Source organism: Draconibacterium sediminis (assembly GCF_000949475.1).
GTDB classification, from domain to species: domain Bacteria; phylum Bacteroidota; class Bacteroidia; order Bacteroidales; family Prolixibacteraceae; genus Draconibacterium; species Draconibacterium sediminis.
The window spans coordinates 57,672-519,044 of record NZ_JRHC01000002.1; the positions used below are offsets into that span (position 1 = coordinate 57,672).

Annotated in this window: 373 protein-coding genes and 1 pseudogene (2 of these 374 running past the window's edge); 197 read left to right on the forward strand and 177 right to left on the reverse strand. The window is 40.0% G+C overall.

Translation table 11 applies throughout. The annotated features are described in order from the left end of the window. The 4 genes and pseudogenes from LH29_RS10180 to LH29_RS10195 form a co-directional block, all read right to left on the reverse strand. Positions 1–1,458, reverse strand: partial view of a glycoside hydrolase family 2 TIM barrel-domain containing protein gene (locus LH29_RS10180; protein ID WP_052670765.1) — the 5' portion only. Its footprint begins 1,002 nt before the window's first position; only the first 1,458 of its 2,460 coding nucleotides appear in the window; the start codon lies at positions 1,456–1,458; the stop codon falls past the left edge of the window. Positions 1,459–2,159: 701 nt separating this feature from the next. Further along, a pseudogene (locus tag LH29_RS25100) lies at positions 2,160–2,345 on the reverse strand (hypothetical protein); the annotation flags it as partial. A gap of 242 nt (positions 2,346–2,587) precedes the next feature. Further along, positions 2,588–3,727 (reverse strand): beta-ketoacyl-ACP synthase III, encoded by a 1,140-nt coding sequence (locus tag LH29_RS10190; RefSeq protein ID WP_045029287.1) that lies wholly within the window; start codon positions 3,725–3,727, stop codon positions 2,588–2,590. Positions 3,728–3,793: 66 nt separating this feature from the next. Next, positions 3,794–4,387: a TetR/AcrR family transcriptional regulator gene (locus LH29_RS10195; RefSeq protein ID WP_045029289.1), complete on the reverse strand. Its 594-nt coding sequence runs from the start codon at positions 4,385–4,387 to the stop codon at positions 3,794–3,796. A 380-nt stretch (positions 4,388–4,767) separates the two neighbouring features. Between LH29_RS10195 and LH29_RS10200 the strand changes: the two genes are divergently transcribed. The 3 genes from LH29_RS10200 to LH29_RS25105 all read left to right on the forward strand — a co-directional run bounded on the left by LH29_RS10200 (position 4,768) and on the right by LH29_RS25105 (position 8,187). Further along, on the forward strand, positions 4,768–5,337 hold the full coding sequence (locus LH29_RS10200; protein ID WP_045029295.1) for a UpxY family transcription antiterminator: 570 nt from the start codon (positions 4,768–4,770) through the stop codon (positions 5,335–5,337). A 1,032-nt stretch (positions 5,338–6,369) separates the two neighbouring features. Then, positions 6,370–7,908 (forward strand): DoxX family protein, encoded by a 1,539-nt coding sequence (locus tag LH29_RS10215; RefSeq protein ID WP_052670766.1) that lies wholly within the window; start codon positions 6,370–6,372, stop codon positions 7,906–7,908. A gap of 9 nt (positions 7,909–7,917) precedes the next feature. Beyond that, entirely contained in the window at positions 7,918–8,187 is a 270-nt protein-coding gene (locus LH29_RS25105) for a DUF6520 family protein (protein WP_045029302.1), read from the forward strand. A 144-nt stretch (positions 8,188–8,331) separates the two neighbouring features. On the opposite strand, the gene LH29_RS10225 is transcribed toward LH29_RS25105, so the two are convergent. Genes LH29_RS10225 through LH29_RS10235 form a run of 3 tightly spaced genes read right to left on the reverse strand, consistent with a single transcriptional unit; the run spans position 8,332 to position 15,288 of the window. Continuing rightward, positions 8,332–10,851: an alpha/beta hydrolase family protein gene (locus LH29_RS10225; protein ID WP_045029305.1), complete on the reverse strand. Its 2,520-nt coding sequence runs from the start codon at positions 10,849–10,851 to the stop codon at positions 8,332–8,334. A gap of 3 nt (positions 10,852–10,854) precedes the next feature. Next, on the reverse strand, positions 10,855–12,225 hold the full coding sequence (locus LH29_RS10230; RefSeq protein ID WP_045029307.1) for a RagB/SusD family nutrient uptake outer membrane protein: 1,371 nt from the start codon (positions 12,223–12,225) through the stop codon (positions 10,855–10,857). Positions 12,226–12,237: 12 nt separating this feature from the next. Then, complete coding sequence (locus tag LH29_RS10235; RefSeq protein ID WP_157493661.1) at positions 12,238–15,288, reverse strand: SusC/RagA family TonB-linked outer membrane protein; 3,051 nt, start codon at positions 15,286–15,288, stop codon at positions 12,238–12,240. 804 nt (positions 15,289–16,092) lie between these two features. Between LH29_RS10235 and LH29_RS10240 the strand changes: the two genes are divergently transcribed. From LH29_RS10240 to LH29_RS25060, 23 genes are all read left to right on the forward strand, one after another. Continuing rightward, positions 16,093–16,464 (forward strand): helix-turn-helix domain-containing protein, encoded by a 372-nt coding sequence (locus tag LH29_RS10240; protein WP_045029310.1) that lies wholly within the window; start codon positions 16,093–16,095, stop codon positions 16,462–16,464. A gap of 454 nt (positions 16,465–16,918) precedes the next feature. Continuing rightward, positions 16,919–19,063 carry a hypothetical protein gene (locus LH29_RS10245; protein WP_045029312.1) on the forward strand — a complete coding sequence of 715 codons (2,145 nt, stop codon included), beginning with the start codon at positions 16,919–16,921 and terminating at the stop codon, positions 19,061–19,063. Further along, a complete protein-coding gene (locus LH29_RS10250) occupies positions 19,053–19,346 on the forward strand; it encodes a hypothetical protein (RefSeq protein ID WP_045029315.1) in 294 nt (97 codons plus the stop codon). Before LH29_RS10245 ends, LH29_RS10250 begins: the two co-directional genes overlap by 11 nt. 207 nt (positions 19,347–19,553) lie before the next feature. Next, positions 19,554–19,772: a hypothetical protein gene (locus LH29_RS10255; RefSeq protein WP_045029317.1), complete on the forward strand. Its 219-nt coding sequence runs from the start codon at positions 19,554–19,556 to the stop codon at positions 19,770–19,772. Positions 19,773–19,785: 13 nt separating this feature from the next. Then, entirely contained in the window at positions 19,786–20,109 is a 324-nt protein-coding gene (locus tag LH29_RS10260; protein WP_045029320.1) for a hypothetical protein, read from the forward strand. Between the two features lie 8 nt (positions 20,110–20,117). Beyond that, positions 20,118–21,311 (forward strand): PfkB family carbohydrate kinase, encoded by a 1,194-nt coding sequence (locus tag LH29_RS10265; RefSeq protein WP_045029322.1) that lies wholly within the window; start codon positions 20,118–20,120, stop codon positions 21,309–21,311. Continuing rightward, on the forward strand, positions 21,305–22,486 hold the full coding sequence (locus LH29_RS10270) for an adenylosuccinate synthetase (RefSeq protein WP_052670768.1): 1,182 nt from the start codon (positions 21,305–21,307) through the stop codon (positions 22,484–22,486). Before LH29_RS10265 ends, LH29_RS10270 begins: the two co-directional genes overlap by 7 nt. A gap of 273 nt (positions 22,487–22,759) precedes the next feature. Then, complete coding sequence (locus tag LH29_RS10275) at positions 22,760–24,001, forward strand: ATP-binding protein (protein WP_045029324.1); 1,242 nt, start codon at positions 22,760–22,762, stop codon at positions 23,999–24,001. After that, positions 23,998–24,501: a hypothetical protein gene (locus tag LH29_RS10280; protein ID WP_045029326.1), complete on the forward strand. Its 504-nt coding sequence runs from the start codon at positions 23,998–24,000 to the stop codon at positions 24,499–24,501. Before LH29_RS10275 ends, LH29_RS10280 begins: the two co-directional genes overlap by 4 nt. 745 nt (positions 24,502–25,246) lie before the next feature. Next, entirely contained in the window at positions 25,247–25,627 is a 381-nt protein-coding gene (locus LH29_RS10290; protein WP_045029329.1) for an HU family DNA-binding protein, read from the forward strand. 305 nt (positions 25,628–25,932) lie between these two features. Next, the gene (locus LH29_RS10295) at positions 25,933–26,766 is read left to right on the forward strand and encodes an RteC domain-containing protein (protein ID WP_045029331.1); all 834 of its coding nucleotides are present in this window, start codon (positions 25,933–25,935) and stop codon (positions 26,764–26,766) included. Positions 26,767–26,936: 170 nt separating this feature from the next. After that, positions 26,937–27,227 (forward strand): helix-turn-helix domain-containing protein, encoded by a 291-nt coding sequence (locus LH29_RS10300; protein WP_045029334.1) that lies wholly within the window; start codon positions 26,937–26,939, stop codon positions 27,225–27,227. Positions 27,228–27,643: 416 nt separating this feature from the next. Then, the gene (locus LH29_RS10305) at positions 27,644–28,315 is read left to right on the forward strand and encodes a metalloregulator ArsR/SmtB family transcription factor (protein ID WP_045029335.1); all 672 of its coding nucleotides are present in this window, start codon (positions 27,644–27,646) and stop codon (positions 28,313–28,315) included. Positions 28,316–28,354: 39 nt separating this feature from the next. Further along, entirely contained in the window at positions 28,355–29,464 is a 1,110-nt protein-coding gene (locus tag LH29_RS10310) for a porin (RefSeq protein WP_045029336.1), read from the forward strand. Between the two features lie 12 nt (positions 29,465–29,476). Beyond that, positions 29,477–30,487: a cysteine desulfurase family protein gene (locus LH29_RS10315; protein ID WP_198152421.1), complete on the forward strand. Its 1,011-nt coding sequence runs from the start codon at positions 29,477–29,479 to the stop codon at positions 30,485–30,487. Between the two features lie 149 nt (positions 30,488–30,636). Then, positions 30,637–31,053: a DsrE family protein gene (locus tag LH29_RS10320; protein WP_198152422.1), complete on the forward strand. Its 417-nt coding sequence runs from the start codon at positions 30,637–30,639 to the stop codon at positions 31,051–31,053. A 10-nt stretch (positions 31,054–31,063) separates the two neighbouring features. After that, positions 31,064–31,489 (forward strand): DUF302 domain-containing protein, encoded by a 426-nt coding sequence (locus tag LH29_RS10325; protein WP_045029337.1) that lies wholly within the window; start codon positions 31,064–31,066, stop codon positions 31,487–31,489. A gap of 34 nt (positions 31,490–31,523) precedes the next feature. Beyond that, complete coding sequence (locus LH29_RS10330) at positions 31,524–31,880, forward strand: DsrE/DsrF/TusD sulfur relay family protein (RefSeq protein ID WP_045030178.1); 357 nt, start codon at positions 31,524–31,526, stop codon at positions 31,878–31,880. A 137-nt stretch (positions 31,881–32,017) separates the two neighbouring features. Then, positions 32,018–32,440: a Fur family transcriptional regulator gene (locus LH29_RS10335; RefSeq protein WP_232302836.1), complete on the forward strand. Its 423-nt coding sequence runs from the start codon at positions 32,018–32,020 to the stop codon at positions 32,438–32,440. Between the two features lie 443 nt (positions 32,441–32,883). Continuing rightward, positions 32,884–37,236 (forward strand): CusA/CzcA family heavy metal efflux RND transporter, encoded by a 4,353-nt coding sequence (locus tag LH29_RS10345; RefSeq protein WP_045029341.1) that lies wholly within the window; start codon positions 32,884–32,886, stop codon positions 37,234–37,236. A gap of 36 nt (positions 37,237–37,272) precedes the next feature. Further along, positions 37,273–38,445: an efflux RND transporter periplasmic adaptor subunit gene (locus tag LH29_RS10350; RefSeq protein ID WP_045029342.1), complete on the forward strand. Its 1,173-nt coding sequence runs from the start codon at positions 37,273–37,275 to the stop codon at positions 38,443–38,445. A 125-nt stretch (positions 38,446–38,570) separates the two neighbouring features. After that, on the forward strand, positions 38,571–39,230 hold the full coding sequence (locus tag LH29_RS10355) for a cation diffusion facilitator family transporter (protein ID WP_045029345.1): 660 nt from the start codon (positions 38,571–38,573) through the stop codon (positions 39,228–39,230). After that, positions 39,211–39,420 (forward strand): GDCCVxC domain-containing (seleno)protein, encoded by a 210-nt coding sequence (locus tag LH29_RS25060; protein ID WP_082063566.1) that lies wholly within the window; start codon positions 39,211–39,213, stop codon positions 39,418–39,420. The genes LH29_RS10355 and LH29_RS25060 overlap by 20 nt, the downstream gene beginning before the upstream one ends. A 178-nt stretch (positions 39,421–39,598) precedes the next feature. Here the strand turns inward: LH29_RS25060 and LH29_RS23780 are convergent, their stop codons facing one another. The 11 genes from LH29_RS23780 to LH29_RS10415 all read right to left on the reverse strand — a co-directional run bounded on the left by LH29_RS23780 (position 39,599) and on the right by LH29_RS10415 (position 55,302). Continuing rightward, positions 39,599–42,316: a PAS domain S-box protein gene (locus LH29_RS23780; protein WP_082063567.1), complete on the reverse strand. Its 2,718-nt coding sequence runs from the start codon at positions 42,314–42,316 to the stop codon at positions 39,599–39,601. A 508-nt stretch (positions 42,317–42,824) separates the two neighbouring features. Further along, positions 42,825–44,012: a hypothetical protein gene (locus LH29_RS10365; protein ID WP_045029348.1), complete on the reverse strand. Its 1,188-nt coding sequence runs from the start codon at positions 44,010–44,012 to the stop codon at positions 42,825–42,827. A 284-nt stretch (positions 44,013–44,296) separates the two neighbouring features. Then, positions 44,297–44,926 carry a carboxypeptidase-like regulatory domain-containing protein gene (locus LH29_RS10370; RefSeq protein ID WP_045029350.1) on the reverse strand — a complete coding sequence of 210 codons (630 nt, stop codon included), beginning with the start codon at positions 44,924–44,926 and terminating at the stop codon, positions 44,297–44,299. 28 nt (positions 44,927–44,954) lie between these two features. Then, a complete protein-coding gene (locus tag LH29_RS10375) occupies positions 44,955–47,579 on the reverse strand; it encodes a tetratricopeptide repeat protein (RefSeq protein WP_198152423.1) in 2,625 nt (874 codons plus the stop codon). 1 nt (position 47,580) lies between these two features. Beyond that, positions 47,581–48,450: a sugar-transfer associated ATP-grasp domain-containing protein gene (locus LH29_RS10380; protein WP_082063569.1), complete on the reverse strand. Its 870-nt coding sequence runs from the start codon at positions 48,448–48,450 to the stop codon at positions 47,581–47,583. Continuing rightward, positions 48,443–50,017 carry a 7TM domain-containing protein gene (locus LH29_RS10385; RefSeq protein ID WP_045030189.1) on the reverse strand — a complete coding sequence of 525 codons (1,575 nt, stop codon included), beginning with the start codon at positions 50,015–50,017 and terminating at the stop codon, positions 48,443–48,445. Before LH29_RS10385 ends, LH29_RS10380 begins: the two co-directional genes overlap by 8 nt. 16 nt (positions 50,018–50,033) lie before the next feature. Continuing rightward, positions 50,034–51,002, reverse strand: a complete 969-nt coding sequence (locus LH29_RS10390) for a M14 family zinc carboxypeptidase (protein WP_082063573.1) — start codon at positions 51,000–51,002, stop codon at positions 50,034–50,036. Positions 51,003–51,011: 9 nt separating this feature from the next. Continuing rightward, positions 51,012–52,637 carry a tol-pal system protein YbgF gene (gene ybgF / locus LH29_RS10395; protein ID WP_045029356.1) on the reverse strand — a complete coding sequence of 542 codons (1,626 nt, stop codon included), beginning with the start codon at positions 52,635–52,637 and terminating at the stop codon, positions 51,012–51,014. Between the two features lie 111 nt (positions 52,638–52,748). Beyond that, a complete protein-coding gene (locus tag LH29_RS10400; protein ID WP_045029357.1) occupies positions 52,749–53,147 on the reverse strand; it encodes a hypothetical protein in 399 nt (132 codons plus the stop codon). Positions 53,148–53,519: 372 nt separating this feature from the next. After that, entirely contained in the window at positions 53,520–54,209 is a 690-nt protein-coding gene (locus LH29_RS10410) for a hypothetical protein (RefSeq protein ID WP_045029360.1), read from the reverse strand. 37 nt (positions 54,210–54,246) lie between these two features. Beyond that, entirely contained in the window at positions 54,247–55,302 is a 1,056-nt protein-coding gene (locus LH29_RS10415; RefSeq protein WP_157493662.1) for a hypothetical protein, read from the reverse strand. A 103-nt stretch (positions 55,303–55,405) separates the two neighbouring features. Here LH29_RS10415 and LH29_RS10420 point away from each other — a divergent pair, with 103 nt between their 5' ends. The 5 genes from LH29_RS10420 (at position 55,406) to LH29_RS10440 (ending at position 60,470) form a co-directional block, all read left to right on the forward strand. Continuing rightward, positions 55,406–55,930, forward strand: a complete 525-nt coding sequence (locus tag LH29_RS10420) for an RNA polymerase sigma factor (RefSeq protein ID WP_045030191.1) — start codon at positions 55,406–55,408, stop codon at positions 55,928–55,930. A gap of 56 nt (positions 55,931–55,986) precedes the next feature. Continuing rightward, positions 55,987–56,904: a FecR family protein gene (locus LH29_RS10425; protein ID WP_045029366.1), complete on the forward strand. Its 918-nt coding sequence runs from the start codon at positions 55,987–55,989 to the stop codon at positions 56,902–56,904. Next, positions 56,891–59,407, forward strand: coding sequence for a TonB-dependent receptor (locus tag LH29_RS10430; RefSeq protein ID WP_052670773.1), 2,517 nt, complete (start codon positions 56,891–56,893; stop codon positions 59,405–59,407). The genes LH29_RS10425 and LH29_RS10430 overlap by 14 nt, the downstream gene beginning before the upstream one ends. A 611-nt stretch (positions 59,408–60,018) precedes the next feature. After that, a complete protein-coding gene (locus LH29_RS24290) occupies positions 60,019–60,261 on the forward strand; it encodes a hypothetical protein (protein ID WP_157493663.1) in 243 nt (80 codons plus the stop codon). An 11-nt stretch (positions 60,262–60,272) separates the two neighbouring features. After that, on the forward strand, positions 60,273–60,470 hold the full coding sequence (locus LH29_RS10440) for a hypothetical protein (RefSeq protein ID WP_082063577.1): 198 nt from the start codon (positions 60,273–60,275) through the stop codon (positions 60,468–60,470). Positions 60,471–60,562: 92 nt separating this feature from the next. Here the strand turns inward: LH29_RS10440 and LH29_RS25110 are convergent, their stop codons facing one another. Both LH29_RS25110 and LH29_RS10450 read right to left on the reverse strand, forming a co-directional pair. Further along, on the reverse strand, positions 60,563–60,844 hold the full coding sequence (locus LH29_RS25110) for a cation:proton antiporter domain-containing protein (protein ID WP_045029368.1): 282 nt from the start codon (positions 60,842–60,844) through the stop codon (positions 60,563–60,565). A 2-nt stretch (positions 60,845–60,846) separates the two neighbouring features. Further along, positions 60,847–62,169: a cation:proton antiporter gene (locus LH29_RS10450; RefSeq protein WP_045029370.1), complete on the reverse strand. Its 1,323-nt coding sequence runs from the start codon at positions 62,167–62,169 to the stop codon at positions 60,847–60,849. A 370-nt stretch (positions 62,170–62,539) separates the two neighbouring features. On the opposite strand from LH29_RS10450, the gene LH29_RS10455 reads away from it, so the two are divergent. From LH29_RS10455 to LH29_RS10470, 4 genes are all read left to right on the forward strand, one after another. Then, positions 62,540–63,991 (forward strand): TrkH family potassium uptake protein, encoded by a 1,452-nt coding sequence (locus LH29_RS10455; protein ID WP_045029372.1) that lies wholly within the window; start codon positions 62,540–62,542, stop codon positions 63,989–63,991. A 431-nt stretch (positions 63,992–64,422) separates the two neighbouring features. After that, positions 64,423–65,967, forward strand: coding sequence for a DUF4118 domain-containing protein (locus tag LH29_RS10460; protein WP_052670776.1), 1,545 nt, complete (start codon positions 64,423–64,425; stop codon positions 65,965–65,967). After that, positions 65,960–66,643 (forward strand): response regulator, encoded by a 684-nt coding sequence (locus tag LH29_RS10465; RefSeq protein ID WP_045029374.1) that lies wholly within the window; start codon positions 65,960–65,962, stop codon positions 66,641–66,643. The genes LH29_RS10460 and LH29_RS10465 overlap by 8 nt, the downstream gene beginning before the upstream one ends. Before the next feature lie 18 nt (positions 66,644–66,661). Further along, a complete protein-coding gene (locus LH29_RS10470; protein ID WP_045029376.1) occupies positions 66,662–67,105 on the forward strand; it encodes a hypothetical protein in 444 nt (147 codons plus the stop codon). Between the two features lie 207 nt (positions 67,106–67,312). Here LH29_RS10470 and LH29_RS10475 read toward each other — a convergent pair whose 3' ends face one another. From LH29_RS10475 to LH29_RS23785, 7 genes are all read right to left on the reverse strand, one after another. Further along, positions 67,313–72,460: an N-6 DNA methylase gene (locus LH29_RS10475; protein ID WP_052670778.1), complete on the reverse strand. Its 5,148-nt coding sequence runs from the start codon at positions 72,458–72,460 to the stop codon at positions 67,313–67,315. Next, positions 72,450–72,884 (reverse strand): DUF1896 family protein, encoded by a 435-nt coding sequence (locus LH29_RS10480; protein ID WP_045029378.1) that lies wholly within the window; start codon positions 72,882–72,884, stop codon positions 72,450–72,452. The genes LH29_RS10475 and LH29_RS10480 overlap by 11 nt, the downstream gene beginning before the upstream one ends. 107 nt (positions 72,885–72,991) lie before the next feature. Further along, the gene (locus tag LH29_RS10485) at positions 72,992–74,368 is read right to left on the reverse strand and encodes a DUF3945 domain-containing protein (protein ID WP_045029380.1); all 1,377 of its coding nucleotides are present in this window, start codon (positions 74,366–74,368) and stop codon (positions 72,992–72,994) included. 212 nt (positions 74,369–74,580) lie between these two features. After that, positions 74,581–74,928 carry a hypothetical protein gene (locus LH29_RS10490; protein WP_045029382.1) on the reverse strand — a complete coding sequence of 116 codons (348 nt, stop codon included), beginning with the start codon at positions 74,926–74,928 and terminating at the stop codon, positions 74,581–74,583. Positions 74,929–75,096: 168 nt separating this feature from the next. Next, positions 75,097–75,609, reverse strand: a complete 513-nt coding sequence (locus LH29_RS10495) for a GNAT family N-acetyltransferase (protein ID WP_045029385.1) — start codon at positions 75,607–75,609, stop codon at positions 75,097–75,099. 166 nt (positions 75,610–75,775) lie between these two features. Continuing rightward, complete coding sequence (locus LH29_RS10500; protein ID WP_045029388.1) at positions 75,776–76,501, reverse strand: hypothetical protein; 726 nt, start codon at positions 76,499–76,501, stop codon at positions 75,776–75,778. A 108-nt stretch (positions 76,502–76,609) separates the two neighbouring features. After that, positions 76,610–77,392, reverse strand: a complete 783-nt coding sequence (locus tag LH29_RS23785; RefSeq protein WP_052670780.1) for a competence protein CoiA — start codon at positions 77,390–77,392, stop codon at positions 76,610–76,612. Positions 77,393–78,705: 1,313 nt separating this feature from the next. On the opposite strand from LH29_RS23785, the gene LH29_RS24585 reads away from it, so the two are divergent. The 3 genes from LH29_RS24585 to LH29_RS10520 all read left to right on the forward strand — a co-directional run bounded on the left by LH29_RS24585 (position 78,706) and on the right by LH29_RS10520 (position 79,857). After that, positions 78,706–78,843, forward strand: coding sequence for a hypothetical protein (locus tag LH29_RS24585; RefSeq protein WP_157493664.1), 138 nt, complete (start codon positions 78,706–78,708; stop codon positions 78,841–78,843). A 10-nt stretch (positions 78,844–78,853) separates the two neighbouring features. Then, positions 78,854–79,078, forward strand: coding sequence for a hypothetical protein (locus LH29_RS10515; protein WP_045029394.1), 225 nt, complete (start codon positions 78,854–78,856; stop codon positions 79,076–79,078). 326 nt (positions 79,079–79,404) lie between these two features. Next, positions 79,405–79,857, forward strand: coding sequence for a JAB domain-containing protein (locus LH29_RS10520; protein ID WP_045029396.1), 453 nt, complete (start codon positions 79,405–79,407; stop codon positions 79,855–79,857). Positions 79,858–79,924: 67 nt separating this feature from the next. Here LH29_RS10520 and traN read toward each other — a convergent pair whose 3' ends face one another. The 9 genes from traN to LH29_RS10560 are packed head-to-tail and all read right to left on the reverse strand — an operon-like array spanning position 79,925 to position 87,797. Next, entirely contained in the window at positions 79,925–80,806 is an 882-nt protein-coding gene (gene traN, locus LH29_RS10525; protein WP_045029399.1) for a conjugative transposon protein TraN, read from the reverse strand. A 31-nt stretch (positions 80,807–80,837) separates the two neighbouring features. Further along, positions 80,838–82,121: a conjugative transposon protein TraM gene (gene traM / locus LH29_RS10530; protein WP_045029402.1), complete on the reverse strand. Its 1,284-nt coding sequence runs from the start codon at positions 82,119–82,121 to the stop codon at positions 80,838–80,840. Next, positions 82,111–82,371, reverse strand: coding sequence for a TraL conjugative transposon family protein (locus tag LH29_RS25115; protein ID WP_082063579.1), 261 nt, complete (start codon positions 82,369–82,371; stop codon positions 82,111–82,113). Before LH29_RS25115 ends, traM begins: the two co-directional genes overlap by 11 nt. A 4-nt stretch (positions 82,372–82,375) precedes the next feature. Then, a complete protein-coding gene (gene traK / locus LH29_RS10535; RefSeq protein WP_045029405.1) occupies positions 82,376–82,999 on the reverse strand; it encodes a conjugative transposon protein TraK in 624 nt (207 codons plus the stop codon). Positions 83,000–83,012: 13 nt separating this feature from the next. Beyond that, positions 83,013–84,011 carry a conjugative transposon protein TraJ gene (traJ, locus tag LH29_RS10540; RefSeq protein WP_045029408.1) on the reverse strand — a complete coding sequence of 333 codons (999 nt, stop codon included), beginning with the start codon at positions 84,009–84,011 and terminating at the stop codon, positions 83,013–83,015. Then, positions 84,011–84,640 carry a DUF4141 domain-containing protein gene (locus LH29_RS10545; RefSeq protein ID WP_045029410.1) on the reverse strand — a complete coding sequence of 210 codons (630 nt, stop codon included), beginning with the start codon at positions 84,638–84,640 and terminating at the stop codon, positions 84,011–84,013. Before LH29_RS10545 ends, traJ begins: the two co-directional genes overlap by 1 nt. A 20-nt stretch (positions 84,641–84,660) precedes the next feature. Then, positions 84,661–87,159: a TraG family conjugative transposon ATPase gene (locus tag LH29_RS10550; protein WP_045029411.1), complete on the reverse strand. Its 2,499-nt coding sequence runs from the start codon at positions 87,157–87,159 to the stop codon at positions 84,661–84,663. Then, complete coding sequence (locus LH29_RS10555) at positions 87,156–87,485, reverse strand: DUF4133 domain-containing protein (protein ID WP_045029413.1); 330 nt, start codon at positions 87,483–87,485, stop codon at positions 87,156–87,158. The genes LH29_RS10550 and LH29_RS10555 overlap by 4 nt, the downstream gene beginning before the upstream one ends. 3 nt (positions 87,486–87,488) lie before the next feature. Beyond that, entirely contained in the window at positions 87,489–87,797 is a 309-nt protein-coding gene (locus LH29_RS10560; RefSeq protein ID WP_045029416.1) for a DUF4134 domain-containing protein, read from the reverse strand. Positions 87,798–88,349: 552 nt separating this feature from the next. Between LH29_RS10560 and LH29_RS23790 the strand changes: the two genes are divergently transcribed. Both LH29_RS23790 and LH29_RS23795 read left to right on the forward strand, forming a co-directional pair. Further along, entirely contained in the window at positions 88,350–93,716 is a 5,367-nt protein-coding gene (locus LH29_RS23790) for a PAS domain S-box protein (RefSeq protein WP_052670781.1), read from the forward strand. 8 nt (positions 93,717–93,724) lie between these two features. After that, on the forward strand, positions 93,725–94,921 hold the full coding sequence (locus LH29_RS23795) for an ATP-binding response regulator (protein WP_052670783.1): 1,197 nt from the start codon (positions 93,725–93,727) through the stop codon (positions 94,919–94,921). Positions 94,922–95,008: 87 nt separating this feature from the next. Here the strand turns inward: LH29_RS23795 and LH29_RS10575 are convergent, their stop codons facing one another. From LH29_RS10575 to LH29_RS10585, 3 genes are read right to left on the reverse strand one after another with little or no spacing between them, the layout of a single operon-like run. Beyond that, positions 95,009–95,560 carry a hypothetical protein gene (locus LH29_RS10575; protein WP_045029419.1) on the reverse strand — a complete coding sequence of 184 codons (552 nt, stop codon included), beginning with the start codon at positions 95,558–95,560 and terminating at the stop codon, positions 95,009–95,011. 15 nt (positions 95,561–95,575) lie between these two features. Continuing rightward, the gene (locus LH29_RS10580; protein WP_052670785.1) at positions 95,576–95,941 is read right to left on the reverse strand and encodes a DUF3408 domain-containing protein; all 366 of its coding nucleotides are present in this window, start codon (positions 95,939–95,941) and stop codon (positions 95,576–95,578) included. 5 nt (positions 95,942–95,946) lie between these two features. Continuing rightward, the gene (locus LH29_RS10585) at positions 95,947–96,708 is read right to left on the reverse strand and encodes a ParA family protein (protein WP_045029422.1); all 762 of its coding nucleotides are present in this window, start codon (positions 96,706–96,708) and stop codon (positions 95,947–95,949) included. Positions 96,709–97,381: 673 nt separating this feature from the next. On the opposite strand from LH29_RS10585, the gene mobA reads away from it, so the two are divergent. Genes mobA through mobC form a run of 3 tightly spaced genes read left to right on the forward strand, consistent with a single transcriptional unit; the run spans position 97,382 to position 101,028 of the window. Then, positions 97,382–97,813, forward strand: coding sequence for a conjugal transfer protein MobA (gene mobA, locus LH29_RS10595; RefSeq protein WP_045029427.1), 432 nt, complete (start codon positions 97,382–97,384; stop codon positions 97,811–97,813). Then, entirely contained in the window at positions 97,798–99,021 is a 1,224-nt protein-coding gene (mobB, locus tag LH29_RS10600) for a conjugal transfer protein MobB (RefSeq protein WP_045029430.1), read from the forward strand. Before mobA ends, mobB begins: the two co-directional genes overlap by 16 nt. A 3-nt stretch (positions 99,022–99,024) precedes the next feature. Continuing rightward, a complete protein-coding gene (mobC, locus tag LH29_RS10605; RefSeq protein WP_045029432.1) occupies positions 99,025–101,028 on the forward strand; it encodes a conjugal transfer protein MobC in 2,004 nt (667 codons plus the stop codon). Between the two features lie 68 nt (positions 101,029–101,096). On the opposite strand, the gene LH29_RS10610 is transcribed toward mobC, so the two are convergent. Genes LH29_RS10610 through ric form a run of 7 tightly spaced genes read right to left on the reverse strand, consistent with a single transcriptional unit; the run spans position 101,097 to position 106,145 of the window. Continuing rightward, on the reverse strand, positions 101,097–102,284 hold the full coding sequence (locus tag LH29_RS10610) for a DUF438 domain-containing protein (RefSeq protein ID WP_045029433.1): 1,188 nt from the start codon (positions 102,282–102,284) through the stop codon (positions 101,097–101,099). Between the two features lie 8 nt (positions 102,285–102,292). Next, a complete protein-coding gene (locus LH29_RS10615; protein WP_045029434.1) occupies positions 102,293–102,811 on the reverse strand; it encodes a DUF1858 domain-containing protein in 519 nt (172 codons plus the stop codon). Between the two features lie 3 nt (positions 102,812–102,814). Then, entirely contained in the window at positions 102,815–104,056 is a 1,242-nt protein-coding gene (locus tag LH29_RS10620) for a DUF438 domain-containing protein (RefSeq protein ID WP_045029435.1), read from the reverse strand. A gap of 3 nt (positions 104,057–104,059) precedes the next feature. Beyond that, entirely contained in the window at positions 104,060–104,260 is a 201-nt protein-coding gene (locus LH29_RS24300; protein WP_045029437.1) for a ferredoxin, read from the reverse strand. After that, positions 104,250–104,957, reverse strand: coding sequence for an aspartate/glutamate racemase family protein (locus LH29_RS10630; protein ID WP_045029439.1), 708 nt, complete (start codon positions 104,955–104,957; stop codon positions 104,250–104,252). Before LH29_RS10630 ends, LH29_RS24300 begins: the two co-directional genes overlap by 11 nt. 8 nt (positions 104,958–104,965) lie before the next feature. After that, positions 104,966–105,412, reverse strand: coding sequence for an RrF2 family transcriptional regulator (locus LH29_RS10635; protein ID WP_045029441.1), 447 nt, complete (start codon positions 105,410–105,412; stop codon positions 104,966–104,968). Positions 105,413–105,416: 4 nt separating this feature from the next. Further along, the gene (gene ric / locus LH29_RS10640) at positions 105,417–106,145 is read right to left on the reverse strand and encodes an iron-sulfur cluster repair di-iron protein (RefSeq protein ID WP_045029443.1); all 729 of its coding nucleotides are present in this window, start codon (positions 106,143–106,145) and stop codon (positions 105,417–105,419) included. A gap of 107 nt (positions 106,146–106,252) precedes the next feature. On the opposite strand from ric, the gene LH29_RS10645 reads away from it, so the two are divergent. Beyond that, positions 106,253–108,493, forward strand: a complete 2,241-nt coding sequence (locus LH29_RS10645) for a nitric-oxide reductase large subunit (protein WP_045029445.1) — start codon at positions 106,253–106,255, stop codon at positions 108,491–108,493. Positions 108,494–108,568: 75 nt separating this feature from the next. Here LH29_RS10645 and LH29_RS10650 read toward each other — a convergent pair whose 3' ends face one another. The 21 genes from LH29_RS10650 to LH29_RS24305 form a co-directional block, all read right to left on the reverse strand. Beyond that, positions 108,569–109,384 (reverse strand): glycosyltransferase, encoded by an 816-nt coding sequence (locus LH29_RS10650; protein WP_082063582.1) that lies wholly within the window; start codon positions 109,382–109,384, stop codon positions 108,569–108,571. A gap of 54 nt (positions 109,385–109,438) precedes the next feature. After that, a complete protein-coding gene (locus LH29_RS23800; RefSeq protein ID WP_052670786.1) occupies positions 109,439–109,828 on the reverse strand; it encodes a TetR/AcrR family transcriptional regulator in 390 nt (129 codons plus the stop codon). 36 nt (positions 109,829–109,864) lie between these two features. Further along, complete coding sequence (locus LH29_RS10660; RefSeq protein ID WP_082063586.1) at positions 109,865–110,311, reverse strand: DUF2141 domain-containing protein; 447 nt, start codon at positions 110,309–110,311, stop codon at positions 109,865–109,867. Continuing rightward, positions 110,308–113,403 (reverse strand): efflux RND transporter permease subunit, encoded by a 3,096-nt coding sequence (locus tag LH29_RS10665; protein ID WP_045029450.1) that lies wholly within the window; start codon positions 113,401–113,403, stop codon positions 110,308–110,310. The genes LH29_RS10660 and LH29_RS10665 overlap by 4 nt, the downstream gene beginning before the upstream one ends. Before the next feature lie 7 nt (positions 113,404–113,410). Beyond that, complete coding sequence (locus LH29_RS10670) at positions 113,411–114,463, reverse strand: efflux RND transporter periplasmic adaptor subunit (RefSeq protein ID WP_045029453.1); 1,053 nt, start codon at positions 114,461–114,463, stop codon at positions 113,411–113,413. 6 nt (positions 114,464–114,469) lie between these two features. After that, positions 114,470–115,795, reverse strand: coding sequence for a TolC family protein (locus LH29_RS10675; protein WP_198152425.1), 1,326 nt, complete (start codon positions 115,793–115,795; stop codon positions 114,470–114,472). Between the two features lie 22 nt (positions 115,796–115,817). Beyond that, positions 115,818–116,384 (reverse strand): TetR/AcrR family transcriptional regulator, encoded by a 567-nt coding sequence (locus LH29_RS10680; RefSeq protein WP_198152426.1) that lies wholly within the window; start codon positions 116,382–116,384, stop codon positions 115,818–115,820. A 59-nt stretch (positions 116,385–116,443) separates the two neighbouring features. Beyond that, positions 116,444–116,782 (reverse strand): cupin domain-containing protein, encoded by a 339-nt coding sequence (locus LH29_RS10685; RefSeq protein WP_045029461.1) that lies wholly within the window; start codon positions 116,780–116,782, stop codon positions 116,444–116,446. Positions 116,783–116,797: 15 nt separating this feature from the next. Then, positions 116,798–117,385, reverse strand: a complete 588-nt coding sequence (locus tag LH29_RS10690) for a TetR/AcrR family transcriptional regulator (protein ID WP_045029464.1) — start codon at positions 117,383–117,385, stop codon at positions 116,798–116,800. Between the two features lie 173 nt (positions 117,386–117,558). Continuing rightward, the gene (locus LH29_RS10695; RefSeq protein WP_045029467.1) at positions 117,559–117,897 is read right to left on the reverse strand and encodes a chaperone NapD; all 339 of its coding nucleotides are present in this window, start codon (positions 117,895–117,897) and stop codon (positions 117,559–117,561) included. Between the two features lie 6 nt (positions 117,898–117,903). After that, complete coding sequence (locus tag LH29_RS10700) at positions 117,904–118,509, reverse strand: nitrate reductase cytochrome c-type subunit (protein ID WP_045030207.1); 606 nt, start codon at positions 118,507–118,509, stop codon at positions 117,904–117,906. Further along, positions 118,499–119,320, reverse strand: coding sequence for a quinol dehydrogenase ferredoxin subunit NapH (napH, locus tag LH29_RS10705; RefSeq protein ID WP_045029469.1), 822 nt, complete (start codon positions 119,318–119,320; stop codon positions 118,499–118,501). The genes LH29_RS10700 and napH overlap by 11 nt, the downstream gene beginning before the upstream one ends. Further along, a complete protein-coding gene (gene napG / locus LH29_RS10710) occupies positions 119,317–120,105 on the reverse strand; it encodes a ferredoxin-type protein NapG (RefSeq protein WP_045029472.1) in 789 nt (262 codons plus the stop codon). Before napG ends, napH begins: the two co-directional genes overlap by 4 nt. Positions 120,106–120,135: 30 nt before the next feature. Continuing rightward, a complete protein-coding gene (gene napA / locus LH29_RS10715; RefSeq protein WP_045029474.1) occupies positions 120,136–122,937 on the reverse strand; it encodes a nitrate reductase catalytic subunit NapA in 2,802 nt (933 codons plus the stop codon). Between the two features lie 40 nt (positions 122,938–122,977). Beyond that, positions 122,978–123,835: a c-type cytochrome gene (locus LH29_RS10720; protein ID WP_045029477.1), complete on the reverse strand. Its 858-nt coding sequence runs from the start codon at positions 123,833–123,835 to the stop codon at positions 122,978–122,980. Positions 123,836–123,845: 10 nt separating this feature from the next. Beyond that, positions 123,846–125,180 carry an NrfD/PsrC family molybdoenzyme membrane anchor subunit gene (nrfD, locus tag LH29_RS10725; protein ID WP_045029479.1) on the reverse strand — a complete coding sequence of 445 codons (1,335 nt, stop codon included), beginning with the start codon at positions 125,178–125,180 and terminating at the stop codon, positions 123,846–123,848. A gap of 20 nt (positions 125,181–125,200) precedes the next feature. Next, positions 125,201–126,088: a 4Fe-4S dicluster domain-containing protein gene (locus LH29_RS10730; protein WP_045029481.1), complete on the reverse strand. Its 888-nt coding sequence runs from the start codon at positions 126,086–126,088 to the stop codon at positions 125,201–125,203. A 348-nt stretch (positions 126,089–126,436) separates the two neighbouring features. After that, entirely contained in the window at positions 126,437–126,559 is a 123-nt protein-coding gene (locus tag LH29_RS25120) for a DUF2200 family protein (RefSeq protein WP_394330985.1), read from the reverse strand. A gap of 43 nt (positions 126,560–126,602) precedes the next feature. Beyond that, positions 126,603–126,800: a DUF2200 domain-containing protein gene (locus tag LH29_RS25020; RefSeq protein WP_262485560.1), complete on the reverse strand. Its 198-nt coding sequence runs from the start codon at positions 126,798–126,800 to the stop codon at positions 126,603–126,605. Between the two features lie 540 nt (positions 126,801–127,340). Continuing rightward, positions 127,341–127,793: an OsmC family protein gene (locus LH29_RS10740; protein WP_045029484.1), complete on the reverse strand. Its 453-nt coding sequence runs from the start codon at positions 127,791–127,793 to the stop codon at positions 127,341–127,343. Positions 127,794–128,169: 376 nt separating this feature from the next. Continuing rightward, positions 128,170–128,328 (reverse strand): VOC family protein, encoded by a 159-nt coding sequence (locus tag LH29_RS24305; protein WP_082063587.1) that lies wholly within the window; start codon positions 128,326–128,328, stop codon positions 128,170–128,172. 868 nt (positions 128,329–129,196) lie between these two features. Here LH29_RS24305 and LH29_RS10750 point away from each other — a divergent pair. Next, positions 129,197–131,584: a TonB-dependent receptor gene (locus tag LH29_RS10750; protein WP_045029487.1), complete on the forward strand. Its 2,388-nt coding sequence runs from the start codon at positions 129,197–129,199 to the stop codon at positions 131,582–131,584. A 61-nt stretch (positions 131,585–131,645) separates the two neighbouring features. Beyond that, positions 131,646–132,743: a PepSY-associated TM helix domain-containing protein gene (locus tag LH29_RS10755; protein WP_045029489.1), complete on the forward strand. Its 1,098-nt coding sequence runs from the start codon at positions 131,646–131,648 to the stop codon at positions 132,741–132,743. Positions 132,744–133,038: 295 nt separating this feature from the next. Here LH29_RS10755 and LH29_RS10760 read toward each other — a convergent pair whose 3' ends face one another. From LH29_RS10760 to LH29_RS10775, 4 genes are all read right to left on the reverse strand, one after another. Beyond that, entirely contained in the window at positions 133,039–134,256 is a 1,218-nt protein-coding gene (locus LH29_RS10760; protein WP_045029492.1) for an alginate export family protein, read from the reverse strand. 21 nt (positions 134,257–134,277) lie between these two features. After that, positions 134,278–135,801 carry an ammonia-forming cytochrome c nitrite reductase gene (nrfA, locus tag LH29_RS10765; protein ID WP_045029495.1) on the reverse strand — a complete coding sequence of 508 codons (1,524 nt, stop codon included), beginning with the start codon at positions 135,799–135,801 and terminating at the stop codon, positions 134,278–134,280. A gap of 9 nt (positions 135,802–135,810) precedes the next feature. Further along, the gene (nrfH, locus tag LH29_RS10770; protein WP_045029498.1) at positions 135,811–136,386 is read right to left on the reverse strand and encodes a cytochrome c nitrite reductase small subunit; all 576 of its coding nucleotides are present in this window, start codon (positions 136,384–136,386) and stop codon (positions 135,811–135,813) included. 396 nt (positions 136,387–136,782) lie between these two features. Further along, a complete protein-coding gene (locus tag LH29_RS10775) occupies positions 136,783–140,691 on the reverse strand; it encodes a hybrid sensor histidine kinase/response regulator transcription factor (protein ID WP_045029500.1) in 3,909 nt (1,302 codons plus the stop codon). 437 nt (positions 140,692–141,128) lie between these two features. Here LH29_RS10775 and LH29_RS10780 point away from each other — a divergent pair, with 437 nt between their 5' ends. The 7 genes from LH29_RS10780 to LH29_RS10810 all read left to right on the forward strand — a co-directional run bounded on the left by LH29_RS10780 (position 141,129) and on the right by LH29_RS10810 (position 157,167). Next, positions 141,129–143,936 (forward strand): glycoside hydrolase family 2 protein, encoded by a 2,808-nt coding sequence (locus LH29_RS10780; protein ID WP_045029503.1) that lies wholly within the window; start codon positions 141,129–141,131, stop codon positions 143,934–143,936. A gap of 589 nt (positions 143,937–144,525) precedes the next feature. Next, on the forward strand, positions 144,526–145,635 hold the full coding sequence (locus tag LH29_RS10785) for an acyltransferase family protein (protein ID WP_045029505.1): 1,110 nt from the start codon (positions 144,526–144,528) through the stop codon (positions 145,633–145,635). Between the two features lie 36 nt (positions 145,636–145,671). After that, entirely contained in the window at positions 145,672–148,680 is a 3,009-nt protein-coding gene (locus tag LH29_RS10790) for a glycoside hydrolase family 3 N-terminal domain-containing protein (RefSeq protein ID WP_045029508.1), read from the forward strand. Positions 148,681–148,819: 139 nt separating this feature from the next. Next, positions 148,820–152,185: a SusC/RagA family TonB-linked outer membrane protein gene (locus tag LH29_RS10795; RefSeq protein WP_045029510.1), complete on the forward strand. Its 3,366-nt coding sequence runs from the start codon at positions 148,820–148,822 to the stop codon at positions 152,183–152,185. A gap of 13 nt (positions 152,186–152,198) precedes the next feature. Continuing rightward, complete coding sequence (locus LH29_RS10800) at positions 152,199–154,031, forward strand: RagB/SusD family nutrient uptake outer membrane protein (protein WP_045029513.1); 1,833 nt, start codon at positions 152,199–152,201, stop codon at positions 154,029–154,031. A gap of 88 nt (positions 154,032–154,119) precedes the next feature. Then, positions 154,120–155,304, forward strand: coding sequence for an exo-beta-N-acetylmuramidase NamZ family protein (locus LH29_RS10805; protein WP_082063590.1), 1,185 nt, complete (start codon positions 154,120–154,122; stop codon positions 155,302–155,304). Positions 155,305–155,322: 18 nt separating this feature from the next. Beyond that, on the forward strand, positions 155,323–157,167 hold the full coding sequence (locus tag LH29_RS10810) for an outer membrane protein assembly factor BamB family protein (RefSeq protein ID WP_198152428.1): 1,845 nt from the start codon (positions 155,323–155,325) through the stop codon (positions 157,165–157,167). Between the two features lie 141 nt (positions 157,168–157,308). On the opposite strand, the gene LH29_RS10815 is transcribed toward LH29_RS10810, so the two are convergent. Next, positions 157,309–159,363 carry a helix-turn-helix domain-containing protein gene (locus LH29_RS10815; protein ID WP_045029517.1) on the reverse strand — a complete coding sequence of 685 codons (2,055 nt, stop codon included), beginning with the start codon at positions 159,361–159,363 and terminating at the stop codon, positions 157,309–157,311. Between the two features lie 212 nt (positions 159,364–159,575). On the opposite strand from LH29_RS10815, the gene LH29_RS10820 reads away from it, so the two are divergent. From LH29_RS10820 to LH29_RS10830, 3 genes are read left to right on the forward strand one after another with little or no spacing between them, the layout of a single operon-like run. Then, the gene (locus tag LH29_RS10820; RefSeq protein ID WP_045029520.1) at positions 159,576–160,166 is read left to right on the forward strand and encodes an ankyrin repeat domain-containing protein; all 591 of its coding nucleotides are present in this window, start codon (positions 159,576–159,578) and stop codon (positions 160,164–160,166) included. 21 nt (positions 160,167–160,187) lie between these two features. Further along, positions 160,188–161,276, forward strand: coding sequence for an acyltransferase family protein (locus LH29_RS10825; RefSeq protein WP_045030211.1), 1,089 nt, complete (start codon positions 160,188–160,190; stop codon positions 161,274–161,276). A gap of 29 nt (positions 161,277–161,305) precedes the next feature. Then, on the forward strand, positions 161,306–162,358 hold the full coding sequence (locus tag LH29_RS10830) for a serine hydrolase domain-containing protein (RefSeq protein WP_045029523.1): 1,053 nt from the start codon (positions 161,306–161,308) through the stop codon (positions 162,356–162,358). A gap of 23 nt (positions 162,359–162,381) precedes the next feature. On the opposite strand, the gene ppgK is transcribed toward LH29_RS10830, so the two are convergent. From ppgK to LH29_RS10855, 5 genes are all read right to left on the reverse strand, one after another. Then, positions 162,382–163,116 (reverse strand): polyphosphate--glucose phosphotransferase, encoded by a 735-nt coding sequence (gene ppgK, locus LH29_RS10835; RefSeq protein WP_045029525.1) that lies wholly within the window; start codon positions 163,114–163,116, stop codon positions 162,382–162,384. A gap of 296 nt (positions 163,117–163,412) precedes the next feature. After that, on the reverse strand, positions 163,413–163,841 hold the full coding sequence (locus LH29_RS10840) for an ACT domain-containing protein (protein WP_045029528.1): 429 nt from the start codon (positions 163,839–163,841) through the stop codon (positions 163,413–163,415). Between the two features lie 4 nt (positions 163,842–163,845). Further along, positions 163,846–165,144, reverse strand: coding sequence for a phenylacetate--CoA ligase family protein (locus LH29_RS10845; RefSeq protein ID WP_045029530.1), 1,299 nt, complete (start codon positions 165,142–165,144; stop codon positions 163,846–163,848). A 104-nt stretch (positions 165,145–165,248) separates the two neighbouring features. After that, positions 165,249–165,680 (reverse strand): hypothetical protein, encoded by a 432-nt coding sequence (locus LH29_RS10850; RefSeq protein WP_045029533.1) that lies wholly within the window; start codon positions 165,678–165,680, stop codon positions 165,249–165,251. Positions 165,681–165,868: 188 nt separating this feature from the next. Next, entirely contained in the window at positions 165,869–167,158 is a 1,290-nt protein-coding gene (locus LH29_RS10855; RefSeq protein ID WP_045029536.1) for a hypothetical protein, read from the reverse strand. Positions 167,159–167,530: 372 nt separating this feature from the next. Between LH29_RS10855 and LH29_RS10860 the strand changes: the two genes are divergently transcribed. Further along, entirely contained in the window at positions 167,531–167,965 is a 435-nt protein-coding gene (locus LH29_RS10860; RefSeq protein ID WP_045029539.1) for a transposase, read from the forward strand. 150 nt (positions 167,966–168,115) lie between these two features. Here the strand turns inward: LH29_RS10860 and LH29_RS24595 are convergent, their stop codons facing one another. Then, the gene (locus tag LH29_RS24595) at positions 168,116–168,697 is read right to left on the reverse strand and encodes an indolepyruvate oxidoreductase subunit beta (RefSeq protein ID WP_045029542.1); all 582 of its coding nucleotides are present in this window, start codon (positions 168,695–168,697) and stop codon (positions 168,116–168,118) included. A 6-nt stretch (positions 168,698–168,703) separates the two neighbouring features. Further along, positions 168,704–170,323 (reverse strand): thiamine pyrophosphate-dependent enzyme, encoded by a 1,620-nt coding sequence (locus LH29_RS10870; protein ID WP_045029544.1) that lies wholly within the window; start codon positions 170,321–170,323, stop codon positions 168,704–168,706. A gap of 203 nt (positions 170,324–170,526) precedes the next feature. Between LH29_RS10870 and LH29_RS10875 the strand changes: the two genes are divergently transcribed. The 4 genes from LH29_RS10875 to LH29_RS10890 all read left to right on the forward strand — a co-directional run bounded on the left by LH29_RS10875 (position 170,527) and on the right by LH29_RS10890 (position 175,378). Continuing rightward, positions 170,527–172,152 carry a PepSY-associated TM helix domain-containing protein gene (locus LH29_RS10875; protein ID WP_045029547.1) on the forward strand — a complete coding sequence of 542 codons (1,626 nt, stop codon included), beginning with the start codon at positions 170,527–170,529 and terminating at the stop codon, positions 172,150–172,152. A 68-nt stretch (positions 172,153–172,220) separates the two neighbouring features. Beyond that, the gene (locus LH29_RS10880) at positions 172,221–173,009 is read left to right on the forward strand and encodes a class I SAM-dependent methyltransferase (RefSeq protein WP_045029549.1); all 789 of its coding nucleotides are present in this window, start codon (positions 172,221–172,223) and stop codon (positions 173,007–173,009) included. Positions 173,010–173,246: 237 nt separating this feature from the next. After that, the gene (locus tag LH29_RS23805; RefSeq protein WP_052670790.1) at positions 173,247–174,296 is read left to right on the forward strand and encodes a helix-turn-helix domain-containing protein; all 1,050 of its coding nucleotides are present in this window, start codon (positions 173,247–173,249) and stop codon (positions 174,294–174,296) included. A 47-nt stretch (positions 174,297–174,343) separates the two neighbouring features. After that, complete coding sequence (locus LH29_RS10890) at positions 174,344–175,378, forward strand: M20/M25/M40 family metallo-hydrolase (RefSeq protein ID WP_045029551.1); 1,035 nt, start codon at positions 174,344–174,346, stop codon at positions 175,376–175,378. Between the two features lie 60 nt (positions 175,379–175,438). Here LH29_RS10890 and LH29_RS10895 read toward each other — a convergent pair whose 3' ends face one another. Next, a complete protein-coding gene (locus LH29_RS10895) occupies positions 175,439–176,683 on the reverse strand; it encodes an ATP-binding cassette domain-containing protein (RefSeq protein WP_052670791.1) in 1,245 nt (414 codons plus the stop codon). A 230-nt stretch (positions 176,684–176,913) separates the two neighbouring features. Between LH29_RS10895 and LH29_RS10900 the strand changes: the two genes are divergently transcribed. Next, on the forward strand, positions 176,914–177,510 hold the full coding sequence (locus tag LH29_RS10900; RefSeq protein WP_045029554.1) for a c-type cytochrome: 597 nt from the start codon (positions 176,914–176,916) through the stop codon (positions 177,508–177,510). 96 nt (positions 177,511–177,606) lie between these two features. Here the strand turns inward: LH29_RS10900 and LH29_RS10905 are convergent, their stop codons facing one another. After that, the gene (locus LH29_RS10905; RefSeq protein WP_045029555.1) at positions 177,607–179,664 is read right to left on the reverse strand and encodes an acetate--CoA ligase family protein; all 2,058 of its coding nucleotides are present in this window, start codon (positions 179,662–179,664) and stop codon (positions 177,607–177,609) included. Between the two features lie 113 nt (positions 179,665–179,777). Between LH29_RS10905 and LH29_RS10910 the strand changes: the two genes are divergently transcribed. Both LH29_RS10910 and LH29_RS10915 read left to right on the forward strand, forming a co-directional pair. After that, positions 179,778–180,590 (forward strand): hypothetical protein, encoded by an 813-nt coding sequence (locus LH29_RS10910; protein ID WP_045029556.1) that lies wholly within the window; start codon positions 179,778–179,780, stop codon positions 180,588–180,590. A 190-nt stretch (positions 180,591–180,780) separates the two neighbouring features. Beyond that, positions 180,781–181,758, forward strand: a complete 978-nt coding sequence (locus LH29_RS10915) for a hypothetical protein (protein ID WP_045029557.1) — start codon at positions 180,781–180,783, stop codon at positions 181,756–181,758. A gap of 29 nt (positions 181,759–181,787) precedes the next feature. Here LH29_RS10915 and LH29_RS10920 read toward each other — a convergent pair whose 3' ends face one another. Together LH29_RS10920 and LH29_RS10925 are read right to left on the reverse strand one after the other, a co-directional pair. Next, the gene (locus LH29_RS10920) at positions 181,788–185,147 is read right to left on the reverse strand and encodes a ligand-binding sensor domain-containing protein (RefSeq protein ID WP_045029558.1); all 3,360 of its coding nucleotides are present in this window, start codon (positions 185,145–185,147) and stop codon (positions 181,788–181,790) included. Between the two features lie 242 nt (positions 185,148–185,389). Then, positions 185,390–187,537, reverse strand: coding sequence for a S46 family peptidase (locus LH29_RS10925; RefSeq protein WP_045029561.1), 2,148 nt, complete (start codon positions 187,535–187,537; stop codon positions 185,390–185,392). Positions 187,538–187,681: 144 nt separating this feature from the next. Here LH29_RS10925 and LH29_RS10930 point away from each other — a divergent pair, with 144 nt between their 5' ends. From LH29_RS10930 to LH29_RS10950, 6 genes are all read left to right on the forward strand, one after another. Then, positions 187,682–189,478: a histidine kinase N-terminal 7TM domain-containing protein gene (locus tag LH29_RS10930; protein WP_045029564.1), complete on the forward strand. Its 1,797-nt coding sequence runs from the start codon at positions 187,682–187,684 to the stop codon at positions 189,476–189,478. A gap of 170 nt (positions 189,479–189,648) precedes the next feature. Next, on the forward strand, positions 189,649–189,792 hold the full coding sequence (locus LH29_RS24600) for a hypothetical protein (protein ID WP_157493666.1): 144 nt from the start codon (positions 189,649–189,651) through the stop codon (positions 189,790–189,792). Positions 189,793–190,232: 440 nt separating this feature from the next. After that, the gene (locus tag LH29_RS10935; protein WP_045029566.1) at positions 190,233–190,532 is read left to right on the forward strand and encodes a hypothetical protein; all 300 of its coding nucleotides are present in this window, start codon (positions 190,233–190,235) and stop codon (positions 190,530–190,532) included. A gap of 164 nt (positions 190,533–190,696) precedes the next feature. Beyond that, a complete protein-coding gene (locus tag LH29_RS10940; RefSeq protein WP_052670793.1) occupies positions 190,697–191,596 on the forward strand; it encodes a hypothetical protein in 900 nt (299 codons plus the stop codon). 502 nt (positions 191,597–192,098) lie between these two features. Further along, positions 192,099–193,250 carry a hypothetical protein gene (locus LH29_RS10945; protein WP_045029568.1) on the forward strand — a complete coding sequence of 384 codons (1,152 nt, stop codon included), beginning with the start codon at positions 192,099–192,101 and terminating at the stop codon, positions 193,248–193,250. Positions 193,251–193,387: 137 nt separating this feature from the next. Continuing rightward, positions 193,388–193,762 carry a hypothetical protein gene (locus LH29_RS10950; protein WP_045029571.1) on the forward strand — a complete coding sequence of 125 codons (375 nt, stop codon included), beginning with the start codon at positions 193,388–193,390 and terminating at the stop codon, positions 193,760–193,762. 121 nt (positions 193,763–193,883) lie between these two features. Here LH29_RS10950 and LH29_RS10955 read toward each other — a convergent pair whose 3' ends face one another. The 8 genes from LH29_RS10955 to LH29_RS10990 form a co-directional block, all read right to left on the reverse strand. After that, positions 193,884–195,005 (reverse strand): glycerate kinase, encoded by a 1,122-nt coding sequence (locus LH29_RS10955; protein WP_045030216.1) that lies wholly within the window; start codon positions 195,003–195,005, stop codon positions 193,884–193,886. Between the two features lie 308 nt (positions 195,006–195,313). Continuing rightward, positions 195,314–196,624 carry a Gfo/Idh/MocA family protein gene (locus tag LH29_RS10960; RefSeq protein WP_045029573.1) on the reverse strand — a complete coding sequence of 437 codons (1,311 nt, stop codon included), beginning with the start codon at positions 196,622–196,624 and terminating at the stop codon, positions 195,314–195,316. A gap of 41 nt (positions 196,625–196,665) precedes the next feature. Continuing rightward, a complete protein-coding gene (locus LH29_RS10965) occupies positions 196,666–197,589 on the reverse strand; it encodes a DUF6807 domain-containing protein (RefSeq protein WP_045029575.1) in 924 nt (307 codons plus the stop codon). Further along, entirely contained in the window at positions 197,586–198,521 is a 936-nt protein-coding gene (locus LH29_RS10970) for an FAD:protein FMN transferase (RefSeq protein WP_045029578.1), read from the reverse strand. Before LH29_RS10970 ends, LH29_RS10965 begins: the two co-directional genes overlap by 4 nt. Positions 198,522–198,691: 170 nt before the next feature. Beyond that, positions 198,692–200,035 (reverse strand): Gfo/Idh/MocA family protein, encoded by a 1,344-nt coding sequence (locus LH29_RS10975; protein WP_045029580.1) that lies wholly within the window; start codon positions 200,033–200,035, stop codon positions 198,692–198,694. 3 nt (positions 200,036–200,038) lie between these two features. Then, the gene (locus LH29_RS10980; RefSeq protein ID WP_232302838.1) at positions 200,039–201,346 is read right to left on the reverse strand and encodes a 3-keto-disaccharide hydrolase; all 1,308 of its coding nucleotides are present in this window, start codon (positions 201,344–201,346) and stop codon (positions 200,039–200,041) included. A gap of 213 nt (positions 201,347–201,559) precedes the next feature. After that, complete coding sequence (locus LH29_RS10985; RefSeq protein ID WP_052670794.1) at positions 201,560–203,665, reverse strand: S9 family peptidase; 2,106 nt, start codon at positions 203,663–203,665, stop codon at positions 201,560–201,562. 128 nt (positions 203,666–203,793) lie between these two features. After that, positions 203,794–205,755 carry a GNAT family N-acetyltransferase gene (locus LH29_RS10990; RefSeq protein WP_045029586.1) on the reverse strand — a complete coding sequence of 654 codons (1,962 nt, stop codon included), beginning with the start codon at positions 205,753–205,755 and terminating at the stop codon, positions 203,794–203,796. A 186-nt stretch (positions 205,756–205,941) separates the two neighbouring features. Here LH29_RS10990 and LH29_RS10995 point away from each other — a divergent pair, with 186 nt between their 5' ends. The 4 genes from LH29_RS10995 (at position 205,942) to LH29_RS23810 (ending at position 210,482) form a co-directional block, all read left to right on the forward strand. Beyond that, positions 205,942–207,291: a sodium:solute symporter family protein gene (locus tag LH29_RS10995; RefSeq protein WP_045029588.1), complete on the forward strand. Its 1,350-nt coding sequence runs from the start codon at positions 205,942–205,944 to the stop codon at positions 207,289–207,291. Between the two features lie 179 nt (positions 207,292–207,470). Next, positions 207,471–208,883 carry a PAS domain-containing sensor histidine kinase gene (locus LH29_RS11000; RefSeq protein ID WP_052670796.1) on the forward strand — a complete coding sequence of 471 codons (1,413 nt, stop codon included), beginning with the start codon at positions 207,471–207,473 and terminating at the stop codon, positions 208,881–208,883. Positions 208,884–208,890: 7 nt separating this feature from the next. After that, entirely contained in the window at positions 208,891–209,298 is a 408-nt protein-coding gene (locus LH29_RS11005; protein WP_045029591.1) for a response regulator, read from the forward strand. A gap of 2 nt (positions 209,299–209,300) precedes the next feature. Further along, a complete protein-coding gene (locus tag LH29_RS23810; protein WP_052670797.1) occupies positions 209,301–210,482 on the forward strand; it encodes a hybrid sensor histidine kinase/response regulator in 1,182 nt (393 codons plus the stop codon). A gap of 161 nt (positions 210,483–210,643) precedes the next feature. On the opposite strand, the gene LH29_RS11015 is transcribed toward LH29_RS23810, so the two are convergent. The 5 genes from LH29_RS11015 to LH29_RS11035 all read right to left on the reverse strand — a co-directional run bounded on the left by LH29_RS11015 (position 210,644) and on the right by LH29_RS11035 (position 217,078). Next, a complete protein-coding gene (locus LH29_RS11015; protein ID WP_045029594.1) occupies positions 210,644–212,425 on the reverse strand; it encodes an aminopeptidase P family N-terminal domain-containing protein in 1,782 nt (593 codons plus the stop codon). 3 nt (positions 212,426–212,428) lie between these two features. Further along, positions 212,429–212,959 (reverse strand): NUDIX domain-containing protein, encoded by a 531-nt coding sequence (locus LH29_RS11020; protein WP_045029597.1) that lies wholly within the window; start codon positions 212,957–212,959, stop codon positions 212,429–212,431. A gap of 83 nt (positions 212,960–213,042) precedes the next feature. Next, positions 213,043–213,945, reverse strand: a complete 903-nt coding sequence (locus LH29_RS11025; protein ID WP_045029600.1) for an alpha/beta hydrolase — start codon at positions 213,943–213,945, stop codon at positions 213,043–213,045. Positions 213,946–214,049: 104 nt separating this feature from the next. Then, entirely contained in the window at positions 214,050–214,583 is a 534-nt protein-coding gene (locus LH29_RS11030) for a hypothetical protein (RefSeq protein ID WP_045029603.1), read from the reverse strand. Positions 214,584–214,654: 71 nt separating this feature from the next. Continuing rightward, entirely contained in the window at positions 214,655–217,078 is a 2,424-nt protein-coding gene (locus LH29_RS11035; protein ID WP_082063592.1) for a PBP1 and LysM peptidoglycan-binding domain-containing protein, read from the reverse strand. Between the two features lie 204 nt (positions 217,079–217,282). Between LH29_RS11035 and guaA the strand changes: the two genes are divergently transcribed. The 6 genes from guaA to LH29_RS11065 all read left to right on the forward strand — a co-directional run bounded on the left by guaA (position 217,283) and on the right by LH29_RS11065 (position 223,812). Then, positions 217,283–218,812 (forward strand): glutamine-hydrolyzing GMP synthase, encoded by a 1,530-nt coding sequence (guaA, locus tag LH29_RS11040; RefSeq protein ID WP_045029608.1) that lies wholly within the window; start codon positions 217,283–217,285, stop codon positions 218,810–218,812. A 77-nt stretch (positions 218,813–218,889) separates the two neighbouring features. After that, the gene (locus tag LH29_RS11045) at positions 218,890–220,524 is read left to right on the forward strand and encodes a S41 family peptidase (RefSeq protein WP_045029611.1); all 1,635 of its coding nucleotides are present in this window, start codon (positions 218,890–218,892) and stop codon (positions 220,522–220,524) included. Between the two features lie 5 nt (positions 220,525–220,529). Next, on the forward strand, positions 220,530–221,135 hold the full coding sequence (pnuC, locus tag LH29_RS11050) for a nicotinamide riboside transporter PnuC (protein ID WP_045029614.1): 606 nt from the start codon (positions 220,530–220,532) through the stop codon (positions 221,133–221,135). Next, the gene (locus tag LH29_RS11055) at positions 221,119–221,643 is read left to right on the forward strand and encodes an AAA family ATPase (RefSeq protein ID WP_045029617.1); all 525 of its coding nucleotides are present in this window, start codon (positions 221,119–221,121) and stop codon (positions 221,641–221,643) included. Before pnuC ends, LH29_RS11055 begins: the two co-directional genes overlap by 17 nt. Before the next feature lie 86 nt (positions 221,644–221,729). Continuing rightward, a complete protein-coding gene (gene epsC / locus LH29_RS11060) occupies positions 221,730–222,656 on the forward strand; it encodes a serine O-acetyltransferase EpsC (protein WP_045029619.1) in 927 nt (308 codons plus the stop codon). 19 nt (positions 222,657–222,675) lie between these two features. Further along, positions 222,676–223,812, forward strand: coding sequence for a THUMP domain-containing class I SAM-dependent RNA methyltransferase (locus tag LH29_RS11065; RefSeq protein WP_052670799.1), 1,137 nt, complete (start codon positions 222,676–222,678; stop codon positions 223,810–223,812). 74 nt (positions 223,813–223,886) lie between these two features. On the opposite strand, the gene LH29_RS24605 is transcribed toward LH29_RS11065, so the two are convergent. The 3 genes from LH29_RS24605 to LH29_RS24615 are packed head-to-tail and all read right to left on the reverse strand — an operon-like array spanning position 223,887 to position 224,362. Then, a complete protein-coding gene (locus tag LH29_RS24605) occupies positions 223,887–224,027 on the reverse strand; it encodes a bacteriocin (RefSeq protein ID WP_157493667.1) in 141 nt (46 codons plus the stop codon). Between the two features lie 14 nt (positions 224,028–224,041). Beyond that, positions 224,042–224,179: a hypothetical protein gene (locus LH29_RS24610; protein ID WP_157493668.1), complete on the reverse strand. Its 138-nt coding sequence runs from the start codon at positions 224,177–224,179 to the stop codon at positions 224,042–224,044. A gap of 36 nt (positions 224,180–224,215) precedes the next feature. Beyond that, positions 224,216–224,362, reverse strand: a complete 147-nt coding sequence (locus LH29_RS24615; RefSeq protein WP_157493669.1) for a hypothetical protein — start codon at positions 224,360–224,362, stop codon at positions 224,216–224,218. Between the two features lie 135 nt (positions 224,363–224,497). Between LH29_RS24615 and LH29_RS11070 the strand changes: the two genes are divergently transcribed. After that, complete coding sequence (locus LH29_RS11070; RefSeq protein ID WP_045029622.1) at positions 224,498–227,389, forward strand: CHAT domain-containing protein; 2,892 nt, start codon at positions 224,498–224,500, stop codon at positions 227,387–227,389. Between the two features lie 47 nt (positions 227,390–227,436). On the opposite strand, the gene LH29_RS11075 is transcribed toward LH29_RS11070, so the two are convergent. The 10 genes from LH29_RS11075 to LH29_RS11120 all read right to left on the reverse strand — a co-directional run bounded on the left by LH29_RS11075 (position 227,437) and on the right by LH29_RS11120 (position 237,793). After that, positions 227,437–228,939 (reverse strand): tetratricopeptide repeat protein, encoded by a 1,503-nt coding sequence (locus tag LH29_RS11075; RefSeq protein ID WP_045029624.1) that lies wholly within the window; start codon positions 228,937–228,939, stop codon positions 227,437–227,439. Further along, positions 228,929–229,516 (reverse strand): RNA polymerase sigma factor, encoded by a 588-nt coding sequence (locus LH29_RS11080; RefSeq protein ID WP_045029627.1) that lies wholly within the window; start codon positions 229,514–229,516, stop codon positions 228,929–228,931. The genes LH29_RS11075 and LH29_RS11080 overlap by 11 nt, the downstream gene beginning before the upstream one ends. Positions 229,517–229,880: 364 nt before the next feature. Then, positions 229,881–230,621, reverse strand: a complete 741-nt coding sequence (locus tag LH29_RS11085) for a hypothetical protein (protein ID WP_045029630.1) — start codon at positions 230,619–230,621, stop codon at positions 229,881–229,883. A gap of 147 nt (positions 230,622–230,768) precedes the next feature. Continuing rightward, positions 230,769–231,605, reverse strand: a complete 837-nt coding sequence (locus tag LH29_RS11090) for a sugar phosphate isomerase/epimerase family protein (protein ID WP_045029632.1) — start codon at positions 231,603–231,605, stop codon at positions 230,769–230,771. A 176-nt stretch (positions 231,606–231,781) separates the two neighbouring features. Beyond that, complete coding sequence (locus LH29_RS11095) at positions 231,782–231,982, reverse strand: hypothetical protein (RefSeq protein WP_045029635.1); 201 nt, start codon at positions 231,980–231,982, stop codon at positions 231,782–231,784. 17 nt (positions 231,983–231,999) lie between these two features. Further along, on the reverse strand, positions 232,000–232,665 hold the full coding sequence (locus LH29_RS11100) for a redox-sensing transcriptional repressor Rex (RefSeq protein ID WP_045029639.1): 666 nt from the start codon (positions 232,663–232,665) through the stop codon (positions 232,000–232,002). A 243-nt stretch (positions 232,666–232,908) separates the two neighbouring features. Beyond that, positions 232,909–233,913, reverse strand: a complete 1,005-nt coding sequence (locus LH29_RS11105) for a Gfo/Idh/MocA family protein (RefSeq protein ID WP_045029642.1) — start codon at positions 233,911–233,913, stop codon at positions 232,909–232,911. A gap of 71 nt (positions 233,914–233,984) precedes the next feature. Continuing rightward, positions 233,985–235,214, reverse strand: coding sequence for a hypothetical protein (locus tag LH29_RS23815; RefSeq protein ID WP_052670801.1), 1,230 nt, complete (start codon positions 235,212–235,214; stop codon positions 233,985–233,987). Positions 235,215–235,375: 161 nt separating this feature from the next. After that, entirely contained in the window at positions 235,376–236,086 is a 711-nt protein-coding gene (locus LH29_RS11115; RefSeq protein WP_045029645.1) for a YebC/PmpR family DNA-binding transcriptional regulator, read from the reverse strand. A gap of 273 nt (positions 236,087–236,359) precedes the next feature. After that, positions 236,360–237,793 carry a RapZ C-terminal domain-containing protein gene (locus tag LH29_RS11120; RefSeq protein WP_052670802.1) on the reverse strand — a complete coding sequence of 478 codons (1,434 nt, stop codon included), beginning with the start codon at positions 237,791–237,793 and terminating at the stop codon, positions 236,360–236,362. Positions 237,794–237,875: 82 nt separating this feature from the next. On the opposite strand from LH29_RS11120, the gene LH29_RS11125 reads away from it, so the two are divergent. Then, the gene (locus LH29_RS11125; protein ID WP_198152431.1) at positions 237,876–238,565 is read left to right on the forward strand and encodes a YdcF family protein; all 690 of its coding nucleotides are present in this window, start codon (positions 237,876–237,878) and stop codon (positions 238,563–238,565) included. A 3-nt stretch (positions 238,566–238,568) separates the two neighbouring features. Here the strand turns inward: LH29_RS11125 and LH29_RS11130 are convergent, their stop codons facing one another. Further along, positions 238,569–240,332, reverse strand: a complete 1,764-nt coding sequence (locus LH29_RS11130; RefSeq protein ID WP_045029651.1) for a M28 family peptidase — start codon at positions 240,330–240,332, stop codon at positions 238,569–238,571. Positions 240,333–240,497: 165 nt separating this feature from the next. Between LH29_RS11130 and LH29_RS11135 the strand changes: the two genes are divergently transcribed. From LH29_RS11135 to LH29_RS11150, 4 genes are read left to right on the forward strand one after another with little or no spacing between them, the layout of a single operon-like run. After that, positions 240,498–242,585, forward strand: a complete 2,088-nt coding sequence (locus LH29_RS11135; RefSeq protein WP_045029653.1) for a hypothetical protein — start codon at positions 240,498–240,500, stop codon at positions 242,583–242,585. Positions 242,586–242,602: 17 nt separating this feature from the next. Further along, entirely contained in the window at positions 242,603–243,655 is a 1,053-nt protein-coding gene (locus tag LH29_RS11140; protein WP_157493670.1) for a DUF6340 family protein, read from the forward strand. Further along, positions 243,652–244,671, forward strand: coding sequence for a DUF6340 family protein (locus tag LH29_RS11145; protein WP_045029658.1), 1,020 nt, complete (start codon positions 243,652–243,654; stop codon positions 244,669–244,671). The genes LH29_RS11140 and LH29_RS11145 overlap by 4 nt, the downstream gene beginning before the upstream one ends. 3 nt (positions 244,672–244,674) lie before the next feature. Continuing rightward, positions 244,675–245,862, forward strand: a complete 1,188-nt coding sequence (locus LH29_RS11150; RefSeq protein ID WP_045029660.1) for a DUF6340 family protein — start codon at positions 244,675–244,677, stop codon at positions 245,860–245,862. Between the two features lie 561 nt (positions 245,863–246,423). Here LH29_RS11150 and LH29_RS11155 read toward each other — a convergent pair. The 6 genes from LH29_RS11155 to LH29_RS11180 form a co-directional block, all read right to left on the reverse strand. Then, complete coding sequence (locus LH29_RS11155; RefSeq protein ID WP_045029663.1) at positions 246,424–247,260, reverse strand: CvfB family protein; 837 nt, start codon at positions 247,258–247,260, stop codon at positions 246,424–246,426. A gap of 11 nt (positions 247,261–247,271) precedes the next feature. Continuing rightward, the gene (gene recN, locus LH29_RS11160; RefSeq protein WP_045029666.1) at positions 247,272–248,927 is read right to left on the reverse strand and encodes a DNA repair protein RecN; all 1,656 of its coding nucleotides are present in this window, start codon (positions 248,925–248,927) and stop codon (positions 247,272–247,274) included. 94 nt (positions 248,928–249,021) lie between these two features. Continuing rightward, positions 249,022–249,933 (reverse strand): type IX secretion system protein PorD, encoded by a 912-nt coding sequence (gene porD, locus LH29_RS11165; protein WP_052670806.1) that lies wholly within the window; start codon positions 249,931–249,933, stop codon positions 249,022–249,024. 3 nt (positions 249,934–249,936) lie between these two features. Beyond that, positions 249,937–251,139, reverse strand: a complete 1,203-nt coding sequence (gene coaBC / locus LH29_RS11170; protein WP_045029668.1) for a bifunctional phosphopantothenoylcysteine decarboxylase/phosphopantothenate--cysteine ligase CoaBC — start codon at positions 251,137–251,139, stop codon at positions 249,937–249,939. Between the two features lie 17 nt (positions 251,140–251,156). Continuing rightward, on the reverse strand, positions 251,157–251,492 hold the full coding sequence (locus LH29_RS11175; protein WP_038561334.1) for a DNA-directed RNA polymerase subunit omega: 336 nt from the start codon (positions 251,490–251,492) through the stop codon (positions 251,157–251,159). 3 nt (positions 251,493–251,495) lie between these two features. Next, the gene (locus LH29_RS11180) at positions 251,496–252,308 is read right to left on the reverse strand and encodes an outer membrane protein assembly factor BamD (RefSeq protein ID WP_052670880.1); all 813 of its coding nucleotides are present in this window, start codon (positions 252,306–252,308) and stop codon (positions 251,496–251,498) included. A gap of 266 nt (positions 252,309–252,574) precedes the next feature. On the opposite strand from LH29_RS11180, the gene LH29_RS11185 reads away from it, so the two are divergent. Continuing rightward, entirely contained in the window at positions 252,575–253,837 is a 1,263-nt protein-coding gene (locus LH29_RS11185; RefSeq protein ID WP_045029674.1) for an aminotransferase class I/II-fold pyridoxal phosphate-dependent enzyme, read from the forward strand. 55 nt (positions 253,838–253,892) lie between these two features. On the opposite strand, the gene LH29_RS11190 is transcribed toward LH29_RS11185, so the two are convergent. From LH29_RS11190 to dacB, 19 genes are all read right to left on the reverse strand, one after another. Then, positions 253,893–254,591: a 3-keto-disaccharide hydrolase gene (locus tag LH29_RS11190; protein ID WP_045029677.1), complete on the reverse strand. Its 699-nt coding sequence runs from the start codon at positions 254,589–254,591 to the stop codon at positions 253,893–253,895. Positions 254,592–254,628: 37 nt separating this feature from the next. Beyond that, positions 254,629–255,894, reverse strand: coding sequence for an alpha/beta hydrolase family protein (locus LH29_RS11195; RefSeq protein WP_045029679.1), 1,266 nt, complete (start codon positions 255,892–255,894; stop codon positions 254,629–254,631). A gap of 137 nt (positions 255,895–256,031) precedes the next feature. Next, positions 256,032–257,345 (reverse strand): ATP-binding protein, encoded by a 1,314-nt coding sequence (locus tag LH29_RS11200; protein ID WP_045029681.1) that lies wholly within the window; start codon positions 257,343–257,345, stop codon positions 256,032–256,034. A 20-nt stretch (positions 257,346–257,365) separates the two neighbouring features. Continuing rightward, positions 257,366–259,366, reverse strand: coding sequence for an eCIS core domain-containing protein (locus LH29_RS11205; RefSeq protein WP_045029684.1), 2,001 nt, complete (start codon positions 259,364–259,366; stop codon positions 257,366–257,368). A gap of 4 nt (positions 259,367–259,370) precedes the next feature. Further along, positions 259,371–260,882 (reverse strand): contractile injection system tape measure protein, encoded by a 1,512-nt coding sequence (locus tag LH29_RS23820; protein ID WP_157493671.1) that lies wholly within the window; start codon positions 260,880–260,882, stop codon positions 259,371–259,373. A gap of 2 nt (positions 260,883–260,884) precedes the next feature. Then, positions 260,885–265,150 carry a PKD domain-containing protein gene (locus LH29_RS11215; RefSeq protein ID WP_045029687.1) on the reverse strand — a complete coding sequence of 1,422 codons (4,266 nt, stop codon included), beginning with the start codon at positions 265,148–265,150 and terminating at the stop codon, positions 260,885–260,887. Positions 265,151–265,161: 11 nt separating this feature from the next. Next, positions 265,162–267,921: a hypothetical protein gene (locus LH29_RS11220; RefSeq protein WP_045029689.1), complete on the reverse strand. Its 2,760-nt coding sequence runs from the start codon at positions 267,919–267,921 to the stop codon at positions 265,162–265,164. Beyond that, a complete protein-coding gene (locus LH29_RS11225) occupies positions 267,909–271,193 on the reverse strand; it encodes a baseplate J/gp47 family protein (protein WP_052670811.1) in 3,285 nt (1,094 codons plus the stop codon). The genes LH29_RS11220 and LH29_RS11225 overlap by 13 nt, the downstream gene beginning before the upstream one ends. Before the next feature lie 11 nt (positions 271,194–271,204). Further along, complete coding sequence (locus tag LH29_RS11230; RefSeq protein WP_045029690.1) at positions 271,205–271,615, reverse strand: GPW/gp25 family protein; 411 nt, start codon at positions 271,613–271,615, stop codon at positions 271,205–271,207. Between the two features lies 1 nt (position 271,616). Further along, positions 271,617–271,910, reverse strand: a complete 294-nt coding sequence (locus LH29_RS11235) for a PAAR domain-containing protein (RefSeq protein WP_045029691.1) — start codon at positions 271,908–271,910, stop codon at positions 271,617–271,619. 1 nt (position 271,911) lies between these two features. Next, a complete protein-coding gene (gene vgrG, locus LH29_RS11240) occupies positions 271,912–273,657 on the reverse strand; it encodes a type VI secretion system tip protein VgrG (RefSeq protein ID WP_045029693.1) in 1,746 nt (581 codons plus the stop codon). Positions 273,658–273,659: 2 nt separating this feature from the next. Next, on the reverse strand, positions 273,660–274,379 hold the full coding sequence (locus LH29_RS11245; RefSeq protein ID WP_045029695.1) for a CIS tube protein: 720 nt from the start codon (positions 274,377–274,379) through the stop codon (positions 273,660–273,662). Position 274,380: 1 nt separating this feature from the next. Beyond that, positions 274,381–274,542 carry a DUF5908 family protein gene (locus LH29_RS24780; protein WP_198152432.1) on the reverse strand — a complete coding sequence of 54 codons (162 nt, stop codon included), beginning with the start codon at positions 274,540–274,542 and terminating at the stop codon, positions 274,381–274,383. Between the two features lie 5 nt (positions 274,543–274,547). Beyond that, positions 274,548–274,988, reverse strand: a complete 441-nt coding sequence (locus tag LH29_RS11250) for a phage tail protein (RefSeq protein WP_045029698.1) — start codon at positions 274,986–274,988, stop codon at positions 274,548–274,550. Next, complete coding sequence (locus tag LH29_RS11255) at positions 274,985–275,431, reverse strand: phage tail protein (protein ID WP_045029701.1); 447 nt, start codon at positions 275,429–275,431, stop codon at positions 274,985–274,987. Before LH29_RS11255 ends, LH29_RS11250 begins: the two co-directional genes overlap by 4 nt. 27 nt (positions 275,432–275,458) lie before the next feature. After that, on the reverse strand, positions 275,459–277,546 hold the full coding sequence (locus LH29_RS11260) for a phage tail sheath family protein (RefSeq protein ID WP_045029703.1): 2,088 nt from the start codon (positions 277,544–277,546) through the stop codon (positions 275,459–275,461). Positions 277,547–277,566: 20 nt separating this feature from the next. Beyond that, on the reverse strand, positions 277,567–278,442 hold the full coding sequence (locus LH29_RS11265; RefSeq protein WP_045029706.1) for a hypothetical protein: 876 nt from the start codon (positions 278,440–278,442) through the stop codon (positions 277,567–277,569). Next, complete coding sequence (locus LH29_RS11270; protein WP_045029708.1) at positions 278,442–279,035, reverse strand: DUF4255 domain-containing protein; 594 nt, start codon at positions 279,033–279,035, stop codon at positions 278,442–278,444. Before LH29_RS11270 ends, LH29_RS11265 begins: the two co-directional genes overlap by 1 nt. Before the next feature lie 282 nt (positions 279,036–279,317). Beyond that, positions 279,318–280,745, reverse strand: a complete 1,428-nt coding sequence (dacB, locus tag LH29_RS11275) for a D-alanyl-D-alanine carboxypeptidase/D-alanyl-D-alanine endopeptidase (protein ID WP_045029711.1) — start codon at positions 280,743–280,745, stop codon at positions 279,318–279,320. A 110-nt stretch (positions 280,746–280,855) separates the two neighbouring features. Here dacB and crcB point away from each other — a divergent pair, with 110 nt between their 5' ends. Beyond that, positions 280,856–281,239 (forward strand): fluoride efflux transporter CrcB, encoded by a 384-nt coding sequence (gene crcB / locus LH29_RS11280; protein ID WP_045029714.1) that lies wholly within the window; start codon positions 280,856–280,858, stop codon positions 281,237–281,239. 62 nt (positions 281,240–281,301) lie between these two features. On the opposite strand, the gene LH29_RS11285 is transcribed toward crcB, so the two are convergent. Beyond that, positions 281,302–282,171 (reverse strand): SDR family oxidoreductase, encoded by an 870-nt coding sequence (locus LH29_RS11285; protein WP_045029717.1) that lies wholly within the window; start codon positions 282,169–282,171, stop codon positions 281,302–281,304. Between the two features lie 212 nt (positions 282,172–282,383). On the opposite strand from LH29_RS11285, the gene LH29_RS11290 reads away from it, so the two are divergent. The 6 genes from LH29_RS11290 to LH29_RS11320 all read left to right on the forward strand — a co-directional run bounded on the left by LH29_RS11290 (position 282,384) and on the right by LH29_RS11320 (position 287,491). Continuing rightward, complete coding sequence (locus LH29_RS11290; RefSeq protein ID WP_045029719.1) at positions 282,384–282,752, forward strand: DUF190 domain-containing protein; 369 nt, start codon at positions 282,384–282,386, stop codon at positions 282,750–282,752. Between the two features lie 304 nt (positions 282,753–283,056). Next, positions 283,057–283,749, forward strand: a complete 693-nt coding sequence (locus tag LH29_RS11295; RefSeq protein WP_045029722.1) for an iron-sulfur cluster assembly scaffold protein — start codon at positions 283,057–283,059, stop codon at positions 283,747–283,749. Between the two features lie 12 nt (positions 283,750–283,761). After that, a complete protein-coding gene (locus tag LH29_RS11300) occupies positions 283,762–284,754 on the forward strand; it encodes a GGGtGRT protein (RefSeq protein WP_045029725.1) in 993 nt (330 codons plus the stop codon). Between the two features lie 98 nt (positions 284,755–284,852). Further along, positions 284,853–285,320, forward strand: a complete 468-nt coding sequence (locus tag LH29_RS11305; protein ID WP_045029728.1) for a C-GCAxxG-C-C family protein — start codon at positions 284,853–284,855, stop codon at positions 285,318–285,320. Positions 285,321–285,590: 270 nt separating this feature from the next. Beyond that, positions 285,591–286,889, forward strand: coding sequence for a phosphopyruvate hydratase (gene eno, locus LH29_RS11310; RefSeq protein WP_045029731.1), 1,299 nt, complete (start codon positions 285,591–285,593; stop codon positions 286,887–286,889). Between the two features lie 407 nt (positions 286,890–287,296). Continuing rightward, a complete protein-coding gene (locus LH29_RS11320; protein WP_045029736.1) occupies positions 287,297–287,491 on the forward strand; it encodes a hypothetical protein in 195 nt (64 codons plus the stop codon). A 13-nt stretch (positions 287,492–287,504) separates the two neighbouring features. Here the strand turns inward: LH29_RS11320 and LH29_RS11325 are convergent, their stop codons facing one another. The 9 genes from LH29_RS11325 to LH29_RS11365 form a co-directional block, all read right to left on the reverse strand. Further along, a complete protein-coding gene (locus LH29_RS11325; protein ID WP_045029739.1) occupies positions 287,505–288,272 on the reverse strand; it encodes a Mut7-C RNAse domain-containing protein in 768 nt (255 codons plus the stop codon). A 251-nt stretch (positions 288,273–288,523) separates the two neighbouring features. Next, on the reverse strand, positions 288,524–290,485 hold the full coding sequence (locus LH29_RS11330; protein ID WP_045029741.1) for a BamA/TamA family outer membrane protein: 1,962 nt from the start codon (positions 290,483–290,485) through the stop codon (positions 288,524–288,526). Positions 290,486–290,563: 78 nt separating this feature from the next. Further along, positions 290,564–291,715, reverse strand: coding sequence for a BamA/TamA family outer membrane protein (locus LH29_RS11335; RefSeq protein WP_045029744.1), 1,152 nt, complete (start codon positions 291,713–291,715; stop codon positions 290,564–290,566). Between the two features lie 102 nt (positions 291,716–291,817). Next, the gene (locus LH29_RS11340; RefSeq protein ID WP_045029747.1) at positions 291,818–292,414 is read right to left on the reverse strand and encodes a CDP-alcohol phosphatidyltransferase family protein; all 597 of its coding nucleotides are present in this window, start codon (positions 292,412–292,414) and stop codon (positions 291,818–291,820) included. Positions 292,415–292,474: 60 nt separating this feature from the next. Further along, entirely contained in the window at positions 292,475–293,584 is a 1,110-nt protein-coding gene (locus LH29_RS11345; protein WP_045029749.1) for an SDR family oxidoreductase, read from the reverse strand. A 133-nt stretch (positions 293,585–293,717) separates the two neighbouring features. Further along, positions 293,718–294,392, reverse strand: a complete 675-nt coding sequence (locus LH29_RS11350; protein WP_045029751.1) for a diacylglycerol/polyprenol kinase family protein — start codon at positions 294,390–294,392, stop codon at positions 293,718–293,720. A 133-nt stretch (positions 294,393–294,525) separates the two neighbouring features. After that, on the reverse strand, positions 294,526–295,254 hold the full coding sequence (locus tag LH29_RS11355) for a phosphatidate cytidylyltransferase (RefSeq protein WP_045029752.1): 729 nt from the start codon (positions 295,252–295,254) through the stop codon (positions 294,526–294,528). 1 nt (position 295,255) lies between these two features. Further along, on the reverse strand, positions 295,256–296,053 hold the full coding sequence (locus LH29_RS11360) for a sulfite exporter TauE/SafE family protein (RefSeq protein WP_045029755.1): 798 nt from the start codon (positions 296,051–296,053) through the stop codon (positions 295,256–295,258). Positions 296,054–296,380: 327 nt separating this feature from the next. Then, positions 296,381–298,651, reverse strand: coding sequence for a TonB-dependent receptor domain-containing protein (locus LH29_RS11365; RefSeq protein WP_045029757.1), 2,271 nt, complete (start codon positions 298,649–298,651; stop codon positions 296,381–296,383). Between the two features lie 737 nt (positions 298,652–299,388). Between LH29_RS11365 and LH29_RS11375 the strand changes: the two genes are divergently transcribed. Together LH29_RS11375 and LH29_RS11380 are read left to right on the forward strand one after the other, a co-directional pair. Next, positions 299,389–300,711, forward strand: coding sequence for a UDP-glucose dehydrogenase family protein (locus tag LH29_RS11375; RefSeq protein WP_045029762.1), 1,323 nt, complete (start codon positions 299,389–299,391; stop codon positions 300,709–300,711). A gap of 5 nt (positions 300,712–300,716) precedes the next feature. After that, positions 300,717–301,667: a UDP-glucuronic acid decarboxylase family protein gene (locus tag LH29_RS11380; RefSeq protein ID WP_045029765.1), complete on the forward strand. Its 951-nt coding sequence runs from the start codon at positions 300,717–300,719 to the stop codon at positions 301,665–301,667. Between the two features lies 1 nt (position 301,668). On the opposite strand, the gene LH29_RS11385 is transcribed toward LH29_RS11380, so the two are convergent. Together LH29_RS11385 and LH29_RS11390 are read right to left on the reverse strand one after the other, a co-directional pair. Beyond that, positions 301,669–303,975 carry a type IA DNA topoisomerase gene (locus tag LH29_RS11385; RefSeq protein ID WP_045029767.1) on the reverse strand — a complete coding sequence of 769 codons (2,307 nt, stop codon included), beginning with the start codon at positions 303,973–303,975 and terminating at the stop codon, positions 301,669–301,671. 318 nt (positions 303,976–304,293) lie between these two features. After that, positions 304,294–304,878 (reverse strand): thioredoxin family protein, encoded by a 585-nt coding sequence (locus LH29_RS11390; RefSeq protein ID WP_045029769.1) that lies wholly within the window; start codon positions 304,876–304,878, stop codon positions 304,294–304,296. Positions 304,879–305,091: 213 nt separating this feature from the next. On the opposite strand from LH29_RS11390, the gene ligA reads away from it, so the two are divergent. From ligA to LH29_RS11425, 7 genes are all read left to right on the forward strand, one after another. After that, positions 305,092–307,098 (forward strand): NAD-dependent DNA ligase LigA, encoded by a 2,007-nt coding sequence (gene ligA, locus LH29_RS11395; RefSeq protein ID WP_045030230.1) that lies wholly within the window; start codon positions 305,092–305,094, stop codon positions 307,096–307,098. A 59-nt stretch (positions 307,099–307,157) separates the two neighbouring features. Beyond that, positions 307,158–307,733, forward strand: coding sequence for a hypothetical protein (locus tag LH29_RS11400; RefSeq protein WP_045029771.1), 576 nt, complete (start codon positions 307,158–307,160; stop codon positions 307,731–307,733). A gap of 11 nt (positions 307,734–307,744) precedes the next feature. After that, positions 307,745–308,263 carry a DUF6913 domain-containing protein gene (locus tag LH29_RS11405; protein WP_045029773.1) on the forward strand — a complete coding sequence of 173 codons (519 nt, stop codon included), beginning with the start codon at positions 307,745–307,747 and terminating at the stop codon, positions 308,261–308,263. Continuing rightward, entirely contained in the window at positions 308,260–309,141 is an 882-nt protein-coding gene (dapA, locus tag LH29_RS11410) for a 4-hydroxy-tetrahydrodipicolinate synthase (protein ID WP_045029775.1), read from the forward strand. The genes LH29_RS11405 and dapA overlap by 4 nt, the downstream gene beginning before the upstream one ends. Positions 309,142–309,215: 74 nt before the next feature. Beyond that, positions 309,216–309,752, forward strand: coding sequence for a hypothetical protein (locus tag LH29_RS11415; RefSeq protein WP_157493672.1), 537 nt, complete (start codon positions 309,216–309,218; stop codon positions 309,750–309,752). Positions 309,753–309,814: 62 nt separating this feature from the next. After that, positions 309,815–313,075, forward strand: a complete 3,261-nt coding sequence (locus LH29_RS11420; protein WP_045029778.1) for a UvrD-helicase domain-containing protein — start codon at positions 309,815–309,817, stop codon at positions 313,073–313,075. 77 nt (positions 313,076–313,152) lie between these two features. Further along, positions 313,153–313,581, forward strand: a complete 429-nt coding sequence (locus tag LH29_RS11425; RefSeq protein ID WP_045029781.1) for a QcrA and Rieske domain-containing protein — start codon at positions 313,153–313,155, stop codon at positions 313,579–313,581. A gap of 7 nt (positions 313,582–313,588) precedes the next feature. Here LH29_RS11425 and LH29_RS11430 read toward each other — a convergent pair whose 3' ends face one another. Both LH29_RS11430 and LH29_RS11435 read right to left on the reverse strand, forming a co-directional pair. Next, a complete protein-coding gene (locus LH29_RS11430) occupies positions 313,589–314,914 on the reverse strand; it encodes an alpha-L-fucosidase (RefSeq protein WP_045029783.1) in 1,326 nt (441 codons plus the stop codon). A 63-nt stretch (positions 314,915–314,977) separates the two neighbouring features. Beyond that, positions 314,978–315,244 (reverse strand): cupin domain-containing protein, encoded by a 267-nt coding sequence (locus LH29_RS11435; protein WP_045030231.1) that lies wholly within the window; start codon positions 315,242–315,244, stop codon positions 314,978–314,980. Positions 315,245–315,515: 271 nt separating this feature from the next. Between LH29_RS11435 and LH29_RS11440 the strand changes: the two genes are divergently transcribed. Next, positions 315,516–316,421 (forward strand): metallophosphoesterase family protein, encoded by a 906-nt coding sequence (locus tag LH29_RS11440; protein ID WP_082063598.1) that lies wholly within the window; start codon positions 315,516–315,518, stop codon positions 316,419–316,421. A gap of 53 nt (positions 316,422–316,474) precedes the next feature. Here LH29_RS11440 and LH29_RS11445 read toward each other — a convergent pair whose 3' ends face one another. After that, positions 316,475–316,885, reverse strand: a complete 411-nt coding sequence (locus LH29_RS11445; RefSeq protein ID WP_045029785.1) for a secondary thiamine-phosphate synthase enzyme YjbQ — start codon at positions 316,883–316,885, stop codon at positions 316,475–316,477. 188 nt (positions 316,886–317,073) lie between these two features. On the opposite strand from LH29_RS11445, the gene LH29_RS11450 reads away from it, so the two are divergent. The 5 genes from LH29_RS11450 (at position 317,074) to LH29_RS11470 (ending at position 320,650) form a co-directional block, all read left to right on the forward strand. Continuing rightward, the gene (locus LH29_RS11450) at positions 317,074–317,484 is read left to right on the forward strand and encodes a hypothetical protein (protein ID WP_045029788.1); all 411 of its coding nucleotides are present in this window, start codon (positions 317,074–317,076) and stop codon (positions 317,482–317,484) included. Between the two features lie 6 nt (positions 317,485–317,490). Beyond that, positions 317,491–318,495, forward strand: a complete 1,005-nt coding sequence (locus tag LH29_RS11455; protein ID WP_045029790.1) for a TolB family protein — start codon at positions 317,491–317,493, stop codon at positions 318,493–318,495. A gap of 6 nt (positions 318,496–318,501) precedes the next feature. Beyond that, positions 318,502–318,870: a YccF domain-containing protein gene (locus LH29_RS11460; RefSeq protein ID WP_045029792.1), complete on the forward strand. Its 369-nt coding sequence runs from the start codon at positions 318,502–318,504 to the stop codon at positions 318,868–318,870. Positions 318,871–319,040: 170 nt separating this feature from the next. Next, positions 319,041–319,811: a DUF432 domain-containing protein gene (locus tag LH29_RS11465; RefSeq protein ID WP_045029794.1), complete on the forward strand. Its 771-nt coding sequence runs from the start codon at positions 319,041–319,043 to the stop codon at positions 319,809–319,811. After that, the gene (locus LH29_RS11470) at positions 319,811–320,650 is read left to right on the forward strand and encodes a mechanosensitive ion channel family protein (protein ID WP_045029797.1); all 840 of its coding nucleotides are present in this window, start codon (positions 319,811–319,813) and stop codon (positions 320,648–320,650) included. Before LH29_RS11465 ends, LH29_RS11470 begins: the two co-directional genes overlap by 1 nt. Positions 320,651–320,652: 2 nt before the next feature. Here LH29_RS11470 and LH29_RS11475 read toward each other — a convergent pair whose 3' ends face one another. From LH29_RS11475 to LH29_RS11490, 4 genes are all read right to left on the reverse strand, one after another. Beyond that, positions 320,653–321,219, reverse strand: coding sequence for a Crp/Fnr family transcriptional regulator (locus LH29_RS11475; RefSeq protein ID WP_045029800.1), 567 nt, complete (start codon positions 321,217–321,219; stop codon positions 320,653–320,655). A 99-nt stretch (positions 321,220–321,318) separates the two neighbouring features. Next, complete coding sequence (locus LH29_RS11480) at positions 321,319–322,632, reverse strand: aminotransferase class I/II-fold pyridoxal phosphate-dependent enzyme (RefSeq protein ID WP_045029802.1); 1,314 nt, start codon at positions 322,630–322,632, stop codon at positions 321,319–321,321. Between the two features lie 149 nt (positions 322,633–322,781). Beyond that, complete coding sequence (locus tag LH29_RS11485) at positions 322,782–323,306, reverse strand: flavodoxin (RefSeq protein WP_045029805.1); 525 nt, start codon at positions 323,304–323,306, stop codon at positions 322,782–322,784. A gap of 17 nt (positions 323,307–323,323) precedes the next feature. Continuing rightward, complete coding sequence (locus tag LH29_RS11490) at positions 323,324–324,154, reverse strand: prephenate dehydratase (protein ID WP_045029807.1); 831 nt, start codon at positions 324,152–324,154, stop codon at positions 323,324–323,326. Positions 324,155–324,587: 433 nt separating this feature from the next. Between LH29_RS11490 and LH29_RS11495 the strand changes: the two genes are divergently transcribed. Then, entirely contained in the window at positions 324,588–326,153 is a 1,566-nt protein-coding gene (locus LH29_RS11495) for a sulfatase family protein (protein ID WP_045029810.1), read from the forward strand. 174 nt (positions 326,154–326,327) lie between these two features. Here LH29_RS11495 and LH29_RS24620 read toward each other — a convergent pair whose 3' ends face one another. From LH29_RS24620 to folP, 4 genes are all read right to left on the reverse strand, one after another. After that, positions 326,328–326,474 (reverse strand): hypothetical protein, encoded by a 147-nt coding sequence (locus tag LH29_RS24620; protein ID WP_157493673.1) that lies wholly within the window; start codon positions 326,472–326,474, stop codon positions 326,328–326,330. 383 nt (positions 326,475–326,857) lie between these two features. Continuing rightward, the gene (locus LH29_RS11500; RefSeq protein WP_045029811.1) at positions 326,858–327,808 is read right to left on the reverse strand and encodes an NAD(P)H-dependent flavin oxidoreductase; all 951 of its coding nucleotides are present in this window, start codon (positions 327,806–327,808) and stop codon (positions 326,858–326,860) included. Between the two features lie 129 nt (positions 327,809–327,937). Beyond that, entirely contained in the window at positions 327,938–328,744 is an 807-nt protein-coding gene (gene cdaA / locus LH29_RS11505; protein ID WP_157493674.1) for a diadenylate cyclase CdaA, read from the reverse strand. Beyond that, on the reverse strand, positions 328,744–329,622 hold the full coding sequence (folP, locus tag LH29_RS11510; protein ID WP_045029812.1) for a dihydropteroate synthase: 879 nt from the start codon (positions 329,620–329,622) through the stop codon (positions 328,744–328,746). The genes cdaA and folP overlap by 1 nt, the downstream gene beginning before the upstream one ends. A gap of 192 nt (positions 329,623–329,814) precedes the next feature. Here folP and LH29_RS11515 point away from each other — a divergent pair, with 192 nt between their 5' ends. From LH29_RS11515 to LH29_RS11570, 12 genes are all read left to right on the forward strand, one after another. Next, positions 329,815–330,360 (forward strand): DUF1599 domain-containing protein, encoded by a 546-nt coding sequence (locus LH29_RS11515; RefSeq protein WP_045029813.1) that lies wholly within the window; start codon positions 329,815–329,817, stop codon positions 330,358–330,360. An 8-nt stretch (positions 330,361–330,368) separates the two neighbouring features. Continuing rightward, on the forward strand, positions 330,369–331,499 hold the full coding sequence (locus LH29_RS11520; protein ID WP_082063600.1) for a BT_3928 family protein: 1,131 nt from the start codon (positions 330,369–330,371) through the stop codon (positions 331,497–331,499). A 285-nt stretch (positions 331,500–331,784) separates the two neighbouring features. Next, positions 331,785–332,543, forward strand: a complete 759-nt coding sequence (tpiA, locus tag LH29_RS11525; protein WP_045029814.1) for a triose-phosphate isomerase — start codon at positions 331,785–331,787, stop codon at positions 332,541–332,543. Positions 332,544–332,747: 204 nt separating this feature from the next. Further along, a complete protein-coding gene (locus LH29_RS11530; RefSeq protein ID WP_157493675.1) occupies positions 332,748–333,179 on the forward strand; it encodes a hypothetical protein in 432 nt (143 codons plus the stop codon). Positions 333,180–333,485: 306 nt separating this feature from the next. After that, positions 333,486–336,293 (forward strand): TonB-dependent receptor, encoded by a 2,808-nt coding sequence (locus LH29_RS11535; protein ID WP_232302839.1) that lies wholly within the window; start codon positions 333,486–333,488, stop codon positions 336,291–336,293. Positions 336,294–336,358: 65 nt separating this feature from the next. Beyond that, positions 336,359–337,543: a DUF4876 domain-containing protein gene (locus LH29_RS11540; RefSeq protein WP_052670817.1), complete on the forward strand. Its 1,185-nt coding sequence runs from the start codon at positions 336,359–336,361 to the stop codon at positions 337,541–337,543. 63 nt (positions 337,544–337,606) lie between these two features. Further along, positions 337,607–339,181 carry a DUF6850 family outer membrane beta-barrel protein gene (locus LH29_RS11545; RefSeq protein ID WP_045029817.1) on the forward strand — a complete coding sequence of 525 codons (1,575 nt, stop codon included), beginning with the start codon at positions 337,607–337,609 and terminating at the stop codon, positions 339,179–339,181. Between the two features lie 19 nt (positions 339,182–339,200). Beyond that, positions 339,201–340,085 (forward strand): ABC transporter ATP-binding protein, encoded by an 885-nt coding sequence (locus LH29_RS11550; RefSeq protein ID WP_045029818.1) that lies wholly within the window; start codon positions 339,201–339,203, stop codon positions 340,083–340,085. Positions 340,086–340,089: 4 nt separating this feature from the next. Continuing rightward, positions 340,090–340,764 carry a hypothetical protein gene (locus LH29_RS11555; protein WP_045029819.1) on the forward strand — a complete coding sequence of 225 codons (675 nt, stop codon included), beginning with the start codon at positions 340,090–340,092 and terminating at the stop codon, positions 340,762–340,764. Between the two features lies 1 nt (position 340,765). Further along, entirely contained in the window at positions 340,766–342,001 is a 1,236-nt protein-coding gene (locus LH29_RS11560) for a DUF4857 domain-containing protein (protein WP_052670819.1), read from the forward strand. Between the two features lie 70 nt (positions 342,002–342,071). Next, positions 342,072–342,914: a 50S ribosomal protein L11 methyltransferase gene (gene prmA / locus LH29_RS11565; protein ID WP_045030241.1), complete on the forward strand. Its 843-nt coding sequence runs from the start codon at positions 342,072–342,074 to the stop codon at positions 342,912–342,914. A gap of 103 nt (positions 342,915–343,017) precedes the next feature. Continuing rightward, positions 343,018–343,689, forward strand: a complete 672-nt coding sequence (locus LH29_RS11570) for a phospholipase D-like domain-containing protein (protein WP_052670821.1) — start codon at positions 343,018–343,020, stop codon at positions 343,687–343,689. Here LH29_RS11570 and LH29_RS11575 read toward each other — a convergent pair. Next, a complete protein-coding gene (locus LH29_RS11575; protein WP_045029820.1) occupies positions 343,684–344,196 on the reverse strand; it encodes a metallophosphoesterase family protein in 513 nt (170 codons plus the stop codon). The genes LH29_RS11570 and LH29_RS11575 overlap by 6 nt on opposite strands. A gap of 130 nt (positions 344,197–344,326) precedes the next feature. Here LH29_RS11575 and LH29_RS11580 point away from each other — a divergent pair, with 130 nt between their 5' ends. The 5 genes from LH29_RS11580 to LH29_RS11600 all read left to right on the forward strand — a co-directional run bounded on the left by LH29_RS11580 (position 344,327) and on the right by LH29_RS11600 (position 348,506). Then, positions 344,327–344,605 (forward strand): putative quinol monooxygenase, encoded by a 279-nt coding sequence (locus tag LH29_RS11580; RefSeq protein ID WP_045029821.1) that lies wholly within the window; start codon positions 344,327–344,329, stop codon positions 344,603–344,605. Positions 344,606–344,664: 59 nt separating this feature from the next. Then, a complete protein-coding gene (locus LH29_RS11585) occupies positions 344,665–345,159 on the forward strand; it encodes a SixA phosphatase family protein (RefSeq protein WP_052670822.1) in 495 nt (164 codons plus the stop codon). 245 nt (positions 345,160–345,404) lie between these two features. Beyond that, the gene (locus LH29_RS11590; RefSeq protein WP_045029822.1) at positions 345,405–346,715 is read left to right on the forward strand and encodes a cytochrome ubiquinol oxidase subunit I; all 1,311 of its coding nucleotides are present in this window, start codon (positions 345,405–345,407) and stop codon (positions 346,713–346,715) included. Next, positions 346,708–347,712 carry a cytochrome d ubiquinol oxidase subunit II gene (locus LH29_RS11595; RefSeq protein WP_045029825.1) on the forward strand — a complete coding sequence of 335 codons (1,005 nt, stop codon included), beginning with the start codon at positions 346,708–346,710 and terminating at the stop codon, positions 347,710–347,712. Before LH29_RS11590 ends, LH29_RS11595 begins: the two co-directional genes overlap by 8 nt. Before the next feature lie 92 nt (positions 347,713–347,804). Next, positions 347,805–348,506, forward strand: a complete 702-nt coding sequence (locus LH29_RS11600; RefSeq protein ID WP_045029827.1) for a 16S rRNA (uracil(1498)-N(3))-methyltransferase — start codon at positions 347,805–347,807, stop codon at positions 348,504–348,506. A 31-nt stretch (positions 348,507–348,537) separates the two neighbouring features. On the opposite strand, the gene LH29_RS11605 is transcribed toward LH29_RS11600, so the two are convergent. Both LH29_RS11605 and LH29_RS11610 read right to left on the reverse strand, forming a co-directional pair. Continuing rightward, positions 348,538–349,131: a nucleotidyltransferase family protein gene (locus tag LH29_RS11605; protein ID WP_045029830.1), complete on the reverse strand. Its 594-nt coding sequence runs from the start codon at positions 349,129–349,131 to the stop codon at positions 348,538–348,540. Next, positions 349,124–350,140 (reverse strand): XdhC family protein, encoded by a 1,017-nt coding sequence (locus LH29_RS11610; protein WP_045029833.1) that lies wholly within the window; start codon positions 350,138–350,140, stop codon positions 349,124–349,126. Before LH29_RS11610 ends, LH29_RS11605 begins: the two co-directional genes overlap by 8 nt. A gap of 225 nt (positions 350,141–350,365) precedes the next feature. Between LH29_RS11610 and LH29_RS11615 the strand changes: the two genes are divergently transcribed. Genes LH29_RS11615 through LH29_RS11630 form a run of 4 tightly spaced genes read left to right on the forward strand, consistent with a single transcriptional unit; the run spans position 350,366 to position 352,765 of the window. Next, complete coding sequence (locus LH29_RS11615; RefSeq protein WP_045029835.1) at positions 350,366–351,340, forward strand: GTP 3',8-cyclase MoaA; 975 nt, start codon at positions 350,366–350,368, stop codon at positions 351,338–351,340. Between the two features lies 1 nt (position 351,341). After that, positions 351,342–351,584: a MoaD/ThiS family protein gene (locus tag LH29_RS11620; RefSeq protein WP_045029838.1), complete on the forward strand. Its 243-nt coding sequence runs from the start codon at positions 351,342–351,344 to the stop codon at positions 351,582–351,584. Between the two features lie 10 nt (positions 351,585–351,594). Beyond that, a complete protein-coding gene (locus LH29_RS11625; RefSeq protein ID WP_052670824.1) occupies positions 351,595–352,065 on the forward strand; it encodes a molybdenum cofactor biosynthesis protein MoaE in 471 nt (156 codons plus the stop codon). Continuing rightward, the gene (locus LH29_RS11630) at positions 352,049–352,765 is read left to right on the forward strand and encodes a HesA/MoeB/ThiF family protein (RefSeq protein ID WP_052670826.1); all 717 of its coding nucleotides are present in this window, start codon (positions 352,049–352,051) and stop codon (positions 352,763–352,765) included. The genes LH29_RS11625 and LH29_RS11630 overlap by 17 nt, the downstream gene beginning before the upstream one ends. A gap of 358 nt (positions 352,766–353,123) precedes the next feature. Here LH29_RS11630 and LH29_RS11635 read toward each other — a convergent pair whose 3' ends face one another. Both LH29_RS11635 and LH29_RS11640 read right to left on the reverse strand, forming a co-directional pair. Continuing rightward, a complete protein-coding gene (locus tag LH29_RS11635; RefSeq protein WP_045029840.1) occupies positions 353,124–355,340 on the reverse strand; it encodes a xanthine dehydrogenase family protein molybdopterin-binding subunit in 2,217 nt (738 codons plus the stop codon). Between the two features lie 56 nt (positions 355,341–355,396). Beyond that, a complete protein-coding gene (locus LH29_RS11640; RefSeq protein WP_045029843.1) occupies positions 355,397–355,852 on the reverse strand; it encodes a (2Fe-2S)-binding protein in 456 nt (151 codons plus the stop codon). A gap of 1,272 nt (positions 355,853–357,124) precedes the next feature. On the opposite strand from LH29_RS11640, the gene LH29_RS11645 reads away from it, so the two are divergent. The 5 genes from LH29_RS11645 to LH29_RS11665 all read left to right on the forward strand — a co-directional run bounded on the left by LH29_RS11645 (position 357,125) and on the right by LH29_RS11665 (position 362,612). Further along, on the forward strand, positions 357,125–357,802 hold the full coding sequence (locus tag LH29_RS11645; protein ID WP_045029845.1) for a YiiX family permuted papain-like enzyme: 678 nt from the start codon (positions 357,125–357,127) through the stop codon (positions 357,800–357,802). Between the two features lie 203 nt (positions 357,803–358,005). After that, entirely contained in the window at positions 358,006–359,886 is a 1,881-nt protein-coding gene (locus LH29_RS11650; RefSeq protein ID WP_052670828.1) for a mucoidy inhibitor MuiA family protein, read from the forward strand. A 41-nt stretch (positions 359,887–359,927) separates the two neighbouring features. Beyond that, positions 359,928–360,380 carry a hypothetical protein gene (locus LH29_RS11655; protein ID WP_045029848.1) on the forward strand — a complete coding sequence of 151 codons (453 nt, stop codon included), beginning with the start codon at positions 359,928–359,930 and terminating at the stop codon, positions 360,378–360,380. A gap of 26 nt (positions 360,381–360,406) precedes the next feature. Continuing rightward, positions 360,407–361,027, forward strand: coding sequence for a hypothetical protein (locus LH29_RS11660; protein WP_045029851.1), 621 nt, complete (start codon positions 360,407–360,409; stop codon positions 361,025–361,027). A 79-nt stretch (positions 361,028–361,106) separates the two neighbouring features. Next, on the forward strand, positions 361,107–362,612 hold the full coding sequence (locus LH29_RS11665) for an alkaline phosphatase D family protein (RefSeq protein WP_082063603.1): 1,506 nt from the start codon (positions 361,107–361,109) through the stop codon (positions 362,610–362,612). A 15-nt stretch (positions 362,613–362,627) separates the two neighbouring features. Here LH29_RS11665 and LH29_RS23825 read toward each other — a convergent pair whose 3' ends face one another. The 3 genes from LH29_RS23825 to LH29_RS11680 all read right to left on the reverse strand — a co-directional run bounded on the left by LH29_RS23825 (position 362,628) and on the right by LH29_RS11680 (position 367,346). Further along, complete coding sequence (locus tag LH29_RS23825; RefSeq protein ID WP_052670829.1) at positions 362,628–364,175, reverse strand: basic secretory protein-like protein; 1,548 nt, start codon at positions 364,173–364,175, stop codon at positions 362,628–362,630. Between the two features lie 211 nt (positions 364,176–364,386). Then, positions 364,387–365,271, reverse strand: coding sequence for an NAD(P)-dependent oxidoreductase (locus LH29_RS11675; RefSeq protein WP_045029853.1), 885 nt, complete (start codon positions 365,269–365,271; stop codon positions 364,387–364,389). A gap of 470 nt (positions 365,272–365,741) precedes the next feature. Continuing rightward, the gene (locus LH29_RS11680; protein WP_045029855.1) at positions 365,742–367,346 is read right to left on the reverse strand and encodes a fumarate hydratase; all 1,605 of its coding nucleotides are present in this window, start codon (positions 367,344–367,346) and stop codon (positions 365,742–365,744) included. Positions 367,347–367,586: 240 nt separating this feature from the next. Here LH29_RS11680 and LH29_RS11690 point away from each other — a divergent pair, with 240 nt between their 5' ends. The 9 genes from LH29_RS11690 (at position 367,587) to LH29_RS11730 (ending at position 378,297) form a co-directional block, all read left to right on the forward strand. Further along, positions 367,587–368,207 carry a hypothetical protein gene (locus tag LH29_RS11690; protein WP_045029860.1) on the forward strand — a complete coding sequence of 207 codons (621 nt, stop codon included), beginning with the start codon at positions 367,587–367,589 and terminating at the stop codon, positions 368,205–368,207. Continuing rightward, entirely contained in the window at positions 368,200–368,496 is a 297-nt protein-coding gene (locus LH29_RS11695; RefSeq protein ID WP_045029861.1) for a winged helix-turn-helix domain-containing protein, read from the forward strand. The genes LH29_RS11690 and LH29_RS11695 overlap by 8 nt, the downstream gene beginning before the upstream one ends. Positions 368,497–368,598: 102 nt before the next feature. After that, entirely contained in the window at positions 368,599–370,608 is a 2,010-nt protein-coding gene (locus LH29_RS11700) for a sialate O-acetylesterase (RefSeq protein WP_045029864.1), read from the forward strand. A gap of 93 nt (positions 370,609–370,701) precedes the next feature. Continuing rightward, complete coding sequence (locus LH29_RS11705) at positions 370,702–373,113, forward strand: TonB-dependent receptor (protein ID WP_045029866.1); 2,412 nt, start codon at positions 370,702–370,704, stop codon at positions 373,111–373,113. A gap of 133 nt (positions 373,114–373,246) precedes the next feature. Then, positions 373,247–374,032: a PhzF family phenazine biosynthesis protein gene (locus LH29_RS11710; RefSeq protein WP_045029869.1), complete on the forward strand. Its 786-nt coding sequence runs from the start codon at positions 373,247–373,249 to the stop codon at positions 374,030–374,032. A gap of 155 nt (positions 374,033–374,187) precedes the next feature. Continuing rightward, the gene (locus LH29_RS11715; protein ID WP_045029872.1) at positions 374,188–374,889 is read left to right on the forward strand and encodes a class I SAM-dependent methyltransferase; all 702 of its coding nucleotides are present in this window, start codon (positions 374,188–374,190) and stop codon (positions 374,887–374,889) included. A 177-nt stretch (positions 374,890–375,066) separates the two neighbouring features. Beyond that, a complete protein-coding gene (locus LH29_RS11720; protein WP_045029874.1) occupies positions 375,067–375,282 on the forward strand; it encodes a hypothetical protein in 216 nt (71 codons plus the stop codon). A gap of 289 nt (positions 375,283–375,571) precedes the next feature. Further along, a complete protein-coding gene (locus tag LH29_RS11725) occupies positions 375,572–376,489 on the forward strand; it encodes an aldo/keto reductase (RefSeq protein WP_052670833.1) in 918 nt (305 codons plus the stop codon). A gap of 173 nt (positions 376,490–376,662) precedes the next feature. Beyond that, a complete protein-coding gene (locus LH29_RS11730; protein WP_045029879.1) occupies positions 376,663–378,297 on the forward strand; it encodes a SulP family inorganic anion transporter in 1,635 nt (544 codons plus the stop codon). A 2-nt stretch (positions 378,298–378,299) separates the two neighbouring features. Here the strand turns inward: LH29_RS11730 and LH29_RS11735 are convergent, their stop codons facing one another. Further along, positions 378,300–379,346 (reverse strand): Gfo/Idh/MocA family oxidoreductase, encoded by a 1,047-nt coding sequence (locus tag LH29_RS11735; RefSeq protein WP_045029881.1) that lies wholly within the window; start codon positions 379,344–379,346, stop codon positions 378,300–378,302. Positions 379,347–379,618: 272 nt separating this feature from the next. Between LH29_RS11735 and LH29_RS11740 the strand changes: the two genes are divergently transcribed. Together LH29_RS11740 and LH29_RS11745 are read left to right on the forward strand one after the other, a co-directional pair. Next, positions 379,619–380,341, forward strand: coding sequence for a cytidylate kinase-like family protein (locus tag LH29_RS11740; RefSeq protein WP_082063605.1), 723 nt, complete (start codon positions 379,619–379,621; stop codon positions 380,339–380,341). A 339-nt stretch (positions 380,342–380,680) separates the two neighbouring features. Further along, complete coding sequence (locus tag LH29_RS11745; RefSeq protein WP_045029886.1) at positions 380,681–381,136, forward strand: RNA recognition motif domain-containing protein; 456 nt, start codon at positions 380,681–380,683, stop codon at positions 381,134–381,136. Between the two features lie 119 nt (positions 381,137–381,255). Here the strand turns inward: LH29_RS11745 and LH29_RS11750 are convergent, their stop codons facing one another. From LH29_RS11750 to LH29_RS11760, 3 genes are all read right to left on the reverse strand, one after another. After that, positions 381,256–382,251: a N(4)-(beta-N-acetylglucosaminyl)-L-asparaginase gene (locus LH29_RS11750; RefSeq protein WP_045029888.1), complete on the reverse strand. Its 996-nt coding sequence runs from the start codon at positions 382,249–382,251 to the stop codon at positions 381,256–381,258. A gap of 104 nt (positions 382,252–382,355) precedes the next feature. Continuing rightward, positions 382,356–384,158 carry a chloride channel protein gene (locus tag LH29_RS11755; protein ID WP_232302840.1) on the reverse strand — a complete coding sequence of 601 codons (1,803 nt, stop codon included), beginning with the start codon at positions 384,156–384,158 and terminating at the stop codon, positions 382,356–382,358. Continuing rightward, positions 384,151–385,932, reverse strand: coding sequence for a chloride channel protein (locus LH29_RS11760; protein WP_045029893.1), 1,782 nt, complete (start codon positions 385,930–385,932; stop codon positions 384,151–384,153). The genes LH29_RS11755 and LH29_RS11760 overlap by 8 nt, the downstream gene beginning before the upstream one ends. A gap of 100 nt (positions 385,933–386,032) precedes the next feature. On the opposite strand from LH29_RS11760, the gene LH29_RS11765 reads away from it, so the two are divergent. Both LH29_RS11765 and LH29_RS11770 read left to right on the forward strand, forming a co-directional pair. Further along, on the forward strand, positions 386,033–386,899 hold the full coding sequence (locus tag LH29_RS11765) for a TIGR01777 family oxidoreductase (RefSeq protein WP_045029895.1): 867 nt from the start codon (positions 386,033–386,035) through the stop codon (positions 386,897–386,899). Positions 386,900–386,964: 65 nt separating this feature from the next. Beyond that, positions 386,965–389,097 carry an FUSC family membrane protein gene (locus tag LH29_RS11770; RefSeq protein ID WP_052670835.1) on the forward strand — a complete coding sequence of 711 codons (2,133 nt, stop codon included), beginning with the start codon at positions 386,965–386,967 and terminating at the stop codon, positions 389,095–389,097. 360 nt (positions 389,098–389,457) lie between these two features. Here the strand turns inward: LH29_RS11770 and pckA are convergent, their stop codons facing one another. Beyond that, positions 389,458–391,062: a phosphoenolpyruvate carboxykinase (ATP) gene (gene pckA / locus LH29_RS11780; RefSeq protein WP_045029900.1), complete on the reverse strand. Its 1,605-nt coding sequence runs from the start codon at positions 391,060–391,062 to the stop codon at positions 389,458–389,460. 242 nt (positions 391,063–391,304) lie between these two features. Further along, a complete protein-coding gene (gene xerD, locus LH29_RS11785) occupies positions 391,305–392,204 on the reverse strand; it encodes a site-specific tyrosine recombinase XerD (RefSeq protein WP_045029903.1) in 900 nt (299 codons plus the stop codon). A 139-nt stretch (positions 392,205–392,343) separates the two neighbouring features. Between xerD and aroQ the strand changes: the two genes are divergently transcribed. Both aroQ and pyk read left to right on the forward strand, forming a co-directional pair. Further along, on the forward strand, positions 392,344–392,760 hold the full coding sequence (gene aroQ / locus LH29_RS11790; protein WP_045029906.1) for a type II 3-dehydroquinate dehydratase: 417 nt from the start codon (positions 392,344–392,346) through the stop codon (positions 392,758–392,760). A gap of 101 nt (positions 392,761–392,861) precedes the next feature. Further along, positions 392,862–394,280 carry a pyruvate kinase gene (gene pyk / locus LH29_RS11795; protein ID WP_045029909.1) on the forward strand — a complete coding sequence of 473 codons (1,419 nt, stop codon included), beginning with the start codon at positions 392,862–392,864 and terminating at the stop codon, positions 394,278–394,280. 612 nt (positions 394,281–394,892) lie between these two features. Here the strand turns inward: pyk and LH29_RS11800 are convergent. Both LH29_RS11800 and LH29_RS11805 read right to left on the reverse strand, forming a co-directional pair. Next, complete coding sequence (locus LH29_RS11800) at positions 394,893–395,543, reverse strand: LolA family protein (RefSeq protein ID WP_045029911.1); 651 nt, start codon at positions 395,541–395,543, stop codon at positions 394,893–394,895. Between the two features lie 101 nt (positions 395,544–395,644). After that, positions 395,645–398,095, reverse strand: a complete 2,451-nt coding sequence (locus LH29_RS11805) for an FtsK/SpoIIIE family DNA translocase (protein ID WP_045029914.1) — start codon at positions 398,093–398,095, stop codon at positions 395,645–395,647. Between the two features lie 625 nt (positions 398,096–398,720). On the opposite strand from LH29_RS11805, the gene LH29_RS11810 reads away from it, so the two are divergent. The 26 genes from LH29_RS11810 (at position 398,721) to rfbC (ending at position 430,698) form a co-directional block, all read left to right on the forward strand. Continuing rightward, the gene (locus LH29_RS11810; protein WP_045029917.1) at positions 398,721–399,698 is read left to right on the forward strand and encodes a carbamate kinase; all 978 of its coding nucleotides are present in this window, start codon (positions 398,721–398,723) and stop codon (positions 399,696–399,698) included. 199 nt (positions 399,699–399,897) lie between these two features. Beyond that, positions 399,898–400,896, forward strand: a complete 999-nt coding sequence (argF, locus tag LH29_RS11815; RefSeq protein ID WP_045029920.1) for an ornithine carbamoyltransferase — start codon at positions 399,898–399,900, stop codon at positions 400,894–400,896. Positions 400,897–401,474: 578 nt separating this feature from the next. Beyond that, complete coding sequence (locus LH29_RS11820; RefSeq protein WP_082063608.1) at positions 401,475–402,239, forward strand: phosphatase PAP2 family protein; 765 nt, start codon at positions 401,475–401,477, stop codon at positions 402,237–402,239. Between the two features lie 531 nt (positions 402,240–402,770). Beyond that, entirely contained in the window at positions 402,771–403,298 is a 528-nt protein-coding gene (locus LH29_RS11825) for a UpxY family transcription antiterminator (RefSeq protein ID WP_045029922.1), read from the forward strand. Between the two features lie 530 nt (positions 403,299–403,828). Beyond that, positions 403,829–404,251, forward strand: a complete 423-nt coding sequence (locus LH29_RS11830) for a BT0820 family HAD-type phosphatase (protein WP_045029925.1) — start codon at positions 403,829–403,831, stop codon at positions 404,249–404,251. Positions 404,252–405,083: 832 nt separating this feature from the next. Continuing rightward, on the forward strand, positions 405,084–405,884 hold the full coding sequence (locus tag LH29_RS11835; protein ID WP_082063610.1) for a polysaccharide biosynthesis/export family protein: 801 nt from the start codon (positions 405,084–405,086) through the stop codon (positions 405,882–405,884). Positions 405,885–406,217: 333 nt separating this feature from the next. Next, positions 406,218–408,575, forward strand: a complete 2,358-nt coding sequence (locus LH29_RS11840) for a GumC family protein (RefSeq protein ID WP_045029930.1) — start codon at positions 406,218–406,220, stop codon at positions 408,573–408,575. Positions 408,576–409,259: 684 nt separating this feature from the next. After that, positions 409,260–409,787 carry a hypothetical protein gene (locus LH29_RS11845; protein ID WP_045029933.1) on the forward strand — a complete coding sequence of 176 codons (528 nt, stop codon included), beginning with the start codon at positions 409,260–409,262 and terminating at the stop codon, positions 409,785–409,787. A gap of 344 nt (positions 409,788–410,131) precedes the next feature. After that, positions 410,132–412,480 (forward strand): SLBB domain-containing protein, encoded by a 2,349-nt coding sequence (locus tag LH29_RS11850; protein ID WP_052670838.1) that lies wholly within the window; start codon positions 410,132–410,134, stop codon positions 412,478–412,480. A 59-nt stretch (positions 412,481–412,539) separates the two neighbouring features. Beyond that, a complete protein-coding gene (locus LH29_RS11855) occupies positions 412,540–412,824 on the forward strand; it encodes a GIY-YIG nuclease family protein (protein ID WP_045029934.1) in 285 nt (94 codons plus the stop codon). A gap of 173 nt (positions 412,825–412,997) precedes the next feature. After that, complete coding sequence (locus tag LH29_RS11865; protein ID WP_045029938.1) at positions 412,998–414,110, forward strand: Wzz/FepE/Etk N-terminal domain-containing protein; 1,113 nt, start codon at positions 412,998–413,000, stop codon at positions 414,108–414,110. 126 nt (positions 414,111–414,236) lie between these two features. Then, positions 414,237–415,445, forward strand: coding sequence for a polysaccharide pyruvyl transferase family protein (locus LH29_RS11870; protein WP_045029941.1), 1,209 nt, complete (start codon positions 414,237–414,239; stop codon positions 415,443–415,445). A 32-nt stretch (positions 415,446–415,477) separates the two neighbouring features. Beyond that, positions 415,478–416,551, forward strand: coding sequence for an NAD-dependent epimerase/dehydratase family protein (locus LH29_RS11875; RefSeq protein ID WP_045029944.1), 1,074 nt, complete (start codon positions 415,478–415,480; stop codon positions 416,549–416,551). Between the two features lie 2 nt (positions 416,552–416,553). Beyond that, positions 416,554–418,314, forward strand: a complete 1,761-nt coding sequence (gene menD / locus LH29_RS11880; RefSeq protein ID WP_045029947.1) for a 2-succinyl-5-enolpyruvyl-6-hydroxy-3-cyclohexene-1-carboxylic-acid synthase — start codon at positions 416,554–416,556, stop codon at positions 418,312–418,314. A gap of 22 nt (positions 418,315–418,336) precedes the next feature. Further along, the gene (locus LH29_RS11885; RefSeq protein WP_045029949.1) at positions 418,337–419,833 is read left to right on the forward strand and encodes a lipopolysaccharide biosynthesis protein; all 1,497 of its coding nucleotides are present in this window, start codon (positions 418,337–418,339) and stop codon (positions 419,831–419,833) included. A 1-nt stretch (position 419,834) separates the two neighbouring features. Beyond that, complete coding sequence (locus LH29_RS11890) at positions 419,835–421,214, forward strand: O-antigen ligase family protein (protein WP_082063612.1); 1,380 nt, start codon at positions 419,835–419,837, stop codon at positions 421,212–421,214. Beyond that, entirely contained in the window at positions 421,147–422,100 is a 954-nt protein-coding gene (locus tag LH29_RS11895) for a glycosyltransferase (RefSeq protein WP_052670840.1), read from the forward strand. Before LH29_RS11890 ends, LH29_RS11895 begins: the two co-directional genes overlap by 68 nt. Before the next feature lie 2 nt (positions 422,101–422,102). After that, positions 422,103–423,212, forward strand: coding sequence for a glycosyltransferase family 4 protein (locus LH29_RS11900; protein ID WP_045029955.1), 1,110 nt, complete (start codon positions 422,103–422,105; stop codon positions 423,210–423,212). A 2-nt stretch (positions 423,213–423,214) separates the two neighbouring features. Beyond that, on the forward strand, positions 423,215–424,453 hold the full coding sequence (locus LH29_RS11905; protein ID WP_045029958.1) for a Coenzyme F420 hydrogenase/dehydrogenase, beta subunit C-terminal domain: 1,239 nt from the start codon (positions 423,215–423,217) through the stop codon (positions 424,451–424,453). A 2-nt stretch (positions 424,454–424,455) separates the two neighbouring features. After that, positions 424,456–425,502, forward strand: coding sequence for a polysaccharide pyruvyl transferase family protein (locus tag LH29_RS11910; protein ID WP_045029960.1), 1,047 nt, complete (start codon positions 424,456–424,458; stop codon positions 425,500–425,502). Next, the gene (locus LH29_RS11915; RefSeq protein WP_045029963.1) at positions 425,499–426,500 is read left to right on the forward strand and encodes a glycosyltransferase; all 1,002 of its coding nucleotides are present in this window, start codon (positions 425,499–425,501) and stop codon (positions 426,498–426,500) included. The genes LH29_RS11910 and LH29_RS11915 overlap by 4 nt, the downstream gene beginning before the upstream one ends. Further along, entirely contained in the window at positions 426,500–427,228 is a 729-nt protein-coding gene (locus LH29_RS11920) for a WecB/TagA/CpsF family glycosyltransferase (protein WP_052670842.1), read from the forward strand. The genes LH29_RS11915 and LH29_RS11920 overlap by 1 nt, the downstream gene beginning before the upstream one ends. A 140-nt stretch (positions 427,229–427,368) precedes the next feature. Next, entirely contained in the window at positions 427,369–428,421 is a 1,053-nt protein-coding gene (rfbB, locus tag LH29_RS11925; protein ID WP_045029966.1) for a dTDP-glucose 4,6-dehydratase, read from the forward strand. Between the two features lie 210 nt (positions 428,422–428,631). Then, a complete protein-coding gene (gene rfbA, locus LH29_RS11930) occupies positions 428,632–429,507 on the forward strand; it encodes a glucose-1-phosphate thymidylyltransferase RfbA (RefSeq protein ID WP_045029969.1) in 876 nt (291 codons plus the stop codon). A 152-nt stretch (positions 429,508–429,659) separates the two neighbouring features. Then, complete coding sequence (locus tag LH29_RS11935; RefSeq protein ID WP_045029972.1) at positions 429,660–430,034, forward strand: four helix bundle protein; 375 nt, start codon at positions 429,660–429,662, stop codon at positions 430,032–430,034. An 82-nt stretch (positions 430,035–430,116) separates the two neighbouring features. Then, positions 430,117–430,698 (forward strand): dTDP-4-dehydrorhamnose 3,5-epimerase, encoded by a 582-nt coding sequence (gene rfbC, locus LH29_RS11940; RefSeq protein ID WP_045029974.1) that lies wholly within the window; start codon positions 430,117–430,119, stop codon positions 430,696–430,698. A gap of 388 nt (positions 430,699–431,086) precedes the next feature. On the opposite strand, the gene LH29_RS11945 is transcribed toward rfbC, so the two are convergent. Continuing rightward, entirely contained in the window at positions 431,087–431,773 is a 687-nt protein-coding gene (locus tag LH29_RS11945; protein WP_045029976.1) for a hypothetical protein, read from the reverse strand. Positions 431,774–432,885: 1,112 nt separating this feature from the next. On the opposite strand from LH29_RS11945, the gene LH29_RS11950 reads away from it, so the two are divergent. The 17 genes from LH29_RS11950 (at position 432,886) to LH29_RS12030 (ending at position 456,843) form a co-directional block, all read left to right on the forward strand. Next, a complete protein-coding gene (locus LH29_RS11950) occupies positions 432,886–434,271 on the forward strand; it encodes an exopolysaccharide biosynthesis polyprenyl glycosylphosphotransferase (protein WP_045029978.1) in 1,386 nt (461 codons plus the stop codon). 20 nt (positions 434,272–434,291) lie between these two features. Continuing rightward, positions 434,292–435,014, forward strand: coding sequence for a sugar transferase (locus LH29_RS11955; RefSeq protein WP_045029980.1), 723 nt, complete (start codon positions 434,292–434,294; stop codon positions 435,012–435,014). 38 nt (positions 435,015–435,052) lie between these two features. Next, positions 435,053–435,925: a glycosyltransferase family 2 protein gene (locus LH29_RS11960; RefSeq protein ID WP_045029983.1), complete on the forward strand. Its 873-nt coding sequence runs from the start codon at positions 435,053–435,055 to the stop codon at positions 435,923–435,925. A gap of 125 nt (positions 435,926–436,050) precedes the next feature. Then, complete coding sequence (locus LH29_RS11965; RefSeq protein WP_082063618.1) at positions 436,051–437,535, forward strand: flippase; 1,485 nt, start codon at positions 436,051–436,053, stop codon at positions 437,533–437,535. A 334-nt stretch (positions 437,536–437,869) separates the two neighbouring features. Further along, entirely contained in the window at positions 437,870–439,651 is a 1,782-nt protein-coding gene (locus LH29_RS11970) for a capsule assembly Wzi family protein (RefSeq protein ID WP_045029988.1), read from the forward strand. A 337-nt stretch (positions 439,652–439,988) separates the two neighbouring features. After that, positions 439,989–441,671 (forward strand): capsule assembly Wzi family protein, encoded by a 1,683-nt coding sequence (locus tag LH29_RS11975; RefSeq protein WP_082063624.1) that lies wholly within the window; start codon positions 439,989–439,991, stop codon positions 441,669–441,671. A gap of 71 nt (positions 441,672–441,742) precedes the next feature. Further along, a complete protein-coding gene (locus tag LH29_RS11980) occupies positions 441,743–442,558 on the forward strand; it encodes a glycosyltransferase family 2 protein (RefSeq protein ID WP_045029991.1) in 816 nt (271 codons plus the stop codon). A 530-nt stretch (positions 442,559–443,088) separates the two neighbouring features. Next, positions 443,089–443,808 carry a hypothetical protein gene (locus LH29_RS24625; protein ID WP_157493676.1) on the forward strand — a complete coding sequence of 240 codons (720 nt, stop codon included), beginning with the start codon at positions 443,089–443,091 and terminating at the stop codon, positions 443,806–443,808. 16 nt (positions 443,809–443,824) lie between these two features. Next, positions 443,825–444,889 carry an acyltransferase family protein gene (locus LH29_RS11990; RefSeq protein WP_045029995.1) on the forward strand — a complete coding sequence of 355 codons (1,065 nt, stop codon included), beginning with the start codon at positions 443,825–443,827 and terminating at the stop codon, positions 444,887–444,889. Positions 444,890–444,910: 21 nt separating this feature from the next. Further along, positions 444,911–445,738: a glycosyltransferase family 2 protein gene (locus LH29_RS11995; RefSeq protein WP_045029998.1), complete on the forward strand. Its 828-nt coding sequence runs from the start codon at positions 444,911–444,913 to the stop codon at positions 445,736–445,738. A gap of 4 nt (positions 445,739–445,742) precedes the next feature. Next, positions 445,743–446,468, forward strand: coding sequence for a glycosyltransferase family 2 protein (locus tag LH29_RS12000; RefSeq protein ID WP_045030001.1), 726 nt, complete (start codon positions 445,743–445,745; stop codon positions 446,466–446,468). A gap of 206 nt (positions 446,469–446,674) precedes the next feature. Further along, on the forward strand, positions 446,675–447,559 hold the full coding sequence (locus LH29_RS12005; protein ID WP_157493677.1) for a glycosyltransferase: 885 nt from the start codon (positions 446,675–446,677) through the stop codon (positions 447,557–447,559). Positions 447,560–447,681: 122 nt separating this feature from the next. Further along, the gene (locus tag LH29_RS12010) at positions 447,682–450,114 is read left to right on the forward strand and encodes an SLBB domain-containing protein (protein WP_082063638.1); all 2,433 of its coding nucleotides are present in this window, start codon (positions 447,682–447,684) and stop codon (positions 450,112–450,114) included. 75 nt (positions 450,115–450,189) lie between these two features. After that, positions 450,190–451,317, forward strand: a complete 1,128-nt coding sequence (locus LH29_RS12015; RefSeq protein ID WP_045030006.1) for a GNVR domain-containing protein — start codon at positions 450,190–450,192, stop codon at positions 451,315–451,317. Positions 451,318–451,469: 152 nt separating this feature from the next. Then, on the forward strand, positions 451,470–452,897 hold the full coding sequence (locus LH29_RS12020; protein WP_082063645.1) for a capsule assembly Wzi family protein: 1,428 nt from the start codon (positions 451,470–451,472) through the stop codon (positions 452,895–452,897). Between the two features lie 238 nt (positions 452,898–453,135). Then, a complete protein-coding gene (locus tag LH29_RS12025) occupies positions 453,136–454,212 on the forward strand; it encodes an MraY family glycosyltransferase (RefSeq protein ID WP_052670848.1) in 1,077 nt (358 codons plus the stop codon). Positions 454,213–454,560: 348 nt separating this feature from the next. Continuing rightward, positions 454,561–456,843: an NADP-dependent malic enzyme gene (locus tag LH29_RS12030; protein ID WP_045030273.1), complete on the forward strand. Its 2,283-nt coding sequence runs from the start codon at positions 454,561–454,563 to the stop codon at positions 456,841–456,843. Between the two features lie 80 nt (positions 456,844–456,923). Here LH29_RS12030 and LH29_RS12035 read toward each other — a convergent pair whose 3' ends face one another. Then, on the reverse strand, positions 456,924–457,487 hold the full coding sequence (locus tag LH29_RS12035; protein ID WP_045030012.1) for a hypothetical protein: 564 nt from the start codon (positions 457,485–457,487) through the stop codon (positions 456,924–456,926). A gap of 151 nt (positions 457,488–457,638) precedes the next feature. Here LH29_RS12035 and recR point away from each other — a divergent pair, with 151 nt between their 5' ends. The 3 genes from recR to LH29_RS12050 all read left to right on the forward strand — a co-directional run bounded on the left by recR (position 457,639) and on the right by LH29_RS12050 (position 460,911). After that, the gene (gene recR / locus LH29_RS12040) at positions 457,639–458,265 is read left to right on the forward strand and encodes a recombination mediator RecR (RefSeq protein ID WP_045030015.1); all 627 of its coding nucleotides are present in this window, start codon (positions 457,639–457,641) and stop codon (positions 458,263–458,265) included. 144 nt (positions 458,266–458,409) lie between these two features. Further along, a complete protein-coding gene (locus tag LH29_RS24785) occupies positions 458,410–460,365 on the forward strand; it encodes a glycosyltransferase (protein ID WP_045030018.1) in 1,956 nt (651 codons plus the stop codon). An 18-nt stretch (positions 460,366–460,383) separates the two neighbouring features. Further along, positions 460,384–460,911 carry a GNAT family N-acetyltransferase gene (locus LH29_RS12050; RefSeq protein ID WP_045030020.1) on the forward strand — a complete coding sequence of 176 codons (528 nt, stop codon included), beginning with the start codon at positions 460,384–460,386 and terminating at the stop codon, positions 460,909–460,911. Between the two features lie 195 nt (positions 460,912–461,106). Here the strand turns inward: LH29_RS12050 and LH29_RS12055 are convergent, their stop codons facing one another. Then, a protein-coding gene (locus LH29_RS12055) for a type I restriction enzyme HsdR N-terminal domain-containing protein (protein ID WP_045030023.1) crosses the window boundary here: on the reverse strand, positions 461,107–461,373 show its 3' portion. Its footprint extends 174 nt past the window's final position; 267 of the gene's 441 nt are visible here — the last part of the coding sequence; the start codon falls outside the window, past its right edge — the gene reads right to left on this strand; it ends in the stop codon at positions 461,107–461,109.

Consider the following 461,373-nt stretch of genomic DNA (forward strand, 5'->3'; position numbering starts at 1 on the left):
ATACTTTCCACGATACCAACCAGCCCAGATCGAGGGTGAATATACATCCACAATGTCTTTACAGAAGTCACAGCGGCGAATGGCTGTCTTGCGTGACGGGTCCAGGCTGTGTGCTATATCATTTAATTCGGACATAAATCCCTGAATGGCCAGTTTGTCAAAATCCGGTTGATCACCGGGCCAGTCGTTTTCATTGCCTAAGCCCCAAATAATAACCGAAGGGTGATTGAAATGCTGGCTTATCATATTTTCTAACATGCTCCGAGCCTGTTCTTTATAAACTTCACCCCCAAGGCCGCCGCGGCACCATGGAATTTCTTCCCAAACCAAAATCCCCAGGCTGTCACATAAATTCAGGACGATGCGGGATTGCTGATAATGAGCCAAACGGATGAAGTTGACCCCCATATCCTTTATTAGCTGAAGTTCTTCACGTATAGATTCCTCAGTTTGTGCTGCGGCCACTCCAGAATGGTCTTCATGACGATGGGTACCCCTCAATAACAAACGATCCCCATTTAGATAAAAAGGGCCTTGCTCTTCAAATTTAAACTCACGGAACCCAAAATGGTCAGTATAGTTTTGCTTGTCACCGTTGATGTTCAATTCAATCTCAATCCTGTACAGATTGGGCCGATCAGGTGACCAGGGCCGTACTTTCCCTAATTCCACAGACTTTTCAAATTTGTTGCCTTCACTCAAAAATGAAACCGTTTGTACGAACTCATTCTTCTCATCAAACAAGGTAGCTGTCAACGGCACATTCTTTTCGGTATGATTGCCCAATAATCCATTGATCTGAATCGATCCACGTTTACCATTAGCAGAAATCCCTGGTTTCAGATATACCTGTTGTATGAAGATTTCAGGAACGTAAACTAAATTCACATAACGGTAAAGGCCTCCATATACGTTGAAATCTGAAAGATCAGAAGGGATCATCTGCAGGTCGCGGGAATTATCGCAGCGGATTGTTAGCGGGACTTTTCCGTTAAACAATTGAGATAGCAGCACATTTTGCCGGACTGAATCAACCAGGTCGGTAATGTCAATCGTCCACTCGTCGTAACCTCCTACGTGTGATCCCGCATTTGAAAATCCGATGTACACATCTGTCTTTTGCCCTGCCCCTTCAAATTGCAAAAGCGTCCTTCCATTTTTATAAGGATTTTTAATTTCAATTGATGATCGGTACCATCCAGGTCCCTGATAATAATTAACATCAGGGGCAACAGCATCCTGGGCATTAAAACAATGTGGCAGTGTAACATCTTCCCACAAAGGAACGGTTGTTGGTCGCCCCGGTTTCGCTTCCCGCAGCGCTTCCCACACACCTCCCAAGTCCTGTCGCAAAAACTGCCAGTCGTCAATCAATCGCCTTTTATTGGTTGAAATACTTTGAGCATAAGAACTGGCCATTAAAAATAGTACCAGAAAGAATAGAATTGTCCTTTTCACAAATTCAGATTTTTAATTTTGATACCAAAACTATCCAAACAAGAAAAAATAATCTTCTAACTATGTGGCAAATTCTTTAGCTGTAGAGTCATAAATGTTGAACATGTTTCACCATTGATTCATTCCTATAATTGTTTCTCCTAGGAAACACCGAATATTTCTAACATTAATTGTTATAAGAAGAATGTCTTATAAAATCCAAAGCATCTTTAATACATAAATAATCTCATTAGTGGGCACTTTTTTTGCTCAACCCTTCTTCTAATTTCTGAAATACAAAAGTTTGTACTCCTCTCTAATCTGGCAGCACAGACCAAAGGCAGATTTTAAATGATTTTTCACCAATATCATATAAGCATTTTCATCATTATATAGAATTTACTAACATTCGCGCCGATTCTGGAAAAACAATATCACCATCCTTTAATAAAAAAAGCTTAATCCAATTCACCCTCTGCAGATGTTTGGGAGAAGGATTAAACTGGTTTGATTCCTCATCACTGTCACTGATTCGTATATATTTATCTTTCCCGTTCTACTCAATTGCAGAACTATTTTATCCATACATTGGTTTGTCACGAATTCACCAAGCCTCCTTTCTTCCCATTCTGGGTAAAAATTATCGTGCTTATCTTTAAATCGTAGTTCCTGATTAAGGATTTTCTGCATCATAACTTTTTTGAGCAATTTATAATCCTCAATCATTTTGCTTGGGTATCAATCCGTTCGTCAATTTTTTGAAGAAAACCTGCAAATTTAGTTTGTTCCACCAAGGTTTGCGTTGCTATTCGTGTTTCACGAATGGATTTTAGAGAAAGGTTCTTGATTGTAGTTCCAGTTAGCTCGGAATAAAAGAAATATTGTGTTTTGGATGTGCTTAAAACATGGTAATAAAATCTGAAAACTCACAAAACTACCTCCATCCTCATGCAAAAGGAACATAGTTCCCTGATATGAAACCAAACAAAGTGATTTCCTGATTTCGACCTAAGTAGTTCGACCTTCTATCAAAAACTCTTATAGGTTCGAAAACTTTTTTTTGGTATTCAAAGATTAGCTAAAAACTAAACTCATCGCAGTTTTTTTGAGCTTAAAATAATAAGAGGTTGTATAACAAAAGTAAAGTAGTCTATTTTACAGTCAACAAAACCGTACCATAAGAAAAACGTCCACTTTCAGGGACCAAGAGTAAGATCTTGTCATTTTCTTTAAGTTTCCCTGAGCTTGACAGATCATCAAGTGCTGCAAAAATAGAAGCAGAAGCGATGTTACCTATTTCAGTAAGATTGGTAAACCACTTGTTCGTCCCTAAATCTAAACCTCTACCCACTATTCCCTCGGCAAGCTTCCCATAAAAGAACATAGATGAAACATGAGGGATGACATAGTCGACATCATTTGGATCAAGGCTATATTTTTCCAAACAATATTCCAGGTGGTCTACCCAACAACGAATAATATTAGGTTTAAGCAAGCGGATATCCTGTTTTACGGTCATTACTGAACGATTGATAAGCTCCCGGCTTTCAAATTCCTTCCAGCTGGTGAGTTCTCCATCTTCACGAAGTTCAGCTCCCATAAACATGCAGGTTGGGAGTTCGTTGGCATACGAAGTCATTTCAACCCATTCAACTTTAAATGAAATACCATTCTCGCTCTTTTTATCAGAGAGTAATACCGAACTGGCACCATCACTAAGCATAAAGCGCAGAAAATCCTTTTCAAATGCCATATACGGATCTTTTCCTACCTTCGAACAATGTTCATACTCTTCTTCATAGTTTTTTGATAACAATGTAGGAGAAGCGAGCTCCGAAGTTGAACAGACTGCTTTAGAAGAGACTCCAGACAAAACAGACAGATAAGCTGTTTTAAAAGCTTGCAGGCACGTAAGACATACTCCCGAAGCAGAATACAATTCCATTGGCCTGTTTTTCATCAGGCCATGAACCATGGATGCATGGGATGGCAACAACTGATCAGGATTACCAGTGGCACATGCCAATACATCAATATCCTCCGGAATTTTCTCATCAGGAAATAATTTCTTTATGGAACGGAATGCCAGCTCTGCATTGGTATGGGTAATTTTTTGCTTTTTATCCAAAGCATAGTACCTGGATTTTATTCCATTTTTTTTCAATACAATACGCCTTACTCTTGACGGTTTTTCATTAATTAAGCCCAGATATTGTTCCATATCTTCATTTTCGACGGGTGAATTGGGCAAAAATTTGCTGACGGATGAGATGTAAACATTCTTATTCATAACAATAAATTATAATGGTTGGTATGTAAAAGTAAGTAAAATTTACATACAATTGTTATGAATGAGTTAGGATTTTAATTTTATTTGCTGGTAAATGGTTTGATAAAGCGTAAATAATTCTTCTGTATTTAGCCCGTATAAAAGGCATCTGTCGAATGCGAGACCCAGAAAACAACTTCGAAAAAGTGTTGCATAATGTTTGGTATCTACTGCCTTTATTTCTTTATTCTGTATTGCTCTGGATATCACTTTTTCCCACATGTTGATCTCCTCAATTGAGTTACGTGTCATAATCTCAGAAAAGTTGGGATAGATTCGAGCTGCCTGGAGATACAGGGAAAAATAATGCTTGTAAATATTGACTACAGAAATGGATAACATCTTCGACATAGTGGTATTTATTCCACTGATATATAGCTTAATAAACTGTTCAAGAGAAATATTATCTTCGAATTTGAATTTCACAGAAGGATCCTGCGTTTTAATCAGGTAGGTATCTACTACCTCGTTAAATATTTCTTCTTTATTTTTAAAAAAATAGAATATTGCTCCTCTTGTTTTCCCGATTGCGTTTTCCAAATCGGAAATACTTACTTTTTCATAATTATTATTCAGAAATAATTTAAAAGCCTCTTCAATAATTCTTTCTTTTGTTGTCATAACACTGTAGATCTAATGCTAACAAACTTACGTAAAAAGCATGATTAAGCCAATGAAACAATCATTTTTATGATCGAAAATATCATATGGTATCGCTAACCATTTTTTTGTTTGGATTATTTTTTCATATATTTACATACCGCATATATGGTATTTTATTGGACGCTATACATACATTATTTGTGCTAAGCGACGTGCCTTTGGCATGCTCGGCAACTGCAAATGTTAGTAAAGATGACTTCCTGAAAAAGTTATAATTATATGAAAGAACAACCAGATAGACTCTAGCTATACGACAGGATTATTAACCAATATTTATTTGGTTGTATAGTAAAATTCACAGAAAAAGGGTGCTTAATATACACCATTAAATCTATACCATGCCAGACAGAATTATTCATATGAGAGGAGGGGCACAATTTCATGAAACGCAGAATGATTTCACGAAAAAAGCATGGCATGTATTTTATCTTCGTCCACGTAATGAAAGAATTGCAACCCGGCTAATTTCGAATCATGGCTATGAAGTATTTTGTCCTGCAATTCCCAAATCAAGACTATGGAAAAACAGACAACGAAAAAAGATCTGGTTCCCGCTATTCCCCAATTACTTATTTGTCTTTACTTATCACCATGAAATATATACCATTCGAAGAATATCTCAGGTTGTAAACTTTGTTTCTTTTGCCGGCAAACCATCCACAATAACGGAAAAGGAGGTAGATGGAATACGGAAAATGTTGGAATTAGGGAATGTGATTACTGTAGAAAATCAGTTCTCCAGCGGAGAACATGTACGAATTGTTTCCGGTCCATTAAAAGGACATGAAGGAATTCTGGTAAAACGACAAAATAAAAGCCGCTTTGGTATTCGTCTGAAAGCCATCAGCCACTCCGTATTTATCGATATATGCCAATCAGACCTCGAGAAACTTAAAAAAGCACATTAATAAATTTTAGCTCTCTGACTAAAGCGATGTCGTTATACTCAGAAAATTACAATTGTTCTTTTTTGAGGAGACATATATACCTTACTATTTTAATCCGAACTTCTTAAACGTTAACTATGGAAAAACACAGTTTATATGAAGTCATTTTTAAATTGAAGCCCTTGCCCAAAAAACTTACAGAACGATCCTATGTTGATGCTCTGATTACTGCCATTGACGAACGATTAACCATAACCGAGCACAGATACCGGTCATTGTTGCTTAATGCCGGGCATCGGTCAGATTATATGTATTTTGTGGAGAAAGGCATTGCCCGGTGCTTTCATTTGACGATCGTAGCGGAAGGGAACTTACTTCCATTCTTTGGAAAGAACAGAGTATTGTTTGTGATCCGGTGAGTTTTTTTCAGCGCAAGACATCAGAGGTTAATATTGAAGTGATGCCGGGAAGTTTATTGCTTTCGATCTCTCATCCCCAATTGCAGGACATATTTCATGAGTTCCCGGAAGCAAGCGTTTTTGAACGTTGTGTTTCCCTTCAGTATGTTTACTTTTTTGCCCAAAGATCCCGGCAATTAGCAGTGAACTCTCCATGGGAAAGGTACCTGCACTTATTAGCATCACATCCGGGTATCGAATTAAAAGTATCGAAGGATATCATAGCATCTTATTTGAACATAGCCCCACAGTCACTTAGTAGAATGCTTCGGAAGAAAGGGCATCCCTGATTATTTAGCAGTTTTGATTTCATTTTAGAAGATGATCAGTTGCTATAATTCACTTTTCGAATTCTGATTTTTAAGAGTGCCCCATCAGTCGGTTAAGTTGTTTTTTGATCCGGGTTCTTTCATTTGTTAATACAGGTTCAGACGAATGACCCGGCTCAACTGTACCTTTGTAAATGTATTGAGGCAAAAACATGACCTCTAATATTTAACGGGAGAACGGAAATATACATCAACCACTAGTTGTTCAATAACCCGAAGATTACATTCTCCCGCAGACAGACCTTTAAAACAAACATTTATAAGCTATGAAAAAGCTCCTGATAAAACACTTTTCAATTCTGGTTCCAGTCACCTCCTATTTGTATATCCTGCTTTTTGTGTATGCCGGGTTCAGCAAATTGCTGGACTATGAAAACTTCACTGTACAGTTAGCACAGTCGCCATTACTAAGCGCATATGCCGGCGTGGTTGCACCTGCTGTAATATGCATGGAATTCATGCTGTCCTTATTATTGATTTTTAGAAAGACTCGTCTAACAGGTCTTTATGGATCATTCTTTCTAATGATCGCTTTTACCATCTATATTTATCTGATCCTGAATTACAGCGATTTTGTTCCCTGTTCGTGTGGAGGTATCATTGAAAAATTGAACTGGACGGAGCACATGATTTTTAATATTACTTTCGTCATCCTGGCTCTTCTTGCAATCGCATTTTCAGAAAAAGAGAAGCATACACGAAAACACATGGTACTTTTAAAAACATCCTTGCCATCCTTGCTGGCAGCAGGTGTTGTTGTCGGGCTCTTTTTGTCATCTGAGCATATTATAAAAAAAGAAAACAATTTTATTCGCCGGTTTGGGCAACATTCTCTTAGAGATGAAAAGGCACTAGATCTGGGAGTAAACTCCTATTATTTTGCAGGGATAGCCTATGGACAGATCTATCTTGGAAATTATACAGCGCCATTAGTTTTAACCAGCGTGGATACCTCTTTGACAACCAAAGTGCCGGCTAAATTAGAGCTTGACGATACTGACCTTCCATTTCGTTCCATAAGAATACAAATAGAAACTCCCTATTTTTATGTATATGATGGCAATATTCCGATAATATACAGAGGAAAGCTGGGCGATTCTCATGCCCACACAATCAGTTTTGAAGACTGTTATTTTTCTCAATTGCAAGTGATAGACTCCATTAATTTTGCCTTCAGGGCACAAAGCAGAAGTACCAAATCCCAGGTATTGGGAAGGCTCAGTCTTAACCGGGAGCCTAAAGTAACCCTCAACTATGGATTGCTGGAAAAACAAATAGACGGAATGTTTGATACCGACGGTAAGTTACTTCGCGATAACAGCACCGGAGAACTGGCCTACATCTATAGCTACCGAAACGAAATTCTGGTGATGAACAAGGAACTACAACTTCTGCAAAAACTTCATACCATTGATACCATATCCCATGCACAGGTGCAAGTACGAAGGCTATCTGACGGAAGACATAAATTAGGTGCACCACCACTACAGGTAAATAAGACTGCCCTGCTATATAAACAAGTGTTATTTAATGAATCCATGTTAATGGGAAAATTCGAATCCCGAAAGGCATGGCAACAAGCGGCCATTGTTGACATGTACAGTACGGGGAGACAAGAGTATTTGGGCAGTTTCTATATATACCACCGCGGGGAAAACAAAATGTCTCAAATGCTTGCCACAGATAATTATCTATTTGTATTGCGTGGCAGTGAAATCGTGCGCTACCGTTTTGCGCAAGCGGTGACGGCGAATTTCAAAACGGGGGAAGCTGAAAACCCAAAACAGAGTAAGCAAGAATTTTAATTTTTAATTATGAAAAATTTAAAAAGCCTTATTTTACCCGCTGCTATTATATTGATAGGAGCCGGTGCCGCTCTTGCAACTAACGTTGCAAAAAATTCGGATTCTAATTCGCAAACCGGATATTATATCGACAGCTCTACGGGAGAATGTCGGCAATCTCCGGAAATGTGTTCCACCACACCTGGGGATTTATGTACCTGGGATGATGGTTCAAGTATCCACAGTTTGTTCCAGGCTGATACCGAGTGTACGGTTTCATTGTACAAACCTGTGAATTGAGAAAGAAAGGGGATGCCACATAGGCACCCCCTTCTCCCCATTTTGTAGGAAAAGAATATCTTTCCCTTCTATCATACTCTCCAAAACCTTACATGATAAATGTCCTGTCTGCTATTTCCCGTTTCCGACCGTCAAAAGAGGAGGTCAATCGAGTCTTTTGTTAATCCAATCGATGTCTGTATTTCCTTTCAAAAAGTAATCGAACCAATCCAGAATTCTGCTTGTAAGGTCGAATTGTGCCCGGGGTTTTATTAAGCTATGCCCTTCGCCCTCGTAAAATAGCGCCACCACATCTTTTTTGTTCCTACGCAGGGCATTGTAAAAGGCCATGCTGTGGTCGCTGGTTACATTTTGGTCTTCCAGACCTGACCATAACAACACGGGGGCATTTACTTTGTCGGCCTGATAAATGGGGTTGTTTGCGAGATACAATGCTTTATTCTCCCAAAAAGCTACACCCAGTTTATACATATTGGCTTCTATCCTTACATAATCAGGGAAAAAGAAATTATAATTGAAAGCATTGGCAGCCCAAATAATGTCACTATGCCCAGAGCCGGAAACATAAGTGGCAAAACGGTTAGACCGGGTAGCAATAAAATCAGTTTCATAACCACCAAAGGAATGACCGGTTAAGCCAATTCTGTTTTTATCGATTAAGGGATTGCCGACTAAAGCATCCAAAGCATGGTTAACACAATCCAGCGCATCCATACCTGGGCCATCTTTCCCCTGGACAACAATGTCAGGCAGATACACAAAATAGCCTTTTTCAATAAGTAAACGTATATTAAACCCGAGCCCGTTATAATAAAACGGATACGGATACCGATTTGACAGACTACGCTGTTTCTGATAAATGTGCACCACCATCGGGTATTTTAGGGAAGGCTTATAGTTTGCCGGATAATACAAAACACCTTTCATGGGAATACTGTCGCTGTTGGCATAGGAAACAATTTCCTGTTTGAAGGATAAAACGGCTTTGTCGGCCTTATTACTTTGATAAATAACCTGTTTCTTTTTCCCCATTTCTTTATAAACCAGGCGTGGCGGCTGATTGAAATCCTCTTCGGTATAGCAAAAATGGTTGTACGAGCTATTATAAACCAGGTTTTCTATGCGCTTACCTGTTGGTGGGATAACCGTATCCTGCCTGCCGTTTTGCCACAATATGTAAGCACTCATGTTTTCCCGTGAATTATATAGTTTAAGCAACAAAGCTTTCTCCGGGGTAATTATATTTTCGGAAAAATCAAGAGCCGGCAACGTGTTGCGAGATGTCCCATTCAGGATGGTAACCTGATATCCTTCAAAATGGCCCAATTGAACGGGCTCTTCTTCCGCTGCCAGGTTGTAACGCCACAGCCCGCCTTCACCTTCGAACAGTACTGTGTCAGTGCCTGTTACAAAATAGGGAGTATTTAACTTACTGTTGACGATCGTTCTTTTAGTGCCGGTGGGGATATGATATAAAGACCATGCCTCGTCTTTTTTGTACAAAACATACCGTCCGCCGGGTGAGGTGTAAAGAAGATTCCGGGATGTAGTATCCATCAGTGTATAACAATCTTTCTGCCGGTCGTAAACGTTTACCTTATACCGGGGAGGCTGGGGAAAGTCTTGAAAGTAATAAGGGTCCAGACTCAGGAAATAACGTTTACTCCCGATGTTTGCATTTTTGGTAAGTTGATTGTTCCCTATTCGGTGTACCCTTTTTTTTTCAGGTTCCCACACAAAAAAACTGTCTCTGTTTGGAAAGAATTTCTGTCTCAGTCCTTTTTCGTTTCCGTACCAGATATCAACCGGGGAGCCGCTTCCTTTTTTGCGTGGCATTCTAATTTTTAAGAAATAGCTTCTACTCTCCGGTATTATTTCAATAGATCCCTTTTGAAAGTTTAAGGGTAAAATTTCTTTTAAAGGGTAAGCTATTTTATTGCTAAAATCCAGGTAAACGAATTCCTGGCAATCATTCTCAGGTACTTGTTCACAGATAATGACCCCCTGTTTTTCCGGGACTGTGACCAAAGAGACAATTTTATGCGTAGTTTCATATACTTTTTCTGTGGATTCTCCTTTAAGCCGAAGGATTTCATACCTGTTTTCTCCGTTGTCTGTAATGGCATAAATATGGTTGCCGCCTGTGGGATAAAACCGGGTCACATGATTTGCAGCATTAATCAAATCCCCCCTGTTATTGCGCAGTTCAACCCTGTTGTTATGCTCCTGGCTGTAATCCAACAGAAAATTCCCGTTACCGCTTAAGGATTGTATGCTTTTTACACCTTTATAGAAAATGCCGGATTGTTTGTCCAGGTCAAGCAGCTCGGTTTGCCGTTCATATTGTAATAATAAGTGATGGTTGTCAACAAACACCACTTTCCATACGTTTTGCCTGTATCCCATAATACTGTGTTTCACAGGATCACGGAGGTCGAACAAAATCAGGGTGTCCTGATCCATATCACCTATTTCCCTCACGGGCATCCTACTCCGCTTGCGTATTGTCAGCCAGTTGCCGTCTTCGGACATTACAGTACCGCTAATATTATGTGATGCTTCATTAGCAATCCGGGACAGGCTGTCGTGTCTGCTTTGTGCAGTTAATTCCCGGCCTGCCAGAATCAGCAGAACCGGGATTATGAAAAGAATTGCGGTTTTCATGCCTTAGTAACCTGTATTTTGAGGGTTGAGATTAGGATTCAATAATAATTCGTTTTGGGGTAATGGCCATACCTGCATATAATCTTCCCAGTTCGCTTTTACCGCTCTTATTTCATCAAGGTGCCCCATACGTTTCAGGTCAAGGAAACGGTGTCCAAACTCGGTAAAGAATTCGCGGCGCTTTTCTGCCAACAGTTCATTAATGAAATCTTCGTCAGACAAAGACGTAAGCGCAGTCAGTCCGGCCCTTTCGCGGATAGCATTCAAATAAGGTAATGCTTCATTCTGCCGGTTTTGTCTAATCAGCGCTTCGGCCATAATAAAATAGGGTTCTGCAAGGCGAAAAATAACGGAGTATTCATTGTCATTTGACCCGTTATCCTTGTTTTTGTATTTAAACGGCCGGTACCACGATTTTTCATCAAAAGATACTTCGGCCATCCATACCTGTATGCGCAGGTCGTTATTATCAAAGGAATTGACCAGATCCGGTGCCAGGGTATAAGCACTGGGAGCCGCATCAGTAAAATAGTAAAAGGAGGCTTCTTCGGTGGCGTCTCCATCATTTTCCGGTTCCAATTGCCAGAGAATATGCTGACCCGTTTTATGAAATACTTCGCTGATATCCTCCTCAAACTCATATAAGGGCGATTGTATAATCGTACCTATCATTTGTTCGGCGAGTTCCCATTCTTCCCTGAGCAGATAAATACGGGCCAGCATCAGTTGCGCTGCCTTTCGGTTCAGGTAAATACGTTCTGAGTTACGGTATTCATCCTCTATAAGCAAAGCCGCTTCTGTTACATCGGTTTCCAGTTGTTCCAATACTTCCGTAGCATCTGTCTTAGTTAGATTACGATTGTATTCATAATCCAAACTATTGGTATAAGGAATATCGCCAAAAAACTGTTGGAGATAATAATAAATGAGGGAACGGATAAGCAAGGCTTCTCCCGTAATTTGATTCTTTTCGGTATCAGAAAGTTTTGTTGAATGGGTTGCCCCATAAATAATGGAATTGGCATAATAGACCTGCCCGTAGGCGGTATTCCATATATTTGAAATAACCGTATTGGTTTCCTGCTGCAGGTTTCTGGAAATATCCAGTATCCCGTTCTGGTCATTGGTGTAGCAATCCAATTCGTCGGTGTAAGAAGCCATTAAGGTACCGGCGGTATAAAATCCGGCACCTGTAATAACTGATCCGTCGCGTAAATCGGCATATAACCCTGCAAGAGCTGCATTTGCCGTTTCGGGGCTTTCAAATACCTGTTCCGTGCCCAGCTGGTTAGTCGGGGCGTCAACATCAACCAATTCTTCGCAGGCTGTCAGCAGAAATACACCAAAGCAAAACAATAAATATATATTTTTCATGATTCTATGTTTTTAAAAGTTAAGTTGTAGGCCAAAAGACCATGTTCTTAGCGGTGGCAAAAAACCGGTCGAGAAAAATTCCGGGTCAAGCCCAAAATAATCAGTGAAGGTCAACAGGTTTTGTCCCTGTACATACAGCCTTATATCCTGTACTTTTTTGTAAACCGGTAAACGATAGCTTAGCTGTACATTTTTTAACCGGATAAAAGAAGCATCGCTAATGGTGGCTGTACTGTTTTTGAAATACCTCAGCACCTTGTTTTTCTGAGCGTCGGCTCCGGAGGTATAGGCCATATACCGGCCATCGGGATTAGTTTCCGACCATACATCCAGAACTTCTACAGGCTGGTTGTTCATCGTACCCGGGTTCAGCATTAAAGCATTGTAACTACTCTGCCGTTGTTTTACAAACTGGAATAAAAACGAGAAATCCCATCGTTTATAAGCAAACTGGTTCGACCAGCCACCAAAGTACTTTATCCCCACATCTTCAATCACCTGATTGTCATCGGGGGACGTAATACTGCCATCGTCGTTATAGTCGGTAAATGTGTAGAGGCCGGTTTCGGGATCGATACCTTCGTAATTATAAACTTTTTTAATGGAGACAGGATAGCCCACCTCGTAGGAGTTGGCGTAGGTGGAACCTTCTATACCGGGGAATTCCACCAGCTTGTTAGTTGGAAAACTGATATTCAAATCACTACCCCAGCGAAAATCCTTTGTTTGGATTGGTGTGGTGTTGAGTTCGAACTCTGTACCTTTGTTTTCTACGGTAGCCGGTAGGTTGGCTTGTATACTGCTAAAGCCCGTAGTGGCAGGTAAGGGAATACCTACTAACTGGTTGCCTGAACGGTTTCGGTACCAGACTGCTGAAAAGTGCATACGGTCGTTTAGAAAGCCGGTTTCCAGCGCTACTTCCAGCTTGGTGGTTTTTTCCCAGCTAAAATAAGGGTTGTACAGCCGGGAAGGGTAAAGCGAAGAGCTACCGCCATAGCTGGTACTGCTTAAGGTATAGGTATCCAGATACTGATAATCGCCAATCAGGTCGTTGCCGGTAGTTCCGTAGCTGGCCCTAAGTTTACCAAAATTGAGCCAAGTACTGTTTTTCAAAAAATTCTCTTCGCTGAACAACCAGGCAGCTCCCACAGCCCCGAAACTGGCAAAACGGTTGTTGGTCCCGAAACGGCTGGAACCGTCGCGCCGCCCGGTAAGGTTTACGATGTACCGTTTTTTGTACTGGTAATTTACCCGCCCGAAAACTGCAAAATAGCGATATTCGGTTTTCGCATCGTTTTGTACCGAAACCGTATTAGCCGCTTCCAGGTTGGTAATAAGAGCATTGCTCTCAAACCCATATCCAAAGATCTGCAATGAGGTTTTGTCCCGTTGTTGATATGTGCTTCCGGACAGCAGGTCGAATTCATGGTCTCCATACTTTTGTTTGTAGTTCATCTGGGGTTCTACTAGGTATGAAAACAGACGGTTTTGGCTCTTATAAGCTGAAGATCTGGCCGGGGTAATTCCAAAGGCCGGGTTATATTTTGTATTGGGAGACAGCAGTAATTCTTCGGAACCTTGTTGGTTGATTCCGCCATTTAGTTTTATATAAACTGCAGGTAATAATTCGTAAGAAATGTTCATGTTAAGGTTAATAGTTTTCACCTTACTTGAATAGGTGGCCTCGTAAGCGGCTACCGGGTTGTTAAAGGTTTTGTTTTCCCAGTTCAGGCTGCCATCGCCCTGGTAAAGTGCCGGGGCATTCGGGCTTAAGATCAGCGTTTTGCTGGTGATGTCGGCTTGTACAAGGTTGTTGGACTGATCCGAAAACAAAGTGTTTGCATTTAGAATAAATTTGTTGTCTTCGGAACGGTGATTCAGATTCCAGGACAGGTTATTGGTTTTGTATTTGAAACCCTTACCGTAAACCGTGCTTTGCTCGTTGTGGCTACCACTGATTAGAAAGCGGGTAGTTTGACTGCCTCCATTTACCGATAGCTGAATATTGGAGTTGGTGGCTGTTTCGCCAATCAGTTCCTCCTGCCAGTCGGTGTAACGACTTTCGTCCCAGGTGCCATTTACATCGTAGGCATTGGCCGGATAGTCTGTTCTTCCATCGTTGGCATAAGCCTGGCGGCGCATTTCCAGATACTGCTCTGTATTCATCAGTTCCATTTTATTGGCTATGCGGCTAATCCCGTAACTGCTGTTAATACTGAAAACGGTTTTGCCACCCGCTTTTCCTTTTTTGGTGGTAACCAGGATTACTCCGTTGGCACCGCGTGATCCGTAGATGGCTGTTGCATCGGCATCTTTTAAAATTTCGATACTCTCAATATCATTTGGATTGATGGCATTAAGCGGACTGGTTTCTCCGCGTGGCAGTATCGCTCCGGAAAGTGAAGAACTGCTTTCAGCGCTTACCGGTACTCCATCGATTATGTACATCGGATAGTTGCCGGCACGGCGCAGGCTGTTAACTCCGCGTATCTGTATGTTGTAACCACCGCCGGGAACTCCGCTGCCCTGGGTAATATTTACGCCGGCCATGCGACCCTGAACTGCCGACAACACATTATTTACAGGCTGGTTTTCGATCTCTTTGGCTGCCACAGTAGAGATGCTGCCGGTACGTTCACGTTCTTTTACAGTATAGTAACCGGCATTAACCGTTACTTCTGAAAGTGTGGTAATATCTTCCTGTAGCTGTAAATCCACCAGTGAACGTCCGTTTACAGGAATTTCTGTGGTTTTAAAACCAATAAAGGAAAATGAAAGTATCGCATCAGTAGGCACGTCGTCTAAGAAATAACGCCCGTTGGCTTCGGTAATCGTACCAATTGATGGTGATTCTTTTAGAACTACGTTTACTCCGGGAAGTGGCTGTTTATTCTGATCCGTTACACGACCACTAACGTTAATGGTTTGTGCGTAGGCGTGGCCGGAGAACAACAGAATGGGAATACAAAAGATAACTAATAGCTTAAGCGTTCTGTCCATGCCGTTTAGTATTTGCGACACACGACGTAATAATGCAGAGGAATAGCTTTTAAAATTTTGCATAAAATTTATTTTAATATTGGGTAATAAGGTTAAATCCTAAGATGCCAGGATTGGTATGTGGATCGTGAAGGTTTGGTGGTTCACGATCATTTACAGGAAGTCATTCCTCACTCGGGTGATTTAATTTTGTTTTGGTACAGGCTATGGTGCCGGCTGAAAAAAAATACCAAACTCATGTAGGAAAGTGTAGATGCAAAACTGAATAGTTTTTGCCGTTTCCCTGGCTTGTTGTTGACTATTTGAGGAATCGCAAAAAGTTCAAAGCATTTCCGGAAAATTAAACACACAGGGGCATAATTTTCCTTGTGTGGAAAGTTTTTCATAAATTTCGACGTTAGTTGATGATTATCGAATTAATTAACATCCAAGCCTGCTACACGTCGCCAAACTGTTGTAGCGGGCTTAACTTTCAGCAGTAATATTAGTACATCATAGGCAAAATAATTTTGAGATTATAAGGTCGCCCTTTTATTATTTTACAGATATGATAAATCAGGAAAGTGCACAAAAAAGGCGTGGAACCTGACTTACCAAATCGAGGTACTGGTATACCTATAGGAGATAAGCAGGCCCACGCCAAAATCGTAATGATATGACGTGAGCATTTTCACTTATTGTCCCTCCTTTTGAAAATTACCAGTTTTCGATTTGAGACTTAAAGTGCGAATGCTTCTAGTATCTTTTACTATCGAAGATTCGCAAAATTACGTTACATATTTTATATACTGAAGCAAATATAGTGAATTATTTATTCAATACAAATATGTATCGAATAAATAAAGCTTTTTTCTCAAGTTTTACTTTATGAGAAAGTATACTGAGATGGAATTAGAATTACTTAACATGCAAATAGGTTGTATGCTAAGATTGGGCAGATTAAAGAAAGGTATGTCTCAACTTGATCTTGCTTTATTGTTAGGATCCAATCCGACCATGATAGGAAGAATCGAACGATTTGAGAATGTTAGCGGGTGGGATAAAATACTTTCTATTAGTCAGCAGTTAAGTATTGATTTTTGTAATTTATTTGTTTTGAAGACCAAGGAAGAATTATTGTTGGTTGTTGAAGAGTCTTTTAAACTCGAAGATAAACTAACCCAAGAAAAAAGGGATTATTATGATTATCTAAAGTCCCAGATTATCAATCGATATTCTTTATTGAAAAAGAAAAAATAGTATTTGTCGTAATATAATTCTCTTAAACAACTGTTTGATGGATTCGAAAAGGAATATGGCATTAATATTCCTGATTAAGCCCATTGGCTATTTGGCATAAGTTTTAATCCCAGTAATTCCAGCTTTGATTTACATTCTTTTCCTGAAACTACTTTAATATTTCCGATTTTAATCAGGGCTTTTTCATATATTTTTCAATGATCACCCATAACAAAGTGGCTATCAATAAACGAGTGTTGCTTTTATTCTTTATTATGCTAACTTTAAACTCCGAATAGAAACCATAACGCATTGATTACGCGCCCGAATATAAGATTCAAGCATAAAGTACGATTCCGCACTCAAAATGGACGGATAACCCAATCTTACAATGGAGAATTGAAAATCAGCGTAGCGAAATAACCTGACTTGTTGGGTTCCAAAATCATTGTGCCTAAAATACCAAAACCGAAAAATGAAAATTGATATTCATACACATACAAGAAAAGTAAAGTCTGGAGATGCTCCAACAAGGAATATTGATAAAGAGGAATTTGCGGATATTATAAAAGATACAGATGTCAATATTTTAGCTATTACAAATCATAACCACTTTGACTCAGTTCAATTTGAAGAATTTAGGGATAGCGTTATTTCTTATTGCCAAGTTTGGCCTGGAATTGAACTTGATGTTTTAGAAAATGGAAAGAGGTCTCATTTAATTGTAGTATGTAATCCCAAGAATTACAAAAGCTTTAATCTTGTAGTAAGTCAATTACTTGATGGAAAAAGTGCTGATGCTTTCACTATATCATTAGAAGACTTGGTAGTTAAATTTGACACATTAGATTGTATTTATATAGCACATTATTTTGTTAAGAAACCAAACTTGGGTAATGAAGAAATAGAAAAGCTTTATTCTTTAGTTTCAAACCCGAAACGAATATTAAAAGAAGCAACAAATTCTATCTCTGCTGGTATTTATATCAGTCATGGTCATAATTCGATTTTTGGATCAGACGTTAAGGATTGGAAACAATATATAGAAATTTCAAAAACCTTACCTGAATTAAGATTACCTGTAGAAAGCTTTGAGCAATTTTGTTTGCTTCTTGAAAAAGATGAAGCGACTATAAATACAATCCTAGACAAGAAACAAAAACAAAGTATAGAGTTATTCCCTTTTAAAAGTGACCCATTCGAAAAAGTTGAATTAGATATTTTTTCTGATATTAATATTCTTTTTGGAAGCAAAGGAACTGGTAAAACAGATATTTTGGAAGCTCTATCAAAGCACTTTAACACTAAAGGTCATAAAACTTCAGTCTATAAATCAAATGACAATCATTTAAATGAAGTTTTTGACATTAAGGGTAGTTCGTTTAATTGTAAAGCATCGGATTATGGTTTTGATGAATGCGAAGATGAGATTACTTTTCTAAAAAATGTAACAGAAGGTGAAGTTACTAGCTTAAATAAGTATGAACTTCATTTTTCGTTTCAGGAAACAAATAAAATATCTCAAAAACTAAAAATAAAAGAGATTAATAATGAGGATGAAGAAGAATCAGAAAGAGCTTTGAATGAAATAACTGAGATTCTTGATAATTTCAAATCCTTTAATGACTTTATTAGCGAAAATGATGAATTATCAGAGTTTATAAATGTTGAGTTAATTCAAGAATTGTCTGACATTTTAGAAAAAATCCTACAACAACTTAAGATTGGTACCGAAAATAATTTCCTAGATAACAAGTCTATAAAGTTGCTTAATGGTCTTGTTTCTTGCTTCAATACAGAAATTTCAAAAAAAACAAATCAACCACCCAAACCAACCAAAACTGGTTTTTTAAACTATTCACGAAATCGAATAAAAATAGAAAGAGCTGCAAAAAAAATTATTGCATTAGTAAATCAACCAATAAACCCAATTGAGGAATATGCAGGAAGCTTAGGGATAAAGGGGGAATTGAAATGCAGAACGAATTTGATTTTTCATAATGGTTCAATTTCGAATGGCGACTATACGCCTGTGAAGAATGTAAATAAAACACCTCAAAAAAAGTTTGTCAAGGCAATAGATTCCATTTCAAAGCATACATATTCAAATGAGTTATTTTCGAAAATTGCTGACTTAAATGAAATAGAAAATATTGAAACTATTAACACTCTAAGTGATTTGCTTTTGAAACACAAACATTTTACGCTTAATGATAATGTTTATAATCCTTCAAATGGTGAGTCTTCGATGATTTTACTTCATAAAGAACTAGTTGAAGAAAAAGATATTTATTTGATTGATGAACCTGAAAAAAGTTTAGGTAATGACTATATAAATGATGTAATAGTTCCTTTGCTAAAGGAAAAAGCATTGCTTGGGAAAAAAGTAATTATTGCTACGCATGATGCAAATATTGCTGTAAGAACTTTACCGTATAATTCTATTTACAGATTGCATGAGTTAGGACAGCATTTTACAATGGCTGGAAACCCATTTTCAAATTCCTTAAAATGCAAATATGGTTCAAGACCAGAGCTTGACTGGAAAGAAATTAGTATGAAAACATTAGAAGGTGGAAAAGAAGCCTTTGGAGAAAGAGGAAAAATATATGGAAACTAAAAAAGCAACGATAAGAAGAGAAGAAAAGAACACTTATTTAGTGCTAGAAGTCGGTGAAAGTACTGTTCAAATTGTTTTGACGGATGATAATCCGAACAATGTCAAGATTGCTTTCAATTCAATTCTAAAAGAACTAAAAAGCGGATTGTTTGAATATGTTTTAGAGGATGAAACGCCTGATTTATATAATAACATTTGTGTTGAATATCTGAAGCAATTAAACAGTGAAATGCAATCGATTCATAATGAATTAGTAGAGTATGAACTAACCGAAAACGAATAAAAGACTGGGCACAGAACTGTTTATACAAAATGGGCGATATTGTAGTAGTTTTAGGGGCTGTAGCCTGCTTGAAATTATCACGGTTTGATAAGATTGAAGCCCGTAATTGCTCACATTTGCAGATACTTGTTGGTTGGCAATATTTAAAAAAGGTCAATGCGATTTAAACTATATTTCAAATTAACATAAAACAAATAAATTAATAATATGGATTCAATAAAATTTCCAGTCGAAAATTTGACAGATGAAGAAGTTCTTAAAGAGTTTATCAAAAGATTTGAGTGTGATGGAGCAGTGCTAATCTACATGGAATCCAATACTGAATATGGTTTTGGTAGATGGAAAAACCATCAAGGTAAAAATTGGGTTCAAACACTTTTTAAACATATCAAGAAAATAGATTCAAATAAAATAAGTATTAACTAAAAAATTTAATGTTATGGGCGGAGGAGGTTCCTATTCCAGATACAGTAGAAGGATCCCGGATAATAATCCTGAGGACAATTGTGATAAACTTCATTTTATTACTGACCTGCAAAAGATCCAACAAAATATTACCAAATACAATGTTGATGATATTTTAGAGGTAAAATTAGATGTTGTAAATAACATTTATGTTGAAGGAAATCATGGCATTTGTGGCTATATTACAGCAATGTCAGCAACGCAATTAATAAGATGTCTAAAAAAGGGGAAACAATTTATTGCTACTATCCTTAGCATTTCTAATACAAGCTGTAGAGTTGAAGTAACTCCTTTATAGAAATTAACATGCTAAATATTATTGGAGGGAGCTATGTGGAAAATTGCATAGACCCATCATATCAGGAGCTATATGGCTCTGGGCTAAGGGCAGCAGCTGCATTATCAAAAAAAGGATTCGATATTAATCTCTTTAGTCTAATTTCTGAGGATTTAAGAGAATTAGCAGAATTAAAAGGTCGAACGTTTGGGTATAATTGTAATTATTGGTCCACCAAAGACACTATAGAATTTGATTACTATCACCCCTTGGCATTTCCAAGCATAATCAATTATTATGACAATTCACCAACTCAGGAAATTAAGCTAAGTGAAAATGGTGATTTTTTATACTATGGTATGCTTGAGGCCAATTTTATATTTCAAGGTAAATATGTAGTTTATGATCCTCAGAATTATAAAAGTTTTAAAACTACTGGTTCAACAGCTAAGCACTTGGCTATTATTCTAAATAAAAAAGAAGCGTTGCACTTTTCAAAATCAGAAAGTGATGATCTCTCAATTATTGGAAAAGAGTTATTAAAAACAGAAAATGCAGAAGTTATTGTTATAAAGAATGGTGTCAATGGTGCTTATGTTGTAGATAAAGAGGGGATTTCAGAGATTCCTGTATTTGCTACAACTAACGTATGGCCGATTGGATCTGGAGACATATTTACTGCAACATTTGCGTGGCAATGGATTATTGAGAAAAAGAATCCAAGAGATGCTGCTTATTATGCTTCAAAAATGACTGCAATTTTTTGTCAAACTATGCAATTACCGATAAGTGAAATCTCGGAGGAAATATTGCCAAGAGAAATTAAAAGTAGAACAAATAAAATTTATCTGGCTGGCCCATTTTTCACAGTTGCTGAAAGGTGGATTATAAATGAAATAAGGAATATTTTAATTGATTTTGGCAACGAAGTTTTTTCTCCTCTTCATGATGTTGGGATTCTAGATACAAATAAAGTACAGTCCGAATCTATAAATATTGCTACACAGGATTTAGATGCATTAACAAAATGTGATACAATCTTTGCCATTGTGTCAGGGTTAGATGCTGGAACTTTATTTGAAATTGGATTTGCAAAAGCAGTAAAGAAAAGGGTAATCATATTGGCTCAAAACGTGAATGAAAATGATCTTACAATGTTGATTGGCTCTGAGTGTGAAATTACCAATGATTTATCAACTGCAATATATATGGCTTCATGGTAATCAAAAATGCTTTTATCGTTGTGGGACTTGGCTTTGGGGATGAGGGCAAAGGTTTAGCAACAGACTTTCTATGTTTACAGCATCCTAACTCAATTGTGATAAGACACAACGGGGGACACCAAGCTGGACATTGTGTAACTACTAAAGATGGGAAAAGACATGTTTTTTCTCATTTAGGATCTGGTTCATTGAGAAAAATTCCAACATTTTGGTCTAGGTTCTGCACGGTTGAGCCTTGTTCATTAGTAGAGGAAATTAAACACTTAGAATATGCCCCAACTGTGTACATTGATTATCAGTGTCCCTTAACAACTCCATATGATATCTTTTTTAATCGTGCACAGGAAATAACAATGGATAACAAAAGAATTGGCAGTTGCGGGCTTGGTTATAGAACTACAATCGATAGACAAACGAATCTTTCAGTCAAATTATCCTTCAATGATATCGTAGCTTCAGAAGATATAAGCGAGAAACTATATATAATAGAAGATTATTATAGAACAAAAACAAACTTAGAAACCAAATTTATTTTTGATACATTTTCACATATCGAAGAAACAAATAGATATCTTTCAGCAATAGAAAATATAAAAAAACTAATCTCTCAAAAGATTATTATTCCAGTTCATGAAAAAGAAGTTATTCATTCTAAACAATGGAATACATACATCTTTGAGGGAGCACAAGGCATTCTATTAGATCAAAGATTTGGTACAAAACCCCACATAACGAAGAGTAATACAACTTCTAAAAATGCAATTGAGATAATCTCCAGTTATAGGGATGTTGATTTTAAGAGTAGTATATTTTATGTAACAAGAGCTTATCAGACTAGACACGGTGCAGGTCCGTTTAGAACAAAAAATCCAAGATTTAAATTAAAAAACAATGAATCGGAAACGAATCTAACAAATGAATTCCAAGGTGAATTTAGAACTAATTTTTTAGATATTGATCAGTTGAATTATGCGCTAAAATGTGATAACATCTTCTCTTTAGGCTTTGATAAGAGTCTGATAATAACGTGCCTAGATCACTTTGACTCAAGTGAAATAATTGTATATTGCAATGATAAAGAAACTAAAATCGATTATAGAGAAATATCGCAGAACCTTTCATTTGAGTTTAAAAATATTCATTATAGTTTTAGTAGCTGTGCTGAACAGTTATGACTCAATAATAACAACTACCGCCAACTCAGTACATATTGCAGGGCGGGGTTGGGTGGTTCGCCAACTGCGTCCCGAGGCTCCGGGGCTCACATCGCAGTCCCGTGTCAGCCAGCGCGCAGACTGGAACGCTCTCCGAAATCCGCCTCTACAACATGTGCCACCGTTAGCTGGAAGGTAAAAAAATACAACGACACAATGACTGGGAAAAGAGTTTTTAATCTTATAAGTATCTAAAGAAATGAATTACTTTTGTACAGTAAAAAAACATAGGATATGAGCAAAATAAGAATCAAGAACTTCGGCCCGATCAAAGAAGGAATGCTGGATAATGATGGCTGGATAGATATAAAAAAAGTCACTGTGTTTATTGGTAACCAAGGTAGTGGAAAAAGTACGGTGGCAAAAGTTTTTTCTACATTCAGTTGGTTGGAAAAGGCCATCAACAGAAGAGATATTGAAAAGGGAAAAGTTACTTTTAATATGATTAAAAATTTTCTCCAATATCAAAAGATTCAGAGCTATTTTAAGAACAACACTTGCATTGAATATATAGGAGAAAGGTATCACATACTTTGTGATACGTCAAAACAATTTCCGGTAATAACAGAGGTTAAGGGGAATTCATATATTGTTCCCAAAATTATGTATGTTCCTTCTGAAAGAAATTTCTTGAGTACAATCAAGGATGCATTTGACGTGAGGGGATTGCCAGATAATTTATTCACCTTTGGCGAGGAATTAAGAAAAGCGCAAAAAGAAAGTGTAAAAAAGGTCAGTTTGCCATTAAAAGGGTATTCCTACGAATATGATGAAAATGAGGATTTATCTTATATTATTGGAAATGATTACAGAATTAGCATAATTGAAGCTGCCAGCGGATTTCAATCATTCATCCCATTATTTCTTGTTTCCAAAAAACTTGCTTCTTTGATTTCTAAAAATCAGGAAAAAATGAAAAGCGAATTAACTGTAACACAATCAGTCAGATTTGCCAATGAAATAATGAAGATAATGAACGACAACACTCTAAGTGATAAAGAAAAAAATAAACTTACCAAATCTGTTCGAGCCAGGTATTTTAATAAATGCTTTATAAATATTGTTGAAGAACCAGAGCAGAATTTATTTCCTACATCTCAACGACAAATGTTGAATTGCCTAATGGAATTTAGAAATCAGACCAAGGGTAATAGATTGATTATGACCACTCATAGTCCATATTTGATTAACTATTTGACTTTGGCTGTAAAGGCCGAAAATGTTTATAAAACCTTGGCAGAGAAAGGTTTCAAATTAAGTGACCCTGAGGTTTCTCAAGTCAATGAAATCGTACCTATATCATCAACTGTTGTTGCTGACGATTTAGCCATATATGAGTTGAATGATAAAAAAGGAACTATTAAGACACTAGGTAGATTTGAAGGTATCCCATCTGACAAAAATTACCTCAATGTTTCTCTTGGAGAGGTTAATCGACTTTACGACTCACTTTTAGAAATTGAAGAAGAATTATGAGCGTAAATTTTCAAGAGAAATCTTGCCAGATTGTGATAGGCGATAGGAAATTTGGTATTTATGACGCAGAAGATAAAACTCCTGCAAAAATTATCGACTATGATTCCGACTTGTGCAATGCTAGGGTTACTAATGAAAGAGAAGTTGATATACTTTTTACCGCTATTGACAATTGTATAATTATTAATAGGCCAAATGGTGAAATGGACAATCGCTGCGATGCAATGTTGAGTTATGAATCAAATTTGCTTTTTATCGAGTTAAAAAATAAAAGAGACAAATGGCAATCAGAAGGTTTATCTCAGATAGAAAGCACAATAAAAAGAATGATTGATGAAATTCCCGATTACTATTTTGATTTTAAGAAACGAAAAGCAATAGTAGCAAACCGAAAAAATAAATTTCCTTCTTTTCATGAATCAAATGCAGAACAACGCGAATATTTTAGCTCAAAGTATAAAATGAGAATCCAATTTGAAGCGGAAATCAATTTGAAATAAATAATGTTTAATTAAAAAAATACTTTAGCATATTGTCAGTTATTAACTTGTATTTTGAGTATAAGTTTATAAAGGCAAAAGAACTTTCATTTATTAGTGCTGTGACAAAAAATAATACAAAAAGAATGAAAGAAAAAATATAACCAAGCAGATATCTTTATGTGTCATAGCCGTTTTTGTGGGTAAGTGCGGGTTCATCACCCGCTTTTACTTCATCTCGATTTGAAAGGAAACTAGCCCGTAATCGGCAACTACTCCGCTCGCGCCAATCAGCGATCGGTGTGCAATTCTGCAGATTGAACCCCTTCTTTTCCGCCTGTTTCCCAATAATTGGAGATCGAAGGAATGTATTGGTCGATTTTAGTATCAAATAGATACCACAGTTTAATTGTTCAGGTATTCCAACCGGATTAAAATACTTTTTCCATGTATTATTATTTAAAACCCAATTTCCGCTTGCAACAGTTTTGGCGGGTGCTTCCACGGTACCTGTTTGTTACAAGCGGAGAACCTGCGGCCAGGCCCTTGCCGGGAGTAGTCCTGCGCAAGGGATAATCAATTATTTTTTATTTCAATTTTCACTCCACTGTGCCGCAGCTGCGGCTTTACCCCATCAATTTACCGGATATTACTTTTACCGCTTCACGCTGTTTGGGTTCGAACAGAGGAGGGGAGGTATTGCCTGGTTTTTGGGGGATGGCCCGGCGGTACGTAGAGATTTATATAAATTTAAAAAAAACAAATTATGTCGATATTATATTCAAAAATTCAACGGGTGAACCCACGCAACCCACAAGCCGACCGTAAATGGTACCTGGTGCCCAACCGCGTGGAACAAAAAACAGAAAAGGAGATTGCCGAAGCATTGAGTAAAAACACCACCTTAAGCCGTGGTGAAGCGGCCCTGGTAGTGGATGAGCTGCAAGCGGTGATCCAGAATGCCCTGCTCGATGGCTGCTCGGTGCAAATGGGCGACTGGGGCTCGTTTCAGCTAACGTTCAACTGCACCGGCACGGATACCGAAGCGGAATGTACAGCCGATAAAATTACATCGGTCAACATCCGTTTCCGCCCCGGCAAACAGATGAAAGAGGCCCTGTCGAAAGCTACCTTTGTAGCCCGGTAGTGCCCGCTTTCTGTTATAGTACCACAACCTCCCGACAGTTTGTTGGGAGGTTGCTGTGGCTGCTCGAAATTCATCAAGGTCTTTTCCGGAAATCGTCTTGATCTTTTAAGAAAATCTTCTTCATGAAGTTTGGAATTCTTCTTCATGATTTGGTGGAAGTTCTTGATGAGTTATTTCGGTTGGATTTGTGCGACATGAATAGTTAGATTCATTAGGAGTGCTGATTATAAGCACCATTTTTTCGAATAAGATCTTAAGCCTCTACCCCATTCAGCTATTTACTCACCAATCAAAAACTATAATTTATGCTTGAATACATTACGAACCTGCGTAAACAGACCGATGAACTAATAGAGAGTATAGAGTCATCGAATACCAATGTCTTAAAAAAATCGCTCGAAGCATCGCGAGTGCTTGCTGAATCGTTTGATAAACTAAAACAATTTATTCTTTCTTATAAATTTCGGGACGAAATGGAAGAGATTACCTTTTTTAAAGAGATTAAACCGAAATTTTGTTACCGTTTAATTTATTACCGAAAAATCTACAACATCGAAATGAACCGCCCTGCAGGAGCCAACAAACAAAAGGAGTATCTCTCCGAACAATTGAACGAGATTAATAAATACAACGTTAAGCGGCTGGATTTTATTCGTTATTACCGTTCGGGGGCTTCTCATCTTGATTCGTTATATTTTCTTCGAGGAAAGATGGATACCGAACAGTACCTGGAAACCTTCTATTTTGAACTGGATCCAAATTTTTCGACAAACTGCGATTTTAAAGTTGCAAAAATATTATCAAACGATATGTTATCAGCTTATCTGATGCATGAAATAGAGCTGTTAAACACTAACGGATTAACGCCATTTCATTTTGGCTACCCTGCTACCAAACTCACATGGAAAGGAACAAAAACAGAATTGATGGAACAGCTTTACTCATGGGATAGTGATAATTCTTTCGGCGATGTACCCCTAACACAATTATCCGATTACATCCAGAAAGTTTTTAATATCCAGCTGGATAAAAACCTATCGCGTTCATTTAGCGATATGAAAATCCGAAATGTCCCTACCCCATTTCTTGATAACTTAAAAAATGCTCTCTTAAAACGAATGGGACGCAAATCGGAATAATTACACCGAGTATGTATTCATAATAACTAAAGCAAACTTATTAAAAGCACAACATTCTAAACACTGTCTATCTGTACCTTACACCAATCACAGAAAGAAAAATGATACCGACTTCCTGATCAGCCATACTCCTTCCCCTTAAGTTTACGGTAATTTTAAAAGTTACTGAAATGTATATCGATCAAAAATATTTTGATTCATGGATGAACCGGTTAACAAGTCAACTGGAGAAAATTGGTCGAAAAATTGACCGTCAGGACAATTCCATTACTCCGAAAATTGATGATGAGGTTTTACTTGATAATCAGGATCTATGTCTTTTACTAAAAGTAAGCCAACGAACCTTGCAACGATTCCGTACTTCCGGGAAACTTCCTTATCGGTTAATAGGCAGAAAGGTTTACTATCTGGAATCAGATGTTACTCATTTTATTCATGATGGATTTCCTAAGAAATTGTAACCGGCTCTTTACTTTATAATGTATTCATTTTAGTATTGTACAAATATATGTTTTACCCAAAAATAATTTTCCATTAAGGTATTCAACTTTTAAAAGAGAGATATAAAATAATAGGTAAATCTCATAAATAGTCGTCCTTAACTATCTGTAATTTATTACACTATCTTCTATTAAGAAAGATTTATACCATTTGCGTAAATATTATAAGAGAAAGACTAGAAAAGGCTAATAAATTCGCCTTTTGTAATACAAGAAAGTACGTCAAAGATTGTAAATACATTAAAGTTTCCTTATAAATAAGTGTTTACGTTTAAAGTTTAGATTCAAAAAAATAAAAAGAAACATTATTCAATAACTCTATTGAATAATTGAAACCAGACTATTATATTTGTTCAATCAAAACAATTAGCACTAAAATGAAAGGTAGAGAATTTAAGGATGCTATGTACGACGGGCTTTCCAAATTGATGAAAGCTCTTGCAAATCCTGCACGACTCGAAATCATCGAAATGCTTTCGCAAGGTGAAAAAAGTGTTGAAGGAGTTGTTGCAGTAACCAAACTGACGGTAGCAAATGCCTCGCAACACTTGCAGGTACTTAAAAATAACAATATTGTAAAATCACGAAAAGAAGGACATTACGTTTACTATTCACTAGTTAATAACGAATTTCTGGCCCTTTACCAGCACATTACAAAGTATGCTGTTTCTGAAATTGCCGAACTGGAAAGAACTTTAAATCAGCAACGCAAAAACAATAAAGCGCTCAATTCGGTGAGTCTCGACGAGTTGGAGCAGATGATTCTCAACAAAAATGTATTGTTGATGGACGTGAGGCCGTCTGCGGAATTTGAAGTAGACCACATCACCGGGGCTGTTTCTGTTCCAATGAACGATTTATTGTGTTGCCTGAAAGATTTTTCAAAAGAACAGGAAATCGTTGCTTATTGCCGGGGACCATTCTGTGTGCTGGCCGATGAGGCGGTCAAAATTCTCTCCGAAAACGGTTATAAAGTAAGACGGCTGGATGAAGGATATCCTGAGTGGAAAATGAGGCAGCTGGAAAAAGAAAATCATGAAAACATATAATGATCAATCGGCACAAGCTAGAATGAAAAAATTTATGTAATGAAAAAATATTTAGTAATATTAATTATAGGCGCATTTTTCTCACCCCAAAAAACTAAAGCTCAGAATAAAGTCGATATCGGTTTTTGGACACAGGCCTGGTATCAACATGTTGAAAATGGCAAAGGTGACAATGGATTGAATGACTTTATGCTTCGCAGAGTCTATCTTGCAGTTAAAGGACAGCCAACCGAATATCTCAGTTTTTTTACCCACATTGCCGTTGACCGATTTGGCCAGGATGGACTGGACAATCCATCAATGGGACTCGGCAGCGGTTTGACTTTCCGCGACCTGTGGATTACTCTTGACATGGATGAAAGTTTCAAAATACAGGCCGGACGGATGTACGTGCCGCTAACAAGGAATTACGGCACTACCTCTACCAAATCACTGTTAACTACCGACTTGTCATTTATGCAGGGGGGAATACGCGGAGTTATATTCTATACCAGTAAAGTAGGAAGAGACGACGGGATTACACTTTGGGGTAATCCTTTCGATGGTTTGTTTCAATACCGGCTAATGATCTCCGAAGGTATCGAAAGCATTGCAAATCCTGACGATAATCTGCGTTATGTAGGCCGTGCTGTACTAAACCTGCTGGAACCGGAAACAGGATGGTTTAACCAGGGTACGTACCTTGGGAAGAAAAGAGTGCTGAGTATCGGCGCTGCTTTCGATTTGCAAAGCAACCTTACGTTGAATAGCGAGCCGGGGCAAGACAATTTTATATGGACACTCGATGCGTTCTTTGACCACCCCGTTGCCAATGGAGCCGTCACAGCAGAAAGCGCTTACATCAGCCTTAAAAACAGTACCCAGGCGAATAGTTTTGTACAACTGTCCGCATCTGATGATGCAGATTTTTTTTATATACAGGCCGGTTACTATTTCAATAGCCCGGTTGCTGTGGGAAATATACAACCCTATTTTCGGTACGAAACAGTTTCAATAAAACAAAAGGAGAATACAGGTATTTTTAGTGGTGGGCTCAATTATTATCTCAAAGGACACAATGCAAAAGCAAGCCTCGATTATACGATAATTAACTATCCGGAGGCAGATGCGCAAGGGATTTTTACTGTGCAATTAGCTGTAGGAATTTAAATTCGAAAAAGAATGAGCGTACCAATTTATCTTGACTATAACGCCACTACTCCCATTGCTCCTGAGGTGACAGAAGAGATGTTGCCTTATATTCTGACATATTTCGGGAACCCGTCCAGTAGTTATGCCATTGGGTGCCACAACAAAGAAGCTATTGAAAAGGCACGGATGCGGGTTGCAGGTCTGCTCGGTGCAAAGCCCGAAGAAATCATTTTCACGAGCGGCGGTACTGAATCGAACAACTATGCCATCCGCGGGGCCGTTTTGGCGAATCAGGATAAAGGAAAACACATCATTACTTCGCAAGTGGAACACCCGGTGGTGACCGAAGTTTGCAGCTACCTGGAGAAACAGGGTTATGAAATTACCCAGCTTCCGGTCGATTCTTACGGAAAAGTAAATCTGGAAGACGTTGAAAAGGCTATCAGGCCTGACACGGTTCTGATTTCCATCATGCATGCTAACAACGAAGTGGGAACTATTCAGCCAGTAAAAGAAATTGGCGAAATAGCAAAAAAACACAGCGTCCTTTTTCATACCGATGCGGCACAATCGGTTGGTAAAATTGAAACCGACGTAAATAAATTGGGCATCGATATGCTCTCTGTCGCCGGGCACAAATTATACGCTCCCAAAGGCATCGGAGCGTTGTACATTCGGGATGGCGTGAGATTGGAAAATCTGATTTTTGGCGCAGTACAGGAACAAGGATTGCGACCTGGTACTGAAAATGTACCATATATCGTTGCACTTGGAAAAGCCTGTGAATTAGCCACAGACAATTTTGAGACCAGCAAAATGCATCTTTATCAAATGCGGCAACGGTTATTAAATGGCTTTATAATGAAATGTCAGACAACCATAAAACTGAATGCCGACCTCAAAAATTGTCTCCCGAATACGTTGAGTATCGCATTTGATAAAGTGGATGCACATACACTTGTATCATTGGTCAGTCAAAAAGTTTTTTCTCAACAGGCTCAGCCTGTCATGCCGATTCGGTTGAGATTTCTCCAGTACTGAAAGCGATGCAGGTAGATTCCCTGACAGCAGCTGGTACAATACGAATTTCAACAGGAAAATATACAACGAAAGAAGAAATTGATATCGCAATTGATGCGATTTCAGAAACAGTAAGTAAACTCTTATAATCAAAAATTAAACTCAGTTTTATGAAAAAGTTAATTTTCACCTTGTCCCTAATGCTGTCGTTATTTTCTACCCACTTGTCAGCACAATTAAATTCTCAATCTTCGTCAAATACTCCCACATCCATTGGTATGGTCATTTATTCCAACGATGTGGAAACGGTTTGGAATGCATTTCGTTTAGCTAATTATTCAAAAAATCAGGGAGACACGGTTCAGGTATTCTTGTTGGGAAAAGGAGTGGAAGTCGATTTGCTGGTTAATGATAACAAGGATTTAAAACAACAGGTGGATGCATTTCTTGAAAAAGGTGGTGAAATTCAAGGTTGCGGAACTTGTTTGAAAAGCCGTAAAAATGACCAGCCTCAAGTTTGTACTTTTTCATCACTTGCTGATTTATACACCATCATTCGTAAAAATAAAATTGTATTAACTTTTTAATTATTTGAATATGAAAGAAAAAATGACACCAGAAAAAATGATTGAAATGTTCACCTATGAAATTTCAAGTAAACTGCCAATTAATGATATACATGAAAAAGTTCCTGCTGCATGTGAGCAGAATAAATTTGCATTGCTTCAGACGTATGTTTATCATGATATTGTCGCTGGGAAGGGGTTTCCAATTGACCGAAAAGTTTACATATACGAAATTTGCCAGGCAAGAACAGCAGCAGAAATGCTTACTGATTTTCCACACTTTTCTCTGTTTATGCCATGTAAATTAGCTATTTATGAGAAGAATGATGAAACTGTAATCTCTACTATGAATATGAGAGCGGTGCTTGATGCCGTTCGTTCCAATTCCGAACTTTTTAACGATGCAACTTCGCTGTTTAACACGCTTAAAATTTTAATGGATAATATTTCAAAATAAAAATAATCAACGTACAACTTTTAAAACAATGCAAATGCAGAAGATTTTGATTTTAATTAATGATGGCCCTTACGGTACAGAAAAAGCGTATAACGGATTACGATTGGCTAATCAGTTGAATAAAGCTCATGAAGATGTGGAAGTTCGGATATTTTTAATGGCTGATGCTGCTACATGTGCAATCCCCGGCCAGGTGACTCCAAATGGATACTACAATATCGAGCGCATGTTAAAATACTCCATCAACAAGGGTGCAAAAGTGAAAATTTGCGGTTCGTGTGCAGATGCCCGTGGTATCAAAAACAAAGAGCTAATTGAAGGAGCCGAAATTAGTACAATGGCTGAACTTACGCAATGGGTAGTTGATAGCGATAAGATGGTTACGTTTTAAACTTGAAATGTCTACAACTATCGATTTCAATTCAAATCAAAACTAGTTGGGAGTAAGAAGTCTTCGTTAGTGAAAAAATCCTTAATTTGTTCTGAAAAGGACATTTTATATCCACTCAATATTTAAACAAAGAGTAGATGAAGGCAATGAATCAGAAAATCGACAACAGACTGGAATTGAGGAATATTAGGCCAACTGCCATGCGCCAGTTGGTTTACGATGTACTGGATAAAAATAAAAAGGCACTGAGCCTTTATGAGATTGAACAACAATTCGAAGATGTTGACCGCTCCACCATTTTTCGCACTTTAAAAACGTTTCAGGACAATTATTTAATTCATAGTATTGATGATGGCACAGGAGCGGTTAAGTATGCCTTGTGTGATGAAGAATGTACCTGTCAGCCAGATGACTTGCACATTCACTTTTTATGCACCAAATGTGGACAAACCAATTGCCTTAAAAACATGCCAGTCCCTAAAATGGACTTACCTCAAGGTTTCTCTTTCGAAAGTGCCAATTTTGTAATTAAAGGTATTTGCTCAATTTGCCGAAAGTAACTTTGCAATACTGTTGCACAATCTTTTACTTATTTTTGTATGAGAAAATAAAAATGGAGCAGGCATAAAATGAGAAATAACATACTCAAAATATTTACCCTGGAGATGCTATGTTGTTTTACAATTGCCGTTTTAGAATTGGATTTCGGTGGGAATGTTGAACAAACGTGGCATGATGAATATGACTCATACACAACTAACACAAAAGTAATAGGTCAGGACTGTAACTTTATTCCTTTCTTCAGTTTCTCAGATTTTAATTCAACGACCGGAAATATTTTATACCTTCCTATAATCTATGTTTCAAATGATATTGATAAAAGTTCTCGTAATTGTTTTAAGAAAAGTAAAATTTTCATAAAACACGAGGCTTTTCTTATTTAGCCCCGCTTCCGTATTATTTTCCAAATTGTTTATTTCTTATTCATTCTTAACTAAAAAATATGATTGAAAAAATCATTCATTTCTCTATACATAATAAATTGGTAATCGGAATCTTTACGATTGCTTTAATTATTTGGGGTATTTTTTCGCTCGCACATTTACCCATTGATGCCGTACCCGATATTACCAATAACCAGGTGCAGGTAATTTCACTGGCCCCAAAACTGGCTGCACAGGAGGTAGAACAATTCATAACCAACCCCATAGAATTATCCATGAAACTTATCCCTGAGGTCATTGAAATAAGGTCTATTTCAAGGTTTGGGTTAAGCGTGGTTACTATCGTTTTTAAAGACAAGGTGAATATTTACCTTGCCCGGCAGTTAGTGACTGAAAAGCTCAAGGAAGCCGAAGCAAATATACCCGATGGGCTGACCAATCCGGAACTCGGCCCAATTACCACAGGTTTGGGCGAAATTTATCAGTATGTGGTCAAACCTTTGCCGGGCTACGAAGACAAATACCCGGCAATGGAACTGCGTACTATTCAGGATTGGATAGTGCAACGACAATTGGCAGGCACCCCGGGATTAGCCGAGGTTGGTGCATGGGGCGGTTACGTAAAACAATATGAGATAGCCCTCAATCCATCAAAATTGAATAACCTCGACGTGTCTATTTCTGAAATAATGCAAGCCCTGGAAGAAAATAATGAAAATACTGGTGGTGCATATATCGAAAAAGGGACTAATGCCTATGTAATCAGGGGTATCGGTATGGTAAAATCGTTGAAAGATATTGGCAAAATTGTAATAAAATCGAATAAAGGCGTACCGCTCCTGGTACGAGATGTAGCAAATCTTCAATTTGGTCATGCCATACGTTACGGGGCGGTTACGAAAGACGGTCAGGGAGAAGTTGTTGGCGGTATCGCCATGATGTTGAAGGGAGAAAACTCAGCCGAAGTAATTAAAAACGTCAAGCTGAAAATAGAAGAAATAAAAAAAACACTTCCCGAAGGCGTAACCATCGAACCTTTTGTTGACCGCACCAAACTGGTGAACAAAGCCATTCATACGGTAACCCGAAACTTAGTGGAAGGGGCCCTGATTGTCATCTTTATCCTTGTATTATTACTTGGCAATTTACGTTCCGGCTTGGTTGTGGCTTCCGTAATCCCTTTATCAATGTTATTTGCTGTTTCCATGATGCGGATATTCGGAATATCAGGAAACCTAATGAGCCTTGGCGCAATTGACTTCGGGCTAATTGTCGACGGTGCGGTAATCATCGTAGAAGCTACGGTGCATCACATATCTACCCGAAAATTAAAATATAAATTGAAGCAAAAAGAAATGGATGCAGAAGTAATTACCTCTGCATCCCGTATTCTTAAATCGGCATCATTTGGGGTAATCATTATCCTTATTGTTTACATTCCTATACTTACACTTTCAGGTATTGAAGGAAAAATGTTCAAACCAATGGCAGAGACAGTCTCTTTGGCTTTGCTGGGTTCGCTCATTCTTTCGGTATCATATGTACCTGTTGTTTCATCCTTGTTTTTAAACAGAAATGTTTCTTCCAAAGAAAATATTTCAACCCGGTTAATGCGCAGGATGTACAAGGTTTATCATCCGGTTATAGAATACACCATACGGCACAAGGCCATTGTAATCGGAACGGCATTTATTCTTTTTATTTTTAGTTTTTGGCTGTTTACAAGGTTAGGTGGCGAATTTATACCACAACTGGAGGAAGGGGACTTTGCAATAGAAACTTCTTTGATGCAGGGTGCATCATTAGCACAATCCATAGCTGCTTTTTCTGCTGGTGAAAAATTATTGAAAGAACGTTTCCCTGAAGTGATATCAGCCGTTTCACGTATCGGTTCGGGAGAAGTGCCTTCCGACCCCATGCCTGTTGAAAATGGCGATATGATGGTTATCCTGAAAGATAAGGGCGAATGGACAAGTGCAGAAACCACCGAAGAACTCAGGGAGAAGATGGAAGAAGCACTTTCTGAAATTCCGGGAGTAAGATGGGAAATATCCCAACCTATTCAAATGCGTTTTAATGAATTAATGACAGGCATTAAGCAGGATGTAGCCGTGAAAATTTATGGTGAAAATATGGAGATACTAAACAGTAAGGCCAACGAAGTATCAAAACTCATATCCGGTGTAAAAGGAATAACTACGCCTTATATTGAGAAAGTTACAGGTCTTCCGCAAATTTCGGTTGAATACAACCGGGACAAGCTGTCGCAATATGGAATTTCAGTAGCGGAAGTAAACCTGGTTTTACGTGCTGCGTTTGCAGGTGAAAAAGTAAGCACGGTGTATGAGGGCGAAAAGCGGTTTGATATGGTGGTAAGATTGGATAAAGAATACCGAAAGGACATCAACGATGTGGAAGCTTTATATATTCCACTTCCATCCGGCAAACAAATTCCTATCGGACAACTGGCCGAAATAAAATATGTTGACGGGCCTTCCCAAATTTCAAGAGACAATGCCGAACGCAGGATTTATGTTGGGTTTAATGTTCATGACCGTGACGTGGAATCGGTTATTGAAGAAATACAAAATATTCTTGATGCTAAATTGCAACTCCCAGCCGGATATTACATTACCTATGGCGGGCAATTTCAAAACCTCATGCAAGCCAAAGAAAGGCTTTCCATTGCTGTTCCCATTGCTTTATTGCTGATTTTTATATTGCTATATTTCGCCTTCGGTTCAGTGAAACAAGCCTTGCTAATATACTCAGCCATTCCATTGTCTGCAATCGGCGGTGTATGGGCTTTGTACCTTCGGGATATGAACTTTAGCATATCGGCAGGGGTTGGATTTATTGCCCTTTTCGGTGTAGCCGTACTGAACGGGATTGTACTTGTCAGCTATTTCAATCAGTTGAAAAGTGAGGGTATCACCGATGTTTATCAAAGGGTAAGAGAGGGGACAAAAGTACGGCTTCGCCCCGTAATAATGACTGCCTCTGTGGCAGCGCTGGGCTTTTTACCAATGGCAATTTCAAAATCGGCAGGGGCTGAAGTTCAAAAACCATTGGCTACCGTAGTTATCGGGGGATTAATAACTGCCACTATACTTACATTGGTAGTTCTTCCGGCATTATATATTGTATTTTCCGAAAAGAAATTCAAGATACCAAAAAGAAGTACCAAAATTGCCGGATTGTTTATTCTGGGACTTTCGTTCTTAACCCTTCCAAATGGGAAAGTTTATGGGCAATCTGATACGATAAAACTTACTTCAATAGACGATGCCATAAGGGTCGGTATTGAAAATAACCTTCTGGTTAATTCAGCCGAATTGGAAGTGAAAAAGCAGCAATTGGCCAAAAAAAGTGCACTTGACTTCAATAAAACCGGGGTTGATTTCGAATATGGAAACACGGATAGTCCTACTGCTATTGATAACTCCTTCGAAATAAGTCAGGAATTTGCTTTTCCAACCGTATATATCAACCAGTCGAAACTGGCAAAAGCCCATATAAAGAGAAGTCAGTTAGGTAAAGAAGCAGTAATAAATGAGCTGATAAAGGATATTAAAAATACATGGAACCAATACCTGTTTTCAGTTGAGATACATAAACTTTTAGAATATCAGGACAGTTTGTACCGAAATTTCCTTGAAGCGGTGGAACTGCGCTACAAAACAGGAGAAAGCAGTTTGCTCGAAAAGAATGCAGCACAAGCGCTTCAACTGGAAATAATGAACAATTATAAAAAGTCGGAGCGTGAAATTCTAATACGTAGAGAGGAATTGAAAAACCTGCTGGGCATTGATAACCTGCAAATAAGCCGTGCCAATGCATTTGAATATAAAAATTTTAGCCAAACATCAGATAGCCTTACTGCCGATAATAACCCCGGCATTCACTATTTGCAACAACAAACAGATATAGAAAAGAGGACCGCCAGGGTGGAACAGGCCAAAGCATTACCGGAATTTTCAATCGGATACCTGAACCGGACATTTAATGAATCGAATTTACCCGACCGGTTTTCGGGGATTCATGCCGGTATTTCCATTCCTTTATGGTATCGTCCCTTTAATGGGAAAGTGCAGGAGGCAAAAGTGAATTCACAAATTGCTGAAAACAATTACAATTATCAAAAACAAACATTACAAAAAAATATCTCGGTAGCATGGCAGGAATACCTTCAGTGTAAAGACATTGCAGATTATTATAAACAACAGGGTATTCCACAGGCTGATTTACTAATTGATAACGCTAATAAAAGTTTTGCAGCAGGTGAAATAGGCTACTTGGAATACTTGCAGCATATAAGCAGCGCAATGAATATCAAAAGCGCTTATCTTGAGAATGTAAACAATTATAATCAGGCCGTCATCCAACTGGAATATTTAACTGGAAATAAATAATTGAAATAACTTCATAAAATTTTAAATAAACGCACCATGAAAAAATATAGCTATATAGCAGCACTTATTTTTCTTGTTTTATTACAGTATTCATGTACGCAGGGTCAACATGAAACAGTGGAAAACGAAGAAGAAAATGAAGTAGTAACAGAGGCAATCTTTACACCTGTACAGTACAAAAATGCGGGTATAGAGCTTGGTCATATAGAATATAAGAACTTGCGTAATGTTGTTAAATCTAACGGATACCTCGAAGTTCCCCCTCAGAACAAGGCAAATGTAGCACCCGTTATGGGCGGTATTATTAAAGAAATTTACGTGTTGGAAGGCAATTATGTAAAAAAAGGCCAGTTATTAGCCAAAATGGAACACCCCGATTTTATAAAGCTACAGGAAGCCTACATTAAAGCACTGGCAGATTTTGATTATTTGGAAAAAGAATATGCACGTCAAAAAGAATTGAGTGTTGGTAATGTAAATGCCGAAAAAATACTTCAGCAAACCGAATCCAATTACAAAGCAGCCCGGGGGCAGGTTCACTCTCTTGAAGCCCAATTAAAAATGTTCTCGTTGGATATCGAAGAAATAGCAAATGGGCATATCATTCCATTCGTTCCATTAAACAGCCCTATCAATGGCTATGTTGGGCATATCAATGCAAGTATTGGAACTTATACTGAACCCAATCAACCCATTTTTGATATCGTGGACAATCGTAAAGTTCATGTTGACCTGATGGTTTACGAGAAAGACATTTACAAGGTGAAACCCGGTCAAAAAGTTGATTTTGTGCTAACCAATCAGGGCAGTGAAATCATAAAGGGAAAGATATTTGGCATAAGTAAAAGTTTTGAAGACGAAACCAAAGCCCTTGTTGTTCATGCCAATATCATGGGTAAATCGCCTGAATTGATACCCGGTATGTTTGTAAATGCCCTGATTGAAACTGGTTCCGATTCTGTTCCTGCCGTACCCGTCCAGGCTGTTATAAATGAAGCCGGCAAAGAATATATTTTCATCAAAGCCGCAAACGTGGAACCTTCAGATGAAAATATAGTATTCAAACGGGTTGAAATAAAAACCGGGCTGGAGGACTTAGGATATGTTGAAATACTCCCATTGGATAATCTTCCACCTGATTCTGAAATTGCCATAAAGGGAACATTTTATATTCATTCAGTATTTAAACCGGGAGTTGATGAAGAATAAATTGCATTCAATAAATTAAAAAATCAATTGACTAAATGAATATATCTGAATTACATCTTGGGTATCCCAAAAACAAAGAACTGAAGGGGTAATTGTCAAAAACACCATTTATAAAAACAAAAAATATGTCAGAATACAAACATTCATACGAGAGAAAAACCATGTGGGTGGTACTTTTAACTGCCGTTACAATGGTTGTTGAGATAGTTTTTGGGTTATCCACAAAATCGATGGCACTACTTGCCGATGGTATTCACATGGGGTCACATGTGCTGGCAATTGGCTTAAGCTGGTTAGCCTATATCATTGTCAGGAAAGTATCGAAGAACGAAAAATTTACAGGTGATTCAAATAAAATCCTTTCCCTTTCAGGCTATAGCAGCGGGTTAATGTTGCTAATATTTGCCATAGTAATTATGGTTGAAGCGATTGAACGATTATACAATCCGGTGGATATTGTTTATAAGGAAGCCATTATGGTCGCCATAATCGGTTTGGTAGTAAATATTGCCAGCGCATTTCTTTTACACCATAACCATGAACATTCAGACCATAATATACGTGCAGCTTATTTACATGTAATTGCAGATGCTTTGACAAGTGTTTCAGCTATATTAGGACTTGCCGCAGCTATGATTTGGGATATACCGTTTATTGATACTATTGCTGCGTTGATCAGTTCATTCGTCATAATCAAATGGTCAATCGGATTGTTGAAAGATTCCGGAAAAGTATTGTTGGATATTGAGCATCATCATGAAAATCATGAACCCCATCATCATTAGCAGCACTATAACCTGCCCTAAGTGCGGTTTTCAAAAAGAAGAAATCATGCCTGAAGATTCGTGCTGGTTTTTTTATGAATGTAAAAACTGTAAAACTGTCTTGAAACCAAAATCAGGGGACTATTGTGTATATTGTTCTTATGGCTCGGAGAAGTGTCCGCCTAAACAGCAGAAGAAAGATTGTTGCTAATTCAATTTTGAATATATTTTAAGAAGTCGAGGAAATCTAAATTGAAAGGTGAAATTGAAAAGATTGAAGGGTCGATCTGTAAGTGATTAACTACGCTCTCCGTAAACGATTGGCAAATACTTTCCCGTTACATGCAAATCATGGCCGGCTGTTTTCAGGAGTTTAATACAAGCTTTCTTTATGAAATACCTGCCAAAGCTGTCTCTATCTTTTCAAGAAGGAGTTCCCGCTTAATTGGCTTGGAAATAAAGTCATCACAACCCGCGTCCTTGGCTTTGTTGGAATCTTCAGGCAGGGCATAAGCGGTCTGTGCGATTACTTTTATTTCCTGTCGAAGTTTTTTTATCCTTCTGGTAGCTTCCAGGCCATCAATCCCCGGTAGTTTTATATCCATCAGGAGTAGTTTGATTTCGGGATTTAATTCCACCAGTTTTATTGCATCTTCACCATTTTCTGCTTCCAGAAGTTTATATTTTGTTGCACTTAATGAGGCTTTTAAAAAGTGCATGTTAACAGGTTCGTCTTCAATCAAAAGTATAGTGTGTCCCGATGAAACTTCAGGCTTTGCATACTTTTGAGGTTGAACGGAAATGGAATAACATTCTACCATGGGAATAGTAAAATAAAATTTCGAACCAATACCTTCTTCTGATTCAAGCCAAATTCTGCCCCCAAGCATCTCAACATATGATTTTGAGATAGCAAGCCCCAACCCAGAGCCTTCAAATACTCTTGTGTCTTCAATGTCAGCTTGTTCAAACCGATTGAAAACAGCCGTTTGCCTATGAAGGGGAATACCAATTCCGGTATCTTTAATACAGAATTGTATATATCCGTTTTGAACCAAAAAGTTAACCTTTATTTCTCCCTTATCGGTATATTTAATCGCATTTTTGATCAGATTAGTGAGAATGGATTCCAGTTTATTCCTGTCGGTTTGAGTGAAAAGGTTTGTTTCTGCACTCTCGTTTTCCAGAATAAGAATTATTCCTTTATTATTAGCCTGGAGTTTGAAAAAGTCAATTATATTTTCTAAAACAGCGGGGATATTAATCGCGGTGGCCTGGACATTAACTGCTCCGGACTCAATTTTAGAGATTTCGATGATGTCGTTTACTGTATTCAACATTCGTTCGCCACTTTGGTGGATGATACGGATAAACTCATCTTTCGATTCATCACTTAAGTCAGGCTCCGAAAGTAAGCTGGTGAAGCCTAAAATACCATTCATTGGCGTCCTGATTTCGTGGCTCATATTGGCCAAAAAAGCCGATTTTAGCCGGTCACTTTCTTCCGCCTTATCTTTTGCATCAACCAAATCGTTATAAATTTTTTTCTTGTCAGTAATATCATTGATTAAAACCAGACGGGCATCATTTCCATTGAACGTGATTTGGTGAGAATAAATCTCTACATCGATGATGGTACCATCTTTTTTGCAATGTTTCCACTCACCGGAGCTGCTATACTTCTTGTCTAGTTGTTTTATAAATTTTAATATATTTTGAATGTCTTCAGGAGGGCGTATGTCTTTTATGTTCATACTAAGGAATTCCTCGTGAGAATAGCCATAATTCGCAACAGCTGTCTTATTAACTTCAAGAAAATCCAGTGTTTCCTTGTCGTAAATCCACATAGGCTGAGGATTACGTTCAAACAAATACTTGTATTTTTCTTCACTAAGCTTAAGTTCTCTCTCCGATTGTTTGAGTTTTGTTATGTCTGTTATACTACCAATATATCCAACAATATTGTTGTTTAAATCGAATTCAGCTGTTGCATGCCCCATTACCCAAACCATACTTCCATCCGGATGAAGAAAGCGATAGTTGGCAACAGAATCTTTTTTCTCCTGAACATCAGATTTCCATTTTCCAGTCAGGTACTCCCGGTCATCAGGATGAACCGCTTCCTGCCATCCATAACCAAGCGCTTCTTCCTGATTTATCCCGGATATGATGCACCATTCCGGATTAACATAGGTTGTATATCCATCGGGGCGGGAACGAAAAATGCCAACCGGCGCAGATTTGGCCAGCGATTGAAAGCGTTGTTCAGAAGCATAGAGCTGCGTGGTTCTTTTCTTTATTTTACGCTGTAAAAGGAGATTAAACAAAAGGCTGATACCAATTAAAACTGCAATAATTCCGATTACAAATAAATATGCATCAGCCGTATGTCTCAATAATTTTATGTCTTGTTTTGAACGTGGAAGCAATTGATAGTAATCACTTAACGGTTCATCATAATCATGTTGAGACAAAATCCCGGAAATTTGAATCTTCTCTCCAAGTGAAAATTGAGCAAGTAGTTCCGGATTTTTACTATTTTTTGAATTATAAATCATGAGAGTACTGTCGCTTCCTTCCATTCCTGAAATGATAACATAAGTACCTCCGGCATTATAACTTTTATTAATAACCATTCCCTTTACAGAGACAAGTTGTCCTTCCAATTCTTCTTTACTGTGTTTTTTCAATTCAACAGGCGTAGGAAGAATACGCCTTAGTGTATCCGCCAAAACAATAACGGGATTGAGGATTTGTGTTGTTCCCCGGTATTGCCCGATTACCCCACTTATAACCAAACTGTCGCCTGCTTGGATGATAGGGCCCCTGTAATTGCGATCATAAACAAAAATACCTCCTGTTTGATCCTGAAGCGCAAATTGCAGGCGCCCGGGCCACAAAACATTTGAAGAGATGGTAGCGCGTCCGGCAATAGTAACAGTGTCACCCAACAGGTCCGGGACAAAGTTTGAATCACGATCTGCCCTGGCTTCGTAAATCGATAGATCAATAGGATGGTTTAAATGCCGATCCGTTCTATTTGAAGATCGCGAATGAGTGGAAGCCAATAAAAATATTAAGCTTGAGAAAAATAAAAACTTCATCATTATATTTTAACTTCTGTATTCTTCTTTAGGGAAAGAATTAAGTGATAAAGATAAATAAAAATGGATGTTGATCAACTTAATTTGTAGTTGGAGAGAGTTAGCTATGTAATGATTGCAACGAAGTATAACACACAAGAATTTAAGCCACAATCCTGAGTTTTCCCGGATTATTATTTTAGGTCCGTTATCATAACCAGATAAATTCCAGTAATATTGGACAAATCCCTGTTCTTACAAGTATTTGCCCAATGAATTCGCTTTTAATTTTCGAATAAAATTTTTAGGGATTCAGAATTATAAATTCCAACTTTAAGGGATTACGCATCCTTAATCCCCGGAATACTTTTTGTGTAATAATTAATCATTTATATTATTAAAAATCTGTCAACCTATTTTAGGACGATTCACAATTTAGAATATCCTATTGAAGAGGCCTTCATCAATAAAATTTATGATGTAACGGGATTTAATACTCATAAAAATATGAATTTCAATTGCGCACAATTTTTTAATCGAAAATCAAATAATTCAGTCCGAATAAAAACTCACTGTTACGGTATGACCTTCGGGTTACTTTGTAATCCAGTTCCGTATTTGATCGCCTGTTGTCCATCGAAAAATTAGCATATAATTCCAGGTATCTGGTCCATTTGTACTTTGCTTTTAATTTAAAATCTACATATTGATATTTAAGCGGGACAGCAGTATCGTCATAAGTAAATGCCAGTCTCTTTTGATATTGGACCATCCGATAATCCGAATTGAAATATACATACCACTTTTTACTGGAATACCTTAAACTGAGTTCAGGCCTGTACCCTTTGTAACTGTAATATCCCTGATAAAGGTCAGTTCTTTTGAACAGGCTGAAACCGGGGGCAACCATGAATCCTTTAGCTGGCTTGGATTCAAACTCAATATCGATGGTTGAATACCGGTATTTTCGAAGTTGAGATGCCAGATTATTCATTACCTCAGGCTGATTTTGTGGTTTTAAGGTGATTCCAAGGCTGTCGGAAGCCGGGTAATTCAGATAATTCCGTTGCCTCAGATCAAAATCAAAATGAATGCTATTCTTTTTGTTCAGTTTATACTCATTTTTAAAATCAAAATCAAAATTTACATGTGTAAGGGGCATTTGGGTCGTATCGGCAAAATAGTTATTGTAATTAACCGAGAATTGTGGATTGGATTCCAATTTTGAAAAGTCCATTATTATACCCAGCATTCCTTCATGACTTTTGTATTTAAATGATCTTAACAGTTCATCTCCGGAAATAGACGTTCCCAGTTTATCTTTATAGCCAAATGAATACTCGGATTCAAGTGTTATTTCTTTTCCCAAATTTTTATCAAAAGCCACATACCCATCCCATTGTAGCTGGTTAGCCTGGGAATAATCCAGATAACGGCGGGTCCACAATTCACTACCTGTTTCAAAACTATATTTATTTTTTTTCCTGATACGGTAACGTGCATCGTATCCTATTTCACCAAAAAAACTATTTACAATAAAGTCATCTTTGTTAAGATACACGTTATCCGAAGCATTAAAAAGTACTTCCGGGGCTTTGAAAATATTATTTTCCCTCCCTCCGTATGAATAAAATTCCAGATCGAAACTGTTTTGACTTTTTGTTTCGAGGGAGAAAAATATGCTTAATAATAAAGCTAGATATAGGGTTCTACTATTCATTGTAAGATTTATTTATTGTTTATAGAAATTTATCTGTTAATCCAACGTCTGGCCATCAATGCACAATCAGCTGACTATCAATGTTTTTATGTTTTTTTTGCAAATTAATTTATCCGACATTATATTGAACAATAACATTTCATGTATCCTGTTTGGTGCACCTTCAAAAAAAGAGGACATTATTCCCGCTAAAGGGATAAACAGGGAACCGGTTATATTAACATTCAAATAATGAATCAACTTTTTGCCCCTTGTTTTTAAATCGGTTGAGTTTAGGGAGATCCTTACAAACTGATTTTATGGGTATAAATGACACCATCGTTACCCCTCAAGACAAAAATGTAAATCCCTGGCCTGTACGATGGAATATTAATTTTTTCGTATTTCTGAATAATTTCTTTCGTAACAATTGGACGTCCCAATAAATCGTACACGATAGCAATTCCAGAAGGAGAGTTCCTTATACCGAGATTTTGTTCGGAATGATTGAAAAATAGCACTAACTCATTTTTCATCTCCTCTGAGATACCGCTTACAATACATGGATCCAATCCTGTATTTCCACCTACACAGGTCTGGCAACTGTCCAGGTAGGCGCTACCGCCAAATATCCCATTACAATCAACCACACATTGTGCTGTAGGTGATTCGGTAATTTCAAAATTCGCGAATACTTTTTGTACAAAGCTTTCATGTTCTAAAATGATGGTGTACGTTCCTCCCGGAATATTTTCAATGAAGAACTCGCCGTTTATATCGGTAGTATCAATGAAATTTGTGTTTTCAAGCCAGACGATTGCACCACTAACAGGTGTATTATCTGTTTCGTTCAAAACCGAACCGCAAAGAACTCCCGCCTGAGTATTTAGGTGGCAAACGATGATGATCAAGAGCAGAGTTGTTAACTTTTTCATTTTCAAATATTTTTTAATTTGCGTCCTTTCAATTGTCCATTTTCTGGAGCAACTCCTTTGCCGGTATATAACCGGAATTTAAATCTAATGTCTTAATAAGGTACTCCTTCGTTTTAACTATGTCATTCATGCCCTGAGCGGCCAGGGCAAGATTGTATTTTGTTTTCCAGGAGTTCGGAGCAAGCTTGTCCAAATCCGATAAAATTTCTGTTGCTTCTGCAAATTTATTCTGTTTCAAATAGGTTACTCCCAGGTTATTTAATGCACTCTTGTTCTTTCTATTTATTTTCAACAACCTTTGGTAATATAAAACGGCTCTTTCATAGTCACCTGTATCGGAATAGAGTTTGGCTAATCCGAAATAAGCTTCTTCGTATTTTTCATCATACTCAATGGCTTTATTATAGGCCGCGATTGATTTATCATATTCCCTCTGTTTTTTATAAGCGATGGCCAGATTTAAGTGTGCCCTGGCATAATCCGGTTTAACCCGGATGGCATTTTCATAACACGAGGCAGCCTTTGGGTAATTGCCTTCTTCTCCGTAGGCAATTCCCATATTGTAATAGGCACGGTAGTGTTTTGAATTTAATTGTGTTAATTTTTGCAGGATCTCTATCGTCTTTTTATAATTTTCATCTTTCATGTACAATAAGGAAAGATTATATAAGGATTTTTCATTACCGGCATCGATGGAAAGTAAATCTTTGTATTTTTCTTCAGCCAACGTTATTTGGTTGGTTTTACCGTAAGCCACAGCCAGGTTATACATAACGTCGACATTATCCGGCTCAAATTCCAGAGCCCTTAAATAAAGTTCTACAGATTTTTCAGGTTGGTTTTTTGATGCATATAATACGCCTAACTGGTTAAGCGCAGCAGTATTTTCCGGTTGAAGTTCAATCAATTGTTTTATTAATTCGATAGCGCTGTCAGGTTTATTTAGCTCAGCATATACTTTTGCCAGATTAAACATGGCTTCGGTATAATCCTTTTTTAATCGTAGTGCTTTTTGCAGTGTTTCTTCTGCTTTTAAATACTTTTTACTTCTATAATACAAGACTCCCATATTAAAATAGGCTTCTGTAAATCCGGGATTAAAATTTGTGGCTTTACTATAATATTCAGTGGCTTCATCAACTTTGTTTAAGTCAGTATAAATTTTACCAAGATTATAGTAAGCTTCAGCATATTCGGGGTTTAAACGGATGGCATTTTGATAACAAACCTCTGCTTTAGTCAGGCTATCCATCCGTGCTTTTACCACACCGAGATTTAGCCAGCCAGGTCCATAATCGGGATACACCCGAACCAACTTTTCAAAAACTTTCCCTGATTCTTCAAAATTATTTACCCGCATAAAGGCAAGAGCCAGGTTGTACCGGGCTTCCAAATGCTTTTCATCTTTCAGTATAACTTGCTGGAATTTTTGTATTGCCTGTGAATATTTAGCTTCTTTAAAATCTACCAATCCCAGGTTATAGAGAATTTGTTCATTCCCGGAATCATTTAATAAGGCTTGTTTTAAATCCGCCCGGGCAAGTTCGAAATTTTCAGTTCGCAGATAAAATGTTCCCCTATTATAGCGTATTTTTGCAGAATTTGGTATCTGACTAAGTCCCTTCCCATAAATTTCAAGTGCCTCTTTTTCCATTCCCTTTTCCATATAATCCAAAGCCAGATTAACGTAAACTTCTTCGTAAAGAAGATTCTGCCCAAGTAACTCATTATACAACTCCCGGGCTTCAGTGTGACGGTTGGTTTTGCTGCAGATAAGAGCGAGGTTAAACTTTGCCTTTACATTTTCAGGTTGCAAACGGAGTACGGTTTTATAGTTTTCCTCTGATTCTTTGTAATTTTCTGTCACCTGATTGAGATAAGCCATATTATACCAGGATTCAGTGTGAGCTGGATTCAATTCGATGGCCCTTTTATAGGATTTTATGGCGTTTTTGTACTCTTGTTCTTTTTGGTAAAGTAACCCGAGGTTATAATGAGTCTTGTATGAATTTTCAGATTTGTCGAGTTCGCTGGCTTTTTTCAGTAAGTTAATGGCATCATTATTTTTTCCTTCTTTCAACCGGATTGTCCCAAGGTTATAATATGCATCGGCATAGTTTGGTTGCAGGTCAATCGCCTTTTGGTACAGAACTTTTGCTGAATCGGAATTACCCTGTAATGAATATGCATATGCCATATAAAAATATGCACGAGCCATATCAGGGGCAAGCTCAATGCTGTTCTTAAGCTGCTCAATCCCAACGGCATTATTGCCCTCTTTTATTGACGCGATCCCTAACGCAAGTAAATACTTTGGATTGTCCGGATCGCTTTTTACTGCATCGGTATATAAACTAACCGCTTTTTTATAATCCATTTGTAGCTCTGCTTCACGCGCAGCAATGAAGGAGCTATTTGTCCCCTGGTTTTCGTCAGGATTTTCTTCTCCCCCAAAACGCTCATCAATTGGCAAGCCTTCTTCCGAAGGTATACTGTTGACTGAGTTGTGTGAAGTAACAACTACCCGGACATTATTTTCATCGAGTATCCATTTTTCAAAAAAACCAAATTTGCTGAAAAAGTTGGTCAACAGCAGCACCATCAACACCATAAAAGGGAAAATATATATTTTAAAGATTCCTAGTTTTTTCATTTCAACCTCCAATTTTTTCAAGTTCCCTATACAATCCTTTCCCATTGATATTTTGAATTTCAAGGCCAGGCCGAACGTTTAGCTCTAAAATCTGTGGGCCATAGCGTTGGTCGATTACAAAATCAATTCCCAGATAATGAAGTGGAACAACCTCCTGTATTTTTTGAGAGATTTCCATTATTTCACTCCAATAAGGGAGCTGTAACCCGGTAAGAATTACCCCGGTATCAGGATGGGTGCCGAATGACGATGAGAGGCCCGGGGCAATAAAAGTTATCCCAGACCCGATGTCAATACCTACCCCAATCCCTCCTGCGTGAAGGTTGGCTTTCCCTTTGGAACGCTTTGAGGGAATCCGCATCATTGCCATCACTGGTGTTTTCTTAAAAACAATAACCCTTATGTCTGGAATTCCTTTGTAGCTGATTTTTTTCAAGAGGTCATCCAACTGAATTTTTTCTTCAATCAGCAGAGCGTCATCCATATTATCCAATGAATATACCCCGCTCAGGATGGAAGATGCATGTTGTGAAAGCCTTTCTTTTGAATATTTCTCACCTGACGATGTGATCCATTTTCCATTTGTAAATTCATCAATAATCAGAATACCACTTCCTCCTTTTCCTTTCGCCGGTTTCATTACAAATCCCGACTGGCCGTATAAATCCTGTGCAATGTTTTTCAACTCGAAAAAATATCGATATGCCTTAATCAGCCTTGGAGTGGGAAATCCTTGTTTTTCCAGCAATTCCTTTGAAACCAGCTTGTCATCGGCCATCTTATAATGTTTACGCTCATTGTATTCATAAATAAAATCGATGTTACGCCGGTTAATCCCCAATATCTGATTATATCTGCTTTTCTTACTCATTGAAAAGGATTTTTCTGAATCTCCATACTTCTGTTAAACGCATCCCGGTCCAGTTTCCAAAATATAAGCCTCCACAAATTACCAGAAGCATCGTTTCCGGGAAAGCAAGAACAAACGTTTGTAAAGCCAGAGATGTAATCACGATGTAGCAAAAAATGACAGTAATGACGGTATTGCCATAAATTTTTAAGGCTTCCCTTGTCCCTGTTTCCTCGCTGATAAGGGAAAAACGTTCAATGGTAATAGCCATCAAGGCAAGTGGAAATAAGGTTGCTTTGGCTAATTGCATATTTCCAACCAGTACCCCGGAGGCTGATATAATGAGCAGGGAAAAAACCACAAATACCAAAAGGATGGTCAGTTTTGGGGTGTGTGTGATTTTTAACCGGTTTACCCCCCACCGGATAATTGCTCCTGTAACGATTATCATCGAAAAGGTAACCAAGCCCCATAATAAATTGGTTTCGCGAAACGAAGAAGCGATTAGGGCAGGCAAGAATGTTCCAAAAGTCTGCAGTCCAATTACATTTCGAAAGATAATGGTGACGATGGCGCCGATGGGTATCATCAGTATAATCCTTAGTAAGCTTAATGACAGTCCGGCCTTTTGAAATAAATTCCATGCGTTCATGATGTTAAGAGGGTGAGCTGCCAACCCTTCATAATCTGATTCACGGGTAAAATCTTCGCGTTCAATGGAAAATGAGTATTTAAAATTTACATTTGATGTACGGCGAAAAAAAGCTTCATCGCCATAAGATGTAATCAGATAATTTTTGGGCATTTCGGCAAAGTGGTTATTGGTTGGGTCCATGGTCACCCATTCATCGCCGATTAACACTTCCAGCCATTGATGGGTAACGGTTTTTGTACCAGGATTAAGAATAATCCCGCCCACCAGCCGGGCAGGGATTTTTAATGTTCTCAATAACCCAACCATTAACCTGCTTTTCCCGTTACAGCTTGCCTCCTGAAGGCGTAAGGCGGTCAAAGCATCTGTTTTGCCAGAAAATCCGGTGGTTTTAATATTATTATGAACGAAACTGAAAATTTTTGTCAGCACTTCGATTAAATCGGAGTTCCTGTCAATATCCAGGGATGTTAATACTTGGACAAGCTCTTCATCTCCTGATTGGACAAGGTCGGTATTCTCCAGGTACTTTTGATTTGATGAATTATTTAAGGAGGATATTGGTAGTTTCTCAGGCAACAGAAAACTAACTTTCCTGCTTATAACATTAAACGAATAACTTATTTCCTGATGTCTGTCAGCATTTACCTGGTTCCAGATCCCCGTTCTGTTTAAACCTGAATTCAACTGGGAATAATTAAAAGGTCCTGATAAAACCTGTTCATCGAAAATTTCCTGATGTGCATTTGTCGGTGGAAGCATTGCCCTGATATTTATTTCTCCCCCATGCCCGGTTGCCTCCATTGTTAAAGTTACCCGATACCCGGTTTCGGGCAATACCGTGGCCGGAGTATAATTAAATAGGAAAACCTTTATCAGAACCAGCCCGGCAAATATGGCAAGCAGCACAATAATGGTCATGTTTTTAATATTCATCCCTCTCAGCTTTTTGTTAAAAATCATAAATAACACGATTAAGAATCCCATATAGTTCTTCCTCTTCCCTTTTTAGTTTTCCTTCGTTCAGGGGTTGTTTAGGCGAGCAAATTTCAAGTGTAACCGAAGGATGGGGGTTCAAACAGGTTTTGGTCCCTATGGGGATTAATTCTTCCATCATGAAACCGCTCGTACACCAATCAGAGGCTATCCCGGGGCTGTTTACCATCTCTGACGATGAGCGCCAGGGAGGCTCCGCTGAGCCTCCTGCAGCAATAATCATATCTCGCAACCGGGTTAGTGCAGCATTTCCTGACGAATAAAAAGCACCTTGTCCCAGCTTGTTATTTTCGATGGGTACACGGACCAGATTTTCATATATGTTTTCATTTCCCGAATGAAGAAAAAGACTGGCTTTATATTTATTTTGGTTTATTAGATTAATCAAAGCAACGGTTTCCGGTTCCGGTTGTTTCTCGATGCTCCCGAATGGAAAATTCCTGTTCAGATCAATACCTTTTCCATTCTCCCTTTCATTTTCGATATAACCATCCGGGTTATGGATGAGAATGATATCGACCGAAATTTTCTGCACGCTTATTTTTTGACCGTTACCTTCGTCTAAAAAACGTGCCATAAAATATAAAAGGGCTGTTACCGGCGCCGCTTCATCTCCATGGGTGCCGGCAACAATCAGGAACCGTGATTCTGTATCTTCCCCGGTATACCCAATCCGAATCAAGGGAATGGGTTTGTGAAGCCTGGCGCTTCTGCCAATCCTGAATAATTCGGTGTTTCCCGGAAAATTTTTATGAATCCTGTTTAACCGAGCGTAAAGCTCATCAATAACAGGATACAGATTCAAAGTATAGGTATCGTCACATTCAAAACTTTGCACCTTTTTTATCCTGTTGGTATGGTCAGAACATCCTGTCAGCATGATGAGCAGAAGCAGAATCCTGAGAAATAGCCCTTTAATAATCATTCTGCTTTTTTAAGGTAAGGTATTTAAATAGCTTTGCGCTTTGGCAGCTTTTGAACAGTTCGGATAATCAATGATAACCTTCTCATAAGCAATACGTGCATTTGCAATGTCACTTGATTTATGATAGCTCCGGGCAATGTAATACCATGCTTCGCCAGCCATTTTGTTGCTGCTTTCCGTTGTAACCACATGCTGTAAAGAAATAACCGCGTTGACATAATCCGTTTGATGATAATAGCTAAGTCCAATCCAATAATAACAGGAAGGTAATTTTGTACTCTGTGGATAATTGGTAATGACATTATAAAATTCCGATATCGCGTTGGAATAATCATCACTGTTATAGTAACACCATCCTATTTTATACTGGGCCTGGTCGGCGTTATCAGAAGAAGGATGTGCGGATACAATCGCGGCATAATCTGCCCTGGCATCGGCGTAAGTATATGTTTCCAAATCATATTTACAATTTGCCTTGTAATACATCGCTGAAACTTTATTGTCACTTTTAGGGAATGTGGTTATAAAAGAATCATATTCAGCTATCGCCGATGCTAATTGGTTGTTGTTATAATAAGCCATAGCCCGGTAATACTTGGCTTTTTCAGTTCTTAAACTGGCAGGATAGGTAGACAAAAAGGTTGAGAAGTCATTAATCGCCGTTGCATAGCCTGAAGCTCTGTAATTTGTATAACCAATCTGATAATGCGCATCTTCAGCATTGGACGTATTCGGATAATTATTTATCACCTTGTTGAATTCGGTAATAGCCTGTGCGTAATTTCCTGCTGATGAATAGATGGTTGCAATGTTGTACTGCGCATCGCCTGCTCTAGCAGATGATGGATAATCCTGAATCAGTTTCTTGTAGGCATTTATTGCGGATGTATTGTCATTTAACTTCTCATAGGCCCTGCCCACAGAATACTGGGCATCTGAAGCCTTTGCATTTGTAGGATAATTATTAACTACTTTGTTATAGTAAGAAATGGCACCGGAAAAGTTTTCCTTCACTGCTTCAATTTTACCCAACCAATAATTTGATAGAGGGATTAATGGATGTGTGGGATATTTTGATATAAACGAAGTAAATCTTGCTTCTGCTACGTCATAGTCATCCAGCGTATAATAATCAAAGGCAATTTTATATTCCGCATCAATAACCAGGCTGTCACCAGGAAATTTATCAATTAACTCCTTGTATGAGGCTATCGCTGCCAAGTCCTCACCCTTTATGTCCAAACGATTGGCTTTAACAAAGAGTTCTTCTGCCGAACTGCTTTTTTGAATTGCTGTTAATGTTATTTTCCCAACCGAAACAGTTTCCCCTGCTTTTGTTAAATTAACATTACTCACAAAAGCATCCTGAAAACCAGTCTTTTGGGCTTTCAGCGTGTAGCTGCCATAGGGGACAGAACTAATGGTATAATTCCCGTAGGAATCACTTATTGCGACAAGAGATGTCCCTTCGATAAAAATATAAACATCGCTGTGCGTTATTTGCCCGCTAAGTTCCACCGTACCCTTTATAAATCCTTTCGGTGTAATTCCGGTGACCAGGGTTTGTGCGAATAAATTTATATTCATCACACCAATTAAAACGAATAAAGCTGTTAATGAAATTTTATTAGCCATTTGTGATGTGTTAAATGTTATATGATTTGAATTGTTTCCAATTTCCTGTGTAATTTTTAATTTCTCTCACGGTTTCCAACAAACCACAACATTCGTATAGGGCATTTATTTTCAATTCCCTTTTTGCACTGTAAAATGAATGTCACCGGAGTAATTTGTTAAAGTGACCTGAATTTTCCATGCTCCCGGATTCCCGGAATCAGTTACAAAACTTCCATTATCATCGATTCTGTTGGAGTAGACTTCCGTGTTATTTGAGTCAAAAACTTTAAGTGTCACGGTTCCATTTTGCAAATTCGTTGATTGCCATATTTTTGCCACACCTGATGTATTGCTCCAGGTGTATTCCAGAACTTTGGTAACATTTACCATATTGGTAACCTGGAACGAGAAATTATCCACTTTATTAATGATCGTTGGCTCATTGACAAGTCCATCGTCCTTTGAACAGGACGAAAAAATAGCTAAGCTTAGCAGTAAAAAAGCGGTAAGTTTTAGTGAATTTTTCATTTTTATTGAATTTAAATTTTTGTTAGATTTTAATATGGTATTTTGTGCCGTTTTTAAATTTTGTTTAGATAAAGAGGAAGCCTCTACTTCCTCTTTTTAACGAATAATTTATGCAACGATGAAACGACCCTATGCACCTAATTAATGAATGCGTATACAGAAAAGTTAATCCTAGGTACGTAAGATTGTTTCTTTATTCTAAATTCCAGTTTTTGTCGAAAGTGTTATCCAGATTTTGTTTATCATCCGGCAATGTCTCATTTTTTTCAAAAAAGAGATATGCAATATGCCTCGTAATCTTATTTTTGGAATGAGGAAGCGTTATCCGCTTCCTCTTTTGTTCCATCAGGAACAAATCTATTTGTATATACCTCATTGATTGATTTCAACTTCCTTTGCCAAATCCAGTCCATCGGATACGATATCGAAAATATCAGAATTGTAATTCTCACTGATAACTATGACCCCGTTTACTTTCGATGCAGAGGACAATTGTTCATTTGTTACCGCTGCAAACCAAGCCGAAGGATCGATGGTAACTTGTGCCAGCGCACTTTCGTTTGTTGAAAAGGTTATTTTCCCCTGTTTTTCAACTTCGAAGTTTTCTCCGGAATTAAATTCAAAAAGCACGTCGTGGCTTGTCCCGCTTAAATCTATATAAGTCCCGTTTAATCGAATGGCGGGTTCCGGCCCATTATCCTGAAGTTCTATTTCCACTTCCACCTGGTCGTACGTCCCGGCAGGAATTTCGGCGTAAGAAATGTCCGGTGTTGTTTTACCTGTTGCAAAGTCAATTTTTGTATTCATCTCCACTTGGAAATCAATCCCTACAGAATCATTTTGTGTCTGAGCCTGGAATTCAACTCTTCTAAGAATTATAGTTCCGGAAGCAAATGATAACGATTTTGATTGACTTGTTGATTTTAATACAAAGGGTGTAGTAATCGTATTAAATTTCAGATCGATCTTTGGTTCGGTTAAAGAATCATCGTTGCTACAACTAGCAAAAATAATTGCGAAGAACAGTAAAACTGATAATTGTTTTAATTTAAATCTTTTCATAATTTTCAATTTTTGTTAATCCATATTCATTCTGTATTTATTCTAATCTTGAGAAATATAAATTTTTATTCCTATCCTCTTCATCACCTTGGGCTATCAATTTAACTCCCTGACTTCCAGCTTCGATAATCTCCCAATCTTCATTTAGCCAATCCAAGGATTCGTCATCTGTATCAAATTCAATTTCAATAATGTTTTCTAGTTCTTCAATATACAGTTTCCATTCACCGGGAATACTCTCCTGGCTATGCTCTGCTTTCAAGGTATAATTGGGGTAAAAAACAAATGTATACCCCATAAATGCTGATGTTTTATCTGAAGCATCAGAATAAAGTGATACAATCCAGGCATTTGACGTTAATAATTCCGCAAAAGGATAGTCTTCTTCATTAAATTCTATCACATCATCTTCATCACAACCATCACTTAATACTGATATCATTTCCTTCAATTCAGTATTGTTGTTTACTCTAATCGTATCCTCATTGTAAAATAACAATTGGATTGGATATAGCATTTCAATAATAATATCATCTTCCAAATCGTCAAATAAGTTGTATAACTCCGAATCATTTTTAACTACTACGTTTTCATGCTTTTGAAAAGTGATATTATAGGTCATCAATTCAATAGGGAAAATAAAATCAACACATTCTATATCATCATCTTCCAGTTCATCAAATTGTTCCCTTAATTCTTCCAACTCATCTTCATCATTCAAAATAATTTCTGTGTAATCATGCAGAATAATTGTAATAGGAAAAATGATTTCTATGTCATCGTGATACTCATAATAGTCATACTTTAATTTGTTAATATCTGCATCTGAATTAATAGTAAAAACCTGGTCATTAATTTCTACCTCGTACGGAAATTTTATGCTAAATCCGCTACACTTATCGATAAAATTATCGATAGATCCATCTTTAAGAACGACATTATGGATTAGTCTGGCAAGCGTATCATTTGCGCTAATTACTTCTTCTTCACCAGGTTCTGTTATTTCAATATATTCTTTCTGGCAACCAAAAGCAATTAGTGTAACCATCAGAACCAACCAATATAAATTTATAGATTTCATATTGTATTTCATGTTTACAAGAATTAAACAGTTCATCAAAAAAATGTCCTACCTCCGATTCAATTTTTTTTTTGTAACCTTGTGTTTTCGTCTTTTAAATACGTTAACATTAATAATGACCAAGAGCGATCGAAATAAGAATGTATGCCATGAAAAAGTGTTTAATGAGCTTTTCAAATCACTTTCGAAGGATTTGTATAATTTTCTTTATTACAAATATGGCGAAAATAACAATCCTGAGGATGTTGTTCAGGTTGCTTTTGAAAAACTTTGGAAGAATTGTAAAATGGTTGTGCCGGATAAAGCAAAATCTTTTATCTATACAGTTGCAAACAATGAAATGCTGAATTCAATTTCACGCAAGAAAACAGCGCTCAATTATAGCATTCAAAAGCCCAAAGATCATTCCATCGAATCTCCTGAATATTTATTAGAAGAGAAAGAATATCACGAACGACTAAAGAAAGCCATTGAAGAATTAACAGAAGAACAACGCGTCACATTTTTACTGAATAGGGTTGATGGGAAAAAACATCAGGAAATTGCAGATTTGCTTGGTATCTCTAAAAAAACAGTAGAAAAGCGAATATATACTACATTAAAAATACTTCGAAAAAAAGTTGAAACCGATAAAATTTGACAATACAGGTAGGATTTTAAGACTTGAACCTGTTATAATAATGGAATTCGAATGCAATGAATAAGGAAGAAAAAATAAGGAAATGGCTTGCCGGAGAACTATCGGAAACTGAAAAGAATAAATTTGAACTCAGTTCAGAATTTGTAGAAATTAAAAGGTTACTAGAGGCAGTTAAATCTTTTAAAGCGCCTGATTACGGCATTGACACTGAACTTAACAAGTTATCGAAAAACATTTTCCACCAGCAAAAAACTATTAATTTTTACAAAAAAATTAGCCCTTTGTTAAAAATTGCGGCAATATTAATTTTTGTTATTGGCACAAGCCTTTTTTCGTATAAATACTTTTCCAAAATCAATATTAAAGGCGAATGGTTTGCAGAACAAGGCGAAGTGTATTTGCCGGATTCATCGCTAGTAATACTTAATTCCGGGTCTAGATTAAGATATTCTATAGATAATTGGGCGAATGAACGCAATGTTCAACTAGAAGGCGAAGCGTTTTTTAAAGTAAAAAAAGGCTCACTTTTTAATGTTTCAACAGAAAATGGAACGGTAGAAGTTTTGGGAACAGAATTCGATGTTAAGGATTGGGGAAGTTATTATGAAGTTACTTGTTACACTGGTTTGGTTAAGGTTAATACAAGTGAAAAATCGGTACTATTAAAACCCAATTCGGTATTTAGAAATATTGGTGAAAATGATACGGAATATACAATTTCAAATCAATCTGAACCGACATGGCTTAAAGGGGAAAGTACTTTTAAAAGTGTTCCTTTAGTTTATGTTTTCGAGGAACTGGAAAGACAATATGAAACTTCTGTTAAGACAATAAATGTTGACCTCAACCAATTATTTACCGGAAGTTTCTCTCACGATAATTTAGAACTCTCAATTGAAGCAATTACCATTCCGATAAATTTAGATTACAAGATTAAAAAGAACAAAAATATTATAACCGTTGAAGATAAATAAAGTCTTCATATTAAGTTTACTTATGCTGGTTTTATTGCGTGGAAATTGCTTTGCTCAAGATACCGGAAAAATAACATTGGATAAGTATCTTAAAATTCTTGAGACCAAATACAATGTAGCTTTTAACTATGCGGATAAGAATATAAAGAATGTTTATGTGGCAGCCCCCAAAGACGATGTTTTAAGTCTTGAGCAGCACATAGAAATTCTTGAAGAAGAAACTGACCTGGCATTTAACATATTATCATCAAAGTATATTGCAATCACTAAAACAAATCAGATTCTAGAAATTAAGGGAACCATTATCGATAAGGAATCCCAACGAATAATTGATGGGGCTATTATCTATTCTAAAAAGACCTATGTAGTAAGTGATAGTTCCGGTAAATTTTCATTTGTAGCAAACATGGCAGAAGATTCGCTGTTAACTATACGGTATACCGGATATAAAACTCAGTTACACCAAATAAACATAGAATTAAGTGATGCCGTATTCGAAATGATTCCTGATGTGCAAGAGTTGGAAGAGGTTGTGATTAATTATATTGTCAAAGGTATCGATAAGTTATTGGATGGTTCTGTTCAGTTAAATGTTAAAAACATTGAAACTTTGCCGGGACTTATTGATGCTGATGTATTACATACAATTCAACTCTTTCCCGGAGTAAAAAGTATCAATGAAACAGTATCGGATATTAATATTCGTGGAGGCACCAACGACCAGAATTTGGTACTCTGGGATGGGATAAAGATGTATCAAACCGGACATTTTTTTGGGCTTATATCTGCCTTCAACTCCCATCTTATTAGTAAAACAACGATTATAAACAACGGGACGAGTGCTAAATATGGGGAAGGTGTTTCGGGTATCATTGACATGCAACAACATGATTACCTGGCGAATAAATCTGAATTTAGTGCAGGAATAAATTTGATTAGTACCGATGCCCTTGTGAAATTACCAGTTAATAACAAATTGTCCCTCCTTATGGGGGCCAGAAGATCTATCAACGATATCATAACCACTCCGACATACAATAACTATTACGACCGTGCATTTGGCCATTCTGAAGCATCAAGTAACCATTTTAACGGCTTGGGACCAGATAAGTATCATACATTCTTATTTTATGATCTGAGTGCAAGCTTACTCTACAATATTTCTGAAAAGGACAAGATGAAAGTTAGTTTCTTGAATATTCGTAATAACATTGCGTTTGAGGAAAACAATTTAATTAGGGATACTTTAAAAAATAAAATAAGCAATTTAAGTCAATGGAGTTATGCGACAAATGTAAAGTATTCTCGTTATTGGAGTGATAAACATACTACTTTATTATCAGTGTATTTATCTAATTACAATCTAGATGGATTTAATGCCGACATAGTAAATGAACAACACCACTCACAAAAGAATGAGGTGCTTGATTGGGGTATTAAATTACACTCTCACTTAAGTTTAAACGAAAATCTTAATATTGTAAATGGTTACAACTTTAATGAAATTGGTGTACGTAATTTTGATAACATAAATAAACCAAATTACACCCGAGACATTAAAGACGTGCTTAGAGTTCATGCTATATACAGCGAAGCAGAATTCAAAAAATTATTTGAACGAATTTATTTTCGATTTGGTTTACGCGCTAACTATTTCAATAAATTTGACAGATTATTGTTGGAACCAAGGGTGGCTTTAAATTTTAGATTAATGGATAACATTTCATTAATTTTGTTAGCTGAAAGCAAGAGCCAGTTTACCACTCAAACAATTGATTATCAGACAGACTTTCTGGGTATTGAAAAAAGAAGATGGGTATTATCAAATAACAAAAGTGTTCCGGTTGTAAAAAGTCATCAGTATTCACTCGGAATCAATTACAACAAAAAGGACCTTCTTATCACTTTTGAGGCTTATAATAAAAATGTTAATGGCATTATATCACCCAGCCAGGGGTTTCAAAATCAATTCGAATATATATATGCTCTGGGGGAATATGACACCAAAGGATTAGAAACCTTAATTAATAAACGATTTGCAAACTGGAACTCATGGATTAATTATTCAATCTCCAGGAATGATTATACGTTTCCCGATTTTGCTCCTTCTGTCTTTCCTCATAATTTAGATATTCAACACGCTTTGTCACTTGGTTGCAACTATGGTCTGAAACATTTTGACATTTCCACCGGATTACATTGGCGATCAGGTAAACCCTTTACTAAACTCCAATCAGAACTGGCAAGCGTGAAAAATGAAATTGTATACCAAGATCCGAATAGTTCTCGAACCGATGAATTTATGAGATTTGATATTTCTACAAAATATAAATTCAATATTGGTAAAATTAATGGGGAGATTGGAGCATCTATCTGGAATATTTTAAATAGAAAAAACACCATTAATATCTACTACCAGGTAAATGGACTTGGAGAAATTAGAATGATTAGCCAGAATGCCTTGAAAACTACGCCAAATGTTAGTGTGAGATTTTTGTTATAGATTTTGTTCCTATTTCGGGTTAAAATAACAATAAGGGATTCAATTTTAATTAATCAAATTACCCTATTTCTTTTGAAATGATTTATCCCTTTTAAGTCATTGTTTGTAACAAGGCGCTGAGATTCCAGGTAATGTTGGACACTTGAGTAAATTTCAAATGTCCAATAATTTAGAATTATGGAAAAGGAATTCAAAAAACGAGTAAATAACACTCTTCAACATCGACGCAAATTACTTGTACTAAAACTCATGTAGCAAGAGAAAAATATCTTTAAGGCTTGTAAAAAATTGAGATACTAAGATCAACCTATTATGAATGGAAATCCCGCCACAAAAATATGGAGTCAAGCACTATTTTCGGATTAAAGAGGATCGGGCATATCAACTAAGAGTGGGATGTGATATTGTAAATAAAATCCATTAAATAAGAAAGGAATTTCCAATAGGACCAATACTGATTAAGTGGCTCCTGGAAAGATATTTCAACATCGAAGTTTCGGACTCAAGTGTCTATCGCATCTTCGCAAAATATGGTATAACCCGATTAGAGGATACAGCATCCGGAAGAACAGCACTTACGAAACGGGACAACAAAACTTCGCCATGGCATCATGTCCAAAATGGATGTTAAGTTTTTAATCTTCAAAGCTGATAATGGCGAGAAAACCAAGCGTTACCAATTTACAACAATTGATGTTGCCATAAGAATAAGGGCCTTGAAGATCTGTGAAAAAGATCACGAAAAGAGTGCCATTGATTTTGTTAACTATGAGATTGAGCGTTTCCCGGTTGAAATACATACCATCCGAACGGACCGTGTTTGTGAGTTCCAGACTAAACTTCATTGCGCATAGAAGACCATGGAATGAGGCGCGTATTAATAAAGCCAGGATCTCCACAGTTGAAAGGCAACATTGAACGCTCACATCGCACCGAAGAGGATGAATTTTACCAACTGTTATCTCTTAAGGATGATGTTGATTTTGGGAAAAATTTAGAAACCTGGGAGAAATTTAAAACTATCACTCACCACATTCAGCCCATGATGGAAAACGCCATATGAACAATTAAAAAGCCAATTGAGTTATTGATAATTTTCTCAGTGTGATGCTAAAAGTAAACAACATTGCAACAGACCATTAAAATAATTATGATCTATGAAAAGTGTCTCTTAACTTTAACAAAGAATTGTCCAATGAAATCTGCCATAAAATACAAATACAATAATCCCATTGTCCCCAGAAGATTGAATTCCAAATCGGGAGAAACCAATTTGAATCCATGCAAACCAATGATAGCGCCGCTAATGAGTAAACCAACAATTGATGGAATACGAATTCTTTCGAAAAAAACCGGCCCAATGAGCAAAATTACCAGAACCAAGGTAATAATTACAACCGGCTCATTAAATGGCAACTGGATTAAGGCATGAAACATAGTCAGTTATTTTTATCTCCCGAAATATTATCAGAAGGGTTATGCTCGGTTGAATTATTTTGAACAACATCAAAAGGTATTTCTTCTGATCCAACCGTTTCTATTCTGCGTTTTTTGAAACCATCGAGCAGGTTTGGTTTTAAACTAATCATTATTACCAATAAGGAGCAGATAACAATACTGAAAAGTACGATGGAATACCCCAGGTCGATTATTATCTCTCCATGAGCCAGCCCCCTTTGTAACGGCAGAGAAGCTAACACTGCCGGAACCAATCCCTTAGGTGTCATAACCGCCATTATTGTTTTTTCAGGTTTGGTAATATTTTTACCGGTAAGATAAACGACACCCGGAATACGAAAAGCAATTATTAACAAAACGATTAGAAATCCTGTTGCATAAATTGCAGGTACACCAAACTGCAGTGAGATACCCACATAAACAAAGAAATAAGTCTGCATGATAAATACTACCTCAGCAAAAAAATCTCTTTCATTCGGATTAAATCCCGAACTTTTGAACGTAAAAACCTTCCTGAATTTTTTATATTCAACCAGTCCGTCAATATTACCCAAAATAATTTCAAAAGATAAAACGGCGATGCCCCCGTTTAATCCCAATAACTCAACAACGCCACACAGAACAAAAACAAAGGCAAGGGTGGTGAACATCGAATTTTTCACGCTTCTTATTTTTCCAATAAAAATTGACCATAAGAACCCACTCAATAAACCCAGGATTACGGCAAAAACAAAGGCCTTCCACATCTTTAAAAGAATCATTTGGGGTGACACAACATTCTCGGCCATTCCATCAAGCAGGGCGAGACCAACTACCAGGCAAAGTACATCGCTTAGCGCCGATTCGAGTATTAAAACGGATGTACTTTTTTCACCCATCTTTAACTGCCTCACCATTGGAATGACTACTGCTGACGAGGTTCCTCCAACGATAGCTCCGATAAATACAGAACTCATAACATCAACACCCAATAGCCAGCGTGAAACCCAGGAAGTAAGCAGAATTGTTATAATAAAGTTTAGCAGGGTTAATACCGTAGCAGAGCCAATGGCTTTTTTTATTTCTCTGAAGTGGAGGCCAGCGCCACTTTCAAACAAAATTACAACAAGTGTAATTGTAGTGAAAACATTGCCAAGTTTACCAAAAAAGTCGATGGTGACAATTCCACTTACCGGTCCGATAATTATACCAATTAAAAGTAGCAGAAGAACATTGGGGATTTTTGTTTTATCGAAAAGTTGATTGAAAACGTGCGATAAAAAAATAAGTACTCCCAAAATTATTATAGTGATGTATAAATTCATCCTTAGTTTTTAATAAAATAGTTTAGTGAAAAATACTGTTATTTTATTGATAAGAACCAGCGCCAGAGTCAAAATTGTAAGTCATAAAAACTGTCTTTATATAATCTTTATACATCCCAGCCTAGTTTTTATAAAATATTGATATCGTAACTAGTTCCTTTGTATTAGTAACAGTAACAGATTAAACTATGTCTTCTTTTTGGAATACGGTGGGTATAATCATACTGATAATTGCCTTTGTTTATGTACTATCTGTGGCAGTAACAACATTGGTAAAATTTATGAAAAACGATGATGATTAAAGAAACTCAGAATTTAGGCTAAAAAAAGTGAGTGGAGTTCTTAAATCAAAATATGTATAGAGGATTGTATGGACAAGATTATAAACTTCAGGTTAACTTCGAAAATACTTAGCAGAAATGTATTCATCGTTTCTCTGTCAATTTTAGTTTGTTCCTTTATCGCTTTAATTTATTCTGAGCCGGTATTTCCATTTTTAGTTTCCTTTTTAATATCGCTTACGGTAGCTGCTATATTGTTTCTGATATCAAAGCAGGAAAAAAATAGTGCTGAATTAAACCGTAAAGATGCCTATTTTGCAGTAACAAGTTCATGGATTTTAATGACTCTATTGGGGAGTCTTCCTTATTTAATTTCAGGAAGTATTCCAGTATTTGTCGATGCTTTGTTCGAATCAGTATCCGGTTTTACAACTACCGGATCCTCCATTTTAACTGATATTGAAGCACTTCCTAAATCCATTCTATTCTGGCGAAGTTTAACCCACTGGATTGGGGGAATCGGCATTATTGTATTGGTAATACTTATAATGCCAACCTTACAAATTGGCGGCTACCAGTTGTTTACAATGGAGTCGTCGTTGCAGGAAAAGATACATCCCAAAATAAAATCGGTAGGTCAACGTATTCTTGCCATTTACATGCTGCTTACGGCTGTCGAAGTTGTTCTCCTACTGCTGGGAAAAATGAATTTGTTTGACAGTGTTTGTCATGCGTTCGGCACCATCGCCACCGGAGGATTTTCTCCTAAAAATACCAGTATCACAGATTATTCGCCTTACATACAGTATGTAATAATGATATTCATGTTGCTGGCAGGAACCAATTTTGTGATTCATTATTACATATTGAAAAGAGAATTCAGAAAGGTAAAAGAGAACGAAGAGATGAGATTTTATTTTGCCGTTGTATCTATTGTTGGGCTAATCATCACTTTGGTTTTGTTTTTCAGGATGAACAAACCTTTTGAAGAAGCGTTTCGCGAAGCTTTTTTTCAGGTCATTTCAATTGTTACATGTACTGGTTTTGCTTCAGCTGATTATTTAAACTGGCCGGTATTTGCCTGGGTTCTTATATTCCTGATAATGTTTCTCGGAGGTAGTACCGGATCTACTGCCGGAGGAATAAAAATGGCCCGACATCTGGTATTATTAAAAAACATTCGACGAAATTTTCGTGAGTTTCTACACCCCCATGCCATTTTGCATTTGAGAATTAACGGTAGGCCGATAAATGATGAAACCAATAGAACCATCCTTTCCTTTATAAGCATCTATGTCATTGTTTTTGTTATCGGAAGCATTCTGATTGTAGCTACAGGAGTAGATATTAGAACGGCGAGCAGTTCGGTAGCAACCTGCATGGCTGGTATCGGTCCAGGAATTGGAACAGTTGGTCCGGCAAGTAATTTTGCTCATCTACCTGCGAACAGCAAAGTCCTCCTTTCTATTTTAATGATTATCGGCCGGCTTGAGATCTACACTGTGATTGTTTTGTTTACTAAAAAGTTCTGGGAACATTAACTTTAAAAAGATTATAAAATGCTAAAAATAAACATCTGTGGTTATAAATAAGAATATATGCGAGTAACTCTTCTAGCTTTCAAGGTGCTATTTCGGGATACACATACAATTGTCAAAAGTGACTTATTGTCAATTTTTATAATATCCTTATCACATTCCACGATTCTTTATAAAACATTTATAAAATCGTCCTCAACTTTGCTTTGTAGATTTTGTACGAATGAAACTTACAGCCTGGGATATTATAGGGATAATCGTTTTAGTATTGACATTTCTTGTCATCATTGGTAAAGCGTTGTGGCTTCTTATTAAATACTATATGCGCTTGAATAAGTAGAAGGTTTGTTAAAATGATAGATTCAGAGATTTAAACTAAAAACAATATCTTGTAAAAGTTAATTTATATACCGAAAAACGATACTAGAATAGCCATGCCCGATAAGTTTTTTACAAAATATCCGAATTCCACGCTGCTTTCAAAAAAAATAAAGCACTACCTTCTGGCTATAATTATTGTTAGCGTTACAGCTTTGCTTTGCATCCCGCTTTCAAATACCCAAAGCTATTATGTTGTTTCGTTTATTTTATTGTTTGTGGTTTCATTTCTGGCAACAATTAAGGGGATTGGCCCCGTGCTTGTGGCCGCCACCTTAAGTGCCCTGGTCTGGAATTTCTTTTTTATTCCGCCGCATTACACTTTTCATATCGAAAAAGCTGAGGATATTCTAATGTTCGGGATGTTTTTTATTATCGCTTTTCTTAACGGAATTCTAACCACCCGGGTAAGAAGGCAGGAGCAATTAGCAAGGGAGAGGGAAAAACGGACGAACGCCCTGTTTCAACTTACCAAAGAACTATCGAAAGCAAACGGAATTGAGGAGGCAACAAAGGTAGCCACCGACAATATTAAGCTCTATTTTAAACTGGAAGCCTACATTGTTTTACAGAACGGCGAAAATGTGCTTCAGCCTTTCAAACAAATAAAAGAAGACAAAACACTTAACGAACGGGAATACGAAATTGCAATGCACGCGTTTGAGAAGTTGGAAATGGCTGGACAATTCTCAGGTATTTCGTCTGCACATGAGAAAACATTTTATCCGATGAAAGGAACTCGTTTAAATCCTGGAGTTATTGTTGTAAAACAAAATGATGAACTGGACGAAGTTCAGAAAATATTATGGGATACCTTTTTAACCCAGATTTCCAATGCGCTGGAGCGCGAGTTTCTGGGAGAACTGGCGCAAAAAGTCCGTTTTTTGGATGAATCAGACCGGCTTTACAGAACGCTATTCAATTCCATCTCACATGAATTACGTATCCCGGTTTCTACAATCATGGGAGCTTCTGATACAATAATCAGTTCGAATAGTTCAAAAGATGTTCAATCTGAATTATGTCATGAAATTTTCACGGCCTCGCTCCGATTAAACAGGCTAATTGAGAATTTGCTAAATATGTCGCGTTTGGAAAGTGGACATTTTTCCGTGAGGCTCGATTGGTACGATATGAACGACCTGATCAATAAAATAACCAAAGATTTGTCGGAAGAATTAAGTGCTTATCATTTTAAGGTTGTAATCGATGATGAAATGCCCCTTGTGAGAATAGACTTTGGTTTGATTGAACAAGTGCTATATAACCTGCTTATAAATTCTACTCAATATGCACCGGATTCAACTGAAATAGCGCTTTCTGCAAAGCATGAAAATGAAAACCTGATTATTGAAATAACAGATGAAGGACCGGGATTCCCGGAAACTGAGCTCAAAAACGTTTTTATGAAATTTTTTAAAGTTAACAGCCGGAAAGCAGGTGGACTGGGTTTGGGACTATCCATCGTAAAGGGATTTATAGAGGCGCATAACGGAACAATTGATGTTTCAAACCGAGAGAATGGTGGAGCAAAATTTACCATCCAGATCCCATCAGAAAAACCGGAAATTAAAAAACAGGAAGATACGATTCATGAATGAAAATGAAAAAATACTAATCATTGACGATGAACTTCAGATTCGTCGTTTATTGGAAATTACACTTTCGGCCAGCGGTTACAAGATTATTCAGTCTGTAAACGGAAAGGAAGCACTTGTGGATGCTGCAACCCATAACCCTTCGCTTATTATTCTGGATTTGGGGCTTCCTGATATTGACGGACAGGATATTCTGAAAAAACTGAGAGAATGGTTCACGAAGCCAATAATTATTTTGTCAGTCCGGGATTCGGAAGACGAAATTATCAATGCCCTGGATAATGGAGCTAACGATTATTTAACCAAGCCTTTCCGATCCGGAGAGTTGTTGGCAAGAATCAGAGCCGCTATTCGGTCAATTGAAAATACTTCAGATACGGCAACTTTGAGCTTCGAATCGATAACGATAGATTTGCAAAGCCATACCGTAAAGAAGAACAACGAATTGTTGAAACTTACCGCAACCGAGTTTTCAATTCTGAGCCTATTGGCCAAAAATAGAGGAAGGGTACTTACCCATCAATACATTTTAAAAGAGATCTGGGGGCATGGTTATTCCAATCAAACCCAATATTTAAGAGTATTTGTAGCACAACTTCGAAAGAAAATCGAGGATAACCCCTCAAAACCAACCTTGCTGATTACAGAATCAGGAATTGGCTATCGTTTTGCAGAATAATCAATAAATAATAATCCTGTGAATAAAACCATACCAAAATATGAAGCGGTAATTGACTTTGATCAAACGAAAGTTAAAGAGGCAGTTAATAAATTTATTGAGTTAAATCAAAACAGTGATTTTCATGTTAAAAGCAGGAATGATCATGCAGGAATTTATGTACTTAGTCTATTAAAGAATAATTTTTGGAATGGTTGTTCGGAAGGGAATATAACTATTTCGGTGCAAGAGTATGAAAAAACGAAAGTAAAACTCGTTGTTGATATTGACAATACGGGCATGAACGATCCGGAAAATTATAATGACCTTGTTGAAGCGCAAAGTCAATTACTTCATGCATTATTTAATATTTTATCAGGAAATCTGGAGCAAAAAATAGTGGTGATCCCAATGGGAAAAGGATGTCTTGGAATGTTTTTAGTTTTAATTATAGGAATTGGTACTCTTTATTATTTCTTTTAGTAAAGACATTTAATTGTCGTAGATGGAATTGTTACTTTCCTCCATATCTTCAGAATGCAAATCCAAGTATGCACATCGATCCAAAATATTTTGACTCCCGAAAAGACTACTTGACAAATCAATTCGAGCATTTCCATCGAAAGATTCATAGTTAGCACAGTTCATCAACTTCCATTATCATTGTTGAGATTTTCAAAATAATGGAGTTTAAATGGAAACCTTAACTTTATTTGGTTCACGATCTATATAACTATGTTGTATTTTTCGCTCTATACCGGCTAGTTCAGCTTTTAGTTCTTTTAATTCATCTTCTTTTCTCCAGGCACTATTCACTACTTCGTCCAACACTGGAATATCTTTTCCAGCATTTTCTGCATATTTTTTATGGTTATCAATCAAATACGGAATCCGTTCCATGGCTTTCAAAAAGCTAGTGCTTGCCAACTTCGGATCTTTGGCAATATGACCGTTGTTGTGTGTATATTTTAATCCGTTCTCACCTCGAACGAAAAACCGGTTTTCTTTAAAATCAAAACCATCTTTCATACTGGCCTCCGTTTTTACCAGGATTGAAAAGCCATACAAACTCCCTATTCTTCGGAACTCATCATTGGTTCGAATAGTCTCACTAATTTCATTAAGTCTGGCTCCTATAAGTTTAGGACTCGAACCGTTCACTCCGTCAATTCTTATCGCATTCATGATATTTCCTGATTCATCCTTTTTGAGAGCACCACTAAATGCCGTCCAATCAGACTGCATTTTTGTAATTATCCCCTGATGTAATTCAATACTCTGATGAATATCTTCCAGTCGAAAACGAGCTGTTGATTTACTTCTGCTAAAAGCGTGTCGTTCGCTTTCCAATGCTGCGATACGTTTCTCCAATTTTGCTTTTTCCAACAAATCAGTATTCCCGGAAAGAATGGCCACATACTCTGAAAAGTTCATGCCTGACTTTTCATCAAGACTACCTTCATCAATAGTTCGTTTCCCCAGGTTATTGGTCTTCAATTGCTGAATAAAAAGTTGCTTATTGTGGAGCAAATTAAACTTGTAGGAGTCCAAACTCTTTTCAACAGCATAAATAATTACATCCACCTTATTATCGGCAACTAGCTTGGCTATTTCATTTCCTTTGCGGATTGCCCTACCCTCCCGCTGTTCCAAATCCGATGGTCGCCATGGAGAATCCAGATGATGCAGTGCCACTGCCCTTTTCTGTGCATTTACACCTGTTCCCAACATATCGGTCGATCCAAATAGTACACGAATTAGCCCCTCGTTCATCGCAGCAATTAGGTTTTTTCTGGCTTTCTCGGATTTTGCTTCCTGGATAAAACGTATTTCGTGTGCCGGGATATGGTAATCTTCAACAAGTTTTCTTTTTATCTCGCTGTAAGGTGTCCATTCTCCGGGTTTATAGGTTCCTAGATCGGAAAAAACAAACTGTGTTCCTTTATATTCGTCAAACTTTTTGTAGTAGGCATGTATCTGCGATGCACAATGCGATGCTTTATTATCAATGTGATCATCATAATGCGGGCTGATCATCCGCATATCCAGAGACATTTTCCGGGCATAATTAGTGGCAATCAACATTTTTGCCTTTTCTTCTCTTTCCGATAAAGGTGGTCTGCCTAATAAGGTTGCATCACCATTTTTTGCAAAAGCTACCAGTTTTTTAATAAACTCTTCCTGTTGTGGAGTTGGCGGTATATTGTACAGTATTTCATTCTTTTCCGGCCGGTCAATTCCGATGTCTTTTGCTGTTCGGTAATCGGTAATTTCGTTGTAAAATGCTGCGAGTTCCGGAACTTTAATAAAATACCTGAATCGTTCTTTTTGAACTATTTCATTAGTTACCGAAAATTCATAATCAGTCGTCTTTTTTGCATACACCGCGGCCCATGCATCAAAAGTTTTTATCTGCTGGCGTTCCAATTCTTTTGGACGCAGGTATTTAAACAGCAAAAACAATTCCGTCAATGAATTTGAGATGGTCGTTCCAGACAAAAAAGTTGCTCCCAGATCTTTACCTGTTCGTTCCTGTATGGTTCGAATTGCAAACAGCATATTCAGCGCACGCTGGCTTCCCTGTGGGGTTCCCATGCCTGCCACCCGATCGTGACGTGTATTAAACATCAGATTTTTAAACCGGTGACTTTCGTCTAAGAACAGATGATCTATGCCCATCATCTTAAAATCAACGACATTGTCTTTTCTGTTTTCAATATTGTGGGCGATGGTTTTTAATTTTACTTCAAGGTTTTGTTGACGTTTTAATAATCCCTTTAACATTCCCCGTGAGACTTCGCCTCCTTGTATTTTTACCACCTCAAGGTTTTCTTCAACACTATCCAACTCTGCCTGCAGAATTTGCTTTTGTACTTCAGGGGATTGCGGTATCATTCCGAATTGGTCGTGGGTAAGAATAATAGCGTCCCAGGAATTGTTTTTAATGTCGTTAAAAATCTTGACTCGTTTTGACGGTGTAAAATCCTGTTTTCCCGGATAAAGCAATTTTGCATAGGGATATGCAGTCCGAAAGGTTTGTGCGATTTCGTGAATATTGGCTTTTAAACCGACAATCAAAGGTTTATTGGCCAGTTTCAGGCGTTTCATTTCATAAGCACCGCAACACATTATTAATGTTTTCCCGGCTCCTACTTCATGATCACAAATACCGCCTCCGTTTTGTTTCAACATCCAAACGGCATCTTTCTGGCTGTTATACAAACCTTCTATACCCAGTGCTTTTAAATCGAGATTTGGAAAAATTTGGTGCGAACCATCGTAATTTGGCCGCACATAACAGTTAAAAGTATTGTTATATAAATCGCTCAAATCCTGTTTAAACTCCAATTTCTGTTCGTCTAGCCAGACTGTAAATCCATTTCTTATTTCGTCAATCTTACTGTTGGCTAGCTGAATGGCTTCGCTGTCTTTAACTTTTACTTCTTTGTCGCCAACCATTATACGTTTAGTAATATTAGGAGTAGTATTCACTAAAGCATGTTTTAACAGGGCAATTCCATCGTAGGTGCGACTCTGCGATCTTACGGCATACTTTTCGTAGATATTGGCGTTTGTAAACTGGTTTTTTACCGAAAATTCATCTACCGATGGCGAATAATGAATATCAACCACTGTTTTAAACAAGTGGCTGGCGTACTGTCCATAAATGTGTACCGGTATCCAACGTTCACCAAAATTGAAATCAAGTTCATCAAAGGCAATAGGTTTTGGAATTGCATTTTGCAATACTTTAAGCGACTCCTGCGAGGCTTCATCATTGGGGTGATTTTTCAGATATTCTTCTATCTTTTGTGCTTTTTCAACAACATTCCCGGCAACAAAACGGTCTGCAACTTCATAGTTTTTTATAAGCGGGTTGTAATAAATCCGCCCATGCAGCTCGCCAACCAGTTCCTCTCTGCTCTTCCCATCCAGCAGGGATAACATATATTCGGTTTGTACTTCTCCGAATTTATTTAATGAAGCGGCCAGGGCTTCTTCCGGTGTGTCCACCTGGTCCAGTTCATGGGCATTAAAAGCAACAGGCTGTGTGAAAATATCTGCTTTGACTAATTCGCCATTCACCCCACGTTCCAATGCCAAAACCTCGTTGGCTAACGGATCCATTTTTATTAACCCAAGATTTTTAGGATCGTTTAACTGACCGTAATTCCTTACAAACTCATCGTAATGTTTGTTAAGCAATTGACGGCTGCCTTTATCTTCCTGTTGCGTATCGGCTTCAATTTGATAAAGCTTTTGATAGACATCCCTTAGCTGAATAAATAAAAATGCTTTGGTTTCCTGCTGAGAACTTAAATGCAGTCGTTTAAAAGTTCCCCCACTTTCATTCCATTCCTTCAAGTAACCTAACTGATTATTGTCTTTTAACAACGAACCTTTTTTATAATGTGCCCGTAACTCTCCAGAATAATTTCTTTCGTTTGGCAGCGTGGGGATTTTGTTATTTTTTATCGTTCCATTTACTTTTCCGGGGGGATTAAACAGGTTTAATTGTTTGCTTTTTGTTTTTGGCTGTTTGCGCCTTCTGATATTATTTGTTTGGGTACGTTCTTCCTTACTGAAACCAAAAAGATCATATAGATTTTGAGGGACTTGTTCTTTCGATGATTCTCTGGTTGGACTATTCTTTGAAAAACCAACTGCAATTTTGTTAGTATTCTCTTTATGGAATAATTCAAGATCCAGTCTTGTCCTTAAGTCGGATTCCAACATCTTTTTCAGATCGGATGCAATTCCGGGAATTCCGCCTTCATGGATAAATACCTGCGCCGGTTTTCCGTACAGATCTGTAGCGATATATCCTTTGGTATGAACGATCCGCTGGAGAACGTTGAAATAAGTATTATTATAAACTCCACTGGAATATTTTTCACTTTGTACAAAAGCCTTTTCTTGTTGAGTTTGTTTTCTTTTTTGATTGTCTTTTTGCAGGATTACCAGATCGCTTCCAACTTCTGTTCCTGCATAATCTTTAAAAAGATTGTTGGGCAAACGGATGGCAGAAATCAGATGTGTATTCTCCATTAAGCGCCTGCGAATCGGTTCGTTTTTGGGTGAGTTCATTACTCCCTGCGATGTTATAAAAGCCAGTACTCCTCCATCTTTTATAGCATCAACTCCTTTCAGAAAAAAGTAGTTATGAATACTTCTGCTTGCCTGTTGTTTAACCCTGTCGGGGCTTTTTAAATAGGAAATATCAAACGCGGCCACGTCTCCAAAGGGGATATTGGAGGAAACCACATCAAAATAATTATTGTACGTGCTTTCAATTTCCTCAAAACCTTTGGTTTGTATTTTATCATTAGGATAGAGTTGGCTCAGAATTTTTCCTGTTAGCAAATCTTTTTCAAATCCTATTGTTGTTTGAAACTCGTTTTGTTTTTTGAATGCGGAGATAAATTCGCCTAAACCGGCTGAAGGATCAAGGAAACGGGAGACTTCAAGTTGGTTGTTTTTAAATGCTTCTGATATTGTATTAACAATTTCAGGAGGAGTATAAAAAGCGCTTAGGATGGAATTTTTCAGACTATTTGTGTATAGCTTGTATTGTTGCGCTGTTTTTGAGTTTCTCTTTAAAACATCATGTAATTCCATAACCGCTGGAAACAATCCCACTTCGGAATCAGGCCACCGGGCAATATCCGACAGATTTTCCATCGGATTAAGAATACATTTTAAAGCCCCGAAACCGGAATATTGTTTCAGAGCTTTTGTTTCTTCTGCCGTCGGCTTCCGATTTTCTTTCTCCAATCGAAAGCAAAGCTTAATGGCTTCAATATTTGCAAGCAGGTGCTGTTCTTTATTAAAGCTCATGTTCTTCCAGCCAGATTTCGATAGCTCCTGTTAGCTCGGTGTACAAATCGTTGAACTCAGAGCTAAAAGCAAACTCATCATTTAGCCTGTATTTTTCAAAAACCGGAACTACTTCCGGCAAAAACCGAACGGCAAACTCTTTGGCTTCTTCCAATGGGATTATTCCCGGAAACTCATTCCAGATAATGGTTACAAGCGTATCGTGTTTTGAAAAGTGAAGCCCTTTGTACAATTCTTTATGTGCCAGTTCTTCTGCTTCCTGATGATTGTGCCCGTTTTTAACAGCCTGCGAGTAGCATTCTGCGGCAAGATCACTACGGGTATTCAGAAGATCGTTATCGTCTGTTAACTCAGGATGACTTTCGTATAAAAAGTGAAGTAATGACAACTTAAACCATGAGAGTTCTTTAGGTGTTGTTTTCATGACTTTGAAATTTGAATTTTAAAATGTTTTGAAATGAAGAGGGAAAAACAAGCGTCCGGAGTTTATCCGAACGCTCTGATAAAAAGGGATTACTATTGATTTGAGTTTTACATGGAGTGCGATTTGGCCCGGTTTCGTTTTGTGGTTTGCTGACGTTCTGACGGATTCACCTGATCCTTTTTCAGCGGTTCTTTTACGTCTTTGGTCGCCTCATTGGTTTTTCCTTCAGAATTAACCGCTACCTGGGTTTTGCTCTTGTTATCTGGAATTACTTCTGCTCCTTTGGTTTGGGCTTTATCTGGATTCCATTTGTAAAAATCCAGCTTACCTTTTTCGTCGTTGACCTTTATGTAAGCGTTAAACTCTTCGCCTTTTTTGTCTTTCATTCCGGCAACATAGATGGTTTCCCGCTTTTCCAGTTTCTGTTGCTGGTCCTCAGTTAGTTCCTTTCCAAGAAGAGAATTGGGAATACGCACCTGTTTTTGTTCGTTTTGTGTTTGACCTTGCTGCTGCTGATTATCAAATCGGAAACCTATACCTCGTTTATCGGCATCGATTTGCAGGTGCGCATTAAACTCTTTTCCGCTACGGGCGGTCATTCCTTCCACATAAATTGAGCGTCCTTCGGCCAAAACTTTCTTTTGGTTTTCATCGAGCTTTACGCCTTTTATTTCATCGGGAATTTTTATTTTATCGGCTCGTGCGGCAACAAGTTCGTTGGTGAGTTTATCGATAGATAAAAATACCGGTGTGCTCTCTCCCTCTTTGTACTGTGGATGCAAAATTCTTCCGGCATTTCCGGTTTTCATCAGGTTTTGTTTATCCTCGTCGGTTAAGGTGACGCCAAAATATGGACGGTCGAGTTCGGGATTGTTGCGAACCGCATGAACAGCCAGTTTAAAATCTCCTTTTTCGTCCTGACGAAAGGCCAGCCGGGCATCGGTACGGATGTTCAGGTGATCGGTTTTAATGGTGATCGGAATCAAACCTGGCGACTTCTGGTAGTTTAACATGGGCTCAAGATTTTTCGTGTTTTTCAGAAAATCTTTTGAGACACCCAGCATTTCCAATTGTGACCAGTCAACTTTGTTCTCGTCTATCAGATTGGGCCGTTTCTCCTGTGTTTGTTCTTTCGAAAAGTCACCGGGTTTTACCTCATGCTTTTCCAGCATCTCTTTGTTGGACGAGGTATCCGGTTTCTTTAACATCTTTTCCAGAACAGTTGCTGTCTTCTCAACCAGGTTGGCAGGTACTTTGTAAAACTGAAAATCGGTGGGATTTTTATACTGTCGGTTAAAATTGGTAAAGAAATTCTCCAGCGGATTGCTGTGCCTGTCGATTTTTAAGAAACCACCTGCATTGACTTGTTTGGGAGCCTCTGTTTTTAGTTGGCCTTTTGCATCAAAACCACTTACGGCTTTTAGTTTTGCTTCGTTTTTTTCTTTAACCAGTAATACTTCCTGGTCATTGTTTTTTTGTTCCATGATACATTTCCTTTAATGATTTAAAAGCGAATGTATCGTTGATTGGGCTCAATACTATTGGGCTGGCTGTATTTGGCTTTGATTGGGTTGAGGTGGCGTAATTCGTCTATTTATTTTATCGAGTGAAATGCAAATTATTTTGCCAATCGATTTTAGAATGGAAGCAAATGGAAGTGTCGGGAAAACGTCGGGGAAAATTCTGAATTAAGTATTTAGAAACTATCCTCCAAACCATTGTCAGAAATAAAATAAGCGTAAATATCTTTGCGCTTTAGCAGCGACAAAAACATATTTTTATCGCCACCTATTACAAGTTTGCCAATTTTAACTCCGCAATAATACACATCTTCGCCATCGTGTTTAAAACTCTGAACACGTTCTATATTATCGTAGTCTCTGGCAGTTGGCTCACGATCTAACAGCTTTTCCAGTAAATCGAATACCAACATATTTTGGGCTTCGGAAAAGCGACTGGCTATATGCGCCTTGGTAAAAGGCTTGATGTTTTTTAAAACTACTTCACGGCGTAGTTGTGGAATTTTGTTTTTGGGTTGATACATGATGCTATTTTTTGTATTCCTGTACAGCTTACATTTTTACTAATTCTTGTAAATCATCCTTATAATGTCCGCAACAATATGATATTAGATATGTAACCACGTAAAAATCCGCAATCGGAGTACCACCGATCCCCGCACTGTAATATGCTTTTGTTTACTACTGGCTTTTTATTTCAATTTTAGTTTCATCATTATGTCGGTCTGTTCATCATCTCCAAGTTTGAAGATGTGTTTGTCAAATGCTACAAATCCATTTTTTTCATAGAATCGGATTGCTCTTGGGTTTTGTTCCCAAACTCCCAGCCAAACATATTCCACATTTTTTACTTTAGCTAATTCAATCGCTTTTTCGTAAAGGATTTGTCCGACTTTTTTCCCGTGAAATTTCTTTAGTACGTATATACGTTCTATTTCGAGTGCGTTTTTGTCCTTTATTTCGGTTTGTGATTGTCCAACGTTTACTTTTAAATATCCGATTGTTTTTTTGTCAAGTTGGGCAAAGTAAAATTCAGCGTTTGGGTCAGTCAGTTCTGCTGTTAGTTTTTCAGTCGAAAATCCGTTTTCCAGATATTCTTTCATATTGTCTTCACTGTTTTCGGAAGAAAAAGTCTCGGCAAAAGTCAATTTTCCTATTTCTTTTAATTTCTCAATATCTTGAATATTTACTTTTCTAATTTGCATCTATTTTTCTGTTTTTTAAGCTTGCTGCTATCCGCTGGGAGATGTTGTCTGGGCGGATCTTGGAAAGCATTCCTGTTCGAAGGATATGGAACTACGATGTGAGAATCCAGCGTACGACACCACACGCCCCTGGCAATGAAATTTACAACTTCGTTATGGCTAGCTTTTATTCATAATTTTCTTTAATAAATCTCCAATTGAAAATATTCATATTTATCCAGTTGTCCTGTAATTCTTTGAGTGATGTATTTTTATCTACTACCAGTCCAGTTTGCATTGAATAAATTATTAAATCACTTTTATATCTACTAAACGGTTTTATGTTCTCAAGTCTTGGAAGCTTGCCTGAAGAATAATTTTCTCTACGAATGTCTGGGTGTTCGTGACTGTACTTCTCACGTATAGAATTATTTTCATCAAGTCTTGAAAATGCAGTACAGATACTATATGATATAATAACATTAAAAACATCCTGAATTGTCGACTCATTATTTATTTCAGTTATTAGTAAATCTCCAATGACTTTTACAGGAATAGAGTGTTCAATGTGTACTCCGTTTGACATATGTTTAGCAACTTTCCGTCCATCTCGATCCTCCGGTTTAATGGATAGAAAATTAAATGTTCTGTAAACCGCACCACTACATAATCCTAATTGTCTTGTATTTCCTTTTGCCATCCAACCATAATAATCATGAAATTTCCTAATTCTGTCATGTATGTCAGTTCTATCCTTTGATATTTTATAGTCATTAATCAATTTAAAAATCTGAATGCTTAGATTGTATGGATTTAATTTTGGATTTTGTCTTTTCCTTATTTTTTCTTCAATTTTCTGTAATGAACTTTTTAGTTCAGTTTTATAGAAATTTAAGTAATCAGGATCTTCCATACTATCTTCGATTTATTCATTCAAATTGCCCATAACATTAAAATGAGCAGCAGGGAATTTCAAAGCGATTTAGTAAAAAGCTGTTTAGTAGCAAAAGCCCCACTTTATCTATTTACTATATTTTGAAATAAACTTTTCTTTTTTAAATCTCTTCACAATAAAACCATTCCAAATTTTTATTGATTCAAGAACCATATAAACATAACTATCACCGAAATCAAAAAACAAATGTGCACTAGTATAGTTCCATCTTTTATGTTGATACTTCCATTCAAGTAGAAAATAATCATCTTCAGCACTAACTAAATGACTGTTATGGAAATAGTATTTATTATAAAGGTAACTATAATATTCATCTTCCTCGTTCTTAATTTTTTCAGCCTCAAAATAATTTCCAATATTCCTCAGCTCCTTTATTCTCTTATTTAGGTTGGGTTGCCAGAATAGATACACTGCATCATAGATTCCATTTAGAATATTCTCATGAAGTTTTATATTGTCTATATAGGGTTGTAAATTAACAATCCAAATCAGCTTATTGTAATATTGTTCTCTTGAATTTATTTCCTCTAATGTAATTGGTGAATTTTGAATTTCAATTACAACATCTTGTTTTGCGTTATAAATATCTGCAATATGTTTTTCTCCTGAATCTAAGTCCTTCATAACGACTTCCTGAAAGTTTGAAGGGAATTGATTTTTCCATGAACGATGCCACTCAGTCTCTAATTCACTCCAACTATCGCACACTTGTAGACTTTTATGTTTCCAGTGGTTAACTTTAATTTTTCCACAATGCGCTATCGTATCTTTTCCACAACAAATACATTTTCCAAGCTCGCCAGATTTTTGAGCTTCTCTTTTTTTACCGTCTACAATTGCGTATTTCATTACACATCTCTATTTGCACACAAGAAGTGAGCATCATCACCAATTAATGTAATTTTCATTATCTCAATGCTAAAGGTAATTTTATTCCTCTTAATCGGGAGGATAACAATACTTATTATGGTTACTGTGTTTTTGTTAATGGCGGGTTTAGCCCCAAGACCTTACCACACGCGGCTTTCTAAGTGCAATGCAATTTCCTCATTGCTATAACTCCTTGATTACAGGCTTCCTGCAGCCGTGTAATTGGCCAGCAAACTTGTTGGCTCGCGTGTTGCAGCGCTGCAAATGGCAAAAAATTTAGTTTAGACCCCTCCTGCAACCGTGTAACATGCCTGCAAATTTGTTTAGCCCCCACATGCAGCGGTGTATCTACGATTAATTTTTGTGGGCCCCACCTCGCAGCATTGCAACAGGCAAAAAATTATCCTGAGACCCCCTATGCAGTTTTGCAGCAGGCAAAAAATTTTCTTTAGACCCCCTATGCAGTTTTGCAGCGGGGGTAAAATTCTTGTGTGACCAGAGTAGCACAACTGCAGTGAACAAACAAACTATGTGGTGTATTGTCCGTATTTTTGTGGTGGGTTAAACTCGAAATAGAATTCGTAAGTGCTGAAATACTTTTGATAACAATATCCCATGCCCCGGCATTTCTTAAATCGCATTTTCAACCACACCGATGCTCATGATTCACAGTATTCCGGTGGATTGAAACTGCTCAATCGAAAAGCCTTTGGCATCGCGCGGCAAAAGAATCCCTTACATTTATTCCAGGGATACTTTTGCCTTCTGCCTGCCCCTTTAAAATTCAGATTAACGTTCCTGTGCCTACAGAAACTTCATTCCGGGAAGTTTCTCCGAGTACACCCGGAAAACTCCCTGCATTCAGTAACCTCCGGCACCGCACACAAGAGAAAGGCTTTCATTTCCGTTCATTCACCCTGTTCTCACAGACCTCATTTCAGTACATTCAAGCCTTACACTTGTTTTTGCCTCCACTCGATTTAGAATTTTAGCTTACTGACTTTCAAAAAGTGCTTTTATCATTTTACTCAATTTATAGATTCTTCTTTCCCGCATTCCAATTTAAGAATGTGCTTTCCGTCCGGCCATTGTTGTTCTGTTGGCAAAATAAAGTCCGTGTTTTTGGAGCCTGCAAGTTCAGGCCTGCTGTTTTGCAGAAAATCTCCAACCTCCTGGCGTCGAATAGTATTTCCTGCAAAAAACTTGCAGGTCCAACACTTCTTTTTTAACCGGGCCACAAAACAACAACGACCGACCCGATGGAAAGACGCATAATCTTAAATGATAGAAATATGGCAAAGAAGAATGGAAATAAATATTTTGAAAATGTTAGTAACGAAAAACAAAACTCACTCTCCTCCGGAATCCGCATAGGTGAGTTTGGAATTGTTTTTGTATGGCTCATAACATCACAATTACCAACCTTTTAAAACTGCCCGAATGAGAGAAAAAGTTAACAAATTACCGTTTCGATGGATTTTCAGAATCATCGTTATCGTACTGGCTTCTTATATTACCGGATTAAGTTTTTGGTATTGTTTACTGGCCTATATCGCAATTCTGTTCCTGATTGAATTTGCCAAGAATATGATAGTTGTAATTCTTGGTATTGCCATAGTTGTGGCGGTAACTCTTGCCATGTTTTTTGGTTTGATAGCGCTTTAATTTTTCAAAAGAATAGTTTTAATACCTCATAATGCAGGGCCGTATCGCCCTGCTTCTTTTTTCATGAGCCTGTGCGGTTAAAAAGAAGCAAAAAACCTTCTTAAAAGGATCCTGGTGATAATGATTGATCCCTTAATTTTAATCGCAAAAATACAGGAGTACCATGGACAAACAACAAGGTTAAATCCGCTGGATTTGATTCAGAATCTTCCTTTTAGTTCCTAAAACGAAAAGCGTATTCCGAATCAAAACCTTGCCTGAAGTCCCTGCTATCCTGTGAATGGTAAGCAATAAAATTATTGTTTAACAATTTAAAGCTTACTGTTATGAAAATTGATTATTTCAAAGTTTCCGAGATTAAAGTGTCTTATACTGACAAAGTAAAAGCATCAGAAAGACCTCAAATTGGCGCATCAAAAGATGCGGCTCAAATTTTCAAACACATTTTTAAAAATTGTATTCAGCACCATGAAGAGTTTTATGTAATGCTGTTGAATCGTGGCAACAAAGTTCTTGGTGTATCCTGTATTTCAAAAGGTGGAATTTCAGGAACCGTTGTCGACGTAAGAATAATACTGCAATTAGCTTTAAAAGCAAATGCTTCGGCATTGATTGTTTCTCATAATCACCCGAGTGGTAACCTTACCGCAAGTGCGGCTGATTTAAATATAACAGAGAAACTAAAAAACGCATGTCAGCTGATTGATTTAAGTCTTTTGGATCATCTGATTGTTACAGATGAAAGCTATCTGAGTTTTGCTGATGATGGATTGTTATAAATCCACTTCATAGAAAACAAGGGCTACTCGCATTGAGTAGCCCTTGTTTTTTGTGTTCTATTTAGACTTATATTTTCCCAACATTTCTGGCCTTTACCAGATCTTTATTCCTTACAATAAAGCGTTGGTGCCTCCCTCCATTCTTTTCATATAGCTCAACTACCAATTCCTTTTTGTCTGGTATCGTAAATGATTCGAAAACAAAAACAGTTGCTTCAGTAGAATTTCCATCAAGAGTCGTCAAGTTATTAAAGGCACGAACCGGTTTTATAACCGTCTCCTGAATGGCTGTTCTTTTGGCCACTTTCTTGTCCACGACTTTGAACGTTAGAAAATCAATTTCAAATGGAATGTCAGAACAATTTTCCAGCACGGTGCGAAAGTAAATCAAGCCTTTCTGGCTGTACAGGCCGGTTAATGCAAACCCAATTCCAAATTGTTTGCTAGAGATATTTTTGATTTGCTTCTTCCTGATCCCGTATATTTTCTCCATAGCCAACTTGATGTTTTGTGGTGTTTTGTTTCCAAGTTCAGCAAGTTGTATCTCCAGCGAGTTGTCCGGCTGGTTTCCCAGTTTGTACTCATGCAGGAAGTCCTTCATCTCAATATTCAACTTCGCAGGATTTTCAGCGTAGTTGACAATAAACGAATAAAAACTGCCCTCGTCGGTTATTACCGAAAAGTTGGTTTCTTCTGTAAAATCCTTTACTGAAGCTTTTACCCGGACCACATTTTCTGCACCATCGGCTTTCCCCGCTATGATATTTGAAGAACCAAGATCGATATAGCTTATGGCTGCCGGGAATAGAATATGGACAGTTTTATTGTAGGCTACTTCAATGTTGTAGGATGAAATGACCCTGTCTTTAGATATGACTTTGCTAAATTGGTTCTGAGCAAAAAGTGAAAAATTGCTAAGTAGTATTATCGCGAATAATATTTGTTTCATGACGAATGATTTTAAATGAATGAATTGTAAATTATTTGACGGGCATCAGCAATATTCGGTGCCCTGCTTTAAGGGTAACTTTTGTGGTTCGAAGTTTTTTGGAAACATACTGTGATGTCCCTTGGATAAAACTTCGCCCCACATCGGCTGCCAGTTGTTCGCCTGCAGTTGTACCCTGATTGATGCTAATGCTTGTCCCTGCATCGCGTCCCATGGTGGCAGTAATTTCCTTTAAAGCATTGACCTCAACCGAACCGGGAATAAACAATCCAGGCTGTCCGTCGGTGTCGTAAGCTGTGAGTTGCACCGGGATGATATTTCCGTTTTGTTCCAGCGAATTGATAAAAATATGCAAACGTTCTCCCTGTATTCGGGCGATACCTGTAATCAAGGCATTCTTTTGAAAATGGAGTCCACCGGTTTCAATCGCTTCCAGTAATCGTAGCTGAACATTTTGTCCGTTAACCAGTTTTTGAGTGCTGTTTACACAGGCATTAATGGTATTACGTTCTGTGGTTTCCAGCTCGCCATCTGCCGAAATGAATGAATTGTTTCGGGGCTGTGAGACCTGCTTTGGAAATACCGAATCAGAAACCGTTTGTTGCAAGGCAGTTGTTGTGCTTTTTGTTGAGACCTGAACCAATTCAGCTACATTTTCATCTGCTTGCTGGTTGACCGGTTGGTCAGTTGAAGGAACAGTCGTTCCTGGTTCTGCTAGCGCATTATTCGGCATATATTTAGCCGCCATCTGGTACGATTTTTCCATTAACAGCAATTGTTCATCTATGCTGTTGTCTTCCTGTTTTTCGGCCAGTTGTTTCTTTAATGCTTCAAGCTCTGCTTTTAGCTTTTCATTTTCAGGATTCGCCTTTGGTTTTTCGTAAAAGCTGCCCAAAGTGTTGTTTATATTGTTGTAAGCAGAAGCGGAATGCTGAATTGCCTGGTTTGGGTGCTCGCTTCCCGAATATTTCTCGGACAATCTATTTTCAGCTTTTGCGGAGGAAAGCAGATCGAATTTGGCTGGTTCATCCTTTTTAATCATCGACGAGAATTCATCCAGCGAGCGCACCGGCTTTTTCTGAAAAAGTGCCGCCTGCTCGAAGGCGTTGATTTTATCCTTCAGCAGATCCTCTTCCTGCGGTAACGGGATCTCTGTATTCAAACCAATTACTGTTTTGTTTTCCTCTTTGTCCGATGGCTTAAATATCAGCCACAGGCTTGCCCCAAAAACAAGGAACATCAACGCAAATACCGCGTACTTCTTTAGCATCTGCTTTTGCCCCGGCTTCAGGAGTGTTTTATTGTTATTGTCCATCTGTTAAATCTTTTAAGTGATTAATGATACTGTCTTGTGGTAAGTCAAGTGGAGTGATGTGTTCAATCTGAAACAGGTCTTTTACTTTCGGATCCCGGAACGAATCCCAAAGAGCAAAAGCGAACAGAAGAGTAAACAAAACGCACATCCCTAAAACCACCATTCTTCGTTTTTTCTCAGGAATTCTGTCACAACTCCCTTTGAGTCTATCCCGGCTAAGCCGTCTCAACTCCGAAAATCTTTTCTGCATGGTATTACCTTGTTACCGTTTGAATATCGTTGTTCTGTACTACCTCAAAGTTCTCCACGGTAAAACCATGAGGGTTATTATCGCTGCGAACCGAGTTGATAAGACTGCACTTTGTCACCAGGTTTCGTTCCGTGATATTGCTTTCGCGAATAATCACCTGCCGGGCATAGGTAGATGCCGTGTACGGATAGTTCATAAAATCAACAACCACACTATCTACATGTAGCGTTTGGTTAATATTTCCCGAAATAATCCGGTTGTAATAGCCTTTTTCAAGCAGGTCTTTGTAATAGGTGTACACGCTTTTATCTGCCAGAAACATGGCCCGGTTGATGTTTGACTCAATGGCATTTTTATCGGGTGAAAGCGTAAAAAACAGCTCATGAAAACGCCGTATATGTTCCCGCGCCTCTACCGGTCTGTTTTGTGCCAGATCCTGGGAAAGGGCAAGGATCAGGGATTTTCCCTTATCCAGGACATAAATCTTTTGCCGTTGTTGTTCTGCGAAGCTGTAGGCGCTAAATACCGAATATCCGGTAATGCCTGCACAGAGCAGGATAAACACCAGCCCGAAAAAACGGATCTGCCTGAAGCTTGTTTCGATATTTTTTAATGATTTAAATTCCATAATTCTTTTGTGATTAATTTTTCATTAGTTTTCCTGTCATATTCCCGGCCGATGCTCCGGCAACACCTGCAGCCATTGACGCCGTTTTTCCTGCCGACGATGTCACGTTCTTTCCATAATTTCCCATACCTCCGGCCATGATGATCCATCCGGCAACAGTTGGAATAGTGAAATACCCGATGATGCCAATAATCATAAATACAATGTAAACGCCGTTGGATGCTTCGACTGAATACGTAGCATCGGCCTGTAGTTTATCAATATCGGCTTGCAGCATCAGCACCTGAATACGGGCAAGGATGGAACTAAACAAATCAGAAACCGGTAACCAGAGGTACACGGAGATATACCGCGAGAACCATTGCGTCATGGTGGACTGAAAGCCATCGTAAATACTGATGGCAAAGGCAATCGGACCAAGTATAGAAAGTACGATCAGAAAAAAGGTGCGGATGGTATCAATAACCAATGCCGCTGCCTGAAAAAGCAATTCCAGAATTTCACGAAAGAAATCGCGGATATTCTTTTTCATGTTGTACAAACTACGCTCGATATACATCCCTGACATAGTTGCCAGATCTGACGGACTCCAGCCCAGTTCTTCCAGCTGCTTGTCAAATTCTTCGTTACTGACCAGATAAGCTGTTTCCGGATTTCGTTTCATGGCTTCTACCTCCAGTTCCTCTTTTAAATCGCGGTACTTTTCCATATCAAAAGTTTGTGCTTCCAGCATCTGGTTGGTGCCGACCACAATAGGGCTAAGTACCACGTTGATCGTCCCCAACACAAATCCGGGGAAAAACATGATACAGAGCCCAATGGCAAAGGGACGTAGGAGCGGGTAAACATCGATGGGTTCGGTGCGTGACAGCGACTGCCACACACGCGAAGCCACATAGAACAATGCCCCCAACCCCGCAATGCCTTTTGCCACACCTGCCATGCTGCTGCACAAAGGTGTCATCTCAAGGTAGAGGCTGCGTAATATCTGATGTAGGTTGTCAAAATCCATTACCAGTACCTTTCGCTAGAGTCACCATACAACGCCAACATCCTTTCGGTATCGCCTTTCTTTTGTGCCCTCAGGTACGAAACGGCAATGTTCTTATTGGTATAATAGCTTACCAAATTCCGGTAATGTTTCACCGAATCGTAAACACTGTCTATCACATCCATTCGCTCTTTATCGGTCAGCGATAGTGTACTGGCATTGACAATGCCTTTCAGATCATTCAGCAGGTAGGCACTTTCTTCCAGTAGTTTGGTATAGCCAAAAGCAATTGCCCCCAGCTCTTCCAGCGAATAGTTTTCATCCTGCAACATCCGCTGGTAGGCATTGATATAGATGTCGGTAATTTCTCCAACCATTAAAATGGTTTGTTGGACTTTTCGGGCATCTTTCACCAGGTTGTTTACAGCTTTTAGTGCATCGTAATAGGCTTTGCCCTGTTCATAGACCTTTTTCACTTCCTGGAAATTTTTGATCACATTGGAAACGGTACTGGAGGTTTGAATAATCTCCTTGGCCGTATTGGCGATACTTGTGGCCGTATTAATGGGATCATTAACCACCCACTGCGCTTTCAGGTTTAACGAAGCAAGCATTATCAGTAGCCCGGCTATCACTAATTTTGTTTTCATGTTCTTATTGATTTGAAGATTTAAGACTTGCGTTTGCTTGCCGCCAGTTGTTTAATGGCAAGCTCAATATTCCCGTCCAATTGTTCGGTTAAACGGGTAAGTTCCAGTTTCTCGGTTTCTTCGGTGGTGTAAGTGTAATATTCCTCCAAAGAGACTTCGGTGGCATAAACCGCAGATTGTACACCTCCCAAACCAATCCACACCTCCTTATAGTGATGTTGCGGGTGGTTGGCCAGATTGATGGATAGAATCTGTGATTTTTCTTTTTCAGTCAATCCAAGCAGCTCCTGAATGGAAGCGAACTTGTTCATGTACTTGCGTTGGTCAAGCAGGATCTTGCAATCGGAGTTATTGATGATACTTTCCTTCACAATTTCCGAAGCGATAATATCATCCACTTCCTGTGTCACAACTATTGCCTCACCAAAGAATTTGCGTACGGTTTTAAATAAATATTTGATGTATTCGGCCATTCCTTCTTTGGCAATGGCCTTCCATGCCTCTTCCACTAAAATCATCTTACGGATGCCTTTTAATCGCCTCATTTTGTTGATAAAAGCTTCCATGACAATGATGGTTACAATGGGAAAAAGCACCTTGTGATCCTTGATATTATCCAGCTCGAAAACGATAAAACGTTTGTTCAGCAAATCCATTTGTTTGTCTGAATTCAGCAGGTAATCGTATTCACCGCCCCGGTAATAAGGTTCCAGTACATTCAGGAAATTGGCTACATCGAAGTCCTTTTCGCGTACCTTTTTCGATTGGAGCAACTCCGTGTACTCATCACGTACAAACTCAAAAAAGGTATTAAAAGACGGAGCTACCTTACCGTCCAACTTTAACTTCCCGATATACAAGTTAACCGCATTTGACAGTGCCACCTCTTCGGAACGTGTGGGTGCCTCATCCTCGCTTTTCCAGAGGGTAAGGATCAGCGTTTTAATGCTTTCCCTTTTCTCAATGTCAAACACACCATCGTCGGTGTAAAACGGATTAAATGCAATCGGGTTGTCCTCGGTATACGTAAAGTAAACCCCGTCTTCGCCCCTGGTTTTATAATGTATTAAATCGCACAAACCTTTGTAGCTGTTACCGGTATCTACCAGAAGGACATGTGTACCCTGCTCGTAATATTGCCGGACCATGTGGTTGGTAAAAAAGGATTTTCCACTGCCCGAAGGACCAAGAATAAACTTGTTACGGTTGGTAATTATTCCTTTTTTCACTGGCAGATCTGAAATGTCCAGATGCAAAGGTTTACCGGTTAATCGATCGACCATTTTTATGCCCACCGGCGATAATGAACTTTGGTAATTGGTTTCGCCGGTAAAAAAGCACAAAGCCTGCTCGGTGAACGTATAAAACGATTCTTCTGAAGGAAAATCGGCTGCATTACCGGGGATGCCTGCCCAATACAGGGTGGGAACATCAACGGTGTTGTACCGTGGTTTGCATTCCATCAGGGCAATTTGCGAGCCCACATCGTTTTTAATTTGGCGTAGCTCTTCGGATCTGTCACTCCATGCCAGTACATTGCAATGCATGCGTACCGAAACCAATCCTTTGCTGTGTGCTTCGTTCAGGTATTCGTCTAACCATTGTTTGTTAATCTGGTTGGCACGGCTGTACCTGGAAAGCGAAAGCATATTACGCGCCATTTTCTCGAAACGGGCGAGATTGGTGGTATGGTCATCTATAAAAATGTACTGATTGTAAATATGGTTGCATGGCAAAAGCAAACCTATCGGAGCGGCATACGAGAGTAAACAGGAACTCCGGTCAGTCGACAGTTTTTCGTAGCGGCTTTCGGTTGATACTTTAGCAGGCAGATCGTCTAAATCGGAAAGCGTATGAAGTATCAGCGAGTTGTCGCCGATTTTCAGTTCTCCCGGATTTAAGGTAAGATCTTTCAATACATTATTCTGCCCATGGGAAAGTGAAAAATACTTTTCCACTATTCCCTCATGGGCTTCAGTCCCGGTAATCTGGTCGGCTGTTAAACGCCTGAGTTTTATAAAATCGCTGTCGTTAACGATTTGCTCAAACTGGTTTACGGCTTCCACAAAACGCAGAACAGTTTCCTTATTTTTTATCTCTTTGGGCACGATAAATCCCCTTCCCAGTGTACTAAAGGTGCTTTGTTGTTTGCTGCGTTCCTTTGTTGTTTTGGTTAGGAACAAATAACAGGTGTGATTCAAATACGGACGCTCGTTAAAGTGCCGTTCAAACGAAGAACTTAAAAAACTTAAATCCTGCTGTGGTTTTTCGGTTTTATAGTTCTCTTTTATATACCAATCCTGTTTATGCACGATAGAATAATCGGGCAAAACCTTTATTGCCTTATTCCACACCGAGTGCATGGCTTCATATTCTTCCGTTGTAACCGTAAATAGTTCCGGGAGCTTTACCTCAAAAGCAATGGTTATATCAGCATCTTTGCTGATAATACACCCCTGCTCCACTGCAAGTAACGGAAACCGGCTTTCCAAAGTAGCAGCTTTTAATGTGTTTCTCATACTGCCTCCTTTCTGTTGGTTTTGAACAAACGGGGAATACTCCTACGGTTGATAATTCGGCGTGGGAAATTATGCCTCGCCTGTAATTTCATTAACCCGTAACGCCCGAATTTTCTGTTTAAAGAGAAGGTGAGCCAGACAACCACAAAAGCAAGAATAAGCCCTGTAAAAATACAGGCCCATTGGTTGATACCGGTCAGGTACATAACAATGAAAACCACGAATGTTCCCAGCAGACCGCCTGCAAAAAGAAACAGGTACTGGCTTTGCAATCCTTTAAACTCGGCGGGCTTATTTACCCCTTTGTTGATGGAATACACTGCCATAGCTTACAGGAAGAAAGAACGTAAAATAGTGGCAGCAACAATCAGGAAAATACAGGCTCCAAACCAGGCAGCTGCAGTTTTTCCAGTGTCGGGATCGCCACTTGAAAATTTAGAATATACTTTTACTCCACCGATCAATCCCACAATGGCACCGATGGCATAAATCAGTTTTGTTGCCGGATCGAAATACGAGGTGACCATATTGGTGGCTTCGGTGATTCCGGCGGAGCCATCGCCCTGGGCAAAAATGGCCGTTGCCAGAAAGGTGAAGATTAAGGTGATGGATATTTTATATGAATTGATTTGTTTCATAGCATTTTGTTTTTGCTCCCCGGTCCCCCAGACCAGAGACTGTTTTACTTTGATTTTTTGATTAAAGTGTGGTGATTACCACTCTGCGAAGGTCCAAATTTTACCCGTAGTCTTTTTCTTTCATAAGCTATACCATTTAGTTCGTTTTCAGACAGCAGTTTTGCTGCTTTTGAACCAAATGTATGGGCTTAAAAGCTGGGGAAATGAAAGTTGGATGTAAGTGGTTGTTTGTGGCGGTATTTGGCGTTGGTTCCCTAAAAAATAAGAATTTAGTTATTAAATAGGAATAAGAAGAATAACCAATGCATTGATAAGTCCATAGTTATTTTAAATAAATTTCATTTTATTAGCTTAAAACACCGTATTTATTTCTACTACCCCAATAATGATCTCTATTTCCAATCTTATTAAAAAATTACTAATTTTCTTATTATACCTTCTGGTGTTACCTGATAAGACAGACTTATAAGTAATGAATGTCTAGACTTTTTAATACAATGTACTGATTGGGAATAATAATGTCTTCATTTTTTTTTATATTACGAATACAGTATGAAAAAAAGACTAACTGAAGATATGAACTCACACCTAAATGTAGAAACGTTAGATTTTTTACCGTGGGCCGTGATGACTCTGAGCACTGAAATGAAAGTATTGTATGCCAATGCCGCCGCACGCAGTGCACTCGATAAGATTGGAGCCAACACAGCCTCTTTTCCGGCTGGTGTAAAATGGATCAATCAACGCGGCGCACCGCTTTCTACTGAAGAACACCCGGTGGCACAGTGTATAAACCGTCGCGAACCCCTTTCGGGTGTGATGATTGGAGCTGTACTCCCTTCGGACCAGGGAATCGTTTGGTTGGAAACCCATTGCATACCAGAGATGAAAGAAGGAAGCCAACCATCTGAAACGGTTATTTTCACATTCGTGACAAAAGAACAAAGCGAAGCCGGACCAGAAACTAAATATTGTTCTTCAAAACCGGGAAATAAGCTGGAAGTTCTGACTACTGCGCTCGACAATTTAAATGAAGCGATTCTGGTGATCAGTCACGAAGGAACCGTGGTATACACCAACCGGGGGTATGCCGAACTTTTTAAACCCCTGTTGGGTGATATGTTGGACTGGACCTACGAGCAAATGACCAGCGCTTTTGATGTATACGACAGCAGCGGGCAGTTGCTTGCTCCTGAACAATGGCCATCTGCACGGATATTTAATGGCGAGACTGTCTTTCAGGAGAAAATGAAGGTTTCGCCAAAGGACAACAGCTTTTCAAGATTCGTTCAAATTAGTGGTGGCCCAGTTAAGCTTTCAGAAAACTTGGGACATTTCTATATTTTGTCTGCCTGCGATATCACAGATCAGGAACAAAACCTTCAACTGCTTCAGAAAAATGAAAAAAGCTACCGGAAGCTTTTCCTTCAAAACCCGCAGCCCATGTGGATTTACGATCTGGAAACTTTGAGTTTTCTGGAAGTAAACGATGCTACACTGAGCAAATACGGGTACAGTCGCGAGGAGTTCATGAACATGAGCATTAGAGACATCCGTCAGAAAGTTAATGTACCAAAACTTCTGAAAGACATAGAACGTACCAGTATGTCTTTGAATAATGCCGGGGAATGGCGACATCGGAAAAAGAACGGGGAATTGATTGACGTCGAAGTAATATCCTACCGCTTGACATACCAGGGAAGAAAAGCCCGACTGGTAATGCCACATGATATTACCGACCGCAAAAAAGCAGAAAAGCTGTTAGCAGAGAGTGAAGAAAGATTAAGCTTGTTTATTCAACATGCCCCGGCATCGCTTGCTATGTTCGACCGCGATATGACCTACCTGGCCGTTAGTAACAAATGGCTTGATAACTACCAGCTTTCAGGGAAAGACTTTATCGGGATGTCGCATTATGATGTATTTCCGGATATAACCGATGAATGGAAGGCCCTGCACCAGCGCGGACTGAATGGAGAAATCATTCGAGATGATGACGATATTTTTGTAAGACACGATGGTACTATCCAATATTTAAAATGGGAAATTCGTCCCTGGCTTACAGCTGACAAGCAGGTGGGTGGGATCATTATTTTCACCGAGGATATTACTGAGCGAAAGCGGGCCGAAGAAGCCCTGCAGCGTAATGAAGCCTTGCTGAATGAAACTGGTAAAATCGCAAAAATAGGAGGTTGGGAGCTCAACTGCACAACGATGCAACAGGTATGGACTGACGAAACCTTTGCCATCCACGACCGCGAAAAAAGTAAATACAATCCCAACTCTAACGAAGAGTTAAGTCGGTTTGAACCCGGTTCAAAGGAGCTGATTGAACCGGCTTTTGAAGCCGCGCTAACCAAAGGCCTACCTTACGACCTTGAGGTAGAAATGACCACTGTTAAAGGAACCCGGAAATGGGTGCGAGCAGTTTGCACTCCTATACTTACCGACGGAAAGGTAAGCAAACTAAAAGGAATGGTTCAGGACATTACCAAGCGTAAACAGGCTGAGAGGAAACTGATTAAGAGTGAGGAAAATTTCCGAAACCTGTTCTTCGATTCTCCTGATGCGTATTTACTGATTAAAGACGGTACTTTTATTGAATGCAATAAAGCAGCAGAGAAAATGCTTTCGGGCCCTCGTAGCGACATATTAGGGAAAACACCTGCGATGTTATCGCCCGAATATCAGCCGGATGGCAGAAAATCGGTAGTGTATGCTCCAAGGTTGATAAAAGAGACTTACAGGAAAGGTAAAAATTCTTTTGAATGGGTTCATAAAACGTTAGACAGTATCGAATTCATCGCTCAGGTTAACCTGAGTATAGTTGAAATATCGGGTGAGAAAATCGTTTTCACAAGCTGGCAGGATATCACCGAACGTAAGCAAGCCGAAGAAAAGTTGTTCGAAAGCGAAAAACGCTTTGCCACCATTTTCGAAGATAGCCCCATAGCCATTGCCCTATCGAGTGTTACAGATGGGAAAATCATAATGGTCAATCCCTCAGCTACAGATTTATTTGGTTTGACTACCGAAGAAATTATTGGCCACAGCACAACCGAGTTGGGGCTCTGGGCAAACCAGGAAGAACTACAGCATTTTTTGGAAACGCTCAGTTCCGGAAAACAAGTAAGTGGGATGGAAGCTGTTCTTCGGTTGAAATCAGGGGAAAAACGCGAAGTGCTCATTTGGGGTGAATCCATAGTCATCAATAACGAACCTTGCATGATGGCTCAGATTATTGACATTTCGGAACGCAAGGAGGCTGAAGAACAGCTTCGCGAACGCGAAGCTGAACTGTCGAATGCTCAGGATCTGGCCCAAATGGCCAGCTGGCGATATGATTTTGCAACGAACCAACAAACGGTATCCGAAAATTATGCAAAGTTATTCGGTTTCGATGAGACGGAGGCAGTCACCTTCGAACACTTTCTTAGCCGGGTCCATCCTGATGATGCCTGGAATATGAATCCCGACAATTACTCTTTTTCCCCTGATGCCCCACCTATTGTTTTTGATTTCAGGTTTAACCAAAATGATGGCTCAGTAAAATGGATCCAATCCAATATGGTACCCGACTTTAAAAATGGCCAACTGGTGGCTCTCAAGGGAACAAACATTGATATTACTGATAAGAAAAATCGGGAAGAAGAAATTCGTTTGCAAAACGAAAAATTAAATGCCATTATAAATTCGCTGCCCGACAAACTGTTCGTCCACGATTCAGAAGGAACTTTTCTGGAAGCCTATACCACCAATCCCGATGGTTATATTGTTCCTGTAAATAAATTTATGGGTAAAAATTTAAGCGATGTTTTCCCCAAAAAGGTGGCCGAACTGAACATGAAACATCTTCGCGAATGTCTTGAGACTAAAGAGTTAATCACACATGAATTTTCCGTGGATTATAAAGGAATATATTCGCATTTTGAGGTTAGGATCGTTCCGTTTTTAGATGACAAGGCCATCCGCTTTGTTCGCGACATTACGCAAAAAAAGAAAGATGAGCAGCAACTGGAAAACTATCGTCTGCGGCTGGAAGAACTGGTCGAGCAGCGCACCCGCGAACTACGTATCAGCCAGGATAAACTATTGCTAACCCAGCAAATGACAAAGCTGGGAAGTTGGGAATTTCACCCGGAGGCAAACAAAGCCATCTGGTCGGAAGAAACTTACCGTATTTTTGAACGTGATCCGCAAAACGAAGCTTATACCCTCGATGAGTTTATTGCATCGATGGTTCTCAAATACCGGGAAAAAGCCCACCGGAAGATTATGAAAAGCATACAAAAAAAGAAGTCGGTTGAACTTAACACAAAACACATTACCGAAAAGGGCAATATCCGCTACCTTAAGGTAAATGGCCAGGCGGTTTTGAAGAACAGCGAAGTGGATTTTTTTATCGGTTCAATGCTTGATGTCACCCAGGAAAAATTAAATCAGAAAAAACTGAACGCTGCGGTAAAATCAGCCATCGCCGCCAACAAAGCCAAGAGTATCTTTCTGGCCAACATGAGCCACGAGATCCGCACTCCGCTTAACTCCATTATCGGTTTTTCAGAACTACTTTATAATTCCGTAAACGATGATAAAAAACGTTCGCAGATAGAATCGATCCGAAATAGCGGACGTATTTTGCTAAATATTATTAACGATATTCTCGACCTGTCGAAAGTTGAAGCCGGAAAGATCGTCATCCAACACGAACAGCTTGAAGTATTTAAGATTGTTTGCGAAGTTGGTGGGATGTTTGAACAAAAAGTAGCAGAAAAGAAACTCGGATTAACCATTGAATCACTGACCGATTTGATTGTGCCATTGATGATTGATGAAACCAGGTTGCGGCAGATTCTTTTTAATCTGGTGGGTAATGCCGTCAAATTTACCGAGCAAGGGAAAATTGCCATTTATATCCACCATGAAGAAAAGAAGAACGGTCTTGTGGATTTACAGATCAGAATCAAAGATACTGGCATTGGAATTCCTGAAGACCAACTGGATGTTATTTTCGAACCCTTTGTACAACAACAAGGACAGGTGCAAAGAAACTATGGCGGTACAGGGTTGGGATTGGCCATCAGTCGACGAATGGCCGAAGCCATGGGGGGACGAATAGATGTCCAGAGCGTTCCCGGTGAAGGATCTGAATTTACTGTTCTGCTGAAGAATGTTGTCAAAGCCGAGGTTCAGTCTGTGGAGAAAACAGATCATCAGCCGGATTATTCAAACATTCGTTTGGATGGAAATACGGTCTTAGTAGTGGACGACATTGCTGACAACCGGAAACTTTTGTTGGACGTACTGGCACCCACCGGCGCACACTTGCTTGAAGCCGAAAATGGTGCCAAAGCAGTAAGGCTGGCTCGGGAAAAACAACCAGATTTAATACTGATGGACTTGCGGATGCCGGTGATGGATGGTCTGGCAGCCGCACAGTTATTAAAAGAATCACCGGAAACCGCCTCTATTCCATGTGTAGCCGTTTCGGCTTCCATTAAATTAGGTAGTGCCCAAAGTGCGATTCCTGAACATTTTGAGGAATATCTGATGAAACCGGTAGCCTTCGGTCAATTGTTTGATATACTGCTCAGGTACCTTAGTCACAGCAAAAAGAAGACAGAAAGCGGGACGGGTAAATCAGAAATTTCGGAAGAAGCCGAAAAAGAATGGCCACAAGCACTTAAGCAGTTCGCTGAAAACGAACTGGTTCCTTTATTCCACCACGTAATGAAGACCCAACTGGTGGATGAAATGGAAGATTTTGGGAAGCAGCTTGTTGTTGCAGGAACCCGCTTTGATGATGAAATGCTTATTAATATGGGTAACAAACTTATTGAATACGCTGACTTGTTTGAAGTAGATAAATTAACACAAACCATGCACGAGTTTCAGTTTGTGTTTAACCGCAAACTTAAATAACTTTCGAAATGGAAACAACACACAACAGTAAGTACAAAATCTTGGTTGTTGACGACAACAGCGAAAATATCCGGATTATCGGCAGCATTCTGCGCCAGAATAGTTACCAGGTGGGCTTTGCCACCGGAGGACAACAAACACTTGATATTCTCGGAGAAAAAGGAGAAGATTATGATTTGGTATTGCTGGATGTGAATATGCCTGGACTAAACGGATTTGAAGTTTGTAAAAAGATTCGGGAGAAATCGCTGTTAAAGGATTTACCTGTGATTTTTCTGACTGCCAATGCCGAACCTGAACACATTATTGAAGGTTTTTCGAGCGGAGGGCAAGACTATGTGACCAAACCATTTCATGCCGGTGAGTTACTGTCACGCATTGGAACCCATCTTGAACTTAAAGAAAGTCGCGAAAAACTGCAGCAAGTGAATGTGATTCTGGAAAAAAAAGTAAAGGAGCGTACCCGGGATTTACTGGAAGCCAATAAAAATCTTGAGACGGCAAATTGGCAACTCAGGCAACTGGATAAAGCCAAAGTCAATTTTTTACGACTGATCAGCCATGAAATAAATACGCCGCTAAACGGACTTATCAGTTTTGCAGAAATTCTGAGGGAACAACTAGTCTCAACAGAATATTTCAGTCTTATAGAATATCTGAATGAATCAGCGCACCGTCTGAACGAATTTGCACAATTGAGTTTGATTATAACCCGAATGCGGACTTCACCCGATCAATATCCTATTGAACTGGTTGATATTAGCGAAACAATTCATAATACGCTCGAAGAACTTTCAAAAGCAATCCATACTAAAAAAACGTCAGTAAATATTAACTGTAAAACAAAAAACACCAAAGTCTCCGGAAACGATCAATTAATTGCAGTCTGTATTTCTCACATTGTGAAAAATGCCATACAGCACAATCCTGAAGGAGAAGCGATTAATGTGAATGTATACACCGAGAATGATCGATTGCTTTTTACGTGTATCGACAATGGCCCAGGTTTTTCTGATGATGCACTGCAAAACCTCTTTAAACCATTCTCCCCAGGAGAAAAGCATGTGGACCAAAACAAAGGACTGGGTTTATACGTAGTTAAAATGATTGTTGACTTTCATCATGCAGAAATCTCTGTTTCAAATCGAAAAAATAAAGGAGCTGAAATTACTCTGATTTTCAACCTACTAAATTCATCGAATTAGAATTGTTATTTTGAAATACAATAATTTTTGGGATGAGGTTACGAAATAATAATTTAATCGCATATCCAAAGCTTCCATAAAAGAGAATTATGTATTGGGATATAAAAACTCCCCTATATCAAACTCACTTCTCTCATCATCAGAAAAAGAATCATCATTCTGCCCTAACTTCATCAAATGCAAATCAATTAAAGCGGAAATCCGCTTTTGGTAGTTCTCGGAAGTGGATGCCAGCTGTTCTACCCAATCGGTATTTTCATTTTCGTAAAGTAGCCTGCCGGTTTGGGCAAGCCCTTCTGCTTGGTCCTTTTCAACCTCTGTAACCACCTCCATCATTTCCTCAAAAGTTAAGTCCAATAAAGGACTGTTGGCAATGCCAAGCTCTTCCAATTCTTCATCGAGCTCAACGTCCACATAATCCAGAGCTACTTCGATATCCAGCTTACCCGTGAAATTTGAATGGGATTGACTCTTTCTCTCCGTATTCAAAACAAAGGTGCTTTTTCCAATTATTCCACTTTCATCTGATAAATTGTTTTTTCTTTCTTCATTGGCAACAGGTGCCGAAGAACACCTCCAATCCTTAAAGAAAATACGTAGCAGAATGATTATCCCTACTATTACAACAAATTCAATCATAACTCCAGGTTTAGGTTAAAAAATACCTTCATTGTTTTCGTTATATCGTTTGACTATTTCTTCCTGAAATTCGTCAAAATGATGTGTGAGCACATTATCGATATAGGTATAAATCGAAATCTCGTCCTTACCGATCACTCGGATAATTTGCTGAATTCGTTTGTGGTATTCCTGTCGGATAGGAACATTCTTTCCAAAGCGCGCCTTCGTTCTGGAATCCGAAAGGAAAAGCTCATCATAAGCTTGGTTTGTTGGTTTCCGTTTTACAACGGTTGTTGGCTTTTTCTCCTGTCTCTTTCCGGCCTCCGGTTTTTCATTCTGAATCGTTGAAATGATAAATTCTTCATCTATTTCATCCGGATTATATTTCTTTCGTGCCATGGATTTTACTGTTTAATGGTTTTTAGGATTTCGTCGGCCAGTGCGATCAGGTTACTTCCTTTTAAAAGGCTGTTGTGAGCCGGGAAAAGAGTTGAGCGGAATACAGGCTTGTGGCCGGAAGTCAGCTCCCTGCGAAAACGTTTTGTATCAGGCACAAATGTTTTCAGAATATTTAAGCCCAACTCGCCAATTACATTTTCATACACATCGTAGAGTTCGTTTTTCTCCCTCCCATCAACCATATTCCAAATCAGGTACAAACCTTTGATATCGCTCTTCCCGACGCTAATCAGATTTTCATTCAACATTGTGGCAAATTTCAATGTGCTTTCCATCACCACACGATCGGCACTCACCGGCGAAAAGATATAATCCATTCCGCCCAGTGTTTTTACCACACCTCGACTGTTTAAAGTTCCCGGGAGATCGAAAAATATTATATCGGGCTGAATCGTTGCACCGTCGATCAGATTTTCAGCTACATCAATGGCATCTTCGGGCATACTTTTTTCAACCGGGTATGCCTTTCGCTTTATGGTGCTAAATTGTCTATAGGCTAATTGCTTATAATAGTTATCCTTCATCACCTGTTCCATATCGCGCTGGCGCATTTCAGCAATACTGTGCTGCGGATAATCACAATCCACCACTGCAATTTCAAGGCCTTTTACATAGTGCAGGTAACTCGACATTAAAACGGTAAAAGCTGTTTTCCCAACACCTCCCTTTTGTGTGCTGAACGCAATAAATAATGTTTCTTTTTCCATGACCTTTGTTTTTTTGATGAGTAAATTATTTCTATAATTATTCAATCGAATAGGATAATGTCTGAGTCAATAATCGATTAATGAGCTGTGTAAATGAGTTTGTGTTGCATTGTTTAATTAATGAAGTGTTGCAACGTTTCAACATTGAAATATTGCCCCCCTTAAGCTCTTCGTTGTTGCATTACTTAACTATTCAATTCTTTGCCAAAATCAGTTTTTAAATATTTCGTTTGCAACATGTTTCATTCACATTTTATTTATTCCGACTAACATATCTCTGCTTACACCAACCATTAAATAATCCATCATTTCACCGACCAAATGAACAAATAAAAAGCTGTTAAAACCGTGCTTTTTAAAGGGCTGGAAGTACTTGGCCTTCTCTGGCAGTATTTGGCTTATTTCGGTATAATTAGAATTCAAAACACCCATTCTACCTTTGTTTCCAACAATTTTAAAGAGTAAAAACATCATCGACAAAACGGCTATGTCCAATAACTTTTATGGTAACGCTACAAGGTGTGCACTGGCACACGGCAAGTTGTGTTTTGAGTAACTCAAAACGTTTCGGGTTACCCGAAACCACTTGCCCCGTTGGGGAAAATCATCACTCCGAAGTCGTGTGATTTTTGATCAGAATTCTGGTAATGATTAATGCTTTAAATACAATAAAATGGGAATAGAAAAACGAAGAAATAGACACAAAGGGGGACGTAAACCGAAAAAAGATCCGTGTATACATCGTTATGCGATTAGCTTAAATGATGTTGACAATGCACGATTTCTTGCTCTTTTCGAGGCATCGGGAATGGAAGTTAAAGCACATTTTATTACTGCCTGCATTTTTGATAAGCCTGTTAAAGTGGTAAAAATCGATAAGGGATCGATGGATTATTATATGCGCCTGACCTCCTTTTATTCACAATTCAGGGCGATTGGCGTGAATTACAACCAGGTTACGAAAGCAATAAAAAACAACTTTTCGGAGAAAAAGGCACTGGCTTTTCTTGCCCAACTACAGAAAGCAACTTTTCAATTAATTGCGATAAACCAGAAGATATTGGATTTAACCAAAGAATTTGAAAAAAGATGGTTGCAAAAATAAGCTCAGGAAGTTCAATTTATAGTGCATTAGCATACAATCACGATAAGCTAAAAAAGGATGCTGCTTCTGTATTAATGGTCAACAAAATGATTGAACCTTTTGATGGAAAGTATTCAATTGGTTTATGCACGAGTTCTTTTGAACCGTATTTGAGTGCCAATAAACGAACCGAAAATCCGGTTATTCATATTTCGTTAAATCCTGATCCAAAGGATAAGCTAAACGATGAACAATTCTCTCAGTTGGCTGAACAATACATGGCAAAACTGGGCTATGGAAATCAACCCTACATCGTTTACAAGCACGAAGACATTGACCGCCATCATTTGCATATTGTTTCAGTAAAGATTGACGAGACAGGGAAAATGATTCGGGACAATTTTCAACACCGGCTATCCATGCGTATTTGTCGGGAACTGGAGCAGAATTTTGGATTAACACCTGCCAATGAAAAACAAAAGAAAGGAGTTTATAACTTAAAGCCGGTTGAATTCGAAAAGGGAAATCTAAAACAGCAAATTGCCAATGTTGTTCGTCCTGTATCGAGGACTTGGAACTTTCAATCGTTTAATGAATACAAGGCCTTGCTTTCATTCTACAATGTTCAAGCCACTGAAGTAAGAGGTGAAAAGAACGGGAAACCTTTTCATGGGATTGTTTATGCGGCTTTAGACAATAAAGGAGAAGTAGTTGGAAATCCAATCAAGTCATCAAAATTTGGGAAATTAACGGGACATGAAGCTCTACTTACTCAAATTGAAAAATCAAGAGAACAGATCAGAAATAAAAAGCTAAAAGAACGGCCCGAGGACGTTATCTTCAAAGTATTTCATAAGAGTGAGAATAGAAAAGACTTCGAAGACCAATTATTTAAACAAGGTATATCGGTGCTGTTTCGGGAAAATGATTCAGGACGCATTTACGGAGCAACCTTTATCGATCACAAGCAAAAGTTTGTGTTTAACGGTTCACGCCTGGGTAAAGAGTTTTCTGCCAATGTTTTTAATGAACGATTTGGAGTTGAAAACAATACGGATGAACAATTCAAGTCTCCAGAACAGGGTCATTCAGAATTTCCTGACAACAAAGACTCAAGCATCGAGAATCTGGCCGGATTGTTCGGCCTTGATGCTCTTGGCGAAGACTACCAGGAGGAAGCTTTCATAAGAAGAATGAAACGAAAGAAAAGAAAAAAACGAAAAAACTAAGCTATGCAAAACGAAGACGATGTAAGAGCCCTTGCAAAAATTATTGAGCTAATCAGGGCAGTGAGTATCCTCATTTTAATATTTCATATTTACTGGTTTTGTTATGAGATCCTTGTTGAGTTTCATGCAGCAGTTGGCATCATCGATAAAATTCTGCTGAATTTTCAGAAATATACAGGAATCTTTTCAATGCCATTCTGGTCGAAGCTGGCAAGTTTTGTTTTGCTCGCAATTTCCTGCCTAGGAATACGAGGTGTAAAAACAGAGAAAGTGACTTGGACCAAGATTATGATATTTCTCGTTATCGGATTAGGTTTCTATTTCTTTAATGGTTTTATACTGAAGCTTCAAACCTCGTTAATAGCAAAAAGTATTCTTTACATTTTATTGTTGTCAATTGGATATATCCTGCTTTTGAAATCGGGATTATGGATGAGTCGTTTGTTAAAAAATAACCTGATGCAGGATGTTTTTAACGACGAAAATGAGTCGTTTATGCAGGAAATGCAATTAAGGGAGAATGAATACTCTGTAAACCTCCCCACACGGTTTAAGCATAAGGGAACAGATTACGATGGCTGGATTAATGTTGTGAATCCTTTCCGGGCAAGTATTGTCTTAGGTACTCCAGGAAGCGGAAAATCTTATGCCATTGTAAATAATTACATAAGGCAGCAAATTCAGAAGGGTTTCAGCATGTATATTTACGATTTTAAGTTTGACGACCTAAGCGTGATTGCTTACAATACACTATTGAAAAACATACACAGATACGACGTGCCTCCGAAATTTTATGTAATAAATTTTGATGACCCGGAACGCAGTCACCGTTGTAATCCCATTGCTCCTGAATTTATGACCGATATCGCCGATGCTTATGAATCGGCTTATACGATCATGCTGAACTTGAATAAAACCTGGATTCAGAAACAAGGGGATTTCTTTGTTGAATCGCCAATTATCCTTCTGGCTGCTATTATCTGGTACCTGAAGATTTATAAAAACGGAAAATATTGCACCTTCCCTCATGCAGTGGAATTCTTAAATAAAAAGTATGCTGATATTTTTACCATTTTGACTTCATATCCAGAATTGGAAAATTACCTCTCGCCTTTTATGGATGCATGGGAAGGCGGTGCGCAAGATCAGCTGCAAGGGCAGATTGCCAGTGCCAAAATTCCATTATCAAGGATGATTTCTCCTCAACTTTATTGGGTGATGTCTGGTAACGATTTTACTTTAGACATCAATAATCCAAAAGAACCGAAGATTCTTTGTGTTGGTAACAATCCTGACCGTCAGAACATTTACTCTGCTGCACTGGGTTTATATAACTCGCGCATAGTAAAACTCATCAATAAAAAGGGACAGTTAAAAAGTTCAGTGATTATTGATGAGTTACCAACTATATATTTCCGTGGATTGGATAATTTGATTGCAACTGCACGAAGTAATAAAGTTGCGGTTTGTTTGGGATTTCAGGACTTTTCGCAGCTAAACCGGGATTATGGCGACAAAGAAGCAAAGGTTGTTATGAATACCGTTGGAAATATTTTTAGCGGCCAGGTGGTTGGTGAAACTGCTAAAACCTTGTCGGAACGATTTGGGAAGGTATTGCAAAAACGCCAGTCGATGACTATTAACCGGCAGGATAAATCAACCTCCATTAACACTCAGATGGATACCTTAATTCCGGCTTCAAAAATCAGCAATCTTACACAGGGAACTTTTGTGGGTGCCGTTTCGGATAACTTTGACGAACGTATTGAGAAAAAGATTTTCCATGCAGAAATTGTAGTTGACAACGAGAAAGTGGCCAGAGAGACAAGAAATTATAAGCCTATCCCGGTTATCACAAACTTCACTGATAAGGACGGAAAAAACCAGCTTCAGCAGGAAATTAATTTCAATTATTCACGCATCAAAAGCGAAACGGCACAAATTGTTGCGGATGAATTGGAAAGAATCAAAAACGATCCGGGACTGGGGCATTTGATTAAGAGTTAGCTTTTTCTATATTCTATAGAAAAGAATTCGATGATTCTGTTTGCGATGAAAGACTTTACGTGGCTTAACTACCAGTCGAGCAAGCGTTTCTCCCCTTCCAATGCTTTTATATCGGAAATTTCCTGCGACACTTCAATCACTCCTTTATAATTACCAGATTGATCTCTTACCGCAAAGTACTGTATGAGAATAAACTCTCCCTTCATTTTTATCCAGAAAGAAGCCTGGTCTTTTTCGCCCGACCTGAACGATTCCACAATTTTTTCCACCACATGCACACTTTCCGGCGGATGGCAATTTTTAACTTCGCGCCCGATGATTGCAACCGTTCGCGGGAAAATTCTTTTTGGAGGAGTAGAAAAGTATTGAACCTTGTCGTGTTCGTCAACATAAGTAATATCAACGGGGAGATGATTGAAAATCAGTTTAATTTGTTCTGCTTTTAAAATTCCGGTTCCAAGATTTATAAATCCATCAGCAACACTAACTTGTTCTTCCTCGGAAATATTTCGGGGTTGGATATATGGATAGCCAATTTCAAAGCCTAAACGATTCATCGCTTGTAATTCTTCTTCGTCAATAGTAGAATGAATCACAGGAAACAAGATATGTTCTTCCCTGAATTTGATGGCCATCATACTAAAAAAGATATCGCCCACGCACCGATTAAATTGTTTTATTTCAATTGATCCATTTTCAAGTTGGGCGATCACAAACTTTATATTAGCTCTGATATCATCATGGATAGACCACATAATCTGCAGGCAACGGTAATCGGGCCAGGCTTTTTCAATGGCCGGAAAGAGTACGTTTTCTTTAATTGTGTAATGTTTTACAAAAACCTCCAACTGTCTGAACTTATTGAGCAACTCCGTTTGAAAAGCATCATTCTCCGGATCTTTTACAAAGGCTTTAAATACCGGTCTTATTTCATCCAACACCAGCACCATTTCCCGGTTATTTTGTTCCAACACCGCTAAAAATGAATCGGCAGGAGATTCTATTCTTGGGTAAGTTTCAATGGGAATATGAAATATATTCAAAAGTTTACTGGCAAGCTTTTTTAGGTCCTCAACCGGGTATCCTTCTTTTACCAGGCTATCGAATAGGGCAATAAAATCACTGGGAATAACCGATGGTATAAAATCTTTATTGGTGATAACAAAGGAATGTGCATTTCCGGTATCGAGGATAAGTCTTGAAACTTCTTTTAATTTTATAAGCCTTTCCTCGTTGGTTTTTGTGAATTCCGACATAAAACTTCCTATTTAACAAAAAACACCCAGTATTCTTCCTCCGACTTCTTGTTAAGCCAGTGGCTGTAGTTCATGCTTAGTGATTTATCCAGCAACGGAGCCGGAATAAAAGGCGCTATTACTTTCAGTATTTCACTTTCTTTCAATTTTTTAATAGCTGACATTACTTCATGAACCGGTTGTTCTCCTGCATTCAACATCTCCCGGATATCAATTGTTTCCACGATACTGCTCTCGTTGAACCATTCCGGTTTTTTAGTTTTATAATGTACACTTTCATCGCCAACCGTATCAACATTGCTCTGGCCAACCTCACCTCTCAGTTTATTGATCAGCTCTTCCACTTTCAATCCACCAATAGTTGCTGCCTGGCTTAAAGTTGTAATTTTGGTAATGGTTCTTCGTAACACCGGATTCCGAAGCTTTTTAAAAGGAGGTGCCGCACTAATCAGAATATCTTCAAGCTGTGGATAGGCTTCCAGCAGATCAAATATTTTCGTTTTGGGTGTGATAATCAGTTTTTCCATCGCTTATTCTTTTTCGTCAGTATAAGATAAAATCCTTCGTTCGCCTTCCAAACTGCGGTTTTCGGAAAGGTCCTGCGAAACTTCCAGTGTTCCAAGATAGTTGCCATTTTCATCACGCAACGCGAAATATTCGATTTTAATGAATTTGCCTTTCATTTGTATCCAGAACGGTGCGTGTGAAGCTTTTCCCGACTTAAAATCTTCCAGTATCTTTTCAACAATATGAGTACTTCCCGGGGGGTGGCACAAACGCACATCGCGGTTTATAATGGAGCGACTGCGGGCAAAAATCCGTTCTTTTCCCTGGGTAAAATATTTCACTTTGTCGTTTTTGTCAACAAAAGTCATGTCGAAGGGAACTGAGTTCAAAATTGCTTTTATTTCCTCGGCAGAAAAACTCCCTGATGGCAACTGAATATTTCCGTCAGAAGTAATGTTACTTTCAGCTGCTTCTTCGGTAAGTCCCTCCGGCTTCCATTCAACATTTGGATCATACAGCGAAAAACCATATTCCAGTGTTTGTTTGTGAATATTCCACCAATCTTCGGTAGTAAGCACATCCATGGCCATGGGGAACAAAATCTCTTCCTCCTTTTTAATCATATCAACCAAACCCTGAACAGTGACATAAAACAACAATTCAAGCGAATCAAAAAGATCTTCCTGTTTCAGTCCGGGTGTTTTCAGAATAGTTATACAGGCTTTCAGTTGATCACGAATTTCATCGTGTTTGCCCCACATTACTTTTGGCGGCCCGGTGATTTCATTTTTTTCGAGATAAGGAAAAACCAGATACTCTTTTCGCTGGTAATGTTTGTCAACATCCATTAACTGGTTAAACAGACTTTCCAACTTCAGCACATAGGTTTTAAATTCACCTTCGCTTACACGTGGCAGCTCATAGAGCTGCTGTTTGGCCTGTTCTGCCACTTTTCGCAGCTCAACATTCTCTTGCTGAAATACATCAACCGGATGTCCCTCAGGAATGGCTTTAGCCCCCGACAAATCAACATTTCCCTCCAGCACTGAGCCATGAACATCGCAGAGTTTTAATACTTCCTCTTCCGGCAAACCTTCCTGCATCAGTTCCTGTTCCACTTCAACTACTTCGCCGTAAGGAATATTTTTCAAAGATTCCACCAGTTCTTTCCGAACACTATCAGCCGATTCTCCCTTATGCAGTTTTAAAATCAAATGCTTTAGTTGTTCCTTTCTGTACTTCGAATTGTTAATTAGTTCACTCATAGCTTATTTCTCAAATTTTATAATTTGTACGGGGCAATTCTCAGCTGCTTCTTTAATTTCCTGTTCGTATAAGGTGTAATCAAGCCCCGGCACTACAATCATTTTATCGAATACTTTAAATACCCGCGGTGCAAAAAGATGACACATTTTACAGGCAATACAGGTGTTTATGCTGTCGTCTCGCCAAACTCTTTTAATCGTCACTTAAACATTCTTTTAGTACGGCATCTACGTGAATTTTTGTAGTATTCAGGAAAGGCATTTCCATATACGAATCTTCTGTAAACATCAGCGGGAATTCGGTGCAGCCAAGAATAACCGCTTCAATTTGCTGCTCATTCTTCATTTTCGAAAGTATTTCGAGGAAAGCATTTTTGGTATCGTCTTTAAAAATCCCCAGCTCAATTTCGTTAAAAACCTTTTGATTTATGTATTCAATCTGTTTCGGGTTGGGAACTACAATTTCAATATCGTACCCTTGAAATACCTTCCGGTAGAAATCATTTTTCATGGTGAACTGCGTACCGATCAATCCACATTTTTTTATGCCCAACGACAGTGCTTCACGGGCACAGGCCTCAACAATGCTAATTAGCGGGATACTTACCTGTTGCTGAATCTCGGCGAATAAAAGATGGGGCGTATTTGCACTTAAAACGGAGAAATCAACACCGGCTTTTTCCAGGCTTTTTACCCGTTCAACAATGTAATTAATTGCCTTTTCTTTTTGATTATTGCCCAGGTAGCCCACAAATTTCCACATATCAACACTGTAGATTACTACTTCCGGGTAAACATTTCCTCCCGTTTTATTTTTCAAGTTAAAGAAATTGATAATCTCCTTATAGTAATCAATAGTGGCTTCAGGTCCCAGGCCCCCAATAATTCCAATTTTTTTCATTCTTCCTGTTATTCTTTTTCAATTGAACGGTTTAAAACGGCTTCTCCCTTTCGTATTTTTTCCGATAGCGACTGAATAGTTTCTTCCTGAACAATCTCGAAAAATTTATCGCGCACTTCTTTATATTGTTCGTGTAACGGACACGGATTATCATTGTTACATGATTTTAGTCCGAAAACACATCGATGAAAACAGGCATCCCCTTCCATTACATGAATCACCTGGTATAGCGTCAATTCCTTTTGTTCACCGTTAAAAAAGAATCCACCGCCACGGCCTTTTGCCGAATCAAGTAATCGATGGCGGGTAAGCATTTGCAAGATCTTTGCTGAAAACGCAGAAGGTGCCTCTATTTCTTTTGCAATCTCTATAACCCCCGGTCGTTTTCCCTCCCAGTTTCGGAGCTGAACGAAAACCAATGCGCGTATCGCATATTCTGTACTTTTAGCCAACATAAGCTTAGTTTTTCGAAATTATTTCTTTCTCCAAAGCTAATGCTTTCAAAAATAGAATGTTGTTTTCTAAATGAATATGTCGGTGTAAATCCTGCTCAAAATCGTTTAATGTTTGATAGGTAATACGATAAGTATTGCACCCATCGGGCGGACAGGTATAGTTTGATGTTAATGCGGCTATTTCAAAAAAGCGCTCGCCTTCGGCCTGGTGTTCATCTAACATGGTTTGAATAGGTGCATCAATTCCTCCTAATTCAGACGTGGCCGGATTACCTTCGTTTTTCGATTCTACCAATTTGCGGATATAAGGAAACAAAACCAACTCTTCTTTTTTCATGTGCGTAGTGAGGTTACCGGCAGCCGTTTCAAATAATTCGCGCACCTTATAAAGCTCCGGATGATTTTCGCCATGAACATTACAAAGCTTATTGAGTTTCTCCTGCAGAAAAGGAATATTATCGTTGACATAGGAATGATGCCTTTTTTCAATATAATCACACAGCTCATTCAGTTCCATCGAATCAATATATTTTGAATCCGGATCGTTTGCCTGCACTACTGTTTCCAATTCCGGCAACAAAGTAGCAATATCTACATTTGCTTTTTCACAGGCTTTTTCAAGACTTATACCACCTCCACAACAAAAATCGATGTGGTTTCGGTCAAATACCTGAGCGGTTTTATAATTCTCTTTTACAATCTCTCCTACTGTTAAATTTTTTCTGATTTCCATAGCTATTATATTTTTTGACAAATATAGAAACATTTTATCAAGGGACTACAGGGTCCTTTTATGATTTTATTATACATTTGCAGTACTAAACTTTAAAATCATTATTTATGAATTCTAAAAAACTCTGGATCGGTTTTATCCTCGTAATGGTAATTTCGTTTGGAATACTTGGTTATTTTGGCCGGGAAATCTACCGACAAGCACCTCCCATTCCTGAAAAAGTAGTACTGCCTGATGGTACAGTTTTATTCACCTCGGCCGATATTAAAGACGGCCAAAACGTCTGGCAATCAATGGGTGGACAGGAAGTTGGAACCATATGGGGGCACGGCGCCTACAAAGCCCCCGACTGGACAGCCGACTGGTTGCATAAAGAAGCCCTTTTTATTTTAGACACCTGGTCGTTGGCCGAATTTTCTCAATCGTATGATGACCTGCAGGACGAAAAACAGGCGCTTCTTCAAAAACGCCTTCAAAACGAACTGCGGAAAAACACATACGACAAAGCTTCGCAAAGTCTCGTAGTTTCAAAAGTTCGTGCCGAAGCCATTAAAAGTAACAGTGCCCATTATTCCGGTTTATTTATGAATGATCCTGATTTGGCGCATCTAAGGGAAGCATACGCTATTCCGGCCAACTCGATTAAGGACGAAGACCGAATGGACAAAATGAATGCGTTTTTCTTTTGGGCCAGCTGGGCAACGGTTACCGAACGCCCCGGAAAAGATATTACTTTCACCAATAACTGGCCTCCTGAAAAACTGGTTGGTAACGAGCCAACAGGCTCATTGCTATTATGGACTGGATTCAGTGTAATTATTTTGCTTTTTGGCGTTGGACTACTCGGCTGGTATTATGCTACCAATCGCGAAGAAGATACAAATCCGGATATTCCGAAGGTAAATCCTTTATCGGGAACCCAACTTACTCCGTCGATGAAAGCCACTTTAAAGTATTTCTGGGTGGTAACCGCACTTATATTGGTACAAATATTTATGGGAGTCGTAACGGCACATTATGGAGTGGAAGGACTAGGCTTTTATGGCCTGCCACTGGCGGATTTTCTCCCCTATTCTATTTCAAGAACCTGGCACATACAGCTGGCCATTTTCTGGATAGCAACTTCGTGGCTGGCTACCGGACTATTTATAGCACCGGCCATCTCAGGTAAAGAACCAAAATTTCAGCGCTTTGGCGTAAACTTTTTATTTATCGCCTTGCTGATCATTGTTGTTGGCTCTTTAGCCGGCCAATGGATGGGCGTAATGCAAAAGCTGGGACTTGTTGAAAATTTCTGGTTTGGACACCAGGGCTACGAATATGTTGATTTAGGAAGGTTCTGGCAGATTTTCCTACTGGTAGGTTTGGTATTGTGGTTATTTTTAATGGGGCGTGCCATTTGGCCGGCATTACAAGCAAAAAATGAGAACAGGCATTTGCTTACCATGTTCCTGATTTCATCTATAGCTATTGCTGCTTTTTATGCTGCCGGTTTAATGTGGGGACGGCAAACTCACCTTGCAATTGCCGAATACTGGCGGTGGTGGGTCGTTCACCTTTGGGTTGAAGGATTTTTTGAAGTTTTTGCAACTGTGGCAATCGCCTTTCTTTTTGTGCGAATGCAGCTGATTCAAACAAAAATTGCAACGTCAAGTGTGCTGTTTTCTACCATCATTTTCCTATCCGGAGGTATAATAGGTACCTTCCACCACTTGTACTTTACAGGTACACCAACGGCCGTTCTTGCACTGGGAGCAACGTTTAGTGCTTTGGAGGTAGTTCCTCTGGTACTAATGGGTTTTGAAGCCTATCACAACATACGGATGAGCCGTGCTAAAGAATGGGTTGCCGCTTACAAATGGCCGATATACTTTTTTGTTTCCGTGGCATTCTGGAATTTCCTCGGTGCCGGAATCTTTGGATTCTTAATTAATCCACCAATTGCACTGTATTACATGCAAGGATTAAATACTACTCCGGTTCATGGTCACACAGCGTTATTTGGGGTTTATGGTATGTTGGGAATCGGACTGATGCTGTTTGTTTTACGTGATATGGACTTAAATGCGGTTTGGAAAGGAAAAACAATACGCAATGCATTTTGGATGATGAATATAGGCTTGTTGCTAATGGTAGTTCTTAGCGTATTGCCGGTAGGTTTGGCGCAGACTGTTGCCAGCGTAAAACATGGTTTATGGTATGCCCGCTCTGCCGAATTTCTGGAAAGTCCAACTTTAGAAACGATTCGTTGGCTACGTGCAATTGGCGATACAATTTTTGCGATTGGAGCTCTGTATTTGGGCTGGTTCGTTTTCGGTTTGAAAACTGGCTGGTCGGTTAAAAAGTAATCTAAAGCTAAGCTGAGATAATCGATTATTTCAGCTTAGTTCCTCACAAATTGTAATCCATAACAGTGTAAATTGCTAGCTACTTTTCATCCCAGATGTTTTCAATACAGTAATCTTATGCAGCTCTTCAATTCTTTGATTTAAATCCTTCTGTACACTATATATTGAAAAAGGACTATACTGATTATGATTTAGAAACAAATTCTTCAACCTTTTTATTACTAATTCCAAATCGGCCAAATAATATTCTGGCATTCTATCTTGGAGAACATTTCTATCTTTTTTCCTTACTTGAAGATTTCCCATATCACTATCTTGAAGACAGGATTCATCTGTATTTAAATATTGGATTCGTTTCCTGTTTAATCGATAATATAAATCAATGAAGAAGTCCAGGTTATAATTAACACCTACTAGATCTTGAATTAGAGGAAATATTTCTTTTTTCACCAATGCCTTTGTCCCAAAAGCGGCATTAGGCATGACCATATCATTGTCTATAAATGGATTGGATGGATAAGTTTCTACGATATCACAAGCTGATCTATTTATTAGCTGTAACATCTTTCCAATAAACTCTTTACTGATGTTTTCTACACTGGCATCTATGAGAACTAAGATTTCACTTGTTGAATGAATAATACCTTCAACAATAGCACTTCCAGTTCCAATTTTATTTTTAAAAGTCAAATGAATAAAATCATAATATCCAGAAAGGGTATCTAATAGGTTATTCGTATTGTCATCAGAACTATCATTTAAAATAATAACTTCCTGTTCAGGCATTATTTTACAGCAGGTCGCAACGATATTCACAATATTTTTTTCATTATTATGAGTATAAATGACTATGCTCGATTTTAAATTATTTATTTTATGTGAAATAATCATATAAATTGAAGAATTAAGTAACTTTAATCTCTAGGATTGAGAACAATTCTCGTTTTAAGTTTTTGTTTCAAGATATTCTCGAATCTTACTCAATTTTGCGTCCCATTTATTCAGATATAATTCCTGTAAAGATTTACATAAAAGATCCTGGTTATTGTACAGTTCTGTTTGGAGAAACCATTTTTGTCTAGTGTACTCCCCCCTATTTCCAATTCCCTCCTGCTCGTTGTCAAATATGTCGTTAATAACTTGATAAATGATTTTTACATATAGTTTCTCTTTTGATCGAAAATAATAATGCACTGCAGCAGGCAACACTTTTGCCTCTTTTGCGATATACCTTATTCTTGTTCCGTGATACCCGAACAATAGAAATTGATTGTAGGCTGCATTAAAAATCTTTATCTCAGTTTCAAACCGTATATCATTTCCTTGATTAGCCATTTTTAGTAGATTTCTAATTTTATCTTTTATTTCGGGTTAAAAATAAATGATCTCAATTTCAATATCTTTCTGACCTTCAACAACAAAAGACGCTTTTTCATAATTAGGCTTGTTTAAGGGTCCAATCTTTTCAAAGTTGGAAAAGCCAATCCCCTCTTTAGGCAAAATCACACCTTTTTTAATTTTTTGATTTTCGTCTTCGTCGTGTAAGACATTAACAGCATACTTCCCGGCCGACAGGTTTTTGAATGTAAATTTTGAAGAATGGTTTGCAATTTCAGCAGACTGCAGTCGATAAAAATTTTTATAATGCTCGTCGGGCAAAGATCCATCAGTATTGTACAAAGCAAACATTACAAAACCTTTGTTATTTCGTAACCCAGTAACATTTACTGTCAGCGAACACGTATCGCCTTTTATTTGAAAAGTATCAACTACATGCCATCCTATGTGCAAGAATAAAATCAATAAAAAAGTTTTCATTTTAGTTTTCGTGTAACAATTTTTTCTTTCATTGCATCAACAACATAATACACCATTGGAACCAAAAACACGGTAAGAATTAGCGACGACATCAGTCCGCCGATAATCACCCAGGCCAGGCCGTTTTTCCATTCGCTCGCCGTACCCTGTGCCATAGCAATGGGTAACATACCAATTGCCATAGAAAGAGTTGTCATTAAAATCGGGCGCAACCGTTCTTTTCCGGCAATTACCAGCGCCTCCTTAAAATATTTCCCCTGGGCTTTAAGTTGGTTGGTAAAATCAACAATCAGGATGGCATTTTTTGTTACCAATCCCATCAGCATAATTAGTCCGAGTAAAGCAAATAAAGTGATATCCTTTGCCGATAAATTAAGTGCCAGAAAGGCTCCAATTGCAGCTACCGGAATTCCAAACAAAGCCACAAACGGATAGATGTAGCTGTCGTACAAAGCCACCATAATCAAATATATAAGAACGAAGGAAATAAGTAATACTCCGCTAAGAGCTCCAAAACTTTCGTTCTGTCGTTTAATGTCAGAGCCCCAGGTTAACTGAATATTTTCAGGCAACGGATTTTTATCGAGATGAGCCAGCACATCGTCGGCAAGTGTTCCCGAAGGACGGCCAAAGGATTCGGCGGTTAATGTAACTGACGGCTGGCGATCGAGTCGCTCAAGCATCGAAGGTGACTGATCCTGATAAACCGTCGCAAATTGCGAAACTTCAACCGGCTGATTCATCAGATTAATAAGCATTATATTTTGTACATCTTCATAATTCTGCCGGTTCAAATCATCTAGCCAAATACGTACCGGATACTCGGTGCCGTCTTCGGTAAGCATGGCATCTTCATTTCCTGTAAAAGCTGTTCGTAAATTTTGCCCTACATATGCAGTATTTAAGCCCAAACGCTGCATTTTATCTTTATCGGGCCGTACTTGGTACTCCGGATTTCCATCAACAACCGAAAGCTGTACATTGTCGGCTCCCGGAATTTGTTTGATAACAGCCTGCAATTCTTCCGAGTTTTTTCGCACATCGGCCAGTTTTGCACCGCTAAGAGTAATTTGTATGGGTGCTGATTTTGGAATCAAACCTAGCACCGCCATTGAAAAATTAATACCTGCATATTCGGCTTCCAACTCGCGGCGTAGCTGTTTCATAAAAGCCTCGGTTTTTATGCCTCGCTCATCTTCTGGTTTTAACTGAATAGTAAACTCCGATTTGTTAGCCTCTCCAATTCCCAAACTGCCAATTCCGGAGCTGGGGCCGGCAATGTTACTAAACAGCATATCAACCTCGTTGTGTTGAAGGATAAAATTCTCGACCTGCTGAGAAACAATATTATTTTGCTGAACGGTAGTCGTTTTATCGAATTCGAGGTTTAAACGAAATTTCCCTTGATCGCCGGTAGCCATCATTTCTTTACCGATGATCCCCTGTTTCATCATTCCGGCGGTAAAAACCATTAGCAGCACAACCAATACTGTAAAAATTAGTTTATGGTTAAGTACCCAAACCAACTGCGTTTCGTACCAATTGCTAAAGTTTTCGAGCTGTTTTTCGAACCACAGCAAAAAGCGGTTAAAAATGTTTGTAGGCTGCAAATCATCTTTTTTACCAATGCGTGAAGCCAACCATGGTGTTAAAGTAAATCCCACCAGTAAACTGGTAAGTGTTGATGTTACCACTACCACCGAAAACTGTTTCAGCATATCTGAAATAAAAACCTGCAAAAATAAAATTGGTAGGAAAACCACCACATCAACCAGGGTTATCGAAACGGCCGAGAATCCAATTTCCATACGTCCATCCATTGATGCCGAACGTTTATCTTTTCCCATATCGAGGTGGCGCTGAATATTTTCAAGAACCACGGTAGCATCATCAACCAGAATCCCAATAATCAGCGACATGGCCAGCAACGTCATCAGATTGAGCGTATAGTTAAGTAGCCACATAATGGCAAATGCCGTTACCAGCGATGTAGGAATAGCCACAAGTACAATTAACGAATTGCGATAGCTGCGCAAGAAAAGTAGCATCACCACCGAGACCAGAATTACCGCCAAAATTAAATCGTGTACCACCGAGTTGACAGCTGCAATGGTATTGTCGGTTGAATCGTCGGCAATAATAAATTCTACACCGGAACTGATATTTTTCGTTTCAATTTCATGCAGCTTTTCGCGAACTAATTTCGAAACTTCAACGGCGTTGGCATCGCCTTGTTTTTTTAGCAGCAAGCCGATTCCGTTTTTTCCGTTGTAGCGGCTCACCGAAGTTATTTCTTTAACGCCATCGATCACTGTGGCTAAATCTTTCACGTAAACCGGGCTTCCGGGAACCGGCATGGCAACCTGCACATTCATTAATTCGCTTACCGTTGAAAATTTTCCCATCAACCGTACCGGGGTATTTTCTTTGGCTGACTGAACTTTCCCGGCTGGCAAATTAAGTCCTGAATGATTTATAGCTTCGACTACCTGTGTAAGCGAAAGCTTGTAAAGTTTTAGTTTATTCTGATCCACTTTTACTTGAATCTCACGCTCTTCGCCACCCAACAAAGTTATTTCGGCCACCCCCTGAAGTTGCTGAATCTGTGGAAGAAAGTCGTCCTGCATTTTCTGATAAAACTGCGTAGCAGGCAAATTACTAGTGGCATTAATCGACATTATCGGTAAATCGTTGGGCGATACCTTACTCATCGATGGGCTTTCAATATCATCCGGAAGATCTTGAATAATATTGTCGATATAACGCTGTGCATCCTGCATGGCATTGTCGATATCAGTGCCGTATTTTAGGTTGGCAATAATAACCGACGCATTTGACATTGATTTTGTTTCGAGGTAATCCACACCTTCTAAATTCGAAAGAGCATCCTCTATTTCGCGTGAAACAGAAGTCTCAACTTCCTGTGGTTCGGCACCAGGATACATCGTTTTTATTACTACCACGGGTTGATTAAAATCGGGGAGCAATTCGTAGCTCAGATTTTTATATCCAACTATTCCGAGAAGTGTAAACACGCTAAAAAGAACAATAATGAGTGACGGTCGTTTTATCGATATTTCAGTAATATTCATAGTGTGACTATTTTGGGTTTACATTGGCATTGTTATACAAGTTGATAAAACCATTACTTACAATTTCGTCTCCTGGTTTAAGACCGCCGGCAATAACAATTCTATTTTCAATTCTTTCAGCAACAATAATGTCGCGTAGTTGCGCTCTACCGTTTTCTATCAGATAAACCTGTGGTTTTATAGTAGTTCCAACAAGTGCCGAAGCCGGAATTGTAATTTGTGATGTGTCGGTATCGTCTTGCAATATTACTTTCCCAAACATACCCGACTTAATTTCGTGGCTATTAGTATTCTTAACCAATAATTGAACCGGAAAACTGTTGCCTATATTGGCCTTACTACCAAGCATTGTTGTTTGGCCTGAAAGTTGAATATCAGGAAAAGCATCAGCAGAAACTGTATAATTTTTATTCAGCTCAAACTTCGACAAGCTATTCTCTGGTACATTTACAGTAAATTTCAGTATTGAAATATCAGTGATTTGTAACAACGGAATACCAGGTGCAGCAAAAGCTCCTTCTTCGGTCATTTTTGCTGTAACTACAGCGTTAAAAGGTGCCCTAATAGTGGTTTTATTGATCTGCTCCAGTAAGGTAGCTTTTTGAATTAAGGCTGATTTTAAAGCCAATTCTGTTTTTTCAAGCTGGATTCCCTGGATAGCATCGGCCTCAGTCAATACTTTATAACGTTTTACATCCTTCGTTAGCTCTTCAATTTTTACCTCAACCGATTGCAGCTGAAGTTTTAGTAGCGAATTATCGAGCTGAATTAGAGCCTGGTTTTCTTCAACCATACTTCCTTGATCAACGTATATCTCAAGAACTTTTCCCTGCACATCGGTACTCAATTTACTCTCACGTAAGGCTTGAAAATTCCCTGCAAAAACAGTACTGGTTGCTGCGTTTTCAGGTTTTAATACTATGGATTTTACGGTAATTGGTTTATCAATATCGTATTTGTAAACCCTTTTTTCCGCCACTTCTTTATTCGTTTTGAGTTTGAAAGCAGTAGCGGCAAGTATGGCTATGGCTACTGCAATTAAAATAATTTTTTTTATCATGGTGTTCTAGTTTTTCTGTTGTGAGATGTTGCCTGTTAATTTTTTGAGTTCTAAATCAACTTTCAGGTAATCAACAATTGCAGATAAATTGCTTTGTTGGGCTTCTCTTAAAGCATTGTCTGCCATTAGTACTTCGGTTAAACTTGATGTTCCTTCTTTTTGCTGAAGCAACATATCGTGATAAACTGTTTCGGCCAAATCAATTTGGTTCAATGTATTATCAATAGTTTGTTTGGTAACCAATCTTTTTCGCCGAGCATTTTCAACCAACATATTATTCTGTTCTGCTATGTTCTGGAGTTGCAATCTGCTATTCTCAATTTCAATTTTCTTCTGTTTTATTTTACGTTGAGTAACAGTTCCGCTAAATATGGGCACCGTAAGTTGTAGTCCGGTAAAACTACTGGGGAAGAATTCTAAAAATTCGTTCGGCTCCTCGTTGTAGCCGAATCCATTCTGACCGTAACTACCGAACAAGGAAACTGTTGGCAGTCGCGAGTTTTTTAAGGTCTGTAATTCGCTTTTCAGTAATTCTTTTTGCGTTAAGGCCAAGTCTAAATCAACAATTGACAGATGCGTATAAGCGGCTGGTACATCAAATTTAATTTCTCTTTCAATTAGCATGTCGTCCTGAAACGAAATTCCCACTAAAAACTTTAGTGCATTAAGTACTTGCTTGTAATTGCTGTTAACCAGCTCTAGCTGAGTTTCAAGCTGCTCTTCCTGTAATACTACTTTTGTTACATCGCTTCTTTTTGTCATTTGCTGAGTATAAAGTAGCTCCAGATTTTTCCGTAGCTTCTGCGTATTGGCTAAATTTCCCTCAATAAAATGCTGCTGATGCAATAAAATCTGGGCGTTGTAATAAATGTTTGAAATCTCAAAAAGTATTTCTTCTTCTGATTTTTCGTACTGAAGTTCGTTTAATTCGACAGCAATTTGTGTGCTTTTAATTCCCCCATAAATTTGCGGATTATAAAGCGGTAGCGTAAGTTGAATGCTGGTACTAATATTGTGCGGAACCCCCATTTGCATTTCTTTAAACTGCCCTTCGGTGCCACCAAACGCCGACTGCGGCATAAGCTGGTAAGGCAAATCGAGGAAATACTTGTAATCGGCACTTAAATTAATTTTCGGCAACAAATTTGCTTTTGCTTCACCCTGCCTTTCTGTACCAAGTTTTATGTTGTTACGACTAATTTGTAGATTTTTGTTATTCACCAATGCCGTATCAATACATTGTTGTAACGACCAGGTTTGGCCATTTGCAGAAAACGATAAAATTATTAGCCCAAATAACACCAAACACAAACACTGTCTGTGAATACTCACTAACTTCGTATTGAAAAATTTTTTAAACTTCATTCTTTATATTCTGATTTTCTATGTTTTTTAATTCTATAATCATTTCGTTCATTCGTTGTTCATCGTTCATTATACTTCGGAAACTAGCTAGTATACTGTGTGCTAAAAACCTGGAAGACAATGGTGTTTTAAATGTATTTGTATCTTTTCCTTCCTCAATTAAATCAGTAAGGTATTTTACTGATAAACTTTTAATTCTTCGTATAGCCTTTTTAATTTCATTATTACGTTGACGCAAATTTTTATCGAATAGAATTGATAAATAATGTGTTTTTTGGAGGAAGAGAGAATAGAGACCTTTAAAGAATAATTTTAATTCTGCTTCCGGTGTAGTGTGCCTATTCTTAATTTTTCGTATCAAAAGAATCAAATCATTTTCAAATGCTAACAGAATAATAAGAATTATATCATTATCTTCTTCTAAAAAGTGAGAATCAAGTTCCTTCCTATTTACACCTAACTTCTCGGCCAGTTTTTGAATGGAAAGGGCAGCTAAGCCGGAATCTTTTATTATTCCGGCCGCTATACCTAAGATTTGTGTATTATTTGTTTTCATGACATTATAAATAAAAGTGAACATTCACTCACTTAGTATTCAAAAAAAAATGAATCCGTTCAAAGTAATTTGCTTTTGCTTGTAGGTCCTGGAGCTTTAACTACGAGAATACGAGTAGTCGAAGAAGAAAGATTGTCTATACAATGAACCATGTTCTTTGGGCTTTCGACCAAACAATCTTTGTAAACTTCCGCCTTATGATCTCCAATCTGAATTGTTGGTGTTCCTTCCAAAACATAGAAAAATACATCCAATGAGGTAATGTGAGGTTTTAATGCTTCACCTGCCTGAAGTGTAATGTGTACTGCCTGAGCAGATTTTTTATCGTACATTTTACGAACATCTACATTGTGAGGAGTTTCTTCTTTGTCTTGGTCTGATAATTTGATAATCTTCATCTTTATATGTTCAAATTAGTTTTTAATAATAACTGATATACTTTGTGTAATTTTTAAACCTTCTTTTCTCAGATCAAATGAATGATTCGAGATTTGCCATTTTTTTACAAATAACCGCAATGCCCCCATCACTACAAGGGCCAAATGCGAAGCTTCAATGTCGTTTCTCAACTCGCCTTTATTTTGTCCGATTCTTATTATTTGTGTAAGTGTGTCTAAATTATTATTCATTATTTCGGCTACCCGTTCACTCAGAATTGTCTCGTTACGAAATAACTCTTCGGAAAAAATAACGGCCAAAAAGGATGGCGATTTTGTAAAAATCCTGAATTGATTAATAAAAAGGTTCTGGATTTTTGTTATCGTATCTTCATCCGATTTCAGTTCGGTAACAAAAATACGTTCTGTATTCTCTTTAAAATAATTCAGAATTGCCACTAAAATTTCAATTTTATTTTCATAGTGCCTGTATATAGCTGATTCGGAAAAACCTATTTTTTTTGCAAGATTTTTTATTGTAAGCCCCTGAATTCCATTTTCAGAAATCAACTCAAGTGACACATCTATAATCTGTTGTTGACGATCGGATAATTGTTGCGACATAATCTACACTAAAAGTATGTGAATATTCACTCACAAAGTAAAACTATTAATATTATATAACCAAACATTTCTGTATTTTTTTCCTTTTTCCTAAAATATTCAAATATGGTATAAACTAGTTTTGGTGTATTGTTTTGTTCAAAACCGATGCTACTCTCCCATTTTATTGGAAATTAAAATTTAATATGCCCGTTGTAAACGATGTCTTCGGCTTTGGCGTTTTCCTCGTTTAACCAATCGGGGATTTTTCCTTCCAATTCCAATTTGTCACGCTCCTGTTCCAATTCATCTTCGCAGTACGAGTAAATCATTTCCACCGAAATAACATGCTGCATTTTTGAAATTAGCTTCATTACTTTAACCTCGTCGTTAACCGAAGCCGCTTCTATGGTTACCACAATCTTCCCGTCTTTATGCGCATGGTACTCGCAAAGTGCATTTTCGTTTATTAGCTGAATCACTGTTTCTTCGTATTCAACAGGTGTCGTAATAATCAGGCTCGATACATTCATAGTGTTTTATTCTGAAATTCCTTCGCTAATCTTATCTTTTAACTGCGATTTGTCGCGTGCCAGCACATCGCGAAACTCAGGTGTAAACAGGTTTTCAATGTTTACGGTGACATCAGCCTGTGGCACATGGCACTGCGAACAATTAAAGTAGGCATTATTGAAATTTTTTGACTCCGACATCGCCAGCTTCCCATCAAATGTAGTGTAATAAATGCCAGCCTTTTCTTCCATTTCGGGGCGCAGGTTTGTAAAATGAGTGGGCGAAATCGGCACTGCACCGGTTTCTTCAACCCGCTCGGGAAGATGACACGAAAAACAAATGTTGTTATCCCGGGTTATCGGGAAAAAGTTAAGCGTGGTGTGCGGAATTAAAGGCGGCGCATTTTCAAAGGCGCGTTCCATGGTTTCGCTTTGTCCGGGAACATCCATTGCGTATTCGGTCATGCTCTTTAAATTGGTGTCCTCCGATTCCACATCGGCATCAATAAAACCAAGTTTGTCTTCGTCTATCAGCGTGTTTTCATTTTTTTTATTTTCGGCACATGAAAACAAAACCACCGCAAAAACAAGTAGTAAAATCAGTCTTTTTGTTGAGTTAAAGTTAGCTATCATCTCCATTATTTTTATTTCGTTTTATCCGAAGTGAAAACCCAAGTGCTTTGTCGTCGCAAACCTCAATACAGCGCGCGCAGTTGGTACATTCGCCATTTTTTATAAAACCATTTTCTTTGCCAATAATTCCCAAAACCTGCGGTTCCGGACATACCTGAAAACACTTGTTACACAAGGTGCATTTTCCCTTTTCATGCTTCACTTTAAGCACTCCAAAGTTGCCAACCACAGCATAAAAAGAACCCAGCGGACAAAGAAATCCGCACCATCCGTTTTTCAGGATTCCAAGATCGAAGAAGAACACGATCAGCACAATTGCCCACCCAAAACCGGCGGCAAAAACAACCTGCCGGTGTAAAAACCCGATGGGGCTAATGGCCTCGAAAGCTGCTACCCCGCTTATTACAGAGAGTACCAGGCTAAGCCCCAACAACCAGTAGCGGAACGATTTGGAAACGCTTAAAGTACTTTTTTCAATGCCAAGCGCAGGACGCAGCCAGCGCGCAAAATCACTTACCGGGTTCATCGGACACACCCAGCTGCAAAACATGCGGCCGCTTAACAGGGTGTAAAATGCCAGTACGATTATTGCGCTCACCAATATGTCGGTTCCTACCCAAAATCCGGTTGCCAGCATTTGTAAAACGGCATAAGGATCGCTTAGTTTTACGCTTCCCAAAAGTTCTCCCGAGCTCAGGTTGCCTTTCATAATCTGCCATCCGAACCAATTTCCGGCAGCTAACAGAAAAAGCACCAAAAACTGGCTAAGCCGTCGCAAAATCAGAAAACGATATGTGTATAAAACCTTCATTCGTCATCCAATAGATTATCGTCGTTCAGGTAGTCGAGTGTCGATTCCACATCTTCCTTCTTTTTTGTTTCAGGAATATCGGTTAAACGGTTTTCATCAGCCGGATCCCAGCTTTTTATGTAATGTGTCCCCGCCTTTCCCTCTATAACGTGCGGCGGCAATACCTTAATGGCCGATTCCTCCATAATGCAGGCATGTTCGCAAAGTCCGCAACCCGTGCAAATATCACCGTTTACAACCGGTTTTAGGTTAGCATGCTTTTGTGTTACCTCGTTTTTATCAAAAATAAGCTGAATGGCTTCACCCATAAGCGGACAAGCGCGGTAACAAGCCGAACAATGAATTCCCTCGTAGGCAATACACGATTCTTTATGAACCACGGCCAGTCCCATTTTCGAATTATTAATAGAAGCTTCCCCGTCAATGGTAATTTCTTTTTCGCTTAATGCTTCCGACGGACACTTTTTTATACACGGAAAATCGGTACACATGTAACACGGAATTGCGCGCGGCTCGAAATATGGTGTTCCGGCCAGGTTATCGGCTGCAGCAGGCGCCAGCTTCAGCGTATCATATGGACAAGCTTCCACACATTGGCCACATTTCAGGCAAGCTTTCAGAAAATCCTTTTCGGGGAGCGCACCCGGCGGGCGAAGCACCAAACTTTCTGCAGAAGTTTCTTTCACCAGACTTCCCCAGAACAAACCTCCCAAGCCCAGCGTGGCCAAGCCTTTTGGCAGGTTCCCCAAAAGTTTTCGTCGCGATATTTTACTGCTTTTACTCATGCTGCAATTTTCCCGTTTTTAGCATTCAGGCTACGAAGTTTTATAAATCTTCACCGCACACTTTTTAAAGTCGGTTTGTTTCGAAATCGGGCAGGTAGCGTCAAGACAAAGCTTGTTAATAAACACTTTCTCGTCGAACCAGGGCACATAAATCAGTCCTTGCGGCACCCGGTTTCTACCCCGTGTTTCGATGTGGGCTTTTACTTTTCCGCGTCGTGACTCTACCCAAATTAACTCGCCCTGTGTCATTCCGAATTTTGTAGCATCTTCGGGATGCATGTAACACAGCGCCTCGGGAACGGCCCTGTAAAGTTCAGGCACGCGCATGGTCATGGTTCCACTGTGCCAGTGTTCCAAAACACGGCCGGTACACAGCCAAAGCGGGTATTCTTTGTCGGGCATTTCCGGTGGGTCCATGTACGGACGGAAGAAAATTTTGGCGCGGTTGTCCATATCCGTTTTTTCCATCGAATCGTTTGGCCCCGTTAAAGTTCCGCTGCCAATGGCACTTCCTTTATTACCGTAGAAGGCAAAATCGCCGGTATTTTCTTTTTGCGCATACACATCGTATTTTGAATTGAAACGCCATAGTGTCTCTTTTCCGTCAACCACAGGCCAACGTAAACCGCGTGCTTTGTGGTAGGCTTCGAATTCTGCCAAATCGTGCCCGTGCCCCAGTCCAAAGAGGCGGTATTCTTCCCATAAATATTTTTGAATAAAAAATCCGTAGCCTTTCCAGGCTTCACCATCGGCACCCAAAACGTTTCGTTTATCCCCTTCCGCCTCGGTGTTTAGCGTATCCTTACCAACTTCGGCAGGCCATTCAAACGATTTGGCATAATCCGATGCAAACAGCACATCATACAGTGTACTGTTCGGGTTGTAACCAAGTTTTGAAATTTCGGGTAACACATCGGGCAGCCCGCCTTCGAGGCCAGGAATTTCCTGTGCCCCCCATACGTCGCGTAATTTAAAACGTTTTGCCAGCTCAACGTATTGCCAGATATCTGGCATGGCATCGCCCACAGGCGTAACCTGTTGTTTCCAGTGCTGGGTGCGGCGTTCAGCATTTCCGTAGGCCCCCCACTTTTCAAAAATCATAGCCGAAGGCAAAATCAGGTCGGAAACCTTTGCCGAAATTCCGGGATAACCCTCGCTGCAAACAATAAAATTATCGAGTTCGCGTGCGGCACGCAGCCAATGGTTTGCATTGGCCGTATTTTGGTATGGATTATTCACATTAATCCAGACAAACTTTATCTTCCCGTCTTCAATATCGCGATGAATCTGCATTACATGCGACCCTACTTTGGGATTTAGGGTTCCGTCGGGCAGCTTCCAGATTTCTTCCGATCTTTTTCGGTGGGCCGGATTGTTTACCACCATGTCAGCCGGCAAACGGTGAGCAAAAGTTCCTACCTCGCGTGCTGTGCCGCAAGCTGATGGCTGACCTGTTAAGCTAAAAGCTCCATTACCCGGCTTCGCCTGTTTTCCTAATAAAAAATGAACCATGTAAGCCTGTTCGTTAACCCAGGTTCCGCGGGTGTGCTGGTTCATTCCCATGGTCCAGAACGAAACCAAAGTGCGCTGCTTTTCAATATACAAATCGGCCAGTTGTTTTAGTTTGGCTTTGTAGGCTTCAAGCGGCTCCGACTCATCGCCTTTCGAAACTTCGGCAACAAAATCGAGAGTATACGGTTTTAACGCTTTTTTGAATTCAGCAAACGAAATTCCCCAATGTGCACCAGCGGCAGCAGTATGTTTCATTTCCAGCGTGTCGCCCTCTTTGTATCCGAGATAAGCCAGGCTTTCGCCTTCCGCTTTCGAAAGCTTTTTGGAAACTTCTACGCCGGTTATTTCTTTTTCTTTTTCAGTGTAATTTTTATGATTGGCATTTCCGCGAAGACCATATCCAATATCGACAAACCCGGTGGCAAAGCGGGTGTATTTATTTACGAAATCCTGATCGATTGCTTCAGGGTGATTGTATACAATTTCGTGCGCCAGGTAATTCCAGATAGCCAGATCGGTGTTGGGTTTAAAAATGATTTCGATGTCGGCCAAATCGGAAGTACGGTTCCGGTATGTTGAGAGGTTAACCACTTTTACGCGGTCGGGGTTTGAAATGCGGTTATCGGTTGCCCGCGACCAAAGAATGGGGTGCATTTCGGCCATGTTGGCGCCCCAGCAAACAATGGTATCCGTAATTTCAATATCATCGTAATTTCCTGAGGGTTCGTCAATGCCAAAGGTTTGCATAAACCCGGCTACTGCTGAAGCCATACAATGTCGGGCATTGGGATCGAGGTTATTAGATCGGAAACCGGCTTTCATCAGCTTAACCATCGCATAACCTTCCATAATAGTGTACTGCCCTGATCCGAAAACACCCAGCCCGGTAGGCCCCAATTCTTTCAGTGTCTTGCGAATCTGCATTTCCATTTCATCAAAAGCCCTTTTCCACGAAACGGGTTTAAATTTGCCGGTTTTACTGAAGTTCCCGTTCTCGTCAACACGTAAAAGCGGTGTTTTCAAACGGTCTTCGCCGTACATTATTTTGGCATTAAAATAACCTTTTATACAATTTAAGCCCCGGTTTACGGGTGCCAGCGGATCGCCTTTTACGGCCACAATTTTATCGTTTCGGGTGGCTACCATCAATCCGCAACCCGTTCCGCAGAAACGGCAAACCGCTTTATCCCATTTCCAACCGGCTTCAACCAACGCACCAGCTGCCTGTATGGTTTCGGGCAAATGAACACCAATTGCTGTTGCGGCCGCGGTGGCCGCTGAATATTTTAAGAATTTTCGACGCGATACATTTGATTCCATATGCTGATCTTTTATCAGTTGTTCCCGGAACGGGATAATTTTAACTCACTTTTTTTAATCGGAACAAACCGATAATGATGTAAATAATAATTCCCCAGATACAGGAAATGACCAGGTTAAACACCACAATTAGCCAGATAGGTGCTTTAATGGCCTTGCTCCAAAGATGCCTTCCAGCAATTAGGTTTGTTCTTTCGGTTGGATTAACCAGTTGCATTTTTTCTTCCGCCTTTTTTATCGAATAACCTTCCTGTGCCCGCACCTGAACAGTGAGGTTACCCTCTTCGTCGCCCGGCATATTGCGGTCGACATCAAACCAGGCAAGGCCTTTTTCGTTGGTACCCACATTTCCCAAAATAAACTTCCCGAAAAGGCCTTTTACAGCTGCACCAACTTGTATTCCGCTTTTGGGTTCGCCGTTACTGGTAACTTTTACCACCAGCTTGTCCACGTTGGGATCGTAACTTAAAACCATTGCCAACTCCGACAAAACTTCATCACCGTAATCAAATTCGGGCTGAACGTATTCTCTATTAAAATTCCGGAAATAACCAATCAGGCTCCAGATTTCTTCCTCTTCGAGCGTTGGCGCAAAACTGGGCATCCCCCCCCGCCCATTGCTGATTTTGTAAAAAATTGAACCATCGGGTTGCGATTGAAACTTCTCAGAAGCCGGGTCGCCGGGCGAAGGCACAAAAACGATAGGATTATTTTTTGTTACAGTTCCGTGGCACGAAATACAGAAGTTTTCGTAAAGCACTTCGCCATCTTTCACCATGTCGTTATCGAATACATACGGACTCAATTTCTCCTGTTCTGCGGTTGGAACCTGCCAGTTATCCTGCGCAGCCACAAATAAGGGAAGTACAAAAAGCAATAGCAATACAAAATTCTTCATAAACAAGGTTTTATTGATGTTGTTCTTCCAGTAATTCTTCTTTCATTTCCCACACGGGCACCACCGGAAACAGTTTTGTTAGCACGCTAATAATCATCAGCACCATTACCAGTGTACCCACCGTAATTGCAATTTCGGGAAGCGTTGGCATGTAGGAATGAAAACTTTCGGGCACATTCTGAATGGGCAGGTAAGGTTCCAGCTGCGTGGGCACTACAATTACGTAACGTTTAAACCAGGCTGCTACCAAAATTACTACCGAAATAAGCATTGCAGGCAGCGGCTTGCGCATTTTTGGAATCATCAAAAGCATAAACGGCACAATAAGCCCTCCGCCCTGAACCAGCCAAAACAATAATGAATCGTGTCCATACAGCAGGTTGCCGATGTGTTTTACTTCTGAAGGTTTAAATTTATAAGCCGGAACAAGTATTTCGTTGATATTAAAATACACGTAAACCAGCGAAACCAGCACGAGTAATTTTGCCATCCGGTCGAAATGCATGTCGGTAATGTATGCCTGCAGCTTGTAGTTTTTCTGAATAAAATACATGGCAATAAGTACCGCTGCACAACCGGCAACAAAGGCTCCCGACACAAAATATGGCCCGAAAATTGGCGAATCCCAGCCGGTTCGAAGCGTCATGGCAAATAACCACGAGGTTACGGTGTGAATGGCCAAAGCCACCGGAATAATCAGAATAAGCAGGATTTTAAAATAGCGTTTAATGGTTTTGTATTGCGCTTCGTTTCCGGCCCATCCCAGCGAAAGTACTTTATATAATTTTTTCTGAAATTTTGGTAAGCCGGTCAGTTTCTCCTTGCATAATGAAATATCAGGAATAAGAGGAATATAAAGCAGCAACAAACTCAGCATTAAGTAGGTCATTACTACCGAAATATCCCAGATAATTGGCGATTGAATCCGCCCGTAAAGCAGTACGTGGTGCAAACGGTCGGGGCGCCCCATATCGGTAATAATTACAATACCGGCCACCATTGCAAAGGCCACGGCAATTATCTCGGCGATACGGCTAATGGGTTTAATCCAGGTGTAGCCAATCATTCCCAACACCGAACTTATAAGCATTCCGATAAGCGCTGCAGCAATAAAAAACACAAAGTTAGAGATATAAATCCCCCACGACACAATATCGTTCATACCGGTAACACCCAGCCCTTTGCGCAATTGCAGAACATAAAACCACAGGCATACCACCAGTAAAGCGGTTAAAAAACCAAACCAGATTTTAAATTTATTACTCCAGTTAATATTGCTTAGCAGGTCCCTTTCTATCTTTTCTTCAGACAGAAGGACCGTATTTTCATTCCGGACTTTAGCCATAATTAAAGTTATTTGTTTGATTAGCTTTTACGCGGAGGCAAATAGTACACGCGGGGTTTTGTTCCCAGTTCAGGCATAAGTGTATATGCTGCATTGTCTTCCAGCAAATGACTTAGTCTAACCGTTTCGCGTGTGGTTCCGTTGGTAACAAGGTCTTGGTTCTCGTCGCCAAAGTAATACACCCCGTTTGGGCAGGCCGAAACACAATACGGAAGTTTCCCTTCGCGAACACGATCGGCACTAAATGCACATTTGGTAACTGTTCCTTTCTTTTGCGGGACATTCAATTCCATGTCGTACGGAACATCCTTGTATTTTTCAGCATCGCGGGGCTCGGTCCAGTTAAACGTACGTGCCGAATACGGACAGGCGGCAATACAAAAGCGGCAGCCTATACAACGTTCGTTATCGATCAGGACAATTCCATCCGAACGTTTAAAAGTGGCATCAACCGGACAAACTGTAACACAACTCGGGTTGTCGCAATGCTGGCAGGGTTTGGGCATGAAATAAGTGCTATTACTTTTTTCGTCTTCCATTTCCAACACATTAATATGGTGTTGTTCGGGTTTTAGCTGATGCGCCCCCTGGCAGGCTTTCATACACTGCCGTGCATTTTTGCACTTGGCCAAATCAACTACCATCACAAACTTACGCCCCGGAATTCCCGTTCTGCCTTTCTTTTTCAAATACTTTTTATCGGCCTGCATGGTAGCAGGGGAAATGTCGGAAACATCAACCTCTACCAACTGCTGATTCTGATTAAGTACTTTTATTTTTTCGCCTGATTTAGCGTTGCTCTCTTTAGTGGAACACCCTGCAATTAAAAGCGATGTGCCAGCTGCACCAAAGTTTCTCAGAAATTTTCGACGTGAATCGCGATCTCGGTTGCCCTTAGTTTCAGTCATGAATTAGTTGCGGTTTAATCGTTGAATTTTGAAGTAATATTATACAAGCTAATACTTAGAACTTGTAACAGATGTTACAAAATGGGGAAAAAGGTAATCTATTTAGTTTAAATGGAATTGACGTAGGTGAATGCAATTGATCAGGAATTCATAATTGGGAGTTTTTCGTTTTATAATAATAATGAAAGGCATGAGAAACATCGGCATGATGTTTGGGGACAATAGTGTTGGGTAAACATTTTACGGATTTCAAGCTTCGTATGGAATGACAGGTCTTAAGATGCTTTTGCTCTTAGGAAATATTTAAGATTTAGTTCCTATAATCCCTATAAAATGCAAGAGATGTATTTAGCTTCTTCGTAAAATTTTCTCTATCTTTTGTCCTTTGGCCAGTTCATCTACTAATTTATCCAAATACTGCGTTTGTTGTATAAGTGGATTTTCAATCTCTTCTATACGATATCCACAGATAACTCCGTTTAGTTAGATGAACATTTGCGTTCAGCGTTGCTTTTTAGAAGAATGCTTCAAAGGTCGCTTCTAATTCAATAAGTTCCCTTAGTTTTTTATCGTCGAATCCTATCAACCATTCAATAACCTCACGTAGTTCTGAGATGCTTCTGCCTTTCTTCTCAATTTCTGCTGCATGAAGCAAATAAACTGAAGCAAAAGTCATTTGGGCAATTCGTTCGTCGATCTTACTTATATTCATTGAAACTAAATTTTTGAGTTTAAAAAAGGAATAAACCTAATCAGCTGTGGAAATAAACAATCTTATAAGTAGTCCTTATCTTGTGGTTTTACCACCAAACTTGGTCAATTTGCTGTCGGCTGGTTCCTATCATTCAATTTTGTTTCCTTTCCAATCCATTATATCGTTCTGCACAATGTGTATTTGGGATTTACTATTAGTTTAAGGGCAGTTGTTGAATTGCCCCTTCTTTTTCAATGGATTTTAATTTCACATACATCAGGATAAAATCCTTCTCAGATGACAAAATTCCGGAATAAACACCTGATTTCATGACGCATAAACCATTAACGAGTACGTTTATATTCTTTAATTTGGAGGTGATTAGTAGCTAAGTAATGCTTAGCCATTGGCGATACCATTTTTGCCGTTGGAGCATTGTACCTGGGCTGGTTTGTTTTCGGTTTGAAAACGGGTTGGTCGGTTAAGAAATAAGTAGCAGCTAGGCTGAGATGCAAAATCATCTCAGCCTAGCCCTTTAAAAGTTGTTTATTTAAAAGATTAAGTCGTTATTAATTCCTTAGCGAAATTGAATGCAAGAGGTGTTGGATTCGCCAGGTTATCGTTTATGGGGCAACGGTTCTTGATCGTAGCTATCCAGTTTTCAATTTCTTCCTGACTGGCATCCGTTTCCGGTAAAAACTGTACATTGATCTGTTTAAATCCGGCCCTTTCATCGTCTGATTTTCCAAACAAACGGGCAGGATTCAGGTTACCCTCTACCTGAATTTTTAATCCAGATAATTTAATCCCCAATTCCCTGGCAGTTAGATGCGCTACTACGTTAATACATCCTGCATAGCTGGCCAAAAGATACTCTACGGGATTAGCTCCCTGATCATCACCACCCAATGCCGGAGGTTCATCCACTACGATTATAAATTGTCTTGCACTTGCTGCTAAACGAGCTGGTGTTTGGGCTTCACCTTCAATTTTAAATTTTAAATCTGACATGATTCTTTGAGTTATAATAAAAAAAAGCCCTTCACGAAATCGTGAAGGGCTTGTTACCTTTGTATTTGTTACATCTACATTTTAACGCATAGTATCACCCTCCACATGTTTTGAAAACATACAACAACACATACACATTATGTTGTTTGCTATGGAAAGTGATTTATTCATTTATATCTATTTATCCTATCATCTTAATAGGCCCAAATATAGAGAAAATAAATTCCGATTACTTTATTCAAGAAAAAAATTGAAAGTATTACTGAAATCTTAATTTTCAATCCACACAATATGATCAGACCATCCTTTTTTCAAATTCAGAAAGTCGAATAAAAGGTACGGATTATTTAACACGTGAAAATTTAATTGTCTGTTATTATTGTGACCTGGAAGGATCTCCCATCAGTTTTTCAAGAACAGCCGGAGCAATTTGCCATGAAATTCCAAATTGATCTTTAAGCCATCCGCATTGTTCGGCTTCAGGAACTGCAGACAATCTTTTCCAGAAATTGTCGATTTCTTCCTTGTATCGCATTCCACCACAAAAGAAACTGCTTCGTTAAAACTAAATTTATGATCCAATGAACTTCCATTGCCATAAAAACATTTTTTCCGAGTTTGAACTGTACATGCTTTATCGTCCCTTCCGTATCCGGATCATGTGCAGTATAACGAAGGATTCCAACTACTGAAGAGTTATCAAAAACGTGAAGTTCATCGATCCTTATTTTATGTAAAGAATGAAAAAGCAATTCACGTTATTCTTTATAATATCTAAAAACGAGTAAAAAGAGAAAAAGCATAAAAAAAATACCAGGCCTCCTTAAGGCAGTTAACAACAGAGCTATCGCTAAGTGAAGAAAAACAACGTAAAGAAATTGAGGTTGGCTTTAATGATGAAATTTATAGCGGTGCTAATACAGGCGAAAGTTGGGAGCCACCTTGTCTTGTAAGATCAATGTCGCAGTCACAGTAAGTTCTGTTTAACTTTATGGAGTCACAAATGAAGGTGTAGACTGGAAGAAAAAGGAAATAAATGGAAATGGCGGAATAAACTAAAATTTAAAAATTGTATCGTATGGGAACCTGAATACCTAATTTGTTGCCACTGAAAAACAGTATCTTCAGAATCATTCTTTACGCGATTGTATTACTAATAAAAAGAACCATACTAGCCCTAGACAATATCCACAAAACATGAAATTACTTCCACATTTATCCTAAAACTACACTTTCATTTTTATATCTAGGCTAAGCAAAACAAAGGCAAAAGATAAGGATAAAATTTCCTTATAAGCCCCCATTTCAGGTTATATCAAATATCAAAAATCATAATATTTAGGGATTTTTTCCCAATATGTGGTTTCATATTTTTGCGAACAAATTCTTAATAAAATTTAAAAATGAAATCACACATTTTCTTACTAACCTTATTAATGAGCTCTTTATCTTCGTTTTCACAGGGCACGCTCAGTGGAACTGTCACCGACAGAAACAATCATCCGGTTGCCGGCGCCACCGTTCATCTGGAAGCACTGCAAACCGGCACATTAACACAATCAGACGGTTCTTACGAACTTTCTTCACTGAAAGAAGGAAACTGGAAAGTCGCTTTTCGAATGGTAGGCTTGCAAACCGCTGTTTATCGAGTTCAGATACAATCAGGGGAAACCACTGAACTCAATGTGGTATTGCAAGACGAGTTCAGCAAACTGGATGAAATTGTGGTGTCGGCCAGCCGCAATTCAGAGTACATCTCAGAAATTCCGGCATCGATTACCGTTATCGATGTAAAGCAGCTTAGTAACTTCTCCAAATCAACCTCGAACATCAACGAAATATTGCAATTCAGCGTTCCGGGGCTGGCACTCGGAAGCGGAACATTTTCAAACTGGGGGCAAACCATGCGTGGTCGTTCCTTGCTGGTAATGGTCGATGGTATTCCGCAGTCGACACCGCTCCGGAATGGTTTGCTAGGAATCAAATCGGTTAATCCGAACGACATCAACCGAGTGGAGGTGATCAAAGGCGCCACCTCCATCTTCGGAAATGGCGGAAATGGCGGTTTTATAAATTACATCACCAAAAACGGCACTTCAGAAAAAACCATCGAAGGGACCACGAATTTGTGGGGAGCCAGCAACCTGGCCAAAACAAAAGATGCCCAGGGCTGGGGAGTCTATCAATCGCTGAAAGGCCAGATCAGTCAACTGTCCTATTACCTCAGCGGCAGTTTTGAACGAACCGGAAACCAATACGATGCTGACGGAGTTCCCCTTTTGCCCACCTATGGCATGGATAACACCGATATTTACAGCACCTTTGCAAAAGTAAGTTATCAGCTTTCTGAAAACCAAAAGTTGACCTTGAATGGCAATTTTTACGAGACAGCGCAGAAAACACCCTTCATCCCCGAGCTGGCACAAGTGCAGGTACTTAATGCCGACGGCGATTATATCCTCACGCCCGGATATGGAAAAGAAGGTTCTGTTCCTGGACAGGAACCTACAGGAACCCGGCTAACGAATGCCCGTTTAAAATATGACGTTGATAACCTGTTCATGGGAACAACACATTTCGAAACCGACCTGTATTATCAAAAAACCAAAAATATCTTTTTCTATTCCGAAAGCTTCCAAAACGGGGGACAATCGGTCATCAATGCCGAAAAATACGGTATTCGCCCCAACTTCAACACGCAAATAACAACCGAAAAACGCATAGGAATAACACTTACATACGGAGTAGACATTCTGCGTGATGAAACAAATCAGGGATTGCTCGACGGGCGCCTTTGGGTTCCCAACATCGAAATGGTCAGCTGGGCGCCTTACCTGCAATCCACTTTCAATTTACATGATAATTGGGTGCTGAAAGCCGGTTTTCGCTACGATGATATGCAAATGAACATCGACGATTACAGTACACTTCCCTATTCTCCCAAAGCCGATGGAAATTTCACATCTTCGGTAGACGTAGACGGAGGAAAACTAACATTCAGCAATGTGTCTTGGAACTTCGGTATGCGCTATATTAAGTACGATGAATTTACACCTTACATAAGTTACTCTCAGGGATTTTCCATTGCTGACCTGGGTGTAATTCTGCGTTCCGCGGTTACTTCTGATATTAACGACATCAACCTGAAAGCGGCAGTAACAGACAACTTTGAGTTCGGATTCATGTCCAAATTCAGAAATATCCGGATTGAAGCTGTTGGCTATTACAGCCAATCGAACCTGGGAACCGGTGTTGTATTCAGCGATGAAGCCAATGCTTTTGTTCCGTCGAAACAGCCACAGGATATTTTCGGCGGCGAAGTCTCGGTAGATGCCATACTTTTCGAAAACAAACTACTGGCAGGTACTTCCTACTCCTATGTTGAAGGTTTTAAACACAGTACAACCAACAAAAACGACATCAGTTACTTGGGAGGCGATGTGATTGCACCGGCCAAACTAACAGCCTATATCACCTGGAAACCAATCTCCAAAATGAGCACGACCTTGCGAATGATCCATCAAAGCAAACGCGAGCGTTTCAATCCATACCAGGATATAAACAGCAACTGGACGTTTCGCCACACCGAATTTCCGGTGAGTAATTTTACCATTCTGAATTTTGCCATGGATTACGAAGTGCGGCCGAACCTGTCTTTATCGCTTGGAATTAACAACCTGCTGAACGAGTATTACCTGTCGGCCCGCTCAGAATGGGCAGCACCTCTACGCACATTTACAGGAGTTGCAGAGGGAATTAATACCAGACTGGGATTGAATTATAGTTTTTAGTCAGTCAGAACTGTCATATGCGGATACTTTCATCCGCATATGATTTTAATTTATCAAACCTTTGAAACGTAATATCATCTTTGCAAAAAAAATCCATCTGTGGCTCGGTTTGGTTTGTGGTTTTGTGGCCACATTGTCCGGACTAAGTGGCTCTTTGTATGTTTGGCAACCCGAGTTGTCGCAGGTATTAAATCCAGGGGTTTTATGCGTTGAAAGGGTAGATACATTAAGCGAAGAAACCATTCACAAAACGGCAGTTGAATTATACCTTCATTTTGAAGGAGAATTGGCATCCTTGCACCTGCCCTATCGCGAACAACAGAGCTTCCTGCTGGTATTAAAAAATGGCGAATACCAATATTTTCATCCGGCAACAGGTGATCTGCTTGGCACGAAAACCATTTCGATCCGTTTTTTTGAACACTTATTGAGGTTTCACCGAACCCTGCTAATCCCACGTTATGGTAATTATATTGTGGGCGGAAGCACCATCCTGTTTTTTTTGCTTTTACTAACATCCGGTTTTTATCTGTGGTGGAAACGATATCGGAGAAATCCCCGGAAAGGTTTTTCGTTGTTGAAGAATGTGTCTCTAGGAATTATTCATTACGACTTTCACAAACTGCTGGGCATTCTTTTTCTGATTCCACTGTTTGTTGCTGCTCTCTCCGGTTCATTTTTCATTTTTATGCCTGCATGGAAAAGCGTGCTCCATATCCTAGATTCACCAGGAAAACAACATTTGGAGACTGAGGGCTCCGACTACCGCAGTTTCGAAGATGCGTTACAATGTTCTTCTGAAGACGGATACAAGCTGCGGACGGCCTATTTTCCAACGGAAATGTCCGATGCGCATCGGCTCAGGTATATAAAAAAACGCTTTATTTCAGCAGGGCTTCGCCAAACAAAGGAAGTCCAGTTAAACCAAAATCTTAGGTCTATTACATTTGCAGAATATCATCAAAATCCATTAAGCGAAAAAATAGTTATCCAGGCTTATCCCATCCACATTGGAGAAATGTTTGGATTATTAGGACGGATTTTAGTATTCATAACTGGGTTTATTCCGGCGATTTTGCTGATAACAGGTTATCGTTTTTACAAATTCAGAAAATCGAATAATAAATATGGATTATATAACAAAACCAACTTTACCTGAAAATTTAAATGTCTGTAATTAAAGAGGAGAAAATAGAATAATAAATGTTTAAATAGTTTTACAACATAACCAAACATACTCTATTACAATTTGAGTTTTTTCTGTTGTATTTCAGTACTAATGAACTTCAATACTGCGTCGTAATCTTCAATCAAAAAGTTCGACACCTCCCCCTTTTGCTCCACAATCTTACAGATCAGTTAAAAAAAAACAATAAAGCACTAACAATTAACATGTTGGTGCTTTATTGTACTTTATCAAATCATAGTATAAACACGCTTCTATTCTCGCTAAGCTATTTTATAAACGATGGTGTAACGGATAACATCAGGTAAGCCCAATGCTGCCCAACAGAACTATCGCCACCTTTCAGAATTTCCATCGAATCGCCTGCAAACATCGTTGAATATCCAAGCGTAATTGAGGTAAACGGATTTACAATCCATTTACCGGAAAGATCAAGCTCGGTACCCAAATAATTGGAAGCGTCGGGAGCAACTTCCGCTGCGGCTCCAAAATAATGCAGATGCGCATCAAACACAAATTGATCTTTCGTGTACTTGTATTTCAAATAAATATCGTTTAATCCCACCGAACCGATGTGGCTGCCAACATAAAAATAATCCATAAAACCATTGAATTTGTGGTTGGTGCCATACAGTGGCGTAAACGATTTATATTTCTCCGTTTCGTTGTAATCGGTTCCTGAAAGACGTTCATATCCTGCCACAAAGTTTTTATAGGCCGCTTCAAACAATACGTTCAACGCACTGATCTTTGCACCCGAAACGTGTTTCCCGGTTTGCCAATAAAGATTACCGGCCAGCTTTACCTCTTCAACAAGCGTGGTATATCTTCCACCAATGGTCTGGCCGTATCGGTTTTTCTGTTCATCTGCCTGCATATACGGAACACCATTATTCAAAAGCATCAAACTCAGTGCACTGTTGTCCCAGCTTTTATTAAACCATAAAAACTGAAGATCTTTGTAGGCATCGGGGCCATTGTAAATGTTATTGGTAATATCGTTGTTTTCGTTATGCGCAACACCAAAATGTAGTTTAATATCATCTTCGTATTTAAAAATGGCCATATCGTGCGAGCGTGCCTGTTGCGCCCAACCCACGTTTCCGAAAATACGATGGTCGTCGTAAACCACTTCCTGCCGTCCGGCTTTTAACGAGAACCGGGGCGAAAATAACACCTCGGCCCATGCCTCGTGTACCGAAAGCGCATAATCTTCGTTCCCCACCAATTGCGGCTGACTCCCCCATTGCCTTACATCCTGTAATACCAGGCTGGTAATAATGTATTCGTTTTTGAACATGGCATTTAGCCGTGTACGTTGCGAGGTGATCAACGATGCTTTTTGGTCTTCAATGGCAAGCGACTTGTAACCACGGCTTAATTCAGTTCGTGGCCGGTATTCTCCTGTTAGTGAAAACTGTGCTTTTGCAGCAAAAGAAACACACATAATCACCAGTACCAAAACGGTAATTCCGGAATTCTTCATAATCTTCGGGTTTAGCTTTTATTATTCCTGCAGCTTTACAACAGCATCGTAAGTTTTCTCGCGTTCTTCCGCTTCCTCCATCCATTTCGGCACAATGTTTTTCAGGAAATCCTGCTTTTCATCGTTCAGTTTTTCCATATCAAGGCCGATAAACTCCTGCGCTTTTGCTTTGGTTGCAATATCGGGATATGGAATTGCCTGATTATGCCCAAGATCGGCCAGTAAGCGCGCCAATTCAATTCGTGTTTCCTGGGCAATGGTAATACCGGTTGAAATTACACGTCCCACTTCAACAGGCGAATGGAATGATCCTCCGTGACTGGCTGCAGCGTAATCCCAGCGCCACTGCGCATGACGTATTCCCATCAGAATATCTTCCATTTGAGTTTCGTCGGCTCCAAGATCCCAGGCTTTTTTAGCCTCAACATGAGCACGAACCAACAATTCTTCCAACTTATCGCGGTTTTCGATAATTTTATCCTGACGTTCGTACACATTAGCCAGTAGAGTACCTGCCTCTTCGCGATGGCAAACCTGGCACGAGTTGGCTATATTGTTTAGCGGCGACTGCATATGATGGTCGGTAAATTTCTGACCCCCCTCGCTCTTATATGGCATGTGGCAATCGGCACAAGACACTCCGCGCTGCGCATGTATTCCGGTCATGTAAATTTCATAACCCGGATGTTGTGCTTTCAGCATTGGCGCCTTGCTTATGGAATGTGTCCAATCACTAAACTCCATATTGTCGTAATATTCTTCCATGGCTTCAACACTAAATCCATTGTCCCACGGAAAAGTGAGATACTGAGCACCTTCAACCGTTTTCTTGTTGAAATAATATTCAACATGACATTGAGCGCAAACCAAACTGCGCATTTCCTGGTGGCTGGCTTTTGTAACATCTTTACCCATTCGTTCAAAAGCCTCAACCAATGCCGGGCGTGTAATGGTAAGGTTCATCGTTTCATTGTCGTGACAATCGGCACAACCGATCGGATTTACCACCTCTGCACCTAATTCGGCCCAGGCTCCGGTGTAGAACGCAGCCACACCCTTTTCATTCATCAGCCGCGGTACATCGGGGCTTTTACACGTCATGCAGGTTGCCGGCATAGGCCCTTCTTTTGGAGTTTTTGGAGCACCGGTGCGCAATGTATTTTGTATATCGGTTATTGCGTAATAGTGGCCTCGTCCCTGATTATAATCTTTTGAGAAGCCATAACCGGCCCACAGAACAACAAGCCTGGGGTCTACTTCGAGCATGTCGATCATGGTATTGCCATTGTATTTACTCTGAAAGCTGGTATCAGCCGTTCCGTAATATGATTGAAATTCGCGGGGATAATTCTGTCCCCACACTTCGTTTCGTGGCTCGAACTTGCCAATTTCAACTTTTGGAACATTAACGTAAGCAGCTTCCGCTCTTCTTTCAACAATTGATGAAGCCAGCAGGCCAAGAAAGAAAACCACAACAACAGTTGCTAAAAAGAATATCCACGCCAACCACGGGCGTTTCTCGGTTAGTTTTTGTTTTGCACTCATGATTCTGATTTAATTATTTTTTATGTATTGTTTTATCCAGTTCGGAACGGGACTCTCGGGTAGTGGTACCCGCGCATTAGGCACACTCGAAATGCTATTTACACGACCGTGAGGTACTTCACGATGACACTCCACGCAACGCCGGTCTTCGCGATGTGCTTTGTGCGCCTCAACATTTCCTACCAGTTTGGGATCTTCCAGCAGTTTCTGATGACAACGTATACAATTATTTTGTACTACTTCGGCACCTTCCTCGTGAATATAAATTACCTGTGGCTCTTTTCGCAAGGTGAAAATTGTAGCGTGGCGCAAACCATCTTTTGCTTTAAAATAATATTTATTGAAGACGTTGTTATGCGGAACATGGCAGTCGTTGCAGTGGGCAACCTCACGATGCGAACTGTGGGTCCAGGTAGCGTATTGCGGTGCCATTATGTGGCAATTCGTGCATGTCTCAGGCTTATCGCTAAGATATGAATGTGCTTTTGAAACATAAAGCAGAAACATTACAAGACCTGCAAATATGCTTGAAATGAAAATTACCGGAAGTTGCCATTTTTTAGGCGGAAGTAGTTGTTTTAACATAGCAATTGGTTGATCAATCTTTTATGCGGTAAATATCTTTTGAATCATACATAAATTTTGTACCAATTGTTACAATTTGGATATATTGAATATAAATATTGGAAAATTAGGAGCCGGGGCTGGGTTAAGATAATCAGTCAAGTCTTCCCATGAAAAACCTTACAAACAAAGTTTTTTATTTTTGGAAACTAAAGCTACACAGACGGTATTGCAAAGCCCATTTACTTCGGTATAGATGCAGACTTTATGAGTGGCAAAAATATGGTGAAGCCAGTTTTAATTATACCGATCAACAAGGTAATTATGCTTTTACACTAATGAAAAACATCATGAACAATGCGGTCCACTGAACAGATTTGAGTAGAAAAACTTACAAAAAACCAGGCACTAAAATCTTTATCCCATCATTTGCGTGGGCGATTTGCCAAAATGTTTTCTGAAAACAGTGCTGAAATACCCCACACTGGCAAAACCACAAAGCTCGCTTACCTCTGTAATATTATATTGTTTGGTGCGCAACAAGTCGAGCGAATGATTTAAACGAACCATTTTTATAAAATCGGTAGGCGACTGATCGGTTAAAGATTTTACTTTTTTGTACAGTAACGACGGACTTACGTGCATTTCGGAAGCAAAATCTTTTTTCGAGAATTGCGCATTGGCCATATTTTCGTGAACCACCTCTACCATTCGTTTCAGGAATTTATCGTTGAGTTCGTTTTCTACAATTGCTGAATCATCACCTCCTTTTATCACCTTTAATGCCTTATCTCTGATGATCTCCCGGTTTTTCACCAACGAGCGAATTCGCTGTTGCAGAATAGACACATCGAAAGGTTTGGTAAGGTAATCGTCAGCACCTAAACCTAATCCTTTTAACTGTTCTGCTTTTCCGGCCAGTGCCGTTAATAGAATTACGGGCAGATGCGATGTTTCGTAAGTTGATTTAATTTTACGGCACAACTCAAAACCATCCATTTCCGGCATCATAATATCCGACACAACAAGGTCGGGTGTTTGCTTTTCAATCAGCTCCCAGGCCTGTACGCCGTTTTTTGCCAGGTAAACCTGAAACTGCGGCTCCATTGCCGTTTTTAAAAACTCGCGCAAATACTCATTATCCTCCACAATAAGTACTTTCATTTTCAGTGCCTCGGGTTCTTCATCTTCATTCGGCACAACCGGGCTAAACTCTTGTTTTGTTACCGGAGGTTGCAGTTCTTTACGCTGAATACTTTCCTTTTCAATGGGCTCTGAGTCCAGCTTTTTGGTTGGGATAACAACCTGAAACATCGATCCTTCGTTCAGCTGGCTAAAACAATTGATTTTTCCGCCGTGCAGATTCACATAATTTTTCACCAGCAGTAAACCAATTCCGGAACCTACAATCTTAGAGTTTACCACGTTTTCGGCCCGGTAGTACTCTTTAAAAAGCTGCCGTTGTGCCTTTTTGCTTATTCCTATTCCAAAATCCTGCACCTCCAAAACCCATCGCTGTTCCGAGCAATGTAGACTTACATTTACATCGCTATCCTTATTCGAATATTTTATGGCATTCGAAATTAGATTATCCACAACTTTATCGATAAGTGTTTCGTCGACAGCCGTAACAAACTTCGGTAAATTTGATTTAAAATGAATCTCAATATTTTTACTGTTGCCATACGATTCGAACATCATAACACGGTTTTTAGTGGCCTTCACCACATCAACCATTTGCAGCGAAATACGTTCTTTACCAATGTCTGATTTCTGAAAGTCCATCAGCTGCGTTACCACATTTAACAGTCGTTGTGTTTGTTCGGTAGCCAAATGTAAATAATGATGTCCCTTTGATGTTAACACAGGCTCTTTGTTCAACTCTTCAACCGGCCCTTTTATAAGGGTTAACGATGTACGGATATCGTGCGCGGTATTGGCAAAAAAGCGGATTTTCTCCTCTGAATGCACCTTTTTCAGGTTTTCGATATAGTAAATCATAAAGAATACTACCAGACCGAACACGAATAAAATTATAAGTATCCGGAACCACCAGGTGGCCCAATACGGCGGAATTACATTGAGTTTGATATCACGCTCGGCAAGAAGTTGTGTATTTGAACTGTCGTACATTCTTATCCGCAACGTATAATTTCCACTTGGAATATTTGAGTACGACAGGATTTTGTTGTTGGCCGGTGTTGTCCATTCGGCGTCAAGATCGTCCATTTTCCACGAAAAACGGGCCCCGGGAGATGTTACCCCGATTGGCAGCATTTCAAGGCTAATGGTATTCTGTGCATATTTTAACGACAGTTTCTCAAGATCGTTTAAAGGTTTGGTGAGTGACGGAGATTCAAGTTCGTGAATTGAACGCCCCGAAACGGTAAGTTCCTGCAGGAAAATACTTCCTTTATTTTCAGCAGGTTTAATTTCATTCGGATTAAAAATTAATGCTCCGTTGTTGGTTCCCATCATTAACCTGTCTCCATCAAGCACTTGAATGGCCCTTAGGTTGTACGACACATTACTTACGGCAGGCAAGGCGTTAAAGGTTAAAATCGACCGGTCGCTTTGTTTAAAACGGCAAAGTCCCTGCTCGGTTCCAATCCAAAAATAACCATCCATGTACTGAATGCTTGAAACAAAGTTGGACGGCAAACCATCATCCACGGTAAAATTCTCCTGTTCGTGTGTAATAAAATCGTAACGAATTATGCCACTTCCAACGGTACAAAGCCAGGCCACATTATCTTTCAGATAAATATCGTTTACAATATACCCTTCTACAATAGTTTCGGTTTGTCCTGTATTTATATCAAATTCAACCAATCCGTTGGTGTTCCCAATCAGTAATTTGTTTTCTTTATAATTCAGCAACTTACCCACAGTCATATTCGGATACGACCTGAAAGTTTCGGTTTTAATATCATAACGGATTAAATCTCCGCGAACGCCACCAATCCAGAAATTACCATTTTGATCGTCCATAATCTCGAACACAAAATTATTTCCAAACTGGCCATCGGTTGATTCGAGACTCAGATGTTTTAACTCTTCACCGGTTTTATTGTCGAGTAGATAAACCCCCGAAGCATACGAACCGGCCCAAATGCGTCCCCGGCTATCCTCCTTTAAGGTTAAAAATACCTGTGCATGCTTCTCGTTATTGTGATAAAAAGATTTCCATTGTTCCGTAGCGTTATTCCTGAAACTGATACCATTATTCGTTGCAAACCAAAAATTTCCGTTGCTGTCTTCCAATACTGCGTTAACATCGTTATTTACAAGCGAGTTGTTGTTATTTGCAATATGATTAATTTGGGTTACAATGGGGTTGGCCATATCAAGGTACGAAACTCCCCCGCTATAGGTACATACCCACACTCGATTATTATTGTCGCGATAAATATCATAAACACCATTACCTTTTAACGAGCCCATGTTATCAGCGTTCTCTTTCATTACAGCAAGAACTTCATAGCTGTTTTTATCCAGCTCCCAAACTCCTTGCCCATCGATACCAATTAACACCGATGATGTGGTAAAATTCTCGATCGCCAATATTGGCTGGCTGGGTATATCCACAATAGGAGTCAGTTTCTGTTCCGCTTTACTATCAAACACAAAAAGCCCGCTTCCCATAGTTCCTATCCACCAAACATCCTGCAGTTCATCGTGTAAAAAAGAGGATACTGCATAGCTTGTACCTGAAGGAAACATATAAAACGGTTTGTAAACCAATTCATTAATATTGAATAGTTTCAACACATCCTGTTCAGCATAAATAATGTTTTCGGTATCGTACCAGGTCATTGCCGAAACATTATTCACCACAGTGGTTGCCTTAAGCCCATTTTCTTCGCTGAAGTAATACATACCGGTAGTTGACGATATCCATAAACGTTTTTCGTGATCGACGAGCATTCCTGTAACACCTAGATAGGGATTTCGAAGAACCCGCGACAAATTGATCAACAATTCAAAACGGTCTTTAATGGAATTGTATTTGAATATCTGCCCGGCATTGGTATAAACGTATAGATTTTGTTGGCTGTACGTTAAATCGGCGGTTACCACATTGGTACTTTCGTAAGGTAACTGGTAAATTCTGATATCGTCTTGAGTATACCGTATGATTCCCATCTTCGACGCCACCCAGATAAAACCGTTATCGTCGCCACACACCGAATTGGTTTCGCGCAACGAAATCCCGAATTTGTCGTTGAGATTATAAAAATGGACGTTATTCTTGTTTTGAGCTATTGAAAAACCTGTAACCAGCAAGCTAAACAGGCTAAATAGTATATATTTTTTTATCCTCATTATCACCCTTCTAAATTTTGTCCCTACTGCAATGATAGGAAAAAAGAAACTTTCAAAAAAACAAAAACTTTTGCTTAACATTAAAAAACCATACTCACATAATCCTGGTTTTACAAAACCAACGGGCCATGGTTCGAACTGTTCAATTGCACCGGCCCTACTGAATTAAAACAAATACGAACAACGTTCATTGATTGATCGTTCCAAAATTTCGAAATAAAACACAAATCCCTTGTATAAAAAAACATTCAAAATAGAACAGCGGCACTTTAAACCATACTGCAATTGATTTATTAACCGGATAATTCGCATCCATTTAAAAATTTCTATTTTTACTGTACCTCTAATTCGCTTGAAACAGACAACATCAAAATTGTCTTTCTTTTACAGGAAGATTTTGCTGAATTATTACATTTTTTAATACTAGACATTAAAACATGCGCTTAAAACTACTACTCTTACTTATTTCAATCCCTTTATTTACAACTATTCAGGGATTTGCCCAACCTACAGAAATCGTTTACCTCTCGGGAACCGATGCCGATAATACGGTTGAATGGGACTTTTTCTGTACCGATGGCAGAAACAGCAACTCCTGGACAAAAATAGCTGTGCCATCCAACTGGGAACTTCAGGGTTTCGGAACCTATAATTACGGCCACGACTGGTCCAACGAAAATATTAAGCTGGGAAAAGAACACGGCCTTTACAAACACGAATTTGAAGTGCCGCGCAGCTGGAAAGGCAAAACCATTAACATTGTTTTCGATGGATCGATGACCGACACCAAAGTTAAGATTAATGGTAAATCGGCCGGAGAAATGCACCAGGGCGGTTTTTACCGTTTTAAATACGACATAAGCAAATTACTAAAATACGGGCAAACCAACCTGCTGGAGGTTGATGTAGCCAAACACTCGGCCAACGAATCGATCAACCGTGCCGAGCGCCAGGCCGATTTCTGGATTTTTGGTGGAATTTTCCGCCCGGTTGTCCTCGAAGTACTTCCTGAGGTACACATGAGCCGTACAGCAATCGATCCTAAAGCCGACGGTTCTTTTAATGTTTTAATCGATTTGAACGAATCAAAATCAGATCTATCAGCCACAGTTGAATTATTCGACTTGGGAGGAAATGAAATCGGAACACCTGTTCAGGTGGAGATTGAAAAAGGTAAACAAGAAGTCTGGGTATCGGGCAAATTTTCAACTATTAAAGCCTGGAATCCGGAATGGCCAACCTTGTACAACATGAAAATTTCGCTAAAAAAAGGTAGCGATGTTTTGCATGAAGTTACCGAACGTATTGGATTCAGAACCGTTGAACTGCGTAAACACGACGGCTTTTATGTAAACGGCGAGAAAGTGCTTTTTAAGGGTGTAAACCGCCACTCCTTCTGGCCAGAAACCGGTCGTTCGCTTAGCGACAGGAATCACATCATGGACATCAATTTGATGAAAGAAATGAATATGAATGCTGTTCGCTGCTCGCACTACCCTCCCGATAAACGTTTCCTCGACCTTTGCGACTCATTGGGACTTTTTGTGCTCGATGAAGTTACCGGCTGGCAGCAAGGTTACGACACTATTGTTGGCCCGAAACTAATTAAAGAAACCATTTTAAGAGACGAAAACCACGCGAGTGTTGTCATCTTCGACCACGGAAATGAAGGTGGCTGGGATTTCAGAAACGAAAAGACTTTCCATGAATACGATATTCAGAAGCGTCCGATAATTTACCCGTGGTTGTTACGTAATGGCGCCGACACGCATCACTACCCTCAATTTGATTATGCCATTGGACGATATATTTATGGCAACGATCCGTTTATGCCAACCGAGCTTCTGCACGGATTGTACGATGGTGGTCATGGAGCCGGACTGGAAGATTATTGGCGAAACTACCAGACTTCTCCACTTCACGCAGGAGGATTTTTGTGGGTTTTTGTTGACGAAGCTGTATTGCGCACCGATAAGCCGGAAACCGTATATGATGGCGATGGCAACCACGCTCCCGATGGAATTCTGGGACCTCACCGCGAAAAAGAGGCCAGCTTTTATACCATTAAAGAAATATGGTCGCCGGTGCAGGTAGAGCCGGTAGCCATTGTAAAAAGCTGGAACGGCCGCTTGTTTTTGTCGAACAAATACATTTACACCAACCTCAACCAATGCACGTTTAAATGGGAAGCCGTAAAAACAGGTCTCAGTCCTGAAGATGAAAAACAACTTGGTTCGGGAACAATAGAAAGCCCTGACGCGAAACCGGGTGAAACCGCCCAGGTGGAAATAGCGCTGAACAATTCACTTGAAAATGCCGATGTGTTCCGTTTTACTGCCATCGGTCCACATGGCGAAGAGCTTTATAGCTGGAGCTGGCCGGTTATTCAGCCGGCAGACAAAGCAAAAGAATTGCTGGCCGAACTCAACACCGGAAGTTCCGAAATCTCGTTAAAAGAAACAGAAAAGTCTGTAACCGCTTCGGTAGCCGATGTGGCAATTGAATTCAGCAAGGCCGACGGGACATTGTTATCGGTGAAAAACGGTAAAGGAAACGTGTCGTTCACAGGTGGTCCGGTTGCAACCGGCGTTGAACACGAAGTTACCGGAACCGAATGGAAAATGAATGAAGATGGTAGTTTCGGGTTTGAAATTACCAACAAAAACTATCCGCGCAAAATAACCTGGACACTCGAAAAAAGTGGCTTACTGAAACTGGTTGCCAACCCGCTTCGCGACAGAGTTTCCGATGTTGATTTTGTGGGGATTTCATTTAATTACCCCGAAATCAAATGTACCGGCGTTAAATGGATGGGAAGCGGGCCTTATCGTGTTTGGAAGAACCGCTTAAAAGGCAACGAAATTGGCGTTTGGGAGAAAGAATACAACAATACCATCACCGGCGAAAGTTTTGAAAATATGGTTTATCCGGAGTTTAAAGGTTACCATGCAAGCCTGTTCTGGGCAACCCTGGAAACAACCGAAAGTCCGGTTACCATTATCTCGGAAACGCCCAACCTGTATTTCCAGCTGTTTAAACCTGCAAAACCACAACACGTGGCAGGTGGTACTTATCCGGCATTTCCCGAGGGCGATATTTCATTCCTGTACGAGATTCCGGCAATTGGAACCAAATTTTACCAAACCGACCGGTTGGGACCAGGTGCTAAAAAAGGAATGTTCTCCGAACGCCGTGGCGACGAAAGTTATCCGATAACATTGTGGTTCGATTTTAGAGCCAAATAGTATTGCTCAACTGTTAGAAAATGGCTGCGGGATCAATCTTGCAGCCATTTTTTTGCGACTTATTTTCACAAAAGAACTTTTTAAAACTAATACCGGAGAATTATCCAAATAAATATAAGTGTGAACCTTAAATGAATAAAAACAGCTTGTCCTGAAATCTTTCGGGAGGAATTACCGGTTGTAAAAAGGAATTACTAAAATAAGGTTCATTTTGAATTCAGGTCAATATTAAAACCAGATACTGACTTATATGTACTGAAAATCAAAGCCGTCATACCACACATCAAAACAAAATATCCATATTTGTATTACATATTATATTATACACTAAAACAAATTGTTAAATCCGGCCTGAAAATCAAAATACAACCACTTTAGCTTCGCCACACAGCAGCCATTTCGACTTGCATAGAAGTAATTTAATAACACAATGACACCAATAAATAACAATTACATCTTTTTGTAAATTAAATACAATATTGTAATTTTTTGATTTTTTGTCATACATATTACAAAAATACCTTATATTTGAAGACCTTCTTTTGAAAAACAGAAGAAAGTTGACAAACCTGGTTCCTAAAAACGATTGATGAAAACAGCAAAAAGGTATCTGGCTCTTGATGTTCTGCGCGGTTTAACCATAGTAGCAATGATTACGGTTAACAATCCCGGCAGTTGGTCATACATCTATCAACCACTTAAACACTCGGCGTGGAACGGGTGTTCACCTACCGATCTCGTTTTTCCTTTTTTCCTTTTTATTGTCGGAGTTTCCATGTACTTTTCATTTTCAAAGTACGGAAATACCTTAAATCACGAATCGTTTAAACGGCTGGCAAAACGAACAATTTTAATTTTTGCCATCGGTTTATTTCTCAATTCATTTCCGCAATGGGCCAAAGATTTCTCAAAACTAAGAATACTGGGTGTTCTTCAACGTATAGCCATTGTTTACGGAATAACATCATTAATCGTACTATCAGCTAAAAAATCGTGGTTGCCCTATATTTCCGGCGCTATTCTTTTATTGTATTGGGCCATCCTTTATTACTTTGGGAAAGAGGCTCCTTTTAGTTTGGAAGGCAATGCAACAATAGCTTTCGATCGGGCAATTCTCGGCGAAAACCACATGTATCATGGTTTTGGCATTCCGTTCGATCCTGAAGGCCTGTTAAGCACCATTCCGGCAATTGTAACAGCATTACTGGGTTATATGGCGGGTGCCTTCATCCATAAAACTGAAGAGACAAAAATCCCGCGTTGGCTTTTTCTTGGCGGGCTGGCAGGTATTGCTGCAGGGTTAGTGTGGGGATTGGTTTTCCCTATCAACAAACCACTTTGGACAAGCTCCTATGTGTTATATACTGCAGGCTGGGCTTCGGTTGTGCTGGCAGCACTCATTTGGATCATCGACATAAAATCCTACAAAAAATGGACATCCTTTTTTGCGGTTTTCGGAATGAATCCATTGTTCATTTTTGCTCTTTCGGGCTTATGGGCCAATACCCTTACACGAGTAATTAAATTCACGAATAGCGAGGAACAAATAACCAACGGATACAGCTGGCTCTATCATCAGGTATTTGAACCACTGGCAGGACCGCTAAACGGCTCGCTACTGTTTGCACTCACGCATGTTGCCTTTTTCTGGCTGATTGCCCGAATCCTCTACCAAAAGAAAATATTTATAAAAGTTTAAACCGTCATAAATTCTATTTTTTAACAGCATACAGAAATGATCTGGAACATCAAACAAATAGCTTTACTACTCCTTATTCTCATTGCTTTCCGGGGAACAGCTATGGCACAAACACAGCTCACTGAAACCGACAAAAAACATTGGGTAGATTCTGTATTTCAATCTTTATCGGCCGAGCAGCGCATAGCTCAGTTAATATGGGTAAACACCGCGGCTGATAAAAACATAGCCGGTCAGCTAAAAGTAGCCGAGCTGATTAAAGAATACAATCTCGGAGGTGTGATTTTTTTTACCGGCGATCCGGTGAAACAAGTCGAGCTAACAAATTTTTATCAGGCATCGGCGCAAACGCCGCTCTTTGTAGCCATGGACGCTGAGTGGGGAGCCGGAATGCGACTTCCCGGCGTAATGCCTTTTCCATACAATATGATGATGGGTGCCTCGCACAATCCGGAATTGATTAAACAGGCCACCACCGAAATGGCCAAACAGATGAAACGTTTGGGCGTTCAGATTAGCCTTGGCCCCGTTGTCGATATAAACACCCAGCCACTAAATCCAATTATCGGGATGCGTTCGTTTGGCGAATCACCCAAACAAGTTGCAGCCTGTGGTATCGCTTATATGCAAGGCTTACAGGAAAATAATATCCTGGCCATTGCCAAACATTTCCCCGGACATGGAGATACACAAACTGACTCGCACCTTACTCTTCCGCTGGTTCCGTATTCGCGTGAACGACTGGATTCGGTTGAGCTGTACCCGTTTAAAGAATTGACTAAAAAAGGCGTTGCCGGTGTGATGAGTGCCCATTTGAATGTTCCGCAGTTGGACAGTACAAAAGGAATTCCATCCAGTCTGTCGACAAAAATTCTAAACGAAATTCTTCGCGACGAGTGGAATTACCAGGGGCTGGTAGTTAGCGATGCCATGAATATGGCCGGTGCTAAAAGTTTTGGAGCACCGGGCGAAATTGAAGCGCTGGCGCTAAAAGCCGGTAACGATGTGATTGAATTTCCGAAAGATGTGGAACTGACAATCGCCGGAATCAAAAAAGCAATTGAATCGGGGCTATTATCGCAAGAAGAAATAGATTTTAAATGCCGGAAAGTACTGGCTGCAAAATACGATGCAGGTTTAAACAAGCTAGCTCCGGTTTCGCGCATTAATCTCATGGAGGAATTAAACACCCCTCAGGCCGAACTGGTAAAAAGGAAACTGATTGAGGCCTCCTTAACACTTCTCGAAAACCACAACGATATCATTCCGCTAAAAGGCCTCGATACCTTAAAAGTCGCCTGCCTGACTGTTGGTGAAACAACAACAACTCCTTTCCAATCGATGCTTTCGAAGTACACAAAAACTGATAACTTTTTCCTTCCTGAGCAGTTTTCGGAAGAGGAACTAAACGCAATAAAAACAAAACTTAAGGATTATAACCTGGTAATTACCGGCCTGCATTTGTACGAAAGCAAAACCAGACGGTCGATGCAGGTGGGCAGCCTGCAAAAGGCAAGGGCTCAAAGACCTTATAGCTTAACCAACGAGACCGAAAATCTACTGCACTATTTGTCGAATAATAAAAAGTCGATCGTTGTATTTTTTTCCAGTCCATATGCTTTAACCGAAGTGCGTGATTTCACTCCTCCGGCCGGCCTGATCATGGCTTATCAAAAAGATTCGCTGGTTCAGGAATTAGCCGCACAACAAATTTTTGGTGGTATCGGTGCATCGGGTAAACTTCCGGTTACGCTTGGCAACTACTACAAAATTGGCGACGGGCTCAACATCAGCAAGGCCGTTCGTTTAAAATACACCATTCCTGAAGAAGTTGGAATGAACAGCACACGTTTGAATCATCGGATAGATTCACTTGTTAGCGATGCCATTGCAAAACGGGCAACACCGGGCTGCAGCGTTCTGGCGGCAAAAGATGGTAAAATAGTATTCCGAAAAACCTATGGTTATCATACCTACGACGAACGAATTCCGGTTTCGGAAAACGATTTGTACGACCTGGCTTCGGTAACCAAAGTAACGGGTGCATTGGCCGCCGTACTTAAACTTACCGACGAAGGAAAAATCAATATAAACGATAAATTCTCAGCTTACTGGCCCGACTGGGAAAAACGTTTGTTTCATTCGTCGGTTAAAGAAGATTTGGGCTGGCGCGAAATTCTCGCACATCAGGCCGGACTGATTCCCTACATTAATTACTGGTCGGAAACAGCAAAAGACGGGCAGCTAAAAAACCGTTGGTATTCCGTTCAAAAAACAGAGGATTATCAGCTGGAAGTTGCTCCGAATCTGTTTCTAAAGAACAATTTTAAGAAAAAGATCTACAAAGATATCCGGAAATCAAAGTTGAATCCTCCGGGCAAATATGTGTACAGCGGCTTATCATTTCTCCTTATTCCGCAAATCACCGAAAACCTCTCAGGACAGACTTACACTGATTTTTTAGATGCCAATTATTACCACTCGCTTGGCGCCCATACTATTACCTACAATCCCTTAACCAAATTCCCTAAAAGCCGCATTGTTCCTACAGAATACGATTCGTACTACCGGAAACAGCAGGTTCAGGGTACGGTACACGACGAAGCTGCTGCCGTTTTTGGTGGCGTGGCAGGAAATGCCGGCCTTTTTGCCAATGCCAACGATCTGGCGAAACTAATTCAGATGTACCTGCAAATGGGTAGCTACGGCGGTGAGCAATATTTGAATCCGACAACCATGAAAGAATTTACACGTGTTCAGTTTCCGGAAAATAACAACCGCCGGGGATTGGGGTTTGACAAACCACTGCTGAACAACAACGAACTTAGCCCGGAACAGACTTATCCTTGTCCGGGAGCGAGCCCTGAAAGTTTCGGGCATTTCGGTTTTACCGGAACATTGGTATGGGCCGATCCTACTTATAACCTGGTTTACATCTTTCTAAGCAATCGTGTTTACCCAACCCGCGAAGGGAATATGCTTGGAAAACTGAATGTAAGGACCAACATTTTACAGGTGTTTTATGATGAAATTGAAAGTAAGTAACACAAAACCAACTACACGGCAATAATCAATCAAACAAACACGAATATGCTGATTTACAAAATATTGAGTTATACGCGATGAAAGTAAAAATTATGAAGACAAACATTAATTTAATTTAAATTCAAAATCCTTATCTATCATGAAGAAAGGCTTATTATTTATTCTTTTTCTGTGCATGGGCATTATGGTTTTTGCGCAGAAACGTCAGATTTCCGGTGTAATACGGGAAGAGTCGACAAATGAACCACTACCTGGTGTCTCGGTCCTTGAAAAAGGAACCACCAATGGTGTTGTTACTAATATTGACGGGCAGTACCAAATTACCGTCAGTGCTAACGCCACCATAAAGGTTAGTTTTATTGGTATGGAACCACAGGAGGTTGTAGTTGGTGATGCATCAACTTACAATTTCTCGCTAAAACCTTCGTCGGAAGAATTGGACGAGGTTGTTGTTGTGGGTTACGGAATCCAGAAAAAAACCAACTTAACAGGTGCCGTTGCATCGGTTAACACCAAAGAACTGGAAGCAAGACCAATACCCGACGTGGGTCGTGGTCTGCAAGGTCTAACCCCGGGTTTGAACGTTGTTGTACCGAGTGGAGAAGTTGGCTCCGACCCCATTTTGAAAATTCGTGGTCAGCTGGCTTCGTTTGAAGGAGGTACCGCTCCTCTGATCTTGCTCGACAACGTTGAGATACCTTCTATCCAGCTGGTTAATCCCGACGACATTGCTTCTATTTCTGTTCTGAAAGATGCTGCATCAGCATCGATTTACGGAGCAAAAGGTGCTTTTGGAGTTATCCTTATTACCACAAAAAAAGGAGCCTCAACCGAAAGCGTAAATATCTCTTACTCTGCAAACCTTTCGTTCCAGAACATTTCGAAAAAAATTGAAATGGGTGGAGTTGAAGCGTTGGAGTATTCAATTTTGGCAGCCGAAAGAGTTGGTGCAACAGCTACCGGCGCTTTCTGGAAAGTTACCCGCGACAGCTACGAGAGAGCAGCACAGTGGGAAGAACAATGGGGCGATGTTGTAAAACCAGGCGACCCAATGCTTTACGGACGCGACTGGTATGTTGATGCCAACGGTTACAAACTGGGTTTGCGTACTTATGATCCTTACGATTATATGATCGAAGAATGGACACCAAGTCAACAGCATAACCTTTCGGTTAACGGAAAAACAGGCAAAACCGACTTTAATATTGGCTTTGGTTATCTCGACCAAAATGGGATGATGAAAACAGCCAAAGAAGATAATTTTAAACGTTACAACGGTTCGATAAAAGTTGGAACTGAAGTGAACAGCTGGTTGAAAGTTCATGGAGGTTCGATTTTCTCAAAACGCGTGAAAAGATATCCGTATGCAACGGCTTCTACCGCTGCCGACCCATGGTTGTACCTTTACCGATGGAGCCCTATTTACCCGTTAACAACCGAAGAGGGAGACCCGATCAGAAGTCCTGTTTCGGAAGTTGCACAGGCTAACACTGCATTCCAGGAAACCAACTACACCAGCATGAACGGTGGTTTTGTTATTACTCCGGTTGACGACTGGAATATTAACTTTGATTATACTTATGCCAACCAGGAGTATATTAACAGGCGCCCGGGAACACGTTATACTGCGCGTAACAGTTGGAGTTCGGCATTGCCAAAATACGACGAAAGCGGCAGTCGTATCTATGTAAACAATGCCGGCGAGCAAGTGGCTTCGACTGCCGATGGTGCTATGGAAGCCTACGAATTGAACTTACTAACATACACCGGAGTTGGTGCTAACCCCGACCGTATTTATCGTATTGCTCAAAACAAAAAGTGGTCAACAATTAATTTAAATACCACTTACGATCTTACTTTAGACGAAATACATAAGTTTAATTTTATGGCCGGTATGAACCGCGTAGCTTACGACGTTGCTTCAAACTGGTCGCAAAAAACGGAACTGATCGATTATAACAACCCTCAGTTCGATTTAGCCACCGGTACTCAAACAGCCGGCGGAAGCGAAGCCTGGGAGTCGCAACTTGGATTTTTTGGCCGTATCAACTATAGCCTGAAAGACAAATACCTTTTGGAAGCTAACCTGCGTTACGATGGTACTTCAAAATTCCCTACCGATCTTCAGTGGCGTTGGTTCCCTTCTTTCTCTGCCGGATGGCGTGTTAGCGAAGAAGAATGGATGAAAAATTTGCAGCCGGTGCTTAGTTCGTTAAAATTGCGCGGATCGTGGGGTACAATTGGCGACCAAACTGTTAACAATTCATTGTACATTCCAACTATGTCGGGTGGATACAACAACTGGATTATTGGCGGTTCAAAACTTTATGATTTCGGAACTCCCGCTTCGGTAGCAGCTGCCATTACCTGGCAAGATATCACTACACTCGACTTAGGTTTCGATGCACGTTTTATCGATAACAAACTGGGAGTTTCATTCGACTGGTACCAGCGCGATACCGAAAACATGATTGTACCTCAGGAAGGACTTCCAACTACCTACGGAACATCGGCACCAAAAGGCAACTTTGGTTCGTTGCGTACCAACGGATTTGAATTGCAATTAGACTACAATCACCGTTTCCGCAATGGTTTAGGATTAAATGTTGTGGCAACAGTAGCCGATGCAAAAACCAAAATTACCAAGTACGGATCGACACAAGTTGTTGACAGCTGGTACGTAGGAAAAACATACGGCGAAATCTGGGGTTATGAAACAGACCGTTTGTACCAGGCTGACGACTTTGTTTACGAAAATGGCGAATTGGTAACTGTAACATCATCTGACGACAGAAACGTTTACCAGCTTGCTGATCCAAATGCACCAACACAAGGATACCTGCAGTCGGGTAACTTTATGTTTGGCCCCGGCGATGTGAAATTCAAAGACCTGAATGGCGACGGAGTTATTAACGATGGAAGCCGTCTTTTGGATGACCATGGCGATTTGAAGAAAATCGGTAACAGCACTCCTCGCTACGAATACAGTTTCAGAATTAATACCGACTATAAAGGTTTCGACTTCTCTGTATTTCTTCAAGGAGTTGGCAAACGCGATGTTTGGGGTAACGGATTCTTTGCTATTCCCGGATTTAACGCCTCAGACGGTGCAATGCCTGAAGCGATGGCCACTGATTTCTGGAGAGAAGACCGCACTGATGCCTTCTACCCACGCCCATACAATTTAGCTAACAGTAATAATAAGCTCAACCTGGTAAGTCAATCACGCTACCTGCTTGATATGTCGTACCTGAGAATTAAAAACATCACTTTTGGTTATACCCTGCCGGCTCAGCTTGTTGAAAAAGCCAGCCTGAGCAGCCTGCGTGTTTATGTATCACTCGAAAACTTCCTGACTTTCGACAATTTGCGCGACCTGCCAATCGACCCGGAAGAGATTGCAGGTTACTCCATGTGGAACAGCAGCAACTATAACTTAAGTCGTACAGGTATTGGAACACCAACCTTTAAAAGTGCGTCAATTGGTCTTCAGTTAAATTTCTAAAATCGACACAATCATGAAAAAATATAGTTTAATATTAATAACACTGGTCTTACTGGCATTTACCAGCTGCGACGATTTTCTTGACAGACCGTCGCTTACCGAAATGAACGACGAGACCTACTGGACCTCGGAAAACAACCTTCGTTTGTTTGCCAATGGTTTTTACGAAAATTACTTTGTTGGATATAACTCATCGTGGAGTTCGTCGTACACCCCACTTCGCAGTTACTATTTCTCTGATGATTTTACTTCTCGCGGAAAGCAGGGAGGTTTTGAAACACAAGCTCCATCGTCGAGAGCCAGCACTAGTTCTACACCAAGTATGATGACAACTTATGCGGGCCCTAGCTGGAACTTTTCGTGGGTAAGAAAATCGAACCTGTTTTTAGAAAGAATTGAAAATATGGATGCCGGAATTCTTACCGAAGATGCACAAAATCACTGGAAAGCAGTTGCCCGCTTTTTCAGAGGTTACGAGTACAGCCGTCTTGTAAGTGTGTTTGGCGACGTTCCTTATTACGGAAGCGTTATTGAAGACACTGAACTGGATGTTTTGTACAAAGACCGCGACGACCGCACCGAGGTAATGGACAAGGTTTACGAAGACTTTGAATACGTTTTGGCCAACATGAGATTATCGGATGGCGATGCGCAGTATCTTAACCGCTATACGGCTGCCGGATTTATTTCGCGCTTTATGTTGTTTGAAGGAACCTGGCAAAAATACCACCTGAACAACACGGATAAAGCAAGCAAATATTTACAAATGGCTGTTGATGCAGCAGCTATCGTAATGGAATCGGGTAAATACTCGTTTTCCAGTGATTTCCGCTCGCTTTTCGGTTCTCAGGATTTGGCCGGAAACCCCGAAGTTATTATGTACCGCCACTACGATGCAGCACTGGGTGTAACACATACTGTTGCTTCTTATTCAAATATAACAGAAGGACAAGGTACCGCAGCGAACCTTGCATTGGCTAAAGCATTTATTTGTACCGATGCGAAACCTTACCAGCTTTCGTCGGTTGAAAATGCTGACAAACTGGATATTCAAAATATGGTTGCCACCCGCGACCCACGTTTTGAAGCCACTTTCTGGGATACTCCAAAGAAAGAATCAGCTACTTTGTTGTATGCCGATAAATTTATCGACAGAGTTGGCCCAACTTACTATGGTTCAGGTTATCCTCCAATGTACGGTTCAAACACCAATACCAACGATGCTCCAATAATGCGTTTGGCAGAGGTTGTTTTAAACTGGGTTGAAGCAAAAGCCGAACTGGCAACTATGGGTGGCGCAGCAGTTACACAAGCCGATATTGATGCTTCTATTAATGCGATTCGTGAACGCCCATTGGATGATGTAGCGATTGAAAAAGGTATTACAAAAACAGCGCCGCTATTGCTGAGCGCATTGCCTGACGATCCTGCCCGTGATGCAGATGTTCCTGCATTAATCTGGGAGATCAGACGCGAACGACGTATGGAATTTGTATACGAACACTCTCGCCTGCTCGACATCAAACGCTGGAATAAAATCGATTACATGCGAGCTTCTGAGAATCCGGATATCATGCGTGGATTATGGATTGATTTCCAGTCAGAATTCCCGGAATGGCTGGTTGCCGAAAAAGAAGGCGTTTTAAGAGTTGAAAACGAAAATGGAACAATTGTTACCTATGATGGTACAAACGCCGCTGAAATGGTTGGTTATTTTGTTCCTGAAAGTATTGCCGAACGCGACGAATTTACTGATCGTGTATATCTTGCTCCTGTAGGAAATGCACAAATCAGTGAATACACTGACAAAGGCTACACATTAAGTCAAACACCAGGATGGAACTAGAAATATAAGCCTGGAATTAATACACAAAGAGGCTGCCTTACTTGTTATCGCAGCCTCTTTTTTTTTTAATGAACAAAAATTATCAGGAATGAAACAGCATGTAATATCAGGTATAATTCTTCTGGCGTACATCCTTTTTACAGGTTGCGGAACTACAACACAAACTTCGCCACAAGAGGTCGTTGTTGGTACCGGGCTCACAGATTCGTATCTCCCGCAGCTCGAGAACAAAAACGTTGGCTTGGTTGTCAATCAAACCTCTGTTATTGATTCGGTTCATCTTATCGATTATCTCTTTAACAAGGGGGTTGCCATAAAAGGTATTTATGCGCCTGAACACGGGTACAAAGGCAATGTTGAACGCGGAGAGCATGTTGATGGAACTACTGATCCTGAAACAGGAATTCCGGTGTACTCGTTGTATGGTAAGTACCGCAAACCTACGCCGGAAATGCTCGAAGGTATCGACGTAATGATCTTTGATATGCAGGATGTTGGTGTTCGCTTCTTTACTTATATCAATACAATGACCAGGGTAATGGAAGCGTCGGCCGAAAATGGTATAAAAGTTATCGTTCTCGATCGTCCGAATCCACTTGGATATTATGTTGATGGACCGGTGTTAAAGCCGGGGTTTGAAAGCGGAATAGGCTTATACCCAATTCCGGTTATCCACGGAATGACGGTTGGCGAATATGCTAAAATGGTGAACAGCGAAGGCTGGCTAAAAGACGGCATTCAATGCGATTTGGAAGTGGTTAAAATGGAAAACTACACTCACGAAACCAAATACCAGCTGCCGGTACTTCCCTCGCCTAACCTGGCCGATATGAAATCGGTTTACCTGTACCCATCCATTTGTTTGTTCGAAGGGGCCGATGTAAACGAAGGCCGGGGAACTGATACACCTTTTCAGGTATTCGGAGCGCCCTATTACACACCAAAAGACTTTTCGTACATACCTAAATCGATACCGGTATTGGCATTGCATCCCAAGTTTGAAGGCGAAACCTGCTACGGTTACGATCTGTCGGAAACGCCAATGGCAGAGCTTCAAAACATAAAACAGCTTGAAATAAAATACCTAATCGATTTTTACAATAAATCGGATGACAAGGAGAATTTTTTCACGCCGTTTTTTGATAAACTGGCAGGTTCCGACCAGTTACGAAAGCAAATTATTGCCGGATTGAGCGAAGAAGAAATTCGCGAGTCGTGGCAAGCGGATCTCGACAGTTTTAAGGAAATGCGTAAAAAATACTTGTTATATTAAACGACTGAAAACAATTTTATGATGAAGAAAACACTCATACTGGCAAGCTTATTTCTTTTGTTGGTGCCCTTAGTACAGGCGCAGCAACTGTGCTTTGCCCATATTACCGACACCCATGTTGGCGGAAGTACGGGAGCAGAAGACCTCATTCGAACAGTAAACGACATTAACAGTCAGGACGACATCAACTTTGTTATTTTATCGGGCGACGTAACCGAATTTGGCTCCGACGAAGAACTCAACGAAGCAAAATCAATCCTGTCAAAATTCAATAAACCCTGGTATGTTGTTCCCGGCAATCACGATTCAAAATGGTCGGAAAGCGGCAACAACAGTTTTGTTCGCATTTTCGGCTGCGAGGAATTTTCGTTCGAAGCCGGTGGTTACCTGTTTATCGGAACGGCCAGCGGGCCAAACATGCGAATGGCACCCGGACTTGTTCCTCACGAACAAATCGTTTATCTCGATTCGATTTTGCAAAACATGAAAGATCCTGAGCAACCCATTATTTTTGTTAACCACTACCCGCTCGACAATTCACTGTCGAACTGGTACAAAATCATCGACCGGCTAAAAACATGCAACATTCAGGCAAGTCTACTCGGTCACGGACACGCCAACAAATTGTTTGATTTTGAAGGAATTCCGGGTGTAATGAGCCGATCGAACCTGAGAGCAAAAGACGAAATTGGAGGATATAATATTGTTACCATCAAACAAGATACGATGTTCTACGCCGAACGCACTCCGGGAGTAAAAACACATGAAGTATGGTGCAGGATACCACTGGTAAATCATCAGTTTAGAGAAAAAGAAAACGACTACCCACGCCCCGATTATTCGGGCAACCTGGATTATCCTGAAATAAGCACGGTTTGGGAGTTGCAGGATGTTAGCGATATTGGAACAGGATTAGCCAGCGAAAAAGGAATTACCGTATACGGAAATGCTGCCGGCGCCATTGTTGCATTGGATGAAAACACGGGCAAATACCTTTGGCAATTTCAAACAAACGGGAAAATCTATTCCACACCCGCCATTGCAAAAGACAAAGTGGTTTGTGCATCAACCGATAACAATATCTACTGTCTTGATTTGAAAACAGGAGAGAAAGAATGGAGTTTCGCTACCGGAAAATCGATTGTGGCCTCACCGGTAATTCACAAAAATTCGGTCTACATCGGATCGTCTGAAGGGATATTTCGTTCAATCGACCTAAAATCGGGTAAGCTAAACTGGGCCTTCAACGAGGTGAATAATTTTGTGGAAAGTAAACCACTTGTTTACGAGGGTACGGTCTATTTTGGCTCGTGGGGAAATACGTTTTATGCCCTCAATGCTAAAACCGGGAAACTGGAGTGGAAACGCGAAAAATACAGTAACCGTATGTTATCGCCGGCAGCAGTTTGGCCGGTAGCTGCCAACGGTAAAGTATTTATTGTAGCCCCTGATCGGTACATGACCGCTCTCGAAGCTAAAACTGGAGAGGAAATCTGGCATTCGAAAGAATACTCCTGCCGCGAATCAATCGGCATTTCAGACGACGGCAAACTGGTTTACATTAAAAATATGACCGAAGGAAATGTTGATGCTTTTTACACTTCAGCCAACGAACAAAAGCTGGCATGGGAATGCAACGCAGAGCTGGGATATGAAATTGCTCCCTCACCGATTACAGAGGCCGGAAACCTGGTTTTTGTGCCTACAACAGAAGGAATTGTATGCGCCATAAACAAAACAACGCACCAGATAGCCTGGAAATACAAACTGTCTAATGCGCTGGTAAACCACATTCTTCCCATCGATAATCAACGCGTGCTGGTTTCATTACTCGACGGAAAAGTCCTGTGCTTGCAATATTGATAAGTAAAGGTTTTACAATAAAACTAAAAGAATAATTCGAATAAAACGGCCGCTCAATGTGGTCGTTTTTTATTGGGAGCAGATTTCAATTGAAGAACTTGCGGAAAAAAGCAGGAGTTACACCAAGGTTTTATTAACTTCTTATATCAGTCCCTTATCCACCAAAACTTTCTCTATCGTCTCATGATTTTTCCAAAACCGATCTTTTATCTTTTGAAGCGTTTTTCGGTATTCCGGATTGTTTTCCATGGGTTTCAAAATCGGATCTATATCCTGGAAAACTAAAATCCAGTACTGGTAATTATCCTGTGTTGCAAAAATTTTGAGCTGTTCGATCGCCTCCTCGTATTTCCCCTCATAAGCATACATTACCGCCATGCTCGCACTTTTATAAATCGATTCATCGTTATTGCAATAGGCCTTATAATTATCGAGAAACCTAGAAGCCTGTTCCTGCAAACCCATCTTCTGATATACCCAGGCAATTTTAATATCCTCCTGCGGATAAATATTCAGTCCGTATTGGTCGCGGGCTTCAACAAACTTTTCGAAATAAAAAAAGGCACTGTCATATTGTTCCTGGTAAAAATAAACTTTTGCCACTTCCTGCAAAAGATCCAGCCGGGTAGTATCCTTGCGCCACTCCTTAAGCATTAATTTTTTGGTCCGCTCTGCATCGCCGTCTTTAGCATACAAAATATAAGTTTTCACCAGCGGTGCATAATAATTCTCAGGATTGAAATCCAACGATTTTTCGATATAAGTAGCCGCCTCATCAACAAACCCATTTTGAATAAGCGCATTACTCAAGTGCAAATAGATGAAACTTTTGCCAATAGAATCGTTCGCTGCAATATCAAGCTGAATACCTTTTAGCGCATACTCGAGGTATTTCGCGGTGTTCGGAATTACACGGGCATACAAATCGGCGAGCATCTGCACCACCGCCGATGAGTTGGGATTGTATTCCAGCGCCTTTTCTAAATGTGGCAAAGCCAGATTGTACTCCTCCATCTGCATATAATAAAGTGCCTTGGCAATAAGGCTTTCGGCGGAACGTGAGTCGTAAAGCAGCGCTTTATCAGCAAAATTGTTGATTTCCTCAGTGTATTGTTTTTCCTTTTGGTTCACATCGAGAAAGTAATACGAAATAGCCACATTTGCGTAAGCCAGCGCAAACTCACCGTCCTCGTCTATTGCTTTCTCAAACAAAAAAATCGCCTTCTCCAGATTCTCCTGCGTTCGGTTATAATACAAATTAAGTGCCTGCAAGTAATAGTCGTAGGCCTCTAAATTTTCTGTCGGTATTTTCTCTATTTGTTTTATTTCGTCAGGCGTTACAACGGCTTTAATAGCATCAGCAATTTTCCGGGCCACTTCATTCTGAAGCGCAAATACATCGTCCACTTCACGGCTGTATTGTTCGCTCCAAATTGGCCGGTCGGTGGCGGCTTCAATCAACTGAATATTCAGCAAAACCTGGTTCCCAAAACGTTGGCCACTTCCCTCCACCAGGTAATTCACATTCAATTCATCTGCAATTTCCGGAATAGCTTTATCGGTATCGCGATACTTTGCTACCGAAGTCCGGCTAACAACACGCAAATCGCCAATCTTCTGCAGGTTGTTTAATGTCGATTCCATGAGCCCGTTAACAAAGTACAGGTTCAGCGAATCGCTGCTTTCGTTTACAAAAGGCAACACGGCAATCGATTTCTCCAATTCAACCGGAGTCTCGTTTTTTCTGCTGAGAAGTAAAACCGATACAACAATTACGACGATAACCATTGCCCCAATTCCATACCATTTGTATTTTTTGAAACCACTTTCCTGAACATCTTCGTTCTCTTCCCGTATTACTCCTTTCCGCACTTCGCCGGGAGAATACCCGTATTGTTCGCGAAAACATTTAATGAAATACGAGGTGTTACCAAAACCAACCTGGAATGAAATTTCGGCTACCGTAAGTGTGGTAAGTTTTAGCAGTTCCAGGCCTTTTGTTACACGAACCTGACGGATAAACTGACTTGCCGAAAGCTGAGTATGTGTTTTTATTTTTCGGAGCAAACTGGAACGACTCATATTCATGAGATCGGCCAGTTCGGAAACGCCAAATTGCTCATTCGCGATATTCTCCAGAATGATCGCTTCTGCTTTTTCGATAAAATCTGCTCCAAAAATTGATGTGTCCGACATGCTGAATTTAATTGACCCGAAAGTAGAAAAATTTATGAAAATGCAGACGTAAAAAAGCCCGCTTGCTTCAAATGTGGCATTGTTGCATCATAGTTTTTATACCCGATTCAAACTTAACACTTATCGCTGCATATGGTTTAAATCAAGCGTTTGCGATTGGCTCATCTTTGTACAAACAATTTTCAAAATCAAAAACATTAAAATTTTAAAAGATGAAGACACTAAAAAGAATTTCAATGAAAACCGTAGTTAACTTTTCGTTCATTTTACTTTTAATATTAACGTCGTGCGCTAATTCAGGAAGTAATAATACAGAAAACAGTACAAAAGCAAAATCGACAGTTGAGAAGCCAAAAATCGGCATGCAAGAGGCAATAATGTCGAACAACATCGAAGCCATAAAACAACACATTGAGGCAGGAAGCGATATTAATTTAAAAGACCAGATGAGTGGTTCAACACCCTTAATTTCGGCCGTGTCGTTTGGCAGAAAAGAAATTACAAAAGCATTGATAGATGCCGGTGCCGACCTGAACCTGAAAAACAACGACGGATCGACTGCCCTGCATTCTGCCGCCTTTTTCTGCCACCTGGAAATTGTGCAAATGCTTATTGATGCAAAAGCCGACAAAACCTTAAAAAACAATTACGGCGCAACGGCACGCGAATCAGTTTTGGCTCCGTTTGCCGAAATGAAACCTATTTACCAAATGATGCAGCAACAATTAGGGCCACTCGGCATAACCATCGATTTAGAGGAAGTGGAAAAAAACCGCCCTGTAGTTGCCATGATGTTGCAGTAATCAGTTTAAAGTTAAATGAAAATGAAAACAGAAAGAAGATACGATATTGATTGGTTACGCGTGTTGGCAATCGGGTTATTACTGATCTACCACATTGCCATTGTATTTCAACCGTGGGCCATGTTTGTGGGCTTTATAAAAAGCAACGAAAGCCTTGAAACTTTGTGGAAACCGATGACCTTGCTTAACGTTTGGCGAATTCCACTCTTGTTCTATGTTTCGGGAATGGGTTTGTATTTTGCCATGCAAAAACGCAACTATGCACAGTTACTAACCGAACGTACCCTCCGGATTCTTATTCCATTGATTTTGGGGGCACTGGCCATTGCGCCTCTCCATTTTATCATTTTTCAGAAGTTCTACAATTTGCCTTTAGGTTATTACCCGCACATGGGACATTTGTGGTTTCTCGGAAACATCTTTGTTTATGTGTTAGTACTTACGCCTTTGTTTTTTTACCTGATGAAAAACAAGGAAGGAAAATTCAGAAAAGCACTGTCTACTTTAATGAAAAATCCATTTGGACCTTTAGTGTTATCAGTATTTTTTATTGCTGAAACGCTGCTTGTAAAACCTCAAATATTTTCTGTTTACGCCGAAACATGGCATGGCTTTTTTCTCGGTTTGCTGGCCTTCTTTTTTGGTTTTCTGTTTGTATACAGCGGACAGCAATTTTGGCAAACCGTATCGAAATGGAAATGGCTCTACCTTGGCTTAGCCGTGGTTTTATACATCATTCGTTTGCAGCTATTCGAAACCAATTCGCCGGCTTACCTCATGGCCATCGAATCAAACTGCTGGATATTTGGCATCTTCGGTCTGGGTTATCAATACCTCAACAAACCAAGTGCCGCACTCAGTTATTTAAGCCAGGCTGCTTATCCTGTGTACATAATTCATATGTTTGCGTTATATGCAGGTTCACTGCTGATTTTACCAACGCAGCTACCGCCAATGGCTAAATTTGTTGCATTAACCGCATTTACTTTTGTCACGTGCTATGGTATCTATGAATTTATGATAAAAAGGATTGGATTTTTACGCCCACTGTTTGGATTAAAACCTAAAGTCAACAAATTAGAAAAGAAACTGTTACAGGAAGCTGTATAAGAAACTTCACTGAGAATAAAATTGCTAGAATGAAAAAAAAACACACAATATTAATAATACGAATTATGCTCCTTACAGGAACCGCCATATCACTATTTTTTGTGCCATGGTTATTACTCAGAATCATGCTCACTCCACTTCCTGATACCGTTCAGGGACAACTCGATAAGAGTATAAAGTATGGTTTCGACGGAATAATTGTGTACGTTGATGAAGCCGAAAAAGAACCTGCGTTTTATGCTGCAGGATATAAAAACAGGGAAAACAAAATTCCGGCCGATCCACATTCATTATTCAAAATCGCCAGTATCAGCAAATTATACGATGCTGTTGCAATAACCAAACTGGTTAGCGACGGGCGTTTATCGCTGGATAAAACGCTGGCCGATTACTTCCCTCAACTGGTAGGAAGAATTGAAAATGCCGACCAGATTACACTGAGAATGATGGTGCAGCACCGAAGCGGAATTCCCAATTTAACCGATACACCAAACTTTTGGGCAGAACCACCATCAAGCAGCCAGGAAGCACTTGAACGTGTGCTTGATTTACCGGCCGATTTTGCCGCCGATGCCAAGTATCGGTACTCGAACACCAATTATTTGTTGATTTCGATGCTGATTGAAAAAGTGACGGGAGAAGATGTTTTTCAGACGATAAAAAAAGAAATTCTGGATCCGCTTGGGCTGAAAAACACTTTTGGTGGTGTAACCGAGGAAAACATCGATGATGTAATGAGCGGTTATTACGTTGGAATAGAAGAAGATATTAAAGCCGGTGATTACGGAACTAAACTGACTTCGATGGTTGCCAGTGCGGAAGATGTTGGTATTTTTCTGCGGGCATTAAACAACGGTACGGTTTTTAACAATGGCGAGCAGGAAATCTATTCCTCCATTTACGTTTACGAACACACCGGATTGATGCCGGGTTATATGAGCATTGCCAAATACCACAAAGACATCGACGCGGTTGTTGTTCAATTTGTAAATACCACCGATTTTCAAGGACTACATTGGAGTATAATGGAAATTGTATACCGGCGGGTAGTAAAAATTGTGAAGCACCAACACAACAAATAAAGATGAACAAAAGGATCCAAATCTTACTTATAAACCATATTTAAAGCAGCGCCGATAATTCCGGCGTTGTTTTCCATTTCGGCAGGTACAACGGGTGTATCAACATTAATGTATTCTTCAAACTTGTCCATTTTCTTACTTACGCCGCCGCCAACAATAAATAGGTTGGGATTAAACATCCTGTCGTAATAATCCAGCGCATTGTTAAAACGTTTACCCCACTCTTCCCACGACAGATCTTTTCTTTTGCGCACCGAATCAGCTGAATAGCGTTCTATGGTTTTGCCTTTAAATTCAAGGTGGCCCAGCTCCAGATTCGGAACCAGGTGTTTATCGATAAAAATAACGGTCCCGATTCCGGTTCCTACAGTAAGTAAAAACACCATGCCTTTTGCCTTGGCTCCGGCACCAAAATGGATCTCGGCAATTCCGGCAGCATCGGCATCGTTTACACACTCAACTTCGCAGCCTGTTTTCTCGGATAATTGTTTGTTAACTTCCTGCCCGATCCAACTGTTATCGATGTTCGCTGCCGTCAGCATCACACCGTTTTTTACTACGGCAGGTACACCAACCCCAACTTTACCTTTCCAGTTAAAATGTTCAGTAAGCTCTGCCATTACCTCCGCCACAGCATCAGGAGTTGCAGGTTGTGGTGTATCAATACGGTGTCGTTCTGTAACAAGTTCTCCGGTTTTTGTATCAACAATTGCTCCTTTAATTCCCGATCCGCCAAAATCAATTCCAAGTACTTCCATTTTTTTATCGTTTTTGATCTTCTAATTTACGATAATGATTTCGTTCAGTTGCAATGAATTTTAATTTAGCTCGAATCAGACCATATTTCGGTAAGTAAAATAAAGTGTCACGCAGATCTCGCAGATTTACGCAGAAAAAAACTTTCACCCCAATGGGTGAAAGAAAATCAGCGCTAATCTGCGTTATCAGCGTGAAATAACAAAATCTTGCGAATTATAGCTTGGAAACGGCTAAACACAAAAAAAGCGAATTTCCTTCCGGAAATCCGCTTTTGTATTTTCTTGTCAATGTGCTATTACAGCTGATACAATTCATCAGCCCGTAATAATTCGGTTTTATGTTTTTGCAGCATTTCCACACAACGCTCAACTCGTGTTGGGCGAATTACGGTTACAGCCCCTTCATCTTTCATCGAAAAGGCATACATGTATTCAATAAACACCTCTTCTTTTTGCAGAATATCAAGCAGCTTGCTCAAACTCCCCGGTTTATTTGGTGTTTTGGCCAAAACAACATCGGTGGTTTTTACCGAAAACTCGTTTTCTTTTAATACCGCGCATGCTTTATCCGGGTCGGAAACAATCATGCGCAGAATCCCGAAATCAGAAGTATCGGCAATGGTAAACGCCGACAGATTTATTTCGGCATCGGCCAGTATTTTTGTCACTTCGTTTAATCGTCCTGACTTGTTCTCTAAAAAAACAGATACTTGTTTGATGATCATGACTTTAGATTTTACGGTTATCGATTACACGTTTTGCTTTTCCTGCAGTACGTTCAATGGTTTTTGGTTCCACCAGTTTCACATCTACTGAAATCCCCAGCGTACTCTGAATATTATGCGTAATTTTCTTTTTCAGTTTTTCCAGTTCGCGCACTTCATCCGAGAAAAACTGCTCCTGTACTTCCACCATCAGTTTCAGCACATCGAGCGTACCTTCGCGCTCCACAATTAACAGGTAGTGTGGTTCTGTTTCGCTCATTTCGAGCAATACACTTTCAATTTGAGACGGGAATACATTAACTCCGCGAATAATCAACATATCATCCGAGCGACCTTTACATTTTTCCATGCGTACCAGTGTGCGTCCGCACTCGCATTTGTCGTAAATCAAGCGGGTAAGATCGCGCGTACGATAACGCAAAATCGGGATTCCCTCTTTTGTAATGGTTGAAAATACCAACTCTCCCACTTCGCCAGGCGCAACGGGCTCAAGTGTTTCCGTATCGAGAATTTCAGGGATAAAATGATCTTCGTTAACGTGCATGCCCACCTGGTGCTCGCACTCGCAGGAAACTCCGGGACCGATCACTTCACTCAAACCATAAATATCGATGGCTTTCAATTTTAATTTGGCTTCAATCTCCTTGCGCATGCTTTCGCTCCATGGCTCGGCACCAAAAATACCAACACGTAGTTTCAGCTCTTCCGGATCGATACCCATTTCCTGCATTACTTCGGCCAAAAACAAAGCATACGACGGTGTACATGCAATTACCGAGGAGCCAAAATCCTGCATCAGCTGAATTTGCTTTTGGGTATTTCCACCCGAAATAGGAATTACGGTTGCTCCAAGGTTTTCAGTACCATAGTGTAATCCCAAACCTCCGGTAAACAGTCCGTAACCATAAGCCACCTGCACAATGTCGTTACGCGTAACGCCCGACATACACAACGAGCGGGTAACCACTTCGGCCCACATGCTCAGATCGTTTCGGGTGTAACCAACAACGGTTGGTTTTCCGGTAGTTCCCGAGCTGGCGTGCACTCGCACAATTTCACTCATGGGCACGGTAAACATTCCGAAAGGGTAATTATCGCGCAGGTCGGTTTTATTGGTAAACGGCAGGCTTTTTAAATCTTCAACCGAGCGTACATCGCCGGGCAGCATGCCAATTTCCTGCATTTTGGCGCGGTAGCTGGGTATATTGTGGTAAATACGCTGAACGGTTTGTTTTAGACGTTCGCTTTGAACTGCGGCCATCTCATCGCGAGAGGCGCATTCTATCTTTTCATTCCAAATCATAAAATTTAGTTGATCATAATAATTGTTAGGTATTTATAATTTCTAACAGCTACTTTGGTTTTACATGTTGTTTATTGGTCTACAACCGGGCATTTCGGTAATTGCTATTTTCCGTAAACCACTTTGTCGTCAAGAATTTTAACATGGTTGATTTCCAGACGACGAATGGCCTCCAAAACATCGGGAACTTCAAGTAAAAGAACCGCCATATTATTTTCGCCAATAAGTCGCGTATAAGCACTTTCGATGTGAATTCCGGCACGTGCGATCTTCACCAGAATCTCGTCCAAACCACCCGCTTCGTCTTTCATTTCAAGCGCAATCACCTCTTTCATAGCCACAGAATTTCCGTGGTCGGTAAGAATTTTATAGGCTTCATCAGGATGGTCGACGAGCAAACTTAATACGCCCCATCCGTGCGCCATATTATTTAAAGTAAGCGTTCGAATGTTGATTCCCTTTTTTTTCAACAGCGCGGTAATCGCCTCAAAGTGGGTGATTTTGTTTTCGAGAAAAACAGATATTTCAAATGCCATAATTGTAGTTTTTTAGTTTATTCAACATGGTTTCCGTAAAATTAAAGTTTATTGGGTAAACATTCACCAACGGAAATCATATTTTCAATTCGCTCAAAACCCGTACCGTTATTTTATTCTGTGCCTACCGTCGATCTTTCTTCCCCGGGGTTTCAAACTCCTTCTGCCAGAATTTTTTGCGTAATCCTTTAAAAATTATAGGTCAGCATTAACAGAATCCGGTGGTTGATGGCGTTTACCGTATCGTCGTAAAGTCCATCTGAGAAATCGAAAGTTCCGGTTCCGTAATCAGCCGAATCAATTTCGTATTCTGCTACAAAACGAAGGTTTTTATAGTTATATGCGTAATACGGAGCTATTCGCCATGCCTGTTTCATGGTTGGCATCAAACCTTTAGTTTTTGCTGCCCCATCGAAATTATACAGGGCATCTTTTGTACCAAAATTAGTTGATAAGCCGGCAAACAGGCCCAGCTGCTTTTGTGTACCGTAAACCACATTCACCAAAGTAGTTGATGTGGTATAGTTGGTGTAGGTCATTCCTCCGGTTCTGTCGTCGTAAGATTTTACACCGTAACCGCCAATCATCAGCATGTTCGACAAATTCTGTCCCACCAGTTCTTTTACCAAAAAGAACCATTTATCTTTTTTGTAACCCGCATAACTCATTACGGCATAACTGGTGTTCAGCTCATCGCTCTGAAATTTACCGTCTGTACCTTCAGTTACGTCAATAGGTTTTATAGCATTAAACTGACCAGCAATTCCGAGGCTAATTCCATTGTCGTTGTAGTACAATCCGGCCACCAACTCAGGGATTCCGGCATTACGCTTTGCAAGGTTCTTGCAGTTGGTATTTGGCACATCGTAAAATCCCGGAGAGGCATACTGCTGCTCATATAGCGCTGTTAACGACAGTGTTGTTTTAGTCCCAAGTTTATAATCGAAATCGATTTGTGGCGAGCGGTTAAATGGGTTATAAGGGCTACCGGTATTTAAACCTCCTACCTGCGGATAAAAGGCACCGCTGCCATTCCATAAGGGATGCCAGGTTTGCCCGATCAGTAACGATGATTTTTCCCAATCGAGTTTTACATATGCTTTTCGCAAACGCAACACTTCGGGATACTCGCTTACAATTCCGGCAAAATCGGTTTCGAAATTTGCAGATGATTTGGCTCCTAAAATTTCAGGTCCGGTAATGTTAAAACCAAAACGGGTTGCCATGGCGGTAAAACCATGAATCCCCTGATGATTGAGATCGTTCCCTTCAGCATCCTCTCCTTTGTAAAGCGGGAAAAGGTAAAAATTGTCCTGGGCAGCGTTAAGTCCTTTGTAGGAATCGTAATAATACTCGCTTCGGATAAAACCGTAAAGTTCGATCGATGATTTTTTTGCAGTGACTTTGTTGTCGTCCTGTGCCATTAAAGAAATGGAAATCAGACACAGAATAGCGGTTAATGATAAATATTTTTTCATTGCGAAAATGATTAGTTGTTTTTGTTGATTGAACAATGATTGCACACCCAAAGAAAGCGAATTAGCCCTTCGGGTAAAAACAGAAGTAATCTAATAAGAAATAATATGTTGCTGTCTTAATCACGAGCCTCAAAATTAGCAATTTTACAGGCCTGCCCAAGGTTGTATTTACAATTTGAATCTCAAAAGTGCTTATTTATTTTGATTTCAAACTACACATAAAAAAGCTGTCATATACTAATCTGTAATTACCATAGGTTTAATAGAATTGGTATCGGCAAATAAAAGACTTAATTTTGACTAACCCCGACATTTATGTCGGGGATAAATCATTACCTATGACACGGGCTTTAGCCCTCAACCATTCAAGTTATGGCATACGTAAGAATCTGGATACATTGCGTTTGGGAAACAAAGAATAGAGTTCCATTTTTAAATAAATCGAACAAAGGGGTTATTCTTGGGCACATTAAAGCAAACGCAAAAGAAAAAGGAATTTACCTTGATTTTATTAACGGTCACCAAGAACACATCCATTGTATTTTATCATTGAGTGCAGATCAAACACTTTCAAAGTCAATTCAATTATTGAAAGGAGAATCTTCATTTTGGATAAACAAAAACAATCTGTGTTCCGGTAAATTTGAATGGTCCGAAGAGTATTTTGCAGTATCGGTTAGTGAATCACAAATCAATGCCGTTCGAGAGTACATAAAAAACCAAGAAAAGCATCATTCCAAAAAATCATGGCATGAAGAGTACAATGAATTCATCAAGAAATATGGATTTGCCAAGATGAAGGGCTAAAGCCCCGTTGGGCCTTTGCTCAAACCTCCGGCATAAATGCCGGAGTTAGTCAGCATTACTGATAGCGCATAAGAACCAGGAATTTCCATAAAAAAACCCATTCGCGAACACTTGTCCGGAATGGGTTTATTATAGATTGTTATTAATTTTCTATTTGTTAGCCATTGCAAAATCCAAACCGGCCTTAAAAGCTTTCCGGTTCATTTCTACCACGGCCTCGCCTTTTCTACTGAAAATATGTGCAATTCCGGCTTCTATTTTCTCCGGTTCAATATTCAGAAAAGGAGTAGCTGCTCCCAACATCACCACATTCGATGCACGTTTGTTGCCAATTTCTGCGGCAATTTTATCAGCGTCGATCGCCACAAAATGCGGTTGCTTTTCTATTTCTGCCAAAACAGCGTCTACATCCGGGTAATTCGGGATATTGATAAAAGGAGTGGTATTGGTTACCACATACCCTTCGGGCGAAAGAAACGGCAGGTAGCGCAAAGCTTCCATAGGCTCCACCGACAAAATCAAATCGGCTTTACCCATCGGGATAAGATCGGCAGCAATTTCGCAATCGGAAATACGCAGGTGCGACTGTACTGCCCCACCACGCTGGCTCATTCCATGCGTTTCGGCCTGTTTTAAAAACAAATTCTCGTTAATGGCTGCATCGCCAATAATCGATGCAATGGAAAGAATTCCCTGCCCACCAACTCCGGCTAATATTATATCTGTCTTCATTTTTACTTATTTATTGGGGTTATCTTTCATTTTCTTTTCCTTGCGCAAACGTTTTGCCGCTGCCTGAATACACTCGCGGCGAAAAACAATTACCGACACACCGTCGTAAGCAATTTCTTCTTCAAAAGTCTGCACCATCATATCGTGGTATTTTTTCAGTGGAGTTAATACGCGAATATGATTTGGATCAACACCAACTCCGGCACAAATGCTTTCTATCTTTCCAAGTGCTGAAGACTCCTGTCCACCGGTCATCGATACCGATTCGTTATCAGAAATAACAACCACGATATTTGCCTCATCGTTAACGGCATCAAGCAAACCTGTTATTCCCGAGTGCGTAAAAGTTGAGTCGCCAATAACAGCTACGGAAGGAATCAAACCTGCATCGGCAGCACCTTTTGCCATGGTTACCGAAGCGCCCATGTCAACACACGAGTATATACTTTTATACGGTGGCAATGCACCCAGCGTATAACAACCGATATCGGAGAAAACGCGTCCTTTGGTATATTTATCAAGCGCCTGGTTCAGCGCTTTGTACATGTCCTGGTGGCCGCATCCCTGGCACAATGCCGGCGGACGGTTTACAACCAGATCCGGAACATCGGCACCAAGCTGTGTTTCTTTTCCCAGTGCTTTGGCTACCAGGTCGGCATTCAGTTCGCCGTCGCGTGGCAAAGCACCACTTAATCGCCCCGAAACCTGAATATCCTTTTTGAATGCAGCCTTTATGTGCTCTTCAACAACCGGATAACCTTCTTCCAGCACCAGTACCTCTTCGCAATGTTTAGCCATTTTATCCAAATATTTTTGAGGAACCGGGTATTGCGAAAGTTTCAGTACGGTATACGGACAATCGCCTTTCGGATAATTCTCCTTTAGGTAATTGAATGCAATACCGCAGGCAATAATTCCAAAGCTTTTGTCTTCGCCTTTTATGTATTCGTTGTATTTCGATTTTTTTGCCGTCTTCTCAAACAGCTCCTGTTTTTCAAGTAGCCCCTTGTATCTTCTGCGGGCAATGGCAGGCAGCAAAACAAACTGACTTGGATCAGCTGGTAAAAGCACCTCTTTTTCGGGCAGGACCTCACTGCGAACTACTCCGGCACGCGAATGTGCCAAACGGGTTGTAATACGCACCATCACCGGAACTTCGAGTTTTTCTGACAACTCAAAACCTTCACGAACCATATCGTAAGCTTCCTGCTGGTTGCTCGGTTCCAGAATCGGAATCATAGCAAACTTACCATAGAAACGCGAGTCTTGCTCGTTTTGCGACGAGTGCATCGAAGGATCGTCGGCAACCGTAACAATCAAACCGCCGTTAATACCTGTGATTGCTGAGTTGATAAATGCATCGGCAGCCACGTTAAGCCCCACATGTTTCATACAAACCATGCTGCGTTTTCCGGCGTACGACATTCCTAAAGCAGCTTCGTAAGCTGTTTTTTCGTTGGCCGACCATTTGCTGCGAATACCTTTTTGAAGAGCAAGTTCATTCTCCTGAATAAACTCGGTTATTTCGGTTGAAGGAGTTCCGGGATAGGCATAAACCCCTGAAATTCCGCCATCAATGGCTCCCTGGCCGATGGCTTCAACTCCTAAGAATAGATTTTTTTGCATTTTGGTTTAATTTTCGAAGCCAACAAAAGTATTACTTTGAGGTTTTTATACAATTAGGAATGTCATGTTTTGTCTTTATAATGAATACAAATTAGGAATCGTTGATGACTTTATGTTGCAAGCGGTATGTTTTCCATTTTGTACCAATTGTTACAACACGAGTTGCAAATGTTAAACATATTTGCGCAACAAAGAACTACCGTATGGCCCGAAAAAATTGGATAAAGACCTTTAAGAAACTACATAAATGGCCGGCAATAATAATTGCCTTTATCGCCATTCTTTTTGCCGCATCAGGAATTGTAATGAACCACCGGCAACTGTTTTCCGGTGTTGATGTTTCCAGAAACCTGCTGCCCAAAAATTACCGCTACAAAAACTGGAACCTGGCGGCGGTTCGTGGTTCCGTTCAATTGGAAGGTGCCAATTTGCTGTACGGAAACATCGGTGTTTGGAAGACAGATGGTGATCTTCAAAAGTTTGAAGATTTTAACCAGGGATTTCCGAAAGGAATAGACAACCGGAAGATCTATTCCGTCATTCAGTTTAATGAGGAACTTTTTGCCGGAACACACCTGGGTTTATACAAACGAAGCAAAACAGACGGCTTCTGGCAAAAGCTGGAAATACCGGTGGATAAAGAACGTATTGCCGACCTGGAAATAAAAGACAATACCTTACTGGTACTTACACGGCATTATTTGCTGGAAAGTACTGATGGGCTAAATTTCAAAAAAATACAACTACCCGAGCCGGTAAACTATCAACGCAAAACCGGCTTGTTCAATACCTTTTGGGAATTACACAGCGGAGAGTTGTTCGGACTTGCAGGAAAACTGTTTGTCGACCTGCTGGGGCTGGTAACCATTCTGCTTTCAGTAACCGGGCTGCTGCACTTTTTCTTTCCAAAATGGATAAAACGAAGGAAGAAAAAAATCGGGGTTCAATTTGGAAAAGTTGATCACCCCCTTCCCTCTCTAGTGGGTAAGCGAAATCTGAAGATTTCTGAAGATGAAACGGGATCCGTTGAGAAACTGGTAAGGTTTAAAAAGCTTAACCTGAACTGGCATAACGTAGTGGGTTATGTATTTGCGCTGTTCCTGCTTATCAATACCTTTTCGGGGATGCACCTGCGTCCGCCCTTGTTAATTCCTATCGCCAACAAGCAAGTGAACATTATTCCGGGCACGCATCTCGACAGCCCGAATCCGTGGTTCGATAAGCTGCGCCGCATCCACTGGGATGCTGCCAACCAACGTTATATATTCTCTACCGTTGATGGTTTTTTCTTTGCTGATGAAAGCCTTAGCGACAAACTCATCCCTGCCCCGGTTCAGCCTCCGGTAAGTGTAATGGGTTGTAATGTACTGGAATCAATGGGCGATAACTACCTGATGGTTGGATCGTTTAGCGGTATGTTTGTTTGGAATACGAAAAACGGAATGATTGCCGACCTGTTTACCGGGAAGCCTTACCAAACCCCTCAAGGAATGGTGCGCCCTATCGGCGCCAACACCGTTGCCGGGTTTGTACAATCGGGGCACAAAAGCTGGTGGTTCGACTACAGCAGAGGTGCCATCGCACTCAATGCACAGAACGAGCCGGAGACGTTTGTAGCCATGCCAGATGAAGTACGTAAAGCTTCGTCCATGTCGTTGTGGAATGTGGCATTGGAAATACACACCGGCCGCATTTTCGAGCACCTGGTGGGCAGTTTCTATATTTTATTCGTTCCACTGGCGGGTATTTGCCTTATGCTGGTAATTATTAGCGGATTCTTCCTTTGGTGGATGGTATTTCGGAAAAAGAAAGAAAAGCGAAAAAAATAATATTTTATCTTAGCGATTAAATGAAAAGCTTCCGCTGAGGCTGATTATAAACGCACAATCGCTATCGAATGGATTATATCAATATCAATAAAAAACTTTGGAACCAAAAAACAGACGTTCATTACAAATCGGATTTTTACGATGTTGAAGCATTTGTAAAAGGAAAAGATTCATTAAATCCCATTGAACTTGATTTGTTGGGGAATATTGAGGGTAAAAAGATCCTTCACCTGCAATGTCATTTTGGGCAAGACACTATTTCCCTGGCACGGCACGGCGCAAAGGCAACCGGAGTTGATTTTTCGGAAAAAGCCATTGAAAAAGCCCGGGAGTTGAACGAACAGGTCGGAACCAACGCTCAGTTCATTCAAAGCGATGTGTACAAATTGCCCGAAGTATTGGATGAAAAATTTGATATCGTATATACTTCGTATGGTGTAATCGGCTGGCTCCCCGACATGATAAAGTGGGCTGCAATTATCGAACATTTCCTAAAACCCGGCGGGCAACTGGTGTTTGTTGAATTTCATCCCATCGTATGGATGTTCAGCTACGATTTTAAGCGGGTGGAGTTTGACTATATGGAATCGGACGCGATTGTAGAAGAACTGGAAGGCACATACACTAATAATGATGCGCCAATTAAGGGAAAATCGGTTTGCTGGAATCATGGTTTAAGCACCGTTATCGATTCGCTGATAAAAGCCGGCCTCACGATTACCGACTTTAAAGAATACAACTATTCGCCCTACAATTGCCTCGAAAATTTAGTTGAGGTTGAAAAAGGAAAATATAAAATTAAAGGATTGGAGAATAAGTTCCCATTGGTGTATTCGGTAAAAGCGGTAAAAAGCTAAGATCGTAAAACTCATCATCGAAAAGCTATTTTATGATTTCACTCCCTGTTTGATTTACATAGTATTTATTTCTATTATTGAACAATTTTAATCATAAGCGGAAATTAAGCTGGATAAAATGCGCTTACGCAATCGCCTGTAAACAAACAACTTCGCAGATGTGTCATAAAATTGTCGTAATGATTTTCAAAGAGAAATAATTGATTATTACTAGTTTTGCTTAACAAAAAGTAAACGATGCGCGATAATCAGTTAGCACAAAACATAAAAGCACTTCGAAAAAGAAAAGGGTACTCTCAGGAGGCTCTTGCTGAAATTTCAGGACTAAGTATCCGAACGGTTCAGCGAATTGAAAATGAAAATCGAAATCCTTCTGGAGATTCATTAAAAAGATTATCATCAGCCCTGGGTGTTTCTCCTGATTATCTGCTTGAGTGGGAACCCAACGAGAATTCCAATTTTTTATTAATTCTTGCCTTCTCTCCAATTCTGTGTGTAATAAATCCGTTTTTGGCCATTTTAGTCCCTCTGATATTGTGGTCAATACAAAAAAATAAAATCCGTGGTGTTAAACGTTTAGGTGAAAAAATCTTAAAAACACAGATCATCTGGCTGGTGATATTTTTTATTTTCAGAACAATAAACTTTCTTCGGTTGAAATATATTGTTAAAAACACCAACCAGTTCGTTGGCGATCAATGGGACTCATTTTTGGCCGATATTGAAACGCAATCGTACCTGAAAACATTTTTTATCGCAATAAACATTTTAATCATTTTATTTATGACTTACAAAACGTACCAAAACAACCAGAAAAATCAACCAAAACGCACTGTGAAAAACCCGAACATGAAATCTTATCTGTTTATAATCGTTATTCTTTTTTTTACTGCTTGTAATAATAAAAACCAAACTAATTCGCAGCGGTATATTGAACCCTGTGAATATTCAATAATGGGTTATCAGGTTAAAAATGTGGCTTATCATGACTCCGTGAAAAGTTTCTTAACCGACGACTCATATATTTCGGTTTCAGGCGATTCAACATTTACGATTACAAACAAACTGGGCGAATTTCTTTTTGATGGAAATAGCTTCGGTTATAAAATTATAAACGACTCACTGATTCTTTCGAACGACAAACAGCGGTCATCCTATAAAATACTGGAACTTAATCCAAACTCATTCAAGCTTGAAGTTGGCAATAAATATTTTAATCGAATTGATTTCATTAAACCGATAGAAAAAAGACGAAGAATTGAAACAGTTGTAGAAATTGAATATTAAAAGCGCACTACATTTGGATTCAGATCATTATTCCAGACACGTTGATCATGAAATTTATTAGAAAATTAAAGCGAACATTCAAATTTATACTTTACATTTTTCTCTTGTGGATTATTACGTTTATGGTAATAAATGGCAGTGCTTTAAAGGATATAGCAGCTTTCGGAATCAACTCGATAAACTATGAACAGAAGTCGAACGACACGATAAGCCACAATGGAAACTACAAGGTTCTGTATGACCTTGCGGCCCTAAACGGGGAAGAACAATTCGGAATTTTAGATTTTATGAACGTACCGAACGACTCGATATCCAAATTAAATACAAACAACAAAAGGATGTTTTATTTGATGAACTACCTGGATTCAATCGGAGTGAAGTATTCCAGCATGAGCGTACCCTATAAAAATGTAACAAATCCGACAAGTAACATTTTTATAAAACCAGGCTCGAGAAATGAATTTGTCCTGATTACGGCACACTATGATATTCTATTTCAAAATTTCCGACAATATGAAGGTGCGCTCGACAATTCCGGTTCTGTAGCTGTTTTGTTAAATGTAATTCAAAAAGTAAAGTCCGACCTAAAAGATAAAAATGTGGCATTTCTTTTTACCACCGAAGAAGAAAAAGGAGTAATTGGTGCCAGAAGATTTATTGAACATGCAAAAAAGCAAAACTATAAAATCACAAAGGTTATATGCCTTGATGGTGTTGGAAGAGGGAATTTAGCTGTAATGCACAATAGCAGAAGTGGATATGGATTGGTGTTCCGCGATTTATTTTTTAACTGGAAACTGTTTACCGGTAGTCGTTTTGTAAATAAACCTGAGTTTTCAGAAATTGATAAAACGGTAATTGATTTCATAAAATATAATATCAAACCTCTGAAATCATTTGTTTCGTCGACTGATACAAGAGTTTTTGAAGCAGAGCGAATTCCTTCAGTTCATTTAACCTCCGATGATATTCCGCATTTTTTGAATGTGGTGCATAAGTTTTCGGACCGTATTGACGGTTTACATCACAATTCACTAAAACAATGTGAAGATGTATTATGCGATTTTATAAATCAACTGTAAAATTTTAAGCCCGATTTTTACCTATTCAATTAGTACGGACTATAATCAGGCGTATAACACTTACATCACCACCTCTCCCACCGAACCATTCTCTGTGGGTTTCAGTTCAAAAACAAACGTGGGTTTTAAATCTGGCTCCGTACGGTGAGATACATAAAGAATGGCCGATTGACTTTCTGCCGCAATTTTATTGATTAGCGCCGACAGTAGCGCCGCACTTTTATCGTCGAGTCCGGTTGATGGCTCGTCGAGAATCAGCAGTGGCGGATGTTTTATCATGGCACGGGCAATCAGCACCATCCGGCGGTGCACCTGTGAAAGATCGACAAAAGCCCGGTTACCTTTATCGGCCAGTCCCAGCACCTTTAACCATTCGTTAGCAACATGTTTTTGTATTTCGCTTGGCCGATGATACAATCCAATGGAATCGTGAAAACCGGAGATTACCATTTGTTCGACGGTGTGGCGGCGTTTAAACAGTTCCATCATCGATGGCGTAAAATACCCAATCTTCTTTTTAATTTCCCAAACACTTTCACCCGTTCCTTTGCGGCGGCCAAACAATTCAATGTTCTGCCCAAAAGCTTTTGGATTATCCCCATTTATCATGGTTAAAATGGTGGTTTTCCCCGATCCGTTTGGTCCCTTTAATTGCCAAAATTCACCGGTTTTAATCGTCCAGTTGATCTTATTTAGTATTTGTCGTTCCCGGTATTTAACCGAAACATCGCTGAGTTTTATTAACTCGTTGTAGCTCACATCTTGCCCGTTCAAAGGCCCAGGAATTTCGATTGAAAAATGCATCTCCGCTTCCGGCTCATATTTTTCAAGGTATTGCTTTATTCCATCGGCAAAAACTACTTCTCCATTATCAACACGCATGGCATGTTTTATAAACGGCAACAGATCCGATTTTCGTTTAAACACCTGTATCACGGTCATTTTGTTGGCAATGCTTTCCAATTGTGCTTTTAGGTGCTTTACTGAAGCCACATCCAATGCATCAAATGGATTATCCAGAATAATAAAACCGGGCTGTTTGTCCATCAGAAATTCCAGTAGCGCCTTTTTTTGCTCTCCGCTCGACAAGGTGCGTATGCTGCGGCCATAACTTTTGGTCAACTCAAAATTATCATGCCTGAATTCTTCCTCGATAAATTTCGCCAGCGTTGTATTTGAAAACAACACTCCCCTTTTTCCTTTTAATTCAGGAAAATGCTCCGAACACTCCCCTTTCAGAAGCTGTTTTATAAAGGTCGAATCCATCGCCAGATCATCGCCATTTAAGGCCACATGTTTATGCATACACTTGTATTTTCAATACGCCAAATTAGAAATATCTGATCAATTCCAAGGATGAACTACCCACATTCCAGTAAATCCTTTTTAACATTTTATTTTGAATTAATCTTAATAAGGTGTAAATTGATTTCCATTATCCCGCTGCACATTTTTTAAACCAAAAAAACATCCAAAATCAGCCTGCTTTAGTGGAATGGGAAACTATTTATGAAATATAATTTAAAGTAAGAACTATGAAAAAAAACAATTTTGTCTTGCTGATTTTTGGAGCCATGTGCCTGGCCCTTGTTAATTTTTCGTGCACCAACGGATCGAAACCGGCGGCAGCTGAAGCTTACCCCGCCGAATTAACCGGTGAAGAACTGGTGGCTCGTGGCCAGTACCTGGTAACAATAATGGGTTGTAACGATTGCCATTCGCCCAAACAAATGGGCGCCAACGGGCCGGAGCTAATTCCCGAGTTGCTGTTATCGGGCTACCCGGGAGACCGCCCAATACTCGATTTAAATACAGAAATGACCGCGCAGGGTTTTGCCACCTTTTATCCCGATTTAACAGGTAGTGCAGGGCCATGGGGGATGTCGTTTGCCGCCAACCTCACGCCCGATGATACAGGTATTGGCACCTGGAGCGAAGAACAGTTTAAAAAAGCAATGAAAGAAGGTAAATTTAAAGGCCTTGACGGAACCCGAAAACTTTTACCACCAATGCCGGTTGAAAATTTCAGGGATATAAAAGACGAAGATGTCTCGGCTATTTTTGCCTATCTGAAAAGTCTGCCACCGGTTAAAAACGTAGTTCCGGCAGCTATTCCTCCCGGTGAGCTGTAGACGTATTTAGACTATCATTATAAACCAGAAAGTCACGAAGAACATTAAGATTTTGAGTCTTAATCTTCGTGACTTTCTGTTCATTGCAGCCATTTTTTAATGTTCTATCCGGATACGGGCATCAACAGCCATAATTTCCTGTTCGTTACCCAACAGCGGATTAATGTCAATCTCTTTTATCTCGGTGGCAAAACGCAGTAGCCACGACAGGCGCACAATAATATCCAAATACTTATCGATATTCACTCCTGCCTGTTTGCGAAATCCCTTTAGTATTTTGTACGATTTCAGACTGGTAACCATCGAACGTGCTTCGCTGTGTGTAAGGGGCGCCAGACCCGAGGCCACATCTTTCATCACTTCCACATAAATACCGCCCATTCCGCACAAAACAACGTGCCCGAAAGTTTCTTCGTAAGTAGCTCCCAAAAACAGTTCGGTGCCTGCAGCCATCTGGGCAATCAAAATTCCTTCGGTTCCTTCGATCTGAAACAGGTGATGAAACTCTTTGCGTACCTGGGTAACATTCCGAACATTCAGGATTACGCCGCCAACTTCGGTTTTATGTACCGGCCCAACCACTTTCATTACCACCGGAAAACCGATGTTCATGGCAGCCAGCACTGCTTCCGACTCCGATTTAGCCACCATTTCTTTCACCCGTGGAATGCCTGCCAAATCAAACAGTTTATGAATCACTTCCGGTGGCTGGTAGCCATTTTTCGTCCCGGCAATTACGGCCTTAACTGCCTCCGGATCAATACCCTGCGAATCTTCTCTTTCTGCAACAGGCTGTGGCGTATTCATAACCTTTGTTAACGCTCGTCCCAGCAACACTTCGTCGGGGAAATTTACATTGCCCCGCGATAAAAAGTGGGCAACATCGTCTTTTACGTTTATAATCGATGGAAGAATCGGGTAAATTGGTTTTTTACAAACCTTCATTTTTTCGGAAAGCACATCGTAAACATCGCCAATCGGAAATAATCCCGGGCTTCCGAAAATCACCGCCATTCCGTCAACATCAAAATCATTCTCGCAGGCATCGATAATATGTCCCAGCTGTTCTGCGGTTCCTGTTGCCAGAAAATCGATGGGGTTTTCCACCGATGATCCGGGAAACAATTTTTGCAGCAAAGCAGTTTTTGCTTCCGAATCAGCTATCTCCGGAATTTTTAATCCACCGTCTTCCAAGGCATCGGTAAGCATAACACCGGGTCCACCGGCATGTGTTATAATTGCCAGTTTCTCTCCCTGCAGTTCTTTACACATAAACACACTGGCAACGGTTGTTAATTCCTCGCGACCATAACAACGCACAATTCCGGCTTTGCGGAACAAGGCCTCTACAGCGGCATCCGAACTGGTAAGTGCCCCGGTGTGCGACGATGCTGCACGGCTTCCGGCCGATGAACTTCCGGCTTTAATAGCAGCGATTTTGCATCCTTTTTTAATTAACGAAGTGGCGTGATACAGCAATTTATCGGGATCATTAATATTCTCGATATAAAGCAACTTTACACGCGGACTTTCCCCATCAACATAGTGTTCATCGAGGTAGGGTAAAACATCTTCAACGCCGGTTTGTGCGCTATTCCCGACAGAAAAAACACTGGCAAAACGTAAACCTTTCGGAATTCCCGATTCCATAATAAAAACGGCTGTGGCTCCCGAACCGGAAATAAAATCGCAACCTTCGGAAGTCAGCTCAGGAATAGGCGTGGTAAATACGCTGGCATGCCAGGGTGTCATCACGCCAATACAGTTTGGCCCTATCAAACAAGCATCGTGCTCCTCAACAACCTTTACAATTTGCTGTTCGAGTTCTTTACCCGCTTCATTGGTTTCGCCAAACCCTGCCGAAATGATAATAAAAGCTTTGGTGTTATTCTGCTCCGCCAGGTCGGTAATGGTTTGCAAACAATATTTGGCGGGAATGGCCAAAATAGCCAAATCAACCTCCGGAAGCTCCGCCACATCGGGAAAAGCCGGAATTCCCTGAATTTTTGATTCGTTGGGATTGATAGCAAAAAGATCGCCTGCAAAATGGTTATCCAGCAGGTTTTTAATAATCTTTCCACCGGGTTTTGCAATATTATTCGATGCACCAACAACCACAATACTGTTGGGTCTGAGCAGTTTTTCGTTAATCATAGTTCGCGCTTTAGCAGCATAAAAGTAGGTAAATACATGTTAACCTTTCCTGATTTTTTTCAACATCAAATAAAAGCATGGCTTAAAACCTTATTTTTACGTGAAAAACAAGAATGACCGTTAGCAAAGAGCAGAAAATAGTTGTGTTTACCGAGCTGAAAGATTCGGATCAGGGCCTGATCGTTCATGGATTAAAACTGGCTTCTATTTTCAAAAAAGAGCTTTGTTTACTCTATAACTACCGCCCAAAACAAAAAAAGCAGCACGATGAATTTAAGCAAAAATTGCAGAATTATGCGGCCATTGTAAAACAGGAAGTCCCGAAACAGAAAGTTTCAACACTTTTGTTATCCGAGAGTCAAACGCAGCTTACCGATCTGCTTGCCGAAGATTATGAGGCCATAATCGTGGTAGTAAATTCGCTGAATTTTAAAGACTATTCAACCGCGCTTGCAGAGACTTCAATTCCTTTTTTGTTTGTTCACCCCGTGTCGAAAATTATGGATTACAACCACCTGCTACAACCCATTGACCTGCGCAAAGAAATAAGCGACAGTTCGCTGTGGTGCTCGTATTTTGGCCGGTTTAATGCAGCCCAAATCGTTACCATTTCGGCAAACGACAAAACCCGGGAAGCCAAACAGAATGTATTGAAAAATACAGAACTGACGCGTAAATTGTACGAAAAGTTTAAGATCGTACATAAACGTTTTAGAGGAAGCAAATCGAGTTTACGCAATGTTTTTGAAGCGCTTGAGCTGGCCCTTGCTTCCGATTGTAACTTGCTGGTAATTTTGGGAAGTTCGAATATTACCCCGCTTGACTTGCTGATTGGATTGCCCGAAAGAAAGGTGATTAAAGGAGCCGGGAAACTACCTGTTATGGTTATCAATCCACGCAAAGACAACTATATTTTGTGTGACTAAGTTAGTTAGCAGTCGCAGTTTCCAGTCTCAGATTAACAATTTGGCAGTATGTTCTCGCTGGGATGAAAAGTTGAAGTCGCAGTTTTCAGTCACAGATTACAGTTCTTCAGCTGAACAGTTTAACAATTTAACCGCTTTTCAATTTATCAATTGACGAAGCTTTTATTACTTTCGCAACAAACATTTCAGAATGAAAAAAACGCTACTCTTACTACTGATATTTATGGGATTTTTAGCCCACGCTCAGGAATTTAAATACCAGGTATTATTTGAAGGTATTGGCGATAACCGCGAGTTTTCGCCGCCTTATGCCTACCCGCAAACCATTATGGGAAGCCGCGGTGCCTTTGAGGTAGGTGTTGATATCGACAACCATCACTTGCGCGGAGGATTAAGCCACTTGCTGGAATTTGGCAGCGATTTGGATGCACAAAAAACAAAACTGACTTTGTATTACCAGTTTCAGGATGAAAACAAATTGTTTGCTTTTGGAGCCTTTCCGCGCCGCGATAAAATTGATTTTCCGCTGGCCATGCTAACGGACACTTTACAATATTATCAACCCAATATTGAAGGTCTGTATGGAAAAATAAGCTGGGACTGGGGCCATCAGAATGGTTTTGTTGACTGGGTTGGCCGCCAAACCGAAACACAACGCGAGCAGTTTATGGCCGGATTTTCAGGCGAAATCTTTTTTAAAAACCTGTTTTTGCAGAATTACCTTTTGATGTTTCACAATGCCCACACGCTGCACAACGATCCGCCATTACATATTGAAGATTATATGGGATTTGCCCTTCAGGCAGGCGTTCGTACACCTGAAACCATTGCTGTTCAGGGAGATTTAAAAATGGGAATGCTTACATCGCAATATCGCGAGCGAAATGTTACCGATGGTTACGAAACAGCCACCAGCTTTTTCGCCGAAGCCAATATGCGTTATAAAAACCTTGGCGTAAAATCGGTAATGAGTTTGGGTGCCGGACATAAATTTGCTTATGGCGATCCGTATTACCGGGCAAAAAACTATTCGCGTACCGACCTAATCTGGTATTTTATCAATCACGAAAAGATAAGAGGAAAATTTAACGTGTCAATGCATTTTGTTGACTGGGATACGCTTGATCAACAGCAGCAACTTTCCATTATTTACGTTTTTGGCAATTAACTGACACCAAGGAATTCGCAGACTTGATTTTATTGTTCCCCCTTAATTGTAAAAAAGAAGGTACTTCCTTTTCCGGGTGCGCTTTCAACCCAAATATCGCCGTTATGGTTGGTTATAAAATCTTTGCATAAAGAAAGTCCGAGCCCAACCCCTATCTCGCCGTTTGTGCCTTCTGCAACATTTATATTCATGTCATCACTAAAAATGGCGGCTGCATATTCGGGCTGCATTCCAACACCAAAATCTTTTACCGAGAACTGTACCGTATCCTCCACTGTTTGAACCGCATTTATAATTATACTGCTTTCTCTGTTGCTAAATTTTATGGCATTCATCAACAGGTTTCGCAAAATAAGCATAATCATGTTCCTGTCGAAGTATATTGCCAGCTCCTGATTCTCAAGCTTATTTTCAATTTTTATCTGTTTTTTCAATGCCGTTGACGAAACTTCAACCATAACATTTGAAAAGATTTCGGCAATGTTTATACGCTCCGGTTTAAATTCAATTTTTTTGTCCTGGCTTCTGGCCCAGTGCAGCAAACTGTTCAGCAAATCAAAAGCATTGTGCGACGATTCGTGTATATGCTTTATTATCTCCATTCTGTTTTCCTCATCCATGCTTTGGTGCCCTTCTTTTAACACATCCGAGAAACCTAAAATTGCATTAAACGGATTTATAAGATCATGGGCAATTATGGAGAAAAGTTTGTCTTTTGTAGCATTCGCCGTGGTTAGCTCAGTATTTAATTGAGAGAGGTTTTCTGCCACTTCAGCAATTTTATTTGCCTGTGTTTCAATTTGCTGTTTTTGCTGATTTAGCAAGGTGTTTTTTTCGTGGAGTTTCTCTTTCTGAAGCTCCAACAAACGGTTTTTATCGTTTAGTACCTTGGTTCTGTTTTGCACTAATTCTTCCAGTTTGTGCTTTTCAGCCTTAAGCATAGCCACGCGATACCTGAAAATTACAATCACCAGAAAAACAAGGAATATAATTATGCCTGAAATAAACCACCAGGAAAACCACCATGGCGGTTGAATTTCCACTTTCACCAATGCTCCCTCGTTATTCCATACACCGTCGTTATTTGCCGCTATAACCCTAAACACATAATTTCCATGTGGCAGGTAATTGTATGTTACATCAGGATGATTGGTTTCAATCCAATCATCTTCAAGTCCCTCAAGTTTGTACTTAAATTTATTTTTTACGTTATCCACGTAGTTGGTTGATGAAAATTCAAAACCGATGGTGTTTTGGTTGTGTTTCAAATTTATTTCATCGATGAACAAGGGGCTCTTTTCCAGCATTTCATTTTCTCCAAACTTCTCCACTTTCTTATGCTGTAGGAAAATTCCACTGATATATACATCGGGCACCTCGGTGTTTAAAACCAGTTTCTCCGGATCAAAAGCGGCGATTCCTTCATCTCCTCCAAAAAACAGCACATTCTCTGCATTTTTAGCACTACACCCCGGTTTAAATCTACCGGGAGGAAGTCCGTCCGCTTCATCAAGGTTAGTGATTAATTTTTCGGTATCAGGATTAAAACCAGTTACTCCGGTAACTGAACCCACCCACAAATTTCCGTTTTGATCTTCTTCTACAGAACAAATATTCTGCACCGGAAACCCGGGATCAACCCGATAAAAATCATCAGTTTCCGGGTTGTATTTGCACAATCCCGAGAATGTGCCAATCCAGATACGCTTTTTTGAATCTTCGAACAAACAATTGATGTAATCGTTGGGAATTGTATTGGAATATTCCGGTACATGGTAGTAGGTTTTGAATTTTTTGTCCCCTTTTTTCAAAACACTAATTCCACTGGGTGTTGCTACCCACAGATTTTCATCCGAATCAAGCAGAAGCTGGAATGGCCAGTCACTTGATAATTCGTTTTTCGCAACGTTGTAATTATAGAATTTTTGCTCCTTATAATTAAAATAATCAATTCCCTTTCCATGCGTTATCACCCAGAAATTACCATCGGCATCTTCCTGTAGTCCCCTGATGTCGTTATTCGAAATTGATAATGAATCAGACGGATCGTTCATATAAGTGATAAAATTGTCGTTCTCGGGGTCGTAGCACTGCAGGCCTCCGAGATTGGTACCCACCCACATTCTGTTTTTACTGTCGTTGTATAAACACAGAACGGCTCCCAGCCCCAGGCTGTTGGCATCATTCAGGTTGGAATGATAAACTCTGTGCTGTTTATTCTTAAAATCAAAAACATCAACACCATCATTACCATTTCCAATCCAGCACACGTTATTCGCATCGAAAGCGATCACAGAGATATTATTATTAATCGTATGCCAGAAATTTGCCCGGTTTTCATCATAAACGCTTATCCCCTTCGCCGGATATCTTAGTCCTACACCACTGAGCGCATTTACCGTCCAGTAATTTCCCTGTTTGTCCTGAAGTATTTGAGAAGGAAATTCTTCAATCAGTTCTCCTGAACTATTAAGGCTTTCTATGTTCGCAAAAGTATCGGATGTTTTATCATACTTTCGCAATCCACCTAAATCGCAAACCCAAACATTTTTTTGATTGTCGATATAGGTCGACAACACATAATCGGAATAGGTATTGTCTGTTCCATAACGTGTTATTTCAAGGGTTTTGGTGTTTAAAACATTAATACCGCCTCCATAGGTCGCTATCCACAGTTTCGAAGTTCGATCGTAAGAAATATCGTGAATACTGTTGTTACTTATACTTCTGCTATCTGTTTTTTCGGCAACAAAACTTCTACTTGTCCCATCCGTGGTGTTAAAATAAATCAAACCCCGGTTTTCTGAAGCAATCCAGATGTTATTGTTTTCGTCGAAAAGAAAGTCTGTAATCCTGAGTTCGGGATTGTGGTATATAATTTCTTGTTTATTTTGCTGCTGATCGATACTGTAAATTGATCTTTCTACTGCTATATAAATCTTGTTATTTTGATCCTGGTTTATAACCGAAATTTGATGAAACTCATCATCCTCCAATTCAAATCCATTCAGAATACGGTTAAAGTTATCCAGATACGGATTGTAGGTGCATACTCCCCTCATTGATATCACCCAAAGCAAACCTGACTGATCGATAAACAGTTTCTGAATACGGTTATCGTATAAACTGGTACTATCTGTTCCTCCCGATAAATAGCTGGTTAAATTGTTTCCTTTAAGGCAATACAATCCGTCGTTGGTTCCAATCCAGATAAAACCATTATCATCCTGAACAATACATGTACTGTTTTTGCTCTTAAATTCTTTATCCGGAATCGGATCTGCATATATCAGGTCGATGTTTTCGGCAAACGAAACCACAGGAATAATGATTGTACAAAACAGTAGGAGAATTTTAGCCCAATATTTTTTCTTAATCAGTTTTATCATATAAACCCCACTCTTAGCAATTTAAAAGTTAGCTGGTTTCGGCTTCTTTGTTGAAAGTCCCCTTCAAACATCCCGGTATTTTTTATCCCTTCCCGATTGAATAAAAAATTACCATCGATGTACACACAGGTCGAACACAAAAATATTCCATTTTTTAAAAGTCAGGAGGTTAAAACGGATGATATTGCCTTCAAAAAAGATTAAAAATTGGTGTTAGAGCCTAATCCAAAACGACTGTTTATTTATTTCACAATCTCCATTTCATCCAGTAAATAACCCGCTCCGGCGAACTTATCGATAATAAAAAGAGCATACCGAATGTCGATTGAAATATTACGGCAGCGCTCCGGGTCGTACATGATGTCGCTCATGGTTCCTTCCCAGCAACGATCGAAGTTCACCCCGATTAACTCGCCGTTACCGTTTACAACAGGGCTGCCCGAGTTACCACCGGTGGTATGATTTGAGGCCGTAAAACAAACCGGTACATCGCCGTTTACTTCGTACTGGCCAAAGTCTTTTGTCTGATAAAGCTCCTTTAAACGATCCGGTACATCGTAGTCGTAAATCTCAGGATTGTCTTTTTCCATTATCCCGGTCAGCGTTGTATAGTATTTGTATTTCACTCCGTCTTTTGGCTCATAACCTTCCACTTGTCCGTAGGCCACACGCAAGGTAAGGTTGGCATCCGGGTAAAAGGCCTGTCCCTTTTTCATTTCCATCAATCCGGCCATGTACACTTTCATGTTATCGTCGATTGATTTGCTGATCTTCCGAACCTCGGGAATAATATCCTTTTCGTAAATAAAGTTTAGTTGATTGTACATCGCAATCAACGGATCCTTGCGCAGTTTCAACAATTGTTTTTCCGATCCGTTTTTCAGCAGGTCTTCCAGCTTTTCGCGATCGGTTAATATCGATTTCTGATAAACTTTTTTAATAAGTTTCTCCCGGTCGTTCTGCTTAATTGTTTCCACCACTTCGGCAGGTAAAAACGAGGCATCGAGGCCATTAATCAGCTCGGGCATAAGTGCGGCAAACAAATCGTCATCGGTTGGCTGGTTAAAATCCTTATAAAATCCGGGAAGCCCGTTAAGCATAGCCGAACGAATACTTTCGGCTCTTTCACCCTGGTCGTTCTCAATGTTATTAATGATAGAATTGACGGTACGTGCCTGCTTAAACACCTCTACTCCGCTTATTACAATTTCGCGGTAGTAATCGTATGCTTTTATGTATGTTGCATAGTCGGTGTACAGCTCTTCAAATGCATTAAAAACCGGTTCGTATGTGTTATCCCAGGTGTTGTTTTGCTGTGTCCATTTTTTGAATTCTTCTTCGTAAGCCAGCTTTTTATTTACGGCATCGAGGCGTTTTAAACCTTTAATTTCGCCCTGCCATTTTTTCCACGAATTGCTTATCGACTGATATTTTGCCGCGTACTGAATACGAATTTTCGGATCCGATTCCATATCGCCGCCAATAATATCAAGCTTTATGTCGCGCAGCATTATGCGGTCCGGATCGCGTTGGTTCATGGTTACATCAACCGCCTGGTGTGGCCAGTATTGCATGGTGGTTCCGGGGTTACCAAAAACCATTGTAAAATCGCCGGGCAGGATACCTTTCATCGAAACCGGGAACGATTTTTTGGGTTTAAACGGCACATTATCGGGCGAATACTCTGCCGGTTCGTTGTTCTCATCGGCATAAATACGGAACAGCGAAAAATCGCCGGTGTGCCGTGGCCACATCCAGTTGTCGGTATCGCCGCCAAACTTGCCAATGGCCGATGGTGGTGCACCTACCAAACGCACATCTTTATATACTTTATAAACGTAAAGGAAATACTGGTTGCCATAAAAAAGCGGTTTTACCGACGCGGTAAATTTCCCGTCGTTACGGGCTTCTTTAATAATGCGATCGGTATTTTCATTTATCTTTTTGTCTGCTGCTTCGCCATCCAGGTTTTCGGTTCCTGCCAGTACCTTGTCGGTAACATCTTCCATGTATTCCAGAAAACTTACCGTTAATCGTTCGTTGGGCAGTTCTTCGTCGCGGCTCATGGCCCAAAAACCGTTGGTAAGGTAATCGTGTTCTACCGTGCTGTGCGACTGAATCTGGCGATATCCGCAGTGGTGGTTGGTAATCAGCAAACCTTCATCCGATATCAGTTCTCCGGTACATCCGCCGCCAAAAATTACTACGGCATCTTTCATGCTCGAATGGTTTACATCGTAAATATCGTCGGCAGTGAGTTTAAAACCCATTTCCTGCATCTCTGCCAGGTTGTATTTTTCCAGCAGAATCGGTATCCACATGCCTTCTTTAGCCGAAAGCTGAAACAAACTAAAACCAAGTAACAATAGCAACAAACTCTTCTTCATCATCTTAAAAAAATTTTAAAGCGTCAAAGAGAATAAAAATGCGGAAATTAAAAAATGATTTAAAACATTTTGAAGACAGATTTGTCATATACCTGACAGGATGCCTTAAAAAAGTTAATTTTGTGCAACTAGCAACAAATACTGAGTATGATTGATTTTTTACCGAGTAACAGTCTGATTCAATTACTAACGGCTTTTACTGCAATCGGAACAAGTATCCTCCTTTGGAAATTCAGAAAAGCTATTGAGGTACGCTTTCTGATTTTACTCGAAATTTTTGTTGCAATTTGGGCATTTTGTTACGCACTTGAATTTGGAACTACCGTTTTGGAAGAAAAAGTTCGTTACTCGCAAATGTCGTACCTGGGCATTGCATTTATTCCGCTTACTTACTTCTTTTTTACCACCTCTTACAGCCAGAAATTTCGCTTGGTAAATAAACGTAGTATTCTTATTACGCTTTTGATTCCGATAATTACGCTGATTCTGGTGTTTACCAACGACAAACACGGGCTTATCTGGAAAGATTACACCCTGGACAGCAGCGCCAATATGTTGTATTACAAACATGGTATTTGGTTTTGGTTTTTCGATATCTATGCGTTTACGCTGATTGCATGGGGGATTTTTAACCTGGTTAGTTCAATTTCAAACTTTACGAGCTTTTACAAAAAACAAATTCGTATACTAATCGTTGCCTCGCTTATTCCGGTAATTGCCAACCTGATGTATATTTTTAATATTAATCCGGTTCCGGGTTTCGACTGGACTACCGTTTCGTTTGTTTTAACCGGGTTGATTATTGCTTTTGGCATATTCCGCTTTAAAATATTTGAACTAATACCGGTTGCACGCGAGAAACTGCTGAACACCATGAATGAAGGTGTTTTGGTAATAAACAGAAACGGGATTATTGAAGAAGCCAACCCTGCACTGATACAAACTTTTGGGCTGAACGAAAAAACATGCATACATTCCAACTTTGTGCAAACCTTTGAACAGTTTCCTGAAATTATTAAGCTTCTGCAGTCGGATGACGATCGGTTTACCGACTTTGAAATGCAACGCAATAAACAATCATTTTATTACCAGATACGGATTACATCGCTACACAACCAACTGGGAAAACTTAGCGGAAAACTGATGGTTTTAAGCGATGTTTCGTCGATACGCAGGACTAAAAATCAGCTTACCAAAAAGAACAACCTGCTAAAAGAACAAAACAGACGTAACGAAAAACTAATCGACGATTTGGATGCTTATGCCCATACTTTGGCTCACGATCTGAAAAACCCCTTAAGCGTAATCTTTTCATCAAGCGATATAATATTAGCCGCTGCTGAAGAGGGCGACATGGAAACGATTAAGGAATTTTCGGCGGTGATAAAAGAATCGTCGGCTAAAACCATAAGCGTAACCAACGAGCTGTTAAAAATGGCCACAGCCGGGCACGAAGATGTTGAAACCGCACCAATTGAAATGGAACAGGTATATACGGCAGCACTGGCGCAAATTACCGATAATATTCTCGATTACAAGGCTAGCATTGAAGTAGAAAACAGCTGGATAAATGCGCAGGCCTACGCACCGTGGATTGAGGAAATTTGGATAAACCTGTTATCGAATGCGATGAAATACGGTGGTGTTCCGCCACAAATTAAAGTGGGTTGCGAACTTAACGGACAAGGAATGGTAAAATACTGGGTGAAAGACAATGGCGATGGTATTCCGAAAGATCAGCACATAAACGTATTCCGGAAACATACGCGTTTGCAACCCGATAAAGCCGGCGGTTACGGACTTGGGCTATCGATTGTAAAACGTATTATCGAAAAGCTGGGTGGGAAAGTAGGTGTTGAAAGTAGCGGCGAAAAAGGCGGAGGCTCGCTGTTCTATTTTAAACTTCCGGCGGTAAGGGTTGAAGCACTTCATGAGGCGCGATAGTATTTCCCAAATATCATCGTGAAAAAGAATTGACCGTATAGAATAATCAGGCGCCTCTCCCATTCTCACAACTACAATCCCTTTACCCGGTAAATAGTATTACTTGTACAGCCTTCGCCCAAATAGCCGGGGTTTTATCGTTTACGGAACGAAAACCTTCCTGTTGTGCAATGCCTGCCCAAAGTATTTTGGGTAATGGCGAAAACACTACCGGGAAGGTATCGACAAAGCCGGTTAAAGCTACCCGAACCATTTTTACACCCGGTATCGGGCTGAAAAATCAGCTAAAAAAACTGAAGTACGAAAAGGCCTGAAAACAGGGCTTTCCAGAAGCATACAAAAAACACGCTACGTTTTTGTAAAAATGTAGTGTGTTTTTTAAAAAAAGACGTGTGTTTTTTGTGAAAATGTAAGCATGTTTTTTTCAGCTTTCATTTAAAGTTTGAAAAGCCCTTTTTACTTGAATGCATTTTTGCCACATTTTACCTTACCCGAATCAGCAGATTCGGGAAGTAAACCAATGTTGTTTTACATTTTTATTATGCTAACTTTAAGCTCCGAATAAAAACCATAGCCGTTGAATACGCGCCCTGACATAACAGATAAAAAATTAGTAAGCATAATATGTGTTGTTATCACCCCGATATGGAGGTATAACAACACCTTTTATCGCGCTATAAGCGATATAACAGCAATGATGATGTAGAATAGTTATCAGCAATACTGAACGAAAACAACTATATTATAAAATGTTATGACAAGCGGGAAAACACAAGAAGATATAAAACTAATACTTGGTAGTGTCAGAGCGCTTTGGGGTATGGTGACACCTAATCTACGTTCTGTCTCTGTCGAATTACAAGATGAAACCATATTTTGGCAATGTATTTTTGATGAGGAAGCATCCGACGATGATTTGAGATTAATGAATGATGCCTCAGCTGAGTTAATTGCTGACTTTGACACGAATAAAATTGAAGAGAAAATATTGAGAGTATCATTCCCCAGAGAGATGATTCATTTAAAAAATTTAATCTATTTAAGAAAGGAATAAATAGTACTGCTGGTAACAAATTGGAATATGGCAGGCGGGGGTTTTAGCGGTCTGACAAATCAGACCTTGCGCCCACTCTCCTGCGGGTCTGACACTCCCGATTGCATCGGGACCGCCCGACCACATACAAGTGACCGTTAGCTACAATTTTGAAAAAGACAAAAATGAAACAGAGTCTATTAATATTACTTGCTATTTTTTTTGCAAAAATAAGTTTTGCAAGTCCACAAGTACCAGACTATTTAATTTATAAAAACGATACTATTCCGACCTACAATTTGCTAGTTGAACAATTTTTACCGCAAAGGGGAAAAGATAATGGTCATTTGTTTGGTTTAAGTTTTAGAAATTCGATTGATGGAGAATTAGGTGGCTCATTTAATTGTTGGCGAGGCTACCAAGCTATTTACAAAATTGAAAATAACTCCTTATTTGTATGTGATATTATTGATTGCCATGCAATAAAAAATTTTGACAAGCAGAATTCAAAAAAATATTTACAAGAGATATTTAAAGACAAAGTCAAAAACAATAAGGTATTTGTTGACTGGTTTAGTGGGTTGATTAGTTTTCCTATTCGATTAGAGGATAACAAAATTGTAAGGTGGGACGGAGTTTTTGAGAAAATTTACCTGTTTGAAACTGCCTTGGAAATCGACAAAGGGATAATAAATAAAATAAGTGATGTTGAAAATTATACAGACCTTAAAAACGGAATTGACCGATTAACCAGAGATTCGATTAATAGTATTGTGTTTAAAGAAGTTCAACGCTACAAGTGGAAAAACTTGGATAAATGCGACTGTTCAGAAAAATACATAATTACTATTGGGGGAAATGGCAAGATTGCAAATGTGATAATGCCAGACTACCAAACAAAAGAGGAGATAGAAGAATTTTGGGACACAAAGAAAGAGTATAATTATTGTATAAAATCAATGAAAAAAGCTTTATCAAAATTACAGTTTGACATTATTAAACGAAACGGTAAACCAATGGAAGAAAATGTTCTATTAGAAATCTGGTTTGAAGAGAATGGAGTTATAGAAAACTGGACTTATTAAAAAAACTGTAGCTAACACGTGGTATAATTCATGGCTGGGTTCGTGCGCCCCGAAGCTTCGGGGCGTCAAGTCGAATCTCGTCCCAACCATAGTTTCGGTCGGACTGGTCAGACTCTCGTCTGACCACCATGGCAATGGACAAGTGTCTTGAAAATTCAAATCCTTCGCACTATCAATACCAAAAGGTTATGTTAATAGTATTTGTCGCCCAAACGACTATAACATAAAAAATATGTTTAATTTTAACGCCCTAAAACCGCTGTTCGTGATGACGCGCCACGAAATAGCCACAAAAAATAACATTTACAATTTTGAATAATGTAGGCCCAAGGTTGATGGTATTTACCCTACTCTATCCGGCTCATGCCGATTTGCAATTGAGGTGCAATTCGATTGAATTGATATGAATTTGCGGGCCTGTAGCCGGGGTATGGATTATCTGCGCTGACGGTACAAAAACGAACCATTAATAATTTAATTATAGCGAATAAATCTTTACATCATGAAAAAACCATTGTTACTAACCATTTTAACCTTTGTTTCACTGTTAACCATACAGGCTCAAAACGTAGATAAGGAAAAGATCAGTTATACCTATTTGCGTAACCCCATTGAGAAATTGGATGCTTCAATAAAAAAATATAACGTTGAGGTTGATATTTTATGGATACAACGCGAACAAGATAAGCTGGCCGAATATGAAATGGAGCTGGCCAAAGCAGAAGAAGAGTACCAGGCTGAGATGGAAACCTACAACAATAAATCGCTGGGAAAAGTACTGGCAGAACGTGCATTGATTGGCGAAGGTAAAAAACCGGAAAAACGTCATGTTAAAAAGCCTGAAACATTAGCTATTCCGGAGCTTAGCATTTTAGAGTCGAAAATCGCGTTAGACGGGTATGATAAAGGAACTGACGATGCAATTTTAATAAAAGTAACCTATAAAGAAATTGCCTGCAGCGCACCTATTGATGCCCCCAAAGAGAAGAACGGAGAGAGCTATAAATTACGTAAAGTTAAGGTTCAGCAGCCTGTTGAAGTGTCGCTTATCACTTCTGATGGAAATGTTCTGTTTACTGAAGTAATAAAAAAGTCGAATTACGAACATGAAATTCTGGCTCCGCAAGGAATTAAAGATTCGGAATGGGATAAATATGTTGAAAATATCTGGCCAGCTTATTTTAATTCGCAACTAAGTGCCTATCTGGAGAGTTTGGCTACGGAAGTGAACGAGCTAATTAATTACAAGTTTGGTTACTCGAATGTAAAGCGCTATACCGAGCTTTATAAAGGTGACGGCAAAAAATATTCGTATGACACACACCTGTTAACCTTAAGAAAAGCTCAGTGGGCCTACGAAGGGCTACTTACCGATAGTCAGGAATCAGTTAACCAACTGAAAGAGTCGATAGCAGAATGGAGTGAGGAAATAAAAGAAGCAGATCCATCAGATAAAAAAGCCCGGATAAACAGTGAAGTTCAACAAGCCTTATTGATCAACATTATTGAAGCGTATGTAATGACGGGCAATTATAATGAAGCTACTGATATTTGCGACAAAATTGAGCTAATGCCCGATGCAAAGAAAAAGTATTTAAAGGAAGTAGAAAATCTGAGGGATTTTATAAAAGATGAGAAATTAAGAAATAGCTAAACTACACCAGACTTTATATAAGTAGCGGCAGGTTTTATAGCCTAAATCTGCCGCTACCTATACAATTTCCACTAACAACACGCAACCAAATCCATGCAAGTAGCATCTACCAACTATTATTTATTAAACAAAACCAAATGAGAAAATTTTTCAATTTTTTAGGCTTAGCTGCAATTATCTTATCGACTACTTTATTCTCCTGTGATAAAGATGACACAAAAGATTCTGAAATCAACAAATGTAATGTAACGAACCCAATAGAGGAGTTGGCCTGGCTAAATGAGGAAATTGAGAATGTTATAGAGGACGAATATTCCTATTATAATATGGCCAGCTACCAAGGCCAGACTGTGTTCTTTTATGGCAACTGTCATCCTGCTATAAATTACGTCTCAATTGTAAGAAACTGCACCGGAGACAGTTTGGATTTAACCATTAATGTATATGATGAACTAACTGAAATAACAACCATTTGGAAACATGAAAATACTGAGTGTAATTTTGCAGACTAAATGAGCGCCTCCAATCCGATTTGCAAATCCATCCATTCCCGATCATCACACATTAGGGTTAGTTCTTCTTTATAATTTCAGTTTTCACTAAGCAGGTCGGCTCCTGAAATCAGCATTTCATTTATTTAATACTTGCTGCAAACCGTTCAGCGGCATTTTCCAGGTATTTTCCCGCATTTTTAATTGAATCTTCAACATCGGCAGCTTGCTCCATCATTTCAGCCAGATAATCGATTTTATGCGCTTTTATTTGTTGTTCGTTTAACTCACTTAAGCCGCAAAAAACAGCCAGTTGCTGATTGGTTCTTGAATCGAGCACACCTTTAATCACTTTCCCCGAAAATGTCTGTTCATCAAATTTGCCTTCGCCGGTAACAACCCAGTCGGCATCTTTTACCTGCTCATCAAAATCAGCAATTGATATTATTAGCTCGGTTCCTGATTTTAATTCGGCATTCAGAAACAACACACAGCCTGCTCCCAGCCCACCGGCAGCACCGGCCCCGGCAATGTTTTGCAGGTTTTTACCAAATTGTGTTTCTACTTTTTCGTTAAAATTTCTCAGGCCGGCATCCAGCTCTTCCACTACCCTTTTTGTGGCTCCTTTTTGCGGCGCGTAAATATGTGCGGCACCATTTGGGCCAAATAAAGGATTATCCACATCGCAGGCCACTTCAAATTTTATATTTCGCAACTCCGCGTTTACCATCGAAGTATCGATGTGTGCCAGCTGGTTTAAATCCTTTCCTCTACCCTCCAACAGTTTTTTTTCAGCATCAAAAAAACGAAACCCGAGCGCACTGGCCATTCCAATTCCTGCATCGTTGGTTGAGCTGCCGCCAATTCCCAAAATAATATGTCTGGCACCGCGTTTTATGGCATCCAGTATCAATTCGCCGGTTCCGTATGTTGAGGTTTCCAGCGGATTCAGTTCTTCGTTTTTCAACAAGCGAATTCCCGATGCTTCGGCCATTTCAATAAAAGCCAGCTTTTCTTTTTCGGCATACAAATAATTGGCTTGAATGGGGCGTAACAAGGAATCGTGTACCTCCACAGAAATTAACTTTCCTCCGGTATACAATTTCAGGGCATCAACTGTTCCGTCTCCTCCGTCGGCAAGCGGCAGTTTTACTATCGTCACATTTTCGATGTGCTTTTTTATGCCACGTTCAACGGCATCGCAAAATTCAATTCCGGTTAACGATCCTTTAAACTTGTCGGGTGCGATTACGATCTTCTTCATTTCCTGATTAATGGTTGATCCCATACAACTTATTGCTGTTAGTTTGCTTACTAAAAAACTTATTACCACTAAGAACACAAAGACACAAAGTTGAATCATGTACATCTTGTGCAAGCTTTGGATCTCTGTAGGTTTTCCTGCGAAATTAATTCGCTTTTTTACTTCTGGATATTCAATCCAAAGGTCTTAAGTTCTCTAAAATAAGAATATTTATCAGGAATTGGCAGGTAACAAAAAACGGGAAGCCCAAATTGGCCTCCCGCTTTAATTAAAATATATAATCAGAAATCGTATCTATTGTATACCCACTAAACTTTTGGTAATTGCCAGTTTTTGTTGTAGTTCAACTTCATCAGGTCGTTGGCGGCAGCCTCGTTAAACGACTGCGACGCATTATTCCAGTGAATGCGTTGCCCCACTCGATAAGCCATATTCCCCATCTCGGAAACGATAGCCGTTTTTGCGCCAACTTCAACAGGAGCATTTAAAGTACCGCCTTTTCGAATACACGACAACAGATTTTGCACGTGCTCATCCAAACCATCGCCATAATTTTTCTGGGCCTTAGCTTCAAAGAAAGGACCTTTTAATTCCAGGCTGTGATCGGGTAATATTTCGTAACCACTTCGTGTAACTACGAGGGTTCCTTTTTGCCCGACAAAAGCAATACCATGCCCTTTTTGGTAGGGGCCGATTCCAGGATTTAAGCCACACTCCCAAATCATGGTATGTTTTGGGTATTGATAAATGGCCTGCTGAATATCGGGTGTTTCAATGGCTCCCGGTTTGTGGTAAAAAATACCGCCACCCGGAGAAATCGACTCAGGCATACCGGCATCCATGGCATACAAGGCGAAATCGAGCAGGTGAACCCCCCAATCGGTCATTGCTCCACCGGCATAATCCCACCACCAGCGAAAGTTGTAATGAAACCGATTCATATTAAACGGACGATTTGGTGCGGGGCCCAACCACATATCGTAATCGACATAATCCGGCGCTGCGGAATCTTCTATTACCGGATAAGCTGTATCGTAACCTTTGTAAATCCAGGCTTTTACCAGGTGAACTTCACCCAGCATTCCTGACTTTACAATCTCAGACGCTTCAAACCAATGTTTTGAGCTGCGTTGCCACATGCCCACCTGGCAATATAACTCAGGATGTTTGGCCTGGGCAGCTACCATTGCATTACATTCTTCAATGCTGTGGCCCATCGGTTTTTCCACATATACGTGTTTTCCTGCATCCAGCGCCATCATCATCATTAAAGCGTGCCAGTGGTCGGGTGTACCTATAATTACCGCATGTACATCTTTGTTGTCCAGCACATCTCTGAAATCGGCGTAAGTTAGTGGCCGTTTTCCCGTCATTTTCTCAACTTCGGCAGCTTTTTCCTCCAATACTCTACTGTCAACATCGCAAAGCGCTACACAGGTAACATTGTTCTCTTTTCGTAAAAAGCTTTTCAGGTTGTTAAATCCCATCGAGCGACAACCGATAAGTGCCACATTAACCTGCTCGGCAGGCGATGCACAGGCGTTTAAAAGCCCCGGGGCAACGCCGACAGCCGCTGTGGCTATTGCCGATTGTTTTATAAATTCTCTTCTGTCAGTCATTAGTGTATTAAAATCTTATGTTCTTAGTTGTTACAATTGTTTTATTCATCCAGTAATTTTGCAATTTTTTTTGCATTCATTTTTCCTGAATAAACAATAAGCGAATACTTCAAAACAAGTGGTTTTGTAGTAGATAGTGCCACCGGTTCAGCACCCGGCCAGGCCATATTTTGCATGCTGTTCTTTTCGCGCAGGATGAGATTTTGCGGATAACCGGGATTTTCCTTGTTGTCAAGAATTACAATACCGGCCTTGGAATTTCCTTTACCCAGCGATCCTGAGATTTTCACAAATCCCTCCGACTCAACTGCCGTTTCCAAAGGTTTTATGCTTCCATTTTTTCCTGAAAACTGAACATCGTCGGGTAAAATCATTCGAACAGAAAAACCGCCGTAACCTTTTTTATCTTCCGAGCCGCCAATTCGTACATTCTCTTCCAGGGCCAGCAGACTTATTTCAAAATCTATTCTTCGGTATTTCAACGAACTTTTGTGTACATGAATAGCAACTTTTTCCTGAATATAAGGCTTAGGTTTGCCATTCTTTTTCCACTTATCGGACGACCAAAGTACCTCGCTTTTCAGCCACACCGTTTCGTCGGGATCTTTCATAAATTCGATCTCGGTAATCTCCTGGTCAAAATCTTTTATTTCCCACGGATCGCCAATACGCTTATCGCCAATCCAAACCTGATGCCAGGCCCAAAATACGCCGCGATGATGTAAATGATCGGCAGGAAAATCCTCGGTAAGCACCTTGCCGTTAAGCCCCCAAAGCGGATGAATATAGTTGCAACGCTCGTATGCGCCATCTTTGTTCAGCGGATGCATCTGGTAAAACAAAACGTTTGAAGAACCATCAACGATTTTAATTCCATCCTGTTGTTTCTTCATGGTTAATTGTCCCCAAACCAAACCATTGGTAAGCAGAACCAGGAGTAGCGATATTACAAAAGATCTTTTCATGACCGATCCTCCTTTTCTATTATCGTTACCTTTGTTTTTACATCATCATCGGTGTATTCAACTTCCAGAATTTCAACATCATTCAGTTGATCAGAAATAATGGCCTTATCATTCTCGGGAAGAATGAGCCAGATATTGGCAATAAAAGCTCCCATGGTTGCGGAGTCGGCTTTTACTGAAACTGTTCGTTTTCCGTCAACGGGAATACCGGTGGCCGGGCTGATGATTTTGCGGGTTTTCATTCCTTCGCCATCGTCGCGAATATAAACGGTTCCGGTTGTATAAACGCTCTGCCCCGATACTTCAAATACATGTACAAATTCGTTTGGCTGCTGCAGATTCCGGATTCCCAGAGGCCAGTCTGTTCCGGCCGGGTGATTTCCGAGTGCCAAAACCACATCTTCTTCAAAACTGATTATGGCATCTTTTACACCCAGATCGATTAAAAGAGGTTTTACCAAATCAAGCGCAAAACCTTTTTCAATGGCTCCAAAATCCAGCTCCACACCATCTTCTTTAAAACGGAGCCGTTTATTATCGTGATCGAGTTCTATTTTATCAAAACCACATTTTTGTTGCGCTTCTTCCAGTTCGGTTTCGTCGACATTTTCCTTTTCAACCCAAAGCGATTGCACCGGAAACATCGTTACATCGAAAGCGCCCTGGCTCATCTGGTAAAAATCGTTGGTAATGGACAGGATTTCCCACAACTCGCCTGAAAGTTCTATCCAAACGTCTTTTCCTGTTTGATTAAGCTCGTGGATATCGGACAATAAACTAAAGCGGCTGATTGTACTTTCCAGCTGCTCCAATTCGGCTTTTATTTGTTGGAATATATTTTTTGCAGTATCGGCCTCAAGGTTTGGCAGCACTACATCGCAATGACTGCCAAAGGCCAGAAAAGTATCACTAAATATAGTAGGTTCCGTCATTCTCTTAGTTTTATGGTTCCAGTAGAGCACTAAATTAAAAAAGTAAGCGGTATTTACCGGCCTTCGCGCCTACAAATACAAAGCCATAGTTAATTTATACTCCTTCTTTTTAATAAAACGGAAACAAAAAAAGGCAGGGAAATCCCCGCCTTTTCAATATTGCTGTATTTCTATAGTTTTGGTTCCCAATTTTTATCGTACTCCCTGCCCCACAATTTCATGGCGTCGCGGTCGTACATAATTCCGGTTTTATCGCAAATATCAAAACCGTGTCCGATTCGGTAGGCAACATTTGAGTAATGCACCATGGTCTGGCTAATTGCACCTTCCATAATGTGTGAATTCAGTTTGCCTTTACCACGAATTGCGCTAAACCAGTTTTGAACGTGAGCGGTTGACGTATCGCCACCACCACCAAGTGCGGTACCGGCTTCCTGCGAACCTGTTACGCTGTCTCTTACAACTTTTCCGTTACGATCGTACACAATATATTTTCCACGGTCGACAAAAACAGTTCCTTCGCTACCGTAAATAATTGTTCCGCGGCCTCCCAAACCATAAGTATCCTGACCGGAGCGGCTACGGCCGTCCCATTTAATTACTTTGTCTCCTCCGAAAAGGAAAGTTGCATCCATGGTATCGTACATTTCCCAGCCATCCTCGAAGAAATGACGTTTACCGGCTTCAACATGTACATTGTTTGGTAAACCTACCTGCAATGCCCAACGCGCTACATCCAGCTCGTGAGTTGCATTGTTTCCGGTTTCTCCGGTTCCGTAATTCCAACCGTACCAGTGCCAGTTGTAATCCCAGGTTTCTTCGGTATAGTCGCGGTGAATTGCAGGTCCCTGCCAGATTTCCCAGTCAAGGCCGGCAGGTACAGCAGCTTTTTTCTGTACAGGCACCTCACCTCTGTTGTTGATATAAAAGGCCACTGCCCGATAAGGCACACCAATAATTCCGTTATGAATTTCGTTTATAATCTCGATGGTATGCTCCGACGAACGTTGCTGGTTACCCATTTGTACCACCTTGTTGTATTTCTCGGCGGCTTTAACGATCATCTCATTTTCGGCCATGTTATGGCTGCATGGTTTTTCAACATATACATGTTTTCCGGCCTGCATAGCCATTACTGAACCCGGAGTATGCCAGTGGTCGGGAGTGGCATTGATAACACAATCCACATCCTTATCGTCAAGAATTTTTCGGAAATCGTTCTCGAGTTTAGGTTTGTAATCAATGTGTTTCGCAAACCTCTCGGCAGCACGATTACGCTGATGCTCCATTACATCGCACAGGTATTTTAGCTCAACGTTGCTTTCCTTTTCAGCAATTGGCTCGTAGTAAGCGCCCAAACGGCGACCCAACCCCATAATGGCGACATTTAGCTTGTCGTTGGCACCTATAATTTTACTGTAACTCTTTGCCGACATACCCATGGCAGTTCCTCCAACTGCAACACCGGCTGCACCTGCCGACACCTTTTTTAAAAAATCTCTTCTGTTAGTCATTGGTTATAAATTTCTTATTTTTAAACTTCTAAAGTGAACAGTATCGTTGTGATCCTGCAATAAAACAGGCCCCTTTTCAGCCATTCCAAAACCTTCAAACCCGGCATATTTACTGCGTGCCACAAGCGCTTTATAAATATTACTGCCACGCGTGTATTCCACAACTTTTCTTCCGTTTAACCAATGTTGCACTTTTCCGTCTGGGAAAACCACAATCCGCCCACGATTCCATTCGTTAGGTCCATTTGAAAAACGTCTTTCTTTGTTTGATGGAATGAGATCGTACAACGATGACATGGTGCGGTTACCTACAACTCCTTGTTTGGCATCAGGATGCTTTTCATCGTCCAGAATCTGATATTCCAAACCTATACCCGGGCCGTTGTTGCCAATTCCGTATTTAACACCACTGTTTGCTCCTTCGGTGTACATAAAATCAAACTTGAACTCAAATGGCCCAAACTCCTCTTTTGTAATAATATCGCCACCTTTTTTACCCGGATCATTTTGACTTGACAATACCGATAAAATTCCATCTTCTACCTGCCAGCCTTTCTCCGGGAATTCACCGGTTTTTGCATTTTGCCAATTGTTGGTTGACTCACCATCAAAAAGCAACCTAAAACCTTGTTTTCTTTCCAGTTCGCTTAAATCGTTAGCCACCAAATTTTCAACATGAATGTCGGCATAGATTGCCGGTTCCAGGTTTTCAGTTTTTATGCGGATATTGCGCCACTTAATCTGCTCACCTTCTTTTTCCTTGTTGTTGCCAATTCCATGTACCTGAAGAGCAATAAAACCTTCAGCGGTCATATCGTCGATAACATGAGCAACCGGAATATCATTTAACCATGTACGAATTGAGTTTCCGATACATTCGATGCGGTACTTATTCCACTGCCCCATTTTCAGGGCTTTTCGCGCGTCGGGATTAAGGTCAAGCGGGTACAGCCAACCGCGTCTTGCTTCATCGTAGATACCGCCGCTCCAGGCTCTTTCCGACGGGTCAACCTCGCACTGGTAGCCATGCACGCGTCCGTTGTTATATTCGGGCACACTTAAGCTTCTGAACTGAATACCCGAATTCATATTAGGCTCAACCAGCAATTCAACTTCAAAAACAAAATCGCTGTAATTTTTTTCGGTACACAAAAAAGAATTTGGTGTTCCGGCAACCGTTGTTCCAACAATTACCCCATCAACCACTTCGTATTTTGCTTCACCATTACGTTGTATCCACCCATCAAGGTTTTCACCATTAAACAGGTTTACCCAGCCATCCTGGGCATTTACATTTGTTACTAAACTCAAAGAGATAGTAAGAAATAAGATTGAAATAAAGTTTTTCACTGTATTAGATTTACGTTTTAATTGGTTTATTTTCGACCGTGTACGAACACGGCATCAACAAAATTAATCAAATTTTGGATTTTGCAAGGAAATAATGGTAGAATTCAAAAATAATTTTGAAGGAATAAAAAAGCCCCGGCAAACTAATGCCGGGGCCGATTATTTAGTGCTTCTCTATTCTATTCCTAACTGGTCGAAAATAAATGCATATTCCAATGCCGTTTCTTTTATCCATTCGAAACGGCCGGATGCTCCTCCATGTCCGTATTCCATATTAATGTGGAATAACAGTGGATTATCGTCGGTTTTTAATTCGCGTAATTTGGCCACCCACTTGGCGGGCTCCCAATACTGTACCTGCGAATCGTGCAATCCGGTTGTAACCAGCAATGCCGGGTAATCTTTCGCTTCCACATTATCGTATGGCGAATAGGAAAGCATGTAATGATAATACTTTTCGATTTTTGGATTTCCCCATTCGTCGAATTCGCTCGTGGTAAGCGGAATACTCTCGTCGAGCATGGTGGTAACCACATCAACAAACGGTACGGCTGCGATCACGCCTTTATACAGGTCAGGGCGAAGATTGATGCAGGCACCCATTAAAAGTCCGCCGGCACTTCCGCCCATAGCAAATAATTTTTCTGAGTTGGTGTATCCGTCATCGATCAGGAATTGAGCGCAGTCGTTAAAATCGGTAAAGGTGTTCATCTTTTTCAAGAGTTTACCGTCTTCGTACCACTGGCGACCATTAATCTGGCTTCCGCGAATGTGTGCAATTGCATACACAAAACCACGATCGAGCAAAGGCAAACGTCTTAACGAAAAGCTGGGGTTATTAGTGATTCCGTATGAGCCATAACCGTACAACAAGGTTGGATTATTGCCATTCTTTTCCATGCCTTTTTTGTAAACAATGGAAATAGGAATTTTTGTTCCATCACCTGCCGTTGCATAAATTCGTTTGGTTTCGTAATCATCTTTGTTAAAACCACCCAATATTTCATCCTGTTTTAACAAGATGCGTTCCTTTGTTTTCAGGTTGTAATCAAAAATTGAATTAGGCGTAGTTAGCGAGGTATAGCTAAAACGGAAAACTTCGGTATCAAAATCACGGTTTACATTCGGACTAACTGTATAAACTTCTTCGTCAAAATCGATCAAATATTCTTCACCATGCCACGGAATTACTCGAAGTTGGTTAATTCCTTCGATACGTTCGGTAACTACCAGGTAATCTTTGAAAATTTCATAATTATCGAAGAAAACATCGCTGCGATGTGGAATAACCTCCGTCCAGTTTTCTTTTTCAGTAGCAGAAACAGGGGTTTTCATTAAACGAAAATTCAATGCATCGAGGTTGGTGCGTATGTAAAAATCGTTTTCAAAATGATCAACCGAATATTCCAATCCTCTTTCGCGCGAGTGAATGATCTTAAATTCTCCTTCCGGATTGTTGGCATCCAGAAAACGATATTCTGAAGTTAAGGTACTTTCGCTTCCAATTATCAGGTATTCTTGCGACTTGGTTTTAAAGATAAACACCGAAAAGGTTTCATCCTCTTCGTAGTACACCTCTTCATCGTCTTCAACCGGTGTACCTATTACGTGCTTCATAATTTTTTCTGAGCGCAGCGTAACATCATCTTTTAAAGTATAATAAATTGTTTTATTATCGTTGGCCCAAACCGCACTACCAGTAGTTAAAGGAATCTCATCCTCCAGCGTTTCGCCTGTTTCAAGATTCTTAAAATATATGGTGTATTTTCTGCGGCTAACGGTATCAACGCCATATGCTATAAGTTTGTTATCAGGGCTTACCGACAGGCCACCAAGCATAAAAAAATCCTGACCTTCTGCCAGCACATTTTCGTCGAGCATAACTTCTTCTTCGGCATCGAGACTTCCCTTTTTCCTGCAGTTTACATCGTATTCTTTACCGGGTAGTTGTTTGTAGTAATAGTAGTATCCATTCTTTTTGTATGGAACCGACTTATTTTCCGGCTTAATTTTCGATTTAATTTCCTCAAACAACTTTTCCTGAAGCGGTTCGGTATGTTTCATCACCGCATCTTTGTAGGCATTCTCCGCTTCCAAATGTGCGATCACTTCAGGATTTTCGCGCTCGTTCATCCAGTAATAATTGTCAACGCGCGTATGACCATGTATCGTAAGTTCTTTCATTATCTTTTTTGCAACAGGTGGCTCTATCTTCTCTTTCGAAGTACATGCCACTAAAAATAATCCCCAAATAAAACTCAAATAAATTAACTTCTTCATGCTTTTGGTAATTAGTTGATATTCTTAATATTTTTTTCAGGAAGTTCTGAAATTACATTTAAACCGGCAGTTTTCAAAATAAATATCGATTCAAAGCTGCTCAATAATCCGCCCCCGGAAAAAGAGAGCTATTTATTTCTGAAATTTATCTTCTGAATGTTTTTCGAGATTTCAATCCGGTTATAAATCGATTCAATGACCTGATCGTACAGTTTATCTTTTAGAATGTAATCCTCAATATCCACATCGATGTTCGGATTATCATTCACTTCAACTACATAAACCTTATCGTTTACCAGCTTCAGGTCAACACCATACAAACCGTCGCCAATTAAAGCTGCTGCTTTTAAAGCTGTTTTTACAACTTCTTCGGGCACATCTTCAATATTCACCGTTTCCGAATCGCCGGAATATTCCTCGGCCTCACCAGTCCAGTTGTAAATTTGCCAGTGCCCTTTCGACATGTAATACTTGCAGGCAAATAGCGGCCGGTTATCGAGTATCCCGATTCTCCAGTCGAATTCAGAATAAAGAAACTCCTGACAAACAATCATATCCGATTTTTTGAACAACTGGTTTATGGCATCAAAAGCCTCTTCCTTATTTTCCACTTTTGTTATTCCCAACGAAAAGGCACTGTCGGGCTGTTTTAACACCAGCGGGAAATTCATATCGTCAAGATCTTTCTTTTCGAATATGTTCTTGGTAAAAACAACCGTTTGCGGAGTTAGTATTTTGTGTTTTCTAAAAATTTCGTTCTGAAATATTTTATTGGAGCAACGAAGTATCGACCACGGATCGTCAATAACCACTAACCCTTCGGCGTAGGCCATTCGCGAAAATTCATAGGTATGATCGTTTACATTTGTGGTTTCGCGAATAAAAAGCGCATCGAATTCGTTTATTTTATCAAAATCGTTTTTTGTGATGAACTCGGCATACAAACCTTTACGGTTGGCCGCCGATTTAAACTTTTGAAGCGCACGCTTGCACGATGGTGGCGTTTCCTCTTCAGGATCAACCAAAATGGCAATGTCGTATTTGTAATTGATTAGCGTGGTTTTATTAAAACGCCTTTTGCTAAAATATTTACGTGCAAACTCGTAAATAACCTCAATTTCACTTTCGGGTAATTTATTTAGAGTTAGAACTTTTATTCCCTTAATGATCCATTTCTCCTGTTTTACAAATTCAATCTCGAAAAGCGGCGTTTCAAACAGCAGGTAAAGCCGGTTGGCAATTGCGTTAAATCCTTTTGTGGCTGTCTGTCCGAAATAAATTTTCAACTGAAATTTATCGTCTTTTACTTTTTGCAGCGCTTTGTTTATCAATTCATCAATATCGTACGATGTGGAATGGATTACCTTCAGCATTTTAAAATCGCGCAGTGTAACCGAACTGGGAATTACACGGTGCCCGCGGGCTGCAGCCAGCAACGACACATAATAACCGTAACTCTGGTATTTATACGAACTGCAGAGATTAAAAACACGTATGTCGGCGCTGTTCTGGTAAACCGGGTTGCTAATGTATTCTTTTACCGATATAACTTTAGCGTTTACATCGGTAAAAGTCCATTTGTGTGGTTGGTTGATTACGATAATATTTGTGGTCTTTTTCCGAACCTCTTCCGCTTCCAAACTCAATTCCATTTTTACAGCATCTTCCCCACTCGCGTAATAATCAGCTATGGTATGCGACTCCTTAAATCCCTTTTTTTTGTACCACTCAATCAGCTCGTTGTTTTTCGACTGAACCTCGATCAATATTTTTTGAAAATGATTTTCAATTGCCAGGTTCTTCACATAATTCAACATGAAAGTACCTAAACCGAAATTTCGGTATTTTCCCACCACTGCAATCGAATAAATTCGTAATGCATGTTTATATTTAAACAAAGTGAGTGCCCCGGCGGGAGTTACTTTTTTGCCTTCTTTCAACTCTACAATTAAAACATCCTGAAACGCGCTATCCAGGCTGTGTTTGATACTTTTGCGAGAACTTTTTTGAAACTGCGGAAAAGATTCGTTTTCCAGCTTTTCAAGGAAATTAAAATCACCAGGCTGTGATTTTCTGATATTCAAATCCATTTATTGCGTTATAAATCAAAACTAATTGAAACCTAATTAACACTTCAACCCCGTTAAGTTTTTTGTAGCATTAAATGCCATAACTTATTTTCGGGATCAATAAAATGAATACGCTTTCCTATTTTATTTTATTGACAAGCAAAAATACAATATTGAAACATTAATTGCGATATTTGTCTGCGAATTATGCAAACAGAAATAACCATACTTATTTATTTTGTTTTTATAGTTGGGATTGGCGTTTATTCGGCCTTTCGAATCAAAAATCCATCAGATTATTATGTGGCCGGAAAGAAGGCCGGGTTACTGCCTGTATCGGGAAGTTTACTCGCCACAATTCTTGGCGGATCGGCATTAACGGGAACCATTGAATTAAGCCAAACCAGAGGTTGGGCAGCATTGTGGTTTTTGTTCTCGGCAGCAATTGGCTTGTTTCTTCTGGCACCAATTTCAAAATATGTAAGCCGCTACGGAAATTATACTCTCCCTGAATTGTTGGGAAAGTTCTTTGGCCGTAAAGCCGAACGATTTTCAACCATTATCATTCCGTTGGCGTGGTTAGGAATAGTAGCAGCACAAATTATTGCTGCAGCTCAAATCCTGCAGGGGCTTGGTTTTATTTCGTATCAGAACGCGGCCATTTTATCGGGGCTGGTTTTTATTGCTTACACCCTATTGGGCGGCCAGTTAAGTATTCTTAAAACAGATACCTTACAAGCTGTATTAATTATCAGCGGATTGGCGGCTCTGCTGTTTTTTGCTATTCAGTCACCTGAACATTCGCAGGTGGAGCCTTTAAAATTTTCAGCGCTGTTTAATTCCAAATTTTCGCTTGTCGATCTCATCGTTCTGTTAATGACTTATTCGGTAACATTTGTTGTGGGGCCCGATATTTACTCGCGCCTGTTTTGTGCCGGGAGTGAAAAAACAGCACGAAGAAGTATAATAATAGTGGCATCAATATTAATCCCCGTATCATTTGCCCTCACCTATTTAGGCGTTTATTCCGGAAAAGAAAACGAAGGAATTATGGCATTTGCCGGGCACCTGCTTCCGAACTGGGCCTATGGTTTGTTTATCGCGGCATTGCTTTCTGCAGTAATGTCTTCGGCTGATACTACTTTGCTTACTTCAAGTATGATTCTTAGCGAATTATTCAGCGGTAACCTTGAGAAAAAACAAGCCCTTCCTCTCACCCGCTGGCTGGTTGTTGTAATTGGGGCTTTAAGTCTGCTTATATCGCTGTATATTACTTCAGTAATTCAGGCTTTACTTTTGGCACTCAGTTTTTTCTCAGGTGCTTTTGTAGTTCCTGTTTTATGCGGATTGCTGGGTTTTAAAGTGAACAACAAAAACGTAATTTGGGCTATTGTTTTTGGAGGAGTTACCGCTTTGGCAGGCAAACTGTTAACCGTATTTGATTATCAAAGCCTTGGAAACGGCCTTATTATTCTAAGTTATTTTGTAAATAGCCTTATTTTGTTTATCGGACATAGATCAGGAAACACGTCTGTATCAACATATCTTAAAGTTTAGCAGATTTTAAATTCTTTATAATTTGATCTGAAATTGCTAATCTATATTCAATCTTCTTACAATTGTTTTTATTTTGTTGCCCATAAATAATTATCGTTACCATACGAAATTATTGTTTTAAACTGTCGGGAGGGGACACTCGACAATTTAAAGATGCTGGACTAAACAAGAGGGGGACTATGAAATACAAGCAGCTTATTGAAAGCCTGGGAAACGAATATTTCTTTTATTCACATAACATAAATGGTGATTACCTTTATATTAGCCCATCGGTTAAAACCATTTTGGGTTACGAAGTAGAAGAGGCAAAACTTGGTCTTGTAAAACACATGACTGACAGCGAATTAAATAAAAAAACCATTGAAGTACTAAAAAAAAGTGCCACCGGTGAAAAGCAAAAAACATTTCAATTTGAACTGTACACAAAAAGTGGCTCGATTAAAGTAATTGAAATTACCGAATCGCCCTTATACAACGAAAAGGGTGAGCTTATTTCGATTGAAGGCGTTGCCCACGATATTACAAGGCGTATTGAGCGCGAAAAAACCATCAAAGAACAAAACGAAAAACTTAAACAACAAACAGAGGAACTTGAGGCGACCATTGCCGATTTGAAACAAACCCAATCGCAATTGGTACAGTCGGAAAAGATGCGCGCGCTCGGAAATCTGATAGCAGGTGTGGCACATGAAATAAATACGCCAATTGGTGCTATAAACGCTTCGGTTGATAACATATCCCGGTCTCTTGATGAATCAATGCAAAACCTGTATATCCTCTTCACCCGTTTATCCGAAAGGGAGTTGGTTGTTTTTCTTAAAATAATGAACCTTATTGACCGATCGAAACCGGCCTTGGTTTCAAAAGAAAAACGATATTTTAAAAAACTGGTAAAAGAAAAGCTGGACAATGCAGGAATTGAGGATACTTATACCATGACTGATCATGTAATTTACCTGAACTTATACGAAGTTGTTGATCAAATAATTCCTTTGCTAAAGGTTGATAATCCCGGATTCATTCTAAAATCTATTCGCGATATCTATTCTGTTCGAAAAAATTCGGAGAACATTAAACTGGCTGTCGACAAGGCATCGAAGGTTGTTTACGCACTTAAAAAGTTTACCCACAAAGATCAGGGCATGGACAAGGAATTAAGTAACCTACGAGAAAATATCGATATGGTGCTAACCCTTCACCATAACCGTATAAAACAAGGAATTGAGGTCATTCAGAATTACGACGATGATATTCCACTTATCAGTTGTTACCCTGACGAATTGGTACAAGTATGGACAAATCTGATTTCCAATGCAATACAAGCGATGGACTATAACGGACAGCTGACCATCGAAATTAAAAACCTGGGAGAACGTATACAGGTGTCGATTGCTGATACAGGCTGCGGAATTCCTGTTGAGATACGCGAGAGAATATTTGAACCTTTTTTTACGACAAAAAAAGCGGGAGAAGGAACAGGTATAGGTCTTGAACTTGTTTTAAAGATTATTGAAAAGCATCAGGGTAATTTAGACTTTGAAAGTAATGTAGGCGAAGGAACAACATTTATTGTTACTTTACCGGTCAAATAATTCAGTTATGAGGAAAAAGGCAATAGTTTGTGTCGATGATGAAAGCATAATTCTCGATAGTTTGGGAGAACAAATAAAAAACATTTTCGGGGATGAATATTTGTACGAATCGGCAGAAAATGCAGAGGAAGGGCTGGAAGTTATTGAAGAGTTGGCACATGAAGATGTTGATGTGCTGGTTATTGTTTCCGACTGGTTGATGCCAGGCAAAAAAGGCGACGAATTTTTGATAGAAGTTCACAAAAAATTCCCCAGAATAGTAAAGGTAATGTTAACCGGACAAGCTGATGAAGAGGCCATAAACAATGCAATTAAAAATGCAGAATTGCATGCTTATATTTCAAAACCATGGTCGGCAGGAGATTTAGAAAGAGTAATAAAAACTGGTTTGTCTAAAATTGAAAATAAGGGGTAAAAATGAAAAAACAAACAATCATTTGTGTTGACGATGAAGAAATAATCCTGGAGGCGATACAGGAACAACTTCAGTCAACTTTTGGCGAAGAATATAATATTGAAACTTCGGACAGTGGCGAGGATGCGCTGGAGTTTTTTAAAGAACTACTGGACGAAGGCCAGCAAGTTCCGGTAATTATATCTGACTATATTATGCCGGGAATGAAGGGCGACGAATTATTGAAGGAAATACACAAACTTTCGCCCGAGTCGTTAAAAATACTTTTAACCGGTCAGGCCAGTATCGAAGGAATTAGCAATGCCATAAACAATGCACAACTTTATCGTTTTATTGCAAAACCCTGGGATAAAGATGACCTGGTATTAACTGTAAAAGAAGCGGTAAAAAGCTTTCTCCAGGAAATTAAAATTCGTAAACAGAACAAAGAACTGTTGGAGCTGAATGCCTCGTTAGAAGAGCAGGTTGCCCAGCGAACCGAAGAATTAAGAGAGGCCAATGCCGCCAAAGATAAGTTCTTTTCCATCATTGCACACGATTTGAAAAGCCCGTTTAATGCACTATTGGGTTTAACTGATGCCATGCTCGAAAACTGGGAGGTATTTGAAGATGAAAACAAGCTGGAGTTTGTTAAGGATATCCACGATACCTCGAAAAATACCTATGCATTGTTGCAGAACCTGTTGGAATGGTCGCGTTCGCAAATTGGCAGCATACAAATTAGTCCTGTAGATATTAATCCCGTAGAGTTGGTTAATGAAAATCTTGAGGTCTTAAAACAGCATGCTGAATCAAAACAGATCTCCGTTACAAATAAGATAAATGGTGAGGTTATTTGCCATGCCGACAAAAACATGATTTCAACTGTTTTCCGCAACCTGATTTCCAATGCCATTAAGTTTACTAACATTCAAGGAAATATCGAGATAAGCTGTTGTAAGCAAAATGAATTTCATGAATTCTGTATTACCGACGATGGTATAGGAATGAATGAAAAAACAAAGAATGAGCTGTTCAATCTGAATAGTAAAACGCAGCGCACCGGTACGTCGAAAGAAAGCGGAACAGGCCTGGGGCTTCTTCTTTGTAAAGAATTCGTGGAAAAGAACGGTGGCGAAATATCGGTTAGCAGTAAGGAAAATGAAGGCAGTACCTTCTGTTTTACCTTACCGGTAGCAAAATGAACTACCTCCTGACAAGCTACCAAGGTATTAAAAAGGGAATTCTTAAGAATGATTCAAGCATCGGAGTATTAACTCATTTATCCCGATACGCCCCTGCTATCGGGATTAGTTCGACTTCTCATTACAGTTCGTTTCTCTCCCGTAATGAGAGTATCACTGAACTAAATTTCGGCTGTTAGTTCATCCAGGAATTTGTGATACTTATCTTCCATCAGTGGCTTTAACTCAGCGTTTACCCACTGATGGTAATCGTTTAGCCATTTGCGTTCTTTATCGCTCAGCAAATCAACTTTTATCAACGAAGTGTCGATAGGGCAAAGTGTAAGCGTATCAAAACCAAGGAAACGCCCGAATTCAGTGGTTTCGCGTTCTACACAAACCATCATGTTTTCGGTCCGAAGTCCGTATTGCCCTTCGCGGTAAAACGCAGGTTCGTTCGATAACACCTGGCCGGGCAGCATCAGGTTTTCGTTGTACTCCAATCGAATCGACATTGGGCCTTCGTGCACATTCAGAAAATGGCCAACTCCATGACCGGTTCCGTGGCCGTAGTTCATACCGTTTTCCCATAATGCCTGTCGCGCAAGAATATCAAGGTGACAACCCTTTACTCCGTATGGGAATTTGGCTTGTGTCAAGCCAATCATTCCTTTCAGGGTGAGTGTAAAATCAGTTTTAAACTGATCAGAAACTGCTCCTAAAGCAACTGTGCGGGTTATATCGGTAGTTCCATCGATATACTGACCACCGGAATCAAAAAGCACTACCCCGTCGGCTTCCAACGGCAAAGCATCATCGGCTCCAATATGAAGGTGAACAAGTGCTCCACGGCTTTTGTATCCAACAATAGGTGGAAAACTTTCGCCTTTAAAATTCGCTTGTTTAACCCTGAATTCGGCCAGCTTTTTCCCGAATTCGTAATCTGTTATCGTTTCTTTTCCAATTGTCTGTTTTAGCCAGTGCAAACACTCTACCAGTGCCACACCGTCTTTTTTCATCGCACTTCTGAAACCTTCCAGCTCCGTTTCATTTTTTATGGCCTTTTGTATGGCCACCAGCGAAGTCCCTTCAACAAGCTCGTTTTTACCTGACAAGGCACTGTAAGCGGCAGAATTTAAAGTTGACGGATCGATATAAATCGTCTTCCCATTAATTTCTGACAGGTAGTTGTAAAAAGTAGTATAATCTTTCACCTCAACACCATCGGCTTCAAGTTTCGATTTCAGCTCTGAATCGATTTTGGCAGGATCGACAAATAGAACACTTTCATTCTCGCCAATAACGGCAAAAGCAGTAAAAACCGGATTGTAAGGCACATCCGAACCACGCAAGTTATATAACCATGCCAGTTCGTCTAACATCGATACCACATGAATATCGGCACCAAACGAAGCTAACTCAGCAGCAATTTTCTGTTGTTTTTCAGGTCGTGCAACTCCGGCATATTTTACGTCCAACTCAAAAACTTTATCGTTTGGAACAGCTGGGCGGTCTTCCCAAATGACTTCCAATAAATCGGGTGTTTCCACCAGTTCGATATCTTTTTTCAAAAAGCCTTTTTGCAAACTCCTGAAAGCGTCAGCTGTCAACGATTGCGCATCGAGCCCCACTTTGCTTCCGGCTGGCAAATTAAGGCTCAGCCAGCTGTCGGGCGATACAGCATCCGTAACGCGCAGCTTCTGCATTTCAATGCCGGTACCTTCCAGTTCTTCCTTAGCTTGTAAGAAATAACGTGAATCGGTCCATAAAGCTGCTTTGTCAAGCGTTACTGCTACCAAACCATACGAGCCTGTAAATCCCGAAATGTACTCGCGTGTCTCCCATCGTTTGGGTAAATATTCGCTCGAATGCGGATCGGTACCTGAAATGTACCACGCATCAACACCATACTTTTTCATTTCGGCGCGTAAGGCCGCCAGTCGTTGTTTTATTTCTGTCTTCATTGTTTATGCCTTTGCGCCTTGAAAATAGTCTTTTACAAATTTCTTTATTGAGGGGGCAGGAATATCATCGTAATTCAAATCTTCTTCAGCGTAAAACTTATAATCGAGAATATCGTCCATCGGTTTCAGTTCCTCAACCGATTCGGCGGTAACCTGAAATGCCATATCGAGCGTAAATACGGTGTACGCCGAAAAAACATATTCGTTTGGCGCCGAGCCCAGGTATTTTAAAGCTTTTACTTTTAAACCCAGCTCCTCGTTAAGTTCGCGTCTTACAGCATCTTCTGCCGATTCCATTGGATCGATAAATCCGCCTGGCAAATCGAGTTTACCGTAATTGGGTTCAACACCTCGTGTTACCAGCATTAATTTCCCTTTATCATCGGTAACTAAAGCAGCCACAGCAGCCGCCGAGTTTATGAAGAAATGGAAACCACAGCCAGCACATTTTAATGACCGCTCGCCGGATTTGTTAAACTCTGCCGAACCACATTTCGGACAATATTTTAAAACTTTTAAAGGATGGGTATCCATTTAATTCGATTTGCGAATGATGATTAACGATTTATGATTTAAGATCTTTCCTTCGTAAATTGTTAATCGTCATTCTACATTCATCATTCAATTATTTTTATGGCTTTTAGCCAGTCGACAAATAAATTTGGCCAGTTATCAGCCGGAATTCCGTTTTTGCGAATACCAAAGCCATGACCTCCTTTTTGAAAAATATGCATTTCTGCCGGCACGTCAAACTCTTTCAGTTTCGAATAAAAACTGATTGAATTTTTAGGCACAACAGCAGTATCGTCGTCGGCCAAAACCAAAAATGTAGGTGGCGTTTCAGCACTCACATTTAACTCGTTCGAATATTTCCGGATCAACTCTTTATCATGTCCTTTGCCGATTAAGTTTCCGCGAGATCCCAAATGAGTAAATTCTTCATCCATGGTAATTACCGGATACAACAACAACATAAAATCGGGCCGGCAACTTTGCTGTTCAATCTTATCTGAACTTTCTTTATTTCCATAATCGAAAACGGTTCCGGCAGTTGAAGCCAGGTGACCACCCGCTGAAGAACCTGCAATTCCAATCTTTTCAGGGTTAATGCCCCACTCTTTTGCATTGGCACGCACAATTCGGATGGCTTGCCGAGCATCGCTCGACGGAACTTCGTGATTTTCGTAGGGCAAACGATATTTTAATACAATTCCGGTAATACCTTTTGACTGTAGAAAACTTGCAATGTCGTATCCCTCGTGGTCCATCGCTTCTACCCAATAACCTCCGCCCGGACAAATTACCACGGCAGCGCCGGTATTAATTTCGGCTTCAGGCGAAAAAACATACATTTCTGCTTCCGACACTTTTCGTACACGAACTCCGTCGTATTTCTCTTCGGGTTCTGTCATACCGTTGTCGTTTGGTGCGCCGTTAGGCCACACTTTTAATGTTTTATTTTGTGCAATAACAATCACGGTTAGTAATGAAAATAGTAGGATTAGGTTGATTTTTTTCATCTCATTAAAATTGTTTAGTTCATTTGTATGTGATGTAACTCCCGATAAATTTTGATTCTTCCGGTTTGCGATTTGAAGAATAAAAATTCATGTTCGTTTCATCATTATTTAGTTTTTGCTCCAACAAAATAATGCTCCTTTTCGGCAAACAATACATTGAAAGTAGTTAGCGAACCATAGGCACGCGTTATGTATTGCTGGATATTTACTTTTTCTTCGTCGGTAAGCGATTTACTGCTGTTTATATTTTGCTCCAAAACACGCAGCCTGTCGCGTAACATTACAATTTTGTGAAAGAAGGTTTCAACAGGAATTTCCTTTGGTTTTAAATCCGGATTGGCCGGTTGAAGTATCATCGTTCCGCCTTCCCATTTTTCGCCTAAAGGAACCACTTCATTCAATGCTGCATGTTTATCAAGTACATAGCTTAAAACCTTCTCTATTTCGCCAATTGAAAGTTGCGATTTTGGTGCAGCTTCATTTGCTTCCAAAACCGTAAGGTCGGTATTTCGCTTAGTAATCTCTATTTTACCGCCACGCTCAAAAAATATTTCGTAAGCAGTAAGGTTGTCTTTACTAATTATTCCTTCTCCGTACCGCGGATGCTCAACCCTTGTTCCAACAGTTAAATCTTCCATTTTAAGTTTAATTTATTGATTGGTTAAGATAAAATATTTTCAGGAAAAGTGTACAAGATAGCTACCAACTGTTAATATTCTGAGGCCATAATCAAACGTGGCTGTCCCTTCACACGTTTACGTTTTACTTCGTAATCGCGGGTATACGAAATTACAGAAACCCCTTCATTCATATAACCACCAAACTGTGTAAGCTGCCCGAAATGATAATTTCCCTGCATTTGGAAAGTATGCAGGTAAGGCAGGCAAGCGGCAAAATCGTTACCGTAAGTTATTAATGCCGTTAAAAAATACAGCGTTACATCGTAGCCCTGGAAACTAAAATTATCAGGTTCTGTTCCGAAATTGTTCTTGTATTTTTCAACGAAATTAATGGTTTGCTTATTCGTATAATCGGTGTAATATGGTGCGATGTATTTCAGTTTCAGATTATGAAACTGCTCCAACTGAATACTCGAATAGTTTGGATAACGGTTTGAACCGATCAAGGTAATCGAATACTCATCCGATAGGTTGTTTAAATTCGAAATGGCCACACTTAACTCGCCTTCGTTTTCCGAAGGAATGTAAACCACATTTTCTTTGGTTTTCGACATTATTCGTCGCAGGCCAAAACTGCCTTCGTTTTCAAAATCGTAAATCGTAAAGTTAACTCCCTCGAAACTGCTTAACATTCCTGAATTGAAGAATTTTTCGCGCAACAATTCAACCAGTTCGCCTTCGGGAGTTCCCGAATAATCCGAGGTTTTTAAAATAATGAAGTTACTGTTAAAGTGCTCTTCGGCCACCATCTCTGCCGTTTGACGAGTCAGGTAATCGCGCGACGGATTTACCTGGAAGTAATAGGAGTTCGACTGTGTAATCGCACTCTGCGAAGCAAGTGGCGAAACAATTGGAATCCGATTCTTCGCTGCGTATGCTGCAATTTCCTGTTGTACCCTGGGGAAAATTGGCCCGATAATCAAATCAGTCAGGAAAAAATCGTTAGCCATAAAATACTGGCGTATCGAATCTTTGTTTCGCTGTGTATCAAAAACATTGAGTTTTACATTAAAACCAATATTCTGCAAGGAATCAACTGCCAAAAGTACACCTTCATAAAACTGCACAAAGTTTTCACTTCCGCCGTAAAACTGTTTAAACAATTCCTTACGCTCTTCCAGTTCAATGGTTGTATCCTGAGCAATTTCTGTTTCCTCACTTGTAAAAAGTGCTGTTGAATCAATTACCAGATCTTCACGGTTCAGCGTATCATTTGCTTCGTAATAAAAAGGCAAAAACAAGGCTACATTGTATGTTTTCCCCGAAGACGAACCTGAAAAATCAGGCACACACGACTCGGGAATTTCTACCGGCATTTCCACCGCATAAAATTCTTCCAGCATTTTAGCCGAATCAATATCGGCAATCACAATGTTGTCACTTTCCGGTTGGGTAAATACGTCCTCAGGTTTTTTAGGAATTAAAATGGTTTCACCATATGCCAGATTCCGACGATCGAGTATTGGATTATACTTTATAATATCGGGAATACTAACATTGTATTTTTTCGATAAACCGTATAAAGTCTCGCCCCTTTCCACCAAATGCTGTTCAAAAGCTTCTTCGTTTACCGGTTTAGCAATTGGTTCGCTGGCTTCAGCAACCGGAATTTTAATAACGGCTCCTGCCGGAAATCCTGTATTCAAAATCGGGTTTATCTTTTTCAGCTCCTCTTCCGACACATTGTACTTGCGGGTGATGCCCCACATGGTTTCACCCGATTCAATAATGTGTTCGATATAATTTCGACCACCGGCATATTCAATTGGCTGGGGTTTATTTACATCTCCCACCGATGTGCCGGTTTTTATTATCAATGTCATTCCTGTTTTTAGCTGACTTGCATCGGGATTTTGTGCCAGAATTTCCTGTTCGGTGATTCCGTATCTCCGTGCAAGCGAAAACAAGGTTTCGCCTGATACCACCTGATGTACTATTGTGTGCTCGCCCGTTTCGGGTTTCTTAATTAAATCGTCGGTTTCTGAAGTTGTTTCTTTTTCCCAGTATGGTATATTCAGTTCAGTTCGCTTTTTAAATTTCCGAACGGTTGGGTTGTAAGCATACAGTTCCTCCACGGTTATTCCAAACTTTTTGGCTATGGAATAAGCCGTTTCTTTTCTCGACTCAATTTCATATTTGGTAAATCCTGACGGATCACCCTTTTGGTCTGATGAAGAATTCGGAAGTTCGATGCCTTCAACATAAGGAATCTTTAGCACCTGCCCTATCGTTAACCCCTTATCAATTCCCGGATTGTTTTCCTCAAGCGCTGATTCTGATACACCAAACTTCTTGCTTAGCGAATAAACTGTTTCGCCTGTGCGCACCTGGTGCATAACAAACTTTTTGCCTTGAAAAATAACCACCTCGTTTTGTGCAAAATTCTGCCCAAAAACCTGTTCGGTTGGTAACAACAGTAAAAATGCCATGCATAGCAGCAAAAGACTTCTCATTAAAAAGTGGATTTAAAAATTCGCTCAAATTTAGTAATTCTGAAAGAACACTTAAATCTTAACGCATAGTTTCGGAATTAATTTTACATATTTTGGGGCAAACACAATCCTAATATTAACACGAACCTTAATTTCATTCACATTTGAAAAGATTTTGACACGTTATTAGTACTTTTGTGCTTTCAATAACTAAAGAAGTTTTTCATGCAGGAAAAGATTTTAATCCTTGATTTTGGTTCTCAATACACACAATTGATTGGACGTAAGGTCCGCGAACTAAATGTTTATTGCGAAATTCATCCTTTTAACCACTTTCCGGAAATTGATGAGAGTGTAAAAGGAGTGATCCTTTCGGGTAGTCCATATTCGGTTCGCGATGAAGATGCACCACGTCCTGACCTATCAGAAATCAAAGGCAAACTGCCGGTATTGGGTGTTTGTTACGGAGCACAGTATATGGCACATTTTTATGGAGGCGAAGTGGCTCCTTCGAATACACGCGAATACGGAAGAGCAAATTTGGGATTTATCGATCACGATTGTATTCTGTTTGAAAATATTAGTCTGCACTCGCAGGTTTGGATGTCGCATGGCGATACCATTGTAAAACTTCCTAAAAATTATAAGGTAATTGCATCAACTGAAGATGTAAACTTCGCAGCTTATAAAGTTGATGACGAAAAAACCTGGGCAATTCAATTCCACCCCGAGGTTTACCACACCACAGAAGGAAAGCAGTTGCTACAGAATTTTGTTACCACAATTTGTGGATGCGAACAAAATTGGACTCCTGACTCATTCGTGGAAACAACTGTTCAGGAATTAAAAGATCAACTGGGTAACGACAAAGTTGTTCTTGGTCTTTCGGGCGGTGTCGACTCATCGGTTGCCGGCGTTTTATTAAATAAGGCCATTGGAAAAAATCTTACCTGCATTTTTGTTGACAACGGTCTGCTTCGCAAAAACGAATTTGAGGATGTTTTGCATTCGTACGAAGACATGGGACTAAATGTAATTGGCGTTGATGCCCGCAAAAAATTCTGGGACGATTTGGCCGGAGTTACTGATCCGGAACAAAAACGAAAAATTATCGGTCGCAACTTTATCGAAGTTTTTGATGAAGAAGCGCACAAAATACAAGATGTAAAATGGTTGGCACAAGGAACAATTTATCCCGATGTAATTGAATCGGTTTCGGTAAACGGACCTTCTGCAACTATCAAATCACACCACAATGTTGGAGGACTTCCTGAAAAAATGAAGCTAAAAGTGGTTGAGCCGCTTAAACTTTTATTTAAAGACGAAGTGCGTCGCGTAGGTGCTGCTTTAAACATTAAAAAAGAATTGTTAGGCCGTCATCCATTCCCGGGACCGGGATTGGGAATTCGTATTCTTGGCGATGTAACACCGGAAAAAGTTAGTATGCTACAGGAAGCTGATGCCATTTTTATTAACGGACTAAAAAGCTGGGGACTGTACGACGAAGTTTGGCAGGCAGGCGTTATGTTACTTCCTGTTCAATCGGTAGGTGTTATGGGCGACGAACGTACTTACGAAAATACCGTTGCTTTGCGCGCCGTAACCTCAACCGACGGAATGACTGCCGATTGGGTACACCTTCCCTATGATTTTATGGCAAAAATGTCGAATGAAATCATAAATAAAGTTCGTGGTATCAATCGTGTAGTTTACGATATTAGTTCGAAGCCACCTGCAACAATTGAGTGGGAATAGTTGTTGCAGAATGTAACGAAATCAAATTTGGCAGACTTATTGCGTAATTGTTTCGTTATAAATAAAAAATGAGAATTATGGCTGTAACAAAAATCCAACATATTAAAACAATTGGCTTAGGTATATTTTTAGCTTTCTTTCTGATTGGTCCTGTTTCAGTTCAGGCACAAAACGAAGTACAGGAAAACCAGGTAAAATTTGCCCGCTTACTGCGTTTGGTTGATGGTTATTATGTGGACTCATCAGATGTTAGCGACTTAACGGAAAAAGCCATTGTTCATTTGCTTGAAGAGCTTGATCCGCACTCTACGTATATTTCGAAAGAAGAAGTAGATAAAATGAACGAACCGCTTAAAGGTAACTTCGAGGGGATCGGTATTTCATTCAACATCTACAAGGATACCTTGATGGTGACTACGGTAATTGCCGAAGGACCTTCCGAGAAAGTTGGATTGCGTGGAGGCGACCGGATTATTGAGGTTGATGGCAAAAATATTGCCGGAATAGGCTTGAAGAATTCGGATGTATTTGATTTGTTACGTGGCGAAAAAGGAACTAAGGTTGACTTAACAATTGCCAGAAAAGGCGAAACCAATCCGCTTGAATTTACCATTGAACGAGATAAAATTCCAATTTACAGTCTGGATGCTTCGTATATGCTGGATGAGTCTACCGGTTATATCAAACTAAATAAATTCTCGGCAACAACTACCGATGAGTTTTTAGAGGCCATGTCGGATTTAAAAAAGGAAGGAATCCAAAACCTGGTTCTCGATTTACGAAACAATGGTGGTGGTTACTTAAAGTCGGCCATTGAATTAGCTGATCAGTTTTTGACCGATGATCAGATGATTGTTTATACTGATGGAACAAATGATCCGAAAAGAGACTACAAAGCAACAGCAAAAGGTTCGTTTGAAGACGGGAAAGTGGTTGTTTTGGTTAACGAAGGTTCGGCCTCAGCAAGTGAGATTGTATCGGGTGCCATTCAGGACTGGGATCGCGGAATAATAATTGGCCGTCGCTCGTTTGGAAAAGGTTTGGTGCAAAAACCATTCTTCCTGAATGACGGGTCGATGATTCGTTTAACAACGGCGCACTATTACACTCCAAGTGGCAGATGTATTCAAAAGCCTTATGAAGAGGGCATTAGCGAATACCGTAAAGATTATGCCAACCGAATTAGTAACGGTGAGATGTTTAATGCCGACAGTATTCATTTTGACGATGAATTAAAACACAAAACACTGGTTAATGGTCGCAATGTATACGGAGGTGGCGGTGTGATGCCTGATATTTTTGTTCCGATGGACACATCTTCGCATTATGCCTACATAAATAACCTCAGAAGAAAGCGGGTTACCTATAATTTTGTTTTGGATTATGTTGATCTTAATCGTGAAGACATTGCGAAACAGTATCCTGACTTTGACAAGTTTAATGACAAATTCGAAATCACTGAAGAGAACATTGAACAGGTAGTTGCCGGTGGTATTGAGGAAGGAATTGAGAAAGACGAAGAAAGTTTATCATACCTTAAAGATGAACTTAAGCGCGAACTCAAAGCTTTGATCGCCCGCGATGTTTACTCCAGAAACGACATGTATAAAATTTTGAACGAAGATGACGATGCTATTTTAAAAGCTCTTGAGGTTTTTGATAATCAGGATAAATATGCAACGCTCTTGGTTACAGTTGATACCGTTGATTAAATTTTATGACTGATATAGTTTTGGAATGGCTCTTAGGTAATTATATTGAAATACTGGGAGCCATTCTTGGTTTAGTTTACATTTTCTTTTCCATAAAACAACACATTTTAACGTGGCCAACCGGGTTATTAACTTCGGCACTTTATGTAGTCGTATTTTTCGATGCCCGCTTATATGCCGATATGGGGCTTCAGGCCTATTATGTTGTAATTAGTATTTACGGATGGTATTTTTGGCTTTCAGGTAAAAAACAAAACGAAAAGAAAGTTGCAGTTAAAACCACACGAAAAATTCTGTGGTTGAAGTTGGCGGTAGTTTCAATTGCCCTTTATGCTCTACTCCTTTTTATTTTAAGCAATTATACCAATTCCGATGTTCCGCATATGGATTCAGTTACAACGGCGCTAAGTATTGTTGCCACCTGGATGCTTGCACGAAAATACATCGAACACTGGCTGCTTTGGATATTTATTGATGCATTTTCGGCTGGATTGTACGTGTATAAAGGTTTGTGGGCAACTGTTATTTTATTTATTGTATACACCGTTATGGCTCTTCTGGGTTATCTTGAGTGGAAAAAAGACTTGAAAAGTTTTGAAGCAAAGAACTAAAATAATTGCCATTACCGGAGCCGAATCTACCGGAAAAAGTACACTTGCCAGAGCATTGGCAACGCACTACAATGTGCCTTTTGTGCCCGAATTTGCAAGAAGTTATGTAGAACAATTGCATCGGTCGTACACCTACGATGATGTTATTGTGATAGCGAAAAAGCAGATTGAACAGTACAACGAAATGCTTTCGCAGGAACCGCCACTAATTATTCTGGATACCTGGCTTCTGATCACTAAAATCTGGCTGGATGTTGTGTATGGGAAAGTTCCTGCGTGGATCGATCAGGCAATAAAAGAAACCCGTATTGACACTTTTTTAGTATGCGATACCGATTTGCCCTGGGTACCTGATCCTGTTCGCGAAAATGGTGGTGCTGATCGTGAAAAACTTCAACAGACTTACATCCGGGAATTGAAAAATTACCACTTCCCTTTTTATACAATAAAGGGAAATTACGAAGAGCGGAAAAAAGCTGCCATTAAAGTTATCTCAAGTTTAGATTAAAAACCTTCAACAAGTAGCTTCTTTTATACGTTATATGTTACAATTCTTAAATGATTGTAATTAGTTTTGTAATATAATTCAACAACATGACAAGTAATACCGTTGACCAAAAGATTTTAGAAACAGTTTCCAAGTTAAGTAACCCGGAGTCGTACAAATTGGTTTGTCATAAACATATGATGGGAGAACCCCTTCCATCAAACAAAAAACTGAAACGAATAATTAATCTGGTTCGCGAGATACTTTTCCCCGGCTATTTTGGAACAACCACTTTAAAAACATCTATAACTCCTCACTATATGGGGGTTTATGTTGATGAATTGCTCGAAATGCTTACCGGTGAAATTTTGGCTGGCTTGTGTTTTGAATGTACCGACGAGTCAGAACTCCGAATTGAAAAGCATAAAAATCCTGCACAGGAAAAAGCGGTTGCCTTTATTGAGTTTCTTCCGGAGATCAGACGAAGATTAGTGGCCGATGTTGAAGCTACATTTTTAAATGACCCGGCAGCAAAGAACTTTGGAGAAGTTATTTTTAGCTATCCGGGAATCCGGGCAATTACCAATTACCGTATTGCTCACAAACTGCTTGAACTGGATGTTCCGCTTATCCCACGTTTTATTACCGAAATGGCACATAGCGAAACCGGAATTGATATTCATCCACGTGCTCAAATTGGCGAGAGTTTTACAATCGACCACGGTACTGGAGTTGTTATTGGATCGACATGTATTATTGGCGATAATGTAAAAATATACCAGGGAGTTACATTAGGAGCAAAAAGTTTTCCGCTCGACGATGATGGGAACCCGATTAAAGGAATTCCTCGTCACCCGATACTGGAAAACAACGTAGTTATTTATGCAGGTGCAACCATTCTTGGCCGTGTAACAATTGGCGAAAATTCGGTTATCGGAGGTAATGTGTGGGTAACCAGCGATCTGCCGGCCAATTCTCGTGTAGTGCAAAAACGCCCGAGAGATATTCCGTTTATGGACGGAGCAGGTATTTAAGAAACAAAAAATCAAATCATTGAAAGAGTATAAATTGATCGCTAAAACCTTTTCCGGTTTGGAAGATGTTTTGGCTAAAGAAGTGAAGCGTATTGGCGGAAAAAACGTTAGACGCGGGAAACGTGCCGTATTTTATGACGGAGATCTTGAACTGATCTATAAATCGAACTATAACCTTCGTACAGCTTTACGTATTTTAAAAGAGATTGAACATTTTAATTTTAAAACTGTCGATCAGTTTTACTTAAAATGTAAAAGAATAAAGTGGCAAAACTATTTTAGTGTCGACCAGAATTTTGTGATTAACAGCGTTGTCGTAAATTCACGTGATTTCCGAAACTCGATGTTTGCATCGCTTAAGGTTAAAGATGCCATTGCCGATTATTTTAGGGAGAATTTCGGGAAACGCCCTAGCGTTGACACCGACAATCCTGATATTATTATTAACGTTCATATTTTCCAGGATAACTGCACTTTGTCAATTGACAGCTCGGGAGAATCTCTTCATAAAAGAGGATATCGTGTAAAACAGGGAGACGCACCATTAAACGAAGTATTGGCTGCCGGAATGATCTATCTCACTGGCTGGCTTGGAAATTCGGATTTTATGGATCCCATGTGTGGTTCGGGCACTATCCCCATTGAAGCGGCTATGATTGCCCAGAATATTCCTGCTGCCAAATTCAGAAAAGAGTTTGCCTTTCAACTCTGGAATGATTTTGATCCTTTGCTATGGGAAAAAGTTACAGAACCGGTTGAAAAACGAGAGTTCAGGCATAAAATCTATGCATCGGATATTTCGGGAAGTAATTTGCTAAATGCGCAAACCAATGCCCGGCGTGCATTAGTGTTTAATAAAATACAATTTTCCTGTACCGACTTCAAAAATCTGGATATAGATTTGAATAATGCAACCATAGTAACAAATCCACCATATGGAGAGAGACTAAAGGAAAATGACCTGGATGGTCTTTATTCAATGATTGGAGAGCGTTTAAAGCACCAGTATGCAGGAAACAGTGCCTGGATCTTAAGCTCTTCGATAGATAGCTTCAAATTTGTTGGGCTTAAACCGTCGCAACGAATCGATCTATTTAATGGGGCTTTAAAATGTAAGTATAATAATTATCGATTATTTGAGGGAAAGGGAAAATAAGGACATAAAAAAAGGGTTAAAACCGTCCTTGTTTTAACCCCTGTACTAACAACTCAATTGGTTCTGTATATAGGCTATTCTTCTTCAAAATCGAAAACATCTTTATCTCTTGATTTTGGCGTTCCTCCACCTCGAACTTCATTAAGTTCATTTTGGGTTAGAACTTCGAAACCAAAATTTTCTAAATTATTATCTTGTATAGTTATAGCTTTCATAATTCTAGTCTTTCTTATTCTTCTTCGAAATCAAAAACATCCTTATCTCTTGAATTTGGAGTTCCTCCACCACGAACTTCGTTCATTGCTTCTTCAGACAATACTTCAAAATCAATTTTGCTCTCTGTAAAAAAATTGGCTATAACTTTCATATCTTTAAATCTTAGCAGTAAATACTTCTATGGAATTTATTCTTCTTCAAAGTCAAAAACGTCTTTGTCTCTTGAATTTGGAGTTCCACCACCACGAACTTCGCTCATTGCTTTTTCGTTGATTACTTCAAAACCCTTAACTTCGAAAGTATTTTCTGTTGATTCAAATTGTACTCTTTTCATCGTATAATAAATTAATTCGTTAAACTTTTAAACACACATTCACTAATATATTCTGATAAGTAGAAAAAGGTAACCCCCCTTTTTTGAAAAAAATTCAAAAAAGTTCTATTTTGGTAGTTTAATTCACATCATCAAATGAAAATATTCAGAAGTTTTAAACTCATACTCTACATAATTCTCCTCCCTTATACCATACTGAGCCAAGAGTTAGATAAAGACTCTTTAAATCTGATAGCCAATGAAATACGACAAAAAGGAGCAACTCTATACAATACAGGCAAGCATACTGAAGCGTTAGAGGCATTTAAACAATTCTTGGCATATCGAAAAAAAATTTACGGAAATGAAAATTATTTTCTGGCAACAGCCTATTCTGCCATAGGAATTAGTTATAAAAACCTCGGAGAAAATGAAAAAGCATTAGAAAATTACATGTTGGCGGAGAAAAACATCCTTTTACGAACGCCTTTAAATTATAGTTTACTTGGAGGACTTTATGTAAATATTGGAAATGTTTACAGAGCTAAACTGGATTATCTAAATGCCTATAATTATTTCAACCAGGCGATTTCTTCATATAAAGCTCAAACACCTATAAATAAGGAGAAATTAACAGGGGCTTATTATTCACTTGCTGAAGTACACTTTCTAAATAATAATTACCAAGAAGTATTAAGTATTGCAGAAGAATGTTATTTAGATGCTGACACATCCAATCAAATATATTTTGATAATATCTTAGGAGGTAGTTATTATAACCTTAATGAATTCGAAAAAGCAGATTCTCATTTTCAGCATGCGATTTCATTCTCGCAAAAATATTATGGTAAAGGTTTAGACCTTGCCTATGCATACATGAGTTACGCCGAATTTCTTTCAGGGATAAATAATTTTGAAAAAGCATTAGAAAATTTATCAGAAGCTTATAATATTTTAGAATATTTCCAAAAAGAGGTTGGTCCAGTACTCTCAAATTATTATGAATATGAAGGAAATATTTACCGAAACCGGACAATAAATACACAGGAAATTAACCGGTTCAAAAGGGACAAAAGGCAAAACCTGCTCAAATCAATTGATTCCTATAAAAAAGGACTAGCTGCATTGGAAGTAAGCCAAATTGATCCTGAAAGTTCCGATATTAAAATCCAACAAACACGTTCGCTGATGGATTGCCTTGACCTGATAAAAGCAATTGGAGATGTATATCTTGAAATAGCCCTGCTTGATAATGAAAATAAAGGTATCGATTACAGCGAGAACCTTGATTATGCACTAAGCTGCTATAACAATACGAGTAACCTTATTCAACAGGCGCGAAAAGAAATTTCAAACGACGAGAGCAAAATCCAGCTTTCAAACCTGCAATACCAAACCATCGGTAAAATTATTGAAACGGCTTATCTTGCTTATAGTTATTCTGGAAATCAAGAGTTTCTTGATATTGCCTTTAACAATTCGGAGCAACTAAAAAGTAGTGCACTATTCGATAAAATTGCCAATGAACTGGCGCAGGAAAACAGTTTAATCCCTGACAGCCTGCTGGAACTGGAGCGTAAATTGAATAATACCATTGCCAACTATTCCGAATTACAATACGAGGAATTAAACTACGATGAACCGGATAGTTCCTTGCTGGAAGAATATAACGATAAAATCTTTAATGCATCGCGGCAAAGAGATGAGCTGAATCGATTTATGGAAGAAAGTTACCCCGATTACTACCAATTAAAATATTCCAATTCGACCCTCAGTTTAAATGATATACAAGACAGGCTTGAAAGGAAGGAAGCAATTGTTGAGTATTTTTTAGCTGAACCAGCATCAGAGAAAATAGAAAACGGCAGTAAAGCTGACACATTATCTTCGTTGTACACGTTCTTTATTACCAGCGACAACATTGAATTTCATAAAAAGACACTTAGTAATTCTGAAATTCAAGCATTAGAAGAAACCTTTCGGTTTATGTCATCAACTGATTACTTGTTTACACGCAACGAAGACGCCAAACAGTACTGTATCTCTTCACATAATCTCTACAAGGTACTGATTGCTCCTTTTGAACAAGACCTTAGTGAAAAGCACCTGACAATAATACCTGACGGGAAACTAAATTATATCTCATTCGACGGGCTGTTGAAAACGCTACCCGATACGAGTGAGGCAATCAGGTTTAACAAACTGAACTACCTGGTTAAAGATGTAAATATTAATTACGCCAATTCAGTAAACATCTTTCTGAAAAATAAAGCGTCGAAACCAAAATTACGCAACCATACCCTTGCTTTTGCTCCTGAATACAATTCTGAAAAATTTAGTTTAACAGGTTTAAGTTACATACTTGCACCTCTGCCGGGAGTACAAAAAGAAGTTGACGAAATAGCAAAATCAGTAAACACAACAATTTATAGAAGCAAGAATGCCAGCGAGCAAAATTTCAGAAATGAGAGTGGCAACTTTGACATTCTTCACCTGGCTATGCATGCCTACATAAACGATTCATTGCCTGCCTACTCCCGTCTGGCTTTTAGTCAAATAGCCGACTCGACCACATTGGATAATGATGGTTGGCTAAATACGGCTGATATTTACAATCTCGATTTAAATGCCAGTATGACCGTACTTAGTGCATGTAACACCGGTGTTGGTAAACTTCAAAAAGGAGAAGGACTAATGAGTTTGGCAAGAGGATTTTTGTATGCAGGATGTCCATCAGTTGTAATGTCGCTTTGGGAAGTGGAAGATGCAGCCGGTACAAAAATAATGACTTACTTTTATAAATATTTAAAAGCCGGTAAAACAAAAGACGAAGCGCTTCGGCTTGCTAAATTAAAATACCTCGAAGGCTCGAACTCAAGACTTGCACACCCGCATTACTGGATGAGCTTCAAATGTATAGGAGATAATTCTCCGGTTTACACCAGCTACGATCTTTACTTTTTTGCAATTCTTATTCTTTTGATCATCGCATTTTCAATCGACCAGGGAATTCGCATAAAAAAAGCCCGTCGAAACCGACAGGCTTAATTGAATGTGTATATGTTTTCGAATTAATCTATTGGACGATTCTTCGATTATTTAAAAGAGTACTTTAGCTTTCTTAAAATTGCCTTTGCATCTTTTTCGTAATGACCTTTACGATCTATCACTGCAAGCAATTCTTTCTTCGCCTCTGCCCTTTTATTCATTTTCAGGTAACAAAGTGCTTTGTACCACTCGGCCTCCTCAATAAACATGTTATTTCCGTGATCAATAACTTTGGTATACTCAGTTACCGCTTTCGGGTATTTATTTAAATTCTGATAACTCAATCCTTTATAAAACTGTGGAACAAATTGCTCATCAGCTTTAACCGTTACATTATTCAACAAATCGATAGTCTTTTGGTACTCATTCTGCTGATAGTATACTTGAGCTTGCTGTATTATGCTCATTTCGCTGTCAACCGAACGTTCAGATGCCCATGTTGTTGACACAAAGTGCTTATCGTATGAATTATCAAGCGTATTGGTATTCATTCGCATAGCGCCAAGTAGTCCAACCACAACCAGGACAACGGCTACACTGCTTCGCCAGAATTTGGTGGAACCAATCTCGAATCGAGGCATTATTATCGATTTCACCTCTTTCTTCTCGGATTCTTCTCTTGCGTCTTTCAGTTTCTGGCGTAAGCCCATGATATCCGCCTCTGAAACGGCAGCGTTTATATTCTCGCGAAGTGCCACTTCCGCCATCAGATCGGTATTTTCTTTTAATTCAGCACTGAATTCCTCTAATAAACTTTCCTCCAGTACTCCATCAATAAAGTCTTCAATGGCTTGTTCACTAACATTCCACGATGTTTCAGACTCCATGATATTTCTTAGTTCGCTTCTCAAGTCCATTACATCCGTTTCTGCAACAGCCATTTCAAGCTCTCTATGCAGATTTACTTCTGATTGTAACAGTTCATTTTGGTTCAGTTCACCTTCAAATTCGGCTAAAATATCGTCGCCCATTTCTCCTTCAAGATACGCGTCGATATCTTCAACTGAATATTGTGGTTCAACCGATTTTGCAACCTGCTGCAATGTTTCGCGCAAGTTCAAAATATCTGTTTCCATTATAGCTTCTTCCAGTCCTTCCAGACCTTCCATATCAAAACCGTTCAGGTCATCTTCAATAACGACTTGTTCAGAACCGTTTTGCTCTTTGTAATAATGGTGTATGTTTTCGTTGCTGGTTCGTTCATGCTGATATACATGAACTTTTGGGAGCGATTCGAAACTTTCAATGAGTTCCTCGGGCGTTAACTCTGCTGTGGCTTCTTCAAATTCGCTGAAGTCGTCTAACAGCTCAAAAGAGCCATTTAACTTGCCATTTTTTGTACTAGTTGATTGAATTTTTTCGAGTTTCCCTTTAAGATCAAGAACATCCATTTCCAAAACGGCTGACTGGATATTTTTGTGAAGTTCAACTTCTTCTCTTAACTCCTGGTTTAACTCTAATTCATTTTCAAATTCTTCTCTCTCGTGTTTGTTTAAAAGATCTAAACAGTAATCTTCAATGCGTCCAAATAATTCTGCTTTAGGTGTCATCTTCAAGTATTTTTTTAAATTCTGTATCTTGCTTAATGCGCTTTATCAACAGTTCTTTACATTTATACTTTCTTGTTTTAGCATATTTTTCAGATTTGTATCCCATAATTCTCGCAATTTCTTTTAGCGGAACCTTTTCGAAAAACATCTGCAATAGCTTCTGACAATCTGTACTCAAAGTTTTGAAATGCTTTTGATACAATCCGTATTTTTGGTTTTTATCCACCAATTCAACCAGGCTGTCGTCGTAAACGTCTTCCTGGAACGGTAATGAATCGTTCAGCTTTTCCTTCTCGATACGTCGTTTCTCCAATTGCTTTAACCACAAAAATCGACACACCGAGAACAAATAACCTTGAAAAGAACTCTTTTCGAAAATTAAATCGTTTTCCTTTAATTTCCTGTAAATTACGATAATAGCTTCCTGAAAAATATCACTGGCATCGTCCTCACTTCCTTGGTTTTTCTTAATGAAATAATTTACTTTATAGTAGTACTGTTTGTATATGTACTGCAAAATTAAATTATCGTGCCTTAAGATTCCTTTCAGGATTTGCGCATCCGTATAATTTATCATCTTCTAATATATTATTCGATTATTGGTCAAAAGGTAACCCTCTATTTAAAATTATTCTATAAACAACTTAATAACTGCATTGTTGGCAAACATGTAATTTCGCTTATTAACAAGCCGTTACAAGATTGGATAAAGATAAAAATTTAATTAAAAAAAGAAGTAAACTTTTGGATTTAATGTTCTGGGTGGACTCTAAAAACAAAAAGGACGGGTTCAACAACCCATCCTTTTCTCATTAAACTAACTAACCTAACTAAACCTAAACTTATGAAAATAAACGTACCGCAAATATAAGGGCATATTGTAAATCCGACAAGGAAAAGATGTTAAATGGTGTTAAACCTTTCAACAATTAACATTTTATTTACTGTGCTACAAAAGTGTATTGGATTGTTCCTTTTTGACGTGTGGGCGCTGAATTATCGCTGTTAAAAACAGTTCGTATTGCCGCTTCTTTAGCATAAGCAAAAAGCTGCTTATCGCGGATAGAATTATCGTCGCGAGGTTCGGCATCAACAACCTTTCCCTCGCGGTTTACAACGATATCAACAATAACCGTTCCTCCGCCCTGACTCAAATATACCGGTACCGGTAAACGTATGTGGTAACGATTTTCCAGGTAGTAAACAATATTACTTTCTCCGGCATAAATTACGTTCTTTATTGAATCGCGGTCCATGCCTTCAGTAGTTTCAACCGGCATTTCTATATCACTCAAATCAACTGTTTCCTTAGCAAGATTTTTATTTACATTGGATACAAGTTGCTGGGCTGCTTCCACTTCTTTTAAATAGTCATCGTCAAAAAACTCGTCGGTTGAAGTGGTGGTGTTTTCTGTAGCCGATCGGTTTGAAGCGACGTTTGTTCGTGTATTGTTGGTTTGCTCGATATCGGGTTGATCTGTACGTTCTTCCTCTACCGTTTCGGGTTCATTAATTTCGGGTTCGAGCATTTCTGCCGGAAATTCAATTAAAATTTCCTCTTCTTTTACATTGCCTTTCATATCTACATCGGCCAGTAAAAACGCAGAAAATAACAGAATATGGAATACCAGCGTACCGATTACTCCATAAACATTTCTTCTGTATAACTCTCCTATCTTCATTTGCAGCAAAAATATAAAATTAGCAACGATAAAAGCCCGAAATCAGAGAGAATACTAATTTATTTATGTTGAACATTATCCGGTATACGCACATAAAAAAAGAGTTTCCCAATCTTGGAAAACTCTTTTCTGTATACTGTCTTTAATCTATTTTGTTGCGGCTACCATTGCCCTGAAATAACCTATTGATTCGGCAATTCCCATAAACGGATCATCCATATTTCGTTCGTGTTCCAGACTTACAGCACCGGTGTAATTTACTTCGCGAAGCATATTTACAAAAGCCGGAAAATCAATTATACCTCGCCCCACTTCAACCGAATAACCTTCTTTTGTGCGCCCGGTAACATCTTTTAAATGAATATCGAACACCCTGGTGTGGTATTTTTTTAAATCGGCAACCGGATCTTTCCCATTTCTGGTATCGTGGCCAATATCGAGACACATGCCAATTCGCGGATCAAGATCTTTTGTATGTTCCCAAACATCTTCAGCATCCGGATATACTGCGATATCCGGGCCATGCAAGTGAATGGCAAAATACAAACCTGTTTCCGCTACTTTTTCATTTACATATGGAAGCAGCTCGTAATCGGGCACACCTACAATCGTGTTAACTCCTACGCGTTTCGCATAATCAAAATATTTATCAATATCCTCTTTACTTTTCATATAAAGCGGTCCAACCGCATAGCCGGTAACACCATACTCGGCACACTTTTTATGAAATGCCTCTATTTCTTCAGCAGTACTCTTAACAGGTAAATGGAAATCTTTTATACAAAGGTAATGTACATCACACCGTTTCATGGTTTCCAGCGTGGTTTGTAAGTCGAAACGTACAAAAGTATACCCGGCCATCCCGAGCTTAAAAGATTCATTTGTTTCAGGTGCCGGTTGAGGATCGGGGCGTTTTACATCTTGCGCCGTTAGCGTAAACGTCAACAATAGTAAAAACAGAAGAGAAAGTGTTAATTTGTTCATTGTATTAAATTTAGTTGATACAGGAAAACAAATGTAACAATTAAACTAATACGTAACTGACCTTACACGCGCGTGTTTGAGTAATTTTCAAGTTTAAATTCCGGGCAGCGATTTACAACCGCTAAACTAAAAATTAAACGAAACAGCTTAAAATTGAAGTAGAAGATTGAAAGTAATCATACCGTTTGCCAGCGGGTTGTTATATTATAATTCTGAGCATATTCTTCCCGCTCCTTCTCATCTGCGGTTAGTTTGCTTTCAGCTTCCAGATTCTGCAGCTCAACACATGCATGACTAATGTCATTTTTCTCCGCTTTAAAGAATTTTTTCTTTATTTTATCAGCCGCACATCTAAAGAATAAATTAACCTTTTTCATGTTTTTGCTATTTTGAGTTATTTCTTTGAATCGTTCAACCGTTGCAACAAAACAGCGGCAAATGAACTCATCGATGTATTCTGAATAATTACATCATCCGGCAAATCAAGTATTTCATGGGTGAAATTCCAGATCGCCTTTACACCACAGTTCACCAAATCTTCAGCTACTTCTTGTGCCACATCATTGGGTGTAGTCAATATGGCAATCTCAACATCCAACCGGTTCGACAGATGAAACAGCTTGTTATACTCCAAAACCGGAGTATTTCCAATGTGTTGCCCGATCTTTTTTTCATCTACATCAAATGCTGCTATTACTTTCAAACCCAGCGTTTGATGCTCCTGATAAGCCATTAATGCAGAACCTAAATTACCGGCGCCAACCAAAAAAGCTTCGTTTACATGATTGAATCCCAAAAATTCTTCCAGTGCATGGCACAACTCGTAAGTATTGTACCCCACCCTGGGTTTTCCTTTTACCCCGGTAAATGCCAAATCTTTTACCACTTGTGTAGGATCGCATTTTAGTTCCTTTCCAATTGATGGTGCTGAAATATTCATTACACCCTTTTCACGAACTTTTTCAAGAAAAAATAAATAGTTTGGCAACCTTCTTAATGTTGGTTCCGGAACTTGTTTTTTATTTTTCCTTACTGCGATCACTTTTGTAGCTTTTGTCATTTAGTTCACTTTAAAAATACGAATAACTCAAATTAGAGAATTTTTTCTTTATTGCTTTTATATGAATATTCACTAAAAGTTAACATATAAATCCTTCTGATTTTCAATTGCAAAGAGCAGTTTACAATTTGCCAACAATGGTGCAAAATTCATTATACAGAATCTTCTAATCGGTGACAGGATGAGTAGACAACTAAAAATTATGCAGAAACAAAAGGTCAGCAAATTCCCAAACGAAAGACTTTAGAAAAATAATTTCTCATCATGGTTTGGAAAAAAAATTCCTGCATCGATACGGATCCTGTCAAGCGTTTGTATTAAATCCTCACTCATTTTCCAGGTCATCTTCGGGCTTTCTATCAACCCGGAATCTAAACACTCCATAACGTGTTTGGCTTCGTATTGGTACCCTGCTCCTTCTTTCGTTTCATTTGGAATTAACTTTCGCTCTTCGTCGCCTTTCCATACCGTTAAATCGGTTGGAGTAAACCAGCGCGGATGCAAAATAACATAACCCTTCTCGCAACAAAATTCGGATTGTACCGGCGAATGCACCGCAAAACTTGAGGACAAACTGGCCATCTCTCCACCTTTGTATTTAAATATCATTTGGATGCTTTCCTCGCTTCCGGTGGAACTAAAATCGGCAGAAGTTTTTATGAGGTCAGGAACGCCAAGTGTTGACAGCGCCGCAAATACCGGGTAAATACCAATATCCAAAAGTGAGCCGCCCCCCAATTTAACATTGTACAGGCGCTTTTCCTCATTGAACTCGGCATTAAAAGCAAAATCCGACCGCACCATTTTCAATTTCCCCAATTCTCCGGAATTGATAATCTCAAGCGCTTTTTGAAAACTTGGCTGAAACATGGTCCAGAAAGCTTCCATAAGGAAAGTGTTGTTTTCCTTTGCACATTGTATCATTTGCGCCACTTCGTGCTGATTCATAGCAAAAGCCTTCTCACAAAGTACTGCCTTTTTATGCTCGAGACACAACATCGTATGCTCAAAATGGTGCGAGTGTGGCGTTGCAATATAAACTACATCAACGTTTGGGTCTTTAACCATTTCCTTATAACTGCCATAAGCCTTTTCAAATCCCAGTTCGTTGGCAAAATCCTGCGCACGGTTTAAATCGCGCGAAGCCGCCGCGTACAGTTTTGCATTTGGTAACAATTTCAGATCGTTAACAAACTTTTTGGCAATTTTACCACATCCTAACACTGCCCAATTGTATATTTTACTCATGATTTTTTAGATTTAGTTTGAAGGCTAAATGTACAAACTAAATAAAGATTCAGAAAGCCTGAAGGTAGAATTTACACTGCCATTTGCTTCGATTTTGGCATATCGAAATATTTTTGAAACAGTGCAAAGCGTTGTGACTTGCTCTGCGTGCGCTTCTTTCGAAGGTATGAGAAATGTAGAGGCGATACTTTTTCTATCTCTTTTAAATAATCGCTACAATACCATGTTTCATTTAACCCCACCGATTCAACAACCATCATTTCAATGCTGCGGTTCATCAACCCTAAAAAATCGTCGCTTTTTACGCCATTAAAACAGCGCATTTCTTCCAGTGCCATGCGCCCAAAATGAATGGTTTTATTCACAAACCTGCCCAGGTCTTTTTCAGGCAAACAAGAGAAAATAGTTTTGGTAGATGCTAACGAATCCTCTTTTACATCCTGAATATCGTCGAGCAGCTGCAAATAAATTCCATAGCCAAAAAGCGCTTGTTCCTGTTCTCTGGTCATATCTCCGGCCACTAGGTAACCATCGGCTAAAACCGATGCCCCGCCTTTTTCAAAACAAATGTTGCAGATCTCATCATCAGAGATTCCGTTCTGCGTTATCATTTTCAAACTATTGGTTTGCCCCTGCTGAATGGCATATAAACTCTCATACACCCTTGGGAATTTGTGGCGTGGAAATTCTGCTTCAAACATACTTATTAAGTGGAACAACTGGTTTTCCGTGTGATTCAAAGGAATCTCCAGGATGCCGTGTAAACGACGATCGAAACGCGTTGAGAAGATTTGTTTTTGTTCGTTACTAATTTCCGGATCATCCAGTAAATTATCGCTGTAGGGGTAGATCATGGAATACGCGAAGACCGATGGTGTGATTTTTACCGGTTTTTCAATCATCAGCTGCAGGCCATTCATTATCCACACATTTCGAATTCCCTGGTATATATCTTCCGGATCTAATTCCGGACCGAATGCACGTGCCCGATAGAAAAAATCTTTTGAAACATCTTTGAAATCTTCCGAAAGGATAATTTCGAGGTGACCGGGATCAAAATCAAAGACAGTCTCCAGAAACGACCTGAACATGGGAAAAAACGACTTTGCAGGATCTCGTTGAATCTGCTGTACTTTACGAACATTTTGCAGCTCTTTTAACTTATTTTGAAAGCTGTCGAAATTATGTTCGTGGGCAAATTTTTCTTCTGATGAATACGTTTTATGAAAATGCGGAAAAGAATCGGGGCTCCGCTCCCACATTTCTTTAAAATGGTTGATGTAATCCTGAACAGGTAGCATAAATCTTTGTTTTCCCCGAAAATAGGTGAAACAAAGCAAATGCATACAATTTATTAGATAATCGTGGGAATTTTGAGGGTTAAAAGGGTTTTTAAAACTGTAAGTATCATTTCAAACGCTGAATTGGATTCAGTACCGCCTGAAATGATACTTGTAGTTTATTATGCAATGTTGGTGTAAACAGCCTGAACGTCTTCGTCCTCTTCCATTTTATCCAACATCTTCTCAATTTCTTCCATTTGTTCTTCGGTAAACTCTACCGGAGTAGTAGGAATACGCTGAAGTTCTGCTTTTTTAACGTTAATTTCCAGCTCCTCAAATTTATGCGCCATGTCGCTAAAGCTGGTGTATTCACCATAAGCGTAATATGTTCCTTCGTTCTCTTCAATTTCATCCAAACCGGCATCAATCAGCTCAAGCTCAATATCTTCCATCTCCATTCCTTCCGGCATATCAAACTCGAAAACAGCTTTTCGTGAAAACATAAATTCCAGCGAGCCGTTTGGAACCTGGCCTCCACCTGCCTTATTAAAATAACTTTTAACATTAGCCACTGTACGGGTTGTATTATCGGTTGCTGCTTCAACAAAAACCAATACGCCATGCGGGCCTTTTCCTTCGTAGGTGGTTTCAATATATGCCGCTGCATCTTTTCCCGATGCACGTTTAATCGCTGCTTCAATATTCGCCTTAGGCATGTTTTGTGCCTTCGCGTTCATGATAGCCGTGCGTAGTGCAGGATTTAAATCCGCTTCAGGGCCACCTTCTTTTGCTGCAATGGTTATTTTCTTCGAAAGTTTTGGAAAAACTCTCGACATTTTATCCCAGCGTTTCTCCTTCGCTGCCCTCCGGTATTCAAATGCTCTTCCCATGAATAAGTCTGTTTTGAAAATTTGTGCGAAAATAAATACAGAAAACTTAATTACCAAAAACAGAGCTAGTGTTTTTACCTTTATATCACTACTGTTAGAATTTTCTGTAAGAAATGTGCAATATTAATGTAGCCGGTTATTCCACCTTCTGGATTGAAATTTTCTTCGGTTTACAAACCTTGTCTTCCTTTTTTACTTTGGCTCCACATTTTTTGCAACTGTATTTTGGATCTTCTTTATCCTGAAAATCCTTTTTTTTACATGCCTTTTTACTCATCTCCAATTTTCCTGTTCACGATGTACTACAACAACATTCACAGGATAATTGTTTTGCAAATACTCTCCAATTTTCTCGGCCGAATATACCGACCGGTGCTGTCCGCCGGTACAACCAAAACCAAGCGAAAGATGCGTAAATCCACGTTCAAGATAAACTTTCACCGATTGATCAACCAGCACTTTTACGGCATCGATAAAAAGCCTTATCTCTGATTTTTGCTCCAGGAATTCCTGCACCGACATGTCCTTTCCACTTAACTTTTTGTACTCCTCGTAACGGCCGGGGTTATTTATAGCACGGCAATCGAAAACATGCCCGCCACCATTACCAGAAGGATCTTCGGGGTAGCCTTTTTTATATGAAAAACTTGTAATTCGAACGGTAAGGTTAGATTTTTTCTGTCCAATTTCCTTTAAAACCTCGGAATGCGTAAGCTGCTTTAATACGCTGGTAAGTTCGGGTAAATCAACCGGTAATCTTAAATCGGAAAGTAATACTTCCAGGTTTTTTAGCGCGTAAGGAATACTTTTCAGGAAATGTTCCTTTTTCTCGTAGAAGCCACGGAATCCGTAGGCGCCCATCGCCTGCATAATACGAATGAGAACAAAACCTTTAAAGTAAGCTGAAAACTTCTCTTCATCAACTTTCATGTACTTCTTCAGTTCCGAAATATAAAAGTCGTAAAGCTGAGCGCGTACACTTTCCGGGATATCGGCTTTTCCATCATATAGTAACGATGCCAGATCATATTGCAGCGCCCCTAAACGTCCGCCCTGATAGTCGATGAAATACACATCATCATCTTTCAGCATCACGTTGCGAGACTGGAAATCGCGGTATAGAAAATAATTGGAACTCGCACTCAACAGGTAATTACTAAACAGCTGAAAATCATCTTCAAGTGCCTGCTCATCGAAATGTATTTTTGCCAACTTCAGAAAATAGTATTTGAAATAATTCAAATCCCACATCATCGACTGTTTATCAAATGCTTCGCGCGGATAACACACCGAATAATCCATTTCTTTTCCGGCAATGATCTGGATTTTAGGAAGCGCCTGCAGCACCTTTTTGTATACAGAAATTATATTTTCCGAAAATCCTTCCTCTTCGCGTGTTTTAGTAAGAAATTCAAAAAGTGTGGTGTTGCCCAGATCCTCCAGCAAATACTTTTTCAAATCGGAGCTAACAGCATACACTTTCGGCACTTTTATTCCTTTATTATAAAAATGATTACTGAACGAAAGAAAAGCCGTATTCTCTTTTACATCGTTATTGATGGCGCCAATTACTGTTCGGTGCTCGTTGCCCAAACGGCAATACTGGCGGTATGATCCCGACGGAGGCAGCAATTCAAAACGTTCAACTTTTTCGTTAAAATGACTCTCGAAGAGTTGGACTATTTCGTTTTTTTCTGTAGTCTTCAATGATCTGATTTTTAAATTAAACTTACATTTATGGTCTTAAACGTGAGCTATGTTTAAAACAAAATTCAAAAGTATCCTTTTTTTGAGATTACTACGAAAATTCTTGGTACTGATTGGAATTTTCTTTGTTGTTTGCCTCGTTTTTTCTTTTACCGAACAACCTTACCGGGCTTACCACTGGCTGGGAACAAGCAAATCGGAACTAAAATGGGAACCTAAAACTATTATTTTATTGGGTGGCGGTGGTATGCCCAGCCAAAGTAACCTGATGCGCAGCTGGTACACTGAAAAAGCGGCAAAATCTTTTCCCAAATCAAAAGTGGTTGTTGCCATGCCCGGCGCGCTAAGCGACAGTTTAAGCACGCCTCAGTTAATGAAATCGGAACTCGAATTGAGAGGTATTTCTGCTGAACGCATAGCATTTGAACCTGAGGGAACAAACACACGCTCGCAGGCATTGAAGTGCCAGGGAATAATAAAAATGCAGGATCCTATTTTATTGGTTACTTCTCCCGAGCATATGCGTCGTGCCGTTTTGGCGTTCAAAAAAGTTGGCTTTGAAAAAGTGAACGCCCTGCCCGCTTTTGAAAATGCTGCCGAAGCCGATTTTTCGTTTACCGACGACGAACTGGGTGGCAACTCCATCCTCATTCCCGATGTTGGCAACAACATAAATATGCGCTACCAAATGTGGAACCACTTAAAATATGAGATTCTGATTGCCCGCGAAATGGTTGCACTTACTTACTACAAACTTCGGGGTTGGATTTAATTACTACAACTGTACGATTAAAACAGTTGGTTTTTCGTCTCGTAAAATATCTACAGAAATAGTTGCACCGGCTTCTAAATTTTGCAGACGATCCATGTACTCGTAGATATTACCCACCTTTTTACCGTCAATAGCAATAATAATGTCTCCCTTTTTCATTCCGGCAGCATACGCAGGTTTACCTTTCGAAACGGCATCAACACGCATTCCACGTTTTTCCGCACCGGCAAAATCAGGCATCACGCCCAGCGTAACTTTAAATCGTCCTCCCCTGCTGCGTTGAAATTTACTTCCGGCTTCCTGAAACGTTAATTTCTCAGCACGGTTCACCACATCGTCGAGCAAGGCAGCCGAATAGCTCATTACTTTTTGTGTGCCTTCAAAATTGATCAATTCCACATCGTCCTGCGGGGTGTGATAATCGGGGTGCGCACCGGTAGAAATATAAATTACAGGAATATTCTGCAGATAAAATGATGCATGGTCTGATGGTCCAATTCCTTCGCCGGTAAATGCCAGCGTAAAATCCGGATTCAGGTCATTTAATAAATCTTCAGTTTCTTCAGCGGTTTTTGTTCCGCCAATACTTACGCTGTTATCCTCTTTTAAACGGCCAATCATATCAAAATTGAACATGGCTACCATTTTATCGGTTTCAACCGGTGATTTCATTGTAAAAGTTTTCGAGCCCAGCAATCCCATTTCTTCAGCACCAAAAGCCACAAAAATCACACAGCGTTTATTGCTTTTATCTCCTGCCAATTTCTCTGCCAGCTGAATAACTGCAGAAACTCCCGAGGCATTGTCATCCGCACCGTTATGAACAGCAACTGTATCTATTGCACGCGATCCGGAACCGGGTCCACCCATACCCAAATGATCGAAATGGGCACCCACAACTACATATTCATCCTTTAATTTTTCGTCGTTGCCGGGTAACATCGCAACCACGTTTCGGGTTGTTGTTTCCTTTAAACCCACATTTACTGTAACACTAACCGTTACCGGAACCTCCAGGTTTAAACCGGCCTTTTGCTCCAGTATTTCAGCTTCCAATTTTTCTACCGTCTGCTCTGTTCCTCTTAACATCTCATTGGCCACCTTTCGGGTTACCTGAATAACCGGTATAGAAAAACGGCTGCTGTTTTTATCAAAAAACAATGACGACAATTCATCCGCTTCACTGAATTTTGTACCTGCCACAAATATAATTCCTGCAGCGCCTTTATCCGATGCTTTTAATGCTTTTGCTCGTTCACTCGAAAATTCAAGGTACGGACTATTTGGATTATCCAAATCCGGATCGCCCTGAAGCACCAACATCCATTTTTCAGTTACATCAGCGCCATCAAAATCGTTCCATTTCAACGAATCGCGGTTTACTTCAATACCAAAACCGGTAAAAACAACTTCGGCCGCTACTGTTGTGTTCGCAGAAAAAGCATAAGGCAAAAAGTCCTTTTCAACTTCGTATTCCGTATCGTTAACCTGTAACTGATTTCCTTCGGCAATTTCAGCTGATGTTACCAAATTAAATTCCTGAAAGCCGTTATCAAATAGCAGTTCCAAACCTGCAGCTTCAAATTTGCCGGCAATGTATTGTGCTGCCAACAAATCGCCCTGTTCGCCCGATTTTCGTCCTTTTAACGAATCGGAAGCCAGGTAGTCGATATTCTCACGAATATCATCAAGCGTTATTTCTTTGTCGAATTTTGGGCCACAAGCCGCCACAAAAATTACAAGCGCAGCAAATACGAAATTCTTCATAAACACGAAATTTATTTTTGGTTTTGAAAACATCGAGGAATATTTTTGGTTTTATGTTTTGTACACACTTCAACAGAGTTGACAAATGGATAGCAATAATAACCATAAAACGCGATATAAAAAAAGGAGATGTGTATATTTACCACTTCGTAAAAAACAAATAATTTGATCTCATTTGGCATAAAATACTGGTTTATACTGTTGCTCTCCATCACCGTTGCATCGGTAGGTGTTGCAGTTTTACTTTACTACAAAAACAAAGCGCTTAAAGAACTTTCGAAATTTCAGCGCAGCCTGTTAATGGCGCTAAGGTTTCTGGCTTTCTTTCTTATTGCCTTTTTGCTTTTATCGCCTTTTATCCGAAACATGAAGAAGATTACTCAAAATCCTGTAATCATTGCTGCGTGGGATAATTCGGGATCGGTTCTATCGCTTGCTGATTCGTTACAACTGGCCCAAACAATTAGCGATGAAAAAGCGCAGATAGAACGGCAATTGGGAGCCGATTTTGAGCTGGTGAGCTACACTTTTGGCGAAGAAACTCAAACCGGTAACTATTTAAATTTCTCCGAAAAAGGATCGAACTACAGTGAATTAATTGCCACGATAACCAATAATCATTTTAACCAAAACATCGGAGCGCTGATCGTTGCCGGAGACGGTATTTATAACCAGGGAAAAAATCCGCTCAACATGCTCGAGCAGGTGAGCTTCCCGATTTACACCATCGGACTTGGCGATACCACCGTTATTGCCGATGCCCGTGTTCAAAACATTCGCGTTAACCGCACGGCATTTTCGGGAAATAAATTTCCGGTTGAGGTGGATCTGCTATTTTCGAAATTAAAAAACACGCCGCTAAAACTTTCACTTTTTCAGGATGATGAAGAGCTGCAAAGTGTGATGATCACCCCATCGAACGATAACTATTTCGATACAAAAGAATTTGTGCTGGAAGCCGGTTCTGCCGGATTGAAACATTACACATTGCAGATCCAGGTTGCAGCCAACGAGCGAAATACCAAAAACAACAGCGCCGGTTTTGTGGTCAACGTGCTGGAGAACAAACAAAAAGTACTGATCATTTCCAATGGCTCACACCCTGATGTTGGTGCTATAAAAAATACACTCGATCAGCAAAAAACATACGAGGTTTCGGTATTTACCGACGAACCTTACCCCAATGATCTGAGCGATTACAACCTGCTTATTTTAAACCAGCTGCCAAGTACCGGGAAGTCGATGGCCGAAGTCATGGAAAAAGCAGATAACAACCGTTTGCCTATCCTTTTTATCGTTGGAAACCAAACATTTCTGCCGCAGCTGAATATTTTAAGCCAGGGAGCAAGCATTGAACCACTGGCCGGAAGCGGAGAAGAAGCGCAACCGGTTTTTAATTCGAATTATGCAACGTTTAATCTGTCAGAAGAGCTGATTGAAATTATTCCACAATTTCCTCCAGTGCAGGTTCCGTTTGCCAATTACGAGTTGAATCCGGAATTCTCGCCACTGTTGTATCAAAAACTGAAAGGTATTACAACCGGAAAACCACTAATCGCCACCGGAAAACTTGAAGGCCGGAAACGAGGTTATATTTTCGGCGAAGGAATTTGGCGCTGGCGGCTGTTCGATTATTACCAAAACCAGGAACAAACCCATTTTAACGAGTTAATCAATCAGCTGGTGCAATACCTTGCCTTGCGCGAAAACGAGGATAACTTTATTGTTGAATTCACCCCGGTTTACACTGAAGTAAATGACGTGGTTTTAACAGCCGAAGTATATAACGATGCTTTTGAGCGTATTGGTTCGGAAGAGGTAACCATTAAACTGCAAAACGAAAACGATGAAGAATACAACCTGACTTTCGATGTGCAGGATAAAAATTATTACCTCAACGCGGGGCACCTGCCTCTGGGCGATTATTCGTTTACTGCCGAAGTAAGTATTGGTAACGAAACCTTTACCGAAACAGGAAGTTTTACAGTGATTCCGGTTAACGTTGAGAATATCATTACACAAGCCAACCACACCCTGCTATACCAAATCGCGAACTTAAGCGGTGGAAAATTCTACCCGTCATCGCAAGCCAGCAATTTGGTTAACGAGCTGCAACAAACCAGTAAATTAAAAGCAACAACATACTTTCAGGAGATGGTAAATCAACTCATAAACCTTCGTTGGTTATTTGTTGTTTTACTAGTGCTGTTAAGTACGGAATGGTTTTTGAGAAAGTACTGGGGAATTTACTAAACAACATTCATTTTACGATGAGCATTTTCAAACAAACAAATTACATACTACTTGTTAGCCTTGTTCTTTTGTCGTATGCTTGTAGCCCAACAAAGCGGATTATGGTTGAGTTTCCGCAAAAACCAAAAAACGAGATTTCGCAGGATATACAGAGCCTGCTTTTGGTTAACCGCACTGTTGATGTTAAATACAACGATCTGCCCGCCGATTCACTGCAAAAATTATTTTATCAAAAGGATTTTAAACTCGATACTACCATATACGACCTCACAGCAGTTGACACATCGTTAAAGGCCTTGGGCGAATTGCTTTTCGAATCCGGAAGGTTTGATTATGTAATTCCCGAAGACCGTTTTCTGAACGCCGAAAAAAATGCATTCTTCTCCACTTCGATGAGCTGGCAGGAGGCGAAAGAACTTTGCGACCTGTATCAAACCGATGCTGTTCTGTCGATGGATCTGTTTAATACACACGTAGCAACCGAACTCTCTGAAGAATCAGTTTTCGATCCGAATGAAGGATTTTTCAGAACGGCCGTTGGTGCAAAAATGGTTGTTGTTTACGATGCCCTGTTTCGTATTTACGATCCGCAGCAGGAAAAAATTCTGGCACGTGAAGTATTTCAGGACACCCTGCTTTGGGAAAATTATGCACTGAGCATAAGAAATCTGTTCGCTGATTTTACACCTGTAAAACAGGCACTCACAGAAGCAGGAATTGCCGTGGCACTTGATTTTTCGGAAACAATAAGTACCCGCTGGCAAAGTGAATACCGGGTAATATTCGACAAAGGAAGTACAACTTTAAAAGAAGCAGCCACACTTACCGATAGCGGAGATTGGGCAACAGCCATTGAAGCATGGCAAAAAATTGCCGCCGAATCAGGATCGAAAAGCGAAAAAAGCAAAGCATTATTTAATCTCGCCACCGCTTGCGAAATACAGGGAGATATCGACTGTGCGATACAATATGCACTCGAATCGTATAATACAGCCTACCACCCCATCACTTATCAGTACCTCGAATTGCTTAAAAGCAAGAAAAAACAACCGAAAAACAACTCAAAATGAACCGATTGATCTTATGGACTATACTATTACTAAGCACCGTTTCATGCACGGTTTACAAGGATTACCCCATTGAAATTTATAAACCCGGTGAAATTCTTTATCCGGCCAATGCCGAAAATGTAGCTATAGTTTACCGGAATTTTAAATACAGCAGCGACACGCTAATTCACTATTTCCAGGACGATTTCCGCCTGAAAAAAGCTAAAAACGATCCGAAAAATCTCGACAGTATTTTGGTAAATTTAAGCATGAGCGAACTGGCTAAAAATTTGAAAGAGAAAAATGCTTTTAAGGAAATAAGAATATTCCCCGAACTTTTCGAGCCACATACCGGCGACAAACTTCCGGCGTTAAATATGGAGATGGTTCAGCAACTCGCCCGGAAAACCAATACCGACCTGGTAATTTCATTGGAAACCTATTCCTGTTTTTACTCCGAATATTCAACAACGGCCGAAATGCCAACAAAATCGAACGAAGTGATTACCGCTGCTGTTTGGGCGGTTTACAGTCCTTTCGAACAGCGACTGATAGAGCGCAAAACAATGATCGACACCATTTTTTGGAACGGCTACGATGCAAACGGAAATTATAACCGGAAAGCCAAGTTGCCACCGCGTATAACTGCGTTGAAGATTGCTTCGCAAATGGTTGGCGAAAATTATTCAAAACGCTTTTTTGCTTCGTGGGAAAATGTGAACAGGATGTATTCTGTTCCGCCACTACCCGACTTTGCCATGGCCGACGAATACGTACAAAAAGGCGATTGGGACAATGCCATTATGCTTTGGAAACGTTATGCCGACGACAGTAATGGGAAAATGGCCATTAACGCACGATACAATCTGGCACTGGGTTACGAAATGAAAGACGATTTTGAAACGGCCGAAAAATGGTTAAATGCAGCCTTACAAATTGCCACCGCCTACAACAGCAAGGAAGAACTGAAAATGATTTTCAAATACCAACAGTTACTTGCTAAAAGAAAAAAAGATATCTTGCGTTTAAACCAATAGCAAATGAAGAACCGCGCTGTTTTTTTGTCAGGCGTTTTAACACTTTTTGTTTTAGCAAGTTGTAATACGCTGTACAATACAAAAACCATTGATATTGAAATTGTTGAACCTTCAACAATGACTATCGCGCCGAAATTCAGAAATATCGCAGTTCAATACAATAATGTTAACTGCTCGCCAAACAAGTATTTAAACCAGTACGAAGAATTTGGAACGCAAAAAACAGAAAACGAAAACTCCGACAGTATTGCCTCGCATATCTTTTTCGATCATTTTATTACGGAGCTTAACAAACAGGCCTTTTTTGACACTTTAATTATTATAAACGAGCGCAATTATTCCACCACAAGAGTTGTTGATACAATTGATTATGAGCCCTATTTCAGGGAAGATTCGACAACTCATATAAGCATGACGCCGGAACAAATCAATGTGTTTAATTCAGGCTATTTTCTGCAGGCTAACACAACTTCGGTTCGTCCAAAAAGCGATTCGCTGATTATGCATCCGCAATTCGGGTTATACACTCCCGGGCAACTTCAGGATATTCATGAAAATACTGGTGCCGACCTTTTACTTTCGCTCGATTATTTTGGAGCCAGTGATGGACGCTACTACCATCGCCAGCTTGAACTTGGCAGCAAACAGGTGATCAACTGGACACAATGGAGCTTTTATGACCTTATTGACATGAAATATTTGTTGGCCTATTCGAAACTCGACACGGTGAAGTGGATGGAACACTCCCCGGGCATAAAGAACGCGGATGACGTTTTACCTCCGCGAACCGATGCCATATACAATGCAGCCGAAATATCAGCTGAAAATTTTGCGATATCAATTGTCCCTCACTGGGTGCAGGTTCAGCGAATGTACTACTCGTCGGGGCATGTGGAACTGCAGCAAGCCGATGAGCTTATTCAGAATGCCCAGTGGTTGGATGTGGCCGAATTGTGGCGCAAACAGCTTTATAACGAGAACAAGAAAATTATTGCAAAATGTATGTATAATCTTGGTTTGGCTTGTGAAATGGAAGGCGACCTTGAGACGGCTATGGGCTGGGTGGTTAAATCGTATCATACTCTGGGGCCAAAGAATGAACTTCATGCCGAAAATTGTATGCAATACATCAGGCTGCTGAGTACCCGGCAAGCAGATATGAAACTTCTGGAGCTACAGTTTGGCCGGTAGCGCCCGGGTGTCGCTTATACACAACCAGCATTTTACTTTTTGCCTGTATAAGCGTTGTACTTTTTAGGAAAAAGTACATTTTCATTAAATATCAATTTCAACTTTTTAGGAAAATGTACATTTTGATTAAATGTCAACTTAAATATTTTAGGAGAATGTACCTTTTGCTAAAATATCAACTTCTAAATTTTAGCAAAAAGGGAAGTTTTATTAAATATAGCAGTCGACATTTTAGGAAAATGTAACTTTTCATTAAATATTCGTTTGTATATTTTAGCAAAATATACCATTTCCTAAAATTAACACCGCATTATTAATGCACCATTCCGATTTTCATACAATTGTTGGCCAACAATTGCATGGCCCGTCTTCGTTTTCCCTGAGAATCGAAACTTACGTGGCCGGAGATAATGTACATGGAAGCTTGTTAAAAGAAAAGAGGGAAACCACTGTCTCCCTCCATATTTAACCAAAAATCACAACATGAAAATATTGTAGTTTTAAAATTAGAACTTTTAGGTGCAAAGTTCCAAATTCAAACTTATGTTTTAAAAAAGGAATTTAGCTTTTTAACATTTTAATCCCGTCGGAAACAAAAGAAATCAGACGTTTTTTATACAATCCGCCAATTGCTTTCTTAAAATTTTTCTTGCTTATGCCAAACATCGCTTTAATAATTTCGGGTGATGATTTATCCGATACGGCCATAAAGCCACCACTAGCCTCAAGTTCTGCCAAAATCTTTTCCGAAATGGAATCAACTTTTTCGTATCCCGGCTCTTCAAGTATCAAATCGATCTTTTCATCGCTTCGTACTTTAGCAATGTAGCCTTTTGTTTGGCTGCCAATTTCCAATTTCCTAAACACCTGGTTTTTATAGAGCATCCCGGTATGCTCCAGGTTAACAATGGCTTTATAACCCAAATCTGTTTCTTCCAGAATAATCAGGCTAACTTCCTGCCCGTTGGTATATTCCGGCGGTGTATTGTCCAGAAACTTATGCAGCTTTGCCGAGGCCACAACACGATTCGTCAACAAATCGAGATAAACGTATACCCAATAGCTGCCTCCTTCCTGCATTTTACTGCGCTGTTCGCTAAACGGAACCAGCAGATCTTTAGCAAGCCCCCAGTCGAGAAAAGCGCCATATTTGGCGGTGGCTTTAACCGTTAAACGGGCAAACTCGCCCACCGTTGCCAAAGGTTTTTCGGTTGTGGCCACCAAACGGTCTTCCGAGTCGGTATAAACAAAAACCTCAGCAGTTCCCCGTTCTTTCATTTCCTCCTCAACATATTTTCGCGGCATTAAAATCTCGCCGTGTTCTCCACCATCGAGGTATACACCGTTGTCTGTTTCCCGGAGAATTTCCAGGGTATTAAATTTTCCTATTTCTGCCATGAGTGAATTTGTCAAATGCGCAACAGTTCTTCTGCTGCTTTAATTGTTGTTTCCGTAAGGTTTTCGCCACCCACCATTTTTGCCAGCTCTTCCACGCGTTCGGTGGCATCCAATGCTTTTATAGAAGTAAAAGTTTTTCCCTTTTCTTCGAATTTATACACCCTGAAATGTGTATCGCCTTTAGCAGCAATTTGTGGCAGGTGCGTAATATTTATAATCTGCGTATTGGCCGAGAATGATTTGATTATGGCACCCATTTTTAGTGCAATCTCGCCCGACACGCCGGTGTCAATTTCATCAAAAACGATGGTTGGCAGCGCTTTTGAGTTGCGAAGCAGATTTTTAATGGCCAGCATCAACCGCGACATTTCACCACCCGATGCAATCTTAGATATTTCATCAGGTTCCGAATCAGGGTTGGCGCTAAACAGGATTGCAATCTCATCTTTACCATCCGGCTGAAAATCTTTCAGGTAATTGTGTACCACCTGTAGTTTGGCTTTCGTCATTCCCAGCTGGTTTAAGTCGCCAACTACCGAACTTTCGATCTTTTTAAAAGCCTTTTGCCGCGTTTTACTTAAGTTTTGAGCAAGCTTTTCCAAATCAGCTTTCTGGTCTTCCAGTTTATTTTTCAGAGCTTCTATCTCATCCTCGTAACCTACCGCCTTATTAATCTTCTGGTCAAACTCGTCGCGCAATACAATTAATTCGGCTACTGTAGCCACATGATGTTTTTGCTGTAACGAATATAGTAAGTTCAACCTGTCGTTCACCTCTTCAATACGAGACGGATTAAATTCCACACGCTCAGCCAGCATTTCCAGTTCCTGGTGAATATCACTCAACTCAATTGCTGCACTTTCCAAACGCCCGGCAAAACTTTCGGCATCTTTCAAATAGCCGGTAACTTTGTTTAAGGTACGATGGCCGTCTTTTACGCCCTGTAACACCGAGAATGTTTCATTATCTAACAAAGCCACCGTCTCGGTAAGGGCTGTTTTTATTTCTTCTGCGTGGTTTAACTGTTCCAACTCCGACTCCAGGTCTTCCTGCTCATTTTCTTCCAATGTGGCTTCTTCCAATTGTGTAAACTGAAACTGGTAATAATCCAGGTCGGCCTGTGCCTGCTCTGCATTTTCCTGCAGTTGTTCAAGTTCTTTGTTTGTGCTTTTGTACGCCGAGAACTGTGCCTTGTACTTTGTTATAGCCTCATTAGCACCAGCAACCGAATCAACCAGATTCAACTGAAACTTCTGGTTGCTGAGCTCCAGGTTTTGGTGTTGCGAGTGGATATCGATTAACTGCAATCCCAGCTCACGCATTACTTTAAGGTTAACCGGGGTGTCATTTATAAAAGCCCTTGATTTTCCTGAAGGCGTAATCTCGCGTCGTAAGATCGTTGAAGAATCGTAATCCAGATCGTTAATTTCAAAAAAGCGTTTTAATGGATAGTTACTCACCTCAAACTGCCCTTCAACAATGCACTTTTTATCCTTATCTTTCAGTACCGAAAGATCGGCACGATTACCCAGTATAAGGCTTAAAGCCCCCAGAATAATCGACTTACCGGCACCGGTCTCACCCGTTACGGTGTTTAAATTAGCATGGAAATTAACCTGCAATTTATTGATGAGCGCGTAATTCGAAACGGATAATCTGGATAGCATAATGACAAAAGATCTTCATTAATAATTTCTTTGGCTAAAATAGCCAAAATGAGGACACGTAATTACTTTCTGGAAAAAATGGGGATATCTTTTACTAAAAGCCTTCGTTTTCGGCAATCTTCTCGTACTTCCTACCGTTTGAAGGATCTACCTCGTTTAAGATAGCCATAACACGATTTCTTTCATCCGGGAATGATTTCGAAAAGATGTTAACCAGCTCATCGGCTTTGGCATCAAAAAACATCTGGAGAATGTAAGTAGACGGACGACGGCGAAATACTTTCTGAATATCGCGAAGTGCATCGGCAATATTTGCCCTACCTTCTTCTACCTTTTCCGACATTAAATCGAGGCCATTACGATGATAATTGTACATGCAGGTGCGGAACGATGAGTATGATTTATTTAATACATTCTCGATTAACCAGTAGCGATTCCGTTCACTCTCGAAAGCCTTCCAGCCGCGTTCGCGTGCATTCTGCGAATTATTTACAATCGCCTGTGCTTTCTGAAAATATTCTGTTCCGCCTTCTTCTGAAAAAGTATCGTAATCAAAACCCAGAATCACATAGGCATAAAACGCCATAATGTTGGTCAGGTTATCGCGGTTTGACGTTTCGTTAAACTCCAGCGGCTGAAACTCAACATACTTACAATGAAAATCATTGTCTTTAATATTCAGTACAGTTGACGTGTAACTGGTATTAAATATCGGGCGTGTCAGCTGCACCTGGATAGATCCTTTAAACTCGTCGGCAGAAATTTGCTCGTCGAGACGGATTAGAATATTACATCTGATTTTTTCATCGTAACTGTACACATGATCGGTCCATTTGCGGTTGTTCATAAAATCATACAGATCCGACTGCATGGTTCGGAACAGGTTTTGGTTGGCCCCCTGGATACCTCGTGCCGAAACAGTTACGTTGCAACGAAGTTCCTGACCTATACCATTTCCAACGAAAATTAACAGAAATAAAAGTGCTGTTACGATTTGCTTTATCATATGCTAATTATTCAATTCTATAATTTTTGCTACGATATCTTTTGCTACCTCAGCTTTATCTTTTAACTCAAAATCGGTTTGTTTATTGCCTTTTTCGATGATCGTTATTTTATTGGTATCAACACCAAATCCGGCTCCCTTGTCTTTTAACGAATTCAGCACAATAAAGTCGAGGTTCTTTTTCAATAATTTACCCTCAGCATTAGCCAGTTCGTTGTTGGTTTCAAGCGCAAAACCCACCAAAAGCTGCTTATTGGTTTTCAATTTCCCTAATTCAGCAGCAATATCTTTTGTTGGTTGTAACTCGATCTGCCAGTTTTCTTTACCACGCTTGGTTTTCTCTGTCTCCTTTTTTGCGGGAGTAAAATCGGCCACTGCAGCACACATTATTGCCCCATCAACACTTTTAAAATGCTCAACCGATGCCTTGTACATTTCTTCCGCCGATTCAACCGGCACTACTGTTACACCTGCCTTTTGGGTAGAAACCGAAACAGGACCGGATACCAAAGTTACTTCGGCACCCTGTTCGGCCAGTTCTTCGGCAATGGCATAACCCATTTTGCCTGAAGAGTAGTTACCAATAAAACGAACAGGATCGATTTTTTCGAAAGTAGGACCGGCAGTTACCAGATAGGATTTATTCAGAAGTTTTTTTTTTACTCCAAGCTGTTGAATAACTGATTCGAGTATTTTTTCAGGTTCTTCCATACGGCCCTTGCCGGTTAAACCGCTGGCTAATTCTCCTTCGCCGGGTTCAACAATAATATTTCCGTACTCTTTCAGAATAGAAATATTTCGTTGAGTTGAAGGATGTGCAAACATATCAAGGTCCATGGCTGGTGCCACCATAACCGGGCATTTAGCCGAAAGATATGTTGTTATCAACATATTATCGGCAATACCGTTGGCCATTTTTCCCATAGTAGATGCAGTTGCCGGTGCAATAACCATTACATCGGCCCACAATCCAAGGTCAACATGGCTATTCCATGTACCATCGTTTGCTCCAAAAAACTCGCTAATAACAGGTTTGTCCGACAATGCTGATAAAGTTACGGGTGTAATAAATTCTTTTCCGGCAGGTGTTATTACCACTTGCACTTCGGCACCCTCCTTTATAAAAAGCCGAAGAAGCATTGCTGCCTTATAAGCTGCAATACTTCCTGTTATTCCGAGTATAATATTTTTTCCTTTGAGCCTCATATCAGGGCATCAAAAAATTAGATACGTTTTTTGTTCTCGCGCGTTGGGTTACGGTGGTAAATTTCACCTTCTTTTAATTCTTCAAACGCAATAAGAGTTGGCTTTGGCAAACGCTCGTAAAATTTAGAAATCTCGATTTGTTCTCTGTTTTCAAAGATTTCCTCCAGATTGTCGGTATACGAAGCGAATTCCTGTAATTTCTGGTTAAGCTCTTCTTTTAATTCCGACGAAATCTGATTTGCTCTTTTAGCAAGAATCATTACGGTTTCGTAAATATTTCCGGTTTCCTGAGTTAAAACTTCAAGATCGCGTGAAATAGTAGACGGAGCTGCTTTTGTTTTCTTGTAATCCATATTCTAATTAATGTTTAAATCTTCTTCTTTATAATTCAATATCTCAGAGGCTTTTTCGTAAAATTTATCTACCTCTTTTCTGTGATCACTTTCAGGATATTCATCGATAAATGAAAAATACTCGTCGAGTGCATTTGTATATCGTTCGTTTTGTTTATCAACAATACTTTTCTCAGCCAGTAAATACTTCGATTTTAGTAACATAAACTTCAACTCTTCGCGGTATTTACTTTCAGGATATTTATCGAGGCTATTACCCAAGGCAATTACTGCCGCTTTGTATTGTTCAAAATCGTAGTACAATTTAGCACTTAAATACGATTTATATACCAATTTATCAACCAATTCGTCGATTAAGCGGTTAGCCTCTTCAACACGGTCGCTATACGGATACAAGTTAATGTATAGTTGTAAGGCATCAATAGCCTCTTGAGTTACCTGCTGATCGAGCCTTGCTTTCGGCGACAATAAGTACGAGCAGTAGCCAATCATAAATTGTGCTTCCTCAATATATTCGCTTGTTGGAAACTCTTTCACCAGCGATTTAAAATAATGACCCGCCATTAAATAGTCTTTCTGACCGATCATACTTTTAGCATAGTAATAATAAATTTCGTCGGCTCGTGAGGTGCCGCGGTAAATGTTCACCAATTCTTTAAACAGCGTTGCTGAACGAACATATTCGCCGTCTTCGTAATACTCAACAGCTTTTTTGTATTTAAACTCGTAATCGGTACTTTTTACAATCTTGTTATAGTCTCCGCACGAAGCTGTGATCAATAAAATTGCTAGTAGTCCGATCCCCAAAAATCTCATTTTCATAAACATGGCGCAAAAATATACTTTTTTTAATTAATTGAAACGAATTAACCCTCAAATTTTAAGGAATTTACAGCTTTAGCCAAATATGTTATTTCACTGATTAACAATTGCATAGCTATAAACCACCGAATTATGGTCTGTGAAAATAAGGCAAATTCATTACGTTAAGTTAATGTGTTAGTATTATTTAACACATTTGCTGAGATTTTAAAAAAGATTACATTTGCATCCTTATAATTTAAACTTAAAAACAAATCATCGTGGATATATTTGATAAATTCAGAAATAATAAAGGTGATATTGGCAAGTGGATGGACCAAATTCACGGGTATTTTGCGTTTCCAAAACTGGAAGGCGAGATTTCAGCCAGAATGAATTTCCGTGGTAAAGAAGTATTGACATGGAGTTTGAACAACTACCTGGGATTGGGTAACCACCCGGAGGTTAGAAAAGCTGATGCTGAAGCTGCAGCACAGTACGGTATGGCTTACCCAATGGGCGCCAGAATGATGTCGGGACAAACAGTTAAACACGAACAACTGGAGCGTGAACTGGCTGCTTTTGTTAGCAAACCTGATGCATTTTTATTGAACTTCGGTTACCAGGGGATGGTTTCTGCAATCGATGTGCTTGCCAGCCGGAACGATGTAATTGTTTACGACTCGGAATCACACGCCTGTATTATGGACGGTGTTTTCCTTCATAAAGCAAAAGGTGGAAAAAGTTTTGTGTTCCAACACAACGATATGGAGAAATGCCGCAAAATGTTAGGTTTCGCTACAAAACGCGCTGCCGAAACAGGTGGTGGTATTTTATTAATTACTGAAGGTGTTTTCGGTATGACCGGTCAGGTTGGAAAACTTGATGAGATTGTTGCACTGAAAAAAGAATTCGATTTCCGTTTGTTTGTTGACGATGCACACGGTTTTGGAACAATGGGACCAACAGGTGCCGGTTCGGGTGAGCATTTTGGCGTACAGGATGGAATTGATATTTACTTCGGAACTTTTGCAAAAGCAATGGCCGGAATTGGTGGTTTTATTGCCTGCGAAACTGATATCTGCTACATTTTACGTTACAATATGCGTTCGCAAACTTTTGCGAAATCGTTGCCAATGGCAATGACAATCGGTGCTTTGAAACGTTTGGACATGATTCGTACAATGCCTGAGTTGCGCGAAAAACTGTGGACAATTGTTAATGCACTGCAAAGCGGATTAAAAGAAGCCGGTTTCGATCTTGGAAAAACCAATACGCAGGTTACTCCGGTTTATATGAAAGGTGGCGAGGAAGAAGCAACTCAAATGATTTACGATCTTCGCGAGAATTACGGAATTTTCTGCTCAATGGTAGTTTACCCGGTAATTCCAAAAGGAGAAATCCTTCTGCGTTTAATACCAACTGCAATGCATTCTTTAGAGGATGTAGAAATTACATTGAAAGCCTTTAAAGAAACCCGTAAAAAACTGGTTGCCGGTGAATACCGTACCGGTGAAATTGCAAAAGTTGAAGTGGATATGTAATCCAATTAATAGAATATAATTTCAAGGGCTGTATTAAATTGATGCAGCCCTTTTTTTATTCTGTTGAAGAAATTTCATTTAATGGTGTCAAATCCAGTTTCCGAAACTCAACCACGGCACCTTCTGCCTGAACGGCAATTTTTCCTTTACGGGCAGTGCAATTGAATCCATAATTTACCAAATCATTATTCATCCAAACTTTAATTGTATCCGCGAAACATTCAATTACCATATTGTTCCACTCGCCCAAAGGTTTTTCCGAATCGTCTGTCAGGTTCGGTATTCTTCGTTTTTTACCTTCAGTAATCCCCCACTCATCTTTTGGTCCGCGTCTAACAACCATATTCGGCACTTCAATATCTTCAACAATACACCAAAAATCGCCGGCATCGCCATGCTGCATTTGTACTTCCAACGATTTAGGAAACATATCATACAAAGCCCGCGGTGTTGAAGCATGAACCAAAACGCCGCAGTTTCCCGGCTCTCCGGCGAAGCGATATTCCACCTCCAGCCGGTAGTTCTGATAAACCGAATCAGTTATTAAATGGCCTCTCGGTTCGCCCATACTTACCAATAACGAGTCGCGTACCACAAACGAAGGATCAATTTCAGGATTATTATCAGCTTCGGGAACATCAGCATACCAACCGCTTAAATCTTTCCCGTTAAACAGTTGAATGGTCTCGTCAGTTCCTGTATTACACGATGAAATAAGAAACAGTAAGACTAAAAAAACAATCGCATTTCTCATGATGATATTTTTACTTTTTATGCCCCGATGTCGGATGCTATTTTATAAATTCTGATGCCCATTTTATGTACTGCTCCCAGTCGAATTCAGTCACATCATGTTCTCCTGTTCGGATGTGATAAGCAACTGTGTTTTGAATGGGGTAATTAACTGCCGGCATTTCCGTCTGTTCTATTCCTTTTTTTCCGTAAAGCTCATACACCGGAGTGGCGTACAAAGCCCCAAGAAATTCACCTTTTGGATCCGACCACCGATCCTCTTCAGCACTTGCAATATAAACCGGACGCGGAGCAATCAAAGCAATCAGTTCGTGCTGATCAACCGGCAAGGCCTCCTCGTTTTTTCTGTAATTTCTGAAGTTTTTACAAAACCAGTGCGGAAAACGATTATTGATTCGCCACAATGTTTCGCCAAACCGGCGTTTCGATAACGCAGCACCACCACATCCTGATTCATTTGAAATGACACCTGCAAAACGCTCGTCGCTTGCACCGGCCCACAAAGCAGTTTTTCCCAAGCGCGAATGGCCAAACACAACTACCCTTGATTCGTCGATAGCCTCATCCTGCTCAAAATAATCCATCGCTCGGCTTAATCCCCACGACCATGCACCAATCGCTCCCCATTCGTCGGCAGCCGGTTGTTGCTGATCGTCGATATACAATAAAGGATGAATACCATCCGAAAAGTCATCTTTATCGGGATCTACTTCACCGTAATAAATTACAGCCAGACCAAATCCTGCCTCAATTATCTTATCAACGCACCACCGGTTGGTTCTCACCCCTCTCGACTGTTCGGTTAACTGGTTGTTTATTATCCCGAACGAAGGATTGTTGTTTGCCCAGGCTTCAGAAATGATCACTTCTACGTCCTCGGTTATGGTATGATTTCCGTAAAAATTGTAACCCACAAATAAGGGTACCCGCTCTTCGGTTTTTGGCAGATATATTAAGATGGTAAAATCAAGTGTTTTCCCGCGATTTTTAAATACCAGGTCAACTTGTTTTCGTACCGCTTTACCGTTCAGGGCATTATTGCTTTCTTCCAAAATATCAACGGATGCAATTTCCAGATCACCGGGCACTTCACCAAACATATTCTCGGTGAAAAAATTCAGCAGTTCCGGGCGTCGTTTACTCTCCCACTTTTTATAATTCCTAATTTTCTGCCCATTAAACGTTTTTAGCGGATCGGGTAACTTAAATTCGGGGACTTTACTTTCGTCGTAGTTGGCATCAAACTGGGCCGACACATTAAACAGGAAAGCAAAAAATAAAAGGCACAAGATGAATTTTTTCATTGTCGATAACTGTGAATTGAATCAATACTGCTTAAAATTGGGAAATTGCGATTGTTATGCCAAAGGATTCTGTGAATTTTTATTGTCTCAACGCAATTCTTCCGGATTCCAGCGAACAGAAAAGTCATCAAATGAGATTATTGCTGCAAAATTCTTCCCTCTTTTTTGTACTCTTTGCGGATTCCGGCCATTAGAGTTTCCTTATTCAACAGAGAATCTCCTTTTTGTATGGAAAGCAATCCGGCATAATGAATACAATTGACGATGTTTGCACCCGTTAACTCGTAATTTTTAGCCAGCTCCTCCAGGCGAACATCCTTATGCACTTTATTACTTTTAGGCATGTAAATCTGCCATAGTTTCAAACGTTCAGCAACCGTCGGAGGATCAAACTCAACAAAAGCATTAAAACGGCGGGTAAAAGCGCTGTCGATATTTCCTTTCATGTTCGATGCTAAAATCACCAAGCCGTTGTGGGCTTCAATACGCTGCAAGAGGTACGAAACTTCCTGGTTGGCGTATTTATCGTGTGCATCGCGCACGTTCGTGCGTTTACCAAACAGCGAGTCGGCCTCATCAAAAAACAATATCCAGTTTTTGTGTTCTGCCTTGTTAAACAATCCCGACAAATTTTTCTCTGTCTCACCAATATATTTCGAAATCACCATCGACAAATCAACCCTATATACATCCCTTCCGGTATATTTCCCAAGCAGACAAGTGGTCATCGTTTTCCCTGTTCCCGACGGGCCATAAAACAATACCCGAAATCCTGGTTTAATTTTATCGCGCATGCCCCATTCATCCATCAACTGCTCATTGTAATTTAACCAGGTTTCCAATTCTTTAATTTCTTCCAATGTCTTTTCTTTTAAAACCAAATCATTCCATTCCTGCTTGGTTGTGATCCGCTGAGCCGGGAAATCGCTGCTTAACTTGGGCTTCGATACTTTTCCCGAAGTAAAAAGATCAACATATTCATCATCGAGAACAAGCCGGCCACTCATTTTGGGTTCGCCCGCAGGAACCGGCTCGATATTCAACACATTTTTTTGGAAAAACAAATGTTCCTCTTCAAACAGTTTTGCTGCTTCCATACGTTTCTCAATGTCTCGCCCGGCAAGAATGTACAAAACGGTTTCGCCGGTTGGCAATATTCCGCGGTGGTTCTTTCCCTTAACACCACCAAACTCGGGGAAATCGCCACCATTTGGAAGATATTCAGCTATGATATTATTGAAAAATTCGGGCGAAAGGTGCGGAACCAATGCTGTAAAAAGAACAATTGTTTCTGCAACACTTAATTCATTTTCATGAATAAAATGTTTTAAAGAATTGTTAGCATGACCGACAGGGACAAACTCAGGAATGACAGACTTATTTCCTTTTAATTCATCATCAAACCGAAGTCGTACAATTTTGTCCAGATAGTCTAAAACAGCTTTTATCATTATTGTAGCACAATTAACTGTTATGGTTTAAATGTTAGCCTACCGAAAGCTTTCCGCAATTGCGCCGGAGAAACCAATCCCGGATGCAGAATTGACCACGGATTTGAAGTTTGTGCGCCGGCTGCCGACAACGATGTGATAGAATAAATATGAGCCGGTGCCAGTAATAGTCCCTGCCCCAGACAGATTGTCGACAAAGTTCCACTTATAATTGCTCCCGGCGTGGCCGATGCATTAATAATTGCCTGTATCCAATTCGGGTGGTCTGCTTTTGTTGTTAGAACAGGCCTTCCGTTTAACGGGCCAAATGGATCCAAAATAATAAAATCGGAAATGTAATTTGCAATCTCTCTCCAGGGAATCCACGCTGTGGTTACACTGTCATTTCCGATCAAACGAATACCTCTTCTTCTGTCAGCAGAATCAACAATAAAACTTGTGTTATAAATCGTATTCAGGGTGTCATAGGTCCACGATGTTACAATGGTATCATTGTCGGTCGCATTATTCAAAATGGTTAAAACATTAGCAAGCTGAGCCAGGCTATATGAGGTTAAATCGAAAACCTGGAAAGGAATTTCGCCGGTTAATGCCATTATTGGCAATGCCGAAAAACCACCTTCAATACGATTAAAACCGCCGGCCACCGCTGCATAAGCGCGTTCTATAGCCCACGGCCAAACAATTCGTTTCGTCCAGTTCACATCAAAAGAATCTCCTGCCTGAACTTGCGATGCATAACTGCTATTCTGCACCAACTCACGCGCCTGTGCCTGAGTCATCGTTCCTGTCTTTTCCCGTAATTCAACTCCATTCGGATTATGATTTCGGCTTAACGAAACACGAATTCTAGAGTTTGGATCAACGAGTGCCTTGTTGCCAACTATTTTTATTCGATAAAATTCGACATTAAAACCATTTCCTGATTCACTAACAGCGTTTACCAACTGTGTGCGCCCTCCGCCTCGGGAAGCCATACCCTGCAGGGTAGCAAGCAAATAACAATCTCCAATGGCATTTTGAATCACATCGGCTAATGCCGGTTGTGGATCAAACAATTCATGTGTGGTTAAATCGATAGTCCATTGTCGCGGACCACTCGCGGCAGGTCCGGCAATTTGCTCGGTATCATCCAGCCTTTGTCCGCCTGTTAGCCCACGGTCATTTACATCTATTATCGTTTGCCCGCCTTCTTCATGTGAAGAACGATTACTCAGCCGCTGAAACGATCTTACCTGGCGGCCCACATCGCGCCCACCCTGATCTGTACCGGGTTGATGTCCGGGAAAAACATAGGCGTCCCAGAATTCTCCAAGCCAATCACTCCCACTTTCAACAGCAAATTGAATAGATCCCGAACTGGCATTGGTACCTCCCGGAATAGTTGACAGGATTGATTCAGCACTTTTCCCCTGCACCACTCTATCGGCTACCGCATCGGCATGCTGTTCATACGAATCACCGGGTTTGCCAATACCTGATTTTAGGCTTACCCCTTTTCGCTGCTGCACTACATGTGCAGCCTCGTGTGCAGCCGTATGCAGGGTTGGTGAATTACGAAATGCAACTTTGTTTCCTGCAGCGTAAGCCAGAGAACCCATTTTACGATTTGCATTCCCGGCATTAGAGTCTCGGTAAGATTGTATACCTGATATATCATGTTTTCCAAATGACGATTGAATTTGATGGAAAAATGGATAAGTCACCGGACTTCCCATAAATCCTGAACGCGCAGTTTGTTGTATCTGGTGGCCGGATTTTGCACTTTGCATCTTTGGTTGAACCGCTTCTTCCTCCTCTTCGGATAGGGTCTGAACGACTTCCTCTTCTTCCTGAAACTGAACACTTCCAATTCGTTGAGTTTGAACGGGTTCTTCCTCTTCTTCAGACTGCATTTGAACCGACATTTCAGTGTTTAAATCCGACGACGCAAAAAACGAATCAGCTTTTGTATTCGAAAAAAAAGGAGCACGGTTCCCGCTACTCTTTACTGCATCTTGTTTTACTGCATTTGCTTTCATAGGCTTACCATTCTACAAATATTAATTCCTTCTTCCACGGCAGTTTAATTATGGAAATGTTCCATTGTAATTTCTCCAGCAGGATGTCTTGTGTTTTTCGTTCTACAATCAGTTTAAAATTCCGGTCGTTTTGTATCAGCTTTCCACTTCGTTTTATAAACATGTCCCGCAAGCCACCGGACGAAGTATTTTTTAAGGCCGGCCAGTTTTTGATGAGTTCACGGAGCATGTTATCGCCCTCTTTTTTTATGCTCTCATTGAGAAAACTGGTGGCCGGGACTGTTTTTTGCAGTGGTACTCCACACAGAAACTTTTCCAGCACCAGGTCGCCTTCAAAAAACTGTTCATTTCCGGTGGCGCAATAATGCAGTGCCTGCACGGCTTGAATTCGATAATCATCTTTGATTCTCCCATTTTCATCAAGCCAATCAAATTGCTGAAAAAATAGTTTCAAAAAGGGGTGAAAAAGAACCTGCCCTGCATTTTGAACGGCAATTTCGTTTGCCTCTTTCTCAAAAAACAGCGGTTCTTTTTCCTCATTATAGCTATCCCTATGCGAAATAATGGTTGGGCTATCTTCAATGTTTCCCCTTTTCTGATTTGTTACTCCCTTTTTAAAGGGCTGATTCTGTTCATGCTTTTTTAACAGAACCAAAACCTCATCGCAATCTTGTTGCGAAAGCACTAAACTTGTGTGTAGAGAAATATTTTTAAGCTGATGAATTTGTTCGTCTATTGATTTTTTGGAGTAATTCTCCGTTATGCAAGCTGCGTAAAAATTCAGCAGATCAGGTTTCCAATTTATTTCAGGCTGTTGTAAAACTCTCTTCAGCAGAACGGAAAGGAACTGATTACGGAGCGCATAATTCAGGCTTTCAACAAAAATGCTCCTTTTGCGAATATCAAACAGATCAACTGTTTCAATTGAGTTAATGAACTGCAATACATTTCGAACCGGTAGTTGTAAGACAAATCTTTCAAATGCCCTTTCATCCGATTTCAGCAACTTTTTTAGTTCTGTCGAAAAACGTTCTGATTGTAAACTTTTCAACCACTCCTTTTCAGAGAACAGCTTATCGATATCAGATTTATGGCCGAACCAGGGCAAATGACCATTTTTGAGAAAAAATAAAAATATACTTTGTTGATTCTGCTCACCGGATATTTTTCTGACCTGATGGTACTCAGAAATGCCATTTGACCTATTTTTCTCAGCATTTCCAGGATAGCGTTTATCGATTGCTGCAATTACCACTTTTTGCCGAAGTTGGTTTTCGATTTCTCTTCGCAAGGCATCGGGACTATCCCTGCTATCCAGCGAGATTTCCAAATCGATCCTTTCAAAACGGGAGATACTTTCACCGGTATCCATATCAGTAAAAAGTTGTTCGAGGCCCGGAAAAACCTGGTCGTTAAGAAACGAACTGATATGGTCTTTGAGCCAATTAGCATCCTTCTCATTTATCGTATCGATATTGAGAAAAACCTTGTCAATGATATGTCGGTCGGCATTCAAAATCAAATAAATTTATTCTCGATGATCAATTTCATATGCTCAGCCAATAAAAACAGATCAGCGACTTTTTGCGCGTATTCATCAATAAATTTTTTCATGGTATCGCTGAAAATGATTTGCATTCCCTGTAACTTTTTCAACATCCCCAGTATTTGGTTGAGAATGTTATCGATAAGATCTCCAAATTTCCTGATCACTTCGTTGTCCTGGCACCCCAGAATGTTGTAGAAGAGTCGTAATTGCAATTCGAGCAAGGTCAATGCCTGTTTTTGTAATTCCGGATTATTTACCAGCTCCATCACCATTCCTGATGTATCGTTCAACAGTTTCGGGAACATAACCGCCAGTTCGGCGTTGGCTTCACCATTTAAGAACTCGTCGATTCGGTTGAGAACACCTTTATTGAAATCGCCGGAACCGCCATAAATAATGCGAGTTCGCTTAAGTATATCAGCCAAAATTCCGTCTGTATCCGGTTTAATAGTTGATAATATCTTCGCATCGTCCAGTATTGCCGCTTTTGTTTCTTCAACACAGGCATTTACCGGTGTTTCCTCTATATATTTTGTTGTTATTGATGTGCTCATCCGATCTACCGGGCACACATCTGCACCTCTTGCAATCAGGGTAATTTTCCACTCGGTAGGATCATTCGCATTAATATTGATCGTTAATGGATCGAGGTTCGTGGTTGTGCGTAGTGAACCATTTATCGTCCATTCAAAAGTTGAAGCGTTTTTAGATTCGTTGGTAATAACCAGCAGATTTTGATTTTCGACTTGTTTTGGCGTGCAAGCCGCTACCGGTGCTGCGTGAACAGTTACCGATAGTCCTGAGTCTTCACCATTTAACAAGAAGGTAATCGTTCCGGGCTTTGCTGCCGCCGGAATAAAACTAAATCCTCCGGCATTATTCGGAAGTACGCCATCTCCTGAAATCTCAACTTTGGCGCCTTCGGGTGTCACTTTAAATGGATATTCCGTTTTATCGCTGGCACAGAATACATCGGGATCAAGACTGATCTCCGGCTGTATTTCTTCAAAAACAATATCGTGCTCAACTGTTGTTTTGCAAATGCCGTTGGCAGCAGTTGCCGTTAAGCGCACCGTAACTTTGTTCTCATCGTTAACCGGCAATTTATAGGTGTGTGAAGTATTTTGTTCAGTAGCAGTTACACCATCTCCAAACTCCCAGAAAAAGGCTGTTCCTTCCAAATCGCCGGTAGGAACAAACCGATGGGTAGCCTCGGTAGTTGGTTCGGCAGGCACGCCAAAATCTACCTGAATTCCCCGGAAAACCGTCAATAACGCATCAGTTACCTGATTATCGACTGTAAATTTAATCGCCTGACCCAACATTTCTTCAGGGAAATTATTGGCAACGATGGTAATTTTGCCGTTCTCAATGCTCACTCCTGCAACCTGAGGATTCATTCCAATTTCCCCATCGCTTGGCGATACTTCGTAAAGAATCGGATCGGTATCCGTTAGCAGGCAATACGTGTTGCGGGAAAGCCGTAAAGTTGCCGGTGGTTTTGAAATGATGAAATTGACCGGTGCACAATCAGAACAACACATGTAGGGCAATGCAAAATCGGCCACCACTGTGTTATCAGCAATTTGAGTAGTTGGAATCAGCCGGTCGAGAATATTAATTTCCTTTAATCGCGAAGTATAATCTTCGTATTTTATCAGTTCCGTGGCACTTTTTAACACGGTTGACCGCTCCGATAATGAGAGATTCTCCAGGTTCATGATCTTATCTGAGATCATCGCCTTTGAAATATTAAAATTATCAGCAGAAACCTTTGGTCCGGAAAGCACGGCATCGGAAAGCACATTTGTTACATCGCGCTTACTTTTGCTGTTTTTATATACCAGCACCAGCGTTCCGCCCGGCTCAACACCAGCTTTATGTTCCAGCCCTGGATGTTGCTCAATAAATTTCGAAAGCTGCAAACGTAAAAGGATCTGTTCCTTTCGAGCATTTACTTCATCCAGCAAAACCTCCAGTTTTTTGCCCGAACAACAAACTGTCGACAACTGGTTAATCAGCAAACCTGTAAACGACTGCAACCCAATCGAAAGTTTCGTTGACTGATATTTCGCTTTAAGTTTTTTTACCAAGCTGCACAATTGCGATAACGACAATTTATAATCATTCACCCGGCTTACATCAACCAGGTTAACAGCTAACGGCATTCGCTGCGTTAAGACGTAAGTGTGTGCCATCAGTTCAACCGATTTATTCACCACAAATTCTTTTAACTCGGGCTCGGCATTCCACTCTTCGGTATTTACCTTCGCCTCCAGTTTTTTGCTGGCGTTGGCAATAATATCGTTTACCGATCCTCCTTTGGTCTCTTCTATCGCCTTAATCATTTCTACACCAATGGTATCTGCAACGGTCGTGATATTATCTTCCACTGCCTTACCTTTTACCACTTCCTCGTACAATGCTTTTGTTGCAGTTCCAACCGTCGATTTATAATAAACGGGTTGATAGGCCATTCCACCAGTGTAATTAACATCTAAATTGGTATTGACAGCAGTCGCCTTTTTCAGATCGAGTTCGGATTCGCGAATATTGGCACCTGGTATCTTGGTACTAAAAGCTGAAAAGAAACTGGCTACTTCGGCAAGAATACAATCCTGCTCTTTGGTCCAGGCTTTCAGCATGACTTTTAAATCCTCAAATTCGCACTCGTAATCGTCGATGTCGAGATTATCCGTTCTGAGATTAACTGACAATGCTTTTACATCGAACGAAAGGCCATACTTTTTTTTCTGATCGTCCAGCTCCTCCAATACATCGCGGTAATCTTTCCCCTGGTGACCTTCAATACGGTAAAAATTGGAGGAATCCATATTGTAGTTCAGCGGCTCCTGAACCTGTGGTACCGATGCCAGATTTTCAATGCGGTACCCAAGGTTGTAATTGTGTTTAAATAATTTTGTTTTCGAATAATCCCAGGCCTTTAAAAAGTTGGTATCAAGCTTATAATAAAATGGAATGCTTCTCTGACTCAATTCAGGCAATTTATTCGAAGGTGTAATCCTGATCTCACCCGAATTGATGTTATAATTATTAATCAACTCAAATAATTTCAGCAAAAGGTTTTTGGCTTTTTCAATCTCTTTGCAATCGCAACCGGAGGCAGGCGAAGGGTAAAAATCGTGACGAAGATCTTTGGGTTCGCTGTTAATTTCCGACAACAAACCCAGCATCAGGTGTTTTGGAAAAGCAGTAATATTGGGCAAACAAAGTTGTTTGAGCTGAATCAGCAAATCTTTCAATTCGTTGTAGGTGTCCACCAGGTCTTTCAGCAGGTCGTAACGGTACTGAATATCGAAAGGAACGCCATACGCACTAAAGGCATAATAACTATTCAGTTTTGATAGTGCGGAATTCAACGCAGTTTGGGAAATACTGACCTGTAACAATTTGCCAAAGTTTTTTACGATCAGACTGATGCCTTGTCCGAGCTGTGTAACCGTACTGTTATTATTCAGCGTGCTGCCCTTAATTGCGTCATAATAAGCCCGTTTCAGCTCTTCGTATTTCGAGGTATTGATTGGATTAAGTACCACACGTTTTACCGCCGGTTCAGGCAGATTAAAATACTGTTCGAAGCGGTCGTGGTTGGTATAAATTACATCGTTGGAAGCTATAAATTCGGCATCGGACTTCGAAACCAGCAACACCCGAAGGCGATTGATCTGGGCAACTCCCTGGTTATCGCAATCAATGGCGGTACACAGGTCGCCATCATCGGCAAACGATTCCAGGTAAAGTAAAACCACCATATTATTCAAATCAGGCAATTCACTCAATGGTGTTACATCTTCAACTTCGGTGTCTTCAGGATGAAGTTCATACAGATCAAGCACTTCGAAAGCCATTTCTTCACCACCCGTGAGTTTTCGGAAACGTGGATAGGAAGCGGCATCATCCTTAAATTTTTTGTACATGGAATACATCAACGAACCGGTCGCTAATTTCTTTAAAGGCGACTTTTTAACGGCCTTCTGCAATTGAATCAGATCGCCGTCGGTGGTAACACCAACACCTTGCGAAATAGTAATTTTCGTTCCGCTTCTGCTGACCTTGAATCCGCAAACAAGTCCAACTCCGTTCAGGAAAACACGCGTCAAACGGTCCTGATCGTCGAAGTAAGTAATAAACTCATTCAACTGTTTTTCAGTCAATACCTGGTTTTCGACAAAAGTATGATACTTGGTTGTGATTTCTGTTAATTTCGATGCCATCACTTCTGTAATTAAAGGTTTCCAATATTTGTTCGGCCCAGAATAATCCGGCCTTTCAACGAATCTTCTTCATCATCGCAATCGATCAACCGGCCTTCGGGGTAAATCGAATTCAGTTGTTCGAGTGCATCTATCAGCTTTTTCAGTTTTGGTTCCACTTGTTTCTGCCCTGATTTTGTTTTCGAGAGCAGAAAATCTTTGTATGCTTTTTCAAACTGAACCATGTCGTTTTTGTCGTCATCAACCCAGCCTTTGGGTTCACCAATCCAGCAAACGCGTGCCAGAACATGAGCAGGCAATTCCCGGCGTATCAGGTCTTCCATAAAGTTCCTGAAATCCATGTTTCCAAAGCGGTACGTCCAGCCGGGTAGTATCACTGTTACGCGATATGAATACGGATCGATAGGTTCGCAGCTTTCGCAATTATCGGTACATACCGACATAAACTGCTCTTTTAATCCCTCTTCGGAGGTTACATCGGGGCGCAGCAGAATGTGCTCAACAATGTACATTCCCTCTTCTTTAAAATCGTTACGCAGGAAAAGTATCAAATCCAGGATCGCCTGTTTCAGTTCTTCCTGTGTATCGTAATAAAGAAATTGCCGGGCAATAATCCGGTCGGTGCTCCCGGGGTCGGCATTCAGATTGATCACATCAAAAGAATATTTGCCACTATCCGCTTTTTGAATTTCGAAATTTCCAACCTCGGCCTCATCGTTAATGGTTATGGTAAAACCTTCTTTGATGACTTCAGGATCGGTTTCCACCACTTTTACGATCGACTGGTACATTTCTTCGCGGGCGGCCCCCGGCGTTTTGTAGTTTACGGTTGCTGAAAGTACTGCTTCGTTTTCATCGTTTCTTATTCGCCAGCGGTAAACTGTTTTTTCGTCGGCATCCTGCAGTTCATAAATCTCGGCAAACGAAGCCGACAGATCCCGCCGCCTAAAATCCTGAACGCCGCACAAACGCGCTATTCGTTTTTGAGCACCGGCCACATTTTTTGTATCCCAAAGTTGAGTAGGTTTCTGGTCGAAATAATTAAACGCACTACCCCGCCAGTTACTGATGCCTTTGTTTTTAACTTCTATTCCACCATCTGTCACCTTGACGATCTCGCCGTATTCCGAAAGAAAAGTTTGCTTGGCATTTACCACCGCTTGTCCGGCATAATTTCCGTAAAGTTGTTTCATTAAAAATGAATACTGACTGAAGTTTTCGGCAAAGCGTGCCAGTAAATGATCGAGCAACTGATTTTTGCGGGTAATATTATCATCGAGATCTGCCAACAATTTTTTGGTCAGTTGTTCGTCATTTGATTTTGGGTAGTCTTCTATCAAATCGGAAAAACCTTTTATGTCTTTCACTGCCTGCGTAAAATAGGTACTGCTCAAACTGTTGTCCACCGATAGCACTTCTTTCACCTTATCCAAATGTGCAAAGTAGGTGGCAAATATCTGATCGAAAAACAAAAGGTAAGCTTTTAACTGTTTCGCCTGTGCTTTGCGTGTTACCGATGCTCTTGAATTCAATCCCACTTGCCCGATTCCATAAGTCTCCGGAAAATCGTTCTGAATGGTAGTGGTTTCACCAGTTCCCAAATACTCGCCTTCAGGCACGGGAATGGCTTTATCCAACGCTGAAAGTTCCTGCCGGTCGGCTTCTTCGGCTTCCAGTTCTGCAATGTATTCTTTTACTTTTTTGCTGTTTACATTTACCGGAAGAACGCCTTTATAATAGCTGAATGCACTAAGATGACAGCGAACGGGTTTCTTTCCTTCATCTACACAAACCAGCCAAACATCCTTTTCTTCCTCCGGGTTATTGCAATCGTTAATCGAGATATCCTTTATAAGTTTCACCCCATCAATTTTCATAATCAGCTGCACGATGTCAGATAAGCGAATTTCTTTTCGCAATCGGGCGTTTTCCAATTCTTCAGGATCGATAAAACCATGACTCAGTACCGGTCCTTCAAAAATATGGTCGCTCGAATACCCTTTGTCGAATAGTTGTTGTAAGGAATAAAACCAGAGCTTTGGTGAAAAATACGTATCAATGGCGCGCAAAACCTGCGCATGAACTTTTTCTTCGTCCACCTCGGGATCGAGTTCAATGCTGGCGCACACCTGAATTGGGTGCATTTCCACCTTTTCTACTTTTACCAGATCTTCGCAAAGATTACGATTGGCATGATAAGTTTTTATAATACACTGATTTATATCGTCAATTTTGGCTTCCTCATCATCCGCTTTTTTAAGAACGCGTTCGTCATAATCCACAATAATTTTATACAATCCGTTTATAATAAACTGCTTTTGTTCCTGTTTATCAAGGGCCTCAAAATCCTTTGGATCGTAGCTCAGTAAATCGTTCTTACAATCCACATGAACTGTTTTCTCATATTTTTTTAGCCAGCAGTTTTTTACTCCGTCAATATCAATAAATAACTTCCGATAGTCGGCTTCAGTAACCGGTTTTGAAGGTAGGATCTGTTGGGCATCAAAAAACTGATCGTTAAGCGAGCCTGAGCGTGATGGTGTTAAAATATTTTCGAGCGGCATTGAAATGCGTGCCCCCAAATCCGTAATGGCATAACTCAGCATTTCGAGGATAGTGATACCCGGATCGTGTTCGTTGTAGTCTGTCCAGATATTTCCGGCGAGTTTTTCGATGTACTCCTGTCCTTTTTGGCGCAGGAATGTATAATCCAGGTCGTCGCCTGTGGATACATTTTTCGGAATGCTAATATGTTCGTTTAACTCTGACATGGTTCTGCAGGTACGATTTTAATGTTTGAACAATAGTTTTCTGTGTCGCCAATATTATGTCGTTTTGACGACACCAAAATGGCTTCCGGACTGTTTGGACTGGCGATTTTCACTTCTGTTTCGCTGCCTGTTGCGGCATTGGTTTGAAACAGTTTTAGATCACTGACAAAGTCCACATATTTTAGTTTTTCGACGTAATCGATAACAATGCTTTTGTGCAACGAAATACCAAACTGAATGAGTGCTTTGCTATCGAAAGCCCAGGGTGAAAGCAGTCGCGTCAAGTCTTCTTTTAGTACTGATTTGTAATAAACCTCGTCGTATCCCTCATGAAATTGTACCTTCAGATCGACACGTACTTCCTCGTATTCCGGATTGATCACTTTCGTGCTGATCAATGGAGAATTCAACTTCCGGATAAAATTCTCAATACGATTTAGTGTTGCCTTGCTAACCCGGGGCTTGTATATATCAAAAACATTTCTGTTTACAATATCGGGAATGACCACCAGCACCACATTCCCGGGTGCCAGATAGCTTGTTTTTCTTTTACCTTTCTCTACTTTCGTTGAGGTATGATTCAGGCACTTCACTTTATGTATTTCAGGAAATTCCTGAAGCACCAAATGCTCGTAATCCCACAAGGTAATGGCCCGATATTTATGCCGTAAGCGTTCACTAACACGGTGATAAAAAGCTGAATCACTTTCCGTTGGCTGGCCTCCAAATGAATTGTAAGGTTGCGAAAGCGACTTAATTTTTGGCGGCCTCACTACCATTTTTGAAATGGTATTGGAAGTCAAACCATCAGACAAATGATCCAGCTTGTTATCGTTGTTTTCAAATTTGGCTTCAACTGCCTGAGCATGAATACCTATAACTTTTGATACAGCATTGTATTTTTTGTGTATCCGTGCTTTTAACCACATTAGTCCGCCAGGAAGCAAAGTATTGTTGGCTGTGGCTTCTTTTGGAATTTTGAACTTAAAAATACCCGATTTTAACAGGTTATCGGTTTGGTTGGTAATTATGGAAGAACGCTCCAGCCGTTTCCATTCGTTGCGACACAACATCCACCACTCCACTTTTTGTTTGCCTACAAACGATTCCGCTTCCGGGTTTTCGCTGCCTTCAAGCACCTGTATCAGTAGCGACACATTTTGCTGAGGCCGCGCGTTTTCAAGCCCGACATAGAGTTCACCGCCATTACAATAGGTGGGTACAGCATGCTGTGTTTTTGCTTCGTCTGCAGGTAAAATCTTATTGGCAATTTTTTGCTCAATATCTTCTACAGCCTGACCAAAAGGATGCTCATGGTACAACTCAAAATCTTTAAACTCGTAAGTGCTCTTTTCCGGTTTAAGTTGCGCTGAAGCAAAGTAATCCAGTGTTAGTTTTTCAATAAACGGCGTGTAGGGTTCGTTCGGAATCAGTACATTTTTGTCCTCGTTGCTCATCGCAGCAGCGTACAAGCGCGGGTACATCTCGTGCAGAAATGTACGGTTTAGCGACAAACGCACCGGACCCGATTTTTCGGAAGACGAAACAGGATTTGAGACACTAAAATCCAGGGTGTAGAAAATTTCATCATCACGCGTTTGTTTGTCAAACAGTGCCAGATTTTTCAAACCTCCAACCGTTTCCCAATCCTCTTGATTACTGATTTCTACTTTTGCATTAAAATCACTCAAATCATCAATAATACGATCGTTAAATTTATATTTCTCAATTTTCGTATCAGTATTGGTTCTGCCCGGCAATTCAATCTTCCTCGCTTTTACCGTTGGCAAATTTTCCAAACTTAATTTGTATTCTTTGCTAAATATCAAATCCGAATAATCCAATACACTTAACTGTGTAAGAAATGGCTTTCGATATGCGGCGTACCAACTTAAAAAGTCGGCCGGCGTATTTTTCCATTCAACATTAATATTGAGTTTATTCCATTTCTTTTTGTATAACTCGGCGTAATCCACATAAAACTTCGATTTTTTTACCGGCTGTGTACCAAACGGATAAAAAGGTTTTGCGTTATTTATTGCACCAATATCGTTGTAAAGATTGAGGTTTTCAACGCCAACCGCCGCCACATCGATTGAGAGCTCGTTCAATTTTTTATTCACGAAATCGCGGTAGAGTTCGTGTCCTGTTTCATTGCCCGTGTTTATAAGCACACGGCAAACCGGGAATTCAGTTTTGAAATTTTCGGCATGTATTTTTTTATCATAAGCCACAACGGCTTTTTCGTCTTTTGGAATCTGGAAAAGAATATGAAGCAAACTCAAGTCAGTGGCATCGGAGCCCGAAGAAAAATTAGAGCCGATTGCGTCGTTCTCAAATGTTCCGATGATTTCGGCGGATTTTAGCCAGCCTTTTTCACCTGTACACAGAATTTCAAGGTTGGCTTTTAAATCATCAGGCGAATAGGATTTTGAAAGTGCTGTTTCGAAATCGAGTGTCAATTGCACATAGCGCTCACCTTCCTGCAACTCCAGAATTTCGCCCGAAACGGCAAAACCAATTTTGGCATCCGGCAATTCAGGATACTCGCGTAGATCAGGTTCATCGCCTTCGGGGGGCAATTCGTAGTAGGCAAAAGGCCACCATTTTACATTTTTATCCGGGAAATCGGCGCCTGTACCATCGTAGGAATTGGCAACACCGGCAGCTTTTATTTTTTGGTATTCGTGATCATTATAAACACTTTTTAGCGCCGTCACTTTTGCCCGGTTGGCTACCAATTCTTCCTCTGTTTTGTATATGAGTTTTTTGCCTCCCGAGTCTTTCCCTGCATCCAACGCTGTTGATTCAGTTATTATTTCCGATTCGGCGTTTTTGGCCAGTTCAAACAATACATGAACGGTATCGGGTGTTGCCACTTGTTTTTCAAGTTTTAATACCCTTTGGTAATAGAAATCGAGATGCCGTTGTGTTAAACGGTTAAAATGATTTTTAGTAGTATCGAGCAGTTTTATAAAAGTGACAAACAAAGCCAGGTGCGGTGTAATTTCGGAACCTGTTTCGAGCTTTTTCAGAAAATCGGACAGTTCATCTTTTGCGACAAAAAAGTCCTGCCAGTTATCGGCCGGAACCTGATCGTTTTTTGTATCGAAATACTTAACATGAAGCGCAAAATCCCAGGCAAACTTCATCCACTCTTCCAGGCCAAAATCGTTCAGTTTTACCCATGCGGGATTGAGCGCTTCAATAAACCTAGATTGTTGTTCGGTTCCCTCACGGGGTAGTAATATGTCTTTTCCGCAATTTGCCATTTAAGTTTCGTTTATGTTTCGCTGCCTTCGGTTTTATAGAATGGGAATACCATATTTTTTCGCGAGTTGGTCGACCGGATGGTATAATCGATGTTTATCAGCAGTTCGCCTTCCGGTTCATTGATTGGATCGATGGCGATTTTATTCACATCAATCCGCGGTTCATGATACAGAATGGCCCTTTTTATCAGGTCGATCACATAGGTTTTCAGCGTAAGATTTAAGGGTTTAAAAAGCAGTTCATCAAGGTTACATCCGTAATCGGGAACCATTATGCGTTCTCCCAAACGGGTTGACAATAATATCTCCAGACTGCTTTTAATGTCCTCCTCGTTTTCCAGAAGTTTCACACTTTTTGTCCCCTTTTTGAATTCCGGGGGAAAACTCCATCCGCGTCCTAAAAATGAGTTGTATTTCTGCATGTTAACCTCCAATTATTACGGTTGCACTTCCCATTATTATTGATCCGCCATGTGCAGTAAGATCTCCTACACGGGCTGCCGGCATTCCGCCAATTAACACGGTTCCCGATCCCATGATAATCGTATCGGGTGGACCGGAACAAGTGGCCATATCGCCTACCCTTGCTGCGGGTAATCCTTCAATTAAAACCGTTGGGCTTCCCGGAGGTAAAACCGGTCCTCCAACATGTGGTGCTCCGCCAGGGTTTACCATCGGGCAGGTGTGCATATCGTTTATTCTTGCTGCTGGTGGCATATCAATTAATTTGTACTAATGATCCTGTAACTTTTGTTATCGCCGGCGATGCCAGTTCAGATCCGGCACTGCCTTCGGCTTTAAATTCAGCAGTGGCTGTAATGCCAACATTCGTTCCTTCGATGTTTACATCGCCCGTTGCTTTTATTGAAATATCTCCACTGCTTTCGAGTGTTATTCCACTGGAATCGAAAGTGCTTACATTTCCCGATTCGTCTTCGATTTTTATGGTTCCTGCATCATCGTCAACTGTGATGATTTTGCCGCCGGGCGTTTCAAGAACTACCGACTTTTTCTCGTCGTTAAACAAAAATTTTAACTCGCTGCGGGTTACAAATCCTTTTTCGTTGTTGGCTTCTTTAGGTTCAAGTGGCGAAGGCAACGCACTACTATGCAGCATGCCCAGAATCACCGGATCGTTTGGATCATCATTCAGAAAGCCAACGATCACCTCATCATCCGGTTCGGGGCGGAAAAACGATCCGCGACTGTCGCCTGCATCAAGTGTTGCCACACGTGCCCAAACGCCTTGTTCGTCGTTATTGATGATGGGCATACGCACCATCACGCGGTACTCGCCGTTTGGGTCATCGTGAATTTGGGTAACTTTTGCCACATGCAAACCACTAACGGCACCGATCAATCCAGCCGCCGGCATTTCAATAATATCAACCGTTTCGGAAAACCACTTTGGATTGATTCCGAACTGGGTGTCAATGGTCCAGTTGCCTTCGGTAATTTGATGACGAACAGCCGAAACATACACTTTGCCGTTAAATCGATCGCCTACGCCCGATAGTACAACTGTTGTATTTGGCTTCACGTCGGGAACGCCCTGAAAGCGCACCCGACCGCGTGTTTTCGACAGTTGATTAAACAACTTTTTGGCATTGGCCCACTCCTGTAAACCGGCATCAGTGCTGGCACTTCCATCGCGTAGCTCCAATTTATCCAATTCAATTACTGAAGCCAGTTCATTGGGCGAAATATTTCCGTTTAATTCTACGTCGGCATTATTGGCTTCCTTCTCCACGATCTCCTGATTTGCCACATCCCAGCCAAAACTGCTTACGTTAGCAAACTGATTTCGGGCATCCATTTCAGCATCAAAATCAAGAATAGTAGCGCCGTAAACGAGTGTCATTTTTTCTTCCTGCGAATAATCGGGAGCCAGCACCGAAAACTTACCATCGTCGATCACACAAACTTTTCCGTTTGCCTGAGCACGCGTAATAGAAAAATCCCAGTCGCTTACACGATACTGAACCATTTCAGGATAGGTTAAACCGGTTTCCTCCACATCGGACTCCAGGCCATGAATACCAATAATTCCTTCCAGAATATCGCTGTCTTTACTGTCGTAGAAATATTTGCTTTTGCGGCCGATGCTCATTTTAACGGCCTTGTCTTTGCATTCAATTTCCAGCTGTGCTTTGTCGGACCGGATCTTCAGATTATGCCTGATTACAATCCCTTTAAAAATGGTTTCTTCCTCGGAATGGTAACCGCTTTTTATCTCAATTTCCTTTCCGGGAACAAAGAAACTTTCGTTGCTCAGCACAAAATCCTGTGTCGCAGGATCGCCGTCAAGCAACACAATTTTTGCCCAGGGAATCCGGTTGATCTCCTTTTGCACCGTGATGCTTAAAACCTGGTTGACAGAGGATAATTCTTCCCCTTCAACAAGAATTTTGAAGGTAACCAGGTCGGCCGACCGTGCAGTTGGTATGACTCGCGTTTCAGGCATATTTATGAGACTTTATCGATTGGCGGAAAGAATATTTTCTGCCCAACCTTTAATTTTCTAAAATTGGTGATTCGGTTTGCTTTCGCCACTTCGAGGTAATATTTCGGGTCGCCGTAAATACGGTAGGTCATCAAAGGCAAGGTATCGCCTTCTTTAACTTCCCGAATGTGGGTAAGATCGGGTGAATTATTGTTCTCGGTAGCCACCCGCAACGTATCCTCAACAAAACCTTTAAATTTTGCGTTGGCTGTAGCACGTAGTGGCGTACCGTCGGCTTTAAACAGTTTAAACGTAATATCTACTTCGGTTAAAACACCTTTAAACAACAGTGTCCCCCACAAAATAACCAGGTAATTTGGGCGGTGCTCGTCGCCATTGTAATCAAAAACCACCCGTTTAAATTGATCGATATCTTCCTTAATGCCGTTTCCTTTATCCGCCGAAAGCTCATTATCATCCGCGGTTGCAGGATTACCGTAATTCACCAAAACTCCTGTCCGGTCGAAAATAAACTCCAGTTCGAGATCTTCGGGCGGTGTGCGGTTATAGCGCGGCGAAGAAGAACTTGTACCAGATGCCTGCTGGTTGTTTTGCTCTACCTTATACTTAAAAACATACTTTTCCGGATTCAATAAAGTCTGAAATTCGCCATTAGCGACTTCGTTATTAAACTGTTCGTCGCTGTATGCTTTTATCTGCAGTTTTGTAAGTTCTCCCGACATATCAGCGTTCCTCTTTTTTCGATAATATTTCCATCACCTGTTCCACACAGGCTTCTATGATCTTCTCTTTTGAGTTTTCCTCATCACCACCGCCGTTGCGTGGCTGTTCCGAATCGCCGGGAACATTGATCTTGATGTGTAATTCCTTAATTTCTATTGGCATAATAATTATATTACGTTGAAATAGTTATAAGTCAATTCCAGTGTTTCGATGGCCAGTTTGCTTTCTTCGGCATTAAAATCGCTCATGCTCCATTTTACCGGATAGGCATGAACGACATTCCAACTCATCAGCGGCTCATGTTTTTCATTCAGCAGTTTCACGATAAGGTTGGTGGGCTTAAAGCTGAAGTTTTCAACCGCATTTCGACACCATTTTATCACTTCCGAATCCACCAGTAATCCGCGTTTCAAAACCAGGTTTGGATACTTGGTCCGAACCGGAACTTTGTGTTTAAACCGGTTTTCTCCTCCTTCGGCAATTTCTTCGGTGTCCACGTCAACAGTCAGTCCTGAAACCGACTGAAAACGCTGGTCGCCACTACTGGAAGAGATATCCGGAAACTCAACGCTGAAATGAAATCCTATGGGTGGATGGAATTCGCTCATTCTATCATAGTGAGTTTTTCATGTACAAACTCGGCAGTTTCGATTGCAATTTCGTTTCCATCGGCTTTAAAATCGGTAGCCTGAATTTTGGTGATGTAGGCATTGATCGCTTTCCAACTTACCACCGGTTCATGGCTTTCATTCAATAAACTAATTACCAGATCGCCGCGATATTTCTCTCCTTCTTCCTGGAAATAAACGGTTTTCACCCATTTCTCGTAGAATTCGCGCCCTTTGCCGGCAAAAGTTCCGCGTTTCAATGTAATGTTGCTGTATTTCGACAAACCGGGTTGTTTGCCTTTGTGGTATTCGGCATCGGCACCGGCACGATACTCAATCACTTCGCGTTCAAAATCGAGGCCTGAAACTTCGGTGCAGTTAAACTCTGTGTCGCCAAAGCTCACTTTAAAATGAAACTTTGGTAATGGATATGTAGTTGCCATAATTTATTCTTTTAAAGTTTTATTGATTTAAACCTCCTGCATTTTGTGAGAGAATTGCAGTACAATGAATTCGGCAGGACGAACCGCTGCCATACCGATCTCAATGATCATATAACCGTTGAGAATGTCTTGCGCTGTCATTGTTTCTCCTAAACCAACTTTCACATAAAAAGCCTGCTCGGGAGTTGTACCTGCCAATGCACCAGCTTTCCATTGGTTTATCAGGTAATTGTCGATCATGGCTTTAACTTTTACCCATGTGTTGGCATCGTTGGGTTCGAAAACGAAAACACCGGTTGCTTTTTGTACCGACTCTTCCACCATATTAAAGAAACGACGGACAGAAATGTAGCGCCATTCGTTGTCGTTACCCGCCAGTGTTCGTGCTCCCCAAACGAGTATTCCTTTGCCGGTGAAAGCACGAATTGCATTAATGGATTTCCCTCCTTGTGTATGCACATTCAGATCGTCCTGGATATCGTTGGTGACTTTAACTGTTAATCCCGAAACATAATTCAGGCTCACATTTGCGGGTGCTTTCCAAACACCACGTTCGCTATCAACGCGGGCATAAACGCCGGCCATGGCAGCACTTGGCGGTAATTCGAGCGGAAGGTTTCCAATCTCGGTAAGTATTTTATTGTACGTGGCATCGTCTACCTGTTGAACGGCATTCAAACTTCGTCCGTTCATGGCACCGTTATTCTTGTCTTTACCTTCTACTTTTCTGATCTCGGTAATCAGATCGTTCATGTTTGTAAGCACATTTGCAAAAGCATCGAAGTTTGATGTAATGCCAGTTTGTGTATTCAGTGGCGTATAATATTCAAGCTTTTTCAGCTCAGCATCGAAGTTTACAGCGTTTACATCCAAGAGGTTTTTGATTTTTGTAGAAGTATCGGCATTTTGCATTTTTACAAATAACTCCCGAAGGTTACTGTATACCTCATCGATTTTTCCTGCACCTTCAAAATCGGCGTTAAACGTAACCAAAGCCGCATCAATTCCGTCGGCAATTGTCTGATCTTCATCAGAGATGGTATCTGAAGCCGCTTTGGCTTCGGTGTTCAGTTTTGTTTTAAAATCATTGAGTTCGCCGAGTGATCCGAGCAATGTTTCCACTGCATCGAGGAACGCCGTCTTTTTGGTACTGTCGCTCGAAAAAGTTCCCCCCAGATCGAAGCCGCTGGCGCTGTACATTTGCAACAGTACATCGCTCACTGCTCCTGAAATATCTCCGGGCGTGGTTGTCAGATCCACCAAATCGGCCACAGTTGCCGGCAATCCAGATGCGGGACTTTCAATAGCCGTTACATTGTCATCGATGGTTTCATAGGCTGTAGCATCGTACGAATAATGCGAAACGATAATCTTTTTTGCATCGAACTGATAATTCAGAATTGTTTTCAGAAACGGATAATAAGCCGCACCGTATTTCAGGTAAGCTTTATCGGCGCTGATAAACTTTCGTAAATCCGCAATGTTCGAATCGGTTGGGCTGGCTGCATCATAACTCAGTGTATCGATAATTGTAAACCGATCCTGAAGTTTGTTGCATTGCGCCAAAGCATCGTTGTACAGGCTATAAAATTCTGATGGAGTTGACAGTGCAGTTGCGTCAGGAAAAACAAGCAAAGTAACCTCATCCACCTTGCCCACCTCGGCCAATCCGTCGTTAAAATCATCCGAATTGTTTATTGATGTTACCTGAGTGTCGTCGTCATCCAAATCGGTTCCGTAGCGGCCAACTGAAACAATGTAACAAGGCCCGCCGCCGTTTGCAAAATAAAGTTGCAATGAATAATACATCAGGAAAGGTTCCCTTGATGCGGGCTGTGTTACCACCAAATCGCGTTTTGTTACACCATTCAGAAGGGTATCGTTAATCGTAATTCCAATGGAAGTTTCAGGTTTTGCAGCGCCAAAATACGTTTCGTATTCCAGCATCGAGGTAATCCTTGTGGGAACACCTTTAAGATCGCCTTTTATTTTATTGGTCGCTTTTTCAGTATAACCAATAAAAGCAGGGATAGCTGTTTCAACTTGCGCTACCGATGGAGGCAATTTGGAAATCTCCTCGATGTAAACGCCCGGTGTTTTGTAAGTTGTTGCCATAACTGTTTTGATTTAATGTGTTACATGTATATTTCTGAATATATTTTTGTTAATGTGCTGTTTGCATTTATTCGCAGCACATCGGGATTAGGCAATTCCTGGTCTCCCAATTTTATGCTGATAAAGCCTCTTGCGGTTAGCGGATGTTCTGTTTTTGTTACCAGCTGGCGGGCATTTCCGTTTTCCTTTTTAACATCGTCGCTGTTATGCGTTTGCTGGTTGGTATTAAAAAAATAGCGCCAGGTTGTTTTCCGGTTAGCAAAAACTATGTTGAATTCGCGCAGATCGTTTCGTAAGGTACCGTTTGGTTTGATTACATGATACGAGCCGTTTTCGCCCATCATTCCAATTCGGATAATACCAATCAGGTTGTTTTGTTCGTTACGGGTTAGTTGCTCCAGTTCATTTTTGATACTTTCTGAATTTAATCGGTAAGTATCGTCAATCGCAGCATTGCTATTCGATTTTTTAATTAAAGGAAACCCCGGATCTTCAGTCGACAAACGATTATTGGAAAAGAAAAACAATTGACCGGCATTTGACAGCCCGACTTGTGTAAAGTGATTGAATGTGCTGTTTAAAGTTTTCAGCAGAAAAGTGAAGTGCAGAGAGTCGTTTAATGGAATAAAGGGACTGTTAGAATCGCTCTCTGATACTTTTGTCCAGACCATAAAACCCCGGTTGGTGTTTTTGAGGATTAGTTTATGACCGCGAAGTTTTTGACTGGTAGTTGCTGAAGGAACGATAGAAATGAGGTCGGAAAGTGGATAGCCGGCCAACTGTTTTTCTTTTTCAACATCAGACATACTGAAATAATCTTCAGTTCCTTTATTCAGGAAGTATTTGTGTAAAATATTTACACCGAATAAAGGCTTATATATGGATGAAAAGCTCATTAATTAATGTCCTTTAGGTTTCCTTTTATTTTTGTTATTAGTTCTGTGCCTGCTTGTTTCTTGCGTCGGTCAACCTGTAGCAGTTGTACTTTATAGATTACTGAAGGTAACTGGCGTCCTCCGTGGGTTCCCCAAATGTGATTCCACACCTCGAAACCCGGGGTATAAAGATCTACAACGAACTTAAAATCGTCGAGTTCCTGCATCGATACATTCGAGCGGTTATACGCTGTATTTTGAGCGGTAAACACTTTTTTCCCCTGGAAATACTCCAGTGTTTTTGTAATGCTGATCAATGAATTGGAATACATATCGCAATTGGCACTAACCATAAAAAAGAGGTTAATATTTACGGCCGGATTATAATATTCGGCTTTATTATTAACCACATGACTTGTGGGAAGATTTTTTAACGTTGATTCTTCCTGAACACTCAGCAAAGAGATAATCACCTTGCCTTCAAGGTTCTTGGCCTTATCGCTTCCGGAATCCAGCAGTGCAAGATTTTCCAAAACGACAATTTTTCCCAATCCGGCATCGTCCAGATAGTTGTCCAGTTGTTCTTTGAGAATTTGAAGAGTTTCGTAAACCATAATCACCTTTTCAGTTTATGTCCACTTACAAGTAAAACATAGTTATTTGCGTCCTTAAAAAAGGAAATCCTATACGAAAAGGGCTGTGGTTATTATCTTCTGTATTTATTGAAACTTTTAGGAGCTTCAATCATTTAATGGTGATTACAAGTTACGACAATAAGAGTTATAAGTCAACACTTAAACTAATTCTAAATAAGCAACCGACTATTAAGAATTAGTAATCAAATACTTACAAAATACATATTCTAGAAAGAGATGATTATTAAGAAAGGTATTATGCTAATAGTTTTCCTTTAGCAGAATAAAAAGTTGTTCAATTTCCTTGATCAATGCACTGTGCGAACCACCAAAATGGTTAAACATAAACGAGAATACCAGTTTGTGACCTTTATCGGTGGTAAGGTAGCCCGAATAACAACGTACACGAGTCATTGAGCCGCTTTTTGCCTGTAAGGTTTTCCCGGGAAGTTTTTCGGTATCGAAACGTTTAAAAGTTCCCTTGCCCGCAACAGGTAACGACTCCACAAAAGCATCGTTTGATGCCATTCGTGTTAAAAAACGGGTAAAGAACGCTGGAGACACCGCATTAAAGTGCGACAGTCCGCTGCCGTCTTCCATAAAAATGTTTTCCATGCTTAGTCCCTGCTCTTCCCAATAGTTTTCTACCAGGTCAATAGCATCATTTCGATTTCCCAATCCATTTTTTTCAACAGCAATTTGTTTCAAAAAATGCTCGGCAAACAGGTTTACACTTTCATAGTTAAGTACCTCTGCAATTTCTGCTAATGTTGGCGATTCCTGGGTATAAATCAACGTTGTTTTATCGCTCACATTATTCCCGAAGCGTGTTTCGCCATCCACAAAAACACCTTCAGCTAAAAGATTTTGTAAGAATGCGGCAGCCAAAATCTCTTCAGGAGCAGGGACAGATGCTTTAATTGTGAAAGCTTTACGGTTCCGAGGAATGGTACCACGAATTATTCTGTGTTTGTCAAAAGGGCCGCCAAAAACATAGGCGTTGTCGCTGTTATTATCCGCCGAAAGTACTTCGTTATCGATTTGCAGACCATCAATCTTCGGATAGGTTTGAATCACCTTTGTGAGTTTTCCTTCCTTTTTTGGCGATGAAAATGTTATTCGGTACATATTATCAAATACAGTAAAAGCATTGGGTCCGGCGCCGTAATAATTGCCAATATCGCCCCATACCCAGCTGTCAGGAATTCGTTCGGTGTCGTAAATTCCACCGTCGAGAATTAAATTGCCTTTTACTTTTTTTATGCCCGAAGCTTTTACCTGTTTGGCCCAGTTTTTCAGAAACTCAAAATAATGATCCTGAAAATATTCCGATCCCAAAGCCGGATCTGCCCCGCCAATCAATACTAAATCACCATCTAAAACGCCTTCTTTATCAATCTTTCCGGAGTACGCAATTTGTGTTTTAAAACGGTAATCAGCCCCTAAAATTTCCAAAGCAGTTCCCGAAGTGATCATCTTCATGGTTGAAGCCGGAACCAACAATTTTTCAGAATTCAGGCTATAAACCGTTTCGTCCGAATTGAGGTCGACCACATTCATTCCAACCGAAGCATTTTTGTAATCTTCTTGCTGAAGAAGTGTTTCAATAGCTGATTTAAAACTGTTTTGAGCGAGGATCTGCCCGCTAAAAATCAGAAGAAAAAGTAGAGAAAAATATCGTACCTGCATTTTTTACTATTTTTGAAAGCTTAAAAATAACAGATTGTTTGGCTTGGCTGTACAAATCGAAAATAATTTGTATGACAAATTCAATCAATTAATATCAAAAAAACAAAAACATGCTGCGAACAATATTACTGGTTGGCACCGGAGGTTTTATCGGAAGTGTTTTACGTTACCTGGTTCAGATTTTTGTTGAGAAAGGGATGAGCACTACTTTTCCGTGGGGAACATTTGTAGCCAACATGGCCGGAAGTTTTATTATTGGTATCGTTTTCGCGCTGGCGCAAAAAGGCAACCTGCTGAACGCCGAGTGGCGTATGTTTTTAGCAGTTGGTTTTTGTGGCGGATTCACTACTTTTTCATCGTTTGCCTACAACAACCTCACGATGTTAAAAGAACAAACCTACGGACAATTTTTCCTGAACGTGGGCGGAAGTTTATTTTTTGGACTGCTGGCGGTGTACCTGGGTATGATTTTGGTGCGGGCAGTAATTCATTAAAAAGTAAAATCCGGATCACAACAATGTAACCCGGATCTGTTCCTTATTAATTTTCTATACGATTACTTTTTTACCCCATCCAGTTCGGCAATCCCCATTCCTTCAAGCAATTCTTTTCTGATTGGATCAACCACATCATTTAATTTTTGCAGTCCAAAATCGAGGCCTCCAATGGTTCGTAACGGTCTTGTTCCGGGTTCCGCATTAATCAGATCTTCAAAAATCCGAACAATAATCATCGGATCTGTTGGTGCATTCTCATCGGCAAATAAATTCATTACATTCTGTGCAAAACCATCAGCAAACTCTTTTACATGCTGATAAGCCTGAGCCACTTCTTCGTTTTCGGCCTGAACAAGGTTTCCAAAAAATTTCGTTTCAAAAGGTCCGGGTTCTACAATGGCAACATCAATTCCAAAGGGTGCCAATTCATAACGCATGGCTTCGCTCAACCCTTCTACGCCCCATTTACTGGCATTATAAACGCCAAATGCGGGAAACGCACCACGCCCGGCCACGGAACTCAGCTGAATGATAAGTCCTGACTTTTGCGCACGCATACCCGGCAGAACCGCCTGAGCCACGCGAATATTACCTACAATGTTTAAATCGAGCTGCGCCAATACAGCATCAGGAGAAAAGGCTTCCATTGCACCGCCATAACCTAAACCGGCATTATTGATCAAAACATCGATAGTTGGCAGTTTTGCAGCTGCCGCCTTAACACTTTCATCTGAGGTAACATCCATTTCGAGCACCTCCATTTTGTAATTATTTGTTTTAGCAAACTCCTTAAGTTCAGCTGCCGGTTTCAAGTTTTTACTATCAACATTACGCATTGTGGCAATAACATGATGTCCTTTTTCAGCCAAATATTTAGCCGCCAAATAACCGAAACCCGAACTGCAACCTGTAATTAAAATCTTTTTCATCTTGTAGTTTTTGGTGAGAAAATAGCTCTATTAAAATACCATATGGTATTATTTTAAAACATTCACTTCCAGACAATTGTTCAGCCATTAAAATTCTTATCTGAAAGAATCACCACTTAAAAATTCTGAGCTCCATAAATCCGTTCAATTTGAAACTAATTAGCTCTGTTTTCTGTAAAACCTTGTAGTGAAAACCTAAAATTAACAACGCGATGAAAACAACAGAAAAAACAGGAATCCTGAAGATCTACATTGGAGAATCGGATAAAATAAATGGCCGGGTGTTGTTTGAAGAAATTGTGTTTGAAGCACGAAATGCCGGTTTGGCCGGCGCCACCGTTTATAAAGGAATAATGTCGTTTGGTGCCAGCCACAGCATACACACCATGAAGATTTTTGCCTTGTCGAGCGATTTGCCCGTTACCATTGAAATAATCGATAACATTGACAAGATTGACCGTTTTATTGAAAAGCTAAACCAAATACTTGACAACAGCCAGCGCGGTGGGCTGGTAACCTTCCAGGAACTGGATGTTGTTCGTTACGAAAAAGGGCTAAAATACCGCGAAGAATATCATTAATACGCCATGCTTTCCCCCATCCTCTTTTTACTCTTTTGCAGCTGCAGATTATACCAATTTAAGTACGGCTGTTAATCACATGAAACTCAAACAGCAATAAGCAATTCAAGACCTTTTAATCCTTTACTTTCAATACTTTAACTAAACGTTAATAAACAAAATGTAGTTTCCAATAAGCATTTTTAGTGGGTACTGTAGAACAATTATTTAATATTTTCACGCCGCAGTTAAGACAGACCTAAAAGCTCGGAATTTAGAGCCTATTTAGCTGTTTCAGCAAAAAAACCAGAAAATAAATATTAATATGAGTTTTACACACGAAGTTGAAGGTATGATTTGCGTTGCTAAGGGAGCAAATCATGGCCCGGCTCCAATTCCACAGGAAGGAAGTTGGACTAAAGCCAAAGAAGTTACAGACATTTCGGGTTTAACCCACGGTGTTGGTTGGTGTGCGCCACAGCAAGGTGCATGTAAATTAACATTGAACGTTAAAGAAGGAATTATTGAAGAGGCGTTGATTGAAACTATCGGTTGTACCGGTATGACTCACTCGGCTGCAATGGCTTCAGAAATTCTTCCCGGAAAAACAATCCTTGAAGCATTGAATACCGACCTTGTTTGTGATGCTATTAACACTGCAATGCGCGAGTTATTCCTTCAGATCGTTTACGGTCGTTCGCAAACTGCTTTCTCTGAAGGTGGTCTGCCAATTGGTGCCGGTCTTGAAGATTTAGGTAAAGGTTTACGTGGTGTTACCGGTACTTTGTACGGAACATCGGCAAAAGGACCTCGTTACCTTGAAGTAGCTGAAGGTTACGTTTCGAAAATCGGTTTGGATGCTGATAACGAAATTATCGGTTACGAGTTTGTTCAGCTTGGAAGAATGATGGACATGATTAAGTCGGGTAAAGATGCTAACGAAGCATTGAAAGAAGCTACCGGAACATACGGACGTTTCGCCGATGCAGTAAAAACCATTGACCCACGTAAAGAATAGGAGGAAAGAATTATGCCATTATTTGAAAGTTACGATAGAAGGATTAAACAGATTGAAGCTGTTTTAAATTCATATGGAATTGCTTCGGTAGAAGAAGCAAAACAAATTTGCGACGACAAAGGTGTTGATGTATACCAAATTGTAAAAGATACTCAGCCTATCGCATTCGAAAACGCAATGTGGGCTTATATCGTTGGTGCTGCAATTGCCATTAAAAAAGGCCAGACTGTGGCTTCAGAGATTGCTGCAACTTTAGGCGAAGGTTTACAGGCTTTCTGTATTCCGGGATCGGTTGCTGACGACAGAAAAGTAGGTATCGGTCATGGTAACCTGGCTGCAATGTTGTTGCGCGAAGAAACTAAGTGTTTCGCACTGTTGGCTGGTCACGAATCATTCGCTGCCGCTGAAGGTGCAATTAAAATTGCCAACTTCGCTAACCGCGTTCGTAAAGAGCCTTTACGTGTAATCCTTAACGGATTAGGAAAAGACGCTGCAAAAATTATCTCACGTATCAACGGTTTTACTTACGTTCAAACTAAATTCGACTACGTTACAGGCGAAGTTGTAGAAGTTAGCCGTAAGCGTTATTCTGAAGGATTACGTGGCGAAGTAAACTGCTACGGTGCCGACGATGTACGCGAAGGTGTTGCTATTCTTCATAAAGAAGGTGTTGATGTATCGATTACCGGTAACTCAACTAACCCAACTCGTTTCCAGCACCCGGTTGCAGGTACGTACAAAAAAGAGTGTTTAGAGCAAGGTAAAAAATACTTCTCAGTTGCTTCTGGTGGTGGTACTGGTCGTACGCTTCACCCGGATAACATGGCTGCCGGTCCTGCTTCATACGGTATGACTGACACTATGGGACGTATGCACTCTGATGCTCAGTTCGCCGGTTCTTCATCAGTTCCTGCTCACGTTGAGATGATGGGATTGATCGGAATGGGTAACAACCCGATGGTTGGTGCTTCTGTTGCTGTTGCAGTAGCAGTTTCGCAAGCTTAATTCAGATACCATTCGCAACAATTAGTTGTGAAAAAGATATAGCTAAGGCGCAAAGTTTAGGAGAAATCCATAGCTTTGTGCCTTTCTTTTTTAATCATATGTGCGCGACTAAAAATACCACAAAAGAATTCATCATTGAGGAGGCACTAAATCATTTTGATGAAGGTTATGCCTGCTCGCAGTCGGTGTTACTTGCTTTTGCCGATCATTTTAAGCTGGATAAAACCATGGCCAAGCGCATTTCATCTACTTTTGGAGGAGGAATGGGCCGTTTACGCGAAACTTGCGGAGCTGTAACGGGCGGTTTTATGGTATTGGGCCTGGCATTCGGTAACGAAGAACCAAAAGACCTGGACACCAAACTGAACAGCTACACAAAAGTTCGCGAATTAAACAAACTGGTGGAGGATATTCACGGAACTACCAATTGCCGTCAACTGTTAATTAAACATGCTACCGAAACTGAGGTACAAGACCGGAAACACCACAAAATTATTTGCCGGAAAGTGGTTGACGATGCCACTGCTCTTGTTTATGATATTCTGAAAGAAAATAACGAGATCTAGTTAGGAACACTCCTCCGGATTCGTACTATAACGTATACCACAGAAGAATAGTAATTCCTGTGACAAACTGATCTCAAACTACTCAGCTCCCCTCGCCCACTTAACACATTATATTCTGAACCAATTTAATGATCTTAAATTCACATTAAAAAGGAGTAAACTATTTATCAATCTTCGTAATTTCGTGAAACAATTTAAGCGCCTCAGCGTTTACAATCCTGTAATTGCACTAGCAATCTTGAAAAGTTAAATAAATAAAAACTACTTACAATGTTAATTAGCGACGTAAAAGCAAGAGAGATTATCGATTCTCGTGGTAACCCAACTGTTGAAGTTGATGTAATACTCGAAAGTGGTGCATTCGGCCGTGCGGCTGTTCCGTCAGGAGCGTCAACCGGAGAAAACGAAGCACTTGAATTACGTGATGGCGACAAAAGCCGTTACTTAGGAAAAGGCTGTTTAAAAGCAGTAGCAAACGTTAACGACGTTATTGCAAAAGAAATTATTGGTATGGATGCTACCGACCAGGTGGCTATCGATAGCAAACTATTGGAACTCGACGGTACCAAAACAAAATCTAACCTGGGTGCAAACGCTATGTTAGGTGTTTCACTGGCGGTTGCAAAAGCGGCTGCTGAGTACTCTGAGCTTCCTTTATACAAGTACATCGGCGGAACAAACGCAAAAACATTGCCTGTTCCGATGATGAACATCATTAACGGTGGTTCGCACTCTGATGCAACCATCGCTTTCCAGGAATTTATGATCCGCCCGATTGGTGCGCCGACTTTCCGCGAAGGTTTGCGTATGGGTGCTGAAGTTTTCCACGCACTGAAAAAAGTATTGGCTGCTAAAAACCTTTCAACTGCAGTTGGCGACGAAGGTGGTTTTGCTCCAATGTTAGGTGGTACTGAAGAGGCGATCGAATCAATTCTTACTGCCATTAAAAACGCCGGTTACAAACCGGGCCGTGCCGAAGACGGTGGCGATGTTTCTATCGCTATGGACTGTGCTTCATCAGAGTTCTACAAAAATGGCGTTTACGATTACAGCATTTTCGAACCAAACGGTGTAAAACGTACTTCTGACGAACAAGCTGCTTACCTGGCAGAATTGATTTCAAAATACCCTATCGATTCAATCGAAGACGGTATGGACGAAGGCGACTGGGACGGATGGGTAAAACTGAACGCTGCAATTGGTGACAAATGCCAGTTGGTTGGCGACGACCTTTTTGTAACCAACGTTGAGTACCTGCAAAAAGGTATCGAATTGGGTGCTGCAAACTCAATCCTTATTAAAGTAAACCAAATTGGTACTTTAACTGAAACCTTGGACGCCATTGAGATGGCACACCGTGCCGGTTATACTTCAGTAACTTCTCACCGCTCGGGTGAAACTGAAGATTCAACAATTGCCGACATTGCAGTGGCTACCAACTCTGGCCAGATTAAAACAGGTTCGATGAGCCGCTCAGACCGTATGGCAAAATACAACCAGCTACTTCGTATTGAAGAAGAATTGGGTGCAAGCGCCATTTACGGATACAAAAAAATCTACAAGAAGTAAGAATACTTTGCGCTAAATATAAAACCGTTCCGTCAACTGATGGAGCGGTTTTTTTATGCTCAAAGTTAGGATAACGTTTAAACATGCAATCGAACTTATTGAGAGAAATCCTGAACGCTCTACCCTTTTGTCTGTCGACATTTTCCCTTACAAAGGGAAAAAAGCTTTTTAACCAGGATATACGAAAATTTGTTGCGAGCTACCGGAGTTACCATCAACAGGCTCCCCTATTAAGGGGAGCTCCCGATAGGGTGAAGGGTAAAGCATAGCAGATAAAATGTAATGTTATTAGAGAAGCATAATTTTACTGACTCTTCGTTTTCTCACGAATAAAAATTAATCGAATATCATTGAACAAACCACCCCACCTACTTGCTTTATTAGTAAGAATAATAAACTTACAGCGCATGATAAAAAAAACAGGCCTATTCACCTTTTTACTTTTGATTACAGCAGTTGCAATGGCACAGGCTCCGAGTGGAATTCCTACGGGCACCCCTGAGCCTTTGGAGTTGACCTTAACCAATATTATCGTTTTTATTGTGCTGCCGGTAATAATCGTTATTCTTTATATTTACTGGCGACGTAACAGGCGAAAGTAAATACGAAAGCCCCCTATTTTAATCCTTCAATCCACTTCAGAATCTTGCGGTAGTGTGTTCCATCCCAGTAAATCTGTCCGCAACCATCGCACTTCCAGAATTCGTTACACATCGAAAACGTATCTTCAGGAACTTTGTCTTTTACCTCTTCGGCATCAACTGCTGTTAAACTTCCGTTGCAATTGGAACAGCGTGAAAATGGCCGAAAGCTGTTCTGAAGTTGCAACCGTTCCACCACCTCACGAAGTTGTTTTTGCGGATCGCTGTTGCGCACCCAGTAACCGTGTGTTGCTGCAGTATGTTTCAAAACGCCTTTATCGCGGGTTAAAATAATTCGCTTTTCAGCCACCGAGATTTGCACAATCTCATCATCCTCCAGGTTGTTGCGAAAAAGTGTATCAAATCCCAGCAAACGTAACTTCTGAGCCAGTTTCCCCAGGTTAACATCTACAACAAATCGGGTTTCACGCAAAGGTTTTGGGCGTAAACGAACCACAGGCGATATATCCATCGACTCAAAAACCGGATAAACGGAAACGTGCTCCCCTCCTATCAGCAAAGTCTCAAAATCAACAGATACACCGTCAACCAATATTAAATCCACTTCAGTGTGCGGCACACCAATTGCTTCGATGCTGTTTTTCACCGATGGCGTCCCCGTAAAAGTATATTCAAACGGTTTTTTACGTTGATGAACAGGCAGAAAATCATTCAACTCTTCGTAAAACCGAAATATACACCTACGACTCAGTGCTTCATGATTTGTTGCTGATTCATTCACCCTGTTTTATTTTTATGGATACTTAATTTACAACTATTCCTTTAAGAAATCATTCCCCAACAACAATCGACTTACAGGTAGCTCTACTTTTTTTCCGGTTCTAAGTCTTAAACTAAAGTTTAAAGCCAAAAAACCGTCCGCTGAACGTTTAAACAAACGTTTTAGCCCCGAAAGGAACATCCGACACCGTTTAAACAAAAGTTTAAGCCTCAAAATTGTTTTTTGCTTTAAAAGTTTGTTTAAGCCTGTATTCAATCTTTTAGGTTAAACATTCGGGCCGGATGTGCAGCCTCCGGTTTTAGCGAAGTAAAGTTCTTAAATACTTTGATGTCTTTAAAAACCAAGGTAAAAACAAAACGCGGTTCCTGTTCCAACCGATTTGGGAAATAACCGAATTGCAGGTGCATAGCCGGAAAAATCAAACTCTCGTTTTTGGTGCTGGCCCAAATTCCAATTTCAGAATAACGATCTACTTCTCTTGTAGCTGCGTTTGATTTTGATAACCAGCCAACATTTACATAAGGATTAAACGAAAAACGAAATCCCCAGATCTGGTAGTTGGAATAAAAAACCGGCCGGTAAAACACTGCCAGATTCGAATAGTTTTTGTAGCCCGTTAAATAATCGGTTGCAAAAGTGCGTGTTGAATAGTAAGGAATAAAATACCGTGGATTGCGCACAGCATTAAATTTCAGTTCAAAAATATTTCGTATTTCGTATTTCCCCAGCCGGCTTAGCGGACTTAAATAATCGAAACGCAGCCCGGCAAGTCCGTCTTCCAGCTTCGAGCCGTTTAAATAACCACCCGCCTCGGTGTACGCCGAAAAAATACCGGCATTGTTAAAATACAACGAGTAGTTGGCACGCAGCCCCGAGTACGAACGCTCGTAAAAACTGGTTTTCTCCCACCCCGCTGTTACATTCAGGTTGTAACCGATTGGCACATCTTCAACCGTTCCGTATTGCAACAGGCGACTGGTTTTTATGTACGACACCTGCTGCCACGACAAACCCGCCAAATACAACTGCCGGTTATGAAACTGGTAGTTTGTAGTTTCATCTAGCAGTGGTTGGTTTTTGTATTTATACGAAACGTAACGCGCCGCAACATTCAAAAATGGCCGGGTAATATCTCTGTGAAAAAAGAACGAATGTCCCAGCCACAAATCAAAATAAGATAAATTATACCGGCTGTTATCATTCTCCAGCGAATCGTTTACATAGGGGTGGTCCGACACTTTTTCGCGCAGGTGATCGTAAATTATCTCACCCCCGTTTTTGGTGTGCGTTGTCGAAAACGGTTTTTCAAACTGTATCCTGAAATTCTCACGATCAACACCATTTTGGTAGCGGATTTCACTGTCGAAAAAAGTGCCCCACATATTGTTTATGCCATAAAAAGCCCCATAACCGAACTTCTCTTCGGTGTCGGCATCAAATTCGCCAATTATCCCGATGCTGTGCCCCAGCCCGGCAAAATTTCGCGAGTAAGGTTCCACTTCAAAAGCATTGTAACTGTTAACATCGCCACTTACACCAATCGGGTATCGGTCTTTAACCATAACCGTTACGTTTACCGAATCGCTTGAATTCCCAACCGGCGAAATTTTAATAAAAGCATCTTCTATGTATGAGAGCTCACGAAAAAGGCGCTCGTTATCCGAAAAAATACGTGCTGTCACCCGTTCGTTTTCCTTAAAATGAAGGTTTTTACGAATCACACGTTCGCGGGTCGGGCTGTATGTTTTGTTCAGAAAACGGCCAAATCCGGAGAGGTCGACATTGGTGGTATCAAAAAGATTGCCGTCGAGCACCGGCACCCGTTCAATCGTAATGTTTTTTATTACCCGGTTTTTATAGAAGGCAAAATACTGGTCGGACGGATTGAAATCCTTCGGCAGCTGTTCTTCCCTGCTTCGTATCGAGCCCATCAGCAAACTCCCGTAACGACTATTCAAACGTGTAGCCGATTCAATCTTTTCAGGATGCTTTTCGTAATACGATGGTTTTCGTACCAGGAAATTTTTGATGATATCGTGCTCCGTATCTGCTTCAAGAATCACCACCGAATCATTCACACCATAATAAATGGTGTCTTTCAGCATTAACAACTGATCGAAACGAATGCGAATGGTATCTTGCTTTTGCGCTTTTGCAACAAATACCAATCCCACCAGACTCAGAAATAATAAGTGTTTAATGTGTTTCTGCATCGAACAGCTTGTACTTCAATTCGGTATTCAATGTTGATTAAAGATAAGAATTTAAGGAAGATAACGCCCAAGCAGAAATCAAAATGCTTCCACAAAATTGAAGTATACGCCCTTAGAATCGCGTCCCACACCAAAATCAACACACACATTCATTCGTGGCTGCAATTCAAGCCGGTAACCAATTCCGCCATTCGGAACCCATTTTGATAAACTTACCACATCGGGTGCAATACTACCTGCGCCAAGCCAAATTACCATTCCGCTTTTGCTTAAGCGTCCATCTGCTTTTTGAAAAGTATAGCGCCATTCGCCAAGCATAAAAGAAATGGTATTATCGCGGTAATGCCCCATTAAATATCCCCGCAGGTTTTTCCCTCCCGAGAAATCGGATAGCTCAGTTATAGGCACATCGCCATAGGTGCTTCGGGTAAACAACCGAAACGCCAGCACATTGCCCGGGCGCGTTAGGGTTTTATAGTGCCGCAAATCGAGCGTATATTCCTGGTAATCGTACTTGCTACCCCACAAATTATCGTAAAACATAGCTGCAAAATGGAAATAAACTCCGCGCCAGGCATTTACAACTATATCGCGGGTATCGTAAGCGAAAAGTGCTCCAATTCCGTTCAGAAAATAAGTATCTCCGAACTGTGACCGGTATGGATCGTTTTCTACCGGCTGGGCAAAGTCTTTTGTTACAACATATGCCGGACGTAAACTGGCACCCACATAAACCGATGGTTTTAATTTGTAGATTAAGTCAATATCAAAAGATGAATTGGTTTCGTGGTACAAAGTTGTAGTATCCGATTGATGATTGGCTTCAATCTGATCAAATCCCTTTCCATAGTAGTTGTTGTCTTTATCGCGAATTACAAGGCTGGCATTCATTCGAAATTTATCCTCCAGCCAAAACGTTCTCAAATGCGCCTGAATGCCAAAATTTCCTTTGGTGCTGTAGAATATAGTGGCCGGAAGCGATGAACGTTGCGAGATGCTGTCGTTTTTATTTGCCCTGAATGAGTATAACATGCCTCCGGAAATCAACAAACCGGCATCAGCAGTGTAGGCCGGTGCAAACATGGGCGACAACCACGGTTCGCCGGCCTTTATAACAGCCTCCTTTCGCGCATTGCGCTCATTCCAGGCATCCTTTAATTTGCCCTGAGCTTTTGAATCACAAAAGCTAAAAAGTAAAAGAAAGAGAAGTATAAATGTTGCTGGTTTCAAGAGTCAAGTGTATTTTGATTTAATCAAATATACGACTTTACCCCCGTTAAAATCAAATACTTTGGCAAACAAAAAAGCCACATCCGAAGATGTGGCTTGTTATTATTTTGCTTCTTTTTCAGCTTTCATTAGCCAGTAGAGTCCCTTCACCCCGATTTTTATATCGTCGAGTTTAAAGAGGACAAATATTTTTTCGGTGTAGGCTACAATTCCCCATCCTACTGCGAGGTAGAAGAACCAGGCGTAGAATCCGAATACAAACAATACAAAAAAGAATATACTTTGCACATATCCGGCCGAAACAGCTGAATACAGGTGTAGTCCCGGTATTTTACCGAAGCGCGCAAACGAAACGATGTAACTCACTACAAACAATCCCAGAAAGAGGAATAAAAACCAACTGTGTGGTTCAATATCGGCCCACTTAAATACAAACAAACCTAAAATGGCCATTGCATAAGTACAAATATCGGCCAGGTTATCGAGCGCGGCACCAAAATGCGTTTGCTGTTTGAGGTAACGTGCCAGATTCCCATCGGCAACATCGCTTACCAAACTAATACAAAGCAACCATACAAACAACGATTCGTTACCAACAAGAGCAGCATAAAAAATTACAGGAAATGCTAACAAACGGTATAAACTGATCGCATTTGGGAGATTTACAATATTCTCGCCACGTACAAAAATTTTCTTCATAATCCTCGTTTAAACTTAATTGGTGTAAACCTAAAAATTAGTTGGTAAAAATTCAATGATTTATACGGCAGCCTTTATTTCGGATACCTGCTGGTCGGTATCACTATTCAGAAAATAGCTAAGCATACGATGTATCGATTCGGCAGTTACCTCGCTCACTTCCTCTTCAACAATCGAATCGAGATTTGTTGTATCGAAAGCAATATTGGTATCGATATAAGCACCTGTAAACGACATGCCGATAGCCATAATCCGCTCGAGCGAATTCATTTGTTCTTTCTCCAGCGTTAAATCCGGCACCAGGTTAATCGGCATTAAACTGCTGATGCTTCCCAGTATATCTTTATTTTTCACCGAGGTTTTGGCAATTAAATTCAGAATAACCGGCACCTGTTCGGCTTTTACGGCACTCATCAGGTATGTTACTGCGGTATCGATAGGAATAAGGTTTTGAGTTGATTCGGGATCAACCTTTAAGCGAATTACACTGTTTGGATATTTTTTGGCCAGGTTTTGTACACGTTTCGAGAAATCGAAAATACCGTAATCGGTTTTGGTTACGCCGGTTTTGTTGTTTCCAACCACCTGCGACAAACGCAATATACATGCGTTTAAGCCCCTGTTATCAATGTAATCTTTAATTACATTTTCGGCATATCGTTTTGATTGTTCGTAGTAATTACGGAATGCATCAATCTCGGCATTTTCGTAGAACTTTTCTTTAAACGGCTCATCAATACGACCGCACGAATAGGCCGTGCTTACAAAATAGAAGCGTGATTCTTTTGCCGAATATTTCTGAAAAGTATTGATTGAATTGGTTACTCCCTGCAGATTGGTTCCAAAAATTTCTTCTTTCGATTTTATGTCAAATTTTAAACTTGCTGCAAAATGAAAGTAATCGACGTTTCCCCCGAAAATGGTTTTCAACTCACTTTCCTGCAATGCAAAATCCGCTTCAAATAACGAATAGTCGTGAACCTCAAGATTTGTAAAATCAATAGCCTCCCCGTCCTTCATCTCTTTTAAGGCAGCTTTTACCCGCTCTTCGGCAGTAAATTTTTTATTACTGCGTGCAAGCGCAACTACCTTGTAGTTCTCTGACAACAATTCGTTTATAAAATTAGAAGCAACATAACCGTTTGCTCCGTTTATAACAATTTTCTTCATGACGTAATATTTGATTCGGAGACGCTAAAAAATCTCCACTTTGCTATTCAGTTTTCTTTACTTTCTGTTTTACTATATACAAATTACTCCTTTTTTAGCAGAAATACCAGCATCGCCTCTACATTTTACATATTTACATTAATAGTAAAAGTGTAACTGCTGCCCCTAGAGGAATGGTTAAATTGTCGGACCCGCGCCAACTGAGTAATTCTGCCAGTGTGCTAACAACAGCTACTGCCAGTCCAATATAAAAGGTTTTTAAATCGAAAACACCTCGATTAAAATACAGGGCCAGCAAGCTGATAATAAAGCTGGTGAGTAAAAATGCACCCGATCCGAAAATTGATTTTCCGGTATCGATGCCCAATATTTTTATTTTATGATTGTTCGTTTTAAAGCTGATTCCTACAATGGCTGCCATCGGGTCGCTGATTCCCAAAATCAGCATTGGCAGGATGAAAATAAATTTACTATCGAGTATATCCGATAGTAAAAATGTAAGATAAATTGATGCCGGCAACAGGTAACTACCAATCGATTTCCGGTCGATATCGTGAATGGAATTCAGCTGCTTGCTGTATTGTGTAATAAATAAGGCCGCAAAAAAGATGAGCGCCAGCACAAATACATACCAATGACTTGAAAAAATGTATGGAAAGGGTACCACAGCAATGGTGGCGGTAAAGTGCGCAAACTTTCGTGTAAACTCGCCTTTTACTTTTAGTCGTCGGTAGTTAAGTTCGTTAAATGCCAGTAACAGTATTATTGCAATAAAATATACTACTGACAGCGTAATAGTGTTCCCCATAAAAATATTTTATTCTCTGGTTATCTTCCTTCTAATTCCCGCTCCGTTTTCAATAAACAAAGTTATCGCTATATAAGTTTCACCACTTCATTTATTGATCGAACTGTTATTATCCTTTCCTGAAATGCTCAAGTTAAGAACCAATCATCAGAAAAAAAAATGTTACCCAGGCTCCACCCGAAATTAAACTGTCAAAGCGGTCGAGAAATCCTCCGTGCCCCGGTATCAAATTACTGTAATCTTTTACTCCGAATTTTCTTTTGTACAACGAAGCAGCAATGTCGCCTAAAAAAGCAAACACAATTATTCCGAGTGTAAGCCCGGCCACCACATACCATTTATTGTCGTATAATCCGTGAAGAAAAAAGCCGCTTGCGAATGCAAACAAAGCACCACCAACCGTTCCTCCAATGGTTTTATTGGGGCTGATTTCGGGTGCAATTTTTGTTTTTCCCCATAACTGTCCCGAGATTTGGCTAAACGCATCAAATATCGATAAGATCAGAAATGCAAAAAGCACCAGTTTGTTATCCATAGCCCCAAACAACCACAGTCCTGTCCCCAAAACGGTATAAATAAGCATGGAAACGAATACAAAACCTGAATGTTCGAATCCTGCCCGTTTAAACAGTAGTAAAAGTTCGAAAGCACCTGCCAGCAATATTATTCCAACCAAAACCTGGAAAAATACCGGATTTATTGTGATGCTAAAAAACAGAATGTGGATAATAATAAAGTAGCTAATGAATTTTGTCCAGCTTTTTCGGGCCACTGCTTTTTCCTTTTTCCGGTTAATAAAAAAGAATCCAACTGCACCCAACAGGAAATACGACAGAATGAATATGTATATCGTTAAAATCATGTTATCTGTTTACTATCATTAAAATACCGATTGCTGCAACCACAGCCGCGTATATGTACTTCACCCTATTCTCCGATTTTCCGATCTTCGCTTTTGCAAAAAGCCGCGGCCCCAAAAACGCACCAATTACTGAACCTGATGTAAGAAAAGCAATTAGAGTAAGATCGATACTGCCTATTAAAAAATGGGCACCAACCGCAAATACGGTATTTACCAAAACCACCAGCAACGATGTGCCAACCACTAATTTAACAGGTAATCGCATCGAAAACAATCCGGCAATAATCGGCGCTGTTCCGCTGGTTCCAAATGTTCCGGCAATCAGTCCGGCCGTTAAGCCAAAAAATGAGCCTTTCCCAATACGAACAGCTTTCAGCTTAGCTTTGCGTTCTTCGTCTTCAGCCTCCTTGTATTTTCTTATACCGGCAACCAGCATATTTATTGCTATCAAAATGGAATAAACTCCAAACAGTAGCTTTAATTGCGGCTCCGTAATTAAATTTGTTATACGTGCTCCCAGCAAAGCTCCAACAATTCCGGCAATGCCAAACAAGGCCCCGGTGTTGGTATCGATATTTCCTTTTCGGTAGTGCCCCCACGAGCCGACCAATCCAATTGGTAGTGTTGCAGCCAGCGAAGTTGCCACAGCTGTATGCGCGGGCACGCCAATTATTAAGGTAAGCACAGGCAAAAAGAAAAAGCCTCCACCTCCTCCAAGCATGGTTCCAAAAAGCCCAATAACAAAGCCAATTAAGGGTAAAATCAGGTAGATATTTTCAAACGAAGAATTAAAAATCATAATTAATCTTTACGGTCAGTTAAATTTAAAAATTAATTACTCAACCGCAGTATTTAAAACCTGTCCTGTTAAAAAGTCAAAGGTAAAGTATAAAAATTTATCGTTAAGTGATACGAAACACAATCTAAAATCACCCTATGTATTTTAACATCTGTTAACGTTTCAGCACAGAAAGAGTTCAGCAATTGATTTTTTGCACCGAAAATAAGTGGAGAATATAATGAAAAAATACTGGTAATATTCCCGGCGAATAACTTTGAATAATTGGTTTGAATAGAAAAGCTCTTCCTTTTGGGGAAGAGCTTTTCATTTGTTTCACAATATAAGTTATAAGAAACTAATAGTGAGCGTTACATAAAAGCTCCTTCCGGGCGAATAAATGGGTCGCGCATCTGCTCCACGAACCGATCGCGCCAGATGTTCGTAATACGCTTCATCAAACAAGTTTTGCACACCACCGGTGGCTGTAAAAACGCTATTCATCAACCACAAAACTTTTGCATCAACTACATTAAAAGCCGGTGTTTCTGTTTCGCCGTACGATGTTGCAATCCGATCCTGTTTCATGGCATGCCTGAACATCAGTTCCGGCTTTAGTTTGCCATCTGCAAAATTCCCCATCAAGTGATAATGAAACTCCATCGGTGGAATCTCGGGCAGTGGTTCATCCATCTCCTGATTTTGGCCGTGCGTATAAACCAATCCCAAATTGTGGCTCAGGAACGAACTATATTGCTGAATCCAGTTGGCTTCAAAACCGGTCATTAATGCTTTTTTGATATTTATAAACCGGCGTACCCCCGGCGAAGTGCTCAACGCAGGCTGCAGATCTTCGCGAATTTCAGACGAAATGTAATCGCGCAAAACCGAGGTAAACACATTTATATTTATATGAATCTTTTCGGTTTGATATCGAAAAACCAGATCGAGCTGATTGTTAATTTCCGGATCAAGATCAGGATTTCCCACCATTTCATACGGATCAAGCCCAATCGGAAACTGATTTATATAACGCTCAGCAATTCCGGGACTTCGTGTGGCCATTCCTACCCACAATCCCAGCGAGATATTTTCGCTGAACAAACGTGTTCCGCCTGCACTAATTGACGGATGCACCTGCGACGACTCCAGATCGGAATATATTTCCACAAAACGCGGATCGGGATTATTGGCTTTTGACGAATTTATATCGAGACGTCCCGAAACAACAAACTGAAATCCCGGCTGCGCAATGTGCCATTCGCCAAATAATCCGGTGCGATTTATTTCGGCATCCTGCCACACATTATCGGTTAAAACTTTTCCGGCCATTGGCCCCATTAGCATTGTGCGCTCACGATAACCATCGGCCGACTCAAAACGATAATCAGCACCGGCGTACAGGTAGCTTTTATTAAAATCGAAACGCAATTCTGTTCGTCCACCGTAATTTCTGGTTTCGGCATCGGTTATTGCATCCACCTTTCGCGGATCGATAATTTTATGGTAGTTATCCATCAGGTGATCGACCATCGTTCCGTACACACTGGTATTCCACGAGCCAAGTGCTTTATCATAAAAAACGGCAGAATGACTGGCGTTTACCAGCCAGGTATTGTCTTCGCGTAAATCCATTGGTAAGGCCGGAAAATCAACATCTTTGGCAATATTGTTTGAAACCAGCACTCCAATATTTTGGGTTTGACTGAGTTTTACCCCAAGTTTTCCTCCCCAGTTCAGCCGGTTAAAACGCGCCGCAATATCCACGCCATCGCCATCGGTATAATCATCGCCGGTGGAATAAGCACCAAACATCCGGAAATCTACTTTTGAGCCTGAAACTCCGGCCACTCCTTCGGTTCTAAAAATATTTCCGTTGCTCTCGTAGCTTGTTCCCACGCGCCCAACAGGCCTTGCTTTTTCCTTAAAATCGGGCGAAGAACTTTTAAAATTTATGGTTCCGCCAAAGGCATTTCCGTAACGCAAACTGTGTGGACCTTTTAGCACTTCTGCTTCGGCGATCATATTTATAGGAATTTGGCTGGCAGCCGGATCCATCCGGTTTGGACAAGCCGCCGAAGCCGTTTGACTTCCATCCAAAACCAGGTTAATCTGGTCGTATTTAAACCCACGAAGTACCGGATCAAATCCATAAGCACCACTTTTACGAATAGTAGATATTGATGCCACCGATTCCAGCAAATCACCGGCATCGTGTGCCAGTTTGTTTTGCACGGTGAATTCCATTTTTCGTTTGTCGCCGGCCGTTGGGTGCACCAAAACCACCGTCGCGGGCAAATAGTTGGATGACTGAACCAATCGAATAACTCCGTCGTTTGCTAACTTTTCCAGTTCTTCAGGACTAAATACGACTTTCCCATATTGCAAATGCGACAAGAACAATTCTGCCCCCACTTCAACCTGTAAAACGATATTTCCGTTCTTATCCGAAAATCCCCTCGTTTCGTTGTATTGATAGTGAACATCAGGAATTCCGGTTTTCGTTTTAGAATCAATTATTTGTATTGTTTTTTCCTGCGAATAGGAAGAGTGTACCAGCAACATAAATACCAGTAAATACACCATTCTGATTCCGGAATTATAAAAGATCTTTCTCATTCCAAAATGATTTATTACTATTAAAATTATCGTTTGGGGCGGTATTTAAACGGAATATTTTGGAGGGTGAAAGACCTTAAAAGACTTTAGAAATGAATATTTTAATAAGAATTTAAATCTCAGGTTTTCACTATTTGAGTATACCCTACAAATTAACTCAGTGGTTTGAACACAAAAATCAATATTCTGCTTTTCAGTCTGTTGTGGTGGTAGTTCCCTTTTCTGCTCTTCCTGTTCATGCATTCTCTTTTTCAGCTGGCAACACCCCTCGCAGGTTGATCCTTCCACATCCTTTTCAATACACAGATTTTTTGCAATATATTCCTGGTTGATTTTAAACGATGCCAAAACCAATAGTTCAGAAAACTGAAACGAAAAGATAGAACAGACTAATATGGCTGAAATAAAGAATTTCACAAAGCCAGTTGATTTTTAGTAAAGTTACTAAAACAACATTATTTATTGTCAAAAGTTCAATACCACCTCTTTTGCATATTTGATTTTGAAATCAAGAGACTCACCGTAGCTTTTCTAATCGCCGTTCTGTAAAAATTCATACACTAAAAACGGCCGGAGATGCGGATTCTAATTACAATCATTGATTGTTTCTAAGGAAATCAATTATCTTTATTCCGTATTATTAAAACAGTTGTAACGGATAAATTATGCCCGATAATGACAAACTCATTATTGTTTACACGCTTAAATAGATCCATTTCAAAAAAGATAAATCAGCTATGAAAATTTCGGTAGTAGGAACAGGTTATGTAGGATTGGTTTCGGGAACATGTATTGCAGAAACCGGTGTTAATGTTGCCTGTGTTGACATCGACGAGACAAAAATTGAGAAACTAAATAACGGTATTATCCCCATTTACGAGCCGGGTTTGGAAGACATTTACAAAAAAAATGTTGAGAAAGGTCGCCTGGAATTTACCACCGACCTGGGTGCCAGTATAAAAGATGCCGACGCAGTTTTTATTGCCGTGGGTACACCGCCGGATGAAGATGGCAGTGCCGACCTGAAATATGTTTTGGGTGTGGCACGCGAGATTGGTAAAAACATGGACCACTACCTGGTTGTGGTAACAAAAAGTACGGTACCGGTTGGCACCTCTGTAAAAGTTAAGCAGGCCATTTTGGAAGAGTTGGAAAAACGAGGCGAGAAAATACCGTTTGATGTGGCTTCAAACCCTGAATTTCTGAAAGAAGGAAGTGCGGTTAACGATTTTCTGAAACCCGACCGTATTGTGATCGGTACAGAATCGAAACGGGCACAAAAAGTGATGCAGCGTTTATACAAACCTTTTGTACTGAACGGACATCCGATTTTATTTATGGATATCACCTCGTCGGAAATGACGAAATACGCCGCCAACTCGATGCTGGCAACAAAAATCAGTTTTATAAACGACATTGCCAATCTTTGCGAGCTTGTTGGCGCCGATGTTGACAATGTGCGTCGCGGAATTGGTTCTGATCCGCGTATCGGGAACAAATTCATCTACCCGGGAACCGGTTACGGCGGTTCGTGTTTTCCAAAAGACGTGCAGGCTTTAATACGCACTGCCGATGAGTTTAACTATTCGCTTGATGTGTTAAAAGCTGTTGAGAAAGTAAATTATCGTCAAAAAGAGGTATTGTTCAACAAGCTTTACAAACGTTTTGAAGGTGACCTGAAAGGCAAAAAATTTGCCCTGTGGGGGCTGTCGTTTAAACCCAAAACCGACGATATGCGTGAAGCACCATCTTTGGTAATTATAGAGAAATTACTGGAAGCCGGAGCTTCTGTTGCTGGTTACGACCCGGTTGCCATGCACGAAGCAGAACGAATTCTGGGTGATAAAATCTCTTACGCAAAAGATGAATACGATGCATTAATTGACGCTGATGCATTAATTTTAGTTACCGAGTGGTCAGAATTCAGGCTGCCGAATTTCCGCGTTATGGAGAAGCTGTTGAAGAGTAAAATCATTTTCGACGGACGAAATATTTACGATCCCGAAGAACTGGCAGAACTTGGATTTGAATATTTTGCGATCGGTAGAAAAACAAAATAAACGATATGAAGCGAATTTTGGTAACCGGAGGAGCAGGATTTGTTGGATCTCACCTTTGCGAAAGGCTGTTAAACGATGGCAACGAGGTAATTTGCCTCGATAACTATTTTACGGGCAAAAAGCAAAAGATCATTCACTTGCTTGACAATCCATACTTCGAGCTGGTACGGCACGATATTACACAGCCTTTTTACATCGAAGTAGATGAAATTTACAACCTGGCTTGCCCGGCGTCACCAGTTCAGTATCAGTACAATCCGATAAAAACCATCAAAACTTCGGTGATGGGCGCCGTAAATATGCTTGGGTTGGCCAAACGTATAAAAGCCAAAATTCTGCAGGCATCAACCAGCGAAGTTTATGGAGTTCCCGATGTTCATCCTCAAAACGAAGAATATTGGGGACACGTTAATCCCATTGGAGTGCGCTCGTGTTACGATGAAGGGAAACGTTGTGCCGAATCGTTGTTTGTGAATTACCATGTACAGAACGACGTTTTGATCAAGATCATCCGCATTTTTAATACCTATGGCCCTAAAATGGAACCAGATGACGGGCGCGTTGTTTCGAACTTTATTGTACAGGCGCTGAAAGGTAAAGACATTACCATTTTTGGCGACGGACAACAAACCCGAAGCTTTCAGTATGTAAGCGATTTGATTGAAGGCATGATCCGTATGATGAAAACCGACGATGATTTTATCGGGCCGGTAAACATTGGCAATCCGGGTGAATTTACCATGCTCGAACTGACCAGTGAAATTATTGACCTTACAGGATCGAAATCAAAAATCGTTCACTTGCCATTGCCACAAGATGACCCGACACAACGTCAACCGGATATTACGTTGGCAAAAAAGAAACTGAATGGCTGGGAACCAACAATTCCACTTCGAGAGGGTTTAATAAAAACGATTGCATATTTTGAGCAGCTGCTAAAAGAGGAAGGTCTGTAATCTAGCTCTGAATTATTTCCAGTACCAGCTCCTTTGTTAGTTTGCGTCCGGCAGCTTTTTCGCGAATGGCATCGAAGCTGAATTTAAAATCGCAGCCCTCTTTCCAGTTGCTGCAACCGTAGGCCGTTTTGCCTTTTAGTATTGTACCGCCGCACTTTGGGCATTTGGGCGTTGAATCAACGGCTTTCTTTTCTGCTGAAGATTTATCCATAAACTCAACATTACAATCCGAGGTCAGCTGCAAAATACCGTCTACTTTTTTATCCCCCATCTTAAAACCTTTCAGTTTTGTGGTAGCTCCTTTGTTCAGCAAACGCTCAACCTGTTTGTCGGTGAGCTTTTTCTCCATAAAAACAAATGGCAGCCTAAAATTACAACCTTCTTTCCAACGGTTACAACCATATGCATTATTGCCTTTCAGCACTTTTCCTTCCCTGCATTTCGGACAAGTCATTTCTTCACTGCCTGTATCAACTGCCTTTTGCCCTTTTGACTTTTTACTTTTGCCTTTTGCCTTCTTTTCCGGTTCCGGCGCGGCCAGTTTCACCGAGCTACGATCGCGCATTACTTCAACAACCAGATCGTAAACCATACGTTTCATATCGTAAATAAACTTCGAGGCATTGTATTCACCTTGCTCAATTTCACGCAGTCGCTTCTCCCATTGGCCGGTTAGTTCGGCCGATTTTAGCAATTCATTCTGAATGGTATCAATCAGTTGAATTCCCATTTTGGTTGGGTGAATCTGCTTCTTCTGTCGCTCGATGTATTTGCGTCGGAATAAAGTCTCGATAATTGCTGCACGTGTAGATGGACGACCAATACCGTTGGCTTTCATCAGGTCGCGCAGTTCATCGTCATCCACATTTTTACCGGCCGTTTCCATGGCACGCAACAACGATGCTTCGGTATAATAACGCGGCGGTTTGGTTTCCTTTTCTGTAAACGATGGTTCGTGCGGACCGTGTTCTCCTTTTTCAAATGCCGGAAGAATCGTGTCGCCATCACCACTTTTGCTATTTTCATCCTGAAAAACAACACGCCACCCGGGTTGCAGAATTAGTTTTCCGGTAGCTACAAATTGCACCGTATCAACTTCGGCCTTTACCTGTGTTTTGGCCACTTTACAATCGGGGTAAAACGCGGCTAAAAAACGTCGTGCTATGGCATCGTAAACCTTTTTCTCGTTACCACCCAGCAACTTCTCCTCTCCGGTTGGAATAATGGCATGGTGATCGGTAACTTTTTTATCGTTAAAAACTTTTGTCGATTTTCGGATTTTTTTCGCCAGCAAGGGCTGCGCCAGCTCGCTATAACTTTTTAGTCCCATTAAAATCCCGGGAATTTTTGGGTACTGATCGTTGGGCAAAAAAGTGGTATCAACACGCGGATAGGTAACCACTTTCATTTCATACAATCGTTGCACGGTTTTTAGGGTTTCATCAGCCGTTAATCCAAAGCGAGTATTACAATGTACCTGCAAACTGGTGAGGTCGAAAAGTTTTGGAGCATATTCCTGGCCGTCTTTCTTTTCAACGTCGGTAATGTACAGGTCCTTACCCAACACCTGGTTCAGCAGTTTTTCACCGTCTTCCTTTTTGAAAAACTTTCCTTCGGTATTGCTAAAAACCGTGTCGCGATAGGTGGTTTGCAACTCCCAGTAGGGTTCAGGTTTAAAATTCTCGATTTCATAATGGCGCGTTACCAGCATCGCAAGTGTTGGCGTTTGCACCCGCCCGATAGACAAAACCTGCTTATAACCACCGTATTTCAGGGTGTATAAACGTGTGGCGTTCATTCCCAGCAACCAGTCGCCAATAGCCCGTGAGCTTCCGGCGTAATACAGGTTATCAAATTTTTCGGCCGGTACCAGCTTCTGAAATCCGGTTTTAATGGCTTCGTTCGTCAGCGATGAAATCCACAAACGTTTCACTTCGCCTTTGTAACCGGCCTCTTTCATCACCCAGCGCTGAATAAGTTCCCCTTCCTGGCCGGCATCACCACAGTTAATCACCTGTTCAGCCTTATCCAATAAGCTTTTAATGGTATTAAATTGTTTGGTTACTCCGCCATCGCCTGTCATCACCTTGGTCTCAAAACGTTTGGGCAACATGGGCAGTGTTTGCAGATCCCAGCGTTTCCACTTCGAATCGTAATCCTCGGGCGGCCACAAGGTACAAAAATGGCCAAAGGTCCAGGTTACCTGGTAACCGTTTCCTTCGTAATAACCATCTCTTCGCGAACCTGCCCCAATTACCTGGGCAATTTCTTTGGCAACACTCGGTTTCTCTGCAATACAAACAATCATAAGTGCTGCAAATATACAAGGAATGATGTGGGATGAAAAAGGGAGTTATTAACAAGCTTTTAAGAAAGATGGATTTTAATTGAGCACTGAGACTTTGAGACAGTGAGATTACCAGGATTGATAAATTGTAAAACTGTTAAATTGTAAACTAGCACTGAAAACTGAGACTGCGACTTTCTCTGTGAAACTCCGTGTCTTCTCTGCGCAACTCTGTGGTAAAAGAAAATTGCAAAATTGTTAAACTGTTAAATTGTACAATTACCAACTGAGAACTGAAACTACGACTAGAAACTCGCAGCTCGCAGCCAGTAACTCTTATTACCATACCAAATCACAGGCATCAGCGGGCATCCAGTGTTTTTCTTTGCCATCCCATTTTACGTTGCAGCCAATCGGGTTGGTAACCGGAACAGAAATCTTTTTACCACTGGTTAGTTCTTCCAGCGCATTCGCCAAATCGTTAACGGTAATTTTTGAGGCATCACGCGGACTGTCAACTCCCCTTCCGGTATAAACCAGCTCACGGTTTTCGTTAAACACATAAAAATGTGGTGTTCGCAACGCACCGTACGCCAATGCAATTTCCTGCGATTCGTCGTACAAATATTTCCACGGAAACTGGTGTTCCTTCATGCGCGCTACCATGTGATCGAAATCATCCTCTTCGTAAGTATTCTTGCTGTTCGAGTTAATTCCGACAAACTCAACACCCAGCGGTTTAAAACGCTCAGCCGTTCTACGGGTAACTTCGTCGCTGTTTATCACGTAGGGGCAGTGATTGCAGGTAAAAAACACCACCAGATATTTCGAGTCCTTAAAACTTTCCAATGAATAGCTGTTCCCGTCGGTTGCCGGAAGATCAAAACCGATTGCCTTTTTTCCTATTTCGAGTGTAAATGCCATAATTGTATTTCCTTTTACTACATAAAGAATTTCTACCTAAAATTGTTTAATCGCTGGATTGTTTTACCCTCAACCTCTAAAGGGGATTATGACCAAGTCCCCTTTACAGGATTTAGGGATTAATCGAAATTTGGCATGTAAAATTTTATGCTTGTTTCGTCCAACAAATTATCTTTGAAAAATCATCTTGAAACATTTACAATTAGTGTACGAATGAGCAGCGAACAGGATTTACAACAAATTAAAGATTTGCAGGCCGAACTGGCCGAACACAACTATAAATACTACGTTTTAGCGCAACCATCAATCAGCGATTTTGATTTTGATATGAAGATGAAAGAGCTGGAGCGCCTTGAAAAACAATACAATATTAATGATCCTAATTCGCCAACACAGCGCGTGGGAAGCGATTTAAGCTCCGACTTTCAGCAGGTTACACACAAGTACACGATGTTGTCGTTGTCGAATGCCTACTCGCAGGACGAGCTAAAGGATTTCGACAGCCGCATTCAGAAAATTATCGGCACCAACGATTATGAGTATGCGTGCGAACTAAAATTTGATGGTTCATCCATTAGCCTCATTTACGAAAATGGAGAATTGGTGCGTGCCGTAACCCGTGGCGACGGCGTAAAAGGCGACGATGTAACAACCAATGTACGCACCATTCAATCGGTGCCGCTAAAATTACGCGGAAATGATTTTCCGGAAAGTTTTGAGATTCGTGGCGAAATTGTGATGCCATTCGATGCTTTCAACAACCTGAATGTGGAATTGGAAAAATCCGGCGAACCCTTATTGGCTAATCCAAGAAACACTGCTGCCGGAACACTGAAAATGAAAAACTCGTCAATAGTTGCCTCGCGAAAACTGGATGCCTACCTGTATTATGTGCTTGGCGAAAATTTACCGGAAGACGGCCATTACGAAAGCCTGCAAAAAGCACGCGAATGGGGTTTTAAAATTTCAGAGCATACTCAACTTTGCAAAAACATTGATGAAGTTTTCTCCTTCATAGAAAAGTGGGATACCGAACGGTTTAACCTGCCGGTTGCTACCGACGGAATTGTAATTAAACTGAATTCGCGCAAACTGCAAAACAACCTTGGTTTTACGGCCAAGTCGCCGCGTTGGGCGATTGCCTATAAATTTAAGGCCGAAAGTGTTGCCACCATCCTAAAATCGGTTTCGTACCAGGTTGGACGAACGGGCGCCGTTACACCGGTGGCCAATCTCGAGCCGGTGCTTATTGCCGGAACTATTGTAAAACGGGCGTCGCTGCACAATGCCGATATTATCAGCAACCTGGATTTGCATATCGACGATACTGTTTTCGTGGAAAAAGGTGGCGAGATCATTCCAAAAATTACAGGTGTTGATCCGGCCAAACGACATCCGATGTTTCAGCCGGTGCAGTTTATTGAATCATGCCCCGAGTGCGGCACAAAGCTGATACGAAAAGAAGGTGAAGCCGCCCATTATTGTCCGAATGAAGATGCCTGCCCGCCACAAATAAAAGGCAAGATGGAGCATTTTGTAAGCCGGAAAGCAATGGATATTGACGGCATCGGTCAGGAAACCATTGAGTTGCTTTACAACGAAGGTCTGGCTAAAAACATCACTCAACTGTACCAACTACAAAAGGCGCAACTGCTAAACTTGGAACGAATGGCGGATAAATCGGCCCAACGAATTCTTGATGGTTTGGAAGCATCAAAACAAGTTCCGTTCGAGCGGGTACTATTTGCGCTGGGAATTCGTTTTGTTGGTGAAACAGTAGCAAAAACGCTGGTAAAAAAGCTGCATACCATTGAAAATATTCAGCAGCAAACAAAGGAACAGCTGGTAGAAATTGATGAAATTGGCGACCGCATTGCCGAAAGTGTAGTGGAATGGTTTTCGAACGAAGAACACCTGCAGTTTATCCAACATTTGAAAGAATACGGACTTCAGTTTGCAATCAGCGAAGACCAGCTGGAAGGACAAACCAACAAACTGGAAGGTTTGAGCATAGTTATTTCGGGTACTTTCGAGCAACACTCGCGCGACGAGCTTAAAAAACTAATTGAGCAAAACGGAGGAAAAAATGTGGGCTCCATCTCCAAAAAAACAAGTTATTTGCTCGCCGGAAGTAATGTAGGCCCCAGTAAACTTGAAAAAGTGGAGAAGCTGGGTATTCCAATGATCAGCGAGGACGATTTCCTGAAAATGATCGAATAGATTATCGGTTACAATGAATCAAAAAAATTACGGTTGAAGCTAAATAAGATGCTTATACTATGACAAAAACAATTCTTCTTTTATCGATAACACTCCTCTTATCCGTCGCTGTCAGCGCTCAGAATATCATTGAGTGGTCGGCCGACTATCAACTTCAAAAAAGCGATTTTCAGGCCAAAGCGCCCAACAGCGGGCAAATGCAAACAGCCTCGGGAAGTTTTTCCGTAGAATACGAAACCGGCAGTTTGAATATGGTAATGAACCGTAACATGAATGAAAATGTATCGTGCCACTTTCAAAAAGACGCTTCGTACATTGACGACGGGACGGAAGAAGCCACAGCACGTTTATTACGCTATCAGCAACTGATCTTTAATCTGTACGAAATTCAGGCGCGTAATCTCCGCAAAAAGTTTTTCGAGGAACGCAAAACGATGCTAACAAAAGGCCCCTCGGAACTGCATGAACAGGCGTATGCCGAGCATGCAAAACTGCTTTCGCAAGTGGAAAGCGATACTTTCAACGGTACGCTCGATTCGGAAATTGATAAGTGGATGAAGTGGTCGCTGGAAGAGCTGGATAAACTGGGTGACTTTTGCAAAACCTGTAATCCAAAAAAGAAGAATAGAAAATAAGACACTGCATTATGGGATTGAAAGAAAAATATGCCTATCGAAAACTCCGGAAGCTGGTGGCTGCGCAGAAACGCACACCGGTAATTCCTAATCTTGCTTTACATTCGAAAGTGGGTGTGATTTGGCAACCATCGGAAAAACCGGCGGTGCAATACCTCCGCGATTATTTTAACAGGCATGGTGCTATTTTTCGCGATTACTGCATTTTCGACAGCGATTCAAATCCGGCCGCCGAAGCCAATTCCTTAACCGTAAACGACCTCAACTGGTGGGGAATTCCGAAACCCGAAAAAGTAGGCGACTTTATCGAAATGGAACTTGATCTTCTGCTGTGTTTGGCTGCCGAAAAAAACTTTGCTGCCGATTATATAACAGCGTTATCACATGCTAAATTCAAAATTGGCAGTTCTGAAGCCGATGATTCCTACTTCGATCTGAATATTAAGATTGACCAAAATAAGGATGCAATGTTTCTGGCCGAACAACAAATTTTCTATCTTGCGCAACTAAACAACAGAACAGATTCATGAGTCGATATTTCAAAGGCGCAGGGGTAGCGCTAATTACTCCGTTTACAACAAACGATCAGGTTGATTACAAAGCACTTGAAACGATAATTGATAACCAGGTAAAAGGTGACATGGACTATTTGGTAGCTCTTGGCACCACCGCAGAAACAGCCACTCTAAGCGCTGATGAAAAAGCACAGGTGGTTGAACTTGTAAAAGAAAAAGCCAATGGTTTGCCGGTTGTGGTTGGAATGGGCGGAAACGACACCCGCACCATGTGCAACCAGATTGATAACTTTAATTTTGAAGGCATCGACGGAATTTTAGTTGTTACACCCTACTACAACAAACCTTCGCAGGAAGGAATGTACCGCCATTATCTTGAAATTGCCAAAGCAAGTCCGGTTCCGGTTATTCTTTACAATGTACCGTCGCGTACCGGTATAAATCTTGAAGCAACCACTGTTGGACGTTTAGCTGAAGCATCGGATAAAATTGTGGCCATCAAAGAAGCGTCGGGCGAGCACTCGCAAATGACTAAAATAGGGAAATATACACCCGATGATTTTACGGTTATTTCGGGCGACGACCTGCTTGCCATTACCATTGCTGCCATTGGCGGACAAGGAGTAATTTCGGTGGCAGCAAACGCTTATCCCGAGAAAATCAGCAAAATTATGCATCTTGCTCTGAACAATGACTTTGATGCAGCACGCAAAATTCATTTCGAACTAATTGAGATGTTCCAACTGCTGTTCCGCGAAGGTAATCCGGGAGGAATTAAAGCGCTTATGAATATTCAAGGCACCATTGAAAATATCCTTCGTTTACCGTTGTACAAAATCAGCGACGGACTTTACGACGAGATAAAACAGCGCCACGAACTGATAATGCGTTAACAGTTTTTAAGCTCACATTTTTGAATCCCCTCGTAATAAATGGTACTTTTGTATAGCACTATATAATGAAAGCTATGCGATCAGTTTTAATTGGATTTCTATTGTTCTTTGGCCTGCAGGCAGTTGCCCAGCAAGGTTTGCAAATGGATTTTGGCGAAGTTGATTCGAGCGAAGTCCTGTTGCATCGCCAGATTGAATATTACAACCTGATTAACGGCGGGCTTGATGGCAGTTACCTAATGGAGGAATTGCAACTTCCGGCTTTTGATATGAACCGGTTTTACCAAAGTCGCTATACTTTAGCGTTGGCTGCATTCCCTCAACTCAATTACACCGGTTTATCATTTCACGGATCTGATATTGTTTCACCCTACTATTACAACGCAGAAATGCTAAGTTCTGCGGCATTCGAATTGGGCGACAAATTTGTTATTGGCGGATACAGCTACGGGGCGAACTTCATTAATTCGGCGCCACTTCCCAATCAGAATTCGAGCTATTTTGATGCCTACGGCTCTACCATGTTTATGCAATACAAGGTTTCAAAGAAATTCAAAATCGAAACCAGCATCAGCATTCAGCAAAACCGAATTGGACCACCGGGATTTTAGCCTTGCGTCCTCCACTCAAAATCTTATCTTTAAACACTGAACTTTAAACTCAGATCACATACATGCTTACAGTTTACAAAGCTTCTGCCGGATCGGGAAAAACCTTTCAACTGGTTGTTGAATACCTGAAAATAATCCTGAGCAATCCGTACAACTACAAACACATTCTGGCAGTAACTTTTACCAACAAGGCCACCAACGAAATGAAAAGCAGGATCCTTGAGCAACTGCATTTACTGGCCATCGAGAAAGATTCTCCCTACATCGAACCGCTTCAAAAAGACAATAATTACACCGAACAATTTATCCGCCAAAGGGCTAAAGAAGTGCTCAAAAATATTCTGCACGACTACAATCGTTTTTCAATAAATACGATCGATTCTTTTACGCAGAAAGTAATCAAATCCTTTAACCGCGAGCTGGGTATTTCGCCTAATTTTACGGTGGAACTCGACAACGACCTGCTTTTACAGGAAGCTTCCGACCGTTTGCTGGCCCGAATAAATGACGATAAAGACCTGTTAAAATGGTTGCGTGACTACAGTAAAGAAAAGATTGAAGCCAACCGTAGCCAGCGCATCGACGACGATATACAAAATCTGGGCAAAGAGCTTTTTAAAGAATCGTTCCAGGTGTTTTTCCCTGATGAAGGAGAATCGGTTTATAACCGCGAAAACCTGAATGATTTTGGCAAAGAACTGCGCCAGATCATCCGTCAATTTGAAAAGGGAATAAAAGACAAAGCACAAACATTATTTAACGACATTTTTAGCAACGGATTTTCGGTTGATGATTTCTCGTATAAAAAATCGGGAGTTGCCGGCTACATTCAATCGCTTGCCAACGGCGAAATAAAAGAACCCGGATCGCGCGTTCTTACAGCTTGCGAAGACGTTGAAAAATGGTACTCAGCGAAACACAAACAAGCGGCTGAAATCCACAACATGGTTGATACAAAACTGCAACCGGGATTAATTTCGCTTGTTGAGTTTTACACGTCGAATAACATAAGGTACAACACTGCCCAGGCTGCGCTCCGACAGTTGAGAATGTTGGGAATTCTTAGCGACCTGAAGGAGGAAATAAAAAAAATTCAACAGGAAAAAGGTGCTTTGCAACTTTCCGATTCCAACCTGTTGCTGAGCAAAATTATCGGTCAGAGCGATTCGCCTTTTGTGTACGAAAAAATTGGCAACTACTATAAATATTTTATGCTCGATGAGTTTCAGGATACCTCGGGCCTGCAGTGGCAGAACTTTAGGCCGCTGCTTGAAAACTCGCTGGCCGAAGGTAATGCCAACCTTATTGTGGGCGATGTAAAACAATCGATTTACCGCTGGCGTAACAGCGATTGGAGCATTTTGGCCGAGCAATTGGATGCCCAGTTTTCGCCACAACAAAAACAGGATTTTACCCTAGAAAAAAACTGGCGAAGCGATAAAAACATCATCGCTTTTAACAACGCCATTTTTGGAGAACTAAAAACAGCTTTTGAAGATTACCTGATCGGTTCGCTTGAAAACCGGGAGGCTTACATTCAAAAGTTCGATCATATTTATTCGTCGTACCAACAGGAAGCCGGAAAATCGAATGATGAAGCAACAGGTTTCACACAAATCAATTTCCTTCCGGAAGACGACTTTGAAGAAACGGCTACCGAACAATTGGTTGAGCAGGTAAAATACCTGCAGGATCAGGGAATTAAAGCCAAAGACATTGCCATTTTAATCCGTAAAAACAAAGAGGGCGGCCCAATTATCGAAGCCTTTTTAGCGGCTGCAAAACTCGATGAGAATAAAAACTATAACCTTTCGGTACTGTCAAACGAATCGTTGTTTTTACATGCCTCAAAAGCAGTTTTGGTTGTGATAAGTACCATCGAGCTGTTGATCGATCCGGAAAATAAAATCACACAGGCTACCTTGTTACACTTGTGGCAAAGCTGGCTAAAACCCCGTTTAAAAACCATGAGTATTCCGGTTCATTCAAACAATGGGCAAAGTTTGCTTGATTTTAACGATTACAGCGACTGGCACCTTCAACCCGGTTTTGACGAAGAATTCAGTTCGGAATTAGCCGGTAAACTCGAGCAGGTAAAACGAAAGGTTTTGCTAACATCACTGGATGAAACAATCACGCATATTTGTTCGCTTTTTGGCTTGTTCAATTTCGAATCGGAATTGCCATTTCTGCAAACACTGATAGATAAAGCGGGCGAATTAAAAATATCCTTATCAAACGATTTGTCGAACCTGTTGTACTGGTGGAACGAAAAAGGTAGCAACACATCGGTAAATGTAAATGAAGAGGTAAGTTCGATTCGATTGATGACCGTTCACAAATCAAAAGGGCTGGAGTTTAAAGCAGTTCTGCTCCCCTACCTCGACTGGAAAACCAGCTGGAGTGGTACAACGGCACCTTTGCTTTGGTGCAAACCACAATCAGAACCGTTTAACAAATTTCCGTTACTACCGATCCAGGCCGGTAAACACATGGAAACATCAGAATTTGCACCCATGTATTTCGAGGAAAAAATGAATTACTACATCGACACGCTTAATTTGGTTTATGTGGCCTTTACGCGTGCCGCCACGGTGCTGATCGCCAATTGCCCCATGCCAAAAGAGAGTAAAAATAATTCAGGCTCGGGCAAACCAATTCATTATTTATTGCACAAAGCGCTGGCGAACCAAAGTAAGCAGGATGAATTTGCCGATTGTTTTAACGAAGAACAGGATCGTTTTGAATTCGGCAGAATTGCTAAACAGCCGCAGCAGGATGACGAGCAGAAAGCCATTCTGATCAAAAAATACAACTTTAACGACATTTCGGATAAAATTAGTTTGCGATTGAATGGCGAAGATTTTTTAATTGAGAACGAGCATCAATACTCGGTTAAAAATACCGGGAAAATCATTCACGATATTTTATCTGAAATTGTTTTGGCCGACGATGCCAATGCTGCTTGTTTACAGGCGCTGCAAGATGGTAAAGTGTCGAAAACAGAGTTTGATGAAATTCAAACAAGCATACAAAACAACCTGCTGCTACCGGAGGTTAAAAAGTGGTTTGATGGCAGCTACGAAGTACTGAACGAACGCGACCTGCTTACTTCCGACAAACTGCTGCGACCCGACCGCATAATGTTCTCGGGCGACGAAGCGATTGTTGTTGATTACAAAACCGGCGAACGACAAGACAAGTACCTGTACCAGGTTAAAGAGTATGCCAGAGTTTTACAAAACACCGGTTTCTCAAAAGTAAGTGGTTTTTTGTGGTATTTGCACACCAGTAAACTCGAGAAAGTCTGTGAGTTAGAATAATAGCTATTTTCTTTGCTTAAACCGAACAATAAAATACTTTTTGGTGTTTATACTTTCAAACAACCTGTAAAACAGTTATGAAAAGAAAAGAATTCATCAAAAAGTTTGCGTACGGTGGCAGCGTTCTATTAACCGCACCTGCAATTTTTAGTGCATGCTCCAGTAGCGATGACGATTACGTACCAGAAGATCCGAATGTACCCGGTAATGACGTAACCATTGATCTAAGCAGTTCAACTTATGCGGATCTGGGAACAGTTGGCGGTTTTGTATATGCAGGAAACATTATGATCTTCAGAACAAGCGAAAGTACCTACCTGGCTCTTTCAAAAATATGTACGCACCAGGGATGTACAGTGGCCTATGTTCATGCTGATGGTGATGTTGTCTGCCCATGTCATTCATCGCGTTTTACAACCGGCGGAGCTGTAGTTAACGGACCGGCAACTGCAAGTTTAAAAACATACAGCGTGCAGAAAAACGGCAATATACTTACGATTAGTTAAAACGTTTTTAGTTACTCTCAATCACTTGTCCCTGCTCGCGGTAAAGGTCAACTTTTCCGTCGAGTAGAACGGCGATTACCGTAACCTGCTCATCAAGCACTTTTTCGGGTACATCAATGTATACAATTCCCGGAACAGCGCTCCAGTATTGTTTCATTTTCACATCCCAGTTTAACTTGGTTCCATTACCAACTACCCACATCCGGTTAATCTTATTTTTTATTCCTTTCAACACCAGCGAACCGTTTGGTTTGTGTGGCACAAATAAATAAAGAATATCTCCGGTTTTGTTCAATGCAGTTGGTCCGTAATAATGTTCGTATGGAATTCCGGCCTGCGTTCCGTAAATGGCTTCAGCATGTTTGTTCGTCCAGCGGCCCAGTTCTTTTAAAATCTTAACCTGTTCTTCAGGAATTGAGCCATCTGCTTTCGGACCAATATCAAGCAGTAAATTCCCTCCTTTATTGATACAATCCACCAGAATGCGAATAACCTGGTTGGGCGTTTTATAATTGTGATCGTTGTGCTGATAACCCCAGCTGTCGTTCATGGTCATACACAGCTCCCAATACGGTGCATCGGGGCGAGTTACTGGCAGTCCCTGCTCGGGTGTGGCATAATCGCCATAGCCCTGAATCCTGCTGTTCAGAATCACATCTTTATTCCATTTCCGTAAAGATTCGCTTAACTCCTTTGCTTTCCACTTTTCTGCTGATTGCTCCCAGTCGCCGTCAAACCAGTACAAATCGGGTTTAAATTGTTTCGACAATTCTTCCAACTGGCAAAAGTTAAAGTCGACAAAATTTGCCCAGCGAAGTGAGTCATTTTCGTAACGTTTAATTTTTCGTGTTTTGTTCGGATAATCAGGATGCGACCAGTCGAGCAACGAATAGTACAAACCAACTTTCAAATCATTTTTGCGCAATGCTTTAACAAAAGGGGCCACCAGATCTTTTCCCGCAGGCGTTTTATCAACCACATTTAAATCGTTGCATTTGGTATCCCAAAGTGCCACGCCATCATGATGTTTTGTAGTAAGCACAGCATATTGGGCTCCACTTCCGGCAATCAGTTCAGCCCATTGTTCAGGATTATATTTTTCGGCTGTGAATCCGGCCAGTTGATTCATGTAGTCGTCGTACGAAATATAGTCGTTAAAAAACGACCAGCTTTCATCAATGCCGTTTACAGAATAAATACCCCAATGAATAAAAATACCCAGCTTAGCATCGCCAAACCACTGCATTCGTTTCTGAGTTTCTTTACTAATTTCCTGTGCGTTTGCACCAAGTGACAAGATGATTGCCACTACCAAATATAAAACCTTTCGCATAAGATCTAATTCAACAGTTAGTTCAGATGCAAACTTTGTAAAATATTTAAGAAGTAAATATGATTATTCACAGGAATAGTGCATTTCTATTTCGTCCTCGACGTCCCAAACGCACTCAAGGCCTTTCGGAAAGGTGACAAAATCACCTGCCCGAACTGTTGTTTGTTCAAACTCAGTTGCTATTATCGCTTCACCCTCGACAATATAACACATCTCTGTTTCCTCGTAATACCAATCCATTTTCTCTTCATCGAGCTTACGAACCGGCCAATCAAAAACTCCCTCTTCCTGTAATTCTTCTTCAGAATAGTTATCAACAGAAATTTTCATCTGCATTAAATTTAGTTGCACACAAATTACGAACAAAAATGATAATTATTTGCGATATTTTTCGATAAAAAATCACTCTAATTTGCTTTCAGTAAAAAATGAGTTCTATTGTAATTATATTAATTACGATAAGGGTGTGATAATCCAAAGCAGTATATTTCATAACAAGTTCTGCCAAAAAATGAATCTCCGGTTAAAGATTATTTAAATTATAATCAACATTTCTTTTCACTAATTCTCTTAAATTCACAGTATAATTAAAAACAACAAAATGAAACAGCTAATCTATTTATCATTCAGCTTATTTCTGCTTTTTAGTTGCACACCAACTTCCAACCAGCAAGCAGATTCTGCAACAGATGACTTCTCTTTTGTATTTATGACTGATATTCATATTACGCCAGAACGTAATGCAACAGAAGGTTTTAGCCAGGCTATTGATACGATAAACAGTCTAACACCGGATTTTGTATTAACAGGAGGCGACAACATAATGGATGCGCTTGGGCAGACATATGAGGCCAGCGACAGCCTTTACAAGCTATACGAAAATACGGTAGCAAAAGTGAAAGCTCCGGTTTATAACACCATGGGAAATCATGAAGTTTTCGGGTTATACGAAAATAGCGGCGTTTCTCCGTCGCATGAAGAATACGGCAAACAGCTTTACCAAAACCGACTGGCCAAGCGTTATTACTCATTCGATTATAAAAACTGGCATTTTGTGGTTCTCGATGGGATTGGATTTACAAACGACAGACATTACTACGGACATGTTGACGAAGAACAACTGGAGTGGCTAAAAAATGATCTGAAAACAGCAGGAGACAAACCAATAGCCGTAAGTATTCATATTCCTTTGTTAAGTATAGGATCGCAGATTATGCAAGGCCCTACAGAGGGGATGTCGGAGGGCTCGATTGTTACCAATGCGAACCAGGTTAGGGAGATACTCGAACAACACAATACAAAACTGGTTTTACAGGGACATTTGCATTTCCTCGAAGATATTGAATACAATGGGATTCATTACATTACCGGGGGAGCTGTTTCTTCGCAGTGGTGGCAAGGCCAACGATTTGGCATGGAAGAAGGATTTTTAAAGATTGATGTTAAAGGAGAAAACTTTAGCTGGGAATACATCGATTATGGCTGGGATGTAAAAGAAACAAATTAATACAGCACATAAAATGAAGCAGAAAAACCGGGGAGTTCCCGGTTTTTCTGCTTTTAGCTATATATCGTTAATACCAATCGCCGTGCACCCCCGTAATCACGGAATTCTCCAAAATAAATTCCCTGCCAGGTGCCCAAATTTAATCGATGGCGGGTAATGGGTATGGTTACTTCGGCACCAATAACCGACGATTTAAGGTGCGCAGGCATATCATCAGCTCCCTCGTAGGTATGCACATAAACCGGATCGTTCTCGGGGATCATTTTATTGATAAAATTCTCAAAATCGGTGCGCACAGTCGGGTCGGCATTTTCGTTCAACGTAATACCGGCCGATGTATGTTTAACCAGTATATGCAGCAATCCTTTCTCGGGCAATTCCGGTAATTGCTCTTCAATTAATCGGGTAATTAAATGATATCCGCGTCGGAATGCGGGAAGTGTTATTTCTTTCTGTACAATCATAATTCTGCTTTCTATTCAAAAGCTTAAAATTAAAAAGTATTTAGCAACTGTAGAAAAAATACCACTTGTTCGATGCTGAATATTTAACACTCATCTGTAATTATCGGCGTTTTACCTTTTTCACGCGGTAGAAAAACCGATGAAATAAGTAATTTCGTTTTGGTTTGATACACATATAAAAGAAAACGATGAACGCAACTCTACTCTTTGCTGGACTGGCCATTGGCATTTTACTTTTATCGGTGTTGGTAATTATCCTGATCAAACAAAATAAAGCAGGAATGTACAGCGCGAATAATCAGTTGGCTTCAAAAGCAATGGGCCGGGGAATTGCCATTGGTTATGCTATTGGTATGGGGCCAGGAATTGCACTGGGTGTTGCGTTGGATAATATAGGACTTGGAATTGCGCTGGGCGCCGGAATTGGAATATCGATTGGGGTGGCACTTGGCGAGAGTTTTAAAAAGAAAGAACTGGCCAAAAAAAATCTTACCGTTCAGGATTCCGATTCGGGAAAAGGTATTATTCCAAAACTATTGTTGTTGCTTATTGCCATAGTTGCACTTCTTGTTCTTGTATTTTACACTTTATTTAAATAAACTCAAATGAAAATTTCACTACTACTTATAGTGGCAATTATTGTAGCATCCTGCAGTAATACAAATAAACCAGTTACCGAACCTTATCTCGGGGAGAGTTTACCGGGAAACGAGCCTCAACTTTTTGCTCCAGGCTTTGTGAACGATGGTATAGCCTCTCGTGATATTACTTTCACCCCCGATGGAAACGAGGTATATTTTGGAAAAAATATTGGGAACTCGAGATACGCCACTATTCTATACTGTAAAAACACCAAAAACGGATGGACAAAACCCGAGGTAGTTTCTTTTGCCCGTGATTCTCGCTACATTTATATCGAACCCTGCATATCTCCTGATGGCAAAAAGATGTTTTTTGTTTCGAATAAGGGCCAAGAGATTGACGAGAACAATCGCTTTATAACCGATATTTGGGTTGCAGATCGTATTGAAGACAATTGGGGCGCTCCATACAAATTAGACACAGTGATAAATTCGTCTGATCCTGAATTTTTCCCAAGTGTGGCTGCCAATGGTAACCTGTATTTTACACGTGAAGATCCGACGACAAGAGCAAATACCATTTACAAATCAACATTCGAAAATGGCAACTACCAAAAGCCAGAACCGATGCCTAAAGAAATAAACTGCGGGAGGGCCCGGTTTAATACAACTATTGCCACCGACGAAAGTTTTATGATCATTCCCTGCATTGGCATGCCCGATTCGTATGGCGGAACCGATTACTACATATCGTTTTTTAATGAAACAAAAGGTTGGAGCATCCCTCAAAATATGGGAGAAAAGGTGAATAGCGCGACAACCTTTCAGTACTCGGCAAGTTTTTCGCCCGATGGTAATTATATGTTCTTTATGACCACAAAAGTCAATACTTTAAGTCCGGACATACTTGATTATAAGACATTACAAAATATGCATAATGCTCCCGAGAGCGGAAATTCAAATATTTATTGGATGGATGCATCTTTTATTGATACATTAAAACAAAAAGCAACATTTATTGAAAATTAAAGAACAATGAAAATTTTAGGAAACTTAATTTGGTTACTATTCGGTGGTTTTGCCATCTTTTTGGAATACATGCTTGCCGGCATCGCACTTTGTATAACAATCGTTGGAATCCCATTTGGTATTCAGTCGTTTAAACTTGGCATACTCGCACTTTGGCCTTTTGGGCAAAAAATCGAATACATGGATTATGCTCCGGGCTGTCTGTCAACCGTTATGAATATTATTTGGCTACTCATCGGCGGAATCTGGATCATGCTAACTCATGTACTCTTTGGCTTACTTTTAGGAATTACGATTATCGGTATCCCGTGGGCAAAACAACATTTTAAAATGGCCTCGCTGGCACTAACTCCTTTTGGCAGAAGAATTGTATAAACCGGATCAATTCGGTTAATTAGCTCAGCAAATTCAAACAATCGACAGTTTCACAGGTTATATTAAAACAAAATAAAATCTATAGAAATCAATCCGGCAATGCCGGATTTTTTTCAACTTATGATTTTTCGGAACAAAAAATTGGTAATTTTAGTTATCAAATTCACACTATGGAGAAATTATCTATATACGGTAAAAAGCAACTGAATCCTGGCGAAAGCGTATTGACGGACTATGGCATTTTTACGCTGGGAATTAAGCGCAACGACGAAGGCTGGTACCTAAAATCGTTTGACGATGTAAACGATGGACAGGAAATTGACACCAACGAAATTGTTGACGGAACTTACTACCACTCCGGAAAATCGAACAGACTGATACTAACTCCTGCCCTGCCCGTAAAACCAATGGTTTTTAAGAGCAGCCGGATAATAATTTCACCCAAACAACGCTTAACTTTTTTTGTTAAAATTCCGCTTATTCTCCAGGTGTATGCGAGTAAAAAACTAGATGAAAACCTGCTTGCGGAGTTTCCCTTGCAACACATATCGAATACATGGTTTGGCGAACCGGTAAACGGCGAAGTGGCTTTTGCGCTTGAATCGGAGCACTACCTTAATTTTAGCACAATTGAAGCTGACGAACGATTTGCGATTTGCCCTGTCACTATTTTTAACAACGACAATGCAGCTCTTGAAATCGAGCGACTTATCATTCGTGTTGATCAGATGCATTTGGTAAAATACAGCAATCATTTGGTAACAAGCCAGGTGAAACTGGAATACAGGGGCAAGGATTACTTAAGTTCGGTAAACTACGGTTTCTCAAAAGCTTTTCATGGCGAGAACCACGATATTGTTGCCAAACCACGAAACCCCGAAGGCAAAAGTATGCTTAAGATTAATTTCCATTTTATTAAAAACATTTATCGCTCTGAATAATGAATTTTGACTTTTCGAAATATTTTAATACTGCCAACCTTGAAAAATTAATGTGGGTACTGATCATTTTGGTGGTTGGAGTTGCCTTGATTTACCTGCTGGCATTTGTCGTAAACAAAGTGCTGCCAAAATCCCTGTCTAAACAAAGAAAAATGATCGTTCGGCGCCTCATTTATTATTCAGGATATATATTGCTGGCTTTCATCCTGATTGATCAGCTAAATATTGATCCAACACCGTTCTTTGGTGCTGCGGGTGTTATCGGGCTGGTAATTGGTGTGGCCTCGCAAACCAGTATTGGTAATATTGTTAGTGGTTTTTTTCTGGTTGGGGAAAAGTCATTCGAGATTGGCGATGTAATTAAAGTTGGCGACAAAGCTGGAGTTGTATTTAGCATCGATCTGCTTGCTATTAAAATTCGAACTTTTGATAACCAACTGTTGCGGATTCCGAATCAGACCATAATTTCTACCGAGCTGATAAATGTTACACGTTTCCCTATCCGGCGCCTCGATTTTAACGTAAGTGTGGCCTACAAAGAAGATCTGGCGAAAGTTAAAACCTTGTTGGAAGAAGTTGCAAAAGCAAATCCACTGAGTTTAGACGAGCCGGAGCCACTAATCGTTTTCAAAGATTTTGGAGCAAGCGGAATTGATATTCTGTTGGGAATCTGGTTTGAGAAACAAAACTACCTGAAAGTAAAAAATTCAATTTTCCAGGAAATAAAAGCCCGTTTTGATGCCGAAGGAATCGAGATCCCGTTCCCACACGTTACCTTGTACACCGGCGAAGCCACCAAACCTTTTCCGGTTATGAATACAACAACAGGCAAAAAATAAACCTATAATTTATAAAGAATTCGGGTTAAAATGTTTCGGTGAATACCAAGATACGAAGCAATGTGCTGACGTTGTAACTTTTGAGCCAGCTCAGGGTATTCCACAAAGAATTTACGGATGCGCTGCTCAGCGTTCAGCGACTGGAACGAGTGAATACGGTCCATTGCCTGAATATAACTTTCTTCGGCAAGAATACGCACCGTACGCTCAAACTTATGATTCTCATCGAGTAAAGTTTTAAACTCATCCTTTTCGATAAAAATCAAACGCGAGTCTTCGTAAGCACGAATGGCTTCGGTTGAATCTTTACCCAGCACAAATCCGCGGTGATTGCTTACAATAAAGTTGTTGGGAGGAAAGAAAAAACGCGACACCCATTCAGTACCGCTGTCGGACAGATAAGAAGCATAAAGTAAACCATCAAGCAAAATCCCCAGCTTTTTGTTCTTCTCTCCGTAGTCAATGAATAATTCGCCCTTTTTTAGCACCACCGGTTCGTTATGCAAATCGAAAGTATCAATCAGGCTCAGGGTATGCTCAAATCGCGATATTATCTTTTGTCTATCCATTCCTTTCTAATCTTCTTCTGCAATTTCGGGGAGAAACGGAGAGAAATCTATTTATAAACAGATTTCTCTCTCGCTACTCGCATTAAAAATGCAAAAAGTTTATTTTGAAAAATTCTCGTTAAACAATTTCAGGCGCTCTTCGAGGTCGCCAAACTGATGCGGCAACACAAACGAAACACAGGCGCGAATGCCTTCTTCGTCACTACCGGTATTATCGAGTGCAATGGCACTAATTCCGTAGAAAAGCAAGTTGGCAACCAACTCGTTTCCTGTCATTCCCGGATAGCCTATTGTGAAATAGAAACCATCGGCAATGGGTACGCCCAAATCGTTTTCGTAAACTACTTTAAAGCCGTTTTCAAGGAAAAGGCGTTTCATTTCTTTGGCACGTTCGCCATAGGCTTTTACGCCCTCTACAAAATTGAACTCGCCCTCGTTGGCCGCTTTAAACATGGCTGCCAATGCCCACTGTGCCGAATGACTTGTACCCGACGAAAGCGAATACAAAAGGCGCAAGGTAATGGTAGATCCAAAGGTTGTTCCTTTAAAGCGCTCCTGCAAGTCGGGATAATCGCGGCTAAACAATTTATCAGAAATGGCCATTATGCCGATACGCTGACCGGCATAGGAAAATATTTTCGAGCTGCTAATAAACAACACATAATTATCGGTATAATGAGCAACCGACGGAGGAAATGGCGCTTCACCCGGCTTCGAGAAATCGGTACGGAAATCCATACCAAAATACGCCAGGTCTTCCATCACGATCACATCGTATTTATTGGCTAATTCGCCAATAATCTTCAGTTCCTCATCGTTAAAACAAATCCAGGCCGGGTTGTTTGGATTGGAATAAACAATGGAATTGATGTTTCCTTTTGCAAGAAACGATTCCAGCTTTTCCTTCAGTTTGTCGCCGCGGTAATTAAATACATCGAAAGTTTCGTATTTCTGGCCCAGCACCATCATTTGTTGTTTCTGCACCGGAAATCCCGGGTCGATAAACAAAACGGTGTCTTTCTTTTTATCGCAGTTACCGGCCGCCATAAACGCGGCGTAGGTTCCCTGCATCGATCCGGTAGTTGGAATACAACCAGCAGGTGCCACATCAACATTCAGAAAGTTTTTAATGAATTTCGATGATTCTTCCTTCAGTGGTTTTATTCCATCAACCATTGGATAAATAGCCGAAACGCCACGGTCGAGCGCATCTTTTTCGGCTTCAACACCAACTTTTGCAGGCGGCAAACCGGGCACACCCATTTCCATGCGGATGTATTTAAAATCGCTGGCTTCTTCAACGAGGTTTACCAGGGCCACAATTTCGCGGATGGATGCTTTGCCAATATCGGGAATGCGCAATTGCGCTATTTTATCTTCAACAAGTTTTTTGTCGAGAGGTGAATTGTTCATGCTTTTAATATCAAGGTTTCGAGTTCAGCGTTCAGTCTTTACCACAGAGCATCGCAGAGAAGTCACTGAGTTGCACAGAGACTAAAAGTCTCAGTCGCAGTTTTCATTCTCACTAACTCACAGTCCCTCAGTCTCTGTAATCAAGGTGTTTAGAATCCGAAATCAGGTTTAATTTGCTCCACCCAGGCTGCAACACGTTCGTCAGTCATCTCAGGCTCAAAATCTTCGTCAAGCGGTAAACCAATAAATTTTCCATCAACCACTGCATCAGATTCTTCGAACTCGTAACCTTCGGTATCAACCGGTCCAACTAAAACAGCATCGTTTTTCATCAGCTCTTTACCCAGCAAACCAATATGATCAACAAAAGCATGCGAGTAGGTGACGTGATCGCCCAAACCAAAAATAGCTACTGTTTTATCGCTGTAATCCACTTTTGAGATTTCAGGTAAAAATTTTCCCCAGTCGTTGTTTGAAAAACTCGAATCCCAGGTGTCTTTTCCAACAGTTGAAAGACCAAAAATTATCTTATCATATTTCTCCAGGTCGGCAGCCGAAGCATTTTTAACTGCTACCATCTCCACTTTATCTTCGCCAATTAGTTCTTTTATTTTGTCTGCCACGCGGTTTACCGATCCACCTTCAGGACCGTAAAAAATTGCTATTTTACTCATATCGTATTGTTTTAGTTTTATTCATTATGCAGGTTTCCTTTTTGATATTCGCCTAAAATCGACAGGCTCGATGCACATTTTAGCACCTGGTGAATGGCGTGATCGTAATTTTCAGGTTTTTCCCACTCAATATCAACGTGGAACATATATTCATTGGGTTTACCGATTTTTGGTACCGACTGAATTTTGGTGAGGTTAATCTCATTTTTGGCAAAGGTATTTAACACCGCAGCCAGCGATCCGTAAAAATGTCCAACTTCGAAACAAACCGATGCTTTGTTGCTTCCCTCAGTTGGGTTGCCATGTTTCGACAAAACCCAAAAGCGGGTGTAATTCTTTTTGTTGGTCTCTATTCCGGTATCCAGCACACTCAATCCATACAACTCGGCCGAGCGCAGGTTTGCTATCGATGCCGCGTCTTTTAGTTTTTTATCGGCAACCAGTTTCGACGATGCTGCCGTATCCAGTTTTTCGTGCAACTGGGCGTTCGGATAATTGTGCTCGATGTATTCCATACACTGGCGCAACGCAATGGGGTGCGAGTGGATATCTGTAATATCCTCCGGTTTCACTCCTTCATTCACCAATAAATTCATTTGAATATGAATATAAATCTCGCCAATAATGCGCAAATGATAATCGCGAATCAACTGGTAATTATTCAACAAACTACCGGCAATGGAGTTTTCAATGGCCATAACGGCATAATCCACCTGGTCGTTATCAATCATCTCGCATACGGTAGTAAATGTCTTACACTCAACCACCTCAATATCTTCATCAAAATATCGTCGGGCCGCATCTTCGTGAAAAGAGCCGGCTATTCCTTGAATTGCTATCCGTTTCATTAATTTCTTTTAAGCAGACCAAATATACGAATTATGCGCTAAGTGAAAGGGTTTCGGCGCAGAATGCCTTTAAAATTTAAAGAACAATCGTCATAATTCCTGAAATTATTTTTGCAACACTTTGTGAATCTGACATTCGGCATTTAAGGGGAATCTGAATCAAGGGTTGAACTCCATTTATCCAAAAATTCTTGATATTACCTCGAATCCTAAAGGATGATCAAGAATTTTCTCGCTTTCTTCCTTCAGGACTGAGGTGAAAAAGGGAGAAAATTGTGATTTAACAGAGATTTTCAACCCTTGATTCTCAAATGTTGGTTTTACGCTTCCCAATACTTTCTAAAAAACATTCAAAAAATGGTCCGATCAGGAATTTATTTCACGAACCTTTTATCTTTGTGTCAACACTAACAACTGAAATTAAACTAAACCAATGAAGAACTTATTCCTACCAATTTGTTTTGTCGCAGTACTTTTTTTAAGTGCATGTTCAACAGAAACCAACGAGCAACAACATCCGAACATCATTTATATTTTAGCCGACGACATGGGCTACGGCGATGTATCGGCTTTTAACGAGCAAGGGAAAATACACACTCCGAATATCGACCAGCTGGCTACTGATGGCATACGTTTTACCGATGCACACACCACTTCGGCTGTTTGCACACCCACCCGCTATGGCATTTTAACAGGCCGTTACAATTGGCGAAGCACATTAAAATCGGGTGTGCTTACCGGCAAATCAAAAGCTCTGATTCCGCAGAGCAGGAAGACTGTGGCTAAAATGTTACAGGAAAACAACTATACAACGGCATTTATCGGAAAATGGCACCTGGGCTGGGACTGGGCTATAAAAGACGAAACTGGTAACGGTGGCGAAGGCTGGGATCCGGATGATTTCGATAATGTTGATTTTTCGAAACCGGTGAAAAATGGTCCGAATGAGTTGGGTTTTGACTATTCGTACGGGCACAGCGCCTCTTTGGATATGGCTCCCTATGTTTATGTAGAGAACGGCATGCCCACACAAGTTCCCGATTCGGTGACTGTAAATACGGGCAAATACTCGTGGTGGCGCGAAGGCCCCACATCGGCAGATTTTATTCACGAAGATGTTACACCCAATTTTTTCCGTAAATCGTTTTCGTACATAAAACAAATATCGAAGCAGGAGAAACCGTTCTTTTTGTACCTGGCGCTGCCCTCACCTCACACACCCATTTTGCCAACCGAGGAGTGGCAGGATAAAAGCGGTTTAAATCCCTATGCCGATTTTGTGATGATGGTTGATGACTATGTTGGACAGATGCAACAAATAATAAAAGAAGCAGGAATTGAAGAAAATACCATTGTGATTTTTACCAGCGACAATGGTTGTGCTCCGGCTGCAAAAATTGAGGAGATGACCGCAAAAGGCCACTACCCCAGTTACATTTTCCGGGGGCATAAAGCTGACATTTTTGAAGGTGGCCACCGTGTTCCGTTTATCGTAAAATGGCCGGGGAAAATTACTCCGGGATCATCGTCAGACCATACCATCTGCACCACCGACCTGATGGCAACATGCGCCGAAATTATTGGCTACCAACTGGCAGACAACGAAGGAGAAGACAGTTTCAGTTTGTTACCACTGATGGGCGAAACCAGCCGCAACCAGCCCATTCGTGAGGCAACCGTACACCATTCTGTTAACGGAAGTTTTGCCATCCGTAAAGGTCCGTGGAAACTGAATTTGTGCCCGGGCTCGGGCGGCTGGAGTTATCCGCGTCCGGGAAATAAGGAAGTTATTGATACACTCCCGAAATACCAGTTATATAACCTGGAAACCGATCCGGGCGAAACCAACAATCTCTACCTAACAAATCCGGAAAAGGCTGATGAACTAAAGGCACTGCTGACGAAATACATCGTTGACGGACGAAGTACTCCGGGAGTACCGCAACAAAACGATCCGATCGATTTCGAATGGCAGCAGGTAGATTTTATGAATGAATAAAAGCAGTTAATAGCTTTCACCAGCAACAAAAAAAATATAACTAACTGATTTTAAAGGCTCCCCACCCACCATTTTGAAGCCGTTGCAGGCCGACGACAGCATTTTTTTGACCATTTTGGGACCGGCGTAGGAATACGAAAGCATTTTTTTCTCCATTTTGAAGCCGTCGTATGTCTACGACATCACTTTTTTCACCGTTTTGGTGCCATCGTAGTCATACGACAAGACTTTATTCACCGTTTTGGAGCTAGCGTAGCAATACGAAAGCACTTTTACCACCATTTTGAAGCTTTCGTAGGCGTACGACATCACTTTTTTCACCGTTTTAGTGCTAGCGTAGAGCTACGAAAGTACCTTGCTCACCAACGAGAAGCCTTCGCAGGTTTACAACAGCATATTGGTTATCTTTTATTTTCTACCACAGAGTTGCGCAGAGAATTCACGGAGTTACACGGAGCGATGAAAAGTCGCAGTCGCAGTTTTCAGTCGCAGATTGCAATTTAACAATTGGATTTTACCACAGAGTTGCGCAGAGAATTCTCGGAGTTACACGGAGCGATGAAAAGTCTCAGTCGCAGTTGGCAGTCGCAGATTGCAATTTAACAGTTTTACAATTTAACAATCTGCTTCAATCTGCTTCAATCTCACCGTCTCAGTGCTCATCGTCTCACAGTCTCAAATCTCAGTGCTCAATCTTCTTCAATCTAAAACTCAAACCGTCCCTGCCCTGCCGCTTTTTGAGCAGCTTCGTATGCATTAATAATATCATTCATTATTTCGGCAACAGGTTTAATCTGATTTAGCTGTGCCGAAACCTGGCCAATTTCCAGTTCGCCTTCGTCGAGATCGCCTTCGAACATTCCTTTTTTTGCCCGGCCCCGACCCAATAATTCGGCCATTGCTTCGGGTGATTGCCCTGCTTTTTCGGCTTCATCAATCCGGTTAAAAAAGCTGTTCTTTACCAACCGTACCGGTGCCAGTTTTTTTAGAGCCAGTTTTGTTCCACCTTCGCCGAGTTCGGTTACCAATCGTTTAAATTCGGGGTGTGCCGACGATTCTTCCGACACGGCAAATGCCGATCCGATCTGTACACCATCGGCACCTAAAACCATTGCCGCCAGCATTGCTTCTCCCGATCCTATTCCTCCGGCTGCAAGCAATGGGAGTTTTGTAGCTTTTCGCACCGATGGAATCAATGTCATTGTAGTGGTTTCTTCGCGGCCGTTGTGGCCACCGGCTTCGAAACCTTCGGCAACAATTGCATCAACACCGGCCGCCTCGCATTTGCCTGCAAAAAACGAACTCGACACCACATGCGCCACAGTAATTCCTTTGTCTTTTAACCAGGCGGTCCACTTTTTAGGACTACCGGCCGATGTAAAAACCACCGGTACTTCGTGTGCGGCAATAATATCCATAACCCGTTCGGTTTCGGGGTACATCAAAGGCACATTCACTCCAAAAGGTTTATCGGTGGCCGCCTTCATTTTTACGATGTGCTCCTCCAATGTTTCGGGGTGCATCGATCCGGCGCCAATCAGTCCCAATCCTCCGCTGTTACTCACTGCCGAAGCCAGTTTCCAGCCCGAACACCAAACCATTCCCCCTTGAATTACGGGGTATTTTATATTGAATAGATTACAAATACGATTCATACTTTTCTTTTCAAAACAATAAACTATTGAAATAACAAATAAACACCATGCTGAACGATTGAACGATAGCAGAGGTTCAAAAAAAATAATGCTTATAAGAATCAGGAGTGATGCGTCTGTTTTCTGAAACTACTTTTTATGACCGGCAGTTTCATCATCCTCAATGATATTTTCTTCCAGAATTTGCACCAGCGTTTCTTTTGACAAGCGGCGTTTAATTTCACCTTTCTGTGCTACTGAAATCGATCCTCGTTCTTCCGAAACAACAATACACAATGCATCGGTATTTTCTGTCATGCCAACAGCTGCACGGTGACGAAGTCCCAACGCTTTATCCAATTCCTTTTGTGTTAGCGGAAGAATACAACCTGCTGCAACAATACGATTTCCTTTAATAATAATGGCTCCATCGTGCAGCGGCGAGTTCTTGAAAAATATAGTGCGTATAAGCGCCGACGATATTTTTGCATTGATCCTTTCTCCGGTATTGATCTGGTCGTTTAGTTCGTTTTCATCCGCAATAACAATCAGCGCACCGGTTCTTGTTTTCCCCATCGACTGGCAGGCGTCAACAATACTGTCAATCTGCTGCTGATTAATGCTCTTCGGTTTCCCCTGGCCAAACAACTTGTCGAGCATCAATATCTTATTCACATTATAATTGGTACCGATAAACAGCAGAAATTTTCGAATTTCGGGGTGAAAAACGATAATAAGCGCAATAGCACCCACACCAATAAAATACCCCATTATCGATCCCAGCAGCTCCATGTTCAGCGCTTTCACCGTAAGCCAAACCAGGTACAGCGAAAACAGCCCGATAACAATATTAAAAGCTACCGTTCCTTTTATAAGGCGGTAAAGCTGGTAAAGCAAAAAAGCCACCAGCAGAATATCGAGAATATCAAGAAATCGTATGGTTATAAATGCCAGCATCAAATGATTGTTGCTTTAATTTCACAAAATATTTTTACTGCCTCAACCGCTTCTTTTACGTCGTGTACACGCAAAATGTCGGCCCCGCCCATTAATGCCAGGGTGTTGGCCACCGAAGTGCCGTTAAGTGCTGTTTCGGGCTTGGCATCCAATGCTTTCCAGATCATCGATTTACGGCTTAATCCCACCATTACCGGAAGCTGGTACACTTTAAACGCATCGAGTTTATTTAATAACTCGTAATTATGGTCGAGTGTTTTTCCAAATCCAAAACCGGGATCGAGAATCACCTCTTTTACGCCCAGTTTATTTAGCTTTTTTACGCGCTCGGCAAAATACTGCGCTACTTCACGAATCAGGTCGTCGTACTGCGGATCTTCCTGCATATTTAACGGCGTTCCTTTTATATGCGACAGAATGTATGGAACCTGCAATTTCCCAACGGTTTCAAACATATTGCTGTCGAGCGATCCTCCCGAAATATCGTTAATGATGATTGGCCCTACCTCATCGATTACACGAACTGCTACCCACGAGCGAAAAGTATCAACCGAAAGCGCCACTTCGGGAAAAGCCTTATGTATGGCCTTTACAGCCGGTAACAGACGCGCCAGTTCTTCTTTGGTTGAAACCGTTTTCGATCCCGGACGTGTGGAAACCGCTCCCACATCAATAATTCCGGCGCCATCAGCAACCATTTGCTCAACGGCCTTTAGCATGGTGGTTTCGTCTTCCATTTTTCCACCATCGAAAAACGAATCGGGCGTAATATTTACAATTCCGGCAACCACCGGAATGGATAAATCAACTTCTTTTTCGCCAAGATGTAATGTACTGTTTCGTTTGAGGAACTTACCCGCAGACTGCGTAATCAACATAAGAACTGGGCTTTTTTGTTTAACAAATCATTAACTATCTATTAATTGTCGTTAACTACAAATGTAGAATAAAACAGGCCAAATTTGCCATTTTTTCATACTTTTATCCGGCAATTTTAGCATACAAAAATATACAGAACTTAACGAATTGAGCACAATTGGCTCAAGAAGAAGAAAAAAAGACACATAATAATGGACAGAACAAACCAGCAATACGACCAGGTAATTTCAATATGCCGTAATATATTTTCGAAGAAAATGACCGATTACGGAACAGCATGGCGAATATTGCGTCCGACCTCTCTTACCGACCAGATTTACATTAAAGCACAGCGCATACGAAGCATTGAAGAAAAAGGTGTTACAAAAGTTGACGAAGGCGTAAAACCTGAATTCATTGGTATTATTAATTACTGTATTATGGGCTTAATTCAGCTGGAATTAGGCACATCTGACCAGGAAGTACCCCATGAAACCATTCAGGAGCTTTACGACAAATATTTTAACGAAGCCAAAACGCTGATGATGGATAAAAACCACGATTATGGCGAGGCCTGGAGAAATATGCGCATCAGTTCGTACACCGATCTGATTTTAATGAAAATACAACGCACAAAACAAATAGAAGATAATCAAGGGAAAACACTTATATCGGAAGGAATTGATGCCAACTATATGGATATGATCAATTATTCTGTGTTTGCCATGATTAAAATTGAATTTGAAAACAAAGAATAAACTCGCCTATGAATATTGTTAAGCAACTCGCACGGATTCTTTTTGGTATTGTTTTTATTTTCTCCGGATTTGTAAAAGGAGTCGATCCGTGGGGATCGGCCTACAAATTTACCGACTACTTTAATGCCATGGGGCTCGACTGGTTGCTTTGGGCAGCCTTCCCGCTGGGAGTGTTGCTGGCTTTTGCCGAGTTTGCCATTGGAGTGGCTTTTGTGTTTAACTGGCGGATGCGTTTGTTTTCGTGGCTGGGCTTATTGTTCATGGCCTTTTTTACACCTTTAACACTTTGGATCGCACTAAAAAATCCGGTAACCGACTGCGGTTGTTTTGGCGATGCACTGGTAATTTCAAATTGGGAAACATTTTATAAAAACCTTGTATTTATTACGCTGGCAATTATTGTTGTGGTGAACCGAAAATGGTATGCCGACAAGGTAAAAAGTATTGTTCCGGGCATACTTAGTATAGGTGTTTTTATCGTGTACTTCGGCATTGTTTACTATTCGTACAGCCACTTGCCGATATTAGACTTCAGACCGTACAAAGTGGGCACCAATATTCCGGAAGCAATGAGTATTCCCGACGATGCGCCACAAGAAATCTACGAGAATATATTTTATTATAAGAACAAAAATACCGGTGACGTAAAAGAATTCACGGAACAAAATTATCCATGGCAAGACACCACTAATTGGGAATACCACGATATGGAATCGAATTTGGTGCAGGAAGGTTACGAACCGCCCATTCATGATTTCACCATTGAATCGCCCGAAGGTGATGACATCAAAGACTTCTTTATTTACGACGAAAATTATGTGTTTATGCTTGTGGCCTACGACCTGCATAAAACCAGTACCAAGTCGCAGGAAGAGATTAACACATTAGCGCACTGGGCCATGGATAAAGGATATTCGTTTGTTTGCCTCACCTCTACCCTGCAGGATGAAGCAATGGAATTTGCAGAACAAAACGACGCGCCTTACGAGTTCTTTAATTGCGACGAAATTACCTTAAAAACAATGATTCGGTCGAACCCGGGATTGATCGTAATGAAAGACGGAACCATTCTGGATAAATGGCATTACAACGACATTCCTTCGCCGGAAGAGGTTGAAGCTGAATTTGAAATTGAATAAGAAGAGGCTAGTTTCGAGCTGCGAGCTGTAAGTTCTCAGTCGCAGTTCTCAGTCGCAGTTCTCAATTAAACAGTGTAAACATGGCTATGCTCAAGTATCCAGTATCGAGAATCCAGAATCCAGTATCTAGTATCTAGCATCCAGTATCCAGCGTCTCATTCGTCCAATTTTAAATAAACAAATAGTTAATAATATTTAAGCATTAGATTCAATACCCCGCGAATCAATAATTTCGGTTAAATTTGTGGTCGATTTTGAAAATCTAATAAACTAAAATTCAATAATATGAGACAAAAGATAGTTGCAGGAAACTGGAAATGTAACACAACCTTGCAAGAAGGTGTTGAGTTGGCAAAAGCTGTTGACGCGATTGTAGCAAGCGAAGGTGCTGACGATGTTGTTGTTGTATTGGGAACACCATTTACACACATTACAAAAGTAGTTGAATCAGTAAATACCGACAGAATTGGTGTTGCTGCACAAAACTGTGCTGCCGAAGCTAAAGGAGCTTTCACTGGTGAAGTTTCTGCCGAAATGGTAAAATCAACAGGTGCTGAGTACGTAATTTTAGGTCACTCTGAGCGTCGTGAGTATTATGGCGAAACAAGTGAGATCCTGAACAAAAAAGTTGCACTTGCATTAGAGAACGGATTAACTCCTATTTACTGCTGTGGTGAAGCTTTGGATATTCGCGAAGCCGGTACACACAACGAATATGTTGTTAATCAATTGGAAGAAACAGTTTTCCAACTGTCAGCCGAAGATTTCAAAAAAATCGTTATTGCTTACGAACCAATCTGGGCAATCGGAACTGGTGTAACAGCAAGCTCAGACCAGGCACAGGATATGCACGCCAACATTCGCGCTGCAATTACTGCTAAATTTGGTGAAGAAGTTGCTGAAGAAACTTCAATCCTTTACGGTGGTAGCTGTAAAGCAAGTAACGCAAACGAATTATTCGCCAACAAAGATGTTGACGGAGGTTTGATTGGTGGAGCTTCGTTAAAAGCTGAAGACTTTATCGGAATCATCAACGGTTTCTAGAAAACAATCAGATTGCAAAATATTTAAAGCCATTTTCTGCACGGTCAGAAAATGGCTTTTTTAATTAACAATAATCTGCTAACTAATCGTTTTACACTGATATTTACTACATTTAACCCCATTATTTTTTTGAAACATCTTCGATTGTTGCGTTGTTAATAAAAAATGGTACATGGTTATTCGTTTGGTCAAACATATTATTTCATGAAAAAACTGATATTATTAGTCATTTTGGTCACCTCAATATGCATTATCAGTTGTAATTCGTCCAAAAATTCAGAAGAAATAGCCTCATACACTTACCAGGAGAAAAAAATTGAAATGAGTGATGCCCTGCGGATAAAAATTCCGGCTTGGGTGGAAGAAGGAAAAATTTGCTATGGTCTCGTAGTTCAGGTAACCAAAGAAGGTAAACCCATATCCGGGAAACCGGTAAAAGCCAAAGTGGTTCAAATCGATGAATACTCGGTAAAAATGAAAGCCCTTGAAACTGTAATTCTATTCGAAGGGGCAGATCGCAACTTAAAGGGAATAAACAAAGGCCAAGTTTGGGATGAAAAAGAAGGTGACCTCTACCTCACTTTTGATGAAGCAGTTGAGATGCTTGAAAAGATGGAGATTTATAAGGCTGAGTAACGACACCTCCCAAAATTCAACTATCCTATTAAATTTCAACCAAATACATTCATTATATTTCTATACAATTCTTCCAACACACATTAATTTTTTAACCGGGTTAAGAATAATCGATACGAAGAATATTGATTATATTTAAAATTTTAAGGCAATTCGCTAAAATAGCTCTTTAAAGACGTATAAAAACCGTAAGTTCGTCAAATAATATGATAATCAGGAGGAATTGATAATTCAGAATAGAGGAGTCGTTTTCGAATAACAACTATGAACCAGTTTTTTAAGCATATAATTACCCTGATAATTACCATGCTACCTTTATATCTGCTCGCCCAAAATAACTATAATTTTTCCGGAGTTGTTGTAAACAAAGAAACCAAAGAACAAATAGGCCTGGTTGCCATCCAACTAACAGAGCTCAATCGCTGGACAACTTCTAATTTAAACGGGGAGTTTAATTTTGACAATATTCCTGAAGGGAGATATACCATACAAGCCTCATGCTTAGGCTTTGAAAGGCATGAAGGTGTTGTTGTAATTAATAGAAACGTAGAAAAGTACAAGCTATCTATGTTGGCAAGCTCTCTAGGTCTTGACGAAATAACCGTTGTTGCCCGGGAAAATACCAGTTTAAGTTCATCTTCAACTATTGAAAATGCCGCCATTGAGCATTCACAACCCACAAGTCTTACCGATATTATGCAATTGGTGCCGGGACAAATTACATTAACTCCGGATTTATCAAAAGCCAACCAAATAACGATCAGGGATATAAATACCTATTCGGGGGAAGACAGAACCCGGCAAGCGAATGCCAATGACGCTTTGGGAACTGCAATCATTATCGATGGCACACCAATGGACAATGACGCCAATATGCAGTCGCTAAATACAACCACGCTGGGGCAATCAGATGAATTTTCAACAGCTGGAGGCGGTATCGATCTTCGTCAAATACCTACGGATCATATCGAATCGGTTGAAGTTATCCGCGGAATCCCATCGGTGCAATATGGAGACTTAACAAGCGGTGCAGTGCTGATAAAAACCAAATCGGGGAAAACGCCTTTCAAAGGCAAAGTAAAAGCAGATCCTAAAATTAAGCAGGCAGCAATTTCAAAAGGAATTTTGCTAAAAGGTGAAAATAAAGGAGCTGTAAATTTTGAACTCGATTTTACCCATTCATATGACGATTTACGAGAGCCTGCTCGTAGCTATAAAAGACTAAACGGACAATTTGGGTACTCAAATACATTGTTTAAAACACACAATCCTCTGAGCATCAATTTTAAAGGAAATTATTTTCATACAATCGATAATGAAAAGAAAGACCCGGATCAACGACAACTGGAACGTCAGCGGGAAAAAGAATCTGGTTTAGATGTGAAATTATATGGAAAATGGTCGCTCCAAAAATGGTGGGTTGGGAACCTTACTTATAACTTTTCGACTAGCCTTAAACAACAGGATTTTTATAGCTATCATCTAAATTCAACTTCGGCAACTCCTTTACCAACTACATACATTGCAGGCGAGTACGCGGTCGACATTTTAACTCCGGAGTATTATTCGGAACTTACTGTTGATGGGAAACCTTACAGTTATTTTGCTACAATAAAGCTCGATTCAAGGTTTAAACTTGGAAATATGAGTAACGCTATCATGTATGGTATTGACTGGCGGGAATCCGGGAACAATGGGAAAGGCAGACAATATGATTTAAGTCGGCCTCCAGGAAATGCCATCACAACCCGCCCGCGGGCATTTAAGGATATTCCGGCAAGTAAAAAGCTGGCTCTTTTTGCTGAAGACAGAATTAGTTTACCTCTTGGCAATAACACCTTGGAAACTCAAATAGGAATACGTTACAACAATTTCCTACCAAAAGGAATTTTCTTTACCAATGGATTTACATCGTTTGAACCACGAATTAATTTTGCCTACCATATATCTCAAAACTTGACTATCAGAGGAGGCTTCGGGAAAACATCAAAAACTCCCACTATGTTGCACATGTATCCGGATGCCGCTTACATTGATAAAATTAGCTTTAATTATTATCCACCCGATTCACCCGATTTAATAGTGGCTACAACCGAAATTATTGAAGACACCGGTAATCCTGATTTAAAACCGATGACAAATAATAAATATGAATTGGGTGCTGATTTCAATATTTATGGCATAAACTTTATCCTCACCGGATTTCGCGAAAAAATCAGAAATGGCTTTGGTTGGGAAAACCAATACTTTGTAATGAATTACCGCAAATGGGATGATTTGGGAAAGGGATTTTTGCCAGCTTTTGAGAATGGTGAAATTACCTATGAGGTAAATGGTGAAATGATGACTTTAGGTTGGGATCAGGAAACGGAATTCGAGGGATATATGTCTCCAAAAAATAACTACAGCGTCGACAAGAAAGGAGTTGAATATGTTGTTAACTTTGGTCGTATAAATCCGATCAAAACAGAACTCATGGTTGACGGTGCATATTACCATATAAAAAGATCCAGGCATGCAGTTCCAGTAGTGGAAAGAATTACTTCTTCGTACAAGGGAGATTATTTTCCGTATTTAGCTGTATTACCGGGCAACTCCGGGACCATTTCACAACGTTTAAATTCGAATTTCCGGACAATCACTCATATTCCTGAATTAAAAATGATCTTTTCGCTCAACCTACAAACGATTTGGATAAATAAGTCTGAAAGCTTCTGGGAAAACAGTTCAGGATCACCTGTTGCTTATACGAGAGGAGAAAATAACGACAAATTATATGGGCAGTTTCCTGCCGGAGAAATTATTTATGTAGATCCTGTAGGTTTTTACGATATGGATATGCAATACTACGAATGGCAGGACAATTACTCGTATGAAGCCCCCTACTCCACAATGGTAGAAAAACAGGACGATGATTTTTATGATACGGAATCCTATCCGGTAAACTGGCAACTGAATTTAAAATTGACCAAGGAATTTGGAAAATTTGCAAAGTTGTCGTTTTTTGCGTACAATGTGTTCAATCACCGACCATTATACAAAAGTAATCGAAGTGGATATTTCAGATTAAATCAGATTGCCTACTTCGGAGCAGACCTAACATTTAGTTTGTAAATATTAAAAACTGATTTATAGATCATACCATGAGAAAATTTGCACTTATATCCTTATGCTTATTAATGAGTTTATTTTTAATAAACTGCAAAGATGATGTTGCACCAAGCTATACAATTACGATTGAGGTTAATTACCCTGACGGATTTACTGTAGCTGACTTCCCTGCAGATGTTCTTGTGACAGCAACCAACACCAATAATACAAGAACCACAACTGTTACTGCCGCTTCAGATGGAAATGCCATTTTTGAATTGGTTGAAGGAAATTACAATTTTACAACAAGTTTTGCTGTTAATGGCAACGATGGAGAGGAATATATTTTTAATGGAATAATATCCAACTACTCTCTTATCTCTGAATCTGCGCTTACGATGAACCTTATTTTGGCAAACAATTCCGGTGGTTTTATACTTAAAGAGATCTATTATGCTGGCTCAAGAACTCCTGAAAACAATGGATATTACGAGGATCAATTCCATGAAATTTACAATAACTCTGGTGACACACTGTACGCTGATGGATTGTGTATTGCATCTCTTGATCCTAATTCAAGCTCAAAACAAACCAGTTGGGTTGACGGAAACGGCGAATTACTGGATCGCTTACCTTTAATTTATCAAGCATGGATGGTTCCTGGAAATGGTACAGATCACCCCATTTTACCGGGAGAAAGCTTTATCATTGCCGTTGATGGTATCGATCATCAAACAGATGAAAATGGAAATCCAAATTCGCCTGTAAATCTTGGCAATGCCGACTGGGAAACATACATGGAGCCTTCGGGCAAAGACCTGGATGCATCATCTGTACCGAATCTAACATTGGTTTATACCACAATTACAACTATACAAGACTGGTTAGTTCCGGTGTACGGTCCTGCAGAAGTTTTATTCCGACTACCTGAAAACGATTGGGAAAGCTATGTTTCTGATGCAAATAACTTTATGACAAAACCGGGAAGCACTTCTTCCACAGAATACCTGATGATTGATAAAGAATTTGTAATTGATGCTGTAGAATGCGCCCGCCTTGACAGAGATGAACGCTATCAACGTCTACCAGTTGAATTGGATGCTGGGTATACTGCTATTGAAGCAGGTAGTTACTCTTCTTTATCTGTTCGACGTAAAGCCAAAATGATTATAGGTAATCGCGTAATTTATAAGGATACTAATAATTCTACGGAAGATTTTCTGCACGATTTAACTCCAACACCGGGAGTAAACCCAACAAGTGTGGAAGAATAAATCAGGTAGACCAGTAATCACCTGCCACAATAAACGGCTGGAACTTTTAATGTTTCGTTTGAGATGACTAAACTTCAAATCGTACTTATTTTGGCTTTATCCTTTTTAACTGCACAAAATGGATTGGCTAGCAATGCGACAAAGGATAGTACTTTCTCATTCAATACATTCAAACTGTTCCAATTAAAAAACCAATGGCTTAACAGCGGCAATATTGCCGGACTAACTTTTAACGCGAACCAAAACATCGCTGAAGTTTTTGGAGAATACAAATTGGCAGATGGAAATTTTAGAAGAGTGCGCGAGGCTTCACATTTAGAAAACTACTCACTCTCAGCTGAAAGTTACCTGACAATAAACAATACTTATTTCTACGGAAAGTTATCCTACCAATATAGTGATGAAACAGGGAATTTATATAACGGGCTTTTTAATCCGTACAGAGGAAATCCATATCTAATAGGCGATTCCGTTCCGGGTGCCAATTTTCACAAAGAAGGTTTTAACCTTTCTGGGGGGGTTGCAAAAAAACTAACAAATCAACTATCGTTTGGACTTTTGGCAGATTATCACATCGGGAAAAGTGCTAAACAAAAAGATCCGCGTCCACGAACCGTGGTTACCGACCTTCTACTTCAACCATCAATTATAATGCATTTTCCAAACAGTAATTTGGGTTTTAATCTGGGTTATAGAAACAGAAAAGAAGATATTGAATACAAGCAAGTGGTAACTGACGATCCTGATCCAACTTATTTTATGTTTAAAGGCATGGGCTTTTACTCTTCGGAAACGGGACAAACTAAATCGCGGTATTTTAATCAAAACAGTATATCTGCCGGAGTGCAGTTTGATACAAAACTGTTTGATTTTAGCTCGTTAACAGAAATCAGAGGAACTTACAGCAAGGAACAAACAGAAGACGGTACAAATACCATAAAAAAAGATGATGCCGGCGATTGGAAAACGTTTCAAGTTGAGCTAAATCAGCAGTTCACCAAACATACTGAAACTTCCATTCAGAAGATTATCTTTCGCACTTCGTTTTTCGATGGTGATGGAATTGAATACATACAAGATGCCATTCTAAATGATGACAATCAGACGGAATACATTACCTTATCAAAAAACCTAAAACTAAACCGAAAGGAGTTCGATGCCGGAGTAAGATTTGATTATTTAAAGCTTGATGACCACGAACAAATTAAATGGGAAACTACTCTACAAGCTCGCTATAAGTTAAAAACAGAAAAGTATTATTACATTCCTGAGATTTTTAATGCCAATTATTCGAACCTGGAACTAGGTGTAAAATTTGTAAAAGACTTTTACTTTCGTAAATTCTGTTTGGTTCCAGGAATAGGACTGGATTATCGTTACAACTTAGATCAGGAACTAAATCTTTCAAACGACGAAACAATTACCCGCCGACAAAACAAACAACTTTATATCCACGATTTTGAATACCACACAGCCGATTATCTTATTGTTTCGCCGCAGGTTTATTGTGGATATAAGTTGCCAAAATCGGAAAATATTGACGAACTATTTCTAAAAATCAGATACGAATTCCGGGAAGTAATCGATTCAAATGAAAACATGGGAATCCTAACTGCAAAACTTGGCTTTATATTCTAAAAGAAGTAAACGTTATCAGATGAATGCAATTGAATGTAAAAACCTAACCCACTACTACGGCAAAAAGCTGGTTTTCGAAAACCTGAGTTTTAACGTAAAGGAAGGAAGTATACTCGGGCTTTTGGGCAAAAACGGCACGGGTAAAACCACTACTATTAATATTTTGAATGGTTTTCTGCAACCCCAAAGCGGAGAGTGCCTGATTTATGGTGAGAACTCGCAAAACTTATCTCCGCAAAACAAGGCGCGAATTGGTTTTCTTATCGAAGGGCACATTCAGTATACCTTTATGAATATTCATCAAATCGAGAAATTCTATTCAAAATTCTACCCAAAATGGGATAATGAGCCTTATTGGCATCTGATGTCAAAGTTACAGGTTTCACCTAAACAAAAAATCTCCAACATGTCGTGCGGGCAACGTTCGCAGGTGGCACTGGGGCTTATTCTGGCACAGGATCCCGATCTGCTAATTCTCGATGATTTTTCGATGGGACTCGATCCCGGCTATCGCCGCCTTTTTATCGATTACCTGCGCGAATATGCCAAAGAAAAGAAGAAAACCATTTTCACCACATCGCACATTATTCAGGATATGGAACGCCTGATCGACGATTTGCTGATTATGGATTTTAACCGCGTACTGGCCCAACGCAGTGTAAAATCGTTTATGCAGGAGTTTAAACAGTTTCACCTGGAGCTTGAAAATCCGGACATCGATATTTCGAACGAGGAGTTTGTAGTTAACAGCGAGAAAGTGAACAACAAGCTGGAGTTGTATACCTACGAGTCGGAGGAAAAGGTTCTGAACTTCCTGAAAAACAACGGAGTTGTACACAAAAACTTTCGGCAGGTGGAGATGGGTTTGGAAGATGCATTTATTGGACTAACCGGAAAATATTAGCAAAATGTGGAAATCGATTATATACAAAGAATGGCTAAAAATCAGGTGGTTTGCAATTATTTACGCAGCACTTGGTATTTTGGTTGTTGGAAATATTTTTCTGAAAGTCCAGCACGATTTTGAATTCAGCCAGGAGGCTTATTATTGGTATAGTATTCTTTTTAATCAATACCGGTTTTACGAATACAGTTTATTTAAATTTGTTCCGCTTATTGGAGCATTGGCCATTGCCTTAGCCCAGTATTTTCCCGAAACCGTAAACAAACGAATAAAGCTCACTTTTCATTTGCCAATTAACGAAAACAAAGCGCTGATGGTGATGATGTTGTTCGGAGCATTTTGCCTGTTCGCCATCGCTGCAGTTCAGCTTCTGCTGTTTACAGGTTTGAGCCTTGTGTATTTTCCTGCAGAGATTGTTCAATCGGCCTTAATTTCAATCGCTCCCTGGTTTTTATGCGGTTTTGTAGTTTATTTCCTGACTGCATTAATCGTTTTGGAGCCGGTATGGAAATACCGTTTTTTATACCTTTTGGTAACTGCCACTTTTGTGCCTCTCTACCTTCAAACAGCCGCTGCGAGAGCCTACTCTCCTGCCCTTCCGCTGTTAAGTGTATTTACGGTTCTGTTGTCAGTTGCCTTGTGGTTTTCGGGATACCGGTTTAGAAAAGGAGAAATGTAATATGGTAAAAATCAGCAGATATATTTTAGTTTTTACCGCCATTGTTGGGTTGTCGGTTGTGCTGCCACAATTCTACCGGATGGCTTTAGAAAAACCAGGCAGAAATCCATTGATACAATACAGCTGTATCGATCATGACTTTATCATCTTTCGACCGGATGCCGACGATAAATGGACGAACCGTGAAGGAACAAAACTAACACGTGAAGCCTACGAAAAGAAGTTGCCATTCATGTACACACGGCAACTGGTTATGGATAGAACGATGCCCGATTCAATAAATGGAGAGAAAATTAATATCCAACACGCCGGCATATTTCGATCGAACTTTCGGATAACGCCAGATGAAATTCATGCGCCGAAACCCAAACTCTATCCTTTATTCGAATCACAATCGGGCCGTGCAAATCTGGAAATGCCCAACGACTTTTTTCGCATTACCTGGCGCATGGAATTTATCGATGCACAAACAAACAGAATTCTCGAAGACAAAAGCCGGATGTTCTCGGCAGTTTTATATAACCGGGGTTTTCAATTCCCGGCGACATCCATAAACGGTATTCCTACCACCCGAAAATCGTACGACGAAGGTTATCTGGTTATCGATTCTGCCAATCAGCTTTTTCATATAAAAATGGTTAAGGGAGAACCTTTTGTTCGCCAGGTTGAACTTCCAACTGGTATGAAGTTCAAAACCATACAGTGTGTTGATTTTAGCGACAAACTTTATTACGCCTATTTATTTACCGAAAATAATGAGCTGTATGTATTGACTCCATACGATTATATGCTGGAAAAATTTGAGGTTGATGATATCAATCCTGATGCCTACGAAATTCGAATTTACGGCGATTATTTTAATTTTAATGTTATAACAATTGGCAACGGATTTATAAGAACGCAGGTTGTAGACCGCGACCATAACAAGGTTGACGAATATGCTGAAACCCGCCCAACTTATGACATGCGCCCTGAAGGAAAAATTGGACAGTTTCTGTTCCCCGCCGAATTAAAAATGACTGATGACAATTCGAGCTATGTGAATTTCTTTCTAAAAATGAGCAAATTGTATTGGTGGCTTATTTTAAGTCTGGTACTAATTATTGCGCAATACTTCATCATCCGGCAGCGAAAGAAAAATATCAGAACCGAAATTATTGACCTGATGCTTATTGGACTTACCGGAATATTTGGTTTTATCGCCGTAAATATCTTTCCCAATAAATTCATTGATTAAGGAACAGCAAACTTCCAAGAGTAAGCATCAGTGGATGTTTTTTTATACCTTCGCCGCAAATACCAAACAAATGGATTACCAAAAAATAAGTATACAAATCACCCCTTTTCAAGAGTGGTTACGCGATGTTTTAAATGCTCAGCTGGCCGAAATCGGTTTTGATAGTTTTGTGGAAACCGAAACCGGATTCGACGCATTTATTCCTGCAACTTCATACTCCGAAGAAAGTTTGAATGAAGTTCTGGAAGATTTCTCCGGCGATTTTTCTTTTGAAATTCAATCGGAGTTTATCGCCGATCAGAACTGGAATAAAGAGTGGGAAAAGAACTATTTCAAACCACTGATGATTGGCGGCGAATGTCTGATCCGGGCACCTTTTCACACGGAATATCCGGAGGCAAAATACGAAATAGTAATTGAGCCCAACATGGCTTTTGGTACCGGAAACCATGAAACCACAGCGTCAATAATCGCATTGATTTTGCAGAACGATCTCACCGGAAAAACCATTTTGGATATGGGCTGCGGTACGGGAATCCTTGGCATTTTGGCCTCGATGAAAGGTGCCAGGCAAATTACGGCTATCGACATCGACAAATGGTCGTACGAAGGAACACGCGAAAATGCGGCCTTAAATAATATCACCAATATCAATGCAAAACAGGGAGACGCCGGCCTGCTTGGAAACGAGAAGTTTGATTTGATATTTGCCAACATTCATAAAAATGTATTGCTTAACGACATGGAAGCTTATAATGCAGTATTGAATGCTGGCGGAACCCTGATAATGAGTGGCTTTTACACCGAAGACATCAAAGATATTAGAACAAAGGCTGAAAGCCTGGGAATGAAAGATGCCGGTTTTGTGGAGAAAAATAACTGGGTAGCCCATTCGTTTATTAAAAAAGATTGATGAAGATGAAAATAAATTGATTAAAGATTGACTGATTCGTCTTTGTTCTTTAATCAATCTGCTCAATCTCATTCAATCTACTATCAATCTTATAAAACAAACCATGCAAGACCTTTTTAATTACTTTGTGAAACGCTGCGATTCGTTGCATGAAAACGAGGTGCCTAAATCGATTACCGGCAGGTTAAAAAGGCTCAACCGTAAAGACAGGGAGGCTCTAAAAAAGCTGCTTATTGAAAAGGGAAAAGAGCTGGAATTATCCGGTCATAACCAGGTAATTTCGTGGTTGGAAACCAGCCTTAACCTAATTAATGAACATGCATTTCACTTTAACCGGGTATTTTTCAGCCCGGGGAACGACATTAAGAATGAGATTAAAACCCTGCTCGATCACGCCTCACAAACCGTTGACCTGTGTATTTTTACGATTACGGATAATGAGTTGGCGCGTAGGATAATTTCCTGCCATAAACGTGGTGTAATAGTGCGTATCATCACCGACGATGAAAAAATGGAAGATAACGGATCTGAAATAGAAAAACTTGCCGAAGCCGGAATTCCTGTAAAAATCGATCATTCGCATTATCACATGCACAATAAATTTGGCATTATAGATAATAAAATTGCAATAACCGGAAGTTTTAACTGGACTTACACCGCCACCAAACACAACCAGGAAAACATGGTTGCTACCACAAAATTTGAAATTGTAGAACAATACTACAACGAATTTAACCGCCTCTGGAACGAGCTATTCGATTTTAAAGGTTTATAATTTCGGCACCGCTTCGTGCCGTGGTAACTCCCATATTTCAAGATCACGAATTTCTTTCCCGTCGATTACAAAACGCAGAGCGGTACAAACTTTATGAAAGCCTTTGTATCCGGCAGCTCCGGGATTCATATGTAAAAAATTGAGCTTTTTATCAAAGATCACTTTTAAAATATGCGAATGCCCGCTAATAAACAGATCGGGCGAACTGGTGTAAATATCCGGTTTTACATAGCGTTCGTAACGCCCCGGATAACCGCCAATGTGCGTTATCCAAACATCCACCTCCTCGCATTTAAAACGCTGGTGCATCGGGTGAACCACACGAACATCCTGTCCGTCAATGTTGCCGTAAACACCACGTAAAGGTTTAAATTCAGCCAATCGATCTGCAGTTTCAATATTCCCAAAATCGCCCGCATGCCAAATCTCGTCCACCTTATCGAAAAAAGTAAAAATACGCTCGTGAATAAATCCGTGTGTGTCCGATAACAGTCCAATTCGTCTCATTAAAATTTGTCTTATTGCTACAAATTAAGTTAAATTTGTTTTAGACAACTTCTACAGCTTAATAAAAACCGGATTTACCTTTTTATAATTCCGTTTTGGCCGGGAAGATTCACATTATAAAATTAACACGATGATTACAATTGTAGCCAAATTCATAGTACACAAAGGACAGGAATCAGCATTTTTGAAACTCATTGAAGAATTGGGAGAAGCATCGCGCGCGGAGGATGGAAACATTGAATATGTTTTGCATAAAAAAGTGGACGATCCGTCAACCTATTGCCTGATTGAAAAATGGAAAGATCAGGCAGCTATCGATTTTCACAACAATACCCCACATTTTACCGGTACTGTTCCTAAAATTGTTGAATTGGCAGAAGTTAGCATTGACCTTTACGAACCGGTTTAAAAATGGCTAACCAGGCCGCTGCTCCACTCATGTTTAGCATCGGTCTTTAATTTATATATATGAAACAAGTAGTAATCGTACGACATGGCAAAGCTGTACCTTACGGGTACGAAGATGATTTTACGCGCGACCTGCGTGAACGTGGTAAAAACGACGCCAAACTGATAAGTCAGGATCTGAAAAAACAAGGGGTAGTTCCGGATACCATTATCTCCAGTCCTGCCAAACGAGCGTTTAAAACGGCCATGATATTTGCCGAAAACCTCGACTTCAAACGCCAGGATATTATTACTGTTGAAGATATATACGACGGGCTTAGCACGGACGAATTTTTGGAGCTGATACACAAACTACCACCGAGTTCCAATACAGTATTCTTTTTCGGGCATAATCCGGGCTTTTATTACTACGTGTGCAATTTGCTCGAAGAATTTTACAGCGACATGCCAACTTCGTCAACCGTTGGAATAAATTTCGATGTTGAAAGCTGGGAAGAAGTGGAAGCGCGAAGTGGGAAGCTGGCTTTTCATTTGGTTCCACGTATGTTTAAATAGCAGTTTTTATTTTCACTTTTTTAAACTTTAGTTTACTTAAATCACTGAAACTTCCTGTTATTACTTAATTATATTTTCTAAATTAGCACTACTGTTACGTAATTTTTCTATTCTATATTCCAATTAATCAGCATATTGGATCGAATTGCTTATGTAGAATGGAGAAATCGACAAAAAAACTCAAACTACAAGAGGAAATTGTTGTTAGGAATGGCATACAATGTAAACAGAAAATAGAATAAAACATGGATGAATTTTTGGCCGCAAGAATGCAAATGGCCGTTTCGTTAGGATTTCACATCGTATTTGCCTGCATAGGAATGGTAATGCCGTGGTTTATGTTTGTTGCCGAGTGGAAGTGGCTGCGAACAAAAAATCCGGTTTATCTCGACCTGGCAAAAGCCTGGGCAAAAGGTGTGGCAATTTTTTTTGCCGTTGGTGCCGTTTCCGGTACCGTATTATCGTTTGAGTTAGGTATGTTATGGCCCACATTTATGCAACACGCCGGCCCCATTTTCGGGATGCCCTTTTCGTGGGAAGGAACCGCTTTTTTTGTGGAAGCTATTGCCCTCGGATTATTTCTTTATGGCTGGAAACGCCTGAATAAATGGGTTCACCTCTACACCGGAATGGTTGTAGGAATTTCAGGTGTGCTTTCAGGAATTTTTGTGGTTTCGGCCAATGCCTGGATGAATGCTCCGTCGGGTTTCGACTGGATTGACGGGCAAGCTTTTAATATCGATCCGGTGAAGGCGATGTTCAATAAAGCATGGTTCTCGCAGGCGCACCACATGACCATTGCAGCCTTTTCGGCAACAGGATTTGCCGTGGCCGGAGTGCATGCTGTTCTATACATGAAAAACAAGCTGGAGATTCACGCCAAAGCCATAACAATAGCGCTGGCATTCGCCTCAGTTGCTGCAGTTCTGCAACCCATAAGTGGTGACCTCGCCGCTAAGAACGTTGCCAAACTGCAACCGGCAAAACTGGCTGCTTTCGAGTCGCATTTTAAAACAGAGGAAAGAGCGTCTTTAATTATCGGCGGAATTCCTGACGTAGAAAACCGCGAAGTAAAATACGCCATTAAACTACCCGGATTCCTGAGTTTTCTGGCGCACGGCGATTTTAATGCCGAAGTAAAAGGTCTGGAAGAATTTCCGGAAGAAGAATGGCCACCGGTACCGATTACCCACTATTCGTTCCAATTGATGGTTGGGATAGGAATGTTTTTAATGCTGATTGCCGCTCTGTTCTTTGCCGGAACCTACAAATGGAAACACTGGTTTGAAAAGAAATGGTGGCTGCGTTTGCTGGCCATCGCTACCCCGCTTGGGTTTATTGCAGTGGAAGCCGGCTGGGTAGTTACCGAAGTAGGACGCCAGCCGTGGATCATTTACGGCATAATGAAAACGAAAGATTCGTTAACGCCGATGCCGGGTATCCAGTACACTTTTTATACGATTACTGCGGTTTATGTCATACTAACTTTTGTAGTTACCTGGCTGTTGAGCCGCCAAATACAACTATTACAATCAAAATATCTGAAAAATGGCTGAAGCTAATCTCATTATACTGGTTATTTGTTTAATGCTTTATGTATTGCTTGGCGGCGCCGATTTTGGCGGTGGAATTCTCGAGCTTTTATCGAGAGGTAAAGCATCAAAAATTGTGTCGCGTGCCATTGCTCCGGTTTGGGAAGCCAACCATGTATGGCTCATTTTGGTGGTTGTAATCCTGTTTGTTGGATTTCCATCGGTCTATTCCACCGTTCTTACAGCATTGCACATTCCTGTACTGTTGGTGCTGCTTGGTATAATTGCCCGCGGATCAGCGTTTACCTTCCGCCATTACGATATCGACGAAGAACGTCCGAAAGCTATTTATTCGGCCATATTTCGCTACTCCAGTGTTTTCACCACCTTCTTTTTAGGAGTAACCGTTGGAGGACTGATCTTAGGCGAAATAACGATGGATTATCAACTTGGTTTTTACCAGGTATACATCCACCCGTGGTTGAACTGGTTCTCGGTAAGTATGGGCTTATTTATGGTATTGTTATTCGCCTTTCTGGCGGGTATTTTTACCGTTAGCGAAATTGAAGACAAAGACTACATCATCTACTTTACCCGCATGACCAAACGCCTGTTGATCTCGCTGGTGGTTATGGGTGCAATAGTATTTGCCACAGCCAAAGTTGCGGGGCATCCTTTATTAAAAGACTTTATCAACTCGCCCATAAGCGTTGCCTGCATAGTTATCGCCACGTTGGCACTTCCTGCATTCTGGTATTTCCTGAATAAAAACAAGGGCAACTGGCTACGATTAACTGCCGGGCTTCAAACTACACTGATCGTTACCGGATGGTTTGCCATTCAGTTTCCTGTGTTGGTAAAAACAAAAAGTGGTCACGACATAACCATTCAGGCAGCTAAGGCACCTGAACAAGTACAGCTATTCCTGTTAATTGCTTTGATCGTCGGTGTGTTGATCATTTTCCCGGCAATGGGCTACCTGTACAAAACATTTAAGTTTAGCGAAGAACCGGAATCGTAAATTCATCATTCCGGTTTTTCACCACTTTGTTATTTCGAAAAAAATCGACTAAAGATTTTACTAACTTTGGCACTTGAAAAAGTTTTGAATCCATGCAGTTATTTTATGTTCCTACTATTTCAGGTGCCGAAGTTATTTTAGATGAGACCGAATCGAAACATGCAGTTCGTGTACTTCGCTTAAAAGAAGGCGATGAGATTGAGCTCGTAGATGGTAAAGGTGGATTCTACAAAGCAAGAATTCAGAATGCCAATCCGAAAAAATGTCAGCTCAGCATTATTGAATCTCAAACTGAATTTGGCAAAAAGGATTTTCATTTACACATTGCCATTGCACCTACCAAAAATATCGACCGCACAGAATGGTTTCTGGAAAAATGCACCGAAATCGGCATCGACGAGGTCACTCCTCTCCTTTCGGAACATTCGGAACGCAAAGTGATAAAACCCGAGCGTTTGGAAAAGATACTGGTTTCGGCCATGAAACAATCGGTGAAAGCCTACCTGCCCAAATTAAATGAATTAACAAAACTTTCCGACCTTCTGACTCAAGCTACTGAAACCAAAAAATTCATCGCTCATTGTAATGAGGGCGAAAAACCTCATCTAAAAAATGTAGTAAAACCGGGTGAAGAAGTGCTTATTCTAATTGGTCCTGAAGGTGATTTTAGCCCGGAGGAAGTGGAACTGGCTCTGGAAAATGGTTTTGAAGCCATTTCATTGGGAAATGCACGTTTGCGCACAGAGACCGCCGGAGTTGTTGCCTGCCACATTGTAAATCTGGCAAACGACTAACAGGGCAACTATTAAGATCTGAATCTTTTAGCTACTGATCATTCCTGAGTTTTATATATTGTTCCGGAGTATCCATGTCTTCTAAGATATCTCCGCATGGAATAGCTTTTACCTGATGTGTGTAATTCCTGAAGATCGCTTTTGCACCTTGTTTCCCGCTTAATTCTGAGAGTTCATTAAAGTAAAACCGGTCGAATATTACCGGAACGCCCTGCCATCCCGATTCGGCTTGCGAAACGATAATTCGCTGTTTACCCGGTTCGAAATCAGCAAGCAGCGTATTTAAATGATCAGTTGTCATCAAAGGCTGGTCAATCAAAGTAATCAGCACACCATTACATGCAGGAAACTGTTGTTCCACAAATTTAACACCCGCAGCAATGGAAGTTCCCATGCCCTGTTCCCAGTTTTCGTTTATGGTGATTTTAACAGGTATATCTTGTAGAATTGGAATAATATTTTCAGCCTGATTTCCTAAAACCAAAACTACCGGATTGCCTGTGCTCAATAACGTGTTTAACTGGTGTTCAATTAAGCTTTGTTCACCCCAGCGCAATAGTGGTTTTGGCCGCCCCATTCTTGAGGAAGCACCTGCTGCCAGCAATACTATTGGAATATTATTCATGAATTGCACCCATTTTTTCGCGCAAAGCCACGGGTTTTTGCTTACGTACCACGCTTAATATTTCAGCCAGAACAGAGATCGAAATCTCTGCAGCATTTTCAGCTCCGATATTGATACCGGCCGGACCATGGATCTGTTCAATAAATTCCAGCGAAAGATCAGGGACCTGTTCCAGTAACATTGAAATTACTCGCTCCCTGCGGTTTACTGAGCCCAGCAAACCAATATACGCCGGGTTAATATCTTTTAAGGCCATTAAATACTGAACATCCTTATTAAAGCTGTGTGTCATTAAAACCACTGCTGTTTGTTCATCGATGGCAGAAGTGTCGATAGCATCAAACGAAGGAGTGATCAACGCTGCTGCTCCCGGAAAATAATCGCATGATTTCGATTCCTCCGGCGAAGCGACCACTGTGACCTCCCACCCCAGTAATTTTGCGGCCTGACTGAGTTGAACGGCATCATGCTCGGCGCCAAAAATAAAGAGCTGGAATAAAGGTTCGAAAGTTTGTGAGAAACACTTTTGGTTTGCAGTTTCATTTTTTTCAAATTTGGAATTCAACGAGTAGTTGACACCATTAATTTGAAGCACCGAACCTACATCATCGTACTCTCCAACTTCGTTATAAAAAAACGAATCCATCTGAAAAGGTTTTCTGCTTTCCAACTGAATTTCAAAAGCTTTCATAAGTTCTTCCGAAAGAAAAGCGGGTTCAATCAAAACATGAATAATACCCTCGCAGCCAATCCGGTAGCGGCCATCGTAAGTAATAACTTTTGGTTTGTTGGTACGGAAAACACTTTGTGCCTGGCGTTCAATTTCGCTTTCAACACAACCACCGCTAACTGCTCCGACATACTCACCATCCTCACTGATCAGCATTCGAACACCGGGCCTGCGGTATGATGAACCTTCAAGGTCGACCACAGAAACGAATACAGCTTTTTTATCAAGTAGTTGCCACGATTTTAACGTATCAAACAGTAGTTTCAGTTCGTGCGTCATATCAATATCGTTAAAGGTTAGTTTCGTTCGGCAAATTTCAATTCACCTAAATAAAAATACATCAAATATTTATAAACCAAGATTATAACAAGAAAATGATTACTACTGTTCAATAAAATACCAATCTTCGATAGATAATTTCCGACGATATAAAAATTGTCACAATCAAAATACCTATTAGTCTGAATTAACTGAACAAATCAGCAATTTTCAAGTTAAATAGACATGTTGAAAATTGAAGATAAACTGGGCAGAAGATTTGAAAAGCTGAGAATAAGTCTCCTGAACTCGTGTAATTTTTCATGCATTTATTGTGTTGACAATGAGTTTGATGAAAATGCAAACCTTCAACCCGATCAAAACGGCGCTGATAAATCCATTTCGGTTGAAGAATTTACACAGTTAATTCAGGCAGTACACCGCTTAACGGGCCTTAAAAGCGTTCGGTTAACCGGCGGCGAACCTTTGCTTTATTCCAATCTTTACCCACTTATTGAAAACATTAAAAAGCTCGGGATTAACGATATCCGTTTAACCACTAATGCGTTTTTCCTGAAAGAAAATGCCGAAAAACTGGTGAATGCGGGAGTAAATTCAATCAACATTTCGGTGGATGCCATCGACAACAAAACCTTTGGGAAAATCATTCGCCGATCGGATACATCGCGGGTTTTCCAGGGTATTGAAGTAGCTGCTAAGGCAGGATTAAATATAAAACTGAATGCGGTTATCATGCGGGGGAAAAACGATTCGCAAATTGTTCCGCTACTTGATTATGCCACCGAACTGGGGGTAAAAATCCGCTACCTGGAGTTGATGAAAATGGGGCATTTATACCATTCGGAGAACGGACTTTTCTTTCCGGAGAAAGAGATTCTTTCAACGATTCAGGAAAAATACGAAATTGAAGAAATGAAGCGCGAGCATGCATCAACAGCACATTACTGGCGTACTTCAAACGGTGGGGTTTTTGGAATTATCGCCAACGAATCGACACCATTTTGTCACGACTGTAACCGTTTACGATTGGATAGCAACGGCTACTTTTTTGGCTGTCTGAGCAATGCCCACGGCGAAAAACTGATGCCGTATATCGATAACGAACAGCTACTTGCTGAGAAACTAAAAGGATTGCTGTTGCTTAAACAAGCAGTGAAATTCCACGGCAGCGAATTATCAATGAGAAATATAGGAGGCTAAAATGAATAGAAAGATTGTATGTTTTGCGGGTCTGAAGAAGTTCTTTGGCGACGAAACCAGCGTTGAAGTGGCACCAGAAGAAAGTTATGCCAACTTATTGGAAAAACTGGGTGAATTAAACCCGGAAGCAAAAGAGGTACTGACCAGCTGCCGGATTGCGGTGAACGAAAAATTTGTACCACTCGATGAAACGATAAAAGACCAAACCACATTGTTTTTAATTCCTCCGTCAAGCGGAGGATAAATCAATAGATATGAAGCACATTCAAAATACAGCGATTAATTACAGTGAACTGTTTGATGACTTCAGGCATCCGCATAGTGGTGCGGTAGTGCTGTTTAGCGGCGAAGTTCGTGATAATAATAAAGGCCGGGCAGTAACACATTTGGAATACGAAGCCTACGCGCCCATGGCAAATAAAATGATTAGCGAGATTTTGGAAGAAGCAAAATCGCGCTTTAAGCTAAACCAGGCAGCCTGTGTTCATCGTGTTGGGCGTGTTGAGATCAGTGGCTGTGCGGTTGTGGTGATCACCGGCTCAGGCCACCGAAAAGAAGCTTATGATGCCAACCGCTACATTATCGACCGCGTGAAAAATGAAGTCCCCATTTGGAAGCACGAGTTTTTTGCTGACGGCACCAGCGAATGGGGCCAAAACTGCGATTGCGTAAGCAACGATCACCATAATCACCAACATCATCACCATTATGAAAGAGCTGAATAATGAAGACCGGACACGATTTACACGTCATTTTTCCTTATCGGAAATTGGCCTTACCGGCCAGTTAAAACTGAAAAATGCGCGTGTACTGGTAATTGGTGCCGGCGGATTGGGAAGTCCGTTGCTGGTGTATCTGGCAGCTGCCGGAATTGGCAACATCGGCATTGTTGACAATGATGTGGTGAGCACCTCGAACCTGCAACGACAAATACTTTATACCTCCGCAGAAGTGGGACAAAAAAAGGTAGAGATCGCTGCCCGAAAGATAAAGGCCTTGTATCCGGAAATGGAGATTCAGTCCTATGATACAAAACTGGATGAATCCAACGCCGAAGAGCTTTTTCAACAATACGATGTGATTGCCGACTGCACCGATAATTATAAAACCCGGCTGCTGATCGGTTTAAAATCGGCAAGTTTAAACAAACCACTGGCTTTTGCTTCGGTGCTAAATTACGAGGGGCAAATAAGTGTATTTAATTATCAGAACGGACCTGTTTATACCAACCTGTTTCCAATAACCCCAAAAGACGGGATTTACGAGGAAGATGACATTGGCCTTTTAGGTGTGTTACCCGGAATAACAGGAACGCTGCAGGCTAATGAAATCATAAAAATAATTACCGGTTACGGTGAAGTAATCAGCGGAAAACTATTGGTGTTTAATATCCGCGATAACCGGTTTAACCTGTTTCGGTTTTGAGTGAAGATGGAACGCTGATAACGCTGATTTAGCAGATATTCACTGATTTATCTGTAAAGTTTAAAAACAAACCTCAAAACACAAAAGCTACTAAATGAAATATTCGGAAAACGATTGAATCATTTTGAGTATAGATGGAACGCTGATGACGCTGATTTTACAGATACTCACTGATTTATCGATTCTGCTTCTTAAACTTACCTCAATAACTCAAAAGTTTCTAAATGAAAAATTCGGTAAAACAATTGAATCATTTTGAGTATAGGAGGAACGCTGATGACGCGGATTTCAACTGATAATCACAGATAAATCAGCGAAAATCAGTTCGATCAGTGTCATCTGCGTTCTATTCCTAGATCTATCCAATACTGTTTTTCACAAATGGCTGATGGTAATAGCGCTCTCCGTTGGCTTTGTATAATGCGTTGGCCAGCGCTCCCATTACCGGAGGATAAGGTGGTTCGCCCAATCCGGTCGGGTCGATATTGTTTTCCACAAAATGTACTTCTATTTCTTTGGGTGCTTCGCCATGCCTGATCAACCGATACATATCGAAATTGTTTTGTTCCGGCTGGCCTTCACTAAAGGTCAAACCGCTGTACATGGCGTGGCCGATTCCATCCACAATACTTCCTTCCGTCATGTTAACCGCAGCATCGGGATTTACCACAATTCCACAATCAACCGAAGCATATACTTTTTCAATTACCGGCTCTCCATCCTTGTTGGCAATATCCACCACATTTGCCACATACGAATTGTGACAAAAATAAGCGGCAACACCCCGGCTTTTACCTTCGGAGTTGGTATCCCAGCCCGATTTCTCGCGAACCTGTTCCAAAACGCCGGCATAACGGGCTGCATCATAATCGTTGTTGCTGCCCACCGGATTTTCCTGTGCGCGTTTCAGCAAGTCAAGGCGAAACTGAATAGGATCTTTGCCAGCAGCTTCCGCCACCTCATCAAGGAATGACTGTTCGGCTACAGCATTAAAATTGGAGCCTGGAGCACGGAAGGCACCGGTACTTATGTTGGTATCCACTGAAAAACTTTCGGCAAGGTAATTATCAACACTTCCTGCCGGAAAACGGTTGGCATGCAACGGACTGTCGGGGATACCTCCCATTCGAACATGGAAACCTATCAGGTTATTATCGGCATCCAGCGCTGCACGGTATAGGGCATGGTAAGCCGGACGGTAAATTCCGTACGACATATCGTCTTCGCGCGAGTAGATCAACTTTACAGGTGCTTTCACCTTTTGTGAAATAACAGCTGCTTCCACCATAAAGTGGCCATACAGTCGTCGACCGAAACCACCTCCCATACGGGTCATTTGCACATCCACTTTTTCCAATGGCAACCCCAAACGGGCAGCAACCGTTTTCTCCATAAACTCCGGCGTTTGAGTGGGTCCTGCCAACAGCGCAAAATCATCTTTTACGTCGGCAAAAAAGTTCATGGGTTCCATTGGGTTGTGCGCCTGAAATGGAGCAGTATAAGTTCGTTCAATTACTTTGGCAGCCTTTCTAAACGCTTCTTCAGGATTTCCGTCGCGGCGCCGTTCCCTACTTGAGTTGGCTGCTGCTTCTTCCATTTTTTTGTAATGATCGGCAGTGTTTTCAAAACCTACAGGAACACCCTGCGAATTGTCTTCCGCGATAGGTTCCCACTCCACATTTAGCATCAGTTTGGCATTCATCACCTCCCAGGTTGACTTACCGACTACAGCCACTAATTCGGTAAACGATGTTATATCAGACCACTGCCATTCATAGTCGTCGTTATACGTTTTTATGGCAAAAACATCAATTATCCCGGGCATTGCTTTTGCCTCGGTGGCATCAAACGATTTAAGTTTCATTCCAAAAGCCGGCGGATGCTCGATCATGGCAATCACCATTCCTTCGGCTTTATAATCCAGGCCAAACAAAGGTTTTCCGGTAACTATTTTTGGGCCATCCACATTTTTTCTTGAGGTACCTATAATGGTAAAATCCTTTATGTCTTTCAACTCTACCTCTTCAGGAACGGTCAGTTCAGCTGCGGCAGAGGCCATTTCACCATAACCGGCTTCTTTTCCGCTGACCGTATGATACAAAACTCCGGCTTCGGTAGTAATTTCATCCACCGGAACTTTCCATTCGTGGGCAGCAGCCTCGCGTAACATTCTGCGGGCGGTTGCACCGGCCATTCGGAGTCCGTTCCACCCTTGACGGATAGACTGGCTACCTCCTGCCAACTGCCGGGTGAAAATATCTGTGTTCAGCGGCGCCTGTTCTACCATTACAAACTTCCAGTCAACATCCAGTTCATCGGCCACAATCATCGGCATCGATGTTTTTACATTCTGGCCAATTTCAGGATTGGGCGACATAATGGTAACCGCTCCGTTGTTCCCGATCTTTAAAAAACCGTTTAACTCATACCATTCATCGGGCATGGTTAGTTGTTTGGGCGAATCGGTGGTGCAAGCCGGAGCCAGCCAACTAAAAGTCAGCAGTAATCCGCCACCGGCCAATGCCGAGCTTCGTATAAAAGAACGTCTATCGAGTTTTGTTTTAACCGTTGTCATGTGTAATGATTTTAATGTTAGTGAATGCGAAAAGCGTAGTACCTGTGTGGTGCAGATTAAGAATTAGCGGCTGTTTTAATGGCCTTTTTAATCCGTGTGTAGGTTCCGCACCGGCAAATATTACCATGCATGGCCATCTCAATTTCTTCGTCGCTGGGCGATGGATTCGCATTTAATAATCCTGCAGCGTTCATAATTTGTCCGCTTTGGCAGTAACCGCATTGCGGCACATCTTCTTCGATCCAGGCTTTTTGAAGCGGGTGATCCCCGTTTTCCGAAAGCCCTTCGATTGTAGTGATTTCCTTGTCGCCCACCGAGTCGACAAAAGTGATACACGAACGCGTTGCAACCCCGTTAACCAAAATGGTGCACGCCCCACACTGTGCAATTCCACAGCCGAATTTTGTTCCTACTAAATCCAGATGATCTCTGAGTACCCAAAGCATTGGAGTTGACGGATCAACATCCACTTCATGCTGTTTTCCGTTGATGTTTAGATTAAATACTGCCATTTATTTATAGATTTTAAACCATGTTACGAAGCTAAAACAGTAAGATATACAGTTTTTTAGATATTTTACTAACACCCTTTACAACAAAGACTTATCGTAAATGTTCAGGAATAAATAAAGAATTCTGAAAGAGGCCCAGGTTCTGCAATACATGGTTGTTTTGCTGACGTTTATCGTGGCTTGAGTAGTGAGTAATGAGTAGAGTGAAAAAGCAAATACCCGCAACACATTACCCGGATATTTAAAAATAGCATGGTAACGAGTATTTTGAACATTACCCAGCGTACGCCTGCGAAAGCAGTAAATAGAACTCTGGGAAGCTTTCGCAGCACTACGAAAGGACTTTTGAGAACACAGTGGAGCTTTTGTAGCAGCACGAAAGCACTAAATAGAACTATTTGGTGACAGCGTACGCCTGCGAAAGCAGTAAATAGGACTCTGAGAAGCTTTCACAGCACTACGAAAGGATTTTTGAGAACTCGGTGGAGCGTTCGTAGCAGTACGAAAGCACTAAATAGAACTATTTGGTGGTAGCGTACGCCTGCGAAAGCAGTAAATAGTACTCCGGGAAGCTTTCGCAGCACTACGAAAGGACTTTTGAGAACTCGGTGGAGCTTTCGTAGCAGTACGAAATCAGTAAATAGAACTATTTGATGGCAGCGTACGCTCGCGAAAGCAGTAAATAGGACTCCGGGAAGCTTTCGCAGCACTACGAAAGGACTTTTGAGAACTCGGTGGAGCTTTCGTAGCAGTACGAAAGCACTAAATAGTAGTCGGTGAAGCTTTCGCAGTCCTGCGAAAGTTACAAATAGAGCTCCGGGGCACTCTTGCAATCAAACAGTTAGCTATTTTTGTATGACAATAGGCTTTCGGAACTCTGCATGTAGCAGGCCTTTTGGGCTAAAGCCCGGTTCTGCGGGGCTATGCTTAACCCCGGCATTAATGCCGGGGTTAGTGATTCAGTTTCCAGGGTTGGGCTTTAGCCCCCTATGCTACCCCGATTTATTAGAAAGGGTATTCATAGCCAAAGAGATAAACTAAATACAAGGAATTAAAGCACTGTTGTTTTATTTTTTTATTATGCTAACTTTAAGCTCCGAATAAAAACCATAGCCGTTGAATACGCGCCCTGAAATAACAACAGCAAATAACACTTACAAGATTCAATATTGTATACCTAAACCTCGTATAATTTCCTGTATATGGAATTATTGTACGGTTTTCGTGTAGATATAAACTTGTAGTGGCTAAGTTTAAGAAAACGAAGTACCTATGAATAAAACTATACGAAATTCAATAATAATAGTAATTGTGATACTTGGATTAGTATTTGTCGTGATAGTTAAGTTCATTGGACCTTTAATGGCCGATGAAGCAAGACACATTGATGTAACTGATTTATATGATTATGTTGAAGATGGAGATATTATTTTTCAAACATCAAAATCAAGCCAGAGTAAAGCTATTCAAATAGCTACAAATTCAAAATATAGTCATCTCGGAATTATTTATAAGATTGAAGGAAATTGTTTTGTTTACGAAGCTGTCCAGCCAGTTAAGTTGACAGCATTAGAGGAATGGATTGACCGTGGAGAAAAAAGACATTTTGTAATTAAACGACTTAAAAACTCAGATAAAATCCTGACTACTGACATTAAAAATAAAATGAAAACCGAGGGAGAAAAGTATAGAGGAAAGAATTATGATTTGTATTTCGAGTGGTCAGATGATAGAATTTACTGTTCTGAATTGGTATGGAAAATTTATAAAAATGCAGCAAACGTTGAAATCGGGAAACTACAAAGATTAAGCGAATTTAATTTGAAAGATAAGACTGTAATACAGAAACTTAAAGAAAGATATGGAGAAAATATTCCAAAGGATGAAATTGTTATTTCTCCATCAAGCATGTTTGAAAGCGAAAAGTTGACTTCGATTTATATTGAATAATAACCAGGCCACAACAATGTATGAAAACAATAGCCGAGACAGTAGTAAAATCAAGGGTTGCAGCCTGCTTCAACTGCATAGCGGTTTGACAGGAAAAAAGCCCGCAATCTACCACTACTCATACAATTTACCCTTGGCATAATTTTTACAAAGACATTTATGGAATTAATGAAAGTTTTGCATCCTATGAGAAAAATTATATTATGAAAGCAATAACTATTTTACTATTCAGCCTAATCTTCAGCAACCTACTTGCTCAAGAGATTGTAGAAAAAGAAATTAAAACAGAAGTTAATGAAGTAACGGTCTTTATTGACAAAGCACAAGTTACAAGACAAAAAACTGTTGAACTCAACTCTGGAATCACAATTTTAAAATTTATAAACCTATCCCCTTTCATTGACGCAAAAAGTGTTCAGGTTAAAGCAAAAGGAGATGTGACAGTTTTGGCAGTAAATCATCAGCAAAACTTTATTGATAAACTTGAAAAATCGGAAGAAGTAAAAAAAATTGAAGAAAAGCTTGATGACCTAAAGGGTCAAATAAAATTAGAAGAGACCTACCTTTCAATTTTAAAAGAAGAATTGACCTTTTTAAATGACAACCGGATTATCGGGGGGAAAAACAATGAACTAAATATTTCGACACTTAAAGAAGCGTCTGAGTTTTACAGTTCAAAACTAACTGCATTAAAACTCAAAGAAATAGAAAGAAGTAAAACGCTAGAAAATTTAAGAAAACAAAAGAACGAACTTCAAAGCCAATTAAATACATTAACAAGCAAGAAAGAATTTGCATCGGGAGAAATTTTAGTAAAAGTTCAAAGTAAGATAAAAACAAATCCTTCTTTCGAATTATCATACATTGTTGACAATGCAGGATGGTATCCGACATATGATATTCGTGCAAAAACGATAAATGACCCCGTAGAAATTATTTATAAAGCAAATTTAAGACAAGACACTAAAGTTGATTGGAAAAATGTAAAACTTAGCTTTTCTTCTTCAAATCCAAATTCTTCGGGAGTTGCTCCGGAACTTAAAGCTTATTTTCTCGACTATTATAGTTTGCCGCCGGTATACAATAAATCAATAAACTCCGTTGGCGGTCAAGTTGTGGATGAAGAAAATCAGCCATTAATTGGGGTAACGGTAATGGTACCAAAAACAACAATTGGAACTGTAACAGATATGAACGGAAATTATTCAATTACCCTTCCGAATAATGCGGATTATCTAAACTTTTCGTTTGTAGGTTGCGAAAGTCAAACATTGCCAATTACCAGCTCGGTGATTAATGTAAAAATGATTGAGGATGTAGCGGGATTGGAAGAAGTTGTGGTAGTTGGTTATGGAGTTCAGGGAGATGCAGAAGTATCAACACAACTTCAAGGAAGAGTTGCTGGTGTTTCAGTGAATAAAACTAAAAGCAGAGACGCAGAAAGTATTGCAATTCCTTTTGAAAAAACGGAAAATCAAACTTCCATAAATTTTGAAATTTCCACTCCATATACTGTTAATTCAGACAATAAAAACTATTCGGTTGACATGGTAGTGTATCAGGTACCTGCATTCTTCCAATATTATACTGTACCAAAAATTGAAAAAGAAGCTTACTTAATTGCAAATATCACTGACTGGGAAAAATATAATTTATTGGAAGGTGAAGCCAATATTTTTTTCGAGGAAACATTTGTTGGGAAGTCACTTTTGGATGTTCGGTTCGCGTCTGACACTTTGCAACTTTCATTGGGTAAAGACAAAAATGTAATTGTTAACCGGGAAAAAGAAAAAGATTTTGAAACCAGACAATTTATTGGCTCAAAGAAAGAAGAATCAAAATCATGGAAAACAACCATTAAAAACAATAAAAGTCAAGAAATTAATATGGTTGTACTTGACCAGGCTCCGGTATCAAAACTTGAAGAAATTGAAGTAAACATTCAAGATGTTTCAGGCGGTAAGCTAAATAAAGAAAGTGGAGAAGTTAAGTGGGAGTTTACGTTAAAACCAATGGAGAAAAAGGAATTTGATTTAAAATATTCAGTCAAATATCCAAAATCGAGGAATTTGATAATCGAATAAAAACTTCGCATAACTCGTGTGACCGTTAGCACCAATTTAAAATGAAGCAAATAAGTAAAATACTAATAGTATTGTTTCTTGCTGGATGTCAAAGCAAAGTTGAATCCGTCAAGCATGAAAATAAATACGATATTCAAATTTTATATAATCATTACAAAAAGGATAAAACCTTTAATCGAAAATATTTAGACAAGGAATATTTACGCGACGGAAATTTGTATTTAATTTTTGAAAGTTATTTTAATCAAGACACCGTTGAGGTTAAAATCAATGGGAAAAAAGAAATTTCTGAAATTATAAATACAGAGTCTTCTACTGGTGTTGCAAAATCAATAAAACTTAACGACATGGAAACGATTAATAATGTCGGAATTATTGTAAATAATGGGAAAGAAGCTTTTATCGAAATCGATACAATGAATTTCTTTTTAATTACATTTTCCGACTCAATTTTAAAAATTCGAGTTCCTAAAAGCGTTCCATTTTATGACTAATCTGTTGAATCAAGCAAGAAAGATAAGTGAAATGCATTGAAAAAATATATGATGAATTCTATGAGATTGATGTAGAAAATCACTTTGAAATAGTAAAATTCTATGAAAAGAATCAGATGATTTTAGACAACAAATCGAATTTCATAGACTTTGAAGAATTCAATGAACACATACTTATTCTTACAAAATATATTAGTGGTCTGGAGAATTTGGGGCGGTATACAAAGACAATTCAATATGCTGAAAAAAACATATCGTTAATAGAAAATAACATTGATAAATTTAATGTGCCATTTTCTGATTTTGATACTTATTGGAGTACACTAACTAGCAAAGGACGTGCGCATTATAATAATAAAGAATATAAAACATCAATCGAAATATTTGAGAAACTTTGTGAATGGGACAATGAAAATGACTATTTAAAACAATGGCTTGAGGCATCCAAAAAGGGAAAAAGAAACTCTTTAAATAAATACTTTTACTTAACCGCATTCCTATTCATTTTTGGAGAATTGGCATTCAGTGATGGTTTTTTAAGCAAAGAAATAAAATTAATAATGCTAAAAGTCGGTTTTCTTTTCTTACTGGTAGCCTTAGTAAATGAGTACTTCTGGGATAAAATTATTAAATGGACAAAAAAATAATGTACAAACCGTTGTACTTCATTTTGTGGCATCCAGCATATAAAAATTTAACTTTGATAGATAGAAAATAACACAGCCAATGAGATTCATTGAACCAAAGTATCTATTCGTATTTATTACGATGATTTATTTCAGTAATAATTGTTTTTGTCAAAACACTGATCACGTTTCGCCTCGTTATAATGTTACCTTAAAAGAAGCTCATATTGGAAGTTTTGAAATAGATACTATGCTGCTCAATAGTTATGAGACTTTGCCATCAAATATAACGTCATTTTATCTTGATGCCAGGGCTGTATTTGAGAAAAACAAGGTAAATTTTACTGACATACAAATTGTTGAGGCTGCGACAAAAAATAATATAAGATTAATGGGTGGCCCTATGCTGGGTGATGTAAAAGAGAATGGGATAAGTATTTGGTTTCGACCATCAAATGAACTGCCAATCCACATAAAAGTAATTGCCTTGCATAGTAATGAAGAAAATAGTTACACATTAAAACCTGTTGCTGCAGGCAGAGCACAGCGAATCGTAATAAATGATTTGTCTCCTTCAACGAATTATAAATATGTTGTACTATCACAAGATATCAAAATAGCCGAAGGAGCTTTTCAAACAGCACCCAAAACGGATGAAAATACTCCGTTAAGACTAACTTTTGGTTCATGTTTTCATAAAATAGGTCTTCATAATCCCAACCTTATCAACACCATATTAAAAAGAAAAACAAATGCAATGTTGCTTTTGGGTGATATTGCAGTTGATGATAGAGAAAACAATTTTAATATGCACAGTTCTGATTATTTACTCCGTGATGTTTCTCAATCGTGGAAAAAACTCGCTGCTAATGTTGCTCTCTATACGAGCTGGGATGATCATGATTACCTCAATAACGACCTTAGTGGTATTCCTGAAAACTTTACAGAAGAGGAAAGGGAAAAACTCCGGACATTATGGCGACAAAATTGGAACAATCCCCAAAATGACGCAGCAGGAATTTACTTTACTACCCGAATAGGTCAGGTAGAAATAATAATGCTCGATACAAGGTCGTGCCGTAAAATTGAAGAAAGGGGTGAATATGGCTCATATTTGGGGGCGGAACAGCAAGAATGGTTAAAAAGTATTTTGAAAAATTCCACCGCGCCTTTTAAGATTATTTCCAGTGGAACGATGTGGAGCGATTATATTACGAATGGAAAAGATTCATGGGGAACATGGGATACTTTGGCTCGGGAAGAGATTTTCAACCTGATAAAAGAAGAAAATATACCCGGCGTTTTACTGATTAGTGGCGATCGTCACGGTGCCCGTGGTTTTACAATACCAGGAACATCAGGTTTTAAGTTTTATGAATTTGAAGCAGCATCGCTCGGAGGAGTACCCGGACCTCCGGCCATGGCTAACGACACTTCAAATCAATTATTTGGGTATCATGGTGAAGGGTTAAAAGCTTTTGGTGAATTTACTTTTAATACCGAAGAAAATAAACCACAAGTGACGTTTAGATTAATTGATGAATTTGGGAATGTTATGGAAAAACATATTTTGTCATACGATATGTTAACTCCCAAAAAACAATAAGGTAAATTGAAATTATCAGAGTTTAGCAGCAACCAGCTCATTGTCGGCTTGTTTTTTACCGATAAGTTCAATTTCGGCCAATTGTAAAACAGCTCTGCCAAAACGATCTATTCCCTTATGAGTGAGATCAATCCTGTAAATTTTATAGGCAGGAGAATTATCCAAAAGAAATTCCAGTGTTTGTCCGCGATCAGAAAAATTTTCATCAACACGTGTATCGATAGCAGTAAACTCTACTCCATCGTTCGAGCCTTTAAGTACCCAGTCTTTTGGGTCGCGCATGGGCGCATCATTAGCAGATGTTATGGTGTATTTTTCCAGTTGATATACATCCTCCATTTCGAACTGTATCCAGGCGGAGGAATTAAATGTCAGGAATTTTGTGCCCGGGTTATTATCAATACTGTTTTTCACCCCTTCGCCGGATGGCGAGTCGTTGTACTGACAAGTAACTTTGCCGGCTAAATCAGTAATATCCATCGTTGCATATGGATCAATAACCTTAACCAGCTGCTCTAATGAACATGTATCTTTTTTTCCGTTTTGTTCTACTACAAGCGATATGGTATAATCACCCGAATTCGCATAGGATACTACCGGCGACTTTTCAGTGCTTGTAGCAGGTATTCCTCCCTCAAAAGTCCAGTTATAGCTAATTCCATCCTTGATTAATGGTGAAAAAGTAACGGTTTCGTTCTGTAAAATACTAAAGGCCGACGGGTTAAACCACGCTTTTAGGTCTTCTGCATTATCCCAGGGATAAGCGGCCACTTCGTTCTGATAAAGCTTCCATAGCACATCAGCAGACATGCCATACAACTCTTCGGTAACCGCCGATAGCGTCCAGGTTTCATATTCCTCCGCAGTACGATTGATATCTTTTAGAAAGTTATTACTCAGATTTTTATAGATCCACAAATAAAAAAATGCGGTTGTATTATAACCATCGCGGAAAGTTCCTCCCTGTTTCGGAAAACGTTCGGGATTAAAGCCACCTGTATTTAAGCGGCTCAAATCGGCAGTACCTTCTATAAAACCAAAACATTCAGTACCTCCGTTGTAGCCACCGGCATTTTTGGGTTCATTCTGCAAACCATGCGTTATTTCGTGACACAAGACTCCATATATTTCATCACGAGCCACATCCATACCATGCTTATCAATAAAATTAACCAGGTAGTTTAAATCGAAACCAATTTCGATGTGCGGTACACTGCCACCTTTATAAGAAAGTGCTCCCCCATCGTTCAACTTATAAGTGATCTCTTTCAATCCGTGTTTATTTGCCTCTTCCGGTGTGTAATAAAGCTCTTTTGCAATTTCGAGGCAACAATATTGTACCCAATCTTCAATGCCATTATATCCTTGTTTTTCCACCAACGCTAAATACTTCGCTATCCCTTCATGCCCTTCCGCTTCAATTTGAAGTGTCACTTTTGGTGCTTCATATAAATTCCAATCAGCACCAGGTGTCCCCTCGTTCAAATCAGGACCAGATTTACATGCGTTTAAACTCAGAATTACCAGAGTTGTAAAAAGTATTCCAACGATATTATTCTTCATATTGTAATTTGGATAAATAAATTATTTGCTTCTGTGATGTTACGATTAACCAATATCTATAATGCTGCGCTAATATAAGATTTCGGACGAAAAGTCGATTAACAATAATATGAAGTGAACACTTTGTTTCAACAAAATGTCACATTTACAACAGAAAACAGTGCCTTGTAAAATATAATTCCGCCCGGGATACAAGAAAATGGAACGAATATTACAAACCCGATAACTTTTCCAAAGCAAGGGTTAGTGAATGTGTTCCGAGTTTTCCGTGGCCCTGCGCCTGAACAGCCAGGTATAGTTGTTTTACCAGTGCCAGTCCGGGTAACGACAAGCCCATTGCTTCGGCTTCTTTCAGAGCAATCCCCATGTCTTTTATAAAATGCTCCACAAAAAATCCGGGATCGAAATTACGGTTAACAATACGCGGTGCCAGGTTATCGAGTGTCCAGCAACCGGCCGCTCCACCGCTGATTGATGAAAGCATGGTTGGTAAATCAAGACCAGCTTTATGGCCATACAACAAAGCTTCACAAACCCCTATCTTGGTTCCGGCAATGGTAATCTGGTTGCACATTTTTGTATGTTGCCCCGATCCGGCTTCGCCCTGGTAAACAATCTGTTTGCCCATAATTTCGAACAGCGGACAAACTTTATCAAAAGCTTCTTTATCGCCACCGGCCATTATCGACAATGTGCCATTTTTAGCACCAACATCACCACCGGAAACCGGCGCATCAACCGACTGAATACCTTTAGCCCTGGCAGCCTCATAAATTTCAACGGCTAAACTCGGCTCTGTGGTCGTCATATCAACCAAAACAGCACCCGGTTTTGCTTTTGCCAGAATGCCATTTTCGCCAAAGTACACTTCGCGAACGTCTTTCGGAAAGCCCACAATGGTAAAAATAACATCGGAAACTGCTGCAACTTCTGCCGGGCTATCGGCCCATTTTACACCGTTTGCCAGCAAAGCATCTGCCTTACTTTTTGTTCGGGTATAAGTGGTACACTCATATCCGGCTTTATTTAAGTGCCCCAGCATGGATATTCCCATCACTCCGGTGCCAATCCAACCAATTGTAATATCTCTTTTCATTCATGTTTTTTTAAGTATGCCAAAGCTAAAGCTTTCATAACATTGAACAAAATCATTCATTACGCAATAAAGGAAACAATGCTTAATACATAATTTAGAATGAATTAATTTTACACACTACATGCAGAAAATGACTACCTGTTTTGATCTAAGAAAGGTAATTAAATTTCCCGCCTTTAACTCTGATTTCCTAAACCTTACATACAACTTCCCATTAAACAAACTTTATAAAAAGTACCAAATACTCTTTTATAATATGCTCTACAACAGTCCAATTACAATTCCGTATTTTTTAAAGTAAAATATTTATAATTTATATTTGCGGCCAAATCTTTCGCATAGATTTATAAGTGATAACGGAGAGTGGATGCTGACTACTTTCCGTTTTCTTTTAAAAATGCCTCATCCACAGCATAAAAAAACCTCCGGATAAACTCCGAAGGTTTCTGTTATATCGAATCAAATTATTCTTACAATTCTTTAAAGAAATCGTTTCCTTTGTCATCGACGATGATAAAGGCTGGGAAATTCTCCACTTTGATCTTACGAACAGCTTCCATTCCAAGGTCTTCAAAATCGACCACCTCAACAGATTTAATACTGTTTTTGGCCAGAATAGCAGCCGGTCCACCAATCGAACCGAGGTAGAAACCACCATGTTTTTTACAGGCATCGGTAACGGCTTGCGAGCGGTTTCCTTTTGCCAGCATAATCATCGATCCGCCATGGCTTTGGAACTCGTCAACGTACGGGTCCATACGGCCTGCCGTTGTTGGCCCGAAACTACCTGAAGCCATTCCTTTCGGAGTTTTTGCAGGACCTGCATAATACACCGGGTGGTTTTTAAAGTACTCGGGCATTGGTTTGCCTTCGTCGAGCATTTGTTTAATCTGCGCGTGAGCAATATCGCGGGCTACAATTAAAGTACCACTCAGGTTCAAACGGGTTTTTGTTGGGTATTTTGTTAATTCGGCCAATACTTTGTCCATTCCCTGATCCAGGTCGATATCTACAGCCGGACTCATTGCAGGTGCTTTTGCAGGTAAGAATCGAGCCGGATTTTTCTCCAGTTGCTCCAGGAAAATACCGTCTTTGGTAATTTTTGCTTTGATGTTACGGTCGGCACTACAGCTAACACCCAAACCTACCGGGCACGAAGCTGCGTGGCGTGGCAAACGGATAACGCGTACATCGTGTACAAAATATTTTCCACCAAACTGTGCACCTACTCCACTTTCCTGACAGATTTTGGTCACTTTTTCTTCCCACTCCAAATCGCGGAAAGCCTGACCTCCTTCGTTACCTTCGGTTGGTAAATGATCTAAATAACCTGCTGATGCTTTTTTTACCGTCGCCAATGTAGCTTCGGCAGAAGTACCGCCAATTACCAGCGCCAGGTGATACGGAGGACAGGCAGAAGTACCCAGGTCCATTATCTTTTCCTGAACAAATTTGGTAAGGTTTTCTTCGGTCAACAACGATTTGGTTTGCTGATAGAGGTAGGTTTTGTTCCCCGAACCTCCACCTTTTGTTACAAATAAAAATTCGTATTTATTTCCTTGCTCGGCATACAAATCAATTTGTGCAGGCAAGTTTGTTCCGGTGTTCTTTTCTTTGGTCATGGTAAAAGGCACCACCTGCGAATAGCGTAAATTCTTTTCGGCATAGGTCGCGAAAATACCTTTCGACAAGGCTTCTGCATCGTTGGCGCCGGTGTATACATCTTCTCCTTTTTTACCAATTACGATTGCTGTTCCTGTATCCTGGCAAGTTGGCAATTCACCCTCGGCCGAAACAGCCTGGTTCATTAACATGGTGTGTGCTACAAACCTGTCGTTGTCGGTTGCTTCCGGGTCTTCCAGTATTTTGGCCAGTTTTTCAAGGTGCGAAGCACGCAGGTAAAACGAAACGTCGGTAAACGCTTCTTTAGCCAGTTCTTCCAAACCTTTGGGGTCAACTTTTAAAATTTCGCGGCCATCAACTTCAATGGTCGACACATAATCTTTTGTAATACAACGATATTCGGTATCGTCTTTTAAAATTGGAAATGGTTTTTGATATTTAAAATCTGCCATTGTATAATCGGTTAAATTAATTTTCCTTCAAAGATAAAACTATTCGTTTGTTTCTATTTTATTTTAAAGCGAAACCTGAAAAATTTAACCCGAAACATTCGATGTATTTGAATCCAATGATCATTATATGCACACGCAACAACTATTGATTTCAGAATACTTAATCTGACTGGCATTTTTTTGTAGCAATATTTGGTTTGTATTACAAACTTGTTTAATTTTATAAACAAAATAAGTATCATGAGCTCAACTACATCAAACCAGGAAATGAGTGACAACGAAATGTTGAGAACTCTAAAAACGGCTATTGCCACTTCAAAACATTCGTTGTACGAAGATGGGATTCTGCTTATTTTGTGGGGGGCATCATTTACCATTGGATTCTTCCTGCACTATTACAAATCTTCGCACCTTGTGGTTTATTGGGAACGTAATATCATCAATATTTTAAATATTGTAGGAGCCGTATTATTAATCGGTTTTACCATCTATTATCTATTTTTTCGCAAACCAAAATACCGGACATATACAGCCATTTCCACTCGTTATGTCTGGCTGGGGATTATAATTGCCCATAACCTGAACGTAATCGTTACCAAAAGCTTCTTGCAGGAAGTTGATTTTGCACTGCTCCACCCTCTTCAAATGGTGTTGATTGGTTTTGCACTTTTTGTTACAGGTGGAATTTATCGATACAAGTTATTATCAATCAGCGGTGCAGTTATGTGGATTGCGGCAATATTGTGTGCCCGTGAAGAGCTGGCCGACCAGTTTCTGATTCGGGCAATAGCCAACTTTGTTTGTTTTGTAATCCCGGGCGTTTTAATGTATCTGAAAAGTAAAAAGCCGGCACATGTTTAAAAACCTCGATCCTCTTCTTCATTCGCAGGTGCGGTTGGCAATTATGACTATCCTGCTAAATGTAAAGTCGGCCGAGTTTTCGTATTTGCTCGAAAACATTGAAACCACAAAAGGTAACCTGAGTTTTCAGATCGCAAAACTTAAGGAAGGTGGTTACATTAAGGTAAAAAAGTCGTTCCGCAAAAACTATCCCCTCACCACTTTAAGTATCACCCCTAAAGGAATTACGGCCTACGAAAACTATGTAGAAGCCATTTCAGAATATTTCAAAAAATCGGGAAAACTATAGCCCCAGCCAGCCGGTTTATATATAGTTTAAGCTTTAAGCCTATTGAATTGGCTGAATATTTCATTCAATTCATTAGCTTTGAGAAAACGAAAATATATTCAGATGAAGATGAAAATCCACTTGTTATATGTCTTACTTTTTGCCCTTGTTTTTACTGTAAAAGCAGAAGTAAAACTTCCCAAAATATTTAGTTCGAATATGGTGCTTCAGCAAGGAATTGAAATTCCGGTATGGGGCTGGGCAACCGAAGGAGAAGAAATATCTGTTTCACTTCTTGCGCAAAAAACAAAAGTAGATTTTGGTACAGGTGAAAAAACCACCGTGACCATTCTCCTGGCGAATGCTAAGGCCACTACTGATTCGGATGGCAAATGGATGGCCAAACTGCCGGCACAAGAATACGGAGGTCCTTATACCTTGATGATAAAAGGCAAGAACACCATTTCGCTAAAAAATGTAATGATTGGCGAGGTTTGGGTGTGTTCGGGGCAATCGAACATGGAATGGCCGTTGGCACAGGTAAAAAATGCCGATGAAGAAGTAGATGCTGCCGATCATCCCAATATTCGTTTGTTTACGGTACCACGTCGGGTGGCACAATTTCCGGAAGAGGATATTGAAAGTGGCGAATGGATGGAATGCACCCCACAAACGGCCCATAACTTTTCTGCGGTCGGCTATTTCTTTGGCAAAGCTTTAAAGGAAGATCTTGATGTTCCGATCGGACTTATTCACACTTCGTGGGGCGGCACTGTAGCCGAAACATGGACCAGTGCACAAACCATTCAAAACGATTCGGACTTCAGGGAACCGATGATTGAGCTGCAACAAATGAATCTGGAGGAATACAAAAAGAACAAGGAAGCTGAGATAAGAAAAATACTCGGTGGTGAAATTCCAACTGAAGACAAAGGAATGCAAGACGGAAAACCCGTTTGGTCTGATCCGGAGCTAAATGATACCGACTGGAGCAAAATCATAGCTCCCGGATTATGGGAAGAACAAGGTTATATTGACATTGACGGAGTAGCCTGGTACCGAAAAGAACTTGACCTGACAGAAGACCAGACACAAACAAACATGAACCTGCACTTGGGGAAAATCGATGACTCTGATATTACTTTTCTGAATGGTATTGAGATTGGGAAAACCGAAAATCAGTACAATAAAGAACGCGTTTACACCATCGACAAAAAATATTTGAATCCGGGAAAAAACATGATCGTTGTTCGTGTTAACGACACCGGCGGCGGTGGCGGCATATGGGGCGCTCCAGAAGATCAGTACGTGGCAATCGGGCAAGAAAAAATCGATATATCGGGCGACTGGAAATTCAAAATTTCAAAAGCAGTTGTGCAAGATATAAATCTTGGACCCAACTCGTACCCTACCCTCTTATTCAACGGAATGATCAATCCAATTGTACCATTCGGGATAAAAGGTGTTATCTGGTACCAGGGCGAATCAAATGCCGGCCGTGCCAAACAATATCAACGCGTATTTCCGAATTTGATAAACGATTGGCGCGCACAATGGAACCAGGGAGATTTCCCATTTCTGTTTGTGCAGTTGGCCAATTATATGAAACCGGTACAAAATCCGACGGATAGCGAATGGGCAGAATTACGCGAAGCGCAAACCAAAACACTGGAGCTACCAAATACCGGGATGGCATCGGCTATTGATATTGGTGAAGCAGATGATATACATCCGCGCAACAAACAGGATGTTGGGAAACGACTGGCTTTAAATGCTTTTAAAGTGGCTTACGGAAAAGATATTGTATACACCGGCCCAACTTTCGAATCGGTGGAATTTAAAGATGGGAAAGCCTACATTACTTTTTCGGAAACAGGCTCGGGACTGGCCGTGAAAGACAAATACGGTTATGTAAAAGCATTTTCAATTGCGGGAGCCGATCGTCAGTTCTACTGGGCAAAAGCAGAGGTTATTAATAAAAACACGGTGGTTGTTTATTCGTACGCGGTTACCGATCCGGTGGCAGTGCGTTTTGGCTGGGCCAACAATCCCGATGATTTAAACCTTTATAACCTGGAGCTTCTGCCGGCCAATCCTTTCAGAACAGATGACTGGCCGGGAATAACAAAATAAACAGCTCTGCATTGGAAATAAATTATCCCGGCAGCACAATTTATTGAACAATAAAATGTTGATTATAAAACACCTTTGCATAGCTTTGTGTTAATGATGAAAAACTTAACCACTCTATTTCTATTACTGCTAACTCAAATCGTTGCTTTTGCACAAAGTAATAATGCAACGTTAAAAGGAGTTATCACTGATCAGGACGGTGTTCCGATAGATATGGTAAATGTGGTATTAAAAGAATATCCAACCCTTGGAACCACTACAAATGCCAATGGCGAATTTCTGCTTCGCATTCCGGCGCGTAAACAGCTCACGATAATTTTTTCATCGCTGGGCTATCAAACTTTTCAGGATTCGGTTTATGCCAATCGCGAAGAAACGATTATCAAACAGATTACCATGCCGGAAGCCAACCTGGAACTGGCAGAGATAATCGTTAAGGAGCAGCGACGCAACGGCGGAAGTATTGTTAGTCTCGATCCAAAAATCATCAACTCTATTTCGAGTGCTTCTGGAGGTATTGAAGCCGGACTAAAAACATTGCCCGGTGTTTCATCAAATAACGAGTTAAGCTCGCAATACACGGTTCGCGGTGGTAATTTCGACGAAAACCTGGTGTATGTAAACGATGTGGAGGTTTACCGTCCGTTCCTGATTCGCTCAGGGCAACAGGAAGGTTTGAGTTTTATAAACAGCGACATGGTTTCTACCATCGATTTTTCGGCGGGTGGTTTTAATGCCAAATACGGCGATAAAATGTCGTCGGTGCTCGATATCAAATACCGCAGACCCAGCGATTTTAGCGGATCGGCATCGGTTAGCATGCTTGGTGCTTCAGCACATTTTGAAGACGTTGCACTAAACGGAAAGTTATCGCATATTTCAGGAATCCGATACAAAACCAACCGATACATGTTGGGTAGTTTGGATGAACAGGGCGAATACGATCCACGATTTCTTGATTTTCAAACCTATATAACTTACCAGTTTAACGAAAAATTCGACCTCTCGTTTTTGGGTAACGTAGCACAAAACCAATACAATTTTATTCCGCAAACCCGCGAAACAACTTTTGGTACTTGGCAAAATCCGCTAAACACCAAAATATATTTTGACGGACAGGAACAGGATGATTTTCAAACTTACCTGGGCGCTGTTACCGCTAATTATCATCCCAATGCCAACCTGAACCTGAAGTTTATTGCATCGGCCTACCATGCACAGGAAAAAGAGACTTACGATATTCAGGGGCAATACTATTTAAACCAGCTGGAGCGAAATATGGGTTCGGATGAATTTGGCGACAGCACGCTGAATTTGGGTGTTGGTACATTTATCAATCATGCACGAAACAGTCTGGATGCAACCGTTTACAGTTTTTCGCACAAAGGAGCCTTTAACTCGGAGAAACACCTGGTAAACTGGGGAATTAAATTTCAGCACGAAAAAATAAACGACGAGCTAAACGAGTGGATTTACCGCGATTCTGCCGGTTATTCCATTCCATATTCCGATAGCCAGGTCAGGTTATTTTATACGCTTAATGCCAAAAACAAGATAAGTTCGAACCGTGTAACCGGATTCATTCAGGACAGTTGGAGCGTGCCCACCGCAAATGGCGATTTGTATTTAACAGGCGGAGTGCGTTTTAATTATTGGGATTTTAATAATGAGTTGCTGGTGAGTCCGCGAGCCACATTAAGCTACTTCCCCGAGTGGGAGAAAAAAATGTCGTTCCGTTTATCGGCGGGCTGGTATCATCAGTCGCCCTTTTTTAAGGAGCTGAAACAAAGCGACGGTTATATAAATTACAACTCAAAAGCGCAACGTTCGTTTCAGGTTGTTGGTGGCACCGACCTGCTGTTTACCGCCTGGGACCGACCGTTTCGTTTTACCTCCGAGGCCTACTACAAACACATGAACCGCCTGATTCCTTACCAAATAGATAATGTTCGTATACGTTACCTGGCCGAAGAAGAAGCCACTGGTTATGCCACCGGGGTTGATTTTAAAATTAACGGCGAGTTTGTGAGCGGACTGCAATCATGGGCCAGTTTGTCGTTCCTGCAAACCGAAGAAGATATTAAAGGTGACGGACATGGAATGATTCCACGCCCTACCGATCAGTGGATGAATTTTAGTTTGTTTTTCCAGGATTATTTACCGGGAAATCCATCATACAAAATGCAATTGTCGGGTTTTTACGGGGCCCGCCTGCCCACCGGCCCACCAAATGGCGAGCGCTACCAGGATGTTTTTCGTATGCCGCCTTACCGCCGCATCGATCTTGGATTTTCAAAAGTATTTATAAGCCGGGCAAACCGCTCCAACAGCCCATTTTTCAGGCATATTACCGATTTATCGTTAAGCCTCGAGGTATTTAACCTACTGGATATCAACAATACCATCTCGTATTTCTGGGTATCGAGCATTTATGGCGACCAGTATGCGGTGCCGAATTATCTTACATCCCGCAAATTCAACCTAAAACTCACTGTAAAATTCTAACGCACAGCAACATATTAAATTTATTACATAATGTAATGTTTAAGCAACATTAAAACTTTGACGTACAACGTGTTTGTTATGAACTATTGTAGCCAATCGGTTAACTTTGCCTTGCAACTTAATTCGTTACTCTATGAACCTAACAGTATACCAGGTTGATGCCTTTGCCGAGAAGATTTTTGAAGGAAATCCCGCAGCCGTTATTCCGCTGAATGATGAGTGGCTTCCGGATGAGATTATGCAAAAACTGGCCATGGAAAACAACCTTTCGGAAACAGCATTTTTTATTATAAAAGACGACTGTTACCATATTCGCTGGTTTACTCCTGAAGCCGAGGTCGATCTTTGTGGTCATGCTACGCTGGCTACTTCGCATGTTCTGTTTCAGCATTTAAATTATACTGCCGATAGCATCTGTTTTCAGTCGAGAAGCGGTAAACTCAGCGTAAAAAAAGAAGGCGATTTGCTGGTACTGAACTTTCCGGCATCAGAAGTAGAGGCCAAATATATTCCCACCGGGTTAAAAACGGCGTTTGGCATCCATCCGCAGGAATGTTTTAAAGGACGCGAAGACCTGATGCTGGTATTTAAAAATGAAAACGACATTGCCAACCTCGAGCCCGATTTCACAAAAATGCTGGAAGCCACCTCGCGGGGAATAATCTGCACAGCCAAATCGGAGAAATACGATTTTGTATCGCGCTTTTTTGCCCCAGCGGTAGGCATTAATGAAGACCCGGTAACCGGGTCGGCGCACACCATGCTTATTCCATACTGGTCGGCTCGACTGGATAAACAAAACCTGCTGGCAAAACAGATATCGAAAAGAGGTGGAGTACTGCATTGTAAACAACTGGGAGATCGTGTTGAGATTGGCGGCAAAGCAGTAACTTACCTTGTTGGAACCATTAGCATTTAACCACTTAATTCCTTTGGTTAAAACTTTGAATGATGCACCAAAACCTTACACAAATTAATTTTTAGGGAGGTGTGGGTTAACTTAAAGGAAAGTCATATATTTTTGCAGAAGATAAAAAACACAATAGCACTCATATTCAATATTTATATTAAAAGATGAACGATCCGATTGGCCTGGCCATTAAAGAATATTTGGAACGGGGTAAAGCGCCTCAAATTCACGTAGATTCGAATTACACTGAAGGCGAAACCATTGCCCCGTCGTATTTTTTCCGCAACGAAAAAGAACTGCCCAAAATCGAAAAAGTTGCTCTGAAAAATTGCAAAGGCCGCATATTGGATATTGGTGCAGCAGCCGGATGTCATTCATTAATTCTGCAAAAAAAAGGCTACAGTGTTACCGCACTTGAAAAATCGGAAGCTTCAGTTGAAGTGATGCGTAAACAGGGCATTGTTAAAGTGGTTCATGCCGATATTTTTGAATACAGCGAAGAACAATACAATACCATTTTGCTGCTGATGAACGGTACGGGAATCGGCGGAACAATTGAAGGATTGAAAAAACTTTTGACCCACCTCAAAAGCCTTCTGTTGGAAGGGGGCCAGATTTTAATCGACTCGTCGGATATAAAATACCTTTTTGAAGAAGAAGACGGATCGGAATGGGTTGATATTGCCAATAATAACTACTATGGCGAAATGCAGTACAAAGTGAGTTTCAGGAAAGAAGAGGCGCAGTTCGACTGGCTTTTTATCGATTTCAACACCCTTCAACTTGTTGCCAACGAAACAGGCTATAATTGTACTCTGCTGGAAAAAGGTACTCATCACGATTACCTGGCCCAACTGAAAGTTTAAAAGCTCGCAAATACAACGAGATTTCTCCGGTTCGGCACAAACCGATAATCGATCGAGGAGGTCCTTTCGCAGAGCTTATTATGTTGTTGGCAGAGTAAAACAGCTCATTCACAGATATAATTTCGGTATTTACTGACGTTTACATAATTTGGTGTTCGAATTAAAACAGAAAACACCATGAAAGCTCTTATCCTCATCTCCTCAATTTTTTACATTCTCGGATTGAAAATCAGCAATAAAATCGATCTGGTTAAAAAATCGAACCCGGTGGAAAAGATTATTACCCACAAAGTAAAAGCTGCTGAAACCGAAGAAAATGCTTGTTTTGAAGCAGAAGCTAAAAAAGATGCCCCGGAAAAAGAAAAAACACCCATTAAAGAAAGTATGGAATAATACGAATTGTATTTCAGTATGAGCCTTTAGCGAAATGGTGAAATTACAATCGTTAATGCCGATTGAAAGAATTAAGGCTCAATTTGATTCCACATCAGTATAACATCCTCCTCATAGAAATAAAAAACAGCGCACAAACAGGAAATCAATTAATGGTTTCCTGTTTTGTTTTTTGTACTTTAGGCCATACCAAATTAAAACTGCAATGAAACTGTTGCCACTAAAACATTTGCTTTCAACAATTTCGTTCGCTTACTGTTTTTAATTTAAATGACTAAAAAATATCCTTATGGCCAACTTTCAAATGAATCGACGGAAATTTATCGGAGCGCTTAGTGCGGGTACTGCACATGTTTTGTTTTCGAATCCAATTTATGCCGCGAATATTCCGGCGCGGAGTCACGATCCTTTTCAGTTGATTGAGTTGGGAAACTCGGGGATAAAAACCACGCTGCTGGGTATGGGTACCGGAGTACATGCCAGCAACCGTAGCAGTTTCCTTACCAAACAGGATAAAAACACCAGCATCGATCTGTTGCACCATGCATACGACAAAGGAATCCGTTATTTTGATTTGGCCGATACTTATGGCACACACGGGCTTTTTGCCGAAGCGATGACAAAAATGAACCGGGAAGATCTGACGCTTACCACAAAAATATGGACACGTCCGGGTGGCATTCCCGAAAAAGAACGCCCCGATGCCAATGTTGTGGTAGACCGTTTCCGTAAAGAACTGAAGACCGATTACATCGATTTGGTGCAAATTCATTGTATGGTTGACGAGGACTGGACAGAAACCTTAAAACCTCAAATGGAAATTCTTTCGAACCTGAAAGCAAAAGGAATTATAAAAGCTCATGGCGTTTCGGTGCACTCGCTCGATGCCATGAAAGATGCAGTTAAAAGCCCCTGGGTTGATGTGTTGCATGCACGGATTAATCCTTACGGAATTGCAATGGACAAACCCGATCCGCAGGAAGTGGTAGAAGTTATTCAGCAATTGCACCAGTCGGGAAAAGGCATTATTGGTATGAAACTAGTTGGCAACGGGCAATTACGCGACGACAGCACAAAAATTGACAACGCATTGCGCTTTGTTCTTGGTTTGGGGTGTGTTGACCTGATGCTTGTTGGCTTCGAGACAAAAGACCAGGTTGATAATTACATTTCGCGAATGGAAACCCAATTAAAGAACCTCTACTAATCGTTTCTGCTGCATGGTCAGGAAATCAGGCAATTGACAGGCCAATGTTAAAATAAACACATTTCGTAACAGGTTGATTTACTGACAATAGCAAATTCAATCAAATTTTCAACTTAAGCTCAGAACAATGAGGCGGTAATCAATGTAATTTTGCCCAAAATTTCATCCGCATCATGAATTCAATTTTTAAGCCCAAACTATTTACGATTTTAAAAAATGGCATCAGTAAAAAACAAATTACTTCAGATGTACTGGCCGGAGTTGTTGTTGGGATTGTTGCTCTCCCGCTGGCTATTGCTTTTGCTGTTGCTTCGGGCGTTTCGCCCGAAAAAGGACTGATAACCGCTGTTGTTGCCGGTTTTCTTATATCGTTTTTAGGTGGCAGCCGCGTGCAGATTGGCGGCCCAACGGGTGCATTTATCGTAATTGTTTACGGAATCGTTCATCAATACGGCGTTAACGGACTTATTATTTCCACCGTTTTGGCCGGCGTTATCCTTATTCTTTTTGGATTGCTAAAACTGGGGACTTTGTTAAAATTTATCCCCCACCCGCTTATTGTTGGTTTTACCAGCGGTATTGCCTTGGTCATTTTTTCTACCCAAATAAAAGATGCGTTGGGATTAACCATTACCGATCTGCCATCGGGTTTTCTGGAAAAGTGGCAAATTTACCTTAGCAACCTGGGCAGTGTTAACGTTGCAGCCTTACTTGTAACACTGGCAACCATAGCCGTAACACTCATCAGCGGAAAATTTGTAAAAAAAATACCCGGATCGTTTCTGGCCATCATTGCTGTTACACTGGTTGTTCAGCTTTTTAAACTACCTGTTGCAACTATCGAGACCTATTTTGGCGAAATCAGCAATACCATTCATTTTACCATTCCGCAAATTCGCTTGAACGATTTACAGAACTACCTTGAACCGGCCCTCACCATTGCCTTGCTCGGAGGTATTGAATCGTTACTCTCTGCAGTGGTTGCCGATGGTATGATAAGCGGGAAACACCGCTCGAATACCGAATTAATTGCGCAGGGAATTGCCAATGTGGTTACACCGTTTTTTGGCGGTATTCCGGCAACCGGAGCAATTGCACGAACGGCAACCAACGTAAAAAACGGCGGACGCACACCTATTGCCGGTATTGCACATGCCATTACCTTGCTGCTGATTATGCTGTTTTTGGGAAAATGGGCCAAATTGATTCCCATGTCGTGCCTGGCCGGAATTTTAATAATTGTAGCCTATAACATGAGCGAATGGCGCTCGTTTGTATCCATTCTGAAAGGTTCGGTATTCGATATAATTGTATTGCTTACCACCTTCATTTTAACCGTGCTGGTTGATTTAACGGTTGCCATTGAGGTTGGCGTGGTGCTGTCGGCCATCCTGTTTATGAAACGTATGTCGGACATTAGCGAAAAACGTATAAATAACATTGTCGACACCGACGTAATTGAAGACTACTCGCAGCTGCCAAAAGGTGTTTCGGTTTACGAAATAAGCGGCCCCTTGTTTTTTGCTTCGGCACGCCGTTATTCCGAGGTTATTCAGGAAATCGGAGAAAACTGCAACACGCTGATTTTGCGTATGCGCCATGTTTCTTTCATCGATGAAACGGGAATGAAAAATCTGCAGAGTTCACTTAAAATCCTTCAGAACAAGGGGGTAAAAGTGATTCTGTCGGGTGTTTCTTCGCAGCTAAAAACCGACTTACAAAAACGACTCAGCCCTAAAGTTATTGATTACATTAAAATGGAAGATTCGTTTGAAAAAGCACTTGACTCTGCGAAGGTTACTACCTAATCCTAAAGTATTACCGTTCTTCTATCTTTATTGCTTAACAGGCAGGCCTCCAATATTTTTAATACTTCCAGTGCTTCGGCCGGATCAACCGGTAAGGCTTTGTTGTTTCTGATTGCTTTATACAACTTATCGTAAAAAATGCGGTAATCACCGGGTATGGTTTCAACCAGTTCTTCCACGTGCTCGTCGTCTTCGGTGTAAACCAGTGTTCCCCACCAATCGACTTCTTCTTTTCCCCATTCGTCACCTTTGGGCAAATTTTCGGCTTTTAACAGCTCCTCCTGGCCGTCAATTCCCCACTTTTTAAATGTACCGTACTCTCCGTTTAAAGTATATCTTGGTCCGGGATCCATTACCAGGTACGAACATTTTAACAAGGCCGAAAAACCTTCATAATCCAACCTGATTTCGTAATAATCGGCCACTTTCCCGCCGGTTCGCACTGTTTTTAAATGTGCTGTAACCGCTTGCGGCTTTCCAAATAATACGTAGGCCTGGTCAACCATATGCGATCCGAGGTTATACAAAACACCACAATATTCATCGCCTTCTTCTTTCCATGTGTCGGGTGTAATTTCGGTGCGGTAACGGTCGTAATGCGATTCAAATTCTACCAACCGGCCAAACCGTGCTTCCTTTATTACTTTCTGTACTGTTCTAAAATCACCATCCCACCGGCGGTTCTGGAAAACCGTAAATACCAAACCTTTTGCTTGTGCCAGCTCAATCAGCTCCTGTAATTCCGCGCTCCGCAAGGTTGCCGGTTTTTCAACCACCACGTGTTTACCGGCTTCAAGCGCCTGTTTCACCATGGTATAATGTAACTGATCAGGCGTGTTAACAACTACCAGTTCAACCTCGGTATCGGTTAAAATATCGTCGTAACTTTTTACAATCGTTGCATCGGGAAACAGCTCTTTCGATAAGCTTTTCGAACGTTCCAACACCAATTTTACTTTGAAATTCGGATTTACTTTCAACAAGGGGCCGTGAAACACCTTACCCGACATACCAAAAGAAGCTAAAGCCACCGTAACCTGATTTTTCATGCTTTACATTGTATGATATTACTACTAGCAAAATTCTTGTCAATAAAAATACAGAAATAAGTTTCCCTCACAAAAGTTGCTGAATAACATTCGCCAAACAGGGTATTGTATAACACATTAGCTTCTATTCCACAAAATTTGATTGTAAATTGGTCTGATAAACTAAACTAACATCCCGGTTATGAAACGGACAGCTCTATTTATTGCTCCAAAAATCGTATCGAGGGTTCAAATTCATCTCCAACAGCTAAAAACTAACAATCCTAAATCATATGAAAAATTTTCTGAATAGCTATCTTAATGAATCGAAATGTATTAACCTCGAATCAGGTGATTATCCCGGACCTTTTCTCACTATTTCGCGGCAAGCGGGGTGCTCGGCAAAGCGTCTCGCCATTAAGCTTTCAAAAATACTGACCGGCTACAGTTACATGTCGGAAACGAAAACCGATGTGGAGTGGAAATATGTGGATAAAGGTGTTTTTTTAGGTGTTGTTGATGAAATGATAGAGGAACTAAAATCAGGGGATTTTGAAGATGCCGAAGAATCGATAGTATTTCTGAAGGAGGTTGGCCGTGCCTTTTCGGATGAAACAATTTACGATATTTCGGACGATCGGTTGATTGCGGCCTTAAAAGGAATTATTTGCCGGCTGGCCTACCACGGACGTACAATTATCGTTGGGCGTTCGTCGGGAGCTATTTTAAAAGACATACCCAACAAGCTAAACATCAGGCTTGAAGCTCCTGCCGACTGGCGAATTAACCGAATAATGCAGATTAAAGACATGACCCGGCTGGAGGCCGCAGAATACATTACTTTGGCCGATAAAAAGCGAGACGCCTTTATTGAAAAGATCATTGGCCGTAAAGCTGAAAACGATGATTTTGATGTGATTTTTAATTATGCCTCAATGGAAGACGACCAGATAGTTGATGCCGTAATTAACATATTACGAAACAAAAAAATTATCGCTCCTCATTACGAATTCTAACAAATTTATTATTTTAGCTTACAAGAAGTAACGAAAAAAACCTTCCGAAAACCGGAAGAAATTAATTTAAATCTCACCTTACCAGGGCCTTTCTTCGGAGAGGCTTTGTTTTTTGAATATTTTTTGAGATTTTAATAAAAAAAACAAGGTTTTTATTGTGATAATCTAATAATTAGTCCGTTACTTTGATATAAGATTTTAATTCGCACTTCACCTGTTTTTGTGATTTTCCGTTTTAACGTCTGACGCGTTCTTTATACTTAACAATAATTTTTTAAGAATAACGCGGCATAATGCCGCAAATTTTTACATTTATACATTTATATTTTTCTATTTTTTATGAATTTATTTGTTGCAAAGTTAGACTCATCGATTACTGGTGACTACTTAAATGAGCTGTTCTCTGCACACGGAGAAGTAGCGTCTGCCAAAGTTATTTTTGACAGAGAAACGGGAAACTCAAAATGTTTTGGTTTTGTTGAAATGCCAAACGACGAAGAAGCTAATGCAGCGATTGCTGCACTTAATGATGCTGAAATTGAAGGAAAACAAATCGTAGTTAAAGAAGCAAATGCTCCACAAGAGCGTCCACGTCGTGATTTTAATCGCGGTGGCGGCGGTGGTGGCTACAACCGCGGTGGCGGTGGTGGTTACAACCGTGGCGGCGGCGGTGGCGACCGCAGAGGCGGTGGCGGTGGATACGATCGTCGCGGTGGCGGCGGTGGTGGCGACCGCAGAGGCGGTGGCGGTGGCGGATACGATCGTCGTGGTGGCGGCGGTGGCGACCGTTGGTAAGCTATCCGAAAGATATTTAAAAGAAGGTGTTCGATTTTTGAACACCTTTTTTTATGAGCTATTAACTCCGAATAAATATTCTCCCTGGTTTTGAAAAGAGAGCAAACACCTGAAAAATTCTATAATTTCTTTAGCCAGGCTTCAGCCTCTATCAATTCGGTTTGGTCAGCCGTTTTAACAGCATAGTTAAAACCGGGCTGGATACAAAACGATCCATACTCGCCTTTTGTATTCAAAGCAATGTAACCAATTTGATGACTTTGATAATCGGGAATCTTTTTGGCGATACGACGAACGGCCTCCTCGCAAGCCCTGTCGGGCGACATGCCGCTACGCATTAATTCAACCACTAAAAACGAACCAAGCGTTTTCATTACCAGTTCACCCGATCCGGTAGCTGTTGCACCTCCCACTTCGCCATCAACAAACAAACCGGCACCAATAATAGGCGAGTCGCCTACCCTGCCGGGCATTTTATAGCCCATTCCACTGGTAGTACAAGCACCTGAAATACGCCCATCTTCATCGAGTGCCAGCATGCCAATGGTATCGTGGTTATCCTCGGTAACATTCTCAATATTGATCTTATTACTGAATTCCTTATTTTCCTTTTTCCACTTCTTCCATTCCTTTTTACGGGCTTTGGTTAACAGCTTTTCTTTTTCAAAACCATTTTCGAGTGCAAAATCCAAAGCTCCTTTTCCGCTCAGCATTACATGCGGCGTTTTTTCCATTACCAGGCGAGCTACCGAAACAGGATGCACAATGTCTTGCAAATACGTTACACTTCCTGCACGCCCTTTCTCATCCATAATACAGGCGTCGAGGGTTACTTTTCCGCTGGCATCCGGAATTCCGCCTTTTCCTACGGTAATTACATTCGGATCGCCTTCGGGAACGCGCACTCCCGCTTCCACTGCGTCAAGCGAATGTCCTCCTTTCGACAATATTTCCCAGGCAGCCTCATTGGCAGGCATACCATGATTCCATGTTGAGATTACAACGGGATATTTAATTGTTGTCTGAAAAACCGAATTTGAAAATGCTTTTGTGGCAACACCGGCACCGGCAAGCGTTAACGAACTTTTCGCTAAAAAGGAACGTCGGGAAATCATAATCCAATACTTTTTAAATTTTTTTCAAAAGTAAAGAAAATAAATTCCAAAACTCAGTTCAATACCTAATTTTAATATTTATGACTTTTAAAGAAATAAGCACTCTAGTCATGCGAGAAATATTCCAGGGTTTTTCTGTAGTTGGAGAAAACCACCGCACGCGAAATAAAGCCAAGATATTTACCATCGTCGATAACGGCAAGATTGTATCGGTTTGAAGTTTCAAACTTTTTGGCCACTGTTTCCATATTGTCTTTCGACGAAATATAGAATTCAGGCATAAACATCAGGTCTTTCACCATCACCTGATCGTAAAGTTCGTGCTCAAAAATAAGGTGTTTAACCTTCGAGAGTTTTACCATCCCTTTCAGATAACCATCTTCGTCGACAATTGGGAATAGGTTCCGGTTCGATTTTGAAATTGATTTTACCAGATCGCGCAAACTGGCATCGGGAGAAATAATTTCAAAGTCGTTCTCAATCAGCTTTTTTACCTCCATCGAGCGTAGAATTGCTTTGTCTTTGTGGTGCGTAATTAAATCGCCGGTTTGTGCCAGGTGTTTGGTATAAATAGAATGCGGCTCAAAACGCATGATGGTTACATACGCCACCGTTGAAGTAATCAGTAAGGGAATAAACAAACCATAACCGCCGGTTATTTCGGCGGTTAAGAATATTCCTGTAAGTGGAGCATGCATTACTGCAGCCATCATTCCGGCCATTCCTGCTAATGCAAAGTTATTTTCGGGTACCCCAAGATCGAAAAAAGTATTGAGCAAAAACACCAAAAAATAACCGGCAATAGCACCTGTAAACAATGTTGGAGCAAAAATACCACCGTTACCCCCCGAGCCGGTTGTAGCCGACATGGCAAACACCTTAAAAATGAGTATTCCGGCCAATACCAGTAAAACGATATATGGATTATCTTTCCACTGAAAGAAAATGGAGTTATTCAATAAATCAGCTCCCTGGTTATTAAAAACCGAGTTAATGCTGGTATAACCTTCGCCCCAAAGCGGAGGGAATATAAAAATTAAAATACCAAGCGTAACAGCTCCGATAAGCACCCGCACAAACCAGTTGTTTATTGTACCAAAACGCTTCTCAAGAAACATGGTTCCGCGGGTAAAATAGATTCCCAGCAAACCAGTAAAAATTCCTACAAGTATGTAAATCCATATCATATTAATATGAAATGGTGTAACCTGATCGAAATGCAGCATAACGCCTTCGCCCATAAAAAAGTACGAAATTACCGTGGCCGAAACTGCCGAAATCAGCAATGGAATTAAAAAGGCCATGGTCAGATCGAGCATCAGCACTTCCAGAGTAAAAACAATACCTGCCATTGGCGCATTAAAAATACCTGCAATTGCTCCGGCTGCTCCACAACCCACCATAAGGGTAATGTATTTATAGCGTAGTCTAAATATGCGTGCGAGGTTCGATCCTATTGAAGCTCCGGTTAGTACAATTGGGGCCTCCGATCCTACCGATCCGCCAAAACCAATGGTTAGCGAACTGGCAATCATCGACGAATAGGTTTTTGATGGCCGTAGCTTACTGCTTTTCTTCGAAATTGAATAGAGAATTTTAGACACTCCGTGCCCGATATCATCACGAATAATATACCGAACAAACAAAACCGTTAGCATTATTCCGATGAATGGATACAATAAATAGAGGTAATTAAATCCTTCAACAGAAATTACTTCGGTTAACTCTTCAGCAACAATGTGGATCAGGTTTTTTAACAACAGGGCTGCCAGTCCGCTTAACAGTCCAACAATCAGACTCAGCAAATACAAAAAGTTCTTTTCCGGAATTTTTGCAATTCGCCAGGCAACAAGCCGGTTAAGTGACTTATTCAGCAACATCTTGTTAATTCGAAATAATCTAAACATGAGAAACATCAATTATCTGTTTTCGATAGCGGGTAAACACACGTGCCCGCGAAATAAATCCGATGTATTTACCATTTTCTATCACCGCCAGGTTATAACGCCCCGATGACTCGAATTTAGCAGTAACAATTTCCATGCTGTCATTCGGGTCGATAGAAAATTCAGGCATATACATCAACTCGTTAATTTTCACCGTGTCGTATAGTTCATGTTTAAAGATCATCGTTCTTACATCGTCCATTTTTACCATACCCACCATTGTTCCGTCTTCTTTAACAATCGGAAACAAATCGCGATGTGCCCTGGTAATGGCCTCTGTAAGGTCGCGCAAAGTTGCATCGGGCGACAATACTTCAAAGTCAGTTTCAATTAGTTGTTTTACCTGCATCATTTGCAGTACGTTTGCATCTTTATCGTGGGTTAACAATTCTTTGCGGCGTGCCAACTGAATATGATACACCGAATTAGGCGTAAATGCCCTTACAATAAGGTATGCAAATGTGGCTGTAACCATGAGTGGCACAAATAACTTGTACCCTCCTGAAATATCAGCAATGAGGAATATTCCGGTAAGCGGCGCATGCAAAACACCTGCAATTAATCCCGCCATTCCTATTAGTGCAAAGTTATTCGAATTTAGTTCGCGCACGCCCAGCCGGCTTACAACCAGGGAAAAAAGCATTCCGGTATTTACTCCCATAAAAAGCGTTGGCGCAAAAATACCTCCAACACCACCGGCTCCGAAAGTAAGTGATGTGGCTACGATTTTTAGCAATATAACTGCCACAATAAGCAGCATGGCTGCCCACAACTCTTCGCGTAATGAATAGAATAAACTATTATCGAAAAGATAGTTTAAATCGCCGGCCAAACATTCGTTTATCGACTCGTAACCTTCGCCGTAAAGTGCCGGAAAAAGAAAGATTAGTGCCCCAAGACCGGCCCCTCCAACAACTAATCGTATCCGGCTACTTTTAAATTTTTCAAATATATCGGCTATAAACAAGTACATTTTCGTAAAATAGACCGACACAAAACCGGTAACAATTCCCAAAGCAATGTAATAAGGTAAATCGCCCAGCTCAAAAGCATCAACTACATTAAACGGATAGAGTACATCTTGCCCGAGAAATAAATACGAGGTTAGCACCGCCGTTGATGACGCCAGTAAAAGCGGCACAAGTGAAAACACGGTGAGGTCGATCATTATTACTTCAACAGCAAAAACAATGGCTGCAATGGGCGCTTTAAAAATGGCAGCCATAGCCCCGGCACAGGCGCAGGCAAGCATCAAAATGGTATTTTTATAGTTGAGCCGAAAAATATTGGCAATCCACGATCCCCAGGCCGTGCCGGTTGCTACAGTTGGGCCCTCCAACCCTACCGATCCTCCAAAACCAACGGTTAACGAAGCCGTTACAACCGACGAAAATAAATTATGCCTTGAGATTTTTCCTTTTCGTTTTGAGATACTATGCAGCACATTGGGAATTCCGTGCCTGACTTCTGAACGAACAATATATTTGATTACCAGAATAGCGAGAAAAATACCAACAACCGGCAAAGCAAAATAAATGTAATTCTGCACTTCGTTTGAAACAAGATTATGCACCATCTCTTCGGTAAAACGCACCGTATTTTTAATAATTACGGCGGCAATACCTGCCAAAACACCAATAACAATACTCAGCACGGTTAAAAAACCCCGCTCGCCCAGGTGCTTTAACCGCCACCGGTGCAACCTAACCAGAATATGCTGTCTGTGCTTTGTCATTTTTTATTGATGTGGTAAAAGTAACAATTAGCAAGCGCGATTAACAAATTTTAAGGAACTAAAAGCTAAAGTTTTTGTTAACCTAATAAATCGTTGTAAGATGAAAATAAAACTCACGGGGAGTAACGGTTATATTGGTCAGCTAATTTCATCAGAACTGGTGAAAAAAGGGCATACTGTATCTGGCATAAACCGGGACTTACTCTATAGTTCATCAGCGAACCTGCAGGAAGAAATTCGAAATACCGATGTTGTAATTAACCTTGCCGGCGCGCCCATTTTACAACGCTGGACAAAGAAAAATAAAGAAATCATTTACAACAGCCGGGTAAAAACCACCCATAACCTGGTAAAAGCGATTAGTGAACTACCCGAAATTGAGCGCCCGAAAAAAGTGGTATCGGCATCTGCCATTGGCATTTACAAATCAGGACATTCGCACACCGAAGAAAGTAAAAATTTTGACGATGGTTTTGTTGGAGAGGTAGTTAAAGACTGGGAACACGAACTAACTGCTTTACCCAAGAATGTGCAAACTGTAGTATTTCGGCTCGGAATTGTTTTTGGCAAAGAGGCAAAAACAATACAAAACATGCTTTTACCTTTTAAACTGGGCCTTGGTGGTAAAATCGGGTCGGGTGAGCAGACTTTTCCTTTTATTCACGAACAGGATGTGGTTAATGCATTTATTTGGGCCACCGAAACACTTGAAACAAGCGAAACGTTCAATTTAACCGCACCCGAAACGATTTCGAATAAAGAATTTACGCACAGCTTTGCCCGGGAGTTAAACCGTCCTGCATTTTTTACCGTCCCTGCATTTGCTTTAAAATTGGTGTTTGGCAAGGCAGCTTCGTTACTTACGCAGTCACCTGAAGTATCGTCTGATAAGTTGCAGAAAGCCGGTTTTCATTTCGAATACCCAACAATAAAAGCTACCTTACAAGATATTATTGTTAAGAGCTGAACGGTTTAGTAATTAATTTCTATTCGCATTCATTAGCTTTGTAAAAACACTTTTACACATTATCTATGAAGAACCGGGAAAAAGGCCATTTGCGAACCAACATAAAATTTTTCCGCGATGTATTCCTGTTACATCCCTACCGTTTGTTTGCTTTGCGTGCAACCATTTCGATGGGTATTTTGGCAATACCTTTTATCATTGCCGGCCTGCCGTATTTCGGAGTAACGCTGGCTTTGGGAGCATTGGCCGGTGCTTTGTCGGAAACCGACGACCACCCCAAAGGGCGTGTAAAATCCTTGTCGATAACTATCCTCAGCTTTTTCATTTCCAGTTTTTCGGTTGGGCTTTTAAATAACTACACCTGGCTACTTGGTGCCGGGTTTATACTCTCCACCATCATTTTCATTTTAATTGGCGGCATTGGCGAACGTTATCGTGCCATTACTTTCGGCTCCATATTGGTGGGCATTTATGCCATGCTTGGTGTTGAAATCAGTCCGGCGTGGTACTGGCAGGCGATTTTATTACCAGCCGGAGCACTTTTTCACGGCATACTGACATTGATCCTGATCTTTCGAAATCCATGGCGTTTACTCGACCAGCAAATGGCCAGCGGTTTCCGGGCGCTTGGCAACTATCTGGAAAAAAAAGTGCTGCTTTTCCCCAGCCATAAAGAAGACCAGGAAGACATAAACAAAGACCTGGCTTTGCTAAACGTAAATGTGGTAAATGCACTTGAAGCAATAAAAAACGTATTGAACAATTATGCCCGGGAAATGAGGAACACAGAACCGCTTAACCGTTATCTCCAGCGTTTTATGTTGTTGCAAAGTTTGCATGAGCGTGCCGCATCAACGCACCAGCGCCACGATAAACTGGGAAACAGCAACGAACAAATCGAGATATTGGAAGGTTTTGGCGAAATGCTTCGTCAACTGGCCTATGCCTCAAGAATGGTGGCCGAAAATATGCTTACCGGAACTTCTTATATTCATCCGCCGGCGTTAGAGTGGATTTCAAAAGCCATCGACGACAAACTGCAAACAATGCCTGTTGAAGAGGCTCAGGACCTGATCCTGCTTCACCATAATTTGCATCGGTCGCATGTTTCGTTAAAATACCTCGACAACCTGGAAGAAGGCACGTCTATCCCCCGTTTACGGCACGATGAAAGAACCCCTTTTCAACGCCTGAAAGAACAGCTTACTTTACGTCATCCACGAATGCGTTATGCATTGCGGCTCAGCCTAACCTTTGCATTGGGTTACATTCTTCAGATTTATCTCGATCTCGACAAAGGCCAGTGGGTAATGCTAACCAGTTTGTTTGTTAGCCAGATTACTTACAGCGACACGCGCCGGCGCCTTTTCGAGCGTTTACTCGGAACTGCAACAGGTATTATTATTGGCGCTGCATTGTTACAGATTTTCACGACTACTGCAGCACAGGTTCTGCTAATGATGGGCTCGGCAATGGCCTTTTTCTACTGGCTGCGAAAAAAATATTCGGTAGCGGTAATTTTTGTAACCACTTTTGTACTGAGTGCTTTTAATATCATTTCAAACGACGGAGGCATAAATATCATGATTCCGCGCCTTGTTGATACACTGCTTGGTGCAACTTTGTCGTTTCTTACCATTCGTTTTTTGTGGCCGGGCTGGCAATATCGGCGCATTTCGGGGCTTATTTCCACGGCACTGGAAAAGAACAGGAACTATTTTCAGGCCATTGCAAAAGAGTATAAAGAAGCAAGTAACGACGATTTAAAGTACCGCATTGCCCGAAGAGAAGCGCACCTGGCCGATAACGAGCTGGCACAGGCATGGAACAGTATGCGGCAGGAACCCAAAAGCAAACAGCGTAATATGGAAAATGCTTTAACCATCACCTATTTAAATCATGCACTGTTATCGCACCTTTCGGCACTGGGGGCACATCGCGAAGCCAATATGGTAAACTATAATGATATTGAATCGCTGTTCCGGCAAATCGACAAAAAAATGAGTGAAGCCGGAAAAGAAAGCACCATCCAGGAGGAAAAGTTTTCATCCGACCTGTCGAAACTCTTAATGACATTACAACAGCAAATTAGGGGTACCGAGGCCGGATTAAAACGGCAACAACTTCGTTTATTTTATAATATTGCGGCAACTACATCGAAAATTATTGATGAGCTAAAACGCACCTCTACTCTGTAATTTATAAATGCATAAGGTAACCACGTGCGATAAGCACCATTTTTTTGAGCAAACACTACCTATCGCATGCGTAAGGGGGCATTTTTTTGAGAAATCATTGGCTATCGCATGCGATAGGCCCCACTTTTTCGAAAAAACAAGGTCTATCGCACGCGAAAGGGGCTATTTTTTCAGCAGAATGCCATCTGTAGCATGCGATAAGGGCCATTTTATGGAAAAAATACCATCTGTAGCATGCGAAAGGATACATTTTGTTGAGAAAACACTGCCTGTCGAACGCGATAATGGAGCCATTTTAGGACACAAAAAAACCTTCTGCCCGTAGACAGAAGGTTTTGCGTATATAAAGATTGATCTGAATTAGTCAACTTGAGGACCAGCAGCAACCAATGCTTTACCTTCTTCGTTATCAGTGTATTTAACGAAGTTTTTAACAAAGCGGCTACCCAAATCCTGAGCTTTATCTTCCCACTCTTTAACGTCAGCGTAAGTGTCGCGTGGATCAAGAATACCTGTATCAACTCCTGGCAATGCAGTAGGTACTTCCAGGTTAAATACCGGAATAGTTTTAGTTTCAGCTTTCTCGATTGATCCGTCAAGGATAGCGTTGATGATACCACGAGTATCTTTAATAGAGATACGTTTTCCGGTACCGTTCCAACCAGTGTTTACCAAATAAGCTTCAGCTCCGTGCTCTTCCATTTTTTTCACTAACTCAGCAGCATATTTTGTTGGGTGCAATGTTAAGAATGCAGCACCGAAACATGCAGAGAATGTAGGCTGAGGAGCAGTTACACCACGCTCAGTACCTGCTAATTTTGCAGTAAATCCTGATAAGAAGTGGTATTTAGTTTGTTCCGGAGTTAATTTTGAAACCGGAGGCAATACACCAAATGCATCAGCAGAAAGGAAAATTACTTTTTTCGCATGACCGGCTTTTGATGGTACAGCGATGTTCTCGATGTGGTCAATTGGGTAAGACACACGGGTGTTCTGAGTAACAGAACCATCAGTGAAATCAATTTTACCATCAGCATCAACAGTTACGTTCTCCAAAAGAGCGTTACGTTTGATAGCACCGAAAATTTCCGGCTCAGCATCTTTGTCAAGGTCGATAGTTTTTGCGTAACAACCACCTTCGAAGTTAAAGATACCTTCGTCATCCCAACCGTGCTCGTCATCACCAATCAATTTACGTGAAGCGTCAGTTGAAAGTGTTGTTTTACCAGTACCTGAAAGACCGAAGAAGATAGCAACGTCACCAGCTTCGCCAACGTTAGCAGAACAGTGCATTGAAGCAATACCGCGAAGTGGCAGGTAGTAGTTCATCATTGCGAACATACCTTTTTTCATTTCACCACCATACCATGTACCACCAATTACCTGCATTTTTTCAGTCAGGTTAAATACAGTGTACACTTCTGAGTTCAATCCGTGCTCTTTGTATTTCTCATTAGAAGATTTTGAACCGTTCATTACAACGAAATCCGGCTCGCCGTAAGTTTCCAGTTCTTCAGCAGTTGGACGAAGGAACATGTTAGTCACAAAGTGTGCCTGCCATGCAACTTCCATGATGAAACGAACTTTCAAACGAGTATCTTCGTTTGCACCACAAAATGTGTCAACTACAAATAATTTTTTACCTGAAAGCTGGCTTGTTGTAGTCGCTTTAAGGTCATTCCAAACCTCTTGAGTAATAGGTTTGTTATCGTTTGGAGATTCTGGAGATGTCCACCACATTGTGTTTTCAGTGGTTGCATCTTTAACAATGTATTTATCTTTAGGCGAACGACCTGTAAATACACCTGTCATTACGTTAACAGCGTCAAGCTCTGTTAACTGACCTTTTTCGAATCCCTCTAAAGCAGGATTCATTTCTTCTTCATAAAGTTTCTCGTATGAAGGGTTGTGGATAATTTCCTGTACGTCAACAATTCCGTACTTGCTTAAATCTAAATTTGCCATAACTACCTAATAATTAACTTAATAATACAATTTTTCGTCTACTTAAATCGGGACACAAAAATATCATAATTTTCCAATCGGCAGGGTTGATCTCCCCCATTTGCCCCTTTTTTAATACCGATTAAACATTAGCTTAACAATAGATTTTGTTACGATTATAAGGGTATTTTTATCTTATTTTGATCATTAAAAAAGCGCTACAAATAAAGATGTAACGCTCTCTTATTATAATCCTATGCTTGTTATGATCTCGGATGAAACTGATGAATAGTCGACTTCAGATAATCCTTGTCGAGGTGTGTATAAATTTCGGTGGTTAATATCGACTCGTGCCCTAACATCTCCTGAACGGCCCTCAAATCGGCTCCACCATTTATCAGGTGTGTGGCAAACGAGTGACGGAAGGTATGCGGACTAATTTTCTTATCTAAATTCACTTTAGCGGCCAGATTTTTAATAATGGTAAAAATCATTACCCTGCTTAATTTTCTTCCCCGGCGGTTTAAAAACAGAATGTTTTCGCTGTCCTTATTCACCCGCAAATTTTTTCGGTAATTGGCCAGGTACTTATTAATCTCTTCAATTGCCCGTCCGCTTACCGGTACCAAACGCTCTTTGCCGGCTTTTCCTTCAATTTTTATAAATCCCTGCTCAAAAAATAAGTTGGTCATTTTCAGGTTTACCAGCTCCGATACACGCAAACCACAGCTGTACAAGGTTTCCAGCATGGCTTTGTTCCGCTGCCCTTCTGATTTTTTCAGATCGATGGCATTGATTAGCGTATCAATTTCTTCCATTGATAATATATCGGGAAGTTTCCGGCCAATTTTTGGCGATTCGAGTAAAGCCGTCGGATCACTGGTGATTTTCTCTTCAATTAACAGGTATTTATAGAATGATTTTATGCCTGAGATGGTTCGAGCCTGAGTTCGCGGACTAACACCTTTATCATTTAACCATTCAACAAAACTTTTTAATTGACTTAGCGTTACCTTTTCCGGATTTACCCCTTTGAAACTTTTTTCAAAAAAATTCTCAAGTTTATTGATATCATTAATGTAGGCAGCTATTGAGTTCTGCGATAATGATTTCTCCAACTTTAAGTAATTTTCATATCCCTTTTTACATTCCTCCCATTTCATAATATTGCAAATTAAGGTTACTTTTATGTCTGTTTATACTACGCTACGTATGTTTATCGGTGCGATAAACTATTATAACAAAAAAATATTACGTTGCATTTTGAATAAAGTTACTATAAAATAAATTAAAATCGAAGAAATGAAGCTCTTGATTATCAATGGACCTAACTTAAACCTGCTTGGAGTAAGGGAAAAGTCGATTTATGGAACAGAAAGTTTTAAAAGTTATTATGAACAATTGAAACAGGATTTCGCCAATATTGACCTTACCTATTTTCAATCAAACGTTGAAGGAGAACTTATAAATTCGTTACACGAGCATGGTTTTAATTACGATGGGATAATCATAAATGCCGGTGCCTACACGCACACATCTGTGGCCATCCGCGATGCTATTGCCGGCATACAAACGCCTGTTGTTGAAGTGCATATATCAAATACACTAACACGCGAAGATTTCAGACATAAATCGATTATTGGCCCGGTATGTAAAGGATGTATTATGGGATTTGGACTCGAATCATATCGATTGGCAATCCAAAGTTTCGTAAATTGACTCGTAATATATACTCTCTATTAAATTAATCAATGATTAAATTTAATTTAACCGTTAAATCGGGTTTTATTATACTTTTGCGCGCTTAAAATTTAGAAGTAATGAGACAGACCAAAATTGTTGCAACAATTTCCGATTTAAGATGTGACGTTGATTTTATTCAGTCACTTTATGATGCGGGACTCAACGTAGCCCGTATTAACACCGCCCATATTACTCCCGAAAGCGGGAAAGTTATGGTTGACAATATTCGAGCGGTTTCAGATAAAATTGCAATTCTTGTTGACACCAAAGGCCCTGAAATAAGAACATGTCAAACTCTTTCGGACACAGAGGTTAAGGAAGGAGAACTGGTTACACTATCCTACTCTACCGGAGTACTGGATGATGTAAAAAACATTTGCGTGAACTATAAAGGTTTTGTAAACGACCTGAATGTTGGCAATAAAATTCTTGTTGATGACGGCGAAACTGAATTTGAAGTAGTTGAAAAACACATTAAATATTTATTGTGTAGAGTTTGCAACTCGGGCGTTATTAAAAAGCGCAAGAGTATTAACGTACCTGGCGTAGAAATTAAATTACCATCGCTGACTGAACGCGACGTGGAGTTTATTCGCTTTGCTGCCGAGAACAATCTTGATTTTATTGCGCACTCGTTTGTACGCCACAAAGAAGATGTGAACGAAGTTCAGAAAATTCTGGATGAGCACAACAGCCCGATTAAAATTATTGCCAAAATTGAAAACATGGAGGGTGTTGACAATATCGACGAGATATTGGAGCACGCTTATGGAATAATGGTAGCACGTGGCGATTTGGGTATTGAACTTCCTGAATCGAAAATCCCGTCGATTCAACGTAACCTGGTTCGTCGTGCCATATTGTACCAAAAACCGGTTATTATTGCCACACAAATGCTGCACACCATGATTGAGCACCCAAGACCAACACGTGCCGAGGTGAGCGACGTAGCAAGTGCTATTTACATGGGAACCGATGCGATAATGTTAAGTGGCGAAACGGCTTACGGAAAATATCCTGTAGAAGCGGTTAAAGCGATGGATAAAATTGCTCAGGAGGTTGAACCTGACCGCGACCGCCGCGAGTTAGCTGTTCCGCTTAAAGCAGATATTCCTGCCTATCTGGCTCAATCGGCTATTCGTGCTGCACGCGAATTAAAACCCGATGCGATTATTACATCAACCACAACAGGAAAAACAGCTCGTTACCTTTCGTCGTACCGTCCGTTTTACCCGGTTTATGTAAAATGTCACTCACATCGTGTAATGCGCGAGCTGGCGCTTTCATTTGGTGTTCACCCTACGTTCCTTGAAACGAAAAAGAACAAAATGAAGATCCAGAAAGCCGCTGTTCAGGAGTTGGTTAACCAGGGAACAATTAACATGGACGACCTGGTAATTTATGTAGGTGGCCGTTTTGGTGAAGATGCTGGTGCATCGTTCATCGAAATATCAACTGCCGACAGGTTATTCATGAAACCAAAAGAATTAAGTTAACAACGATATTCTGCATAAAAAAAGCCTTGTTTCTTCATTGAAGCAAGGCTTTTCTTTTTGTAATAAACTGCTTATTTGATACTGGATACTTGATGCTGGATACTGGATGCTGGATGCTGGATATTAGAATTGCTAAACTGATAAATTGTAAAATTGTAGCTCATAACTTCCGGTGCAGTTCTCAGTGAAACTCCGTGATTGCTCAGAGCAACTCTGAGGTAAAATCCTTTATATTTTTTGCCTTTGTACTAGATGCTCGATACCAGATACTGGACACTGGTTACAAACTCGTAACTCATAGCTAGCAGCTCGGAGCTTGAAACACTTTTGCTCCCGACGCTACGGTCGGGATTTTGCTACGCTCAACTTTTTACTTTAATCTTTACCTAGATGCTGGATGCTTGATACTCGATACTTGATACAAACTCGTAACTCATAACTAGCGGCTCGTAGCTAGTAACTAGTAGCTTAATACCAGATATTTGAAATTAAGTTTAAAACTTCATTGAATATTCTTCATTGTTTATTCAATATTTGTCATTCAGTATTTCACCATAAAAAAAGCCTTGCTTCTTTACTGAAACAAGGCTTTTTCTTTTTTAAATAAGCTGCTTATCGGAAATCAATAACTTCTACATCAGCATGGTCAGCAGCATTAAAAACAAATTCAGAATCATCAAAACCCGCATTTGTGTCCATTTCTTTAACCAGGATTCCATACAGGTTTCCATCTGTACTGTGCAGGGTTGCCGAGTGAATCATCATTTTAGCCTTGTCGATAGCCACTTCAATTTTTGTTACATCGTAGGTATCCGAATCAGGAAAAAGATTGATATGATAAAGTGTTTTACCGCCTTCTGTTTTTTCGTCTATAAATTCAGAACGGAAACCGCGCTCGTAAATACTAAATAACGACGAAGGATCCATTAACTCACTGCTTTCATCATCAATATTCGAAATGGTTACCTGATTACCGTCTTTCATGTAATTCCATATAGTTTCACCATTTGAAAATACTTCAACTCCCAAATCGGGCAATTGCACACAATATTTCTGACCTTTGATTTTTATGGTACCGGCATTCGTTTCGTCAATATCCATTTCTTTATTCACCATCGAAAAAACAAAACTGGCCGACATCGATTTTATTTCTTTGGTTTTGGCACTTACCTCATCCAGAATTTTCTTTGCCTTTGCATCGCTCTGCGACCACCCTAAAGTTGCCACCATCAGAAGTGCAACCATCAATACTATCCTTCTCATCATTTTACTTTTGTACTATTCCTATGTAAGAAAATGAAAACGCTACGATTTTTCTACCCAATGTATAAATCCCGATTCCGTATCACCCTCAAAAATTAATTCTACAAGCTATTCAATAACTGTTCCAAACTATATTCGTCCTGCAGTAAAACCTGTCGGGCCTTACTTCCTTCACTTGGTCCAACAATTCCGGCCGCCTCCAGCTGATCCATTAAACGCCCTGCACGATTATACCCGATCGAGAATTTTCGCTGTATCATTGATGTCGATCCCATTTGGTTCATCACCACTACGCGCGCCGCATCGTCAAACAATTCATCGCGGTTACGCAGATCCACTTCTCCCGGTCCGGGCTCCTCGTCGCTGGCATATTCAGGTAACAAAAATGCAGTTGGATACCCACGCTGATCGCCGATAAATTCAACAATTTTTTCCACTTCAGGCGTATCAACAAAAGCACACTGTACACGTGTCATTTCACTTCCCTGCGAAATAAGCATATCTCCACGCCCGATAAGCTGGTTCGCACCCGGCGAATCAAGAATGGTACGCGAGTCGATCATCGACGCCACCTTAAACGCAATACGCGCCGGGAAGTTCGCCTTAATCACACCGGTAATAATATTGGTCGACGGACGCTGAGTGGCAATAATCATGTGAATTCCAACCGCCCTTGCCAGCTGCGCAATTCGTGCAATCGGCAATTCAATCTCTTTTCCGGCAGTCATAATCAGGTCGGCAAACTCATCGATAATGACCACAATGTAGGGCATAAAACGGTGTCCTTTTTCAGGATTCAGTCTGCGCGATATAAATTTCCTGTTATACTCTTTAATATTACGTGCCTGTGCTATTTTCAGCAAATCGTAACGTGCATCCATTTCCACGTTAATCGAATTCAGCGTATTTTTAACTTTCTGAATATCGGTGATCACCGGCTCTTCAGAATCGGGCAATTTTGCCAGGTAATGCTTTTCCAACACCGAATAAATATTCAGCTCCACCTTTTTCGGGTCGATAAAAACAAACTTCAGTTGCGACGGGTGTTTTTTATACAACAACGAAGTGATGATCACGTTTATACCCACCGACTTACCCTGTCCGGTAGCCCCCGCAACAAGAATGTGCGGCATTTTTACCAGGTCGAACATAAAGGTCTCGTTCGAAATGGTTTTACCCAAAGCAACCGGTAATTCGGCCTTGCTCTCCTGGAAGCGTTTCGAGCGAATAATCGAGTGCATCGATACCGTTTCAGGATTCTGGTTTGGCACCTCGATACCGATGGTTCCGCGCCCCGGAATAGGTGCAATAATACGAATACCAAGCGCTGCCAGACTCAGGGCAATATCATCTTCGAGGTTTTTAATCTTCGAGATACGCACGCCTGGCGCCGGCACAATTTCATAAAGTGTAATTGTTGGACCGATTGTAGCCCGTATTTTTGTGATCTCGATTTTATAATGACGCAGCGTTTCAACAATTTTATTTTTATTGGCTACGAGTTCTTCATTTTTAACCTCGGCATTACCAAATTTATGATCTTCCAGCAATTCCAGCGTAGGGAATTTAAAACTTGCCAGATCCAGTGTTGGATCATAATCTTCCAGCTCCTCCGGTTCTGCACCATCCGACTCCTCCTCCTCGAGTTTTGGCGCAACCGTTAAACTCAGGTCATCCTCTTTTTTCACAGGAATCACTTCAATGTCATCACCACTTTCCTCGTCCGGCTCTTCTATTTCAATTTCATCTTCTATCTCAATCGCCGGCTCTTCTATCGGCAAATCATCATCATCGTCCGACTCAAAAATGGCTTTCACCACATCGTCGTCATCTTCAATAATCTTTGTTATCGCCTCTTCTCCCTCAACTTCTTCTTTCGAAATGGTCGTTTCTTCCATCTCTGCATCTTCCTGTTCAGTATCGTCCGATTTTCTTTTCAACAGCCCTTTCAGCATATTAAAAGCACCATCAAAACGAACCACCACAATGGCCAGCCCGGAAATAAACAACAGGAATACCAGCCCTACAATGCCAATCAGCGAACGCAGCCAGTTGCTTAATATAAACCCATAATGGCCGCCCCAATAGATGGCCGATCCGGCATCGGTTTTGTTTAAAAACAATCCCAGCGCCACCGAAAACCAAATTATACAGATAAGCGTATACCATACACTTTTCAAAAAATTCCCGGTTTTCCGGCCTAAAATCCGCGCTCCGGTAATAGCCATCAGGTAAACCAACCCAAAGGATGCCAGTCCAAAACCACGGTTCATAATTACTTCCGACAAATAAGCGCCCAGTTTCATCCCTTTATTCTGAGCCTTTACCTCAGTGTTGAAAAGGAATTCGCGCCAGCCCGAATCCATTATACTTTGATCGGCTGCACCGTAAAATAAAAACGACACAAAGGAGATTAACAGGTAAGCTGCTGTTAAAAGCACGAACAATCCGAACAGGAAATACAATTTCTCGCTCTTAAACAGGGATGTACGCTTCTTTTGGGTACGTTTATTTTTTGATTTTACTGGCTTTTTCTTCGCTCTAAATGCCATGGAATTATTTTTAATCCGAATTTTTATTCACAACAAATTTCCAATATAACGATTAAGTTTCATTTCAATTTTTGAGATTCCAAAAATCATTCAACAAAATCGACTTTAACCGCTAAACTGGAACATTATTCCTCTTAAAACTGAATAATGTGGGTTAAATTGTCCGCAAATTTAACTAAAAAAACTTAGCCTAATTAATTCATTTTAATGAATTAATTACCCGAAGGGCTGACGAAATAATTGAGATACAATTATTTGTCAGGGCTAACCTTGACATTGAAAATCATAAATATATTTTTTAAAAACATGTATCGTGCAGATTTTCAATCGTCAACACTTCGTGTGAAAAATTTCTCGAATTTTTCAGGTTAGGTAGAAGTTATGCCCGCTTGCTAATTCCTGCTATCATCTCAAGAAAAAAGTGTTAATAAATTCAGGCCTTTTTCTTGCAATTCGAAAGAAAGAGTGTTACCTGTTTTCCGAATTAATAAACCAATCTGAAAAAGCTGTTGTAAAATAGTTCAACCACCACAAAACCAAGTGCTAACACATTTCTTTTTTTGTTTTGTTTTTCTATGTTTGTTAGACATCTGATCCTTATTCAGACGACTAACTATCTACACCAATGAAAAAACGAGCTGTTGTTGCTTTGGGCGGAAATGCCATCCTGCGCGGGAACGAAGAAGGAACCATCGTTCAGCAGGAAAAGAACGTAACCGACACACTTGAGAACCTCGTGCCGCTGCTGCGCGATGGTTACGAGCTGGTACTGACACACGGCAACGGGCCGCAGGTTGGGAACATATTAATGCGTAACGATGCCGGTGAACAGCTTTACGGCATTGCCCCCATGCCATTGAATATTTGCGTGGCCGACTCACAGGGCGGAATTGGCTTTATGATCGAGCGGATGATGCGAAACGTACTCAACAAATACGGCATTGAGAAAAACGTAATTTCCATGGTTACACTGGTTGAGATTGATGCCAATGATCCGGCATTTCAAAATCCATCGAAACGTATTGGAAAAGTTTATAGCGAAACAGAAGCAAAAAGGTTGTCGGAACAAAAAGGCTGGGATTTTAAGCCTACATCAAAAAGTAAAGATGGATACCGACGGGTGGTGCCCTCGCCCACGCCCATTGACATTGTAAATAAAGACATCATCCGACAACTACTTGAAAACGGTAATATCGTTATAGCTGCCGGCGGTGGTGGTATTCCGGTTTATTTTGATGAAAACAACGATGTGCGCACACTGGATGCCGTAATCGACAAAGATATGGCCTCGGGTATGCTGGCTACCAATATTGATGCCGATGAGTTATACATCCTCACCGATGTACCGTTTATTTACAAAGACTTTGGGGAGGAAACGCAGCAAAAACTAGAATTTTTAAACTATTCCGACACCCTTAAACATCTTGAAAATGGTACATTTGCTGAAGGTACGATGGAGCCTAAAATCAAGGCCTGCCTCAACTTTATAATAAACGGCGGCAGCAAAAGTATCATCACCGAAGCCACCAAACTGGCCGATAAAAGTTACGGATCGAAGATTACCTTGGAATATGAAGATGAAGAAAAGATTGATCGAGATTGAATAGAAGATTGAAAAGCGATTGTTAAATTGTAAAACAGATTGTTAAATTGAAAAACTGATAAATTGTGTATTAAAACTTTTGACTTTACTCTTTTGCCATGTTCTCAGTTAAACTCTGAGACTTCTCTGTGCAACTCTGTGGTAAAAAAATAGGTAACGAATTACAATCAACAGCAACCATATAAAAAACTAAAATACAATGATCAATAATTTAAAAAACAGAAACTTCCTCAAACTACTCGATTTTACTCCCGAAGAAATAAATCAACTGCTTGATTTGGCTGCGAGTTTAAAAAAAGCAAAATACGACGGATCGGAGAAACCCTTGCTTTCCGGTAAAAATATCGCACTGATTTTTGAAAAAGCCTCTACCCGCACACGATGTGCATTTGAAGTGGCGGCTTACGATCAGGGAGCACGAGTCACTTATTTGGGACCTTCCGGCTCACAGATTGGGCAGAAAGAAACCATGAAAGACACTGCGCGTGTTTTGGGAAGAATGTACGACGGCATTGAATACCGTGGTTTTGGGCAGGATATTGTGGAAGAACTGGGAACTTTTGCCGGCGTTCCGGTTTGGAACGGACTGACCAACGAATTCCATCCGACTCAGATTCTGGCTGATTTCCTTACCATGAAAGAACACAGCATCAAACCTTTATCGGAAGTAAAATTCTGCTACCTGGGCGATGCGCGAAACAATATGGGTAATTCGCTGATGGTTGGTGCTGCAAAACTGGGAATGGATTTCAGAGCAGCTGCACCAAAGGCTTGTCAGCCTGCTGAAGAGTTACAGGCTGAGTGCCGCGAAATAGCCACACAAACCGACGGGAAAATAACAATTACCGAAGATGTAGCTACAGCTGTAAAAGACTGCGATTTTCTATACACCGATGTTTGGGTGTCGATGGGTGAGCCCGACGAAGTTTGGCAGGAACGGATCAAATTGCTGCTCCCTTACCAGGTCAACAAAAAAGCGATGGAACTTACCGGAAATCCCGATGTAAAATTCCTGCATTGTTTACCGGCTTTTCATAACCGCGATACAAAAGTTGGCGAGCAGATCTACCAAAAATTTGGGCTCGAAGCCATGGAAGTTACCGAAGAAGTTTTTGAAAGCAAAGCATCGCTCGTATTCGATGAAGCCGAGAACCGCATGCACACCATAAAAGCTGTTATGGTTGCCACACTGGCTTAAGCAAAACACCATAGATTTTAAAGCATTATCTTCAGTTTTTTTTGGAGGTAGTGCTTTTTTTTAGCTGCGACTCACTAGCCACAAGCTGCGAGGAAGAAGTATCAAATCTCATTCAGTTTTAAAATATTTTACCACAGAGTTGCACAGAGAAGTCTCAGATTTACGCAGAGAGGAAAGAATTTTTCAGCTGCAAGTAGTGAGCCTATAACTACTAGTTTTTTTCAATCTAAATCAATCTTTTTTCCATTTCTCACCATCTCAGTGCTCAGTGCCAGGCACCCAACCTCCATTCCCTTTCTCCTCATTCACTCATTTACCCATTCCCTAATTCAATCAGCATCAATCTATTTCAATCTCCACCAATCTCATAGTCCCAGTACTTTTCTCATCTTCCAATTTACCCAGTCACTTATTCACCAATCCAATCTCCATCAATCTTTATTTCAATCTCCAACCATCTCAGCGCTCATTAATCCTTCATCACTAATCCTTAATCCTTTTCTTCCTTTCAATCCTTTTCCTATTTTTGCCCCGTGCAAAATCATTCAACATTCATAACAAATATTCTGCTTGCAGTTATGCTACTATTCTCCATACAGGAGGTGGCTTCCGGCAGTAAAAATCCGGAACGTTTTTCGCTGCTTAAAGAAAATACTGCACCATATCTTACGTTTCACAACGATTCTATCCATCACATCGATTTTCGGTATGCCGATAAAAAACGAGGATTCAGACCTTTTATCGCGCCATCTATTCTTATTACCGGTGGAACGATCCTGCATTATTCCGACTGGAAATATGACATTAACGATTGGCACGGAGAACATTTTAATTATTCCGGCCACCTCGACGACTACCTGCGTTTTGCACCGATTGCAGCCGTATATTCCTTAAACGCCCTGGGGATAAAGGGGAAAAACAATATTGGTAACCAAACCGCCATTTTGGGTAAAAGTATGGTGTTGACCTCCATCATTGCGAAAAGCATGAAAAGCATTTTGGACGTGGAGCGCCCTACAGGAGAACCACAGTCGATGCCCTCGGGACATACAGCCATTGTTTTTGCAGCAGCTCAGTGGATGCACCGCGAATATGGCGAGATAAATCCCTGGTACAGCATTGGTGCTTATGTCTGCGCCACTACGGTGGGAATCATGCGTATTTCCAAAAGCCAACACTGGGCTTCCGATGTTTTGGTTGGCGCCGGAGTAGGAATGATTTCCACTGAACTTATTTATCTCACTCACCAATACAAATGGGATCGGGAATACCTGAAAAACCTGGATATTTTTCCGTTTAAAACAGGCAGTCAAAAAGGACTGGCACTGGTGTATACGTTTTAGGAAGTGACGGGATGCTGGATGCTGGATACTGGATGCTGGTTGCTTGATACTTGATACTGCTGGTTGCTTCCCTTTCTTTTGCCTTGATTCTGGATTCTGGATGCTTGATACAATAGAGTTGTAAAACAGATAAATTGTAAAATTGTAGTTCTTAACTTTCTATCTTATTCGCTATGAAACTCTGTGATTTTTCGGTGTAACTCTGTGGTAAGATCCTTTATATTTTTGGCTTTGTACTGGATGCTGGATACTTGTAACTTGCAGCTGCTCTTCTCAACTTTTGCTCCCGACGCTACGGTCGGGATTTTGCTGCGCTCAACTTTTTACTTTATCCTTTTTGCCTTGATTCTGGATGCTTGTTGCCGGATACAAACTCGCAACTCGGAGCTAGCGGCTCGTAGCTTGAAACACTTTTGCCTTTTTACTTTTACCTTTTGCCTTGCTACCTGAAACTTTTACCATCAACTCCCTTCTTTTTTTCGCAGTAATTTATATTTTTGTCACACACAAATTCGGATACAGAACAGGCTAATGACATCTTTACAAACTCAAAAACAATGGCATGTAATTTACACCAGATCCAGGGCGGAAAAGAAGGTCGTGCAGGAGCTCTATGCTAACGATATTGAATGTTTCCTTCCCCTGCAAAAAAAACTCCGCCAGTGGAAAGACCGCAAAAAATGGGTGGAAACCCCTCTTATTCCGGGCTATTGTTTTGTAAACATCTCACGTAAAGAATACGATAAAGTACTGCAACTTAATAACGTGGTAAGTTATGTCACTTTCGAACGAAAAGCTGCCGTTGTAAGCCAAAGCGAAATAGAGGCACTACAAACCATGCTTCATCAGTTTGATTTTGAGGTAAACGTAACCATGGAAAATTTCGAACCCGGAAAAATAGTTGAAGTCATCGAAGGGCCGATGATCGGATTATGCGGAGAACTTATAGAATGCAGGGGCAAAAATAAATTTGCGTTGCGCATCGAACAAATCAACACTTCTTTTCTGGTTGAAATCCCGGCCTCCTATCTTAGTGCGGTGCCAGAGACTGTGATTTAACCAAAGAAAACCCGTCATTCACGGTATCGTTTTTCACTGAAAATATCTTCTTCATAAAATTAATAGTCAACGCTGTATCAATATTTATAAAAACTCGACAATTCCCTTAATACATTTCTGCACATATGATCACCAAATAAGATCAGCCTGAGATCACAAAAAGATCACATTGACAAACAACCCACAAAATAAAAGTCCATTCACTCTTTATTTAAGCATTAATTAACAAATTGTTTTTTTATTGGGTATTTTTCAAGCATAGCAATCACAACATAACTAAATAAATACTTTTGTTGCCTAGTTAGCTTCAGCGTCCAACTCGTACAGTCACATGTAACCGAGGAGGCGAAGCATTATCCACACCACCCAAATCCCCGAAAGTTTCTGAACACACTTCCCCGGTTTATAGTTAAAGATCTTTGATATCCTATTCCTGAACACAAGCCAATAGTGTGTCTGTTGAGCCATTTGAACCTGAGCTGATTTTCAAAAAAACAAGTACTTAAAAACTCATAAAAAACCAATATTACATGCGTCCACTAACTATTGCCGTTGATTTCGATGGCACCATTGTAGAACACCAATATCCAAAAATAGGAAATGAACTTCCCTTCGCCTTCGAAACCCTACATGCTTTACAAAAAAAAGGGCACAAACTAATTCTTTGGACCTACCGGTCGGAAATAGAACTGGATGAAGCAGTTGAATTCTGCCGTGAAAAAGGCCTGGAATTTTACGCCGTAAATAAAAATTACCCGGAAGAAAAAATGAATGATAAGATCAGCCGGAAAATACTCGCCGACCTGTATATCGACGACCGAAACTATGGTGGCATGCCCGAATGGACCGACATCTACTATAGTCTGCACCCCGAAGAAAAAACAGATAATGGACAACCAAAAATGAAAAGCTGGAGAAAAAAGATTGAGATTCTCCAAAAAGGAATCAGATAAGATTATTTTCCAGTGCCTATGTTACCCCGTTTATAAAACACACCATCCACAAAACTGCTGCCTAATTTCAGGGATCAGAATTGACTGAAAGGAAGCAAATTATAAAAATTGTTGGGCAATTTAAAGTCTATTAAACAAATGGATAAAGAGGTCATCAATATTACCATTCCCTCAATTTGTGAAGGCTCGAAATAAATGGCTGTCAACCCATGCTTTAGTAGCAGAGGCAAATGATATAGTTATTGTTTCCATCGGCCTTTACCAGATGATAATTACACTTAAAATTGAAACTCCCGGCAGCAAAGCTGGCGAGGAATCCGATTCCGTTAAGGACTTTTTTTATTGTTTTGTTCGCTTACCCCGAGGCAAAGCCATCGGAGAATGCGCTCACCGGAATTCAAAATCACCCTTAATATCACCCTCACGGGTGACTCATCTTTGGCAAATACAGGAGACCTTTGGTGCCCGATATTAGTTAATAGATTCATGCGATGAAACGAACATGAAATTTTTCATTCAAAAATTACAAAAACAAGCATGAATAAATTTTATGTAAGAGCGACGGATGGAGCGGTTCCATCTGTCAATTTTGAATTTTTAAATTATCAGAAAATTAAAATTTATACAAAGAAAAAGAAACAATAACAGAGAGGATTATCTATATGAAATTTTACCAATCGCTTACCCCGAGGTAAAGCCATCGGGGAATGCGCGCACCGGAATTCAAACTCTTGTTCGAAATGTACTCACAGCGTTTTACAACTAATGCGGGGAGGATCTCACATGAATTCCGGCTAAAAGATATTACTCAATAAACTATTATATACTAACAATGAATTCAAGAAAATTCCATCGTCTGCTGTCACTATTAATGGTAGCTGCTTCGCTTTCACTTTTCTCGTGCCATAGCAGCAAAGAGCTGGTTTACATGAAAGACGTGCAAAACAATCAGGTAATAAAAGCACTGGCCGATACCATTACCGAATACATCATCAAGCCAGGCGATATACTGTATGTAAGCATTAAATCGATGAATTCCGAGGTAAATGCACTGTTCAATCCGGAATCGAATATGGAAGCCCAGAGTTACAATTCGTACCAGAAATACACCACTCCCCAGGGAGCTTACCTTTATGGATTTGAAGTGGATGAAAGCGGCAACCTCCAACTTCCTATAATGGGAGATATTCCCGTTGCCGGTCATGCAAACTCACAGGTCGAAAACATTGTACAGAAATATGCCGACAAATACCTTAAGGAAGCAATAGTTAAGGTAAAATTACTGAACTACAAGGTTACCATTATGGGCGAAGTGAAACGTCCCGGGGTTTATTACAATTACAATAACAACTTTACCGTATTGGAAGCACTGGCCATGGCAAACGGAAACACCGACTATGCCAACATTACCAATGTAATGGTTATCCGCCCACAGCCCGATGGTCAAAAAGCGATGATCCTCGATCTTGCCGCGTCGGATGCCTGGCTGCAAAAAGGCTTTTACCTCCACCCCAACGATTACATTTTTGTTGAACCCGACCAACATAAGAACTTCCAGCTCAACGCACAGGTTTTTTCCATGGTAATTTCTTCGGCCAGTTTATTGTTAGCCGTATTCGGTCTCCTGAAATAGAAAATGCCTGGTTTGAAACATAAACGAAAATTAAAAGTATCCTGCAATCGCTGCATCAGATCAGGCTGATCCGTAAACAAACTAATCACTTAAGAATCCGTGTAAAATAATATTACGGTATCATTTGCAAGATTGAGATGAAGATTGAATTCTGCGGAAAGCTGCGGAGGTTTGAAAAAAATATCAAGAAAGCTTTCAGTCCACAACATAAAAAAACAAAGGCAGATCATTTCTCATCGCATCCTCGCTAATACAAACTCATATCCACAAAAAACGCATAATCCATACCACAGGAACACGCTCATAAAAAACAAAAAAGATAATTTACACACCATGACAGCTAACAACTTAAACCAGCAGTACAACACCATTGAGCAAAATGATGAAATTGACATTAAACGACTGCTTTTCCTCCTGTTGCGCAGATGGTACTGGCTGGCGCTGGGGCTTTTCATTGGAGCAACCGGAGCCTGGTTATTTGTAAAATACACCCCCGATAAATACCAGGTAAACACCAGTTTACTGGTTACCGATGAAAGCAAAGGCTTCGACCTGGAAAATTTGTTTATGGAAGGAATGATGGGTGGCAGTGGCAAAGCCAGCCTGCAAAACGAAGTGGAATTCCTTCGCTCCTATACTTTGAACCGCCAGGCCGTGGACAACCTCAACTGGCAAACCAGCTGGCAAAAAAAGAACCTGATCATATGGAGCGGCATCTACCTCAACGAACCTTTTATTCTTCATAAATCAGGAGAAGCCTTAAACCCTGCAGGTATTTCAATCTACATTACCCCGTTGTCGGAAACCGAATACGTGATAGAAGCCGATGGTGAAATTGATCTGGACGGCCAGACACAAAAAATTGCATTCGAAGAAACGGCAACCTATGCGCAGCCTTTTAGGAATGAATACTTTAATTTCACCCTTACCCCAAAAGAAAACTCCGGGGAACTGCTTGGCGAGAGCTACCGTTTTTCTTTTATCGATAAAAGCAAACTCACTACCGCTTATCTAAAAAGGGTGAATACCGACTACGGCAAGGAAAGCGAAGTGATCAAACTCTCGATTGAAAGTACAGAACCACTGCGTGATATTCATTATATGAACGAGCTGGTACGCGTTTATCTGGAGCTTAAACTCGATTTGCAAACACAAACCCAGAAACGCTCGCTCGACTTTATCGATTCCCAGCTATCGGGTATCTCAAGCGACCTGAGTGCAGCAGAAAACACCTTTACCGAGTTCCGGTCGAAAAATCAGATCATCGATCTCAGCAGCCAGGGAAGCCTGATTATGGAGCAGCTCAAAGAAATTGAGCAGGAAAAGTCGCAGATGCAAATGCAGCTCGATTATTTTAAAAACCTTCAGCGTTACCTCGGCAACATTCAAAGTGCCGATCAACTGGTGGCACCTTCGGTAGTTGGTATTACCGATGCTACGCTCAACGCACTGGTATTAAAACTCAGCGAACTATACAGCCGCCGGAAAGTGTTGGCTTTTAGCGCACGCGAAAACAACCCCTCGCTTATTCTGCTAAACCAGGAGATCGATCAGGTAAACCACCATGTACGCGAAATGCTGGTTAACCTCATCGACAACACCCAGCTATCGGTAAACACATTAAACATTCGCTACAACCGCATCAACCAACAGTTGAACAACATGCCCGAGCAGGAGCAGCAGCTGATAAACATCCAGCGTCAATACGAGCTCACCAACGAAATTTACACCTACCTGTTGCAACGCCGCGCCGAACTTGAAATTTCACTGGCTGCCGCCGTTGTTGATATACAAATCATCGATCCTGCACAGTTTGAACGTTTGGTACCTTTAAACAAAAGTCCGCTGCTCATCCTGTTTATAGGTGCTTTTCTCGGACTTTTACTTCCGGGAGTGCTCATTCTGGTCATCGACTTTTTCGACAACAGTATTCACCTGCAGGAAGATATCGAAAAGCTGACACCATTGAGTATTCTGGGCAATGTTTTTCACAGTACCGAAAAATCAGAACTGGTTGTTGTCCATCATCCTCAGGCCCCTATTACCGAATCGTATAGAACCATTCGTACCAATCTTCAATTTAAATTAACACCGGGTATACAAAAAGTTATCGGACTGCATTCGGTTCAACCTTCCGAAGGAAAATCCTTTAATGCAACCAACCTGGCCAGTATTATGGCTATGAACGATAAAAAAACCGTAATTATCGGTGCAGATATGCGTAAACCCCGTCTTCACCAAATATTTAACTTATCCAATACAAAAGGATTAAGCAATTATCTTGTTGGCCAGTATACCGCTAAAGAGGTCATCCAGCAAACGGAAATCGAGAATCTGTCAGTCATTGCTTCCGGCCCCATTCCACCCAATCCTGCCGAGTTAATCGAACGTCCGGCTTTTTTACAATTACTGGAAGAATTAAAGAAACAATTCGACTTTATCATTATTGACAATGCTCCGGTATCACGCGTAACCGACGGTTTGATCACCAGCCGCCACAGCGACCTGAATCTCTTTATCTTACGTTATGGCGTAAGTAAAAAGAACCAGTTGAAATACATTAACGACATCGCTTCACATGGAACCATGAATAACCCTGCCCTAATTATAAACGACATTAAACTAAACCGTTTAAATTACGGATATAGTTACTCCTACCAGTATGCCTACGGAAAAGGATACGCCGTTTAACTGATGAACAATATTCAATAACAAATATCCAATGTAGAACAAGCTAAAACACATCAATTCAAAGCTGATTGGATATTGATTATTCTAAATTGGATATTTTACATTTTAATTAGTGAAAAAAGAGTTCCAACTATAAACCTGACCTTTATACACAAATTCAAAGTTTGAAAAGCGAATAGAAATGAACAATATTCAATAACAAATATCCAATGCAGAACAGGCAAAACACATCAATTCAAAGCTGATTGGATATTGATAATTCGAAATTGGATATTTTACATTCTATTTTCTAGTGTCTTCTTCTCTTCCCCTAAGCTAACACCATCTGTAAATGTGCTCATCGGAATTCAATAACGAATTTTCCATTTGCCTTTATAAATAGAATGCATAAATTATCATTTTTCAACAATTTGTACCAAACAATAAAACTTACACACTGTCAAATAATTAGCCAAATAAAATCATAATGTTCGTTTTTAAACAGAATTAACAAAGCACTTTTTTGTATTAATTTTCCAAAAACGACCTGTTTAATTCAACAAATTGAGTAGTTTTGCTACTCAACTAATACTAATTTTCTACTCATACAGCACATGTAACTGAGGAGGCGAAGCAGTGCCCGAATCAGCATATCCACCACTTCTTTTCAACTACAACAACTTCACATAACTCACTATTAGCCAAATGATAGAATCTTTAATTACAAACAAAACCCGGCTAAAACTTTTACTCAAGTTTTTTCTGAATAAGGAGACCACCAGCTACCTCAGAAACCTTGAACAGGAGTTTGGTGAATCGTCAAATGCCATACGTTTGGAACTGAACAGGCTGGAGCAGGCTGATTTGCTGGTATCGAATTTCAACGGTAACCGAAAATATTTCCGGGCCAACGACAACCACCCGCTGTACAGTGAGATCAACAGCATTTTGCAAAAGACAGTTGGTCTGGATACTGTTATCGATAAGATCCTGAAAAATGTGGGCGACCTAAACGAGGCATATCTTATCGGCGATCTTGCGATTGGAAAAGCATCGGGTATTATCGACCTGCTGCTGGTAGGCGACAAAATCGATACCCGTTTTGTGGTGGCACTGGTGTCGAAAGCCGAAAAACTGGTCAATAAAAAAATACGTTACCTTGTACTCTCTGACAAGGAAAAAACCGCTTACCTTGAAAAACAAAATGCCCTACACATTTGGTCGAGAGAATAAAGAAGGGAAAATTAGGCGGAAGACCGAAGACTGGAGACCGAAATAGAGAAACAATCCTATGAATGCTTTTCTTCCGTCTTCCGACTCCCGACTTCGGGCTTGGAAGCAAGTTATTAAGTCATAAACCGGAAAATAAATTTTAGCTTTGTTCTTATTAAACAGACGGATATTCGAATTGTACCATTTTAATAATAAATCAAGAACGATAGATATTGAACTCACCCTCACTCCCTCTCTTTGCAAAGAGAGGGACGATTGTGATCCGTCAGCTGACGGACAATCAGGGTGAGTAGTAAAAATCCTACAACGGAATATTTTCATAAAAATCTTTACGCAACACAAATATGAAGCACTTACTAAAAACAATGTTAACGGTATTCTTTTGCACTGCACTGCTGCTGGCTGCACAGGCACAAACGCAAACGCAAACGCAGGATGTAAAGAATCTTGATGTTAAATCATTGCCACAATCTGAGATCGACAGAGCCAAAAAGGCCATGCAGGATGCCGGTTTATCACAAGAACAAGCGATACAACTGGCCCGCCAGCGTGGAGCTACCGAGCAGCAGATCATGGAAATGCGACAACGGTTAAGCGAACAGGACACCTCGCAACAAAACATGTATAACCTCTATGAAGAGCCGGAAATACTACCGGAGGAAAAAGAGGACTCTTATCTTTCGCAAAGGAAAGTTGAATTTAAGGAGGATCTGGAAGTCTTTGGAGCTTATTTATTTAACAACGAAAACCTGACTTTTGAACCCATTGTAAACATACAAACTCCAAAAAATTACGAAATTGGCATTGGCGATCAGTTGCTAATCCAGGTTTGGGGTAACTCGCAAAACAACTATCAGTTACGGGTAAATAACAACGGCCAGATCGTTATCCCCGACCTGGGACCGGTTTATGTAGCAGGTATGTCGTTTGACGAGGCTGAAAAGAAAATTGTAAAAAACCTCACCGCAATTTATGCCGATATGGCGGGTGATAATCCCGGTACTTTTGCCCAGTTAGACATGGGCCAGTTACGATCAATACGTGTAAACCTGCTCGGCGAAGTGGTAACACCGGGTACTTATACTTTGCCTGTAACAGCCACTGTTTTTAATGGCTTATATCTTTCCGGTGGTCCCAGCGAAATTGGCTCGTTCCGAAATATAAAAGTCATTCGCGACAATAAAATCGAAAAAGTTATCGACATCTATAACTTACTGGTAAAGGCCGATCCAAGCGACAATATAACTTTAAAAGACGGCGACATTATATTTGTTCCGCCGGTAGAAAAACAGGTGGTAGTAAATGGCGAATTTAAACGTAACGGCATTTTCGAAATAAAAGAAGGCGAAATGTTAAACGACCTGGTAGGTTTTGCCGGAGGTTTTAACGCCGGTGCCTATTTAGGCAACACACAAATTGTTCGACAAACACAAAAGGGCCAACAAATTATTGACGTTCCTTACGAACAATTGAGCACCACCCCACTGGTAAAAGGCGATACGGTTCAGAATGCCCTGATTACAGACCGCTTCGAAAACAGGGTAAGCATAGAAGGTGCGGTTTATCATCCGGGAGTGTACGAGTGGACCGAAGGGCTTACCCTCGCACAGTTATTTGAAAAAGCCGACAAGTTGCTGCCCGAAGCCTTTAAAGGCCGGGGATTGATCACCCGTTACAACAGCGACCGCACCACTTCTGCCATCGCTTTTGATGTGGAAGAGATTAGCACCGGAAAACAGAATATACTTTTGCAAGCCGATGATGAAGTACTCATCAAAACACATTTCGATTTAAAAGAACAACCTTATATAACCGTTAACGGCGAAGTGATTGACCCCGGCCCCTTTAACTGGTCGGAAAACATGACGCTTGGAGACGCGATCTTTCTGGCAGGAGGTCTTACCGAGGGTGCCGACAGTACTTTTATTGAAATTGCCCGCCGCCTGAGCTACAGCGATGCCTCTGTTCTTTCCGATACCATCGGACACATAATTATAGCCAATATCTCACGCGGATTACAACTGGGGAAAAACGATGCGGAAATGAAATTACGGCCCTGGGACCAGATATCAGTTCGTACGGCTCCCAATTTCCGCAAAAACGAAACCGTCTTTGTTTCGGGCGAAGTGGCCTATGCCGGAGCGTATGCCATTACAAACAAACAAATGCGTATTTCCGACCTGGTACAAATGGCCGGTGGATATACCCCGAAAGCCTACCTTCAGGGGGCCACACTCGAACGTTTTTCCGATGAACTGGGCTCCGAACGCGTAGCCATTAACCTTCAAAATATCCTTAAAAATCCGGGGAATGACAAAGACCTGCTACTAAAAAACAGCGACCGCCTCAATATCCCGGAATTTATGCAAACTGTTAAAATTAGCGGAAGTGTACAAAATCCCTTCTCCATTACCTTCGAACCGGGGCGAAATGCAAAATACTATGTCAACCGTACCGGAGGATTCCAGGCACAGGCCAATAAGAGAAAAACCTACGTACAATACCCCAATGGAGAAACGGCTGTAACCAAAGGCCTTATTTTCAGACACTACCCTAAAGTTACACCGGGCAGTATGGTGGTAGTTCCCGAAAAACCGGAAAAAGAACGTCAGCAAGGACTTTGGCTGGCCATCGCTTCAACGATGTCATCAATGGCCGTAGCTATTGCTGCAATTATGAACGCAACCAATTAAGATCGCTGAATGGAAAAGCGTATTTAAAGTGATACGAGCAAGTAGGCAAAAGACAATCCATGAAAGCATGGACCTATATAACGACAAATTCGCACAACCGGGTTCTTTATACAGGCGTAACCAGCGACCTTAAAGGGCGGATTGATAGTCACAAAATAAAAAAATATCCTAATGCCTTTACTGCAAAATATAATGCTGACAAGCTTGTCTGGTATCAGGAGTTCAACAGCATAATAGATGCAAGGGCACGGGAGAAACAACTAAAAGCAGGAAACCGCGCTAAAAAGATAAAACTTATTGAAACGATAAACCCTAAATGGGAGGATCTGTTTGAAAAATTATAGGCAGAAAGGGAATGAGACCGCTTCTCCGCCAACTGGCGGATCGCGGAATCGTGCACCTAATAATGTTTTGAAAACAGAAATCCGTGTACAAAAAATACTAAAGAAAAACGATTCTGCGAGGAACGAGGCACGAGCGACGTGGCAGCCTCATCCCCACAGCAAAAAAAAACAATATGACCGAAGAAATAAAAAATAACCAGGTAACTGACGATGAAATCGATCTCATCGCCTTGGCAAAAACCCTTTGGGACAACCGCAAATTCATTGTAATAACAGTAGCCATCTTTATGGTACTTGGTGTAGCCATAGCCCTATTAACTCCAAAAGAATATACCGCCTCAACTACTGTTGTACCTCAAATAAGTGATACCTCAACTAAACTTGGGGGTTTATCTTCACTCGCTGCTATGGCGGGATTTAACCTTAATGACATGACCGGAGGGAATTCACAACTCTCTCCTATGGTCTATCCCCAAATTCTAAATAGTGTCCCCTTTCAGCTTGAACTCATGAATACTCCCTTCCGTTTTCCCGGGCAACAAGACTCCATGAGTATCTACACCTATTATACTGATGTAAAAGAAACCGGATTTTTGGAAGGCTTGAAAAAATACACCATCGGACTGCCGTTTGTTATTCTTAAGGCCATTAAAGGGGATAAGGAAAAGGTGAATGGAGGAGTAGCGAACAATTCTTACATCACATTAACAGAAGAACAGGACGAAATCAGGGAAATGCTTAGCGAGAAAGTAAATCTTGATGTTAATGACAAAGATGGTTTTCTTACCCTCTCAGCAAGTACACTTGATGCCGAGCTGGCAGCACAGGTAACCCAAAAAGCTTTACAAATGCTACAACGCTACATAACTACCTATAAAATAGAAAAAGCATCGGCACAACTCAAATTTATCGAAGAACGTTATAATGACAATAAGGCTGAATTTGAAAAAGCTCAGGCGGCTCTGGCTGAATTTCGTGATAAAAACAAAAATGTTACCTCTGCCCTTGCCCGTACTCAGGAAGAACGCCTGCAAAGCGATTACCAGTTGGCTTTTGATGTGTATTCGGGCCTTGCTCAACAATTGGAACAGGCACGGATAAAGGTAAAAGAAGATACCCCTGTATTCTCTGTTCTTAAACCGGTTACTGTTCCGTTGGAGGATAATGTTAGTGGGTTTACAACATTGGCCGTTTTTGTATTTCTGGGATTGACGGCTAGTGTTGGATGGGTGCTTGGGAAAGAGTTTTTAGGAACAATTAAAGAGAAATGGAGTGAGCCCACTTAATTAACACACACATTTCTAATCTCGACGATTTTTAGAAACTCTAAAAATGTGAGGTCCTGTTATATTCAAATCAAATTTTCAAATACACATTATATTGAAACACCTGAGTGTTGATCCAAAACAATCATGACTAAAAAGAAGCTACATATAGGCATTACAGGAATTAATCACCTAAGTGGAAATAGAGGTGTCGGAGCTCTGGCAATATCTACAATATACTTATTAAACAAAATTGCTAAGGACAAAGGATATGATGTAGATATTACTGCAATTAATTATAACTACGGAAAATCCACAATTACTATAGAAAAAGATAATATTGAAATAAATAATATTTTACCTCTTAATTTTTTTAATTTTAAAGACTTTCTCAAGTCTTTAATTAATCCTAAAAATTTAAAATCCTATAGAACATACATAAAATTCGACTACATTTTATGTATGGGTGAAGGTGATAGTTTTGCAGATATTTATGGGAAACTGCGATTTAATTCGATAAATAATCAACATCGAATGGCCAGATTATTAAATATTAAATATTCACTATTACCTCAGACTATAGGTCCTTTTAATAATGAACAAATTAAAAAACAAGCCAAAACAAGCATCGAAAAGGCTGAGCTGGTTTTTGCCCGCGATTCTCAAAGTTTAGAATATGTTACATACAACACCAATCAACAGAATGTTATTGAAGCGATAGATGTTGCATTCTTCATGCCGTTTAAGAAAAAACAATTTTCAAAAGATAAGCTCCATGTAGGGATTAATATTTCTGCGTTACTCTGGCATGGTGGATACACGAGAAATAATCAGTTTGGATTAAAATCAAATTACAAGAAGCTTGTTCATAGCATTATTGAATTTTTTCTATCCATTAATAATGTAAAAATTCATATTGTCCCACATGTTGTTTCTCCAAATTCCAACGTAGAAAACGATTATGAGGTCTCTTATGAGTTAGTTAATCAATTAAACGACGATCGCATCGTTCTTGCTCCTTTTTTCCTCGATCCAATAACGGCAAAGAGCTTCATTGCTGGTTTAGATTTCTTTACAGGAGCAAGAATGCACTCTACAATTGCAGCTTTCTCTTCCGGTGTTCCTGTTTTTCCTATGGCATACAGTCGAAAATTCAATGGTCTTTTTAAAGACACTCTAGATTATGAATACATGGGAGATATGGTTAATGAAGGAAATGAAATCATCCTAAGTAAAATGAAAAAGGCATTTTCTAATAGACAGGAATTAACTTCTTTAATACATACAAGGCAAAATACAATTGTGAAAGAAAGGGAAAAAAAATTGATTGACAAACTATCGGAAATTCTAATTTAGAAAATATACTTCTTTTACTCAAAAAATTATAAATGGATATTTTAGTTTTAGGTGGTACAGGTGCGATGGGCCAATATCTAGTTGATTTACTATTAAATAAAGGAATAACTACAACTGTAACATCTCGAAAATATATAAAAAGTAATAAACCTGTAAAATATATTCAAGGCAATGCCCATGACATGAATTTTTTAGAAAAAATCTTAAAAAAGAAATGGGACGCTATCGTAGATTTCATGAGTTATGAGACTTATGAATTTAACGAAAGAGTTAATCTTTTTCTAGATTCTACTGCACAATATATTTTTTTAAGTTCTTCTCGAGTTTATTCAGATTCAGATAAACCTCTAACTGAGAACTCATATAGACTCTTGGATGTTTCTGAAGATAAGGAATTTTTATCATCAGATGAATATGCATTAGCCAAAGCTAGACAAGAAGATATTTTAAAAACATCTGGATATGAAAACTGGACAGTTATTCGTCCTTATATCACATATAGCGAAAATCGATTCCAACTTGGGGTTTTTGAAAAAGAAGAATGGTTGTATAGAGCATTATGTGGAAGAACTATCGTGTTTTCAGAAGAAATGCGCAAAAAAAAGACAACATTAACGTATGGTCTTGATGTTTCGAAAGGAATTGTTGAGATAATTGGAAAAGAAGAAGCTCTTGCAGAAACGTTTCATATTACTGCTCCTGACAACAATTCTTTAACATGGGAAGAAGTCCTAAATATTTATTTAACTGAAATAGAAAATGGCTTAAAATATCGACCGAAAGTATTATACCAAAATCACAATGATTTTTTGGTATATAGATCTGGGCTCACAAAATATCAAATAAAATATGATCGACTATTTAATAGAAGTTTCGATAATAATAAAATAAAAAAGTTTACAAACACAGATAACTTTCTGCCCCCTGAGATAGGTTTATCAATTTGTTTAAAAAGTTTTTTAAATAATCCTAAATTCAAAAATATTAATTGGAGAATGGAGGCTAAACGAGATAAACTATCAAAAGAAAAAACACCATTGCATGAAATAAAGACCCTAAAACACAAGATAGTTTATTTAATTTACAGATATCTAAAAACAAAATAATTATGTATTTCCCTAAATTTAAATCATTTCAAGTGCTTATCCCATTATTAAAAGCACATAATATAAAGCAGATAGTAATTTCACCGGGTTCTCGAATGAGAGAATTTGTACTTGCAGTTGAGGAAGATCCGTTTTTTACATGTTATTCAGTAACTGATGAACGAAGTGCTTCTTACTTTGCGATAGGTATCGCTCAGGAATTAAATGAACCTGTTGCTATTACCTGTACGTCAAGCACAGCTACTGTAAATTATTATCCAGGAATTACAGAGGCCTTTTATCAAAAAGTGCCGATTTTAATATTAACAGGCGACAGAGATCCATATTTATTAGGTCAACAAGAAGACCAAATGATAGATCAAATTAATATGTATGATCGAATTGTAAGAAAATCAGTTCATTTGCCAATAGTAAATAATGAATCTGATTTTTGGTATTGTGAAAGACTGATCAATGAAGCTATCCTTGAACTTGACCATAGAGTAAAAGGTCCAGTACATATAAATATACCGGTTCCAGCAAAAATTACTTGGCATAGGGATAAAGAAATCGAAAAATACCCTGAAGTTCGTGTAATAAACAGAATTTTACTAAATGATAAGTTTACTTCTCATATTAATGAAAAAATTAACATATTAAAGGATGCAAACAAAATATTAATTCTAGCTGGGCAAAATACAAAACCTTTCAATACTCAATTGCTGACGAGTTTTTTTGAAAAGTATAATTGCATTATACATTCCGAACATATGGGCAATATCGAGATTGAAGGGAGATTAAATCTATCCATGTTAAGCGATGGTATCTCTGAATCTGAATTTGATGAATTTATGCCTGATATTGTGATTTCATTTCATGGGACGTTAGGAATTACTCGTAATATGAAAGAAACTTTCAGAACTAAAAAGTTTGAACATTGGCATATTTGCGAAAACGGAGAAGTTGTTGACGCATACAAAAACCTAACAACGGTATTTGAATGTAGCCCAAATACTTTTCTTAAATATTGTATTGAACATACAAACCATGAATTTCAAAATAATAGAGTCTACCACAAGCAATGGTTAGAAAAATATAAACAAGTAAATTATCCTGAAATTCCATACTCAAATGTACTGGTTATTAAAGAGCTCATAAATAAACTACCAAGTGATTCACTATTACACCTTAGCATATTAAATAGTATACGAATTAGCCATTTTTTTCAATTGCCTCAACAGACAAAAGTGTATGCCAACATAGGTACAGATGGAATTGATGGAAGTATGTCAACCTTTCTTGGACAAACCACGGTTTCAGATAAATTGTCATTTTTAATTATAGGCGACTTGAGTTTCTTTTATGATATGAATGCTCTTAGGATAAAACACATAAAAAATAATGTGCGAATATTATTGATTAATAACCATGGTGGTAATGAATTTTATCAGCAGCCAATTATGTTAGCAACTGACAGAAGCCTAGGGGCAAGACATCATAATTCTGCCAAAGGATGGGTTGAAAGTGTTGGATTCAAATATTTATCAGCAGAAACAGAAAAAGAATATAAAAATCAGCTTAAAGAGTTTATGACAAATAAAACTGACGCTCCAATTCTATTTGAAGTATTTACTGACACAATGGTTGATAGAGAAACTGTTTTTGCAATGAGAAAAGGTATAAGAATGATTTTTGATAAAAATGCGAAATTAAAAAATACGGCTAGATCAGTACTTGGGGAATCAGGCATTAAAACACTCAAAAATATTTTAGGCAAAAAATAAGGGACAACTACATAAAAATTTAATGAAAAGTAGTATAAAATATGTTGCCGGATCTTTTGCGTGGAGTAGTATCGCAAAGATACTAAATGCAGGCTTAAAGTTTATCTCCATTCCCTTACTCTTAAATTACTTCGGTAAAGAAAATTATGGTTTAATCACTTTGGCTGTTTCTACCAATGCTTATATGCAATTGCTAAATATGGGCATGAATACTGGAGCCGTGAAATTTTTTTCACAATGGATTGCCACAAAGGATTATGACCTTATAAACCGGGTATCGCGAACCAATATTTCATTTTATGCAGGGTTAGGAATTATAAACAGTATTGTATTACTTCTATTGGCTTGGCAAGGAACAGAAGTATTCAACATTACGTCCGAAGAATTTTCAACTTTTCGTTATCTTCTATACATCTTGGCTGGAGCAAGTGTTATCAACTGGACTACCTTTGTATTTAACCAACTTTTGATAGCCGACGAGAAGATGGCATTTACTCAACAGGTATTATCGGCCCGTAATATTATTAACTTATTGCTTGTTCTATTGACTGTTCAATTCAAATGGAGTATCATTCAGTACTTCCTATACGATACATTGACAAATATGCTGGTAATAGTTCCTTTTTACAGAGTTAGTAAACACCGCAACCTAATTCAATCAATCTTACCAGCCTTCTATTGGAAAGATTTTGCTGTTGTTTTTAAATACAGCCTTGCCATATTTGCTATGAGTCTGTTTCAGTTTACAGCTACACAATCGAGACCGATTGTACTCGGAATGTTCACCAATCAAGGCGCCTCCATATTATCTGATTATCGAGTAATTGAAGTTTTCCCAATATTTATTATATCAATTGGAGGAATGTTGATATCAATATTGCTCCCAAAAACAGCACAAGCGGTCCAGCGTAACGATCGGAAAACCATTGAAAAGATTGCTTACGAAGGAACAAAATACACGAGTATATTGGTTGCCCTATTATGTTTTCCCATCATGCTAAACGCTAAAGGACTTATTACATTATATGTAGGAGAAAGTTATGCATATTTAAGTTTATGGCTTTCATTGTGGGTATTTACTTTAACATTATCACTACATAATAGTCCCGTATCAAGTTTAGTCCTGGCTACTGGAAAAACAAGAATGTTAGTTTATAGCACATCATTGGCTTGCATTTTGTCTATGATTATTAATGCTATTTTATGTATACAATTTGGAGTAGGATCGGCGGTAATAGGATACCTCGTATACATTATTATTCAGGTTTCATTTTATTATCTATATTTTAACCGCAGAATACTTGGGTTAAATGCAATGAAAGTATTTAAATCATTTATTGTTCCAACCTTTTTGGGAATTGTGGCAGCGGTGCCCTTTGTTGTTTTTGAATTAAATACCAATCTAATACTACAAATCATAGTTAAATCTGCACTATGGTTACTACTCTATTCTGTCTTGTTATTAGTTTTTAAGGTCCTTGAGCGAGAACAGTTATTGACACTCATAAATAAACCATGAAATGGAAAAATTACCACTGATACTCCTAACAATATTTTTCTCATTTCAGATAATCAGACATAAAGGCAGAAATCGTCTTTTTTGGTTTATTGCAGGTTTTCTATTGTGCTCCAGCAGAATAATTATAGTAACAAGTCCTTATATTCCATCACATCGATTATTGGTATTTTCATTAATGTTTTCTGAACTGATCAGATTTCGTAGTTTTAAACTCAATTGGGAAAAATTTCCATTAAAGAAGTCAATCGTATTTATTACTATTGTGTATATACTTATAGGTTTGATGGATCAACGATTGTCAACGTTTTTAAAATTATATAGGCCCATATACCATACCATAGAAACATTTTTTATCCTATTTCTAGCCTTTAGTAGTATTGAAAACACAAAAGATTTAAACTGGATTATTAAGCGATTGACTCCTTTAGTTATATTTATAATGCTTTTCGGAATCTTTAATTTTATTACAAAACAAAATCCTTACGATCAACTAATATCATCGGCCTTTTCATCCGAATCAGCATTTGAAGTTTACAAGAATAGAGCGGGAGATCGATTTAGAATCAATTCATTTACTGATCACCCAATTACCTACGGCTATATTTGTGCAGTATTAGCAACTCTTTACATTTTTTTCCCAAAAAGCAGTCTTACAATTAAAAAGCCATTGCTCGTCACAACCATTACACTACTCATTATTAATCTACTGTTTTCAAACTCCAGAAGTCCGTTGCTTGCATTCCTTTTGGGTGTTGCACTCATTATAACTTTTGCATTCAACCTAAAAACAAAGTTTAAACTTATGTTTTTAGCCATTCCTCTATTCATTTTGTCATATCTAACGATTCCTTTCATCAATGAAAAAGTCGATGCAATCACGGACGTATTTCTTACAGGTGGAGAAAACCAAGAAGGGAGTAGTATGGATATGAGATATACGCAGTTGGCTGCATCTTATGTTCTTGCAATGAACAATCCAATATGGGGAAATGGATTTGCTTATATTCAGGAGGACTTGGGATGGAATTCTGAAGATAGAGAATATTCTAGCGAGTTAAGAGGTTTCGAGAGTTATATTTTTGTTCTTCTCATTGAAACAGGATTAGTTGGAATAATAGCGAATCTTACAATATTTTTAAGTATAATATCTTACCTGTTTAAGAAAAAGCGAGAAAATCAACGATTATCGGCAATAGCTATAGCTTTAGTCTCTATGTTTTTGATATTTATTCTGGCAACCGGAACACTCAATTCCTGGTTAATTTCAATGACATTTATTGGTATATTAATAAAGGTACTCGAATTAGAAAAACATGACCACAACCAAAACAAATCCGTCACTGGCAATTGTTATCCCCGCCTACAAGGCAACCTTTCTTGATGAAGCATTAAAATCAATATCGAGACAAACATGCCAGGACTTTCACCTATATATTGGCGATGATTGCAGCCCACATAATCTAAAAGAGATAATTGACCACTACAATAATAAGATTAAATTTACCTACAAACGATTTGATTCAAATTTAGGAGGGAAAGATCTGGTTGCTCAATGGGAACGTTGTATCGATATGATTCAGGATGAAAACTGGATCTGGTTATTTTCGGATGATGATATAATGTCGCCACAATGTGTTGAATCTTTTTATAAACATCAAAGAAAAAATCTTCAAAATCACTTATATCATTTTGATATTAAAATTATTAATGAAGACAATGAAATAATCCAAAGATGTAAGCCTTTTCCTAAAATTCTCTCATCTATAGATTTTTTCAAGTTAAGAGCAACAAATAAAATTTCTAGCTTCGTTGTTGAATATATATTTAACAAAGAGAGTTATGAGAAATCCGGCAAATTTCAAAATTTTGATTTCGCATGGGGATCAGATCATGCGACATGGATAAAACTTGGTTATGAAAATAACATTGTATCTTTAGAAGAAGGCGAAGTATTATGGAGAAGAAGTGCACATAATATATCTCCCAATAGATCAAACGCGAAATTGAGTATACGAAAAGTAAAAGCAAGTTCTGAATATTACCTATGGGTGAAAGATTTTTTTTCTAATCACGGACTAAAACTTGCTGATCAATTATTAATCAAATCATTTATAAATGATATAAAAAACTACAATGGAATCGTCCCCTTAAAAATAATGTATTCAATATCCATTAATTTTTTGGTAAACTTTCACTTTCTATTTCGCTTATACTTTCTTCCTTTACTGTTCCTTCATAGATTTTACAAAAAATATCTTCGACCCTAATTATGAAAATAAAAATTGTATGGATTACAGCTGACTATTTTTTAGATGTTGACTATCCTATTGTTCCCTCGATAGGGAACAATTTCGAAATTGATTGGTACATTTTGCTCGATTCATTTCCAATCGACGTGAAGAAGATTAAAGATGCATGTAAAACTAAAAATATAAAAGTTCACTTTTATAAACTTTATAAGAAATGGTATTCTCCTTTATCATTCTTTGAAATCTTAAATCTTTATAAGCAAGTTAAAAGAGAAAGTGCAGATATAATTTATGCAAATATAAGTTCCTACGTATTTCCCTATCTTCTGGCAGATATAGTTTTCGATAAAAGCAATATAATCTTTGCCACCCACAATGTTAATACCCCGAAAGGTGCGCGATATGAGAATTTAGCCAAACTCAACATGTCCTTTCTCTTACGAAGATTCAAAAATTTCCATGTTTTTTCAGAGAATCAGAAAAATGTTTTGGAATCAAGAGTAAATGGTAGGAATATTTTATATGCTCCCCTAGCCCTGAAAGACTATGGAAAATCTTCTAATCACTTACTAAGAGATAAGTTACATTTTTTATCCTTTGGCCACATTCGTGATTATAAAAGAATTGATTTATTGATTAAGGCTGTTCAGTTAGTTTATGAACAAACCAATAAACTGTTTAAAGTTACAATTGCGGGAACTTGTAAGGATTGGGATAAGTATCAGAGATTAATCAAATATCCTTTCTTGTTTGATTTAAAGATTGGATATATTAATGACCATGAGATACCAACACTATTCAACTCACATAAATTTCTTGTTTTACCTTATCAGGATTTGGCTCAAAGCGGTGCAATTACTGTGGCTTTTAATTACAATATGCCTGTGGTAACATCGAATATTCAACAATTTAAAGAGTTTGTTCATGATGGGATTAATGGATTCTCTTTTAACTCCGAATCAGTAGAGAGTTTATCTGCTGTTCTTATAGATTGCCTTAATATGACGACAGATGACTATGGCTTATTGTGTAAACAAACTAATCAATTTATTTCTCAGAATTATTCAACAAAATCGATTATTGATAGATATCGAACTTATTTCAGAACCATGCTAAAAACAAAAAAATAGAAATGTTATCTGTAAGAAGAGTGGTAAACTCAAAGCTATGTATCGGCTGTGGACTGTGTTCTGTAGAAACGCAAACAGGCAATATTAAATTTAGTAAGAAAAATGATTGCTATATTCCTTCAATCACAAGTATTTCAAATGATTCAATTGCAAATAAAATTTGTCCAGGAAAAGGATATAACATTCTTGAGTCGGGGAAAAAGCTCTTTCCTGATTCAAAACAGTATGATATAGATTTAGGTTATATCCATTCAATCTCAGCAGTAAGAAGCACAGATAGATCTATCTTACGAGATGCCTCATCTGGTGGGATTATAACTTCATTGCTCCTGTATTTATTACAAGAAAAAATAGTTGATAAGGTTTCTGTGACAAAATTTGTCTGCACAACTTCGGGAGTTTCCACGAAAACATTCCTTACTTCCAATATAGAAGAAATATTCGCAGCACAAGGATCAAAGTATTGCCCTGTTAACTATGCACATTTAATTAATGAACTAAAACAATATAAAGGGAGAGTTGCGATAGTTGCCACTCCATGTGTGATCGCTGGCATACGAAGTATAGAAGAAAATCAGCCTGCTTGCTTTAGTTCAAAGATTGAATTTACTATCGCAAATTTTTGTGGAGGATTTAAGTCCTATACTAATATTAAAAAACTGGCTAAAGTTCATAAAGTGGATTATAAGAATTTAAAAGATTTTCGATTCAGAGGCGGCGGTCAACCAGGAAGCCTTCGGTTTATATCAAATGATGGACAAGTTGCAGAAACCCCATACCCGAAATATGTTGGTTTTACAGGACAAAGTAAGATGTTAAGGTGTCATTTATGTGCAGATGCTACAGGCGAGCTAGCCGATATTTCTTGTGGAGATGCTTGGATTCCTCGTTACGAGGAAGATCAATATCCATGGTCCGTTGTCCTTACTCGTTCTGCGCGTGGTACTGCTTTATTACAAAATATGAATGAAAAAAATCACGTTGTATTAGATCAAATGTCTATAGAGGAAGTAAAGTTATCACAACGGTTTAACCTTAAAAGTAAAAAAACGAGACAAGCTGCAAGAATGAGATTATACAAGTTACTAGGATACAGGAGACCATCTTTTGATGGTGGATATCGCGAAATAGACACAGGATTATCAACGGAAATTCAAGTATACTTGAAGCATCAATTCAAGCTATTTCTGGATAAGTTAGGTCTTTATAAAACAATATATAGTTGCTCTAAAAAAAATTAAAAATGAAGATTGCATTAATTACATATCATTCAGCTGATAATTATGGAGCGACTCTACAGGCTTATGCTACATATAAAATTCTTGAAGATTTAGGAAATGATGTAGAAATTATAGATTTACGAATAGACCAGCCAAATCCTTTTCTTAAAAAAATTCTTTTATTCAAAAAGCATTTACAGTTTAATTCATTTCGAAAGAAGTATTTCAAAAAGATTACGCAAAAGTATCTTGACTTGTCCGATTTAAGGAAAAATCCCCCCGTAGCAGATGCATACATTGTAGGGAGCGACCAGGTCTGGAATACAGATATATCTGGCAAATTGGCAGAAGCCTACTTTCTAGATTTTGGAGATAAAAATATTAAAAGGATAGCATATGCCTCAAGCTTTGGGAAAGGAGAATGGGAATCAAAAAATAATCTATCAACAGAAAAAATAAAAGTTTTGTTGAAAAGATTTAGTAATATAGGCGTTAGAGAAAAAAGTGGGGTCGAATTATGTGCTTCTGTTTTTAATATTGAAGCAACTCAGGTTTTAGACCCAGTTCTCCTTCACCACAACTATGAAGAACTAACAGGGGAAATTAAATCATTTCAAAATAATATTCTTCTATATAAAATTGTAAATGATCCTCGTTTTTATAATAAAGCTCAAGAAGTTGGGGATAAACTGAATCTGCCATTAAGATCTGTCGGATCAATCCGTAGATTAAAAAATATTAAGTGTTCATATCCAGAGAAACTACCAGATTGGATAATAAGTATAGCAAGCTCCTCATATATTCTTACTGATTCTTTTCACGGAACGGTTTTAAGTTTATTATATAAAAAAAATTTCATTGTATATGTAGGAGATCCAAAACTGGTTACCCGCATTAGATCATTATTGTGCTTGGTTGGATTAGAAGATAGAATATGTTCGTATTCCGACGATATCGAAAAAGTAACCGATTTACTTCAAAAAAAAATCGATTATAAAAAAGTGACTGCAATTTTGGAGGACTTGCGCAATGAGTCAATTAGTTTTATAAAAAATAGCTTGTCTAAATGAAAACAGTATATTCACTGATTTATAAGCTTCACGAAGTTTCCGGAGTACAAAAAGTTCTTGTTGACATTCATAATGGGATTAAAGAACATTTTACTGCTAGGATAGCAGGTTTTCTACCATACAAGGTTTTTTCCAAATATATACCATTACCTGAACATGAATATAAACACATCAAAAGCATATTAGAATTAAAAAACTCCGTTGTGCTTACTCATGAACGAATGACATCCTCAAAATGTGTTTTATTAAACAAATTTTTTAATTTAAATATAAAACAGATTCATATTCAACATAGCACATATGAATCTTTGAGATTGATTTCATTTTATCCTCAACATGTAGTATCAATTTCAGATAAGATCACGCAAAACCTTGTAAATTACTTCAAATTTCCAAGAAAAAACATATTTAAAATCCATAATGGGATAGTTGACGAGTGGACAAATAAAAATATTGAGAGAAAAAAAGATGGACTTATTCATATTGCATATATTGCACGGGTAGATTCTCTTAAAAATCAAGTCAAAATAGTCGAACGTTTCAAAAGAAAAATCTCCAAAACTGTACATATTGACTTTATTGGAAATGGTCCATTATTTGAAGACCTTAAACAAATCACAAAAGATTCTACTCAATTTAATGCTCTAGGTTTTCATGACGATGTTTTATCAATGTTAAAGAACTATGATTATGTCATGTTATTTTCAGAAAAAGAAGGTCTTCCAATTACTTTGATCGAAGGAACAATGTGCTATAAACCTCTGATCGTTAATGACGTTGGAGGTTGTCTAGAAATTGGAATACCTAAAATAAATGCATTTTGTGCGAAAAGTTGGGAAAATCTAATTGATATTCTGAATTCCTTAGAAAATGTTTCCGAACAAGAATATGATAGAATGGCAAAATCCAGTCGAGAGATATTTGAAAATAATTTTACCTATAATAAAATGATCTCAAAATATCTCGAATTAATTAATAATGTTACTGAATATAATTAATGGATTTTCTAGTAAAAAAAATAATCGACACAGGTATTGCTGATGTGAATAGTCTTACACAGGATAGTGGAACTATATACACCTTTTTGAATCCAGTCTCTTATCTGGATGCCAGAAAAAATAGGGGATTATACGCAAATTTTGACGGTATATTTGCAGATGGCTCCCTCCTCACTTCTTTTATTCGAATTATCCATAAAAAAAAGGTAAAACGTTATAGTTTTGATATGACCTCAGTTGCACCTATATTATTTACATATGCAATTGAAGCAAATAAATCGATATATTTAGTCGGGTCCAAACAAGAAGAGATCGAGAAAGCGCAGCAAATTCTGACCATACATTATCCCAAATTAAACATTATTGGTATTCGTAACGGATATTTCTCCTCGGATGAGGAAATAAACGAAGAAATTGAAAATATTCTGAAAATAAAACCAGATTTTGTTATTGTGGGTATGGGAGCTATCAGACAGGAACAATTCTTGTTGAATATGAAGAATAAAGGATTTTCTGGAATAGGGTTTACCTGTGGGGGGTTTTTACATCAAACCTCCAATAATATTATCAACTTCTATCCTAGATGGATAGATAATATGAATATTCGATTTTTATATCGTATGTATAAAGAGAAACATACCAGAATACGTTATCTCAAGGCTGCATTTTACTTTCCTGTATTTTTTTTAGTCGACTGTTTCCTTCAAGGTTCCAATTCCAAAACTTAAATAGGACAGAACTGTATACTAAAAACACTTGTAGTTAATTTCTGGACTACAGATTATACTAGTAGTAATAAAATAAGACCAAGGATTAGTGCTTTCTTTTTTTAAACTACATTAATATAAAACCTCGAAAGAAAAGAATAATGCAAAAAATACTTATAACAGGTGGTGCCGGATTCATCGGTTCTCATGTAGTCCGTTTATTTGTAAACAAATACCCCAACATAGAAATCGTTAACCTCGATAAGCTTACCTATGCCGGGAACCTGGCCAACCTGGAAGATGTGGAAGACAAATCCAATTACCGTTTTGTTAAAGGCGATATTGTAGATGCTGCTTTTATACAAAACCTTTTTGAAACCGAGCAGTTCGATGGTGTAATCCATTTGGCAGCTGAATCGCATGTTGACCGTTCCATAGCCAATCCTACAGAGTTTGTATTTACCAATGTAATCGGGACGGTAAACCTGCTGAATGCAGCTAAACATATCTGGAAAGACAATAGGAAGGGCAAACGTTTTTACCACATCTCCACGGATGAAGTGTATGGATCATTGGGCAAAGAAGGACAATTCACTGAGACAACAAACTACGATCCGCATAGCCCCTACTCCGCATCAAAAGCCAGTTCTGATCATTTTGTACGGGCCTACAACGATACCTTTGGTTTACCAACGGTCATTTCCAACTGTTCGAACAACTACGGTTCGTTCCAGTTCCCCGAAAAACTGATTCCGCTTTTTATCAATAATATCCGCAACAACAAGCCGCTACCAGTCTATGGAAAAGGCGAAAACGTGCGCGACTGGTTATGGGTGGTGGATCATGCCCGTGCCATAGAACTAATCTTTCACAAAGGAGAAATTGGAGAAACCTATAACATAGGTGGCTTTAACGAGTGGACCAACATCGACCTGATAAAAGTGATCTGCAAAAAAATGGATGAAAAACTGGGCCGCGAAGCAGGAACATCAGAAAAACTGATCACCTATGTAAAAGACCGCGCCGGCCATGACCTTCGATACGCCATCGATGCCACAAAAATTAAAAACGAACTCGGCTGGGAACCTTCACTGCAATTCGAAGAAGGCATTGAAAAGACCATTGACTGGTATTTATCAAATGAGGAATGGATGAATAATGTCACTTCAGGTGAGTATCTAAAATATTACGAAGCCCAATACCAGGAACGATAAATAAACTGTGAATTTCCCCTCCTTTTCGAGGAGGGGTGGCAGCGTAACTAAATATAATTTTGGAATGATGGTTTGCCAACGCTGACGGGGTGGTGTTTTATATATTCAATTTGACCACCTCACCAGCTGTGCTGGTCCCCTCCTCCTCAAAAAGGAGGAGATACGTTCGTATTCCAAATCAACTCACATCTCAATACTAAAGTCTATATTATGAAAGGAATAATACTAGCCGGAGGTTCCGGTTCACGACTTCACCCCATTACGCTGGGAACGTCAAAACAGTTACTTCCGGTGTATGATAAACCCATGATCTATTACCCGCTGTCGGTATTAATGCTGGCAGGCATTAAAGATATTCTGATCATCACGACGCCTGATGACCAAAGTAACTTTATAAAACTACTGGGCGATGGCAGTCAGTGGGGTGTAAATTTACAATACACCATTCAACCTTCACCCGATGGACTGGCGCAGGCTTTTATTCTGGGAAAAGAATTTATTGGCGATGATAGTGTTTGCCTGGTACTGGGTGATAATATTTTTTACGGCCATGGATTTTCCAAATTGCTGCAACATGCCGTTACCGGTGTAGACAACGAAGGAAAAGCATCGGTTTTTGGCTACCATGTCCATGATCCGGAACGCTACGGTGTTTGTACGTTTGATGATAAAGGAAATGTTACCACCATTGAAGAAAAACCCGAAAATCCAAAATCGAATTTTGCAGTGGTTGGCCTGTACTTCTATCCCAACTCTGTGATTCAGGTAGCTGAAACCATTAAACCTTCAGCACGGGGTGAACTGGAGATTACAACGGTTAACCAGGAATACCTCGATCAACAAGAGTTAAAAGTTGAATTGATGGACCGCGGTTATGCCTGGCTTGATACCGGCACGCATGAATCGCTGATGGAGGCCAGCTCCTTCATAGAAACCATTGAAAAACGTACCGGATTAAAAGTTGCCTGTCTGGAAGAAATCGCCTACCAACGTGGTTGGATCACCAAAGAACAGTTAATGGCTCAAGGTGAAAATTTGGCTAAAAACCAGTATGGGCAATATTTGTTGAGTTTGGTAAAAAACTAGAACGATGGTCACGAACTCACGACCGTTACGAACTCACGATGACACGAGTCGTGCAGTCGTAAAGTCTTAAAGGTCGTGCAGCCGTAAAGTCGTGTTATCGTCCAGTCGTGCAATCGCCCATTCGTAAGACCGTGTTGTCGTAATAAAGAAAGATGCAAAAAATAACTAGCCACAAAGACCTAAAAGTCTATCAGCTTGCCTTTGAAGCTACCTTGCAGATTCAGGAAATTACAAAATCATTTCCACCTGAAGAAAAGTACTCTTTAACAGATCAAATACGAAGAAGTTCCAGATCGGTATGTGCGAACCTAGCAGAAATGTGGCGAAGAAGGAGGTATCCCAAAAGTTTTATCTCAAAAATTAATGATTGCGAAACCGAAGCAGGTGAAACCCAGGTTTGGCTGGATCTCGCCCTGGCATTTGCTTATATCGATCAGAAAACCCACAATGACTTATACGATAAATACGAACACATCATCGCCATGCTTATCAACATGAGCAACAATCCAAACAAATGGACATTATAGTACACACACTCTTGCAGTCGTAAAGTCGTGTTATCGTGCAGTCGTCCAGTCGTAATCTCGTCCAGTCGTAAAAAAATAAAACATGCAAGTAATAAAAACAACAATACCCGAAGTACTCATTTTCGAACCCAAAGTCTTTGGTGACAGCAGAGGCTATTTTATGGAGTCCTTCCGGCAAAAAGTAATCGAAGACCATATCGGGAAGGTGAACTTTGTACAAGACAACGAATCTTTTTCTCAATATGGAGTATTACGCGGATTACATTTCCAACGTCCGCCACATACCCAGGGCAAACTGGTTCGTGTGCTGCAGGGGGAAGTATTGGATGTTGCCGTAGATATCCGGTTGAATTCACCCACTTACGGGCAACATGTTGCCGTGAAGCTGTCGGCAGAAAACAAACGACAGCTTTGGATTCCGCGTGGTTTTGCCCATGGTTTTGCCGTGCTTAGCCCAACAGCGCTTTTTAGCTACAAATGCGACAATTATTACGCGCCGGAATTCGACGGAGGAATTCTTTGGAACGATCCGGCCATCGGCATCGACTGGCAAATACCGGAAGCAGCCATTCAGTTATCAGAAAAAGATACGCAACATCCATTCTTAAAGGATATCAAGGATTTTGACTATGCCTCATTCTCGGGAGAAAACGTATATAAGTAGTTAGAACAAACCATTACCATCCAATTGGGGTAATTTGTGCAATTAGTGTATAAAAACAGCTACAAGCAGTCAATGGGTAGATAAAAGCCACGAGGAAGCCTGGTCTGCCTGATGAGGTAAGTCAAAATGCCAAAAGAAGTGCTAGCTTGCTAATGTACGCTTTAATTTGCCGATGGAAAGCTTTAAATTGCTATTTGGTGCTTTAAATGGCCAAAAGTTGGGATTAGATGGCAAAAAAATGGCTTTAGACTGCCAATTTATACATTAAACTGCCGTTGGATGGCTTTAGATTGCCAATTGGAGGCCTGGATTTCCAATTTTGCATAAAAAACCCCGTAGGAGCCATTAAACTGCCACGGGGCTAATGAATTAAAGGTTTTACACCATTCTACCTGAAATACCTCGATCTTTTGTCATCATTTTTCCAGAAAACATAACGACCATACTCACGAATGGTGCTGTCTTTTTCAAATAACAAAGTAAAGGCCTTGTCGCGCAACACTTTGGTTTCATTGCCTTCATCGGCTTCACCATTTGCTGTTGCCAGTAATTCGGCCATACTCCGTGAAAGGGTACGTGAGTTGTCCAATTTACTTAGCTCAAAATGAATCAGGTTCAAGGGCTCAGGATACTTTGCCCCCAGCACAGCCAATTCAAGTAGATCCTGTACCATATCGGCTTTACTACCGCCTTCACGGATGCGCATCACTTTTTTTAGAATGTCGGGGTGATCACGATATGCAAAAGAAAAATCATGAAGCAGCTCATCACGGAACTCAAAGGCAAGAGGAGCTTGTTCACGCCACAAAAGGGTGGCTTCTTCCTGTGCCTCGTAAACACTCATCCAGTTGGCCTGGCAATAACGTAATGCGCCGCTAAGCGGAATAAGATCATCAATCAGTTGTTCGTCCATGCCGGCAGAGGTAAGAGCTTCCCGGTCTTCGTCAGCATCTTTAGCAAGTGTTTCAACACTGGCAACATAGTCTTTAACCGGTTCTGTTGGAGTTTTAGTTTCGTTTAATGGTACATTTACAATTCTTTCTTCCCATAATTCGAAATCTTCTGAATAAGACATAATAGAATAAAATTTAGTAATATATTGCTAATGCTCCGCCGGCCTCTTTAGCCTAACCGGATGTCGTTGCAAAAGGGTGGGAAAAAGACGAGCCGGCGGTTTACATCAGTAATATTTCCCTTAAGTTAAGAAACATAGGTTTATTTTACCAAATTTATGTTTGGTAAAAATTGTAATTTAGAATTATTATTGATAAATAGAAAAATTGGTAATAGACTAATAAAGAAATGTATACTCCTCACTACTGTGCGAATCATTTAGCCTGATAAATAATTTTAAAATTGATTGCGTCGTTGCTTTACTCCTCGCTAGGACACGTATAATTATTAACCTCGGTGGCGCACAAAAAATAGCCATGAAGCATAATATATTTCGCGCCGCCTGATGATACTCCGAACATCGTCATTGCGATCCCGATTTATCGGGAGAAGCAATCTCCACTCTCCCTCGTTTGCAACGACAATTTGATAAACAATAAACGCAATACAACATTGCCGCGATTAAATAAAATATTCCTTATTCTTCCCCCTATGGGGGAAATGTCAGCAGCTCGTCCGGCTCTTGACGGATAAGGAATGTGGGTGGTCAGACAAAGGGGGCCAACAAGCCAGATCAACCAACTGATTGCGCCGCGTTTAAATGCTTCTCATTTACCCCGGTTTAAACCCCGGCCTGTCCCGACTGAGCTAGCGAGCGTCTGGAGGCCACAAATATTAAACCTCTACGAGATTATAAATTCTAATCGGTGTAATCCGTGCAATTCGTGGATAAAAGTTCCCACCACTGGCGCGGATTTCCAATCGCGCCATAGCCAATAAGGCTAAAAGGAGTATAATCCCGCTCTGAAAATTTCGCTTCAGGGACAAAGTCAGAGAAAAAAAAGCAGTTCTGCACAACCAAGAAAAAAAGAGTCACCTGTTAATAAACAGAAAATATTATATAATTTATCGCTAACTCTTAATCCTGTAATCAGTTAGAATCGGCAACAAAACACAGGACATAAATTCACAAAGTAAAACTTGATTAATGTCAACCGCAGCCCAAATATTTTTTTCTATTTTCGTTGGCTATGCAGATGATTAAAACAAACAGACAGAATTGATAATTAAACGATGAAATCCCGCGAAACCGAGCTTCTATATACTTACCTGGCCTTTGATTTGTTTTTACTAAACCTGTCCCTGGGCTTCGTAGCCTGGATCGATTTAGATATCTCGCTGCGTGATATCCGGCTGATGAGCACCTATATTTTGCATGGTAACCTAGCCTGGGTAATCAGCTACCTCGCATTTACCAAAAGGAATCTTTTCCTCCGCGATAGTTTTGCTAACCGGATATGGCGAATTAGCAAACGCCAGGTGGTTTTTATAATAGTGGCTGCAAGTTTCAACCTTTTGTTTGTCCCCTTTCATCTTTCCCAGTTATTCTTTTGGAAATATGCCCTGTTGTTTTATTTCCTTAAAATTGTAGCCTACTGGCTGATATACCGCTATTTAAAATTTAAACGCGGAAAACGTTTCAATACCTTACATGCTGCTATAATCGGCCATAACGATACCGGCTTGTTGCTGCAACAAATTATTACCAGCAATCCCGGTTTAGGGTACAGCTTTTCAGGTTTTATAAGCTCAAAAGAAAATATTGAGGAAGAATACCTTGGGCATCCCGACGATCTGGAAGAACTGATCGATAAACACGATATTAATATTATATACTATACCATCTCGTTTTTTAACGGAGGCAACGCTGAAAAAAAGGGTAAGGAAGTACTAAAAATATGTAACCGTAAAGGAGTGCGCTTAAACTTTATCCCAACCAACCAACTTTGGTTCCGGAATCGTTTTAACACCGAATCGATAGGAAATATGGTGGTAATAAATCCACAGGAAATTCCACTCGACAGTGTAGGTTTAAGGGTACAGAAAAGAATTTTCGATCTGGTATTTTCATTAACGCTATGCATCTTTCTTTTCTCCTGGTTATTCCCCATTATTGCCCTGCTTATTAAACTCGATTCCAGAGGTCCGGTATTTTTTGTTCAGGAGCGTACGGGAATAAACAACAAAACCTTTAAGTGTTTAAAATTCAGAAGCATGAAGGTTAACAACGAGGCCAACGACAAACAGGCAACAGCCAACGACGACCGTATTACCAGATTAGGTCGTTTAATGCGCCGTACCAATATCGACGAATTGCCGCAGTTTTTGAATGTATTATCAGGGCAGATGTCAGTTGTAGGGCCACGACCCCATATGTTAAAACATACCGAAGAATATTCGTCGCTCATCGATAATTACCTGGTCAGGCACTATGTAAAACCGGGAATAACAGGTTGGGCCCAGGTAAAAGGATTACGTGGAGAAACAAAAAAGTTATCAGCCATGGAAAACCGGGTGAAAGCCGATATGGAATACATTGAAAACTGGAGATTTGCCTGGGATATGAAAATTATCTGGCAAACGGTGTTTGGCCGGCATGCCTATAAAAATGCGGCATAATAAAAAGGAATAGACAAAACATGAATACGATAAACGAACCAAAAGGAGCTTTTCCCTATCAACCACCAACCGAAGAGATAAAACTGCGGTATAAAGAAATTTTTGAGTTAAGGAAGCCCTTAAAAGTTCCCTTCCCAAAACTATGCTTTGATAAATTGCTGGCTTCTATTTTCGTTTTACTGTCTTTACCAGTATTCTTGCTTTTAGTAGTGGCTAACTGGATAGAAGGTTTAATAATTAGAGAAAACAAAGGGCCGCTGTTTTTTTACTACTATGGTGTAAGCCGTGGAAAGAAGTTTAAGAAGTGGAAAATCAGGCTGATAAAAGAAAAATACATCGATAAAGAACTACAGGCCAAAGGCGACTGGCATGCCTATCAGAATGAATGGATGCCGGAAGCCCGAACATTTTTAGGTCGTTTTGTAAAAAAATTTTATATTGATGAGCTGCCACAGTTCTTTCTTATCCTAAAAGGCGATATGTCGTTTGTGGGGCCCCGCCCCCTGGCGGTTCACCATTACGAGAGAGATTTGGCGCAGGGTAATGTAACCCGAAAATTGGTTAGGGGTGGTTTGTTGGGCTATGGACACATTCGTAAAGGTACTCCGGAATTTGGCAACCCCGTCTACGAATACGAATATATACACCGTTATCTTCACTATTCGGCATTAAAACTTTTGTTTACCGACCTGGGCGTAATTGCAAAAGGAATGCTGGTGGTGTTAAAAGGAGGAGGCCATTAAGAAGTGGAACGATTTGTGAACGCGAAACAAAACTGAAGATGATGATTACAGCCAGTATTGTACTATATAAAACATCAATGGCGGAATTGGAGAAAGTATGTCATTCCCTGTTACAGGAAGACATCTTTTCGAAGATTATAATTGTGGATAATTCGCCTGATGACCGTTTAAAAAATGTTATTCGCAACCGTAAGATTGAATATATTTTTGTGGGGAAAAACCTGGGGTATGGAGCTGCACACAATATTGCCATCCGGAAAATTTTGAATCAATCAGAATATCACCTGGCTTTAAATACCGACATTTTCTTCGCTCCGGGAGTTATCCCAAAAATCATTGCTTACTTTAAAAAACATCCAAAAACGGGTTTACTTCTCCCAAAGGTATTAAACCTTAGAGGCGAAGTGCAATACCTTGCCAAGCTATTACCTACACCGTCGAACCTGATTATCCGGCTCTTTTTACCCGAAAACATATTAAAGGAAAAACGGAAAAGATATCAGCTGGCTTTTAACGGGTACAATACAACCATTGAAGCCCCTTGCCTTTCGGGATGTTTTATGTTTTTCAGAACAGAAGCCTTAAAAAAGGTGGGACTGTTCGATGAACGCTTCTTCCTTTATGCCGAAGACTTTGATCTTTCGCGAAGAATTCATGAACACTATGAAACCATTTATTACCCAAAAGTATCGATCACCCATTATCACCACCGCCACTCCTACAAGAGTGCCCGAATGATGATGATTCACATGGTGAATACCATTCGCTATTTTAATAAATGGGGATGGTTTTATGATCCTCAACGATGGAAAACCAACAAACGAATACTGCATGAGCTGGATTATAAACTCAAACTAAAATCAACATTGGAAGCCTTAAAACCTTCCAAAAAGAAAAGAAAGGTTTCCTGAACTGATTAAAAGAGTCACCGCTACCGCGCGAATCCTTTCGCGTGGTTTTTGCTACATGACCAGCAAATGAATTTAAGGTAGCAAAAACAATTACAGTAAGCACTTTTCCTGCCCATTACTAAGTTTTGAAAAAAACAACATCCATAAAAAGGAATCTATTTCACAATAGTTTGCTTCTTTTGAGCAACTTATTGTTTCCCTTTATCAGCTTTTCGTATGCTTCACGTGTATTGGGTCCAGAGGCTTTTGGAAAGATTCAGTTTATTCTGGTATTTGCCCAGTACTTTGTTTTACTGGCAGCCATTGGAATACCCATTTACGGCGTACGTGAAATTGCAAAAATCCGTCACGACGAAACACAAATAAGCAAAACAGTTTCAGAACTGCTGTTTCTAAACGGTATCAGTTCGTTTCTTTTGCTTTTGGTATACCTGGGAATTCTGTTTTTAGTTCCCTGGTTTCACGATGATCTGCAACTCTATCTATTGGGAGGTTTAATTGTTATCAGTGCCTTCTCCAACCTCGACTGGTATTACAACGGCATGGAGCAATTTCGCTTTTTATCCATGCGCTCCATTAGCATAAAAGCACTTTCCTTAGTGGCGCTGTTTGTATTTGTAAAAACAAAGGAAGATTTGCTGGTCTATTTTGCCGTGGTAATATTTTCAATTTTAGCCAATCACTTATGGAATTTATGGGGGATCAGAAATATTATCTCTTTTCATTTCAAAGCCCTGGAACTCAAACGTCATATTCCGGCATTGCTAACCTTACTGGGCACTTCGGTATCCATTAGCATTTATTCGGTCATCGATACCTTGTTGCTGGGTTTTCTGTCCGACGATACGGCCGTGGGATTGTATACTGCAGCCGTAAAGATCAATAAAATTACCATTCCGGTGTTGATAGCCCTGGGTACCGTATTAATACCCCGTATTACACAAAGCCTTGAAAGCAGGGACAAAATTCAGGTCAATAAATTGATTAACCAATCTTTTGCTTTTACCTGCTTACTGGGTGTGCCTGTTAGTTTTGGACTTTTTCTTTTTGCCAAAGAGTTTATTATTTCCATTTCGGGACCGGAATTTGCCAACGCAGCACTGACCATGAAAATAAGTGCACCTTTGGCACTGATCATAGGGATTGCCCATATTTTTGGATTTCAACTGTTAATACCTGCCGGCTTCGAACGAAAATACCTTTGGGCAACCATTGTCGGTATGGTTGTTAGCATTGTTTTAAACCTCCTGCTCATTGGCAGCTTTAAGGACAAAGGAGCAGCTGTTGCTACAGTCGTAAGCGAAATTGTTGTAACCGGAATCGCGGGCTATTTTGCGTATAAATACATAAAATTTAAACTGGTTTGGGGAATGCTGTCGAAAGCTTTTCTGTCGTGTTTACTTTTTATTCCCATTACCTATGGTGTGCGTACAGTTGCTGAGAATGAGATAATCTGCCTCTTAATTGCTGTTCCGCTGTCGGCATTGGTGTATTTTAGTATACAAGCCTGGATATTTAAAAACCCTTTAATCGAAGAAGCTTTTGTCTTTGCCAAAACAAAAGGCTGGATACCGGCTGTTTTAAGCAAGAGAAAAGGTAGGGTACAGTAGTGTAAGGACAGACAATTTCTTATAAAACATTCATGATTCCGGTGAATCACCAACAGGGATGAAAGTAATGCAAATTTCAGCAAACTCTCCCTCATTCCCTCTCTTCTCCTGAAGAGAGGAACGATTGTGTCGAAGCCACAATCAGGGTGAGTCAATAAATTTTGAACCACATTTTGCTACAAATTGTAATTGGACTTTCAGAAAAAAGTCCCGGAAGGGACGAGAGGTTGGTAAAAACATAGGGGCAAAGCCCCGACATGTTGCAGCATCGTCCGTTAGGGCGATGGTTTTTTAATAGAACTACACTCCCATCAAAAACAAGAAAAAAAAGTATATGACCTGGAAATATTATTTATTTGTGGCTTTAATCCTTCTTGTTACAGAGCAGGTTGGTGCCCAGGCCCTGTCAAGCAACTTCGATCAGCTGGAAGATTATTACCGAAGAGAACAACTTTTGGGTAATATCGAGCCGAATTATTCTTTTGTCTCCTATCCTCTCTTTCCTACCGAGGCTTTTGATGTAAACGATTCGTATCGCCCAACCGAAACCGCGGAAAGTTTTTTCGAACGGGATGTTAATGAGCTACTGGAAAAACGTTTGCCTTCAGATCTCTCGCTGCAGCTGCTTCCATTGGTTTGGACCAATCAATACAATTCGCACCATCCTGAAGACTGGAATGATGGAACTATGATTCCGGCCAAAGGTTATCAGACCTTCGTTAGCGGTGGCCTCTATTTTAATGTTGCTTTGAGCGATGATCTTCCTTCGCTTTCTGTAAAAATACAACCTGAATATGCCTATGCCTCCAATCCGGATTATGATGGTTTTCCATTAACCCGGGAAAACCCGGAGCTGGCTACTTTAAGGTGGGCCCAATATTATTTTAATACCTTAAACTATATCGACCAACCGGAGCGTTTTGGCGAAGATGCCTACAACCAATTCAACTGGGGACAAAGCAGTGTTCGTATTAATTATAAATCCATATCACTGGGCCTTTCCAATGAAAACCTCTGGTGGGGCCCCGGCAGACGCAATAGCTTGTTAATGACTAATACAGCGCCCGGTTTTCGTCATTATACTTTAAATACCACCCGTCCGATTCAGACACCTCTTGGTTCCTTTGAAGGACAAATTATAATTGGGAATCTTAAAGCTTCGGGATACCCGCCTCCCAATACCGAGGTAAAAGACCACAACGGCATTGGCTTTTATTCGCCCAAAAGGCAAGACGATCGATATTTTAACGGCATGATCCTGAATTACAGCCCCAGGTGGGTAAAAGGCCTTCATCTGGGCTTAATCCGTAGTTTCCAGATGTATAAGATCGATATGGACGACTCCTTCAATGCCTATTTGCCCGTTTTTAGTCCTTTCAGCCAAAAAGGAATAGAAAAACAAGCGGGAGATACCAAAGAAGGTGAATTGAGTAACTACCAGAAAAGAGACGCATACTATTCGTTTTTTATGCGTTATGTCTGGCCCAAAGCACATGTTGAAATATATGCGGAATATGGACTGGCCGACAATCATTGGGTCGGAAGAGATTTTATTGTGGAGCTGGAACATTCAAGGGCCTTTAACTATGGGTTCAGAAAACTAATTGATCTCCCTTCTGAGGATCAGGTTATTCAGGTGGGCATGGAAATCACTCATTTGGCAAAAAATCCAACCTCAGTATTAAGAGGCCCCCAGGGTGTTTACCAGCAGGGCAGCAAAACCTGGTACACCGGCGTTGGTGTCCGGCAGGGTTATACCCACCAGGGGCAACTGCTGGGTGCCGGAATCGGACCGGGTAGTAACTTAATGAGTTTAAATGTGGGCTGGAACAAAGGTTTGAAAGGGATTGGACTTCATCTGGAACGGTATGCCCACAACGAAGATTTTCACAATGAAATCATAAAAGATATACGAATGCACTGGGTCGATCTGGCAGCCGGATTAAACGGAAGTTGGGATTATAAGAATCTGTTGTTTTCACTGAATTTAAAATTTGTAGGTGCCAAAAACTATCAATGGGAGTATGACTTTAACTGGAACGAATACTGGGATAACAGTCGTGGCGAAGATGTGTTTAATTTCCATGGTAAGTTGGGAATTATGTATCGTTTCTAGTATCAGAACAAAAGAGTTGCAAGCTACGAGTCACTAGTCACTAGCCACTAGTCACTAGCCACTAGCCACTAGCCACTAGCCACTAGCCACGAGTTACAAGTTACAAGTATCCAGAATCTAGTATCAAGTACAAAGGCAAAAAAGATCTAAAAGATTTCACCACAGAGTTACTCCGAGAAATCACAGAGTTTCACAGCGAATAAGATAGAAAGTTAAGAACTACAATTTTACAATTTATCAGTTTTACAATTCTTTGTATCAAGTATCCAAGATCCAGCATCCAAGATCCAGTATCCAGAATCCGGAATCCAGTATCAAACATCAAGTATCTCATATCATGTACACAAAATATAAACACTTACTTTTCTTCTCCCTGCTATTCTTTATTGGCGCGGAGAGTAGTTGGGCGCAGTCCTTATCCCTAAATAAACAAAACCTGAACGATTATTACCGTCGTCAGCAGTTGCTGGGCAATGTGAATCCGACCTTATCTTTCACCTCCCGGCCTTTGTTTTCGGAAGCACTGGATACTGATAATATTTTCGATCCTGAAAATACATTGGAAAATTCCAGCCTTACCAACTTTAACAGCACCTTTACCTTTCACAAAGGAAGGGGGAAATTCACCCTGCTTCCCGCGAGTATACTGAACCAATACAACAGCCATCATCCGGAGGGCATTAACGATGGTTCGATGATTCCGGCACGGGGAGCACAAATACGCGCCGACCTGGGATTCTATTTTAAATACAGCCTGCTGAGTATAACCTTTAATCCGGAATTGGTTTATGCCCACAATAAATTATACGATGGTTTTCCTTCCGGCTATAAAACCACTTTGAATCTACAATTTCCCAACTCAAAAGGGACAATTGATCTACCGGAACGTATCGGTGGTTTTCATTACACCAAGTTTCTGTTAGGTCAGAGTAGTGTTCGCTTAAGCTACAAGCCCATCTCCATTGGGCTGTCGAATGAAAACCTTTGGTGGGGACCGGGTTATAAAAACTCCCTGCTCATGACTAACTCAGCATCAGGTTTTTTACATCTCACTTTAAATACAGTACACCCCGTAAAAACACCGATTGGTTCGTTCGAAGGACGGCTTATTGCAGGAAAACTGGAAGAATCGGGATATACCGAAGGATTGCCGGATGACTGGCGTTATTTAAATGCGATGGTTTTAAGCTATCAACCCCGCTGGGTACCGGGTTTGTTTTTGGGCTTTACACGAAGTTTTCAAATCTACTCGGAAGATATGGGCTCAGGATTTTCTGATTATCTGCCGGTACTTAGTTTGCTTTCCAAAAGTTCTGGCGGTTCCAATGAAGAGGTAGACAGTCAGCGACAGGATCAACTTATTTCGCTTTTTGCCAGATGGCTTTTCCCTGAATCGAATGCCGAAATTTATTTTGAATATGGCCGCGAAGACCATTCCTGGGACATGCGCGACTTTTTGTTGGAACCAACGCATACTTCCGCTTATATTCTTGGAGCACATAAATTACTGGGCTTTAAAGGAGATCGTTATTTCCAGGTACGGGGAGAAATTACCCAAATGGCTTTAAGTCAGACAACGTTGAATAGAAACCGTGACTATACAAATCCTTTAGCTAACGCCTGGTATTACCATCATCAGGTTAAACATGGTTATACCCATAAAGGACAATTAGTGGGTGCAGGAATTGACCCCGGGAGCAACACCCAAACTCTTGAAATTAGTTGGAACAGAGAAATTAAACAAGTAGGTATTGAATTCGATCGTTATGTACACAATAATAATTTCTGGTACGAATCCATTAAAGATTTCCGGGCCAACTGGGTGGATTTAAGCACCTCGGTTTTTGCCAACTGGGATTATAAAAACTTTTTGGTATTTGGAAAAATAAAGCTGGTTAGCAGCAGAAACTATCAATGGCTTTACGAGCCCACTTGGGCCGAAGTACAGGCCGATTACTGGACACACCCCAACAACACATTTAACCTGCATACACAATTTGGTGTTTCCTACCGATTCTGATACTTTAATTAAACCATAAGACAAGCTTATTAGCAAACTAAAAAAACGACCAACATTATACCAATTCGCCAATGCAGATCTCCCCGTTAATTTCAATTATCGTTCCTTGTTACAATCAAGGGAAATATCTTACTGAATGTCTCGCAAGTGTTCATTCACAAAGCTATGATAATTACGAAATTGTTATAGTAAACGATGGAAGTACAGACGCGCAAACCAACAAAACAATACGCGGGATTTCGCACCCCCGGATAAAAGTACTGGAAACAAAAAACCAGGGCGTTTCCGCTGCCCGTAACCTGGGAATTAATAAATCGACAGGTAAGTACATTTTACCTTTGGATGCAGACGATAAAATTGGTGCAGATTTTATTCAGCAGGCTGTTGAAATTCTGGAAAAGAACGATGAAATTAAAGTGGTAAATTGTAAAGTCACACTGTTTGGGGCAAAAAAAGGTATTTTACCTGTTGAAACCTATTCGTTGGAGAAGCTGCTGGCAAGAAACTTTATAGTGGTTTCAGCCATTTTCCGAAGGTCAGATTTTGACCAAACAAAGGGATACAACCCAAATATGAGAGAAGGTTTTGAGGATTGGGATTTTTGGATAACATTGCTAAAAAACGGAGGTGCTGTACATACCTTAAATGACACCGGCTTTTTTTATCGCATTAAAAGAAATTCAAGAAATGCTTCCGTACTCTCACGTAGAGAACATTTGCGTAAACTGAGGCATCAAATTTATTTGAATCACCAGGACATTTATTCTCAACATTTACTGGATCCCCAGGAATCTTTTGAATATGAACTAATTACTCAATCACGCGAGTATAAACTGGGTGTACTTTTGCTTCGACCTATTCGTGCAATTTTCAAGTTTCTAAATTGATTCATACTCTAATTCATAATTACAAAAAGTATTATTCAACATTACTAAATCTATTTATAGTATTGTTGTTTGTGGATGCAATCATTGATCCGAATAATCGGGTTTTGCATTTAAAATACGTATTATTTGGACTGGTAATTTTAATTTGGGGTTCAGGGAAACTTTTTGAGCGTTTAGAACTACCTCCAAGGCGGCTTATCTATATCATACTGTTTGTTTCGTTTTTTATGCCTTTTTATGCTTTGTCAATGGGGCTCATTAATAACTTCTTACAAAATACAGACCTACAAGCTATTGTATATTTTAATTCATTTTTCTTTTTCCTGTTGATATTTATAATATATGATACAGGTTTTGATTTAACTAAAGTTATAAATCGATCAACACTATTAATAATAGTAATTACGCTGGGTATATATTGTTTTTTTATTTTACAACCTTCGATGTATCTGGTTCTTACAAAATATTTGGTAATTGATAAAAACATTGCAGTTTTTGGTTTAAGAAAATATGGACCAATCACGATGCTAATGATCTACTTCAGAACATCTCCTTTGCTCGTATTTCCACTGGCTTATTTCCTTCAACGCATATTGATGGATAAAACCAGTAAGGCCCGTTTTATACACTATTTTATATTAACTGCCATAATTGTGACATTATTCCTTTCAGGTACAAGAGCAAACCTGGTATCGCTTCTTTTTATTATCCTGTTCTATGTCTGTTTATGGACTTTTAAAAAATCAAAGCCTGCTTTTATTTTATTGTCGTTAGTACTTTCTCTGGTATTTATATACGAGGTTTCAACTATTCTTACCATTCTTTTTGATAAGAGCGAAATATCCAACTCCGTAAAACTGGGGCATTTTGAATCCTATTTGGATTATTTTTCAAAAAATGGCTTACAATTATTTTTTGGACAAGGTTTTGGAGGAGCTTTTTATTCGTCAGGATTCAACAAGCTTACAACAGTAACGGAGCTTACCTATCTGGAGACAATCAGAGTATGGGGGCTGCCAATCACTTTCATATTTATTTTGATTTTAATACTCCCAATCATAAAAGATATAAGGGATAAAAATTTTAGTTCGGTTTCAGTTGCCTATATAGCCTATCTTTTTATCGCCGGTACAAATCCTTTTTTATTCAGTTCTACAGGTATGATGGTACTGGTATATGTCTTTTCCAGGTCGTTTATGGTAACGAATAGCGAAAACAGGATTGTTGTAAATGGAGTTAAACAATTTTAGCAAACATTAGTAATACATGAGAATTACAAAGTTAGATGGATTACGAGGCATTTTCTGTTTGATGATTATTCTTTTTCACTATAAAGAAGATTTTCTGCCATCATACCTATACAACAACTTTTTCATTCGTGAGTCTTATCTCGCTGTAGATTTCTTTTTTGTATTATCCGGCTTTGTAATTTCTTATAATTACAACACTATAAAAACAATAGGGGAATTTATTACTTATATCAAAAAACGTTTTATCCGGCTCTATCCTCTTCTTCTTTTCTCAACAACGGCTTTTTTTCTGACCGATCTTTTTTTCAATTATTTCTTACCAACGTATATTTCAACTGTCGAACCATTCTATGCACTATTTAAAAAATATTTGGATACCATAGCTTTTACCAATTCCACTCCTATTCTTGGAAATACTTTTGGAATGAATCCTCCTTCCTGGTCAATTTCAGCCGAAATGATTTCATATATTATCTTTGGTTTTTCAATGGTATTCATCCCAAAAAAATATACCAGACCTTTTTTAATGACTATAATAATACTCAGTGCAGTATTCCTGATTATAAATGGTTGGTTATTCGAAATTAAAGGCGATTTAAGTTTTCTGAGAGGTTTTATTTCATTTAATATCGGGTATTTTGTGTGGTTGTTTTCATTAAAAAAATTCAAAATAAACAACTCACTTGAGTTTATTCTGCCAATACTATTCTTGTTCCTACTATTTATATCATTTAACGTAACGGGTCTAAGTAAAAATATAGTTAGCTATACAATAATTCCTCTGTTTTTTGGATTTTCAGTATTAACTTTTCTGAAAACAGATGGTGTTCTTAGTAAGTTACTTGAATCAAAACCCTTGAAATTTCTGGGTGATATATCCTATTCCATCTATCTAAATCATTTTATCATTCTGATTTTGGTTCCTGAGGGAATTGTTACTTTTTTAGGATTAAGCAAAACCAACTTTCATCTGATTTTAATATTCATAATTTCGGTTACATTGATAATTCTTTATAGTTTCTTTACCTATAAAGTTGTTGAATTACGTGGGGCTTCTTATTTAAAAAAGAAGTTGTTATAGTACATATTAAACAGAACAACCTTGGTCGATATATTATTATCAACTTTTAACGGTCAGGCTTATATCCCGGATTTGCTTCAATCGCTGCAAAGCCAAACATTTACTGATTGGCGATTAATTGTCAGAGATGATGGTTCAACAGATGAAACCCTTTCCATGTTAAAGCATTTTAGGGAAACCCATCCGAAAAAAATAATCAACCTTGATGAGAAGATAAAAAACCTGGGGCCAATGCGAAGTTTTGAAAAACTGATGGAATACAGTTCTGCTGAATACATCATGTTTTGCGATCAGGATGATGTATGGTTACCCCATAAAATAGAAGAATCGTTAGCTTGTATTCAGCAACTGGAGCAGAAAAACCCGGATAAAGCGGCATTGGTTTTTAGCGATCTGGAAGTAGTGGATGAACACTTAAATACAATTAATTCATCGTTCTGGAGCTATTCGAAAGTTAATCCCGAGAACGTATACAACTGTTACAAACTTTTGATTAACAATCCGGCACCGGGCTGCACTTTTATATTGAACAAAAAAGTGAAATCACTGGTTCTGCCCTTCCCTGAACAGGCCCGGATGCACGACTGGTGGATTATATTGAAAGTTGCCGAATCAGGAGTAATTGATTACCTAAAAAAGCCGGGCTTACTATACCGGCAACACAAAAAAAATAAAGTAGGTGCTGAGGCCATCAAAAACACTTACCTGTTATCGCGTATGGCCAGTTTTTCGCTCACTATAAAAAGAAATAAGGAAAGCTATCAAATGATGAAATGTTTGTCGAACGAATATTCACTCATTAAACTTTTCTATTACAAACTGCGCATATCGCTAGCTAAACTCCTCTGACAAAATGGTTATTTCGGTTTGTATACCAACTTATAACGGCGGGCACTACATAAAAGAACAGCTCGATTCCATTCTGAACCAGACCCGGGCTGTTGATGAGATTATTATTTCAGATGATTCATCAACCGATCAAACGCTTGAAATTATTCGGTCGTATAATAATCCCAAAATAAGGTTATTCGAAAATCAACAGTTTTCAAGTCCGATATTCAACCTCGAATTTGCTCTAAAACAGGCCACGGGCGATTACATATTTTTAGCCGACCAGGATGATATATGGATGCCTGATAAAGTAGAAATTTTGGTAAAAGAACTGGCAACATGTAAACTGGTAATTTCAGACGGAGTGGTAATAAACCAACAGGGCAAAGAACTTGCTCCGTCAATATTCGAAATCTATAACTCGCAAAAGGGCTTTTTTAAGAACCTCACAAAAAACTCCTATATGGGTTGTTGTATGGCTATTCATAAAGATTTGCTACCGATTGTTCTCCCCTTCCCTAAAAAGATTGCCATGCACGATTTATGGATCGGGCTAAATGCGGAACTTTATACTAACCCGATATTCTGCCCCGCCAAACTGGTGAAATACAGAAGGCATGATTTTAACAAAACGCCACTGGATGCCCAAACCAATACGAATTCGCTGTCTTATAAAATAGCCTTTCGGCTTACCATACTTTTGCTTCTCGTTGCGCGATTTGTGCGACGAAAAATGAGATTTAGATAGAATTCGTTTCACCGGTGTCCACTATACATGAATAAGATTCCTCGCTCTGCGAGGAATGACAAAGGATTCAGAAGACCTAATCAGACTTCGACTACGCTCAGTCTGACAGTCACCCTGAGCGTAGTCGAAGGGTGACTATCAAACGGGTTCTGATAAGTATTACCGAACAAAACGAAATAAAAAAAAAGACACGCTATACAACAAAAATGGAAACGCCTCACATAGTTGTACTAATTCTGAATTATAATTCGTGGAAAGCCACTTTGGGTTATGTACAGCAATTAAAGTTGCAGCAAGGTATCCGGCTTACCATTTTGGTAGTCGACAACTGTTCTACAGATAATTCTTATCATACCCTTGTCCAACATTTCCAAGACGAAGAACAGGTAGAGATTATACAATCGGAATACAATGGTGGCTATGCTTACGGAAATAATTATGGCTTAAAACACCTTCTGCAAAAATTACCGGAAAACACCTTTGTTGTGATAAGCAATAACGATATTTCAATCGATAATCCGAAGCTATTGCAGCAACTCGTTAACTACTACAAGCAATGTAACGACATTGCTTTTATTTCACCACTTATGCACATGGATGGTCAACCCGCCCCTAATGCTGCCTGGAAAATTCCGGGTTTTTCTTATGATATCCTCAGTGTAGCCAGTTTTAACAGAGTAAAATCCAATGAAGCTGTTTACTATGATATACCTATACAACAAGAATTATTTGCAGTGGATTGCCTTACCGGCTCCTTTTTTATGGGAAAGCTGGAAACTTTTGCGCGGTTAAACTATTTCGATGAACGTACTTTTTTGTATGAAGAGGAACGTATATTGGGGCTAAAAGTAAAAAAAGCCGGGCTTAAGAATTACCTGGCACTGCAGCTAAAATTTTATCACGAGCACTCCGCTGTTATCAGCAAAGAAATGAATCAGCTGGCACAAATCCGGCATCTATTCAACAGCAGAATCGTTTTTCATAAATACCACGCCAATACAAATATCGTTCTGCTTACCTTTTTAAAAGTATTTTACGCGCTTTTTATTTTTGCCAAAAAGCTGCAATTAAAATTTATAAAGCGCAGCTAAATTTCGAATTCTTATGAAGAACTGCCCTGGATGACTTTATTGAAATGAGATTTTATTACTTTTATTGCTCAATATTTACACATACTGTACATTATTTAATACCTAAAACATAAGCTATATCTATGAGATTTAATATCGTTAAATATTCCTGCCTCATTCTAATGTTACTGTTTCTAATGCCGGGGAAACTACTGGCTCAGAACCTAAACCCGATGGAGCAAAATGTTTCAGAAATAAAATCGAGCCAGATTTCGGATGCCCAAATGAGGGTTATCATGCAACGTGCTATTGAGTCTGGTATGACACCTGACCAGATCGAATCTTTAGCCCGCTCCCGGGGAATGACGGAAAGTGAAATTGAGAAATTTAAAGAACGCGCTGAACGACTGTACGATAACAAGTTAATGGATGAGGATAGTAAGGGTGTAAAAATAAATACACGCCCAAAGGTAGAATATCCCGAAGGCCTGGAAGAACGACTTCCCTACGCTGCAAAAACACAAACAAACGAGAATTTTGGTTTTTCCCTGTTCAAAAATACCGACCTTACCTTCGAACCCAGCTTTAATGTTTTAACGCCACGCGATTATTTAATTGGCCCGGGCGACTTGATAAACATCGACGTTTGGGGCGCATCGCAACACAGTTACCAGGAAGTGGTTTCAAACGATGGAAGTATAATTATTTCAAATATTGGTCCCGTATTTTTAAGTGGAATGACCACAGAAGATGCCGGGAAAAAACTGGAAACAATCTTAGGCCAGATCTACTCAGGACTAAAGGATGGGAAAACTTCAATGAAAGTTACACTGGGAGCTGTAAGGAGTATTCAGATAAATATTGTGGGAGAGGTGGTTTTACCCGGAACTTACAATATTTCGGCAATGGCAACGGCGTTTAATGCCATGTACATCGCCGGTGGTCCTGCTGACAATGGATCAATCCGCGATGTACAGATCATACGCGACAATAAAATCGTAGCACACATCGACTTTTATGAATATTTGATAAATGCCAAACAATCCAATAACATCCGTTTGCAGGATCAGGATATAATTTTCATCCCTCCGTATGAAAATCGTGTTAGGATAAACGGAGAAGTGAAACGCCCTATGGCCTTCGACATTAAACCTGACGAATCGATGGAAGATTTAATTGATTTTGCCGGAGGATTTACAGGAAATGCATACACTGAAAGGGTTAAGATTCTGCGAAAAACAGGCAAAGAAAAACGCATATTAGACATTGCCACGGATTATTTAGATGCTATTCGCCTGGAAAATGGCGATGAAGTTCAAATTGATGCCGTTTTAAATCGTTTTGAAAACCGGGTATTTATTTCGGGAGCGGTATTTCGTCCGGGTCCTTATGCCATTAACGAAGGAACCACATTAAAAGAGCTGATAAACAAAGCTGAAGGTTTACGTGAAGATGTATTTAAAGACCGCATCTCGGTTTTCCGTTTACAGGAAGATCTTACAAGAGAGCATATTGCCGTTGATTTGAAGAATTTATTAGCTTCCAATCTCGATTTCACCCTACAACGTGAAGACTCTGTACATATTCCTTCTATTCACGATTTGCGCGAAACACGAACGATACAAATTGAAGGCGAAGTGAAACATCCGGGAATTTATCCTTACTCCGAAAATACCACCGTTGAAGACTTTATTCTTCAGGCCGGAGGTTTATTGGAAACAGCTTCAACAGCAAATATCGAAATTGCCCGTCGCGTGCCAAACGACACCTCAACAGTTACTTCAGTAAAACTGGCTGATATTATTAAATTCCCGATCGATAAGTCACTGGCCCTAAGCGAAGAAGCATCCGGGTTTGTATTAAAACCTTTCGATCAGGTGTTTATTCGTAAATCACCTGCTTATACTCCGCAAATGCTGGTAAGTATTAATGGCGAAGTTAACTTCCCCGGAAAATACTCGCTCACCTCCCGCAAAGAACGAATCTCCGATTTAATAAAAAGGTCGGGCGGTATAACCACGGAAGCGTACATTAACGGCGCCAGCTTAATTCGAAAATCAACACCGAACAAAACACTGACGGACAAAGCCATCGACAACATTACAATGGAAAAAGAATCATCCAACAATATCAATATCATCCGAAATGAGTTTGATATAATTGCTGTTGACCTGGCAAGTATTCTTTCCAATCCGGGAGGAAAAAGCGATTTGGTTCTGCAGGAAGGCGATTCTATACGCATATTAAAATCCTTACAAACCATAAAGGTTAGTGGCTCGGTTTACAATCCAAATGTAGTTCCTTTCGACGAATCGCTTAAGGTGAAGCAGTACCTGGCGAATGCAGGTGGTTTAACAAAAAGATCGAAACCCGGACATATTTATGTGGTTTACGCCAATGGCTCAGTAAGAAAAACCGACAAAACGTTATTTGGTCGGAAATACCCCGAATTACAGGCAGGGGCAGAAATAATTGTTCCGAGTAAGGGCGAACGAAGAAAACTTTCTCAAACAGGTGCCATTTCGTTAGCCGCTTCTTTATCTCTGATTCTTGTTGCTCTAATCAATACCATGTGATAACGGTAAGTACCCATAATAATCAAAGAAATTATTGATGTTACAAGTTCAAAGTAAATTTTCATCTAATTAGAAATGAGCAAGAATACAGCTATCATAAATAAAAAAGATTACCTCGAGATAAAAGATCTGCTTCTCCGGCTAAAACAAAACCGCGGAATACTCATTAAATCAGCAGTTATTGCCTTTTTGGCAGGAGTATTTATCGTTGTTTTCACACCGAAAGTGTATAAAACCGAAGTAAGTTTATTAGCCGAATCCAACTCCAACAGCCCGGCAAATGGTTTAATGGGACAACTGGGAAATCTTGCAGGATTTGACGTAGGTGGTTTAATGGGCCTCGATATGAGTGGAAGTAACCAGAGTGCCTTAACCCCCGATTTATATCCAGAAGTGGTAAAGAGTACAACTTTCCTTATCGATATTTTACAGGAAAAAGTGTATTTACCTAAAGATGACCTTACCTTATCGGTTAGCGAATACCTGCAGGAACATACCAAACCATCTATTTCGGGCTGGCCGGGTTATGCTCTTAGCTTGTTAAAATCGAAGGGCGAGAAAAAAAATATCCCGCAAAAAAACGAAGGAGAACCGCTAAATCTTTCTCAGGCCGATCTGGATTTAATTAAAGGTCTGGGCAATACCATAGAAGTAAACATTATTAAATCGGAAGGTGGAATTACAGGTGGCGACAGTAAAATTATTAAAGTAAGTGTGGAACAACAGGATCCGTACGTTTCAGCGTTATTAACCGAAAAAGTGATTGCCAGTCTGAAACAATACATTATTGATTATCACACCAGTAAAGAGAAAAAAGACCTCGCTTTTATCGAGGCCCGGTATCAGGAAGCCAAAGCCCGGTATTTTGAAAAACAGGAAGCTTTAGCCGAATACGATGACAGTAATGTAAATGTAATTCTGGCATCGGCAAAATCGCGCCGCGACAGGCTGGTTACTGAAAGCACTCTGGCCTCAAACCTCTATAAAGGATTAGCACAGAAGCGAGAACAAGCACAAATACTCGTACAGGATAAAACACCCGTATTTACCGTAATAGAACCGGCAAAAGTGCCCCAGCAAAAAAGTAAGCCCAAAACTATATTTACAATTATCAGCCTTACACTAATAGGATTGTTCGCAGGCACCTGTATTGTTCTCTGGAAGGAATTTATTGTTCCAAATGATACAACTTACATGATCTAGTTTTGTATAAACTGAACCTTCGAACTGGATAACAACGATTTAAATACGCCCCAAAACCAGAGTCAGGAAAGGATATGAACAAAACTCAGAGCATTGTCAAAAATGATTATTCCTGACTAAAATAATCCCACAATACCATCGTTTAAGATCTAATGAAAAAACATTCCCAAAAGATAATCGCTCTATTACTGTTATTATGTCTCGGTCCTTTATCCGGCTTATTTGCCCAATCGCTAAATCTGGAGTCAAATACTTTGTCAGGCACAAAAGGCCAGCTGCCATTCTGGCTTTGGGCCAACCAACTGGGACAATACGATAAAAACAGCAGCACAATACAAAACTTCAGTTTTAATGCATTTCAGAAGCAACAAATCGGAGATTCCGATTTTAGCTATCAGGTAGGTCTTGACCTGGATCTGCTTCTGGCTGATGAAAACGATATTCGATTCACCCAGCTTTATGGTGGAATGAGTTGGAAGTTTCTTCAATTACAGATTGGTGCTTTTCCTGAAGAAGAGGTTTACGCCGGATTGTCAACCACCAACGGTAACCTGGCAGCATCGCGAAATGCGCGTCCTTACCCCAAAATCAGGGCAGGTTTTAACCGCTTTGTTCCTGTTTTGACAGATTGGTTCTTTATTAATGGCTTTTATGAAGAGGGCATACTCAACGATGATCGGTTTGTAAAAGATACTCATTTGCACCGGGGAGCCCTATACTTTCGCTTTGGCCAACCTAAATCAATTCAGGTAACAGCCGGGATTGAACATTTTGTAATGTGGTGGGGTACACATCCTGTCTACGGTGAATTTCCTGGCTGGGATGCTTACTTCAAATATTTGACAGCCAGTGCCGGCGGTTCAAACGTGATTGAAGAAGAACAACTAAATGCCATGGGGAACAGTTATGGAGTTTATCAGCTGGAATTTAAAAAAGCATGGGATAAACTTGATGCGACATTGTATATCAGTCATCCTTATGAAGATCACTCTGGAATGGAATTCGTTAATTATGCTGATAACCTGATTGGTATTCACCTCGATTTTAACAAAAAACAGTCTTCCTTAAAAAATATTGTTATCGAATATTTCCATACCAAAAATCAAAGTGGGGCGTATCTTATCGGTGAAGCCCCCGATGAAAACGGGCGTGGTCGGGGAATTGATGATTATTTTAACCATGGGATTTACCTATCGGGTGCCACCTACAATAAAATGGCAATGGTAAGTCCGCTGTTTGGTCCGGTAGTTATAGCGGATGGCACCAGCAGAGGTTTTGAAAGTACACGTTTCGCAGGATTCCATCTGGGTTCCGATGGATTATTTTCAGAAACCTTACAATGGAAAGCACTGCTCACCTATTCCAATAATTTTGGCCGGCACAATGGCCAGGGAGGTACAACAATCGAACCATCCCGAAAACAAGTATCAGTGCTTGGGCAGCTTTCCTGGCAACCACCAACCAAAAAGTTGACTATCTCTACGTCCGTTGCCTACGATCGTGGAAGCCAATATAATAAAGGAGTTAGCACCACTCGTTTGGGAGCAATGGTCTCATTCGCATATCGCTTCTCCAAATAAACTTTCAGTTCTCTGCCTTTAATAAAACGCTAAAAAAATTGCCCACTAAAAGATTATGAATTAAGACGTTTGTTAAAACATTTTGATTAAATTTTGATCTTTTTCCGAGCAAATATTCTTATTTTAATTAAATTTCTTTAATTTTAACCTCGTTAAAAACGATCTAACTAATTAGGAACACGTACCAATTCATAATTAATAGACCTGGAGAACACAACCAACATCATAGTATTTCGTTATGGAAATAATCTTAATCCTATCTGCACTTATACTTGGGTTTCTGCTTGTTTTAATAGCAGTACCGCCAATCATTCGTATCGCTAAATCCAAACATTTATTTGAACCTTTTGAAGAAAGAAAAATTCACACGAAAGTTGTTCCCCCGCTTGGAGGAGTTGCTATTTTTATTGCCTTTACACTAAGTGCCATCTTTGCAACCGACGGTTTAGATTTTACGGAATTTAAATACATTCTTGCAGGAGTAATACTCATGTTTTTCACTGGATTGAAAGATGATCTGATTATTATCTCGGCCCGGAAGAAATTAATTATTCAAATAGTAGCCGTCATTCTACTAATTTCCTTTGCCAATATTCATTTCACAAATTTACATGGAGTACTTGGAGAATACAGAATTGGCCATATTACAGGTATATCGCTGTCGTTGTTTGCAATGATTGTTATTATAAATGCATTTAATCTAATTGATGGCGTAGATGGGCTGGCATCCGGTATTGGAACCCTGGCTTCATTGGTATTTGGTACCTGGTTTTATTTAACCGGTAACTACCCAATAGCCATTATGACATTTGCGTTGGTTGGTGCTCTTGCGGCATTCTTTATCTACAATGTGTTTGGCAATTCCAACAAACTGTTCATGGGAGATACCGGTTCATTAATAATCGGATTTCTAATTTCAATAATGGTTGTTTCCTTTAACGAACTAAATCTGACTGCACCGGAGCCTTACCGCATAGTTGGGGCACCGGCTGTTTCATTTGCAATCGTTATTGTTCCGCTTATTGATACATTAAGAGTAATGACCATACGGATAGCCCAACGTCGCTCACCCTTTTCTCCGGATAAAAACCATATCCATCATCGTTTGTTGTCCTTGCTTCATTCGCACTTAAAAGTAACATCAATCATTTTGGCAGGTAACCTTGTGTTAATTGCAATTGCACTTGGCCTCAACTACTGGCAGCTAAATGTAAATCTGCAGTTTGTTATTATTTTCCTTGTTGGACTTGGCTTCTCGATGATTCCATCTTATATACTACGTACAAAAAGGACTAAAAAAGCTTATTCTTCGTAAGGACCAGAATTCGATATTCTGATTGATGTGATGATCACTAACGTGAGTTATTGTTTTTCGTATCGGTTGTTCTATTGTGCCAATTTGAAGGCACTCTGTTCTAAATTGATGGGTAACTCTGGAGTTCATAAGCTCTTCGTTGTAAACAATAATTCAACAGCTTCAACCTCATTCAATCTTTCCTCAGTCCTCCTCTCCTCATTCTTATTTTCCTCCTCATTAATTTGTCAAACTCCCCCCTAACTACCCTTTTTCATTTGTTGCATAACACTTTTATTTCTGATTAATAACATTTTATAGGCAGTGCTTTTTATGTAAATTTAGAATAAACCATAAAAATTGACTGCCATGCCTAAAATTCGTAGAATTGATGCCCTCAACTACCACAAGAAACATCGCCCCGGGAAAATAGAAGTTATACCAACCAAACCGCACAACACACAATACGATCTTTCGCTGGCTTACACACCGGGAGTTGCACAACCTTGTCTCGAAATTGAGAAAGACAAGGATAACGCTTATAAATACACCGCAAAAGGGAACCTCGTTGCCGTGATTTCGAACGGTACTGCTGTTTTAGGCCTTGGTGATATCGGACCCGAAGCCGGAAAGCCGGTTATGGAGGGAAAAGGTTTATTATTTAAGATTTTTGCCGACGTGGATGTTTTCGACATTGAAGTGGACGAAAAAGATCCCGACAAACTTATTGAAGTGGTTAAAGCGATAGCTCCAACGTTTGGAGGTATTAACCTGGAAGACATAAAAGCTCCCGAATGTTTCAAAATCGAGGAAACATTGCGAAAACAACTCAATATTCCTGTTTTTCACGACGATCAACATGGAACAGCAATCATTTCTGCGGCTGCACTACTTAATGCCCTGGAACTAAACAAAAAGCTTATTGAAAATATTCAGGTGGTTGTTAGCGGTGCCGGAGCTGCGGCCGTATCATGCGCTAAATTGTATATCAGCATAGGTGTTGAACCCGAAAATATCATTATGGTCGACAGCAAGGGTGTGATTAACCGCGAACGAACCGACCTGAATGAGATCAAACAACAATTTGTTACCAACAGAAAAATAAATACGCTGGAAGAAGCCATGAAAGATGCCGACGTATTTCTCGGACTTTCGGTTGCCGACGTGGTTAGTAAAAAAATGATCAAATCGATGGCTAAAGACCCAATCGTTTTTGCCATGGCCAACCCCGATCCGGAAATCTCTTACGAAGACGCCACTGCTGCAAGAAAAGACATTATTATGGCTACCGGGCGCAGTGATTACCCCAACCAGATCAACAACGTCCTGGGGTTCCCTTTTATTTTCAGGGGAGCATTGGATGTGCGGGCAACCACAATTAACGAAGAAATGAAAATTGCGGCCGCAAAAGCATTGGCAAAACTGGCCAAAGAATATGTGCCCGAAATGGTGGCCAAAGCCTATAACATGAAAAACATTGTGTTTGGCAAAGACTACATTATTCCTAAACCGCTTGATCCGCGTTTGATAACCACAGTTTCTTCAGCGGTGGCACATGCTGCCATGGAAACCGGAGTGGCCCGTAAACCCATTAAAAGCTGGGCAGCTTACGAGCGCGAATTAACCGAACGCCTGGGTATAGACAACCGTCTGATAATGGCCATTAGAACCAAGGCAAAACAAGATCCGAAACGGATTGTATTTGCAGAGGCCAATAGTTTCCGTATTCTCAAAGCAGTTCAATTCGTGATTCGCGAAGGAATAGCAAAACCAATTCTGTTGGGCAACAAAGAGAAAATTCATGAGCTGATAAAGGAAAACCAACTGGATCTTGAAAATGTACCCATCATTGATCTTTATGAGTCGGTAAGCGACGAAAAACGTCATCACTTTGCAAAAATCCTCTACGAAAAACGAAAACGTAAAGGGATGACCTACAATGAGGCGGTAGAAAAAATGTATAACCGCGACTATTATGGTTCGATGATGGTGGAAACAGGCGAAGCTGATGCATTTATTTCAGGATTCTCCAGAAAATATTCTTCTACCATTCGTCCTACCCTGCAGGTAATTGGAGTAAAAAAGGATTTTAACCACATTGCAGGAATGTATATGCTGTTAACCAAACACGGACCATTGTTCCTGGCCGATACTACTGTGAATATGAATCCGTCGGCACAAACACTTGCCGACACCACACTGCTTACAGCCGCCGAAGTACGTAAATTTAACATCGAACCACGCATTGCTCTGCTTTCCTATTCTAACTTTGGAGCGTACAAAGGAGAAGGTAGCCCAATCAGAGTAAAAGAAGCTGTACAGTTACTGCATGAGCAGGATCCCGACTTGATAGTAGATGGAGAAATGCAAGCGAATTACGCATTAAATGGCAAATTACGCTATTCGCGTTATCCGTTTAATAAACTGGGCGATATGGATGCCAATACCCTTATTTTCCCCAACCTGAGCTCAGGAAATATTACCTACAAAATTTTACAGGCATTGGGCCCTTACGAGGCGATCGGTCCTATTCTGATGGGCATGAAAAAACCCATCCATATTTTACAACGCGACAGCACTGTACGCGAAATCATTAATATGACAGCCATTGCTGTTATTGATGCTCAGGCAAGCAGTACCCTTGAAGATTAAACTTCTCGCTTTAAAATAAAGAATGCCGGAATCAGATGAATTCCGGCATTTTATTTTGATCACTATCTTTTGTATTCTCATTAAAATCCTACTCCAATTCCCAAACTGAAATAGGGTTCCCAATCTTCGTACGGTGAGTTTTTATGGTTTAACACATCAAACAACACTTGTGCGTTTAACCATACATTTGGAGAGATTGGTTGGCTGTAACCACCTCCCACGTAAAACATGGGCACTAGTTTTCGATCCTCAGGAAAATAAAACTTATAACTCATCAATTCGAATTCAGTGTGAGTATATAGACGCGGTGTAACTCGATATCGACTAAAAATACTGGCTCCGTAATTCGATCCATTCTGATCCTCGGCATCACCACCATAACTAACATATTCGTACGATACCTGTGTTCCAACCGACAACTTTGGTGTGAGTTTATAAGCCACGAGGGGCTGAGCACCAATAACACTGTAGTTTTTGCTAAAATTCATAGTTACGTAACCCCCATAATAAATTCGGCTTTTGTCGAGCTGGGGTTTGGGTAAACTTGTTTCGTTCTGTTGATCAACAGTGGTGGTATCTTGTACCTGCGCAAAACCAGATACGGAGAAAAAAATAAATACAACAAGTAAAAATGAGATTTTCATAGCTTGTGGTTTTAAATTAATGACAATAAGATACACATAATTTAGGTTTCGGAGCAACAATTTCAGCTATGAAAACAAACGAAAAAACTTCTCTGTGTGAAAAATTGCAATCTCGTATCATATTTTAAAATTCAACACTATTTTTGCTCTTATGAACATCGACAAATATCCATCGCGACTGTTGGAGGCCGCTGTAAACGAGTTTTCGAAATTGCCCGGCATTGGCCGAAAAAGTGCATTACGGTTGGTTTTGCACCTTTTGAGGCAAGATAAAGAAGATGTTAATTCGTTTGGCAACAGCCTTATACAATTGCGCAACGAAATAAAACACTGCAAAGTTTGCCATAACATTTCGGATAACGACACATGCCAGATTTGCTCCAATCCATCGCGCAACGAAAGTGTAATTTGCGTGGTTGAGAATATCCGCGATGTAATGTCATTGGAGAATACACACCAGTTTAACGGACTTTATCATGTGTTGGGAGGTATTATTTCGCCGATGGATGGAATTGGCCCGGCCGAACTGGAAATCGATTCGCTGATTGAACGGGTAGATTCAGGCAAAGTTATCGAAATCATACTGGCACTTTCAACCACCATGGAAGGCGATACCACCAACTTTTACATCTATCGAAAATTAAAAGGTAAAGAAGTAAAAATCTCTACACTGGCGCGGGGCGTATCCATTGGCGACGAACTGGAATACACCGACGAGATTACACTTGGCCGCTCGTTAATGAACCGCGTACCATTCGAAAGTTCGCTGGGAAAATAAATTACGCATCAGAAAGCCGGTTTCTTTTTGTTATGAAAAGGAAATCTTACATTTGAGAGTGATTAGTAATCAACGATAAAAGTAGATTTCCGTGGCCGCAACGTTATAAGCGGCCAGTCTATTTGAAAACGCCAGTGCAAAAAGATGGATATTTCAATTGTTATTGTCAACTATAACGTAAAACATTTTCTGGAACAATGCCTCCACTCGGTTGAGAAGGCTTTGCAGAATGTACAAAGCGAAATTTTTGTTGTTGATAATAACTCGGTTGACGGCTCTGCACAATTGATCAATGAAAAATTTCCAGATGTCAAATTTATCCAGAACAACAAGAATGTAGGTTTTTCAAAGGCCAATAACCAGGCCATTCAGCAGGCAAAAGGGAAATATGTTCTCTTGCTGAATCCCGACACCGTTGTTGAGGAAGATACTTTTGAAAAGGCTCTTTCCTTCATGGATACACACCCCGATGCGGGCGGTCTTGGTGTAAAAATGATTGATGGGAAAGGCGTTTTTCTGCCTGAATCAAAACGGGGATTACCAACTCCCTGGGTGGCCTTTTATAAAATGTTCGGCCTTTCAAGGCTTTTCCCAAGATCACGTAAATTCGGCAAATATCATCTCTCATTTTTGGATAAGGATGAAGTTCATGAAATTGATGTGCTGGCAGGTGCTTTTATGTTGCTTCGAAAGTCGGTACTCGATAAAATTGGATTGCTGGATGAATCTTTTTTTATGTATGGTGAAGATATCGACCTTTCGTACCGCATTCAAAAAGGAGGATATAAAAATTATTACTATCCCGAAACAACAATAATCCACTACAAAGGAGAAAGCACAAAAAAGGGCTCGCTAAATTACGTGAAGGTATTTTACAATGCCATGATAATTTTTGCACGTAAACATTTTTCGGGAAGTAAAGCAGGTGTTTTTGCTTTTCTCATTCATATGGCTATTTATTTTCGGGCTTTGCTTTCTGCGTCAAAACGCGTTCTGCAAAAACTGTATATACCGCTTATTGATGCATTGCTGATTTTTGCCGGATTCTGGCTGATCACTCCAAGCTGGGAACAATTCCGCTTTCATCAACCGGATTATTATCCGCCCGAATTTTTACAAATTGTGGTACCGGTGTACTGCTTGTTTTATTTATTGGGCATTCGGTTTTCGGGAGGTTACAAAAAGCCCGTTAGTATTTACAAAGTGGGCCGTGGAATACTCTGGGGGCTAATTTCACTTCTATTGGTCTATTCGCTGGTAGATGAACAATACCGTTTTTCGCGCGCTTTAATTCTACTGGGAACTGCCTGGGCCGGAATTATCCTTATCGCCTACCGATTGATAGGCCATTGGTTAAAGCTCAGCGATTTCAGGCTTCACGTGCAAGGCACCCGTAAAATTGCGATTGTTGGTCATTCGGAAGAAGCACGCAGGGTTCAACAGATTCTGGAAGAAACCCGGATTCAATCGCGATTGACAGGTTTTATTGCGCTCGACAGTAGCGATAAAGGCACAAATTATATGGGTGAGTTAAGCCAGTTGGAAGAGATTATTCGTATAAACCGTATTGATGAAATTGTATTTTGTGCCGAAAACATCAGCTCGGCAGAGATCATTAAAGCAATGCTCGACCTTAGCCGTTTGGATATTGATTACAAGATTGCGCCTCCCGAAAGTGCAAGTATCATCGGAAGTAATTCCATTCACACGGCTGGAGACCTTTACGTGGTGAATCTTAATGCCATTTCAAAATCAGGCAATAAGCGTAAAAAAAGGTTTTTTGATCTGTTTGTTGCGCTGTTGATTTTGTGCCTGAGCCCGATTCTTATCTGGTTCGCAAGTGATAAAGGAAACTTTTTAAGAAATATTTTCAGCGTAATTATTGGGGAAAAATCCTGGATTGGATACATAGCTAGTGTTGCCGACGAGAATAAACTTCCAGCGATAAAAGATGGAATCCTTCATCCATCCGACAGGTTTCCCGGGTTACAACTGGATAAGGAAAAATCGGCGCAGTTAAACCGATTGTATGCAAAAGATTACAAAGTACTTTCGGACATTGAAATTTTGTTGAAAGGCTGGAGAAATCTTGACCGTTAATAATTAAAAACATTGAAAATGAAAGAGAAGCTAAGCTTTGGAAAAATAATACTCCGCCCTCTTGAGCCGGAAGATATTGACCTGCTGTACCAGTGGGAGAATAATACTGAAATTTGGGAAGTGAGCAACACAAAGACGCCGTTCTCGAAACATATTCTGGCCCAATACCTTTTGGAATCGGCTAAAGATATTTACGAAACCAAACAGCTTCGTCTGGTTATAGAGACGACTGAAAACAAGCCTGTAGGTGCCATTGATCTCTTCGATTTTGAGCCTTTTCATATGCGAGCCGGAGTAGGTATTCTTATTCACAATAGCGATGACCGTAAAAAAGGCTACGCCGGCGATGCACTCCATGCCTTGTCCAACTATGCTTTCGAATTCCTGGGATTAAGACAATTGTATGCCAACATCACTTCCGATAATTGGGGAAGCATACAGTTGTTCGAAAAATCAGGATTTACGCGTAGTGGCATAAAAAAAGACTGGATTAAAACTTTCTCCGGCTGGAAAGATGAGCTGTTTTATCAGAAGTTTTTGGGATAAACTTCACAGCTTCTCAAGACTCAATGACGATAGATACTATTTTTTGCACCGTTCTTTAGAGCGGTGATACTAAACAGTGTTGGTGGCAATGATTTTTTAGGATTTTTGTAAACTTCATGTTCCAAAAATCCTAAAAAATCAGATTAAGGCAATAAATTCTTATTCACCGCCTTAAAAGACGGTGCAAAAAATAATTTAGAAAGTTGGTATTTCTTTCAAAAAAGAATAGCTGTTTTTTTCGTAGTCGATCTCACAGGCAAAGTGCTGAATTCCGTTCGACACCACTACCCTTTCAACGCGTAAAGCCATGTTGTAGCGCACCACCTGATCAAAAGCATTCTGTGTAATTTTTACATTTGGAGCTTTAAATTCAGCTATCAGATGAGGATTTCCGTTTCGCTGATAAATCAATAAATCGAAACGCCGTTGTTGCTGGTTTACTTTTATCTGCTTTTCCACAGC

Coding starts and splice junctions, on each gene's coding strand:
- LH29_RS11770 (WP_052670835.1), top strand. CDS start 386,965: ATGAAGAACCGGGAAAAAGGCCATTTGCGAACCAACATAAAATTTTTC.
- LH29_RS23785 (WP_052670780.1), bottom strand. CDS start 77,392: ATGAAATACGCAATTGTAGACGGTAAAAAAAGAGAAGCTCAAAAATCT.
- LH29_RS25020 (WP_262485560.1), bottom strand. CDS start 126,800: ATGAATATAAGTAAGATCGACGAACGAATTGCCCAAATGACTTTTGCT.
- LH29_RS10390 (WP_082063573.1), bottom strand. CDS start 51,002: ATGATTATTAAAGGGCTATTTCTCAGGATTCTGCTTCTGCTCATCATG.
- LH29_RS11710 (WP_045029869.1), top strand. CDS start 373,247: ATGAACCTAACAGTATACCAGGTTGATGCCTTTGCCGAGAAGATTTTT.
- LH29_RS10895 (WP_052670791.1), bottom strand. CDS start 176,683: ATGCATAAACATGTGGCCTTAAATGGCGATGATCTGGCGATGGATTCG.
- LH29_RS11495 (WP_045029810.1), top strand. CDS start 324,588: ATGAAGAACTTATTCCTACCAATTTGTTTTGTCGCAGTACTTTTTTTA.
- LH29_RS11380 (WP_045029765.1), top strand. CDS start 300,717: ATGAAGCGAATTTTGGTAACCGGAGGAGCAGGATTTGTTGGATCTCAC.
- LH29_RS25105 (WP_045029302.1), top strand. CDS start 7,918: ATGAAAAATTTAAAAAGCCTTATTTTACCCGCTGCTATTATATTGATA.
- LH29_RS10490 (WP_045029382.1), bottom strand. CDS start 74,928: ATGTATCAACCCAAAAACAAAATTCCACAACTACGCCGTGAAGTAGTT.
- LH29_RS11740 (WP_082063605.1), top strand. CDS start 379,619: ATGAAAAATTTTCTGAATAGCTATCTTAATGAATCGAAATGTATTAAC.
- LH29_RS11400 (WP_045029771.1), top strand. CDS start 307,158: ATGACAAAAACAATTCTTCTTTTATCGATAACACTCCTCTTATCCGTC.
- LH29_RS11485 (WP_045029805.1), bottom strand. CDS start 323,306: ATGAGTAAAATAGCAATTTTTTACGGTCCTGAAGGTGGATCGGTAAAC.
- napG (WP_045029472.1), bottom strand. CDS start 120,105: ATGAGTAAAAGCAGTAAAATATCGCGACGAAAACTTTTGGGGAACCTG.
- LH29_RS11265 (WP_045029706.1), bottom strand. CDS start 278,442: ATGAGCTTTTCATCCATATATAAGCCTTTATTCGGTGTAAATATTTTA.
- LH29_RS11320 (WP_045029736.1), top strand. CDS start 287,297: ATGATAAAAAAAACAGGCCTATTCACCTTTTTACTTTTGATTACAGCA.
- LH29_RS10775 (WP_045029500.1), bottom strand. CDS start 140,691: ATGAGGATAAAAAAATATATACTATTTAGCCTGTTTAGCTTGCTGGTT.
- LH29_RS10295 (WP_045029331.1), top strand. CDS start 25,933: ATGCTTGAATACATTACGAACCTGCGTAAACAGACCGATGAACTAATA.
- LH29_RS11760 (WP_045029893.1), bottom strand. CDS start 385,932: ATGACAAAGCACAGACAGCATATTCTGGTTAGGTTGCACCGGTGGCGG.
- LH29_RS11190 (WP_045029677.1), bottom strand. CDS start 254,591: ATGAGAAATGCGATTGTTTTTTTAGTCTTACTGTTTCTTATTTCATCG.
- LH29_RS25115 (WP_082063579.1), bottom strand. CDS start 82,371: ATGCAGAAAAGATTTTCGGAGTTGAGACGGCTTAGCCGGGATAGACTC.
- mobA (WP_045029427.1), top strand. CDS start 97,382: ATGGGAATAGAAAAACGAAGAAATAGACACAAAGGGGGACGTAAACCG.
- LH29_RS12025 (WP_052670848.1), top strand. CDS start 453,136: ATGGAAATAATCTTAATCCTATCTGCACTTATACTTGGGTTTCTGCTT.
- LH29_RS10635 (WP_045029441.1), bottom strand. CDS start 105,412: ATGTTGGCTAAAAGTACAGAATATGCGATACGCGCATTGGTTTTCGTT.
- LH29_RS11015 (WP_045029594.1), bottom strand. CDS start 212,425: ATGAAGACAGAAATAAAACAACGACTGGCGGCCTTACGCGCCGAAATG.
- LH29_RS10680 (WP_198152426.1), bottom strand. CDS start 116,384: ATGAAAACAAATAATACACAAATCTTAGGTATAGCGGCCGGAATAATA.
- LH29_RS10240 (WP_045029310.1), top strand. CDS start 16,093: ATGAGAAAGTATACTGAGATGGAATTAGAATTACTTAACATGCAAATA.
- LH29_RS11080 (WP_045029627.1), bottom strand. CDS start 229,516: ATGATAAATTATACGGATGCGCAAATCCTGAAAGGAATCTTAAGGCAC.
- LH29_RS11580 (WP_045029821.1), top strand. CDS start 344,327: ATGATTACAATTGTAGCCAAATTCATAGTACACAAAGGACAGGAATCA.
- LH29_RS11070 (WP_045029622.1), top strand. CDS start 224,498: ATGAAAATATTCAGAAGTTTTAAACTCATACTCTACATAATTCTCCTC.
- LH29_RS10965 (WP_045029575.1), bottom strand. CDS start 197,589: ATGAAAAGATCTTTTGTAATATCGCTACTCCTGGTTCTGCTTACCAAT.
- LH29_RS11695 (WP_045029861.1), top strand. CDS start 368,200: ATGTTTAAAAACCTCGATCCTCTTCTTCATTCGCAGGTGCGGTTGGCA.
- LH29_RS11935 (WP_045029972.1), top strand. CDS start 429,660: ATGCAAAAAATAACTAGCCACAAAGACCTAAAAGTCTATCAGCTTGCC.
- LH29_RS11425 (WP_045029781.1), top strand. CDS start 313,153: ATGAAAAGAAAAGAATTCATCAAAAAGTTTGCGTACGGTGGCAGCGTT.
- LH29_RS11000 (WP_052670796.1), top strand. CDS start 207,471: ATGAAATACAAGCAGCTTATTGAAAGCCTGGGAAACGAATATTTCTTT.
- coaBC (WP_045029668.1), bottom strand. CDS start 251,139: ATGAGGCTCAAAGGAAAAAATATTATACTCGGAATAACAGGAAGTATT.
- ric (WP_045029443.1), bottom strand. CDS start 106,145: ATGGAAATCAGAAAAAATTTAACAGTAGGAGAGATTGTAAAAGAGAAT.
- LH29_RS24585 (WP_157493664.1), top strand. CDS start 78,706: ATGGCAAAGAAGAATGGAAATAAATATTTTGAAAATGTTAGTAACGAA.
- LH29_RS10995 (WP_045029588.1), top strand. CDS start 205,942: ATGCAAACAGAAATAACCATACTTATTTATTTTGTTTTTATAGTTGGG.
- LH29_RS11635 (WP_045029840.1), bottom strand. CDS start 355,340: ATGACAACGGTTAAAACAAAACTCGATAGACGTTCTTTTATACGAAGC.
- LH29_RS11840 (WP_045029930.1), top strand. CDS start 406,218: ATGACAGCTAACAACTTAAACCAGCAGTACAACACCATTGAGCAAAAT.
- LH29_RS11845 (WP_045029933.1), top strand. CDS start 409,260: ATGATAGAATCTTTAATTACAAACAAAACCCGGCTAAAACTTTTACTC.
- LH29_RS25060 (WP_082063566.1), top strand. CDS start 39,211: ATGAACCCCATCATCATTAGCAGCACTATAACCTGCCCTAAGTGCGGT.
- LH29_RS11755 (WP_232302840.1), bottom strand. CDS start 384,158: ATGTTTAGATTATTTCGAATTAACAAGATGTTGCTGAATAAGTCACTT.
- LH29_RS11350 (WP_045029751.1), bottom strand. CDS start 294,392: ATGGGGAACACTATTACGCTGTCAGTAGTATATTTTATTGCAATAATA.
- LH29_RS11875 (WP_045029944.1), top strand. CDS start 415,478: ATGGATATTTTAGTTTTAGGTGGTACAGGTGCGATGGGCCAATATCTA.
- LH29_RS10330 (WP_045030178.1), top strand. CDS start 31,524: ATGCAGAAGATTTTGATTTTAATTAATGATGGCCCTTACGGTACAGAA.
- guaA (WP_045029608.1), top strand. CDS start 217,283: ATGCAGGAAAAGATTTTAATCCTTGATTTTGGTTCTCAATACACACAA.
- LH29_RS10920 (WP_045029558.1), bottom strand. CDS start 185,147: ATGATAAAACTGATTAAGAAAAAATATTGGGCTAAAATTCTCCTACTG.
- LH29_RS12005 (WP_157493677.1), top strand. CDS start 446,675: ATGGAAACGCCTCACATAGTTGTACTAATTCTGAATTATAATTCGTGG.
- LH29_RS10480 (WP_045029378.1), bottom strand. CDS start 72,884: ATGAAAACAACACCTAAAGAACTCTCATGGTTTAAGTTGTCATTACTT.
- LH29_RS10850 (WP_045029533.1), bottom strand. CDS start 165,680: ATGGCATTTGAAATATCTGTTTTTCTCGAAAACAAAATCACCCACTTT.
- LH29_RS11690 (WP_045029860.1), top strand. CDS start 367,587: ATGAGCTCAACTACATCAAACCAGGAAATGAGTGACAACGAAATGTTG.
- LH29_RS11980 (WP_045029991.1), top strand. CDS start 441,743: ATGCAGATCTCCCCGTTAATTTCAATTATCGTTCCTTGTTACAATCAA.
- LH29_RS11550 (WP_045029818.1), top strand. CDS start 339,201: ATGAATGCAATTGAATGTAAAAACCTAACCCACTACTACGGCAAAAAG.
- dacB (WP_045029711.1), bottom strand. CDS start 280,745: ATGCAGGTACGATATTTTTCTCTACTTTTTCTTCTGATTTTTAGCGGG.
- LH29_RS11290 (WP_045029719.1), top strand. CDS start 282,384: ATGAAAACAACAGAAAAAACAGGAATCCTGAAGATCTACATTGGAGAA.
- LH29_RS10575 (WP_045029419.1), bottom strand. CDS start 95,560: ATGATTGAATTTGTTGTAATAGTAGGGATAATCATTCTGCTACGTATT.
- LH29_RS11035 (WP_082063592.1), bottom strand. CDS start 217,078: ATGAGAAGTCTTTTGCTGCTATGCATGGCATTTTTACTGTTGTTACCA.
- LH29_RS10275 (WP_045029324.1), top strand. CDS start 22,760: ATGAGCAAAATAAGAATCAAGAACTTCGGCCCGATCAAAGAAGGAATG.
- tpiA (WP_045029814.1), top strand. CDS start 331,785: ATGAGACAAAAGATAGTTGCAGGAAACTGGAAATGTAACACAACCTTG.
- LH29_RS11900 (WP_045029955.1), top strand. CDS start 422,103: ATGAAAATAAAAATTGTATGGATTACAGCTGACTATTTTTTAGATGTT.
- LH29_RS10550 (WP_045029411.1), bottom strand. CDS start 87,159: ATGAGAAACACATTAAAAGCTGCTACTTTGGAAAGCCGGTTTCCGTTA.
- LH29_RS11150 (WP_045029660.1), top strand. CDS start 244,675: ATGAAGAACCGCGCTGTTTTTTTGTCAGGCGTTTTAACACTTTTTGTT.
- LH29_RS10880 (WP_045029549.1), top strand. CDS start 172,221: ATGGATTATATCAATATCAATAAAAAACTTTGGAACCAAAAAACAGAC.
- LH29_RS10935 (WP_045029566.1), top strand. CDS start 190,233: ATGACAAGCGGGAAAACACAAGAAGATATAAAACTAATACTTGGTAGT.
- LH29_RS12010 (WP_082063638.1), top strand. CDS start 447,682: ATGAGATTTAATATCGTTAAATATTCCTGCCTCATTCTAATGTTACTG.
- LH29_RS11595 (WP_045029825.1), top strand. CDS start 346,708: ATGGCTGAAGCTAATCTCATTATACTGGTTATTTGTTTAATGCTTTAT.
- recN (WP_045029666.1), bottom strand. CDS start 248,927: ATGCTATCCAGATTATCCGTTTCGAATTACGCGCTCATCAATAAATTG.
- recR (WP_045030015.1), top strand. CDS start 457,639: ATGAACATCGACAAATATCCATCGCGACTGTTGGAGGCCGCTGTAAAC.
- LH29_RS11750 (WP_045029888.1), bottom strand. CDS start 382,251: ATGATTTCCCGACGTTCCTTTTTAGCGAAAAGTTCGTTAACGCTTGCC.
- LH29_RS11800 (WP_045029911.1), bottom strand. CDS start 395,543: ATGAGAAGGATAGTATTGATGGTTGCACTTCTGATGGTGGCAACTTTA.
- rfbB (WP_045029966.1), top strand. CDS start 427,369: ATGCAAAAAATACTTATAACAGGTGGTGCCGGATTCATCGGTTCTCAT.
- LH29_RS10335 (WP_232302836.1), top strand. CDS start 32,018: ATGAAGGCAATGAATCAGAAAATCGACAACAGACTGGAATTGAGGAAT.
- LH29_RS11345 (WP_045029749.1), bottom strand. CDS start 293,584: ATGAAGAAAATTGTTATAAACGGAGCAAACGGTTATGTTGCTTCTAAT.
- LH29_RS11640 (WP_045029843.1), bottom strand. CDS start 355,852: ATGGCAGTATTTAATCTAAACATCAACGGAAAACAGCATGAAGTGGAT.
- LH29_RS11235 (WP_045029691.1), bottom strand. CDS start 271,910: ATGCCACCAGCAGCAAGAATAAACGATATGCACACCTGCCCGATGGTA.
- LH29_RS10670 (WP_045029453.1), bottom strand. CDS start 114,463: ATGATAAAAAAAATTATTTTAATTGCAGTAGCCATAGCCATACTTGCC.
- traJ (WP_045029408.1), bottom strand. CDS start 84,011: ATGGATTTTGACAACCTACATCAGATATTACGCAGCCTCTACCTTGAG.
- LH29_RS10400 (WP_045029357.1), bottom strand. CDS start 53,147: ATGAAAAATTCACTAAAACTTACCGCTTTTTTACTGCTAAGCTTAGCT.
- LH29_RS11100 (WP_045029639.1), bottom strand. CDS start 232,665: ATGACAAAAGCTACAAAAGTGATCGCAGTAAGGAAAAATAAAAAACAA.
- LH29_RS11445 (WP_045029785.1), bottom strand. CDS start 316,885: ATGATTGTACAGAAAGAAATAACACTTCCCGCATTCCGACGCGGATAT.
- LH29_RS11230 (WP_045029690.1), bottom strand. CDS start 271,615: ATGCAGAAATACAACTCATTTTTAGGACGCGGATGGAGTTTTCCCCCG.
- LH29_RS24785 (WP_045030018.1), top strand. CDS start 458,410: ATGGATATTTCAATTGTTATTGTCAACTATAACGTAAAACATTTTCTG.
- LH29_RS12050 (WP_045030020.1), top strand. CDS start 460,384: ATGAAAGAGAAGCTAAGCTTTGGAAAAATAATACTCCGCCCTCTTGAG.
- LH29_RS11960 (WP_045029983.1), top strand. CDS start 435,053: ATGATGATTACAGCCAGTATTGTACTATATAAAACATCAATGGCGGAA.
- rfbC (WP_045029974.1), top strand. CDS start 430,117: ATGCAAGTAATAAAAACAACAATACCCGAAGTACTCATTTTCGAACCC.
- vgrG (WP_045029693.1), bottom strand. CDS start 273,657: ATGCCTGAAACGCGAGTCATACCAACTGCACGGTCGGCCGACCTGGTT.
- LH29_RS10245 (WP_045029312.1), top strand. CDS start 16,919: ATGAAAATTGATATTCATACACATACAAGAAAAGTAAAGTCTGGAGAT.
- LH29_RS10630 (WP_045029439.1), bottom strand. CDS start 104,957: ATGAAAAAAATTGGAATTATTGGGGGCCTGGGACCTGAAGCCACTATT.
- rfbA (WP_045029969.1), top strand. CDS start 428,632: ATGAAAGGAATAATACTAGCCGGAGGTTCCGGTTCACGACTTCACCCC.
- LH29_RS11520 (WP_082063600.1), top strand. CDS start 330,369: ATGAATATTGTTAAGCAACTCGCACGGATTCTTTTTGGTATTGTTTTT.
- LH29_RS10800 (WP_045029513.1), top strand. CDS start 152,199: ATGAAAAAATATAGTTTAATATTAATAACACTGGTCTTACTGGCATTT.
- LH29_RS10270 (WP_052670768.1), top strand. CDS start 21,305: ATGGTAATCAAAAATGCTTTTATCGTTGTGGGACTTGGCTTTGGGGAT.
- LH29_RS10260 (WP_045029320.1), top strand. CDS start 19,786: ATGGGCGGAGGAGGTTCCTATTCCAGATACAGTAGAAGGATCCCGGAT.
- porD (WP_052670806.1), bottom strand. CDS start 249,933: ATGATAAAGCAAATCGTAACAGCACTTTTATTTCTGTTAATTTTCGTT.
- LH29_RS24290 (WP_157493663.1), top strand. CDS start 60,019: ATGTCCAAAATGGATGTTAAGTTTTTAATCTTCAAAGCTGATAATGGC.
- LH29_RS10290 (WP_045029329.1), top strand. CDS start 25,247: ATGTCGATATTATATTCAAAAATTCAACGGGTGAACCCACGCAACCCA.
- LH29_RS10355 (WP_045029345.1), top strand. CDS start 38,571: ATGTCAGAATACAAACATTCATACGAGAGAAAAACCATGTGGGTGGTA.
- LH29_RS11910 (WP_045029960.1), top strand. CDS start 424,456: ATGAAGATTGCATTAATTACATATCATTCAGCTGATAATTATGGAGCG.
- LH29_RS11115 (WP_045029645.1), bottom strand. CDS start 236,086: ATGGGAAGAGCATTTGAATACCGGAGGGCAGCGAAGGAGAAACGCTGG.
- LH29_RS10845 (WP_045029530.1), bottom strand. CDS start 165,144: ATGATTTGGAATGAAAAGATAGAATGCGCCTCTCGCGATGAGATGGCC.
- LH29_RS11830 (WP_045029925.1), top strand. CDS start 403,829: ATGCGTCCACTAACTATTGCCGTTGATTTCGATGGCACCATTGTAGAA.
- LH29_RS11430 (WP_045029783.1), bottom strand. CDS start 314,914: ATGCGAAAGGTTTTATATTTGGTAGTGGCAATCATCTTGTCACTTGGT.
- LH29_RS10560 (WP_045029416.1), bottom strand. CDS start 87,797: ATGAAACAAATCAATTCATATAAAATATCCATCACCTTAATCTTCACC.
- pyk (WP_045029909.1), top strand. CDS start 392,862: ATGAGACAGACCAAAATTGTTGCAACAATTTCCGATTTAAGATGTGAC.
- LH29_RS10495 (WP_045029385.1), bottom strand. CDS start 75,609: ATGCAAATTAGAAAAGTAAATATTCAAGATATTGAGAAATTAAAAGAA.
- LH29_RS11645 (WP_045029845.1), top strand. CDS start 357,125: ATGAATAAAACTATACGAAATTCAATAATAATAGTAATTGTGATACTT.
- LH29_RS11435 (WP_045030231.1), bottom strand. CDS start 315,244: ATGAAAATTTCTGTTGATAACTATTCTGAAGAAGAATTACAGGAAGAG.
- LH29_RS10855 (WP_045029536.1), bottom strand. CDS start 167,158: ATGAAAAAATATTTATCATTAACCGCTATTCTGTGTCTGATTTCCATT.
- LH29_RS12030 (WP_045030273.1), top strand. CDS start 454,561: ATGCCTAAAATTCGTAGAATTGATGCCCTCAACTACCACAAGAAACAT.
- LH29_RS11390 (WP_045029769.1), bottom strand. CDS start 304,878: ATGGCATTTACACTCGAAATAGGAAAAAAGGCAATCGGTTTTGATCTT.
- LH29_RS23810 (WP_052670797.1), top strand. CDS start 209,301: ATGAAAAAACAAACAATCATTTGTGTTGACGATGAAGAAATAATCCTG.
- LH29_RS11200 (WP_045029681.1), bottom strand. CDS start 257,345: ATGATAAAAGCTGTTTTAGACTATCTGGACAAAATTGTACGACTTCGG.
- LH29_RS11305 (WP_045029728.1), top strand. CDS start 284,853: ATGTGCGCGACTAAAAATACCACAAAAGAATTCATCATTGAGGAGGCA.
- LH29_RS10225 (WP_045029305.1), bottom strand. CDS start 10,851: ATGAAAACCGCAATTCTTTTCATAATCCCGGTTCTGCTGATTCTGGCA.
- LH29_RS11490 (WP_045029807.1), bottom strand. CDS start 324,154: ATGAAACGGATAGCAATTCAAGGAATAGCCGGCTCTTTTCACGAAGAT.
- LH29_RS24610 (WP_157493668.1), bottom strand. CDS start 224,179: ATGAAAGTTATAGCCAATTTTTTTACAGAGAGCAAAATTGATTTTGAA.
- LH29_RS11720 (WP_045029874.1), top strand. CDS start 375,067: ATGAAAGCTCTTATCCTCATCTCCTCAATTTTTTACATTCTCGGATTG.
- LH29_RS11470 (WP_045029797.1), top strand. CDS start 319,811: ATGAATTTTGACTTTTCGAAATATTTTAATACTGCCAACCTTGAAAAA.
- LH29_RS10790 (WP_045029508.1), top strand. CDS start 145,672: ATGATCTGGAACATCAAACAAATAGCTTTACTACTCCTTATTCTCATT.
- LH29_RS10905 (WP_045029555.1), bottom strand. CDS start 179,664: ATGATTAACGAAAAACTGCTCAGACCCAACAGTATTGTGGTTGTTGGT.
- LH29_RS10825 (WP_045030211.1), top strand. CDS start 160,188: ATGAAAACAGAAAGAAGATACGATATTGATTGGTTACGCGTGTTGGCA.
- LH29_RS10370 (WP_045029350.1), bottom strand. CDS start 44,926: ATGAAAAAGTTAACAACTCTGCTCTTGATCATCATCGTTTGCCACCTA.
- LH29_RS10610 (WP_045029433.1), bottom strand. CDS start 102,284: ATGTCGGAATTCACAAAAACCAACGAGGAAAGGCTTATAAAATTAAAA.
- traN (WP_045029399.1), bottom strand. CDS start 80,806: ATGAAACAAATATTATTCGCGATAATACTACTTAGCAATTTTTCACTT.
- LH29_RS11665 (WP_082063603.1), top strand. CDS start 361,107: ATGAGATTCATTGAACCAAAGTATCTATTCGTATTTATTACGATGATT.
- LH29_RS11270 (WP_045029708.1), bottom strand. CDS start 279,035: ATGGTTTACGAAACTCTTCAAATTCTCAAAGAACAACTGGACAACTAT.
- LH29_RS11130 (WP_045029651.1), bottom strand. CDS start 240,332: ATGAAGAATTTCGTATTTGCTGCGCTTGTAATTTTTGTGGCGGCTTGT.
- LH29_RS11715 (WP_045029872.1), top strand. CDS start 374,188: ATGAACGATCCGATTGGCCTGGCCATTAAAGAATATTTGGAACGGGGT.
- LH29_RS10450 (WP_045029370.1), bottom strand. CDS start 62,169: ATGAATTTATACATCACTATAATAATTTTGGGAGTACTTATTTTTTTA.
- LH29_RS10230 (WP_045029307.1), bottom strand. CDS start 12,225: ATGAAAAATATATATTTATTGTTTTGCTTTGGTGTATTTCTGCTGACA.
- ybgF (WP_045029356.1), bottom strand. CDS start 52,637: ATGGCTAATAAAATTTCATTAACAGCTTTATTCGTTTTAATTGGTGTG.
- LH29_RS11615 (WP_045029835.1), top strand. CDS start 350,366: ATGTTGAAAATTGAAGATAAACTGGGCAGAAGATTTGAAAAGCTGAGA.
- LH29_RS10585 (WP_045029422.1), bottom strand. CDS start 96,708: ATGGAAAAAGAAACATTATTTATTGCGTTCAGCACACAAAAGGGAGGT.
- LH29_RS10235 (WP_157493661.1), bottom strand. CDS start 15,288: ATGCAAAATTTTAAAAGCTATTCCTCTGCATTATTACGTCGTGTGTCG.
- LH29_RS11950 (WP_045029978.1), top strand. CDS start 432,886: ATGAAATCCCGCGAAACCGAGCTTCTATATACTTACCTGGCCTTTGAT.
- LH29_RS10750 (WP_045029487.1), top strand. CDS start 129,197: ATGAAATCACACATTTTCTTACTAACCTTATTAATGAGCTCTTTATCT.
- LH29_RS11990 (WP_045029995.1), top strand. CDS start 443,825: ATGAGAATTACAAAGTTAGATGGATTACGAGGCATTTTCTGTTTGATG.
- LH29_RS11155 (WP_045029663.1), bottom strand. CDS start 247,260: ATGGCAGAAATAGGAAAATTTAATACCCTGGAAATTCTCCGGGAAACA.
- LH29_RS11955 (WP_045029980.1), top strand. CDS start 434,292: ATGAATACGATAAACGAACCAAAAGGAGCTTTTCCCTATCAACCACCA.
- LH29_RS24625 (WP_157493676.1), top strand. CDS start 443,089: ATGATCTACTTCAGAACATCTCCTTTGCTCGTATTTCCACTGGCTTAT.
- LH29_RS11620 (WP_045029838.1), top strand. CDS start 351,342: ATGAATAGAAAGATTGTATGTTTTGCGGGTCTGAAGAAGTTCTTTGGC.
- LH29_RS10190 (WP_045029287.1), bottom strand. CDS start 3,727: ATGAATAAGAATGTTTACATCTCATCCGTCAGCAAATTTTTGCCCAAT.
- LH29_RS10365 (WP_045029348.1), bottom strand. CDS start 44,012: ATGAATAGTAGAACCCTATATCTAGCTTTATTATTAAGCATATTTTTC.
- LH29_RS11560 (WP_052670819.1), top strand. CDS start 340,766: ATGGTAAAAATCAGCAGATATATTTTAGTTTTTACCGCCATTGTTGGG.
- LH29_RS11820 (WP_082063608.1), top strand. CDS start 401,475: ATGCTACTATTCTCCATACAGGAGGTGGCTTCCGGCAGTAAAAATCCG.
- LH29_RS10195 (WP_045029289.1), bottom strand. CDS start 4,387: ATGACAACAAAAGAAAGAATTATTGAAGAGGCTTTTAAATTATTTCTG.
- epsC (WP_045029619.1), top strand. CDS start 221,730: ATGACAAGTAATACCGTTGACCAAAAGATTTTAGAAACAGTTTCCAAG.
- LH29_RS10520 (WP_045029396.1), top strand. CDS start 79,405: ATGAAAATTGATTATTTCAAAGTTTCCGAGATTAAAGTGTCTTATACT.
- LH29_RS11540 (WP_052670817.1), top strand. CDS start 336,359: ATGAGTTTATTTTTAATAAACTGCAAAGATGATGTTGCACCAAGCTAT.
- LH29_RS10940 (WP_052670793.1), top strand. CDS start 190,697: ATGAAACAGAGTCTATTAATATTACTTGCTATTTTTTTTGCAAAAATA.
- LH29_RS10820 (WP_045029520.1), top strand. CDS start 159,576: ATGAAGACACTAAAAAGAATTTCAATGAAAACCGTAGTTAACTTTTCG.
- LH29_RS12000 (WP_045030001.1), top strand. CDS start 445,743: ATGGTTATTTCGGTTTGTATACCAACTTATAACGGCGGGCACTACATA.
- LH29_RS10875 (WP_045029547.1), top strand. CDS start 170,527: ATGGCCCGAAAAAATTGGATAAAGACCTTTAAGAAACTACATAAATGG.
- LH29_RS10250 (WP_045029315.1), top strand. CDS start 19,053: ATGGAAACTAAAAAAGCAACGATAAGAAGAGAAGAAAAGAACACTTAT.
- LH29_RS10620 (WP_045029435.1), bottom strand. CDS start 104,056: ATGAGTGAACTAATTAACAATTCGAAGTACAGAAAGGAACAACTAAAG.
- LH29_RS11020 (WP_045029597.1), bottom strand. CDS start 212,959: ATGGATACCCATCCTTTAAAAGTTTTAAAATATTGTCCGAAATGTGGT.
- LH29_RS11590 (WP_045029822.1), top strand. CDS start 345,405: ATGGATGAATTTTTGGCCGCAAGAATGCAAATGGCCGTTTCGTTAGGA.
- LH29_RS11600 (WP_045029827.1), top strand. CDS start 347,805: ATGCAGTTATTTTATGTTCCTACTATTTCAGGTGCCGAAGTTATTTTA.
- LH29_RS23800 (WP_052670786.1), bottom strand. CDS start 109,828: ATGGCTAATCAAGGAAATGATATACGGTTTGAAACTGAGATAAAGATT.
- LH29_RS10985 (WP_052670794.1), bottom strand. CDS start 203,665: ATGAAGAAGTTAATTTATTTGAGTTTTATTTGGGGATTATTTTTAGTG.
- LH29_RS12015 (WP_045030006.1), top strand. CDS start 450,190: ATGAGCAAGAATACAGCTATCATAAATAAAAAAGATTACCTCGAGATA.
- LH29_RS23780 (WP_082063567.1), bottom strand. CDS start 42,316: ATGATGAAGTTTTTATTTTTCTCAAGCTTAATATTTTTATTGGCTTCC.
- LH29_RS11295 (WP_045029722.1), top strand. CDS start 283,057: ATGAGTTTTACACACGAAGTTGAAGGTATGATTTGCGTTGCTAAGGGA.
- LH29_RS11705 (WP_045029866.1), top strand. CDS start 370,702: ATGATGAAAAACTTAACCACTCTATTTCTATTACTGCTAACTCAAATC.
- LH29_RS11465 (WP_045029794.1), top strand. CDS start 319,041: ATGGAGAAATTATCTATATACGGTAAAAAGCAACTGAATCCTGGCGAA.
- argF (WP_045029920.1), top strand. CDS start 399,898: ATGATCAATAATTTAAAAAACAGAAACTTCCTCAAACTACTCGATTTT.
- LH29_RS10460 (WP_052670776.1), top strand. CDS start 64,423: ATGCCCGATAAGTTTTTTACAAAATATCCGAATTCCACGCTGCTTTCA.
- LH29_RS11245 (WP_045029695.1), bottom strand. CDS start 274,379: ATGTCGGGAGAACTTACAAAACTGCAGATAAAAGCATACAGCGACGAA.
- dapA (WP_045029775.1), top strand. CDS start 308,260: ATGAGTCGATATTTCAAAGGCGCAGGGGTAGCGCTAATTACTCCGTTT.
- LH29_RS10545 (WP_045029410.1), bottom strand. CDS start 84,640: ATGAAAACAAAATTAGTGATAGCCGGGCTACTGATAATGCTTGCTTCG.
- LH29_RS11545 (WP_045029817.1), top strand. CDS start 337,607: ATGACTAAACTTCAAATCGTACTTATTTTGGCTTTATCCTTTTTAACT.
- LH29_RS10380 (WP_082063569.1), bottom strand. CDS start 48,450: ATGAGTAAGAAAAGCAGATATAATCAGATATTGGGGATTAACCGGCGT.
- LH29_RS11920 (WP_052670842.1), top strand. CDS start 426,500: ATGGATTTTCTAGTAAAAAAAATAATCGACACAGGTATTGCTGATGTG.
- LH29_RS11970 (WP_045029988.1), top strand. CDS start 437,870: ATGACCTGGAAATATTATTTATTTGTGGCTTTAATCCTTCTTGTTACA.
- LH29_RS11250 (WP_045029698.1), bottom strand. CDS start 274,988: ATGAGCGAATTCCATCCACCCATAGGATTTCATTTCAGCGTTGAGTTT.
- LH29_RS24305 (WP_082063587.1), bottom strand. CDS start 128,328: ATGCGATACAAGGAAGAAATCGACAATTTCTGGAAAAGATTGTCTGCA.
- ppgK (WP_045029525.1), bottom strand. CDS start 163,116: ATGGAAGTACTTGGAATTGATTTTGGCGGATCGGGAATTAAAGGAGCA.
- LH29_RS11005 (WP_045029591.1), top strand. CDS start 208,891: ATGAGGAAAAAGGCAATAGTTTGTGTCGATGATGAAAGCATAATTCTC.
- LH29_RS11835 (WP_082063610.1), top strand. CDS start 405,084: ATGAATTCAAGAAAATTCCATCGTCTGCTGTCACTATTAATGGTAGCT.
- LH29_RS11610 (WP_045029833.1), bottom strand. CDS start 350,140: ATGACGCACGAACTGAAACTACTGTTTGATACGTTAAAATCGTGGCAA.
- LH29_RS11605 (WP_045029830.1), bottom strand. CDS start 349,131: ATGAATAATATTCCAATAGTATTGCTGGCAGCAGGTGCTTCCTCAAGA.
- LH29_RS10645 (WP_045029445.1), top strand. CDS start 106,253: ATGAATTCTAAAAAACTCTGGATCGGTTTTATCCTCGTAATGGTAATT.
- LH29_RS25110 (WP_045029368.1), bottom strand. CDS start 60,844: ATGTTTCATGCCTTAATCCAGTTGCCATTTAATGAGCCGGTTGTAATT.
- LH29_RS10795 (WP_045029510.1), top strand. CDS start 148,820: ATGAAGAAAGGCTTATTATTTATTCTTTTTCTGTGCATGGGCATTATG.
- LH29_RS10515 (WP_045029394.1), top strand. CDS start 78,854: ATGAGAGAAAAAGTTAACAAATTACCGTTTCGATGGATTTTCAGAATC.
- LH29_RS11575 (WP_045029820.1), bottom strand. CDS start 344,196: ATGAGACGAATTGGACTGTTATCGGACACACACGGATTTATTCACGAG.
- LH29_RS10325 (WP_045029337.1), top strand. CDS start 31,064: ATGAAAGAAAAAATGACACCAGAAAAAATGATTGAAATGTTCACCTAT.
- LH29_RS10700 (WP_045030207.1), bottom strand. CDS start 118,509: ATGATAGCTAACTTTAACTCAACAAAAAGACTGATTTTACTACTTGTT.
- napH (WP_045029469.1), bottom strand. CDS start 119,320: ATGAAGGTTTTATACACATATCGTTTTCTGATTTTGCGACGGCTTAGC.
- LH29_RS24595 (WP_045029542.1), bottom strand. CDS start 168,697: ATGAAGACAGATATAATATTAGCCGGAGTTGGTGGGCAGGGAATTCTT.
- LH29_RS10760 (WP_045029492.1), bottom strand. CDS start 134,256: ATGAAGAATTCCGGAATTACCGTTTTGGTACTGGTGATTATGTGTGTT.
- LH29_RS24605 (WP_157493667.1), bottom strand. CDS start 224,027: ATGAAAGCTATAACTATACAAGATAATAATTTAGAAAATTTTGGTTTC.
- LH29_RS11630 (WP_052670826.1), top strand. CDS start 352,049: ATGAAAGAGCTGAATAATGAAGACCGGACACGATTTACACGTCATTTT.
- LH29_RS10265 (WP_045029322.1), top strand. CDS start 20,118: ATGCTAAATATTATTGGAGGGAGCTATGTGGAAAATTGCATAGACCCA.
- LH29_RS10375 (WP_198152423.1), bottom strand. CDS start 47,579: ATGAAAAAACTAGGAATCTTTAAAATATATATTTTCCCTTTTATGGTG.
- LH29_RS10970 (WP_045029578.1), bottom strand. CDS start 198,521: ATGACGGAACCTACTATATTTAGTGATACTTTTCTGGCCTTTGGCAGT.
- LH29_RS11085 (WP_045029630.1), bottom strand. CDS start 230,621: ATGAAGATAGGAGAGTTATACAGAAGAAATGTTTATGGAGTAATCGGT.
- LH29_RS11870 (WP_045029941.1), top strand. CDS start 414,237: ATGACTAAAAAGAAGCTACATATAGGCATTACAGGAATTAATCACCTA.
- LH29_RS10690 (WP_045029464.1), bottom strand. CDS start 117,385: ATGTCGCAACAATTATCCGATCGTCAACAACAGATTATAGATGTGTCA.
- LH29_RS10665 (WP_045029450.1), bottom strand. CDS start 113,403: ATGAATATTACTGAAATATCGATAAAACGACCGTCACTCATTATTGTT.
- LH29_RS24780 (WP_198152432.1), bottom strand. CDS start 274,542: ATGCCAATAGAAATTAAGGAATTACACATCAAGATCAATGTTCCCGGC.
- LH29_RS11385 (WP_045029767.1), bottom strand. CDS start 303,975: ATGATTGTTTGTATTGCAGAGAAACCGAGTGTTGCCAAAGAAATTGCC.
- pckA (WP_045029900.1), bottom strand. CDS start 391,062: ATGGCAAATTTAGATTTAAGCAAGTACGGAATTGTTGACGTACAGGAA.
- traM (WP_045029402.1), bottom strand. CDS start 82,121: ATGGACAATAACAATAAAACACTCCTGAAGCCGGGGCAAAAGCAGATG.
- LH29_RS10305 (WP_045029335.1), top strand. CDS start 27,644: ATGAAAGGTAGAGAATTTAAGGATGCTATGTACGACGGGCTTTCCAAA.
- LH29_RS10915 (WP_045029557.1), top strand. CDS start 180,781: ATGAAAAAAACGCTACTCTTACTACTGATATTTATGGGATTTTTAGCC.
- LH29_RS11730 (WP_045029879.1), top strand. CDS start 376,663: ATGAATTCAATTTTTAAGCCCAAACTATTTACGATTTTAAAAAATGGC.
- LH29_RS11440 (WP_082063598.1), top strand. CDS start 315,516: ATGAAACAGCTAATCTATTTATCATTCAGCTTATTTCTGCTTTTTAGT.
- LH29_RS11675 (WP_045029853.1), bottom strand. CDS start 365,271: ATGAAAAGAGATATTACAATTGGTTGGATTGGCACCGGAGTGATGGGA.
- LH29_RS10315 (WP_198152421.1), top strand. CDS start 29,477: ATGAGCGTACCAATTTATCTTGACTATAACGCCACTACTCCCATTGCT.
- LH29_RS24615 (WP_157493669.1), bottom strand. CDS start 224,362: ATGAAAAGAGTACAATTTGAATCAACAGAAAATACTTTCGAAGTTAAG.
- mobB (WP_045029430.1), top strand. CDS start 97,798: ATGGTTGCAAAAATAAGCTCAGGAAGTTCAATTTATAGTGCATTAGCA.
- LH29_RS11460 (WP_045029792.1), top strand. CDS start 318,502: ATGAAAATTTTAGGAAACTTAATTTGGTTACTATTCGGTGGTTTTGCC.
- LH29_RS11825 (WP_045029922.1), top strand. CDS start 402,771: ATGACATCTTTACAAACTCAAAAACAATGGCATGTAATTTACACCAGA.
- LH29_RS11530 (WP_157493675.1), top strand. CDS start 332,748: ATGAAAAAACTGATATTATTAGTCATTTTGGTCACCTCAATATGCATT.
- LH29_RS11555 (WP_045029819.1), top strand. CDS start 340,090: ATGTGGAAATCGATTATATACAAAGAATGGCTAAAAATCAGGTGGTTT.
- nrfA (WP_045029495.1), bottom strand. CDS start 135,801: ATGAGTGCAAAACAAAAACTAACCGAGAAACGCCCGTGGTTGGCGTGG.
- LH29_RS23815 (WP_052670801.1), bottom strand. CDS start 235,214: ATGCTACCTGTTCAGGATTACATCAACCATTTTAAAGAAATGTGGGAG.
- napA (WP_045029474.1), bottom strand. CDS start 122,937: ATGGAATCAAATGTATCGCGTCGAAAATTCTTAAAATATTCAGCGGCC.
- LH29_RS10975 (WP_045029580.1), bottom strand. CDS start 200,035: ATGACTAACAGAAGAGATTTTTTAAAAAAGGTGTCGGCAGGTGCAGCC.
- LH29_RS12035 (WP_045030012.1), bottom strand. CDS start 457,487: ATGAAAATCTCATTTTTACTTGTTGTATTTATTTTTTTCTCCGTATCT.
- LH29_RS10420 (WP_045030191.1), top strand. CDS start 55,406: ATGACCAAGAGCGATCGAAATAAGAATGTATGCCATGAAAAAGTGTTT.
- LH29_RS10440 (WP_082063577.1), top strand. CDS start 60,273: ATGAGGCGCGTATTAATAAAGCCAGGATCTCCACAGTTGAAAGGCAAC.
- LH29_RS11450 (WP_045029788.1), top strand. CDS start 317,074: ATGAACGCAACTCTACTCTTTGCTGGACTGGCCATTGGCATTTTACTT.
- aroQ (WP_045029906.1), top strand. CDS start 392,344: ATGAAGCTCTTGATTATCAATGGACCTAACTTAAACCTGCTTGGAGTA.
- LH29_RS11405 (WP_045029773.1), top strand. CDS start 307,745: ATGGGATTGAAAGAAAAATATGCCTATCGAAAACTCCGGAAGCTGGTG.
- LH29_RS11300 (WP_045029725.1), top strand. CDS start 283,762: ATGCCATTATTTGAAAGTTACGATAGAAGGATTAAACAGATTGAAGCT.
- LH29_RS11140 (WP_157493670.1), top strand. CDS start 242,603: ATGAGCATTTTCAAACAAACAAATTACATACTACTTGTTAGCCTTGTT.
- LH29_RS11515 (WP_045029813.1), top strand. CDS start 329,815: ATGGACAGAACAAACCAGCAATACGACCAGGTAATTTCAATATGCCGT.
- LH29_RS10500 (WP_045029388.1), bottom strand. CDS start 76,501: ATGGAAGATCCTGATTACTTAAATTTCTATAAAACTGAACTAAAAAGT.
- LH29_RS10580 (WP_052670785.1), bottom strand. CDS start 95,941: ATGGCACGAAAGAAATATAATCCGGATGAAATAGATGAAGAATTTATC.
- LH29_RS10300 (WP_045029334.1), top strand. CDS start 26,937: ATGTATATCGATCAAAAATATTTTGATTCATGGATGAACCGGTTAACA.
- LH29_RS11220 (WP_045029689.1), bottom strand. CDS start 267,921: ATGTCAGAGTTAAACGAACATATTAGCATTCCGAAAAATGTATCCACA.
- LH29_RS10890 (WP_045029551.1), top strand. CDS start 174,344: ATGAAATTTATTAGAAAATTAAAGCGAACATTCAAATTTATACTTTAC.
- LH29_RS24600 (WP_157493666.1), top strand. CDS start 189,649: ATGCCTGCCCAAAGTATTTTGGGTAATGGCGAAAACACTACCGGGAAG.
- LH29_RS11025 (WP_045029600.1), bottom strand. CDS start 213,945: ATGAAAAAAATCAACCTAATCCTACTATTTTCATTACTAACCGTGATT.
- LH29_RS11075 (WP_045029624.1), bottom strand. CDS start 228,939: ATGACACCTAAAGCAGAATTATTTGGACGCATTGAAGATTACTGTTTA.
- LH29_RS11735 (WP_045029881.1), bottom strand. CDS start 379,346: ATGAAAAATCAGGTTACGGTGGCTTTAGCTTCTTTTGGTATGTCGGGT.
- LH29_RS11355 (WP_045029752.1), bottom strand. CDS start 295,254: ATGATTTTAACGATATACATATTCATTCTGTCGTATTTCCTGTTGGGT.
- LH29_RS11585 (WP_052670822.1), top strand. CDS start 344,665: ATGAAACAAGTAGTAATCGTACGACATGGCAAAGCTGTACCTTACGGG.
- LH29_RS10465 (WP_045029374.1), top strand. CDS start 65,960: ATGAATGAAAATGAAAAAATACTAATCATTGACGATGAACTTCAGATT.
- LH29_RS11095 (WP_045029635.1), bottom strand. CDS start 231,982: ATGAAAAAGGTTAATTTATTCTTTAGATGTGCGGCTGATAAAATAAAG.
- LH29_RS11330 (WP_045029741.1), bottom strand. CDS start 290,485: ATGCAGAAACACATTAAACACTTATTATTTCTGAGTCTGGTGGGATTG.
- LH29_RS11415 (WP_157493672.1), top strand. CDS start 309,216: ATGCGATCAGTTTTAATTGGATTTCTATTGTTCTTTGGCCTGCAGGCA.
- LH29_RS11535 (WP_232302839.1), top strand. CDS start 333,486: ATGCTACCTTTATATCTGCTCGCCCAAAATAACTATAATTTTTCCGGA.
- LH29_RS10930 (WP_045029564.1), top strand. CDS start 187,682: ATGATTGATTTTTTACCGAGTAACAGTCTGATTCAATTACTAACGGCT.
- LH29_RS11680 (WP_045029855.1), bottom strand. CDS start 367,346: ATGGCAGATTTTAAATATCAAAAACCATTTCCAATTTTAAAAGACGAT.
- LH29_RS11365 (WP_045029757.1), bottom strand. CDS start 298,651: ATGAGAAAGATCTTTTATAATTCCGGAATCAGAATGGTGTATTTACTG.
- crcB (WP_045029714.1), top strand. CDS start 280,856: ATGCTGCGAACAATATTACTGGTTGGCACCGGAGGTTTTATCGGAAGT.
- LH29_RS11215 (WP_045029687.1), bottom strand. CDS start 265,150: ATGGCATCGAAATTAACAGAAATCACAACCAAGTATCATACTTTTGTC.
- LH29_RS10740 (WP_045029484.1), bottom strand. CDS start 127,793: ATGTCAGATTTAAAATTTAAAATTGAAGGTGAAGCCCAAACACCAGCT.
- eno (WP_045029731.1), top strand. CDS start 285,591: ATGTTAATTAGCGACGTAAAAGCAAGAGAGATTATCGATTCTCGTGGT.
- LH29_RS10280 (WP_045029326.1), top strand. CDS start 23,998: ATGAGCGTAAATTTTCAAGAGAAATCTTGCCAGATTGTGATAGGCGAT.
- LH29_RS11700 (WP_045029864.1), top strand. CDS start 368,599: ATGAAGATGAAAATCCACTTGTTATATGTCTTACTTTTTGCCCTTGTT.
- LH29_RS23790 (WP_052670781.1), top strand. CDS start 88,350: ATGAAAAAAAGACTAACTGAAGATATGAACTCACACCTAAATGTAGAA.
- LH29_RS11255 (WP_045029701.1), bottom strand. CDS start 275,431: ATGGCAACTACATATCCATTACCAAAGTTTCATTTTAAAGTGAGCTTT.
- LH29_RS10960 (WP_045029573.1), bottom strand. CDS start 196,624: ATGACTGACAGAAGAGAATTTATAAAACAATCGGCAATAGCCACAGCG.
- LH29_RS10455 (WP_045029372.1), top strand. CDS start 62,540: ATGGACAAGATTATAAACTTCAGGTTAACTTCGAAAATACTTAGCAGA.
- LH29_RS11340 (WP_045029747.1), bottom strand. CDS start 292,414: ATGAAGAAAATTTTTGTACGTGGCGAGAATATTGTAAATCTCCCAAAT.
- LH29_RS11420 (WP_045029778.1), top strand. CDS start 309,815: ATGCTTACAGTTTACAAAGCTTCTGCCGGATCGGGAAAAACCTTTCAA.
- LH29_RS10310 (WP_045029336.1), top strand. CDS start 28,355: ATGAAAAAATATTTAGTAATATTAATTATAGGCGCATTTTTCTCACCC.
- LH29_RS11145 (WP_045029658.1), top strand. CDS start 243,652: ATGAACCGATTGATCTTATGGACTATACTATTACTAAGCACCGTTTCA.
- LH29_RS12020 (WP_082063645.1), top strand. CDS start 451,470: ATGAAAAAACATTCCCAAAAGATAATCGCTCTATTACTGTTATTATGT.
- LH29_RS10475 (WP_052670778.1), bottom strand. CDS start 72,460: ATGAGCTTTAATAAAGAACAGCACCTGCTTGCAAATATTGAAGCCATT.
- LH29_RS11890 (WP_082063612.1), top strand. CDS start 419,835: ATGGAAAAATTACCACTGATACTCCTAACAATATTTTTCTCATTTCAG.
- folP (WP_045029812.1), bottom strand. CDS start 329,622: ATGTTGATTACGCAGTCTGCGGGTAAGTTCCTCAAACGAAACAGTACA.
- traK (WP_045029405.1), bottom strand. CDS start 82,999: ATGGAATTTAAATCATTAAAAAATATCGAAACAAGCTTCAGGCAGATC.
- LH29_RS11915 (WP_045029963.1), top strand. CDS start 425,499: ATGAAAACAGTATATTCACTGATTTATAAGCTTCACGAAGTTTCCGGA.
- LH29_RS10685 (WP_045029461.1), bottom strand. CDS start 116,782: ATGAAGATTATCAAATTATCAGACCAAGACAAAGAAGAAACTCCTCAC.
- LH29_RS10485 (WP_045029380.1), bottom strand. CDS start 74,368: ATGGAACAAAAAAACAATGACCAGGAAGTATTACTGGTTAAAGAAAAA.
- LH29_RS10805 (WP_082063590.1), top strand. CDS start 154,120: ATGAAACAGCATGTAATATCAGGTATAATTCTTCTGGCGTACATCCTT.
- LH29_RS10350 (WP_045029342.1), top strand. CDS start 37,273: ATGAAAAAATATAGCTATATAGCAGCACTTATTTTTCTTGTTTTATTA.
- LH29_RS11500 (WP_045029811.1), bottom strand. CDS start 327,808: ATGAATCGTATTTGTAATCTATTCAATATAAAATACCCCGTAATTCAA.
- LH29_RS10200 (WP_045029295.1), top strand. CDS start 4,768: ATGCCAGACAGAATTATTCATATGAGAGGAGGGGCACAATTTCATGAA.
- LH29_RS11805 (WP_045029914.1), bottom strand. CDS start 398,095: ATGGCATTTAGAGCGAAGAAAAAGCCAGTAAAATCAAAAAATAAACGT.
- LH29_RS11905 (WP_045029958.1), top strand. CDS start 423,215: ATGTTATCTGTAAGAAGAGTGGTAAACTCAAAGCTATGTATCGGCTGT.
- ligA (WP_045030230.1), top strand. CDS start 305,092: ATGAGCAGCGAACAGGATTTACAACAAATTAAAGATTTGCAGGCCGAA.
- LH29_RS11480 (WP_045029802.1), bottom strand. CDS start 322,632: ATGAACAATTCACCTCTCGACAAAAAACTTGTTGAAGATAAAATAGCG.
- LH29_RS10255 (WP_045029317.1), top strand. CDS start 19,554: ATGGATTCAATAAAATTTCCAGTCGAAAATTTGACAGATGAAGAAGTT.
- LH29_RS11360 (WP_045029755.1), bottom strand. CDS start 296,053: ATGATTTTTAATTCTTCGTTTGAAAATATCTACCTGATTTTACCCTTA.
- LH29_RS11895 (WP_052670840.1), top strand. CDS start 421,147: ATGACCACAACCAAAACAAATCCGTCACTGGCAATTGTTATCCCCGCC.
- LH29_RS11225 (WP_052670811.1), bottom strand. CDS start 271,193: ATGGCAAATTGCGGAAAAGACATATTACTACCCCGTGAGGGAACCGAA.
- LH29_RS11625 (WP_052670824.1), top strand. CDS start 351,595: ATGAAGCACATTCAAAATACAGCGATTAATTACAGTGAACTGTTTGAT.
- LH29_RS11570 (WP_052670821.1), top strand. CDS start 343,018: ATGCAAGACCTTTTTAATTACTTTGTGAAACGCTGCGATTCGTTGCAT.
- LH29_RS10415 (WP_157493662.1), bottom strand. CDS start 55,302: ATGAAATACAATATGAAATCTATAAATTTATATTGGTTGGTTCTGATG.
- LH29_RS11175 (WP_038561334.1), bottom strand. CDS start 251,492: ATGGATTACAAGAAAACAAAAGCAGCTCCGTCTACTATTTCACGCGAT.
- LH29_RS11855 (WP_045029934.1), top strand. CDS start 412,540: ATGAAAGCATGGACCTATATAACGACAAATTCGCACAACCGGGTTCTT.
- LH29_RS10810 (WP_198152428.1), top strand. CDS start 155,323: ATGATGAAGAAAACACTCATACTGGCAAGCTTATTTCTTTTGTTGGTG.
- LH29_RS11975 (WP_082063624.1), top strand. CDS start 439,989: ATGTACACAAAATATAAACACTTACTTTTCTTCTCCCTGCTATTCTTT.
- LH29_RS11650 (WP_052670828.1), top strand. CDS start 358,006: ATGAAAGCAATAACTATTTTACTATTCAGCCTAATCTTCAGCAACCTA.
- cdaA (WP_157493674.1), bottom strand. CDS start 328,744: ATGCTGGCATTTATAACCATACGATTTCTTGATATTCTCGATATTCTG.
- LH29_RS10780 (WP_045029503.1), top strand. CDS start 141,129: ATGCGCTTAAAACTACTACTCTTACTTATTTCAATCCCTTTATTTACA.
- LH29_RS10945 (WP_045029568.1), top strand. CDS start 192,099: ATGAAAAAACCATTGTTACTAACCATTTTAACCTTTGTTTCACTGTTA.
- LH29_RS10720 (WP_045029477.1), bottom strand. CDS start 123,835: ATGAAGAATTTTGTATTGCTATTGCTTTTTGTACTTCCCTTATTTGTG.
- LH29_RS11475 (WP_045029800.1), bottom strand. CDS start 321,219: ATGGATAGACAAAAGATAATATCGCGATTTGAGCATACCCTGAGCCTG.
- xerD (WP_045029903.1), bottom strand. CDS start 392,204: ATGAAATGGGAGGAATGTAAAAAGGGATATGAAAATTACTTAAAGTTG.
- nrfH (WP_045029498.1), bottom strand. CDS start 136,386: ATGTTAAAACAACTACTTCCGCCTAAAAAATGGCAACTTCCGGTAATT.
- mobC (WP_045029432.1), top strand. CDS start 99,025: ATGCAAAACGAAGACGATGTAAGAGCCCTTGCAAAAATTATTGAGCTA.
- LH29_RS11945 (WP_045029976.1), bottom strand. CDS start 431,773: ATGTCTTATTCAGAAGATTTCGAATTATGGGAAGAAAGAATTGTAAAT.
- LH29_RS11105 (WP_045029642.1), bottom strand. CDS start 233,913: ATGAGTAAAATATACAATTGGGCAGTGTTAGGATGTGGTAAAATTGCC.
- LH29_RS11725 (WP_052670833.1), top strand. CDS start 375,572: ATGGCCAACTTTCAAATGAATCGACGGAAATTTATCGGAGCGCTTAGT.
- LH29_RS11285 (WP_045029717.1), bottom strand. CDS start 282,171: ATGAAAAAGATTTTAATTACAGGTTGCAGTTCGGGTTTCGGTTATTTG.
- LH29_RS10910 (WP_045029556.1), top strand. CDS start 179,778: ATGACCGTTAGCAAAGAGCAGAAAATAGTTGTGTTTACCGAGCTGAAA.
- LH29_RS10955 (WP_045030216.1), bottom strand. CDS start 195,005: ATGAAGAAGATCGTAATCGCACCCGACAAGTTTAAAGGATCGTTAACC.
- LH29_RS10425 (WP_045029366.1), top strand. CDS start 55,987: ATGAATAAGGAAGAAAAAATAAGGAAATGGCTTGCCGGAGAACTATCG.
- LH29_RS11375 (WP_045029762.1), top strand. CDS start 299,389: ATGAAAATTTCGGTAGTAGGAACAGGTTATGTAGGATTGGTTTCGGGA.
- LH29_RS10215 (WP_052670766.1), top strand. CDS start 6,370: ATGAAAAAGCTCCTGATAAAACACTTTTCAATTCTGGTTCCAGTCACC.
- LH29_RS11765 (WP_045029895.1), top strand. CDS start 386,033: ATGAAAATAAAACTCACGGGGAGTAACGGTTATATTGGTCAGCTAATT.
- LH29_RS11865 (WP_045029938.1), top strand. CDS start 412,998: ATGACCGAAGAAATAAAAAATAACCAGGTAACTGACGATGAAATCGAT.
- LH29_RS10385 (WP_045030189.1), bottom strand. CDS start 50,017: ATGAATATTAAAAACATGACCATTATTGTGCTGCTTGCCATATTTGCC.
- LH29_RS11260 (WP_045029703.1), bottom strand. CDS start 277,546: ATGGCAACAACTTACAAAACACCGGGCGTTTACATCGAGGAGATTTCC.
- LH29_RS10785 (WP_045029505.1), top strand. CDS start 144,526: ATGAAAACAGCAAAAAGGTATCTGGCTCTTGATGTTCTGCGCGGTTTA.
- LH29_RS11205 (WP_045029684.1), bottom strand. CDS start 259,366: ATGAAAGCAAATGCAGTAAAACAAGATGCAGTAAAGAGTAGCGGGAAC.
- LH29_RS11030 (WP_045029603.1), bottom strand. CDS start 214,583: ATGGAAGATTTAACTGTTGGAACAAGGGTTGAGCATCCGCGGTACGGA.
- LH29_RS10990 (WP_045029586.1), bottom strand. CDS start 205,755: ATGGATTTGAATATCAGAAAATCACAGCCTGGTGATTTTAATTTCCTT.
- LH29_RS11810 (WP_045029917.1), top strand. CDS start 398,721: ATGAAAAAACGAGCTGTTGTTGCTTTGGGCGGAAATGCCATCCTGCGC.
- nrfD (WP_045029479.1), bottom strand. CDS start 125,180: ATGGCTAAAGTCCGGAATGAAAATACGGTCCTTCTGTCTGAAGAAAAG.
- prmA (WP_045030241.1), top strand. CDS start 342,072: ATGGATTACCAAAAAATAAGTATACAAATCACCCCTTTTCAAGAGTGG.
- LH29_RS11850 (WP_052670838.1), top strand. CDS start 410,132: ATGAAGCACTTACTAAAAACAATGTTAACGGTATTCTTTTGCACTGCA.
- LH29_RS10925 (WP_045029561.1), bottom strand. CDS start 187,537: ATGATGAAGAAGAGTTTGTTGCTATTGTTACTTGGTTTTAGTTTGTTT.
- LH29_RS23825 (WP_052670829.1), bottom strand. CDS start 364,175: ATGAAGAATAATATCGTTGGAATACTTTTTACAACTCTGGTAATTCTG.
- LH29_RS11655 (WP_045029848.1), top strand. CDS start 359,928: ATGAAGCAAATAAGTAAAATACTAATAGTATTGTTTCTTGCTGGATGT.
- LH29_RS10870 (WP_045029544.1), bottom strand. CDS start 170,323: ATGCAAAAAAATCTATTCTTAGGAGTTGAAGCCATCGGCCAGGGAGCC.
- LH29_RS10410 (WP_045029360.1), bottom strand. CDS start 54,209: ATGAAAAGATTTAAATTAAAACAATTATCAGTTTTACTGTTCTTCGCA.
- LH29_RS10730 (WP_045029481.1), bottom strand. CDS start 126,088: ATGACTGAAACTAAGGGCAACCGAGATCGCGATTCACGTCGAAAATTT.
- LH29_RS10555 (WP_045029413.1), bottom strand. CDS start 87,485: ATGGCAGTGTATTCCATCAACAAAGGGGTAAATAAGCCCGCCGAGTTT.
- LH29_RS11045 (WP_045029611.1), top strand. CDS start 218,890: ATGGCTGTAACAAAAATCCAACATATTAAAACAATTGGCTTAGGTATA.
- LH29_RS10660 (WP_082063586.1), bottom strand. CDS start 110,311: ATGAAAACTTTTTTATTGATTTTATTCTTGCACATAGGATGGCATGTA.
- LH29_RS10345 (WP_045029341.1), top strand. CDS start 32,884: ATGATTGAAAAAATCATTCATTTCTCTATACATAATAAATTGGTAATC.
- LH29_RS10815 (WP_045029517.1), bottom strand. CDS start 159,363: ATGTCGGACACATCAATTTTTGGAGCAGATTTTATCGAAAAAGCAGAA.
- LH29_RS10860 (WP_045029539.1), top strand. CDS start 167,531: ATGGCATACGTAAGAATCTGGATACATTGCGTTTGGGAAACAAAGAAT.
- LH29_RS23805 (WP_052670790.1), top strand. CDS start 173,247: ATGCGCGATAATCAGTTAGCACAAAACATAAAAGCACTTCGAAAAAGA.
- LH29_RS11745 (WP_045029886.1), top strand. CDS start 380,681: ATGAATTTATTTGTTGCAAAGTTAGACTCATCGATTACTGGTGACTAC.
- LH29_RS10650 (WP_082063582.1), bottom strand. CDS start 109,384: ATGATTATTTCACATAAAATAAATAATTTAAAATCGAGCATAGTCATT.
- LH29_RS10830 (WP_045029523.1), top strand. CDS start 161,306: ATGAAAAAAAAACACACAATATTAATAATACGAATTATGCTCCTTACA.
- LH29_RS10840 (WP_045029528.1), bottom strand. CDS start 163,841: ATGATCATCAAACAAGTATCTGTTTTTTTAGAGAACAAGTCAGGACGA.
- LH29_RS11090 (WP_045029632.1), bottom strand. CDS start 231,605: ATGAACAAATTAACACTTTCTCTTCTGTTTTTACTATTGTTGACGTTT.
- menD (WP_045029947.1), top strand. CDS start 416,554: ATGTATTTCCCTAAATTTAAATCATTTCAAGTGCTTATCCCATTATTA.
- LH29_RS11180 (WP_052670880.1), bottom strand. CDS start 252,308: ATGAGATTTTTGGGGATCGGACTACTAGCAATTTTATTGATCACAGCT.
- pnuC (WP_045029614.1), top strand. CDS start 220,530: ATGACTGATATAGTTTTGGAATGGCTCTTAGGTAATTATATTGAAATA.
- LH29_RS11885 (WP_045029949.1), top strand. CDS start 418,337: ATGAAAAGTAGTATAAAATATGTTGCCGGATCTTTTGCGTGGAGTAGT.
- LH29_RS10320 (WP_198152422.1), top strand. CDS start 30,637: ATGAAAAAGTTAATTTTCACCTTGTCCCTAATGCTGTCGTTATTTTCT.
- LH29_RS11195 (WP_045029679.1), bottom strand. CDS start 255,894: ATGAAAAAATTCATCTTGTGCCTTTTATTTTTTGCTTTCCTGTTTAAT.
- LH29_RS11455 (WP_045029790.1), top strand. CDS start 317,491: ATGAAAATTTCACTACTACTTATAGTGGCAATTATTGTAGCATCCTGC.
- LH29_RS10695 (WP_045029467.1), bottom strand. CDS start 117,897: ATGAATGTATCGAGCCTGATTATTACGACACCTGTTGAATACGAAGAA.
- LH29_RS10950 (WP_045029571.1), top strand. CDS start 193,388: ATGAGAAAATTTTTCAATTTTTTAGGCTTAGCTGCAATTATCTTATCG.
- LH29_RS23795 (WP_052670783.1), top strand. CDS start 93,725: ATGGAAACAACACACAACAGTAAGTACAAAATCTTGGTTGTTGACGAC.
- LH29_RS10900 (WP_045029554.1), top strand. CDS start 176,914: ATGAAAAAAAACAATTTTGTCTTGCTGATTTTTGGAGCCATGTGCCTG.
- LH29_RS10615 (WP_045029434.1), bottom strand. CDS start 102,811: ATGGAAAAACTGATTATCACACCCAAAACGAAAATATTTGATCTGCTG.